This is a genomic window from Streptomyces sp. BL1 (genome assembly GCF_057628045.1).
Genome location: NZ_JBXYWZ010000002.1, coordinates 1,531,457 through 1,992,829, shown reverse-complemented (window position 1 = coordinate 1,992,829; position 461,373 = coordinate 1,531,457). Strand labels below are relative to the sequence as shown.

At 71.9% G+C, this 461,373-nt stretch carries 380 protein-coding genes, 9 tRNA genes, 6 pseudogenes and 1 riboswitch (1 of these 396 running past the window's edge); of the genes and pseudogenes, 249 read left to right on the top strand and 146 right to left on the bottom strand.

Features of this window, described 5'->3' with window-relative positions:
- The 9 genes from pssA to AC3AGO_RS08875 form a co-directional block, all read right to left on the bottom strand.
- Positions 1–626, bottom strand: the 5' portion of a protein-coding gene (gene pssA / locus AC3AGO_RS08915) for a CDP-diacylglycerol--serine O-phosphatidyltransferase (protein WP_487819604.1). The gene continues 226 nt to the left of window position 1, outside the view; only the first 626 of its 852 coding nucleotides appear in the window; its start codon is at positions 624–626; the stop codon falls past the left edge of the window.
- Positions 613–1,260, bottom strand: coding sequence for a phosphatidylserine decarboxylase (locus AC3AGO_RS08910; protein WP_487819603.1), 648 nt, complete (start codon positions 1,258–1,260; stop codon positions 613–615). Before AC3AGO_RS08910 ends, pssA begins: the two co-directional genes overlap by 14 nt.
- A gap of 168 nt (positions 1,261–1,428) precedes the next feature.
- Positions 1,429–2,634, bottom strand: coding sequence for an acyl-CoA dehydrogenase family protein (locus tag AC3AGO_RS08905; protein WP_487819602.1), 1,206 nt, complete (start codon positions 2,632–2,634; stop codon positions 1,429–1,431).
- A 1-nt stretch (position 2,635) separates the two neighbouring features.
- The gene (locus tag AC3AGO_RS08900; protein ID WP_487819601.1) at positions 2,636–3,160 is read right to left on the bottom strand and encodes a MaoC family dehydratase; all 525 of its coding nucleotides are present in this window, start codon (positions 3,158–3,160) and stop codon (positions 2,636–2,638) included.
- Positions 3,161–3,163: 3 nt separating this feature from the next.
- Positions 3,164–4,126, bottom strand: coding sequence for an HpcH/HpaI aldolase/citrate lyase family protein (locus AC3AGO_RS08895; RefSeq protein WP_487819600.1), 963 nt, complete (start codon positions 4,124–4,126; stop codon positions 3,164–3,166).
- Positions 4,123–6,177: a protein meaA gene (locus tag AC3AGO_RS08890; RefSeq protein WP_487819599.1), complete on the bottom strand. Its 2,055-nt coding sequence runs from the start codon at positions 6,175–6,177 to the stop codon at positions 4,123–4,125. The genes AC3AGO_RS08895 and AC3AGO_RS08890 overlap by 4 nt, the downstream gene beginning before the upstream one ends.
- A gap of 9 nt (positions 6,178–6,186) precedes the next feature.
- Positions 6,187–7,572, bottom strand: a complete 1,386-nt coding sequence (ccrA, locus tag AC3AGO_RS08885) for a crotonyl-CoA carboxylase/reductase (protein ID WP_487819598.1) — start codon at positions 7,570–7,572, stop codon at positions 6,187–6,189.
- Between the two features lie 512 nt (positions 7,573–8,084).
- A complete protein-coding gene (locus AC3AGO_RS08880; RefSeq protein ID WP_487819597.1) occupies positions 8,085–8,855 on the bottom strand; it encodes a TetR/AcrR family transcriptional regulator in 771 nt (256 codons plus the stop codon).
- 86 nt (positions 8,856–8,941) lie between these two features.
- Complete coding sequence (locus AC3AGO_RS08875; RefSeq protein ID WP_487819596.1) at positions 8,942–10,735, bottom strand: 3-hydroxyacyl-CoA dehydrogenase family protein; 1,794 nt, start codon at positions 10,733–10,735, stop codon at positions 8,942–8,944.
- 353 nt (positions 10,736–11,088) lie between these two features.
- Between AC3AGO_RS08875 and AC3AGO_RS08870 the strand changes: the two genes are divergently transcribed.
- Positions 11,089–11,688 (top strand): HEAT repeat domain-containing protein, encoded by a 600-nt coding sequence (locus AC3AGO_RS08870; protein ID WP_487819595.1) that lies wholly within the window; start codon positions 11,089–11,091, stop codon positions 11,686–11,688.
- Positions 11,689–11,783: 95 nt separating this feature from the next.
- On the opposite strand, the gene AC3AGO_RS08865 is transcribed toward AC3AGO_RS08870, so the two are convergent.
- Positions 11,784–12,299, bottom strand: coding sequence for a pyridoxamine 5'-phosphate oxidase family protein (locus tag AC3AGO_RS08865; protein WP_487819594.1), 516 nt, complete (start codon positions 12,297–12,299; stop codon positions 11,784–11,786).
- A gap of 242 nt (positions 12,300–12,541) precedes the next feature.
- Here AC3AGO_RS08865 and AC3AGO_RS08860 point away from each other — a divergent pair, with 242 nt between their 5' ends.
- Complete coding sequence (locus AC3AGO_RS08860; protein WP_487819593.1) at positions 12,542–13,075, top strand: ATP-binding protein; 534 nt, start codon at positions 12,542–12,544, stop codon at positions 13,073–13,075.
- Positions 13,076–13,100: 25 nt separating this feature from the next.
- On the opposite strand, the gene AC3AGO_RS08855 is transcribed toward AC3AGO_RS08860, so the two are convergent.
- The gene (locus AC3AGO_RS08855; RefSeq protein WP_487819592.1) at positions 13,101–14,177 is read right to left on the bottom strand and encodes an Rv2578c family radical SAM protein; all 1,077 of its coding nucleotides are present in this window, start codon (positions 14,175–14,177) and stop codon (positions 13,101–13,103) included.
- Positions 14,178–14,355: 178 nt separating this feature from the next.
- Between AC3AGO_RS08855 and AC3AGO_RS08850 the strand changes: the two genes are divergently transcribed.
- The 4 genes from AC3AGO_RS08850 to AC3AGO_RS08835 all read left to right on the top strand — a co-directional run bounded on the left by AC3AGO_RS08850 (position 14,356) and on the right by AC3AGO_RS08835 (position 21,151).
- Positions 14,356–14,802, top strand: coding sequence for an SRPBCC family protein (locus AC3AGO_RS08850; protein WP_487819591.1), 447 nt, complete (start codon positions 14,356–14,358; stop codon positions 14,800–14,802).
- 209 nt (positions 14,803–15,011) lie between these two features.
- Positions 15,012–17,648, top strand: coding sequence for an MFS transporter (locus AC3AGO_RS08845; RefSeq protein WP_487819590.1), 2,637 nt, complete (start codon positions 15,012–15,014; stop codon positions 17,646–17,648).
- Positions 17,649–17,818: 170 nt separating this feature from the next.
- Positions 17,819–20,281, top strand: coding sequence for an ATP-binding SpoIIE family protein phosphatase (locus AC3AGO_RS08840; protein WP_487819589.1), 2,463 nt, complete (start codon positions 17,819–17,821; stop codon positions 20,279–20,281).
- 138 nt (positions 20,282–20,419) lie between these two features.
- Positions 20,420–21,151, top strand: a complete 732-nt coding sequence (locus AC3AGO_RS08835) for a class I SAM-dependent methyltransferase (RefSeq protein WP_487819588.1) — start codon at positions 20,420–20,422, stop codon at positions 21,149–21,151.
- Between the two features lie 68 nt (positions 21,152–21,219).
- On the opposite strand, the gene AC3AGO_RS08830 is transcribed toward AC3AGO_RS08835, so the two are convergent.
- The gene (locus AC3AGO_RS08830) at positions 21,220–22,644 is read right to left on the bottom strand and encodes an MFS transporter (RefSeq protein WP_487819587.1); all 1,425 of its coding nucleotides are present in this window, start codon (positions 22,642–22,644) and stop codon (positions 21,220–21,222) included.
- A 253-nt stretch (positions 22,645–22,897) separates the two neighbouring features.
- On the opposite strand from AC3AGO_RS08830, the gene AC3AGO_RS08825 reads away from it, so the two are divergent.
- From AC3AGO_RS08825 to AC3AGO_RS08810, 4 genes are read left to right on the top strand one after another with little or no spacing between them, the layout of a single operon-like run.
- A complete protein-coding gene (locus AC3AGO_RS08825; RefSeq protein ID WP_487819586.1) occupies positions 22,898–23,731 on the top strand; it encodes a M55 family metallopeptidase in 834 nt (277 codons plus the stop codon).
- A 37-nt stretch (positions 23,732–23,768) separates the two neighbouring features.
- Entirely contained in the window at positions 23,769–25,136 is a 1,368-nt protein-coding gene (locus tag AC3AGO_RS08820) for a M20/M25/M40 family metallo-hydrolase (RefSeq protein ID WP_487819585.1), read from the top strand.
- Between the two features lie 31 nt (positions 25,137–25,167).
- The gene (locus AC3AGO_RS08815; protein ID WP_487819584.1) at positions 25,168–27,192 is read left to right on the top strand and encodes a S9 family peptidase; all 2,025 of its coding nucleotides are present in this window, start codon (positions 25,168–25,170) and stop codon (positions 27,190–27,192) included.
- Between the two features lie 48 nt (positions 27,193–27,240).
- Entirely contained in the window at positions 27,241–28,182 is a 942-nt protein-coding gene (locus tag AC3AGO_RS08810; protein ID WP_487819583.1) for a S66 peptidase family protein, read from the top strand.
- 18 nt (positions 28,183–28,200) lie between these two features.
- Here the strand turns inward: AC3AGO_RS08810 and AC3AGO_RS08805 are convergent, their stop codons facing one another.
- The 4 genes from AC3AGO_RS08805 to AC3AGO_RS08790 all read right to left on the bottom strand — a co-directional run bounded on the left by AC3AGO_RS08805 (position 28,201) and on the right by AC3AGO_RS08790 (position 32,756).
- Entirely contained in the window at positions 28,201–29,718 is a 1,518-nt protein-coding gene (locus tag AC3AGO_RS08805) for an MFS transporter (protein ID WP_487819582.1), read from the bottom strand.
- Between the two features lie 181 nt (positions 29,719–29,899).
- On the bottom strand, positions 29,900–30,664 hold the full coding sequence (locus AC3AGO_RS08800) for a GntR family transcriptional regulator (RefSeq protein WP_487819581.1): 765 nt from the start codon (positions 30,662–30,664) through the stop codon (positions 29,900–29,902).
- Between the two features lie 623 nt (positions 30,665–31,287).
- On the bottom strand, positions 31,288–32,244 hold the full coding sequence (locus AC3AGO_RS08795; protein WP_487819580.1) for an aminoglycoside phosphotransferase family protein: 957 nt from the start codon (positions 32,242–32,244) through the stop codon (positions 31,288–31,290).
- The gene (locus AC3AGO_RS08790) at positions 32,241–32,756 is read right to left on the bottom strand and encodes a GNAT family N-acetyltransferase (RefSeq protein ID WP_487819579.1); all 516 of its coding nucleotides are present in this window, start codon (positions 32,754–32,756) and stop codon (positions 32,241–32,243) included. The genes AC3AGO_RS08795 and AC3AGO_RS08790 overlap by 4 nt, the downstream gene beginning before the upstream one ends.
- Positions 32,757–32,819: 63 nt before the next feature.
- On the opposite strand from AC3AGO_RS08790, the gene AC3AGO_RS08785 reads away from it, so the two are divergent.
- Positions 32,820–33,524 carry a 4'-phosphopantetheinyl transferase family protein gene (locus AC3AGO_RS08785; protein WP_487819578.1) on the top strand — a complete coding sequence of 235 codons (705 nt, stop codon included), beginning with the start codon at positions 32,820–32,822 and terminating at the stop codon, positions 33,522–33,524.
- Positions 33,525–33,662: 138 nt separating this feature from the next.
- On the top strand, positions 33,663–33,827 hold the full coding sequence (locus AC3AGO_RS08780) for a lipopolysaccharide assembly protein LapA domain-containing protein (protein WP_487819577.1): 165 nt from the start codon (positions 33,663–33,665) through the stop codon (positions 33,825–33,827).
- Between the two features lie 181 nt (positions 33,828–34,008).
- Here AC3AGO_RS08780 and tnpA read toward each other — a convergent pair whose 3' ends face one another.
- A complete protein-coding gene (gene tnpA, locus AC3AGO_RS08775) occupies positions 34,009–34,425 on the bottom strand; it encodes an IS200/IS605 family transposase (protein ID WP_487819576.1) in 417 nt (138 codons plus the stop codon).
- Between the two features lie 31 nt (positions 34,426–34,456).
- Here tnpA and AC3AGO_RS08770 point away from each other — a divergent pair, with 31 nt between their 5' ends.
- The 3 genes from AC3AGO_RS08770 (at position 34,457) to AC3AGO_RS08760 (ending at position 38,778) form a co-directional block, all read left to right on the top strand.
- On the top strand, positions 34,457–35,605 hold the full coding sequence (locus tag AC3AGO_RS08770; RefSeq protein WP_487819575.1) for an RNA-guided endonuclease InsQ/TnpB family protein: 1,149 nt from the start codon (positions 34,457–34,459) through the stop codon (positions 35,603–35,605).
- Positions 35,606–35,744: 139 nt separating this feature from the next.
- Positions 35,745–36,659 (top strand): arginase family protein, encoded by a 915-nt coding sequence (locus AC3AGO_RS08765; RefSeq protein ID WP_487819574.1) that lies wholly within the window; start codon positions 35,745–35,747, stop codon positions 36,657–36,659.
- Positions 36,660–36,711: 52 nt separating this feature from the next.
- Positions 36,712–38,778 carry a DUF5107 domain-containing protein gene (locus tag AC3AGO_RS08760; RefSeq protein WP_487819573.1) on the top strand — a complete coding sequence of 689 codons (2,067 nt, stop codon included), beginning with the start codon at positions 36,712–36,714 and terminating at the stop codon, positions 38,776–38,778.
- Between the two features lie 61 nt (positions 38,779–38,839).
- Here the strand turns inward: AC3AGO_RS08760 and AC3AGO_RS08755 are convergent, their stop codons facing one another.
- Genes AC3AGO_RS08755 through AC3AGO_RS08745 form a run of 3 tightly spaced genes read right to left on the bottom strand, consistent with a single transcriptional unit; the run spans position 38,840 to position 43,177 of the window.
- Entirely contained in the window at positions 38,840–40,069 is a 1,230-nt protein-coding gene (locus AC3AGO_RS08755; protein ID WP_487819572.1) for a CaiB/BaiF CoA transferase family protein, read from the bottom strand.
- Positions 40,062–41,792, bottom strand: coding sequence for an acyl-CoA dehydrogenase family protein (locus AC3AGO_RS08750; RefSeq protein WP_487819571.1), 1,731 nt, complete (start codon positions 41,790–41,792; stop codon positions 40,062–40,064). Before AC3AGO_RS08750 ends, AC3AGO_RS08755 begins: the two co-directional genes overlap by 8 nt.
- Positions 41,789–43,177, bottom strand: coding sequence for an MFS transporter (locus tag AC3AGO_RS08745; RefSeq protein WP_487819570.1), 1,389 nt, complete (start codon positions 43,175–43,177; stop codon positions 41,789–41,791). Before AC3AGO_RS08745 ends, AC3AGO_RS08750 begins: the two co-directional genes overlap by 4 nt.
- A gap of 426 nt (positions 43,178–43,603) precedes the next feature.
- On the opposite strand from AC3AGO_RS08745, the gene AC3AGO_RS08740 reads away from it, so the two are divergent.
- The 6 genes from AC3AGO_RS08740 (at position 43,604) to AC3AGO_RS08715 (ending at position 49,862) form a co-directional block, all read left to right on the top strand.
- A complete protein-coding gene (locus AC3AGO_RS08740; protein WP_487819569.1) occupies positions 43,604–44,365 on the top strand; it encodes a DeoR/GlpR family DNA-binding transcription regulator in 762 nt (253 codons plus the stop codon).
- Positions 44,366–44,455: 90 nt separating this feature from the next.
- Positions 44,456–45,880: an ABC transporter substrate-binding protein gene (locus AC3AGO_RS08735; RefSeq protein ID WP_487819568.1), complete on the top strand. Its 1,425-nt coding sequence runs from the start codon at positions 44,456–44,458 to the stop codon at positions 45,878–45,880.
- Positions 45,877–46,845 (top strand): carbohydrate ABC transporter permease, encoded by a 969-nt coding sequence (locus AC3AGO_RS08730; protein WP_487819567.1) that lies wholly within the window; start codon positions 45,877–45,879, stop codon positions 46,843–46,845. The genes AC3AGO_RS08735 and AC3AGO_RS08730 overlap by 4 nt, the downstream gene beginning before the upstream one ends.
- Positions 46,842–47,744 (top strand): carbohydrate ABC transporter permease, encoded by a 903-nt coding sequence (locus AC3AGO_RS08725; RefSeq protein WP_487819566.1) that lies wholly within the window; start codon positions 46,842–46,844, stop codon positions 47,742–47,744. The genes AC3AGO_RS08730 and AC3AGO_RS08725 overlap by 4 nt, the downstream gene beginning before the upstream one ends.
- Positions 47,741–48,730: a zinc-dependent alcohol dehydrogenase family protein gene (locus tag AC3AGO_RS08720; protein ID WP_487819565.1), complete on the top strand. Its 990-nt coding sequence runs from the start codon at positions 47,741–47,743 to the stop codon at positions 48,728–48,730. Before AC3AGO_RS08725 ends, AC3AGO_RS08720 begins: the two co-directional genes overlap by 4 nt.
- Before the next feature lie 208 nt (positions 48,731–48,938).
- Positions 48,939–49,862, top strand: coding sequence for an NADP-dependent oxidoreductase (locus AC3AGO_RS08715; protein ID WP_487819564.1), 924 nt, complete (start codon positions 48,939–48,941; stop codon positions 49,860–49,862).
- A gap of 365 nt (positions 49,863–50,227) precedes the next feature.
- Here the strand turns inward: AC3AGO_RS08715 and AC3AGO_RS08710 are convergent, their stop codons facing one another.
- From AC3AGO_RS08710 to AC3AGO_RS08695, 4 genes are all read right to left on the bottom strand, one after another.
- Positions 50,228–50,572 (bottom strand): VOC family protein, encoded by a 345-nt coding sequence (locus AC3AGO_RS08710; protein ID WP_487819563.1) that lies wholly within the window; start codon positions 50,570–50,572, stop codon positions 50,228–50,230.
- Positions 50,573–50,640: 68 nt separating this feature from the next.
- Positions 50,641–51,450, bottom strand: a complete 810-nt coding sequence (locus tag AC3AGO_RS08705) for a methyltransferase domain-containing protein (protein WP_487819562.1) — start codon at positions 51,448–51,450, stop codon at positions 50,641–50,643.
- Positions 51,451–51,553: 103 nt separating this feature from the next.
- Entirely contained in the window at positions 51,554–53,065 is a 1,512-nt protein-coding gene (locus AC3AGO_RS08700; RefSeq protein WP_487824579.1) for a phosphatase PAP2 family protein, read from the bottom strand.
- A 215-nt stretch (positions 53,066–53,280) separates the two neighbouring features.
- Entirely contained in the window at positions 53,281–53,733 is a 453-nt protein-coding gene (locus AC3AGO_RS08695; protein WP_487819561.1) for a CBS domain-containing protein, read from the bottom strand.
- 230 nt (positions 53,734–53,963) lie between these two features.
- Between AC3AGO_RS08695 and AC3AGO_RS08690 the strand changes: the two genes are divergently transcribed.
- The 3 genes from AC3AGO_RS08690 (at position 53,964) to AC3AGO_RS08680 (ending at position 56,226) form a co-directional block, all read left to right on the top strand.
- Entirely contained in the window at positions 53,964–54,197 is a 234-nt protein-coding gene (locus AC3AGO_RS08690; RefSeq protein ID WP_487824578.1) for a DUF6158 family protein, read from the top strand.
- A gap of 249 nt (positions 54,198–54,446) precedes the next feature.
- A complete protein-coding gene (locus tag AC3AGO_RS08685; RefSeq protein ID WP_487819560.1) occupies positions 54,447–54,827 on the top strand; it encodes a phage holin family protein in 381 nt (126 codons plus the stop codon).
- Positions 54,828–55,008: 181 nt separating this feature from the next.
- Positions 55,009–56,226 (top strand): serpin family protein, encoded by a 1,218-nt coding sequence (locus tag AC3AGO_RS08680; protein ID WP_487819559.1) that lies wholly within the window; start codon positions 55,009–55,011, stop codon positions 56,224–56,226.
- A gap of 166 nt (positions 56,227–56,392) precedes the next feature.
- Here AC3AGO_RS08680 and AC3AGO_RS08675 read toward each other — a convergent pair whose 3' ends face one another.
- The gene (locus AC3AGO_RS08675; RefSeq protein ID WP_487819558.1) at positions 56,393–58,225 is read right to left on the bottom strand and encodes a thiamine pyrophosphate-requiring protein; all 1,833 of its coding nucleotides are present in this window, start codon (positions 58,223–58,225) and stop codon (positions 56,393–56,395) included.
- 20 nt (positions 58,226–58,245) lie between these two features.
- Entirely contained in the window at positions 58,246–59,226 is a 981-nt protein-coding gene (locus AC3AGO_RS08670; RefSeq protein ID WP_487819557.1) for a TIGR03557 family F420-dependent LLM class oxidoreductase, read from the bottom strand.
- A 251-nt stretch (positions 59,227–59,477) separates the two neighbouring features.
- On the opposite strand from AC3AGO_RS08670, the gene AC3AGO_RS08665 reads away from it, so the two are divergent.
- On the top strand, positions 59,478–60,338 hold the full coding sequence (locus AC3AGO_RS08665; RefSeq protein WP_487819556.1) for a SigB/SigF/SigG family RNA polymerase sigma factor: 861 nt from the start codon (positions 59,478–59,480) through the stop codon (positions 60,336–60,338).
- Here AC3AGO_RS08665 and AC3AGO_RS08660 read toward each other — a convergent pair.
- On the bottom strand, positions 60,321–61,532 hold the full coding sequence (locus tag AC3AGO_RS08660; RefSeq protein WP_487819555.1) for a PAS domain-containing protein: 1,212 nt from the start codon (positions 61,530–61,532) through the stop codon (positions 60,321–60,323). The two genes, AC3AGO_RS08665 and AC3AGO_RS08660, sit on opposite strands and share 18 nt — an antisense overlap.
- Before the next feature lie 134 nt (positions 61,533–61,666).
- Here AC3AGO_RS08660 and AC3AGO_RS08655 point away from each other — a divergent pair, with 134 nt between their 5' ends.
- The 3 genes from AC3AGO_RS08655 to AC3AGO_RS08645 all read left to right on the top strand — a co-directional run bounded on the left by AC3AGO_RS08655 (position 61,667) and on the right by AC3AGO_RS08645 (position 64,802).
- Positions 61,667–62,437, top strand: a complete 771-nt coding sequence (locus AC3AGO_RS08655; protein WP_487819554.1) for an ANTAR domain-containing protein — start codon at positions 61,667–61,669, stop codon at positions 62,435–62,437.
- Between the two features lie 157 nt (positions 62,438–62,594).
- Positions 62,595–63,707, top strand: coding sequence for an aminotransferase class I/II-fold pyridoxal phosphate-dependent enzyme (locus tag AC3AGO_RS08650; RefSeq protein WP_487819553.1), 1,113 nt, complete (start codon positions 62,595–62,597; stop codon positions 63,705–63,707).
- A complete protein-coding gene (locus AC3AGO_RS08645) occupies positions 63,708–64,802 on the top strand; it encodes an MBL fold metallo-hydrolase (RefSeq protein ID WP_487819552.1) in 1,095 nt (364 codons plus the stop codon).
- A gap of 34 nt (positions 64,803–64,836) precedes the next feature.
- Here AC3AGO_RS08645 and AC3AGO_RS08640 read toward each other — a convergent pair whose 3' ends face one another.
- Together AC3AGO_RS08640 and AC3AGO_RS08635 are read right to left on the bottom strand one after the other, a co-directional pair.
- Positions 64,837–65,496, bottom strand: coding sequence for a DedA family protein (locus AC3AGO_RS08640; protein ID WP_487819551.1), 660 nt, complete (start codon positions 65,494–65,496; stop codon positions 64,837–64,839).
- A complete protein-coding gene (locus AC3AGO_RS08635; protein WP_487819550.1) occupies positions 65,493–66,269 on the bottom strand; it encodes an MBL fold metallo-hydrolase in 777 nt (258 codons plus the stop codon). The genes AC3AGO_RS08640 and AC3AGO_RS08635 overlap by 4 nt, the downstream gene beginning before the upstream one ends.
- Positions 66,270–66,488: 219 nt before the next feature.
- On the opposite strand from AC3AGO_RS08635, the gene AC3AGO_RS08630 reads away from it, so the two are divergent.
- Together AC3AGO_RS08630 and AC3AGO_RS08625 are read left to right on the top strand one after the other, a co-directional pair.
- A complete protein-coding gene (locus tag AC3AGO_RS08630) occupies positions 66,489–68,630 on the top strand; it encodes a phage holin family protein (protein WP_487819549.1) in 2,142 nt (713 codons plus the stop codon).
- Positions 68,631–68,899: 269 nt separating this feature from the next.
- On the top strand, positions 68,900–70,405 hold the full coding sequence (locus tag AC3AGO_RS08625) for an amino acid permease (RefSeq protein WP_487819548.1): 1,506 nt from the start codon (positions 68,900–68,902) through the stop codon (positions 70,403–70,405).
- 7 nt (positions 70,406–70,412) lie between these two features.
- Here AC3AGO_RS08625 and AC3AGO_RS08620 read toward each other — a convergent pair whose 3' ends face one another.
- On the bottom strand, positions 70,413–71,522 hold the full coding sequence (locus AC3AGO_RS08620; RefSeq protein WP_487819547.1) for a fatty acid desaturase family protein: 1,110 nt from the start codon (positions 71,520–71,522) through the stop codon (positions 70,413–70,415).
- A gap of 193 nt (positions 71,523–71,715) precedes the next feature.
- Here AC3AGO_RS08620 and AC3AGO_RS08615 point away from each other — a divergent pair, with 193 nt between their 5' ends.
- The 6 genes from AC3AGO_RS08615 to AC3AGO_RS08590 are packed head-to-tail and all read left to right on the top strand — an operon-like array spanning position 71,716 to position 75,628.
- Complete coding sequence (locus AC3AGO_RS08615; RefSeq protein ID WP_487819546.1) at positions 71,716–71,910, top strand: hypothetical protein; 195 nt, start codon at positions 71,716–71,718, stop codon at positions 71,908–71,910.
- Positions 71,907–72,371, top strand: coding sequence for a monovalent cation/H+ antiporter complex subunit F (locus AC3AGO_RS08610; RefSeq protein ID WP_487819545.1), 465 nt, complete (start codon positions 71,907–71,909; stop codon positions 72,369–72,371). The genes AC3AGO_RS08615 and AC3AGO_RS08610 overlap by 4 nt, the downstream gene beginning before the upstream one ends.
- Complete coding sequence (locus tag AC3AGO_RS08605; protein WP_487819544.1) at positions 72,364–72,711, top strand: Na(+)/H(+) antiporter subunit B; 348 nt, start codon at positions 72,364–72,366, stop codon at positions 72,709–72,711. The genes AC3AGO_RS08610 and AC3AGO_RS08605 overlap by 8 nt, the downstream gene beginning before the upstream one ends.
- Positions 72,708–73,448 carry an MnhB domain-containing protein gene (locus AC3AGO_RS08600; protein ID WP_487819543.1) on the top strand — a complete coding sequence of 247 codons (741 nt, stop codon included), beginning with the start codon at positions 72,708–72,710 and terminating at the stop codon, positions 73,446–73,448. Before AC3AGO_RS08605 ends, AC3AGO_RS08600 begins: the two co-directional genes overlap by 4 nt.
- A gap of 4 nt (positions 73,449–73,452) precedes the next feature.
- Positions 73,453–73,797 (top strand): sodium:proton antiporter, encoded by a 345-nt coding sequence (locus tag AC3AGO_RS08595; RefSeq protein ID WP_487819542.1) that lies wholly within the window; start codon positions 73,453–73,455, stop codon positions 73,795–73,797.
- A 4-nt stretch (positions 73,798–73,801) separates the two neighbouring features.
- Complete coding sequence (locus tag AC3AGO_RS08590; RefSeq protein WP_487819541.1) at positions 73,802–75,628, top strand: complex I subunit 5 family protein; 1,827 nt, start codon at positions 73,802–73,804, stop codon at positions 75,626–75,628.
- A gap of 73 nt (positions 75,629–75,701) precedes the next feature.
- On the opposite strand, the gene AC3AGO_RS08585 is transcribed toward AC3AGO_RS08590, so the two are convergent.
- Entirely contained in the window at positions 75,702–76,913 is a 1,212-nt protein-coding gene (locus AC3AGO_RS08585) for a helix-turn-helix domain-containing protein (RefSeq protein ID WP_487819540.1), read from the bottom strand.
- A gap of 182 nt (positions 76,914–77,095) precedes the next feature.
- On the opposite strand from AC3AGO_RS08585, the gene AC3AGO_RS08580 reads away from it, so the two are divergent.
- Positions 77,096–78,466, top strand: coding sequence for an MFS transporter (locus tag AC3AGO_RS08580; protein ID WP_487819539.1), 1,371 nt, complete (start codon positions 77,096–77,098; stop codon positions 78,464–78,466).
- Positions 78,456–79,718, top strand: a complete 1,263-nt coding sequence (locus AC3AGO_RS08575) for a M20 family metallo-hydrolase (protein ID WP_487819538.1) — start codon at positions 78,456–78,458, stop codon at positions 79,716–79,718. Before AC3AGO_RS08580 ends, AC3AGO_RS08575 begins: the two co-directional genes overlap by 11 nt.
- Before the next feature lie 51 nt (positions 79,719–79,769).
- Here the strand turns inward: AC3AGO_RS08575 and AC3AGO_RS08570 are convergent, their stop codons facing one another.
- From AC3AGO_RS08570 to AC3AGO_RS08560, 3 genes and pseudogenes are all read right to left on the bottom strand, one after another.
- Positions 79,770–80,204, bottom strand: a complete 435-nt coding sequence (locus AC3AGO_RS08570; protein WP_487819537.1) for a 2OG-Fe(II) oxygenase family protein — start codon at positions 80,202–80,204, stop codon at positions 79,770–79,772.
- A gap of 119 nt (positions 80,205–80,323) precedes the next feature.
- A pseudogene (locus AC3AGO_RS08565) lies at positions 80,324–80,632 on the bottom strand (2-oxoglutarate and iron-dependent oxygenase domain-containing protein); the annotation flags it as partial.
- Positions 80,633–80,825: 193 nt separating this feature from the next.
- Positions 80,826–81,392: a helix-turn-helix domain-containing protein gene (locus AC3AGO_RS08560; protein WP_487819536.1), complete on the bottom strand. Its 567-nt coding sequence runs from the start codon at positions 81,390–81,392 to the stop codon at positions 80,826–80,828.
- A 129-nt stretch (positions 81,393–81,521) separates the two neighbouring features.
- On the opposite strand from AC3AGO_RS08560, the gene AC3AGO_RS08555 reads away from it, so the two are divergent.
- A complete protein-coding gene (locus tag AC3AGO_RS08555) occupies positions 81,522–82,961 on the top strand; it encodes a nucleobase:cation symporter-2 family protein (protein ID WP_487819535.1) in 1,440 nt (479 codons plus the stop codon).
- 28 nt (positions 82,962–82,989) lie between these two features.
- On the opposite strand, the pseudogene AC3AGO_RS08550 reads toward AC3AGO_RS08555, so the two are convergent.
- Positions 82,990–83,782, bottom strand: a pseudogene (locus AC3AGO_RS08550) (helix-turn-helix domain-containing protein).
- Positions 83,779–84,897, bottom strand: a complete 1,119-nt coding sequence (locus tag AC3AGO_RS08545) for a TetR/AcrR family transcriptional regulator C-terminal domain-containing protein (RefSeq protein WP_487824577.1) — start codon at positions 84,895–84,897, stop codon at positions 83,779–83,781. Before AC3AGO_RS08545 ends, AC3AGO_RS08550 begins: the two are co-directional and overlap by 4 nt.
- A gap of 149 nt (positions 84,898–85,046) precedes the next feature.
- Between AC3AGO_RS08545 and AC3AGO_RS08540 the strand changes: the two genes are divergently transcribed.
- Complete coding sequence (locus tag AC3AGO_RS08540; protein WP_487819534.1) at positions 85,047–86,255, top strand: FAD-dependent monooxygenase; 1,209 nt, start codon at positions 85,047–85,049, stop codon at positions 86,253–86,255.
- Between the two features lie 73 nt (positions 86,256–86,328).
- On the top strand, positions 86,329–86,634 hold the full coding sequence (locus tag AC3AGO_RS08535) for a 4a-hydroxytetrahydrobiopterin dehydratase (RefSeq protein WP_487819533.1): 306 nt from the start codon (positions 86,329–86,331) through the stop codon (positions 86,632–86,634).
- A gap of 45 nt (positions 86,635–86,679) precedes the next feature.
- Here AC3AGO_RS08535 and AC3AGO_RS08530 read toward each other — a convergent pair whose 3' ends face one another.
- Positions 86,680–87,516: an aldo/keto reductase gene (locus tag AC3AGO_RS08530; RefSeq protein ID WP_487819532.1), complete on the bottom strand. Its 837-nt coding sequence runs from the start codon at positions 87,514–87,516 to the stop codon at positions 86,680–86,682.
- Between the two features lie 113 nt (positions 87,517–87,629).
- Positions 87,630–89,456, bottom strand: coding sequence for an AMP-dependent synthetase/ligase (locus AC3AGO_RS08525; protein WP_487819531.1), 1,827 nt, complete (start codon positions 89,454–89,456; stop codon positions 87,630–87,632).
- Between the two features lie 313 nt (positions 89,457–89,769).
- Between AC3AGO_RS08525 and AC3AGO_RS08520 the strand changes: the two genes are divergently transcribed.
- Positions 89,770–90,822, top strand: coding sequence for a bile acid:sodium symporter family protein (locus AC3AGO_RS08520; protein ID WP_487819530.1), 1,053 nt, complete (start codon positions 89,770–89,772; stop codon positions 90,820–90,822).
- Between the two features lie 35 nt (positions 90,823–90,857).
- Here AC3AGO_RS08520 and AC3AGO_RS08515 read toward each other — a convergent pair whose 3' ends face one another.
- From AC3AGO_RS08515 to AC3AGO_RS08480, 8 genes are all read right to left on the bottom strand, one after another.
- Positions 90,858–92,705, bottom strand: a complete 1,848-nt coding sequence (locus tag AC3AGO_RS08515) for an exo-alpha-sialidase (RefSeq protein ID WP_487819529.1) — start codon at positions 92,703–92,705, stop codon at positions 90,858–90,860.
- Positions 92,706–92,962: 257 nt separating this feature from the next.
- Positions 92,963–93,814: a formate dehydrogenase accessory sulfurtransferase FdhD gene (fdhD, locus tag AC3AGO_RS08510; RefSeq protein ID WP_487819528.1), complete on the bottom strand. Its 852-nt coding sequence runs from the start codon at positions 93,812–93,814 to the stop codon at positions 92,963–92,965.
- A 9-nt stretch (positions 93,815–93,823) separates the two neighbouring features.
- On the bottom strand, positions 93,824–94,684 hold the full coding sequence (locus AC3AGO_RS08505; RefSeq protein WP_487819527.1) for a 2Fe-2S iron-sulfur cluster-binding protein: 861 nt from the start codon (positions 94,682–94,684) through the stop codon (positions 93,824–93,826).
- Positions 94,681–96,549: an NADH-ubiquinone oxidoreductase-F iron-sulfur binding region domain-containing protein gene (locus AC3AGO_RS08500; RefSeq protein ID WP_487819526.1), complete on the bottom strand. Its 1,869-nt coding sequence runs from the start codon at positions 96,547–96,549 to the stop codon at positions 94,681–94,683. The genes AC3AGO_RS08505 and AC3AGO_RS08500 overlap by 4 nt, the downstream gene beginning before the upstream one ends.
- Positions 96,550–96,565: 16 nt before the next feature.
- Positions 96,566–98,506: a molybdopterin oxidoreductase family protein gene (locus AC3AGO_RS08495; RefSeq protein WP_487819525.1), complete on the bottom strand. Its 1,941-nt coding sequence runs from the start codon at positions 98,504–98,506 to the stop codon at positions 96,566–96,568.
- A 25-nt stretch (positions 98,507–98,531) separates the two neighbouring features.
- On the bottom strand, positions 98,532–99,524 hold the full coding sequence (locus AC3AGO_RS08490; RefSeq protein WP_487819524.1) for a 2-dehydropantoate 2-reductase: 993 nt from the start codon (positions 99,522–99,524) through the stop codon (positions 98,532–98,534).
- 190 nt (positions 99,525–99,714) lie between these two features.
- Positions 99,715–99,870: an MFS transporter small subunit gene (locus AC3AGO_RS08485; protein ID WP_487819523.1), complete on the bottom strand. Its 156-nt coding sequence runs from the start codon at positions 99,868–99,870 to the stop codon at positions 99,715–99,717.
- On the bottom strand, positions 99,848–101,221 hold the full coding sequence (locus AC3AGO_RS08480; RefSeq protein ID WP_487819522.1) for an L-lactate MFS transporter: 1,374 nt from the start codon (positions 101,219–101,221) through the stop codon (positions 99,848–99,850). The genes AC3AGO_RS08485 and AC3AGO_RS08480 overlap by 23 nt, the downstream gene beginning before the upstream one ends.
- Positions 101,222–101,396: 175 nt before the next feature.
- Between AC3AGO_RS08480 and AC3AGO_RS08475 the strand changes: the two genes are divergently transcribed.
- A complete protein-coding gene (locus AC3AGO_RS08475; RefSeq protein ID WP_487824576.1) occupies positions 101,397–101,882 on the top strand; it encodes a phosphatase domain-containing protein in 486 nt (161 codons plus the stop codon).
- A gap of 104 nt (positions 101,883–101,986) precedes the next feature.
- Here the strand turns inward: AC3AGO_RS08475 and AC3AGO_RS08470 are convergent, their stop codons facing one another.
- Together AC3AGO_RS08470 and AC3AGO_RS08465 are read right to left on the bottom strand one after the other, a co-directional pair.
- Positions 101,987–102,688, bottom strand: coding sequence for a class I SAM-dependent methyltransferase (locus AC3AGO_RS08470; RefSeq protein ID WP_487819521.1), 702 nt, complete (start codon positions 102,686–102,688; stop codon positions 101,987–101,989).
- Between the two features lie 150 nt (positions 102,689–102,838).
- Positions 102,839–103,606 carry an IclR family transcriptional regulator gene (locus AC3AGO_RS08465; RefSeq protein ID WP_487819520.1) on the bottom strand — a complete coding sequence of 256 codons (768 nt, stop codon included), beginning with the start codon at positions 103,604–103,606 and terminating at the stop codon, positions 102,839–102,841.
- Between the two features lie 81 nt (positions 103,607–103,687).
- On the opposite strand from AC3AGO_RS08465, the gene AC3AGO_RS08460 reads away from it, so the two are divergent.
- From AC3AGO_RS08460 to AC3AGO_RS08375, 18 genes are all read left to right on the top strand, one after another.
- Positions 103,688–105,325: an asparagine synthase-related protein gene (locus AC3AGO_RS08460; protein ID WP_487819519.1), complete on the top strand. Its 1,638-nt coding sequence runs from the start codon at positions 103,688–103,690 to the stop codon at positions 105,323–105,325.
- A gap of 162 nt (positions 105,326–105,487) precedes the next feature.
- A complete protein-coding gene (locus AC3AGO_RS08455) occupies positions 105,488–106,165 on the top strand; it encodes a GntR family transcriptional regulator (protein WP_487819518.1) in 678 nt (225 codons plus the stop codon).
- Positions 106,166–106,761: 596 nt separating this feature from the next.
- Positions 106,762–107,943, top strand: coding sequence for an ROK family transcriptional regulator (locus AC3AGO_RS08450; protein ID WP_487819517.1), 1,182 nt, complete (start codon positions 106,762–106,764; stop codon positions 107,941–107,943).
- A gap of 257 nt (positions 107,944–108,200) precedes the next feature.
- Entirely contained in the window at positions 108,201–109,715 is a 1,515-nt protein-coding gene (locus tag AC3AGO_RS08445; RefSeq protein ID WP_487819516.1) for a sugar ABC transporter ATP-binding protein, read from the top strand.
- Positions 109,712–110,824: an ABC transporter permease gene (locus tag AC3AGO_RS08440; protein ID WP_487819515.1), complete on the top strand. Its 1,113-nt coding sequence runs from the start codon at positions 109,712–109,714 to the stop codon at positions 110,822–110,824. Before AC3AGO_RS08445 ends, AC3AGO_RS08440 begins: the two co-directional genes overlap by 4 nt.
- The gene (locus tag AC3AGO_RS08435; RefSeq protein ID WP_487819514.1) at positions 110,821–111,879 is read left to right on the top strand and encodes a substrate-binding domain-containing protein; all 1,059 of its coding nucleotides are present in this window, start codon (positions 110,821–110,823) and stop codon (positions 111,877–111,879) included. The genes AC3AGO_RS08440 and AC3AGO_RS08435 overlap by 4 nt, the downstream gene beginning before the upstream one ends.
- A 161-nt stretch (positions 111,880–112,040) precedes the next feature.
- Complete coding sequence (locus AC3AGO_RS08430) at positions 112,041–113,168, top strand: Gfo/Idh/MocA family protein (RefSeq protein ID WP_487824575.1); 1,128 nt, start codon at positions 112,041–112,043, stop codon at positions 113,166–113,168.
- Between the two features lie 12 nt (positions 113,169–113,180).
- On the top strand, positions 113,181–114,182 hold the full coding sequence (locus tag AC3AGO_RS08425; RefSeq protein ID WP_487819513.1) for a sugar phosphate isomerase/epimerase family protein: 1,002 nt from the start codon (positions 113,181–113,183) through the stop codon (positions 114,180–114,182).
- A gap of 443 nt (positions 114,183–114,625) precedes the next feature.
- Positions 114,626–117,034 (top strand): PQQ-dependent sugar dehydrogenase, encoded by a 2,409-nt coding sequence (locus tag AC3AGO_RS08420; protein WP_487819512.1) that lies wholly within the window; start codon positions 114,626–114,628, stop codon positions 117,032–117,034.
- Between the two features lie 17 nt (positions 117,035–117,051).
- Positions 117,052–118,473, top strand: a complete 1,422-nt coding sequence (locus AC3AGO_RS08415; protein ID WP_487819511.1) for a ThuA domain-containing protein — start codon at positions 117,052–117,054, stop codon at positions 118,471–118,473.
- Positions 118,474–119,168: 695 nt separating this feature from the next.
- Positions 119,169–120,320: an inositol-3-phosphate synthase gene (locus AC3AGO_RS08410; protein WP_487824574.1), complete on the top strand. Its 1,152-nt coding sequence runs from the start codon at positions 119,169–119,171 to the stop codon at positions 120,318–120,320.
- Positions 120,317–121,219 carry an SCO3242 family prenyltransferase gene (locus AC3AGO_RS08405; protein WP_487819510.1) on the top strand — a complete coding sequence of 301 codons (903 nt, stop codon included), beginning with the start codon at positions 120,317–120,319 and terminating at the stop codon, positions 121,217–121,219. The genes AC3AGO_RS08410 and AC3AGO_RS08405 overlap by 4 nt, the downstream gene beginning before the upstream one ends.
- Positions 121,216–122,163, top strand: a complete 948-nt coding sequence (locus tag AC3AGO_RS08400) for a sugar phosphate isomerase/epimerase family protein (RefSeq protein ID WP_487819509.1) — start codon at positions 121,216–121,218, stop codon at positions 122,161–122,163. The genes AC3AGO_RS08405 and AC3AGO_RS08400 overlap by 4 nt, the downstream gene beginning before the upstream one ends.
- Positions 122,160–122,912, top strand: coding sequence for an EboA domain-containing protein (locus tag AC3AGO_RS08395; protein WP_487819508.1), 753 nt, complete (start codon positions 122,160–122,162; stop codon positions 122,910–122,912). The genes AC3AGO_RS08400 and AC3AGO_RS08395 overlap by 4 nt, the downstream gene beginning before the upstream one ends.
- Positions 122,912–123,763: a TatD family hydrolase gene (locus AC3AGO_RS08390; protein ID WP_487819507.1), complete on the top strand. Its 852-nt coding sequence runs from the start codon at positions 122,912–122,914 to the stop codon at positions 123,761–123,763. The genes AC3AGO_RS08395 and AC3AGO_RS08390 overlap by 1 nt, the downstream gene beginning before the upstream one ends.
- Positions 123,764–123,778: 15 nt before the next feature.
- On the top strand, positions 123,779–124,960 hold the full coding sequence (gene eboE / locus AC3AGO_RS08385; protein WP_487819506.1) for a metabolite traffic protein EboE: 1,182 nt from the start codon (positions 123,779–123,781) through the stop codon (positions 124,958–124,960).
- Positions 124,957–126,360, top strand: coding sequence for an alkaline phosphatase family protein (locus AC3AGO_RS08380; protein ID WP_487819505.1), 1,404 nt, complete (start codon positions 124,957–124,959; stop codon positions 126,358–126,360). Before eboE ends, AC3AGO_RS08380 begins: the two co-directional genes overlap by 4 nt.
- Positions 126,357–127,376 carry a sugar phosphate isomerase/epimerase family protein gene (locus AC3AGO_RS08375; RefSeq protein ID WP_487819504.1) on the top strand — a complete coding sequence of 340 codons (1,020 nt, stop codon included), beginning with the start codon at positions 126,357–126,359 and terminating at the stop codon, positions 127,374–127,376. The genes AC3AGO_RS08380 and AC3AGO_RS08375 overlap by 4 nt, the downstream gene beginning before the upstream one ends.
- A 566-nt stretch (positions 127,377–127,942) precedes the next feature.
- Here AC3AGO_RS08375 and AC3AGO_RS08370 read toward each other — a convergent pair.
- The 4 genes from AC3AGO_RS08370 to AC3AGO_RS08355 all read right to left on the bottom strand — a co-directional run bounded on the left by AC3AGO_RS08370 (position 127,943) and on the right by AC3AGO_RS08355 (position 134,628).
- Positions 127,943–129,334, bottom strand: coding sequence for an OFA family MFS transporter (locus AC3AGO_RS08370; RefSeq protein ID WP_487819503.1), 1,392 nt, complete (start codon positions 129,332–129,334; stop codon positions 127,943–127,945).
- Positions 129,335–129,497: 163 nt separating this feature from the next.
- Positions 129,498–131,636, bottom strand: coding sequence for an acetate--CoA ligase family protein (locus AC3AGO_RS08365; RefSeq protein WP_487819502.1), 2,139 nt, complete (start codon positions 131,634–131,636; stop codon positions 129,498–129,500).
- A gap of 3 nt (positions 131,637–131,639) precedes the next feature.
- On the bottom strand, positions 131,640–132,899 hold the full coding sequence (frc, locus tag AC3AGO_RS08360; RefSeq protein ID WP_487819501.1) for a formyl-CoA transferase: 1,260 nt from the start codon (positions 132,897–132,899) through the stop codon (positions 131,640–131,642).
- 10 nt (positions 132,900–132,909) lie between these two features.
- Positions 132,910–134,628, bottom strand: a complete 1,719-nt coding sequence (locus AC3AGO_RS08355; protein ID WP_487819500.1) for a thiamine pyrophosphate-binding protein — start codon at positions 134,626–134,628, stop codon at positions 132,910–132,912.
- A 176-nt stretch (positions 134,629–134,804) separates the two neighbouring features.
- Here AC3AGO_RS08355 and sucC point away from each other — a divergent pair, with 176 nt between their 5' ends.
- The 4 genes from sucC to AC3AGO_RS08335 all read left to right on the top strand — a co-directional run bounded on the left by sucC (position 134,805) and on the right by AC3AGO_RS08335 (position 138,834).
- Positions 134,805–135,947: an ADP-forming succinate--CoA ligase subunit beta gene (gene sucC / locus AC3AGO_RS08350; protein ID WP_487819499.1), complete on the top strand. Its 1,143-nt coding sequence runs from the start codon at positions 134,805–134,807 to the stop codon at positions 135,945–135,947.
- Between the two features lie 9 nt (positions 135,948–135,956).
- Positions 135,957–136,835 carry a succinate--CoA ligase subunit alpha gene (gene sucD / locus AC3AGO_RS08345; protein WP_487819498.1) on the top strand — a complete coding sequence of 293 codons (879 nt, stop codon included), beginning with the start codon at positions 135,957–135,959 and terminating at the stop codon, positions 136,833–136,835.
- A 133-nt stretch (positions 136,836–136,968) separates the two neighbouring features.
- Positions 136,969–138,531 (top strand): aldehyde dehydrogenase family protein, encoded by a 1,563-nt coding sequence (locus AC3AGO_RS08340; protein ID WP_487819497.1) that lies wholly within the window; start codon positions 136,969–136,971, stop codon positions 138,529–138,531.
- Between the two features lie 215 nt (positions 138,532–138,746).
- Positions 138,747–138,834 (top strand) — tRNA-Leu (locus tag AC3AGO_RS08335).
- A gap of 111 nt (positions 138,835–138,945) precedes the next feature.
- Here the strand turns inward: AC3AGO_RS08335 and AC3AGO_RS08330 are convergent.
- From AC3AGO_RS08330 to AC3AGO_RS08320, 3 genes are all read right to left on the bottom strand, one after another.
- Positions 138,946–139,704: a DUF4386 domain-containing protein gene (locus AC3AGO_RS08330; protein WP_487819496.1), complete on the bottom strand. Its 759-nt coding sequence runs from the start codon at positions 139,702–139,704 to the stop codon at positions 138,946–138,948.
- 1 nt (position 139,705) lies between these two features.
- Complete coding sequence (locus AC3AGO_RS08325) at positions 139,706–140,008, bottom strand: hypothetical protein (RefSeq protein WP_487819495.1); 303 nt, start codon at positions 140,006–140,008, stop codon at positions 139,706–139,708.
- Positions 140,009–140,151: 143 nt separating this feature from the next.
- On the bottom strand, positions 140,152–142,908 hold the full coding sequence (locus AC3AGO_RS08320; protein ID WP_487819494.1) for a winged helix-turn-helix domain-containing protein: 2,757 nt from the start codon (positions 142,906–142,908) through the stop codon (positions 140,152–140,154).
- A 288-nt stretch (positions 142,909–143,196) separates the two neighbouring features.
- On the opposite strand from AC3AGO_RS08320, the gene AC3AGO_RS08315 reads away from it, so the two are divergent.
- Together AC3AGO_RS08315 and AC3AGO_RS08310 are read left to right on the top strand one after the other, a co-directional pair.
- On the top strand, positions 143,197–143,826 hold the full coding sequence (locus tag AC3AGO_RS08315; protein ID WP_487819493.1) for a M15 family metallopeptidase: 630 nt from the start codon (positions 143,197–143,199) through the stop codon (positions 143,824–143,826).
- Between the two features lie 95 nt (positions 143,827–143,921).
- On the top strand, positions 143,922–144,974 hold the full coding sequence (locus AC3AGO_RS08310; RefSeq protein WP_487819492.1) for a M23 family metallopeptidase: 1,053 nt from the start codon (positions 143,922–143,924) through the stop codon (positions 144,972–144,974).
- A 4-nt stretch (positions 144,975–144,978) separates the two neighbouring features.
- On the opposite strand, the gene AC3AGO_RS08305 is transcribed toward AC3AGO_RS08310, so the two are convergent.
- From AC3AGO_RS08305 to AC3AGO_RS08290, 4 genes are all read right to left on the bottom strand, one after another.
- The gene (locus AC3AGO_RS08305) at positions 144,979–146,973 is read right to left on the bottom strand and encodes an FUSC family protein (protein ID WP_487819491.1); all 1,995 of its coding nucleotides are present in this window, start codon (positions 146,971–146,973) and stop codon (positions 144,979–144,981) included.
- Positions 146,974–147,145: 172 nt separating this feature from the next.
- Complete coding sequence (locus AC3AGO_RS08300; protein WP_487819490.1) at positions 147,146–147,922, bottom strand: SDR family NAD(P)-dependent oxidoreductase; 777 nt, start codon at positions 147,920–147,922, stop codon at positions 147,146–147,148.
- Positions 147,923–148,075: 153 nt separating this feature from the next.
- Positions 148,076–149,590 (bottom strand): MFS transporter, encoded by a 1,515-nt coding sequence (locus AC3AGO_RS08295; RefSeq protein WP_487819489.1) that lies wholly within the window; start codon positions 149,588–149,590, stop codon positions 148,076–148,078.
- A 167-nt stretch (positions 149,591–149,757) separates the two neighbouring features.
- Complete coding sequence (locus AC3AGO_RS08290; RefSeq protein WP_487819488.1) at positions 149,758–150,549, bottom strand: FadR/GntR family transcriptional regulator; 792 nt, start codon at positions 150,547–150,549, stop codon at positions 149,758–149,760.
- A 128-nt stretch (positions 150,550–150,677) separates the two neighbouring features.
- Here AC3AGO_RS08290 and AC3AGO_RS08285 point away from each other — a divergent pair, with 128 nt between their 5' ends.
- From AC3AGO_RS08285 to AC3AGO_RS08260, 6 genes are all read left to right on the top strand, one after another.
- The gene (locus AC3AGO_RS08285; protein ID WP_487819487.1) at positions 150,678–151,955 is read left to right on the top strand and encodes a M20 family metallopeptidase; all 1,278 of its coding nucleotides are present in this window, start codon (positions 150,678–150,680) and stop codon (positions 151,953–151,955) included.
- Entirely contained in the window at positions 151,952–153,400 is a 1,449-nt protein-coding gene (locus AC3AGO_RS08280; RefSeq protein ID WP_487819486.1) for an aldehyde dehydrogenase family protein, read from the top strand. Before AC3AGO_RS08285 ends, AC3AGO_RS08280 begins: the two co-directional genes overlap by 4 nt.
- Positions 153,397–154,257, top strand: coding sequence for an SDR family NAD(P)-dependent oxidoreductase (locus AC3AGO_RS08275; protein ID WP_487819485.1), 861 nt, complete (start codon positions 153,397–153,399; stop codon positions 154,255–154,257). Before AC3AGO_RS08280 ends, AC3AGO_RS08275 begins: the two co-directional genes overlap by 4 nt.
- Before the next feature lie 65 nt (positions 154,258–154,322).
- Entirely contained in the window at positions 154,323–154,667 is a 345-nt protein-coding gene (locus AC3AGO_RS08270) for a DUF3311 domain-containing protein (RefSeq protein ID WP_487819484.1), read from the top strand.
- Positions 154,664–156,175: a sodium:solute symporter family protein gene (locus tag AC3AGO_RS08265; RefSeq protein WP_487819483.1), complete on the top strand. Its 1,512-nt coding sequence runs from the start codon at positions 154,664–154,666 to the stop codon at positions 156,173–156,175. Before AC3AGO_RS08270 ends, AC3AGO_RS08265 begins: the two co-directional genes overlap by 4 nt.
- A complete protein-coding gene (locus tag AC3AGO_RS08260) occupies positions 156,172–158,493 on the top strand; it encodes a penicillin acylase family protein (protein ID WP_487819482.1) in 2,322 nt (773 codons plus the stop codon). Before AC3AGO_RS08265 ends, AC3AGO_RS08260 begins: the two co-directional genes overlap by 4 nt.
- Before the next feature lie 37 nt (positions 158,494–158,530).
- Here AC3AGO_RS08260 and AC3AGO_RS08255 read toward each other — a convergent pair whose 3' ends face one another.
- On the bottom strand, positions 158,531–159,808 hold the full coding sequence (locus AC3AGO_RS08255; RefSeq protein WP_487819481.1) for an MFS transporter: 1,278 nt from the start codon (positions 159,806–159,808) through the stop codon (positions 158,531–158,533).
- A gap of 125 nt (positions 159,809–159,933) precedes the next feature.
- Here AC3AGO_RS08255 and AC3AGO_RS08250 point away from each other — a divergent pair, with 125 nt between their 5' ends.
- Positions 159,934–160,692: an MgtC/SapB family protein gene (locus AC3AGO_RS08250; protein WP_487819480.1), complete on the top strand. Its 759-nt coding sequence runs from the start codon at positions 159,934–159,936 to the stop codon at positions 160,690–160,692.
- A gap of 35 nt (positions 160,693–160,727) precedes the next feature.
- Here the strand turns inward: AC3AGO_RS08250 and AC3AGO_RS08245 are convergent, their stop codons facing one another.
- The 3 genes from AC3AGO_RS08245 to AC3AGO_RS08235 form a co-directional block, all read right to left on the bottom strand.
- Positions 160,728–162,164, bottom strand: coding sequence for an FAD-binding oxidoreductase (locus AC3AGO_RS08245; RefSeq protein ID WP_487819479.1), 1,437 nt, complete (start codon positions 162,162–162,164; stop codon positions 160,728–160,730).
- Between the two features lie 33 nt (positions 162,165–162,197).
- On the bottom strand, positions 162,198–163,370 hold the full coding sequence (locus AC3AGO_RS08240; protein WP_487819478.1) for a fumarylacetoacetate hydrolase family protein: 1,173 nt from the start codon (positions 163,368–163,370) through the stop codon (positions 162,198–162,200).
- Between the two features lie 65 nt (positions 163,371–163,435).
- The gene (locus AC3AGO_RS08235) at positions 163,436–165,172 is read right to left on the bottom strand and encodes an IlvD/Edd family dehydratase (RefSeq protein ID WP_487819477.1); all 1,737 of its coding nucleotides are present in this window, start codon (positions 165,170–165,172) and stop codon (positions 163,436–163,438) included.
- Between the two features lie 199 nt (positions 165,173–165,371).
- On the opposite strand from AC3AGO_RS08235, the gene AC3AGO_RS08230 reads away from it, so the two are divergent.
- From AC3AGO_RS08230 to AC3AGO_RS08210, 5 genes are all read left to right on the top strand, one after another.
- Positions 165,372–166,223 (top strand): (2Fe-2S)-binding protein, encoded by an 852-nt coding sequence (locus AC3AGO_RS08230; protein WP_487819476.1) that lies wholly within the window; start codon positions 165,372–165,374, stop codon positions 166,221–166,223.
- Positions 166,224–166,456: 233 nt separating this feature from the next.
- Complete coding sequence (gene paaI / locus AC3AGO_RS08225) at positions 166,457–166,873, top strand: hydroxyphenylacetyl-CoA thioesterase PaaI (RefSeq protein WP_487819475.1); 417 nt, start codon at positions 166,457–166,459, stop codon at positions 166,871–166,873.
- On the top strand, positions 166,870–168,228 hold the full coding sequence (paaK, locus tag AC3AGO_RS08220) for a phenylacetate--CoA ligase PaaK (protein ID WP_487819474.1): 1,359 nt from the start codon (positions 166,870–166,872) through the stop codon (positions 168,226–168,228). The genes paaI and paaK overlap by 4 nt, the downstream gene beginning before the upstream one ends.
- A 262-nt stretch (positions 168,229–168,490) precedes the next feature.
- Positions 168,491–169,231, top strand: a complete 741-nt coding sequence (locus AC3AGO_RS08215) for a TNT domain-containing protein (RefSeq protein ID WP_487819473.1) — start codon at positions 168,491–168,493, stop codon at positions 169,229–169,231.
- 6 nt (positions 169,232–169,237) lie between these two features.
- Positions 169,238–169,471: a hypothetical protein gene (locus AC3AGO_RS08210; protein WP_487819472.1), complete on the top strand. Its 234-nt coding sequence runs from the start codon at positions 169,238–169,240 to the stop codon at positions 169,469–169,471.
- Positions 169,472–169,675: 204 nt separating this feature from the next.
- Here AC3AGO_RS08210 and AC3AGO_RS08205 read toward each other — a convergent pair whose 3' ends face one another.
- A complete protein-coding gene (locus AC3AGO_RS08205; RefSeq protein WP_487824573.1) occupies positions 169,676–170,317 on the bottom strand; it encodes a LuxR C-terminal-related transcriptional regulator in 642 nt (213 codons plus the stop codon).
- Positions 170,314–172,068 (bottom strand): sensor histidine kinase, encoded by a 1,755-nt coding sequence (locus AC3AGO_RS08200; RefSeq protein ID WP_487819471.1) that lies wholly within the window; start codon positions 172,066–172,068, stop codon positions 170,314–170,316. Before AC3AGO_RS08200 ends, AC3AGO_RS08205 begins: the two co-directional genes overlap by 4 nt.
- Positions 172,069–172,274: 206 nt before the next feature.
- Here AC3AGO_RS08200 and AC3AGO_RS08195 point away from each other — a divergent pair, with 206 nt between their 5' ends.
- Entirely contained in the window at positions 172,275–173,429 is a 1,155-nt protein-coding gene (locus AC3AGO_RS08195) for a PP2C family protein-serine/threonine phosphatase (protein ID WP_487819470.1), read from the top strand.
- A gap of 166 nt (positions 173,430–173,595) precedes the next feature.
- Here the strand turns inward: AC3AGO_RS08195 and AC3AGO_RS08190 are convergent.
- A pseudogene (locus AC3AGO_RS08190) lies at positions 173,596–173,859 on the bottom strand (hypothetical protein); the annotation flags it as partial.
- Between the two features lie 606 nt (positions 173,860–174,465).
- Here AC3AGO_RS08190 and AC3AGO_RS08185 point away from each other — a divergent pair.
- Positions 174,466–174,735, top strand: coding sequence for a hypothetical protein (locus tag AC3AGO_RS08185; protein WP_487819469.1), 270 nt, complete (start codon positions 174,466–174,468; stop codon positions 174,733–174,735).
- A gap of 113 nt (positions 174,736–174,848) precedes the next feature.
- On the opposite strand, the gene AC3AGO_RS08180 is transcribed toward AC3AGO_RS08185, so the two are convergent.
- The 8 genes from AC3AGO_RS08180 to AC3AGO_RS08145 all read right to left on the bottom strand — a co-directional run bounded on the left by AC3AGO_RS08180 (position 174,849) and on the right by AC3AGO_RS08145 (position 186,453).
- Positions 174,849–177,746 carry an NHLP bacteriocin export ABC transporter permease/ATPase subunit gene (locus AC3AGO_RS08180; RefSeq protein ID WP_487824572.1) on the bottom strand — a complete coding sequence of 966 codons (2,898 nt, stop codon included), beginning with the start codon at positions 177,744–177,746 and terminating at the stop codon, positions 174,849–174,851.
- Positions 177,747–177,894: 148 nt separating this feature from the next.
- Positions 177,895–180,204 carry an NHLP family bacteriocin export ABC transporter peptidase/permease/ATPase subunit gene (locus tag AC3AGO_RS08175; RefSeq protein ID WP_487819468.1) on the bottom strand — a complete coding sequence of 770 codons (2,310 nt, stop codon included), beginning with the start codon at positions 180,202–180,204 and terminating at the stop codon, positions 177,895–177,897.
- Entirely contained in the window at positions 180,201–181,007 is an 807-nt protein-coding gene (locus AC3AGO_RS08170; RefSeq protein WP_487819467.1) for a hypothetical protein, read from the bottom strand. The genes AC3AGO_RS08175 and AC3AGO_RS08170 overlap by 4 nt, the downstream gene beginning before the upstream one ends.
- 254 nt (positions 181,008–181,261) lie before the next feature.
- Positions 181,262–181,465: a type A2 lantipeptide gene (locus AC3AGO_RS08165; RefSeq protein ID WP_487819466.1), complete on the bottom strand. Its 204-nt coding sequence runs from the start codon at positions 181,463–181,465 to the stop codon at positions 181,262–181,264.
- 563 nt (positions 181,466–182,028) lie between these two features.
- A complete protein-coding gene (locus AC3AGO_RS08160) occupies positions 182,029–183,042 on the bottom strand; it encodes a 1-aminocyclopropane-1-carboxylate deaminase (RefSeq protein WP_487819465.1) in 1,014 nt (337 codons plus the stop codon).
- 227 nt (positions 183,043–183,269) lie between these two features.
- Positions 183,270–184,178 carry a shikimate dehydrogenase gene (locus tag AC3AGO_RS08155; protein ID WP_487824571.1) on the bottom strand — a complete coding sequence of 303 codons (909 nt, stop codon included), beginning with the start codon at positions 184,176–184,178 and terminating at the stop codon, positions 183,270–183,272.
- 14 nt (positions 184,179–184,192) lie between these two features.
- Positions 184,193–185,575 carry an MFS transporter gene (locus tag AC3AGO_RS08150; RefSeq protein WP_487819464.1) on the bottom strand — a complete coding sequence of 461 codons (1,383 nt, stop codon included), beginning with the start codon at positions 185,573–185,575 and terminating at the stop codon, positions 184,193–184,195.
- Between the two features lie 212 nt (positions 185,576–185,787).
- On the bottom strand, positions 185,788–186,453 hold the full coding sequence (locus AC3AGO_RS08145) for a TetR/AcrR family transcriptional regulator (protein WP_487819463.1): 666 nt from the start codon (positions 186,451–186,453) through the stop codon (positions 185,788–185,790).
- 342 nt (positions 186,454–186,795) lie between these two features.
- Here AC3AGO_RS08145 and AC3AGO_RS08140 point away from each other — a divergent pair, with 342 nt between their 5' ends.
- Positions 186,796–188,406, top strand: coding sequence for an AMP-binding protein (locus tag AC3AGO_RS08140; RefSeq protein WP_487824570.1), 1,611 nt, complete (start codon positions 186,796–186,798; stop codon positions 188,404–188,406).
- 72 nt (positions 188,407–188,478) lie between these two features.
- Here AC3AGO_RS08140 and AC3AGO_RS08135 read toward each other — a convergent pair whose 3' ends face one another.
- Positions 188,479–189,330 (bottom strand): GNAT family N-acetyltransferase, encoded by an 852-nt coding sequence (locus AC3AGO_RS08135; RefSeq protein WP_487819462.1) that lies wholly within the window; start codon positions 189,328–189,330, stop codon positions 188,479–188,481.
- A gap of 268 nt (positions 189,331–189,598) precedes the next feature.
- Between AC3AGO_RS08135 and AC3AGO_RS08130 the strand changes: the two genes are divergently transcribed.
- On the top strand, positions 189,599–191,707 hold the full coding sequence (locus AC3AGO_RS08130) for an FUSC family protein (RefSeq protein WP_487819461.1): 2,109 nt from the start codon (positions 189,599–189,601) through the stop codon (positions 191,705–191,707).
- 254 nt (positions 191,708–191,961) lie between these two features.
- A complete protein-coding gene (locus tag AC3AGO_RS08125; RefSeq protein WP_487819460.1) occupies positions 191,962–192,633 on the top strand; it encodes a class I SAM-dependent methyltransferase in 672 nt (223 codons plus the stop codon).
- Between the two features lie 314 nt (positions 192,634–192,947).
- On the opposite strand, the gene AC3AGO_RS08120 is transcribed toward AC3AGO_RS08125, so the two are convergent.
- Together AC3AGO_RS08120 and AC3AGO_RS08115 are read right to left on the bottom strand one after the other, a co-directional pair.
- Positions 192,948–193,253 carry an AzlD domain-containing protein gene (locus tag AC3AGO_RS08120; protein ID WP_487819459.1) on the bottom strand — a complete coding sequence of 102 codons (306 nt, stop codon included), beginning with the start codon at positions 193,251–193,253 and terminating at the stop codon, positions 192,948–192,950.
- The gene (locus AC3AGO_RS08115) at positions 193,250–194,047 is read right to left on the bottom strand and encodes an AzlC family ABC transporter permease (RefSeq protein WP_487819458.1); all 798 of its coding nucleotides are present in this window, start codon (positions 194,045–194,047) and stop codon (positions 193,250–193,252) included. Before AC3AGO_RS08115 ends, AC3AGO_RS08120 begins: the two co-directional genes overlap by 4 nt.
- Positions 194,048–194,237: 190 nt before the next feature.
- Here AC3AGO_RS08115 and AC3AGO_RS08110 point away from each other — a divergent pair, with 190 nt between their 5' ends.
- The 9 genes from AC3AGO_RS08110 (at position 194,238) to AC3AGO_RS08070 (ending at position 206,198) form a co-directional block, all read left to right on the top strand.
- Positions 194,238–195,254 (top strand): cysteine synthase family protein, encoded by a 1,017-nt coding sequence (locus AC3AGO_RS08110; RefSeq protein WP_487819457.1) that lies wholly within the window; start codon positions 194,238–194,240, stop codon positions 195,252–195,254.
- A gap of 55 nt (positions 195,255–195,309) precedes the next feature.
- Positions 195,310–197,052 (top strand): tetratricopeptide repeat protein, encoded by a 1,743-nt coding sequence (locus AC3AGO_RS08105; protein WP_487819456.1) that lies wholly within the window; start codon positions 195,310–195,312, stop codon positions 197,050–197,052.
- Positions 197,053–197,172: 120 nt separating this feature from the next.
- Positions 197,173–197,655 (top strand): DUF2000 domain-containing protein, encoded by a 483-nt coding sequence (locus AC3AGO_RS08100; protein ID WP_487819455.1) that lies wholly within the window; start codon positions 197,173–197,175, stop codon positions 197,653–197,655.
- Positions 197,656–197,746: 91 nt separating this feature from the next.
- Positions 197,747–198,769 carry a 2,3-diaminopropionate biosynthesis protein SbnB gene (locus AC3AGO_RS08095; RefSeq protein ID WP_487819454.1) on the top strand — a complete coding sequence of 341 codons (1,023 nt, stop codon included), beginning with the start codon at positions 197,747–197,749 and terminating at the stop codon, positions 198,767–198,769.
- Positions 198,766–200,349: an FAD/NAD(P)-binding protein gene (locus tag AC3AGO_RS08090; RefSeq protein ID WP_487819453.1), complete on the top strand. Its 1,584-nt coding sequence runs from the start codon at positions 198,766–198,768 to the stop codon at positions 200,347–200,349. Before AC3AGO_RS08095 ends, AC3AGO_RS08090 begins: the two co-directional genes overlap by 4 nt.
- Positions 200,346–201,644: an ATP-grasp domain-containing protein gene (locus AC3AGO_RS08085; RefSeq protein WP_487819452.1), complete on the top strand. Its 1,299-nt coding sequence runs from the start codon at positions 200,346–200,348 to the stop codon at positions 201,642–201,644. The genes AC3AGO_RS08090 and AC3AGO_RS08085 overlap by 4 nt, the downstream gene beginning before the upstream one ends.
- Positions 201,635–202,645 carry a hypothetical protein gene (locus tag AC3AGO_RS08080; RefSeq protein ID WP_487819451.1) on the top strand — a complete coding sequence of 337 codons (1,011 nt, stop codon included), beginning with the start codon at positions 201,635–201,637 and terminating at the stop codon, positions 202,643–202,645. Before AC3AGO_RS08085 ends, AC3AGO_RS08080 begins: the two co-directional genes overlap by 10 nt.
- A gap of 296 nt (positions 202,646–202,941) precedes the next feature.
- On the top strand, positions 202,942–205,059 hold the full coding sequence (locus tag AC3AGO_RS08075) for an ATP-binding protein (protein WP_487819450.1): 2,118 nt from the start codon (positions 202,942–202,944) through the stop codon (positions 205,057–205,059).
- A gap of 380 nt (positions 205,060–205,439) precedes the next feature.
- Positions 205,440–206,198, top strand: coding sequence for a DUF2637 domain-containing protein (locus AC3AGO_RS08070; protein ID WP_487819449.1), 759 nt, complete (start codon positions 205,440–205,442; stop codon positions 206,196–206,198).
- A 582-nt stretch (positions 206,199–206,780) separates the two neighbouring features.
- Here the strand turns inward: AC3AGO_RS08070 and AC3AGO_RS08065 are convergent.
- The 4 genes from AC3AGO_RS08065 to AC3AGO_RS08050 all read right to left on the bottom strand — a co-directional run bounded on the left by AC3AGO_RS08065 (position 206,781) and on the right by AC3AGO_RS08050 (position 212,721).
- The gene (locus tag AC3AGO_RS08065; RefSeq protein ID WP_487819448.1) at positions 206,781–207,227 is read right to left on the bottom strand and encodes a macro domain-containing protein; all 447 of its coding nucleotides are present in this window, start codon (positions 207,225–207,227) and stop codon (positions 206,781–206,783) included.
- Positions 207,220–207,513 (bottom strand): hypothetical protein, encoded by a 294-nt coding sequence (locus AC3AGO_RS08060; RefSeq protein ID WP_487819447.1) that lies wholly within the window; start codon positions 207,511–207,513, stop codon positions 207,220–207,222. The genes AC3AGO_RS08065 and AC3AGO_RS08060 overlap by 8 nt, the downstream gene beginning before the upstream one ends.
- The gene (locus AC3AGO_RS08055; protein WP_487819446.1) at positions 207,494–212,107 is read right to left on the bottom strand and encodes a DUF6531 domain-containing protein; all 4,614 of its coding nucleotides are present in this window, start codon (positions 212,105–212,107) and stop codon (positions 207,494–207,496) included. Before AC3AGO_RS08055 ends, AC3AGO_RS08060 begins: the two co-directional genes overlap by 20 nt.
- A 529-nt stretch (positions 212,108–212,636) precedes the next feature.
- A tRNA-Leu gene (locus tag AC3AGO_RS08050) sits at positions 212,637–212,721 on the bottom strand.
- A gap of 143 nt (positions 212,722–212,864) precedes the next feature.
- Here AC3AGO_RS08050 and AC3AGO_RS08045 point away from each other — a divergent pair.
- The 3 genes from AC3AGO_RS08045 to AC3AGO_RS08035 all read left to right on the top strand — a co-directional run bounded on the left by AC3AGO_RS08045 (position 212,865) and on the right by AC3AGO_RS08035 (position 215,775).
- A complete protein-coding gene (locus tag AC3AGO_RS08045; RefSeq protein ID WP_487819445.1) occupies positions 212,865–214,202 on the top strand; it encodes a M20/M25/M40 family metallo-hydrolase in 1,338 nt (445 codons plus the stop codon).
- 318 nt (positions 214,203–214,520) lie between these two features.
- Positions 214,521–214,754: a chaplin gene (locus tag AC3AGO_RS08040; protein WP_487819444.1), complete on the top strand. Its 234-nt coding sequence runs from the start codon at positions 214,521–214,523 to the stop codon at positions 214,752–214,754.
- A gap of 124 nt (positions 214,755–214,878) precedes the next feature.
- Positions 214,879–215,775: a chaplin gene (locus AC3AGO_RS08035; protein ID WP_487819443.1), complete on the top strand. Its 897-nt coding sequence runs from the start codon at positions 214,879–214,881 to the stop codon at positions 215,773–215,775.
- Between the two features lie 68 nt (positions 215,776–215,843).
- Here AC3AGO_RS08035 and AC3AGO_RS08030 read toward each other — a convergent pair whose 3' ends face one another.
- On the bottom strand, positions 215,844–216,032 hold the full coding sequence (locus AC3AGO_RS08030; protein WP_487819442.1) for a DUF5703 family protein: 189 nt from the start codon (positions 216,030–216,032) through the stop codon (positions 215,844–215,846).
- Positions 216,033–216,079: 47 nt separating this feature from the next.
- On the opposite strand from AC3AGO_RS08030, the gene AC3AGO_RS08025 reads away from it, so the two are divergent.
- On the top strand, positions 216,080–216,823 hold the full coding sequence (locus AC3AGO_RS08025) for a hypothetical protein (protein ID WP_487819441.1): 744 nt from the start codon (positions 216,080–216,082) through the stop codon (positions 216,821–216,823).
- Positions 216,824–216,922: 99 nt separating this feature from the next.
- On the opposite strand, the gene AC3AGO_RS08020 is transcribed toward AC3AGO_RS08025, so the two are convergent.
- A complete protein-coding gene (locus tag AC3AGO_RS08020; RefSeq protein ID WP_487819440.1) occupies positions 216,923–219,094 on the bottom strand; it encodes a helix-hairpin-helix domain-containing protein in 2,172 nt (723 codons plus the stop codon).
- Positions 219,091–220,074, bottom strand: coding sequence for an aldo/keto reductase (locus AC3AGO_RS08015; RefSeq protein WP_487819439.1), 984 nt, complete (start codon positions 220,072–220,074; stop codon positions 219,091–219,093). The genes AC3AGO_RS08020 and AC3AGO_RS08015 overlap by 4 nt, the downstream gene beginning before the upstream one ends.
- Positions 220,075–220,150: 76 nt before the next feature.
- On the opposite strand from AC3AGO_RS08015, the gene AC3AGO_RS08010 reads away from it, so the two are divergent.
- Together AC3AGO_RS08010 and AC3AGO_RS08005 are read left to right on the top strand one after the other, a co-directional pair.
- The gene (locus AC3AGO_RS08010) at positions 220,151–221,206 is read left to right on the top strand and encodes an LLM class F420-dependent oxidoreductase (RefSeq protein WP_487819438.1); all 1,056 of its coding nucleotides are present in this window, start codon (positions 220,151–220,153) and stop codon (positions 221,204–221,206) included.
- A gap of 261 nt (positions 221,207–221,467) precedes the next feature.
- Positions 221,468–222,256, top strand: coding sequence for a ferritin-like domain-containing protein (locus AC3AGO_RS08005; protein WP_487819437.1), 789 nt, complete (start codon positions 221,468–221,470; stop codon positions 222,254–222,256).
- 64 nt (positions 222,257–222,320) lie between these two features.
- Here the strand turns inward: AC3AGO_RS08005 and corA are convergent, their stop codons facing one another.
- On the bottom strand, positions 222,321–223,310 hold the full coding sequence (corA, locus tag AC3AGO_RS08000) for a magnesium/cobalt transporter CorA (RefSeq protein ID WP_487819436.1): 990 nt from the start codon (positions 223,308–223,310) through the stop codon (positions 222,321–222,323).
- Between the two features lie 92 nt (positions 223,311–223,402).
- Between corA and AC3AGO_RS07995 the strand changes: the two genes are divergently transcribed.
- The 4 genes from AC3AGO_RS07995 (at position 223,403) to mshC (ending at position 226,903) form a co-directional block, all read left to right on the top strand.
- Positions 223,403–224,119 carry a histidine phosphatase family protein gene (locus AC3AGO_RS07995; RefSeq protein ID WP_487819435.1) on the top strand — a complete coding sequence of 239 codons (717 nt, stop codon included), beginning with the start codon at positions 223,403–223,405 and terminating at the stop codon, positions 224,117–224,119.
- 68 nt (positions 224,120–224,187) lie between these two features.
- The gene (locus AC3AGO_RS07990) at positions 224,188–224,781 is read left to right on the top strand and encodes a DUF3090 domain-containing protein (protein WP_487819434.1); all 594 of its coding nucleotides are present in this window, start codon (positions 224,188–224,190) and stop codon (positions 224,779–224,781) included.
- A complete protein-coding gene (locus tag AC3AGO_RS07985) occupies positions 224,742–225,608 on the top strand; it encodes an SCO1664 family protein (RefSeq protein ID WP_487819433.1) in 867 nt (288 codons plus the stop codon). The genes AC3AGO_RS07990 and AC3AGO_RS07985 overlap by 40 nt, the downstream gene beginning before the upstream one ends.
- 65 nt (positions 225,609–225,673) lie before the next feature.
- Positions 225,674–226,903, top strand: a complete 1,230-nt coding sequence (mshC, locus tag AC3AGO_RS07980) for a cysteine--1-D-myo-inosityl 2-amino-2-deoxy-alpha-D-glucopyranoside ligase (protein WP_487819432.1) — start codon at positions 225,674–225,676, stop codon at positions 226,901–226,903.
- A 105-nt stretch (positions 226,904–227,008) separates the two neighbouring features.
- On the opposite strand, the gene AC3AGO_RS07975 is transcribed toward mshC, so the two are convergent.
- On the bottom strand, positions 227,009–228,190 hold the full coding sequence (locus tag AC3AGO_RS07975; RefSeq protein ID WP_487819431.1) for a PAC2 family protein: 1,182 nt from the start codon (positions 228,188–228,190) through the stop codon (positions 227,009–227,011).
- Positions 228,191–228,396: 206 nt separating this feature from the next.
- Here AC3AGO_RS07975 and AC3AGO_RS07970 point away from each other — a divergent pair, with 206 nt between their 5' ends.
- The 4 genes from AC3AGO_RS07970 to AC3AGO_RS07955 are packed head-to-tail and all read left to right on the top strand — an operon-like array spanning position 228,397 to position 232,335.
- Complete coding sequence (locus tag AC3AGO_RS07970; RefSeq protein ID WP_487819430.1) at positions 228,397–229,746, top strand: L-fuconate dehydratase; 1,350 nt, start codon at positions 228,397–228,399, stop codon at positions 229,744–229,746.
- Positions 229,747–229,766: 20 nt separating this feature from the next.
- A complete protein-coding gene (locus AC3AGO_RS07965; protein ID WP_487824569.1) occupies positions 229,767–230,531 on the top strand; it encodes an SDR family NAD(P)-dependent oxidoreductase in 765 nt (254 codons plus the stop codon).
- Positions 230,528–231,505 (top strand): aldo/keto reductase, encoded by a 978-nt coding sequence (locus AC3AGO_RS07960; RefSeq protein WP_487819429.1) that lies wholly within the window; start codon positions 230,528–230,530, stop codon positions 231,503–231,505. Before AC3AGO_RS07965 ends, AC3AGO_RS07960 begins: the two co-directional genes overlap by 4 nt.
- Positions 231,505–232,335, top strand: coding sequence for an amidohydrolase family protein (locus AC3AGO_RS07955; RefSeq protein WP_487819428.1), 831 nt, complete (start codon positions 231,505–231,507; stop codon positions 232,333–232,335). The genes AC3AGO_RS07960 and AC3AGO_RS07955 overlap by 1 nt, the downstream gene beginning before the upstream one ends.
- On the opposite strand, the gene AC3AGO_RS07950 is transcribed toward AC3AGO_RS07955, so the two are convergent.
- The 5 genes from AC3AGO_RS07950 to AC3AGO_RS07930 form a co-directional block, all read right to left on the bottom strand.
- Positions 232,308–233,027: a FadR/GntR family transcriptional regulator gene (locus tag AC3AGO_RS07950; RefSeq protein WP_487819427.1), complete on the bottom strand. Its 720-nt coding sequence runs from the start codon at positions 233,025–233,027 to the stop codon at positions 232,308–232,310. The genes AC3AGO_RS07955 and AC3AGO_RS07950 overlap by 28 nt on opposite strands.
- A 178-nt stretch (positions 233,028–233,205) precedes the next feature.
- On the bottom strand, positions 233,206–234,819 hold the full coding sequence (locus tag AC3AGO_RS07945) for a glycerol-3-phosphate dehydrogenase/oxidase (protein WP_487819426.1): 1,614 nt from the start codon (positions 234,817–234,819) through the stop codon (positions 233,206–233,208).
- Between the two features lie 5 nt (positions 234,820–234,824).
- The gene (gene glpK, locus AC3AGO_RS07940) at positions 234,825–236,345 is read right to left on the bottom strand and encodes a glycerol kinase GlpK (protein ID WP_487819425.1); all 1,521 of its coding nucleotides are present in this window, start codon (positions 236,343–236,345) and stop codon (positions 234,825–234,827) included.
- A 74-nt stretch (positions 236,346–236,419) separates the two neighbouring features.
- Positions 236,420–237,172 carry an MIP/aquaporin family protein gene (locus tag AC3AGO_RS07935; protein WP_487819424.1) on the bottom strand — a complete coding sequence of 251 codons (753 nt, stop codon included), beginning with the start codon at positions 237,170–237,172 and terminating at the stop codon, positions 236,420–236,422.
- A 184-nt stretch (positions 237,173–237,356) separates the two neighbouring features.
- Positions 237,357–238,121 carry an IclR family transcriptional regulator gene (locus AC3AGO_RS07930; RefSeq protein WP_487819423.1) on the bottom strand — a complete coding sequence of 255 codons (765 nt, stop codon included), beginning with the start codon at positions 238,119–238,121 and terminating at the stop codon, positions 237,357–237,359.
- Positions 238,122–238,374: 253 nt separating this feature from the next.
- Between AC3AGO_RS07930 and metH the strand changes: the two genes are divergently transcribed.
- The 3 genes from metH to AC3AGO_RS07915 all read left to right on the top strand — a co-directional run bounded on the left by metH (position 238,375) and on the right by AC3AGO_RS07915 (position 244,698).
- Positions 238,375–241,890: a methionine synthase gene (gene metH, locus AC3AGO_RS07925; RefSeq protein ID WP_487819422.1), complete on the top strand. Its 3,516-nt coding sequence runs from the start codon at positions 238,375–238,377 to the stop codon at positions 241,888–241,890.
- A gap of 206 nt (positions 241,891–242,096) precedes the next feature.
- Positions 242,097–242,801 (top strand): HAD family hydrolase, encoded by a 705-nt coding sequence (locus AC3AGO_RS07920; RefSeq protein WP_487819421.1) that lies wholly within the window; start codon positions 242,097–242,099, stop codon positions 242,799–242,801.
- 295 nt (positions 242,802–243,096) lie between these two features.
- A complete protein-coding gene (locus AC3AGO_RS07915; RefSeq protein WP_487819420.1) occupies positions 243,097–244,698 on the top strand; it encodes an ABC transporter substrate-binding protein in 1,602 nt (533 codons plus the stop codon).
- A 145-nt stretch (positions 244,699–244,843) separates the two neighbouring features.
- Here AC3AGO_RS07915 and AC3AGO_RS07910 read toward each other — a convergent pair whose 3' ends face one another.
- Both AC3AGO_RS07910 and AC3AGO_RS07905 read right to left on the bottom strand, forming a co-directional pair.
- Entirely contained in the window at positions 244,844–245,515 is a 672-nt protein-coding gene (locus AC3AGO_RS07910) for a response regulator (protein WP_487819419.1), read from the bottom strand.
- A gap of 51 nt (positions 245,516–245,566) precedes the next feature.
- Positions 245,567–246,616: a RecB family exonuclease gene (locus tag AC3AGO_RS07905; RefSeq protein ID WP_487819418.1), complete on the bottom strand. Its 1,050-nt coding sequence runs from the start codon at positions 246,614–246,616 to the stop codon at positions 245,567–245,569.
- A gap of 74 nt (positions 246,617–246,690) precedes the next feature.
- On the opposite strand from AC3AGO_RS07905, the gene AC3AGO_RS07900 reads away from it, so the two are divergent.
- The 3 genes from AC3AGO_RS07900 (at position 246,691) to AC3AGO_RS07890 (ending at position 249,999) form a co-directional block, all read left to right on the top strand.
- Positions 246,691–248,160: a site-2 protease family protein gene (locus AC3AGO_RS07900; RefSeq protein ID WP_487819417.1), complete on the top strand. Its 1,470-nt coding sequence runs from the start codon at positions 246,691–246,693 to the stop codon at positions 248,158–248,160.
- 86 nt (positions 248,161–248,246) lie between these two features.
- The gene (locus AC3AGO_RS07895) at positions 248,247–249,155 is read left to right on the top strand and encodes a tRNA (adenine-N1)-methyltransferase (RefSeq protein ID WP_487819416.1); all 909 of its coding nucleotides are present in this window, start codon (positions 248,247–248,249) and stop codon (positions 249,153–249,155) included.
- A 226-nt stretch (positions 249,156–249,381) separates the two neighbouring features.
- Entirely contained in the window at positions 249,382–249,999 is a 618-nt protein-coding gene (locus AC3AGO_RS07890; RefSeq protein ID WP_487819415.1) for a hypothetical protein, read from the top strand.
- Positions 250,000–250,066: 67 nt separating this feature from the next.
- Here AC3AGO_RS07890 and AC3AGO_RS07885 read toward each other — a convergent pair whose 3' ends face one another.
- Complete coding sequence (locus AC3AGO_RS07885) at positions 250,067–250,363, bottom strand: ferredoxin (RefSeq protein WP_487819414.1); 297 nt, start codon at positions 250,361–250,363, stop codon at positions 250,067–250,069.
- Positions 250,364–250,606: 243 nt separating this feature from the next.
- On the opposite strand from AC3AGO_RS07885, the gene arc reads away from it, so the two are divergent.
- From arc to AC3AGO_RS07810, 15 genes are all read left to right on the top strand, one after another.
- The gene (gene arc / locus AC3AGO_RS07880; RefSeq protein WP_487819413.1) at positions 250,607–252,373 is read left to right on the top strand and encodes a proteasome ATPase; all 1,767 of its coding nucleotides are present in this window, start codon (positions 250,607–250,609) and stop codon (positions 252,371–252,373) included.
- Between the two features lie 255 nt (positions 252,374–252,628).
- The gene (dop, locus tag AC3AGO_RS07875; RefSeq protein ID WP_487819412.1) at positions 252,629–254,140 is read left to right on the top strand and encodes a depupylase/deamidase Dop; all 1,512 of its coding nucleotides are present in this window, start codon (positions 252,629–252,631) and stop codon (positions 254,138–254,140) included.
- Positions 254,141–254,278: 138 nt separating this feature from the next.
- Positions 254,279–254,497 (top strand): ubiquitin-like protein Pup, encoded by a 219-nt coding sequence (locus AC3AGO_RS07870; protein ID WP_487819411.1) that lies wholly within the window; start codon positions 254,279–254,281, stop codon positions 254,495–254,497.
- A gap of 124 nt (positions 254,498–254,621) precedes the next feature.
- Complete coding sequence (prcB, locus tag AC3AGO_RS07865) at positions 254,622–255,467, top strand: proteasome subunit beta (protein ID WP_487819410.1); 846 nt, start codon at positions 254,622–254,624, stop codon at positions 255,465–255,467.
- Between the two features lie 59 nt (positions 255,468–255,526).
- Entirely contained in the window at positions 255,527–256,306 is a 780-nt protein-coding gene (gene prcA / locus AC3AGO_RS07860) for a proteasome subunit alpha (protein ID WP_487819409.1), read from the top strand.
- A 114-nt stretch (positions 256,307–256,420) separates the two neighbouring features.
- Positions 256,421–257,701: an MFS transporter gene (locus AC3AGO_RS07855; RefSeq protein ID WP_487819408.1), complete on the top strand. Its 1,281-nt coding sequence runs from the start codon at positions 256,421–256,423 to the stop codon at positions 257,699–257,701.
- Between the two features lie 9 nt (positions 257,702–257,710).
- On the top strand, positions 257,711–259,072 hold the full coding sequence (gene pafA / locus AC3AGO_RS07850) for a Pup--protein ligase (protein ID WP_487819407.1): 1,362 nt from the start codon (positions 257,711–257,713) through the stop codon (positions 259,070–259,072).
- A gap of 160 nt (positions 259,073–259,232) precedes the next feature.
- Positions 259,233–260,231: an FKBP-type peptidyl-prolyl cis-trans isomerase gene (locus tag AC3AGO_RS07845; protein ID WP_487819406.1), complete on the top strand. Its 999-nt coding sequence runs from the start codon at positions 259,233–259,235 to the stop codon at positions 260,229–260,231.
- A 76-nt stretch (positions 260,232–260,307) separates the two neighbouring features.
- Entirely contained in the window at positions 260,308–260,685 is a 378-nt protein-coding gene (locus tag AC3AGO_RS07840; RefSeq protein WP_487819405.1) for an FKBP-type peptidyl-prolyl cis-trans isomerase, read from the top strand.
- Between the two features lie 150 nt (positions 260,686–260,835).
- Entirely contained in the window at positions 260,836–261,831 is a 996-nt protein-coding gene (locus tag AC3AGO_RS07835) for a helix-turn-helix transcriptional regulator (protein ID WP_487819404.1), read from the top strand.
- Between the two features lie 17 nt (positions 261,832–261,848).
- A complete protein-coding gene (locus AC3AGO_RS07830) occupies positions 261,849–262,814 on the top strand; it encodes a helix-turn-helix transcriptional regulator (protein WP_487819403.1) in 966 nt (321 codons plus the stop codon).
- Positions 262,815–262,893: 79 nt separating this feature from the next.
- Positions 262,894–263,109, top strand: a complete 216-nt coding sequence (locus tag AC3AGO_RS07825; RefSeq protein WP_487819402.1) for a hypothetical protein — start codon at positions 262,894–262,896, stop codon at positions 263,107–263,109.
- Positions 263,110–263,347: 238 nt separating this feature from the next.
- Positions 263,348–263,644 (top strand): Sec-independent protein translocase subunit TatA, encoded by a 297-nt coding sequence (gene tatA, locus AC3AGO_RS07820; protein WP_487819401.1) that lies wholly within the window; start codon positions 263,348–263,350, stop codon positions 263,642–263,644.
- Positions 263,645–263,730: 86 nt separating this feature from the next.
- Positions 263,731–264,735: a twin-arginine translocase subunit TatC gene (gene tatC, locus AC3AGO_RS07815; protein ID WP_487819400.1), complete on the top strand. Its 1,005-nt coding sequence runs from the start codon at positions 263,731–263,733 to the stop codon at positions 264,733–264,735.
- 92 nt (positions 264,736–264,827) lie between these two features.
- Positions 264,828–267,632 carry a DEAD/DEAH box helicase gene (locus tag AC3AGO_RS07810; protein WP_487819399.1) on the top strand — a complete coding sequence of 935 codons (2,805 nt, stop codon included), beginning with the start codon at positions 264,828–264,830 and terminating at the stop codon, positions 267,630–267,632.
- 77 nt (positions 267,633–267,709) lie between these two features.
- On the opposite strand, the gene AC3AGO_RS07805 is transcribed toward AC3AGO_RS07810, so the two are convergent.
- Positions 267,710–269,773 carry a phosphocholine-specific phospholipase C gene (locus AC3AGO_RS07805; RefSeq protein ID WP_487819398.1) on the bottom strand — a complete coding sequence of 688 codons (2,064 nt, stop codon included), beginning with the start codon at positions 269,771–269,773 and terminating at the stop codon, positions 267,710–267,712.
- A 305-nt stretch (positions 269,774–270,078) separates the two neighbouring features.
- On the opposite strand from AC3AGO_RS07805, the gene AC3AGO_RS07800 reads away from it, so the two are divergent.
- A complete protein-coding gene (locus AC3AGO_RS07800) occupies positions 270,079–270,729 on the top strand; it encodes a TetR/AcrR family transcriptional regulator (protein ID WP_487819397.1) in 651 nt (216 codons plus the stop codon).
- A gap of 147 nt (positions 270,730–270,876) precedes the next feature.
- A complete protein-coding gene (locus tag AC3AGO_RS07795) occupies positions 270,877–272,103 on the top strand; it encodes a phosphatidylinositol-specific phospholipase C1-like protein (RefSeq protein WP_487819396.1) in 1,227 nt (408 codons plus the stop codon).
- Between the two features lie 228 nt (positions 272,104–272,331).
- Here the strand turns inward: AC3AGO_RS07795 and AC3AGO_RS07790 are convergent, their stop codons facing one another.
- Both AC3AGO_RS07790 and AC3AGO_RS07785 read right to left on the bottom strand, forming a co-directional pair.
- Entirely contained in the window at positions 272,332–273,192 is an 861-nt protein-coding gene (locus AC3AGO_RS07790) for a siderophore-interacting protein (protein WP_487819395.1), read from the bottom strand.
- A gap of 73 nt (positions 273,193–273,265) precedes the next feature.
- Positions 273,266–274,171, bottom strand: a complete 906-nt coding sequence (locus tag AC3AGO_RS07785; protein WP_487824568.1) for a 5'-3' exonuclease — start codon at positions 274,169–274,171, stop codon at positions 273,266–273,268.
- Positions 274,172–274,478: 307 nt separating this feature from the next.
- Between AC3AGO_RS07785 and AC3AGO_RS07780 the strand changes: the two genes are divergently transcribed.
- Together AC3AGO_RS07780 and AC3AGO_RS07775 are read left to right on the top strand one after the other, a co-directional pair.
- The gene (locus tag AC3AGO_RS07780; RefSeq protein WP_487819394.1) at positions 274,479–275,603 is read left to right on the top strand and encodes a quaternary amine ABC transporter ATP-binding protein; all 1,125 of its coding nucleotides are present in this window, start codon (positions 274,479–274,481) and stop codon (positions 275,601–275,603) included.
- A pseudogene (locus AC3AGO_RS07775) lies at positions 275,596–277,422 on the top strand (ABC transporter permease/substrate binding protein); the annotation flags it as partial. The gene AC3AGO_RS07780 and the pseudogene AC3AGO_RS07775, both read left to right, overlap by 8 nt.
- Before the next feature lie 182 nt (positions 277,423–277,604).
- On the opposite strand, the gene metE reads toward AC3AGO_RS07775, so the two are convergent.
- Positions 277,605–279,932, bottom strand: coding sequence for a 5-methyltetrahydropteroyltriglutamate--homocysteine S-methyltransferase (gene metE / locus AC3AGO_RS07770; RefSeq protein ID WP_487819393.1), 2,328 nt, complete (start codon positions 279,930–279,932; stop codon positions 277,605–277,607).
- A 67-nt stretch (positions 279,933–279,999) separates the two neighbouring features.
- Positions 280,000–280,193: riboswitch (cobalamin riboswitch) on the bottom strand.
- A gap of 417 nt (positions 280,194–280,610) precedes the next feature.
- On the opposite strand from metE, the gene AC3AGO_RS07765 reads away from it, so the two are divergent.
- A complete protein-coding gene (locus AC3AGO_RS07765; RefSeq protein WP_487819392.1) occupies positions 280,611–281,345 on the top strand; it encodes a helical backbone metal receptor in 735 nt (244 codons plus the stop codon).
- Here AC3AGO_RS07765 and AC3AGO_RS07760 read toward each other — a convergent pair.
- The 3 genes from AC3AGO_RS07760 to AC3AGO_RS07750 all read right to left on the bottom strand — a co-directional run bounded on the left by AC3AGO_RS07760 (position 281,293) and on the right by AC3AGO_RS07750 (position 285,090).
- The gene (locus AC3AGO_RS07760; RefSeq protein ID WP_487819391.1) at positions 281,293–282,396 is read right to left on the bottom strand and encodes a TDT family transporter; all 1,104 of its coding nucleotides are present in this window, start codon (positions 282,394–282,396) and stop codon (positions 281,293–281,295) included. The genes AC3AGO_RS07765 and AC3AGO_RS07760 overlap by 53 nt on opposite strands.
- A 68-nt stretch (positions 282,397–282,464) precedes the next feature.
- Positions 282,465–283,931 (bottom strand): uracil-xanthine permease family protein, encoded by a 1,467-nt coding sequence (locus AC3AGO_RS07755; RefSeq protein ID WP_487819390.1) that lies wholly within the window; start codon positions 283,929–283,931, stop codon positions 282,465–282,467.
- Between the two features lie 7 nt (positions 283,932–283,938).
- Entirely contained in the window at positions 283,939–285,090 is a 1,152-nt protein-coding gene (locus AC3AGO_RS07750; RefSeq protein WP_487819389.1) for an arylsulfotransferase family protein, read from the bottom strand.
- A 130-nt stretch (positions 285,091–285,220) separates the two neighbouring features.
- On the opposite strand from AC3AGO_RS07750, the gene AC3AGO_RS07745 reads away from it, so the two are divergent.
- Together AC3AGO_RS07745 and AC3AGO_RS07740 are read left to right on the top strand one after the other, a co-directional pair.
- On the top strand, positions 285,221–285,808 hold the full coding sequence (locus AC3AGO_RS07745) for a helix-turn-helix domain-containing protein (RefSeq protein WP_487819388.1): 588 nt from the start codon (positions 285,221–285,223) through the stop codon (positions 285,806–285,808).
- Entirely contained in the window at positions 285,792–286,691 is a 900-nt protein-coding gene (locus AC3AGO_RS07740; RefSeq protein WP_487819387.1) for a LysR family transcriptional regulator, read from the top strand. The genes AC3AGO_RS07745 and AC3AGO_RS07740 overlap by 17 nt, the downstream gene beginning before the upstream one ends.
- A 39-nt stretch (positions 286,692–286,730) precedes the next feature.
- Here the strand turns inward: AC3AGO_RS07740 and AC3AGO_RS07735 are convergent, their stop codons facing one another.
- From AC3AGO_RS07735 to AC3AGO_RS07725, 3 genes are all read right to left on the bottom strand, one after another.
- Positions 286,731–287,438 (bottom strand): gamma-glutamyl-gamma-aminobutyrate hydrolase family protein, encoded by a 708-nt coding sequence (locus AC3AGO_RS07735; protein ID WP_487819386.1) that lies wholly within the window; start codon positions 287,436–287,438, stop codon positions 286,731–286,733.
- Between the two features lie 104 nt (positions 287,439–287,542).
- Positions 287,543–289,024, bottom strand: a complete 1,482-nt coding sequence (gene eat / locus AC3AGO_RS07730) for an ethanolamine permease (RefSeq protein WP_487819385.1) — start codon at positions 289,022–289,024, stop codon at positions 287,543–287,545.
- A gap of 201 nt (positions 289,025–289,225) precedes the next feature.
- Positions 289,226–289,939 carry a FadR/GntR family transcriptional regulator gene (locus tag AC3AGO_RS07725; protein ID WP_487819384.1) on the bottom strand — a complete coding sequence of 238 codons (714 nt, stop codon included), beginning with the start codon at positions 289,937–289,939 and terminating at the stop codon, positions 289,226–289,228.
- A gap of 114 nt (positions 289,940–290,053) precedes the next feature.
- Between AC3AGO_RS07725 and AC3AGO_RS07720 the strand changes: the two genes are divergently transcribed.
- From AC3AGO_RS07720 to AC3AGO_RS07700, 5 genes are all read left to right on the top strand, one after another.
- Positions 290,054–291,430 carry a glutamine synthetase family protein gene (locus AC3AGO_RS07720; RefSeq protein WP_487819383.1) on the top strand — a complete coding sequence of 459 codons (1,377 nt, stop codon included), beginning with the start codon at positions 290,054–290,056 and terminating at the stop codon, positions 291,428–291,430.
- Positions 291,431–291,482: 52 nt separating this feature from the next.
- Positions 291,483–292,901 carry an aldehyde dehydrogenase family protein gene (locus AC3AGO_RS07715; RefSeq protein ID WP_487819382.1) on the top strand — a complete coding sequence of 473 codons (1,419 nt, stop codon included), beginning with the start codon at positions 291,483–291,485 and terminating at the stop codon, positions 292,899–292,901.
- Positions 292,898–293,695, top strand: coding sequence for a 3-oxoacyl-ACP reductase (locus AC3AGO_RS07710; protein ID WP_487819381.1), 798 nt, complete (start codon positions 292,898–292,900; stop codon positions 293,693–293,695). The genes AC3AGO_RS07715 and AC3AGO_RS07710 overlap by 4 nt, the downstream gene beginning before the upstream one ends.
- A gap of 165 nt (positions 293,696–293,860) precedes the next feature.
- The gene (locus AC3AGO_RS07705; protein ID WP_487819380.1) at positions 293,861–295,168 is read left to right on the top strand and encodes an HAD family hydrolase; all 1,308 of its coding nucleotides are present in this window, start codon (positions 293,861–293,863) and stop codon (positions 295,166–295,168) included.
- A 29-nt stretch (positions 295,169–295,197) separates the two neighbouring features.
- On the top strand, positions 295,198–295,980 hold the full coding sequence (locus tag AC3AGO_RS07700; RefSeq protein WP_487819379.1) for a DUF2510 domain-containing protein: 783 nt from the start codon (positions 295,198–295,200) through the stop codon (positions 295,978–295,980).
- Between the two features lie 12 nt (positions 295,981–295,992).
- On the opposite strand, the gene AC3AGO_RS07695 is transcribed toward AC3AGO_RS07700, so the two are convergent.
- Complete coding sequence (locus AC3AGO_RS07695) at positions 295,993–297,207, bottom strand: amino acid deaminase/aldolase (RefSeq protein WP_487819378.1); 1,215 nt, start codon at positions 297,205–297,207, stop codon at positions 295,993–295,995.
- A 317-nt stretch (positions 297,208–297,524) separates the two neighbouring features.
- Between AC3AGO_RS07695 and AC3AGO_RS07690 the strand changes: the two genes are divergently transcribed.
- The 4 genes from AC3AGO_RS07690 to AC3AGO_RS07675 all read left to right on the top strand — a co-directional run bounded on the left by AC3AGO_RS07690 (position 297,525) and on the right by AC3AGO_RS07675 (position 302,977).
- Positions 297,525–299,624 (top strand): hypothetical protein, encoded by a 2,100-nt coding sequence (locus AC3AGO_RS07690; protein WP_487819377.1) that lies wholly within the window; start codon positions 297,525–297,527, stop codon positions 299,622–299,624.
- Positions 299,621–300,874 (top strand): type VII secretion-associated serine protease mycosin, encoded by a 1,254-nt coding sequence (mycP, locus tag AC3AGO_RS07685; RefSeq protein WP_487819376.1) that lies wholly within the window; start codon positions 299,621–299,623, stop codon positions 300,872–300,874. Before AC3AGO_RS07690 ends, mycP begins: the two co-directional genes overlap by 4 nt.
- Positions 300,875–301,355: 481 nt before the next feature.
- Positions 301,356–302,102, top strand: a complete 747-nt coding sequence (locus tag AC3AGO_RS07680; RefSeq protein ID WP_487819375.1) for an SseB family protein — start codon at positions 301,356–301,358, stop codon at positions 302,100–302,102.
- 92 nt (positions 302,103–302,194) lie between these two features.
- A complete protein-coding gene (locus tag AC3AGO_RS07675; protein WP_487819374.1) occupies positions 302,195–302,977 on the top strand; it encodes an MIP family channel protein in 783 nt (260 codons plus the stop codon).
- A 66-nt stretch (positions 302,978–303,043) separates the two neighbouring features.
- Here AC3AGO_RS07675 and AC3AGO_RS07670 read toward each other — a convergent pair whose 3' ends face one another.
- Positions 303,044–303,454, bottom strand: coding sequence for a DUF1844 domain-containing protein (locus tag AC3AGO_RS07670; protein ID WP_487819373.1), 411 nt, complete (start codon positions 303,452–303,454; stop codon positions 303,044–303,046).
- A 306-nt stretch (positions 303,455–303,760) separates the two neighbouring features.
- Here AC3AGO_RS07670 and infC point away from each other — a divergent pair, with 306 nt between their 5' ends.
- The 8 genes from infC to AC3AGO_RS07630 all read left to right on the top strand — a co-directional run bounded on the left by infC (position 303,761) and on the right by AC3AGO_RS07630 (position 312,828).
- Positions 303,761–304,435, top strand: coding sequence for a translation initiation factor IF-3 (infC, locus tag AC3AGO_RS07665; RefSeq protein WP_487819372.1), 675 nt, complete (start codon positions 303,761–303,763; stop codon positions 304,433–304,435).
- Between the two features lie 115 nt (positions 304,436–304,550).
- A complete protein-coding gene (gene rpmI / locus AC3AGO_RS07660) occupies positions 304,551–304,745 on the top strand; it encodes a 50S ribosomal protein L35 (RefSeq protein WP_487819371.1) in 195 nt (64 codons plus the stop codon).
- Positions 304,746–304,832: 87 nt separating this feature from the next.
- Positions 304,833–305,216 carry a 50S ribosomal protein L20 gene (rplT, locus tag AC3AGO_RS07655; protein WP_487819370.1) on the top strand — a complete coding sequence of 128 codons (384 nt, stop codon included), beginning with the start codon at positions 304,833–304,835 and terminating at the stop codon, positions 305,214–305,216.
- 97 nt (positions 305,217–305,313) lie between these two features.
- A complete protein-coding gene (locus tag AC3AGO_RS07650; protein WP_487819369.1) occupies positions 305,314–306,168 on the top strand; it encodes a TrmH family RNA methyltransferase in 855 nt (284 codons plus the stop codon).
- A 49-nt stretch (positions 306,169–306,217) separates the two neighbouring features.
- Complete coding sequence (locus tag AC3AGO_RS07645) at positions 306,218–307,453, top strand: sensor histidine kinase (protein ID WP_487819368.1); 1,236 nt, start codon at positions 306,218–306,220, stop codon at positions 307,451–307,453.
- A 198-nt stretch (positions 307,454–307,651) separates the two neighbouring features.
- Positions 307,652–308,782 carry a phenylalanine--tRNA ligase subunit alpha gene (pheS, locus tag AC3AGO_RS07640; RefSeq protein ID WP_487819367.1) on the top strand — a complete coding sequence of 377 codons (1,131 nt, stop codon included), beginning with the start codon at positions 307,652–307,654 and terminating at the stop codon, positions 308,780–308,782.
- The gene (gene pheT / locus AC3AGO_RS07635) at positions 308,782–311,307 is read left to right on the top strand and encodes a phenylalanine--tRNA ligase subunit beta (RefSeq protein WP_487819366.1); all 2,526 of its coding nucleotides are present in this window, start codon (positions 308,782–308,784) and stop codon (positions 311,305–311,307) included. The genes pheS and pheT overlap by 1 nt, the downstream gene beginning before the upstream one ends.
- A gap of 216 nt (positions 311,308–311,523) precedes the next feature.
- Positions 311,524–312,828 (top strand): PP2C family protein-serine/threonine phosphatase, encoded by a 1,305-nt coding sequence (locus AC3AGO_RS07630; RefSeq protein WP_487819365.1) that lies wholly within the window; start codon positions 311,524–311,526, stop codon positions 312,826–312,828.
- Positions 312,829–312,910: 82 nt separating this feature from the next.
- Here AC3AGO_RS07630 and AC3AGO_RS07625 read toward each other — a convergent pair whose 3' ends face one another.
- From AC3AGO_RS07625 to AC3AGO_RS07615, 3 genes are all read right to left on the bottom strand, one after another.
- Entirely contained in the window at positions 312,911–313,771 is an 861-nt protein-coding gene (locus tag AC3AGO_RS07625; RefSeq protein ID WP_487824567.1) for a 3-hydroxybutyryl-CoA dehydrogenase, read from the bottom strand.
- Between the two features lie 282 nt (positions 313,772–314,053).
- Complete coding sequence (locus tag AC3AGO_RS07620) at positions 314,054–314,257, bottom strand: DUF1918 domain-containing protein (protein WP_487819364.1); 204 nt, start codon at positions 314,255–314,257, stop codon at positions 314,054–314,056.
- A 110-nt stretch (positions 314,258–314,367) separates the two neighbouring features.
- Positions 314,368–315,354, bottom strand: coding sequence for a DMT family transporter (locus AC3AGO_RS07615; protein ID WP_487819363.1), 987 nt, complete (start codon positions 315,352–315,354; stop codon positions 314,368–314,370).
- Between AC3AGO_RS07615 and AC3AGO_RS07610 the strand changes: the two genes are divergently transcribed.
- The 3 genes from AC3AGO_RS07610 to AC3AGO_RS07600 all read left to right on the top strand — a co-directional run bounded on the left by AC3AGO_RS07610 (position 315,353) and on the right by AC3AGO_RS07600 (position 318,063).
- Complete coding sequence (locus AC3AGO_RS07610; protein ID WP_487819362.1) at positions 315,353–316,813, top strand: aminotransferase-like domain-containing protein; 1,461 nt, start codon at positions 315,353–315,355, stop codon at positions 316,811–316,813. The genes AC3AGO_RS07615 and AC3AGO_RS07610 overlap by 2 nt on opposite strands.
- 92 nt (positions 316,814–316,905) lie before the next feature.
- The gene (locus tag AC3AGO_RS07605; RefSeq protein WP_487819361.1) at positions 316,906–317,475 is read left to right on the top strand and encodes a histidine phosphatase family protein; all 570 of its coding nucleotides are present in this window, start codon (positions 316,906–316,908) and stop codon (positions 317,473–317,475) included.
- Positions 317,476–317,637: 162 nt separating this feature from the next.
- Positions 317,638–318,063: a nuclear transport factor 2 family protein gene (locus AC3AGO_RS07600; protein ID WP_487819360.1), complete on the top strand. Its 426-nt coding sequence runs from the start codon at positions 317,638–317,640 to the stop codon at positions 318,061–318,063.
- Between the two features lie 45 nt (positions 318,064–318,108).
- On the opposite strand, the gene AC3AGO_RS07595 is transcribed toward AC3AGO_RS07600, so the two are convergent.
- Together AC3AGO_RS07595 and AC3AGO_RS07590 are read right to left on the bottom strand one after the other, a co-directional pair.
- Positions 318,109–319,101, bottom strand: a complete 993-nt coding sequence (locus tag AC3AGO_RS07595) for an aldo/keto reductase (protein ID WP_487819359.1) — start codon at positions 319,099–319,101, stop codon at positions 318,109–318,111.
- Positions 319,102–319,209: 108 nt separating this feature from the next.
- Positions 319,210–320,418 (bottom strand): cytochrome P450, encoded by a 1,209-nt coding sequence (locus AC3AGO_RS07590; protein ID WP_487819358.1) that lies wholly within the window; start codon positions 320,416–320,418, stop codon positions 319,210–319,212.
- Between the two features lie 157 nt (positions 320,419–320,575).
- Here AC3AGO_RS07590 and argC point away from each other — a divergent pair, with 157 nt between their 5' ends.
- From argC to AC3AGO_RS07565, 5 genes are read left to right on the top strand one after another with little or no spacing between them, the layout of a single operon-like run.
- The gene (gene argC, locus AC3AGO_RS07585; RefSeq protein ID WP_487819357.1) at positions 320,576–321,604 is read left to right on the top strand and encodes an N-acetyl-gamma-glutamyl-phosphate reductase; all 1,029 of its coding nucleotides are present in this window, start codon (positions 320,576–320,578) and stop codon (positions 321,602–321,604) included.
- The gene (gene argJ / locus AC3AGO_RS07580; RefSeq protein WP_487819356.1) at positions 321,601–322,752 is read left to right on the top strand and encodes a bifunctional glutamate N-acetyltransferase/amino-acid acetyltransferase ArgJ; all 1,152 of its coding nucleotides are present in this window, start codon (positions 321,601–321,603) and stop codon (positions 322,750–322,752) included. Before argC ends, argJ begins: the two co-directional genes overlap by 4 nt.
- Complete coding sequence (argB, locus tag AC3AGO_RS07575) at positions 322,749–323,660, top strand: acetylglutamate kinase (RefSeq protein ID WP_487819355.1); 912 nt, start codon at positions 322,749–322,751, stop codon at positions 323,658–323,660. Before argJ ends, argB begins: the two co-directional genes overlap by 4 nt.
- Entirely contained in the window at positions 323,657–324,904 is a 1,248-nt protein-coding gene (locus AC3AGO_RS07570) for an acetylornithine transaminase (protein ID WP_487819354.1), read from the top strand. The genes argB and AC3AGO_RS07570 overlap by 4 nt, the downstream gene beginning before the upstream one ends.
- Entirely contained in the window at positions 324,901–325,443 is a 543-nt protein-coding gene (locus AC3AGO_RS07565) for an arginine repressor (protein ID WP_487819353.1), read from the top strand. The genes AC3AGO_RS07570 and AC3AGO_RS07565 overlap by 4 nt, the downstream gene beginning before the upstream one ends.
- Here the strand turns inward: AC3AGO_RS07565 and AC3AGO_RS07560 are convergent.
- From AC3AGO_RS07560 to AC3AGO_RS07535, 6 genes are all read right to left on the bottom strand, one after another.
- Positions 325,418–326,269, bottom strand: a complete 852-nt coding sequence (locus tag AC3AGO_RS07560; RefSeq protein ID WP_487819352.1) for an ABC transporter ATP-binding protein — start codon at positions 326,267–326,269, stop codon at positions 325,418–325,420. The genes AC3AGO_RS07565 and AC3AGO_RS07560 overlap by 26 nt on opposite strands.
- A 7-nt stretch (positions 326,270–326,276) precedes the next feature.
- Positions 326,277–327,908: a benzoylformate decarboxylase gene (gene mdlC, locus AC3AGO_RS07555; RefSeq protein WP_487819351.1), complete on the bottom strand. Its 1,632-nt coding sequence runs from the start codon at positions 327,906–327,908 to the stop codon at positions 326,277–326,279.
- Positions 327,905–328,711 carry an ABC transporter permease gene (locus tag AC3AGO_RS07550; RefSeq protein ID WP_487819350.1) on the bottom strand — a complete coding sequence of 269 codons (807 nt, stop codon included), beginning with the start codon at positions 328,709–328,711 and terminating at the stop codon, positions 327,905–327,907. Before AC3AGO_RS07550 ends, mdlC begins: the two co-directional genes overlap by 4 nt.
- On the bottom strand, positions 328,708–329,547 hold the full coding sequence (locus AC3AGO_RS07545; RefSeq protein ID WP_487819349.1) for an ABC transporter permease: 840 nt from the start codon (positions 329,545–329,547) through the stop codon (positions 328,708–328,710). The genes AC3AGO_RS07550 and AC3AGO_RS07545 overlap by 4 nt, the downstream gene beginning before the upstream one ends.
- Complete coding sequence (locus AC3AGO_RS07540; RefSeq protein ID WP_487819348.1) at positions 329,544–330,539, bottom strand: ABC transporter substrate-binding protein; 996 nt, start codon at positions 330,537–330,539, stop codon at positions 329,544–329,546. The genes AC3AGO_RS07545 and AC3AGO_RS07540 overlap by 4 nt, the downstream gene beginning before the upstream one ends.
- An 87-nt stretch (positions 330,540–330,626) precedes the next feature.
- Entirely contained in the window at positions 330,627–331,658 is a 1,032-nt protein-coding gene (locus AC3AGO_RS07535; protein WP_487819347.1) for a bile acid:sodium symporter family protein, read from the bottom strand.
- A 147-nt stretch (positions 331,659–331,805) separates the two neighbouring features.
- Here AC3AGO_RS07535 and AC3AGO_RS07530 point away from each other — a divergent pair, with 147 nt between their 5' ends.
- The 5 genes and pseudogenes from AC3AGO_RS07530 to AC3AGO_RS07510 all read left to right on the top strand — a co-directional run bounded on the left by AC3AGO_RS07530 (position 331,806) and on the right by AC3AGO_RS07510 (position 337,390).
- Positions 331,806–332,183, top strand: coding sequence for a DUF488 domain-containing protein (locus tag AC3AGO_RS07530; RefSeq protein ID WP_487819346.1), 378 nt, complete (start codon positions 331,806–331,808; stop codon positions 332,181–332,183).
- 161 nt (positions 332,184–332,344) lie between these two features.
- Positions 332,345–333,775: an argininosuccinate lyase gene (gene argH / locus AC3AGO_RS07525; protein ID WP_487819345.1), complete on the top strand. Its 1,431-nt coding sequence runs from the start codon at positions 332,345–332,347 to the stop codon at positions 333,773–333,775.
- A 160-nt stretch (positions 333,776–333,935) separates the two neighbouring features.
- The gene (locus AC3AGO_RS07520; protein WP_487819344.1) at positions 333,936–335,021 is read left to right on the top strand and encodes an alpha/beta fold hydrolase; all 1,086 of its coding nucleotides are present in this window, start codon (positions 333,936–333,938) and stop codon (positions 335,019–335,021) included.
- A 195-nt stretch (positions 335,022–335,216) separates the two neighbouring features.
- Positions 335,217–335,750: pseudogene (locus AC3AGO_RS07515) on the top strand (TetR/AcrR family transcriptional regulator); the annotation flags it as partial.
- A 98-nt stretch (positions 335,751–335,848) separates the two neighbouring features.
- Positions 335,849–337,390 carry an MFS transporter gene (locus AC3AGO_RS07510; RefSeq protein ID WP_487819343.1) on the top strand — a complete coding sequence of 514 codons (1,542 nt, stop codon included), beginning with the start codon at positions 335,849–335,851 and terminating at the stop codon, positions 337,388–337,390.
- 397 nt (positions 337,391–337,787) lie between these two features.
- On the opposite strand, the gene AC3AGO_RS07505 is transcribed toward AC3AGO_RS07510, so the two are convergent.
- Positions 337,788–338,468 (bottom strand): lysophospholipid acyltransferase family protein, encoded by a 681-nt coding sequence (locus AC3AGO_RS07505; RefSeq protein ID WP_487819342.1) that lies wholly within the window; start codon positions 338,466–338,468, stop codon positions 337,788–337,790.
- Positions 338,469–338,813: 345 nt separating this feature from the next.
- On the opposite strand from AC3AGO_RS07505, the gene AC3AGO_RS07500 reads away from it, so the two are divergent.
- The 3 genes from AC3AGO_RS07500 (at position 338,814) to AC3AGO_RS07490 (ending at position 341,198) form a co-directional block, all read left to right on the top strand.
- Positions 338,814–339,965, top strand: a complete 1,152-nt coding sequence (locus AC3AGO_RS07500; RefSeq protein WP_487819341.1) for a glycerophosphodiester phosphodiesterase — start codon at positions 338,814–338,816, stop codon at positions 339,963–339,965.
- A gap of 96 nt (positions 339,966–340,061) precedes the next feature.
- Positions 340,062–340,610: an RNA polymerase sigma factor gene (locus AC3AGO_RS07495; RefSeq protein ID WP_487819340.1), complete on the top strand. Its 549-nt coding sequence runs from the start codon at positions 340,062–340,064 to the stop codon at positions 340,608–340,610.
- A gap of 93 nt (positions 340,611–340,703) precedes the next feature.
- On the top strand, positions 340,704–341,198 hold the full coding sequence (locus tag AC3AGO_RS07490; RefSeq protein ID WP_487819339.1) for a GNAT family N-acetyltransferase: 495 nt from the start codon (positions 340,704–340,706) through the stop codon (positions 341,196–341,198).
- Positions 341,199–341,357: 159 nt separating this feature from the next.
- On the opposite strand, the gene AC3AGO_RS07485 is transcribed toward AC3AGO_RS07490, so the two are convergent.
- Complete coding sequence (locus AC3AGO_RS07485) at positions 341,358–341,819, bottom strand: hypothetical protein (RefSeq protein WP_487819338.1); 462 nt, start codon at positions 341,817–341,819, stop codon at positions 341,358–341,360.
- Positions 341,812–342,183 (bottom strand): hypothetical protein, encoded by a 372-nt coding sequence (locus AC3AGO_RS07480; RefSeq protein ID WP_487819337.1) that lies wholly within the window; start codon positions 342,181–342,183, stop codon positions 341,812–341,814. Before AC3AGO_RS07480 ends, AC3AGO_RS07485 begins: the two co-directional genes overlap by 8 nt.
- A gap of 152 nt (positions 342,184–342,335) precedes the next feature.
- On the opposite strand from AC3AGO_RS07480, the gene AC3AGO_RS07475 reads away from it, so the two are divergent.
- The 9 genes and pseudogenes from AC3AGO_RS07475 to AC3AGO_RS07435 all read left to right on the top strand — a co-directional run bounded on the left by AC3AGO_RS07475 (position 342,336) and on the right by AC3AGO_RS07435 (position 356,568).
- Positions 342,336–342,986: an HAD family hydrolase gene (locus AC3AGO_RS07475; RefSeq protein WP_487819336.1), complete on the top strand. Its 651-nt coding sequence runs from the start codon at positions 342,336–342,338 to the stop codon at positions 342,984–342,986.
- 427 nt (positions 342,987–343,413) lie between these two features.
- The gene (locus AC3AGO_RS07470; protein ID WP_487819335.1) at positions 343,414–344,499 is read left to right on the top strand and encodes a methionine ABC transporter ATP-binding protein; all 1,086 of its coding nucleotides are present in this window, start codon (positions 343,414–343,416) and stop codon (positions 344,497–344,499) included.
- A pseudogene (locus AC3AGO_RS07465) lies at positions 344,496–345,164 on the top strand (methionine ABC transporter permease); the annotation flags it as partial. The gene AC3AGO_RS07470 and the pseudogene AC3AGO_RS07465, both read left to right, overlap by 4 nt.
- 60 nt (positions 345,165–345,224) lie before the next feature.
- On the top strand, positions 345,225–346,010 hold the full coding sequence (locus tag AC3AGO_RS07460; protein ID WP_487824566.1) for a MetQ/NlpA family ABC transporter substrate-binding protein: 786 nt from the start codon (positions 345,225–345,227) through the stop codon (positions 346,008–346,010).
- Between the two features lie 236 nt (positions 346,011–346,246).
- Positions 346,247–346,885 (top strand): GNAT family N-acetyltransferase, encoded by a 639-nt coding sequence (locus AC3AGO_RS07455; RefSeq protein WP_487819334.1) that lies wholly within the window; start codon positions 346,247–346,249, stop codon positions 346,883–346,885.
- Between the two features lie 84 nt (positions 346,886–346,969).
- Positions 346,970–348,256, top strand: coding sequence for a precorrin-6y C5,15-methyltransferase (decarboxylating) subunit CbiE (gene cbiE, locus AC3AGO_RS07450; protein WP_487819333.1), 1,287 nt, complete (start codon positions 346,970–346,972; stop codon positions 348,254–348,256).
- 275 nt (positions 348,257–348,531) lie between these two features.
- The gene (gene cobT, locus AC3AGO_RS07445; RefSeq protein WP_487819332.1) at positions 348,532–354,087 is read left to right on the top strand and encodes a nicotinate-nucleotide--dimethylbenzimidazole phosphoribosyltransferase; all 5,556 of its coding nucleotides are present in this window, start codon (positions 348,532–348,534) and stop codon (positions 354,085–354,087) included.
- Positions 354,088–354,435: 348 nt separating this feature from the next.
- Positions 354,436–355,698 carry a uroporphyrinogen-III C-methyltransferase gene (gene cobA / locus AC3AGO_RS07440; RefSeq protein WP_487819331.1) on the top strand — a complete coding sequence of 421 codons (1,263 nt, stop codon included), beginning with the start codon at positions 354,436–354,438 and terminating at the stop codon, positions 355,696–355,698.
- A 66-nt stretch (positions 355,699–355,764) separates the two neighbouring features.
- Entirely contained in the window at positions 355,765–356,568 is an 804-nt protein-coding gene (locus tag AC3AGO_RS07435) for a TrmH family RNA methyltransferase (RefSeq protein ID WP_487819330.1), read from the top strand.
- A gap of 835 nt (positions 356,569–357,403) precedes the next feature.
- Here AC3AGO_RS07435 and AC3AGO_RS07430 read toward each other — a convergent pair.
- Positions 357,404–358,927 carry a serine/threonine-protein kinase gene (locus AC3AGO_RS07430; RefSeq protein ID WP_487819329.1) on the bottom strand — a complete coding sequence of 508 codons (1,524 nt, stop codon included), beginning with the start codon at positions 358,925–358,927 and terminating at the stop codon, positions 357,404–357,406.
- A 247-nt stretch (positions 358,928–359,174) separates the two neighbouring features.
- On the opposite strand from AC3AGO_RS07430, the gene AC3AGO_RS07425 reads away from it, so the two are divergent.
- On the top strand, positions 359,175–359,417 hold the full coding sequence (locus tag AC3AGO_RS07425) for a hypothetical protein (protein ID WP_487819328.1): 243 nt from the start codon (positions 359,175–359,177) through the stop codon (positions 359,415–359,417).
- Positions 359,418–359,663: 246 nt separating this feature from the next.
- A complete protein-coding gene (locus AC3AGO_RS07420) occupies positions 359,664–359,873 on the top strand; it encodes a hypothetical protein (protein WP_487819327.1) in 210 nt (69 codons plus the stop codon).
- A 188-nt stretch (positions 359,874–360,061) separates the two neighbouring features.
- Here AC3AGO_RS07420 and AC3AGO_RS07415 read toward each other — a convergent pair.
- The 5 genes from AC3AGO_RS07415 to AC3AGO_RS07395 all read right to left on the bottom strand — a co-directional run bounded on the left by AC3AGO_RS07415 (position 360,062) and on the right by AC3AGO_RS07395 (position 360,535).
- Positions 360,062–360,133: transfer RNA gene (locus AC3AGO_RS07415), tRNA-Val, on the bottom strand.
- A gap of 61 nt (positions 360,134–360,194) precedes the next feature.
- Positions 360,195–360,266: transfer RNA gene (locus AC3AGO_RS07410), tRNA-Val, on the bottom strand.
- A gap of 19 nt (positions 360,267–360,285) precedes the next feature.
- Positions 360,286–360,357, bottom strand: a tRNA-Val gene (locus AC3AGO_RS07405).
- Between the two features lie 5 nt (positions 360,358–360,362).
- Positions 360,363–360,433, bottom strand: a tRNA-Cys gene (locus AC3AGO_RS07400).
- Between the two features lie 29 nt (positions 360,434–360,462).
- Positions 360,463–360,535, bottom strand: a tRNA-Gly gene (locus tag AC3AGO_RS07395).
- A gap of 349 nt (positions 360,536–360,884) precedes the next feature.
- Between AC3AGO_RS07395 and AC3AGO_RS07390 the strand changes: the two genes are divergently transcribed.
- The 3 genes from AC3AGO_RS07390 to AC3AGO_RS07380 are packed head-to-tail and all read left to right on the top strand — an operon-like array spanning position 360,885 to position 363,715.
- Complete coding sequence (locus tag AC3AGO_RS07390) at positions 360,885–362,009, top strand: chorismate-binding protein (RefSeq protein WP_487819326.1); 1,125 nt, start codon at positions 360,885–360,887, stop codon at positions 362,007–362,009.
- Positions 362,006–362,827 carry an aminotransferase class IV gene (locus tag AC3AGO_RS07385; RefSeq protein WP_487819325.1) on the top strand — a complete coding sequence of 274 codons (822 nt, stop codon included), beginning with the start codon at positions 362,006–362,008 and terminating at the stop codon, positions 362,825–362,827. The genes AC3AGO_RS07390 and AC3AGO_RS07385 overlap by 4 nt, the downstream gene beginning before the upstream one ends.
- 48 nt (positions 362,828–362,875) lie before the next feature.
- Positions 362,876–363,715: a GNAT family N-acetyltransferase gene (locus tag AC3AGO_RS07380; protein WP_487819324.1), complete on the top strand. Its 840-nt coding sequence runs from the start codon at positions 362,876–362,878 to the stop codon at positions 363,713–363,715.
- A 159-nt stretch (positions 363,716–363,874) separates the two neighbouring features.
- On the opposite strand, the gene AC3AGO_RS07375 is transcribed toward AC3AGO_RS07380, so the two are convergent.
- Positions 363,875–364,399, bottom strand: a complete 525-nt coding sequence (locus AC3AGO_RS07375) for a DsbA family protein (protein WP_487819323.1) — start codon at positions 364,397–364,399, stop codon at positions 363,875–363,877.
- Between the two features lie 103 nt (positions 364,400–364,502).
- Between AC3AGO_RS07375 and AC3AGO_RS07370 the strand changes: the two genes are divergently transcribed.
- Positions 364,503–364,979 (top strand): hypothetical protein, encoded by a 477-nt coding sequence (locus tag AC3AGO_RS07370; protein WP_487819322.1) that lies wholly within the window; start codon positions 364,503–364,505, stop codon positions 364,977–364,979.
- Between the two features lie 119 nt (positions 364,980–365,098).
- Positions 365,099–365,293 (top strand): hypothetical protein, encoded by a 195-nt coding sequence (locus AC3AGO_RS07365; protein WP_487819321.1) that lies wholly within the window; start codon positions 365,099–365,101, stop codon positions 365,291–365,293.
- A gap of 54 nt (positions 365,294–365,347) precedes the next feature.
- Here AC3AGO_RS07365 and AC3AGO_RS07360 read toward each other — a convergent pair whose 3' ends face one another.
- Positions 365,348–365,914, bottom strand: a complete 567-nt coding sequence (locus AC3AGO_RS07360; protein WP_487819320.1) for a CGNR zinc finger domain-containing protein — start codon at positions 365,912–365,914, stop codon at positions 365,348–365,350.
- Positions 365,915–366,087: 173 nt separating this feature from the next.
- Positions 366,088–366,501, bottom strand: a complete 414-nt coding sequence (locus AC3AGO_RS07355; RefSeq protein WP_487819319.1) for an SsgA family sporulation/cell division regulator — start codon at positions 366,499–366,501, stop codon at positions 366,088–366,090.
- A gap of 190 nt (positions 366,502–366,691) precedes the next feature.
- Here AC3AGO_RS07355 and AC3AGO_RS07350 point away from each other — a divergent pair, with 190 nt between their 5' ends.
- The 7 genes from AC3AGO_RS07350 (at position 366,692) to AC3AGO_RS07320 (ending at position 371,829) form a co-directional block, all read left to right on the top strand.
- Positions 366,692–367,012 carry a TIGR02611 family protein gene (locus AC3AGO_RS07350; protein ID WP_487819318.1) on the top strand — a complete coding sequence of 107 codons (321 nt, stop codon included), beginning with the start codon at positions 366,692–366,694 and terminating at the stop codon, positions 367,010–367,012.
- A 37-nt stretch (positions 367,013–367,049) separates the two neighbouring features.
- A tRNA-Val gene (locus tag AC3AGO_RS07345) sits at positions 367,050–367,121 on the top strand.
- 240 nt (positions 367,122–367,361) lie between these two features.
- Positions 367,362–367,844 (top strand): SRPBCC family protein, encoded by a 483-nt coding sequence (locus AC3AGO_RS07340; protein ID WP_487819317.1) that lies wholly within the window; start codon positions 367,362–367,364, stop codon positions 367,842–367,844.
- Positions 367,845–367,901: 57 nt separating this feature from the next.
- A tRNA-Val gene (locus AC3AGO_RS07335) sits at positions 367,902–367,973 on the top strand.
- A gap of 141 nt (positions 367,974–368,114) precedes the next feature.
- A complete protein-coding gene (locus AC3AGO_RS07330) occupies positions 368,115–369,047 on the top strand; it encodes a hypothetical protein (protein WP_487819316.1) in 933 nt (310 codons plus the stop codon).
- Positions 369,048–369,177: 130 nt separating this feature from the next.
- Positions 369,178–371,160 carry a threonine--tRNA ligase gene (gene thrS / locus AC3AGO_RS07325; RefSeq protein WP_487819315.1) on the top strand — a complete coding sequence of 661 codons (1,983 nt, stop codon included), beginning with the start codon at positions 369,178–369,180 and terminating at the stop codon, positions 371,158–371,160.
- 120 nt (positions 371,161–371,280) lie between these two features.
- Positions 371,281–371,829, top strand: a complete 549-nt coding sequence (locus tag AC3AGO_RS07320) for an HIT family protein (protein ID WP_487819314.1) — start codon at positions 371,281–371,283, stop codon at positions 371,827–371,829.
- Between the two features lie 91 nt (positions 371,830–371,920).
- On the opposite strand, the gene AC3AGO_RS07315 is transcribed toward AC3AGO_RS07320, so the two are convergent.
- From AC3AGO_RS07315 to AC3AGO_RS07305, 3 genes are all read right to left on the bottom strand, one after another.
- A complete protein-coding gene (locus AC3AGO_RS07315) occupies positions 371,921–373,594 on the bottom strand; it encodes a hypothetical protein (RefSeq protein WP_487819313.1) in 1,674 nt (557 codons plus the stop codon).
- Between the two features lie 105 nt (positions 373,595–373,699).
- Entirely contained in the window at positions 373,700–375,898 is a 2,199-nt protein-coding gene (locus AC3AGO_RS07310; protein WP_487819312.1) for an elongation factor G-like protein EF-G2, read from the bottom strand.
- 215 nt (positions 375,899–376,113) lie between these two features.
- The gene (locus AC3AGO_RS07305) at positions 376,114–376,791 is read right to left on the bottom strand and encodes a helix-turn-helix transcriptional regulator (RefSeq protein ID WP_487819311.1); all 678 of its coding nucleotides are present in this window, start codon (positions 376,789–376,791) and stop codon (positions 376,114–376,116) included.
- Positions 376,792–377,001: 210 nt separating this feature from the next.
- Here AC3AGO_RS07305 and AC3AGO_RS07300 point away from each other — a divergent pair, with 210 nt between their 5' ends.
- From AC3AGO_RS07300 to AC3AGO_RS07225, 16 genes are all read left to right on the top strand, one after another.
- Positions 377,002–380,241 carry a bifunctional cytochrome P450/NADPH--P450 reductase gene (locus AC3AGO_RS07300; RefSeq protein ID WP_487819310.1) on the top strand — a complete coding sequence of 1,080 codons (3,240 nt, stop codon included), beginning with the start codon at positions 377,002–377,004 and terminating at the stop codon, positions 380,239–380,241.
- 148 nt (positions 380,242–380,389) lie between these two features.
- Positions 380,390–381,031 carry a phosphatidylinositol phosphate synthase gene (gene pgsA, locus AC3AGO_RS07295; protein ID WP_487819309.1) on the top strand — a complete coding sequence of 214 codons (642 nt, stop codon included), beginning with the start codon at positions 380,390–380,392 and terminating at the stop codon, positions 381,029–381,031.
- Positions 381,028–381,966 (top strand): phosphatidylinositol mannoside acyltransferase, encoded by a 939-nt coding sequence (locus AC3AGO_RS07290; RefSeq protein ID WP_487819308.1) that lies wholly within the window; start codon positions 381,028–381,030, stop codon positions 381,964–381,966. Before pgsA ends, AC3AGO_RS07290 begins: the two co-directional genes overlap by 4 nt.
- On the top strand, positions 381,963–383,135 hold the full coding sequence (locus AC3AGO_RS07285; RefSeq protein ID WP_487819307.1) for a glycosyltransferase family 4 protein: 1,173 nt from the start codon (positions 381,963–381,965) through the stop codon (positions 383,133–383,135). The genes AC3AGO_RS07290 and AC3AGO_RS07285 overlap by 4 nt, the downstream gene beginning before the upstream one ends.
- An 87-nt stretch (positions 383,136–383,222) precedes the next feature.
- Complete coding sequence (locus AC3AGO_RS07280) at positions 383,223–383,774, top strand: hypothetical protein (RefSeq protein ID WP_487819306.1); 552 nt, start codon at positions 383,223–383,225, stop codon at positions 383,772–383,774.
- Positions 383,775–383,935: 161 nt separating this feature from the next.
- Positions 383,936–384,853: a pyridoxal 5'-phosphate synthase lyase subunit PdxS gene (pdxS, locus tag AC3AGO_RS07275; RefSeq protein WP_487819305.1), complete on the top strand. Its 918-nt coding sequence runs from the start codon at positions 383,936–383,938 to the stop codon at positions 384,851–384,853.
- A 77-nt stretch (positions 384,854–384,930) separates the two neighbouring features.
- A complete protein-coding gene (gene pdxT / locus AC3AGO_RS07270) occupies positions 384,931–385,605 on the top strand; it encodes a pyridoxal 5'-phosphate synthase glutaminase subunit PdxT (protein ID WP_487819304.1) in 675 nt (224 codons plus the stop codon).
- 80 nt (positions 385,606–385,685) lie between these two features.
- Positions 385,686–386,444 carry a YebC/PmpR family DNA-binding transcriptional regulator gene (locus AC3AGO_RS07265; protein WP_487819303.1) on the top strand — a complete coding sequence of 253 codons (759 nt, stop codon included), beginning with the start codon at positions 385,686–385,688 and terminating at the stop codon, positions 386,442–386,444.
- A 141-nt stretch (positions 386,445–386,585) separates the two neighbouring features.
- A complete protein-coding gene (gene ruvC, locus AC3AGO_RS07260; RefSeq protein WP_487819302.1) occupies positions 386,586–387,158 on the top strand; it encodes a crossover junction endodeoxyribonuclease RuvC in 573 nt (190 codons plus the stop codon).
- Positions 387,155–387,787, top strand: a complete 633-nt coding sequence (gene ruvA, locus AC3AGO_RS07255; protein ID WP_487819301.1) for a Holliday junction branch migration protein RuvA — start codon at positions 387,155–387,157, stop codon at positions 387,785–387,787. The genes ruvC and ruvA overlap by 4 nt, the downstream gene beginning before the upstream one ends.
- A 231-nt stretch (positions 387,788–388,018) precedes the next feature.
- A complete protein-coding gene (gene ruvB, locus AC3AGO_RS07250) occupies positions 388,019–389,107 on the top strand; it encodes a Holliday junction branch migration DNA helicase RuvB (protein WP_487819300.1) in 1,089 nt (362 codons plus the stop codon).
- A gap of 162 nt (positions 389,108–389,269) precedes the next feature.
- Entirely contained in the window at positions 389,270–389,773 is a 504-nt protein-coding gene (gene yajC / locus AC3AGO_RS07245) for a preprotein translocase subunit YajC (protein ID WP_487819299.1), read from the top strand.
- A 128-nt stretch (positions 389,774–389,901) separates the two neighbouring features.
- The gene (gene secD / locus AC3AGO_RS07240) at positions 389,902–391,611 is read left to right on the top strand and encodes a protein translocase subunit SecD (RefSeq protein WP_487819298.1); all 1,710 of its coding nucleotides are present in this window, start codon (positions 389,902–389,904) and stop codon (positions 391,609–391,611) included.
- Between the two features lies 1 nt (position 391,612).
- Positions 391,613–392,758 (top strand): protein translocase subunit SecF, encoded by a 1,146-nt coding sequence (secF, locus tag AC3AGO_RS07235; protein WP_487819297.1) that lies wholly within the window; start codon positions 391,613–391,615, stop codon positions 392,756–392,758.
- Positions 392,759–392,772: 14 nt separating this feature from the next.
- Positions 392,773–393,354: an adenine phosphoribosyltransferase gene (locus AC3AGO_RS07230; RefSeq protein ID WP_487824565.1), complete on the top strand. Its 582-nt coding sequence runs from the start codon at positions 392,773–392,775 to the stop codon at positions 393,352–393,354.
- 164 nt (positions 393,355–393,518) lie between these two features.
- Entirely contained in the window at positions 393,519–396,116 is a 2,598-nt protein-coding gene (locus AC3AGO_RS07225; protein ID WP_487819296.1) for a RelA/SpoT family protein, read from the top strand.
- A gap of 73 nt (positions 396,117–396,189) precedes the next feature.
- Here the strand turns inward: AC3AGO_RS07225 and AC3AGO_RS07220 are convergent, their stop codons facing one another.
- The 4 genes from AC3AGO_RS07220 to AC3AGO_RS07205 all read right to left on the bottom strand — a co-directional run bounded on the left by AC3AGO_RS07220 (position 396,190) and on the right by AC3AGO_RS07205 (position 400,836).
- Entirely contained in the window at positions 396,190–397,554 is a 1,365-nt protein-coding gene (locus AC3AGO_RS07220) for an FtsX-like permease family protein (RefSeq protein ID WP_487819295.1), read from the bottom strand.
- 5 nt (positions 397,555–397,559) lie between these two features.
- On the bottom strand, positions 397,560–398,423 hold the full coding sequence (locus AC3AGO_RS07215; protein ID WP_487819294.1) for an ABC transporter ATP-binding protein: 864 nt from the start codon (positions 398,421–398,423) through the stop codon (positions 397,560–397,562).
- 162 nt (positions 398,424–398,585) lie between these two features.
- A complete protein-coding gene (locus tag AC3AGO_RS07210; protein ID WP_487819293.1) occupies positions 398,586–399,815 on the bottom strand; it encodes a DUF349 domain-containing protein in 1,230 nt (409 codons plus the stop codon).
- A 196-nt stretch (positions 399,816–400,011) separates the two neighbouring features.
- Complete coding sequence (locus tag AC3AGO_RS07205; RefSeq protein WP_487819292.1) at positions 400,012–400,836, bottom strand: peptidylprolyl isomerase; 825 nt, start codon at positions 400,834–400,836, stop codon at positions 400,012–400,014.
- A 158-nt stretch (positions 400,837–400,994) separates the two neighbouring features.
- Here AC3AGO_RS07205 and AC3AGO_RS07200 point away from each other — a divergent pair, with 158 nt between their 5' ends.
- The 4 genes from AC3AGO_RS07200 to AC3AGO_RS07185 all read left to right on the top strand — a co-directional run bounded on the left by AC3AGO_RS07200 (position 400,995) and on the right by AC3AGO_RS07185 (position 405,177).
- On the top strand, positions 400,995–401,711 hold the full coding sequence (locus AC3AGO_RS07200) for an MBL fold metallo-hydrolase (protein WP_487819291.1): 717 nt from the start codon (positions 400,995–400,997) through the stop codon (positions 401,709–401,711).
- Between the two features lie 10 nt (positions 401,712–401,721).
- Positions 401,722–402,984 carry a histidine--tRNA ligase gene (gene hisS, locus AC3AGO_RS07195; protein ID WP_487819290.1) on the top strand — a complete coding sequence of 421 codons (1,263 nt, stop codon included), beginning with the start codon at positions 401,722–401,724 and terminating at the stop codon, positions 402,982–402,984.
- Between the two features lie 105 nt (positions 402,985–403,089).
- A complete protein-coding gene (locus AC3AGO_RS07190) occupies positions 403,090–403,728 on the top strand; it encodes a vitamin K epoxide reductase family protein (protein WP_487819289.1) in 639 nt (212 codons plus the stop codon).
- Between the two features lie 84 nt (positions 403,729–403,812).
- The gene (locus AC3AGO_RS07185) at positions 403,813–405,177 is read left to right on the top strand and encodes a replication-associated recombination protein A (RefSeq protein WP_487819288.1); all 1,365 of its coding nucleotides are present in this window, start codon (positions 403,813–403,815) and stop codon (positions 405,175–405,177) included.
- A 125-nt stretch (positions 405,178–405,302) separates the two neighbouring features.
- Here AC3AGO_RS07185 and AC3AGO_RS07180 read toward each other — a convergent pair whose 3' ends face one another.
- Positions 405,303–406,145 (bottom strand): DUF2470 domain-containing protein, encoded by an 843-nt coding sequence (locus tag AC3AGO_RS07180; RefSeq protein ID WP_487819287.1) that lies wholly within the window; start codon positions 406,143–406,145, stop codon positions 405,303–405,305.
- Between the two features lie 55 nt (positions 406,146–406,200).
- On the opposite strand from AC3AGO_RS07180, the gene rpsD reads away from it, so the two are divergent.
- On the top strand, positions 406,201–406,812 hold the full coding sequence (rpsD, locus tag AC3AGO_RS07175) for a 30S ribosomal protein S4 (RefSeq protein ID WP_487819286.1): 612 nt from the start codon (positions 406,201–406,203) through the stop codon (positions 406,810–406,812).
- A 33-nt stretch (positions 406,813–406,845) separates the two neighbouring features.
- Here rpsD and AC3AGO_RS07170 read toward each other — a convergent pair whose 3' ends face one another.
- Positions 406,846–409,104, bottom strand: a complete 2,259-nt coding sequence (locus AC3AGO_RS07170; protein WP_487819285.1) for an ATP-binding protein — start codon at positions 409,102–409,104, stop codon at positions 406,846–406,848.
- Between the two features lie 304 nt (positions 409,105–409,408).
- Between AC3AGO_RS07170 and AC3AGO_RS07165 the strand changes: the two genes are divergently transcribed.
- The 13 genes from AC3AGO_RS07165 to nusB all read left to right on the top strand — a co-directional run bounded on the left by AC3AGO_RS07165 (position 409,409) and on the right by nusB (position 422,793).
- On the top strand, positions 409,409–409,846 hold the full coding sequence (locus tag AC3AGO_RS07165) for a DUF948 domain-containing protein (RefSeq protein ID WP_487819284.1): 438 nt from the start codon (positions 409,409–409,411) through the stop codon (positions 409,844–409,846).
- Between the two features lie 7 nt (positions 409,847–409,853).
- A complete protein-coding gene (locus tag AC3AGO_RS07160; protein WP_487819283.1) occupies positions 409,854–410,165 on the top strand; it encodes a DUF6167 family protein in 312 nt (103 codons plus the stop codon).
- A 9-nt stretch (positions 410,166–410,174) separates the two neighbouring features.
- Complete coding sequence (gene alaS / locus AC3AGO_RS07155; protein ID WP_487819282.1) at positions 410,175–412,841, top strand: alanine--tRNA ligase; 2,667 nt, start codon at positions 410,175–410,177, stop codon at positions 412,839–412,841.
- The gene (gene ruvX / locus AC3AGO_RS07150; RefSeq protein WP_487819281.1) at positions 412,841–413,305 is read left to right on the top strand and encodes a Holliday junction resolvase RuvX; all 465 of its coding nucleotides are present in this window, start codon (positions 412,841–412,843) and stop codon (positions 413,303–413,305) included. The genes alaS and ruvX overlap by 1 nt, the downstream gene beginning before the upstream one ends.
- 124 nt (positions 413,306–413,429) lie before the next feature.
- The gene (mltG, locus tag AC3AGO_RS07145) at positions 413,430–415,130 is read left to right on the top strand and encodes an endolytic transglycosylase MltG (RefSeq protein WP_487819280.1); all 1,701 of its coding nucleotides are present in this window, start codon (positions 413,430–413,432) and stop codon (positions 415,128–415,130) included.
- Positions 415,131–415,166: 36 nt separating this feature from the next.
- On the top strand, positions 415,167–416,048 hold the full coding sequence (locus AC3AGO_RS07140; protein WP_487819279.1) for a shikimate dehydrogenase: 882 nt from the start codon (positions 415,167–415,169) through the stop codon (positions 416,046–416,048).
- A 274-nt stretch (positions 416,049–416,322) separates the two neighbouring features.
- Positions 416,323–417,507: a chorismate synthase gene (gene aroC, locus AC3AGO_RS07135; protein WP_487819278.1), complete on the top strand. Its 1,185-nt coding sequence runs from the start codon at positions 416,323–416,325 to the stop codon at positions 417,505–417,507.
- Positions 417,507–418,019 (top strand): shikimate kinase, encoded by a 513-nt coding sequence (locus AC3AGO_RS07130; protein WP_487819277.1) that lies wholly within the window; start codon positions 417,507–417,509, stop codon positions 418,017–418,019. Before aroC ends, AC3AGO_RS07130 begins: the two co-directional genes overlap by 1 nt.
- Entirely contained in the window at positions 418,016–419,116 is a 1,101-nt protein-coding gene (gene aroB / locus AC3AGO_RS07125) for a 3-dehydroquinate synthase (protein ID WP_487819276.1), read from the top strand. Before AC3AGO_RS07130 ends, aroB begins: the two co-directional genes overlap by 4 nt.
- 331 nt (positions 419,117–419,447) lie before the next feature.
- A complete protein-coding gene (locus tag AC3AGO_RS07120) occupies positions 419,448–420,512 on the top strand; it encodes an AAA family ATPase (protein ID WP_487819275.1) in 1,065 nt (354 codons plus the stop codon).
- A 91-nt stretch (positions 420,513–420,603) separates the two neighbouring features.
- Entirely contained in the window at positions 420,604–421,731 is a 1,128-nt protein-coding gene (locus AC3AGO_RS07115; protein ID WP_487819274.1) for an aminopeptidase P family protein, read from the top strand.
- A gap of 67 nt (positions 421,732–421,798) precedes the next feature.
- Positions 421,799–422,365, top strand: coding sequence for an elongation factor P (gene efp, locus AC3AGO_RS07110; RefSeq protein WP_487819273.1), 567 nt, complete (start codon positions 421,799–421,801; stop codon positions 422,363–422,365).
- 2 nt (positions 422,366–422,367) lie between these two features.
- Complete coding sequence (nusB, locus tag AC3AGO_RS07105; protein WP_487819272.1) at positions 422,368–422,793, top strand: transcription antitermination factor NusB; 426 nt, start codon at positions 422,368–422,370, stop codon at positions 422,791–422,793.
- Positions 422,794–423,031: 238 nt separating this feature from the next.
- On the opposite strand, the gene bldD is transcribed toward nusB, so the two are convergent.
- The gene (gene bldD, locus AC3AGO_RS07100; RefSeq protein ID WP_070197848.1) at positions 423,032–423,532 is read right to left on the bottom strand and encodes a transcriptional regulator BldD; all 501 of its coding nucleotides are present in this window, start codon (positions 423,530–423,532) and stop codon (positions 423,032–423,034) included.
- A 230-nt stretch (positions 423,533–423,762) separates the two neighbouring features.
- On the opposite strand from bldD, the gene pyrR reads away from it, so the two are divergent.
- From pyrR to metK, 13 genes are all read left to right on the top strand, one after another.
- Positions 423,763–424,347: a bifunctional pyr operon transcriptional regulator/uracil phosphoribosyltransferase PyrR gene (gene pyrR / locus AC3AGO_RS07095; RefSeq protein ID WP_487819271.1), complete on the top strand. Its 585-nt coding sequence runs from the start codon at positions 423,763–423,765 to the stop codon at positions 424,345–424,347.
- Between the two features lie 115 nt (positions 424,348–424,462).
- The gene (locus AC3AGO_RS07090; protein WP_487819270.1) at positions 424,463–425,443 is read left to right on the top strand and encodes an aspartate carbamoyltransferase catalytic subunit; all 981 of its coding nucleotides are present in this window, start codon (positions 424,463–424,465) and stop codon (positions 425,441–425,443) included.
- A gap of 2 nt (positions 425,444–425,445) precedes the next feature.
- A complete protein-coding gene (locus AC3AGO_RS07085) occupies positions 425,446–426,741 on the top strand; it encodes a dihydroorotase (protein ID WP_487819269.1) in 1,296 nt (431 codons plus the stop codon).
- Positions 426,742–426,773: 32 nt separating this feature from the next.
- Complete coding sequence (locus AC3AGO_RS07080) at positions 426,774–427,406, top strand: PH-like domain-containing protein (RefSeq protein WP_487824564.1); 633 nt, start codon at positions 426,774–426,776, stop codon at positions 427,404–427,406.
- Positions 427,403–428,584, top strand: coding sequence for a glutamine-hydrolyzing carbamoyl-phosphate synthase small subunit (gene carA / locus AC3AGO_RS07075; RefSeq protein WP_487819268.1), 1,182 nt, complete (start codon positions 427,403–427,405; stop codon positions 428,582–428,584). The genes AC3AGO_RS07080 and carA overlap by 4 nt, the downstream gene beginning before the upstream one ends.
- Entirely contained in the window at positions 428,577–431,888 is a 3,312-nt protein-coding gene (gene carB, locus AC3AGO_RS07070; protein WP_487819267.1) for a carbamoyl-phosphate synthase large subunit, read from the top strand. The genes carA and carB overlap by 8 nt, the downstream gene beginning before the upstream one ends.
- 159 nt (positions 431,889–432,047) lie before the next feature.
- Positions 432,048–433,157, top strand: a complete 1,110-nt coding sequence (locus tag AC3AGO_RS07065; protein ID WP_487819266.1) for a quinone-dependent dihydroorotate dehydrogenase — start codon at positions 432,048–432,050, stop codon at positions 433,155–433,157.
- Positions 433,154–434,062 carry an orotidine-5'-phosphate decarboxylase gene (pyrF, locus tag AC3AGO_RS07060; RefSeq protein WP_487819265.1) on the top strand — a complete coding sequence of 303 codons (909 nt, stop codon included), beginning with the start codon at positions 433,154–433,156 and terminating at the stop codon, positions 434,060–434,062. The genes AC3AGO_RS07065 and pyrF overlap by 4 nt, the downstream gene beginning before the upstream one ends.
- A 248-nt stretch (positions 434,063–434,310) precedes the next feature.
- Positions 434,311–434,634, top strand: coding sequence for an integration host factor, actinobacterial type (mihF, locus tag AC3AGO_RS07055; protein WP_487819264.1), 324 nt, complete (start codon positions 434,311–434,313; stop codon positions 434,632–434,634).
- A gap of 96 nt (positions 434,635–434,730) precedes the next feature.
- Positions 434,731–435,327 (top strand): guanylate kinase, encoded by a 597-nt coding sequence (gene gmk / locus AC3AGO_RS07050; protein WP_487819263.1) that lies wholly within the window; start codon positions 434,731–434,733, stop codon positions 435,325–435,327.
- Positions 435,328–435,386: 59 nt separating this feature from the next.
- Positions 435,387–435,674, top strand: coding sequence for a DNA-directed RNA polymerase subunit omega (gene rpoZ, locus AC3AGO_RS07045; protein ID WP_487819262.1), 288 nt, complete (start codon positions 435,387–435,389; stop codon positions 435,672–435,674).
- A 211-nt stretch (positions 435,675–435,885) separates the two neighbouring features.
- On the top strand, positions 435,886–437,136 hold the full coding sequence (gene coaBC, locus AC3AGO_RS07040; protein WP_487819261.1) for a bifunctional phosphopantothenoylcysteine decarboxylase/phosphopantothenate--cysteine ligase CoaBC: 1,251 nt from the start codon (positions 435,886–435,888) through the stop codon (positions 437,134–437,136).
- Positions 437,137–437,400: 264 nt separating this feature from the next.
- The gene (metK, locus tag AC3AGO_RS07035) at positions 437,401–438,612 is read left to right on the top strand and encodes a methionine adenosyltransferase (protein WP_487819260.1); all 1,212 of its coding nucleotides are present in this window, start codon (positions 437,401–437,403) and stop codon (positions 438,610–438,612) included.
- A gap of 230 nt (positions 438,613–438,842) precedes the next feature.
- Here the strand turns inward: metK and AC3AGO_RS07030 are convergent, their stop codons facing one another.
- A complete protein-coding gene (locus AC3AGO_RS07030; RefSeq protein WP_487819259.1) occupies positions 438,843–439,619 on the bottom strand; it encodes a VOC family protein in 777 nt (258 codons plus the stop codon).
- 240 nt (positions 439,620–439,859) lie between these two features.
- On the opposite strand from AC3AGO_RS07030, the gene AC3AGO_RS07025 reads away from it, so the two are divergent.
- Positions 439,860–440,279 (top strand): HIT family protein, encoded by a 420-nt coding sequence (locus AC3AGO_RS07025; RefSeq protein WP_487819258.1) that lies wholly within the window; start codon positions 439,860–439,862, stop codon positions 440,277–440,279.
- A gap of 55 nt (positions 440,280–440,334) precedes the next feature.
- On the top strand, positions 440,335–442,518 hold the full coding sequence (locus tag AC3AGO_RS07020) for a primosomal protein N' (protein ID WP_487819257.1): 2,184 nt from the start codon (positions 440,335–440,337) through the stop codon (positions 442,516–442,518).
- Between the two features lie 281 nt (positions 442,519–442,799).
- On the opposite strand, the gene AC3AGO_RS07015 is transcribed toward AC3AGO_RS07020, so the two are convergent.
- Both AC3AGO_RS07015 and AC3AGO_RS07010 read right to left on the bottom strand, forming a co-directional pair.
- Positions 442,800–445,718, bottom strand: coding sequence for an FAD-binding and (Fe-S)-binding domain-containing protein (locus tag AC3AGO_RS07015; RefSeq protein ID WP_487819256.1), 2,919 nt, complete (start codon positions 445,716–445,718; stop codon positions 442,800–442,802).
- A 162-nt stretch (positions 445,719–445,880) separates the two neighbouring features.
- Positions 445,881–447,050, bottom strand: a complete 1,170-nt coding sequence (locus AC3AGO_RS07010) for a pyridoxal-phosphate-dependent aminotransferase family protein (protein ID WP_487819255.1) — start codon at positions 447,048–447,050, stop codon at positions 445,881–445,883.
- 95 nt (positions 447,051–447,145) lie between these two features.
- Between AC3AGO_RS07010 and AC3AGO_RS07005 the strand changes: the two genes are divergently transcribed.
- Together AC3AGO_RS07005 and AC3AGO_RS07000 are read left to right on the top strand one after the other, a co-directional pair.
- Positions 447,146–447,958, top strand: a complete 813-nt coding sequence (locus tag AC3AGO_RS07005; protein WP_487819254.1) for an IclR family transcriptional regulator — start codon at positions 447,146–447,148, stop codon at positions 447,956–447,958.
- 114 nt (positions 447,959–448,072) lie between these two features.
- Positions 448,073–449,473 (top strand): SLC13 family permease, encoded by a 1,401-nt coding sequence (locus tag AC3AGO_RS07000; RefSeq protein WP_487819253.1) that lies wholly within the window; start codon positions 448,073–448,075, stop codon positions 449,471–449,473.
- A gap of 102 nt (positions 449,474–449,575) precedes the next feature.
- Here the strand turns inward: AC3AGO_RS07000 and AC3AGO_RS06995 are convergent, their stop codons facing one another.
- Positions 449,576–450,193 carry a hypothetical protein gene (locus AC3AGO_RS06995; RefSeq protein WP_487819252.1) on the bottom strand — a complete coding sequence of 206 codons (618 nt, stop codon included), beginning with the start codon at positions 450,191–450,193 and terminating at the stop codon, positions 449,576–449,578.
- 258 nt (positions 450,194–450,451) lie between these two features.
- On the opposite strand from AC3AGO_RS06995, the gene fmt reads away from it, so the two are divergent.
- The 6 genes from fmt (at position 450,452) to AC3AGO_RS06965 (ending at position 456,719) form a co-directional block, all read left to right on the top strand.
- On the top strand, positions 450,452–451,399 hold the full coding sequence (gene fmt, locus AC3AGO_RS06990; protein ID WP_487819251.1) for a methionyl-tRNA formyltransferase: 948 nt from the start codon (positions 450,452–450,454) through the stop codon (positions 451,397–451,399).
- A 186-nt stretch (positions 451,400–451,585) separates the two neighbouring features.
- Complete coding sequence (locus AC3AGO_RS06985; RefSeq protein WP_487819250.1) at positions 451,586–452,926, top strand: RsmB/NOP family class I SAM-dependent RNA methyltransferase; 1,341 nt, start codon at positions 451,586–451,588, stop codon at positions 452,924–452,926.
- A gap of 62 nt (positions 452,927–452,988) precedes the next feature.
- A complete protein-coding gene (rpe, locus tag AC3AGO_RS06980) occupies positions 452,989–453,666 on the top strand; it encodes a ribulose-phosphate 3-epimerase (protein ID WP_487819249.1) in 678 nt (225 codons plus the stop codon).
- Between the two features lie 166 nt (positions 453,667–453,832).
- On the top strand, positions 453,833–454,840 hold the full coding sequence (locus AC3AGO_RS06975; RefSeq protein ID WP_487819248.1) for a sugar-binding transcriptional regulator: 1,008 nt from the start codon (positions 453,833–453,835) through the stop codon (positions 454,838–454,840).
- A 123-nt stretch (positions 454,841–454,963) separates the two neighbouring features.
- Positions 454,964–455,443 (top strand): cation:proton antiporter regulatory subunit, encoded by a 480-nt coding sequence (locus AC3AGO_RS06970; RefSeq protein WP_487819247.1) that lies wholly within the window; start codon positions 454,964–454,966, stop codon positions 455,441–455,443.
- A gap of 55 nt (positions 455,444–455,498) precedes the next feature.
- Positions 455,499–456,719, top strand: coding sequence for a cation:proton antiporter (locus AC3AGO_RS06965; RefSeq protein WP_487819246.1), 1,221 nt, complete (start codon positions 455,499–455,501; stop codon positions 456,717–456,719).
- 4 nt (positions 456,720–456,723) lie between these two features.
- Here AC3AGO_RS06965 and AC3AGO_RS06960 read toward each other — a convergent pair whose 3' ends face one another.
- From AC3AGO_RS06960 to AC3AGO_RS06950, 3 genes are all read right to left on the bottom strand, one after another.
- Positions 456,724–457,917 carry an SCO0930 family lipoprotein gene (locus AC3AGO_RS06960; RefSeq protein ID WP_487819245.1) on the bottom strand — a complete coding sequence of 398 codons (1,194 nt, stop codon included), beginning with the start codon at positions 457,915–457,917 and terminating at the stop codon, positions 456,724–456,726.
- A 121-nt stretch (positions 457,918–458,038) separates the two neighbouring features.
- Positions 458,039–459,040 (bottom strand): adenosine deaminase, encoded by a 1,002-nt coding sequence (locus tag AC3AGO_RS06955; RefSeq protein ID WP_487819244.1) that lies wholly within the window; start codon positions 459,038–459,040, stop codon positions 458,039–458,041.
- Positions 459,041–459,051: 11 nt separating this feature from the next.
- Complete coding sequence (locus AC3AGO_RS06950; RefSeq protein ID WP_487824563.1) at positions 459,052–460,065, bottom strand: LacI family DNA-binding transcriptional regulator; 1,014 nt, start codon at positions 460,063–460,065, stop codon at positions 459,052–459,054.
- A 293-nt stretch (positions 460,066–460,358) separates the two neighbouring features.
- Between AC3AGO_RS06950 and AC3AGO_RS06945 the strand changes: the two genes are divergently transcribed.
- A complete protein-coding gene (locus AC3AGO_RS06945; protein ID WP_487819243.1) occupies positions 460,359–461,330 on the top strand; it encodes a nucleoside hydrolase in 972 nt (323 codons plus the stop codon).
- Positions 461,331–461,373: the final 43 nt, after the last annotated feature.

Sequence of the window (461,373 nt, the reverse complement as noted above, 5' to 3'; positions counted from 1 at the left end):
TTCGGGTACTCGACGCGGCTCACCATCAGCCACGCCACGCCGATGATGGCCAGCAGCGTGGGCAGGAACGGGAGTTCCAGCAGAACGATCGAGACGACGGTCAGCGCCCCGAACGGGCTGGGCATGCCCTGGAAGATGCCGCCGGGCAGCGTCACGCACGAGAATCTCGCGAGCCGCAGCACGACCGCCAGCATCACCACGACGGCGGCGATCACCGACACCTTCTGGTGCGCGTCGCTCGCGACCATCCCCCAGGTCACGACGAAGTACGCCGGGGCGAGCCCGAAGCTGATCAGGTCGGAGAGGTTGTCCAGTTCGGCGCCCATCGCCGAGCTGCGCAGCTTGCGCGCGACCAGCCCGTCGAAGAGGTCGAAGACGGACGCCAGCAGCATGAGCAGAACGGCGGTCGCGGCGCTGTGCCGCGCCATGCCGCCGTCTTCCATGCCGGTGAGGTGGGGGATGAGGACGCCGGTGGTGGTGAAGTACACCGCCATGAAGCCACAGGTGGCGTTCCCCAGCGTCAATGTGTCCGCTATCGACAGTCGCGTCGACAGCGGCATCTCATCATCGTCCTCGTCGGTCTCCGGTACCCACGAGGCCTGGGTATCCGGGTCAATCACGGTCAAGTCGAGTCACCCCCGCGGTCGTGGCCTGGCCGACCTCGACGGCGGCCTCGACTCCCTCCGGCAGGTAGACGTCCACTCGGGAGCCGAAGCGGATCAGCCCGATGCGCTCCCCCTGTTCGACCTTCACGCTCTGCGGCACGTACGGCACGATGCGTCGCGCCACGGCGCCGGCGATCTGTACGGTCTCCACATCGCCGAGCTCGGAGTCGAAGTGCCACACCACCCGCTCGTTGAACTCGCTCTCCTTGTTGAACGCCGGGACGTAGCCGCCGGGGATGTGCTCCACGGAGGTCACCGTGCCGCTCACGGGGGCGCGGTTCACGTGCACGTTCAACGGGCTCATGAAGATGGCCACACGCGTGCGGCCGTCCTTCCACGGCATGATGCTCTGCACCACGCCGTCGGCCGGCGAGATCACCCTGCCCGGCGCGATCTCGCGCTCCGGGTCACGGAAGAACCACAGCATGCCCGCCGCGAGCGCGGTGGCTGGAACGGCGACGGCCGCCGCCTTCTTCGAGCGCCGGGCCCGGAGAAGGCTAAGGGCGGCCGTGGCCACGGTCGGAACGAGCCACGGCGACGCTCCGCGCGCAAGACGGACTCGTGCGCTGGGTGCAGAGGATGGGCTGTGGGGCATGGATGACCTTCGTAGCGGAGGGAGCCGCGGATGGTAGGGGGACGGCGGCTTTCCGGGATGCTATCGGTTACTGGTGCCAACTCGGCAAGCCAGAGCGCCAGTCAGTGTCCCGAGTCCCGGTTCGGGGTGTGATCTTGGTCGCCAAGAAAACACCCCGAAAAAGGACATTCATCCCTGGAAGCGGTACTCCTCCAGGAGCCTGCGGCCCACGATCATTTTCTGGATCTCGGCGGTTCCTTCGCCGATGAGGAGCATCGGCGCCTCGCGGTAGAGGCGTTCGATCTCGTACTCCTTGCTGAAACCGTACCCGCCGTGGATGCGGAACGAGTCCTCCACGACCTCCTTGCAGTACTCGGAGGCGAGATATTTGGCCATCCCCGCCTCCAGATCGTTCCGTTGTCCGGAGTCCTTCTTCCGCGCCGCGCCCACCATCAGCGCGTGCGCCGCCTCGACCTTGGTGGCCATTTCGGCCAGCTTGAACTGGATGGCCTGGTGCTTCGCGATCGGCTTTCCGAACGTGTGCCGCTGCTGCGCGTAATCGATGCCGAGCTCGAATGCACGCTGGGCGACACCGCAGCCACGCGCGGCGACATTGACGCGGCCGACTTCCACGCCGTCCATCATCTGGTAAAAACCGCGGCCCGATTCGCCGCCCAGTACGCGGTCGGCCGGGACGTGCAGGTCCTGCATGATGAGCTCGGTCGTGTCGACGCCCTTGTAGCCCATCTTGTCGATCTTCCCGGGGATGGTGAGGCCCGGCTTGACCTCGCCGAAACCGGGCTCCTTCTCCACCAGGAAGGTGGTCATCGACTTGTGCGGAGCAGTGCCTTCCGGATGTCCCTCGTCCGTGCGGCAGAGCACCGCGACCAGCGTTGACGAACCGCCGTTCGTCAGCCACATCTTCTGGCCGTTCAGCACGTAGCCGTCGCCGTCCCGCTCGCCCTTGGACGTGATCGCCGACACGTCGGAGCCCAGCCCCGGCTCCGACATCGAGAAGGCGCCGCGGACCTCACCTGTCGCCATCCTCGGCAGGAAGTGGTCCTTCTGCTCCTGCGTACCGTGCTGCTTCAGCATGTACGCGACGATGAAGTGCGTGTTGATGATGCCCGACACGCTCATCCAGCCGCGGGCGATCTCCTCCACGCACAGCGCGTACGTGAGAAGGGACTCGCCGAGGCCGCCGTACTCCTCCGGGATCATCAGCCCGAAGAGCCCGAGCTCCTTGAGGCCCTCGACGATCTGCGCCGGGTACTCGTCCTTGTGCTCCAGCTCGGTCGCGACCGGGAGGATCTCCTTGTCGACGAAGCTGCGGACGGTGGACAGGATTTCCCGCTGGATCTCCGTCAGCCCGTCGGTCTGCGCGAGATATCCCATCTCACTTCGCCCCCTTCGGCGCCGGCTCCTGCAGTTCCGGCCGGCCGGGCTGCTCGCCGCCGCGGTCCTTGACGTACGCCTCCGTGGGCACCATCACCTTGCGGCGGAAGACGCAGACGAGGGTGCCGTCCTGGTTGTAGCCCTTGGTCTCCACGTGCACGATTCCGCGGTCGTTCTTGGACTTCGACGGAATCTTCTCCAGTACGGCCGTCTCGCCGTAGAGCGTGTCGCCGTGGAAGGTCGGCGCGACGTGCTTCAGCGACTCGATCTCCAGATTGGCGATCGCCTTGCCGGAGACGTCCGGCACGGACATGCCGAGCAGCAGTGAGTAGACGTAGTTGCCGACGACAACGTTCTTCCCGAAATCGGTTGTCTGCTCCGCATAGTTGCTGTCCATGTGCAGCGGGTGGTGATTCATGGTGAGCAGACAGAACAAGTGGTCGTCGTACTCGGTGACGGTCTTGCCGGGCCAGTGCTTGTAGACGTCCCCGACCGTGAATTCCTCATAGGTGCGGCCGAATTGCATGGCTCAGGCCTCCGGGGGCTGGAAGGTGGTGGTGCGCTGCATGCCGGCGGCGCGGCCCTTGCCGGAGATGACGAGCGCCATCTTGCGGCTGGCCTCGTCGATCATCTCGTCGCCGAGCATCGCCGAGCCCTTCTTGCCGCCCTGCTCGGAGGTGAAGTACTCGTACGCGTCGAGGATCATCTCGGCGTGGTCGTAGTCCTCCTGGGACGGCGAGAAGATCTCGTTGGACGCCTCGACCTGACCCGGGTGCAGCACCCACTTGCCGTCGAAGCCGAGCGCCGCGGCGCGCTGCGCGACCTCGCGGTAGCCGTCCACGTTCTTGATCTGGAGGTACGGGCCGTCGATGGCCTGGAGGTCGTGCGTGCGGGCCGCCATGAGGATCCGCATCAGGATGTAGTGGTAGGCGTCCGCCGGGTAGCCGGGCGGCTGTTCGCCGACCACGAGGGACTTCATGTTGATGGAGGCCATGAAGTCCGCGGGGCCGAAGACGATGGTCTCCATGCGGGGCGAGGAGGCCGCGATCTCGTCGACGTTCACCAGGCCCTTGGCGTTCTCGATCTGCGCCTCGATGCCGATCTTGCCGACCTCGAAGCCCATGGTCGTCTCGATCTGGGTGAGCAGCATGTCCAGCGCCTGCACCTGCTGGGCGTCCTGCACCTTCGGCAGCATGATGCAGTCGAGGTTCGCGCCGGCCCCCTCCACGACGGTGATCACGTCGCGGTAAGTCCAGTGCGTCGTCCAGTCGTTGACCCGCACGACCCGCGTCTTGCCGCTCCAGTCGCCCTCGTTGAGGAACTTCACGATGGTGTGCCGCGCGTCCGGCTTCGCCAGCGGCGCGCACGCGTCCTCCAGGTCCAGGAAGACCTGGTCGGCGGGGAGGCCCTGGGCCTTCTCCAGGAAGCGCGGGTTGCTGCCGGGCACGGCGAGGCAGGAACGCCGCGGACGGAGACGGTTGACGGAACTCATGCGGGGACCTCCAGGGGGTCGAGCTTGCTGGCCGTGCGGATCTCGTCGACGATACGGCCGATGATCTCTGTGATGCCGAAGTCCTTCGGCGTGAAGACCGCGGCGACACCGGCGGTGCGCAGGGCCTCCGCGTCGGCGGTCGGGATGATCCCGCCGACGATGACCGGTACGTCGTCCGCGCCGGTCTCGCGCAGCCGGCGCAGTACGTCCGGCACCAGCTCGGCGTGCGAGCCGGAGAGGATGGACAGGCCGACGCAGTGCACGTCCTCGGCCACGGCGGCCGACACGATCTGTTCGGGCGTCAGCCTGATGCCCTGGTAGACCACTTCGAAGCCGGCGTCCCTGGCCCGTACGGCGATCTGCTCCGCGCCGTTGCTGTGCCCGTCCAGACCCGGCTTGCCGACCAGCAGCCGCAGCTTGCCGACGCCGAGGTCCTTCGCGGTCTCCTCGACCTTGCGGCGTACGCCGGCGAGCGTCGAGCCCTCCTCGACGGGGACCGCGACAGGCGCGCTGCTCACTCCGGTCGGCGCCCGGAACTCGCCGAACACCTCGCGCAGCGCGCCCGCCCACTCGCCGGTGGTCACACCGGCGCGGGCGCACTCGACGGTGGCCTCCATCAGGTTGGCGTCGGTGGCCGCCGCCTCCTTCAGCTGGTCGAGGGCCTGCTGCGCGCTCGGGTGCAGCGCCGGGTCGCCGCCCTCGCCGGACCGCCAGAACGGCTCGTCGCGGGTGGCCCGCCACTCGCCGATGGCGGCCACGACCCGCGCCTCGGTGTCCGGGTCGACGGTCATGATGGCCGTGTCCAGGTCCGCGGTGAGCGGGTTGGGCTCGGTCGTCTCGTAGCAGTTGACCCCGACGATCTTCTCCTCGCCGGACTCGATCCGGCCGCGCCGCTCCGCGTGCGAGGCGACCAGCTGCGACTTGAGATAGCCGGACTCGACGGCCGCCATGGCCCCGCCCATCTCCTCGATGCGCTCCATCTCCGCCAGGGAGTCGGTGACCAGTTCGGCCACCTTCTCCTCGACGACGTGCGAACCGGCGAACAGGTCCTCGTACTCCAGCAGATCGCTCTCGTGCGCGAGCACCTGCTGGATGCGCAGCGACCACTGCTGGTCCCAGGGGCGGGGGAGGCCCAGCGCCTCGTTCCAGGCGGGGAGCTGTACGGCGCGGGCGCGGGCGTCCTTCGACAGCGTCACCGCGAGCATCTCCAGCACGATGCGCTGCACATTGTTCTCCGGCTGCGCCTCGGTGAGACCCAGCGAGTTGACCTGGACGCCGTACCGGAAGCGGCGCTGCTTCGGGTTCTCCACCCCGTACCGTTCACGCGTGATCCTGTCCCAGATGCGGGTGAACGCCCGCATCTTGCACATCTCCTCGACGAACCGGACGCCCGCGTTGACGAAGAACGAGATCCGCGCGACCACGTCGCCCATCCGCTCCTGCGGCACCTGCCCGGAGTCGCGCACCGCGTCGAGCACGGAGATCGCCGTGCTCATCGCGTACGCGATCTCCTGCACCGGCGTGGCCCCGGCCTCCTGCAGGTGGTAGCTGCAGATGTTGATGGGGTTCCACTTGGGGATGTGGTTGACCGTGTACGTGATCATGTCGGTCGTCAGCCGCAGGGAGGGCACCGGCGGGAAGACGTGCGTCCCGCGCGAGAGGTACTCCTTGACGATGTCGTTCTGCGTCGTGCCCTGCAACTGCGCGATGTCCGCGCCCTGTTCCTCGGCGACCACCTGATACAGCGCCAGCGTCCACATGGCGGTGGCGTTGATGGTCATCGAGGTGTTCATCTTCTCGAGCGGAATGCCCTCGAACAGCCGCCGCATGTCCCCGAGATGGGAGACCGGGACCCCGACCCGGCCGACCTCGCCGCGGGCGAGGATGTGGTCGGGGTCGTAACCGGTCTGGGTGGGCAGATCGAAGGCCACCGAGAGCCCCGTCTGCCCCTTGTCGAGGTTCCGCCGGTACAGCTCATTGGACGCCTCAGCGGTGCTGTGCCCCGCGTACGTCCGCATGAGCCACGGACGGTCTTTGTTCCGTTCCGTCATGGGTGCGTCTCACACGTTCCGGCTGGACTGGCTGGTCCGTTCGCCTTCGGCTTCACGGAACAGATTGATGGCGTCGATGTGCTTCTCGCGCTTGGCGTGGTTGCGGACGCCGAGGCCCTCCTCGGGGGCGAGGGCGAGCACGCCGACCTTGCCCTGGTGCAGATTGCGGTGCACGTCGTACGCGGCCTGCCCGGTCTCCTCCAGGCTGTACGTCTTCGACAGCGTGGGGTGGATCTTCCCCTTGGAGATCAGGCGGTTCGCCTCCCACGCCTCGCGGTAGTTGGCGAAGTGCGAGCCGACGATGCTCTTCAGCGACATCCACAGGTAGCGGTTGTCGTACTGGTGCATGTAGCCCGAGGTGGAGGCGCAGGTGACGATCGTGCCGCCCTTGCGCGTCACGTACACCGAGGCGCCGAAGGTCTCCTGGCCGGGGTGCTCGAAGACGATGTCCACGTCCTCGCCGCCGGTCAGTTCGCGGATGCGCTTGCCGAAGCGCTTCCACTCCTTCGGGTCCTGGTTGTGCTCGTCCTTCCAGAACTTGTAGCCGTCGGCCTTCCGGTCGATGATCGCCTCGGCGCCCATCTGCCGGCAGATCTCTGCCTTGTCCTCGCTGGAGACGACGCAGATGGGGTTGGCCCCGCCGGCGAGCGCGAACTGCGTGGCGTACGAGCCGAGTCCGCCGCTGGCGCCCCAGATGAGGACGTTGTCGCCCTGCTTCATGCCGGCGCCGTTGCGGGAGACGAGCTGCCGGTACGCGGTCGAGTTGACCAGGCCAGGGGAGGCGGCCTCCTCCCAGGTGAGGTGGTCCGGCTTGGGCATCAGCTGGTTGGACTTGACCAGCGCGATCTCGGCGAGGCCGCCGAAGTTGGTCTCGAAGCCCCAGATGCGCTGCTCGGGGTCGAGCATCGTGTCGTTGTGCCCGTCGGCGCTCTCCAGCTCGACCGAGAGGCAGTGCGCGACGCACTCGTCGCCGGGCTGCCAGGCGTTCACGCCGGGCCCGGTACGGAGCACGACACCGGCCAGGTCCGAGCCGATCACGTGGTACGGGAGGTCGTGCCGCTTGGCCAGCGGGCTGGAGCGGCCGTACTTCTCCAGGAATCCGAAGGTGGACACCGGCTCGAAGATCGAGGTCCACACGGAGTTGTAGTTCACGGAGGAGGCCATCACGGCGACCAGGGCCTCGCCCGGGCCCAGCTCGGGCACGGCGACTTCGTCGACGTGCAGCGACTTGCGGGGGTCCTTGTCCCGCGAGTCGAGGCCTTCGAACATCCCGGCCTCGTCCTTGTGGACGGTCACGGCGCGGTAGGACTCCGGGACCGGGAGGTTCGCGAAGTCCGCGGCGGTGCTGCTGTTGTCTGCGGAGGACGCGAGAATCGCGTCGAGGATCTTGTTCACGGAATGCCTCCGGCGAAACGCTGATGAGGGAGCGCGTTTTGAGGGGTCGTCGGTTGTGAGGCAGTGCCGTCGGTATCGGCTCTTTGGTGCCAAGTGCGCGGGTGAGCGCGGGAGTTGCCGGTGACGCGGCGGTCCGGGCAGATGCGGCTGTCGTGCCGCTGGGACATCGTCCGGACGTGGATTCAACGTATGACACCCAGTGCCAGCGCACAAGACACTGCGTGCCAAAAACTCAGGTGAATCTGCTCGCGCCCAGATGAGCGATGATCGATCACCGCTGGTCAGGGGCCCTGTGCGAGCCCCTGTGTGGGCGATCGGTCCGCCCGAGGGGCGGGTCGGGCGGGCACACAGGACCGCACCCGCGCAGGGTTCGCACCCCGTACGCGACTTGTGCGCCCCTGGGGGGCGCGGGCGTTGCGTGCGGGGGGACAGACCTGGCGGGTGCCGGTCCGCTGTGCCCACCCGTTCCGCCCCTTGGCGGACCGCGTGCCCACAGCGTGGAAGCCGCGGCGTTAGTCGCGGAGGGCGTCCTGGATTGTGTGCATGATCTCGGTGAGGGGGGCGTCCGTGCGGGCCACCGTTACCAGGACCTCGCCCTGGCGGGAGACGGAGGCGGCCGGGTGCTCGTCCCCGGAGGCCGGCCGGTTCGCTCCGAAGCCGGTGCCGAAGGTCTTCCGCACGATCGCGAAGGCGTGGTCCAGCTGCGACTCCACGTCGCCCACTCCGCCGCTGCGCAGCCAGCGCCGCAGCACGTGGTTGTGCGCGGTGACGACCGCGGAGGCGGCGACCTCCGCCAGCAGCGGGTCGTCGTCGCCGTCGCGGTGCGCCGCCTCGTCGAAGTGACCGAGCAGATAGCGCGTGAAGAGCCGCTCGTAGCGGGCGACCGAGGCGATCTCCCGCTCGCGCAGCGCCGGCACCTCACGGGTCAGCTTGTAGCGGGCCACGCTGCCCTTGGGTGAGGCCGCGTACATCTTCATGACTTCCTTGATGCCGCGGCACACCGTGTCGAGCGGGTTCTCGTGCGCGGGCGCCGCCTCCAGCACCGCCTGGGCACGCACCAGCGTGTCGTCGTGGTCGGGGAAGATCGCCTCTTCCTTGGAGCGGAAGTGCCGGAAGAAGGTCCGGCGGGCGACCCCGGCCTGTGCCGCGATCTCGTCGACAGTCGTTCCCTCGTAGCCCTTCGTGGCGAACAGCTCCATCGCTGCGGCCGCCAACTCACGTCGCATCCTGAGGCGCTGTGTGGACGCGGCACTGGTACGGGAGGGCTTCACGGGCTCGGACATGTATGGAACGTTACACGGCGTCACCGCCCCGGCGGGCGGACCACTGCCCGGAGGCTCCAGCAGTCCGCCCCAGCCTGCGGCCCGGGTCACCGTCGCGCGTACTCGCGGAACCCGCGCCCCGTCTTCCTGCCGAGGCAGCCCGCCGCCACCAGGTGTTCCAGCAGCGGCGCGGGAGCCAGACCCGGATCGCGGAACTCGGCGTGCAGCACCTGCTCGATCGCGAGCGAGACGTCGAGACCGACGACGTCCAGCAGCTCGAACGGGCCCATCGGGTAGCCGCCGCCGAGCTTCATCGCCGCGTCGATGTCCTCCAGCGTCGCGTAGTGCTCCTGCACCATCTTCACGGCGTTGTTGAGGTACGGGAACAGCAGCGCGTTCACGATGAAGCCGGCACGGTCGCCGCAGTCCACCGGGTGCTTGCGGATCCGGCCGCACACCTCGCGGACGGTGGCGTGCGCCTCGTCGCCGGTGAGCACCGTACGCACGACCTCGACCAGCTTCATGGCCGGAGCCGGGTTGAAGAAGTGCATGCCGATCACGTCCTGCGGGCGCGACGTGGCGCGGGCGCAGGCGACCACGGGCAGCGACGAGGTGGTGGTGGCGAGCACCGCGCCCGGCTTGCAGACCTTGTCCAGGGTGCCGAACAGCTCCCGCTTGACGTCCAGATCCTCGGCCACCGCCTCCACCGCGAGATCCACGCCGGCGAGCGCGTCCAGCGAGCCGGCCGGGGTGATCCGGGCGAGCGCCGCGTCCCGGTCCTCCTCGGACATCCGGCCCTTCTTCACGGCCCGCGCGAAGGAGCCCGCGATCCGCTCCTTGGCGGTCTGCGCCTTCTCCTCGCTGCGCGCGGCCAGCACCGTCGCGTAGCCGGCCTTGGCGAAGACCTCGGCGATGCCGCTCGCCATCGTGCCCGAGCCCGCGACGCCGACCGACTCCACGGGACGGCTCGCGGCGGCGGTGTCCGCGCCGCCCGGCGTGAGCGCGTCGTCCACCACCTCGGCGGAACCCGCCTCCGCGTACGCGTAGAAGCCGCGGCCCGCCTTGCGGCCCGTCAGCCCCGCGTCGCTCAGCTGCCGCAGCACCGGCGCCGGCGCGTGCAGCCGGTCGTGCGACTCGGCGTACATCGCGTCCAGGACCGTGCGCGCCGTGTCGATGCCGATCAGGTCGAGCAGGGCGAGCGGGCCCATCGGCAGCCCGCAGCCGAGCTTCATCGCCGCGTCGATGTCCTCACGGCTCGCGTAGTTCGCCTCGTACATCGCCGCGGCCTGGTTGAGGTAGCCGAACAGCAGCCCGTCGGCGACGAAACCGGGCCGGTCGCCCACGGCGATCGGCTCCTTGCCCAGGTCCCGGGCGAGTGCGGTGACCGCGGTCACCGCCTCCGGCGAGGTGAGCACGCACGAGACGACCTCGACCAGCTTCATGGCCGGCGCGGGGTTGAAGAAGTGCAGCCCGAGCACGCGTTCCGGCCGGTCGGAGTCGGCGGCGAGGCGGGTCACCGACAGGGCGTTGGTGCCCGTGGCGATGACGGTGTCCGGCTTGACGACGGTGTCCAGCGCCGCGAAAACCTGGCACTTGGTGTCGTAGTCCTCCGGCACCACCTCGATGACCAGGTCCGCGTCGGCGGCTGCCTGGATGTCGGGGAAGGTGCGGAACCGGGCCAGTGCGTCCCGGCGTTCGGACTCGGTCATGCGCTCGCGGCGCACCGCGCGCGCCGTCGAGGACTCCACAGCGACAACAGCGGCACGCGCTGCTGCCTCGTTCGTGTCGATGCCGATGACTTCGCGCCCCGAACGGGCGAGGATGTCGGCGATGCCGGTGCCCATGGTGCCGAGGCCGACGACAGCGATGGTCTGGAAAGGCTTCAGGGGCGGACGGTCCATCACGGGACTCCAGTGGGTGACGACTGATGAGGGGTGCTGGTGCATCCGGGGCTGCCGGCCTGCGGGCGCGGGAGTCCCCGGGCGAGCGCACGGGTGAGGAGGTACGCGGCATGGGAGGTGAGTCGCGAACACACACGCGCGGTACGGGAGTTGTGGTGCTGCGGCGGCCGGCCCTGTCCCGGGGCCGCGCCGTACTCGATACCGAACCGACTGCACTTTCGGCGGCTGCGTCACCAGGCCGCCTGAGCGGGGGTGCCGCTCTCATGAGCACCTTAACCGGTGGGTAACCGGAGCGCCAGGGGTATGGCACATTCAAAGCTGAGTGGCACGGACCACCCGGGAGAGGGGGCCAAGTGGCCGACACATTCGCCGCGTTGATCGACCGGATCCGGGTGGAAGCGGAACCTGCCGAGTTCGAAAGGCTGGTCAAGCTCGCCCGTGCCGACACGTCCGACGCGCGGGATCTGCTGGCGTCCGTGCTCATGGAGCCCGGACGACCGCTGTGGGCCCGGGAGATCGCCGCCTTCACGCTCGGCATCGCCGGCGACCGGCGGGCCTTCGAGACGCTGATCTTCATGCTGAACTACCGGGACCCGGTGCGCTGCGCCACCGCCGCGCACGCCCTGGCCCGGCTCCGCGATCCCCGTACGGCGCGCGCCGCCTCGGCGCTCGCCTCCAACGAGCTGCGCACCGGATACGCGCTGCACGCCGTGCGGCTGCTCACCTCGCTGCGGGCGCCCGAGTCGGTGCCGACGCTGATATCCGTACTGCAGCGGCTGCTCATCGGGCCCGTGCACTACTGGCCGATCGCGGAGGCGTGCGTGCAGGGGCTGGGCGCGCTGGGGGACCGGCGGGCCATCCCCGTGCTCGATGCGGCGGCCGAACACCACCGGCTCTCGCCGGCGGCGAAGGCCGCGCGTGCGCGGATTCCTGCGACGGGGCGGCGCCGTTGATGCCAGGGTGCGGGGGCGGGGCGTGTGCGGTTCGGCGTGTGGCCGGGTCCGCGCAGTTCCCCGCGCCCCTTATTTCGCGCCGTTCCCCGTGCCCCTTACTGGGGGGCTTCGTTGTTGCCCCGGCGTACTTCCCTTAGGGGCTTGCCGGGGTGCCAGACGCGGAGGACCAGTTCCTCGCCCTCCACGCTCGTCCGTACGGCCTCCGTCAGCTCCGTGCGGAACAGGTGGAAGACCTCCGGCAGTTCACCCTCGGCCGCCGTCGCCCCGAAGCGCGCCAGCACGTCCGGGTCGGTGACCTCGTACGCCCGCCCGGCGACCCGGACGTCCCCCTCCGCCATCTCGCTGTCGTGACCCGGATTCGCGTGCAGCGCGAAGCGCGGGTCGCGGCGCAGGTCCAGCGCCTTGCGGGAGCCCGGCATCATGCCGAGCCACAGCTCCCCCTCGCTGAACGTGGCCTCGAGACCGGTCAGCCGCGGCGAACCGTCGGCGCGCACGGTGCCGAGCACATGGTGCCGGTACGCCCCGAAGCGCTTGCGCACCCCTTCCGCGAAGGCCGGCTCGGCCGCCTCGAATTCCGCCCAATTGTTCCCGTTGTTCCCGTTGCGTCGCATCGGCTCATCGTGGCAGCGATACCCGACATCTTCTGTCGGGTTTGCCGAGCGGAATCCGGGTGAGAGGTGAAGGGGGCGGCACGAAGGTGTGTTCGCCTGTTGGATGGCCCGCCCCGGTGGCTGGAACCGGGCAGGCCGGAGTTGGATCACTCGGCGACCTGGGTACGACGGCTGCTACGGGGCCCTGTTGTCAGTTGTCAGCGAGAACCGGCTCGGCGAGAACGGCAGGAGCGTGATGAACAGTGGCTTCCCTGGCCACCACCGCACAGCATCCCGGAGGCGGCCTCCGGGCCCCTTCCCGGAGTGAGCTCCCGGGGGAGGAGCAGCACGGCACTCGTGACGAGAGCGGCGGCCTGTCCGTGCAGACGCTGCCGCTGCGCGAGGCCGATTCCGCCGAAGTCGCCCACTCCGCCCGCGCGTTCACCAAGCAGTGCCTGCGGCACTGGCACATCAGCGACCCCGCCTTCGTCTCCGACGCCGCGCTCGTGGTGAGCGAACTCGTCAGCAACGCGCTGCGGCACGCCCGCGGCGCGGAGGAGCTGCGTCTCGTACTGCGCCCCGGGGGCATCACCGTCGAGGTCGACGACATCGGGCCCGGGCGTCCGGTGCAGCTGCCGCCCAGCCAGGTGCGGGGGCACGGCCGGGGGCTCGCCATCGTGGCGGCGCTCGCGTGCCGGTGGTCGGTCCAGATGCGGGAGAGCGGGCACAAGACCGTACGGGCCGTGCTCGGCCAGGTGCCGGAGGCCACGGTCCCGGCGCAGGCCGCCGTGGCCTGAGGCCGGCCCGGCCCGGCCGGGTGGCTCACAGCAGTGTGAGCTGAGTTCCCTCGTCCCGGCCCGGGCAGAGGGGAGCGGCGCTCTCCTCGTACTCCCGGTACGGCTCGTGTTCCGGGCGGTCGCGCACCCCGCGGTGTTCTCCCGGGCCGCTCGGGCCGATGCCGTACTCCGCGGCCAGCTCGTGGACCTGGCGGGTGATGCGGCGCTGATACCACTTGGGCGCGTAGGCGCCGTCCGCGTAGAGCCCCTCGTAGTGCCGTACGAGATGCGGGTGCCGTTCGGACAGCCAGCCCATGAACCACTCGCGCGCGCCCGGCCGCAGATGCAGCGCGAGGGGCGTCACCGAGGTGGCGCCCGCCGCGGCGATCGCGCGCACGGTGGCGCGCAGCCGCGCCGGTGAGTCCCCGAGGAAGGGGATGACCGGCGCCATCAGGACGCCGCACGGGATGCCGTGCGCGCTGAGGGTGCGGATCACGTCGAGGCGGCGTTCGGGCGCGGGGGTGCCCGGCTCGACCGTGCGCCACAGTTCCTCGTCGGTGAAGCCGACGGACACCGACACCCCGACGTCCGTGATCGCCGCGGCGGACCGCAGCAGATCGAGGTCGCGCAGGATCAGCGTTCCCTTGGTGAGGATCGAGAAGGGGTTCGCGTAGTCCCGGAGCGCCGTGAGGATGCCGGGCATCAACCTGTAGCGTCCTTCGGCCCGTTGGTAGCAGTCGACGTTGGTGCCCATGGCGATGTGCTCGCCGCGCCAGCGCCGTGCGCCGAGTTCGCGGCGCAGCAGGTCGGGCGCGTTCACCTTGACGACGATCTGCGAGTCGAAGTCCTGCCCCGCGTCCAGGTCGAGGTACTGGTGCGTGCCGCGGGCGAAGCAGTACACGCAGGCGTGGGTGCAGCCGCGGTACGGATTGACCGTCCATTCGAACGGCATTCGTGAGGCGCCGGGCACCCGGTTCACCAGGGACCGGGCGCGCACCTCGTGGAAGGTGACGCCGCGGAACTCCGGAGTGTCGAACTGCCGCGTCACGACGTCCGTGCCGAACAGGGCGCCGGGCGCGCCGGCGCCGCCACCGTCACCGTCGCTCAGGTTCTCCCAGCGCATGTGGCCTCCTTGCGGGGCGGTTCGATTCTCGTGTGCTTCCTCGTGTGCGAATAGAACACACGTTCCCATGAGAGCTGTCAACCCGGATTTTGAGGGGCGACGCGAGGGTGATTGGCTTGCCGACGGGGGTGGGGCGACCACCGGGCGCCCCTCGCAGGCCCGTATGACAGGAGGAGCAATGGCGCAGGTCGAGGCGGTCACTCAGCGGGAGATCGCGGCCAAGTCCGACGACGTGTTCGACGCGCTCGCCGACTACAGCGAGACCCGGGGCAAGCTGCTCCCGGGGCAGTTCAGCGAGTACGAGGTGCGTGAGGGAGGCGACGGCGAGGGCACCGTCGTGCACTGGAAGCTCCAGGCGACCAGCAAGCGCGTCCGTGACTGCCTGCTCGACGTCACCGAGCCGGCCGACGGCGAGCTCGTCGAGAAGGACCGCAACTCCACGATGGTCACCACCTGGCGGGTGACCCCGGGCGCCGCCGAGGGGACCTCCCGGGTCACCGTGACCACCACCTGGAACGGCGCCGGCGGTATCGGCGGCTTCTTCGAGAAGACGTTCGCCCCCAAGGGGCTCGGGCGGATCTACGACGAGCTGCTCGCCAACCTCGCGGCCCACACGGAGAAGTAACCCCGTACGAGTGGTTTTCGCGGCGGGCCGGAGTGCGCGGGGCGCACCCGCTCCCGCTGCGAAAGCCCCTGATGAGCGCCCGATGCGCGCCCCGGGCAACGGAGTTGCCCCCCGTCCCGCCCGACTCTCCCGCCCCACGCCTGACTTGCCGCCCCTTGTCGCGCAATGCGAGAAATGCTGCCCCAGGACGGCGCGACAAGGGGAGAGCCATGGGCGGGACGACGCTGGACGACAGAGGTGAGCGGTCCCCGGCCACGGTCGAAGTGAGCCTGGAGATTCCCGAGTTCCCCGGCTCGCCCGTGCAGGCGCCCGAGCCCGGCCCGGAGGAGGCTTCCGCCTCCCGGGAGCCGGGCGGGCCGGAGTTCCTGGAGGCCGCGCTCAACAGGACGGCCACCGCCCCGCCGGACGCCACCGCCCCGCCGGACGCCACCGCCCCGCAGGACGCGACCGCCCCGCCGGACGCGACCGCCTCTCCCGAGGCGCCGGTGCTCACCCCGCGGCGCGTACGGCTGGTCTTCTTCGGGCTGCTGCTCGCGCTGCTGATGGCCGCGCTCGAACAGACCATCGTCGCCACCGCGTTGCCGGAGATCGTCGGCGAGCTGCACGGCCTGGACCGGATGTCCTGGGTGGTGACCTCCTTTCTGCTGGCCACCACCATCGCCATGCCCGTGTACGGCAAGCTCGGCGATCTCTACAGCCGCAAGGGCGTCTTCCTCTTCGCCATCGCCGTCTTCGTCGTGGGCTCCGGACTCGCCGGCTGGTCCCCGTCGATGGACGAACTCATCGTGTTCCGCGCCGTGCAGGGCATCGGTGCCGGCGGGCTGATGATCGGCGTGCAGGCCATCCTCGCCGACATCGTCCCCGCCAGGGAACGCGGCCGCTTCATGGGCCTGATCGGCGCCGCGTTCGGCCTCGCCTCGGTGGCGGGCCCGCTGCTCGGGGGCTGGTTCACCGACGAGCTGTCCTGGCGCTGGTGCTTCTACATCAACGTGCCCTTCGGGCTGGTCACCCTGATCGTGATCGCCTTCGTGCTGAAGCTGCCGCCGCGCGCCGGCCGGCGCCCCCGGCTGGACGTGCTCGGCGCCCTGCTGCTCGCCGCGTTCTCCACGTGTCTCGTGCTGCTGTTCAGCTGGGGTGGCACCACGTACGCGTGGGACGACCGCGTCATCCTCGGCCTCGGCGCCGGGGCCCTGCTCAGCGTGCTCCTGCTGCTCGTCGTCGAACGGATCGTCACCGAACCGGTCCTGCCGCTGCGGCTGTTCCGCGACTCCGTCTTCAACGTGACGGGACTCGTCGGGGCCGTCGTCGGCGTCGCGCTGTTCGGCGCCGCCAGCTATCTGCCCAGCCTCTTGCAGATGGTGGACGGCGTCAGCGCCACCGAGTCCGGGCTGCTGATGCTGCCCATGATGGGCGGCGTGGTGCTCGCCTCCGTGCTGTCGGGCCAGCTGATCTCCCGTACCGGGCGCTACAAGATCTTCCCGATCCTCGGCTGTGCCCTCGCGGCCGAGGGCATGTATCTGCTGTCCCATCTGGAGACCGGCACCAGCAGGGAGCAGTACAGCCTCTGGATGGCCATCCTCGGTCTGGGCATCGGCTTCGTGCTGCCGGTGCTCGTGCTGGCCGTGCAGAACTCGGTGCCCGTCACCGACCTGGGCGCCGCCACCAGCGCCAACAACTACTTCCGGCAGGTCGGCGGCAGTGCGGGCGCCGCCGTGTTCGGCACGCTCTTCGCCCACCGGCTCACCGAGGCGCTCCAGGACTCGGAGATCCTCAAGGGGGCCCACGGGGCGGGGAAAGCGCTGCCCGACCCGCAGTCCGTGACCCCCGAGGCGGTGCACGCGCTGCCCGGGCCGCTGCGCGACGGCTATGTGCAGGCGTACGCCGAGGCCATGCCGCGGATCTTCCTCTATCTCGTCCCGGTGCTCCTGCTGGGACTCCTGTTCGCCTTCTTCCTCAAGGAGAAAACCCTGGTGTCCCAGAACGCCCCGGCCCCCGACGCCCCCGCGGGAGACGCCCGTTCGCACGATGTCCGGCTGCCCGACGCGCGCGGCACGGACGCCCGCGGCGACGGGAGCGCCGCGCACGCCGGAGCCGGGGTGCCGGTCTGCGGCAGCGTCCGCCACCACGACGGCAGCACCGTCCCGCGTGCCGCACTGACCCTCATCGACACCAGCGGGCGGCAGGTCGGACGCGGGGCGACGGGCGAGGACGGGCGGTACGCGCTGAGCACGCCGGGCAGCGGCGCCTACGTGATGATCGCCGCGGCCGGCGGGCACCAGCCGCAGGCCGTCAGCGTCACCGTGGGGGACCGGCCCGTCGAACTGGACGTGGTGCTGGGCGGTGCCGGCCGGCTGGCGGGCAGCGTCCTGACGGCGGACGGACTGCCCGTACGGGACGCGCTGGTGACGCTCACCGACGTACGGGGCGAGGTCGTCGCCTCCACCCGGAGCGGCCGCGACGGCTATGTGCTGGGCGAACTGGTGGCGGGGGAGTACACGTTGGCGGCGAGCGCCGCCGCGTACCGTCCTGCCGCGCTGCCGGTGTCCGTCCAGGCGTCGCGGGAGACCCGGCAGGACATCGAACTCGCCGGCGGGGCGCTGCTGCGCGGCACCGTACGGGCCACCGGAGGGCGGCCCGTCGAGGACGCCCGGGTGACCCTGCTGGACGCGGCGGGCAACGTGGTCGACACGGCGACGACGAGCGCCGACGGCACCTTCCGCTTCGTGGACCTGGCGTCCGGCGAGTACACCGTCGTCGCCGCGGGCTACCCGCCGGTGGCCACCGTGCTGCAGATCGCGGGCGGCGGCCGTACGGAGCGCGATCTGCAGCTGGGGCACGAGGACTGACGGCGCCTCAGCCCGTTCCCACCGGGGACGCCGGTGCCGGGGGAGCGCACGGAGAGCCGAGGGACGCAGACGTGCGCCGGGCGCACCACTGATTAGTGCATTGCCGCGCATGGCGCCCCCGGACCGCCGTACCGTGGAACCGGCCTTCGCGGGAAGGGAGAACGGTCTCCATGGAGCGTGCGCAAGGGACACCGGAGGGAGCGCCGGGCGCGGTGCCCGGACGCCTTCCGCTCGCGGTGGTCGTGGTCGACGGTGCGGGTGCCGTGTCGCACTGGAGCAGTGGTGCGCGCAAACTGTTCGGCTACGCCCGCGAGAAGGCCGTCGGCGCCCAGGCCGCCGATCTGATGCCGGTGTCCGGCGCGTTGGGCGGAGCCGAGGGCGGTGCATCGCCCGGCGCCGCCGAATCGCCCGCCATGGGCCCCCGGGTGGACCTCGACGCGGCCGTCTCCGGCGGTCGCGCCGGCTATCCGACCGCGGGCCGGGCCCGTACGGGCGACCCCGGCAGCGGTTCCCGCGACATCGTCTGGTGGGCCTATCCGCTGGTCGGCCCGGACCCCGGACGGCTGCTCGTGCTCGCAGCGGACGCGGACCGCGTCCAGCAGGACGGCGACGGCGAACAACAGCGCGTGGCCCCCGGGTTCGCGCTGCACACGGACTTTCCCGGCGCCGAGCAGCTGGCCGGTGAGCTGCCGCAGATCCTGCCCAGCATGAGCCCCCAGGAGAGCGCCCGCATCGTCTCCCAGGTGCTCGAACTCGGCTATCCCGTCCTGGAGATCAGCCAGCACGACCGGGTGCCCGTCACTCCCGACTGGGGCGTGCCGCGGCGGGTGGAGCGGCGCGCCCGGCTGCTGCGCGCCGCGGAGGAGACGGACCTCGACGCGGGGGTGGCGGACGCGGCCGCCCGCGAGCTGGAGGCGGACCTGGAGTACGCGGCGGTCCGCGAGCGGCTGGAGTTCCTCAACGAGGTGAGCGGGCGCATCGGTTCCTCCCTCGATCTGTCCCGGACGATCCAGGAGGTCAGCGAGGCCGTGGTGCCCCGCTTCACCGACGTCGCGGGCACGTATCTGCGCGAACAGGTCGTCGCGGGCGAGGGGTTCCCCGACGGGCCGCCGGACGCGACGACCATGTGGCACCGCGTCGCCGTCGAGCACAACGACGAGCCAGGCCGCTGGGACGACGTGATCCCGGTCGGCGAGTCGATGCCGTTCCCCGTGCACACCCCGTTCTTCCAGTGCATGACCACCGGAGACCCGGTGCTGGTGCCGCGGATCAGCGAGCAGATGGGCAACGCCATCGCCGCGCAGTTCGAGAAGCGCGACATCAGCCCGCTGATCAACAACCGGTCGATGCTCGTCGTGCCGCTCAAGGCGCGCGACGTCGTGCTCGGCTTCATGATCCTGCTGCGGCACCAGCAGCGCACCGAGTTCAACGACATGGACCGGGTCACAGGGGCCGAACTCGCCGCGCGTGCGGGCCTCGTGCTCGACAACGCCCGGATGTACGCGTACCAGGAGAACGTCGCCGACACGCTGCAGGACAGCATGCTGCCCCGCATCCAGCCGCGGATGGCGGGCTGCGACACCGCCACCCGCTATCTGCCCGGCACCCGGCTGGGCCGGATCGGCGGCGACTGGTTCGACACGGTGAAGCTGCCCGGGTCGCGTACGGCGCTCGTCGTCGGCGACGTGATGGGGCACGGTCTCAACTCGGCGGCGATGATGGGCCAGTTGCGTACCGCCGTGCAGACCATGGCGGCGCTGGACCTGGAGCCCGGGCAGCTGCTGCGCAAGCTCGACGACCTGGCGCAGCGCCTCGGCGAGAACTACCTCGCGACCTGTCTGTACGCCGTGTACGACCCGATCAGGAGCGAACTGCGGCTGGCCAACGCCGGTCACATCCCGCCCGTTCTGGTGCGCGCCTCCGACGGCGGCAGCGAGCTGCTGGAGCTGCCCACCGGTGCGCCGATCGGCGTGGGCGGTGTGCCCTTCGAGACGGTGACCGTGCCCGTCGGCCCCTCCGACCGGCTGGTGCTGTGCACGGACGGGCTGGTCGAGGTGCGCGGTACGGACATCGGCGAAGGGCTGGCGGCCCTCTGCGAGTCGGCGGCCCACCCCGCCGCGTCCATGGACGACGCCTGCGACACCATCATCCGCGAGCTCGCCCGCACGACCCTGTCCGAACGGGAGGGCCGCAAGGACGACGTGGCGCTCCTGATGGCCCGGCTGAACGGCATCCCCCTGGAGGACGTCGCCAGTTGGAAGCTGCCGTCCGACCCCCGGCAGGCACGGCAGGCCCGCCGGCTCGTACGCGACCAGCTCGACCGCTGGGGCCTGGCCCAGCGGGACGGCGGCGCGTTCGGCGAGACGGCCGAGCTGCTGGTGAGCGAGGTGTTCACGAACGCCGTCCGGCACGCGCACGGCGACCGTGTCGGGCTGCGCCTGGTCCGTACGGACGTCCTCATGTGCGAGGTGGCCGACGACGACCCGGCGCAGCCGGTGCTCGTGGAGGCCACGGCGGACGACGAGTACGGCCGCGGCCTGGCCGTCGTGAGCCGGCTGGCCCGGGAGTGGGGGACGAGCCGGTCCGCGCGGGGCAAGACCGTGTGGTTCGAGCAGCAGGTGCCGCGCCGCTGACCGGCGCGCCGTCGCACTCCGCGGTGCGCCGGGTGATCCCGCGTATTCCTGCGTACGCGGAGGTCTGAACTCCGGGTGTCCGGGGGACAGTTGGTGCACGCATATCAGTCTCGGCACACGCGCCTGGGGGCAGTGGTCATGAATGTGTCAACGCAGTACGCCGACGCCTGGGAGAGTTTCTGGCGGGATGTCCCGCAGGGCGAGGGAGCGGCCCTCTGGGACGCCGCTCCGGAACGGACCGTCGCGCTGCACCTTCCGCTGCTGCAGCGGTACACGGCGGCGGATCTGCCGCTGGTGGACGTCGGGTGCGGCAACGGCACCCAGAGTCTCCATCTGACCCGGCGGTACGCGCGGGTCGTCGGCTTCGATCTGTCCGAGGCGGCGGTCGAGCGCGCGGGGCAGGCCGCGCGCGAGGCGCGTACGGAGTCCGCGACGTTCCGGCAGCTGGACGCCACCGACACGGACGCCGTACGGGAGGTGCACGGCGAACTCGGCGACGCCGACGTCTACATGCGCGGTGTGCTGCACCAGAGCCTGCCCGACGACCGGCCGCTGGTCGCCGCGTCCGTCGCGGCCCTGGTCGGCGAGCGCGGGCGGGCGCTGGTGGTCGAGCCGGCAGCGGCGGCGAAGCAGGTGCTGCTGCGGCTGATGGGCCGCTCCGAGGGGCCGCCGCCGCAGGTGGAGGCCGTCTTCGGGCACGGCATCGCGCCGATGGAGATGCCCGACGAGGCACTGCCCCGGTACTTCCGCGACGCGGGGCTGACGGTGCTGGGCAGCGGCACGATGCCGCTGCCCCTCACCATCACCGAGGACGACGGTTCGCCGGTCGCCCTGCCGAGCACCTGGCTGGCCGTCGGCCAGAACCCCTGAGGTCCCGTCAAACAGCGTGCGGCGCCCGGCTGTTCACGGGTGCAGAACTGTCACCGGGCGCCGCACGCTCAGCGGGCGTCGTCGGGCTGCGGGGCGCCGTCCGCGCCGTGTGCCTCCGCCGGCTCCTGTTCCTGCTCCACGTAGCCGTACACCTCGGGCAGGATGAACGTCGCCGCCAGATAGCCGGTCAGCGAGATCAGCGACACGATCACCGTGGCGAGCGGCACCCCCAACGCGGTGAAGAGGATGGGGAACAGATAGATGGTCACGAACGCGGCCAGCTTGACGAAGACGTAGCCGAACCCGGAGGCGGTCGCCTTGTAGCGGCTCGGCGCGACCATCGAGGAGATGGTCATCCCGTTGGACGCGGCCCAGTAGTGGCCCCACATCATGCCCGCCGCGGCGATGGGCACCAGCACCTTCCAGTCGGCCTGGAGGAAGAGCGCGGCCAGGAGCAGCGAGACGAACGACATCCCGAACCCCCAGCGGGCGACGCCCCGGTGGCCGATCTTCGGCAGCACGGCCGGCGCGGTGAACCCGGCGACACCCGCGATGGTGTAGATGGCCGCCAGCACGAAGTTGGTGGCCCCGATGCCGGAGACGCCGGTCAGCACCAGGATGACGGGCAGATAGAACGCGAAGGCCGCGAACTCGGCGCCCTGCATGGCGTTCGAGATCCACGAGAAGATGCTCGCCCGCCTGCGCACCGGGTCGTGCCAGATGCCCGCCAGGAAGTCCCGGGTGCGCGGACGCGCCAGCCTGTGGTCCTCATCCGGCAGCATGTCCAGATCGTCGTCGAACATCTGCCGCGCGACGGCCTTCGCCTGCCGGAACTTGCCGCGCTGTACGAGCCACAGGGCGGTGTCCGGCACGTCCAGCCGGCCGATGAGCAGTGCCAGCGCGGGCACGGCGCCCAGCGCGAGGCCGACCCGCCACAGCAGGCCGTGGTCCATGCCGGCCAGGTACATCGCGGTGATCACGAGGATCGCGGCGACCTCGCCGACGGCGAACATGCCCTGCCAGCGGTTCCCCATGACCTCCCGCTTGCCCTTGGGCATGGTCTCCATGATGTACGCGTAGCCGGTGGAGATGTCGCTGCCCAGCGGGATGCCGAGCAGGAAGCGCACCAGCACCAGTTCCCACATGCTGCTCACGAAGCCCTGGGCCAGGGCCAGCACCACGAACAGCGACATGGTGAGGATGAAGACCTTGCGCCGGCCGATGCGGTCGGCGACCCAGCCGCCGCCCAGCGCGCCGATCAGCGCCCCCAACTGCACGGCGCCCGAGGCGAGGCCGAGCATCGAGGGGCTCGGATCGAGATCGTCCTTGACGAAGATCAGCAGGAACGAGATCGAGTACAGATCCCATGCCTCGATCAGGATCGTGGAGATCATCAGCCAGCCGGTGCGGCGTCCGGAGTCCGTGCCCTGTTTGGTGAGCACGTGTGCGGCGGCGCGGTCGGACAGGCGCTGCAACTCTTCTTGAGTCGTCATGGGCACTCCTGCTGTCGGCCCGTCAGTTGCCTTGCGATACATGGAGCCCGGGGTCATTCCGTCACGCGGAACAACGTTCAATTGGATGGAACAGCCGGGGAAGCTAACCCCGGGCCGGGGGAGTGTCAATGACCTGCGGAGAGCGGGATTCCGGTGGGCGGCGGCGGCCGGCGTGCCGACCGTGACGCGCCCGGCAGGCCGCAGTTGTCCGGAGGGCTGTCACGGGCTTCGTCGACCGCGTAACGTTCCGGGCATGAAGATCCTCATCAGTGCGGACATGGAGGGCGCCACGGGCGTGACCTGGCCCGCTGACGTGCTGCCCGGCACCCCGCAATGGGAGCGCTGCCGCACGATGTTCACCTCGGACGTGAACGCCGCGGTGACCGGTTTCCTCGATGCCGGAGCCGATGAGGTCCTCATCAACGAGGCCCACTGGACGATGCGCAATCTGCTGCTGGAACAGCTGGACGACCGCGCACAGATGCTGACTGGACGCCACAAGGCGCTCAGCATGGTCGAAGGTGTGCAGCAGGGCGACGTGGACGGCATCGCCTTCGTCGGCTACCACACGGGCGCCGGCGACGAGGGCGTCCTGGCGCACACCTATCTGGCCAACTCGCTGACCGGTGTGTGGGTCGACGGAGTGCGGGCCAGTGAAGGGCTGCTGAACGCGCTCGTCGTGGCGGAGTACGGCGTGCCCGTGGTGCTGGTGACGGGCGACGACAGGACCGTCGAGGACGCGAAGAAGTACGCCCCCGAGGCGCGCGGCGTGGCGGTCAAGGACTGCGTGTCGCGGTACGCGGCGGTGTGCCGTACGCCTGCGCGTACGGCGGCGGACATCCGCGCGGCGGCCCGCGAGGCGCTGCCGCTCGCCGTCCGGCGGGCCCCGGCCGCGGCCCGGGAGCGCACCGTGGAGCTGGAGTTCGACGCCGCGCACCTCGTGGGAGCGGCCACCGTGGTGCCGGGTGTGGAACGCTCGGGGGATCGCAGGGTGGCGTTCACAGCGCCGGACATGTACGAGGGCATTCGCTGCTTCAAGGCGGTCACGACCGTCGTCTCCGCAGCGGTGGAGGAGCAGTATGGCTGACGGAGCCGGGACCGGCCGGGACAGAAACGACGGGGACATGAGCGACGGGGACACAGCCGGCGAAGACCGGGGCGCGGACGGCGCGCACATCGACGCGCGGGCGCTGGAGGAGGTGGTCACGTACACCTCCGAGCTGATCCGCATGGACACCACCAACCGCGGCCACGGCGACGGCAACGAGCGGCCCGCCGCCGAGTACGTCGCCGAACGGCTCGCCGAAGCGGGCCTGGAGCCGCAGCTGCTGGAGAAGGTGCCGGGCCGTACGAACGTCGTCGCGCGTGTCGAGGGCACGGACCCGACGGCCGACGCGCTGCTGGTGCACGGGCATCTCGACGTCGTGCCGGCCGAGCCGGCCGACTGGACGGTGCACCCCTTCTCCGGCGAGATCCGGGACGGTGTGGTGTGGGGCCGCGGCGCCATCGACATGAAGAACGCCGACGCGATGGTGCTCTCCACCGTGCGCGCCTGGGCGCGCGCGGGCGTCCGCCCCCGGCGGGACATCGTGCTCGCCTTCACCGCCGACGAGGAGGACAGCGCCGCGTACGGAGCCGGCTATCTCGCCGACCAGCACGCCCAGTTGTTCGACGGCTGCACGGAGGGCATCAGCGAGTCCGGGGCCTTCACCTTCCACGCGGGGAACGGACAGCGGCTCTACCCGGTCGCCGCGGGGGAGCGGGGCACTGCCTGGCTGAAACTGACGGCACACGGGCAGGCCGGACACGGCTCGAAGGTCAACCGGGCCAACGCCGTCAGCCGCCTCGCCGCCGCCGTGCACCGCATCGGCGAGCACGAGTGGCCGCTGCGCCTCACCCCGACCGTACGGGCCGCGCTGTGCGAACTGGCCGTGCTGCGCGGGCTGGAGGAGCCCGACCTCGACGCGCCCGGCTTCGACATGAAGGGCTTCCTCTCCCGCCTCGGACGGGCCGCGCACCTCGTCGAACCGACCGTGCGCAACAGCGCCAACCCGACCGTCCTGGAAGCCGGTTACAAGGTCAACGTGATCCCGGGCAGTGCCGTCGCGCGGGTCGACGGCCGGATGCTCCCGGGCGCCGAGGACGAGTTCCAGGCCACCCTCGACGAGCTGACGGGGGACGGCGTCGACTGGGAGTTCCAGCACCGCGAAGTGCCCCTGCAGGCACCCGTGGACGGCCCCACGTTCGCCACCCTGCGCGAGTCCCTCCAGCACTTCGACCCCGACGGACACGTCGTGCCGTACTGCATGTCGGGCGGCACCGACGCCAAACAGTTCTCCCGGCTGGGCATCGCGGGCTACGGCTTCTCGCCGCTGCGGCTCCCGGAGGGCTTCGACTACCAGGCGCTCTTCCACGGTGTGGACGAGCGTGTGCCGGTGGACGCACTGCACTTCGGCGTCCGCGTGCTCGACCGCGCGCTGCTCGCACTGTGAGTTCCGAGGTCCTCCAGGAGGCTGACAGCAGATGGTGATCACTCAGGCCCCCTACGGCACGTGGCCGTCCCCCGTCGACGCCGGACTGGTCGCCGCACACGACGGCCGGCCCGAGTACCTGGGCGCCGTCGGCGAGGAGTTGTGGTGGACCGAGCCCCGCCCCGAGGAGGGCGGACGGCGCGCGCTGCTGCGGCTGCGCACCGACCGGGGCGGAGCGCCGGACGTGGTGCTGCCCGCGCCGTGGAACGTCCGCAACCGCGTCATCGAGTACGGCGGCCAGCCGTGGGCCGGCGCCGCCCGCGAACAGGGCGGGCCCCTCGTGGTGTTCACCCACTTCGCCGACCAGCGGCTGTACGCGGTGGAGCCGGACGCCGGGGACGCCGCGCCCCGCCCCCTGACGCCGCTGTCGGACATCGTTCCGGACGGGCTGCGCTGGTGCGACCCCGTGGTGCTGCCGGAACGGGGCGAAGTGTGGTGCGTCATGGAGGAGTTCACCGGGACGGGGCCGACCGACGTACGGCGCGTACTGGCGGCCGTACCCCTGGACGGCTCGGCCGCCGGTGACCGGACGCGCGTCCGGGAGCTCAACCCGCACGACACGCACCGCTTCCTGACCGGCCCGCGGCTCTCCCCGGACGGCCGGATGGCCGCCTGGATCGGCTGGGACCACCCCGACATGCCGTGGGACAGCACCGTCGTGATGACGGCGCGGATCACCGGGGACGGCGAACTCACCGGCGTACGCACCGTCGCGGGCGGCGACGGCGAGTCCGTCCCGCAGGTCGAATGGGCACCCGACGGGGCACTGCTGTACGTGTCCGACCGCAGCGGCTGGTGGAACCTCTACCGGGCGGGCCCCGAAGCGGCCCGGAACGGCGGCGGAACGCGTACCGCACTGTGCCGCCGGCAGGAGGAATTCGCCGCCGGCATCTGGAAGATCGGGCAGCGCTGGTTCGCGCCGCTGCCCAGCGGCCTCATCGCCACCGTGCACGGCCGCGGCTCCATGACGCTCGGCATACTGGACCCGGAGACCGGCGACCTGGTGGACGCGCCGGGCCCGTGGACGGAGTGGGCCGCCGCGCTCGCCGTCACCGACACCCGGGTGACCGGCATCGCGGCCAGCCCCCGCAGCGGACACGAGATCGTCGAACTCGACACCTGTACGGGCCACAGCCTGGTCGTCGCGGCGCGGCACGAGGACCCCGTCGACCCCTCGTACTATCCGGAACCCCTGATCCGCACCTTCGCCGGACCCGACGGGCGCGACATCCACGCCCACGTGTACCCGCCGCACCACCCCACCTGCGTGGCACCCGACGAGGAGCTGCCGCCGTACGTGGTGTGGGCGCACGGCGGGCCGACCAGCCGCTCCCCGCTCGTACTCGACCTGGAGATCGCCTACTTCACCTCGCGCGGCATCGGCGTGGCCGAGGTGAACTACGGCGGCTCCACGGGCTACGGACGCGAGTACCGCGAGCGGCTGCGCGAACAGTGGGGCGTGGTCGATGTGGAGGACTGCGCCGCCGTCGCCCGCACCCTCGCCGGCGAGGGCACCGCCGACCCGGACCGGCTCGCCGTCCGCGGCGGCAGCGCGGGCGGCTGGACCACCGCCGCGTCCCTCACCTCGCAGGCCACCGCGGGCCTTTACGCGTGCGGCACCATCAGCTATCCCATCCTCGACCTGGAGGGCTGGGCGACGGGGGAGACGCACGACTACGAGTCGCAGTACCTGGAGTCGCTGGTCGGCCCGCTGGCCGACTATCCGGGCCGCTACCGCGAACGCTCCCCGCTCAACCACGCGCAGCGCGTGTCCGCGCCGTTCCTGCTGCTGCAGGGCCTCGACGACGTGATCTGCCCGCCCGTGCAGTGCGAACGCTTCCTCAAGCGCGTCGGACGGCGCACCGTGCCGCACGCGTACATCGCGTTCGAGGGCGAGGGGCACGGCTTCCGCCGCGCGGAGACCATCGTGCGCGCCCTGGAGGCCGAACTGTCCCTGTACTCCCAGACGTTCGGCACGGACCGCACCGACGTACCCGTACTGGAGCTGGGCAAGTAGCGGCGTCCGTCCCGACCGCGCCGCCGGTCCCCGGAAGGAGCTGGTCACGTGACCCTCGCCCGTGACGCGTTGAAGAGGCCCGGCAGGCTGCTGCCCGGTGACCGGGTGGCCCTCGTGGCGCCCAGCGGAGCCCTCGATGCCGAGCGGCTGGAGCGCGGGGCCGCCGTCCTGCGTGGCTGGGGCCTGGAGCCCGTGACGGGCCGTCACGCACTCGACCAACACCCGGAGTTCGCGAACCTCGCCGGACTGGATGCCGACCGCGCACAGGACTTCCAGGACGCCTGGTGCGACCCGTCCGTCGCGGCCGTCATCGGCGCACGCGGCGGCTACGGCGTACAGCGCATGGTGGACCTGCTGGACTGGGACGCGCTGCGCGCCGCGGTGCCCAAGGTGTTCGTCGGCTACAGCGATCTGACCGTGCTGCACGAGGCGTTGGCGGTCCGGCTCGGACTGGCCTCCGTGCACGGGCCGATGGCCGGCACCCAGTCGTTTCTCGACGACAGCACGACCCAGGAGTCCCTGCGCCGCACGCTGTTCGAACCGGAGACCGTACGCGAGATCCGCGCCGGCGGCACGGCGCGGGCCCTCGCACCGGGCAGAGCGCGCGGCGTGACCCTCGGCGGCAACCTCTCCCTCCTCGCCACCGAACGGGGCACCCCGTACGCCCGGCCCCACGCGGCGGGCGGCATCGTGCTGCTGGAGGACATCGGCGCCGAGCCGTACGTCATCGACCGGCAGCTGACCCAACTGCTGCGCGGCGGCTGGTTCGACGGCGTGTCCGGCATCGCGCTGGGCGCCTGGACGGACTGCGGCCCGGAGCACGAAGTGCGGGCCGTCCTGCGGGACCGGCTCGGCGGACTCGGCGTACCGGTCGTCGACGGCTTCGCCTTCGGGCACGACCCCACCACGCTCACCCTCCCGCTCGGCGTCCCCGCCGTGCTGGACGCCGCCGCACGCACCCTCACGTACGACGTACCGGGCCTTGTCTGAGAACTCCGCGCCCGACGGTCAGCGTTCGGCACGCTGGGGTTCCGGTACGGCGTCGTCCCGTACGGTCTCCGGCGCCTTCCGTGCGCGCGGCCGGATCCACAGGGCGACCGGCACAGTGGCGACGGCGATCGCGGCGGCGAGCGTGAGCGTCGCGGTGTGCAGCGCGTCCGTGAAGGCCCTCACGATCGCGTCGTCCAGGCCGGCACCGTGCGGCCGGGCCCGTGCCGCCGCCACGGTCGTCGGCGCGTCGGGGCCGCGCAGCGGCTCCGGCAGCCGCGCCGTGAAGACCGCCGTCACGATGCTGCCGGTCACGGCGACACCGAGCGCGCTGCCCAACTCCCGGGCCAGGCTCTGCAATCCGGACCCGACACCGGCCCGCTCGGCGGGCAGCGCCGACATCATGGCGTCCGAGAACAGCGGCGTGGCGATGCCGCAGCCGAGCGCCGTCAGCACGGCGCCGAGCGCGTACAGGGCGTACGGAGTGTGCGCGTTCACCGTCGACACCGTGCCGAGCCCCGATGCCAGCACCAGCATCCCCGTAGCGACCGCCGTACGCCGCCCGAGCAGCCGTTCCAGCAGCAGCCCGCAGCGCGGCCCCGCCAACAGCGCGGCGGCCATGGGCAGCAGCCGCACGCCGGAGCCCAACGGGCTGTACCCCTTGGCGTACTGGAGGTACTGGCCGTTCAGGAGGAACAGCCCGAACATGCCGGTGAACAGCAGTGCCATGCCCAGCGCACCGGCCCGCAGCTCCGGCAGGGCGAACAGCCGCGGGTCCAGCAGCGGGTGCTCGGCGCGCAGTTCGTGCCGCGCCCACGCGGCGAGCAGCAGCACGGCGACGGCGAAGGCGCCGAGAACCGGCGCGCCGGTCCAGCCTTCCTGCGGGCCGGAGACGATGCCGTACAGCAGGGCGAGGAACCCGCCGGTCAGCAGCGCCGTGCCCAACGGCGCGACGGGGCGCGGGTGCCGGACCACCGCGGGCGCGGCGAGGGCGACCAGCAGCAGCGCCCCCAGCGCGAGGGGCGTGACGGAGAGGAAGAGCGTGCGCCAGGTGCCGTACTCGATGGCGGCCCCGCCGCCCACGTTGCCCAGTACGGCGGCGAGTCCGGTCATCGACGCCCAGACGGCGATCGCTCGCGGACGCCGCTGCTCGGGAACGCTCTGGACGAGGAGGGCGAGGGTGGTGGGGAGTACGGCGGCGGCCCCCGCGCCGCTGACCATCCGGCCGGCGATCAGCACACCGATGTGCGGCGCGAGGGCGCAGACCGCGTTGCCCGCGGTGAAGACGGCGAGGCCGCTCAGCAGAGTGCCCTTGCGGCCGCGGCGGTCGGCGAGTGCCCCGGCGGGGATCAACAGGCAGGCGAACACGACCACATAGCCGTCCACCACCCACAGGACTGCCTGCGCCGAAGGGTGCATCGGGTCGGCCGACAGGTCGGGGATCGACAGATTGACCGCCGACACCATGCCGACGACGAGGGTGACGCACAGGCACATCGCGAAGGTCAGTCCGCGGGTGCCGACGCGAGAGGGGCGCAAGGAAGGACCTCCAGGAGTGAGGGGGCGGCGGGCGACGGCGGGCACTGGCGCGCGCAACGCACCGCACCGCCCATCGCGCGCTGTTGGGCGGTTCGACGGTCAGCGGGTCAGCGGTTCAGCCGTTAGACGGTTGGGCGGTGCGGCGGTCCGGCGGTTGGGCGGTGGTCCGCGTGTGGTCGGTTCAGTGGCCGTCGGGGCGTGCGGTGCGGTCGAGTTCGGCGTACAGGGTGAGCCGGTCTCCGCGCAGATGGATGAACTCCAGGTCGGCGGGACGGCCGTCGCGCAGCCGTGTGAGCCGTTCGAGGGCGAGCACCGCGCCGCCGTGCGGCATGCCGAGGACGGCGCACGTCGCCGCGTCCGCGACGACGGCCTGCACGGACACCTCGGCCGTTCCGAGCGGGGCTCCCGCCGCCGTCTCGATCAGCTCGAAGACGTCGTGGTGCCGGAGCCGCTCCCGGGGCAACTCCAGCAGCGGATCACCCACTTCGGGCAGCAGATAGGTGGAGTCCAGCGACACGGGGACACCGTCCAGCTCGCGCAACCGCTCCAGATGGACGACATGCCCGCCGTCCGGCAGGGACAGCCTGCGGGCCACCTCGGCGGGCGGCTGTACGGCCCGCGCCTCGCGCACCGTGTTGACCACGTCGCCGTGTTCGTGGAGGACCTCGGCCAGTCCGGACAGACCGCTCAGCGGATGCTCGTACGGGCGGCTGACCACCACGGTGCCCACGCCCTGCCGGCGTTCGATGAGCCCCTCCTCGCGCAGCAGGGACAGTGCCTCGCGGACCGCGTTGCGCGAGGCGCGGAACTCGGCGATGAGCGTCCGTTCGTCCGGGAGCGCGCCGGCCGGGAAGTCGCCGCGCGCGATCTGCCGGCGCAGCACGTTCGCGACCCGCCGCGCCTCGTCGGCGCGCAGCGGTGCGGGCCCGCCGGACGTTCCCGGCACGGGACGGCTCACCTCGCTCACCCCTCTCGTGGACCGAAGGCGGAGCGCGGCAGTGCGGTCCGCGCCGGGCTCGACGCTAGGCCCACAGTGTTTCCCTCACGTTACGCCACCCCCTGTGACCTGGGGTTCTGCTCTGAGCAGGGGTTTCGGCGAGCGGCTCCGGCGATCCGCCGGGGGCGCCCCCGCCGAGGTGTGGGCAGCTGGTCCGCCCAAGGGGCGGAACGGGTGGGCACACCGGACCGCACCCGCGCAGGGAACGCGTCCCGCACGTAACGCACGCGCCCCGGTGAGGGATTGGCCCCGGACCCGCCCCTACCCGTTTCTTCCGGGGCTCCGCCCCGGACCCCAGCCCTGCCCTACGGGCAGGGAAGAGGGGGAACCGGGGCTCCGCCCCGGACCCCACCGGGACGGGGGAGGAGGAATCGGGGCTGCCGCCCCAGACCCCAGCCCTGCCCTGCGGGCAGGGAAGAAGGGGAACCGGGGCTCCGCCCCGGACCCCACCGGGACGGGGGGAGGAGGAATCGGGGCTCCCGCCCCGGACCCCAGCCCTGCCCTGCCCTGCGGGCAGGGAAGAAGGGAAGCCGGGGCTCCGGCGCACGCCCACACCTCGGCGGGGGCGTTGGTCACACGCCGGCGAGGTCCGCGAGGATCCGGGCCTGGCGGAGGAGGGCGATGCTGGGGGCGAGTGTGTCGTCCTCGTCGACGGACCACAGGACGTACTCGACATGCCGGGCCACCGCCCACGCACGCACCCGGTCCACGTCCTCGCCGAGTTCACCGGCGACCAGCGCCGTACGGTCGCGCAGCACGGAGCGCGGGTCGGCGGCGGCGAACGGGTCGTCGACCTGCTCGATCAGCGGCCACGGGTCGAAGGCGGGGTCGCCTGTCATCGGTTTCGCGTCGATGGCCAGCCAGGGGCGGCGGCGGGCGGCCAGCAGGTTGCCCGGGTTGAAGTCGCCGTGCAGTACGGCGTTACGGCGGGCCGTGCGGGGCAGGTCCCGCAGCAGTCCGGCCGCCGTGCTGAACAGTCCGGCATCCAGCTCCCGCGGCCAGCCCTGCCGGGACGCGCGCTCGTCCGCCAAGTCGGCCCACCCGGCGGTCACTTCGGCGACCGTGTCCATGTCCGGCGCCGACGACGGGGGCGCGGCGTCCCACAGTTCGCGCAGCACGGCGCACGCCGCCCGCAGCCGCTGATCGGCGGGCAACTGCTCCTGACGGCCCAGCTCCGTACCCGGATCGCAGCGCTCCAGCAGCAGCGCGTACCGCTCGGGGTCGTGCGCGTACACGCGGACCGCGCCCCGCCCGTCCCACAGCCGCAGTGCCGTCGGCTCGTGCACCATCTCCGGGTGCGGCCAGGACACCTTGAACACGGCGGGACTGCCGTCCGCGCGCCGCGCGGGCGCCACCCACGAGCAACTGCCGCCCCGGTGCGGCTCGCCCAGCCGTACGTCCCAGTGGTCCCGCAGCTCTTCGATCAGCCGCGGCAGCCGTGCCAGCCACTCCCGGCCACTGGCGTGCCGCCGCATGGTCGTCACGACGGGCAGATCGTCGGGGACCGACGCCGCCGGCCCGGCGGTCACAGTGTGCGGTCCGGTGCGCCGCCGTCCTCCCGCGTGCCGTCCGGCGTGCCGTCCGCGTCGATGTCGAAGCACAGTTCGGGCCGGTCCCACTGCACGGCGGGCGGCGAGGCCCGGCGGATGCCCGTACTGCGTGCGCCCGCGCGCAGGTAGAAGCCCTCGGCCGGCGGGTGGGAGATCACCGTCACCTGCCGCAGTCCGGCCTCCCGCGCCTGCTCCCGCATGTGGTCGACGAGCAGCATGCCGATGCCGCGTCCCTGCGCCTCGTCCGCGACGAACAGCAGGTCCAGTTCCGGTGGTTCGGTGCCGGTCAGCAGGGCGTAGAAGCCGAGCAGTTGACCGCTGTCCGCGTCCACCGCCACATGCACGCACTCCCGCTCCAGGTAGGCGGTGGAGACGCTGTACCCCGAGATGATCGACGCGTAGGGGCCGCCGTACGCGCGGGACGCGTGGATGAGGGCCGTCAGCCGCAGCGCGTCACGCCGCCGGGCGGGCCTGATGACCGTATCCGCCATGCGGCGAGTCTATGTCCGGGCCCGCCCCTCCTCGTCCCCGGGCCCGCCCGGTAGCCTCCCGGCATGCTGTCGCTCCCGGAGACCGGCGTCCCGCCGGTGCAGCTGCGTGTCCTGCGCGTCTCCGCGTCCGCAGCCGGCGCGGAGCGCGACAGTGCGCTGCTGTCCGCCGAAGAGCGCGCCCGCGCCGCGAAGTTCGTGCGGCGCGCGGACCGCGAGCGCTATCTGGTCGCCCATGTCGCCCTCCGCCGCGAACTGTCGGCCCGCACCGGAGTGCCGCCCGACGGGCTCGCCCTGTACCGCGAGCCCTGCCCGCTGTGCGGCGGCCCGCACGGCCGGCCCGCGCTGCGCGCCGACACGGGGGAGGCGGGGGAGCCGGGGGAGGAGCCGCCGCACTTCTCCCTCTCGCACGCGGGCGACCTCGTGCTGCTGGCCTTCGCCGCGGCGCCCGTGGGCGTCGACGTCGAGGAGTACCCCGGCCCCGACACTGTCGACTCGGCGTCCGAGGCGCTGCATCCGCGCGAGCGCGCCGAACTGGCCGCGCTGGACGGCCCGGAAGCCCGCAGTGCCGCCTTCGCCCGCTGCTGGACCCGTAAAGAGGCGTATCTGAAGGGCACCGGCGCGGGCCTGGGCGAGGACCCGTCCGTCCAGTACACGGGCACGGCCGCCGCAGGCCCCTGCTCGCCCGCGGGATGGCGGCTCGCCGACGCCGCCGTACCGCCCGGTTACGCCGCCGCCTACGCAGTGCTACTCACTCGTTCGGCCGAGTGAGCGGCCTGCTGGGGCCGGTCCGCCGGGCGCCGGGACGGGACCCCGCCCAGGGTGGAAGCCATGTGTCCCCAGAGCACAGTCAGCGCCGGCAGCAGCCGGCCGGGCTCGCGCGGACCTCGGAGACCCGGACGTATCACCATGCTCACCATCGCCATGCTCGCCTTCCTGTTCATCTTCGAGAACCCCCGGCCGACCCGGGTCCGCCTGCTGGTCCCGGAAGTCACGATGCCGCTGTGGATGGCGCTGCTCGGAATGTTCGCCATCGGCCTGCTGTTCGGCATGTTCTTCGTCCGCCGCCGCTGACCCGCCGGTTCACCCGGCCACGGGGCCCCGCCCGGACGCCGCTCCGACGGACCGCGGGGGCCGTTGACGCCACCGGGCTCCAGCGAGGGAGTGCCGGCCTCCAGGGCGGTGGGGAATCGCTTCTCAGGACTGCTGTGACCTCGGCCGTGGGAACGGATCTGCAGCGGCTGCCCCGGCCGGGTCAGAGCGGCCGGTTCTGGTTCTCGATGTACCGGCGGACGATCGCGAGGGGCGCTCCGCCTACCGATCCGGCGAAGTACGACCCGGACCACAGCTTGTTCGCCCGGTAGTAGTGCTGGACGAGATCGGGGAACTCCTGGCGGAGCCTGCGGGAGCTGACGCCCTTGAGGCTGTTGACCAGCTTGGAAATGGAGACCTTGGGCGGGAAGTTCACCAGCAGGTGCACGTGGTTGGCCTCGCCGTTGAACTCGGCCAACTCGGTCTCGAAGTCCGCACAGACGGCCCGCATGATCTCTTCGCAGCGCGTCAGGTGCCTGTCACTGAAGACGGGGTGCCGGAACTTCGTCACGAAAACCAAGTGCGCGTGCAGGAGGAACGTACAGTGCCTGCCTGTGCGGATATCTTGGTTCTCAGCCATAAACCAACTGTACTTGCGGTACGGTGCAGGCATGCGGCTCCGGTACAACTTCCGCATCTATCCGACGAGGGGTCAGCGGTCCGCGCTGGCCCGGACGTTCGGGTGCGCGCGGGTCGTCTACAACGACGCCCTGCGTGCCCGGAAGGACGCGTACGCGGCAGAGCTGCCGTTCTCGAAGTCCGGCACGCTGCAAAAGCAGCTGATCACCCTGGCGAAGCAGACCGAGGAACGCGCCTGGCTGTCCCACGCGCCCGTCGGTGTGATGCAGCAGGCGATCCGGGATCTCGACCGGGCGTACCGGAACTTCTTCGACTCTCTGTGCGGGAAGCGAAACGGTCCGAAGATGGGACCGCCGCGCTTCAAGAAGAAGACCAGCCGCCAGGCCGTCCGCTACACCACATCGGACCGCTGGAAGATCACGACAGGCGGGAAGCTGCGCCTGCCGAAAGTCGGCGACGTGAAGGTGCAGTGGTCCCGGAACCTGCCGGCCGCACCCACCTCGGTAACCGTGATCAAGGACGCGGCCGGCCGGCACTTCGCCTCGTTCGTCGTCGAGGCACAAGGCAAGCCGCTCCCGGAGCTCGACGTGGACGAGACGGAGACCGGGATCGACCTCGGCCTGTCCTCCTACGCCGTACTCCGGGGCCGGAAGATCGCTTCTCCGAAGTTCTTCCGCCGCCAGGAGAAGAAGCTCAAGCGCGCACAGCGCAAGCTGTCGCGCTGCCAGAGGGGCTCCAGCAACCGGCGCAAGGCCAAGCTGGCCGTTGCCAAGATCCATGCACGTGTCGCTGACCGGCGACGCGACTTCATCGAGCAGGAGACCACCAGGATCGTCCGCGAGAACCAAGCGGTCTACCTGGAGAACCTGAATGTGAAGGGCATGGCCTCCCGGCACGGCAAGAGCCTCCACGACCAGTCCCTGGGCATGTTCGCCCGTACCCTCGAAGCGAAGTGCGCCCGCTACGGGCGGGACTTCGCCAAGGTCTCCCGCTGGTTTCCCAGCACCCAGATGTGCTCGGCCTGCGGCACCATCGAGGGCCCCAAGGGACTGGAATGTCTCAACATCCGGTCGTGGACGTGTTCCTGCGGCACGCACCACGACCGGGACGAGAACGCCGAAGTCAACATCCGCCGCGAAGGGCGGCGCATCATCGTGGCCGAGGGACGCCCGGACACGTAAAACGCCTCGTGGAGTCCGCACAAGACCCGGCACGCCGGGCAGCGGGTGATGAAGCAGGAACCACCACGCACCCGCTGGCAACAGCGGCGGCACGGTGGGAATCTTCCCCGTTCACGGGGGAGAGCGTCAAAATGCCCGCATGACCCGACGCACCGTCCTCGTCGACGCCCCCGTCAACCTCGGCCTGCGCCCGCCCGCGCCAGGTGCCGTGCCCGGCTGCCACAAACTCGCGGGCGCGCTGCGCGACCGGGGCATCGCCCGGCGGCTCGGCGCCGTCGAGGGCGGCGTGGTGGTGCCGCCCCGCTACGACCTCGGCGCCTGGCAGCCCGGCGACGGCGTGTTCCACGCCGCGCCGCTCGCCGCGTACAGCAGGCAGCTCGCCGACAGGCTCGAACCCCACGTGCGGCAGGGCGACTTCCCCGTCGTTCTCGGCGGCGACTGCTCCCTCGTTCTCGGTACCGCGCTCGCCCTGCGCCGCGCGGGCCGCTACGGGCTCGCCTACCTCGACGGGCACGACGACTTCCGGCACCCGGGCAACACGCCCCGCACCGGCATCGGCGCGGCAGGCGGCGAGGACGTCGCCCTCGTCACGGGGCGCGGACAGGACGGCCTCACCGACCTCGACGGGCTGCGTCCGTACGTACGGGACGAGGACGTGCAGCTGCTCGGCCTGCGCGACAAGGAGAACGAACCCGACAACGCGCAGGACGAGTTGACGGAACTCGGCATCGCCCACGCCACCGTGCGCACCGTCCGCGCCACAGGGCCCGCGGCCGTCGCGCGGGCCGCGCTGAAGAGCCTGGAGGACACGGAACTCGACGGATTCTGGCTGCACATGGACGCCGACGTGCTCGACCCCACCGTCATGCCGGCCGTCGACAGCGACGAACCCGGCGGGCTCGCCCTGGACGAGACACGGGAACTGCTGCGCCCGCTGGCCGCCTCACCCCGCTGCGCGGGCTTCGAGCTGACCATCTACGACCCCGACAGGGACCCCGGACTGCACGGCGCGGAACTGCTGGCGGGACTGCTGGAGGACGTCCTGACGGCGTGAACCGAACGCCCCCTCCCGCAGGGTCTGTTCACCGTGCGGCAGACCATGTTCCATGGTCGCGTGGGCCGGCACGGCGCCGGCAGCCGCCGAAGAGAGCGAGGTCGCCGTGGGCGCCACGTCCGTACGCCGGAGCACCCTGACCCTGCCCGCCGCGCCCGTCGGCCCGGAGAACCCGCTGCCCGCCCTGCTGCCGCTGGACGAGGCGCACACCATCGACGCGGCCCAACGGGCCACGTTGCCGCGCGACATGGCGCAGCAGGTCGGCTACGAGCCGCTGCGCACCGTCCTGCCCACGCGGATACTCGACGGCTACGGGCGCGCCCGGACGCCCCGCACCGTCGACACCCTCGTGCTGGAGAACGACCGGCTGCGCGTGACCGTGCTGCCGGCGCTCGGCGGCCGCATCCACTCGCTGCACCACAAGCCGACAGGGCGGGAGCTGCTCTACACCAACCCGGTACTCCAGCCTGCCGACTTCGCGCTGAACGGTGCCTGGTTCTCCGGCGGTGTCGAATGGAACATCGGCGCCACCGGACACACCACGCTGTCCTGCGCGCCCCTGCACGCGGCACGTGTGCCGGCGCCGGGCGGCGACGGGATGATGCTGCGGCTGTGGGAGTGGGAACGGCTGCGGGACACGCCGTTCCAGGTCGACCTGTGGCTGCCGGACGGCTCCGACTTCCTGTACGCGGGCGTCCGGATCCGCAATCCGCACGACCGCACGGTGCCCGTCTACTGGTGGTCCAACATCGCCGTGCCGGAGGACGAACACACCCGCGTGCTCGTCCCGGCGGACGACACCTGGCACTTCGGGTACGAGCGCAGCCTGCGCCGCGTCCCGGTGCCCGAATGGGACGGCGCCGACCGTACGTACCCGCTGCGCAGCACGTACCCGGCCGACTATTTCTACGAAGTGCCGGACGGCGAGCGGAAATGGATCGCCTCCCTCGACGGGGAAGGCCGGGGACTCGTGCAGACGTCGACCGATGTGCTGCGCGGCCGGAAGCTGTTCGTGTGGGGGAGCGGGCCCGGCGGCCGGCGCTGGCAGCGCTGGCTGACCGAGGACGGCACCCCCGGCTACGCCGAGATCCAGGCCGGACTCGCCCGCACCCAGCTGGAACACGTACCGCTGGAGGCGGGCGAGGAGTACGCCTGGCTGGAGGCGTACGGGCCGCTCGCCGCCGACCCGGACACGGTGCACGGCGCCGACTGGGCGGCCGCCCGTACACATGCCGGGGCCCGGCTGGAGGAGGCGCTGCCGCGCGCGGACGTCGACGCCGCGTACGCCGCGTGGCGGCCGCACGCCGACGCGGAGCCGGAACGGGAGGCCGACGGGCGGTTCCTGCACGCCGGTTCGGGCTGGGGCGCGCTGGAGGCCGCCCGCGGCGGGTTCGCGCTGCCCGGCACGCCCTTCGGCGAGGACACCCTGGGACCCGAACAGGAGCCCTGGTACGCGCTGTTGCACACAGGGCTGCTGCCGGGCCCGGTGAAGGTGCTGCCGCCGGGGCCCACCCTGGTGTCGGCGGAATGGCGCGCGCTGCTGGAGTCCGCCGACGCCGGACCGCTCGACCGGCACGATCTGGACTACCACTTGGGCGTCGCCCAGTGGGCCGCCGGCGACCGCTCCCAGGCGGTCCGCAGCTGGGAGCGGTCCGTGACCCGTAACGCCAAATGGCCGGCGCTGCGCTGCCTCGCCGTGGCCGCCCTCCAGGACGGCACCACGGAACGCGCGGCACGCCGCTACCGCGAGGCGTTCGCCGACGCACTCGCCGACGCCGAGGACGGTGCGGCAGGGGGCGGCGAGTGGACGGCGGCCCTGGCGGCGCTCGGGAACGAGGCCGTCGGCGCCCTGTTGGCGGCGGACGAGCCGGACGAGGCGGCCGCCGTACTGTACGGACTGCCGCCGTCCGTACAGGAACGCGGCCGGTTCCGGCTGCTGCGCGCACAGGTGCTGCTGGCGCAGGGCGAACAGAAGGCGGCACGGGAGATCTTCGACTCGGGCTTCGAAGTGGCCGACCTGCGCGAGGGGGACGAAATCATCGGCGATACCTGGCGTGCCCTGACGGACGAACCGCTGCCCGCGTTCTACGAGTTCAGCATGCGTCCCGGGGAGAGCTGAGCCCGGAAAGGGGCAGGACAGTGACCCGGGCGCGTGCCGGAGCGCGCGCCCGGGTGCCGTGTCACTGTCCGGCGTTCCCGAGCAGCCGGTCCGCTTCCCCGTCCGAGTAGCCCAGTTCCGTGAGGACTTCCCGGCTGTGCTGCCCGAGGGTGGGCGGCGCCGTCCGTACGGCCGGCCGCTCGCCCGCGAACGACACGGGGAACGCGACCTGTTGGAGCGGACCGACGACAGGATGGTCGGTCTTCTGCACCATGCCGAGCGCCTCGGTCTGCGGGCAGGAGTACACCTCGTCGAGGCTGCGGATGGGTGTGGCCGGCACACCGGCCTCCTTCAGCACCGCGCACCAGTGCTCGACGGTGCCGCCTCCGAGGACTCCCTCCAGCAGGGCGTTGAGCTCCGTACGGTGCGCGACGCGGTCCCGGTTGGCGGCGAACCGTACGTCGTCCGCGAGCGCCGGCCTGCCCAGCGCGGTGCACAGTTTGCGGAACAGTCCGTCGTTGCCGACCGCGATCACGAAGTGCCCGTCGGACGCCGGATACGCCTGGTACGGAACGAGGCTGGGGTGACCGGAGCCGAGCCGGGTGGGGCGCTCACCGGTGGCGAAGTGCCCGGTGGCCCAGTTGATGTGCAGGGCGAGCTGCGACTCGTACAGGGACGTCGTCACGGACTGGCCGCGCCCGGTGCGCTCCCGTTCGACGAGCGCCGAGGTGACGCCGACCAGTCCGAAGAGGGCCGCGCCCAGGTCGCCCATGGCGTAACCGGCCTTCACCGGCGGCCCGTCGGGCTCCCCGGTCAGCGACATCAGACCCGCCGACGCCTGCGCGACCATGTCGTAGCCGGGCTCGTCGCGCAGCGGCCCCACCTCGCCGAACGCGGAGATGTGCAGCATCACCAGCCGCGGATACCGCGCGCCGAGCTCCTCGTGCCCGAAGACGCGGGCCAGCGAACTGCCCGGACGGAAGTTCTCCACGAGCACGTCAGCCGTGGCGAGCATCCGGTGCACGGCCTCCTGCCCCTCGGGGGACTTCAGATCGAGCGTGACGGAGCGCTTGTTGCGGTTGGCGGCCAGATAGTACGTGGCGTCGGGCCCGTTGAACGGCGGGCCCCACTGGCGCGTCGGGTCGCCGCCGTCCGGGTGTTCCACCTTGACCACCTCGGCGCCCATGTCGGCCAGCGACATGGTGAGGTAGGGCCCGGCGAGGATCTTCGACAGGTCGACGACGCGCATTCCGGCGAGCGGTGCAGGGCCGGTGGGCCGGCCGGTCGCCGGTCCCGTGGGCTGGTCAGTCAAGGCCGTCCTCCTGCAGTAGTGCCGCCGGCACCTCGCCGCCGTCGGCTATCCGGTCGAGCTCGTCCAGCGCGGTACGGGGCAGCGCGTCCGGGTCCTCCAGCAGGGCGAGATAGGTCCGGGCCACCAGCAGTTTGCGCCCGCCGCCGTGCGCGGCGACCTCATATGCTGCCTGTTCCGCCAGCAGCGTGGCCATGACCGTACGGGCCAGCTCGCCCGCGTACCGGCCGATGCGCATCTGCTGCTCGTCCTCCGGCGCGTCCAGCAGCCTGTCGCCGCTCTTGCGCAGCTCCTCCCACCGTGCGGACAGCCGCCGCACGACGGCCTGTTGACGGCCGTCCTGTGCGAGGGCGCGCAGCCGTCCGCCGTACGTACCGGCGAGCGTGTGGTGCGCCTGCTCGCGCCGCATGCAGCGCAGCACATCCAGCGCGATGACGTTCGAGGAACCCTCCCAGATGGAACCCAGATGGGCGTCGCGCAGCAGCCGCGGGTCGACCCGGTCCTCGATGTAGCCGTTGCCGCCGCGGATCTCCATCGTCTCGCCGGTGACGGCCCGCGCCCGCTTGCAGACGGTGTACTTGGCGATCGGTGTGAGCACCCGGACGAGGCGCTGTGCCTCCTCGTCCCCGGCGTCCGCCTCGTCCAGCCGTGCCGCCGACTCCAGCACCATGCCGAGCGCGGCCTCCGCGTCCAGCAGCAGCGGCAGCAACGTGGCCCGCATCAGCGGCTGTTCGAAGAGCGGCTTGCCGAACACGACGCGCTCCCGGGTGTGCGCGACGGCCTCCCGTACGGCGCGGCGCATCAGCGCGGCCGACCGCATGGCGTTGGACAGCCGCGACACGTTGACCATTTCGGCCATCTGCCGGAACCCGCGCGCGAGTTCACCGACGGGCGTCGCGTACGCGCCGTCCAGGGTGACCTCGCCGCTCGCCATGGAACGGCTGCCGAGCTTGTCCTTGAGCCGGTCGATCCGGTACGAGTTCCGGCTGCCGTCGGGCCGTACGCGGGGTACCAGGAACATGCCGAGGCCGCGAGTGCCCTCGCCCTGCCCCGGTACGCGGGCGAGGGTGAGGATCAGATCGGCCGACACGTTGGACGCGAACCACTTGCTGCCGTCGAGCGTCCAGTGGCCGTCGCCGTGCGGAGTGGCGACGGTCTCCGTACGGCCGACGTCCGTGCCGCCCTGCCGTTCGGTCATGAACATCGCGCCCGTGGCGCGCCGTTGCGGGTCGGTGGAGGTGAGCGCCTCGATCTCGGCGGCGTACCGCTCGGGGTCGAAGAGCCGCAGCACGCGCGCCGCCGAGTCCGTCATGGACAGCGGGCAGGCCAGCCCGAACTCGGACTGGACGAACAGGTACGACAGCGCGTACTTGACGGTGTGCGGCACCCGTGCGGGCCAGCCGAGGACGCCGGCACGGTGCGACATGGCGGCCAGCCCGTAGCGCTCGTGGGCGAGTTCGGCCATGCGCGCGTACGCCGGGTGGTACACGACCTCGTCGATACGGGTGCCGTCGGGCGCGTACGGGCGCAGGTACGGCGGGTTGGCGTCCGCGGTGGCCGCGAGCCGGTCCAGTTCGCCGCCGGCCACCGCGCCGAGCTCGTCGAGGAGGGGCTCGGTACGTGCGCGGTCCGCGGGCGGCAGCAGCCGGTCCAGGAGGGGGCGCAGTGCCGGGTCGGAGTCGGCGAAGTTGACGGGCTCCGAGGGGAGTTGGGTGTCAGGAGTCATGCGGGGTCTCCGGCGGGTGCGGTGACGGTGGTGCCGGGTTCGGCCTCGGCGGAGCCGTCGTCGGCGGGCGGTGCGGAGGTGCGGGCCAGCAGCGGCAGCACACCGGCCAGCGTGATGACGACGTACAGGATGCCGAGCGCCACCACGGACCAGATGGTGCCGGTGGCGGTCAGCAGGTACTGGCACAGGATGGGCGCCGTGCCGGCGAAGACCGTCGTGCACAGCTGGTAGCACAGCGACATGCCCGTGTAGCGGATCTCGACGGGGAACACCCGGGCGAGGATGCCCGCGAGCGCCGCGTAGTACATGGCGTGCGGCACGGTGGCCAGCGCCATGCCGAGGACCGAGAGCCAGAAGGAGCCCGTGCCGATGAGGACGAACATCAGCGGCAGCAGGACCAGTTCGGGCACGAGCATCCAGAACACGGCACGGCTGACCCGCCACTTCTCCGCCAGTACCGCACCGAAGGGCTGCACGAGTGTCTGGACGACCAGGGCCAGCGAGATGACGGTGAGGAACGTCGACCGGTCGAACTCCAGGTCCGATGTGGCCCACGACAGCGCGAAAGTGGTCTTCACGTAGGTGAGCGCCACTCCCGCCGTACCGGCCGCGACGCCCAGGACGACCAGCAGCGGGAAGCGCGACAGGACGTCCTTGACCGGCAGTTTGGACACCGTGCGGCGCTCCAGCGCGCGCCGCATCTCGGGGGTCTCCGCGAGGCGCAGCCGGATGAACAGGCCGACGGCCACCAGCACGGCGGAGCACAGGAACGGCACACGCCAGCCCCACGACTCGAAGGCCGCGTCCGGCAGTTGGGCGATCGCCAGGAACGACAGTGTGGCCAGCAGATTGCCCACGGGGGAGCCCTGCTGCGCGAACGCGCCGTACAGCAGCTTGCGTTTCGGCGGCGCGTACTCGGTGGCGATGAGCACCGCACCGCCCCACTCGCCGCCCATGGCCACGCCCTGCACCATGCGCAGCAGGACGAGCAGAACGGGCGCGGCGGCGCCGATCTGCGCGTGCCCGGGCAGCAGTCCGACGCAGAACGTGGCACCGCCCATCATGGTCAGCGTCGTCACCAGGGCCTTCTTGCGGCCGTACCGATCGCCGAAGTGCCCGAAGATCAGCCCGCCGAGCGGGCGCGCGAGGAAGCCCACCCAGAACGTGGCGAACGCGGCAAGGGTGCCCACGGCGGGCGAGGCACCGGAGAAGAAGATCTTCCCGAAGACCAGCGCCGAGGCCGAACCGTAGATGTAGAAGTCGAACCACTCGATGGTGGTGCCGACGAAGGCGGTGATCCCGGCGCGCCGCGCGTCCCGTGGCGACGGCGTGTCCGCCGTCCCGCCGGTCTGCGCGTCGCCCACCGCTGGGCCGGTGTGCTGCATGCGAGTCGTCCCTCTCCGTTGCGAGCGGGCCTGCGCAACAGGCGTCGCCGGAGGGGCCGTTCGCGCCGTTGCGAGACGTGGATCACTCTGGCAGCGGCGGTTGAGCACTGTCCAAGATCGGTTCGGTCCTCCAATGAGACGCCATCCGTCGCAATCGGCAGCCGCGGACGCCCGTACGGCCCGGGCGCCCGCCCGTACGGGCCGCGGGCAGCAAACGGGCACCGCACACGCCGAAACGGGCACAGCCCGTCCCGCGCGACGGCACGAAAGCCCAGGAAGCGGCGCGGATTCCGGTCCGGCGCCGAGGCCCGGGACGGGCACGATCCGGCCCGTGACGCACCTGGTGACCACCCCCGGGAACAGGTACAACTCTCTTCGCGGGCCCGAACGGGCACGCACATGCCCGAACGGAGAGGACACGTCCGCATGAGTGCCGAGGAACGCCAGCGCGAGATCGTCGGCACCGCGCGCCGTACCGGTTCCGTCGATGTCGGCGTGCTGGCCGCCGAACTCGGCGTCGCCAAGGAGACCGTCCGCCGCGACCTGCGCGTCCTCGAACAGCACGGGCTGCTGCGCCGTACGCACGGCGGCGCGTACCCCGTGGAGAGCCCCGGCTTCGAGACCACGCTGGCCTACCGCACGACCATGCACGTACCGGAGAAACGGCGGATCGCCGCGGCCGCCGCCGATCTGCTGGGCGAGGCCGAAACGGTGTTCATCGACGAGGGGTTCACGCCGCAGCTGATCGCCGAGGCGCTGCCCGGGGACCGCCCGCTGACCGTCGTCACCGCGTCCCTCGCGGCGGCACGCACCCTCGCACAGGCCGACCAGATCACCGTTCTGCTGCTCGGCGGCCGGGTGCGCGGCGGCACTCTCGCCACCGTCGACCACTGGACGACCAAGATGCTCGCCGGATTCGTCATCGACCTCGCCTATCTGGGGGCGAACGGCATCTCCCGCGACCACGGGCTGACCACGCCCGACCCCGCCGTCGGCGAGGTCAAGGCGCAGGCCGTACGGGCCGCGCGGCGCCGCGTGTTCGCCGGGATGCACACCAAGTTCGGCGCGGTGAGCTTCTGCCGCTTCGCCGACGTCGGCGAGTTCGAGGCGATCGTCACCTCCACCGGGCTGCCCGCCTCCGAAGCCAACCGCTACTCCCTGCAGGGCCCGCACGTGCTCCGCGTCTGACCCACGGTGTCCGCCGACGACATCCCCCGCACCACCACACCGTGCGGCACCCCTTATCTCCCCATAAGTCCCAGAAGCCCAGGAGTCCTCATGCGCAGTCCGATCCGCCTCAGGCAGCGCCGCCGGAGGCAGGGCCGTCGAAGGCAGGACCGCCGGACGCAGCTCCGCCGGACGGCCTTCGCGACCGTCGGAGCCGTCACGGCGGGCGCCCTGCTCGCCGGCTGCGCGGGAGCCGGCGGGTCCGGCACCGACAGCGACGCCGTGAACGTCCTCATGGTGAACAACCCGCAGATGGCCGACCTGCAGAAGCTCACGGCGAAGCACTTCACCAAGAAGACCGGCATCAAGGTGAACTTCACCGTGCTGCCCGAGAACGACGTCCGCGACAAACTCAGCCAGGACTTCGCCAACCAGGCAGGCCAGTACGACGTCGCCACCCTCAGCAACTACGAGGCGCCCCTCTACGCGAAGAACGGCTGGCTGCGGTCCCTCGACCAGTACACCGCGCAGGACAAGGCCTTCGACCAGAAAGACGTGCTGCCGTCGGTCCGCGAATCGCTCAGCGGCCCGGACGGCAAGATGTACGCCGAACCGTTCTACGGCGAATCGTCCTTCCTCATGTACCGCAAGGACGTGTTCGAGAAGAAGGGCCTCAAGATGCCGGCCCGCCCCACCTGGCACCAGGTGGCGGACCTCGCCGCGAAGGCCGACGGCGCCCAGAAGGGCATGGGCGGCATCTGCCTGCGCGGACTGCCCGGCTGGGGCGAACTGGGCGCGCCGCTCACCTCGATGGTCAACACCTTCGGCGGCACCTGGTTCGACAACAAGTGGAAGGCCAGGCTGACCGACCCGGGCTTCGCGAAGGCCACCGAGTTCTACGTCAACCTCGTCCGGAAGCACGGCCAGTCTGGCGCCGCACAGTCCGGCTTCGCCGAATGCCTCAACAACATGACGCAGGGCAAGAGCGCCATGTGGTACGACGCCACCTCCGGCGCCGGCTCCCTGGAGGCGAAGGGCTCCCCGGTCAAGGGCAAGATCGGCTACGCGCCCGCACCCGTGGAGAAGACCAAGTCGTCCGGCTGGCTCTACTCCTGGGCCTGGGGCCTGCAGAAGGCGTCCCCCAAGCCGGACAAGGCCTGGAAGTTCATCTCCTGGGCGTCCAGCAAGGAGTACGAGCGGCTGGTCGGCAAGGAGTTCGGCTGGGCCAACGTGCCCGCGGGCAAACGGGCCTCCACGTACGACGACGACCGCTATAGGAAAGAGGCGGCAGCCTTCCACGAGGTCACCAGGAAGGCCATCACCGACGCCGACCCGCGCGACCCCGGCGTGCAGCAACGCCCCGCACCCGGCATCCAGTTCGTCGGCATACCCGAATTCCCCGACCTCGGCACCAAGGTCACACAGGAGATCAGCGCCGCCATCGCCGGACGCCAGTCCACGCGGGAGGCCCTGCGGAACTCCCAGGAACTGGCAGAGGTCATCTCCAAGGACTACGAGGGGCGGAAGACCCAGTGACCACGGCAGCGACGACACCCACCACACCACCCGGCGGCATCCCGGCGCCCGGCACTCCCGCCAAGCGCCGCCCCGGCCCCCCGAACCGGCTGCGCGCCTGGGCCGCACGCGGACCCCTGCTGCCCGCGCTGGTCTTCCTCATCCTCGTCACCCAACTGCCCTTCGCGGCAACGCTGGTGATCTCGTTCTTCGAGTGGAACGCCTTCTATCCGCAGGACCGCGCCTTCGGCGGGTTCTCCAACTACCAGAAGGTGCTGAGCGAACCGGCGCTGCGCGACTCCGTACTCACCACCGCGCTGCTCACCGCCGCGGTCGTGCTCGCCAGCCTCGTCCTCGGCCTGGTCCTCGCCCTGCTGCTGGACCGCACCTTCAAGGGCCGCGGCCTCGTCCGTACGATGCTCATCGCCCCCTTCCTCGTCGTGCCCGTCGCGGCGGCGCTGCTGTGGAAGCACGTCCTCTACAACCCCGAGTACGGCCTCCTCAACGGCATGCTCACCTGGGTGTTCGGGGACAACGCCGCACAGCCCGACTGGGTCGCCGAAATGCCGCTCGGCGCGGTCGAGGCCGCACTCGTGTGGCAGTGGACACCGTTCATGATGCTGATCCTGCTCGCCGGACTGCAGAGCCGTCCCGGCGACGCGATCGAGGCCGCCCGCATCGACGGCGCCGGACCCTGGCAGGTCTTCCGCTACATCACCCTGCCGCACCTGCGCCGCTACCTGGAGCTGGGCGCCCTGCTCGGCTCGGTCTACATCGTGCAGAACTTCGACGCCGTCTTCACCATCACCTCCGGCGGACTGGGCACCGCCAACCTGCCGTACACCATCTACCAGACCTTCTACCAGGGACACGAGTACGGGCGGGCCTCGGCCGCGGGCGTGCTGGTCGTCATCGGCTCCCTCGTCATCGCCACCTTCGCGCTGCGGGTGGTCTCGTCCCTCTTCAGCGAGGAGTCCCGCTCATGAGCGCCGCACCCGCCGCACCGGAAGCCGCCGCCCCGCAGACCAGCACGGCGGTCAAGTCCCCCAAGGGCGCCCGCAGTCCACGCACGACGAACGCCGCGCTGGGCCTGCTCGCCTGGCTGTGCGGCATCGTCTTCTTCCTGCCGATCGCCTGGATGGCGCTCACCTCCCTGCACTCCGAGACGGACGCCGCCACCAACCCGCCGTCCCTCACCGCGCCGCTCACCCTCGACGGGTACCGCGAGTTCTTCGGCGCGGGCGGCGGCGCCAGCCCCTGGCCGGCGCTCCTCAACTCCGCGACGGCGTCCATAGTGTCGACCGTCTGCGTCATCCTGCTGGCGCTGCCCGCCGCGTACGCGCTGTCCATCCGGCCCGTGCAGAAATGGCGCGACGTCCTCTTCTTCTTCCTGTCGACGAAGATGCTGCCGATCGTCGCCGGACTGCTGCCGGTCTACCTGTTCGCCAAGGAGACAGGACTGCTGGACAACGTCTGGCTGCTCATCATCCTGTACACGTCGATGAACCTGCCGATCGCCGTCTGGATGATGCAGTCCTTCCTGGCGGAGGTCCCCGTCGCCCTGATCGAGGCCGCCAAGGTCGACGGTGCGCGCCTGCCGTCGATCCTCGTCCGGGTCATCGCGCCCATCGCCGCGCCCGGCATCGCCGCCACCTCGCTGATCTGCTTCATCTTCAGCTGGAACGAGCTGCTGTTCGCCCGGGTGCTGACAGGCGTGGTCGCCCAGACCGCACCCGTCTTCCTGACCGGTTTCATCACCAGCCAGGGCCTCTTCCTGGCCAAGGTGTGCGCCGCGTCCCTCGTGATCTCCCTGCCGGTGCTCGCCGCGGGGTTCGCCGCCCAGGACAAACTCGTCCAGGGCCTGTCGCTAGGAGCAGTCAAATGAAGGCCGCACTCGTCGAATCCGTCGGCAAGGTGTCCCTCACGACCGTCCCCGACCCCACCCCCGGGCCGCGCGACGTGGTCGTCAAGGTGGCCGCGTGCGGACTGTGCGGCACCGATCTGCACATCGCCCAGGGCGAGTTCGCGCCCACCCTGCCGGTCGTCCCGGGCCACGAGTTCGCCGGCGAGATCGCCGCGGTGGGCGGCGACGTCACCGAACTGCGCGAGGGCGACCGGGTCGCCGTCGACCCGTCGCTCTACTGCCACGAGTGCCGCTACTGCCGTACGGGCCACAACAACCTCTGCGACAACTGGGCCGCGATCGGCGTCACCCGCGCCGGCGGCGCCGCCGAGTACGCCGTCGCGCCCGTCGCCAACTGCGTCAAACTGCCCGAGCACGTCCGCACCCAGGACGCGGCCCTCATCGAACCGCTGTCCTGCGCCGTCCGCGGCTACGACGTACTCAAGTCGCAGCTCGGCTCGCACGTCCTCATCTACGGTTCCGGCACCATGGGCCTCATGATGCTGGAGCTCGCCAAGCGCACCGGCGCCGCGAGCGTCGACGTCCTCGACCTCAACCCCGAGCGCCTCGCCACCGCTCAGAAGCTCGGCTGCTCCGGTTCCGCCGCGACGGCCCAGGAGCTGGACCGGCCCCGCGGCTGGGACCTCGTCGTCGACGCGACGGGCAACGGCGCCGCGATCCAGGACGGCCTCGGCAGGGTCGCCAAGGCGGGCACCTTCCTGCAGTTCGGCGTGTCCGACTACGCGACGACGGCCACCATCGAGCCGTACAAGATCTACAACCAGGAGATCACCATCACCGGCTCCATGGCCGTACTGCACAGCTACGAGCGCGCGGCGGAACTCTTCGCCGGCGGCGTCCTAGACCCCGACATCTTCATCTCGGACCGCATGCCTCTCGACGCCTACCCCCAGGCCCTGAACCGCTTCGCGGAAGGCAAAGGCCGAAAGATCATCGTCACGCCATAACCGAGGTGTGGCCCCGCGCCCGCCCCGGTGTGGGCAGCTGGTCCGCCCGAGAGGGCGGAACGGGTGGGCACACCGGGCGGACCGCACCCGCGAGGTCACGCCCCACGCACGCAACGCACGCGCACGCGCACGGCGGCCGCCACACGGCCACGCCGCCATCCGTGTGACCAGCCGGAATTCACGACTACCACGCACCGTTGTCCCGCACATGAAGGCGATCACACAGCACCGCTACGGCGGCCCCGAAACGCTCCAACTCACCGACGAGCCCGACCCCAAGGTCGCCCCCGGCGAGGTCCTGATCCGCGTCAAGGCAGCCGGCGTCAACCCGGTCGACTGGAAGCTCGGCGCGGGCGGGCTCGATGGCGCCATCGAGACCCGCTTCCCGCTCGTACCCGGCTGGGACGTCTCCGGCGTCGTCGAGGCCAACGGCTTCGACGCGACCGAATTCGCCCCCGGCGACGAGGTGTTCGGGTACATCCGCAAGGACTGGGCGCAGAACGGCGCCTACGCGGAACTGGTGTCGGCGCGGGTGGGCATGCTGGCCCGCAAGCCCGCGTCGCTCACCCACGAGCAGGCGGCGGGCGTACCGCTGGCCGGGCTCACCGCGTACCAGTCGCTGCAACGGGTCGGCGCCGGCGCGGGCGACACGGTGCTCATCCACGCGGCGGCGGGCGGCGTCGGCTCCCTCGGTACGCAGATCGCCGTCGCGCTCGGCGCGCGCGTCATCGGCACGGCCAGCGAACGCAACCACGACTACCTGCGCGAACTCGGCGCGGAACCCGTCGCGTACGGGGAGGGTCTCGCCGACCGCGTACGGGAGCTGGCGCCCGACGGTGTCGACGTGGCACTCGACTTCGTCGGCGGCGAAGCGCTCACCGTGTCGCAGCAGCTCCTCAAGAGCCCCGAACGCCTCGCGTCGATCGTCGAACCCGACGCGGTGGCGGCGGGCGGCCACTGGGTCTGGGTCCGCCCCGACGCGGCGGACCTCACGGCCCTGGCCTCCCTGGCCGACGAGGGCCGCCTCACGGTCCCCCTCTCCCAGGTCCTCCCCCTGACAGAGGCGGCCGAGGCCTGGCGCCTCAGCGCGGAAGGCCGCGTACGAGGCAAGCTGGTCCTCCGCGTCCAGTAACCGAGGTGTGGGCAGCGGTCCGCCCAGAGGGCGGGACGGGTGGGCACACCGGACCGCAAGCCGCGAGGTCACGTCCCCACGCACGCAACGCTCGCGCCCCGGTGAAGGGTTGAGCCCCGGCCCCGCCCCTACCCGTTTCTTCCGGGGCTCCGCCCCAGACCCACGCCGCGCTGCGCGAGAGAGAGAAGGGGCTGCGCCCCGGACCCCGACCACGCTGCGCGCGCAGGAACGGGGCTGCGCCCCAGACCCCCGCAGGGCTCCGCCCCTGCACCCCACCGCACTGTGCGCGGAAAGACCCGGGCTCCGCCCCGAACGCCCCGCACGCGGGGCGGGTTCACGTTCGGGGCGGGCCCTCGGGGGAGGGGTTACGCGCGGTCGACGTATTCGAAGACCGCGCCGTCCGGATGGCGGGCGATCACGTTGCGGCCGATGCCCGTGGAGTTCGGGCCCGCGATGATCTCCGCGCCGACCGACTCGAGGTCGGCCACCGCTTCGTCGACGTTCTTCACCGCCAGCGTCGCCGCGATCTTCCGCAGCACTTCGAGATGTCCTTCCGGCCCGCTCATCAGGAAGAACGGGCCGACGGCCGCGACCGACACCGGCCCCTGCTCGAAGCGCACCGCCTCCGCGTTCGACAGCTTCTCGTACACCGGAACGGCGGCGTCCAGATCGTCCACGCACACCCGTAGTGAGGTCCCCACAATGTCCATGCGGGGGAGCCTAATTGGGGACGCGCACGGCGTCACACCCGGCGTTCGGAGCCGGCGCCGGACCGCCGTCACACCCGGCAGAGGATCTCGCCGTTGACGACGTTGAACCAGGCGTCCGGCTCGGCGCCCCACGCCCGCCAGGTCTCCGAGATCTCCCGCAGCGCGGCCTCCGTGGCGAGCCCGCCGCCGACGGCGACCTCGGCGTAGGAGGAGGCGAGGGTGCGTTCCGCCCACAGGCCGCTCCACCAGGCCCGCTCCTCCTCGCTCGTGTAACACCAGTTGCTGGTGGACACCTTGACGTCGGTGAAGCCCGCTTCCCGTGCCCAGGCGTGCAGTTGGCGGCCGGCGTCGGGCGCGCCGCCGTTGGCCTGGGCGACACGGCGGTAGAGGTCCAGCCAGTCGTGCATGCCCGGCACTTCGGGGTACCAGAGCATGCCGCCGTAGTCCGCGTCCCGTACGGCCACGATGCCGCCCGGCTTGCAGACGCGCCGCATCTCCCGCAGCGCGCCCACCGGGTCGCCGACGTGCTGCAGGGTCTGGTGGGCGTGCACCACGCAGAACGAGTCGTCCGGGTACGGCAGTCCGTGGATGTCGGCCGTCTCGAACGTCACGTTGCGCACCCCGCGCGCGTCCGCCGTCGCCCGCGCCTTCTCCAGCACGCCGGGCGCCGCGTCCACGCCGGTCACGTGCCCGTCGGGCAGCAGTGCCGCGAGGTCGGCGGTGATGGTGCCGGGGCCGCATCCGATGTCCAGCAGCCGCATGTGCGGCTTGAGTTCGGGCGTGAGGTAGGCGGCGGAGTTGGCGGCGGTGCGCCACTCGTGGGAGCGCAGAACGGACGCGTGATGGCCGTGGGTGTACACGGCAGTCTCTTGTGCCATGCACGTACTTTACGCTCGCGTCTCGCCATGCGAGCAAGAGTGTTTCACTATATGGACTCCGCGTGGGCCCCGTATGGACCCGGCGCATGGGCCCCGGGGCGGGTCACGCCCCCATGGGCCGGTAGACGGTGAGCGCCTCCCGCTCCTTGTCGAGCAGCAACTGCGGGGGAGCGGCCGCCACTTCACCGTCGTACGCGAGCAGGCTGTCCTCCGGGACGTTGGTGATCTGGAGGCGCCGCAGCTGCGCCGAACGGTGCCGCGGCCGCCTCCCCAGCGCGCCCGCGACGGCCGCGGACAGCAGCCGCGTACGGGCGAACCTGCCGCCCCGTACGGCCCGTACGTCGAGCAGTCCGTCCGCCAGGTCGTGCCGCAGCACGGGCGCCAGGCCCACACCCCGGTAGGTGCAGTTGCCCGCGAACAGCAGCCACAGCGAACGCCGTTCACCCGCGATGCCCGCCTCGACGGGCCGGTCGGTGCGCAGCACGTGCCACGCGGCCAGCACTCCCGCCGGCCCCGCGCCGATCCGCGGCGCCCACCGCTCGCGCAGCCGCACCAGCTCCGGGTACGAGCCGAGGCTGAAGGTGTTCACGAAGTACCCCGCCGGCGTGCCGTCCGGACCGGGCGTGAAGCGGCCCAGGTCGACGGCGACCCCGTCGCCCGCGGCGACCGCGCGGGCCACGTCGTCGATGGACTCGATGCCCAGGTCGAGGGCGAAGTGGTTGCGGGTGCCGCCGGGAAGTACGGCCAGCGGCAGCCCGTACCGCGCCGCGGCCGTCGCCGCCGCGTTGACCGTGCCGTCCCCGCCGTGGATGCCGAGCGCGCCGTTCAGCGCGAGCGCGCGCCGCGCCGCCTCGTCGAGGACGTCCGGCAGTGACACGCCGTCGTCCGGTGACGCGTACGTGACGACGTCGGCGCGCGGCAGGGCGCGGCGGACCGCCTCCGCCGGGTCGACGGCGGACAGCGGCGACGAGCGGCCCGCGCGGGTCGCGCCGGACCCGGCGTTGGTGACGACCACCAGGCCCTTGCCGTCCTCCAGGGCCGGGGCCTCGGCCACCGGCCGTGCGGGCGGCGGCAGTTGGCTCTGTGTGGGGGCGAACCCGCGGACGGCGAACGCGGCTCCCACGCCGAGCGCGGCACCCGCGAGCACGTCGCTGGGGTAGTGCACGCCCGTGTAGACGCGGGAGAAGGCCACCGAGAAGGCGACCGGCGCCACGACCGCGCCCCACCGCCGGGACTCCAGCGCGACACCCGTCGCGAACGCCGCGGCCGACGCCGCGTGCCCCGACGGGAACGACGTCGTGATGGGCTGATGCCTCAACTGCCGTATGACCGGCACGCTTTCGAGCAGTGGGCGGGCCCGGCGCACGGAGTGCTTGCCGAGGGTGTTCACGGTGGCCGAGGCGACGGCGAGCGACGCGACACCGCGCAGCGCGGTACGGCGCGCACGCGGCGCCCCCGTGGCGGCGATGCCCGCGGCGACGGCGAACCACAGCCGGCCGTGGTTGGCGCTCTGGCTCAGCCGGGGCAGCACCTGCTCGGCGGCCGGCCAGTGCCGCGTCGCGACCTGATGGAACACTCCGTGGTCCCAGAGCGCGAACTGCCCGGTCCACTCCACCCTGCCCCGGGCCCCGCCGATACGGAAGCTGCCGACGGTACGCACTCCCTCGTCCGCAGCGGACGGCCGGCGGGGCGCCGCGGTCCCTCCCGTACGCCGGCCGCGCCGCAGCAGCCGCGCGCCCCGCCCGGGCGCGCCCTGCCCGGACAGCAGCCGTCCGGGCAGGGGGAGACTCCTCGCGTACGAGCGGCGTGCGGCACGCCGCTCCTTGCGGGTCAGGCCGGCGCTCCGGGGCCGCCGGCGAACTCCGGCCCGTCCGGGCGGGCCCGGCTGATGTCGGCCAGCGCGGAGTGCGGATCCCGCTCCTCCGCGAGATCGCCGATGCTGACCATGCCCAGCGGACGCCCGTTCTCGACGACCGGGAGCCTGCGCACCGCGTGTGTCCGCATCAGGTCGACGGCGGTGTTCGCCTCCTCGTCGGGGGAGACGGTCACCGGTTCCGGAGTGCACACCGTCTGGCAGTCGACGGTCAGCGGGTCGATCCCGTCGGCCACCGCGCGCAGCGCGATGTCCCGGTCGGTGATCATCCCGAGCAGCGTCCCGTCCTGGGTGACCAGCACATCGCCGATGTCCTGGGCGCGCATCAGCTGTGCCGCCTCCACCAGCGACGCGTCCGGCCGGACGGAGGTCGCGGCGGGCGTCATGACGTCCCTCACCAACTGTGGCATTGCTCTTCGCCTTCGCTCTCGTATCCGAGTCGCGTGCTTCCGGAGCGCCGAGGTACCCGGTCAGCGGGACGCTACGCCCCGGGTTTCCGGCCCGCGGCCGCCGGCAGGCCCGTACGGCCGTCCGGGCGGGGGCCCGGACGGCTCGGCTGGGTACCCGCGCCCGCGCGGGCGACACTGGACGGAGCTGCACGAAAGGGGACACAGCAGTGGACACGACGACTTCCCAGGCGATGAACGGGGCACGGGGCGTGGACCCCCGGAAACTGTCCGACAGCGTGCTCCTCAAGGAGCTGGAGACGGTGCACCGCACCCGCCACGACACCTTCCTGTACGGCGCGCCGGACGCCCTCGCCGTGCACAACTCCCGTATGGCGCAGCTGGAGGGCGAGTACCTGCGCCGCAATCCACACCGTTCGGTGGCCTCGGGCCGTACGCGCGCGGGGGCGCGGGCCCGCGACAACTGACCGCGGGCAGGAGTCCGGGCCGAGTTGCGGGTCACGTGTTTGTGCCCTGCGGCCGGGGGCACTCGGTCGGCGGCCGAGAAATGAGCGGCTTGGCCCTGTGGGAGAGAAGGCTCCGGGTGCGGGCGCACAGCCCCCGCACCCGGAGTCGTTTGTGTGCGGGGCCGGGCCTCCGGCCGGCGGGGCGCGAATCGGTCATGTACGGGGCCGGATCCGCTGATTGGACCGGACGTCATGGGTACTCGGCCCTCCATGGGTGACAAAGCGATGTATCCGAAGTCGGGAGGGGTCGTCGGCGCGGGGGCGGCGGACATCACGGAACCCGTGTCCCGCGTCGTCCGTGAAGAGCTGCGGGTGCTCGAGGACGAACTGCGCGCCGAACTGCGCCAGCAGTCCCGCAGGCGCACGGTCAAACTGCACGGCGCCGCGGCCGCTGCCGCACTGTACGGCGGGGCCGCGCTGGCCGTGGCCGTCGGCCTGCTGCTCGCGCTGGTGATGCCGGCCTGGGCGGCCTTCCTGCTGGTGGCGGTCGCCCTGTTCGCCGCGGCGATGGCCCTGCGGAACGCGGCACGCACGCGTCCGCCGCATACGGCCGCCGAGAGTGAGCCGCAGAGCCCGCACCACAGGGCCTGACCCCTGCCGGGCCCGCGGGCCCGGACCGAAATCGACCCTCCCCACCGTCACGTCCACCGTCCGTGACGGCGGGGAGGGCTCTTCTGTGCCCGCTCGTCGTGGGCGCTGTCCGTATGCTCGGACCCCCGGACAGGGCCCGGATGTCCGGACAGGGGCCGGCACGGCGGAAGGGCGGATACGGATGACACGGGAGACGGACGCGGCCGGTGCGGTGACGGTGCGGGGGGTCAACGAACTGACCGCCCGCTGGGCGCGGTTCGCCGTCCCCGGCGACGACGGGCCCGGCACGGTGTTCACGGCGGCCGGCCTGTGGCCGCTGCTGGCCGGTCTCGCCGAGGGCGGCGACGCGGCCGTACGCGGCGAACTGGCCGCCGTACTGGGCGTGGACCCGCTGCGCGCGGCCGGTCTCGCGGAGCGGCTGCTGCGGGTACTGGAGGGGACCGACGGGGTCGACGCGGCACTCGGCCTGTGGGCCCGCCCCGAAGTGCGGCCCGAGAAGGAGTGGGTGGCCGCGCTCCCGTACGGCACCCACGGCGAACTGACCGGTGACGCGGCGCGCGACCGCGAACGGCTGGACGCCTGGGCGGCCGGGCACACCGAGGGCCGGATCCCCTCCATGCCCGTCCAGTTGGAGCCCGACACGCTGCTGGTGCTGGCCAGCGCGCTGGCCGTACGGACGCGCTGGCTCCGCCCCTTCACGCCGGGCGGACAGCTGGAGACGCCGGACGGCGGGCCGTGGGCCGGCCGGTCGGTGGGGGAGCTGGTGCGCGGCGGCGGGGACATCGCCGAGGCCGATGTGGCGGACACCGAGGCGGGCGCGGTGACCCGGCTGACGGTGGAGGGCGACACCGGCGTGGACGTCCAACTGCTGCTCGGGGCCCCCGGGATGGAGCCCGGGGCCGTGCTCGCGGCCGGGGCGACGATGCCCCGCCGGGCGCCGTGGGTGGTGCCCGGGGAGCAGCTGCCGTACGGGGAGCCGGGGCCCGGCGTGACGGTGGGGGACACCGTGTCCGCCACGGGGAAGCCCGTACTGATGGCCCGGCTGCCGGCGTTCACGGTGTCGGCGACGCACGATCTGCTCGCGCGGCCCGCCGAGTTCGGGCTCGCCACGGCGTCCCGGCGGGAGGACGCGGCGGGGCACTTCCCGGGCGTGAGCAAGGCCGTACCGCTCGCTGTCGGTTCGGCGCAGCAGAGCGCGACGGCGACCTTCACGGCGGAGGGGTTCTACGCCGCCGCTGTGACGGCGGTCGGCATGGTGCGGGCGGCGGCGGCCCCGGTGCACACGGCGAAGCTGGTGTCGGTCACGTTCGACCGGCCCTTCGGCTTCGTCGCGGTGCACCGCGAGACGGGCCTGGTGCTCACCGCGGGGTGGGTCACCGAGCCCGACCCGGCGCCGTGAGCCGAAGCCGGGGCCGGACTCGGTGCCGTAGGCCGAAGCCGGGGCCCGTGACGTAAGCCGGAGCCCGGCCCGGTGCCGTACGCCCGAGCCGGGCCCGGTGCCGTAACCCGGAACCGGACCGGTGCCTCAAGCCGGAACCGGCCCCGGTGCCTCAACTCGCCGCCGGTCAGCCTCCGTTGCCGTCGCGGCCGCGGGCCCGGGAGGGGTGCGGCCTGCCGCCGGGGAGGAACTCCTGCACCTTCGCCTTGAATCCCTGCTTGACGACGGACCCGCGCTCCGGGTCGCCCTTCAGCAGGGATTCGGCGGTCGACTCCATCTGGTCCCAGTCGGCGTGCGGCGGGATGGGCGGCACGGACGGGTCGGTGAGGAACTCCACGACGGCAGGACCGTCCGCGGCCAGCGCGTCCCGCCAGCCCTGCTCCACGTCGTCCGGCTTCTCGACACGGATGCCGGTCATCCCCAGGGAGCGGGCGAAGGCCGCGTACGACACGTCGGGCAGATGCTGCGAGGGGACGAACTGCGGGGAGCCGCTCATCGCCCGCATCTCCCAAGTGACCTGGTTGAGGTCCTGGTTGTTCCACACGCCGACGACCAGCCGCGGATCGTCCCACGCGAAGCGGTACTTGGCAGCGGTGATCAGTTCGGCCATGCCGTTCATCTGCATGGCTCCGTCACCGACGAGCGCGATGACGGGGCGGTCCGGGTGGGCGAACTTCGCCCCGATCGCGTACGGGACGCCGCAGCCCATCGTGGCCAGCGTGCCGGACAGTGAACCCCGCATGTCCGCACGGAACCTCAGATGCCGCGCGTACCAGTTGGCGACCGACCCGGAGTCGGCGGTCACCAGCGCGTTGTCGGGCAGCAGCGGGTCCAGGCAGTGCGCCACCCACTCCGGGTTGACCGGGTCGGCCGACACCTCGGCACGCCGCCGCATCACCTCCCACCAGCGGTCGGTGTCCGCCATCACCTTCTCGTGCCACTCCAGGCCCTCGGTGTTCTGCCGGAGCTTCGGCAGCAGCCTCCGCAGCGTCGCCCGCGAGTCGCCGACGAGATTCACCTCGTACGGGTAGCGCATGCCGACCATGTGCGGGTCCACGTCGATCTGGACGCCGCGCGCCTGGCCGAACGGCGGCAGGAACTGGCTGTAGGGGAGGCTCGATCCGATGGTGAGCAGCGTGTCGCAGTCCCGCATCAGCTCGTACGACGGGCGCGTGCCGAGCAGCGCGATGGAGCCCGTCACATAGGGCAGCGTGTCCGGCAGTACGTCCTTGCCGAGCAGCGCCTTGGCCACGCCCGCGTTCAGTGTGGCGGCCACCTCCTGCACCTCAGTCGCCGCACCGCGGGCGCCCTGGCCGGCCAGAATGGCCACCTTCCGGCCGGAGTTGAGCACCTCTGCCGCGCTGTCCAGCGCCTCCTCGGACGGTACGGCGGTGTAGCCGGAGGCGCCCATGCTGGACGGCACCATCTTGAACTCGTGCTCCGGCGGCTCGTAGTCGAGCTCCTGCACATCGGCGTGCACGATGACGGCCGTGGGGGCGCGCCGCGCGTACGCGGTACGGATCGCGCGGTCGAGCACGTTCGGCAGCTGCTGCGGGACGGTGACGGTCTCCAGGAACTCGGAGGCCACGTCCTTGTACAGCGAGTGCAGGTCGATCTCCTGCTGGTAGGAGCCGCCCATGGCGCTGCGCGCCGTCTGCCCGACGATCGCCACGACCGGCACATGGTCGAGCTTCGCGTCGTACAGGCCGTTGAGCAGATGTACGGCACCCGGACCCGACGTGGCGGTGCACACGCCCAGACAGCCGCGGAACTTGGCGTAGCCGACAGCCTCGAACGCGGCCATCTCCTCGTGCCGCGCCTGTACGAACCGCGGCTCGTTCTCCGCGCGTTCCCAGGCGGCCAGCAGGCCGTTGATGCCGTCCCCCGGATAGCCGAAGACGTGCTCGACGCCCCATTCGCGCAGCCGGGACAGGATGTGGTCGGAGACCTTCTCGGTCACGGCGGAACTCCTTTCGGCCCTCAATCGGTGAGCTGCGGCAGGACCTTGGTGCGGTAGAAGTCGAAGAAGCCCCGGATGTCGGGGCCGATCTGGTTGACGTGCACCGCGTCGAAGCCGGCGTCCGCGTAGGCGGCCAGCGCGCGCACGTGCTCCTCGGGGTCGTCCCCGCAGGCGATCGGCGAGTCCTCCACCATCCGGTCGGTCACCAGGTGTGCCGCCTGCTCGAAGTGCGCGGGGGTGGGCAGCACTTGGGGGAGCTCGCCGGGCAGCAGCATGTTCGGCCAGCGCTCCCGTACGGTCCGCACCGCCTCCGCCCGGTCCGTGCCGTAGCAGACCTTCGTGCCGCCCCTGGCGGGCTGGAAGCTCGCCCCTCCGGCGCGCCGGAAGCGGGCCACGGCCTCCTCGTCGGCGTCCATCGAGACGAACCCGTCACCGATCCGGCCCGCCAGCTCGATGGCGGTGTCGCCGAAGCCCGCGATGTCGATGGGGACCGGCGACGGGGGCACGTCGTACAGCCGCGCGTTCTCGACCGTGTAGTGCTTGCCGCTGTGGCTGACCTCCTCGCCGGTCATCAGCTGCCGGATGATGCCCACGGCCTCCTCCAGCATCTCCAGCCGCATCGGCGCCGAGGGCCAATTGGTGCCCAGGATGTGCTCGTTGAGCGCCTCGCCGCTTCCGACGCCGAGCCGGAAACGGTCCTCGCCCAGCAGCACCGCCGAGGTCGCGGCGGCCTGCGCGATCACCGCGGGATGGGTGCGCACGGTGGGGCAGGTGACCGCCGTCTGTACGGGCAGCGAGGTGGCGCCCGCGAGCGCGCCGATGACCGACCAGACGAAGGGCGAGTGCCCCTGTGCGGTGGTCCAGGGATGGAAATGGTCGGAGATCCACAGCGAGGTGAAGCCCGCCTGTTCGGCCATCCGCGCCTGTTCGACCAGCTCCTGCGGACCGTAGTCCTCGCAGGCCAGGAAGTAGCCGTACGTCATTGCTCCGGGGGCTGACATGCGGGCCGGGTAACCGGCGGCGGGCCGGGGGAAACCGGCGGCGGGCGCCGGACGGATACAACTCGACTGCCCGGTACGGGGTTTGGCCCCCGAAGCGTCGGGCACCCGTCTCCCCGTGCTTCGGAAAGAAGGCACGTCCGCGGGAGCGACAGAGCAGCTGATGCCGAGCTCCGCTCGCCCGCCCCGCCTGTGCCTGCTCCCGCGGTGTCTGCTCGAACACACCGCTATGGGGAGAGAGCGAGCGCACCCAAATGACGACCGTACGCCCGCGTGCACAGCACGCACGGCACCCTCATGACGACGCGCCTGACACCACCGGCGAGTTCCGGAGGATCGTCTCCCTGCCCGACGGACCCGAGAAGGAAGCGCTGCGACAGTCGGTGGTACGGGCGTGGATGCCCATGGCAGAGCGGCTGGCGCGGCACTTCCGCAACCGTGGCGAGTCCCTGGAGGATCTCCAGCAGGTCGCCGCGCTGGGTCTGGTCAAGGCTGTGACACGGTACGACCCGGACCGCGGCAGCGCCTTCGAGAGCTTCGCCGTACCCACCATCGTGGGTGAGATCAAGCGTCACTTCCGTGACCACATGTGGGGACTCCACGTACCCCGCCGCGTGCAGGAACTGCGCAACCGCGTACGCGTCAGCGTGCGCGAACTGAACACCTCGCTGGACGGCGGCAGCCCCTCCGTCGCCCGCATCGCCGAGCACAGCGGCCTCCCCGAGGAGGACGTGCTCGTCGGCATGGAGGCACTCGAGAGCTACAGCACCCTGTCGCTGGACGCCGAACTCCCTGGCGCCGACGACGGGTACGCGCTCGTGGACACGCTCGGCAGCCCCGAACCCGGCTTCGACCGGGTCGTCTACCGGGAGGCTGTGAAGCCCCGGCTGCGCAAGCTCCCGGAACGCGAACGGCACATCCTCTACCTGCGGTTCTTCTGCGACATGACGCAGAGCAGGATCGCGGACCAGCTCGGCATCTCACAGATGCACGTCTCCCGGCTGATCAGCCGCACCTGCGACCGCATCCACCAGGAAGTGGACGCCGACCTGCAGCAGCAGGACGACGAGGTACAGGAGGACATCGCCGCGCGGGGCTCACTCGTTGCGGCGTAGCGCCAGCGCGATATGACGGGCCATCCGGTCCACGGCGCCGGCCTCGGCCAGTTCGAAGGCGCGTCTGCTGCCCGTACGCAGCAGGGTCAGTGCCCCGACGACCGTGCCGGCGCCATTGTCCGAGGCGTTCGGGCCGGCGGCCTCCGGGCCGTCGCCCGTCGCCATCGGCACGCAGATCAGTGAGCTGACGCCGGCCCGGACCAGCATCGGCGTCCCCGAGTCGTCACGGCCGAAGGCCTCCGGGTCCTCCAGCCGGACCTGCAGTCCGCCGGAGCCCCGTTCCACCGCCTCCACGACGAGCGGCGCGGTGCCCGGGCACTGGGCGGATATCGCGCTGCGGATCTCGCCGGTCCCCGCGCGCACCGCCGAGCGCGTCAGCGTGTGCCGCTTGTCGCCGAGGTCGACGACGACCGCGTCCGCGAACCGTTCGTGCAGGACATCGGCGGCGACCGCGGCGACCGCCTCCGGTACCGGGGGAGCGGACAGCAGCGAGGCCGCCATGTCGTCGACCAGGTCGAGGAGTTCGGCCTGCCGCGTCATGTCGTCCGGATCGGGCCGCGGCGTGTCCTGCTGTACGGGAGGGGCGCCGGAGACCGCGGGGGCCGTCGGCCCCTCACCGGCCGTCTGGAAGACGGCGAGGATCGCGTTGCGCCGCTCCTGCGGCGGGCGCAGCGCGGTCAGGGTCACCCGCAGCGCGTCGTTGCGCCGGCCGGCGCCGTCCGCCGGCTCCGGCGGACGCAGCAGGTCGACGCGGACACTGCGGGCCCCCTCGCCGCGCGAGACGGCCGCGGCCTGGGAACGGAACTTGGCGCGCCCCTCGTGCGCGAGCGAACCCGTCAGCGCCCGCCCGGCCGCGTACCCGGCGCGCAGGCCGAACAGCTGGGTGGCCGCCATGTTCATGCGGCGCACCACGGCGTCGCCGTCCATCAGCACCACCGCGACGGGCAGCCGCTGGAACAGGGCGCGCAGCAACTGCTGTTCGTGCGCGTCACCGTGTCCGCCGGCGCGCTTCCCCGCCGCGGCCAGCTCCTCGTAGCGCGGCCACAACACCTCGGCCGCGTGCTGCAGTTCGAAAAGGGCGGCATCGAGTGCGGCCGACCGGTCGGCCGGCGCATGGGTCCGGGCCGTCCGCAATTCATCGACACGTCTGCGGAAATCCGCCAGCTCCGCTCCGTACTCCTCCACGTCGGCCATGCCGCTCAACTTAGCGGGTGCGCTGGGCACGGGCCCACTCCGCGGCGGCATTGCCCTCGTTTCGGCCGGATCCGTGACGGGTCGGCGGAGATCACCCCGTTTTCCGATCTCTTTGTCCGGGCAGCCGTGCGGCTGTGACCTCACAGCGACCGCTCAGCCCGAACGCGGCACCGGGCGAACTCATGGGATTCGACACGGAGGAACAACCCGGCGGAGCCTCGCCCGCCCGCAGTCTCGCCGGGCTCGCCGAACAAGCGGCGCGCTGCACCCCGGACTGCTGCGCGGCGGCGGCCACCGCGACCGACACGGCGGACGGCGGCATCTCCCGCGCCGACGCGCCCGTCGCCGTGACCCATCCCGATCTGTCCGCGCTCGTCTCCGTGCAGTGGGAGAGCGGCGAGGGGCCGATCCCGCAGGCGCTGGAGACCTGCGAGCCGGTCACCGTGGACGACCTGCTGCACGATCCGCGCTGGCCCGCCTACCGTGCCAAGGCCCTGGAATCCGGGCTGCGTTCGAGCGCCACCCTGCCGTACCGGCGTGCCGATCTGTCGCTCACGATCACCGTGTGCTCGTTCCGTCCGCACCGGCTGGCCGAGGCCGTGTGCAGCAGCGCGGCCCTGCTCGGCGACCTCGCGTCCACCGTGATGGTGCGCGACAGGCGCTACCGCGAGGCCATGGCGGAAGTCGACCAGCTGGACTCGGCCCTGCGCTCCCGCCCGGTCGTCGACCAGGCATGCGGCATCGTGATGGCGATGGTGGGCTGCGGCGCGGACGAGGCGTTCGCTCTGCTGCGCAGATTGTCGCAGCGCACCAACCGCAAGCTGTACGACGTCGCCGAGCGGCTCGTCGCCACTCGTGGCAGAGGTGCCGAACAGGAGCTGCGCCGCCTCAGCCGTACGCAGTAGCCGCCGGCCCGCGCCCGGGTTCCGCCGTGCCCCGGGATGGCGCAGCGGCACGTGTCGTCCCGGGCATGCGCCGGCACCTTCTGCGAAGGTGGACGCGTTGCACGGGTTTGTCTGATGTGTCGGATGTACGGACAGCGGAGCGGCGGAGGCAGAGCGGATGCAGCGCACCGGTCATCCGGCGGCGGTCGCCGCCTGCGGGTACTGGCAGCGCCGCGGCATGCACACCGCGCCCGCACAGGTCGCCGTGGCCCCCGGAGCACCCCTCCTCCTGCTCGCCCTGTTCGCCGTGACCGGCGGCAGCGTGCTGCTGCCCCGCCCGTGCGCCGAGTGGTACGCGCCCCAGGCACGGCTGTTGGGCCGCCGCGTGCACGGCGTCCCGGTGCCCGCCGAGTGCGGCGGAGTGCCCGATCCCTTCGCGATGCTGGAGACGGTGCGCCGGGCCCGCGCCGAGGCCGGCGGCGCCGAACACGCGCCGCGGGTGCTCGTACTGTCCGTCGCCGACGGACTGTCCGGCACGGCCATCCCGCCCGAACTGCTGCACGAGGTGTGCGAAGCGGCCGTGGACGAGGGGCTGCTCGTCGTCAGCGACGAGACCTGGCGGGACACCCAGCACGACCCGCACGACACCGTCGTCGTCAGCCCCGCGGAGATGCTCGCGGAGAGCGGGCACGCCGAGTCCGTCGTCGTCCTCGCCGGACTGGGACCCGCACTGCTGCCGCGCGGCCTGCACGCCGGCATCGCCCGCTTCTCCGACACCGTGCGCGGACACGAACTGCGCGCGGACGTGGGCGGCGTACTGGACGCGCTGCACACCGAGCTGTCCGACCCGGTCGCGGCGGCCGCCGCCGAGGCGCTGTCCGAACCGGACGCGCGGCGCGAGGAACGCGCCGCCGCCGTCCGCGCGCAGGGCCTGCTCTCCGGGGCGCTGCACCGCGCGGTCACCGCCACCGGCGCACTGTGCCGCCCGCCGCACCTGGGCCGGTACGTGTACGCCGACCTGGAACCGCTGCGTCCGCGGCTCGCGGCGCGCGGGGTGCGGGACGCGGCGCGCCTGGAGGCGGAGTTGGTGCGCGGGCTCGGTCCGTACGTCACCGGCGGCCAGCGGTTCGGGGACGATCCGCAGGCGCTGCGGGTGCGGTTCTCCACGGAGCTGCTCGGCGGAGTGGACTCCCTCACACTTCCCGACCCGCTGGAATCACCGGCCGTGGCAAGGGCGTTGGGGTCACTGCAATCGGCGCTCACCGAACTCACAGACGGGAGCCGTGACTAGATGTCCGCTGCGTACTCACGGGGCAGCGCCCCCGGCACCGGTGCCGGCAGGCCGGAACCGCACGGCGACGACCGGCACGAGGCCGTGCTCACCCGGCCCGCCGCCGGACCGCCGGACGGTACGGAGACGGTCCCGGTCGGAGCACGCAGGCTGTGGCCGCGGAACTTCGGGGACCGGCTCACCTCCCCGCTGCCCGGAGTGCGCGCCATGGCGCGGATGGCCCGCGAGGGCTCCATGCGCCCCGCCCACGAGGTTCTCAACAGGATTCCCCAACTGCCGTACGAACCGGCCCCCGTACCGGACGTGGACGCCGGGACCGTCGCGGTCAGCTGGGCCGGGCACGCCAGCTGGATCGTGCGCATCGGCGGTCTCACGGTGCTCACCGACCCGGTGTGGTCGCGCCGCATCCTCGGCACTCCCGCGCGCGTGACGCCGGTCGGCGTGCCCTGGGAGGACGTACCGGCCGTCGACGCGGTCGTCATCTCGCACAACCACTACGACCACCTGGACGCGCCCACCCTCAAGCGACTGCCGCGCCACACCCCGCTGTTCGTCCCCGCGGGGCTCGCCAAGTGGTGCAGAAGACGCGGCTTCGTACGGGTCACCGAGCTCGACTGGTGGGAGGGCGCCGAACTGCCCGCGCCGGGCGGCACCACCGTCCGGTTCGACTTCGTGCCGGCCCACCACTGGTCCAAGCGGACACTGACCGACACCTGCCGGTCGCTGTGGGGCGGCTGGGTGCTGACGGACCCGCACGGCCAGCGGGTGTACTTCGCGGGCGACACCGGATACGGGCACTGGTTCGCGGAGATCGGCAGCCGCTTCCCGGGCATCGACCTGGCCCTGCTGCCGATCGGCGCGTACGACCCGCGGTGGATGCTCAAGCCGGTGCACACCGACCCGGAAGAGGCCGTGCAGGCCTGCGCCGACGTCGGCGCGGCGGCGATGGCCCCGATGCACTGGGCGACGTTCCTGCTGTCCGGCGAGCCGCCGCTGGAGCCGCTTGCCCGGGTGCGGTCAGCCTGGGCGGCGACGGGCCGCCCGCGCAGCGATCTGTGGGACCTGCCTGTGGGCGGGTCCCGCGTCATGGAGTGACCATGGGCGCGTGAGCGTGTGGTGTGGCGGTCCGTCAGCGGCGGGCCGCCACACGGCTGCTGATCCGCCGCCACAGCGACGGGACCGCGCTGATCAGCAGGGTCAGCGCGACGGCCGCCACCACGCCCTCCCAGGGCTGCGGGAAGAGCGACCCGCCGACGACGCCGATGATCTGGTACGTCACCGCCCACGCCAGGCACGCCGGAATGTCGCCCCGCATGAACTCCCGCATCCGCATGTGCGACAGCAGGCACGCCAGCATCACGGGAATCCGCCCCGCCGGGATCAGCCGGGACAGCACCAGCACCGCCACCCCGTGCTCCCGCAGCTTCCGCTGCGCCTGCTCCAGCCGTTCGGGCGCCGCCCGGTCCTGCAGAGCCTGCAGCCAGCGCGAACCGTTCTTCGACCCGACGCCGCGGCGGCCCAGCCAGTACAGCCCGATGTCGCCCAGGAACGCGGCCAGCGCCGCCACCCCGAAGACGCACACCATCGACACGGCCGGCACGCTCTGGTGCAGGGCCACCACAGCGGCGCTGCTCACCAGCGCACCCGTCGGCACCACCGGCACCAGCGACCCGAGGACCACCAGCAGGAACAGCGACGGGTAGCCGATCGCCTGCTGGGTGGACTCCGGCGGCACGACAGTCTGCGCCGCGCTCCCCAGCAGCGCCCCGAGATCCGCGGGCGCGGTCATCCGGCGGCCTCCAGCCGTACGCTCTCGCCGTGCTCCAGCCGGTACACGGCCGTCTGCGGCGCCGTGCGCGCCGCCAGCCGTGCGAACTCGTCGCCCGGCGCGTGGAATTCGTGCGGCCGGACCGCGTCCATGCCGATCGGCCAGTACGTGCCGTAGTGCACCGGCACCGCGCCGCGCGGCGCGAGCCGGGCCAGCGCCTCGGCGGCCCGCGCCGCGTCCAGATGACCCTCGCCCAGGTACGGGCCCCAGCCGCCGACCGGCAGCAGCGCCATGTCCAGCGGGCCGACCGCCTCGGCCATCGCGTCGAACAGGCCGGTGTCGCCCGCGAAGTACGTACGCTCCTCGCCCTCCACGACGTAGCCGAGCGCCGGCGCGCGCTGAGGCCCGTACGGCAGCCGCCGCCCGTCGTGCCGCGCGGGGACGGCGCGGACCGTCACGGGGCCGAGCCGTACGGCGTCGCCCTCCGAGACCTGCGTGAGCCGCAGCAGATGCGCGAGGCGGCGCAGGCCCGGCACGGCGTCGGGGGCGCCGCGGGGCACGAGCACCCGCGTACCGGGCGGCAGTTGCGACAGGGAGGCGACGTGCAGATGGTCGGAGTGCAGATGGGAGACGAGCACGGCGTCGGGCCGCAGCGCGGAAGCCGGCGGGAGCGCGCCGCGCCGCCGCCGCAGATGTGCCATGCGGCGCACCAGCAGCGGGTCGGTGAGCAGCGTGACGCCGGAGTCCCGCACCGTCGTCGTCGCGTGCCCCCACCATGTGACCTCCACGGGCACGGGCACGCCCTCCTCTCGCGGGTCTCGTTCAGCGCTGCGGCCCCGTCGGGCACGGCGCCCACCCGAGCGTACGACGGTGCCCGGCGACGGGACGCGGGACGCCGCCCACGGCGGGCAGGCCGGTGTGAAAAAGTGGAGCATGCCGCGTGTATGTGACGGGGAACGCGTATGCGACGGGGCACGAACGAATCGGTGCGAAGAGGGAAAAGGAGACGGCGCGTGCGGCTGAGGTTGCCACCCTGGCGGAATCTCGGGGCCGCGGTGCTCCGGGTGCTCGCCGTGTGGGCGGTCACCACGCTGACCATGCTGGTGCTCGCGGGACTGCTGCCGGCGTTCCGCCTGCAGTCGGTCGACGGGGACAGCGCGACCGTCACCGGTGTCACGGCGGCGGCGGGCGCGGGCGCCTTCGGCCTGCTGAGCGCGCTGGTCTGGCCGGTGCTCGTGCGGGCGCTGCTGCTGGTGCCCGCCGCGGTGCTGGGCGCCCTGGTGTTCTTCCTCAACGGCTCGCTGCTGTGGCTCGCGCTGTACCTCATCCCGTACGACCGCGGCGAGGCCGACCTGGACATGGCCGTCGTCGTCGCCGCCGTCATGTCCGCCGCCTCCTCGGCGACCAGCACCTTCCTCGCCGTACGGGACGACACCGCGTACAGGCGGCGGCTGTCCCGGCTCGCCGACCGTGACCGGCGCCGCGCCGGGAACGGCGCACAGCCCGGCACCCCGGGCACCGTCTTCCTGCAGCTGGACGGACTGGGACACGACAGGCTGCGCAGTGCGCTGACCGAGGGCGACGACGGGTCGCCGCCGCTGATGCCGACGGTCGCGGCGCTGTGCGACGGCGGCCACCGGCTCTCCCGCTGGCGCACCGACTGGTCGAGCCAGACGGGCGGCAGCCAGCTGGGCATCCTGCACGGCAGCAACGACGACGTGCCCGCGTTCCGCTGGTACGAGAAGGAGACCGGCGAGGTGATGGTGAGCAACCGTCCCTCCAGCGCCGCCGAACTGCAGCGCCGCGCCGTCGCCCGCACCGCCGACCGGGGCCTGCTCGCACTGGACGGCGCCAGCCGCGGCAACCTCTTCTCCGGGGGCGCCGGGCAGGTCGCCCTCGTGCTGTCGGTCGCCGCCCGGCGCGGAAAGGACAACCGGTCCCGCGCCGGATACTTCGCGTACTTCTCCGACCCGGCCAACGCCACCCGTACCGCGGTCTCGTTCGTCGCCGAGGTGTTCCGCGAGATCGGCCAGTCCGTACGCTCGCGGCTGCGCAAAGAGCGGCCGCGGGTGTCCCGCGGCGGTCTCTACCCCTTCATCCGGGCCTTCGCGACGGTCGTCGAGCGGGACGTGGTGGTGGCCGCCGTGCTGGGCGACATCCTCAGCGGCCGCACCTCCGTCTACGCCGACCTCGTCGCGTACGACGAAGTGGCCCACCACTCCGGCCCGTACGGACGGGACACCCGGCAGGTGCTGCGCCGCCTCGACCGCGCGGTGGGCCTGATCGCCAAGGTCGCCGAGCGCGCGCCCCGTCCGTACCGGCTGGTGCTGCTCTCCGACCACGGCCAGAGCGAGGGCGAGACGTTCGCCGGTGCGTACGGGCTGTCGCTGGAGGACCTGGTGCGGGCCGGCTGCGGTCTGCCGGTGTCGCGGCGGGCCGGACGGACGCCGAGCGGAGCCGAGGCGCGGACGTCGGCGCGGGCCGCGCTGCACCGTCCGGAGAACGGCCGCGGACCGCACCGGCACACCACGGCCGAGGAGCCGCCGCACAAACCGCCGCGCACGGCGGGCCCGGTGGTGCTGGCCTCCGGCAACCTCGGCCTGGTCTCCTTCCCCGACGTGCCGGGCCGCATCACGCGCGAGCAGATCGAGGAACGGCACCCCGCACTGCTGCGGGCGCTCGCCGACCACCAGGGCATCGGCTTCCTGCTCGTCCGCAGCGAGGAGCACGGCAACGTGGTGCTGGGCGCTTCCGGATCCGAACACCGCCTGGACACAGGGGAGATCGTGGGCGGCCGCGATCCGCTGGAGCCGTTCGGCGCGGGCGCCGCGGACGCGGTGCGCCGCACGGCGGGCTTCCCGCACGTCGCCGACATCATGGTGAACTCCTGCGTCGACCCGGAGACCGGCAACGTGCACGCCTTCGAGGAGCAGATCGGTTCGCACGGCGGCCTCGGCGGCGAACAGAACGAGCCGTTCCTGCTGTCGCCCGCCGACCTGTCGGCGCCGACGCCGACGGGGGAGCACCTGGTCGGCGCCGAGCAGGTGCACGCCGTGCTGCGCCGCTGGCTCGCGGAGTCCGCGGGCGCCTTCGACGGCGCTCCGGCGGCCGGGGTCTCCGAAGCCGTCCGTGCAGCGGACGCGGCACTCCGCTGAGCGGACGGCCGAAGGGCGGCGTACACGTACCGACCCGTAGGACGGGGCCTCGGAGGAAAGCGGCGCGATTCGGGCAGCGGCCGCACGATTTACTGCCGTTGACGAGAGTTCACGGAATTTGAACGGCGATTTTGAGACGCCTGTCCGGCGCCCGAGTATGGAATTCGCTCTTCCGGAACGGCGCGCGGCAGGCATACGCTCACCCAGTCCCTGACAGGGCTCCGCGATCGCCGACCGTTTCCCGCTGCGCGCGAAAGGCTCTCCCACGCATGTCCACCTCTTCTGCTGCCGTTCCCCGGGAGGACGAGCGGGCCCCTGAAGGCGAGGGTTCACCGCACTCCCGCCGCTTCGGGCTGCCCACGGCCACCGCTCTGGTCATGGGCAACATCATCGGCGGCGGCATCTTCATGCTGCCCGCTTCCGTCGCGCCGTTCGGCACCATCAGCCTCGTCGCGTTCGTCGTGCTCACCGTCGGCGCCGTCGCGCTGGCGCTGGTCTTCGGGCGGCTGGCACAGCGCAACCCGCGGACCGGCGGCCCGTACGTCTACGCCCGCGAGGCCTTCGGCGACTTCGCCGGCTTCCTCGGCGCCTGGACGTACTGGATCACCACCTGGGCGAGCAACGCGGCGCTGGCCGTCGCCGGCGTCGGCTACCTCGGCGTGCTGATGCCCCTGGAGCACTCCAAGGCGCTCACCGTCGCCGCCGCGCTCGCCGCCATCTGGCTGCCGGCGCTCCCCAACCTGGCCGGCACGCGCTACGTCGGTGCCGTCCAAGTCGTCGCCACCGTCCTGAAGTTCATCCCGCTGCTGCTGGTCGCGGTCGGCGGACTGTTCTTCCTCGACACGGACAACTTCGGCCCGTTCGAGGCGAGCGGCCACGGCGCCGTCGGCAGTGTCACGGCCGCCGCCGCGATCCTGCTGTTCAGCTACCTCGGCGTCGAGTCCGCCTCGATGAGCGCCGGCGAGGTCCGCGACCCGCGGCGCAACGTCGGCCGGGCGAGCGTGCTGGGCACCCTCGGCGCCGCCGGTGTCTATCTGCTGGGCACCGTCTCGGTGTTCGGGCTCGTCGCCCACGACAAGCTGGTCGACTCCAGCGCGCCCTTCTCGGACGCGGTCAACGCCATGTTCGGCGGCTCCTGGGGCGGCACCGCCATCGCCTGCGCCGCGCTGGTGTCCATCCTCGGCGCGCTGAACGGCTGGACGCTGCTGAGCGCCCAGGCCCCGTACGCCGCCGCGCAGGACGGCCTGTTCCCCAAGGTGTTCGCGCGGAAGCGGCGCGGTGTGCCGACGACCGGCGTGGTCATCGGCGCCGTGCTCGCGTCGATCCTCACGATCGTCAACTACACCGGCGGCGCGGCCGGCGCCTTCAACAGCCTGGTGCTGATCACGACCTTCACCGCCACCGTGCCGTACCTGCTGTCCACCGCCGCGCAGCTGTACTTCCTCGCCTCCGGGCAGGGCGAGAAGGTCGGCCGCGGCCGGCTGGCGCGGGACGGCGTGCTCGCGCTGATCGGGTTCGGCTTCTCGCTGTGGCTGGTCGCGGGCGCCGGATACGCGGCCGTCTACCAGGGCGTGATGTTCCTGTTCGCCGGTGTGCTGGTGTACGTGTGGCTGGCCGCCCGCCGCGACAAGGCGGCGGCAGCCGGGGCCGGGAGCACCGGCAGCGCGGACGACGCGGACGGCTCCGGCAGCGCGGAAGCCGCCGGCGGCGCGGACGTCCGGTCCGCTGCCGACGACGGCGAGCAGGCGCCCGCGCTCGTCTCCGAAGAGCACTGACAGTCCCTCAGTTCTGCCCGCCCCGCAGCGGCGCACCGACGTCCCGCAGGTGCCGCAGCGCCTCCCGCCACGACGCCACGAGCCCCGTCTCGTGGTACGGCAGCCCCAGTTCCTCGCAGTACGCGCGGACCAGGGGCCGGGCGCGGCGCAGCTGCGGGGTGGGCATGCTGGGGAACAGATGGTGCTCTATCTGGTAGTTGAGGCCGCCCAGCGCGACGTCGGTGACCGGGCCGCCGCGTACGTTGCGGGCGGTCAGCACCTGGCGGCGCAGGAAGTCCGGACGGTCGTCGCCCGTGAGGGTCGGCATGCCCTTGTGGTTCGGGGCGAAGATCGAGCCCAGGTACACCCCGAACACGGCGTGGTGCAGCAGCAGGAACGCGACCGCCATACCGGGTGACAGCACCAGGAACAGCGCGGCCAGATAGCAGCCCACGTGGGCGAAGAGCAGCGTGGCCTCCAGGCCCCTCTGCTTCATGTGCGGCTTGCGCAGCGCCCGCACGCTCGACACCCGGAGGTTGAAGCCCTCCAGCGTGAGCAGCGGGAAGAACAGTGCCGCCTGGTGCCGGCCCACGAACGCGGGCAGCCCCTTCGCCGCGCGCGCCTGGTCGGTGGACCAGACGAGGATGTCGGGGGCGACGTCCGGGTCGAGGTCCTCGTGGTTCGGGTTGGCGTGGTGGCGGGTGTGCTTGTTCATCCACCAGCCGTACGACATGCCGATGCCGAGGTTGCCCACCAGCCGGCCGCCCACCTCGCTGGCCTTCCGCCCGCGGAACACCTGACGGTGCGCCAGGTCGTGTGCCACCAGCGCCAGTTGGCCGAACATCAGGCCGAAGTAGCCGGCCACGGCGAGCTGCCACCAGCTCTGGCCGAGCAGCAGGAACGCCGCCACGCCCGCCGCGAGGGCCAGGCCCACCAGGGTCAGCCGCAGCACGTAGTAGCCGGGCCTGCGTTCCAGCAGTCCGGCCTCCGCGACCTGCTTGGACAGCCGCGCGTAGTCACTGCCGCGGGTGTCCGTACCGCCGGCCGGCCTGCCGCGTTCCGTACTGTCGGTTCCGGTGCCGGCCGGTGCCGGCCGGGCCGGTCCGGACGTGCCGAGTGCGTCGGTCGCTGTCGTCATGTATCGAGCCTCGCCGAGCGCGGTGCGCGCGGACAGCCGCTCAGCACGCCTCCCGTCACGGGGGCCACCCGGGGCCTGAGGGGTGGTGCTGAGTACACCATCGGGCGCGTGTGGGGCCCGTCCCCGCGTGGTACCGGTAGTGCGTTCCTGCCGCAGGCATGCCCGTCCCGGGGCGGGCGAGGAGGTGGCACGCGTGGCCGAGGCCCGGTTCCGTAAGAGAGCCGCCGAAGTGCTCGCGTGGTGGGCCGCGTTGACTCTGCTGTGGCTCGTCCTCATCTCGACGGTCGACATGCTGGAGGCCACCGTAGGCGCTTTCGCCGCCCTGCTGTGCGCCGTGGCCGCGCGGGCCGCACGCGAGGCGGCGGCCGGACGGGGCGGTTCCGGGTGACGGTCTCCGCCGGCTGGCTGGCGGTGGCCCTCGTACCGTTCGCCGCCCTGCTCCCCGTGCTGTGGCGGGTCGCGTACGGGCCCGTCGGTGACCGTATCGCGGGGCAGAACATGGCGTCGCTCCTGGGCGCGTTGACGCTGCTGCTCGTCGCGCGGGGCTTCGACCGCCCCGCCTATCTCGACCTGGCGCTGGTCCTGGCGGTGCTCGGCCCCACCGGCACGCTGATCTTCGCGCGCTTCGCGGGAGGGCTGCCGCCCGCACGGCCGGTGCGGTGGGCCGCCCTGTGCGCGGTGCCGCTCACTGTGGTGCCGCTGTGCGTGTCGGCGGGTGTGACACGGGAGTCGGTCAAAGTGTTCGTCATCGGCGTGCTGCTGCTGGCGGGCAGCCTGCTGACGAGCGCCGGGTCGCACCACGGGACGGAACCCGTGGGGGAGCGGGAAGGCAGCGCCGCCGATGACTGAAGTGCTCATCGCCGGCGCGCTGTTGCTGGTGGCGGCGTCGGCCACCGCCGCGGTGCTCAACCGGGAACCGGTACGCCAGGCCCTCGTGCTCTCGTTCCTCGGCCTGTCCCTCGCCCTGCTGTTCACCTTCGTGCAGGCGCCGGACGTGGCACTGTCCCAACTGGCCGTCGGCTCGGCCGTGACACCGCTGATGATGCTGCTGACGGTGCACAAGGTGCGGAGGCGGCCCGCGGACCGGACGGACAGCCGTTCTGTGAACGACGCGGACGACGACACCGCGGACAACGGCGCTGCGGACGGCGGTGCTGCGGGCAACGGCGGGCGTGGTGAGGGCCGGTGAGCCGGCGGGTGCGCGTGGCGCTGTTCCTCGCCGGCGGCGCCGTGTTCGCCGCACTGTTCGTCCTCGCCTGTACGGGCCTCCCCGGCTTCGGCAGCGACCACCATCCGTACGGCGTGCGCGCGGTGCAGGCCGCACTGTCCCGGCACACCGCCAACACCGTGTCCTCCGTCAACTTCGACCAGCGTGCCTTCGACACACTCGGCGAACAGGCCATCTTCTTCTCCGCCGTGCTCGGCACCGTCGTGCTGCTGCGGCAGACCGCCGACGAGGAGGCCCGGCCTCCGCGTCCCGCCCGTGTGCCGGTCCGCATCCGCCGGTACGGGCTCGTGCTGCTGCCCGTCGCGCTCCTGGCCGGCCTGTACGTCGTCGCCCACGGACAGCTCAGCCCCGGCGGCGGCTTCCAGGGCGGCGTCGTGGCCGCCACCGCGCTGCACCTGCTGTACGTCGCCGTCGACTACCGGGCGCTCGAACGCATCCGCCCCATCGGCCTGTTCGAGGTCGGCGACGCGGCGGCGGAGGCCGCCTACGTCGTCACCGGACTTGCCGCGGCCCTCGCCGGATCGGCCTTCCTGGCGAACGTGCTGCCCCTGGGAACGTTCAACACGCTGTCGTCCGGCGGCATCGTGCCACTGCTCAACGCGGCGATCGGCATGGAGGTCGCCTGCGGCGTCGTCGTGCTGCTCGCCCGCTTCCTCGACCAGGCCGTCGAGATCGCCCCCGAACGGCAAGGAGCGTGAACCGGTGGGCATCCTGCCGTATCTGACCGCCGGCTGGATCTTCCTGATCGGCGTGTACGGGCTGGTCACCAGCCGTAATCTCATTCACGCCGTCGGCTGTCTCACCGTCACCCAGTCCTCCACCTACGTGCTGCTGCTCGCCGTCGGCTACCGGCACGAGGGCACCGCGCCCGTCTTCTCCGACGTGCCGACGGACGCCCGCGTCGTCGACCCCGTCGTACAGGCCCTCACCCTCACCGACGTGGTGGTAGGCGCGACCGTCACAGCGCTGCTGCTCGCCCTCGCCGTGCAGCTCAGCAAGCGGCACGGCACCGTCGACCCCGACGACCTGTCAGAACTCAAGGGGTGACCGGTTGGACGCCGCCCGGCTGCTGCCGCTCCTCGTCGCCGTTCCCGTGCTGGGCGCCGCCGTGCTGGTCGCGGCAGGCCGGAAGCTGCCGCGTGTCGCCACGGAGACCACCGGCTGCGCCGTCGCCGCGGCGACGGCGGGCCTCGCCCTGTGCGCGCTCGTCTCCGTCACCCACGGCGACCCGTACGCGGTCGGCTGGCTCGGCGGCTGGCGCCCCGGCGCGGACGGTGAGGGCGTCGGCATCGCACTGACCGGGGACGCCATCGGGCTCGGCCTCGCCGCGCTCGCCTCCCTGCTGACCGTCGCCGTGCTCGTGTACGCCTGGCGCTACTTCGACGAACCCCCGCGCCGCAGCGGCGCGTTCCCCGCCCTCGTCCTGCTCTTCCAGGCCGGCATGTGCGGCTTCTGCCTGACCGGCGACCTGTTCAACCTGTTCGTCTGCTACGAGCTGATGGGCGTCGTCGCCTACGCGCTCACCGGCTACCACGTGGAGGAACGCAGGCCGCTGCAGGGCGCGCTGGCCTTCGGCGTCGTCGGCTCGCTCGGCGGCTACGCCATGCTGCTCGGCATCACCCTGCTGTACGCCCGGACCGGCGAGCTCGGACTGGCGCAGCTCGGCAGGGCGTTGGGGACGTACGACAGTGACCCGCTCGTCCTGGCCGCGTTCGTACTGCTGCTGGCCGGCATGCTGACGAAGGCCGCGGCCGTACCGTTCCACTTCTGGCTGCCCGACGCGCACGCCGTCGCCCCGACACCCGTGTGCCTGCTGCTGTCCGGGGTGATGGTGGAGCTCGGCGTGTACGGCGTGGCACGCGTCTACTGGACCGTCTTCGCCACTGCGGGCGGAGTGCCCCACGAGGTGGCGAGCCGTACGCTGCTCACCGTCGGCGTGCTGACCGCGCTGCTAGGGGCAGCGATGTGCTGGCAGCAGCGGCACCTCAAACGGCTGCTGGCCTTCTCCACCGTCGCGCACACAGGACTGTTCCTGACCGGGGTGGCCGTGCTGACGCCGGAGGGCACGGCGGGGACCGCGCTCTATGTGCTCGGACACGCCGGGGTGAAGGCCGCCCTGTTCGCCTGTACCGGCATCCTTCTGGACTGCTGCGGCTCCGTCGACGAGCACGAACTGCACGGCAGAGGGCGGCAACTCCGTCTCACCGGCGTACTGTTCTGCGCCGGCGGGCTCGCCCTGTGCGGACTGCCGCCGTTCGGCGCCGGTCTGGGCAAGGCCGTCGCGGAGGAGGCCGCGGGGAAGGACGCGCACTGGCTGACCGCCGTGTTCGTGCTGGTGTCCGCGGCCACCGGGGGAGCGGTGCTGCGCGCCGGTGCGCGGATCTTCGCGGGGGCCGGGCGGCCGTACGAGAGCGAAGCCGGCGCACAGGAGGAGACAACAGGCGACGAGGAGCCGGAAACCGACGGACAGTTGGGCCGTGCGCCCGCCACCATGCTGGCGGTACCCGCGGTGCTTCTGGTGCTCGGTCTTGCCGCGGGCCTCGTGCCGCAGCTCGGCGAACAGGCGGGCCGCGCCGGCGCGTTGTTCGCCTCGCACCACACGTACGCGGCGGCGGTGCTCGACGGGATGACGGCGCCCCGCGAACACTTCACCCCCGCGCACTGGACCGGTACCGGAGTGCTGCTCGGACTGCTGTCCACCCTGCTCGGCTGCGCCTGCGCGGCGCTCGCCCTGCGGCACCCGCACCCCGGGGCCGCCGCCGCGCTGCTCAAGCCGCTGCGCCGGCTCCAGTCCGGTCACATCGGCGACTACGCGGCCTGGTCGGTGGCGGGCATGGCACTGCTGGCGCTGCTCGCGGCGCGCGGCACGGCATGGTGACGCGCGGCGGGCATGTGCGCCGGTCGGCCGGCACGTGACAGGCCGACCGGTCAGCCTGTCGTCCGTCAGCCCGTCAGCCCGTCAGCCCGTCGTCCGTCAGGGCGAGCAGGACGCCGGCGAGTGACGCCTCGCGCGGCACCGTGAGGTCCAGTCCGGTCACGTCCCGGAAGCGGCTCATGCGGGCCATCACCGTATTGCGGTGGCAGTAGAGCACGGTCGCCGTGGCCGCGACCGAACCGCGGGCCAGAAACGTGTGCGCCGTCTCCACGAGCCGCTCCCGTTCGGGCGGTGCGCAGCCGTCCAGCGCGGACCGTGCGCCGGTGAGGAAGTCCGGTGCCGCGGCGCGGAGTTCCTCGGCCGCGATGCGCTCCCACACCTCCGTCATCGTGGCCGGTTCCCGCCGTCCGGACGGCAGCGCGCGCAGCACCCGCACCGCGGTACGGGCCCGCGCCGGCACCCCGCCGAGCCGCGCGCCGTCCGCGGAGCGGCCGCCGCCCGTACCGTCCGCACGGTCCGCGGTGTGCGGGCCCGCCGGGTCGCGGCCGCAGCGTATGCCCTCCAGGGGCGGGCCCTCCCCGGTCCAGAAGGCGATGACGGCGTCCTCCGCCTCGTGCCGGAACACCCGCACGCCGCGGGCCCCGGCCTCCGCCACGTACCCCTCCAGCCGTCCGCGGTCCTCCGGGTCCACGGCGGCCACCTCGTACGGGCCCTCCTCGGGAACGCCCAGGGTGCCCGCGACCTGGCGTACGAGGCCCGGCGTCAGCTCCTGCGAGCTGAACAGCGCCGAGATCATGGAGCGTTGGCGGCCCAGATCGAGCTCCGTACGGCTCGCGCTCTCCCGCAGATGGGACAGCTGGACCTCCGTCGCGAAGTCGTCCACGGCACGCCACAGATGGTCGACGTGTGCGACGAGGACCTGCATGTCGGAGGCCCGTGAGATCCACAGCAGCGTCGACCACAGGACGGCGAAGTCCCCGCGGACCGTGGACACCAGGCTCTCCAGCGGGACGCGCTGCTGTGCGCGGGCGCGCCCGATGTGGCGGGGCAGATCGGCCAGTCCGGGCGGCGGCGTGCCGTGCGCCAGGACGCCCAGCAGATAGCGGAAGGCGTCCGCCGACACCGTACGGAAGTCGCCGCGGCCGACCAGCCCGCCGTAATACCGCTCACCGCCCGCCACATTGCGCATCAGTTCATCGAGCAGCAGCTGTTCCCTGCCCGCCAGTTCGGCCAGCAGCGCCTTCCAGCGCGGCAGTGTCTCCTGCCGCAGCCGTGCCATGTTCCGCATGCCGTACATCCCCATCACACGCCGGTAACCGACTCCTCCGCGGCGGGCGCGCTCCGGCGGGAACAGGCGGCACCGGTTCCGCACACGGGCTCTCCCACAGTGCAGTTGCACAGTACGGGCCCCACAGACAGGGGCAGCGCGTGGGGTGACGGTGTGCGACTGCCGTTCCTACGATCACCCGCATGACGACAGGTGCCGCCGCCGAGGACGTACTCCCGGCCGACGACAGGCCGGGCGGACCGCCTCCCTCCGCCCCCGCGCTCGACGACCGCACGGCGACGAAGGTCGCCGTCGGCGCGCTCGTCGGCAACTCCCTCGAGTGGTACGACTTCTTCCTCTTCACCACCGCCGCCGCGCTGGTCTTCAACCACCAGTACTTCGCCTCCGACGACCCGGTGACCTCCGCGCTCGCCTCGTTCGCCACGCTCGCCGTCGGCTTCATCGCCCGGCCCGCCGGCGGGCTGCTGTTCGGACGGATGGGCGACCGGATCGGGCGCCGCCGCACCCTGCTCATCACCGTCACACTGATCGGCGCCTCCACGGGCTGCATCGGGCTGCTGCCCAACTCCCTGTCCATCGGCGTCGCGGCGCCCGTTCTGCTGACACTTCTGCGCGTCGTACAGGGCCTCGCACTGGGCGGTGAGTGGTCCGGCGCCATCATCATCGCCGTCGAGCACGCGCCGCCCGCGAAGCGCGGCCGGTACGCCGCGCTGCCGCTCATCGGCTCACCGGTCGGCACCCTCATGTCGTCCGGTGCCTTCGTCCTCGTGTCACTGCTGTCGAAGGACAACTTCGACTCCTGGGGCTGGCGTCTGCCGTTCCTGGCCGCCATCCCGCTGCTGCTCGTCGCCCTGTTCATCCGCTCCCGCCTGGAGGAGTCGCCCGCCTTCGCGGCGCTGCTGGAGGAGGGCGACATCGCGCACGCGCCGATCAGAACGGTGCTGCGGGACTCGTGGCGGCAGGTCCTGGCCGGCATGTGTGTCGCCCTGCTGGGCATGGCCGGCTTCTTCCTGGTGACCACCTTCGTCATCAGCTACGGCACACGCGTGCTGCGCATGGACCAGAACATCCTGCTCACCGGCACGCTGGTCGCCGCGACCGGCGAGATCCTCGTCATCCTCGCCGCGGGGCGGCTGGCCGAACGGTACGGCGCCGCACGAGTGGTGGTCGTCGGCGGCGTCGCGACGGCCGTCGCCGCCTTCCCCGTCTTCTGGCTGATCTCCACGGGACAGCCGCTGCTGCTGGTCGCCGGGATGACGCTCGGCGTCGCCGGACTGTCGTTCCCGTACGGCGCGTGCGCTTCCGTCCTCACCGGACTGTTCGCCGCCCGGCTGCGCTACAGCGGCGTGGCGATCGCCTCCAACGCGGCGGCGGTGATCAGCGGTTGTGTGCCGCTGATCGCGACGGCCGTGTTCTCCGCGAGCGGCGGCCGGATATGGACGGCGGCCGCGCTCCTCATCGTCATCTCTCTCACCACGGCGGCAGGCGGGGTGTTCGCTCCCCGGCTGGCCGTCGAAGAGCCGCAACAGAAGGGACCCGCCCATGTCCGATGACCGTTCACCGCAGTCGGCCGAGGACCGCGCCGTAGTGAAGGACTTCGCCGAACTGTCCGCGTTCGGCGCGACGGAGGCCGGGGGAGTCGAGCGGCAGGCCGGCACGGAGGCGCACAAGGAGACCCGCGAGTGGCTGTCCAGCTGGCTGCGGGCCCGCGGTTTCACCGTCGCACCCGACCGCGCCGGCAACCTCTTCGGACGTGTCGAATGGACACCCGGCGCACCGTACGTACTGCTCGGCTCGCACCTCGACTCGCAGCCGCGCGGCGGGCGTTACGACGGTGCGTACGGAGTGCTGGCCGCGGCCCACGCGGCTGCCAGGGTGCGGGAGCGTGTCGCCGCGTCGGAGGACCCGCCGCCGTACAACCTGGCCGTGGTCGACTGGTTCAACGAGGAGGGCTCCCGCTTCAAGCCCAGCATGATGGGCAGCGCCGTCTACTGCGGCAAGCTGCCCCTCGAGCAGGCGCTGGCCACCGCCGACCGGCACGGCACCACCGTGGAGGAGGCGCTGCGGGAGACCGGGCAGCTGGGCGGGGAGGACGGCCCGGAGGCGGCGTTCGCCGCGGAGATCCACATCGAACAGGGCCGCATCCTGCAGGAGGAGGGCACCACCATCGGGCTCGTCGAGTCCAACTGGGCGGCCCACAAGTACGAGATCTCCGTACAGGGCGACCAGTCGCACACCGGGTCCACCGTGATGGAGGACCGGCAGGACGCGCTGCTGGGCGCCGCGCGCGTGATCGTGGCGGTGCGCGAACTGGCCGACAAGTGGCCCGGAGTGCTGCACACGTCGGCAGGACAGCTCTTCGTGTACCCCAACTCTCCCGTGGTGGTGGCACGGGAGGCCGATCTGCACCTCGATCTGCGGTCAGCCGACGGCGACGTACTGCAGGAGGCCGACACGGAACTGGAGCGCATCTTCGCCGAGATCGAGAAAGATGTGCGGGTGCGCATCGTCAAGAAGAGCGCACACCGCTGGCCCGTGCAGTCCTACCAGCGGGAGGGCGTGACACTGGCCCGGGACGCGGCGTCGCGGCTGGGGCTGCTGTGCCGGCCGATGCTCACCCTCGCCGGGCACGACTCGACGAATCTCAAGGACATCGTGCCGACGGTGATGCTCTTCGTGCCCAGCGTCGAGGGCATCTCGCACAACGAGCGCGAGGAGACCGCCGACGCGGACATCTGCGCCGGTGTCGACGTGCTGACGGACGTGGCCGAGCGGCTGTGCCGGGGCGAACTCGACCGGGCGTGACCGCAGTCGGACGGCCGGCGGCCCTGTGCACGGGCTGTCCGGCGGCCGGGGTCAGCCGCCCGCTTCCAGGCGGGCGGCTTCCCGGCCGGCGTCCGCGTTCAGCTCCAGGCCGCGCGAGCCTGCCAGCTTCTGCCACAGATGCTCCCGAACGGTGATCGGCCCGTACTGCGGCGCCGCGCCCTCCTCCACACAGCCGGGCAGAGTCTCGACGAGCGTGTCCGGGTCGCCGTCGTGGAAGTACGCGGCACTGCGGCGGCGCACCAGCCGGCCCTCCGCGTCGGTCGGCGGCAGCACCCGGTGCAGCGTGGACAGCCAGCGGTCATCGGTCCAACGGGCCAGCATGTCGCCCAGGTTGACGAGCAGTGCGTCGGGGCGCGGGAGGACGTCGTGCCACACGCCGTCACTGTCGAGGATCTGGAGCCCCGGTACGGCGTCCGCCCACAGGACGGTGACGATGCCGTAGTCGGTGTGCGCCCCCATGCCCATCTGACCACTGTCGACGACAGTTTCGCCGGGTCGGCGCCTTGGCCGACGCCCATAGGGGGACGGTCGCCCGTCTCCGAGCCGGTGTTGAACGCCTCGAAGAGGTCCTCGGGCGAGGCGACGCCGAGGCTGTGGCTGAGTTTCTCCGCACGCGGCGGGCTGTAGCCGCGGTTGACGGACGGATCGGGCGTGCGCCAGGGCAGTTTGGCGGCCATGTCCTGCCCGAAGAACGCGTCGACGGCCGCCGCCAGTCCGTCAGCGGCGGCCACCGGGACACGGTGTCCGGTGATCTGCATGAAACCCACCTCGCGGCAGGCGCGGTCCACCCGTCCGGCGACGGCGGCCCGCTGCGCTGGAGTGCCGTCGTACCAGTCGGTGAGGTCGATGACGGGGACGTCCAGGACACCGTCCGTGGCGTGCGCTGCGACCATGAGCAGTTCCTCCACGAGGTCGGTCGGGAGTGGGGCGCGGGCTGTCAGGTCGGCCGTGCGATGGGAGGGATGACACCACCGCGTCATTGCTCACGTCAATGAGTCAGTGGGGCCGGCGATATGCGGAACGGTGGCCGTGGACGCGTGGCGCGGCGGGCCGCCGGGGGAGTGGGGCTGCCGGTCCGACGGAGCGTCAGAAGGTCGCGGGGCAGCCGACGATGAGCATCCGCGCCATCCGGTCGCCGTCGTTGCGCCAGCGGTGCGCGACACCCGCCGGATAGTGCAGCGAGTCGCCGGCCCGCACCACGTACTCCTCCGTGCCGACCTCCATGACCACCTCGCCCTCGATGACGTACACCAGCTCCTCGCCCTCGTGTTCCGTGCGCGCGTCGGACTGCACACGGGGCTCGGCGATGACCTCGCAGGCGCCCATGTCCCTGCGGCCGTCGGTGAGCATCCTGATCTGCGAGCCCGGGGCCAGCTGGTGCCGGCGGCCCTCCTCCCGCCGCACGAGCGACACCCGGGGCACGGCACCCTGCGCGAGCAGCGCGTGCGCCGAGGTGCCCAGCACGCCCGCCACCCGGTGCAGCGTCATCACGCTCGGCATGGACCGGCCGTTCTCTATCTGGCTCAGAAACGGCTGCGACATCGCGGCCTTCTCCGCCACCGCCTGCACGGTCAGCCCCGCCTCGCGGCGTGCCGCGCGCACCGCGGCGCCGATGGCGGCGGCCAGCCGGCCGGCCTCGGGGTCCTCGGCCACGGCGGCCCCTTCCGTCGTAACGCGCCCTTAACGGCATTGGTTCAGGCAATGAACATGGAGATGACTCAATGCTCGGCGTCAGCGTACGCCCCGGCGTACGACAGCAGCCGAGACTCTGGGAGCGCATCTGTGGATCCCACCAAGCCCGTCCATCCCGTGGACATGCGCCTGCCGTTGGGCAGGCTGACCGCGCTCGGCCTGCAGCACGTACTGATCATGTACACCGGCTGCATCACCGTACCGCTCGTCTTCGGCGCGGCGGCCGGGCTCGACAAGTCGACGATCGGGCTGCTCATCAACGCGGATCTGCTCGTCGCCGGGATCATCACGGTGATCCAGAGCCTGGGCGTGCGCCGGATCCTCGGCGTACGGCTGCCCATCGTCACAGGGGCCACGTTCTCCTCGCTGACGCCGATGATCCTGATCGCCGGCGAGTACGGGATGCCCGCGGTGTACGGATCGATGCTGGCGGCAGGGGTGTTCGGGCTGCTGATCGCCGTACCGTTCGCGAAGCTCGTACGGTTCTTCCCGCCCGTCGTCAGCGGTGTCGTGATCACCGTGATCGGCATCTCGCTGATCGGTGTCGCGGCCGGCCTCATCACCGGCGACGACCCCAAGGCACCCGACCACGCGGCACCTTCCAAAATCGGCCTGGCGGCTGCGGTACTGGTCCTCGTCGTGCTGCTCCAGCGTTTCGGAGGGGCCCTCCTCGGCCAGGTCGCCGTGCTCATCGCGCTCGTCGCCGGCACGCTCGCCGCGATACCCATGGGACTGACCGACTTCTCCGCGGTCGGCAAGGCCGACTGGGTGGGCGTCGCGGCCCCGTTCCACTTCGGCGCACCGGAGTTCCCGCCGACCGCGGTCATCTCCATGTGCGTCGTCATGCTCGTCATCTTCACCGAGTCGACGGCCAGCATCATGGCGGTCGGTGAGGCGGCCGGAAAGGAGATCGGTCCCCGCGACCTCGCTCGCGGACTCGCCGCGGACGGCGCGTCCGGTGTGCTGGGCGGCGTCATGAACGCCTTCCTGGACACGGTCTTCACACAGAACGTCGGCCTCGTCGGGCTCACCCGCGTCGCCAGCCGCTACGTCACCGCCATGGCCGGCGGGATGCTCCTCGTGCTCGGACTGCTCCCGAAACTGGGCGAGTTCGTGGCCGCGCTGCCCGGGCCCGTGGTGGGAGCGGCGGCCCTCGCGCTGTTCGGCACCGTCACCGCCGTCGGCATCAACACGCTCCGCCGCTGCGATCTGGCGCAGGGACCGAACCTGACGATCGCGTCCGTCGCCATCGGCGTCGGGCTGCTCCCGGAGTCCGCCGAGGGTATCTACGAGCACTTCCCCTCCTGGTTCCAGATCATCGCCGGCAGCGGCATCACGGCGGCGGCGATCGTCGCCTTCCTGCTCAACCTGCTGTTCCACCACACTCCTTGGGGCCGCACGGCTGAGCCGTCCGGGCGCGTCCCCGACGAGGGCACGGGCAGCCTGGACACGGAAGCCGCGGACACGGACAGCCCTGACACCGCCGGTGCCGGGGCGCGGGATGCCGCCCCGGTGGCGGGCCGGTCCTGAACCGTCCGGCCGGGCACCCCGCACCCCGTCAGCCGTGCGGTATCCGCTCCTCCTCGCGCGGCGGCACCAGACGGGTGAGGGCCCGGCCCGTGCCGGAGTCCGCGGGGAGGAGGGTCTCGACCGCGAGCTCCGAAACCGTCACGTCCAGCGGGGTGTTGAACGTCGCGATCGTCGACACGAATGACAGCACCTCGTCCCCGCACTCGAGCACCATCGGCAGCGCGTACGGACTGTCGCTGCCCGCCTCCTCGTCGCCGCCCTCCGGCAGCGCGTACCCGACGACCTCCTCGTACAGGGTGCGCAGCGGCGCCGAGCGGTCCGCGCCACTCGCGGAAGTTGCGGATGCGCGGGGCGAGCCCGTCCGGATGGAGCGTCAGGCGCATGGCGTTCAGCGGCGGTTCGAGCAGCCACGGGGCGACACCCTCCAGCAGCGCTCCGATGCCGCGGTTCGCCGCCAGCACACCGTAGGCACCGTCGACGACCAGCGCCGGGTACGGCTCGTACGCCGTGACCATCCGCTCCAGGCCCGCGCGCAGCCCGGACAGCCGTTTGCCGTCCGGCGGTGTCTCCGGGAAGCGGGGTGCGTAACCGGCCGCCAGCAGCAGGGTGTTGCGCTCCCGCACGGGCACGTCCAGATGTCCGGCGAGGCGCAGCACCATCTCCTCGCTGGGGCGCGCCCGCCCCGTCTCGACGAAGCTGATGTGCCGCGCGGAGGAGTCGGCCCGCAGCGCCAGGTCCAGCTGGCTGACCCCCGCCCTGCGCCGCCACTCGCGCAGCAGCCCGCCCACCCGCGCGGCCTTGCCGGTGCCCGTGTGCGTCATGCCGTGTCCCCCTCAGTGATGAGCGCGGCCGTGCCGTCGAGGAGACGCTGCAGGCCGAACTCGAACAGGCCGTCCAGGTCGAAGTCGTACCCGTGTGTCACCAGTTGCTCGAACTGCGGGAACCGTCCGGTGTCCAGGATCGCCCGGAGCGCGGGCTGCTGTGTGTCCAGCCACTCCTCGCTGTCCATGCCGGTGTGCGCCTGGGCCTCGGCCTCCAGCTCCAGGTGCACGGCGGTGCCGCGTACATAGTTGAACAGCGTCAGATGGGTGGTGAACATGGTCTGGACGCCGAGGCCCCGGCCCGTCAGCGCGTCGAGCACCCACTCCGTGTACGGCACGGCGCCGGCCACGAGCTGCGGCCGGGTCACCGAGAGGGCGGGGGCCAGCCACGGATGCCGGCGGAACGTCGCCCACAGGGCCCGGGCCGCCAGCTCCAGCCGGTCCCGCCAGCCTCCGGTCGGCTCCTCGGGGAACGGCCATGCGGTGAGGGCCGCGTCCATCATCCGCAGGAGCAGATCGTCCTTGTCCGCCACGTGCCGGTACAACGACATGGTGGCCACGCCGAGTTCGGCCGCGACTCTGCGCATGGACAGGACGGCCAGCCCCTCCGCGTCGGCGACGTCGACGGCGGCGGCCACGATCCGCTCCAGGCCGAGCGACCCGTCCCGGCCGTCTCCCCGGCCGTCTCTCCGGCCGCCGGACCCGCGCGCCGCCTCGCCCGCCGCTCCAGCCGCCCGCTCCGCAGCCGACACTTCCGCGGCCGTCGAGGACTCCAACGCGGTCTCGGCGGGCGTGCCGTCCTGTGCGCCGCCGGTACCGCTGACGACGGTGCCGATCCCCGGCACCGCGTGGACCAGGCCCTCGTGGCGGAGCTCGGTCAGCACCTTCGTGGCGGTCGCCATCGCGACGCCCCACCGCCGGGTGATCTCCCGGGTGGAGGGCACTCTGTCGCCCGGCGCGAGCGCACCCGAGACGATCTGCTGCCGCAGCTCGGCGACGATCCGGCTGTAGCGCGCCGTGCCCTGCTGTCCGGCCGTCGCCCCCGTGGTTGTCGTCTGCGCGGCCGTCGTCTCCGCGGCCTTCGTCTCCAGCGCTGTCGCCTTCCCCGCCGTCATGTCCTCCACCGGCCCCTCCGCACTAGTGCACCCCATGTGCGTACCACCGTAGCCGAACCCACCGCACTAGTGCGAGTAATCGTCAAAACACCACACCAGAAAGAGTGATGGCACTTGCCCGGTTGATGCGTACGCTGTACATTCGCGGCATGGGGAACACTGATGTACTCATCTCCGGCGCGAGTATCGCCGGTCCCGCGCTGGCGTACTGGCTGCGCGCGGCAGGCTTCGGCGTCACCGTCGTCGAACGCGCGCCGGCGCTCCGTCCCGGCGGTCAGACCGTCGATCTGCGCGGCGCGGGGCGTGAAGTGATCAGCCGCATGGGGCTGATGGACCGGGTGCTGGAGAGGACCGTCGAGCAGCGCGGCTTCGCCGTCGTCGACGCGTCCGGCCGGATCACCGCGCGGATGCCCGCCGACAGCTTCGGCGGCGAGGGAATCGTCTCCGAGATCGAGATCCTGCGCGGCGATCTCGCGGAGCTGCTGTACGAGGCGAGCCTGCCCGGCACGGAGTATCTCTTCGACGACACCGTCACCGCGCTCGACGAGGACGCCGACGGCGTCACCGTCCGCTTCGAGAAGGCGGCGCCCCGCCGGTTCGGCCTGGTCGTGGGCGCGGACGGGCCGCACTCCGCGGTGCGGGCGCTCGCCTTCGGCCCGGAGGAGGAAGCCGTCCGGCCGCTGGATGTGCACACCGCGTGGTTCACCGCCACCGGCGATTTCGGACTCGACGGCTGGTACAGGATGTTCAACGCGCCCGGCGGGCTCGTCGCCTCCGCCCGGCCCGGCCGGCTGCCCGGCGAGGTCAAGGCGGGGCTCAGCTTCCGGGGGCCACCGCCCGACTGCGACCGGCGGGACACCGAGGCCCAACAGGCCCTGGTGGAGCGGCGGTTCGCGGGCGGCGGCTGGGAGGTGCCGCGTCTGCTGCGCGCCATGCGCGAAGCAGACGACTTCTTCTTCGACACCCTGGGCCAGGTGCGCCTGGACGGCTGGTCCCGGGGCAGGACGGTGCTGGTCGGGGACGCCGGATACTGCCCCACGCCGCTCACCGGGCTCGGCACGAGCCTGGCGCTGACCGGCGCCTATGTGCTCGCAGGTGAACTCGCCGCCGGGGACGGCCACAGTGCCGCCTTCCGGAACTACGACCGGATCATGCGGCCCTACGTCGGCCGGGCGCAGCAGCTGCCGCCCGGCGGAGCCGGCGGGTACGCCCCGTCCACCGCGCTCGGCATCCGGCTGCGGTCCGCCTCGATGCGCGCGATGCACAGGTGGCCCATGCGCAGTCTTCTCGCCGCGCAGTTCGCCAAGGCGGGCGACATCGCGCTGCCGGACTACTACGCCCGCCCGGCCGTGGCCTGACGGTCCGACAGGCGGGATTTTGACGACGCGACCTAGGGTGGAGGTGGAGTCCACCGGAAGCGAGGAGCACGTCATGGCACCCGAGCCGCTGTCGCAGAAGGAGATCGAGGACGCGCTGGGCGATCTGCCCGGCTGGAGCGCCGAAGGGGATGTGATCGGCCGGACGTACGCGTTCGACAAGCATCTGCCCGCCGCCGCGATGGTCATCCATGTGGCCGCCATCCAGGAGGAGTTGGGCCACCACGCGGACATGCACCTGAGCTACAACAAGCTCTCCCTGTCCGTGAACACGCACAGCGTGGGCGGGAAGATCACGGAGCTGGACATCGCACTGGCCCGCCGCGTCGAACAGATCGCGGCGGGCCACGGTGCGAGCTGACCGGAGCCACCGGAGCGGTGGGGACCCGGCCGGGGCGGCCGGGTCTCAGCCGAGCCAGTTCATCTCGTCCGGGTTCGGGCCGAGCCGGGTGTCGGTGTTCAGACCGGCCAGCTCGTCCATGTCAGCGGCGTCCAGCTCGAAGCCGAACACGTCGATGTTCTCCTTGATCCGCGACGGGGTCACGGACTTCGGGATGACGACGTTGCCCAGCTGAAGGTGCCAGCGCAGCACGATCTGCGCGGGCGTCCTGCCGTGCTTCTCGGCGAGCGCGACCAGCTTCTGCTCCTGCAGCAGGTCCTTGCCCTGGCCCAGCGGCGACCAGGCCTCGGTGGCGATGCCGTGGTCGGCGTGGAAGGCGCGCGGGACGGGCTGCTGCAGGTGCGGGTGCAGCTCGATCTGGTTGACGGCCGGGACGGTGCCGGTCTCCTCCAGCAGCCGCTGCAGGTGCGCGGGCTGGAAGTTGGAGACGCCGACCGCCTTCGCGCGGCCGTCCTTCTGCAGCTTCTCGAAAGCCTTGAAGGTGTCGACGTACTTGTCCTGCTCCGGCACCGGCCAGTGGATCAGGTACAGGTCGACGTAGTCGAGGCCGAGCCGCTCCAGGGAGCGGTCGAAGGCGCGCAGGGTGCTGTCGTAGCCCTGCTCGCTGTTCCACAGCTTCGTGGTGACGAAGAGCTCCTCGCGGGGCAGACCGGAGGCGGCGAGGGCCTGGCCCGTGCCCTTCTCGTTCTCGTAGATCGCAGCCGTGTCGATGCTGCGGTAGCCCGCGTCCAGCGCGGAGCCAACGGCGCTCGCCGCCTCGTCGTCCGGCACCTGCCAGACGCCGAAGCCGAGCTGCGGCATGGTGGTGCCGTTGTTGAGGGTGATGGTGGGAACGTTGCTCACGAGGGATCGGTCCTCACGTTGGAATCGACGAATCCGTTTGCCGCCAGGATCAACGATCCACATCCGCCACGCATTCCCGCCGGCCGGTCCCGAACCGGCGCCGAACGTGCACGTCAGTTGTGGTAAAGAGCCTCGATCTCGACGGCGTACGCGGTCTCGATGGACTTGCGCTTGAGCTTCATCGACGGGGTCAGCATGCCCTGTTCCTCGGTGAACTGGGCGGCCAGGATGCGGAACGTGCGGATGGACTCCGCCTGCGAGACCTGGGTGTTGGCGGCGACCACGGCGCGCCGGATCTCCGTCTCCAGATCCGGGTCGCGGACCAGGTCGGCGGCTTCCAGCTCGGGCTTCTCGCGCATCGCCAGCCAGTGCTGCACGGCTTCCGGGTCGAGGGTGACCAGCGCCGAGACGTACGGGCGGTCGTTGGCGACCACGATGCACTGGGCGACCAGCGGGTGGGCCCGGACGCGCTCCTCCAGCGGGATCGGCGAGAGGCTCTTGCCGCCCGAGGTGACGAGGATTTCCTTCTTCCGGCCGGTGATCGTGAGGTAGCCGTCCGCGTCCAGGGAGCCCAGGTCGCCGGTGGCGAGCCAGCCGTCGTGCAGCGTCTCCTCGGTGGCCTTGGGGTTGTTGAGGTAGCCCAGGAAGATCTGCCCGCCGTGCAGCCAGATCTCGCCGTCGTCGGCGATGTGGATGGTGGTGCCCGGGATGGGGCGGCCGACCGTACCGAAGCGGGTCTGCTCCGGCGGGTTCGCGACGGACGCAGCGGTGGACTCGGTGAGGCCGTACCCCTCGAAGATCCGCATGCCGGCGCCGTCGAAGAACAGGCCCAGCCTGCGCTCCATCGCGGAACCGCCGGACATGGCGTGCCGGCAGCGGCCGCCCATCGCGTCGCGCAGCTTGGCGTAGACGACCTTGTCGAAGAACTGGTGCTGGATGCGGAGCGAGGCGCTGGGCCCCGGACCCGTGCCGAAGCTCTTGTGCTCCACGGCCTCCGCGTACCGGACGGCGACGTCGACGGCCTTCTCGAACGCGCCGAGCTTGCCGGACAGTTCGGCCTTCCTGCGGGACGCCTGGAAGATCTTCTCGAAGAGGTGCGGCACGGCCTGGACGAAGGTCGGCTTGAATGCCGCCAGGTCCGGCAGCAGCGCGGACGCCGCCATGACCGGCTGGTGGCCCAGCTTGACCTTGCCGCGGATCGCCGCGACCTCCACCATCCGTCCGAAGACGTGCGCGAGCGGCAGGAACAGCAGCAGGGACGCGGGCTCGCCCGGCTTGGAGCGGAACACCGGGTCGTACTTGCCGACGATGTTGTCGGACTCGGCCATGAAGTTGGCGTGGCTGAGCACGCAGCCCTTGGGCCGGCCCATCGTGCCGGAGGTGTAGATGACCGTCGCGATGGAGTCCGGGGTCAGCGCGCGCCGGTGCCGGTGCACCACCTCGTCGTCGACGCCCGCGCCGGCCCGGGTCAGCTCGCCCTCGGCGTCCGCGTTCAGCTGCCAGAGGCGCTTGAGCAGCGGCAGCCGGTCGATGACCGAGGCGATGGTCATGGCGTGGTCGTCGTGTTCCACGATGGCCGCGGACACCTCGGCGTCGTGCAGCATCCAGCAGACCTGCTCGGCGGACGAGGTGGGGTAGACCGGGACAACCTGGGCGCCGATGGCCCACAGGGCGAAGTCGAACAGCGTCCACTCGTAGCGGGTGCGGGACATGATGGCGACTCGGTCGCCGAACCTGATGCCCTCCGCGAGGAGGCCCTTGGCCAGCCCCATCACCTGGTCGCGGAAGGTGCCCGCGGTGACGTCGCGCCATGTGCCGCCCGCGTCCTTACGGGCGAGGGCGATGTGGTGAGGGTCCTCGTCGGCGTGCTCGAAGACGACGTCGGCCAGCCCTCCTACCTGGGGCGCCGTCGCCACAGCCGGGACGGTGAACTCACGCAATGGGGGTGCTCCTCGACATTCCTGACGTGCTGTATGACACAGCGCGAGTGACCGTATCTGATCGGTCCCACGAACGGGAGGGGCGTCTTTGCTGGTCAGTACGTGTCATTTACGGACACAACGGAGCGTGTGAGCCAAGACGTTGCGGGGTGCTCAGACTATCTGCACGGAACCTCCGCGAAACGAGCGGCGGATGGTGCCCCTGTGGCCACCGGGGCGAGGGGCTGAGCGCCGGTCCGGAAGCGGTCTTCCGTACCGTGGTAGTCGTCCGGCCGGAGAATGCCGGGGTCACCGCACCGTACAGAGGGAGCCCATGCGCCGCCTAGCACGACTGGTCGACCCGTACATCGCTCTGCTCGTCGCGACCGTCCTGATCGCCGTCTTCCTGCCCGCGAGCGGTCCCGTGGCACACGGCTTCGGCTGGGCCACGAAGATCGCCGTCGGGCTGCTCTTCTTCCTCTACGGCGCCCGCCTCTCCACCCGCGAGGCCGTCGACGGACTGCGCCACTGGAAGCTCCATCTGGCCGTCGTGCTCTGTACGTTCGCCGTCTTCCCGCTGCTCGGCCTCGCGTCGGGCGGCCTCGTGCCGTACGTCCTGACGCCCGAGCTGCAGTCCGGACTGCTGTTCCTGTGCCTCGTTCCGTCGACCATCCAGTCGTCGATCGCGTTCACCTCCATCGCCCGCGGCAACGTGCCGGCGGCGATCTGTGCCGGCACGTACTCGAGCCTGCTCGGCATGATCGCCACGCCGCTGCTGGTGGCCTGGCTCATCGGCGGGCATGCCGCACTGAGCGCCGACGGGCTGATCGGCATCGCCTGCCAACTGCTCGCCCCGTTCATCGCGGGCCAGTTGCTGCGCCGCTGGATCGGCGGTCTCCTCACCCGCTTCAAGAAGGTGCTCGGTTACGTCGACCGGGGCTCCGTACTGCTCGTCGTCTACACGGCGTTCAGCCAGGGCATGACGGAGGGCATCTGGGGTCAGGTCACCCCGCTGCGGCTGGCGGCGCTGGTGGGTGTCGAAGCGGTGCTGCTGGCGCTCATGCTGACCCTCACCTGGTACGGCGCCGCCCGGGTCGGCTTCCCGCGCGAGGACCGGATCACCATCACGTTCGCCGGTTCGAAGAAGTCCCTGGCCGCCGGACTGCCCATGGCCAGCGTGCTGTTCGGGGCGCAGGCCAGTCTGGCCGTGCTGCCGCTGATGCTGTTCCACCAGATGCAGCTCATGGTGTGCGCCTATCTGGCACGGCGCTGGTCCCAGCACGACGCGGCCGGCGCACCCGGCGCGGACGGGCAGGCCACCGCGGAGCACGCGGGAGACACCGGGAAGACCGGCAGCGGCTCCCGCATGGCCGACGCCACACGCTGACAGCGCGCGCCGCAGGTCACACGGGAGCCGCTCCGTCACCTCGGCCGCAGCCGGTCCAGCGGGAGGTCCAGTACGGAACGGCCGTCCTGTGTGCGGACCCGTACGTCGTCCAGCGCGCCCGTGAACCAGGCGCGGCTGTCCGGCTTCTGGCCCAGCCGGACAGCGAACGGTGAGCCGCCGCTGACCGTTCCGGGCACCCCGCGCGCGGTGCTGCTCTTCCCGTCGACGGTGAGCCGCAGCGCACCGCCCGCACCGCGCGTCAGCTCCACGTGGTGCCACCGGCCGTCGTGGAAGGGACCGTCGACGGCGAGCTGCGCGGTCGCGTACGGGCCCGCGCCGTCGCGTGCCGTGACGGCGGCGGTGACCCGCCCGCGCGCGGGATCGCCGACGATGCGGACCTGCGGCTGTGCGACACCGACACCGCCCATCCACAGCAGGGGCTGCTCGCCGCCCGCCGCCGTCGAGCGGAACCGGAGCGAGGCCGTGAACTCCCGGGTGCCGAGCGGCAGTCCGTCGCGGAACGGCAGCCGTACCGCGTCGTCCCTGCCGTCGAAGGCCAGCGCACCACCGGTGCGCCCGTCCGTCTGCCGCGCGCCGCCCAGTACGTCGGCGTCCCGGGCGCCCGGTGCGCGGTCCGGTGTCACGGGGTCGGGCCCGCGCCGCTCGCCCAGCCAGTCCTCCGTGAAGCGGGCGAACCGGAGTTCGTCGCGGGCGTCCACAGCGCCGCCCTCGTACAGCAGTCCGGCGTGTGCGCCGTCGGCCCGCATCAGGTCCGAATAGCCCGACCAGTCGGTCGTCACGGCCCGGCCCCGGTCGGTGTCCTCCCAGGTGCGGCCGCCGTCCCAGGAGGAGCGGATCATCATGGTCCGGCGGCGGTCCGGATCGGCGGGCGCGGACACCAGCATGCGGTCCCCGAAGGGCAGGACGGCTCCCTGCACCTGCGGTGTGGCGAACGAGGGCAGCGGACGGAAGGGCGCGGAGAACGAGGTGCCGCCGTCCCGGCTGACGGCAGCCGTACGGTGCCCCAGTGCCGTGCCCTCCGTCTCGCGTGCGGACACGTACAGGGTGCCGTTCTCCCGTTCGGCGAGGGTGAGTTCCTGCGGCTTCTGCCGGACGGTGCCGTCCGCCGCGTACGGGATGCTGTCCGTGGCGCCGCGCCGCCAGGTGCGGCCGCCGTCGTCGCTGTGGATCAGTGCCGCGTGCGCCCGGGTGAGGCGGCCGCCGCTCCAGCTCTCGGCGTTGACGCCGACGACGAGGCGGCCCGCGTGCCGTCCGTGCCGCAGTTGCAGCGCGTGCCCGGGGCCCGTCGCGTACCAGGCGTTCCAGTCCTTCGGCCGGAACTGCGCGGTCACGTCGCGCGGCTGTGACCAGGTGCGGCCGTCGTCGTCGCTGTACTGCAGGTGCTGGGTGCGGTCGCAGGGGATGGCGCAGTTGAGGCCGTCCGTGCGGCCCTTGTTGTACGTCTCGGCGAGCAGGATGCGGCCCGTGCGGCGGTCCACGACGGGCGCCGGATTGCCGTGGGTGTCGCCGCGGCCCTCGTTGACGACGTGCAGCGGGCCCCAGGTGCGTCCGCCGTCGGTGGAGCGCTTCACGACGAGGTCGATGTCACCGGCGTCCGAACAGTCGTCGACCCGCCCCTCGGCGAAGGCCAGCAGCGTGCCCTGCGCCGTCCGTACGAGGGCCGGTATGCGGAAGCACGCGTAGCCCTTCTCCGCGTCGGCCCTGAACAGCACGCGCTGGTCGAAGTCCCGCTCCCGGGGCGCGGCTCCGGCCCGCTCGGGGACGGTCAGCACCCCGGCCAGCAGGGTGAGGAGCGCGAGGAGGGAAAGGGGGCCGGGAAGGCCCCGGGGTCTCGGCGGTGCGGGCGGCACGGCACGCGTCATGCTTCCGTCCCTTCGACGACACAGGACATGGGATGTCCCATGTCCTGCGCGGAAGGTACGACAGGGGCATGAACCCGACAACCCGACACGCGGCCCCTGTTGCCGGATGAAACGGAGAGCGGGCCCGGTAAGGGACGGCAGGGAGCGGGACAGTGGGGCGAAGCGTCAGCTCGGGGGCGGCGGGGACGGGAAGGGTCCGGCCGGCGCAGGGGGCGCTCCCCGCCGGCCGGACCGGATCCCGTGCAGCGGACGGCCCGTCAGGCCCGGCCTGCCGTGACCGGCAGGGCGATCCGGTGCTCGCCCGCGTACACGTTCATGGAGGTGCCCCGCAGGAAGCCGACGAGCGTCAGACCGGTCTCCGCCGCCAGATCGACCGCCAGCGAGGAGGGCGCCGAGACGGCGGCGAGCGCGGGGATGCCCGCCATCACGGCCTTCTGCACCAGCTCGAACGACGCCCGTCCCGACACCATCAGCACCGTGTCCCGCAGCGGCAGCCGGTCCTGCTGGAGCGCCCGGCCGACGAGCTTGTCGACGGCGTTGTGCCGGCCCACGTCCTCCCGTATGTCGAGGAGTTCACCCTCACCGGAGAACAGCGCGGCGGCATGCAGGCCGCCCGTACGGTCGAAGACCCGCTGCGCCTCGCGCAGTCTGTCCGGCAGGACGGACAGCAGTCCGGGGGTCAGCCGGAGCGGGGCGGGCCCGTCCTCGACGGCCCAACGGGCCGTCGTGCGCACCGCGTCCAGACTGGCCTTGCCGCACAGTCCGCAGGAGGACGACGTGTAGACGTTGCGCTCCAGCGCGATGTCCGGCAGCGGCACACCGGGAGCGAGCCGCACGTCGACCACGTTGTACGTGTTGGAGCCCTCGTCCGTGGCGCCCGCGCAGTACACGATGTTCGCCAGTTCACCGGCGTTCCCCAGCACGCCCTCGCTCACCAGGAAGCCCGCCGCCAGGGCGAAATCGTCGCCCGGTGTGCGCATGGTGATGGCGAGCGGTTTGCCGTTCAGCCGGATCTCCAGCGGCTCCTCGGCGACGAGTGTGTCGGGACGTGTGGTGACCACGCCGTCGCGGATCCGCGTGACACGCCTGCGCTCGGTGACCCGTCCCATGCGCGCTCACTACTCCCGTGTCTGTACGTGCTGATAGCCGAAGCGGCCCTTGACGCAGAGGTTGCCGTGGGTCACCGGATTGTCGTGCGGGGAGGTGACCTTGACGATTTCATTCTCCTGCACATGCAGGGTGAGGTTGCATCCCACTCCGCAGTACGCGCACACCGTGGTCGTCTCCGTCTGCTGGGCCTCGTCCCAGGTACCCGCCTCCCGCATGTCGAATTCGCTCTTGAAGCTCAGCGCGCCCGTCGGGCACACCTCGATGCAGTTGCCGCAGTACACACACGCCGAGTCGGTGAGCGGCGCGTCGTGTTCGGTGGAGATCCGGGCGTCGAAGCCGCGTCCGGCGACGGCGATGGCGAAGGTGTTCTGCCACTGCTCGCCGCACGCGTCGACGCACTTGTAGCACAGGATGCACTTGTCGTAGTCGCGCACATAGAGGTCGTTGTCGACCTTCGGCTCCTCCGCCATGCGCGCCGCGTCCGGGCCGAACCGTCCGGGCTCCGCGCCGTACTCCTCGATCCACCCGGCGGCGCCCGGCGTGGTCGACAAGTCCGTGGAGGACGCGAGCAGTTCGAGCACCATTTTGCGGCTGTGCCGGGTGCGCTCGGTGTCCGTACGGACGGTCATCCCGTCCTCCGCGCGGCGGGAGCAGGCGGGTGCGAGGGTGCGCGCGCCCTCGACCTCCACCATGCACACCCGGCACGCGTTCTTCGGGGTGAGCGTGTCGCCCTGGCACAGGACCGGCACGTCCGTGCCCTCCGCCCGGCAGGCGTCCAGAAGGGTCGACCCCTCGGGCACGCGGACGGACTCGCCGTCGAGGGTGAACTCCACCAGACGGCGCGGCGGCTGAAGCGGTACGGCAGTCATGACGAGTAGGCCCCCAGACGGTCGATCGCGGACTCCACGGCGTTCCACGCGGTCTGTCCCAGACCGCAGATCGAGGCGTCGCGCATGGCCGCGCCCACCTCGCGCAGCAGAGCGATGTCGGCTTGCGCGTCGGCGCCCCTGCTCTCCAGCAGCCGGGTCAGCGCCTCCTCCTGCCGTACGGTGCCGACGCGGCACGGCACGCACTGTCCGCACGACTCGTCGCGGAAGAACTCCGCGATCCGCAGCAGCAGCCGGGGCAGCGGAACGGTGCGGTCGAAGGCCAGCACCACCCCGGAGCCCAGTGTGGTGCCGGCCTCGCGGGTGCCCTCGAAGGTCAGCGGGACGCCGAGTTCGTCCGGACCGACGAAACTGCCCGCCGCACCGCCGAGCAGCACGGCGCGCAGGGTGTCCGTACGGGTGCCCGCGAGCGTGAGCAGGTCGCCGAGGGTGGCGCCGAACGGGACTTCGTACACGCCGGCGCGTGCCACACTGCCGGACACGCAGAACAGCTTCGGGCCCGTGGACGCCGGCGTGCCGATGGCCGCGTACGCCTGGGCGCCCAGGGTGAGCACCGGCAGCACGTTGACGAGGGTCTCCACGTTGTTCGCCGCGGTCGGCTTGCCGAACAGGCCCTTCTCGACGGGGAACGGCGGTTTGGCGCGCGGTTCTCCGCGCTGCCCCTCCAGCGAGTTGAAGAGGGCGGTCTCCTCGCCGCAGATGTACGCGCCGGCGCCGCGGCGGATCTCGATGTCGAACGCGAAGCCGCTGCCCAGGACGTCGGGCCCGAGGAGGCCGCGGGTGCGGGCCTGCGCGACGGCGCTCGTCAAGTGCCGCAGGGCGCGCGGGTATTCGCCGCGCAGATACAGATAGCCGACGTGCGCGCCGGTGGCGTACCCGGCGATGGTCATCGCCTCGACGAGGGCGTACGGGTCGCCCTCCATCAGGACCCGGTCCTTGAACGTGCCGGGCTCGCTCTCGTCCGCGTTGCACACGACGTAGTGCGGCTGGTCCGGCTGGGCCGCCGTGGCCTGCCACTTGCGGCCCGTGGGGAACGCGGCGCCGCCGCGGCCCATGAGCCCGGAGTCCGTCACCTCGCGCAGCACGCCCGCGGGGCCGAGGGCGAACGCGCGGCGCAGCGCCGTGTAGCCGCCGTTGGCGCGGTAGTCGTCGAGGGACAGGGGGTCGACGACGCCGATCCGCGACAGCAGGGTGAGCCCCGGGTCACCGGCCTGCGGGACGGCCGCCAGGGGGGCCGGTTCCGCCGGGGCGTGCTCCGGGGCGCGGGCCGCGGCGGCGACCGACTCCGCCGTGGCGGGCGCGAGGACGGCGGTCGCGTACGGCACGGGCTGCTGCGCGCCGGTCCCGCTGCCGGGTGTCTCGCCCGCTCTGACGGCCAGCGCCGCCGGGGCCCGTTCGCAGAGGCCCAGGCACGGGCTGGGGTGCCAGGCCGCGCCGTCACGGGGCTCGCCCGCGGGGGCGAAGTGCCGCTCCAGCGCGTCCTTCAGCGACGTACCGCAGGCGAGGTCCGTGCAGACGTGCACCGTCGTCGCGGGGCGCGGCTTCAGGGAGAACATGGCGTAGAACGTGGCCACCCCGTACGCCTCCGCCGGAGGCACCGTCAGACGGCGGCACAGATACGCCAGTCCGCCCTCGCTGATCCAGCCCACCCGGTCGTTGAGCGCGTGCAGCCCCGGCAGCAGCAGGTCGCGCCGCTCCCGCGCCGCGCGGCCGCCGCGCGCCCAGCGCAGATCCGCGTCACTGCGGTCGTCGGCGCCCTGCCAGGCGGACTCGGGCGGGCCCAGCAGCGCGTCGATCGCCGCGCGTTCCTCGTCGGTCGGTTTGCTGTCGCCGAAGTGCAGATCCATGGCGGGTCTCAGCTCCTCACGCTGACGGAACGACGGTGGGCAGCTTCTCGATCCGGATCGCCGACGCCTTGAACTCGGCCGTGCCGGCGATCGGACAGTTCGCCTCGATCGTCAGCGAGTTGGTGTCCACCTCGTCGGGGAAATGCATGGTCATGAACGCCAGACCGGGCCGCAGTCCGGGATCGACCCACACGGGCGCCACCACGGCGCCGCGCCGCGACGTGACCCGTACGTGCTCCTCCGTCTCCACCCGGTACGCGGCGGCGTCCTCGGGGCTCAGCTCGACGTACTCGCCGCGCCGCATGGGCGAGGCGAAACTGCCGCTCTGCACACCGGTGTTGTACGAGTCGAGACGGCGGCCCGTCGTCAGGCGCAGCGGATACTGCTCGTCGGTCAGGTCGACCGGCGGGTCGTGCCGCACGATGCCGAACGCGGCGGCCCTGCCGCGCCGTTCGGGGTCCTTCTCCCACAGCCGGCCGTGCAGGAAGGTCGGTTCGATCTCCTCCGTGCTGGGGCACGGCCACTGGATGCCCTGGTGCTCCTCCAGCCGGTCGTACGTCATGCCGTAGTGGTCGGGGGAGAGGGAGCGCAGCTCGTCCCAGACGGCCTGCGAGTCGGCGAACTTCCAGTCGTGGCCCAGCCGTCCCGCGAGGTCGCACATGATCTCGATGTCCTCGCGGGCCTCGCCCGGCGGGTCGAGCGCCTTGCGGACGCGCTGTACGCGGCGCTCGCTGTTGGTCGTCGTGCCGTCCGTCTCGCACCAGGCCGCCGTCGCCGGCAGCACCACGTCGGCCAGTTCGGCGGTCTTCGTGAGGAAGATGTCCTGGACGACCAGATGGTCGAGGGCGCGCAACCGTTCCATGGCCTGCTCGCTGTCGGCCTCCGACTGCGCCGGGTTCTCGCCGATGCAGTACACCGCGCGCAGTCCGCCGCTCTCCATGGCCTCGAACATGTCGGTCAGATTGAGGCCGTAGCGCGGCTGGATGACGGTTCCCCAGGCGGCCTCGAACTTCTGCCGTGTCTCCGGTTCGAGGATGTCCTGGAAACCGGGCAGCCGGTTCGGGATCGCGCCCATGTCGCCGCCGCCCTGCACGTTGTTCTGCCCGCGCAGCGGCTGCAGGCCCGCACCGTGCCGGCCCACGTGACCGGTCAGCAGGGACAGGTTGATGAGGGCGCGCACGTTGTCCGTGCCGTTGTGGTGCTCGGTGATGCCCAGCGTCCAGCACAACTGGGCACGTTCGGCCGTCGCGTAGGCGTGCGCCAGATCGCGGATGGCTTCCGCCGGTACGCCCGTCACCTTCTCGGCGGCGCTCAGCGTCCACGGCTCGACCGCCGCCGCGTACTCCGCGAAGCCGCTCGTGGCCCGCTCGATGAACGACCGGTTGGCCAGGCCCGCATGGATGATCTCGCGCCCGACGGCGTGGGCGAGCGGGATGTCCGTACCGACGTTGAGGCCCAGCCAGCTCTCGGCCCATTCGGCGGTCGAGGTGCGGCGCGGGTCGACGGCGTACATGCGGGCACCGTTGTGAATGCCCTTCAGCACGTGCTGGAAGAAGATCGGGTGCGCGAAACGGGCGTTGGAACCCCACATCACGATCAGGTCGGTGGTCTCGGCCTCCGCGTACGAGGAGGTGCCGCCGCCCGACCCGAAAGCGGCGGACAGTCCGGCGACGCTCGGGGCGTGACAGGTGCGGTTGCACGAGTCGACGTTGTTGGTGCCCATGATGACGCGGGCGAACTTCTGCGCCACGTAGTTCATCTCGTTCGTGGCACGGGCGCAGGAGAACATGCCGAAGGCGTCCGGGCCGTGCTCCTCACGGGCGCGGAGGAAGCCGGCCGCCGCGCGGTCCAGCGCCTCCTCCCAGCTCGCGTACCGGAACTCGCCGTCCTTCGTGTCCCGCACCAGCGGGCGGGTCAGCCGCGGGTACTGCTTGGGAGTGCGGTCGCGCTTCTTCATGTCGCGTTGCTCCTCGGAGTGCTCCTCATGCTGCGGGTGCCGCGTTCTGCAGGGTCGTGGCGAGCAGGTCGGTGACGGCGTGGATCGCGCACAGTTTGGGCACGGGAGTGCGTGTCAGCGCGGCCAGTTCGACCACCGCGGCGAGCAGGACGTCGAGTTCGAGAGGACGGCCGCGCTCCAGGTCCTGGAGGGTGGACGTCTTGTGGTCGCCCACGCGCTCGGCGCCGGCGAGCCGCTTCTCCACGGAGACCCGCGGACGGCAGCCGACCGCCTCTGCCACCGCGAGGGTCTCGCGCATCATCGTCGTCACCAGGGCACGCGTGTCCTGGTGACGGCAGATCTGCGCCATGGTGGCGCGGGACAGCGCGCTCAGCGGGTTGAAGGCGATGTTGCCGAGCAGCTTGACCCACACGTCGTCACGGATGTCGTCCTCGACGGGGCACTTGAGGCCGCCTGCCCGCATGGCCTCGCTGAAGGTCAGACAGCGCTCCGATCCGGCGGCGGCCAGGGCCGGTTCACCGATGGAGAACCGGGTGCCCTCCACGTGCCGGACGACGCCGGGCGCCTCCAGCTCGGTGGCCGCGTACACGACGCAGCCGACGGCGCGCTCCGGCGGCAGCACCGCGCTGACGGAGCCGCCCGGGTCGACGCTCTCGACCCGGTGCCCGTCGTACGGACCGCCGAGGCCGTGGAAGTACCACCAGGGGATGCCGTTCTGCGCGGCGACGACGGCCGTGCCCCCGTGCAGCAGAGGCCGTACCAGCGGCCCGCACGCCGCATAGGAGTTGGCCTTCAGCCCGAGGAACACGTAGTCGGCGGGCCCGATGTCCTCCGGGTCCGAGGTGGCGTGCACGCGTGCGGTGAAGTCACCGCGGGGGCTGAGCACTTGGACACCGTCGCGCCGCATGGCCGCCAAGTGCGGGCCGCGGGCGATGAGATGGACGTCGGCGCCCGCGCGGTGCAGCGCTGCTCCGACGTACGCGCCGATCGCTCCGGCGCCGACGACTGCGACTTTCATGACTGGCTCTCCGATCGGTTCGGCTGAGGGAGACCGAGTACGGGTCGAGCTCATGAGACGATGGAATACTGTATACAGATGACGGCCGCAGGGCGGCAAGACGTGTGCGTCGCCGTTCTGTTGGGGCCTCGGACGGCCGGGCCTCAGGGGTTCCGGAAAGAGTCCTTCCGACCAGTCTGCGAAGAGCCGGTCAGCCTGTGAAGAGCTTGGCGGCCTTCTGGAGGAGTTCGTACAGACCGTAGACGAGCGGTGCGCCGACCCACAGCCATGTGAACGCGATGAGTGCGGTCCTGCGGCTGTCCGTCCCGCCGCCGTCTGTGCTGTCAGCTGTGCTGTGACTGCTCATCTTCCGCCTCCTTGCTGCCGGCCGACTGCGTCAGATGGTGCTTCGGGTGCACGGGCCGGACGAGTTCGTTGGCGAGGAAGCCGACGACGAGCAGGCCGATCATGATGACGAGCGAGAGGGTGTACAGGCCGGGGCCCGAACGGCCCGCCTCCTCCTGCGAGTCGGCGACCCGGTTGACGATGAGCGGGCCGAGCACACCGGCCGTCGACCAGGCGGTGAGCAGCCTGCCGTGGATCGCGCCCACCTCGTACGTGCCGAACAGGTCCTTCAGATAGGCGGGGACCGTGGAGAAGCCGCCGCCGTAGAAGGAGAGGATCACCAGCGCGCAGCAGACGAACAGCGGTGTCGACGTGTCACCGAGCTGCGCGATCGCGAAGTACATGAGGGCGCCCACGCCCAGGTACACGCGGTACATGTTCTTCCGGCCGATCACGTCGGACGTCGACGACCACAGGATCCGGCCTCCCATGTTGGCCAGCGACAGCAGGGCGACGAAGCCCGCTGCTGCGGATGCGGAGACAGGCGTGTCCGTCCGCGCGAAGAAGTCCGTGATCATCGGCGCGGCCTTCTCCAGAATGCCGATGCCCGCCGTGACGTTCGCGCACAGGACGACCCACAGACACCAGAACTGCGGGGTACGGATGGCGCTGCGCGCCGACACGTGCGCGGTGGTCACCAGGGCGCGCTGCGCGACCTGTCCGGGCTCCCACCCTGCGGGCTTCCAGCCCTCGGGCGGCACCCGTACCAGCAGCACACCGAGCGACATGAACACCGCGTACACCAGGCCGTGCACGAGGAACGCGGTGGCGATCCCGCTGCTGTCCGAGCCGAACCCCGCCAGCATCTGCGCCGACCACGGCGACGCGATGAGCGCGCCGCCGCCGAAGCCCATGATGGCGATGCCCGTCGCCATGCCGGGCCGGTCGGGGAACCATTTGATCAGCGTGGAGACGGGGGAGATGTAGCCGATGCCGAGCCCTATCCCGCCGACGAAGCCGTAGCCGAACACCACCAGCCAGAACTGCTGGGTGGCCGCGCCGAGCGCGGCGATCAGGAAGCCGGAGGAGAAGCAGACCAGCGACACGCACATCGCCCAGCGCGGGCCGTTCCGTTCGACGAGGGTCCCGCCGAAAGCGGCCGACAGGCCGAGCATCACGATTCCCAGCTGGAACGGCAGCGCGCTCGCCGTACCGGACAGTCCGAGCGCCGATTCCAGCGCAGGCTTGAACACGCTCCAGGCGTACGCCTGTCCGATGGAGAGATGCACCGACAGCGCGGCGGGCGGCACCAGCCAGCGGCTCCATCCGGGCGGTGCGACGCTGCGCGAACGGTCGAGTATGCCGGGCTTCATGGGCCGGAACGATATTGCAGTCGCAAGGAAGTTGACCACCGGTTCGACAGGATTCCTTGAACGGTGAACGTCCCTGCGTCGCAAGGTGAACGTCCTCGCATGGCAAGCTGACGCGGTGAGCGGACGCGGAGGCGCGCGGACGGCCGGCGTACGGAGCGAGGGAGACACGGTGGCGGTGCAACAGGAGCGCGGGGTCGCCGTGTTCGACCTGGACGGGACCCTGGCGGACGTCCGGCACCGGCTGGACCGTATCGAGGGCGGGCGGCGCGACTGGGACGCCTTCTTCCGGGCCGCCGTCGACGATCCGCCGCTGGCGGAGGGCGTCGAGCTGGCCCGCGAGTGGGCCGCGACGTGCGACCTCGCCTATGTCACCGGGCGGCCCGAACGGTGCCGCCGGGACACGGAGCGCTGGCTGGCCGGACAGGGGCTGCCGCAGGGCGCGTTGTGGATGCGGCCCGCGGACGACCGCCGTCCGGCCCGGGAGACCAAACCGCGGCTCCTGCGAGAACTGGCCCGCGAGCGCGAGGTCGCCGTGGTCGTGGACGACGACCGGCAGGTGTGCGACGCGTACCGCGCCGCCGGGTTCCCCGTGGTCGAGGCTGACTGGATGGCCCGCGCGCCCCTGCTGGAAGAGGCCCAGGAGGAGTCGGGCCGCACCTGACGGCCGCACCTGACGGCTGCGTCGACGGCCGTACCCGGCCCGGCCGCGGCGGCCGCTCCACGTGGCACCCGCGCGCGGGTGAACCGCGGTCCGGACCGCGGGTGTCAGGCCTTGACGCAGACGTACGTGCCGTACGTCGGGCCCGTGAAGTCCTTCTTCGCGATGTCGAACCCGGCTTCCCGGAGCATCGGTTCGAGCAGCCAGCTGAACGTCGTGTGCTCGGTGCGCAGATGCTCGACGAGATCGGCACTGGTGCAGCCGGTGCCGGACCCCGCGGCGGCCGTCAGCCAGCTGCTGAAGACGGTGTCCGCCTCCTCGGGGCTGAAGTCGTAGACCAGATCGCGCAGCAGCAGAACGCCGCCCGGGCGCAGCAGGTCCGCGACGCGCCGCAGGGCGACCGCCTTCCAGAAGTCCGGCAGCCGGTGCAGCGCGTGCCGGGTGAAGACCGCGTCGGCGGGGGCGCCTTCGTGCTCGTACGTGAGGAAGCCCTCCTCCACGCACTCGGGCGCGGCCGGCACGTCCGGCCCGTCGGCCCGGCCGCGCAGCGCCCGGGCCATCGCGGGGGAGACCTCGACCGCCACCACGCGGCCGAAGTGCCGCGCGGCCGGGACGGCGAACTGCCCTGTGCCCGCGCCCATGTCGACCACCGTCGACTCCTCGCCCAGTCCGTACGAGTGCAGCAGGGCGAGATCCGGCTCCGGATCCGGGTGGCCCTGTTCGCGGTCGAAACCGGGAATGGAGTCCGGGTCGAGATGATCCGGCCCTGCGTGGTCCCGTTCGTTCAGCATCCAACCGGGGTGTCGCATACTCCCGATGCTGACATGTGCGACCGCGAATCCGCCCGGATTATCCGCGCGAGCGGTATATGTCACGCACCGTCCGGCGGCGGGCGACGGCTCTCCGGGGCCGTGCGGGGAGAGTCCGGCACCGCGTGGGGAGCGTCCGACGCCCCCCGTTCACTCCGGCGCGGCGCCGTTCAGCTGGGCCGACAGCTGGTGGGCCGCCGCGCCGACCGCCTCCACGACCGGCGGCAGCGCGTCCGGCGGCATCCGGAAGACCGGGGCCGACACGTTGACCGCCGCGGCCACGGCGCCGCGGTGGTCGTGCACGGGGGCGGCCACGGCGACCAGGCCCGGCTCGTACTCCTCGGCGGCCACCGCGTATCCGCGGGCCCGGTCCGCGCGCAGCCGCTCCAGCAGCGACTCCGTGTCGCGCGGCGCCTGCTCCGTGCCGGGCAGCGGGCCGGGGCCGAGCAGTGCGGCGACCTCCCGTTCGGGCAGGCCGAGCAGCAAAGCGCGCCCGGCGGACGTGCAGTTGAGCGGGGAGGAGCGGCCGACCCACTCGTGGGCCTGGAGGCTGCGCGACGTACGTTCCGTCAGCACAGTCACCACGCTGTGCCCCGACAGCACGGTCAGATAGGCGGGTTCGCCGACCCGGTGGACGAGCTCGCGGAGCACCGCGGGGGCCTCCCGCTGGAGCCGGTCCCCGCCGGCGGAGGCGGCGAGGGCGAGCAGCTGCCAGCCGACGCGGTACTCCTGCGTACGCGGGTCGCGTTCGACGAAGCCCTGTTCCGCCAGCGCCTTCAGGGTGCGGGACACCTGCGTCTTCTCCTTGCCCAGCAGCCCGGCCACCGCCTGTACCCGCATCGGGCCCTGTCCGAGGGCGCGCAGCACGTCGAGTGCGCGGTGCACGCTGCTCAGTCTGCCCGTGGTCTCGTTCGCCATGTCGCCAGCATGCCATGGTCGCGTGCGTATAGAGCAACAGCCATTGCTCATTCCGCACGCGCCCTGTCTACGGTCGTGGCCATGTGCGGAATCGCAGCCCAGTACACGACAGGCACCCCTGACAGCACAGACCTCCTCGCCGGAGCGGATCTCCCAGGCGGCACGGACGGCGACAACAGCGCGGACGGCGGCAACAACGCGCACGGCGACAGCAGTGCGCACGGCGAAAGCGGCGCGGAGCGGATGCTCGGCCGGCTCGCGCACCGCGGGCCCGACGACAGCGGCTCGCGTACGGTCGGCCGGCACGCATGGCTCGGTCACCGGCGGCTGTCCATCGTCGACCTCGACGGCGGCCGGCAGCCCCTGACCGGCGCCGGCGACCCCGACGGCTGGTCCCTCGTCTGCAACGGCGAGATCTACAACCACGCCGCCCTGCGTACCGAACTCGGCGCCGGCCTCTTCGCCTCCTCCTCCGACTCCGAGGCGGCCCTCGTGCTGCTGCGCGAACACGGCCCCGACGCGCTGGAGCGGCTGCGCGGCATGTGGGCGCTGTGCGCCGCCGCGCCGGACGGCCGCTTCGTCGCGGCCCGCGACCCGCTCGGCATCAAGCCGCTGTACTGGGCCCGTACTGACGACGGCGCCGCGCACTTCGCCTCCGAACTCCGCGCCTTCGCGCCGGAGTTGCAGCCGTACGCCGAGACGTTCCCGCCCGGCTGCCACTGGACCCCGGACGGCGGACTGCGGCGCTTCGCCGACGCCGTACCGCCCGTCGGTGACGGTCCCGAGTGGCGCGGCGTGCCCGCCACGACGGTCGAGAAGACCACCTTCGAGGTGGTCTCCGACTCGGTGCGGCGTCATCTGATGGCGGACGTCGAGGTCGGCGTGTTCCTCTCCGGCGGGCTCGACTCCAGCCTGGTCGCCGCCGTCGCCGCGGAGGAGTACGCGGCGCGGGGCAGGCGGCTGAAGACCTTCGCCGTCGGTACGGAGGGCTCGCCCGACCTGCTGGCGGCGCGCGACGCGGCGGCGTTCCTCGGCACCGAGCACCACGAAGCCGTCCTCGACGCCGCGCGGGCCGAGGCCGCCATGGACGACGTGGTGGCCTGCGTCGAGTCCTTCGACGCCAGCCTGATCCGCAGCGCCGTGCCCAACTGGTTCCTCTCGCAGCTCGCTTCGCGGCACGTCAAGGCCGTCCTCACCGGCGAGGGCGCCGACGAACTCTTCGCCGGCTACGGCTACTACCACCAGCAGCACGCCGGCCCCGCAGCGCTGGACGGCGAACTGCGGCGCACCCTCGGCTCGTTGCACGGGCTGAACCTCCAGCGCTGCGACCGCGTCACCATGGCGCACGGCCTGGAGGCCCGGGTGCCCTTCCTCGACGCCGACGTCATCGCGCACGCCATGTCGCTGCCCGCGGAGATGAAGGCCCTGGAGGAGGACGGCACGGAGAAGGGGCACCTGCGCCGGGCCTTCACCGGCCGGCTCCCGGAACGGCTGCTGTGGCGCCGCAAGGAGCAGTTCGGCACGGGAAGCGGCGCGGAGAGCGTACTGACCCCGCTGTGGACGACCCGCATCACGGACGCCGAACTCGCCGCGGCGCGGCGGGAGCCGGGGGCGCCGGAGCTGCGCAGCAAGGAGGAACTGGGCTACTACCGCACCTTCCGCCGCGCCCTCCCCGGCGTCCGCGCGGAAGCGGTCCTCACCCGCTTCGCGACGGCCTGACGCCCCGTCAAGGCCCGTGCGGCGCCTGCCGTACGGGCCCTGAGGTGCGTACGACGTCTGCCGGTGCTGTGAAGCGCATCACCGGGAGGGTGTGTGGACGGTAGAGTGCACTTCGGCGACTGTAGACAATAGCCAATGTCTCCGAGGGCGAGGGGGTCGCACATGCTGTCCGCGGGACTGCCGCAGGGATCCGTACCCAAGCTGGAACGTCCGGGACCGCTGCGCGAGCGGGTCTACGAGGCGCTGCTGGAGCTGATCACGACCCGGGCGCTGAAGCCGGGCCAGCACCTGGTCGAGAGTGAACTCGCCCAGCATCTCGGGGTGTCCAGGCAGCCCGTGCGGGAGGCGTTGCAGCGGCTCAACACCGACGGATGGGTCGACCTGCGGCCCGCGCAGGGCGCCTTCGTGCACGAGCCCACGGAGGAGGAGGCCGACCAACTGCTCACCGTACGCACGCTGCTGGAGGCGGAGGCGGCGCGGCTGGCTGCGGCGAACACCGACGAGGCGGGGATCGCCGCGCTCGAAGAGCTGTGCGTACGGGGCGAGTCGGCGGTCGAGCGGGACGAGGTCGACGCGGTGGTGGAGGCGAACGCGGACTTCCACGCGAAGGTGATGCAGCTGGCCAGCAACTCCGTGCTGGCCGAGCTCGCCGCGCAGGTCGACCGGCGCGTCCGGTGGTACTACACGCCGATCGCCCGGCAGCGTGGCGCCCAGTCCTGGATCGAGCACCGCGAACTGATCGCGGCCATCGCGGACGGGGACGGGCCGCGGGCCACGACCGTAATGCGGGCACACACGGAACACACCCGCCGCAAATACCACGCCCGCGACGACAGCTGAGCGCCCCGCCCCGGTGTGGGCAGCTGGTCCGCCCTGGGGGCGGAACGGGTGGGCACACCGGACCGCACCCGCGCAGGGTTCGCTCCCCGCACGCAACGCACGCGCCGCCGTGAGGGGTTGGCCCCAGACCCGCCCCTACCCGTTTCTTCCGGGGCTCCCGCCCCGGGCCCCAGCGCGCCGGCGCGCGAAAGGCCCCGCAGGCGGGGGAGGAGGAACTGGGGCTGCGCCCCAGACCCCCGCGGGGCTTCGCCCCTGCACCCCACGCGCTGCGTGGGAAGTCGGGGCTCTGCCCCGGGCCCCGGCGGGGCTCCGCCCCTGCACCCCACGCGCTGCGTGCGAAGGATGGGGCTGCGCACCCACGCGCTGAGCGCGATAGACGGGGGCTGCGCCCCCGTCGCGCTGCGCGCGGAGTCGCGCTCCCGCCTCGGCTCTCGCTCTTTGTCCTCACTCAGGAAAAAGTCGGGCCAATTCGTGCGCTACTTCTTCCCAGCTTCGGCAGCCGTTGCTACGTTCCCCTCAATTCCCGGCCGCAGGCCCCATTTCGGGTCGGGAGCCGCTGCGTACGAACAGGGCTGGAGGGGACGACGGTGAGGCGCATGACGGCACGACCCGCCAACGCACACCAGGCGCGACTGCTCCGGCTGTTGCGTGACGGTGGTCCCAACTCCCGCGCGGTGCTCGGCGATCAGGTCGAGCTGTCCCGTTCCAAGCTGGCCGTCGAGGTCGACCGGCTGCTGGAGACGGGGCTCGTCGTCGCCGACGGCCTCGCCGCCTCCCGCGGCGGACGCCGCTCGCACAACGTACGGCTGGCGCCCGGACTCCGGCTGCTCGGCGTGGACATCGGCGCCACGTCCATCGACGTCGCCGTCACCAACCCCGAACTGGAGGTCCTGGGCCACTACACCGAGCCCATGGACGTCCGCGAGGGACCCGTCGCCGTCTTCGACCAGGTGCTCGCCATGGTCGGCAAACTCCGCGACTCCGGTGTCGCGGAAGGCTTCGACGGGGCGGGCATCGGCGTACCGGGCCCCGTCCGGTTCCCCGAGGGGGTGCCCGTCGCGCCGCCGATCATGCCGGGCTGGGACGGCTTCCCCGTACGGGAGGCACTCAGCCAGGAGCTGGGCTGCCCCGTCATGGTCGACAACGACGTGAACCTCATGGCCATGGGGGAGATGCAGGCCGGAGTGGCCCGCTCCGTCAGCGACTTCTTCTGCGTCAAGATCGGTACGGGCATCGGCTGCGGTGTCGTCGTCGGCGGCGAGGTGCATCGCGGTACGACGGGCAGCGCGGGCGACATCGGGCACATCCAGGTGGAGCCCGACGGCCGCCAGTGCGCCTGCGGCAACCGCGGCTGCCTGGAGGCGTACTTCGGCGGCTCCGCGCTGTCCCGGGACGCCGAGGCGGCGGCCCACGAGGGCCGTTCGGCGGAACTCGCCCAGCGGCTGGAGTCCGCGGGACGGCTCAGCGCCCCCGACGTCGCGGCGGCCGCCGCGGCCGGCGACGGCGCCTCACTCGACCTCATCCGGGACGGGGGAGCCCGTGTCGGCCAGGTGATCGCCGGACTCGTCAGCTTCTTCAACCCCGGCCTCGTGGTGATCGGCGGCGGGGTGACCGGGCTCGGCCACACGCTCCTGGCCAGCATCCGCACCCAGGTCTACCGCCAGTCCCTCCCCCTGGCCACCGGGAACCTGCCCATTGTGCTGGGCGAACTCGGCCAGGCAGCGGGAGTAACAGGAGCAGCCCGCCTCATAAGCGACCACCTTTTTTCGCCAGCGTAGAACCCAGTGTGGGCGGCTGGTCCGCCCCACCCCGGTGTGGGCACGCGGTCCGCCAAGGGGCGGAACGGGTGGGCACACCGGACCGCACCCGCAGGGCCAGGTCCCGCACAGCGCAACGACCGCGCACAGAGCGCGGATTGAACGGCTAGCAAGGCGTACCGCACCGCACGGCCGGACCCGTAACACGCACAGCGCAAAGCGACCCCGCACAGCGCAAGCGCCCCGCGCAGCGACCCCGTACACCCGGAGGCCATGCCATGGCAGCTCTGCTCACGATGCACGGCATCACGAAGACGTTCCCCGGCGTACGGGCGCTGGACAGTGTCGACCTCGATGTCGAGGCCGGCGAAGTGCACTGTCTGCTCGGTCAGAACGGCGCGGGCAAGTCGACGCTCATCAAGGTGCTGTCCGGCGCGCATCAGCCCGACGAGGGCGAGATCCACTGGCAGGGCGCGCCGGTCACGCTGTCCGCGCCGGTGAGCGCGATGCGGCTGGGCATCGCGACGATCTACCAGGAGCTGGACCTGGTGGAGCATCTGTCGGTGACGGAGAACGTGTTCCTCGGGCACGAAGTCGCCTCGCGCGGCGGCCTGTTGCGGCCCCGCGCGGCCCGTACGAGGGCCGCCGCGCTGCTGGACCGGCTCGGCCATCCCGAGATCGACCCGGGCACGGTCGTCGGTGAACTGTCCGCCGCCGGGCAGCAGATCGTGTCCATGGCGCGGGCGCTCTCGCACGAGGTGCGGCTCATCGTGATGGACGAGCCGTCCGCCGCGCTCGACCCGGACGAGGTCGACAATCTCTTCCGTATCGTCGAAGGGCTCACCGCCGACGGGGTCGCCGTCGTCTACATCTCGCACCGGCTGGAGGAGATCCGCCGCATCGGCGACCGCGTGTCCGTTCTGAAGGACGGCCGGACGGCCGCCCGTGACCTGCCGGCGCGCTCCACGCCCACCAGTGAGTTCGTGACGCTGATGACGGGCCGCGAGGTGCAGTACGCGATGCCGGAACGCGCCGCGTCCGACGAGAGCGCGGCGCTGGCGGAGCCCGTCCTGCGGGCCGAAGGGCTCGCGCGGGAGGGCGAGTTCGAGGCGCTCGACCTGGAGCTGCGGCCCGGCGAGATCGTCGGTCTGGCCGGGCTCGTCGGGTCGGGCCGCTCCGAGATCCTGGAGACGCTGTACGGGGCGCGCCGCCCCACCGCGGGCCGTGTTCTCGTCGACGGGCGTCCGCTGCGGCCCGGTTCGGTGGTGTCCGCGGTGCGGGCCGGTGTCGGACTGGCCCCGGAGGAACGCAAGTCGCAGGCGCTGCTGATGCTGGAGTCCGTCACCCGCAATGTGTCGGTGTCGTCGCTGCCGCGGTTCTCCACGGGCGGCTGGCTGGCCCGTACGGAGGAGCGTGCGGCCGCTCTGCGCCGTACCCGTGAACTGGCCCTGAGCCCCGACGATCCCGACCGGCCCGTCCGCACCCTGTCCGGCGGCAACCAGCAGAAGGTCGTCCTCGCGCGCTGGCTGCTGCGCGAGTGCCGGGTGCTGCTGCTGGACGAGCCGACGCGCGGTGTGGACGTGGGGGCGCGGGCCGAGCTGTACGCGATCGTCCGCGCGCTGGCGGACTCCGGGGTGGCGGTCGTGCTCGTCTCCAGCGAACTGCCCGAAGTCCTCGGCCTGGCCGACCGGGTGCTGGTGCTGCGCGAGGGCCGTGTCGTCCACACGGCTCCCGCGGCGGAACTGGACGAACCCCGGGTGCTCGACCTCGTGATGGAAGGAACCCCGCGATGACCAACTCCTCTCCGGGCCACCCGCCCGGCGCCGGCGGCCTCCCGGACGGTCAACCGGGCGCCGCCACCGTGCAGAAGGGCACCGCCCCGGCCGGCACCGCACAGCCCCCCGCGGAGAAGGAGGGCGGCGGCCGTACGGGAGGCGAGCACCGGGGGACGCGCGGCCGGATCCCCGTACCCCGGCGCGGGCTGCGGCATCTCTCCCTCGTCGGGGTGCTCGCCGTGCTCGTCGTGGTGGGCGCGCTGACGCGGCCCGAGCAGTTCATGAGCACCGGCAATCTCCAACTCATCCTCACCCAGGCCTCGGTGATCGGGGTCGTCACCGTCGGCGTCACCTTCGTGATCATCGGCGGGGGCATCGACCTGTCCGTCGGGGCGATCGTCGCGCTGGCGTCCGTGTGGGCGACGACCCTGGCCACGCAGGACTTCGGCCTCTGGGGGATGCTGCTGTGCTCCGTCGCCGTCGGCCTCGGATGCGGGCTGATCAACGGGTCGTTGATCGCGTTCGGACCGATGGTGCCGTTCATCGCGACCCTCGCGATGCTCGCCTCGGCACGCGGCCTCGCGCTCCAGATCAGCGACGGCAAGACGCAGGTCGTCACCGTCGAATCGGTGCTCAGCCTCGGCGAGCCCGGCTCGTACGTGCTCGGAGTGCCGCCCCTGGTGCTGGTGTTCGCCGCGGTCGCGCTGCTCGGCTGGCTGGTGCTGAACCGCACCACGTTCGGCCGCCGCACCGTCGCCGTCGGCGGCAACCCCGAGGCGTCCCGGCTGGCGGGCATCGCCGTCAAACGGCAGCGGCTGCTGCTCTATCTGCTGTCCGGGCTGTGCTGCGGGATCGGCGCGTTCCTGCTGATCGTCCTCACCGGCTCCGGCCAGAACACCAACGGCAATCTCTACGAACTCGACGCCATCGCCGCCGCGATCATCGGCGGCACCCTGCTGAGCGGCGGCCGCGGCACCATCACCGGCTCCGTGCTCGGCGTGCTGGTCTTCACGACCATCACCAACCTCTTCGCCCTCAACAACCTGCAGAGCGAGGTCCAGCAGATCGCCAAGGGGGCGATCATCGTCGCCGCGGTCCTGGTCCAGAAGGGTCGGAAAACATCATGAGCGAGAACCCACGTATGCCCGCGTCCCGCAGAAGCGTCCTGTTCGGCACGGCCGCGGCAGGAGCCGCGCTGCTCGCCACAGGCTGTACCAGCAACGAGAGCAACGACTCGAAGGGCGGAGAGTCCGCCGAACAGGCGGGCGTGGCGGGCGACAAGCCCGGCAAGAAGGTCACCATCGGCTTCGCCGGGCCGCAGGCCGACCACGGCTGGCTGAACGCCATCAACGAACAGGCGCAGAGCCGCGCGAAGAAGTACGAGGACGTCACCCTGGAGACCACCGAGGGCTCCAACGACAACGCGCAGCAGATCGGCCAGGTCGAGACGCTCATCAACAAGAAGGTCGACGTCCTCGTCGTCCTCCCCGCCGACGGCAAGGCCCTCACCCAGGTCGGTCTGAAGGCCATGCGGGCCGGCATCCCCGTCGTCAACCTGGACCGGATCTTCGCCTCGCAGAAGGCCTACCGCTGCTGGATCGGCGGCGACAACTTCGGCATGGGCCTCAACGCGGGCAACTACATCGGCGAGAAGCTGCGCGGCAAGAAGAACGCCCGCGTCGTCGAACTGGCCGGGCTCGACAACCTCGAACTCACCCAGCAGCGCACCGCGGGCTTCAACGCCGCGCTCAAGAGCTACCCGAACATCAAGAAGGTCGCCCGGCAGGCGGCCGAGTTCACCGTCGAGTCCGGCCAGGCCAAGATGTCCCAACTGCTGCGTGCCGAGCCGAAGTTCGACGCGCTGTGGAATCACGACGACGACCAGGGCGTCGGCGCCGACCGGGCCATCAAGCAGGCGGGCCGCGACGAGTTCCTGATGGTGGGCGGCGCGGGCGCCAAGCGCGCCATGCAGGCCATCAAGGCGGACAACACCGTGCTCAAGGCGACCGTGCTCTACCCGCCGACGATGGCCGCTTCCGCCATCGACCTCGCCCGCGCGCTGGGCCAGGGCAAGGGAATCGCCGGTCTGTCGGAGTTCGAGATCCCCGCCTCCATGACGCTCTACTCGGCCGTCGTCACGAAGGCCAACGTCGACGAGTACCTGCCGATCGGCTTCGACTGACCGCCGTACGGCCCCCGTCCGTGCCGCCGGCCCCGGCCGCGCACACCCCACAGGGAGGAGCCTCCATGCCGCACGACACCCCCGAACCGGCCCCCGAACCCGGCCCCGAGCCCGGAACGGGGACGCCGCCCGGCGACCGGCCGCCCGCGCTCGGCGTCGGCATGGTCGGCTACTCCTTCATGGGCGCGGCGCACTCGCAGGGCTGGCGCACCGTGGGGCGGGTGTTCGGCCTGCCGCTGACGCCCGTGATGAACGCCGTGTGCGGGCGGGACGCCGAGGCCGTACGGGAGGCCGCCGGCAAGCTCGGATGGGCCGCCGCGGAGACGGACTGGCGGGCCCTGATCGCGCGCAGCGACGTGCAGTTGGTGGACATCTGCACGCCCGGCGACAGCCACGCCGAGATCGCCGTCGCGGCGCTGGAGGCGGGCAAGCACGTGCTGTGCGAGAAGCCGCTCGCCAACACGGTCGCCGAGGCGGAGGCCATGGCCGCCTCGGCCCGCGCGGCGCGGCAGCGTGGCCAGGTCGCGATGGTGGGCTTCAACTACCGCCGTACGCCCGCGCTCGCGCTCGCGCACCGGCTGGTGGGGGAGGGGCGGGTCGGGGAGATCCGGCACGTACGGGTCGCGTATCTGCAGGACTGGCTGGTCGACCCGGACTTCCCGCTCACCTGGCGGCTGCGCCGCGAGGCGGCGGGCTCCGGGGCGCTCGGCGATCTGGGCGCGCACGCCGTCGACCTGGCGCAGTACCTGGCCGGTTCGCCGCTCACCGGGGTGTCGGCGCAGACGGAGACGTTCGTACGGGAGCGGCCTGTGCCCGGCGCGCTTCCCGGGGCGCCGCGGGGTGCGGTGACCGTCGACGACGCGGCGCTGTTCACCGGCCGGTTCGCGTCCGGGGCGCTGGCGGCCTTCGAGGTGAGCCGGGTCGCGGCGGGCCGCAAGAACGCGCTGCGGGTGGAGGTCAACGGCACCCGCGGCTCGCTCTCCTTCGATCTGGAGCGGCTGAACGAGCTGCACTTCCACGACCACACCGAGGCGGCCGGGGTGTCCGGCTTCCGCCGGATCCTCGTCACCGAGGACAGCCACCCGTATCTGGAGGCGTGGTGGCCGCCGGGCCACGGCCTCGGCTACGAGCACACGTTCGTGCACCAGGCCCGCGATCTGGTGCACGCGATCGCCGACGGCAGCGTCCCCGAACCGTCCTTCGAGGACGGGCTGCAGGTGCAGCGGGTGCTGGCGGCCGTCGAGGAGAGCGCGGAGAAGAACAGCGTCTACTCGCCCGTGGCGAGCTGAGGAGGACACGCCGTGCCGAGACAGTTCACGCTCTTCACCGGACAGTGGGCCGATCTGCCCCTGGAGGAGGTGTGCAGGCTTGCCGCCGAATGGGGCTACGACGGGCTCGAACTCGCCTGCTGGGGCGACCACTTCGAAGTGGACCGCGCCGTACGCGAGCCGGGCTACGCGGCAGGCCGGCGCGCCCTGCTGGGGAAGTACGGGCTCGCCGTGCACGCCGTCTCCAACCATCTGGCAGGCCAGGCCGTGTGCGACCACCCCATCGACGAACGGCACCAGGCCATCGTGCCGCCGCGCGTCTGGGGCGACGGCGAACCGGAGGGCGTACGGCAGCGCGCCGCCGAGGAAATGAAGGACACCGCGCGCGCTGCCGCCGCACTCGGCGTACGTACTGTCGTCGGTTTCACCGGTTCGTCCATCTGGCATCTGGTCGCCATGTTCCCGCCGGTGCCGGAACGGATGGTCGAGCGGGGCTACGAGGACTTCGCCGAACGGTGGAACCCCGTACTCGACGTGTTCGACGCGGAAGGGGTGCGCTTCGCGCACGAAGTGCACCCGAGCGAGATCGCGTACGACTACTGGACGACGGTCCGCGCGCTCGAAGCGGTCGGCCACAGGCCCGCGTTCGGGCTGAACTTCGACCCCAGCCACTTCGTGTGGCAGGACCTGGACGCCGCCGGGTTCCTCTACGACTTCCGGGACCGGATCTACCACGTCGACTGCAAGGAGGCGCGGAAGCGCCTCGACGGCAGGAACGGCCGGCTCGGCTCCCATCTGCCGTGGGGCGACCCGCGGCGCGGCTGGGACTTCGTCTCGGCCGGGCACGGGGACGTGCCCTGGGAGGACGTGTTCCGGGTGCTCGGATCCATCGGCTACGACGGCCCCGTGTCCGTCGAGTGGGAGGACGCGGGCATGGACCGGCTGACCGGCGCCCCGGAAGCGCTGAGGCGGCTGCGCGCGTACGACTACGACCCGCCGACGGCCTCCTTCGACGCGGCCTTCAGCAGCTCCTGACACGGGCTGCCGTCGGGCCACCCGCGGCACGAACCGCATGACGTACCGACCCACCATCCGGCGGCGCGAGCCGAGCGCCGTCGTGACCCGGCATGACGGTGTGTCACCAGGCGTCCTGTGAAGGGACGTTGTGCTTTATCCGGACATCGGATGATGTCGGCTTCTTTGCCGTCATACGTCTTTCGCCGGACGCCGAAGATGACTACCGTCCTTGATGTGTACCGGTCATGAGTCGCCCCCTCGCACTTCCCGCACGGCGAACCGGTACGTCCCTTCCGGCGCGACGGCGCGCGCCTGTGCAGTACGCAACCCACGTCATCCCGCACTGGAGGACACGCGTGCACAGGACATCCCGCTCATCCAGGAACCGCAGATCCGGCCGGCTCCGCACGGCGGACAGCCCCCGCGGTCACAGAACGGGCCGGCTCCGCACCCGGCTCGCCGTGGCAGCGAGCGCACTGCTCGTCGGCGGCGGCCTCGCCTTCGGCGCCCCGCCCACGCAGGCGGCGCCCGAACCGGCGGAACCCGCGGCGGATCCGCCCTTCCAGCAAGTCACCCTCGCCAAGGGGGAGAAGGAGACCGGCGAGCCCATGACGCTCGCCGTGCTGCCCGACCGCTCCGTCCTGCACACCTCGCGGGACGGCACCGTGCGGCTCACCGACAAGGACGGCGCGACGAAGACCGCGGGCAAGCTCCCGGTCTACGGCCACGACGAGGAAGGCCTGCAAGGCGTCGGCGTCGACCCCGCCTTCAAGGTCAACCGCGCCGTCTACCTCTACTACGCGCCTAAGCTCGACACCCCCGCCGGGGACGCCCCGGAGACCGGCAAGGCCGAGGACTTCAAGCCCTTCGACGGCGTCAACAGGCTCTCCCGCTTCGTACTGAAGCAGGACGGCACGCTCGACATGAAGAGCGAGAAGAAGGTCCTCGACGTACCCGCCAACCGCGGACTGTGCTGCCACGTCGGCGGGGACATCGCCTTCGACAAGCAGGGCAACCTGCTGCTGTCGACCGGTGACGACTCCAACCCGTTCCAGTCCGACGGCTACACGCCCATCGACGAACGGGCCGACCGCAACCCGGCGTTCGACGCCCGGCGGTCCTCCGGCAACACCAACGACCTGCGCGGCAAGATCCTCCGCGTCAAGGTCAAGCCCGACGGCAAGTACACCGTCCCCAAGGGCAACCTCTTCGCCCCCGGCACCGCGAAGACCCGCCCCGAGATCTACGCGATGGGCTTCCGCAACCCGTTCCGGATGAGCGTCGACAAGCCCACCGGCACCGTCTACGTCGGCGACTACGGGCCCGACGCGGGCAAGGCCGACCCGGACCGCGGTCCCGCGGGACAGGTCGAGTTCAACCGCGTCACCAAGGCCGGCAACTACGGCTGGCCGCTGTGCACCGGCAAGAACGACGCCTACACCGACTGGGACTTCGCGGCGAAGAAGCCCGGCGGGAAGTTCGACTGCGCGAAGCCCAAGAACGATTCACCCCACAACACCGGACTCACCGAACTGCCCCCGGCCCAGCCCGCCTGGATCCCCTACGACGGCGGTTCCGTACCGGAGTTCGGCGACGGATCCGAATCGCCCATGGGCGGCCCCGTCTACCGCTACAGCGCCAAGCCGTCCGCGGCGAAGTTCCCCAAGGCCTACGACGGTGACTACTTCGCCGGCGAGTTCGGCCGCAAGTGGATCAAGCGGATCGAGCAGGACGACAGCGGCAAGGTCGGCGCCATCAAGGACTTCCCCTGGAAGGGCACCCAGGTGATGGACCAGGAGTTCGGCCCCGACGGCGCGCTCTACGTCCTCGACTACGGCACCGGCTACTTCAACGGCGACGAGAACTCGGCGCTCTACCGCATCGACAACGCCACCGCGGGACAGACACCGGAGGCCCAGGCCAAGAGCGACACCGCCAGCGGACAGGCACCCCTGAAGGTGGCCTTCTCCTCCGCCGGCACCAAGGACCCCGACGGCGACAAGGTCGGCCTGCGCTGGGACTTCGGTGACGGCGCCACGTCGAAGGAGGCCAACCCGACGCACACGTACGAGAAGAACGGCACGTACAGCGCCACCGTCTACGCCACCGACCCGAGCGGCCGCACCGGCAGCGCCAGCGTGCACATCACCGTCGGCAACACCGCACCCAAGGTGAAGGTGGACATCCCCGCGAACGGCACCCCGTTCGCCTTCGGCGACTCCGTGCCCTTCAAGGTCACGCCCACCGACCCGGAGGACAAGGAGATCGACTGCTCCCGCGTGGAGGTCTCCTACATCCTCGGGCACGACAGCCACGGCCACCCCATGACCAGCGCCAAGGGCTGCACCGGCACCATCAAGACCAACGCCGACGGTGAACACGACCCGGACGCCAACATCTTCGGCGTTCTCGACGCCACGTACACCGACGGCGGCGGCAACGGACAGCCCCCGCTGACCGGCCGCGGCGAGAGCATCCTCCAGCCCAAGCACCGGCAGGCCGAGCACTTCACCAAGGCCGCGGACGGCGTCGCGGCGGCGGCGGCCGACGGAGCCGAGGGCGGCAAGGCCCTCAACGCGCTCAAGAACGGCCAGTGGACCGCGCTGGAGCCGTACGCGCTCGGCGACGTCACCCAGCTCGCGGCGCGCGTCAACGCCGCCGGAGCGGAAGGCGGTTCGGTCGAGATCCGCGCCGGAGCACCCGACGGCAAGCTGCTCGGCACCGCGAAGGTCCCGGCCGGCGGCGGCTGGCAGAACGTGACCGCGCCCGTCGAAGGCGCAGCGGCCGGATCCGGAGCGCTGTACCTGAGGTTCACCGGCGGCTCCGGCGAGCTGTACGACCTGGACGCCTTCACCGTCACGACCAAGTGAGAGGAGGAGAACCGCAGATGAGACGCCACACACGCCGTACACCGGCGGGCGGCGGAGCCTTACGGGCCGCCACCGCGGGCGCCGCGGCCGGCGCGCTGCTGCTGGGCGCGCTCGCGCTGAGCGGCAACGCGGCCGAACCGCCCCGAACGGGCGCGTCCGCCGAGGGAGTCGGTGATACGGCTGCCGGGAAGCGGATCCTGGTCTTCTCCAAGACCGCGGGATTCCGGCACGACTCCATCCCCACCGGCATCGCGGCGCTTCGCGACCTCGGTGCGAAGAACGGGTTCACCGTCGACGCCACCGAGGACCCCGAGGCGTTCGCCCCGGCGAAGCTCGCCGCGTTCGACGCCGTGGTGTTCCTCTCCACGACCGGCGACGTGCTTGGCAAGGCCCAGCAGAAGGCCTTCGAGGGCTATATCGCCAAGGGCGGCGGCTACGTCGGCGTGCACGCGGCGGCCGACACCGAATACGAGTGGCCCTGGTACGGGCGCCTCGCCGGCGCGTACTTCAAGTCCCATCCGCACATCCAGCCGGCGACCGTGCACACCGAGGACCGCGCCCACCCGGCCACCTCCCACCTCGGCCCCACCTGGGAACGGACCGACGAGTGGTACGACTTCCGGGCCAGCCCGCGAGAGCGCACCCGCGTGCTCGCGTCACTGGACGAGAAGTCGTACACCGGCGGCACGATGGGCGCCGACCATCCGATCGCCTGGTGCCAGAAGTACGACGGCGGCCGGGCCTTCTACACCGGTGGCGGCCACACCAAGGAGTCCTACGGCGAAGAGTCCTTCAGGCAGCACCTGCTGGGCGGCATCCGCTACGCCACGGGCTCCGCACAGGCCGACTGCCGGCCCGAGAAGGGCTACACGCCCCTCTACGACGAGACGACCGGACTCGACGGCTGGAAGATGGCCGGGCCCGGACGCTTCGACGAAGCGGCGGACGGCACGCTCACCACGGTCGGCGGCATGGGGATGCTCTGGTACGGCAAGAAGGAGCTGTCCTCCTACTCGCTGAAACTCGACTGGAAGATGACCGGAGACGACAACTCCGGCGTCTTCATCGGGTTCCCCGCCTCCGACGACCCCTGGTCCGCGGTGAACAAGGGCTACGAGATCCAGATCGACGCGAGCGACGCGCCGGAGAAGACGACCGGCGCCGTGTACGGCTTCAAGTCGGCCGACCTCGCAGCCCGCGACAAGGCCCTCAACCCGCCCGGCTCCTGGAACACGTACGAGATCCGGGTGACGGGCGAACGCGTCCAGGTGCTGCTCAACGGCACACGGGTCAACGACTTCACCAACAAGGACCCCGAACGCAGCCTCAAGGAGGGACACATCGGGCTGCAGAACCACGGCGACGGGGACGAGGTGGCCTTCCGCGACATCCGGCTCCGCGAACTCCGGGAGCCGGCCGGGTCCACGCCGGGCAAGTGACGGCGACGTGACGGCCCGCGCGCGGCAGTCCGAGGGGGACCGCGGCGCGCGGGCAAACGGCGGGGAGGAGAACGCCGACTCCTCCCCGCCGTGCGGAACCGCTCGCGCTGTGCGGCCTCCCCCTGGAGGGGGCACCCTGTGTGGGGGCCCAGCCCCCGGTGTGGGCACGCGCTCCGCGCGAGGGGCGGCTGCACTGGATGTGCGGCTCCGCCACGCGGGGCGGGCACACCTCCGAGGTGTGGGCACGCGGTCCGCCAAGGGGCGGAACGGGTGGGCACACCGGACCGCACCCGCGCAGGGTTCCGTACCCCGCACCCAACGTCCGCGCCGCGGTGAGGGGTTGGCCCCAGACCCGCCCCTACCCGTTTCTTCCGGGGCTCCCGCCCCAGACCCCAGCCGCGCTCCGCGCGGAAAGCAAGGAAGGGGGCTCCCGCCCCGGGCCGCGCTCCGCGCGGAAAGGCAAGACAGGGGCTGCCGCCCCGGGCTCGACCCGCGGGGCGGGGAGGGATTCGGGGCGGGGCCCCGGACCCCACTGGCGGGGAGGGGAGCGGGGCGCCCCGGGCCCCGCCCGTGGGGCGGAGGAGGCCGGGGCGCGTCCCGGCCCCCGCGGCATGCGCGGCGCACGCGCCCCGCGCGAAGTGGCGTTTAGTGACGGCGAGTTCAGTCGGGAGGCAGGCGTGACACACAGCGACCAGGTGGAACGACAGGGAACGGAACAGGACCCTCACCCCGAAGGGGACAGAGCGCAACGGACCGGCGTATGGCTCATCGGCGCACGCGGCTCCGTCGCCACGACCACCGTCGCCGGCTGCGCCGCCGTCGCCGCGGGCCTGCACCCGCCCGACGGCATGGTGACCGAGACCGCGCCCTTCGCGGCCAGCGGCCTCCCACCGCTCGACTCCCTCGTCTTCGGCGGCCACGACACCGCCTCCTGCCCGCTGCCGAAGCGGGCCGAGACTCTCGCCGAGGGCGGCGTGCTGCCGCACGGGCTGCCCGCCGCCGTACGCGGCGAACTCGCCGCCGCCGACGCGGCGGTACGCGGAGGCGGCCCCGTACCGGGCGACCCGCGCGGCGCGGACGAGCTGATCGCGGACTTCGCCGCGGACCTCACCGCGTTCCGCGACGAGCACGGGCTGGCCACCGCCGTGGTCGTCAACGTCGCCTCCACCGAAGCCGCTTCGGGAGACGGGGCTCTGCCGGCGAGTTCCCTGTACGCCGCGGCCGCGCTCCGCGCCGGCTGCCCGTACGTCAACTTCACGCCCTCCACAGGGCTGCACCATCCGCGGCTCGCGGAGGAGGCCCGTACGGCCGGCGTGCCGTACGCCGGGCGGGACGGCAAGACGGGGCAGACGCTGCTGCGTTCCGTGCTCGCGCCGATGTTCGCGCAGCGGGCGCTGGCCGTACGGGCGTGGTCCGGTACGAACCTGCTCGGCGGCGGCGACGGGGCCGCGCTCGCCGACCCCGCCGCGGCGGCGGCCAAGAACGCGGGCAAGGAACGGGTGCTGCACGACACGCTCGGCCATGTCCCGGACGGCGAGGTCCACATCGACGACGTGCCGGCGCTGGGGGACTGGAAGACGGCCTGGGACCACGTGGCCTTCGACGGATTCCTCGGCTCCCGGATGGTGCTCCAGACGATCTGGCAGGGCTGCGACTCGGCGCTCGCCGCGCCGCTCGTCCTGGACCTGGCGCGTCTCGTGGCCCGCGCCCAGGAGGTCGGTCTCACCGGGCCCGTCGACGGGCTCGGCTTCTACTTCAAGGACCCCGACACCGGGCCCGCGGATCTGGCGGGGCAGTGGACGGCGCTGCTCGCGCTGGCGGCGCGGCTGGGGGAGGGGCGCGGATGACCCCCGCCCTGCGCGACTGGTGCGAACTGCTGCGCGTGTCCGCGCTGTTCACCGTGCCGGGCGACGCGCTGACCGGCGCGGCCGCGGTGGGCCGCGCCCCGAACCGGGGTACGGCGCTGGCCGCGGGCGCGTCGCTGTGCCTGTACAGCGCCGGTATGGCCCTCAACGACTGGTCGGACCGCGAGGTCGACGCCGTCGAACGCCCCGAACGCCCGCTTCCGTCGGGGCGCATCAGCCCCGCCGCGGCCCTCACCGCGTCGGCGGCGCTGACGGGCACGGCCCTCGCCCTCGCCTCCCGCGCGGGCCGCGCCCCCTTGGCGACGGCGACGGCCCTGGCAGGCGCGGTATGGGCCTACGACCTCCACCTCAAACACACCCCCTGGTCAGCCGCCACCATGGCCACCACCCGAACCCTGGACCTCCTCCTGGGAGCGGTGGCGACGACGGCGCGTCGCGATGAGCCCCAACGCCGCGACACGGGGCGGGACATGGGGGCAGGAGTCAGCTCGGAGGGGGCCCGGAACGCGCTCCGGGATGCCGTCACGCTCGGGGCGCATACGTTTGCTGTGACTTCCGTGTCGCGGCGGGAGGCCCGAGGTGGGGGCGCCCACATCGCGCTCGCCGCGTTGGGTGCTGTCGGAGGGGTTGCCGCCACGCTGCGCGGGAACGCCGCGCCCCTCGCCGCCGCGTACGCCGTGACCGCCGCGCGCCCCCTCGTACACGCCGTCCTCAACCCGTCCGCGCCGCTCCTGCAGCGCGCCGTCGGCGGGGGGATCCGCGCCACGATCCCCCTCCAGGCCGCGCTCGCCGCCCGCGCCGCGGCCCCGTACACGGCCGTCCCGCTCCTCGCGCTGCTGCCCCTGGCCCGCCGCCTCTCCCGGAAGGTGAGCCCGACGTGACCGCCCTCCGGTACGCCTACGGCACCAACGGTCTGGCCGACCTCCGGCTGCACGACGCGATCCCGCTGCTCGCCGAACTCGGCTACGACGGCGTCGGCCTGACGCTCGATCACATGCACCTCGACCCGCTCGCGCCGGGCCTTGCCCACCGTACGGCCGCCGTCGCGCGCACCCTCGCGCGGCACCGGATGACCGTCACGGTGGAGACCGGCGGACGGTACGTGCTCGATCCGCGCCGCAAACACCACCCCACGCTCCTCGACCCCGATCCGGACGCCCGCGCCGCCCGGATCGGACTGCTGCGTACGGCGATCGGTGTCGCCGCCGACCTGGGGGCGCACGCCGTGCACTGCTTCAGCGGCGTGCTCCCGCCGGGCTGTACGGAACGCGACGCGTGGCCCCGCCTCACCGACGGCATCGGCGCACTGCTGCACACCGCCGAGGCCGCCGGCACACCGCTCGCCGTGGAACCCGAACCCGGCCATCTGCTCGGCGACTTGGCCGCCTTCCACCGGCTGCGCCGGGCTCTGGGCGAGCACCCGCTGCTGGGGCTGACCCTCGACGTCGGGCACTGCCAGTGCCTCGAACCCGCGCCGCCCGACCGATGCGTGGCGGACGCCGCGCCGTGGCTGCGGCACGTACAGATCGAGGACATGCGGCGCGGTGTGCACGAGCATCTGCCGTTCGGCGAGGGCGAGATCGACTTCCCGCCGGTGCTGGAGGCACTGGCGGCGGCCGGCTACGAGGGGCTGGTCACCGTGGAACTGCCCCGCGACTCGCACGCGGGCCCCGAGCGGGCGCGCGACGCGATCCGCTTCCTCAAACGGGCCGAGTACGCCGAACCGGCCCCCACCCCCGCGACCGACCCCACCCCCGTCACCGACCCCACCCCCGAACCCGTGACCGCCCCCGTCCCCGACACCGCCCGGAGGGCCGCCCCGTGATGACTCAGCTTGCCTCGCTGCGCACCTCCCTCGAACTCCGGCTGACCCCGGAGGCCCGCACCTGGCTGCACGACGCGCTGGAGGACGCCGCGGACGGCGTCCCGCCGGACGCGGGCGGCACGGCGGCACGCCACCGTACGCACTGGGAACGGCACTTCGCCGAAGCCGGCCGCCGCTGCCGGGCCGCCCCCCAGCCCTCCGCAGGCCCCGCCCCCGCCGAACCCGCCGACACCCCCGTAACCCCCGACCCGGACCCCGACACCCACAGTCCCGCCGAGCAGGCGCGCGTCCTGCTGCTGCACGCCGCCGCGCCGGACGCCGCCGTCGTCGCCCGGCTGTACCGGCAGGGCACGACGCCCGAACGCCGCGCCGTACTCCTCGCCCTGCCGTCCCTCCCGCTGCGCGACGGCCCCGACGCCGTACCCCTGCTGCACGACGCGCTGCGCACCAACGACACCCGCCTGGTCGCCGCCGCGCTCGGCCCGTACGCGGCGCACCTCGACGATCACGCGTGGCGGCACGCCGTACTCAAGTGCCTGTTCACCGGCGTGCCGCTCGCTGTCGTGCACGGGCTGGACAGGCGCGCGGAAGGGGACGCCGAACTGGCCCGGATGCTCACCGACTTCGCCCGCGAGCGCACCGCCGCCGGACGCCCCGTACCGGAGGACCTCACCCGGACCCTGGCCCTCACCGGGGCCCCGTCAGAACCGCAACGGCAGCCCGCAGGACCGTCCCGACAGGAGGCCTGATGCGCATCTTCGACCCGCACATCCACATGACGTCGCGCACCACCGACGACTACGCCGCCATGTACGGGGCGGGCGTCCGCGCCGTCGTCGAACCGTCCTTCTGGCTGGGCCAGCCCCGCACCTCCCCGGCGTCCTTCACGGACTACTTCGACTCCCTCCTCGGCTGGGAGCCCTACCGCGCGGCACAGCACGGCATCGCGCACCACTGCACGCTCGCCCTCAACCCCAAGGAGGCCAACGACCCCCGCTGCGTACCCGTACTGGACGAACTGCCGCGCTATCTGGTCAAGGACGGCGTCGTCGCCGTCGGCGAGATCGGGTACGACTCCATGACCCCGGCGGAGGACACGGCGCTCGCCGCGCAGCTCGAACTCGCCGCGGAGTACGGCCTGCCCGCGCTCGTGCACACCCCGCACCGCGACAAGGCCGCGGGCCTGGCCCGCACCCTCGACGTACTGGGCGAGTCGCGGCTGCCGCCGGAACGCGTGCTCCTCGACCACCTCACCGAGACCACCGTGGGCCCCGCCGCCGACAGCGGCTGCTGGCTCGGCTTCTCCATCTACCCCGACACCAAGATGGACGAGCACCGCATGGTCCGGCTGCTGCGGCTGCACGGCACGGACCGCGTACTGGTCAACTCGGCCGCCGACTGGGGCCGCAGCGACCCGCTCAAGACCCGCGCCGTCGGCGAGGCCATGCTCGGCGCCGGCTTCACCGACGACGACGTGGACCGGGTGCTGTGGCGCAACCCGGTCGCCTTCTACGAGCTGAGCGGCCGTCTCGACCTGGCCGCGCCCGAGCCCGCCGACGGCCTGCACGAGGGCAACTCCGTGCTCCGCGGCGGGGAATGAGAAGCGGGAGGGGTCATGCGTTTCCGGCATCCGGACGGTTCCACCGTCCATCTCGCGTACTGCACCAACGTGCACGCCGCCGAGGACTTCGACGGAGTGCTGCGCCAGCTGGGCGAGTTCGCCGAGCCCGTACGCCGCAGGCTGCACCGCGACCGGCTCGGCATCGGCCTGTGGCTCGCCCGGGACGCCGTCCGCGTCCTCACCTCCGACCCGGCGGCCCTGCGCACCCTGCGCGCCGAACTGGAGCGGCGCGGCCTGGAGGTCGTCACCCTGAACGGGTTCCCCTACCGCGGGTTCGGCGACGAACGGGTCAAGTACCGCGTGTACCGGCCCGACTGGACCGAGGCAGCGCGGCTCGACCACACCGTCGACCTGGCCCGGCTGCTCACCGGACTGCTGCCCGACGACGCCACCGAGGGCAGCGTCTCCACCCTGCCGCTCGCCTGGCGCACGGACTTCACCCCGGAACGCCGCAGGACGGCGCTCGACGCGCTGACCACCCTTGCGCACCGGCTCGACGCGCTGGAGGAACTGACGGGCCGCAGCGTACGGATCGGCCTGGAGCCGGAACCGGGCTGCACGGTGGAGACCACCGCCGACGCCGTCGCCGCGCTGACCGGCGACGGGGCGCCGCCCGCACACCGGATCGGCGTCTGCGTGGACACCTGCCATCTGGCAGCACAGTTCGAGGACCCCGGTACGTCGCTGGCCGCGCTGTCCGCCGCCGGCATCCCCGTGGTCAAGTCCCAGCTGTCCGCGGCGCTGCACGCCGACGAGCCCGCACGGCCCGAAGTGCGCGCCGCGCTCGCCGACTTCGACGAACCCCGCTTTTTGCACCAGACCCGCGCCCGCACCGAGGACGGCTCCGTACGGTCCGTCGACGACCTGGACGTGGCACTCCAGTCCGGCGCCCTGCCGCACACCGGACCGTGGCGCTCCCACTTCCACGTACCGCTGCACGCGCCACTGGCCGCACCGCTGTCCGCCACCACCGGCGTACTGCGCGACACGCTGACCCTCCTGGTGGGCGGCGCCGAACCCGTGACCCGGCACCTGGAGGTCGAGACGTACACCTGGCACGCCCTCCCCGCCGGCCTGCGCCCCCGCAACCGCGCACAGCTCGCCGACGGCATCGCCGCCGAACTGGCCGTGGCCCGCGACATGCTGACCGACCTCGGCCTCAAGGAGCTGCCGTGACCGCCGTCCCCGCGACGCCGCACCCCCTCCTCGTCCTCGACGTCGTCGGCCTCACCCCGCGGCTCCTCGACCACATGCCGCACCTGCGGAACCTCGCACAGTCCGGCGGCTCGACGCCCCTCCAGACCGTGCTGCCCGCCGTCACCTGTGCCGCACAGTCGACGTTCCTCACCGGCGAACTGCCCTCCGGGCACGGCATCGTGGGCAACGGCTGGTACTTCCGCGAACTGGGCGACGTCCTGCTGTGGCGGCAGCACAACGCACTCGTCGGCGGGGACAAACTGTGGGACGCCGCCCGGCGCCGGCACCCCGGCTACACCGTGGCCAACATCTGCTGGTGGTACGCCATGGGCGCCGACACCGACTGGACCGTCACCCCGCGGCCCGTCTACTACGCCGACGGCCGCAAGGAACCCGACTGCTACACCCGGCCCCCCGCCCTGCACGACGAACTCACGGACGAACTGGGCACGTTCCCCCTGTTCCACTTCTGGGGCCCCGGCGCGGACCTCGTCTCCTCCCGCTGGATCGTCGACGCCACCCGGCACCTCCTGCGCACCCGCCGCCCCGACCTGGCCCTCGCCTACGTCCCGCACCTCGACTACGACCTGCAGCGGTACGGACCCGACGACCCGCGCGCGGGACAGGCGGCAGCCGAACTGGACGCCGTTCTCGCCCCGTTGCTCGCGGACGCGCAGGCGGAGGGCCGTACGGTCGTCGTCCTGTCCGAGTACGGCATCACCCGCGTCAACCGGCCCGTGCACCTGAACCGGGTGCTGCGCCGCGCGGGCCTCCTGGAAGTGCACACACAGGACGGCATGGAGTACCTCGACACGATGGCCTCCCGCGCCTTCGCCGTCGCGGACCACCAGCTCGCCCACGTGTACGTGCGCAGGGCCGAGGACATGGACGCCGTACGCGAGGCCCTCACCGGCGTACCCGGCGTCGGTGAACTCCTCGACGAGCGCGGCAAGAAGGAGGCCGGCCTCGACCACCCGCGCTCCGGCGAACTCGTCGCCGTCGCCGAACCGGACGCCTGGTTCACGTACTACTACTGGCTCGACGACACGTACGCGCCCGACTTCGCGCAGCTGGTCGAGATCCACCGCAAACCGGGCTACGACCCGGCGGAACTGTTCATGGACCCCCTCGACCCGTACGTACGGCTGCGCGCGGCGGCTGCACTGGCCCGCAAGAAGACCGGTATGCGGTACCGCATGGCCGTGGTGCCCCTCGACGCCTCCCCGGTACGCGGCAGCCACGGGCGGCTCCCGCAGACGGAGGACGAGGGGCCCGTACTGCTGTGCTCGCGGCCCCAAGTCCTCGACGGGGCCGGTCCTTTCCCCGCCACCGATGTCAAGGAACTGCTCCTCCACCTCGCACTGGGAGACCACTCATGACACAGAACCCCGAGCTCCAACGGCTGCTGCGGCGCCGCGGCTTCCTCGGCGTCGCCGCCGGCGCGGCGGCCGCGGGCCTGTTCGCCTCCGGCACGCCCGCGCAGGCGGCGCAGACCGCCCCGGCCGGCGGCCGCCCCGCGGTGCCGCGCGGCCGCCTCGGCATCCAGCTCTACACCGTGCGCGACCAGGTCCAGTCCCTCGGCTTCGCCCGGCTCTTCGAGGAACTGTCCCGGTACGGGTACGACGCGGTCGAGTTCGCCGGGTACACGCAGGGCACCGGCAGCATCAGCCTCAAGGCGCTGAAGAGACTCCTGCGCGAGTCCGGACTGCACGGCGTCGGCAGCCACGTGGGCTACCACTCGCAGGACCCCGCCGCGTACACGTTCGCCACCCAGCTGGAGAAGGTGATGGACGACGCGGCGGCGCTCGGCCTCCCGCACATCGGCACTGCGTCCGGGCCCGGCCGGTACGGCAACACGGTGGACGCCTGGAAGCGGGCCGCCGCGGAGTTCAACACGTACGGTGCGGCGGCGCGGCGGCGGGGCATGAAGTTCTACCAGCACAACCACCAGATGGAGTTCGCCTTCGCCGAGGACGACCCGACGGTCAGGCTGTACGACGTGCTCCTCCAGGAGACCGACCCCGAGCTGGTGTTCCTGGAGATGGACATCTACTGGGCGTACGCGGGACAGCACCGCTTCAGCGTCCGCCCCGACGGCGTCCCCGCCCCCTTCGAACCCCTCGACTACGTGCTGGCCGCGCCGCACCGCTATCCGCTCTTCCACGTGAAGGACGGCGAACACGACGAGGCCTCCGCGGACGGGTACCACATGGTCGATGTCGGCGACGGCGACATCGACTACGGCCGCTTCGTCCGCGCCGTCGCCCAACGTCCGCACGGGCGCGCCCACTTCTGGAACGTGGAACGCGACGACGCCCCCTCCCCGACCACCAACCCCGCCGGCTCCCTCTCCACAGCCCACCGCTCAGCCAGCCACCTCCGAGGCCTGCGCTAACCACGCGGCGCGCCGCGTGGGGCCCCTTCTTCCCGCCGCGGCGGGGCCGCATGAGGCCCTTCCTTCCCGCCGCAACGGGAGCCTGCACAGCACAACCGGTCGGCGGTGTGAGCGAGAGATCTGCGCTCACACCGCCGACCGGTGTCGTGCCACTCACTCGCCGCTCCGGCGGAGAAGAGGGCCGTGTCCGGCCCGGCCCCTCCGCTGCGGGCGAGGGCCGCATGGGCCCCTTCTTCCCGCCGCCGCGGGAGTCCGCACAGTGCGACCGGTCGGCGGTGTGAGCGCAGGTCTCGCTCACACCGCCGACCGGTGTCGCTCAACTCCTCGCCGCTGCGGCGGAGAAGGGCCGTGACCGGTCCGCCCCCTCCGCTGCGGGCGGGGCCGCGTGGGCCCCTTCTTCCCGCCGTGGCGGAAGTCCGCGACGCGCGACCGGTCGGCGGTGTGAGCGCGGCTTTCGCTCACACCGCCGACCGGTGTCGCTCTGCTCACCCGCCGCCGCGGCGGAGAAGGAGGCCCCTCGGGCAAGGGAGCGCCCGTCACCTTGCGGCGACGGGCGCCGAAAGGCGCTACATCACCTCGCGGCTGATCGGGTTCGGGTTGGGTTCGACCAGACGGTTGCCGCGTCGGTCGCGGCCCGGCGCCGCGAGGAAGAGCGCCATGAAGCCCGCGAACAGGGAGATCGAGCCGGCCAGGATGAACGCCCCGGAGTGGCCCCACGCGACGACGACCATGGAGCCCAGGCCCGCGCCGAGGCCGGAGACGAGCTTGGCCGAGTAGACCATGCCGTAGTTCGTCGCGTTGTAGTTCTCGCCGAAGTAGTCGGCCGTCAGCGCCGCGAACATCGGGAAGATCGCCCCGCCGCCGAAGCCGGAGATCGACGAGAAGACGAGGAACAGCGGCAGGTTCTTGATGTCCGCCGACCACAGGATGCCGAACTGGGACAGCCCCAGCACGACGCAGACGAAGACGAGGCACCGCTTGCGGCCGTAGCGGTCGGAGAGCCAGCCGATGACGCCACGCCCGGTGCCGTTGACGATCGCCTTCAGCGACATGGCCGTCGCGACGATGCCGCCCGCGAAGCCCGCCTCGTTGCCGATGTCGACCTGGAAGGCGATACCGAAGATGTTCACGCCCGAAGTGCAGGCCAGACACGCCCACAGCAGTGCCACCTTGCCGGTGCCCCACGCCTCCTTCGGGGTGAACTGCTTGATTGCCGGCGGGTTCTTCTGCAGGGACCGCCGTGCGCGCTGATCGTCCGGCGGGTTCAGCGGATCGACCTCCGCGGGCCACCAGTTCTTCGGCGGGTCCTTGAAGAAGAATCCGGCGCACGCCACGACCGCGGCGAGGAAGAGGCCGACGGACACCAGCACCCACCGGAAGTTGGTGACGTCCATGAACCCGGTGAAGAGGAACACGAACGGCACCGAACCGTAGGCGAAACCGCCGTTGACGAAGCCGGTCTTGCCGCCCCTCCGCTCCGGATACCACTTGCCGACCATGTTGACGCAGGTCGCGTAGACCATGCCGGCGCCCATGCCGGAGAACATGCTGAAGCCGATGTACGCGACGATCACGTGCGGCGCGTAGGCCAGCGACAGATAGCCCAGCAGCGTGCCGACCGCGCCGCACATCATCGCCCAGCGGGCGGGGAGTTTGCCGCTCTCGCGGAGCTTCCCCGCCGGCATGGCGACGGCGGCCTGGAAGAACACCCAGACGGTCATCATCCAGAAGATGTGGCCGCTGGCCCAGCTGTGCGCGGTGTGCAGCGTGTCCTCCGCCGACGCGAACGCGTACTCGGCGGAACTGATGCCCATCATGCCGATCCACGGCAGGATGACCATCCAGCGCCGCTTGCGTCCCATCAGGTCGATGTCGGTCTCCCCGATGCGGAAGACACGGCCGTTGCGGTCGGTCACCTCCCGGAAGGGGACGGCCGACGGCACTTCTGTGGTTGTCATGTGTCGCACTCCTTGCAAGAAGAGAGTCTGGTCAGCGCCCCCTGTCCGGATCTCTTTCGGCCTTGCGGTGGTGCACGACCCCGTCAGTCGTACGGGGCCGTCATGCGGCGACTCTCCGAGGCCAACCCCCGTACCCCCGCCCGGGGTTGGCCGGCCCGGCCTCTCACGGCAGCAGCCCTGCCGCCCGGGCCCACTGGTACTTCGCTCCGAGGACCGCGACCGGCTTCTCCGTCGTGTACGGGTACGCCGGGACGCCCCGTTCGAAGAGGTACGCGCACGCCTCCTCGACCTCCACGTCGCCGGCCAGCGACGCGACGACGGGCTTGTGGATGCCCCGCTCCCGCGCCTCCGCGACGACGCGCGCGGTGAGTTCGGCGAAGACCATCGGCGGGGTGACGATCGTGTGCCAGTAGCCGAGGACCAGCGCGTGGATGCGGGGGTCCTCCAGGCCCAGCCGGATCGTCGCCTCGTACGTGGACGGCGGCTCGCCGCCCGTGATGTCGACCGGGTTGCCCGCCGCGCCGAACGGCGGGATGAACTCGCGGAACGCCGCGTCCAGATCCGGCGGGATGTCCATCAGGTGCAGCCCGTTGTCGACGATCGCGTCGGACAGCAGCACCCCCGAACCGCCCGCGCCGGTGATGATGACCGTGTTGTCGCCCTGCGGCGCCGGCATGACGGGCAGCGCCCGCGCGTACTCCAGCATGTCGTTGAGGCCCGGCGCCCGGATCACGCCCGCCTGCCGCAGCACGTCGTCGTACACGGCGTCGTCCCCGGCCAGCGCGCCCGTGTGGGAGCCGGCGGCCTTCGCGCCCGCGCTGGTCCGGCCGGCCTTCAGCACGACGACCGGCTTCTTGCGCACCGTCTCGCGGGCCGCGTCCACGAAGGCCCGGCCGTCCTTGAGGTCTTCGAGGTGCATGGCGACGACCTCGGTGTGCGGGTCGTCGGCGAAGTACGTGAGCAGGTCGTCCTCGTCGATGTCGGACTTGTTGCCGAGCCCGACGATCGCCGAGACACCCGTCTTCGTGCTCCGCGCGAACCCGAGGATGGCCATGCCGATGCCGCCCGACTGGGACGTCAGCGCCACACCGCCACGCACGTCGTACGGCGTGCAGAACGTGGCGCACAGGTCCTGCCAAGTCGAGTAGTAGCCGTAGATGTTGGGGCCAAGCAGCCGCACCCCGTACCGTTCGGCTATCGCCACGATCTCGTCCTGGAGCTGCTGCTCGCCGGTCTCGGCGAAGCCGGAGGGAATCAGCACGGCGTTGGGTATCCCCCTCCTTCCGACCTCCTCCAGGGCGCCCGCGACGAATTTCGCGGGAATGGCGAAGACCGCCACATCGACGTCCCCCGGTACGTCCTTCACCGTCTTGTACGCCTTGCGGCCGAGAATGTCATCGGCTTTGGGATTCACCGGATGGATTTCTCCCGGGAAGCCGCCGTCGATGAGGTTCCGCATCACCGAATTGCCTATCTTGCCCTGCTCGTTGGAGGCGCCGATGACGGTGACGGACTGCGGCTGCATCAGCCGCCGCATCGACGTCTGGATCTCCGCCTTCGAGTAGCGCCGCCGCTCGCGCGGCGTGCCCTCGGTGAGCAGGATGCGGATGTCCGCGGCGAGGACGCCGTCGGCCGTGGCGAACACCGGGTTGAGGTCGATCTCCGCCACCTCGGGGAAGTCCGCGGCCAGTTCGGACACCAGCCGGATCAGTCCGGCCAGCGCCTTCCGGTCGACGGCCGGCCCGCCCCGCACGCCCTTGAGGATCTCCGCGGCCCGGATGCCGTCCAGCATGGACAGCGCGTCCTCTTCGCTCGCCGGGGCGAGCCGGAAGGTGACGTCCTTGAGCACCTCGACGAGCACCCCGCCGAGCCCGAACGCGACGATCTTGCCGAATGTCGGATCGGTGACAGTGCCGACCAGCACCTCCGTTCCCGCGGGCGCCATCTGCTGCACCTGTACGCCGTGCACGTGCGCATCGGCGTCGTACTCGCGCGCGTTGGCGACGATCTCGGTGAAAGCGGCCCGTACGCCGGCCGCCGAGTCGACGCCCACCCGGACCCCGCCGGCGTCGGTCTTGTGCAGGATCTGCGGGGAGACGATCTTCATGGCGACGGGGAAGCCGATCCGGTCGGCCAGCGCCACCGCCTCGTCGGCAGTCTCGGCCAGCCCCTCGTCCGGCACCGGGATGCCGTACGCGTCGGCGATCTGCTTGCCCTCCGGCGCGGTGAGCGCCGTACGTCCCGCGGCGCGGGCGGCATCCAGCACCGCCCGTACCGCTTCTCGGCTGTGCGTACCGTTCATCGCTCAGATCACTCCGTTCGTCTTGAGGAGACGTATCTCCTCGTCGCCGAGCCCGAGTTCGCCGACGTACACCTCTTCGTTGTGCTCGCCGAGCAGCGGCGAGGAGGTGATCTCGACGGGGGAGTCGGAGAGCTTCATGGGGGAGCCGACCGTGGTGAAGCTGCCGCGCGTCGGGTGCTCCACCTCGACGATCATCCCGTTCTCCGCGAGGGACGCGTCCTCGACGATCTCCTTCGTCGAAAGGATCGGCCCACAGGGGATGTTGTGGGAGTTCAGCGCCTCCAGCACCTGCCACTTGGGCAGCGTCGCCGACCACTCCTCGATCAGCTGGAACATCTTGCCGAGCTTCGGCAGCCGCGCCTCGGGCGTGTTCCAGTCGGGGTCGTCGGCCAGTTCGGGCCGGCCGATCAGCTCGGTCAGCGGCTGCCAGCCGACGGGCTGCACGATGACGTACACGTAGTCGTTCGGCCCGCCCGGCGCGCAGCGCACCGCCCAGCCGGGCTGTCCGCCGCCGCTGGCGTTCCCGGAGCGGGGCACCTCGTCGCCGAAGTCCTCGTTCGGGTACTCGGCCAACGCGCCGTGCGACAGCCGCTGTTGGTCGCGCAGTTTGACCCGGCACAGGTTGAGCACGGCGTGCTGCATGGCGACGTTCACCCGCTGGCCGCGCCCGGTCCGCTCGCGCTGCAGCAGCGCCGCGAGGATGCCGGCGACGGCGTGCACGCCGGTGCCGGAGTCGCCGATCTGCGCGCCGGTCGCCATCGGCGGCCCGTCCTCGAAGCCGGTGGTCGACATGGAGCCGCCCATGGCCTGCGCGACGACCTCGTACGCCTTGAAGTTGGTGTACGGGCCCTCGCCGAAGCCCTTGATGGAGGCGTAGACGAGCCGCGGGTTGATCTCCTGGATGCGGTCCCAGGTGAAGCCCATCCGGTCGACGGCACCCGGCCCGAAGTTCTCCACCAGGACGTCGCTGCGGGCGATGAGTTCGGTGAGGATCTCCTTGCCGCGCTCCGATTTGGTGTTGAGGGTGATGCTCCGCTTGTTGCAGTTGAGCATCGTGAAGTAGAGCGAGTCGACGTCCGGCACGTCCCGCAGCTGCTTGCGGGTGATGTCGCCGGTCGTCGCCTCCAGCTTGAGCACGTCCGCGCCGAGCCAGGCGAGCAGCTGCGTGGCGGAGGGCCCGGACTGTACGTGCGTCATGTCGAGCACGCGGACGCCGCTGAGCGCCCTGGAGTCCTGGCCGGTCATGGCTGTTGTGTCGGTCATCACCGTCACCTCACTTGTACATCGTCTGATTCATGGTTCCGGGGGCGTACGCGTCCGGGTCGACCCAGACGTTGACCAGCGAGGGCTTGCCGGAGGCGCGGGCACGCTCCAGCGCGGGACGGATCTGCGCCGGGTCGCGGACCTCTTCGCCGTGGCCGCCGAGCATCCGCGCGAACTGGTCGTACGGAACGTCGCCGAGGGTGTTGCCGACCCGTTCGCGCGCCTCGCCGTACTTGGCCTTCTGGCCGTAACGGATCTGGTTCATCGAGGAGTTGTTGCCGACGATCCCGACGAACGGCAGGTCGTAGCGCACGAGCGTCTCGAAGTCCCAGCCGGTGAGGGAGAAGGCGCCGTCCCCGAAGAGGGCCACGACCTCCTTGTCCGGCCGGGCCTGCTTGGCGGCCAGTACGAACGGCACGCCGACGCCGAGCGTGCCCAGCGGCCCCGGGTCCATCCAGTTGCCCGGCGCCTTGGGCTGGACGACCTGCCCGGAGAAGGTGACGATGTCGCCGCCGTCGCCGATGTAGAGCGAGTCCTCGGTCAGGAAGTCGTTGATCTCGCTGACGAGCCGGTACGGGTGGATGGGGGAGGCGTCCGAGCGCAGCTGCGGCAACCTCTTGTCCAGCGCGGTCTGTTCGGCCGTCCGCAGCTCGTCCAGCCACGCCTCGCGCTTGGCCGCACCGCCGTTCAGCCGTCCCGAGGCGGCCTGGGTGACGGAGGACAGCACGAGGTCGGCGGAGCCGACGATGCCGAGGTCGATGTCGCGGTTCTTGCCGACGGTGCGGTAGTCCAGGTCGATCTGGACGACGGTCGCGTCGGGGGAGAGGCGCTTTCCGTAGCCCATCCGGAAGTCGAAGGGCGTGCCGACGATGACGATGACGTCGGCGTTGGAGAACGCGTACCGGCGGGAGAGCTGGAAGTGGTGCGGGTCGCCGGGCGGGAGGGTGCCGCGGCCCGCGCCGTTCATGTAGGCGGGCACGTTGAGGGTGCGGACCAACTCCCGTGCGGCGTCCGTCGCCCGGCACGTCCAGGTCTGGCTGCCGAGCAGGATGGCGGGCCGTTCCGCGCGGACGAGCAGGTCGGCGAGCTTCTCGATGGCCTCCGGATCGCCGGCCTGCTTCGTCGAGGCGCGGTAGTGGCCGGCCGCGGGCACCCGCGCCTTCTCCACCGGCACCTTGGCGTCCAGCACGTCGCGCGGGATCTCCAGGAAGGAGGGTCCGGGCGCGCCGTGGTAACACTCGCGGAACGCCATGGAGACCATGTCGGCCGCGCGGGCCGTGTCGGGCACGGTGGCGGCGAACTTGGTGATCGGCGTCATCATGTCGACGTGCGGCAGGTCCTGGAGCGAGCCCATCTTGTGCTGGGTGTGCGCTCCCTGACCGCCTATCAGCAGCATGGGCGACTCGGCGCGGAAGGCGTTGGCGACACCGGTGACGGCGTCGGTGGTGCCGGGGCCCGCCGTGACGACGGCGCAGCCGGGCTTTCCGGTGAGCCGGGCGTACCCGTCGGCGGCATGCGCGGCGACCTGTTCGTGGCGTACGTCGACGACCTCGATGCCCTCGTCCACACAGCCGTCGTAGATGTCGATGATGTGGCCGCCGCAGAGCGTGTAGATCACCTCCACGCCCTCGGCCTTGAGCGCCTTGGCCACCAAGTGCCCGCCGGATATGAGTTCTTGTCCGCCGTCCTGTTCGGCGTTCCGGCCGCGGGCCTGGCTTTCCTCGGGCATGGCAGATCGCGTCCCTTCGTACGGGTGTCGATGCGCGTACGCAGCAACTACTCGGCTGCACAGGCAGATTGCATACAGTCGACGTTATCCTGTATGAAGCTTGTTATCCCGCAGAGTCCGGGTGATGTCCAGGGGGCGCGCACCGTTCGTTTCCTTCCGACCCGCGAGGAGTGGGCATGGACCTTCACGAACACCAGGCAAGGGAACTCTTCGAGCGGTACGGCGTGCCCGTGCCGCGAGCCGGCACCGCGTCAACGGCCCGCGAGGCGCGGGCCGTTGCGGAACAGCTGGACGCCGACACGCACGGCGTCGTCGTCAAGGCGCAGGTCAAGACGGGAGGCCGGGGCAAGGCGGGCGGCGTGAAACGCGCGGCGGACGCCGCGGCGGCCGAGCTCACCGCGCGCCAGATGCTCGGCACGGTCCTCAAGGGCCACCCCGTGCACACCGTGATGCTCGCCCAACCCGTGGACGTACAGCGCGAGTTCTACGTGTCGTACGTGCTCGACCGGGCGGCCGGGCAGTTCACCGCCATCGCCTCCGCCGAGGGCGGCATGGAGATCGAGGAGGTCGCCGCCGCCCGCCCCGAGGCCGTGATCCGGGTGCCCGTCGACCCGGCCGAGGGCGTCACGGAAGCCGTCGCCGCGCACATCGCCGCGGCGGCCGGACTGCCGGCCGCAGCCGCTCCCGTCCTGCGCGGGCTGTGGCAGGTGATGGTGTCCGAGGACGCCCTCCTGGTCGAGGTCAACCCCCTCGTGACCACCGGCGACGGCACCCTCACGGCGCTCGACGGCAAGATCACGCTCGACGACAACGCCCGCTTCCGGCAGGCCCGTTGGGGCGAGGAGGAGGACCGCGGCACGCTCGACCCGCTGGAGGCCGAGGCGGCGGCCAAGGGCCTCGGGTACGTACGGCTCGACGGCGATGTCGGCGTCATCGGCAACGGCGCGGGACTCGTCATGTCCACCCTCGACGTCGTCGCCGGCTGCGGGGCGCGGCCCGCGAACTTCCTCGACATCGGCGGCGGCGCCTCCGCACAGGTCATGACCGACGCCCTGTCGTTGGTGCTGTCCGACCCCGGCGTGAAATCCGTCCTCGTCAACGTCTTCGGCGGCATCACCGCCTGCGACGCGGTCGCCGACGGCATCACCACGGCCCTCGGCCGGGTCCGGCTGAGCAAACCGCTCGTCGTCCGCCTCGACGGCAACAGCGCGGCCCGCGGCCGCGAACTGCTCGACGCGCACCCGCATCCGCTGCTGGAGCAGCACCCCACCATGGACGGCGCCGCGCGGCGCGCCGCCGAACTCGCCACGGCAGCCTAGGAGTTCCGCATGTCCGTCTTCATCGGCAAGGAGAGCAAGGTCCTCGTCCAGGGCATGACCGGCGCCGAGGGCATGAAGCACACCCGCCGCATGCTCGCGGCGGGCACCGACGTGGCCGGCGGCGTCAACCCGCGCAAGGCCGGCCGGAATGTGGACATCGACGGCCGGTCCGTCCCCGTCTTCGGCTCCGTCCGCGAAGGGCGCGACGCCACCGGCGCCGACGTGACGGTGCTGTTCGTGCCGCCGCCGTTCGCCCGCGCGGCCGTCGAGGAGGCGGCCGACGCGGGGATGCCGCTGGCCGTCGTCATCACGGAGGGCATCCCCGTACACGACGCGGTGGCCTTCCACGCGTACGCCCGCGACCGCGGCACCCGCGTCATCGGCCCCAACTGTCCGGGCCTCATCAGCCCCGGCCAGAGCAACGCCGGCATCATCCCCGCCGACATCGCACCCGAGCCCGGCCGGATCGGCCTGGTCTCCAAATCCGGCACCCTCACCTACCAACTCATGTACGAGCTCCGCGACATCGGCTTCTCCACCTGCGTCGGCATCGGCGGCGACCCCGTCATCGGCACCAGCCACATCGACTGCCTCGCCGCCTTCGAGGCCGACCCGGACACCGATCTGATCGTGCTCATCGGTGAGATCGGCGGCGACGCCGAGGAGCGCGCGGCCGAGTACATCGCGCGCGAGGTCACCAAACCCGTCGTCGGCTACGTCGCCGGCTTCACCGCACCCGAGGGCAGGACCATGGGCCACGCCGGCGCCATCGTCTCCGGCTCGGCCGGCACTGCGGCCGCCAAACAGGAAGCACTGGAGGCGGCGGGCGTACGGGTGGGCCGCACGCCGAGCGAGGCCGCCCGGCTCGTCCTCGACCGCCTCGCCTGACCGGGCCTCGCTGCCCGGCCCGTCTCACTGCGTGGACCCGGTGGCCCCGTGCATGCCGACTGGCTACGGTCACCGGAGAGTTCGACCCCACGCGCACCCGCCCCGTACGTGCAACGAGAGCGGAGAATCACCGATGGGATCCACCCTCACCACCCTCACCTCCAAGCCCGGCACCTCATGGGCCGACGCATGGCAGCGCTGCCGTGCCGTCGCCCCCGAGGCGTTCGACGCCGACGACCGGGTCCGCAACCTGTGGAACGGCACCTGGCACCCCGACGGCACCCCGCTGACCTCGACCAGCCCCGTCGACGGCACGCCCATCGCCGGACCGCCGATGCTGGACGCGGACACCGCCCGGCAGGCCGTACGCGCCTCCCTCGACCAGCACCGCGCCTGGCGCCACGTCGCACTGCCCGAACGCCGCGCCCGCGTCGCCGCCGCACTGGACGCGCTCGCCGAACACCGCGAACTGCTCGCCCTGTTGCTGGTCTGGGAGATCGGCAAGCCCTGGAAGCAGGCCCAGGCCGACGTCGACCGCGCCGTCGACGGCGTGCGCTGGTACGTCGACCACATCGACGACATGCTCGAAGGCCGTACGTCCCTGCCGGGCCCCGTCTCCAACATCGCCAGCTGGAACTACCCGATGAGCGTGCTGGCGCACGCCATGTTCATCCAGGCGCTCGCGGGCAACGCCGTCATCGCCAAGACGCCCACCGACGGCGGCCTCGCCTGTCTCACCCTCGCCTGCGCCCTGGGCGTACGGGAGGGGCTGCCGCTCACCCTCGTCAGCGGCAGCGGCAGCGAACTGTCCGAAGTCCTGGTCCGCTCCGAGGAGATCGGCTGCGTGTCCTTCGTCGGCGGCCGCGACACCGGGGCCCGCGTCGCCACCGCCGTCACCGACCTCGGCAAACGGCACATCCTCGAACAGGAGGGACTCAACTGCTGGGGCGTGTGGAACTACACGGACTGGCCGGCGCTGACCCCCCTGCTCCGCAAGACCTTCGACTACGGCAAACAGCGCTGCACCGCGTACCCGCGGTTCGTCGTACAGCGCTCCGCCTTCGCGGACTTCCTCGCCGCCTATCTGCCGGCCGTCCGCGCGCTCCGCTTCGGCCACCCGCTGGCCGTCGCCCACCCCGACGACGCGCTGCCCGCACTGGACTTCGGGCCGCTCGTCAACGCGGCCAAGGCGAAGGAACTCGCCGACCAGACCGCCGAGGCCATCGGCCGCGGCGCCGTGCCCCTGCACCGCGGCACCCTCGCGGACGGCCTGTTCCTCCCCGGCCAGGACACCTCCGCGTACCTCCCGCCGACCACCCTGCTCTCCCCGCCGACCACGTCGCCGCTGCACCACGCGGAGCCGTTCGGCCCCGTCGACAGCATCGTCCTCGTCGACACGGAGGCGGAACTGCTGGCCGCCATGAACGCCAGCAACGGCGCCCTCGTCGCCACCCTCTCCACCGACGACGAGGCCACCTTCGCCCGGCTCGCCCCGCAGATCCGCGCCTTCAAGACCGGGCACAACACGCCCCGTTCACGTGGCGACAGGGACGAACTGTTCGGCGGCTTCGGCGCCTCCTGGCGCGGCGCCTTCGTCGGCGGCGACCTGCTGATCCGCGCGGTCACCGAGGGCCCGCGCGGCGAACGCCTCCCCGGCAACTTCCCCGACTACCGCCTCCAGCCGGAAGCGGCCTGACCCCGGGGTGCGGGGCCGGCGGACGCCTTCCGGTGTCCGCCGGCCCCGCACCGCTCGGCACGCGCGCGGGCGATTCGTCCACCATGACAAATCGGAACCATCCACCCAGAAGCGGACCTTACGTCGAATAAGGCAGGTGAAACGCACTCCCAAGTCTTGGTATTGTCTCTGTGTCGCCGCGCAGGGCCCCGGCCCACAGCGGTACGTACACCTTTGTCGGGGTGGCGGAATGGCAGACGCGCTAGCTTGAGGTGCTAGTGCCCTTTACAGGGCGTGGGGGTTCAAGTCCCCCTCCCGACACCAGCTTTTCGCCAGTGCGACGGCGAGCGTGATGCGGGTCAGGAGCAATCCTGACCCGCATTTTTGCGTGGGGTGCGGCCGTACTCGATGGACAGGCCGCGCGGGGTGGAGGTGCTACACGCTGACGCTTGCGGGGACTTCGGGCGTACGGGGGGTGACGGCTGTGGTCCTGAAACCCTTCACGAGCATGTAGGTGCCGACGGAGAGCTCCCAGGCGGCGATGGGCAGGGTGGCGAGGAGCGTCCACGCGGAGAGCTGGTCGTTGTGGCCGAAGAAAGTCGCGGTGTTGGCCGTCAGGAGCAGCGGGGCTCCGATGAGGCCGATGGCGGGGATGGTGCGGGGCACCAGCCGCGACCGGTACAGCAGCGTGCCGAACAGCAGCGCGTTGATGCAGGCCATGGCGCCGGGGCCGAGCAGGAACGTCCAGTCGCGGATGGTCACGAGCGCCTGTCCGGTGGTGACCAGCGATGCCGCGTCCCCGCCGGCGGTGCCCGCGAAGTCCTGACGCAGGCTGACCACGGACAGCAGGCTCACCACGCCGATCAGGATGACCGCGGCCTCGACCAGCCGCGAGGTGACGAAGCCCAGCGCCAGTGCCTCGTTCTTCCGCCTGACGACCGGGAAGACCGCGACGGCGGTGCCGACGCAGGCCAGGGCGTTCACCAGGTCGAGGAAACTCCCCCACAGCACGCGGGTGTCGGCGCCGGCGCCGACGATGTAGCCGGTGTTGTCCAGGACGGGGGCGATGAGGAGCAGCGCGGGGATGGATGACAGGAAGGTGATCAGGTAGAGCAGCCCTCCCGCGAAGGCGTGCTTCCTCGTCCAGTCGGCCGGTGCCGGGGCCGTCGCGGCGGTTCGCATGGCGGTGGTCATGTCAGTCTCCGGGGTGTGAGTGGCCGGAAGTGCCGGGTGGGAACGTCGTCGGGTCGTTCTGCCGCGGCCCGGTCCCCACCCGGGCGACCGAGAGCAGGGGGAGGCCGAGATCGCGCAGCTTGTGCAGCAGCCCGTGAAGTGCCGCCTGATCCACGACGGGACCTTGCAGAAGGGTGGTCCCGTCGCTGCCGGCGGTGAGGGTCATGCCGTCGAACCAGGCGGCCCACCTCGGCTCGAGGCGGCCCTGAAGACGGATCTCGTACCAGCCGGGACCGGGCTGAGGGGCGGTCGGTGGGGTCCTCATGACGGCGCTTCTCGTACCTCGCGTATCCGGAACATGACGGCAAGGTCGCAAGCGGTGTGATGAGCAGGCATCACCACATGTGGTGACCGGGGTGGTGATTCCGCGGCCGGACTGTCAACGGGCCCCGGAGAGGCCGTTTCTCATCAGCCGGGGTCGCGGGAGAGGAGGCCGAGACTTCCGGCCCGACGCACTGCGGCGCGCCGGTTGGTGACTCCCAGCTTGGTGTAGATGTGCTGGGTGTGGGTGCGCAGGGTGTTCAGCGACACGCTGAGCCGACGGGCGATGTCCGGCCCGTTGAGATCGGTGGCCAGCAGCCGCAGTACCTCCGACTCGCGCGCGCTCAACGGTTCGACGAGTTGCTGTTGTCGGGCAGGCGCTGATGGCGCGGCAGGCTGCGCTCCGGACTGCGCTCCGGTGGAGCCGCCGGTCTGGGCTGCCGCGTCCTGGAGCCGGCGCGGGTATGCCCAGTCGGGCCGTTGCCTCGCGAGGGTGGTGAGCAGCGCGGCGATCGGCGGCCCTGCCTCGGTGAACACGCGGACGTAGCCTTCCGGTTCGGCCAGGGTCAGCGCGCGCTCCAGGGCCGCGTGGGCGGCGGGGCCGTCGCCGGCGGCGTGCTGGGCGAGCGACTGCAGCACGAGGATCTCGATGGCACTGCCGGTCCGTCCTCCGGCCCGGGCGGCCGCGAGGAGCCGGTGGAGGAGCCGGACGGCGGCACTGAGCGCGGGCTCGGAGCCGTCCGCGGCGTATTGGGCGAGGAAGATCCGGGCCAGGGTGATGTGTTCGTACTCGCGCACGTAGGACAGGTCGTCGTCGGCAGTCAGCCCTTGCCGGCGGGCCCAGTCGAGGGCCTCGTCCAGATTGCCGTGGGCGACCAGGAGCCGTACGCGGGTGGCCGGGACGGGCCGTACGTCCGGGGAGAAGTCGTTGGTGTGGACGCGCTCCGCCTCCCCGAGCAGCTCCAGGGCGCCGTCCTGGTCACCCTCGGCGTCCAGGATCCCGGCCGTCGCGACCCTCCAACGGTAGGGGTGCTGCGGCAATCCGGCCGGTTCGCCGAACTCCCGCGCTCGCCGCAGGTGTTCGGCCGCGGCCGCGGGGTCTCCTCGTTCCCAGGCGATCCCGCTCAGCCCGACGTGCATGTCCGGTGTTCCCCGCAGAGTGTCCGGTTCCTCGGAGGCGAGCCGCAGCGCCCGCTCGTAGGTGCGCTGCGCGTCGGTCGGACGGCCCTGGGCGAGGTGAATGTCGGCCAGCGCGATCGAGCACCCCAGGATGTCCGCTATGTGCCCCGCCCGGTACATGCCGTCGATGGCGGCGGCGTAGGCCGCGCGGGCGGCGTCCAGGTCGCCGCCGCCCCAGCGGGCGAGCCCGGACAGGGCCGATGCCGCGGCACGGGTGAGGTGGTCGTCCTGTGCCGCACGGTCGATGGCCCGGGCCGCGTGGGTCACGGTTGCGGACGGGTCGCCCCGTACCAGCGCGAGGGCGGAGCGGTACATCTCGATCGCACCGGGCAGCCGGTCGAACTCGCCCCGGCCGGCGGCCGGTTCGGAGGCCGGGCCGCCTTCCGCGCGGCTGTCCAGGAGCCGCTCGGCCTCCCGCAGGCGTGCCTCGACCCCCTCGAACTCGCCGCAGGACATGAGCGCGCCGATCAGGCCCACGGCGAGTACGGGCCGGGCGCGCACGATGTCGTCCGGAAGGTCCTCCAGCCAGCCGCGGACGGTGACTTCGTCCCTGCTTCGCCGCAGGGCCGGGATGGCACGCTCGACGAGGTCGGCTGCCCGGCCGGCGTCTCCCGCCTCGAGTGCGTGACTGACCGCCGACACCGGATCGCCCGCGCCGTCGTACCACTCGCCGGCCCGGCGGTGCAGACCCGCGACCTCGCCGGGGCGCTCGTCGGCCAGGTGCGCGCGCAGGACGTCCGCGAAGAGCTGGTGATAGCGGTACCAGCGGCGGCTGTCGTCGAGCCGCACGACGAACAGATTGGCCCGGTCGAGGGCGGCCAGCATGGCCTTGCCGCCCCGGCGTCCGGTGACGGCGTCGCACAACGGGCCGCTGAGGCGGTTGAGGACGGACGTCCTGAGCAGGAAGTCGCGGACGTCGTCGCTGTGGCGTTCGAGGACCTCCTCGACCAGATAGTCGACGACGTACCGGTCGTCTCCGGCGAAGCCGGCGATGAACCCCGCGGCGTCGTCGCGTCCTTGGAGCGAGAGCGCCGCCAGCTGGAGCGCGGCGATCCAGCCTTCGGTGCGCTGCTCCAGCGCTTCGATGTCCGCCGCGGTCAGGTTCAGTCCGGCGGCCCCGTTGAGGTACGTCGCCGCCTCGTCGGGGGTGAAGCGGAGGTCGGCGGCGCGCAGTTCGGTCAGCTCGCCGCGGGCGCGGAGCCGGGCGAGCGGCAGAGCCGGATCGGCGCGGGTGCTGATCACCAGATGTACCTGCGGCGGGAGATGTTCGAGCAGGAACGTCATGCCTGTCCGGATGTCCGGACTGTCGGCGAGGTGGTAGTCGTCGAGGACCAGATCGAGCGGGCTCGTCAGGGCACCGAGCTCATTGAGCACGGTGGCCAGCACGGTCTCGACCGCTGTCCCGGCCGACCGCAGCAGCGGCAGGGCACTGCTGCCCACGCCGGGTGCGGCCCGCTGCAGGGCGGTCACCAAGTAGGTCCAGAATGACGGGGGTTGACTGTCGCGGGCGTCGAGGGAGAGCCACGCCACGCTCCGCTGTCCGGCGACGGCACCCTGAAGCCACTCGGCCAGCAGCGTCGTCTTGCCGAAGCCTGCCGGGGCCGAGACGAGGGTCATCCGCGACCTCGCCCCGCGGCTCAGGAGCTCGCCCAGGCGCGGGCGCGCCACCGCACCGTGTCGCATCCGGGGGCGGTGCAGCTTGGTCTCGATCAGGGGAGTTGCCACGACATGCCCCCTCCCGTGCGCTCGAGCCGGTGCACACGAAGGTACGACACTCCGTCATGTTGCAGGCCTGCCCGGACCGCATCCCCTCATCCCCTCATGCCCGGTCCGGACGGCACCTTGATCCGCGCACAACTGCGTCCGGCAGCCGCCGGCTCCGCGCTCCGGGGCGCCCCTGGGCCGCGCTCAGGGGATCCCCGATTCCGGATTCCCGGGTCGCGGGCGGAGAACCGCCGTGTCCCCGGCGGCGTTGAACAGGCCATGGACAGGCACAGCGAGAGCATCGTGTTGATGAGCGATCCGCGGGTCGCCGCCGTACCGGCCGAGGAGTGCGGCGAGCCGCTGGTGGACTGCCGCGACCTGATGCGCGTCGACACCCGCCGCTCCGACCCCCACGGCGACTGGGCACACCTGCGGGCCGGCGTCGTGAAGCGGCTGCAGCGCGCCCAGCAGCTGCTGCCGGTCCGATGGCACTGGCTCCTGGTCGAGGGGTACCGGCCGCCGGCGCTCCAGCAGCACATCTTCGACGGGTACGCGGACCGGCTGCGCGTCCTGCACCCGGAGGCCGCCGCCGCGGACATCCACTCCGCGGCGACCCGCTGGTGCGCACCGCAGGAGACCGCGGGGCACGTCGCCGGCGCGGCGGCCGACCTGACGGTGTGCACGGACGACGGCCGGGAGATCGACATGGGCTGCCCCGAGGCGGCCACCCCGGAGGAGAGCGACGGCGCCTGCTACACCCAGGCCCCCGGCCTGTCCGACACGGCCCGGCGGAACAGAGCGGCGATGATCGGGGCACTGTCCACCGTCGGCATGGTCAACTACCCGACGGAGTGGTGGCATTGGTCGTACGGCGACCGCTACTGGGCCTGGACCGCCGGCGCGCGGTCCGCCGTCTACGCGCCCTGCGACCGGACATGACCGGTCCGGCGCCCCTCCGCCGGACGGTGGAGCGGCGCCGCGTGGCGCCGGACCAATGCCGGGGACAGCGTGATCTGCCCGGTCACCATCGGTTCATGGGATATATCGCCCGGGCCGGAGTCGTCGCTCTCGTCTGCGTGCTACCGCTGACCGGCGGTACGGCAGCCGATGCCGGACCGCCGCCGCACCCGCAGCCCGTCGCCCATGTGACAGCCCGTCTCGACGCGCTGTACCGGAAGGCGGGTCAGGCCACCGAGCGCTATGAGAAGGCGCGCCGCGAGGCGTCCGCGCAGCGGCGCACCGCCGCCCGCGCACGGACTGCCGTGCACCACGGCGAGCGTCGGCTGGAGACTCTGTACGCGCAGGCCGGTGTCGTGGCGCGGAGTCAGTACCGGCAGGGCGTCTGGTCTCCCGGCGCCCAGCTCCTCAACTCCCGCTCCCCGGAGACCTTTCTGCTCCGCCTCGACGCGCAGCGGCAGGGCGACCACGCGTTCAGCGGTCTCCTGAGGAGCACCCGCGTCGCACAGCGCGACCTCGAACAGCGCCGCGCCGAGGCCCAGTCCACCCTGCGCAGGCTGGAGGTGAGCGCCGACCGCCGCACCGCGGCCAAGCGTGCCGTCGACCGGCAGCTCGCCCGCGCCCGCGCGGAACTGCGCCGCGCCCAGCAGGCGGCCGCCCCTGTCATCAGCCGCACGCCGACCGGCTGCGCGCAGGCCGACCCGCCGCCGTCCCGCCGGGCCGGCGCCCGCTGGGTGGCACCCGTCGACACGTACGAACTGTCCGCCGGTTTCGCCTCGTCCGGCGCCCGCTGGTCGAGCTGGCACACGGGCCAGGACTTCGCCGTGCCGGAGGGCACACCCGTCCACGCGGTGGGCGCCGGCACCGTGTACTCGGCGGGCTGCGGCGACGGCTTCGGCAACCAGATCGTCGTCCGGCACGACAACGGCTACTTCTCGCAGTACGCGCACCTGTCGCTGCTCCAGGCGAAACCGGGCAGCAGAGTGTCCGCAGGACAGCAGATCGGCCTGTCCGGCGACACGGGCAACTCCACAGGGCCGCACCTGCACTTGGAGATCCGGGCCACGCCGCAGCTCGGCTCCGGCATCGACCCGGTGCCGTGGCTGCGGGAGCGCGGCGTCACCCTGTGACGGGTCAGGCCGCGGACGCCAGCGCGCCGACGCGGTGCAGCCGTTCCACCACCGCGGCGAGATCCCGGTCCTCGTCGGCAAGCGAGGCGGAACTCCCGCGCTTCCCGCGGCCGTCCAGACTGTCCGCGACCCCGTCCAGCACCTCGGCGACGGCGTCCGCCTCGCCCCGCGGCGGGCGCGGGGCCCCGTGTTCCAGGCGCACGGCGCAGGCGGTGGCGGCGTCCACGACACGTTCGGCCGTGGCCAGTACGCCGAGCCAGCCGCGGGACTGGCCGCGCCGGGAGGGGAATTCGGCCTCCGCCTTCTCCGCTATGGTGCGGGCCTCGCCGAGCGCGCGGTAGGCGTCGCGGCGCAGCGCCCGGCGCTCGCCGTCCGCGTCCGCGCCCTGCGCCGTGGTGAGGATCTGCCGCGTGTAGTCCTCCGTGCGCCGTAGCGCCGTCGCGAACCGGTGGCCGACCTGCGCCCCGGGCGCCACCAGATGCGGAAGGTGCCCGACGAGCAGCACGATGACGCAGGCGATCGCCGTGTGCGTCAGCCGCGGCAGCATGGCCTGCGTGTCGCCCGCCACCCACACGAACGACAGCACCATGACGGTGATGACCGAGGTCTGGAAGGCGAAGTGCCGCGTCGCCACGGGCACCAGCGCACCCGCCGCCCCGGCGACGACGGCCGGCCACCAGACGCCCAGCGGCACAGCTGTCAGCACCGTCGACAGTGCGGCGAAGACGAGCACACCGAGCGCCGTCCCGGCGAACCGGTTGACCGTACGGGAGAACAGCGGGCCCATGTCGGGCTTGACGAGGAACGCCGCCGTCGCGGGCAGCCAGAACCAGTGCTCGGTGCCCAGCAGCAGCGCGACCACCGTGCTGGCGGACACGCAGAAGGCGACGCGCAGTCCGTACGTACGGCCCGCGGGACCGAACAGCGCGCGCCGGTAGTGGCGGTAACGGCCGCTCGCCGTACGGCCGGTGTGCGGGGCGTGCGGCGTACCGGCCGGAACGTCCTCTTCTGCCGCCGCGGGCGAGGTACGGCCGAAGGCGACGGCCGCGGCCAGCAGCGCGCGGTCGAAGGAGCTGCGGGCAGGACTGTCGGAGGCCGGCGCGGGCAGCGGGCCCGGAGGGTTGCCGCTGCGTACCGCCTCGGCGAGCCGGCGCGGCCCCTCGGCCACCCGGTCCGGCAGGACCCGGCCCTCCCACAGGAGTGCCACACCGGCCTCGCACAGTGCGGTCGCCGACGCGAACCGTTCGGCCAGCAGCGCCTCGTGTGCGCTGCGGCGTGTGCGCAGGCTGAGCAGCCGGTGCAGCCGCAGCGCGTCGTCGGCGCGGTCCAGCGCGGTGGTCAGCTTCCGGCGGGCCGGTTCGGCTCCGGGGCCGCCGGACGCGTCGAGCGCGTCTGCGAGTGCGTCGAACACGCCCGCCACCGCGGCCCGTTCACCGTCCAGCGCGCCGCCCTGCGGACGGGGCGGGCGGAGCACCAGCCGGAGCAGCAGCAGCCATCCGGCGCCGGCGAGGAAGCAGAGCACCTTCTCGTACGGGGCGCCGGGCAGCGGCATGCCGTCCCCGACGGCCGTGGTGACGATGAGCTGCATGCCGGCGGCCGACCACACGGGGCCCGTGATGCTGACCGTGCCGCCCACCATGGCGACGGCGAACAGCAGTGGCACGGCCCACCATTCGGACGGCGAGAAGCTCTCCATCAGGGAACCGATGGACAGTCCTGCCGCACCCGCGAGCGCCGGCAGACCGATGTGGGCGAGGCCCGTACGGCGGGTTCCGGGGCGGTCGTTGACCCCGGCGAGCATCGAGCCGAGTGCGGCCAGCACGCCCGCCGTGACGTTGCCGAGGGCGAGCCCCGCGGCGAGCAGCGGGCCTGCCGCCAGTGCCCCGCGCGCGACAGCGGCACGGGGCACGGGGCCGCGCTGCCAGCGGAACGGGTGCACGAGCCAGAGCGGAACGGCGGGGATGCGTCGGACGGCGGTACGGACTGCTGTGCGGAGCACGGGCCTCCTCGTCGGGTACGGAGGGGTCCGGCGGGCGGCAGTGGCCGGCGGAGGTCTTCCACGGTACCGGCACGGAGTGCCATGCGAGCAGCGCGAAAGTTTCCACTCCGTGAAGTCGCCCGTTCCGCGCCAGGTCAGGGCCCGTACAAGCCTGTGCGACGTGTCGGGGGACTCACATGTGGGTGCCGCCGTCGATGCGGATCTCCGTACCGGTGATGAACGCGCCGTCCGCGCTGCCCAGCATCGCGACCACGCCGGCCACCGTCTCCGGCCCGGCGAAGCCCTCTCCGACGGCCGGCATCAGCTTGCCGAACAGGCTCATGTCCGCGTCCTCGGGCAGCCCGGGCCCGCGTCCCGTGGTCATGCCGCTCTCGATGGAGCCGGGTGCGACGCACACCGCGCGCAGCCCCTGCTTGCTGTACTCACTGGCCAGCGCGTGCGTCATCGACTGGATGCCGCCCTTGCTCGCCGCGTACGCCGCCATGTACGGGTGCGCGAAGGAGGCCGAGGTGGAGGAGAAGTTCACGACGACGGGCTGCCGCCCGCTCTCCAGCAGCGCCGGCAGCGCCTCGCGGATCACCAGGAAGGTGCCGGTGAGGTTCACCGAGATGATCCGGTTCCAGAAGTCCAGCGTGGTCTTGTGGGTGTGCTCGGAGCGCAGGATCCCGGCCGCGTTGACCAGTACGTCGAGCCTGCCGCCGAGCGCTTCGACGGCCGCGGGCACGGCGGCCCGTACGGCCTCCTCGTCCGCTATGTCGAGCAGGCCGGTGGTCAGCCGGTCCGCCGTGCCCTCGGCGACGGCGCGCTCCGCGGTCGTCCGCAGTCCCGCCTCGTCGATGTCCAGTGCCACGACCCGGCCGCCCTCGGCGAGCAGCCGTCGCACGGTGGCCTGTCCGATGCCCGATCCGGCGCCGGTGACGACGGCGCGGCGGCCCGCGTAACGCTCCATGGTGATGCTCCTCCCGCGCGCCCTCGCGCAGCGTTCCGGCCCGCCGACGGCGAGCGCTCTCTGTGGCACATTGTGCCACGTGGGCACGCAGTGCCATAAAGATGTGGCGGCGGCTGCGGGAAGACCGGAAGGCGGGAAGCCGGAGGGCCGAGGTCAGGGCTTGTCGCGGAGCAGCAGCCACGCCTGGACCGTTGCCAGGACGAGAAGCACGGCGCCCACCACGCCGGTGATCTGGACGCCCCCGGTGAACGCATCGCGTGCCGCGCGGGCCAGTGCCGTGCCCGCCGCGCCGCCCGTCTCCGCGGCGGCGTGCAGCGCGTTGCCGAGCGTCTCGCCGGCCGACTCCATCGCGGGTCCCGGGATGCCCGGCACGGTGTCCAGCTGTCCGCGGTACGCGGAGGACAGTACCGAGCCCAGGACGGCGATGCCCAGCGCGCCGCCCAGCTCGATCGCCGTCTCCGACACGGCGGACGCGGCGCCCGCGCGATCCGGCGGCACGGTCGACAGCACGATGCTGTTGGTCAGGGTCATCGCCGTGCCGACGCCCAGGCTGAGGAAGGCGAACGACACGGTGACCAATGCGGCGCCGTGGCCCAGCGGGAGCAGCGCCAGGACCGCGTAGCCGAGCGCCGCCGTGGCGAGGCCGCCGCTGATCAGGCGCTGTACGCCGACCCGTTGGGCCGCGGAGGCGGCGAAGAACCCGGAGGCGACGGACAGTACGGCACCCGGCAGCAGCAGAAGACTGCCGCGCAGTGGTGTGAGGCCCTCGGAGAGCTGCAGATACTGCGGGATGAAGAACAGTGCTCCGGCCATCACGAAGATGACGAGGATGTTCGTCCCGATGGCGGCCGAGAAGCGGCGGATGCGGAACAGCGACAGGTCGATCAGCGGATCGTCCAGGGTGCGCTGCCGCCGTACGAACAGGGCGCCGAAAGCGAGCCCCGCGAGGACGAACGGGACCGCCGTCCAGCCGTCGCCGTGCGCGGCGGACTTGATGCCGTAGACGAGGGGGATGACCGCCAGCAGCGACAGGGCGGCACTCGCCAGGTCGAAGCGGCCGGGGGAGGGGTCGCGGGTCTCCCGTACGAGCAGCGGCAGCAGGGCCAGCGCCGCCGCCACCAGCGGCAGGTTGATCAGGAAGACCGAGCCCCACCAGAAGTGCGACAGCAGGACACCGCCGACGACGGGCCCGAGCGCGGACCCCGCGCTGAACGCCGAGCCCCACGCGGCGATCGCGACCAGCCGCTGCTTCTCCTCGCGGAACATGTTGCGCAGCAGCGACAGGGTGGACGGCATGAGAGTGGCACCGGCGATGCCGAGCAGCGCCCGCGCGGCGATCAGCGCTTCGGCGTTCGGCGCGTACGCGGCGAGCAGCGAGGCGATGCCGAATCCCGCGCACCCGGTCATCAGCAGCTTGCGGCGGCCGATCCGGTCGCCAAGCGTCCCCATGGTCACCAGCAGTCCGGCGAGCACGAACCCGTAGATGTCGACCAGCCACAGCAGTTGCGTGCTGGACGGTGCGAGGTCCTCGCTCAACTGCGGTACGGCGAAGCCCAGCACAGTCAGATCCACGGCGATCAGCAGCACAGGCAGGGTGAGGACGACAAGTCCCGCCCACTCCCGCAGTCCTGCCCGCGGTGCGGCCGCCTCCACCGTGTATTCCGGCATGACGGACCTCCGTTCCCAATTCGGCGTTGTGTACGATAGTACACAACGCTGCGTACGGGTGTCCGCATGCGGGGTTGCGAAGGGGTGCCGGCGCGCGGTCCGGCCCGGTGGAGCACGGGACGGTCAAGTCCCGTGCTGCGGCGCGTGGTTGCCCGGCTTCAGGGGCGTCAGCCGTCCGACGCCGCGCGGTCCTCCAGTGCGGCGTTGAGGAGGGGGCGGGCCTCCGGCTCGACGTGGTCGGCGTAGTAGTCGTGGAGGGCCTGGCGGCCCAGCCGTGCGGCGGTGGCCGCGTCGCCCGCGCGGATCGCGTCGAGGACCTGGCGGTGGTGCGCGATGGAGCGGCGCATCCACGCCGGCGCACCGGCGGTGCCGGCGGCGTGCGAGATCTTGCCCTCGATGACGTCGACGACCGCGTCGTGCACGGCGCGGGTGCACAGCCCCAGCAGCGCGTTCCCGCTGGCCTCGGCGACCGCCCGGTGGAAGAGCGCGTCGGCCTCGCTGAACGCGTGCAATCCTGTGGCCGATCCCGCCAGTTCCTCCATCCGCTCGATCTGCGCGGCCATCCGCAGCAGGTCGTCGTCGGAACGCAGCTGCGCGGCAAGCCTGTTGCTCTCCGCCTCCAGCACCATGCGGAACTGCACCAGTTCGCCCAGCGACGACAGGTGCGAACGTGTCAGCCTGCCGAGGGCCTGGCTGAGGTTGTCCGCGGACACACCCAGCACCTCGGCGCCCAGCGGGTCACCCGGCCGGGACCGTACGAGCCCCGACGACTGCAGTACGCGGAGTGCCTCGCGGATCGTCGACCGTCCGACCGCGAACTGGTGGACCAGTTCCCGCTCGGCGGGAAGCCGCGCGCCCGGCGGCAGTTCGCCGCTGAGGATGCGGTCCTCGATCTGCTCGGCCACGCGCTGGTACGCGCGGACCGGCTGGACCGGCTGGAACGGCGCGTCGTCGGACATCGCGGTCCACCTCCTCGTCCCGGGGCGTGTGACCCCTTGACCAACTCACCGGCGTGCGAGCAGAGTACGGGCAATCAACTGGTCTGACCAGTCATCTGGCATGGTCACCAGGCGACTTGGAGGATCCCATGCATTCCGGTCCCGGCGCTTCGCCGTCCCCCTCTCCGCCCCCGTTCCAGGCCCCGTCCCCGTTCGCCGCCGATCTGTCCGCCGCGGCCGACACCGGGGCCGCCGTCGAGCTCACCCGCTCCCTCGTGCGGCTGCGCACCGTCAACGCGGCCGGCGCCACCGACGTCGAACGCCCCGCGGCCGAGCTCGTGTCCGCCCTCTTCGCACAGTTCGGCTGGGAACACGAGGTGGTGGAGGTGGCGCCCGGCCGGCCGAACGTCATCGCCGTCGTCGAGGGCGGCGGAGGCCCGGGCCCGACGCTGATGTTCGAAGGACACACCGACGTCGTCACCGAGGGCGAGGCGGACGACTGGACGGTCGATCCGTACGGCGCCGAGATCCGCGACGGCAAGCTGTGGGGACGCGGCGCCGCCGACATGAAGTCCGGTGTGGCGGCGATGATTCACGGCGTGCGCGCCCTCCAGCAGGCCGGCCCGTTCCCCGGCCGGATCGTCCTGGGCGTCATGGCCGACGAGGAGGGCATGATGCTCGGCGCGAAGGCGTTCGCCGCGTCGACGCTCGCCCGCGAAGTGGACGCCGTCATCGTGTGCGAGCCGGAGGGGTACGAGGTCTGCACCTCGGCGCGCGGCGGCATCCGGCTGCGCCTCGACCTCCAGGGCACCATGGCGCACGGTGCGATGCCGCAGGAGGGCAGGAGCCCCGTCGTCGCCGGCGCGCGCATCGTCGAAGCCCTCGGCCGGGCCGAACAGTGGGCGGTGGAACAGTACGGCGACCATCCGCACGCCGGACGTGTCACGGTCACGCCGACCGTGCTGCACGCCGGCGACGCCGACCAGCTCAACGTCATTCCGGCACACGGTCTCGTCGGTGTCGACCTGCGGACGATCCCGGGCACCGACCACGCCGAACTCGTCGACCGCGTACGGCGGGAGGCCGAGGAAGCGGCGGCGACCGTGGGCGTCACGGTCGACCTCACGGTCGTCGACGACCGGCCCGCCATCGAACTGCCCGAGGACCACCCGGTCGTCACCGCACTGCTGGACGGCCACACACAGGTGCACGGCAGCCCGCCGCCCTTCGGCGCCGTGCCCGGCACCACCGACGGCACGATCCTCACGCGGGACGCCGGACTGCCCACCGTCGTGTACGGCCCGGGCGGCAAATGGATCGCACACCAGAAGGACGAGTACGTCGAGGTGCGGGAGATCGGCGAGTACACCCTCGTGTACGCGGCCGCCGCCCGGCACTTCCTGACGCACGGGAAGGCGGCACGATGACCCCCGAGTTCCCCGCGGGACTGCCCGTCGGCGACACCTGGGTGCCCGCGCCCCGTACGGAACCGGTGCACTTCCCGTACGACGGCAGCACGGTCGCCCACGCACCCGTCGGCGACACCTCCCTCGCCCGGCAGGCCGTCGCACACGCCGCCGCGCTGCGCCGCGACACCGCCCGCCTCCCGTCACGCGTCCGCAGGAGCGTCCTCCTCGGCGTGGCCGCGGAACTGGAGCGCGTGGCCGACGACATGGAGGACCTGCTGGTCCTGGAGACCGGCAAACCGCGTGCCGACTGCCGTACGGAGGTACTGCGCGCCGTCGCCACCTGGCAGGCCACCGCCGACGAGGTGAGCCGCATCCACGGCGAGACCGTCCCGCTCGACATGCTGCCCTCCGGCGACGGCATGACGGGCTACTGGACCCGCAGGCCCGTCGGCGTCGTCACCGGCATCGCCGGCTTCAACTACCCGATGATGCTGGCCTCCCACAAGATCGCGCCCGCCCTGGCGGCGGGCTGCCCGGTCATCGTGAAGCCCGCACCGCAGACCCCGCTGGCCACACTGTGGCTGGTGCACCTCGTACGGGAACGGCTCACCGCGGCCGGCGCGCCCGCAGGCACCGTCCAACTGGTCACCGGGGACGCCGCGGTGGGCCAGGTGCTCACCACACACGACGACGTGGCCGCCGTGTCCTTCACCGGCTCCGCCGCCGTCGGCCACCGCATCGCCCGCGACGCCGCACCCCGCAAGACGGTGCTCGAACTCGGCTCCAACGCGGCGCTCGTCGTCGCCGAGGACGCCGACCTGGACGCCGCGGCCGACGCCGTACTGCGCGGCGGCTACTACGCGTCGGGACAGGCGTGCATCGCCGTACAGCGCGTCATCGCCGTCGAACAGGTCGCCGGGGAACTGGAGAAGCGGATCGCGGAACGGCTCCCCGCACTCACTGTCGGCGATCCGCGCGAGGAGAGCACCCGCGTCGCGCCGCTCATCGACGAGGCCGCCACGGAACGCGTACTGGAGTGGACCGCACAGGCCCGCGCGGCCGGCGCGCGTCTCGTCGCGGGCGGCGAACGCGCGGGCGAGGGCGGCCGGAGCATCGCGCCCACCCTGCTCGCCGGCGTGCCCGACGGACAGCCCGCATGGGACGAGGAGATCTTCGGCCCGGTCGTGTGCCTGCGCAGCGTCCCGGACCTGGACACCGCGTACGAGACCGTCAACAACAGCCGGTACGGACTGCACGCCGCCGTGTTCACCCGCGGCCTCAAAGCCGCCTTCGAGGCCGTCGACACGCTCGAGGCGGGCGGCGTCGTGGTCAACGAAGTGCCCGGATACCGTTGCGACATCGCACCGTACGGCGGTGTGAAGGACTCAGGGACAGGCCGCGAGGGACCGCGGTTCGCGATCGAGGAGCTGACCGTGACGCGGATGGCGGTGATCCGGCCGTGACACCCGGGACCCCTGGACCGCACGACGCACCCGAGAACCGGCCGGACAGTGAAGCACCGGGCTACGCGGGCCTGTTCCGGCTGGACGGCCGGAAGGTCGCCGTCGTCGGCGGAGCCGGCGGCATCGGCCGCGAGGCCGCCCGCGCGCTCGCCGCACAGGGCGCCGACGTCGTCGTCGCCGACCGCGACGAGGACGGCGCCGCGGAGACGGCCCGCCTCGCCGCCGCCGAGGAGGCGGCGCCCGGCGCACCCGCCGGCAGCGCGACGCCGTACGCCCTCGACGTGCTGGACTCCGAGGCGCTGCGCACCGCGGCGGCCGATTGGGGGCCGCTGGACGGGCTCGTCATCACCGTCGGCGCCAACGTCCGCAAGCGGATCGCCGATTACACGCTGGACGAGTTCGACCGCGTCATCGCGCTCAATCTGCGCGCCCATTTCGCCCTGTTGCAGGTGGTGGCGCCCGGCATGGCGGAGCGCGGACGCGGCAGCGTCGTCAGTTTCGCCTCGATGCGCGCCTTCCAAGTGGAGCCCGGTCAGGGCGCGTACGCCGCCTCGAAGGCCGGACTCATCCAGCTGCTGCGCACCGCGGCGGCCGAATGGGGGCCGCAGGGCGTGCGGTTCAACGCCGTCGCGCCGGGAGTCGTCCGTACGCCGCTGACCGACCAGATAGCCGCCGACCCCGAGTGGTACGACGCCTACGCGCAGGCGTCCGCACTGCAGCGGTGGGCCCGCGCGGACGAAGTGGCGGGCGCCGTCGCCTACCTGGTCTCCGACGCCTCCACGTATGTCACCGGCAGCGTGCTGACCGTCGACGGCGGCTGGACAGCGGTCGACGGACGGTACGAACCCACAGTCTGACCGCACAGTCCGACCGTAGCGCCGGCCCCTTCACCCCACCCTTGAGCACTGACGAGGAGACGTCCATGTCCGAGCCCGACACTCCCGAGGACAGAGGGGAGGGCGGGGACGACGGCGGCTTCCCCCGCGTCCACTCCCGCCGGCCGGCCCTGTGGCTGCTCCTCGTACCCGCCGTGCTGTACTGCGCGGCGCCGCTGGTGGCCAACAGCATCGAACCGCGCATCCTCGGCGTGCCGTTCCTGCTCGCCTGGATCCTCGCCGCCACCGTCGTCAGCCCGCTCGTCATCTGGGCCGCCGCACGGCTCGACCCGGCGTACCGCACCGACGCCCTCGAACCCGTGCCCGCCGACGACATGGAGCACGACACGGAGCACGGCGCGCACGTGCCGCACGAGGGAGGCGCCCGATGAGCGGAGCAGCCGCGACCGCGACGGTCATCTTCGGTCTGGCGATGGTCCTCACCCTCGCCATCGGCGTGCTCAGCGCACGCGGCCGCGACAAGGGGCTCGCCGAATGGTCCGTGTCCAGCCGGGGCCTGGGCGTGCTGTTCATCTGGCTGCTGATGGCGGGGGAGAGCTACACCAGCTTCTCCTTCCTCGGCACCGCGGGATGGACGTACTCGTACGGCGTGCCGATCCTCTATCTGGTCGCCTATCTGACCGTCGGCTTCGCCGTCGCCTATGTGATCGGCCCGGCGCTGTGGACGTACGCCCGGCGGCACGGCCTCATCTCCATCGCGGACATGGCCGAACACCGGTTCCGCTCCCGGCGGGTGGGCATCCTGGTCGCGCTGGTCGCCACCGTGTTCATCATTCCGTACATCCAGGTGCAGATTCAGGGCATGGGCGTCGTCGTCAACGCCATGACGTACGGGAGCGTCGACCTGCGTGTCGCCGGTGTCATCTCGTTCGTCGTCGCCGAGGTGTTCATCCTGGTGTCCGGACTGCGCGGCTCCGCGTGGGTCAGCGTGCTGAAAGACGTCCTCGTCATCGCCGTCGTCGTCTTCCTCGCCGTGTTCATCCCGATGCACTATCTGGGCGGCTTCGGGGACTTCATGCAGCGCATGGTGACCGAGAAACCGGAGTGGCTGACCTTCCCCGGGCACAACTCCGGCGGGCTGAACGGCACATGGTTCGCCAGCACGCTGCTGCTCAACGCGGTCACCATCACCATCTTCCCCACCACCGTCGCCGGCTATCTGGGCGCCAAGAGCCCCAACGCCCTGCGCCGCAACGCCCTCCTGCTGCCCTGGTACCAGCTGCTGCTGTTCATCCCCATGATGATCGGCGCGACCGCGCTGTTCGCGCTGCCGGCCCTCGGCAACCCGGACCTCGCACTGTTCAGCCTCGTCACCGAGTCACTGCCCGCACCCGTCGTCGGGGTCATCGGTGTGGCCGGCGCACTGTCGGCCATCGTGCCGATGAGTGTCTTCATGCTGGCCATCGGCACACTGTGGGGCCGCACTGTGCTCGGCGGCGGCAACGGCGCCGACCCCCGCAGCCGCCCCGCCGACCGGAGCGTCAGCAACGACCTGCGCAGCAAGCGGCTGTCCCAACTGGTGTGCCTGCTGGCCGGACTCGTCGCGCTGGCCGGCAGTCTCTTCTTCCCCAACACCCTGGTGCAGCTGTCCGTCCTGTCCTACCAGGGCCTCGCACAGCTCGTCCCCGTCGTCCTGCTCGCCCTCTACTGGCGCCGGATGACCGCCACGGCAGCCGTCGCGGGGCTGCTCGTCGGCCTCGCCGTCACCTCGCTCCTGTGGGCCACGGGCAACGACCCGTTCCACGGCGTGAACGGAGGCATCATCGCCCTGGCCGCCAACCTGCTCGTCACCGCCGCGCTCACCTTCACCGGCGGCGGCAGGGCCCGCACCCGCGCACCCGAGCGCGCCGTCGCCGGCACCGCGAAGGAGCACGCATGACGGACACCACCGTGCACGAAGTCCCGGGCCTGGACGGCACCGTGGAGATACTCGTCGACCAGTGGGGCGTGCCGCACCTGTACGCCGGTTCACAGGACGACCTGTTCCTCGCCCAGGGCTTCAACGCGGCCCGCGACCGGCTGTTCCAGATCGACCTGTGGCGGCGGCGCGGCCTGGGCCTGCTGTCCGAGGTGTTCGGCCCGGAGTACACCGGACACGACCGTGCGGCGCGGCTGTTCCTGTACCGCGGCGACATGGCCGCCGAATGGGAGGCGTACGGGCCCGGCACCGAACGGGTCGCCCGCGCCTTCACCGCCGGCGTCAACGCGTACGTGGAACTCTGCCGGGAGCGGCCCGGACTGCTGCCGCCCGAGTTCGCCCTGCTCGGGTACGAGCCCGCCCGCTGGGAACCCTCCGACATCGCCCGGATCCGCAGCCACGGGCTCCAGTACAACCTGCAGGAAGAGGTCGCCAGGGCGCTCACCCTGCGGGACTTCGGCCCGGAGACCGAGGACCTGCGCAGAGTCCGCGAACCCGCCCCGCACAGCCTCACCGTGCCGGAGGGGCTCGACCTGTCCGTCATCCCCGACGACGTGCTGCACGTCTACCGGCTCGCCACCACCCCGCCGTGGGCGCCCACTTCGGCTCCCCGGCAGGGCCTGGACGGGAGCAACAACTGGGTGCTCGCCCCCTCGCGTACGGCCACCGGACGGCCGCTGCTCGCCAACGACCCGCACCGCGCGGTCACTCTGCCGTCCCTGCGCTACATGGCGCACCTGTCGGCACCCGGGCTCGACGTCATCGGCGCGGGGGAGCCCGCGCTGCCCGGCATCTCCATCGGGCACAACGGCCAACTGGCCTTCGGGCTGACCATCTTCCCCATCGACCAGGAAGACCTGTACGTCTACGAGACCCGCCCCGAGGATCCCCGGCAGTACCGGTACGGGGACGGCTGGGAACGGATGACATGCCTACGGGAGACGATCCCCGTCCGCGGCGGCGAACCCGTGGAGGCCGAACTGTGGTTCACCCGGCACGGCCCCGTCGTCCGTGAACGCCCGGAGCGCGACGCGGCGTTCGCCGTCCGCGCCGCCTGGCTGGAGCCCGGCATGGCGCCCTACCTCGGCAGCATGGACTACATGGGCGCAGGCGACCCCGACTCCTTCACCGCCGCCATGAAGCGCTGGGGCGCACCCGGCGAGAACCAGGTGTACGCGGCCCCCGACGGCACCGTCGGCTGGCGGCCCGCCGGCCTCGTGCCCGCCCGCCGCGGCTGGGACGGCACGCTGCCCGTACCGGGCGACGGACGGTACGAGTGGGACGGCTTCCATCCTGTCGGCACGCTGCCCTCCGTACGCGATCCGCAGGAGGGATGGCTGGCGACGGCCAACGAGATGAACCTCCCGCCGGACTACCCGAACGCCGAACGCACCGTCACCTACGACTGGTACGCGCCCACCCGGCATGACCGCATCGCCGAAGTGCTCGCGGCCCGGGACGACTGGACGGTGCAGGACTGCGTACGTCTGCAGACCGACAGCACGAGCCTTCCGGCCCGCCGCATCTTGCGTGAACTGCGGGGCCTGCGTGATCTGCGGGGCACCGGCGGCGACGGGCCGCGCACCGCGGAAGCACTCGCACTGTTCCGCGACTGGGACGCCGACCTGTCGACCGGCTCCGCCGCGGCAGCCCTGTTCGAGGTCTGGTACCGGCGTCATCTGCGGCCCGCGCTGCTCCGCCGAGCACTGGACGGGCTGCTGCCCGCGGAACGGGCCGCCACCGCACTCCCGCGCGTGCTGCCGGCCGAGGACGCGGCCGCCGACCCCCGTACCGACCTGCGGCTGCTGCCGGGCACACCGCCGGAGGTCCTGCTGGGCACCCTCGCGGACGCGATGGCCGAACTGGAAGAGCTGCTGGGCCCGGACCGGGCCGCATGGTCCTGGGGTGCGTTGCATCACGCGCAACTCACCCACCCTCTGAAGGTGTTGCTGCCGGCAGGTGCCGACGTGCCCGACTGGACGACGGTCGGCCCCGCACCGCGCGGCGGCAGCGGCGACACGGTGGGCGCCGCCGCGTACGCCGGAGGGTTCCGCCAGATCGCCGGTGCCAGCTTCCGGCTCGTCGTCGACGTGGGCGCCTGGGACGAGTCCGTCGCGATGAACTCGCCCGGCCAGTCCGGCGATCCGGCCGGCCCGCACTACCGGGACCTGTTCCGCTCCTGGGCCGCCGACGAGTCCTTCCCGCTGCTCTACAGCCGGCAGCGTGTCGAGCAGGCCACCGTGCACCGCATCACGCTCCGTCCGCCCGGCGGCGAGTGACACCGGGGACGGACCGACCGGTGCGCGTCCCCGCGTGTCAGCCGGCGCGTCGGCGGAGCAGCAGACGCACGGCCACGGCCGCGACCACGAGGATGACGCACCCGGAGAACACCATGCCGGCGTCCCGCAGCCCGAACGCCACGCTGAGCGCGCCGACTCCGACCACGGGAAGGGAGATGCCCGTATAGGCGACGACGAAGAACGCGGAGATGGTGCCGCCCCGGTGGTCGGCGGGGGCGAGCCTGCCGACGGCGGTCAGCCCGGAGCGGAAGGCGAGCCCCTGGCCGAGCCCGCCGACCACGGCGCCCGCGACGAGGACGGGCAGCGAACGGAGTGCCAGCGAGGAGCCGACCAGCAGCATGCCGGCCACCAGTACCAGGCATCCGTACGGCAGCCCGCGCTCCTCGCCCACCCGGCCGAGCAGCGACTGTCCGACGGTGGAGGCGCAGAACAGGGAGAAGACGACGGCGCCGGAGACGGCCAGATTGCTCACGTGCAGCGTCTCGCCGAGGAAGCTGGGTGCCACGGCGGTGAACAGCCCGAGCATGGAGAACCCGGCGAACGACGCCAGGGCCGCGGGGACGAACACGGGCCGCACTTCCGGCGGCACCCGCAGCCCCTGCGGCTTCGGGACGCGGTCGAACAGTGAACGGCGGGACTGTGAACGGTCTTCGGGGTGGCGGGAGTTGTCGCGGGAGACGGTTTCGGGCAGCAGCAGCGTGACGGCCACCGCGACCGCCAGCAGCACCAGATGGGTGGCGAACGGCAGCAGCAGCGGCCACGGCGCGTACTGCGCGAGCACACCCGCGAGCAGCGGGCCGCAGCCCAGCCCGCCCATGTTCGCCGCCGTGGCGGCGAGTCCGGCGCGCGCCTGCCGGCCCTCCGGCGCCAGCTCCAGTACGGCGGCCGTCGCGGCGCCGCTGAACAGTCCCGCGGAGAACCCGGACAGCGTGCGCCCGGCGAACAGCAGCGGCAGTCCGCCCTGCAGCAGGAAGCACACCGCGCTGCCCGCCGACAGGACGAGTGCCGTCAGCAGGACGGGGCGCCGTCCGAGCCGGTCGGACACGTTGCCGGCCAGCAGGAGCGCGACGATGACCCCCACCGCGTACACGGCGAACACCACGGTCACCATCAGTTCGGAGAAGCCGATCTGCTGGCGGTACATGCCGTACAGCGGAGTGGGCAGTGTGGTGCCCGCCATGCCGACGGCGAACACGTACGCCGCGGCCGCGTACCAGTACCGGCCTGTGCCCGGGCGGTCGGCGCCCTGTCGGAGGCCCCCTTGCTTTGCTGTGCCGCGCTGGTGAGCGATCATCAAGGCACCGTAGAACAGGGCGTGATCGGCCGGGCGGGCGCACCCGCCGTGTCGCGGGCCCGGCCCGCGTGCGCGGGGCGTGTGTGCTGGTAGGTTCCGCCGGGGGCACAGGAGGGAGAAGGCGCGTGCGGGAGCTGGCCGCTCCACTGTGGGACATCTCGTCGGGCCAGGGATGGCGCCAGATGGCCGAGTTGGTGCTGGCGCTGGTGCTGTCGACGCTCGTCGGCTGGGAGCGCGGCACCCGGCAGAAGAGCGCCGGACTGCGCACGCACGCACTGGTCGGCGTCGCCACCACACTGATGATGCAGGTCTCCCAGCACGGCTTCGGCAACGTGCTGGAGCTGGAGAACGTGTCCTTCGACCCGTCCCGCGTGGCGGCGCAGATCGTGTCCGGCATCGGCTTCATCGGCGGCGGCCTCATCTTCGTCCGCAAGGACGCCGTACGCGGCCTGACGACCGCCGCCAGCATCTGGCTCACCTGCGCCGTCGGCATGGCCTGCGGCGGCGGTCTGGCGCTGCTGGCCATAGGGACGACAGGGCTGCACTTCCTCGTCGTCCGCGGCTATCCGTATCTCGTCGGACGGTTCTCCAAGGGGCCGTCCAGCGCGCAGCCGACCATCCGGCTGTCCTACCGGACCGGCACGTCACTGCTGCCCCGGCTGCTCGAACAGAGCACCCTCCAGGGCTTCCGCATCGTGCAGGTCCGCGTCGAGAAGGGGCCGCACGACGGCGAGGACACCGCGAGCGCCGACACCACGACAGCCCACGTACTGCTGCGGCTCGACGGACGTGAGGACCGCGTACAGCGGCTCACCTCCGAACTGTTCCACACCGAGGGCGTGCTGAGCGTCGACGTGTCGGCCGACACCGACTTCGGGGACTGAGGCGGGACTTCGGGGCCGGGGCAGGCGCCGGACGGTCAGGCGACGACCTTGCCCGGGTTGAGGATGTGGTGCGGGTCGAGCGCGTGCTTGATGTCCCGGTGCACGCGCAGTCCGGCCCGGCCGAGCTCTTTGGTGAGCCAGTCCCGCTTGAGAATGCCGACACCGTGCTCGCCCGTGATGGTGCCGCCCAGTTCGAGGCCGAGGTCCATCACGGCGCCGAAGGCCGCGTGCGCCCGGGCCGTCTCCTCCGGGTCGGCCGGGTCGAAGAGCACATGGGGGTGCAGGTTGCCGTCGCCGACGTGCGCGACACACGTGATGCGCACCCGGTGGTGTTCCGCAAGCTCCGCGACCCCCTCGACGAGCCGCGCCAACTCCCGCCGCGGCACGCACACATCGTCGGCCAGATAGCTGCCCAGGCTCTCCGTGGCGACGCCGACCAGCCGGCGGCCCTCCAGCAGCATGTCGGCCTCCGTACGGTCCTCGGCGACGACCGTGTCCCCCTCGTGCGCCCGTGCCACCTCCGCGAACCGCCGCAGGTCCGCGGGGGCCGCCTCGCCGCGGTCGGACTGGGCGATGAGGACGGCCCCCGCGTCCGGCGGGAAACCGAGATCCCGGTAGGCGGACACCACGTCCATGGTCGGACGGTCCATCAGTTCCAGCAGGCTCGGCCGGGCACCGTCCGCCATGTAGGCGCTGACGGCAGCGCAGGCAGCAGCGGCAGAGGGGAAGAACGCCACGGCGGTCAGCGGCGCTTCGGCGGCGGGCCGCAGCGCCAGCGTGACCTCCGTGATGACGCCCAGCGTTCCCTCCGAACCGGTGAACAGGTGCGTCAGGTCGTAGCCCGCCACACCCTTGGCCGTACGGCGGCCCGTACGCAGCACCGTGCCGTCCGCCAGGACGACCGTCAGCCCGCGCACGAAGTCGCCCGTCACGCCGTACTTCACGCAGCACAGTCCGCCCGCGTTCGTCGCCGTGTTGCCGCCCAGCGTGGACGACTCCCACGACGAGGGGTCCGGCGGGTAGTACAGGCCCTCCTCGGCGACGGCACGCGAGAACACCGCGTTCACCACGCCCGCCTGCACGGTGGCCACTTGCTCGACGGTGTCGATCTCCAGGATGCGGTCCATCCGCTCGACCGACAGCAGGACGCACCCGTCCACCGCGTTCGCGCCCCCGGCCAGCCCCGTCCTGCCGGCCTGCGGCACGACGGGCACCCGGTGCTCGTCGGCGGTACGCAGCACGAGCGACACTTCCTCCGTGCTGGTGGCCCGTACGAGCGCCACGGGGGTGCCGGTGGGGCAGAAGTGCGCACGGTCCGAGCTGTGTGCCGCGAGCACGTCCGGGTCGGTGACCAACGCGCCCTCCGGCAGCCGCTGCCCGAGCACCTTCAGCGCCGCCTCCGTACCGGACGGGTGCGGGGTGTGCTGGACGGACGGCGGCGGCGCTGAGCGGTCGTCTGCGGGCGCGGACATGGCGATGGCCTCCTGTGCGGAACGGACGGACGGTCAGAGCACCTTGCGCGCGGCGAGGTTGCGCATCAGCCGCCGCACTCCGTACTCCCAGGGCGGAGCGTCCTCGCTCGTGGTGACGGTGTTCACCAGAGCGCCCAGCGGCGGGCTGGAGATCCGTACGAGGTCGCCGCGGTGATGGGTGAAGCCCTCGCCCGGCGCGTCCCGGTCCTCGGTCGGCGCGAAGAGCGTACCGGTGAACAGGACGAAGCCGTCCGGGTGCTGATGGTGCCGGCCGTGCACCGAGGCGACGAGGTCCAGCACGTCCCGGCTGATGTGCCGCATGGAGCTGTGCCCCTCCAGCACGTGTCCGTCGGTGCCCTCGACGCGCAGTCCGACGTCCAACTGCCGTACGTCGTCCAGTCCGAACCCGTCGTCCAGCAGCCGCACGAACGGGCCGATCGCGCAGGACGCGTTGTTGTCCTTCGCGCGGGGCAGCAGCAGCGCGCTGCGTCCCTCGACATCGCGCAGGTTGACGTCGTTGCCGAGAGCCGCGCCGCGGACCCGTCCCGCGGAGTCCGCGACGAGCACCGCCTCGGGTTCCGGGTTGTTCCACACCGACTCGGCGAGCACGCCGATATCGGCCCCCGTGCCCACGGCGGACAGCACCGGCGCCTTGGTGAACACCTCGGGGTCCGGACCGATGCCGACCTCCAGATACTGCGACCACAGGCCCTCGGCGACCAGCAGCTCCTTCGCCCTGGCGGCCTCCGGCGAACCGGGCACGATCCGGGCCACCGTGCCGCCCACGGCCTGTACGACACGGTCCCGCACCTGCGCGGCGAGTGCCGGGTCGCCCTGGGTGCGTTCCTCGATGACACGTTCCAACAGGCTGTCCGCGAAGGTGACTCCGGCCGCTTTCAGGACCTGCAGGTCGACGGGCGCGAGGAGATGCGGCACGTCCGTACGTCCGGCCGCCGTGGCCTCCAGCAGTTCTGCGAGCGGCCAGGCGCGCCCGCCGGCCGCCTCGCGTACGAGTGCCGCCGCGTCGTCGCGCTCCAGCAGATCGGACACGGTGGGCACGAGGCCGGTCAGATCGACGACTTCGGAGCCGCGTACGGCGGCCACACACGGACCGCCGAACTCCGGCACGTGAACACGTGCGACGAGGGCGGCCTGTTCAGCGTCCCGGGGCAGGACGGTCTCGGGGCGCAGTGCGGACGGGTCCAACGTTCCTCCAGTGCAGCGGCCGGGCAGCGGTCAGTGCGGGTCGCGGGACAGGAACCGGGCGGCGGTCAGTGCGAGTCGCGGGGCACGGCACTGCCCCGGCGGCCGCGCAGGAAGCCGAAGTCGGCGCCCCGGTCGGCCTGTTCGACGTGCTCGGTGTAGAGCCAGGTGTAGCCGCCCGTGGCCTGCCGCGGGGGCGGCGTCCAGGCGGCGCGGCGGCGCTCCAGTTCGTCGTCCGGGACGTCCAGCCGCAGGGTGCGCCCCGGCACGTCCAGTACGACGGGGTCACCGTCCTGCACGAGCGCCAGCGGCCCGCCCACCGCGGCTTCCGGGCTGACGTGCAGGACGACCGTTCCGTAGCCGGTGCCGCTCATCCGTCCGTCGCAGACGCGCACCATGTCGGTGACCCCGTCCCGCAACAGCTTCGCCGGCAGCGGCACGTTGGACACCTCGGGCATGCCGGGGTAGCCCTTGGGGCCGGCGTTGCGGATGACCAGCACGGTCTCCGCCGACACGTCCAGCTCGGGGTCGTCGGCGACCGCGTGGTACTCCTCGGGGGAGTCGAAGACCCGTGCCGGCCCCCGGTGCTGGAGCAGTCCGGGACTCGCCGCCGACTGTTTGAGCACCGCGCCGTCCGGACACAGGTTGCCGCGCAGTACGGCGGTGCCCGTGCCGGCGGGCTGGAAGGGCGTGCCGAGCGGGGTGATGACCTCGTCGCCGATCCGTTCCGCGCCCGCGTTGTTCTCCGCGAGGGTGCGCCCGGTGACCGTCGCCGCCTTGCCGTGCAGCAGGCCGCCGTTCAGCAGTTCCGTCAGGACGGCGGGCAGTCCGCCCGCGTAGCAGAAGTCCTCCATCAGGAAGCGTCCGCTGGGCATCAGGTCGACCAGGGTGGGTATGTCGCGCGCCAGCCTGTCGAAGTCGTCCAGGGCGAGCGGCACTCCGGCCCGCCCCGCGAGGGCGGTCAGATGGATGAGCGCGTTGGTGGAGCCGCCGATGGCGGCGTTCGTACGGGCCGCGTTCTCGAACGCCTCCCGGGTGAGGATGCGGGAGGGCCGCAGGTCCTCGTCCGCCATCTCCACGATGCGGCGGCCCGCCGCCTGCGCGGTCTCCGTGCGGCGGGCGTCCACGGCGGGCCAGGAGGCGGAGCCGGGCAGCTGCATGCCGAGCACCTCCGCCATGCACGCCATCGTGGAGGCGGTGCCCATCGTCATGCAGTGCCCCTTGGAGCGCGCCATGCAGCCCTCGGCGAAGAAGCACTCCTCCTGGCTGATCTCGCCGGTCTTCAGCGCCTCCTCGAACTGCCACACCGAGGTGCCCGAACCGATGTCCCGTCCGCGGTACTTGCCGTTCAGCATCGGGCCACCGGTCACCATGACGGCCGGCAGGTCGACGCTCGCGGCACCCATCAGCAGCGCCGGGGTCGTCTTGTCGCAGCCGGAGAGCAGCACCACCGCGTCGAGCGGGTTGGCGCGGATCAGCTCCTCCGCCTCCATGGCGACCAGATTGCGGTACAGCATGGCCGTGGGACGCATCAGCGACTCACCGGTCGCCATCACGGGGAACGACAGCGGGAACCCTCCCGCCTGCCACACGCCCCGTTTGACCGCCTCGGCGAGCTCCGGCAAGTGCGCGTTGCAGGGCGCCAGTTCCGACGCGCTGGTGGCGATCCCGATGACAGGGCGGCCGTCGAAGACCTCGGGCCCGTGCCCCTGGTTGCGCATCCACGACCGGTACACCATTCCGCTGCGCCCGCTCGCTCCGAACCACTCCTGGCTGCGCCGGTCGCTTCTGCTCTGGTCCGACATGCGTCCCCTCCTCGGGAGCCGTCCGTCTGTGCCGTGCCGCAGTTGTGCCGTGGTGCCGTGCGTGGTGCCGCAGTTCTGTGCGGCACTGTGCAGAGTCGCGCTGTGCTTCCGTACGGGCAGTCCGGTGATCTCCGTACGTACGGTCCGTGGCCGCACGGTGCCAGGTCAAGATCTCGTACCGGACGTATACGGTGACCGCATGGCAGGCACGACACGTGAACCCGGTACGGCGGAGCTCTCCCCGGCGGAGGCCGTGCTGCGGGAGGCCGTGCGCAGGGCGCCGACGACAGCGGTGATGACCGGTCTGCGCGCCCCGCAGAACGCCGTCCGTCCCGCACCCGAGGACACCGCGGCCGGTGAACTGCTGCGCGACCGCGACTGGATGACGGAACAGGTGCGCCGTTCGGCGCTCCGCTGGCGGACCGACAGCACACGGACCGCGGCCACACTGTGGTGGTACACCGCCAGTACGGTGCTGCTCGCGCCGCCCCTGGTGACCGGTTTCCTCACGGGCCGCAGCGTGCACCCCGGACCGGACGGGCTCGTCCTGCACTTCGCGGAGCCCGGCCGGCTCACCGCGGCCCGCCCCGCACCGCACACCGCGCCGCCGGTGGACGGGGACGCGGCGGCGGAGGTGCGCGCCCTGCTCGACGTGTGCGTGGACGGCCTCGCCGCCGTGGCGGGCCTGCGGCCGCGGCCCCTGTGGGCGCTGGCCGCCGACTCGCTGACCCAACTGCTGCTGCGCGCCGGCCGGGAGACCGGCCGGCTCGACGACAGCACCGCCTGGGCGCTGAGCCTGGCGGAGCGGATCGGTCACCCGATGCCCCGCCCCCGCTGGGCGGACGTGGCCGTACCGGACGGCAGCGACGGCCTGTTCCCCGTGCCGCCGCCCGGCGCGCGCACTGAGGAGCGCTTCGTACGCCGCGGCTCGTGCTGCCTGATCTACGAGACGCCGGACGAGGGAAAGTGCGCGGGCTGCCCCCGCCGCACGCCGTCGGAGCGGGCCCTCCAACTGGAGCTCGCCGCCTCCCGCATGGCCTTCTACGGCTGACACACCGGCCTGTACGGCTGACACACCGGCTTCCACCGCCGACACGCCGGCTTCCACCGCTGACACGCCGACCACGGCGCGTACGGCTGGCCATGTGCCCGGTTTCCCGTACGGCACCGTCATCCCCCCTACTGCTGCACGCCTGTTGACACGGCCTGTGCGGTGCTGGATTACTGGACCGCGCCACGGGCTAACCGAATGGTCGGTCGGGTGGAAAGGGCGGTGGCACACTCATGGCACGCACGGCGGGAACGGGTCCCGCACAGGCGATGTTCGCCGGGGACCGGGCGTCACAGGGGCTCGGCATCAGACTGCTGGAGGCCGGGGACGGCACGGCACGGATGCGGATGACGGTGACCGCGGACATGGTGAACGGGCACGGCATCGCACACGGCGGCTTTCTGTTCCTGCTCGCCGACACGGCGTTCGCCTGCGCGTGCAACAGCCACGGCCCGGTCACCGTCGCCGCCGGCGCGGACATCTCGTTCGTCCTGCCGGCCCGCGAGGGCGACGAACTCACCGCGACCGCCGAGGAGCGCACCCGCTACGGCCGCAGCGGCATCTACGACGTGCGGGTGCTGCGCGAGGGCGAGGTCATCGCCGAGTTCCGCGGCAGGAGCCGCACTGTCGGACGGGTGGAGGAGACATGACGACCAGCGAGGCCCCGGTCCCCGCGGACAGCACGGCGGCACACGGACGGCGGGGCGAGGCCCTGCCCGACGCGCTCCGCGACGCGGGGGAGCGGCTCACCCGTGACGAGCTGCGCACCCGTCAGCTGACGCTGCTCCAGGAGACGTTGCACACGGCGTACGAGCATGTCGAGCTGTACCGCGCCAAGTTCGACGCCGCCGGGGTGCACCCCGACGACTGCCGCACGCTGGAGGACCTCGCCCGTTTCCCCTTCACCACCAAGGCCGACCTGCGGGACACCTACCCCTTCGGCATGTTCGCCGTCCCCATGGAACAGGTGCGCCGTGTGCACGCCTCCAGCGGCACCACGGGCCGTCCCACGGTGGTCGGTTACACGGAGGACGATCTGGACATGTGGGCCGACATGGTGGCCCGTTCGATCCGCGCCGCGGGCGGCAGGCCGGGCCACAAGGTGCACATCTCGTACGGGTACGGCCTGTTCACCGGCGGACTCGGCGCGCACTACGGCGCCGAGCGGGCCGGCTGTACGGTCATCCCCGTCTCGGGCGGCATGACGGCACGCCAGGTGCAGATCATCCAGGACTTCCAGCCCGAGATCATCATGGTCACCCCCTCGTACATGCTGACCCTGCTCGACGAGTTCGAACGGCAGGGCATCGACCCGCGGAGCACGTCCCTGCGGATCGGCATCTTCGGTGCGGAGCCCTGGACGGAGGAGATGCGGCGCGAGATGGAGGAACGCCTCGACATCCACGCCGTCGACATCTACGGGCTGTCCGAGGTGATCGGCCCCGGCGTGGCACAGGAGTGCGTGGAGACCAAGGACGGACTGCACGTCTGGGAGGACCACTTCTTCCCGGAGATCGTCGACCCGTTGACCGGTGAGGTCCAGCCGCAGGGTGACGACGGCGAGTTGGTCTTCACCTCGCTCAGCAAGCAGGCCATGCCCGTGATCCGGTACCGCACCCGCGATCTGACCCGGCTGCTGCCGGGCACGGCGCGTCCGGCGTTCCGCCGCATCGAGAAGATCACAGGCCGCTGCGACGACATGATCATTCTCCGGGGCGTGAACATCTTCCCCAGTCAGGTGGAGGAGATCCTGCTGCGCACCCCGGGCATCGCCCCGCACTTCCAGCTGCACTTGAGCACGCAGGGCCGGATGGACCGGATGACGGTCCGCGTGGAGGCCCGTACGGACGCCTCGCCGGACGTCCGTGCGGCCGCCGCCGTGTCGGTCGCCAAGGCGGTCAAGGACGGCATCGGCCTGTCTGTCGAGGTCGACGTCGTCGACCCGGAGACCCTGGAGCGCTCGGTCGGGAAGATCCGCCGCATCGTCGACACCCGCGGCAACTGACGCCCGCACCGCGCGCAGGCTCGCGCCAGGCACGTACGACAGGCGTCACGTACGTACGCCCCGCATCACACAGCTACGCGCGCGAGGAGCATGGTCTGTTTCGCGCCGCCATACGTCTGCTTTGCGTCGTGATGTGTCCCGGACAGGTGAAACGGGATGTCAGAGGGATGCGACATACCCCGAAATGGCTACTGTGCGTACGAGATGGATCACTCTGACGGCCCGTCACCCGGCGGGCCGGTGCTCTGTGAGGAGACTCCGCGTGGACCAAAGCCGTGCGCGCCGCATCCGTACCGCCCTCGCCGCGCTGGGAGGTGCCGCGGCCCTGCTGGCGGCGCCCGCAGCACAGTCCGCGGGCGCGGCGGACAGCAAGAGCGCGGGTGCCGGAACATCGGCCACCTCAGCGTCGAGCGGCAAGAAGGCCCCCTGCACAGGGGAGTTCAAAGGTGACGCACGGCTCGGCCCGAAGACACTCCCGCACCGGTGGCAGAAGCCGGTGGGCCCGCTGCTGAAGGGCTGGAACCGGACGGGCGGACTGGCACCCTCGTCCTTCCTGAAGAAGTACTGGGAGGGCCCGGCGGACTCGGGCGGCTGGAAGTACCCGCCGAACGACGGCTTCGCCGAGGTCAACGGGCAGCTGGACAAGCACCCGGCGGTACTGGCGCCGGGGCAGGAACTGGACCGGTTCGGCTCCGAGTTCGGCTCCTACCTGGCGCCCGCCGGCGACCCGTACGCCAAGCGGGCGCTGCCCCCGCAGAACCTCAACACCCGCGAACCGGCGGCCCCCTGCGACTACCACGTGTACGAGGTCACCAAGCCGTTCACCGTCTGGCAGGGCAGCATCGCGCCCTGGTTCGCCCAGCCCGGCGGCGGACAGCAGATCAAGCTGGACCCGGCGTTCGTGAACCCCGGCGAGGGGCAGCGGCTGAACGTGAAGTGGCTTCTGGAGCACGGCTATCTGGCACCCGGCGACACCGCCGCGGCCCCGGCGGGGAACGGCTAGACAGCCGTGGACCGCCACCGGCTGCGTGCCGCGCTGCGTGCGTCCGGAGTGCCCGACGGGTACTACGTCATCGAAGGCGTCCACGAACCGGCCCCCACACCGACCGACTTCCTGTATCTGCGGCAGACTCCGGACGGCGTGTGGGAGACCGGCGCCTACGAGCGCGGCACGCACCATCCCGTCGCACGTCACACGGCGGAAGCCGCCGCCTGCGCGCACCTGCTGCGCATGCTGACCTGATCCGTTCCGGATCTCAGGGCTGACCATGATGTGCGGGGTGCCTGAGCACCCTAGAGTCATGTGCACCGGCACCGCTTCGCGGAGGACACGGGGGACCGGGGGAAGGTCCTTTGCGAAGCGGTCCGGTAACGGGGGCCTGACTGCCGGGGGGCGTCAGGCCCGCGAGCAGTTCGGGCCGCGAGCAACCCGGGCCCCGCGGGCAGTTCAGGCCCGCAAGTAGGTCAGGACGGCCATCACCCTGCGGTGGTCCATCAGGTCGTCCGCCTCCAGCTGCAGCTTGGTGAAGATGTTCCGGACGTGGGTCTCCACCGTCTTGCCGCCGATGACCAGTTGCCGCGCGATGGCCTCGTTGGACCGGCCCTCGGCCATCAGCGCCAGCACGTCCCGCTCGCGCGCCGTGAGTGCGCTCAGCGGCCCGTCGGCCCGCTGCCTGCCCATCAGCCTGTCGACGACCTTCGGATCGACGACAGTCGCCCCGGCGGCCACCCGCTTGAGAGCGGCGCCCAGTTCACCGATGTCGGCCACCCGGTCCTTGAGCAGATAGCCGAACCCGTGCGGGTCGGCGGCCAGCGCCCGTACGGTCCCGCTGGTCTCCACGTACTGCGACAGCAGCAGCACACCGGTGCCCGGATGGCGGGAGCGGATCTCCGTCGCGGCCCGCAGCCCCTCGTCCGTGTGCGTGGGCGGCATCCGGATGTCCAGCAGCACGGCGTCCGGCCGGTGTTCGGACACCAGCCCGTGCAACGGGCCGGTGTCCCCGCAGTGCGCGGGCACCTCGATTCCGTCCTCGGTGAGGATCCGTACGATCCCCTCCCGCAGTACGACCGAATCCTCGGCCACGATCACTCGCAAGGTATCTCCGCCCTGATCCTGGTCCCGCCGCCCGCGGGACTGTCCAACTGCAACACGCCGTCCACGGCCGCCAGCCTGTCGGCCAGCCCGCGCAGCCCGCTGCCGGCCGCCGTGTCCGCGCCGCCCACCCCGTCGTCGACCGTTTCGACGACAAGTGTGCCGCCGGACCGCCGCGCGGAGACACTGACGGCCTTCGCCTGCGCGTGCTTGGCGGCGTTCGACAGTGCCTCGCAGACGGTGAAGTACGCGGTGGCCTCCACCACCGGGTCGTACCGCTCCGGATCGACCGTCACCACGACGGGCAGCGCCGCCTGCTCGGCCAGTTCCGTCAGCGCCGCGCCCAGCCCGTCGCGGGTGAGGACGGCCGGATGGATGCCGTGCGCGATGCCCCGAAGCTCCTCCAGCGCCATCCGCAGACTGCGCTCCACCTCGGCGACCGCACGGGGCACCTCGTCGTCCGGATGGTCCGCGACGCCCTTCTCCACGCGGCGCAGCGCCATCAGCGCGAAGATCAGCCGGGTCTGCGCGCCGTCGTGCAAGTCGCGCTCCAGGCGCTTCCGTTCGCTGTCCGCCGCGCGCACGATGCGCGAGGTGACCTCCTTGGCCTCGCTGCGCAGCCACACGTTCTCCAGCCCCAGCCGCAGCGCGGCGGACACCGACTCCAGCAGCCCCGGGTCGTCGGCGAGTGCGGGCTCGTGCCGCAGCAGCGCCAGCGGAGTGCCCCGCGAGGAGTCGACGCGGGTGACGCCGTCCCCGTCGGTGCGCACGGGACGGTCCTCGTGGTCCGCGTACGCGCCGCGGTCCTCCCGCCACAGGCCCAGCCGCAGCCCCGGATCGCCGAGCACCCGGGCGAGCACCTCGCGCAGCCGCGCCGGCGTCGGATCGGAGCCCACCTCCAGGACCAGGCCGCTCACCTCGGCGCGCTGCAGCTGCATGCGCAGCAGTCCGGCGAGGAAGGCGATCGGCACCGACACCTGCGACAGGTCGGCGAGCAGCAGTCCTGCCTGTTCGACGGGCGGGCTCATCCCCGGCAGCAGATACACCAGCAGGTCCCACACCAGGAACGCGGTCGCAATCACCACGGAGATCCAGGCGGGCAGCAGCGCACGGCGGCGCGCCACGGACGCGTGCCGCCACCGCTGCACGATCGCCCCGACCGCCACCATGGACAGCACCCAGCCGACGCCCCGGTACGTGCCGTCCACGTACGGGAAGAGGTCCGTGGCGCCGGGCACCAGCAGCGGATTCGGCCCGCAGGAACGGCAGTCCAGATACGTGGCGTCGGTGGACACCGCCGGATCGAAGGTCATCGCCCGCAGCAGCCCGCCGAAGACGACGAGCCCGTACAGCACGGCCGTCAGCCGCCGGGCCAGCCTGGTGCTCAGCCGGCCGTCGGGGAAGGCGAGCACCAGATGGCCGAGGATCGCCATGTTGAGCGCCTCCCACCAGGCGCCCATCGCGAACAGCCAGGGCACTCCCGTGCCCTGCAGATTGCCCAGGAACCAGCTGATGCCCTCGGCCACCATGAGCGGCCCGGTGCGGTTCCCCGGCCTGCGCCACCAGGCGGCCAGGCCCGCACCCGCGTACGCCCAGCCCACGGACAGGTCGCGGGCCACATCACCCGCGGACCCGCCCACCCGTACGTACGCCCAGCTGCCGGCCACGCCGGCGGCGGCCGCGGCGACCCCCGCGGTGACGGCCGTGCCGGTGCGGAGTCCGGGGGCCCGGCTCCCCTCCGTGTTCACGCGCCACACCGTAAGCCATCACCGCGGGTGAAGGGAGCGGAGGTGCGGGTTCCGGCACGCGCGCGAAGACTGGACAGGGCCAGCCGTCCACAGTGCAGACCCGGAAGTTCCCTGCTCCGGAAGGCGCCCCGGCAGCGGGGCGGGAGGCGGAATCCGGCAGCGGTTCCGACGGAGACACCGGGTCCGGCGCAGAAGGAAGGGTCCGATTGACCGCGACGCCCGGCGAGCAGCGCCGCCCGCAGCGCGGCGGGAAGCGGCGAGACCGCGAACTGCGGCAGCCGCCCCAGTGGGTGGTGCTGGCGGTACTGCTGGTCTACAGCGTCGCCGTCATGGTCATCTCGGCCACGGCCGGCAAGTACGTGTGGTTCGGTGTCGCGCTCATCGTGGTGCCCGTCGTCGCCGCAGGACTGCTGTCGGCTTTCTGGACGCTGATCGCCGGCGTGCTGTGCAGCGTCGCGCTCCTCGTCGACTACGGACTCGCCGACCCCTCCGACGAGCGGCTCGGCGACTGGATGACCATCTCCTCGGTGGCCGCCGTGTCCGTCATCTGTGTCGCGATGGCCCGCATGCGCGCCCTGCGCATCCGCACTCTCGCCCGCGCGCGCATCTCCATCGAAGTGCTGCAACGCGCCCTGCTGCCACCGCTGCCGGTGTCCGGTTCCGGCGTGACAGTCGACGGTTTCTACGCGGCGGCCGACGCCGAGGGGCTGGTGGGCGGCGACCTGTACGAGGCCGTCGACTCGCCGTTCGGCACACGGCTGCTCATCGGCGACGTACAGGGCAAGGGCCTGGAGGCGGTGGGGACGGCCGCTTCCGTACTGGCCGCCTTCCGCGAGGCGGGCTACTACCAGCCCGGCCTGGAGGATGTGGCGGGACGGCTGGAGGAGGCCGTCGTACGGCACCACCGGCGGAACTCCGCGGGGGACGGGGAACCGCGGTTCGTCACAGCCCTGTTGCTGGAGCTCGACGGCGCGGACGGACTGCGCGTGGTCGACTGCGGCCACGTACCGCCGCTGCTGTTCGGCGGCCCGGACGGACTGTCCGCCACCGAGGTGCCGCTGTACGAGACGGGGCTCCCGCTGGGCCTCGCCGCGCTCACTTCGCGGCCGCGGCGCGCCGAAGTGCTCAAACGGGCCGGACAGCAGGTGCTGTTGTGCACGGACGGTGTGACGGAGGCGCGGGACGCGCGGGGCGACTTCTACCCGCTGGCCGAACGGCTGGACCGGTGGGCCGGGGAGGGGCCCGTCGCACTGCTGCGCGCGCTCCGCGCCGATCTGGAGCGGCACGTGGGCGGCGACCTCGGCGACGACGCGACGGCGCTGGTCGTCACCGTCACGGGCGAGGTCACGCGCGGGGAGTGAGTGCCGGGCGGTCCGCGGGGCCGCGGTCACTGCGGACGTGCTCCGCGGACCTCACCCGGCACGCACGAAGCGCTCGTGGACAATCCCGGCCTCCGGGGTCCACAAGCGCTCTCTGTTCCGTCACCGGATCTCCATGAAAGGAGAATTCCGGGTGAATTCTGTCAGCTCAGAGCCGGCGAACGCGCGCCGCCAGTCCGTGGCCTATTCCCAGGTAAATCACAGCGGGCAGGCCGTAGTTGAGGAAGACGCGCAGGCCTTCCGAATCCATGGTGAAGATGTCCTGCGCCCAGCCGGCGAGCCAGTCGGCGACGCTCTCCACGAAGGTGACGAAGATGTTCGACTGGTTGGCCTCCAGCAGATACAGCAGGATCCACAGTCCGAGGAAACCCGCCGCGATGTCCGCGACCGTGTGGATGACCAGGGCCCAGCGCTCCTGGCTCTCGCCCTCCCTGCGCTGGCGCCGGGGGCGGCCGGCGGGCTCGGCGTACGGGTCGGGCTGGCCGACCGGCTGACCGCCGGGGTAGCCGCCGGGACTGCCGCCACCGGGGTAACCGCCACCGGGGTATCCGCCCTGGTAGCCGCCGCCGTTGTTGCCGCCGTACGGATCGGGCATGGGCGGGGGCTGATGGATATTGCTCACGGGATCACCGATCTCGGGGTGTCTTGTCCGGACAGAAGCGAAAATGAACACGGCCCGGATTCGCCGTTCCGTACGGAATGCCGGACTCCGGGCGTGCGCGGGCAATTCCGAGCCCGCATCCATCTCAGCGCCGGATGCGGACACGGTGTTACGCGCTCAATGCGGGCCCCGCTGATATCCGCCGCAATGACGGAATTCCGGCGTTCGACCGGCGAGGAAAGCCGTTCCGGGCAATGAATTCCGCTGCGGGCGCGGCCGGTTCGGCGTGCAGCCGGCGGGACCGGGACTTCCGTCCCGGCAGGAGAGGCCGCAGGACCCTGTGCCCGGCGGACGTGGCGGCCGAGGATGGCCCTGTCCGGGGCGGCTGTTCCCCGGCGAGGGAAAGGGGAGCCCGTCATGCGTGACCGGCCGGAAACCGCCGGCGCTCCGCGAAGGGACCGGCGCCGGGGCCCGCGCCCCGGCGCCGTGGCGGGGCCCGTCGCGGGAGCGGCGCTCGCCGGTGTCTGCGCCCTCGCCGTGTGGACCGTTCCGGCCTCGGCGGCGGGCCCGCCCGCCACCGTGCCGACGGGCAGCCCTGGTGCCGCCACCGTGCGGATCAGCGACGACAGTCCGGCAGGCACCGGGGGAACGGTCACTGTGATACCGGCCGTCCCGCGGACCCGCTGAACGGACCGCGAACCCGCTGAACGCGACCGAGCCACCCGCGCACCCGCGAGCCGCCCGCGCACCCCGACCCGCCCGCGCCCCCGACCCGCCGCACCCCGCGCGCGGGCCGCACGTCAGCGCATCTGGCGGCGTACCAGTCCGTGCAGTTGCCCGCCCGTGTCCGCCAGCAGTTCGGCAGGCGTGCCCTGCTGGACGACCCGTCCCTCCGACATGACGACGACGCGGTCCGCGTCCATGACGGTCGACAGCCTGTGCGCGATGACCACACGGGAAGCCTGCAGCTTGCGGGTGCTGTCGATCACGATGCGCTGGGTCTCGTTGTCCAGCGCGCTGGTGGCCTCGTCGAAGAAGAGGATCCGCGGCTTCCTGATGAGCGCCTGAGCGATCATCAGCCGCTGCCGCTGACCGCCGGATATGGTGCCGCCGCCGTCGGACAGCATGGTGTGCATGCCCATCGGCATCCGCTTGATGTCCTCGGCCAGACCCGCCATCGCGGCCGCCTCCCAGGCCTCCTCCTGCGAGAACATCTCCGCACCGCAGATGCTGTCCAGGATCGACCCGGTGAACGGCTGCGAGTTCTGCAGGACGACACCGCACTGCCGCCGCACCGACGACTGGTCGAGCGCCGACAGGTCCTGCCCGTCGTACAGCACGGTCCCCGAGGTCGGCCTGTCGAAGCCGATGAGCAGCCGCAGCAGCGTGGACTTGCCGCAGCCGCTGGCCCCGACGACCGCGACGAACTCGCCGGGGCGCACCTCGAACGACACGTCGTCGAGCACCAGCGGACCGTCGTCGGAGTACCGGAAGGACAGCTGACGGGCCTCGATCCCGCCGGACAGGGTGCCCGGCTGGGTGCTGCCCTCGCGCACCTCCGGCGCCTCGTGCAGCACCGGCTTGATCTGCTCGAACATCGGCAGCGCCGAGTACGCCGAGATGAGCGCGTTGGTGAGCTGTGTCGCCTGCGTCAGCATCATGGTCACGGCCGTGTTGAACGTGAGGAAGGCACTGGAGGACAGCGCGCCCCGCGCCGGACCCGCGATCAGCATGAACATCACGAGCGAACACAGCGGCAGATAGACCGCGTTCAGCACGGCGGTCAGGTTCTTGATCCGCCCCACCCGCTGCTGCAGTTCACGGCTGCGCGCGAACTCCCGCGCCCAGGCCGCGTACGCGAAGCTCTCGGCCGCCGCGACGCGCAGTTTCGGCAGTCCGCGCAGGCTCTGGAACGCCTGGTTGTTCAGCTTGTTGGTGAGCTCGATCAACTCCCGCTGCCAGCGCAGCTGCCACAGCCCCATGCCGAGGAACACGGCCGCGATGACGACCAGGAGCAGCAGCCCCACCAGCGCCAGCGGGACGCTGTAGAGCAGCAGGAGCACCAGGTTCATCGTGCCGACCGTGCACGCCTGTACGACGATCGGGCCCACGCCGGACAGCAGTCTGCGCATCGTGCTGATGCCCATCGCCGCACTGGCCAGCTCACCCGTGGACCTGTGCGCGAAGAACTTCGTCGGCAGGCTCAACAGCCGGTCCCACACCGCGGGCTGGAGCGACGCCTCGACGCGTCCCTCCATGCGCAGAATGGAGATGTTCTGCAGCAGCATGAACACCGACGCGACGAGAGCGCTGACCACGAGCGCCAGGGACACCTGGACGATCAGGCCGGTCTCCGCGTTCGGCACGAACACGCCGAGCACCTGACCCGTCGCGACCGGCACCAGCGACCCCAGGGCCACCGCCACCAGTCCGCCCAGCAGCAGGTTCCGCAGATCCATCCGGGTGCCGCCCAGACAGAAGCGCACCAGGCCCCACATGCTCAACGGCTCGTCGGGCAGCGGCCGGTAGAACATGACGGCACGCGACGCGTACCGTTCCGCGTTCCCCTTGCCGATCCGTGTGCGCTCGCCGTCCGGGCCGACCGCCTCGTACCCGCCGCGCCGCCACAGCAGCGCGACCGGCGCGCCCGACGCCTCCCGCTGGCCCACCAGCGGACCGCTGTTCTCCCGCCACCAGCGGCCGCTCAGTCTGACCACACGGGTGCGCACACGGGAGCTCAGCGCGATGCGCTCGACAGGGTTCATCCTGTCGTTCCAGGAGCCGCTCTCGGCAGGCGCGGTGAGCGTGATGCCACCGGCCTCGGCGACGCGGCGGCACACCGCCAGCGTCGCGTCGTCGCCCGACATGGCGGCGGTCCCGGGGGACTTGCCCGTCGAGTTGATGGATGCCAGCAGCGCCTGGTCGGCCTGTGCGCGGACATTCTCGCCCGCCTCGATGCCGGCGGCCGTACGGTCCTCGTGTGCGCGTTCCAGCCGTTCGATCCAGCGGTCCAGCGCGGTCAGCAGCCTGTACTGCTGGTTGACCATGCGCTGCCACATGGCGCCGTCGATGAGCAGGTCACCGACGGCGTCCGCGCCGTACGCGGCACCGTAGTGCAGGCTGCCGGGGGAGACGGGCATCCACAGGATGTCCTCGTCCGAGCCGTACGGGTCCACTTCGGCGTGCTGGCCGTTCAGCGGTGCCTGGAACAGGACTTGGGTACTGCGGCCGACACCGACCGCGAACGCGTCCTCCAGCGGGCTGAGGGCGCCGTCGGGACTGCTGCTGTTGCCCCACGTGTCCCACGACCCGGTGTCCCACGCACCGCTGTCCCACGAGTTGCCCTGACCGCCGACCGGATTGCCGTAGCCGTCGGTGCCGTACCCGTCCGCCCAGTAGCCGTCCGTGCCGGGCTCCGGCCGGTACAGCTCGCGCAGTTGGATGCGGCGCAGCACGCACTCCTGCAACGGCCTGCCGACGAGCGTGTGCTGGGGGCCGGCCACCGGGCCGATCAGCAGGGTGCCGGGCCCCAGGCGGCCGAGGTAGTGCCAGTGGCCCTGCCCGGTGGCGTCCACCGCGAACAGGTCCATCGCGCCGCCCGCGACGAGCCACAGCACCTGCGGCCCCTCCAGCGGGACACTGCGCAGCCCGGTGCAGTCGATCTGTGCGCCGAGTCCGCCCAGGGCCTCGGTCACCATGTCGCCGCCGTACGTGCTGTACGCGCCGTACGCGTCGGCCTCGTACCCGCCGGTCCCGTAGCCGTCCGTGCCGCCGGCGCCGGTGTGCCCGGTGTTGCTGTCGTCGTACCCCGCGCCGCCGGCAGCGGGGTGGTGAACGGATGCCACCTCAGTGCTCCTTGACCAGCTCGGCGTACGGACCGCCCGCGGCGACGAGGTCCTCGTGCCGCCCGCGCTCCACGATCGTGCCGTGGTCCAGCACGACGATCTCGTCGCTGTCGCGCACCGTGCTCAGCCGGTGCGCGATGACCACGCAGGCGCAGCCGCGCCGCCGCAGGTTGTCGATGATGACCTGTTCCGTCTCCGCGTCCAGGGCGCTGGTCACCTCGTCGAGGACCAGGATGCTGGGACGGCGTACGAGCGCCCGCGCGATCTCCAGCCGCTGCCGCTGCCCGCCGGAGAAGTTCCGGCCGTCCTGCTCGACGCGGCTGTGGATGCCCGCGGGCCTGCGCGCCAGCACGTCGTGGATGGCGGCGTCCTGGAGCGCGGCCACGACCGCCTCGTCCGGGATGGACGGGTCCCACAGCGCCACGTTGTCCCGGACGGTGCCCTCGAAGAGGAAGACGTCCTGGTCGACGAAGGACACCGAGGCGGCCAGCGCGCTGCGCGAGATCGCGTCGAGCCGGTGCCCGTCGATCCGGATGGCGCCCTCCCACGGACTGTAGAGGCCCGAAATCAGCCGGGACACCGTCGACTTGCCACTGCCGGAACCGCCGACGAGCGCCACCTGCTGCCCCGGCCCGACGGACAGCGAGAAGTCCTTGAGCAGCGGCGCGTCCAGCGGGCTGTAGCCGAACGTCACGGAGTCCAGCTCCACATGGCCCTTGAGCCTGCGGGTGCTCGCCGTCGGCTCGTCCCGGGTGTACAGCGAGTCGACGGGGAAGTTCTCGACGTCCTTCAGCCGGGCCACGTCGGCGGCGAAGTCCTGGATCCGGCCCGCCACTCCGTTCAGCCGGGTGATGGGCGCGGTGAAGCTGGTCACCAGCGCCTGGAACGCGACGAGCAGACCGATGGAGATATGGCCCTCGACGGCACGCATGCCGCCGATCAGCAGGATCATGGCACTGTTCAGCGCCGCGAGCGTCGGCGCCACGACGGCCAGTGCGGCGCTCGGCACACCGAGCCGCTGCTGTTCGTCCAGCGTCGTCGCGTGCTGTCCCGCCCAGCGCCGGAAGAAGCCGTTCTCGCCGCCGGTGGCCTTCATCGTCTCGATCAACTGCAGACCGCTGTACGACGTGTTGGTCAGCCGTGCCGTGTCGGCCCGCAGCTTCTGCGTACGGGTGGCACGCAGACGGATCACGATCCGCATGGCCACCACGTTGAGCAGCGCGATGAGGATGCCGACAACGGTCAGCTGCGGGTCGTACGTCCACAGCAGGAACGCGTAGAGGACGACGACCACACAGTCCACGCCGGCGGCGGCGAGGTCCCGCGCGAGGGTCTCGGCCACCGTGTCGTTGGACTGCAGCCGCTGTACGAGGTCGGCGGGGCTGCGCTGCGCGAAGAACGTGACGGGCAGTCTGAGCAGGTGCCGCAGGAAGCGCGCACTGCTGAGCGTGGAGGAGATGATGCGGCCGCGCAGCAGGTTCGCCTGCTGCAGAGCTGTCAGCGACGCGGTCAGCACCACCATGGCCGCCATACAGCTGAACAGCACGCCCAGCAGCGACGTCTGATTGCCGATCAGGAACATGTCGATGTACGTACGGCTCAGCGCCGGCGTCGCGGCGCCCACCCCGACCAGCAGCAGGCTCGCCAGCAGCGCCGCCAGCATCGTGCCGGTGGTGCCGCGCAGCCGTGCGGGCATGGCGCCCATGATGCCGGGCTTCCTGCCGCCCTTGCGGAAGCCGTCCTCCGGCTCGAAGGTCAGCACGACACCGGTGAAACTGGTGTCGAAGTCCTCCATGGGGACGAACCTGCGCCCCTTGTCGGGGTCGTTGATGTGCACGCCGCGCTTGCCGAAGCGGCGGCCCATGCCGTCGTAGACGACGTAGTGGTTGAACTCCCAGAACAGGATGGCCGGTGCCCGCACCTCCGCGAGGGCGGCCGGCTCCATCTGCATGCCCTTGGCCTTCAGCCCGTAACTGCGCGCCGCCTTGAGCAGGTTGCTGGCCCGCGAGCCGTCACGGGACACACCGCAGGCGATGCGGAGCTCCTCCAGCGGCACGTGCTTGCCGTAGTGCGCCAGCACCATGGCCAGCGAGGCGGCGCCGCACTCCACGGCCTCCATCTGCAGGACGGTGGGGCTGCGGACGGTCTTGTGCTTCCCGCCGCCCGGCGCGGGAGCGGGCCGTGTCCGGTTCGTACGCTGCCGTGTCGTCCGGGTGGGCGGACGGTGCCGTCCCCGCCCGGGCGGCGGCAACTGCTGTGCGGGGCTCTGCTGTGCGGGGCTCTGCGGGGCGGAGTCGTGCTGCGCTGTCACGGGAGCAGCCAATCGATCGGGCGCTGCGCGTCCAGGTGGACCGCGCCGGTGGCCGGCGACATGGAGTCGGGGGCCTGCGGCGGGCCCTGCTTGGACGACCAGCTGTAACCGGACTTCGTCCCGGAGTCCTTCTTCAGCTCGACCAGGACGGCGACGGGCTGGCCCTGCTTCGAGAACTGGGCGCCCAGTTGTGAGTCCCCCAGGAAGCTGCTGATCTGCTGCTGCGACTGGGGTGTGCGGCCGACCGCCTTGACGCGGCCGTGCAGCACGCCGAACTGCTGGGAGGGCACGGACTGTACGGACAGGTCGACCTGTGCGCCGACGGGCACATTGGCGGCGCTGCCCGCCTTCACGTACACCATCGCCACCAGCGGTTCGTCGCGGTGCTTGACGCGTTCGACGGTCGCCACGTCCTTGCCGGTGGTGACCACGGAGCCGATCTTCGCCACGAGCGTCGTCACCCTGCCGCTCTCCACCGCGCGGACGGCCCGGTCGCCGCGCTCCGTACGGATCTTCAGCAGGGGAGCGCCGGCGCGCAGCATCTGGCCCTCTTTGGCGAGGACTTGGGTGACCTGGCCCGCGACGGGGCTCTGCAGGACATAGCTGCCCTGTGCGTGGGTCAGTACGCCGGGGGCGTTGAGCTTGGAGTTGACCGAACCGGTCACGGCCCAGAAGGCGGCGGCGGCCATGACGACGACGGTCACGGCCAGCACGAGCCAGCCCTGCGGGCGCGCGTACCGCACCGGCAGGTCGAGTTCTTCGGGCGATTGCAGCTTGGAAAGCGCCTTTTGCCGGAACTGCACGGAACTATTCCCTCAACTGCATTCGGCGGCATTCGTCTCTGGTCACAACGCCGCATGACGCTAACACAGCCTCTGAGCTGCGCAGTTCGCTGTCGCTCCATTTCCGGGGAAACCGGCCGACAACGCCCGTAAGCCCCGGAACACATATGTTCCGGGGCTCACGTCCCGTTCTATCGGCATTCAAAGACGCCGGCAGTCAGGGTGTCGTTCCCGGCAGTGCCGCCCGAGGGCGGCATGCCCTGTGGAACGAGGTCTCAGAGGCCGGAGACCAGGCCGGAGACCTGCGAGGTGTCAACGCCGGCGGTCTGCGACACGGTGTTGGTCAGCTCGGAGACCGGGGCAACCGAGTCGACGGTGCCGACGGCGCTGTTCACGGCGCCGCCGACGAGGCCGCCGGCAATGTTGTCGAGGTCGGCGTCGGCGATCTCGGCGGTCTCGACCTGGGGGGTGAAGTCCATGATGGCGCTTCCCTTCTGGTGGGTGTTCTTCATGACGGCGGCCGGATCTGCCCGGGGAAGGCGCACCGGCCGGGTGAGCGGTCGTCAGATACCCGAAAGCCGGGAACCGTTCTTACAACTTCCGCAACGCGCCAGATCAAAGCATGCGCGCGGGCCGCCCGGCCAACCGGTCAGCTACGGATACGGGCGACATTCCGGCGCCGGAGTCCGCGAACGTGCCGCAGTGTCCACGGCTTGGTGCCGACGTCTTCACAGGATCGTCGGTCCGCATTTCCCCCCGGGGGTCCGGTGGTTGTTCCCAAAGGGGACACAGCCGCGCCAATGCACCTGGTTCCGAACGTCGTTCGGTCACCCCTCCCCGCACCGTGGCCCCGCTGCGTGAACGATGTGCAGATTCTTTGAAGGAGGCATTCGGAGCGTCACTCATTGCACGAATGAAACCGCACGGTCACCTGAGGTAACAGGGGGTGTTGGAATAGCACTCCTATGGTCGCGAGTGCCGTACTCATTCGGCGTCACCCGCAATGTCCGAATGGCCAGGCGGCCGAACTCGACGGGGAATATCAGGAGTTGTGGAAAGCGCCGCTGTAGGCGTTCAGCGCGGGCTGGCCGCCGAGGTGTGCGTAGAGCACCTGGGAGTCCCGGGGCACGGTGCCGTCCCGGACGAGGTCGATCAGCCCCGCCATTGACTTCCCCTCGTAGACCGGGTCCAGGATGACGCCCTCCAGGCGCGCGGTGAGCCGGATCGCCTCCACGGTGGAGTCCACGGGGACGCCGTACCTGTCGCCGGCCCAGCCCTCCAGCAGTGTGATCTCCTCGTCCCGCAAGTCCCGGCCCAGCTCTGTCAGTTCGGCCGTCGCGCGGGCGATCTTCGCCACCTGGGCGCGGGTCTCCGCGGGCCTGGCCGAGGCGTCGATGCCCAGCACCCGCCGCGGCCGGTCCTGGGCGGCGAAGCCGGCGATCATGCCCGCCAGGGTGCTGCCGGTGACCCCGCACACCACCACCGTGTCGAAGAAGACCCCCAGCTCCTCCTCCTGCGCCCGCACTTCGTGCGCCCAGCGGGCGAAGCCGAGACCGCCGAGCGGATGGTCGGACGCGCCGGCCGGGATGGCGTACGGCGTGCCGCCCGCGGCCCGTACGTCCTCCAGCGCCCGGCTCCAGCTGTCCTTGAAGCCGATCCCGAACCCGGCGTCGACCAGCCGCACATCGGCGCCCATGAGCCGGGACAGCTGGATGTTGCCGACCTTGTCGTTGACCGGGTCCGGCCAGTCGACCCAGCTCTCCTGCACCAGCACGGCGCGCAGCCCCAGTTTCGCCGCGACGGCGGCCACCTGCCGCGTGTGGTTGGACTGCACCCCGCCGATGCTGACGAGGGTGTCGGCGCCCTGCCGGAGCGCGTCCGGCACCAGATACTCCAGCTTCCGCGTCTTGTTGCCCCCGTACGCGAGCCCGCTGTTGCAGTCCTCCCGCTTGGCCCACACCCTGGCCCCGCCCAGATGCGCGCTCAGCCGGTCCATCGGGTGCACGGGACTCGGCCCGAACAGCAGGGGATGACGGTCGAAGTCGTCCAGGGACACGGGACCTCCTCGTCGTCGGCGCGTCCGCGACAGTGCTGCGCGCGGACAGCCGCGGATCGTCTGCGTCAGCTCCGCACGGGGCGAAGCGCCGGGAGACTACCCACGTGACCCCCGCCGCCACCGTACGAAAGCCCTCAACTGCCGAGACGGTGACACGCGAACGCCGGGCCGCGTACGGGTGGTTGGTTCCCGTACGCGGCCCGGCGTGAGGGCGCTCGGCCGGAGGCTCAGGCCCCGTCGACCAGTTCGGCGAGGTGCGCCAGCATCCGTTCGGCGTCCGGCTCGCGGCCGGTGAACAGCCGGAACGCGTCCGCAGCCTGGAACACCGCCATGCCGCCGCCGGTCAGCGTGCGGCAGCCCGTCTTCCGTGCCGTACGCACCAGTTCGGTCTCCAGCGGCCGGTACACGACCTCGGCCACCCACAGTTCCGGCCGGAGCAGGGGCGCCGGAAAGGGCAGACCGGGGTGGGCCGCCATGCCGGTGGGCGTGGCGTGGACGAGGCCGTCCGCGCCGGCGAGCTGCCGGGGGAGCTCCCCGAGAGGCGCCGCCACGGCCCGGCCCGTACCGAAACGGCCGGTCAGCGAGTCCGCGAGCGACGCGGCACGCGAGTCGTCCGCGTCGGTCACGGTGAGCCGGCCGGTCCCCAGCGTGAGCAGCGCGTGGGCGACGGCGGCACCCGCGCCACCCGCGCCGAGCTGCACGACATGCTCCGTGTCCGCGCCGGGCAGCCCGCGCGCGAACGACTGGGCGAACCCGGTGACGTCGGTGTTGTGCCCGACGCTCCGCCCCTCCCGGAAGACGACGGTGTTCACGGCGCCCAACTGTTCGGCCTCCGGCGACAGTTCGTCGAGGTGGCCGAGGACGGTCTGCTTGCACGGGTGCGTGATGTTCAGCCCGTCGAAGCCCAGGAGGCGGGCCGCGCCGAGCAGTTCACCGACGGCCTCGGCCCCCACGCCCAGCCGGTCGAGGTCGAGGCTGCGGTAGAGGAGGCGCAGGCCGTGCCGGTCCGCCTCCCGCTCGTGCAGCGCCGGGCTCAGCGAGGGCCCGATGCCCGAACCGATCAGCCCGGTGAGGTAAGAGGAACCGGCGCCCCCCGGTGCCCCGTTGGGAGACGGGGCACCGGGAGATGCGGGCACGGCGGACGACGCGGTCACTTCGCCGCCGTCATCTTGGCCGCCGCGCCGGCCGGTTCCGCGTCCACCGCGTCCTTCTTGAGGCCGAGCCGCGCGGTGGGCACCTTGTACGTCTCGCGCCCGGTGGCCACGGCCACGGCGCAGACCACGCAGATGGCGGCGGTGAACACCGCGACACCCACCCAGTTCTCGCTGTCGGGCCCGGCGATCTGCTCGGCGAACGTGACGGCGAACCCGGAGATCGCGAACCCGATCTGCGTACCGATGGCCATGCCGGACAGCCGGACCCGCGTCGGGAACATCTCGCCGTAGAAGGCCGGCCAGATGCCGTTCGCGGCGCTGTAGACGACGCCGAAGAAGACGATGCCGGAGAGGAAGATCAGCGGGTAGCTGCCGGTGGACAGCGCCCACAGATACACGAAGACCATGACGCCGGAGCCCAGCGCGCCCGTGAGGAACACCGGCTTGCGGCCGATCCGGTCCGCGAGCCGGGCCCACAGCGGAATGGCGCCCAGCGCGACCAGGTTGGCCAGCGCCCCGACCCACAGCATCGGCGTCTCGTCGAGGCCCGCCGCGTCACTGGTGGCGAACGACAGCGCCCACACGGTGAAGATGGTCTGCACGGTGGCGATGAGCGCCGCCGCGACCACGCGCAGCACGTCGGCCCAGTGGTTGCGCAGCAGGTAGGCGAGCGGCAGCTTCGCCACGTCGTTCTCCGCGGCCGCCTCCTCGAAGGCGGGCGTCTCCTCCAGCTTCCGCCGGATGACATAGCCGGCGACCGACACCAGCACGCTCAGCAGGAACGGGATGCGCCAGCCCCACGAGTACAGCTGCTCGTCCGGCAGCGCCGCGACGGGGATGAAGATGAGCGTCGCCAGGATCTGCCCGGCCTGGGTGCCGTTGAGCGTGAAGCTCGTGTAATAGCCGCGCCGGTCCTCCGGCGCGTGTTCCAGCGTCATCGAGTTCGCGCTGGCCTGCTCGCCCGCGGCGGACAGGCCCTGCAGGATGCGCATCAGCACCAGCAGTACGGGAGCGGCCGTACCGATCTGCGCGTACGCGGGCAGACAGCCGATCGCGAAGGTCGACAGACCCATCAGCATCAGCGTGAAGACCATGATCTTGCGCCTGCCGAGCCTGTCCCCGATGTGTCCGAGGATCAGCGCTCCGACGGGCCGTGCCGCGTACGCCACGCCGAACGTGGCCAGTGAGATCAGCGTGCCGGTGGCCGGGTCGTCGGGGTCGAAGAAGACCTTGGGGAAGACGAGGGCCGCGGCACTGCCGTAGATGAAGAAGTCGTAGTACTCCAGGGCACTGCCGATCCAGGCGGCGATGGCCGCCTTGCGGCCCTGGGGTGCGGGGGACGGTGGTGGCGCCGGGGCACCGGTCGATCGAGCGGTCACGGGGGCTCCTCTGCGACTCTGCAGCGAATTAACGTACTAGTTAGTGAGTTACGTTGCCGGGGATCGTCACCCCGTCACAGGAACCTGTCAATAGGTCGCACGGAAACGAACCCGGCCGTCACGCACCGATACCGGCGTCCCCCGCGCCAAGGACCCGCGCCAAGGACCCGAGCCATGGGCCGCGCGCCAGGGGCGCCGCGGCCCCGTCCCGCTCAGTCCGCGGTGGCCGCGTCCGCCGCGTCCCCGGTGAGATAGCGGAGCACCAGGTCGCCGAGCATGGTGCGGTAGTGCTCGCGGCGGTCGGCCGCGGTCAGGTCCCGGCCGAAGAGCGCCCCGAAGGTGTGCCGGTTCGCGACGCGGAAGAAGCAGAACGAGCTGATCATCGCGTGCAGGTCCACGGCGTCCACCTCCGCGGTGAACACCCCCTGCTCCCGGCCCTCGGCCAGGATCCGGCCGATGATGTCGATGGCGGGGGAGTTGAGCGCGCCGATCGTCTCCGAGGCCGTGATGTGCTCCGCCTCGTGGATGTTCTCGATGCTCACCAGCCGGATGAAGTCCGGGTGCGCCTCGTGGTGGTCGAAGGTGAGCTCGGCCAGCCTGCGGATCGCCGCCGCCGGATCAAGATGCCCGACGTCCAGCGTCTGCTCCTGCTGCCGGATCACCGCGTAGGCGCGCTCCAGCACCGCGGTGAACAGCTGTTCCTTGCCGCCGAAGTAGTAGTAGATCATCCGCTTCGTGGTGCGGATGCGGGCCGCGATCTCGTCGATGCGGGCGCCGGTGTATCCCAGGCGCGCGAACTCCTCCGTCGCTATCTCCAGGATCTCGGCCCGCGTGCGCGCCGCGTCACGCTGGCGTACCGGCGGGGGCGCTGCGCACATACGGATCCTCGCGTTCTCGCAGGCGGACGGTGGCGCGGCCAGTGTACGGCGGCACCCGCGACACCCCGGGAAGCGGACCGCGCGGGCACCCGTCACCCTCGGGAGAGTTGCCGGATCTTCACACGTACAAGCAGGCCGGATACGGGCCCGCAGCCGGTATGCTCCGTGCTTCCGGGGGGCGACCCCCGTACCCCCAGCCGGACATGCAGGCCAGCAGGGTAGTGGGCCCGGACATCGCGCAGTGCCTGAGTAAGAGCCGGTGCAGCTGAACGTCCCCTGCCAGGGAGGTACATCGTGTCGACCGCACCGGCCGAGCCGAGCTACACCTCAGGTCCCTCCGCCATGCCGCTCCTCGGCGATACGATCGGCGACAATTTCGACCGTACGGCGCACCGTTTTGCCGGCCGCGACGCACTCGTCGACCGTACGGAAGGCACCGTCCGCCGCTGGACCTACGCGCAGCTCCGCGCCGACGTGGACGCGCTCGCCCTGGGCCTGCTGGAGCTGGGCATCGCGAAGGGCGACAGGGTCGGCGTCTGGGCGCCCAACTGTGCCGAATGGACGCTGACCCAGTACGCCACGGCGAAGATCGGCGCCGTACTGGTGAACATCAACCCGGCCTACCGGTCGCACGAGTTGGAGTACGTGCTGGGCCAGGCCGGCGTGCGGCTGCTGGTGGCGGCCGAGAAGTTCAAGTCCTCCGACTACGCGGGGATGATCTCCGAAGTGCGCCCCCGCTGCGCGGACTTGGAGCACGTCGTACTGCTCGGCAGTGCGGAATGGACGGCGCTGCTGGACAGCGGGCGGCGCGCCGACGCGGCCCTCCTCGCCGGACGGCAGGCCGAGCTGAACACCGACGACCCGGTGAACATCCAGTACACCTCGGGCACCACCGGCTTCCCCAAGGGCGCCACCCTCTCGCACCACAACATCCTCAACAACGGCTTCTGCGTGGGCGAGTTGTGCGGCTACACCGAGCACGACCGGGTGTGCATCCCCGTGCCCTTCTACCACTGCTTCGGCATGGTGATGGGCAACCTCGCCTGCACCACCCACGGTTCGGCCATGGTGATCCCCGCGCCGTCCTTCGAGCCGTCGGCCACCCTGGCGGCGGTCTCCGCCGAGTCCTGCACCTCGCTGTACGGCGTGCCGACCATGTTCATCGCCGTCCTCAACGACCCGCAGCTCGGCACGTACGACCTGTCCTCCCTGCGCACCGGCATCATGGCGGGCTCGCCCTGCCCGGAGGAGGTCATGCGGCAGGTCATCGACCGGCTCGGGATGGCGGAAGTGGCCATCTGTTACGGCATGACGGAGACCTCGCCGGTGTCGACCCAGACCCGCGCCGACGACTCGCTGGAGCGGCGTGTCAGTACGGTCGGCAGGGTGGGCCCGCACCTGGAGGTGAAGATCGCCGACCCGGTCAGCGGGCTGACGGTGCCGCGCGGCGAACCGGGCGAACTGTGCACCCGTGGCTACTCGGTGATGCTCGGGTACTGGAACGAGCCGGAGAAGACCGCCGAGGCCGTCGACTCCGCGCGCTGGATGCACACCGGCGACCTGGCCGTCATGGACGCCGACGGATACGTCAGCATCACGGGCCGGATCAAGGACATGGTCATCCGCGGCGGTGAGAACCTCTACCCGCGCGAGATCGAGGAGTTCCTCTACACGCACCCCGACATCCTCGACGCCCAGGTGATCGGCGTACCGGACGAGCGGTACGGCGAGGAGCTGATGGCCTGGATCCGGATGAAGCCCGGCGCCGAGCCGCTGGACGCCGCCTCCCTGCGTGACTTCTGCCAGGGCCGCCTCGCCCACTTCAAGATCCCGCGCTATGTGCATCTGGTCGACGAGTTCCCGATGACCGTCACCGGCAAGGTCCGCAAGGTCGAGATGCGCGAACAGTCCGCCCGCCTCCTCGCGGAGCGCCCCGCCGACCAGCCCGGCTGACCGGCTGCCCCGGCTGTTCCTCGGCGATCCGGACGGCCGGGCCGGGGGAGGGGCGGCGGACTCCTGTCCCCCTCAGCCGAGTTCGAGGCTCGTGACGCCGTACGTACGCTCCGGCCCCACCGCCGGCGCCGGCCCCGCGTACATGCGCACCGTGTGCGAACCGAGTGTCAGCCCCCGCTCCTCCGCCAGTCCCGTCGCGGCGGTGCAGGGCTCGGGGATGTCGAGGGTGACCCGCTCGTCCGGCGCCAGGCCGGCGGTGAGCGCGTCGAACAGCGCCGCGGCGTCCTCAGGGGAGTCCGCGAACAGCGGGCCGACGCGCCGCCCGTCCCGGGCCGGCCGGATCACCCCGTAACCGGTGACCGTCCCGCCGCTCCGGCGGACGTACGCGGCGTGGCCCGGCGCCGTCAGCCAGCGCGACAGAAAGCCGCGCCGCTCGGCGGGAAAGCAGCCCCGGTCGTACGCGGCGATCTCGTCGACATCGCCGGCGGTGACCGGCTCGGCCCCCTCACCGCCGCCGTTCCGTACGGGCCGGCCCGTGTACCGGAGCGTCCGGTACGCCGCGGTGAACCCGGCGCGCTCGTAGACCGCCTGCTGCGCCGGCACCCCGTCCAGGCCCACCGTGCGGTCCCCGGCGTGCGGCACGGCGGCGCGCCAGGTGGCGAGGCCCAGCCCGTTCCCCCGGTGCTCGGGGTGGACGAGGTAGTAGCCCAGGAACGCGTACTCCGGCGAGTAGTTGACGACGGAGACCGCGGACAGCGTCCGCCCTCCCGCCCGGCCGACGAAGAAGCCCGCGGGGTCGACGGAGTGGAAGCAGGCCGCGTCGCCCCGCCCGGGGTTCCAGCTCTCCTCGGCGGCCCACTCCACGACCTGGTGCCATTCGTCCAACGTCGCGCCGGTGACGGTGAGTTCGTCGGCGGTTTCCATGCGCTCCGTGCCTCCTCGGCGGCCTTGCTGACGGGGTGGGGCCGCGTCCATGACGGGCCCTCACACAGTAGCGACGCACGGCGCGATGATCCGGGCTCCTGCCGGTACCGGGTGCCGGAACACCGGACTCGTACGATGACGCACATGGACAAATCGCCCGAACTGCGCACCGGGAGGCAGGGCGGGGATGCGGACAAATTAGATGTGTGTTACAACTAATTAAGCGGGGGAACGTGGGAGACACCGCGAAGCAGAGGAAGTGTGACTGATGGCCTGGGCGGCATCGCTCGGACACACCATTCGGAAGGCGTTCCACACCGAACGGGCCCTCGCGGACCCCTGGGCGATCGCCCGCGCCGTACTGGCCGTCGCCGTCGCCACGGTGATCGGCTGGGCCATGGACGACATCCTGGCCACCACGATGATGAGCGTCGGCGCCTTCATCACCGGCATCGGCACCCTGCTCTCCAGCATGCGGCACCGCGTCGTCAGCGCCCTCGCGATGGCCGTCGCCTTCAGTGCCGCGGCCGCCGTCGGCGTCTACGGGCAGCGGATCGGCTGGTACTTCCTGATCATCCTCGCCGTCGCCGCCTTCGTGGCCGGACTGTGGCGCACCCTGGGCGCGGCCCCCGGCATCCGCGCCTGCCTCGTCGTCATCGGCATGCTGATCACCGCGGACGTGTCGCCCGGCATCGCCGCGGGCCTCGACATGGTCAAGTGGATCGCGGCCGGCACCGGCATCCTCGTCGTCATGCAGCTGCTGCCGCCGTACGGCCGGCGGCACGCGCCGCAGCGCCGCACCCTCGCCGCGGTCTACGGCTCGCTCGCCCGCTACACCCGCGCGCTGGAGGGCGCCCCGGACTCCGCACGCGCCCCCTCCGAACCCTTCTCCCAGGCCCGCGACGCCCTCGGTCTGCTCCCGCAGTTCGCCCGCACCGCCGCGGCCCCGCTCTACGGACTGCTCGGCGAGGCCGAACGCATCCGGCGCGCCCTGTACGCGGTGCCCGGCGCACGGCACGTCCCGTACGCCGCGCTCGCCGATGTCCTCGACGCGCTCGCCGCCGCCGTCACCCGCGGGCGCGCCCGCCCCGCACCCGAGGCGGCCTGGCAGCAGCTGAACGCCTGGCAGGACCCGACAGCGCAGAATCTGCTGCCGAGACTGCGCGAGGCCGAACGGCTCGCCGCGCTCTCCGCGGGACCCCGGAACGGCGGCGACGTACCGCCGCACCACGAGATCCCCGCCCTCTACGCGGCGGAGAACGCCGCGGCCGGTGTCCTGCGCCGGCTGAAGGCCCAACTGCGGCCCGGCGCCCCGCTGTTCCGGCACGCCGTACGCCTCGCCGTCGGCACCACCGTCGCCGAGGCGGCCGGCCGCGCCCTCGGTGACTTCTGGGGACACGGGCTGCCCGCGCACGGCTTCTGGGCGGCGCTCACCACCATGCTCGTGCTCTTCCCCGACTACGAGCACACCTTCGCCCGCGGCTGGGCCCGCCCCGTCGGCTCCATCGTCGGCGGCTTCCTGGCCTGGCTGCTCTTCCAGTTCCACTGGGGCGACGGCGCCTCCGCGATCGCCGCCGTGGTGCTCGCGGCCCTCGTGTTCACGACCCTGCGCACCGGCCAGCACACCCTGAACCTCTTCCTCACGGCCTGGCTCGTCTTCCTGCTGCACCGGATGGGCTCGGAACAGGGCCTCGTCGCCTGGGGGCGCCCCGCCGACACCGTCCTCGGCGCCGTGATCGCCCTCGTCATCTTCCTGCTGCTGCCCACCTGGCACCACCACCGGATCCCCGATCTGCTCGGCCGCTGGCTGCGGTTGCAGGACCGGCTGCTGCCGGCCGTACTGACCGGCTACTCCGACGTCGGCGCCCTGGACCCCGCCGAACTGGAAACCCTGCGGAACCGCTCCCGGCACGTACGCGAGGAACTGGAGGCGGCCATCGCCAAGGTCCCCCACGAACCGGGCAGTCACCGCGCCCGCTGGGATCAGCAGCAGCTCGCCCGCCTCCAGAACGGCGTCTTCGACCTCACCCGCAGTACGTCGATGCTCGTGGAGCACCTGCCGCACCGTGAGGACGAAGTGGTCCCGGAACTCGCCGAGTTCGCCGGCCTGCTGCACCGCCACCTCGCGGCCCTGGCCTTCGCCGCGGCGGGTGCCGAACCCGTGCAACCGGGTGCGCTCCGCGCCGAGTTCGACGCCCTCGCCGCGCACAACGGCCTCGCCTGGGTCACCGACCCGCAGTCCGGCGACGTCTCCGAGACCCGGGCCCGCGCCCTGACCACCTGCCTCGGCACCGTCACGGCCATCGAGTCCCTCGCCACCGACCTCGCGGCGCCCGCTCCGCATGCCCACCGCCACACCCCGGCCGCCCCGGCCTGACACGGACCGGGTCGCGGTCGGCAGGACGGCCGCCGATGACACGGCCGCACCCGTGCCCGGGGGCCCGCACTCCACAGCACACGAGCCCGACGAGTGCGGCAGAACAGCGAAGTTGCCCTGAACGGACGCGAGTTCAGGGATTCTTGACGTGTACAGGGCCTCCTGTCTGCGCGGGATCACATACTGAGACAGGTATTGATCTGTCATCTCGGCTATATAAGATGACAACGTCACGTCATCGAAGGGGAGGCACAATGACTGTTACGGCCGAGTATGCAGAGCTGCAGTACGGCTGGGAGAAGGCGTACCAGGACCAGAGCGGGGATGCTCCGCTCTGGCAGGACGACCCGATCCCTGTCATCCCGCAGGCCGTCGAGTTCCTCCAGCAGCGCCAGGTGCGCACCGTGGTCGACCTCGGCTGCGGCGACGGGCGGAACCTGGCCGCGCTGGCGGAGGCCGGATTCACCGCGCTCGGCGTCGACATCGCACCGACCGGGCTGGCCAACGCGCGCCGCGTCATTCAGCAGCGTTCCTTCCTGCTGCGCTCGGACGCCACGTCGCTGCCGCTCATCGACGACTCCGTCGACGCGGTGACCTGCTTCGACGTCTTCGGGCAGATTCAGGACCCCTCGGACCTCATCGCCGAGGCGCGCCGCGTCATCACGCCCGGCGGGCTGTTCGTCACCAACGCGTTCACCCTGAAGGACGAGACGTACGGCGAGGGCGAGGAGATCGCGAAGAACACCTTCGCCTACAAGGACACCCTCTTCCGCTACTACGAGGAGGAGGAGATCCGGGAGCTGTTCACCGACTGGACCGTGCACGAGATCCGCAGCATCTCCTGGGACGACCCGCCGCACGGTGACTTCCGCCCCTACGCGCACAAGCACGACAACTGGGTCGTCTACGCGACCCCCAAGGACTGACCCTCCCGCCCCGGGCCCGCCGGCCCGGGGCACGGTCGCGCACGGACTCAGCGCCATGCCGGCACGGCAACCGCCGTGCCGGCATGGCGCGTTGGCGTGCGTCAGGCCCGGGGCGCAGTGCGGCCTGCGCGGGGCCGGCCTGTGCGGGTCAGGCGTGGGGGAGCCCGGCGTGACCGAGCAGCCGTGCCATGGATGACGGGCAACGTGCCCCGTACGGCCGCGAGTTGCCGCGCAGCACAGTGCTCCGGCCGGTACGGAGGTCCGTACCGGCCGGAGCACAACGCGCGCGATGCGCACGGGGGCAGGAGCCCGGGTCAGCCTCCGTACCAGCGGAGCAGGGCCGTCGTCGCCGCGGCCGCCACCACGACGAGCAGGAACGGCGCCCGCCGCCAGATGAGGAGACCCGCCACCAGCAGGCCGGCGGCGCGGTGATCCAGCACGATCTGCTGTTCCACGGTGAAGGTCTGTACGGCGATCAGTCCGGCGAGCAGGGCGACCGGGGCCGCTTCGGCCGTGCGCGCCACGGCCGGGTGGGACAGGGCCCGTTCGGGGACGAGCAGGCCGAGCAGTTTCAGCGCGAAGCACGCGGCTATCGCGACGGCGAGCCATGTCCAGCTCATATGGATCCCTCCCGCACTCCGTCGCACGGGGCGGTGTCCTGCCCGGACTCCCGTGCGGATTCCCGTCGTTCGCCGCGCGAGCTGCGCGGCAGGAGCAGCACGCTCAGCGCTGTCAGACCCGCCAGTACGACCGGCAGTCCGGCGCCGGCCACCGGCGCGGCGAACAGTGCGACCACGCAGGCCAGGACGAAGACCATCCGGTGCGCGCGCTCTTTCAGCCGCGGCGCGACCAGTGCGAGGAACGCGGCGGAGGAGGCGGCGTCGAGCCCGAGCACCTTGGGGTCCGTCATCAGGGAGCCGGCCAGCGCACCGGCCAGCGTGGCGAGGTTCCAGCAGAGGAACACCGTGAGCCCGGTGGCCCAGTAGGCGAAGCGGCTCGCCGCGCGGCTGGGCTTGCCGAACGCCATGGCGGCGCTCTCGTCGCTCAACAGATGCGCTGCGGGCAGCAGTTCCTTGCCGCGCACCGCGAGCACCGAGCGGAGGCTGACCCCGTAGAAGAGGTTGCGCACCCCCAGCAGGACACCGGTCGCGGTCGCCGAGGCCGCTCCGCCGCCCGCGGCCAGCACGCCGACCAGGGCCAACTGCGTGGACCCGCCGTACAGCAGCAGTGAGAGCACCTGGCTCTGCGCCACCGTCAGTCCGGCGGAGACGGCGAGCGCGCCGTACGACAGCCCGTAGGCGCCGACCGCCACTCCGATTCCCAGTGCGTCCCGCAGCAGCGCGGAGCGCTGTTCCCCGGTGACCGTGCCGGGCTCCTCGCCCGTCGCCGTACCGCCCACATCTTCTTCCGCCACTTCGGGCCCCTTTCCCTGTGCCGCTCTGCGGCCCGGCGTTCGCGCCGGTGTGCGCCGCCGGCCATCCATCTGTCATGGACTCTACTCCTGATGACTGTAAAAAGTCATCGACGTACCCTAAGATGACATCAAGGCGGCCGCGCTCGGCGGTTCGTTCTCGACCCGGCACGTGTGAGGGAGCAGCAAGCTCATGCAGCACTACCTGGACCGCTTCGAGGCCCTCCTCGGTCTCACCCCCGTCAAGACCGTCGAGCTCGACGTGGACGGCGCCCCGCGCCGGATCCATCTCAAGCTCGAAGGGCACAACTTCACCGGCTCCATCAAGGCCCGCACGGCCTTCGGGCTGGTGCGCGGACTCGCGCAGGACGGCAAGCTGCGTCCCGGCGTCCAGCTGCTCGAATCCACCTCGGGAAACCTGGGCGTGGCGCTGGCGAGCATGGCCCGCTTTCTCGGGGTCGGCTTCACGGCGGTGCTCGACCCGCTGAGCACCGTGGAGTGCCGCAACCGCCTGCGCGACCTGGGCGCCGAGATCGTCATGGTCGACGAGGTCGACGAGACGGGCGGCCACCTGCTCACCCGACTGGCCAAGGTCCGGGAGATGCTGGCGGAGGACGAGAGATACGTCTGGGTCAACCAGTACGAGAGTCCGCGCAACCCGGAGATACACCGCACCATGACCGGCCCGGAGATCCTGAGCCAGTTCGTCGAGCCGCCGGACGCGCTGTTCGCCGCCGTCTCCACCGGGGGCACCTTCACGGGGGTCAGCCAGGCGTTCCGCGAACGGGGCCTGGACACCAGGATGGTGGCCGTGGATGTGGAAGGATCCGTGGCCTACGGCGGTCCGCCCTCGCGGCGGCACCTGTCGGGGATCGGGGCCAGCCGGCCCTCCTCCTTCCTGCGGGCCTCGCTGATCGACGACTATGCGTATGTGAGCGCGACCGAGGCGGCGCACTACTGCCGCAAGGTCCTCCGTGAGGCGGGAATCCACCTCGGGGCGTCCTCGGGTGCGGTGGTGGCCGCCTGCGTACGCCACCTCGCGGAGAACCCCGAGGTCACCGAACCGCTGTGCCTGTGCGCCGACGGCGGGGAGAAGTACGAGAGCACCGTCTACAACGACGGCTGGCTCTCCCGGATCGAAGCCGCACCGCACTCGGCCGACGGGGAACCGGCCGAGCGCGAAATGGCCGGTGTGAGCGGCATCCGGTAGAGAGAAGCCCGCCCTTCGCCCGGAGGGTGAAGCGCACGATGAATGGACGTGAGAAGTGACAAGCGTTGCCGAGGCCTACAAGGCTCTCGAAGAACACGCCAGGGGCGGCAGGCCGTACGACGTGACGGACCTCACGGATCTGTCGGCCGCCGATCTCCGCCAGTCCGACGAGCACGACATCGCCACGCTGCTGCTGCTCGGCGCGCTCTGCGCGCGCCTGGACGGCGGGCAGTCGGCCGCCGGCTCGCTGTTCACCGTCATGGAGCGCTACACCAACAGCTCCCTGCTCTACACGGGCCGCATCCTGCCGCGTGCCAAGGAGATCGTGATCCTGCTGGACCGCAGCGTGGACGAACGGTCGCTGGCCGGGCTGGAGGAGGCCGCCGACCATCTGAGTCAGGGGTGGCCGGCGTACGCCGAATCCGCCTTCCCCGCCGCGTTCGCGCGGCTCGCCCGGGGGCTGGGGCTCGACGCCGGGCCCGAGGTGTTCGCCAGGGTCTCCTTCGTCCTGTGGTGGCAGGCGCTGGAGACGGCGGCGGACGGTGAAGCGGAGAAGGCCCGGCCGCTCTTCGAGGAGTCGCTGGAGCGCTACCGCACCTACCTCTATTACGCGGACACCGCCTGGATCTACACCGACCTGGTGGTCGCGGCACTCGGCGCGGGGGACCCCGGGCGGGCCGCCACCGTGCTGGAGGAGCAGCGCCGCTATGTGGACGGCGTACGGGCGCAGTTCCCGCCCACCCGCTCAGCGGCCAAGCCGTACTTCCACGTCGGGGACGTGCAGAGCGGCGGCTACAGCACCTTCGTGGAGTCGTCCGCGCTGCGTCCGCGTGAACTGACCTGCCGCGACCACGAGTTGCTGCAGCGCTACGTGCGGGCCAGCGAACTGTTCATCTCCGCCTGCCGCTACGGCGGACGGCGGGACTTCGAGGCGGCGCTGGACGTCTTCTCGCTGGGCTGGGTCACCTTCCCCGAATCGCCGTACCCGCGCATCCTCCAGCACCTCGCCGACCGGTACGCGTCCGCTTCCGAGTCGTGGGACGTGCACCTCACGGCGCACGAGCGGTGGCACCGGATGCTGCGCACCTACCGGGTGCGGGTGAAGCCGGGCCCGCTCATCGACGCGGCGGTCACGCTGCACGAACAGCTCGGGTACGCCGGCCTCCAGGAGCACGCCGGGCTGGTGCTGCTGGACGCGGCGGTGCTGCACGCGCGGCTGCACGGCAAGGACACCGCCGTGGAGTGGATCACCCGCTATCTCCCGGAGCTGCGCGGCAGCGTCCCGGACGCGCTCAGCGCCGTCGTCGACCACGTACAGGCGCCGCGCCAGCAGGGCGAATGGCAGTTGCTGAGCAAGTACATCGGGCTGCGGGCCGATCTCCTCGCGCCGGAATTCCTGTCCGTCGGGCTCGCCGACCCGCAGATGTCGGAGCCGCACCAGCTGGAGGTCACTCTCTACGGGACGCGGCTCTCCGTCGAGGGAATCACCGTGCACGAGAATTCCCCGGCACCGCTGGTGGACGTGCTGAAGGCGCTGGGCGAGGACCTGATGCGCGGTCAGACCGAGGGTACGGAGATCCCGTTCCTCTCGGCCGCCGAACTCGCGGAACGCTCCGGACGTACGACGGCGGCGCTGGCCCAGACGGTGCGCCGGTTCCGCGCCACCTGCAAGCAGGCGTTCGCCGAGCTCACCGACTGGGACATCGTGCAGGACGCGGTGGTCCAGGGCCGTCCCGGATACCGCATGAACCCGCAGCGGGTTGGGGTGTTCAAGGTGTTTCCCACCCCCACCCGATAGGCCCCACCGCATTCGGCCGATTCCACGGTCCGGGTGATTCCGTCATCACCCCGGACTGAATTCACGGGCCTTTCCCGCTCATGGGCCCGCTTCCGTCTCACCTTTCTCCAGGAGGTCCTCGTGGGTACCCCCATGCCCGAAACTGGCAACATCATCATCTCTCCAGAAAGTGTCGACGCGGAATACAAGTTCGTCGTCGCACTGAAGGCGAAGCTCGACCACGGCGTCGCCACGAACGCCGCGTCCCACCTGTGTCTGGGGCTGGTGGCGAAGGCGGCGGCCGAACGCCCGGAGCTGCTGCCGAAGATGTCCTTCCTCTCCTTCCCCGACGCGGACGGACAGGCGCACGCACCGGTCTCCGGCCTGTCGCTGGTCGTGCTGGAGGGCCGTCCCGCCTGGCTGCGCCGGCTGCGTGAGGAGGCCGGTGCGGCCGGCGTACTGCACACCGACTTCACCTCGGCGATGACCGGTGACACCTACGCCGAGCAACTGGAGCGGATGCGGCAGACCGCCGGCGCCGACCTGGACCACTACGGGGTGGCGCTCTTCGGGAAGCGCGCCGAAATCGACCCGCTGACCAAGAAGTTCTCCCTGCTGAAGTAACCCCCATCACCATCCGCGGTACCGCTCCATGCGCACCACTCATACCGACTTACCGAGCTAGCTGTACGAACTGATTGCCCGGAGGCACGAGTTGAGCAGCACGCAGTACGCCCAGGACCTTGTCGTCGTCCCCGCCGCCGTCGTGAAGGAGGTGCTGGACGGTCTCGGCAAGGAGAGCGAGCGGATAGTCGAGGAGGTCTACCTCCAGGCCGCACGCGGTGAACTGGTCAACCCCGACAGCCTGTTCCTGCGCCCGGACGCCGACCGCCGTGAACGCGTCATCGCGCTGCCCGCCTACGTCGCGGGCCCCTCGCCCGCGATGGGCGTGAAGTGGATATCGAGTTTCCCCCGGAACCTGAGCCTCGGCCTGCCCCGCGCCTCGGCCCTCATCGCGCTCAACGACCCCCGTACCGGATTCCCCAGGGCCGTACTCGAAGGCGCGAGGATCAGCGGCCACCGCACGGCGCTCTCCGCCGCCGTCGGCGCCCGGGCGCTGCGCGAGGACCGGCGTACGGCCGGGAAGATGGCCGTGGTCGGCACCGGCTACATCTCCGCCACCACCCTGCGCGTGCTGGCCGGGCAGGGCTGGAACTGCGACGAACTGACCGTGTACGACCTGGACCCGGAGCGCGCCCGCGCCTTCGCCGAAGCGCAGGAGAACGGCCTCGCCGCCTCGGTGTCCGTCGCCTCCGGGCTGCAAGAGGCTCTGGACGGAGCCGAGTTGGTGCTGTTCGCCACCACCGCGACCGAGCCGTACGTGGACGACCCGGCCTGGTTCGCGCCGGGCGCCGTGGTGCTGCACATGTCGCTGCGCGACCTCAGGCCCTCGGCGCTCGCGGGCGGCGCCCACTACGTCGACGACGTCTCGCACGCGCTGCGCGAGAAGACGTCGCTGGCGCTCGCCGCCGACGAGGGCGTGGTGGACCGTGCGGCGGTGACCGCCATCGGCGACGTCCTCTCCGGACAGGTACGCCCGGACCGTGAACGCACCGCCTTCTACGCGCCGTTCGGCCTCGGCTCGCTGGACATCGCCATCGGCGGTCTGGTGCTGGAGCGCGCGCTCGGCAGGGACGGCGTGGTGACCGTCCCCGGCTTCACCGGGGTCGAGGCGTGAGCGGCGGACGGCAGGTGGTCATCGTCGGCGGGGGACCGGCGGCGGTGAGCGCGTTCGTGCACCTCACCGAGGTGCGCGGAGTGGAGTCCATCCGCTTCCTCGCGCCGAACCCCATCGGCTGCGCCCCCGCCTTCGGCTCCGGTGAACCCCGGCTGCTGTGCAACACCTCCGTGGACGTCACCTCGCTCCGCCCGGACGGCACGTCGGACCTGCTGCGCTACCTCGCGGCACGCGGCTGGCCCGTGCACCGAGCGGACTTCGTACCGCGCGCCCTGGTCACCCAGTACGCCCGCGAGCGCTATCTGCGGCACCGCGCGGCAGCCGAACGCCGCGGTACGAAGGTCGCCCACACCCGCGGCCGCGCCGGAACGGTGACCGGCAGCCCCGGCGACTACCGGATCACGCTGACCGACGGCCGCGAAGTGACCGCCACGGACGTGCTGTTCTGCGTCGGCGGGGACACCCCGCAGACGCCGGAGCTGCTGCACGGACACGCGGGGGCGCCGCGGCTGCTCGCCGGCCCGTACCCCGTACAGCGGCTGCGGCGGATTCCCGCGGAAGCCCGCGTACTGGTGCTGGGCACCAAGCTCTCCGCGATCGACGCGGCACTCACCCTGTGCCGGGACGGCCGCCGTACGGTCCTGGCCTCGCCGTCGGGTGAACTGCCCGCCGTACGCACCCGGTTGTGCCGCACCCCGGAAACCGGGCTGGCCGGCCAGTGGGCGCGGCAGCTCCAACGGGGCGGGGACGCGCGGACGTTGCTGGGCCCCCTCCTCCGCGCGGTGCGCGCGCTGGGCGAAGGGCAGCCGGTACGCCGCGGGCTCAGCCGACGGCGCGGGGCGCACGCACGGCTGCGGGAGGAGACCGCGCTGGCCGAGGCGGGGCAGGTGCCCTGGCAGGACGCGATCGCGGAGGTCATCGACGCGGCGAACCAGGTGCTGCCCGGCCTCCCCGAAGCGCTGCGGCGCCGGGTACTGGACGCCCACCGGAGCCTGATGTCGCGGTACATCTCCGCGATCCCCGTCACCAACGCGCGGCGCCTGCTGGCCCACATGGACGCCGGCACCCTCTCGGTCGCCGACGACTACCCGCGCGGTGTGACCCCGGAGTCCGACGGCTGGCGCGTCGAGTGGCCGGACGGCACGACGGAGCACGTCGACTGGATCGTCTCCGCCACCGGCGTCGAGGCCCCCTGCCTCTCCGTCACCCCCGACGGCCAACTGCACGTGGGCGCCGCCCAATCGGCGGGCCCGGACGCGGCACGGCACGGCATGCGGCCCGTCGCCGTCGCACAGGACCTGCGCCTGATCCGTACGCCCGGCGCCGGAGCCGAACGGCTGTGGGCACTGGGCGCGGCGGCGGGCACACGGGTGCCGATCGTCAACTACCTGCGCGCCGCCGCGCAGCACGCCCAGGCGGTCGCGCACAGCATCAACACCACGGAGGCGGAGACCGTTTCCGCACAGCCCGTTCCCGCACAGTCCGCTTCCGCGCAGCCGGTTGTCACAGAGCCCGTCCCCGTGCAGCCGCCCGTTTCCACCCCCTCCCTCACCCGCCTCCGGAAAGGGGCAGCAGCGTGATCGCTCTCGTCAATCCCGTGTCGACCGGTCCCGAACTCTCCGCCGCCTTCCGCGAGGAGGGCGCCCCCTGCGTGCACGTCTACACCGAGGACCAGCGCGCCGCCCACGCGGCGGACGACACCGCGCCGCGCCTGATGCACCACGGCGACCCGGAGCGCACCGCGCGGCAGCTGTCCCGGATGGGCGTCCGTACGGTCCTCCCCGCCAGCGAGTACGGCGTGACCCTCGCCGACGAACTGGCCGAACTCCTCGGCAGCCCGCACCAGTTGCCGGAACTCCGCGCCGCGCGCCGCGACAAGTTCCTGATGGCCGAGGCGCTGCGGGAGGCGGGACTGCCGCACGCGCGCACCGTGACCGTCACCGACGAGGCGGAGCTGGAGCGGGTGCTGGACGGCTGGGACCACTACCCGCTCGTCGTGAAGCCCCTGGACAGCGCGGGCAGCGACGGCTGCACCGTGTGCCCCGACCGGGCCGCGGCGCTCACCGCCTTCCGCGAGGTGACCGGCGCCCGGAACCTGATGGGCGGCACCAACGACCGCGTCCTGGTGCAGGAGTGCCTGGAAGGCACCCAGTACATCGTCAACACCGTGAGCCTGGGCGGCCGTCACCTCCTCACCGAGCTGTACGGGGAACGCATCGACCGCGTCGACGGCGCCCCCGTGCTGCGTCACGCCGTGTCCCGTACCGAGGCGGCCGGCGAGGAACGCGCCCTCGTGGACTACGTGCTGGCCTGCCTGGACGCCCTCGGCGTGCGCGAGGGCGCGGCGCACACCGAGGTGATGCTCACCGCCCGGGGCCCGCGCCTGGTGGAGGTCAACTCCCGCATCATGGGCCCGTGCCTGGCGCCCGACCCGTACCACGCGGCATTCGGCTACAGCCACCAGCACCTGACCGTGGAACGCTACCTGCGGCCCGCCGAGTTCGAGCGGCGCTTCGAGCTGCCGTACGGCCCGGCCCGTACCGTCGCCAAGCTCTTCCTCCGTCCGCACCGCGACGGGGTGCTGGAATCCGTCGACGGGCTGCGGGTACTGCGCCGCATGCCGGGCTTCCACAGCGTGGCCCGGCTGCCCCGGGTGGGCGAGCCGCTGCGCGACCGTACGCTCACCACCGGCGCGTGCGGCATCGCCTTCCTCGTACACGAGGACCACGAACTCCTCGCCAGCGTCCTGGAGATGGTGCACGGCATGGAGGACGCGGGCGACTTCTTCCGCGTACGGGACGAGGAGGCTCCCGCCGGAACCGGTCCCGCCGCGGCCGGCCCCGCCGCCGAAGGGCAGACGCTGGCATGCCCGTAGCGATGATCGCGCTGTCGGTCCTGCTCCAGGCCGGCTGCTTCGGCTATCTGTCCGGACGGCTGACCGCGAGCGGCAGCCTGCTCCTCTCCTTCTCCGGATTCGCGTGCTCGGCGCTGCTGTTCACGGCGCTGGCCGCGGTCCGGCGGAGGAGGCGACGCGACCCTCATGAGCCGGGCCACGGGGAACGGCGCGCCGTGCGACGGCTGCTGTGGCTGATGAACGCCGTCACCGCGGTGACCTTCCTGAGCTTCTACGTGGCGCTCGCCTGGGTACCCGCGACGCTGGCCAGCGGCGTGGAGACGGCGCTGGGCCCCCTGGCGCTGGCGGTGCTCTCCCTGCTGCCGAGGTCCGGACACCGCTCCACGGCGCGGGACTGGTCCCTCGCGGCGGTGCTGGCCGCCGCGGGCGGCGCGCTGGCATGGCGCCTCAACTCAGGGACGGGGGACGGCGGTTCGCCCGGCGCGGACGGATACGACTGGACCGGTACGGCAGGCATCGCCCTGGTCGTGATCGCCGGCGCGGGCGCCTCGGCGCTCGCACTGATCTCCAAATCGCTGGGCGCCCGGGGCGCCGACCCCGTCACGGTCACCGCCCACCGCTTCCACGCGACCTACCTCGGCGCGGCGGCCCTCTTCGTACTGCGCGGCGGCTCCCCGTACGACAGCGGCATCCCACTGCCCGTACTTCCCCTGGTGGGCATCGCGGCGGTCACCCTCCCGCTGTTCGTCCTCCAAGTGGGCCTCCAGCGCGCGAACCCGATGGCGGCGATGGTCGTACTCACCACCCTGCCGGGCATGACCGCACTCTCCGAAGCCCTCTGGACCGCCCACCTGGACCCCGTAGCCCTCGCCCTCACCACCACCATGGTCCTCCTGGCCACAGCGAACGCCACACGGCGCGGAAGCGGCAACACCCCTGGAAAAGCCGGGCGTTCCGGCACCCCGGACGCCCCACCCCCCGCAGCACAAGCCGACAACCACCACGTCACGACCGGCCCCTGACCGGACAGCCCACCCGCCCCACGCACCCGCCCCCGCAACACCGGCAGTCGGCCACTCTCAGCGATGCCCCGGCCATGCCCCGACACCCGCTGCCGACTTGAGGTGATGTCTGCCGGCGCTCTGACCGGCCCGTCAGCGCTTTGGCCGGCCCGGCGGAGCGTTGCCATGCCCTGCCACCCCGGTGCGATGCCCTCGGGGTGAAGCGGCGCCGAAGTGCCGTGTCCGGTGCCGGTGTTCTGCTAGGTCAGGGGTACGCGGACGAAAGACGCGTCCTGATCGGAAAGGGGGCGACCGGGGTGGACAGCGGCCAGCGGTCGGTGGGGAATCTGCCGGTGGAGCAGGGCCGTCTGGTGGGGCGGCACGCGGAGTTGGCGGAGGGCGCGCGGCTGCTGCGGCGGTCGCGGCTGGTGACGGTGAGCGGCGTCGGGGGCGTGGGCAAGACCCGGCTGGCGCGGCGGATGGCAGCCGAGGTGCAGCCGGACTTCGCCGACGGGACGTGGTGGGTGGAACTGTCCCCGTTGAGCGAGGGCCGGTCGCTTCCGTACGCCATCGCCCAGGCACTGCCGCTGGTCGACCAGACCACCCGCCCCATGATCGAGGTGGTGGCCGAGTACCTGGCCGGCCGGGAGATGCTGCTGGTGTGGGACACCTGCGAGCACCTCGTTGACGACTGCCGGGAGGCGGCGGCCGACCTGCTGACGGTGGGCCCGAACGTGCGGATCCTGGCCACCAGCCGCCGCCGTCTCGGTCTGCCCGCCGAGGAAGTGTTCACCCTCGACCCGCTGTCCGTCCCCGCCGACGACGCGGCCGAGGAGTGCGAGGACAGTGACGCGGTGGTGCTGCTGGCCGAGCGCGCCGCCCAGCGCGTGCCCGGTTTCACCGTCACCTCCGGCAACCGCGCCGAGGTGGCCGCCCTGTGCCGGCGGCTGGAAGGGTTGCCCCTGGCCCTGGAGTTGGCCGCCGCCCGCCTGGGCGAGATGTCGGTGGCCGAGCTCAACCGGCGCCTGAGCGACCGCTACGCGATCCTCGGCGACACCGAGGGCGAGGACCATGAAACCGACCCGCCCTGGCATCGGGCACTGCGCACCGCCATCGGCTGGAGCCACGAACTGTGCTCGCCGCCGGAGCGGTTGCTGTGGGCGCGCGCTTCGGTCTTCGCCGGCAGCTTCGATGCCGAGACGGCCCGGCAGGTGTGCGCGGATGAACACCTGCCCGGCCACAAGATCCCCCGCATGCTGGAGGCGCTGGCAGGGAAGTCGCTTCTGGTCTGGGCGCCGACCGGGGCCGGCGAGCGGTACCGGATGCTGGACACTGTCCGCGAATTCGGCGCGCACTGGCTGCGCGGCCTTGGCGAGCAAGAGGCGCTGCGACACCGGCACCGGCAGCACTACCTGGCACTGGCCCGGGCCGGCGACGCCGCCTGGATCGGGCCCGATCAGTTCGCCTGGTACGACCGGATGACCACCGAGCACGGCAACATCCGCGCCGCTCTGGAGTACAGCCTGGCCGAACCCGAGGACCACACCGCGCTGGAGCTGGCCGGATCCCTGTGGTTCTTCTGGTACGGCTGCGGGGTCCTCAAGGAGGGACGGCTCTACCTGGACCGGGCCCTGGCCGCCGACACCGCCCCCTCCCCGGCACGGGCTAAGGCCCTGTACGCCAGCGGCCCCGTGCTGGTCTACCTGGGTGACCTGCCCGCCCTTGAGGAACGGGCTGCAGAATTGACCGCTCTGGCCCCACAGTTTGGTGACACGGAGCGGAGTTACGCGGCCGCCACCGAACTGCGGGTGTCGGTGCTGCGCGGGGACCTGGAGCAGGTGATGTCCCGGGTCGAGGCTCTGCTCGCCACGGACTGGCGCGAAAAGCCGCTCACCTTGATTCCTCTGGCAGCCCTCGTCTTCGGCAGCCACTACCTCGTTGCCGCGGGCCGCTTCGAGGAAGCCGTCGCCCGGCTGGACGAGCTGGGCGCCGCCTGCGTCCGTAACGGCGAGCGCAGCATGCGCGCCTGGGGCGATTTTGTCCGCGCCCAGGCCGAGTTGGCCCTGGGCCGGTTCGAGGACGCCCACGAGCACGCCCGGGCCGCGCTGCTGGTCAAACACCGGCTGCGTGACGGTGTGGGCATCGGTATGGCCCTGGAAGCGCTGGCCCGTGCTGCCGCCGCCACGGACCGGGGCACGGAGGCCGCCTGGCTGCTCGGCCTGGCCGCGCAGCTGTGGGAGACGCTCGGACGGCCACGGGCGGGCATCCCCGCGGTGGTGGCCGCCCGCCGAGTCTGCGAACGCCAGACCCGCGCCGCCCTGGGCGAGGAGGCTTACGAGACGGCGTACCGCACCGGCCACGACACCGACCTGAACACCGCCATCGCCCAAGCCCTCACCCCACCCGCCCCCGCACAGCGCGACCTCACAGACTGACCCCACTGTTGGCCCCTTCAAGGGCCTGGCAGCCCGATGCGGTCGAAGGATGCAGGGCAACTGGCCGCGCGTCCCCGGGGGCTGGCCGGAGAGTTGAACGACGGGCTCACCGGCGCTTTCGGACCGCACCGTGTCGAGTCATCCTCGCGGCCCTGACGGACGGACAGTCGGAGGTGGACGTGGAGGCGAAGCCGGCGCGCCGCACCCTTGCGAAGTGCAACCGGAAGCTGGCATGGCACCGTCCGCTCTCGAAGCCGGAGCGGACGATGCCGACTGAAGCTCAGCCGACACCGCCCGCGGGCGCACTGTCCGTGTCGGGAGGGGGACACAACCACTACGCCCACGCCCTGGCCCGCAGCACGCGGCTGGAGGTGGGTTAGATGACGCAGCCTGTAGGCCCCAAGGTGGCTGCCGGTGCTGGGAGTTCGTTCAGCCGCGAGGTCACGCTGCGGTGGGTGACGTGGATGGTCGCCGGCGTGATCGGGCTGGCGTTCCTGTTCGGCTTCGGCAACGTGTGGAGCCTGGCCCTGCGCCTGGGCGTCCCGCCGTACGTGGCACCGTTGGTCGCGCCAGCTGTCGACCTCTCGGTGTTGAGCTTGCTACTAGGAACCCGCTATCTGGCGCTGAACGGTGTACCTCAGGAGCATCTGCGGCCGGCACGCCATCTGTTGGTCTTCTCCGGCGTGATGACCTTGGCGCTGAACGTGGCCGAGACCCTGCTGGAGGGCCAGTTCGGCAGGGCAGCGTTCGACGCGGTGGGCCCGCTGCTACTGATCGGCTGGGCCGGAGTCGGCCCGGGGCTCCTGCAGACCATCGACAGCGCGGGGGAGGGGAGTGCCCAGCGTGTTGAACCGCCGAGTGGTGAAGGGGCTGATGGCCATACACCTCAAGGCCCAACAGGGCCAGCGCTGCTGCCGGTTACCGTCCTCCGGCAACCCGACACCGAAGGCGGAGACACCCTCCTGGACAAGGCGCGCGAAGAGGACGCCCACCACTGGCGAGACCAGGGCCGCCCCATCTCCGCGGAGACCCTCCGCAAACGCCTCGGCATAGGCGCAGCCCGCTCAAGAACCCTGGTCTCCGCCATCCGCGCAGAACACAACGTCCTCTTCCCGGGGCAGTCCTCACCGAGACAATAAGTGGTAGAGGCCCGGGACGCCCTCGCCTCCGCTCTCTCGGGGGGTGGGCATCCAGCTCCGCGCCATGGACGCACGCACTCCCTGGCGCGAGGTACTGGATGAAAACAGGAACGAGTATGGCTGCGGTACTGGTTCAGCGGCCCGCTACGGGCTCATCCATCTTGGCGTCTACTCGGCGTCTGTGGCGTGCGCGCAGGCTGCCGTGCTTGTCAAGAGCCGACCGGTGACAGGCGGCGCAACCTCCGGGCCACAACCCACTTTCTCCACACAGCGATCCCGCAACTGGTTGTCGGCTCTGTCGTGCGCGACCCCGCTTGTGACGGGTTCGGCCTGGTCATGCCCCGGGAAGGGTCCCGCCTTGCTCCGCCCGCTCGGCGGAGGAAGCGAATGGGGCACCGGCTCGCACACTGCCCAACTCGCCAGCCAATCTGGAACTGTTGAGTGCCCGTGTAGTGGAAACGAACGCGCGCAGCCGAATGGAACACCTCTGACGGTCTGTCAAGTCAGCAGGCCGAAACACAGGCCAGGAGTGGACAGGAGGGTAGTACGGTTTGGGGAGCTCTCGTTTCGGAGACTCACCTTTCAAGGGAGTGTGTACACGAAAAGTGAGACATTGCGCCCTTGTGTCGCCGCCTCCAGTGCGGTCTCCACTTGTTCCCAATTCAGGCCACCCAGTCCTGATCCAATGCGCGGCATGGCAATCCGGGAAACACTGTGCTCGTCGGCGTGTTTCAGCATGGAATTAACGGAATCCGCGATTGCTTCTTGTGTTGCCTTCGTGCGCCAATGGCGTTGTGTTCCGAGGTTGTAGACCCACTTCCATTCTCCCTCTGCCTGCCACGGCAGAACCTCGCCGGGGGTGAAGTTTCCGTTCTGGCACTGCTTCTTGTATTCGCGGTACATGTCCGGCCATCGTTCCCGGAACTGAACCGCGATACCGCGTCCCATTGCTCCGGCGCAGTTGCAACCGTGCGCCAATGCATCGACATCCGATGCCGAGAAAAGATCACCAATCCGATGCTCAATCATCTTTGGCGTCCTCCCACGCAAGGGCATTCGTCCATGCCCTTTCGAACTCGTCAGCGGAGATCCGATCCTCCTCATCGAACTCTCCTGGCTCCAACGGTTGATCTGTGAGGAGGGGGCCCACAGCGGGATCATAATCATTGCGTGAAGAGAGCCAGCGCTCCCCGACGCTAGTCACCTGTCGCGTCGGGATGGAATCGATGAACTCGATGAACACCTCACCATCCGGGCCAGAGAGGACCTCCGTGGGGATCTTTACATATTCAGCTTTATGATGGTGTTTGTCCATGGCGTACTATCCTGCCGGTAAGGTCGAGCGGGCCATTATTATGGTGAACTTGCACATTGGGTCTGCCGTCAACTATCTGCAGGTCCGTTACATCGATCTCCAAGAAGTGTGTCGACCGATTATACCCGGCACGAGTCGGTCGCCCCCAGAGCTTCTGTACTAGCTGATAGCGGGATATCTCCCCATTGTTGAGCTGGGTTTGGGTTAGATCAGATTTCTTTAGTCCGACAATACGTTCGGGCTCAATGTCGGTGAAATACTGGCCATCGCCAAACCGTGCGTGGACTTGCCCCTCCGACATTCGCAGACTCTTACTGTCAAGAATTCCGTTGAGGCCATCCTCATCGGTGTAGTGGAAGAGGGTCTTACGGCACGGCGCCAGCCCGAGGGGGTCCGCCCACGTGTGGGGGTTGTGGACGTAGGTGGCCGGGTTGGGGTCGGGGGTGAGGCCGAGGGGGTCCGGTGACGTGTAGCGGGCTGTTTCGGGGTCGTAGTGGCGGTGGTGGTTGTAGTGGAGGGTTGTTTCGGGGTCGTGGTATTGGCCGGGGAAGCGGAGCGGGGTGTGAGCGGTGGCGTTGGCGGACCAGGTGGTGGTGCCCCAGAGGGTGGTGCGGGTGCGCCAGGCGATGTCGCCTTGTTCGTCGAGGAGTTCGGTGGGGGTGCCGATGAGGTCGGTGATGATGGCGAAGAAGCGGGAGTCGATCTCCCGCTGGGATGCCTCGTCCACCCGGCGTTCGGTTTGGGCGATTGGCTGCAGTCCGTTGTGGTCCCAGGTGAGGACGACCGGGTCCGGCAATCCGGCCCCGGTGGTGGTCTGTTCGATGAGGGTGGGGCCGTCCCAGGTGAAGTCCACCTGTTCTGCGGCCGTTTCGCCGTCGGCGGCGAGGCGTTGTTTGGATAGGCGGCGGCCGAAGGGGTCGTACAGGTACCGCCACACCGTGCCGTCGGGTGTCGTGCAGGCGACCAGTCGGTCCTCGGCGTCCCAGGTGTAGTGCCAGGTGTCCGGCTTCTTCGAGAGGCGGGATTTTTGGCGCAGGACCATGCGGCCCGCGGCGTCGTGTTCGTAACGGACCGCACCTGCGCGGCGGATCCGCGTGCCCTCATAGGAACGCTCGCCCCGTGCCTCCGGAGAGGCGTGCCGGTCCGGCCAGGTGGCCTGGGCCTGGTTGCCCGCCGCGTCATAGGCGTAGGTCTCGGTCCAGTTGTGGGCGTGGACTGCCGTGACCCGGCCGACCGCATCCACATCGAAGCGGCGCTCACCGTTCAACTGATCGTCGATACCGACCAGATTGCCGTCCGGACGGTACGTGTACGCGCGACGCTGGACCCTCCCCGCATCCGGACCGGCGACGGTTTGGCCGGTCAGGCGGCCCACCGGGTCCCATGCCTGGGACAGCTCCACTCCGGTGCCGATGCGGCGCAGGGTTTCGCGGCCCAGGTCGTCGTGGGTGAAGGCCAGGGTGCGGCCGTTCGCCGTGAGCTCTGTACGGTTGCCTGCCGCGTCGTACGTGTACGTGGTGACTGCGCCGGTGGGGGTCTCTCGGAGTACCGGACGGCCCAGCGCGTCGTAACTGTGCGAGAGAGTACTGACGTTGACGCTTTCGGTGGTGATGCGCCCCGTTGCGTCGCGCTCGTAGCGCACGTCGGCGTCCGGGTTGCGGGCGCTCAGCAGGCGTCCTGCCGGGTCGTAGGTGCATGTGGTGACCTTGCCGGCTGCGTCCTTGCGGAGGACCTGGCCCAGGGCGTCGTACTCGAAGGCGATGGTCTCGCCGAGCGGTGTGGTGCGGGTGCAGAGTTGGCCTGCCGCATCGTGCTTGTAGCGCACCGTGCGGTCGTCGAAATCGGTCTCCGCGATCAGGCGTCCGGCCGGATCGTAGGCGTAATTCCAGGTCAGGCCCTGGGGGTTGGTGACCTGGGTGAGGCGTAGCTGGGCATCGTGGGTGAACTCGTACCGCACCCCGTCCGGATTGACCTGGGCGGTAAGCAGGTCGAAATGGCCGTACTCGTACGACGTGACGCTGCCGCCTGGGTCGGTGTGGTGGGTGCAGTTGCCTTCGCCGTCCCACGTCCAGGTTTCCCGCGCTCCGTCGGGGGCGGTGCGGGTGGTGGGTTTGCCTTCGACCGTCCAGGTCAGGCGGGTGACCTCGCCCAGCGGATCGGTGATCTTGATCGGGTTGCCGAAGGTGTCGCGCTGGTAGCGGGTGGCGGATCCGAGCGGGTCGGTCACCTGGAAGGGGAGTCCGGCTGCCTCGCAGACGACGGTGGTGGTGTGGCCCAACGCGTCGGTGACGGACGTGAGATGGCCCAGGTCGTTGTACGTGTACTCGGTGGTGGCGCCGGCCGGGTCCGTCGCGGAGGTGCGGTTGCCCGCGCTGTCGAAGCCCTGGTGCCAGGTTGCCCCGTCCGGTGCGGTGATCTGTACGGGCCGGCCGGCCGCGTTGTAGGTGATGCGGGTGCGGGTGCCGTCGGGGCGGGTGACGGCGAGCAGTCGTCCGTCGGTGTCGTAGGTGTTGGTGGTGGTGTGGCCCAGGGGGTTGGTGCGGGCCAGCACGCGATCGTACTCGTCCCAGGCGGTGTGGGTGGTGTTGCCCAGGGGGTCGGTTTCGGTGACGACTTGGAGGAGTTCGTTGATTTCGTAGCGGGTGGTGTGCCCGTTCGGCTCGGTGACGGTGGTGAGGCGGTTGCCGTTGGGGGCGGTCTGGTCGTAGCCGAAGGTGAGGGTGATGTGGCCGGCTTCGCCGCCCTGGGAGGTGCAGCGGTCGTGCTCGTCGTAGCGGTAGGCGTAGGAGCGGTTGTTGGTGTCCGTCCACCCGGTCATCCGGCCGAAGTGGTCGTAGGTGAAGCGGGTGGGGATGCCGGTGGAGTTCGCGACCGTAGCGAGGTGCCCGCCCTCATAGCCGTAAGCCATCAGCCGCTGGTCGCTGCCGTCCGGGGCCGCGTTGGCGAGGTCGAGGGCGGTGACCCGTCCTGACCCGGTCTGCACGCGGACCTGGTAGCCGCCGGAGTGGACCAGGCCTGCGGGGCGGCCGGCGTCGTCGTAGGTGAAGGTGATGCGGTTGTCGTGCCGGTCGGCGATCTCCTCGATCCGGCACCGGCCCGCCGCATCCGGTGCGGCGAAGCGGCGGGTGTGGCCCGATCCCGGGTCGGTGACGGTGAACCCGCCTCCGGAGGCCGGGAGTAGGGGCCAGCGCGGGCCACCCTCGGACGGATAGACGGGCTCTACGGCTGTCGTTGCCGCGCCCTCTCCGTCCGTCACAGGGACAGCGCCGTCCTCGTCCGGGCCCGTGCCGGTAGTCAGCAGTGGGTATTCCAGCAGCAGGCCGTTCTCGGTGGCGAAGACGATGCCGTCCTCATCCACTTCCAGGTGCTGGTCGAGGGTGGAGGTCCAGGTGGGGCCGAACCAGCGCCCCGCCCGGTAGTTGGAGGCGTGCCGCCGTACGAAGGTCAGCGGCAGCGTGCCGGGCAGGGAGACGTCGGTCTGGGGGAGGAACATGATGCCGGTGGCCATGTCCACCGGGTCCGAACAGCCCCGGGCGACCGCATTGTCGCCGCGGGTGAACATCCGCTTGCCGGCCCCGGACAGCATGCGCCGCACACCGCCCGCCCCGCGCAGGCTCTTCGCCGCAGTCGCCAGCCCCTTCGCTCCGGCAGCGAGCTTTGCCGCACTGGTAAGGCCCTTCGCGCCGGGGATGCAGTCCAGCGCGGCCAGGCCGACATCCAGCAGCCCGGCCTGGCCCTTGCGGTATTTGTTCAACGTGTCCGCGAGGACCACCAGGGCCGCCACGACGACGATCGCCGCCAGGATCGGGCCGCCGATGATCATGACGACGATGCCGAGGACGGCGACCACGACCTTGCACACCGCAACGATGTCGTCCCAGTGGTCACCGACCCACTTGGCGGCGTCCTCGAACATGTTGCGGTTCTGGATACCGGCGTCCGAGGCCTCGTCCAGTTTCCGCTTGCAGTCCTCCGCCGCCTCCTCGCGCAGCTTCCGCGCGTCCTCGGCCATCTTCTTGGCCGCATCGAGCGCCGACTGGGCGTCGTTGACCGCCGATTGGGCCGACGCCTGTGAGGACTTCGCGTCCTTCGCGTTACGCACCGCGGCCCGCACCTTGCCCTCATCCGGCGACGGCGCCTTCTTGTCCCCGCTATCGCCGTTCTGGTGCTTATCGGCCTCCCGGCCGGCCCGGTCCACCCACGCATTGGCCGTCGAGAGCTGGGAGTTGGCGTGCGAGAGGTCCTTCTGCGCCTCCTGCGCCTTGCGCAAAGCCCGCAGCGACTGGGACTGGGCCTTCTCCAACTCCGGCCAGTACCAGGTCAACGCGTCCCCGGCCAGACCGTAGGAATCCCGCAGCTTCGTCAGATTCCCCGGGACCCCCTCGAAGCCCTCCCGGAACGAGTCCGCGGACTTGCCGACCCAGGTGGCCAGCGAATCCTCGCGGGACATGGAGTTGACCGAGCGCAGCGCCTCGCCCACATCCTCGGAGAACTCGTGGAATTTGCGGGCCAGTTGCTTCACCCGCTCCGGATCGCCCGGAACCGGATCCGCCTCCAGATCCAGTGGACTCCAATCCGACGGCCGACCAGCCATAGCCCCGCATCCCCCTCATAGCCCGGCGGGCCCACGGCCCGCACATCCCCTTCAGCGCCGACGGTCGCGACTTCGCCCCCGTCGGACGTTCCAGCTGCTTCGGCGGGATCGTGGACGTGCCCAACCACCCGTACGCGAAAGCCAGTTCGCCTGAGTGTGGCAAAGGGATGGAAGTGACTCAAGTGGCATCAGTGCTGGTGGAGGGCGCATCGGAGCGCCCTGTAGAGGTGCCGTGGCGGAAGATTCACAAGAAGGGCCCGGCCCGGATCCACTTGCCGGCTGCTCTCGCCGCCAAGGACGCCGGTTCATCCCTGTCCCGGCGGCACCCCGCTCCAGCCATCCGCAGGATGCCGCCGCCAGAGCCAGAGCCGGAGCTGGAGCCGGAGCCAGAGCCGGGTGGCGGCGGCCAAGACGCCGAGAGCGGCGGGTCGCACCGGCCAAGGGCGCCGGCCCGCAGCCCGCATCCACCGAGAAACCCCCGAACGCACGGAATCCCGTCCGGCTGAGCCGGACGGGATTCCGTGGAGAGTGTCGGGAGGGGGACTTGAACCCCCACGCCCTGTAAAGGGCACTAGCACCTCAAGCTAGCGCGTCTGCCATTCCGCCACCCCGACGTGGTGGCCCCGTGGCTCTCGGCCGCGGCGACGGAGTCAACCTTAGCACCCGCCGAGGGGTGCCGATCACCACCGACCGGCGCTTGGGGCCGGGAAGCGGAAGCGGGAGGATGGGCCGGGAGAACTCGACAAGAGGAGGCAGTGTGAGCCAGTCGAATCCGGCGTCGAACAGTGCGGAAACGAGCGCCGAGAGTGAGGTTGTCGATCTCTGCCGCGATCTGATCCGGATCGACACCAGCAATTACGGGCCCGCGCAGGACGGCCCGGGGGAGCGGAAGGCCGCCGAGTACGTGGCCGAGAAGCTCGCCGAGGTCGGGCTGGAGCCGCAGATCTTCGAGTCCCGTCCGGGGCGGGCCTCCGTGGTCGCCCGGATCGAGGGCGAGGACCGGTCGCGGCCCGCGCTGCTCATCCACGGGCACACCGACGTGGTGCCGGCCAACGCGGAGGACTGGACGCACCACCCCTTCTCCGGCGAGATCGCCGACGGCTGCGTCTGGGGGCGCGGCGCCGTCGACATGAAGGACATGGACGCCATGACCCTCGCGGTCGTACGGGACCGGCTGCGCAGCGGCCGGAAGCCCCCGCGCGACGTGGTGCTGGCGTTCCTCGCGGACGAGGAGGCGGGCGGCGTCTACGGGGCCCGGCACCTCGTGGACAACCACCGGGATCTGTTCGAGGGGGTGACGGAGGGCATCGGCGAGGTCGGCGGCTTCTCCTTCACCGTCAACGAGGACCTGCGGCTGTACCTGATCGAGACGGCCCAGAAGGGCATGCACTGGATGAAGCTGACCGTGGACGGCACCGCCGGACACGGTTCGATGATCCACCGGGACAACGCCATCACCGAGCTGTCCGAGGCCGTCGGCCGGCTGGGCCGGCACGAGTTCCCGGTGCGGGTGACCAAGACGCTGCGGTCGTTCCTCGACGAGCTGGGCGACGCGCTGGGCACCGAGCTCGACCCGGAGAACATGGACGAGACGCTCGCGAAGCTCGGCGGCATCGCCAAGCTCATCGGCGCCTCGCTCAAGAACACCGCCAACCCGACCCAGCTGGGCGCCGGTTACAAGGTCAACGTCATTCCGGGCCAGGCGACCGCGCACGTCGACGCGCGCTTCCTGCCGGGGTACGAGGAGGAGTTCCTCGCCGACCTGGACCGCATCCTCGGGCCGCGCGTCAAGCGCGAGGACGTGCACGGGGACAAGGCGCTGGAGACCACCTTCGACGGTGCGCTGGTCGACGCGATGCAGTCCTCGCTGCAGGCCGAGGACCCGATCGCGAAGGCCGTGCCGTACATGCTGTCGGCCGGTACCGACGCGAAGTCCTTCGACGACCTCGGGATCCGCTGCTTCGGCTTCGCGCCGCTGAAGCTCCCGCCGGAGCTGGACTTCGCGGGCATGTTCCACGGCGTGGACGAGCGTGTGCCGGTGGACGGGCTGAAGTTCGGCGCCCGCGTCCTGGACCGCTTCCTGGACCAGTGCTGACCGGACCAGTGCCGGCCGGACCCGTGCCGGCCGGATCAGTGCTCACCGGGCCGGTGTTGAGCGGCCGGCGCTGACCGGACCGGCGCAGGCCGGGTCGGCTCGTACGACAACGTCAGGCCGTTGTCGTACGAGCCGACTGTCGTTTCGCATACTGTCGCCCGACCGTCAACACAGGTAACGGATCTTCAGTAATCGATCATCCGTGCCCTGTTGACCGGACGGGTGAATTCCCCGATCCACACGTAGCCCCGTTACTTCTTCCTCGTTACAGGTGGTGCGGTCCGCGGCTGGGACCGCATTTGCCAATGAGGAGGAACAATGATCAAGAAGGTTGTCGCTGCCGCGGCTGCCACCGGCGGTCTCGTGCTCGCGGGCGCGGGCATCGCCGCTGCCGACTCGGGCGCCCAGGGTGCGGCCGTCGGGTCCCCCGGCGCCGTCTCGGGCAACCAGGTCCAGGTCCCGGTCCACGTGCCGGTGAACGCCTGTGGCAACAGCGTCAACGTCATCGGGCTGCTGAACCCCGCCTTCGGCAACTCCTGCGTGAACGACTGACGTTGCGTCACCGCGTGAAGACATAGCCCGGTCGGCCCCGGAGCGCACGACGCGCTCCGGGGCCGTCGGGTCTTCCAAGTGTTCGTCGTCCGTAAGGGCAGAAGGCAAGGCAGGGGATCGAACTATGCGACAGGTCACCAGAAAGGGCCTGCTCACCGTCGCTGCGGCAAGCGGCGTGCTGGCCATGTCGGGCGGCGCGGCGTACGCCGACTCGGGGGCTCAGGGCGGAGCCGAGGGCTCTCCCGGCGTGGCGTCCGGCAATTCCGTCCAGGCCCCGGTCGACGTGCCGGTGAACGCCTGCGGGAACAGCGGGAACGTGGTGGGACTGCTCAACCCGACCTCCGGCAACGGCTGTGAGAACGGGTCGGACGGTTCCGGCAGCTCCGACGGCCAGGACCGGGCGGGAAGTTCGAGCGAGCGGCAGGGCGGGCAGCAGGCCGGGGGAGCCCAGGCGGACGGCGGTACGAGCAACTCGCCCGGCGTCGGTTCCGGCAACGATGCGCAGGCTCCGGTCGACGTGCCGGTGAACGCCTGCGGCAACAGCATCACCGTCATCGGGATCGGCAACAGCGTGACCGGCAACGGCTGCGAGACCGACGCACCGCCGCAGGAGTCGGCCCCGCCGCGTTCGTCCGAGCCGTCCGCGCCGTCCGACCCGGGCGGTGGCGGCCAGGACCGCACAGGGGCCGGCGGCGGTTCTCCCGACGGTTCCGGCGGCGGTTCCGGCGGCCAGGACCGTACCGGCGTCGGCGGCGGAGGCGCGCCGCAGCACGACATGGCGCCGAAGACCGGCGGTTCGGAGCCGGTGCACGACACCTCGACGGTCCGCGCGGGCTCGCAGCCCGTCCAGGCCGACCCCGCCACGGCACCCGCCGGCGGAGGTCAGCAGCTGGCGGAGACCGGCGGCGGCTCCGAGCTCGGCATCGCCGCGCCCCTGGGCGCGGGCCTGATGATCGGCGGCTACGTGCTCTACCGGCGCGCCCGCGTCGTGCAGAACGCCGCCCGGGCCGCGCAGCGCTGAGCGCGCGGCCGCACCGGGAGCGGCAGAGCAGTGGAGGGGGCCTCGCCCGGCGGGGGCCCCTCCACTCGTCACCAGGTGGCGCGCAACTGGCGGATGATGCGGCGCCGCAGCCGCACCCTCCGGCTGCCGTCGGGATAGATACGAGTACGGGCCAACTCCCACTGCCCGTACTCCGCATGCTCCGTCAGGAGCCGCGTGGCGGCCTTGCGGGTCGTGCCACGCGGGACGTACACATCACGAAATTCGTATTCCGGCATCGCATCTATTGTGCGGGCAGCGGCCGTCTGCGGATAGCGTCTGCACTATGTCTGATGCTGCGCAGCCCACCGCTGCCGACGTACGCGCCGCCGCCGAGGCGGTCAAAGCCGCGCTCGACCGCCACCTCGAGGCCGTCGAGCGGCGGGCTGAAGGGGCGGAGGAAGCGGCATCCGGCGCGGAGGCCGCGTCTCCGGATGCCGAGGAGGCAGCCGCCCGCTCCGCCGCGGAGGCCGACGCCGCCGTGTATGCCGCGTTCGACGCCCTCGCCGCGGCCGGCGAGGCGTACGACGAGCTGCTCTACGAGGTGTACGACGAGGTCACCCCGTTCGAGATCCCCGGCCCGGGCGGCGACACCATGCCGCCCTACGGGGGCCCCGACGAACCGCACGCGCTGACCGTCCTGATCCGCAGGGACTATACGGTGGCGCACCCGCAGCGGCTGCTGACGCAGGCTCAGCGGGTGACGGACCTGGACCCGGAGTCGGCCGACGACGACGGCATCGCCGGATCGTCCGCGGGCAGCAGTGTGTACGCGGCGCTCGGGGTGCTCTTCGGGGAGTACGAACCGGACGAGATCGCCACCCGGCACAAGGAGTTCGGCCTCGAGGAGGGCGACTCCACGCTGTGGGTGGCGGCCGCGGACGAGCCCAGCGAGCCGGGGGAGTGGCTGACCGCCCCCTTCGACCAGGCGGACCCCGAGCAGGTGGTGTGCCGCTTCGACGTCAGCTCCGCGTTCGACGACGACGAGATGCTGGACCTCGACGAACGGCTCGACGACTCCACGCCGTAGGACACGCCGGGAGTGAGCGGAACAAGGGCGGCGGGGCACCGGGAGCGCTGCTCCGGTGCCCCGCGTACGTCCGCGTGCCCGTGCTGAACGCGCGTCCGGCTAGGCCGGTCCGGCCGCCGGGGTGACGGCTGCGCGCACCGCCTGCTCCAGAAGGAGACGCAGCCGCGTCGTGCGCTCCGGGACGTGCGCGGAGCTCACCGCGCGGGGCAGAGCGTCCTCCACGCCGTGCACCACGGACAGATGGCGCTCGCCGCGGCCGAACGCCGTGTACACCCACTCCCGCGTCAGGCCCGCCGCGGCGTCGCCGGGCAGCACGACGACGACCGCCGGCCAGCGGGATCCCGCCGCCTGATGGGCCGTCACGGCCCAGCCGTGCCGCAGGGTTTCGCCGATCCGGTCCTTCGGGACGGTCACCTGCCGGCCCGCGCAGTTCACCTGGAGCCCGGACTCGTCGGCGGAGACGACGGAGCCCATCGCCGTACGGCCTGGGGCCGGGGAGTGCGCCACCCGGTCACCGGGGTCGAAACCGCCGAACCGGCCGGGGCCCGGATTGATCCGCTCCTTGAGGGCGGCGTTGAGCGCGCGGGTGCCGACAGCGCCGCCGTGTCCGGGCGTGATGACCTGCGTACGGTCGGCGGGCACGCCGATCGCGCGGGGCACCGAGTCGGCGACGAGCTGCACGGTGCGGTGCACGGCCTCGCCCGGATCCCGCACGGGGACGATCACGACCTCCTTGCCGGGCGCCTCGACCTGCTGGAGCTCGCCGATGCCGATGCCGGACACCAGCTCCCCGACGGGGCCCGGATCCGGCGTACGGGAGGCGAGCACGGGGCACGTACGGGCCGCGGCCACATCCGCGAACACCCGGCCGGGGCCCGCGGAACCGAGCACCTGCGGGTCGCCGCTGAGCACCAGGCGGGCGCCGTCGGGCAGCGATTCGGCGAGCGCGGCGGCGGCCTCGGCGTCGAGCTGCGGGGCGTCGCACACGGCGAGCACGTCGAGCTGCCACGTGCCGTCCTCGCCGCGGGGCGGGCCCTCGCGCCCGGCGAGCAGCCCGGCGACGGTCACCGCGGCCTCGTCCCCGTGCTCCTCCAACTGGCGGGCCAGCCGCAGCCGTCCGTTCTCGCTGTGCGCGGCGGCGTACGCGCGCAGGCCCAGGCCGCGCGCGACGCCCACGAGGGTCGCGGGCTCCGCCCTGGCGGCCTCCCCGCCGGTGTGGACGACGACGCCGTGCGCCGCGACGGCGCGGACGAGCTCGGCCGCTGAGCCCCGGCCGAGCGCGGCCGCGGCCTCCTCCCACGCGGCGGCCGGCACGGACGGCGCGACCGACGGGCCGTCGGCGCCCGCCTGTTCATCGTCGGCGCCGTCGGCGTCCCCCGCTTCGGAGGCGGCCGGTACGCCGTCGGCACCGTCCTGTCCGGCGTCCTCGGCGGCCGTGCCGTCCCCGGCGACGGGAGTCGCACCGTCGGCCCCGGAATCGCCGCCGGCGGTCAACTCATCGGCGCCGTCGGCCCGTTCACCGGCGCCGGCGTCCGCCGTGCCCTCGCCGGGCGCGCTGAACGTGGTCGTCAGGCGGGCGAGCGCGTCGGCGAGGGTCTCCTCCGCGAGGGCGTACCGGTCGAGGCCCATCGTGAGCCGGACGGGGCGGGGCTGCTCTGCATCCTCGCCGTCGCCCTGGCCGTCTCCCGCGGCGGCCGGCTCGGCCGGGACCGCCGCGTCGAGCGCGTCCTCGAAGACCAGGGCCGCGCCCTCGTCGACCGCGGCGCGGACCGCCTCCTCCGGCTCCGGCACGGAGTGCTGGGCGAGCCCCTTCGTGAGGGCCTCGGGCTCCAGCACGGTGTGCCCCGCGCGGGCCGCGTCCTCCAGCAGCCGGACGACCAGGGCCTGGGCCCGGCGCTCGTCGTCGGGTCCGCACTCGGCGCCGAGCAGCGCCCGCGCGAAGCCGTCCGCCTGCTCGGGCCGCACCTCGCGCACCGTGAGCAGCTGCCACGGGTCGGCGCGCAGCACCTGCCCGGCCTGCTCGCCGAGGGCCGCGGTGAGCGGCGCGGCGAGCTCGGCCGGGGCGCCGCCCTCGGCGAGCACGGCCCGCACCTCGTCGGGAACGGCCGCCGGGCCGTCCGGCGCGGGCACGGGCGCGGCCGGAGCGGCGGGCTGCTCCGTACGGCGCGGGGCCGGCGGCTGCGATGCGGTGAAGAAGGACGCGGCGGAGGCCTCGCCCTTCTCCACCGCCCGCACGGCGGCGAGGAGTTCGGCTGCCTTGTCGTCCGTCACAGCTCGCTCCAGTCCTGGTCGGGATAGCGGTGCACCGGGGCCGACACATCGTCCAGCGCCCGGCAGATTTCGTCTGGAAGACTAAGCCCCTCCACTGACATCGCCTCGCTGAGCTGCTGTGCCGTCCGCGCGCCGACGATCGGTGCGGCCACTCCCGGACGGTCCCGCACCCACGCCAGCGCCACCTGGAGCGGGGTCACGGCGAGCCCGTCGGCGGCGGTGGTGACCGCGTCGGTGATCCGTTCCGCCTCCTCGTCCAGGTACGGCGCGACGAACGCGGACAGCAGGTCGGACGCGCCGCGCGAGCCGGTGGGCGTGCCGTGCCGGTACTTGCCGGTGAGCACGCCGCGCCCGAGCGGGGAGGACGGCAGCAGGCCGAGGCCGAGGTCCAGCGCGGCCGGCAGCACCTCCCGCTCGACGCCCCGCTGGAGCAGCGAGTACTCCATCTGCGTGCTTGCCAGCCGGGTCCGTACCCCGGGCGCGCCGAGCTGCCAGGTGGCGGCCTTCGCGAGCTGCCAGCCGCTGAAGTTGGACACTCCGGCGTACCGGGCGCGCCCCGAGCTCACCGCGATGTCCAGCGCGTGCAGCGTCTCGTCGAGCGGCGTGTACGGGTCGAAGGCGTGCACCTGCCACAGGTCGACGTAGTCGGTGCCGAGCCGGTGCAGGGAGGCGTCGAGCGCGTCGAGGAGGTGGCCACGCGAGCAGTCGAAGCGGCGCCGCGGGTCCGGCACGCTGCCCGCCTTGGTGGCGATGACCAGTTCACGGCGCGGTACCAGTTCCCGCAGGAGGCGGCCCAGCAGATGTTCGGAGCCGCCGTCCGCGTACACGTCGGCGGTGTCCACGAGCGTGCCGCCCGCTTCCCAGAACACCTTCAGCTGCCCCGCGGCGTCCTGCTCGCCGGTGTCGCGGGACCAGGTGAGGGTGCCGAGGCCGAGCCGGGATACGCGCAGCCCTGTATGGCCGAGGTGCCGTTGCTCCATGGCCGTTGAGGTTACTTGCGGCCCCGCGCTAGAGTCCCGGGGACAAGGACGTTACTGATCAGTAAGGGGACGCCGGATGAGGCTCGGTATCAACCTCGGCTACTGGGGCGCCGGGATGGACTCGGACAATCTCGCCGTCGCCCAGGAGGCCGACCGGCTCGGCTACTCCGTGTGCTGGGCGGCCGAGGCCTACGGGTCCGACGCCGCCACCGTACTCACCTGGGTCGCGGCCCAGACAGAGCGGATCGACGTGGGCTCCGCCATCTTCCAGATCCCCGCCCGCGCGCCGGCGATGACTGCCATGACCGCGGCCACGCTGGACTCGCTCTCCGGCGGCCGCTTCCGGCTCGGCCTCGGCGTGTCCGGGCCGCAGGTGTCGGAGGGCTGGTACGGCGTCCGGTTCGACAAGCCCCTGGCGCGCACCCGCGAGTACGTGGAGATCATCCGCAAGGCCATGTCCCGCGAGCGCCTGTCCCACGAGGGCGAGCACTGGACGCTGCCGCTGCCGGACGGGCCCGGCAAGCCGATCAAGATGACCGTGCACCCCGTGCGCGACGAGATCCCGCTCTACATCGCGGCGATCGGCCCGAAGAACCTGGAGCAGACCGGCGAGATCGCCGACGGCGCGCTGGCCATCTTCTTCTCGCCGGAGCACGCGGAGGAGACCACCGTGCGGCACCTGCGCGCGGGCCGCGAGAAGGCCGGCAAGGACATGACGGACTTCGACCTCGTGCCGACCGTGCCGATGGCGCTGGGCGACGACCCGGTCGCGCTGGCCGACCAGTTCCGCCCGTACACCGCGCTGTACGTCGGCGGCATGGGCAGCCGCAAGCAGAACTTCTACAACAAGCTCGCGCAGCGCATGGGCTACGAGCAGGCGGCCGCCGAGATCCAGGACAAGTACCTGGCGAAGGACAAGGAGGGCGCCGCAGCCGCGGTGCCCCACGAGCTCATCGACTCCACGACCCTGCTCGGCCCCGTCGAGCGCATCGCCGACCGGATGCAGGCCTACGCGGAGGCCGGGGTGACCACGCTGTCCCTGGCTCCCGCGGGATGGACGCTGGAGGAGCGGCTGGCGTCGCTGCGGGCCGGTGTCGAGGCGGTGGAGCGGGCCGGGCTCGCCGAGTCGTAGACCCGCGCAGGCGTAGACCCGCGGAGTCGCAGACCCCGGAAGGCACGGGACGCGGACAGACTCTACGGCCGTGGTGGGGGCTCGGGGGTCTTCCCCGCCACGGCCGTCACACTGCACAACGCCCCGCCTGCGTCCGGGGTTACGCACCTCGCGGCACTGACGCGCTCCTTCGTTCGGCGGAGATGCGGCACGCAGCTGTTGCCCCATGTCATCCGCGGCATTTGACTCATTTCTGCGCGGATGCCTGTACGGAGGTGCGTCATGCTCTCGGCCCGAAGCCTGTTCCAGGAAATCATCGACGACGACGAATCCTTCCGGCTGTTCTGCTCCATCGCCGCCAGCGGCGAGGCACAGGGCGGCTGGGAGAACGGGCGCATCTCCGCGCTGCTACCCGACACACAGCGGACGCTGGGGCCGAAGGTCGCCCGGCACGGCTGGGACGAGGACAAGCACGGCCGGATCTTCAACGCCCTGCTGCGCAAGCGCGGCCTCGATCCGGTCGAGGTCCCCGAGGACGCCGACTACACGATGCTCCTGGAGGGGCTCGGCATGGGCCTCGCGCACGAGAAGCTGCGCCGCGACGAGCCGCTGACCGAGCACGACATCCTGGCGTACCTCGCGCACAGCCGGATCACCGAGCAGCGCGCCGCCGACCAGATGGAGATGCTGCGCACGCACTTCAGCGACCACCCGGAGATCGGCCGCGCCGTACGGATGATCTGTCAGGACGAGGAGAATCACCTCGCCTACTGCCACGAGGAGCTGCTGCGGCTGGCGGACTCCGGACACCGCGACGCGATCCGGCAGCTGCTGCGCGAGGGCGTACGCGTCGAGATGCGCACCTACCGGGACGTCAGCCTCGCCGTGATGGAGCGGATGGCGCGCATCCTGGGCTGGTCGAGGGCGAAGCACGGCGTGCTGAGACTCGGCATCCACGCGATGTATCTGTACGAGCGGGCCGGCGGCTGGCGGAAGCTCGTCGTGCTGCGTATGCCCGAGCACCGCAACGCGCTGGGGGGACCGGCGAGTTCGGCCCCCGAGTTCGCCTGACGGCCCGTACCGCGGCCCGTACGACGACGGCACTCCGGCGCCCGGCCGGGGTGCCGTCGTCGTGTCAGAGCCAGCCGCGCTTCTTGAACATGCGGTGCAGCACCAGGCACAGCGTCGCGATCAGCACGAGCACCGCCGGATAGCTCCACACCCAGTGCAGCTCCGGCATGTGGTCGAAGTTCATGCCGTACACGCCGGCGATCGCGGTCGGCACGGCGACCATCGCGGCCCACGCGGAGATCTTCCGCATGTCGTCGTTCTGCCGGACGCTCATCTGCGCCAGATCGGCGGACAGGATGTCGGACAGCAGCCGGTCCAGCGCCTCCACCTGCTCGTTGACGCGGGTCAGATGGTCCGTCACATCCCGGAAGAACGGCCGGGAGCGCTCGTCGACGAACGGCACGCCCGCGCCCGACAGCCGCGCCATCGGCTCCGTCAGCGGGCCCGTGGCCCTGCGGAACCCGAGGACCTGCCGCTTGAACTCGTAGATCCGGTTGGCGTTCCCGCGGCTCGCCTCGCCGGGCGCGAACACCGCCTGCTCCAGCTCCTCCAGGTCGTCGTGCAGCTCGACCGCGACCTCCAGATAGTGGTCGACGACGGCGTCGCAGACCCCGTACATCACCGCGGTCGGGCCCTGCCGCATGACCTCCGGGTCCTCCTCCAGGCGTTTGCGGACGCTGCCCAGCGGATTGGTCAGGCCGTGCCGGACGGTCACCACGAACGAGTCACCGACGAAAATCATCAGCTCGTCCGCCGACACCGAGGAGGTGGACTCGTCGTACGAGGTCGGCTTCAGGACGAGGAACAGCGAGTCGTCGTAGACCTCCAGCTTCGGCCGCTGGTGCGCGTGCAGCGCGTCCTCGACGGCGAGCGGATGCAGCCCGAACTCGCTGGTGACGCGGTCGAATTCGGACTCCGTCGGCTCGTACAGACCGATCCACAGGAACGCGTCGCCCTCCCGGCGCGCCTCGGCCAGCGCATCGGAGAAGTCCGACGGGCTCTCTGTGCGGACCCCGTCCTGATAGATGCCGCAATCGACGATCACGTGTCGCATTGTTCCCTGTCGGGCGCAGTGCACAACCGCTGCGTCGCACACGTCGTACCTCGGCCGCGGAGACCTGCCGCACACCGCCTAGGCTGGCGGCCATGCCGACGCTGATCCTCGTACGCCACGGCCGGTCGACCGCCAACACCGCGGGTCTGCTCGCGGGCTGGACCCCGGGTGTGGCTCTGGACGAACACGGCCGCTCACAGGCCGAGGGGCTGCCGGAGCGGCTCGCGGGAGTGCCGCTGGCCGCGCTGGTCAGCAGCCCGCTGCAGCGCTGCCGGGAGACGCTCGCCCCGCTGGCGGCCGCCCGCCCGGAGCTCGGCCCGCCGCGGACCGACGACCGGATCGGCGAGTGCGACTACGGCGACTGGAGCGGCCGCAAGCTGTCCGAGCTCTCCGACGAGCCACTGATGACGACCGTGCAGCAGCACCCCTCGGCCGCGGCCTTCCCCGGCGGCGAGTCGATGCGGAACATGCAGCAGCGGGCCGTGGAGGCCGTACGCGACTGGAACGCGCGGATCGCCGGCGAGCACGGCGAGGACGCGGCCTATCTGATGTGCTCGCACGGCGACATCATCAAGGCGATCGTGGCCGACGCGCTGGGCATGCACCTCGACCTGTTCCAGCGGATCACCGCGGGCCCCTGCTCGGTCACCGCCATCCGCTACACGCCGCTGCGGCCCTTCCTGCTGCGGCTCGGCGAGACCGGCGAACTCGGCTCCCTGGCCCCGCCGAAGGAGACCGGCGACAGCGGGGACGACGCGGCCGCCACGGGCGGCGCGGAGGGCGATGCCGCCGTGGGGGGCGGCGTGTAAGCGCGATGATCGGCCCGCGCAGTAGGGTGCCCAGTGACCGAGTAGTCGACGACTCAACGGAGCAGGACGTGTCCCGTCAGGTGTTCCACTACGACCAGCCGGACCGATTCATCGCCGGCACGGTCGGTCTGCCCGGACGGCGCACTTTCTACCTGCAGGCGTCGGGAGCCGGCCGGACCACCAGCGTCGCCCTGGAGAAGGCGCAGGTGGAGGCGCTCGCCGAGCGCATCGACGAGCTGCTGGACGAGGTGGTGCGGCGCTCCGGCGGCAACGCCCCCGTCCCGGCCGTGGCCCCGTCGGAGATCGACGACAAGGACCCGCTGGAGTCGCCGGTCGAGGAGGAGTTCCGCGTCGGCACCATGGCCCTGGCCTGGGACGGCGACGGCGAATGCATGGTCGTCGAGGCGCAGGCCATCGTCGAGCTGGAGCCCGACTCGGACGAGGACCTCGCCGAGGCCGAGGAGCGGCTGCTGCAGGACGACGAGAACGGCCCGCCCATGCTGCGGGTCCGGCTCTCCGGCACCATGGCCCGCGCCTTCGCCAAGCGGGCACTGGAGGTCGTCAACGCGGGCCGCCCGCCGTGCCCGCTGTGCAGCCTCCCGCTGGACCCGGAGGGTCACGTGTGCCCCCGGCAGAACGGATACCGGCGCGGCGAAGAATGAGCGCCGTACCGGAACCCGCCGACGACGGTGTGCTCCAGGTGCTCGCGCGGGGGGAGTTGACCGTACGGGGCAGGATCGGCGGCGCCTCCAACGCGGTGCTGTACTGCACCGCCACGTACGAGGGCCGCGCCCTCGACTGTGTGTACAAGCCCGTCGAGGGGGAGCGCCCCCTGTGGGACTTCCCCGACGGGACGCTCGCGCAGCGTGAGGCCGCCGCGTACGAGATCTCCCGCGCCACCGGCTGGGACCTGGTGCCCCCGACGGTGCTGCGCGACGGCCCGTACGGCGAGGGCATGGTCCAGCTGTGGATCGACGAGCCGGAGGAGGAAGAGGGCGCGGAGCGGCCGCAGTTGCTCGCGCTCGTGGAGGCCGAGGAGCCGGGGGAGGGCTGGAAGGCCGTCGCCTTCGCCGACGTCGGCGAGGGGCGTACGGCGCTGCTCGTGCACGCCGACGACGCGCGGCTGCGCCGGCTCGCCGTCCTCGACGCGGTCATCAACAACGGCGACCGCAAGGGCGGCCACCTGCTGACCGACGCGGACGGACGGCTGTGGGCCATCGACCACGGGGTCACCTTCAACGCCGACGACAAGCTGCGCACCCTGCTGTGGGGCTGGGCCGGCGAGGAGCTCACGGCGGAGGCCGTCGCGGTGCTGCGGTCCCTCGCGGCCGAGCTGGCGGACGGCCGTACGCTCGCCGCCAGACTGGCCGAACTGGTCACGGGAGCCGAGCTGGACGCGGTGCGGAAGCGGACGGAAGCGCTGCTCAGCTCCGGCCGGCACCCGCTTCCCAGCGGCGACTGGCCGGCTATTCCCTGGCCGCCTGTGTGATGTCCCGCTTCAGGCCGTGCCCGTCCGTCCGATTACGGAACACCAGTCCGGGTTAGGCTCGATGCATGCATGCCTGGCCCGCTTCCGAGGTCCCCGCCCTGCCTGGTCAGGGCCGCGACCTGAGGATCCACGACACCGCGACCGGCGGACGCGTCTCACTCGCACCCGGTCCCGTCGCCCGTATGTACGTCTGCGGCATCACGCCGTACGACGCGACCCATCTGGGTCACGCGGCGACCTACAACGCGTTCGACCTCGTGCAGCGCGTGTGGCTCGACACCAAGCGGCAGGTTCAGTACATACAGAACGTCACCGACGTCGACGACCCGCTGCTGGAGCGGGCGCAGGCGACCGGTGAGGACTGGGTGGAGCTCGCCGAGCGCGAAACCGCCCTGTTCCGCGAGGACATGACGGCGCTGCGGATGCTGCCGCCCGAACACTTCGTCGGAGCCGTCGAGGCCATTCCGCGCATCGTGCCGATCGTGGAGAGACTGCGCGACATGGGCGCGGCCTACGACCTCGAGGGCGATGTGTACTTCTCCGTCGACGCCGACCCGCACTTCGGCGAGGTCTCCCGGCTGGACGCCGAGACCATGCGGCTGCTGTCCGCCGAGCGCGGCGGCGACCCGGACCGCCCCGGCAAGAAGAACCCCCTCGACCCGCAGCTGTGGTCCGCCAAGCGCGACGGGGAACCCTCGTGGGACGGCGCGTCCCTCGGCGAGGGCCGGCCCGGCTGGCACATCGAGTGTGTGGCCATCGCGCTGGAACACCTGGGGATGACCTTCGACGTACAGGGCGGCGGCTCCGATCTCGCCTTCCCGCACCACGAGATGGGCGCCTCGCACGCCCAGGCGCTCACGGGCGAGTTCCCCTTCGCGCGGACGTACGTGCACGCCGGGATGGTCGCCCTGGACGGCGAGAAGATGTCGAAGTCGAAGGGGAACCTCGTCTTCGTGTCCGCGCTGCGGCGCGAGGGCGTCGACCCCGCGGCGATCCGGCTGGCGCTGCTGGCGAACCACTACCGCGACGACTGGGAGTACACCGACGCGGTACTGGACGAGGCCAAGTCCCGGCTGGCGCGCTGGCGTTCGGCGGTCTCGCGGCCCGACGGGCCGGCCGCGGAGGGGATGCTGGAGGACGTACGGGCCGCGCTCGCCGACGACTTGAACAGCCCCGCCGCGCTCGTGGCCGTCGACCGGTGGGCCGCCGCTCAGGAAGCCTCCGGCGGCAGCGACGAGGGCGCACCCGGCCTGGTCTCCCGCACGGTGGACGCGCTCCTGGGCGTCGCCCTGTAGACGCCTGTCCGGTCTCCTGAGACCGCCGCGCACGACTGCGCCCCCGGACCGTTCAAGGTTCCGGGGGCGCGAGTGTGTGCGGCGCCGGTGTGCGGCGGGCGTGTGTCAGTCGTCGTTCTCGGAGCGTTCGGAGTTCTCGGAGCGTTCGGAGTCCTCGGAGCCCTCGGGGCTTCCGGAGCTCTCCGCGCCGTCCCGGCTGCCGGCGTCCGAGGAGCCCTTCTCGCCGTCGGCGCGACCGGAATCGTCGGAGCTCTGTGCGTCTCCGGCGCCCTCCTCCGCGCTCTCCCCGGCACCTTCCCGGGAGTCCGCCGGGCCCTCCGGTTTCGCCGCGCTCCCGGAACCCTCCGGGGGCTCCTGCGCCGTGGACGGGGACTTGGGGGACCGGTCGCGGCCCGGCGTCCCGGTCTCACGGAAGTACGGGGACTCGCCGGGGCCGTCCCCGCGGCGCTGCAGATAGCGCTCGAACTCCTTGGCGATCGCCTCGCCGGAGGCCTCCGGCAGCTCCGCCGTGTCCCGCGCCTCCTCCAACGACTGTACGTACTCGGCGACTTCGCTGTCCTCCGCGGCCAGCTGGTCCACACCGAGCTGCCACGCCCGGGAGTCCTCCGGCAGTTCGCCCTGCGGCACGCGCACGCCGAGCAGGTCCTCCAGCCGGTTCAGCAGGGCCAGCGTCGCCTTCGGGTTCGGCGGCTGCGACACGTAGTGCGGCACCGCGGCCCACAGGCTGACCGCCGGGACCCCGGCGTGCGCGCAGGCCTCCTGGAGGATGCCGACGATGCCGGTGGGGCCCTCGTACTTGGACTCCTCCAGATTCATGGTGCGGGCCAGGTCCGGGTCGGAGGTCACGCCTGTCACCGGGACCGGCCGGGTGTGCGGCGTGTCGCCCAGCAGCGCGCCCAGCACCACGACCATCTCCACGCCCAACTCGTGCGCGAAGCCCAGGATTTCGTTGCAGAACGAGCGCCATCGCATGCTCGGCTCGATCCCCTTGACGAGCACCAGGTCGCGCGGCTTGCCCTTGCCGTCGGCGTCCTCCACCCGGACCACCGACAGCCGGGTGGTCGGCCACGTGATCTTCCGCGCGCCGTTGTCCACCCACACCTGCGGCCTGTTCACCTGGAAGTCGTAGTAGTCCTCGGCGTCCAGCGCCGCGAACACCTCGCCCTTCCACTCCCGTTCCAGGTGCCCGACCGCCGTGGAGGCGGCGTCGCCGGCGTCGTTCCAGCCTTCGAACGCGGCCACCATGACCGGGTCGACCAGCTCGGGAACCCCCTCGAGCTCGATCACCCAGCGCCTCCTTCCGGCCGGGGCGGAGCGGCGGGCTCCGTCCGGCTGCCGTTCTTCTCGCGCGCCCGCCGTACGAGGGCGCGCCGTGCAGCCCCCTAGCCTACGGCGTGCGCGGAACCGTACCGCAGTCCTCGGCCCGGGCCCGTACGGAAGGGCACTGCACACCTCTGGACCGGGGCGTTCCGTCGCCGCTATACATCGGATGTATGGCCTCAGGTCCGATGTACCGCATCGCCGAGATCGACGTTCACGACGTCCGCTTCCCCACCTCGGAGCAGCTGGACGGCTCGGACGCGATGAACCCCGACCCCGACTACTCCGCCGCCTACGTGGTCCTGCGCACCGACGCCCCCGACGGTCCGGAGGGGCACGGATTCTGCTTCACCATCGGGCGCGGCAACGACGTGGCCGCCGCCGCCATCACCGCCCTCCGCCCCTACCTGGTGGGCCGCCCGCTGGAGGAGGTCACGGGAGACCTCGGCGGCCTCTACCGCGAACTCACCCGCGACTCGCAGCTCCGCTGGCTCGGCCCCGAGAAGGGGGTGATGCACATGGCGGCGGGCGCGGTGGTGAACGCCGCCTGGGACCTGGCCGCCAAGCGCGCCGGGCAGCCCCTGTGGGAGTACCTCGCCTCGTTCAGCCCCGAACAGCTCGTCTCCCTCGTCGACTTCCGGCACATCTCCGACGCGCTCACCCCCGACGAGGCGCTCGCGCTGCTGCGGGCCGCCGAACCGGGACGCGCCGAGCGGACCGCACGGCTGCGCCGCGAGGGGTACGCCGCCTACACCACGCACCCCGGGTGGCTCGGCTACAGCGACGAGAAGATGGTCCGGCTCGCCAAGGAGGCGGTCGCGGACGGCTTCACGCAGATCAAACTGAAGGTCGGCGGCAGGCTGGAGGACGACATCCGCCGGATGCGGCTCGCCCGCGAGGCGGTGGGCCCCGGCATCCGTATCGCCGTCGACGCCAACCAGCACTGGGACGTTCCCGAGGCCGTCCGCTGGATGGAGGCGCTCGCCCCGTACCGGCCGCACTGGATCGAGGAGCCCACGCATCCCGACGACGTGCTGGGTCACGCCGCCGTACGGGCGGGCCAGCCGGTCAAGGTGGCCACCGGTGAACACGCCGCGAACCGGGTGGTGTTCAAGCAGCTGCTGCAGGCCGAGGCGATCGACTACGTACAGATCGACGCCGCACGGGTGGCCGGAGTCAACGAGAACCTCGCCATTCTGCTGCTCGCCGCCAAGTTCGGGGTGCCCGTGTGCCCGCACGCCGGGGGTGTCGGACTGTGCGAACTCGTCCAGCACCTCTCGATGTTCGACTACGTGGCCGTTTCCGGATCGCAGGACGACCGCGTCATCGAGTACGTCGACCATCTGCACGAGCACTTCACCGACCCGGCTGTCGTGCGCGACGGCCGCTACCAAGTGCCCACAGCGCCCGGATTCTCCGCACAGATGCACGCCGAGTCCCTCGCGGAGTACCGCTATCCCGACGGGCCTGTGTGGAGTGCCCGCCTTCAGCAGAGTCAGCAGGCAGGAGGGAACGGCCAGTGACGGACGCAGAGTTCGCAGGGATGGCCGCACTGGTGACAGGCGGAGCCTCCGGGATCGGCGCCGCCGTCGCCGCGACGCTCGCCGCCCGCGGGGCACGGGTCGCCGTGCTCGACCAGGCTGTGCCCGACCAGGATGTATCGGGAGCACTGGACGGCACGCTCGTGCTGAAGGCCGACGTCACCGACGACGCGGCCGTACGCGCCGCAGTGGACCGCGCCGCACGTGAACTCGGCGGACTGCACACGGTCGTCGGCAACGCCGGCATCGGCGCGGCCGGCACGGTCGAGGACAACGACGACGCCGAATGGCAGCGGCTGCTCGACATCAACGTGCTCGGCATGGTGCGTACGGACCGTGCGGCACTGCCGCATCTGCGGCGGGCCGCGGCGGAGGGCCCGCCCGGGCGGGTGTCCGTCACGCACACCTGCTCCATCGCCGCCACGGCCGGACTGCCGCAGCGCGCCGCGTACAGCGCGAGCAAGGGCGCCGTACTGTCGCTCACCCTCGCCATGGCGGCCGACCACGTGCGCGAAGGTATCCGCGTCAACTGCGTCAACCCCGGCACCGCCGACACCCCGTGGGTGGGGCGGCTGCTGGACAGGGCGCCCGACCCGGAGGCAGAGCGGGCCGCGCTGGAGGCCCGGCAGCCGTCCGGGCGGCTGGTGTCCGCGCAGGAAGTCGCCGACGCCGTCGCCTACTTGGCGAGCCCCCGCTCCGCCGCCGTCACCGGCACCTCGCTGGCCGTCGACGGCGGCATGCAGGGGCTGCGGCTGCGTCCCTCGTGAGCGGCGTACTGCCGCCGCTGGGGCTCGGCTGCGCGCAGCTCGGCAACCTCGGCGCGCCCATGGACGACGAGCGGGCGCAGGCCATCGTGCACACGGCGCTGGAGCACGGCTGCACCTACCTGGACACCGCACCGCACTACGGCGTCGGCCTGTCCGAGGAACGCCTCGGGCGGGCCCTCGCCGGGGTGCCGCGGGACAGCTACCTGCTGTCCACCAAAGTGGGCCGCCGCCTCCGCCCCCTCGCACCCGGCGAACAGCCGGACGCGCAGGGCTTCTTCGACACTCCCGCACGTGCCCGCATGTGGGACTTCAGCAGGGACGGCATCCGGCGCACCCTGGAGGCGTCACTGAGCCGGCTGGGCACCGACCATGCCGACATCGTCTATCTGCACGACGTCGAGCACCATGTGCGCGACGTGTACGAGACCGGCTTCCCCGCGCTCGCCGAACTGCGCGACGAGGGAGTCGTACAGCACATCGGTTTCGGCATGAACCACAGTGACGTACTGGCGCGCCTGGTGGCCGACTTGGACGTCGACGTCGTGCTGTGCGCGGGACGGTGGACGCTGCTCGACCGCGTCGCGTACGACGGGCTGCTGCCGCTGTGCGAGCGGCGCGGCACGCGTGTCGTCGTCGGCGGCGTGTACAACTCCGGGCTGCTGGCGGAGCCGCGGCCCGGCGCGCACTACGACTACAGCCCCGCGCCCGGACGGCTCGTCGCGCGGGCCCGCCGGATGGCGGAAGTGTGCGCCCGTCATGGGGTGCCGCTGCGCGCTGCGGCACTGCGCTTCCCCTTCGGCCATCCGGCCGTCGTGTCCGCTGTCGTCGGCGCCCTCTCGCCCGCCGAAGTGCGGGACAACGTACGGCTGTCCGGCCGCGCCGTACCGTCGGCCGTGTGGTGGGACCTCGCCGAGGAGGGGCTGCTCGACCGGGACCTGCCGTGGCCCGACGGGGTGGGGAAGGGGGCCCGCTGATGCGCGTGGACGCCCACCACCATCTGTGGGACCTGGACCGGCGGCCGCAGCCGTGGATGGACGGCCCGTGGGCGGAGCCGATCCGCCGCACCTGGACCGAGGACGATCTCGCGCCGCACCTCGACGCGTACGGCATCGACGCCACCGTCGTCGTCCAGGCCTGCTCGTCCGCCGCAGAGACCGCCGAACTGCTCGCCTTCGCGGCGCAGTCGGAGCGGGTGGCGGCCGTCGTCGGCTGGACCGACCTGACCGCGCTCACCATGCCGGGCGGGCTGCCGCCCGGCCTGGCCGGAGTGCGGCACCAGGCACAGGACGAGCCCGACCCCGAGTGGCTGTGCCGTCCCGCCGTACGCCGCGGGCTCGCCGTCCTCGCGGAGGCCGGGCTGCTGTACGAACTGCTCGTCACCCCGCGCGAGTTGCCGGCGGCACTGGCGACCGTACGGGCGCTCCCCGCACTGCACTTCGTCCTCGACCACGCGGCCAAACCGCCGGTCGCCGCGGGGGAGTGGCAGCCCTGGGCGCGGCTCACGAGCGAACTGGCCGCCCTGCCGAACGTCACCTGCAAGCTGTCGGGACTCGTCACCGAGGCGGACTGGCACGGCTGGACGGAGGGCGCCGTCCTCCCGTACGCACGGCACACCCTGAACGCCTTCGGCCCCGACCGGGTCATGTACGGCTCGGACTGGCCGGTGTGCCAACTGGCCGCCGGCTACGGGCAGGTGCACACGCTGGCCGAACGCGCCACGGACCATCTGACCCCCGGCGAACGCGCCGCGGTCTTCGGCGGCACAGCGGCCCGCGTCTACGGGATCGCGTCCGGCCCCTCCTGAGGCGGCGGTGCGGCCTCAGGCGGCAGTGCGGCGCGGAGCCACTGTTCGACGCTGGCGATGTGGACCGTCGCCCAGGAGCGGGCCGCCTCCGTGTCGCGGGCGCGCAGGGCTGCGAGGATCTGCCGGTGCTCGTGCAGGGTGCGCGGTACGGCGTCCTCCTGGGTGAGGCCGCGCCACACACGCGCGCGGGTGGTCGGTCCGGACAGTCCGTCGAGGAGCGAGCAGAGCACGGAGTTGCCGGAGGCGGCCACGATGCGGCGGTGGAACTCCAGGTCGGCGGCGACGAGTTCGGCCACCTCCGGCTCCGGGCCGAGGGCATCGAGCTGCTCCTCCAGCGCGTCCAGTTCGGCCTCCGGGATACGGCTGCCGGCCAGCGCCGTCGCCGCCGGCTCCAGGATGCGGCGCACCGCGAGGAACTCCAGCACCGTGTCGTCGCGGTGGAAGTCCACGACGAAGCTCATGGCCTCCAGCAGCAGTTGCGGGGCGAGGCTGGTGACGTACGTGCCGTCGCCCTGCCGTACGTCGAGGATGCGGATCAGCGACAGGGCGCGTACGGCCTCGCGCAGCGAATTGCGGGACAGGCCCAGTTCGGTGGCGAGTTCGCTCTCCTTGGGGAGCCGGTCGCCGGGACGCAGCGCACCGGAGACGATCATCCCCTTGATGCGCTCGATCGCCTCGTCGGTCACCGCCACGGCAGCCTCCCCGGCCACGGGAGCCGCGGGAACGCCCCGGGGTCCCAGTCCTCCGATGTCTGTGCCGGGACATTACGGCCCCGCGGGCCGCACGCGCGAGGGGCGCGTACCAGGAGTCCGGTACGCGCCCCTCGGCAGGCGTGCAGGCGGGCGGCGGTGCCGCCCCGGCCGGGCGGGGTCAGCCGCGGCGCTCCGCCAGCATCTTCTCGACGTCGTCGCGGACCTCGTCGGTGTCCAGGCCGCGCACCGTCAGGGTGGTGCGGCGGCGCAGCACGTCCTCGGCGGTCTCCGCCCACTCGTGGTCGCGCGCGTAGGCGACCTGCGCCCAGATCTCCGGTCCTTCGGGGTGGATGCGCTCGCCCAGCGCCGGGTTCTCGTTGACGAGCCGCGCGATGTCGAAGGACAGCGAGCCGTAGTGGGTGGCCAGCTGACGCGCCGTCAGCGGGTCCATCCGTACGCCCGGTTCGCGGTCCACCAGCAGCCGGTGCGCCACCGCGTTCGGGTTGGCGATGCCCGGCAGCGGGGTGTGCCGCACCAGCGACTTGACCGGCTGCATGTCCTCGGCGACGGCGCCGCCGTGCTCCTGCGCCAGCTTGGCCAGGACGGTCCGGCCGATGTGCCGGTACGTCGTCCACTTGCCGCCGGCGACCGACAGCATGCCGCCGCGGCCCTCGCTGACGACCGTCTCGCGCTTCGCCGACTCGACGCCGCCGGGACCGCCCGGCAGCACGCGCAGCCCGGCGAACGCGTAGTTGATGAGGCTGCGGTCCAGGTGCTCGTCGCGCACCGAGAAGGCCGCCTCGTCCAGGATCTGCTGGATGTCGGCCTCGGTGGCGCGCACGTCGCCCGGGTCGCCCTCGTACTGCTCGTCCGTGGTGCCCAGCAGCAGCTGGTCCTCCCACGGCAGCGCGAAGGTGATGCGGTACTTGTCGATGGGCGTGGCCATCGCGGCACGCCACGGCGACTTCCGCTTCATCACCAGGTGGGCGCCCTTGGACAGCCGGATGGACGGGTCGGAGCCGCTGTCCTCCATCTTCCGCAGGTGGTCCACCCACGGGCCTGTCGCGTTGAGCACCAGCCGCGCGTCGACGCCGAACTCGGCGCCGTCCACCCGGTCGCGCAGCTCCGCGCCGGTGACGCGGCCGCTGGTGAAGCGCAGTCCGGTCACCTCGGCGTGGTTGAGCACTGTGGCGCCCGACTCGGCGGCGGCGCGCACCGTCATGACGGCCATCCGCGAGTCGTTCATCTGGTGGTCGCCGTAGACCGCGACGGCCTTCAGGTTGTCGGTGCGCAGGCCCGGGTTGTCGGCCGCGGCCTTGGCCGGCGAGATGACCTTGCCGACGCCGTCGCCGAACGCGGACAGCGCGCTGTACGCGAAGACGCCCGCGCCCAGCTTGGCCGCGCCGTGCGGGCCGCCCTTGTAGACGGGCAGGTAGAAGGTGAGCGGGTTGACCAGGTGCGGGGCGACGTCCTTCGCCAGCACCCGCCGCTCGTGGTGGTTCTCCGCGACCAGCTTGACCGCACCGGTCTGCAGGTAACGCAGGCCGCCGTGCACCAGCTTGGACGACGCGGAGGAGGTGGCACCGGCGAAGTCGCCGGCGTCCACCATCGCGACCCGCAGCCCCGACTGCGCCGCATGCCAGGCGACCGAAGTGCCCAGGATGCCGCCGCCGATGACCAGCAGGTCGTATGTCGCGTTCGCGAGCTGCTCTCTGGCCTCGGCGCGGCTCGGGGTGGTGCCGGCAGCCGGGTGCGTCCCGAGGGTGGTGGGGACGCTCTGCAGGGTTGTCATGGGTATCAGTTCTCCTCTTCGATCCAGCCCATGGTCCGCTGAACGGCCTTGAGCCAGTTCTTGTACTCGCGGTCGCGAACGTCCGCTTCCATCCGGGGTGTCCACTCCGACGCGCGCTTCCAGTTCGCCTTCAGCTCGTCCGTGCCCGACCAGAAGCCGACCGCCAGCCCGGCCGCGTACGCGGCACCCAGGCAGGTGGTCTCGGCGACCATCGGACGGACGACCGGCGCGTCCAGGAAGTCGGAAATGGTCTGCATCAGCAGGTTGTTGGAGGTCATGCCGCCGTCGACCTTCAGCGAGGTCAGCTCGACGCCGGAGTCCTTCTGCATCGCGTCGACGATCTCGCGGGTCTGCCAGGCGGTCGCTTCGAGCACGGCGCGCGCGAGGTGCGCCTTCGTCACGTACCGGGTCAGGCCGGCGATCACGCCGCGCGCGTCCGAGCGCCAGTACGGCGCGAACAGGCCCGAGAAGGCGGGTACGAAGTACGCGCCGCCGTTGTCGTCGACCGAGCTGGCCAGCGTCTCGATCTCGGCCGCGGAGTTGATCAGGCCCATCTGGTCCCGCATCCACTGCACCAGCGAGCCGGTGACGGCGATGGAGCCCTCGAGGGCGAAGACCGGCTTGTTGTCGCCGATCTGGTAACCGACGGTCGTGAGCAGCCCGTTGTACGAGTTGACCGACTCCTCGCCGGTGTTCAGCAGCAGGAACGTGCCGGTGCCGTACGTGGACTTGGCCTCGCCGGGCTCGAAGCAGGTCTGACCGAACAGGGCGGCCTGCTGGTCGCCGAGCGCGGAGGCGACGGGCACGCCCGCGAGGTCGCCGGTGGCCTCCCCGTACACCTCGGCGGAGGAGCGGATCTCCGGCAGCACCGAGGTCGGCACGCCGATGGAGGTGCAGATGCGCTCGTCCCAGTCCATGGTGCCGAGGTTCATCAGCATCGTGCGGGAGGCGTTGGTGACGTCGGTGACGTGCTTGCCGCCGTTCACGCCGCCGGTGAGGTTCCAGATGACCCAGGAGTCCATCGTGCCGAAGAGCAGCTCGCCCCGGTCCGCGCGCTCCCGCAGCCCGTCGACGTTGTCGAGCAGCCAGCGGATCTTCGGCCCGGCGAAGTACGAGGCGAGCGGCAGGCCGGTCTCGCGGCGGAAGCGGTCCTGGCCCACGTTGCGGCCCAGCTCGCGGCAGAGCGCGTCCGTTCTGGTGTCCTGCCAGACGATCGCGTTGTGCACCGGCTCACCGGTGGCCTTGTCCCAGAGCATCGTCGTCTCGCGCTGGTTGGTGATGCCCAGCGCCTTGACGTCGTCCTTCGTGATGCCGGCCTTGTCGAGGGCGCCGGCCACCACCTGCTGGACGTTGGTCCAGATCTCGGCGGGGTCGTGCTCGACCCAGCCGGGCTTCGGGAAGTACTGCTCGTGCTCCTTCTGGTCGACCGAGACGATGCGGCCGTCCTTGTCGAAGACGATGCAGCGGCTGGAGGTGGTGCCCTGGTCGATGGCCGCGATGAACGGGCCGGAGTGGGTGTCGCTCATGTTCCTGCTCCAAGAAGTTCGGTGTGCGGTGGCCGTTTCCACTGCGCGGCGCGGTCAAGCCCCGCGTACGCCGGTCAGGCGAAGGCCACTTGGTAGACGCCGCCCGCGATGGCGCCGCCCACCAGCGGGCCGATGACCGGGACCCAGGCGTAGGCCCAGTCGGATCCGCCCTTGTTCGGCAGCGGCAGCAGCGCGTGCACCATGCGCGGGCCGAGGTCGCGGACCGGGTTGATGGCGTACCCGGTCGGACCACCGAGGGAGAGACCCAGGCCGACCACCACGAGTGCCGTGAGCAGCGCGCCGATGCCGGACATGGCGACACCCTTCGTGTTGCTCTGCGTGAGGATCGCGAGCACGAGCACGAAGGTGGCGATGATCTCGGTGGCGACGTTCTGCACGGAGTTCCGGATCTCCGGGGAGGTGAAGAACACGCCGTGCACAGGGCCCGGGTTCTCGTACTTCACCGGAGCCGTCTCGGGCTCCGTGAGCTGCGCCGTGAACTGACCGGCGTACGCGGCCCAGACCAGTACGGCGCCGATGAGGGCGCCGAGCAGCTGGCAGGCCCAGTAGAGCGGCACCTGACTCCAGGGCGTGTCGCCCTTGATGGCCAGGCCCAGAGTGACCGCCGGGTTGAGGTGCGCGCCCGAGGTCTGCGCGATGTACGCGCCGGTGAGCACCGCGAAGCCCCAGCCGAAGGCGATCGCGACCCATCCGGCCTGGAACGCCTTGGAGCGCCTGAGGCCGACCGCCGCGCAGACGCCGCCGCCGAGCAGCACGAGGACGGCGGTCCCGATGGTTTCGCCGAAGAAAATGTCGGAGCTGGACACCCGCGACTCCTTTGTCCTTGTCCAGAAATGTGGGGCGGACCGGGTCCCGTCCGGTGTTCGACAATGTCGACCGCCGAACGGCAGTTTTCTCTTGCGAAGAGATCTCGTCAAGAGGATGTGACGCAGGACTCTGTACGGGTCCCACGGTGCGGCAGGCCACGGGGAGCGGCGAGCCGGAGAAGGGTCAGAACCGCCGGGCGCCGAGGTCCCTGGACACGGCACGGGCGCAGTCCCGCACGGCCGCGACCAGCTTGGGCCGCAGCTCGCCGTCGTCGCAGACGCGCTCCACCGCACCGGTGATGCCGACCGCGCCGACCGGCATGCCGCGCCTGTCCTGCACCGGGGCCGCGACCGAGGCGAGACCCTCCCAGGTCTCCTCCACGTCCGCGCCCCAGCCGCGGGTCCTGGTGAGTTCCAGGAGCTCCTCGAACTGCTCCAGCCCGGTGACCGTGTGCTCGGTGAAGGACGGCCGCTCGCCGTCCGCCGCCTCGCTGTGCGCCACCGGGTCGAAGGCGGAGATGACCTTGCCCAGCGCCGTACTGTGCAGCGGCTGCATGGCGCCGACCTCCAGCACCTGCCGGCTGTCGTCGGGGCGGAAGACGTGGTGCACGATCAGCACGCCCTGCTGGTGCAGCACGCCCAGATAGACGCTCTCCCCCGAGGAGCGCGCCAGGTCGTCCGCCCAGACCAGGGCGCGGGCGCGCAGCTCGTGCACGTCCAGATAGCTGGTGCCCATGCGCAGCAGCTCGGCACCCAGCTGGTACTTCCCGCTCGGCGGGTCCTGCTCGACGAAGCCCTCCTGCTGGAGGGTGCGGATCAGTCCGTGCGCCGTGCCCTTCGGCAGCTCCAGCGACGCGGCGATGTCGGAGAGCCCGAGCCTCCGCTCGCCTCCCGCCAGCAGCCGCAGCACGGCCGCCGCCCGCTCCAGCGACTGGATGGTCCGGGCCATCGGATACCTCCCTGACCTGCTACTCGACGAAAGTTCGACAATGCCGAACGCTATCGCCTGATCACGGCCCGAGGAAACCAGGGGGCGGGGATCAAGGGACGAAAGCGGCGACATCCGGCCAACACGGTGTCCGCCGAGCGGACGCCTGCCTGAGGTCTTGTGCCAGACCGATACGCTGACGTGGTGCGCTCCGCCACAGGACACGTGTGAGCCGCATAGCCGACAGCCGTCGCACCCTTAGGGAGCAACCTTCATGGCCTCGCCGAGCAGTACGTCCTCCGCCAAGTACCCCCGGGCCGACGCGCTCCGCGCAGCATTCGCGGAGCGGGTGGTCGTCGCCGACGGTGCGATGGGCACCATGATCCAGGCGCAGGACCCGAGCCTCGACGACTTCGAGCAGCTTGAGGGCTGCAACGAAATCCTGAACGTCACCCGACCCGACATCATCCGGAACGTCCACGCCGAATTCTTCGACGCCGGCGTCGACTGCGTGGAGACGAACACCTTCGGTGCCAACTTCGCGGCGCTGAACGAATACGACATCACCGACCGGAACTTCGAGCTCTCGGAGAAGGGCGTCGCCATCGCGCGCGGCGTCGCCGACGAGTACGAGGCGAAGGACGGCAGGCAGCGCTGGGTGCTGGGCTCCATGGGCCCCGGCACCAAGCTGCCCACCCTGGGCCACGCGCCCTACACCCAGCTGCGCGACGCCTACCAGATCAACGCCGAGGGCATGATCACCGGTGGCGCCGACGCGCTGCTGGTCGAGACCACGCAGGACCTGCTGCAGACCAAGGCGGCGCTGATCGGCGCCCGCCGCGCGCAGGAAGCGATCGGCTCGAACCTGCCGCTGATCTGCTCGGTCACCGTGGAGACCACCGGCACCATGCTGCTCGGCTCGGAGATCGGCGCGGCGCTCACCGCGCTGGAACCGCTGGGCATCGACATGATCGGCCTGAACTGCGCCACCGGCCCGGCCGAGATGAGCGAGCACCTGCGCTACCTCGCGCAGAACTCGCGGATCCCGATCTCCTGCATGCCGAACGCCGGTCTGCCCGTCCTCGGCAAGGACGGCGCGCACTACCCGCTGACCGCCGAGGAACTGGCCGACGCGCACGAGACCTTCGTACGCGACTACGGCCTGTCGCTCGTCGGCGGCTGCTGCGGCACCACGCCCGAGCACCTGCGGCAGCTCGTGGAGCGCGTGCGCGGCGCGACGCCCGCCGAGCGCAACCCGCAGCCCGAGCCGAGCGCCGCCTCGCTGTACCAGTCCGTGGCGTTCCGCCAGGACAGCTCGCACATGGCGATCGGCGAGCGGACCAACGCGAACGGTTCGAAGAAGTTCCGCGAGGCCATGCTCGACGCCCGCTGGGACGACTGCGTGGAGATCGCCCGTAACCAGATCCGCGAGGGCGCGCACATGCTCGACCTGTGCGTGGACTACGTGGGCCGGGACGGCGTCGCGGACATGAAGGAGCTGGCCAGCCGGTTCGCCACCTCCGCGACCCTGCCGATCGTCCTGGACTCCACCGAGGTCGACGTCATCGAGGCGGGCCTGGAGTGCCTGGGCGGCCGCGCCGTCATCAACTCCGTGAACTACGAGGACGGGGACGGCCCCGAGTCCCGGTTCGCCCGTGTCTCCACCCTGGCCCGCGAGTACGGCGCCGCGCTGATGGCCCTGACCATCGACGAGGAGGGCCAGGCCCGTACGCCGGAGCACAAGGTCCGGATCGCCGAGCGCATCATCGAGGACCTCACCACCAATTACGGGATCCGCGAGTCGGACATCCTCATCGACACCCTGACCTTCACCATCTGCACCGGTCAGGAGGAGTCCCGCAAGGACGGCATCAACACCATCGAGGCCATCCGGCAGTTGAAGGAGCGGCACCCGGACGTCCAGACGACGCTGGGCCTCTCCAACATCTCCTTCGGTCTCAACCCGGCGGCGCGTGTCGTCCTCAACTCCGTCTTCCTCGACGAGTGCGTCAAGGCCGGCCTGGACTCGGCGATCGTGCACGCGAGCAAGATCCTGCCGATCGCGCGGCTGGAGGAGGAGCAGGTCAAGACTGCGCTCGACCTGATCTACGACCGGCGCGAAGAGGGCTACGACCCGCTGCAGTCGCTGATGGCCCTGTTCGAGGGCGTCGACATGAAGTCGATGCAGGCCAGCAAGGCCGAGGAGCTGGCGGCGCTGCCGCTGGACGAGCGGCTGCAGCAGCGCGTCATCGACGGTGAGAAGAACGGTCTCGAAGCGGACCTGGACGAGGCGCTGGCCGAGCGCTCGGCGCTCGACATCGTCAACGACACGCTGCTGGCCGGCATGAAGGTGGTCGGTGAGCGCTTCGGCGCCGGCCAGATGCAGCTGCCCTTCGTGCTCCAGTCCGCCGAGATCATGAAGACCGCCGTGGCCTACCTCGAGCCGCACATGGAGAAGAAGGAGGACGAGGAGGGCAAGGGCACCATCGTGCTCGCCACCGTGCGCGGCGACGTGCACGACATCGGCAAGAACCTCGTCGACATCATTCTCACCAACAACGGCTACACCGTGGTCAATCTGGGCATCAAGCAGCCCGTCTCCGCGATCCTCGAGGCCGCGGAGGAGAACAAGGCCGACGTCATCGGCATGTCCGGCCTGCTGGTGAAGTCCACGGTGATCATGAAGGAGAACCTGGAGGAGCTGAACTCCCGCAAGATGGCGGGGGACTTCCCGGTCATCCTCGGCGGCGCCGCGCTCACCCGGGCCTACGTGGAGCAGGACCTGCACGAGGTCTACGAGGGCGAAGTCCGGTACGCCAAGGACGCGTTCGAGGGGCTGAGCCTCATGGATGCGCTCATGGGCGTGAAGCGGGGCGTGCCCGGCGTCGAGCTGCCGCCGCTGAAGCAGCGCCGGGTGCCCAAGCGGGACATCGAGATCCCCGAGGCCGAGGTCAACGACGGCTCCATCCGCTCGGACGTGGCCGTCGACAACCCCGTGCCCGAGCCGCCCTTCTGGGGCAGCCGGGTCGTCAAGGGCATCGGCCTGAAGGACTACGCGTCCTGGATCGACGAGGGCGCGCTGTTCAAGGGCCAGTGGGGGCTCAAGGAGTCCCGCAAGGGCGACGGCCCCTCGTACGAGGAGCTGGTGGAGACCGAGGGCCGGCCGCGGCTGCGCGGCTGGCTGGACCACCTCCAGTCGCAGAACCTGCTGGAGTCGGCGGTCATCTACGGCTACTACCCCTGTGTCTCCAAGGGCGACGACCTGATCCTGCTCAACGAGGACGGCAGCGAGCGCACGCGCTTCACCTTCCCGCGGCAGCGCCGCGGCCGGCGCCTGTGCCTGGCGGACTTCTTCCGTCCCGAGGACAGCGGCGAGACCGACGTGGTCGGCCTGCAGGTCGTCACCATCGGCTCGAAGGTGGACACGGCCGCGGCGGAGCTGTTCGCGAACAACAACTACCGCGACTACATGGAGCTGCACGGTGTCTCCGTGCAGCTTGCCGAGGCCATGGCCGAGTACTGGCACGCGCGCGTCCGCTCCGAACTGGGCGTCGCGGGCGAGGACCCGGACAACATGTCCGGCATGTTCGATCTGCAGTACCGCGGTGCGCGGTTCTCGCTGGGTTACGGCGCCTGCCCGAACCTGGAGGACCGGGCGAAGATCGCGGACCTGCTGCAGCCCGAGCGGATCGGCGTGGAGCTGTCCGAGGAGTTCCAGCTGCACCCCGAGCAGTCCACGGACGCCATCGTGATCCACCACCCGGAGGCGAAGTACTTCAACGCGCGGTAACGCGCCGACCGCTTCACGGGAGTACAGCGCGGGCCGCCTCGTCCGTCCCTGGCCGGGACGGGCGGGTGCGGCCCGCGCTTGTGTTCGCGCAGTTCCCCGCGCCCCTTCCGGGGACGACGTACACTGTTCGGTCCGGTACAGGCCGGTCGTCCGTTTCCGTCGGAAACGGGTGGCCGGCCTTCTCGTCCCTTGGGAGGCGTTCGCGGATGACCAGTTCCGTCTCGGCGCTCAGCACACTGACGGCCGAAGGCTCGTCCTTGCAGGCCGTACTCCTCGACATGGACGGCACCCTCGTCGACACGGAGGGCTCGTGGTGGGATGCCGAGGTCGAGGTCTTCGCGGACCTGGGCCACACACTGCGGGACGAGTGGCGGCACGTCGTGATCGGCGGGCCCATGAGCCGCAGCGCGGGCTTCCTCATCGAGGCCACGGGCGCGAGGATCACCCTGGAGGAAGTCAGCGCACTGCTCAACAAGGCCTTCATCCGGCGCCTGGACCGCGGTGTGACCCTGATGCCCGGCGCGCGGCGGCTGCTGACCGAGCTGGCGGCGCACAGGGTGCCCACCGCGCTCGTCTCGGCCTCGTACCGGGCAGTCGTCGACAGAACGCTGGAGACGCTGGGCGCGGAGAACTTCGCGCTGTCCGTCGCGGGTGACGAGGTGGCCCGCACCAAGCCGCACCCCGACCCGTATCTGACCGCCGCCGCGCGGCTGGGCGCGGACCCGTCGCGCTGCGCCGTGCTGGAGGACACCGTCACTGGAGTCGCCTCGGCGGAGGCCGCCGGCTGCCGGGTGGTCGCGGTGCCTTCGCTCGCCCCCGTCGAACCGGGCGTGGGCCGTACGGTCGTCGGCTCGCTCGAAGAGGTCGACCTGACATTCCTGCGGTCCGTGGTGGGTGCGTTGACCAGGTGACGTTGGTCACAGCGGTGAGGTCCGGGGGAACTGCCGCTGCGTGGTGGATAGGTGACGCGGCGGAACATCCACCGGCACTTGTGTCCCTATTGGTTCACTGACGCGCCATACGTACTGCCGTCCGCATTCCGGATCCGGAAGATCGACTACCGGCCGTAACACTCGTCCGTCCCGTCCCTCACCGCCGCGGGGGCGGGACTTCGGACGCTTGCTCCCGGTAGAACGCAGTAACGTCTGCTCTCCGGCCTTTCGACCATTGCAGCAACCCCTGGCCGGACGAGGGAGACCGCCGACAATGAACCGCAAGATCCTTGTGCTGCCCGCGCTCGCGGGGCTGCTCGCGTCCGTGCTCGCCGCCTGTGGCGGGGCAGCGGACGAAGGGGAGGGCGAGGGGAAGCCCATCGTCGTGGGCACGACGGACAACTTCTCCGCCACCAAGGACAATCCGGCGCCGTTCGACCCGGCGGCCTCGTACGACGTCAGCGCCTGGAACGTCATGCGCAACACCTTCCAGACGCTGCTGCGGCTGCCCCGCTCGGGCACCACGCCCACGATGGACGCGGCCCAGCGGTGCGGCTTCACCGACCAGCAGAACGAGCAGTACCGCTGCACGCTGAAGGGCGGCCAGCGCTTCTCGAACGGCCACAAGGTCGACGCGAAGGACGTCGAGTTCTCCATCAAGCGCGTACTCGGCATCAACTACGCCAACGGTCCGGCCTCGTTGCTCACCAACGTCGACAAGGTGGAGGCGACCAGCGACAAGGAGGTCGTCTTCCACCTGAAGAAGCCGGACGCGACCTTCCCGTACAAGCTGGCCACGCCCGCCGCCTCGATCGTCGACAGCCAGTCGTACCCGGCGAAGAGCTTCGTGCACGGCTTCGAGATGCACGGCTCGGGTCCGTACAAGGTCGACGGGTTCGACCCGAAGACCAACAAGGCGGAGTTCACCCGCAACACGCACTACGCGGGCGGCCTCAAGGTGAAGAACAGCCGGATCCAGATGCGGTTCTTCAAGAGCTCCGACGACATGCAGCAGGCCCTGTCCGCCGGCGACATCGACGTGATGAACCGCAGCATCTCGCCGGAGCAGGTCAAGGAGCTCGAGTCGCCGAAGGACGACAATGTCGAACTGGTCGAGCAGCCCGGCCAGGAGATCCGCTACCTCGTCTTCGACACCGAAGGACCGGTCGCGGGCAAGAAGGCCGTCCGGCGCGCCATGGCGCAGACCATCGACCGCAACAAGCTGGTGCGGGACGTCTACAAGAACGCCTCGGAGCCGCTGTACTCCATCGTGCCGAGCGGCGTGACGGGGCACACCAACTCGTTCTTCAACAAGTACGGCGAACCGGACCCCGACGCCGCGCGGCGCACCCTGCGCGGTGCCGGCATCGACACGCCGGTGAAGCTCACCCTGCACTACACGCAGGACCACTACGGGGCCACCACGGCCAAGGAGTTCGAGGAGCTGAAGAAGCAGCTCAACTCCACCGGTCTGTTCGACGTGCAGACCAAGGGCGTGCCGTGGAAGACGTACCGGCCCGCGGCGAACAAGGGCGCCTACCAGGTCTACGGCTTCGGCTGGTTCCCCGACTTCCCGGACGCGGACAACTTCGTCGCGCCCTTCTTCGAGCGGAACAACTTCCTCAACACCCCCTACGCCAACAACGAGATCCGCCACCAGCTGATCCCCGCGACCCGGCAGAAGGCCGACCGCGCCGGGACCGCCTCGGACTTCGAGCGGGCGCAGAACATCGTCGCCGACGACGTGCCGCTGCTGCCGCTGTGGCAGGGCAAGCAGTACATCGCGGCGCGGGACGACATCACCGGCGTGGAGTGGGCGCTGAACTCCAACTCCGTGCTCCAGCTGTGGGAACTCGGCCGCGGCGTGGGCAGCTGACGCCCCGTCGGCAATCCGCACGGCACACGAAGGGCCCGGCCCGCCACTCGGCGGGCCGGGCCCTTCGCGTACGACTGTGACGCGTACGTCTCCGAACGGCGCGCAGGTCTCCGTGCGGTGCGTGCGTCTCCGTACGGCGCGTGCGTTACGGCGTGCCGGGGCGGACCAGGCCGCTCTCGTACGCATAGACCGCCGCCTGTACGCGGTCGCGCAGACTCAGCTTCGTCAGCACATGCCCCACATGCGTCTTGACCGTCGTCTCGCTGACGAACAGATCGGCGGCGATCTCGGCGTTCGACAGGCCGCGCGCGACCAGCTTCAGCACCTCCACCTCACGCTCCGTCAGCTGGTGCAGCGTGTCCGGAACGGGCTCCTCGCCCGACGGCAGCTTGCCCGCGTACTTGTCGAGCAGCCGGCGCGTGATGCTCGGCGCCAGCATGGCCTCGCCGGCCGCCACCACCCTGATGGCCTGCACCAGTTCACCGGCGGGGGCGTCCTTCAGCAGGAAGCCGCTGGCCCCGGCGCGCAGCGCCTCCACCACGTACTCGTCGAGGTCGAAGGTGGTCAGCACGAGCACCTTCGCGGGGCCGTCCTTGCCGGGGCCCGTGATCCGGCGGGTCGCCTCCACACCGTCCATGCGCGGCATCCGGATGTCCATCAGCACGACATCGGGCTGCAGGGCCCGGACCTGGTCCAGAGCCTGCAGACCGTCACCGGCCTCACCGACGACGGCGATGTCCTGCTCCGCCTCCAGAATCATCCGGAATCCGGTGCGCAGCAGCGGCTGGTCATCGACCAGCAGAACGCGGACAGCCACGGAATCTCCTCAAAGCAGTGCGACAGGGACGCGGAACGCCCCCATTCTTGCTCAGCTCCCGGCGGCGGGCTCCGCTGGCCCGCCCTCGGCCCCGCCCTCCCGCGGCTCCGGCAGCCTCGGCTGGATGGTCAGCGGATAGGGCGGGGGAGTGCCGCCGAACTCCGGACAGCGGGCCTGATGGTCGCACCAGCCGCACAGCTTCCCGGGTTTGGGCCGCCAGTCGCCGGTCTCCGTCGCCCGCATGATGGCGTCCCACAGCGCCAGCAGCTTCCGCTCGACGCCGAGCAGATCCTCCTCCACCGGGTCGTACGTGAGGACGTCACCGCCGCCGCCGAGGAACACCAGCTGCAGCCGGCGCGGCACCACACCGCGCAGCCGCCACAGCACGAGCGCGTAGAACTTCATCTGGAACAGCGGGCCGTCCCGGAACTCCGGCGGCGGGGCCTTGCCCGTCTTGTAGTCGACGATGCGCACCTCGCCGGTCGGGGCGACGTCGACACGGTCGATGATGCCGCGCAGCCGCAGCCCGGAATCGAGCTTCGCCTCGACGAACATCTCGCGCTCCGCCGGCTCCAGACGCGTCGGATCCTCCAGCGTGAACCAGCGCTCGACCAGCTTCTCCGCCTCCGCGAGCCACTCCGCGAGCCGCGCGGGATCCGGCGTCCCGGGCTGCTCCCCGGCCTCCGCCGCGCCGTCCGCGGCCGCGCTGTCCGCTGTGGTCCCGGAAGCTGAGCCGTCGTCAGCTGTGCCGTCCGCGGCTGTGTCGTCGGCGAAGAGTGCCGCCAACTCGGGCCGTTTCGCCAGCAGCCGCTCCCATTCGCCCGCCACCAGCGACCGCGCGCGCTGCGCGCTGCGCTGCCCCGCGGGCGCGTCGAACAGCCGCTCCAGCACGGCGTGCACAACGGTGCCCTTGGTGGCCGCGGCCGACGGTTTCTCCGGCAGTTTGTCGATCACTCGGAAGCGGTAGAGCAGCGGGCACTGCATGAAGTCCCCCGCCCGGGAAGGAGAGAGCGACTTCGGCGGCGCGGCGCGGTGTCCATTGGCTCCAGAGGAGCTTGTTCCGTTTGCTCCAGAGGAGCGAGAGGCGGCTGGCGTTCCCATGGTGTACGACCCTACGACCCGCCACTGACACCAGGCGCATACCATCGACGCACACCCCCGCGCACGGCATGATCATGGGAACCGCGCAGGGCGGGTGCGAAGGCAGCAGCAGAGGGGAACCCGTGGCGGACACGGACAACGGCGGCGAGCGGCGAACAGGCGGCGACGAGCCGGCGCGCGGCGACCAGGGCGAGGACACCCGCCCGGCGTCGTCCGCGGCCGGAACGCGGCCGTCCGCCGGCGAACAGCCCGCCGACGGCGGCGAACCCGCCGGTGACGACGGCCCCGGCGACACGCCGCCCGCCGGCGGGAAACCCTCCCCCGGGGGCGGCCCGGTCCTCGGCAAACCCGGCCCGGGCGGGTCCGCGCGCGAGCGGGAACGGCCCCGTACCCGGCCCACCGGCGGCGGCATCCTGATGGGCCGTCCGTTCGGCGTGCCGGTGTACGTCGCGCCGAGCTGGTTCCTGGTCGCCGCGCTCATCACCTGGGTGTTCGGCGGGCAGCTCGACCGGGTGCTGCCGCACCTCGGCGCCACCCGCTACCTCATCGCGCTGTTCTTCGCGGTCGCCTTCTACGCCTCCGTCCTGGTGCACGAACTCGCCCACACCGTCGCGGCGTTGCGCTTCAAACTGCCCGTACGCCGCATCCAGCTGCAGTTCTTCGGCGGCGTCTCGGAGATCGAGAAGGAGTCGGAGACCCCGGGCCGGGAGTTCGTGCTGGCCTTCGTCGGGCCGCTGCTCTCCCTCGTGCTCGCCGGGGTGTTCTACGCCGGCATGCGGGCCGTCACCCCGGGCACCGTCCCCGGAGTGCTGCTCGCCGGGCTGATGATCTCCAACCTCATCGTGGCCGTCTTCAACCTCCTGCCCGGACTGCCGCTGGACGGCGGCCGGATGCTCCGCGCCCTGGTGTGGAAGCTCACCGGGCGGCCCATGACCGGCACCGTGTTCGCCGCCTGGACGGGCCGCGCGCTCGCCCTCGCCGTGCTCGTCGGACTGCCGCTGGGAACCCACGCCGGAGGGCTCAGCCAGGACGGCATCAGCGGCGTCGACTCGCTCACCGACGCGCTGCTCGCCGCGATCCTCGCCGCGATCATCTGGACCGGCGCGGGCAACAGCCTGCGCATGGCCCGGCTGCGCGAGAGCCTGCCGCGGCTCAACGCCCGTACGCTCACCCGCCGCGCCGTACCCGTCAGCAGCGACACCCCGCTCTCCGAGGGGCTGCGCCGCGCCAACGAGGCGGGGGCCCGCGCCCTCGTCGTCGTCGACGGCAAGGGCGACCCGCTGTCCCTGGTCCGGGAGGCCGCCATCGTCGGCGTACCGGAACACCGGCGCCCGTGGGTGGCCGTTTCCACGCTGGCGCAGGACCTCAAGGAGGGCATGCGCGTCCCCGCGGAGCTCGCCGGCGAGGAGCTGCTGGACCATCTGCGGGCCACCCCCGCGACCGAGTACCTCGTGGTCGAGGACACCGGGGAGATCTACGGAGTGCTGTCCACCGGCGACGTGGAACGGGCCTTCGTCGCCGCCATGGCCAAGCCCTCGGCGTGATCCCCGGACCCCGGCGGCGCTGTGCCCTGGGGCTCCGCATAAGCCCAGTGCACAGGGCTGCCCCGGGGAACCGTTAGGCTGTCCGCATGTCCGAACCGACCGGTGCCGCCCGCCGACGCGGCCTCTTCAAGGTCGGGGACCAGGTCCAGCTCACCGACCCCAAGGGACGCCTTTACACGATCACGCTCGAAGAGGGCAAGAGCTTCCACACCCACAAGGGAGCCTTCCCCCACGACGAGCTGATCGGAGCTCCCGAGGGCAGTGTCGTCCGTACCACGGGAAACGTCGCCTACCTCGCGCTGCGCCCCCTGCTCCCCGACTACGTCCTGTCCATGCCGCGCGGAGCGGCCGTCGTCTACCCCAAGGACGCGGGGCAGATCCTGGCGCACGCCGACATCTTCCCGGGCGCGCGCATCGTCGAGGCCGGCGTCGGCTCCGGCTCGCTGAGCTCCTTCCTGCTGCGCGCCATCGGCGACCAGGGGATGCTGCACAGCTACGAGCGGCGCGCCGACTTCGCCGAGATCGCCCAGAAGAACGTGGAGCGCTACTTCGGCGAACCGCACCCCGCCTGGACCCTCACCGTCGGTGATCTCCAGGACAACATGTCCGACACCGAGGTCGACCGCGTCATCCTCGACATGCTCGCCCCCTGGGAGTGCCTGGACTCGGTCTCCAAGGCGCTGGTCCCCGGCGGCATCGTCTGCTGCTACGTCGCCACCACGACGCAGCTGGCCCGGATGATGGAGTCGATCCGCGAGCACGGCACCTTCAACGAGCCGCAGGCCTGGGAGACCATGGTCCGCAACTGGCACGTGGAGGGCCTCGCCGTCCGCCCCGACCACCGCATGATCGGCCACACCGGCTTCCTCCTGACGGCCCGTCGGCTCGCCGACGGCGTGGAGCCGCCGCTGCGCCGCCGCCGCCCGTCGAAGGGCGCGTACGGGGAGGACTACACCGGCCCCGGCAGTCAGTCCGGGGGCCGCACCCAGGCCTGAGCCGTACACGCGTCCGGGTTCCGTACGCGGGCCCAACACGCCCCGGCCGCCGCCGAGTTCCGCACAGCGGAGCCCGGCGGCGGCTTTTTTGCGCGGACTTGGGGGTGTCGAACGCCCCCGTCGTTCTCCGTCGGTGTGACGTATGGCACGATGCTGGGCACCTCCTTTTCGGCACCCCCGTGTGCCCCCTGCACTTGCCTCACTCGTCCCACAGGAGCCCTCCGGCGTGACGACGGAACTGCCGCAGACCGCCCGCACTCGTAACCGCACCCGCACAGTGCACTGGGCCGCCACCGCGGCCGCGCTCGCCGTCGTCATGGGCGGCGCGGCTCTCGTCCAGCCCCCCGATGCCACCGCCCGTACGGGAGTTGCCGCGGCGCACGCGCCCGCCCGCGGCGGACCGGCCCCCGATGCGGCGCGCGCCGTCTATCCCGTGGACTGCGGGGCGGGCCGCGGCGCCGGCACCGAGTCCGGCGCGAAAGTGCGCGTGACAGGCCACGGTGCGGCGGACTTCGACGGCGACGGACGCACCGAGACCGTCGCCGCCGTGCGCTGCGACTCGGAGACGGGCACCCCGCCCGACGGGGTGTTCGTGCTCGCCGCGTCCCCGGAGGCGGGCGGCCGCCCGCAGGTCACGGAGACGCTCGTGCCGACCACCGAGAAGATGAACGTCAAGGACTTCACCGTGCGCGGCCGTACGGTTTCGGCCACTCTGCTCGGCTACTCCTCGGCGGACGTGCCGCGTTGCTGTCCGGACCGGCAGCGCAAGGTGAAGTGGGTGTGGCAGCAAGGGAAGTTCAGGCTCGTGCCCGCCGCCGTCGCGGGAGCGCCCGCCGCGGTCTGACCGTTCCCCAGGGCGGATTGACCCCTCCTGACGGGCCCGGATGCCGGGCGGCGCCCGCGCGGTGGCGCTACGCGGCGTCCGGGCCGTGCACCTCGACCTTGTCCGAAACACGCCGTACGTGAATGCAGTCGCCGGGGCACTCCTTGGCGGAGTCCACCACGTCGGTGAGGAGGGGCAGCGGGACCGGCGCGGAGGCGCCCTCGGTCTGCAGCAGCTCGTCGTCCGAGTCCTTTACGTACGCGAGCCCGTCGATGTCCAGCTCGAAGACCTCGGGGGCGTACTGCGCACAGATGCCGTCACCGGTGCACAGGTCCTGGTCGATCCAGACTTCGAGAGCCTCGTTGTCCGTGCCGCCGGTGCTCATCCGCTGCCTGCCGTTCCTGTGCTCGCGTGGGAAATAGTGCCCCCCATGAGGGGTGTTGACGGTGTTGACGATACAACCGGCGGCTTTCCGATGTTGTCGGGTGGGTATCCCCCAGCTGTGAGGGAGTGCGTGAGGGTGAAGATCAGACACACCCCGACCGTCTTTGTGATCTAGGGGTTTCAACCTGCACCGGCCCAGGTAGGGTCTGGAAGCGTCCAGCTCCCCTTGGAGGAGGTGAGGACCGTGGCAGCCCACGACGACGACACTAACCGCGGCATCCGTCCCGGTCGGGGGTCCGACGACCCGTCCGGGCAGGTTGCGTATCTCGAGCAGGAAATCGCCGTCCTGCGCCGCAAGCTCGCCGACTCTCCGCGCCATACTCGGATTCTCGAGGAGCGGATCGTCGAGCTGCAGACGAACCTGGCCGGCGTGTCCGCGCAGAACGAACGGCTCTCCAACACCCTTCGCGAGGCCCGCGACCAGATCGTGGCCCTCAAGGAGGAGGTCGACCGGCTCGCGCAGCCGCCGGCCGGTTTCGGAGCCTTTCTGCAGGCGAACGAGGACGGCACGGCGGACATCTTCACCGGCGGGCGCAAGCTCCGGGTGAATGTCAGCCCGAATGTGGAGCTCGAAGAGCTCAGGCGTGGCCAGGAGGTCATGCTCAACGAGGCGCTCAACGTGGTCGAGGCCATGGAGTACGAGAGCGCCGGGGACATCGTCACCCTCAAGGAAGTCCTTGAGGACGGCGAACGGGCCCTGGTGGTGGGGCACACCGACGAGGAGCGTGTGGTGCGGCTCGCAGAGCCGCTGATGGACGCCACACTCCGGGCCGGCGACGCACTGCTGCTCGAGCCCCGTTCCGGATACGTCTACGAGGTCGTGCCGAAGAGCGAGGTCGAGGAACTCGTCCTCGAAGAGGTCCCGGACATCGACTACACCAAGATCGGTGGTCTGAGCGGGCAGATCGAGCTCATCCGCGACGCGGTCGAGCTGCCGTATCTGTACCCGGACCTCTTCAAGGAGCACGAACTGCGGCCGCCCAAGGGCGTTCTGCTCTACGGACCGCCCGGCTGCGGCAAGACACTGATCGCCAAGGCGGTCGCCAACTCGCTGGCCAAGAAGGTCGCCGAGGTGACCGGCAAGCCCCAGGGGAAGAGCTACTTCCTCAACATCAAGGGTCCGGAGCTGCTGAACAAGTACGTGGGCGAGACCGAGCGGCACATCCGCCTGGTCTTCCAGCGGGCCCGGGAGAAGGCGAGCGAGGGCACCCCCGTCATCGTCTTCTTCGACGAGATGGACTCGCTGTTCCGCACCCGTGGTTCGGGTGTCAGCTCGGACGTGGAGAACACCATCGTCCCGCAGCTGCTCTCCGAGATCGACGGTGTGGAGGGCCTGGAGAACGTCGTGGTCGTCGGCGCCTCGAACCGTGAGGACATGATCGACCCGGCGATCCTCCGTCCCGGCCGTCTCGACGTGAAGATCAAGATCGAGCGTCCGGACGCCGAGGCCGCGAAGGACATCTTCTCGAAGTACCTCACTTCGAAGCTGCCGCTCAACGCGGACGACCTCGCGGAGCACGGTGGAAGCAAGGACGCCGCCGTCGACGCGATGATCCAGTCCGTCGTGGAGCAGATGTACGCCGAGTCCGAGGAGAACCGCTTCCTCGAGGTCACGTACGCCAACGGCGACAAGGAAGTCCTGTACTTCAAGGACTTCAACTCCGGTGCCATGATCGAGAACATCGTGGGCCGGGCCAAGAAGATGGCCATCAAGGCCTTCCTCGACCAGAACCAGCGGGGCCTCCGCGTCTCCCACCTGCTCGCCGCCTGTGTCGACGAGTTCAAGGAGAACGAGGACCTGCCCAACACCACCAACCCCGACGACTGGGCCCGGATCTCCGGCAAGAAGGGTGAGCGGATCGTCTACATCCGAACGCTCGTCACCGGCAAGCAGGGTGCGGACACCGGTCGTTCCATCGACACGGTGGCCAACACCGGTCAGTACCTGTAGAGAAGACACGGTCCGGCTGCGGATGCCCCGCTGTTCCCTGCCGAGGCAGGGAGCGCGGGTGTCCGCAGCCGGATTGTTTCCTGACATCCCCGAGGAAGTCCGCCAGGTGATCTCCCCACTTCAGCCCGGGCGTTCTAGGCTCTTCCGTACCGCCGCCACGCGCAGTGCGGAAGAGGGGACCGCACACGGGCCGGATGCGCAGCGGGACTTGAGCGGTGGCCCAACGGCGGGCCGCCGCCGGGCAAGGAGGGCCGCATGACCGTACGGCGCGTAATGGGCATCGAGACCGAGTACGGCATCTCCGTGCCGGGACACCCCAACGCCAATGCCATGCTCACCTCGTCCCAGGTGGTCAACGCCTATGCGGCGGCGATGCACCGGGCGCGGCGCGCCCGCTGGGACTTCGAGGAGGAGAACCCGCTGCGGGACGCCCGCGGCTTCGACCTGGCGCGCGATGCAGCGGACGCCAGCCAGCTGACCGACGAGGACATCGGTCTCGCCAACGTCATTCTCACCAACGGCGCGCGTCTGTACGTCGACCACGCCCATCCCGAGTACAGCTCGCCCGAGGTCACCAACCCGTGGGACGCGGTCCTGTGGGACAAGGCCGGCGAGCGCATCATGGCCGAGGCTGCCGAGCGGGCCGCCGAGGTGCCCGGCGCGCAGCCCATCCACCTCTACAAGAACAACACCGACAACAAGGGGGCCTCCTACGGCACCCACGAGAACTACCTGATGAAGCGGGAGACGCCGTTCTCCGAGATCGTGCGGCACCTGACGCCGTTCTTCATCTCCCGCCAGGTGTTCTGCGGCGCCGGCCGGGTCGGGCTCGGCCAGGACGGCAGCGAGCACGGGTTCCAGATCAGCCAGCGCGCCGACTACTTCGAGGTCGAAGTCGGCCTGGAGACCACGCTGAAGCGGCCCATCATCAACACCCGGGACGAGCCGCACTCGGACGCGGAGAAGTACCGGCGCCTGCACGTCATCATCGGCGACGCCAATCTCTCGGAGGTGTCGACCTATCTGAAGCTGGGCACCACGGCGCTGGTGCTGTCGATGATCGAGGACGGTTTCATCACCGTGGACCTCGCCGTCGACCAGCCCGTACGGACCCTGCACCAGGTGTCGCACGATCCCTCCCTGCAACGGCTGATCACGCTGCGCAGCGGACGTACGCTGACGGCCGTACAGCTGCAGATGGAGTACTGCGAGCTGGCGCGCAAGTACGTGGAGGAGCGCTGGGGTTCGGACGTGGACGAGCAGACCGGGGATGTGCTGGCGCGCTGGGAGGACGTGCTGAACCGGCTGGAGAACGACCCGATGAGCCTCTCCGGCGAGCTCGACTGGATCGCCAAGCGGGAGCTCATGGAGGGCTACCGCCGCCGTGACAACGTCGAGTGGGACGCGCCCCGGCTGCACCTGGTGGACCTCCAGTACGCCGACGTACGGCCCGAGAAGGGCCTCTACAACCGGCTCGCCTCGCGCGGCAAGATCCAGCGGCTGCTGAACGAGCAGGACGTGCGCGACGCGGTGAGCAAGCCGCCCGAGGACACCCGCGCGTACTTCCGCGGGCGCTGTCTGGAGCAGTACGCGGACGATGTGGCCGCGGCCTCGTGGGACTCCGTCATCTTCGACCTGCCCGGCAGGGACTCGCTCCAGCGGGTGCCCACGCTGGAGCCGCTGCGCGGCACCCGGAACCACGTGAAGGAGCTGCTGGACCGCTGCCGCACGGCGGAGGAGCTGGTGAAGGTGCTCAGCGGCGGGTGAGCGTTGATAACTCCCCGGAACCGGGAATCATCACGGTGGCTTCCGGACGTTGGAAGAAGTGAAGGGCCCGTGTCAGTCCCTGCTTGTAGGGTCTGATCTTGTACGCACGCGTACACCGAACCGAGCGGGGTGAGGGAAATGGCGACCAAGGACACCGGCGGCGGCCAGCAGAAGGCGCAGCGTCAGACCGAGGAGACCGAGGAGCAGCAGGAAGAAGCTCAGGTCTCGGAGGATCTGAAGGAGCGCCAGGAGGCGCTGTCGGACGATGTGGACTCCGTCCTGGACGAGATCGACGACGTCCTCGAGGAGAACGCCGAGGACTTCGTCCGGTCCTTCGTGCAGAAGGGCGGAGAGTAAGGCGCGTGATCTCCGTCCCGTGCCCCTTTTCGCAGGGGCACGGGACGGGTGATTTTCACGGACCCGGGTAAGGTCCGTGCAGCATTTCAGGATCTTGACTTCACGATCTCGTGGAAGGAAACGTGTGGAAGCCAACACTCGTGACACAGGGCGTCTGCCGGCTGCCTTCCTGACGCCGGGCTCCTCGTCGTTCATGGATTTCCTCTCGGACCACGCGCCGGACCAGATGCCGGGGAACCGGCCGTTGCCGCCTGTCGAGGGTGCGATCCAGGCGCCGCACGGTACGACCATCGTCGCGGCGTCCTTCGCGGGCGGTGTGGTGCTGGCCGGCGACCGGCGGGCGACGATGGGCAACGTCATCGCGCAGCGGGACATCGAGAAGGTGTTCCCGGCCGACGAGCACTCCGCGGTGGGCATCGCCGGTACGGCGGGCCTGGCCGTGGAGATGGTGAAGCTCTTCCAGCTGGAGCTGGAGCACTTCGAGAAGGTGGAGGGCTCCACGCTCTCCCTGGAGGGCAAGGCGAACCGGCTCTCCACCATGATCCGCAGCAATCTCGGCATGGCGCTCCAAGGGCTCGCCGTCGTCCCGCTGTTCGCGGGGTACGACCTGGAGCGAGGCAAGGGCAGGATCTTCAGTTACGACGTCACCGGCGGCCGTTCCGAGGAGTACGGCTTCACCGCCGTCGGTTCGGGCTCCGTCTTCGCCCGCGGTTCGCTGAAGAAGCTGCACCGCGACGAACTGACGGAGCAGCAGGCGGCGTCCGTGGTGCTGCAGGCGCTGTACGACGCGGCGGACGACGACTCGGCCACCGGCGGGCCCGACATGACCCGGAAGATCTATCCGATCGTCACGGTCATCAGTGAGGACGGCTTCCGGAAGATGTCCGAGACGGAGGTCTCGGAGCTGGCCCGGGTGGTGCACGAGGGGCGGCTGCAGTCGCCCAACGGGCCGCAGGCTCCGCTCTCTTGACGGTTCTTCCGAGAGTCCTCCCGAGGGACGCACTACAGACAGGAAGGGACGGATAGCCGGTGTCGACGCCGTTCTATGTGTCACCCCAGCAGGCCATGGCGGACCGTGCCGAATATGCCCGCAAGGGCATCGCCCGGGGCCGCAGCGTGGTCGTGTTGCAGTACGCCGACGGCATCGTGTTCGTCGCCGAGAATCCCTCGCGCGCACTGCACAAGGTCAGCGAGATCTACGACCGGATCGCCTTCGCCGCAGTCGGCAAGTACAACGAGTTCGAGAATCTGCGCATCGGCGGCGTCCGGTACGCGGATCTGCGCGGATACACCTACGACCGCGAAGACGTGACGGCCCGTGGGCTCGCCAACGTCTACGCACAGACGCTGGGCACCATCTTCTCCTCCAGCGCCGAGAAGCCGTACGAGGTGGAGCTGATCGTCGCCGAGGTGGGCCCGGCCCCCGAGGACGACCAGATCTACCGCCTGCCGCACGACGGTTCGATCGTGGACGAGCACGGCTCGGTCGCGGTCGGCGGCAACGCCGAACAGATCAGCACCTATCTCGACCAGCGGCACCGGGACGACATGTCGCTGTCCGAGGCACTGAAGCTCGCCGTGGAGTCCCTCAACCGGGACAACAACGGCGGGGAGCGCGAACTGACCTCCGATCAGCTGGAGGTCGCGGTCCTCGACCGCGGCCGCCAGCAGCAGCGGAAGTTCAAGCGGGTGCTGGGCCGTCAGCTGTCGCAGCTGCTGGAGGAGAGCGGCGGAGCCGCCGAGTCCTCCGGCACCCCGGCCTCCGACGACTCCGCGGACTCCTCCGAGGGCGGGAGCACGGAGGAATAATCCCGCGACTCCGCCCTCCCGGGGTGGTACGCATGACGCCGTACGCCGCGCGCGTACGGCGTCTGCGCTTCTCCGCCCCGGACGGCGCACCGCCTCAGGAGGGGAGTCGCGCCGATGGGGACGGGCTACACCGGACTGCTGCGTGCCCGGCATGCCATGCGTCTGCTGGTGGGCACGCTGGTGGGCCGGCTGCCGAACGCCACGGGCCCGCTGGCCATCGTGCTGTTCGTCCGTGCGGAGGGCGGCAGTTACAGCCTCGCGGGCGCGCTGTCCGCCGTGTTCGGGCTCGCCACCGCCGCGGGACAGCCGCTGCTGGGACGCCTCGTCGACCTGTACGGGCAGCCGCGCGTGATGCTGCCCGCGGCACTCGGATCGGCCCTGGGCACGGCGCTGTTCGCCGCCGCGGGCACCGGGCCGCTCGCCGTGGCCGTCGCCGCGGTCTTCGTCGCGGGGCTGTGCACGCCGCCGCTGGAAGGGGCGTTGCGGGCCCTGTGGCCGGGCGTCCTGCGGCATACGCACGGCGAGGGCGCCGTGCAGGCCGCGTACGCGCTGGACGCCGTCGCGCAGGAAGTCATGTTCGCCGTCGGCCCGTTGCTCGTGACGCTGCTCGTCGCCCTGTGGAGCGAGACGGCCGCGCTGCTCGTCCTGGCGCTGCTCGGCGTCCTGGGCGCGCTCTCCGTCATCGTGTCGCCGCCGTCCCGCGCGTGGCGCTCCGAGCCCCGTGCGGCGCACTGGCTGGGCGCGCTGCGCTCGCCCGGACTGCTGGCGCTGCTGGGCGCGTTCTTCTTCGTCGGGATCGCCCTGGGCACCATCGGCGTGGCGGCCGTCGGCTACGCGGACGACCACGGCGACCGGCTCGTCTCCAGCCTGCTGCTGTCCGGCCTCGGCGTCGGCGCGCTCATCGGCGGCGTGCTGTACGGCGCGCGGCAGTGGGCCGGTCCCGCCGAGCGCCGGCTGCGGTGGCTGATGGCCGCGCTGGCGGTCTGCTATCTGCCGCTGGCGCTGGTTCCCGGCGTGCCGGCCATGACGGCGCTGACCGTCGTCGCGGGCCTGTTCCTCGCGCCGTCGCTGGCCTGCTCGTTCGTGGTGGTGGACCGGCACGCCCCGGCGGGCACGGTGACGGAGGCGTTCTCCTGGCTCGTCACGACCTTCGGCGTGGGCACCGCGGCGGGGACGGCCGTGACGGGCCCGGTCCTCGAAGCGGGCGGTGCCGCGGCCGGGTTCGGTGTGGCGGGAGCGGGCGGTGTGGCCGCGCTGTGCGTCCTACTGCTGACGGTGCGCGCCCTGCCGGCTCCTCCCGCAGGTCCTGGCGGTGCGTCAGTCCCGTTGGCACGGTCGGAAAATGATCGGAACGGTGCCCCCGAACCCGGTTTCAGATCACGTCATCAGGCGTAATGTTCAGTCATGGACCGCCGAATCTTCGGGCTGGAGAACGAGTACGGCGTCACATGCACGTTCCGGGGTCAGCGCAGGCTGTCCCCTGACGAAGTGGCGCGGTACCTCTTCCGCCGTGTCGTGTCATGGGGCCGCAGCAGCAATGTGTTCCTGCGGAACGGCGCACGCCTCTATCTGGATGTGGGATCGCACCCGGAGTACGCGACTCCCGAGTGCGACAACGTGACCGAGCTGGTGACCCACGACAAGGCGGGCGAGCGCATTCTCGAGGGACTGCTCGTCGACGCCGAACGCCGCCTGCACGAGGAAGGAATCGCGGGCGACGTCTATCTGTTCAAGAACAACACCGACTCGGCGGGCAACTCCTACGGCTGCCACGAGAACTATCTCGTGGCCCGGCACGGGGAGTTCTCACGGCTGGCGGACGTGCTCATCCCGTTCCTGGTGACCCGTCAGCTGGTGTGCGGGGCAGGGAAGGTGCTGCAGACGCCGCGGGGTGCCGTGTACTGCGTCAGTCAGCGCGCCGAGCACATCTGGGAGGGCGTCTCCTCGGCGACGACCCGTTCCCGGCCGATCATCAACACCCGCGACGAGCCGCACGCCGACGCCGAGCGGTACCGCCGCCTGCACGTCATCGTCGGCGACTCCAACATGTCCGAGACCACCATGCTCCTGAAGGTCGGCGCCACCGACCTCGTGCTGCGCATGATCGAGGCCGGCACGGTGATGCGGGACCTCACCCTGGAGAACCCGATCCGGGCCATCCGCGAGGTCAGCCACGACATCACGGGGCAGCGGAAGGTGCGCCTGGCCAGCGGCCGGGAGGCCTCCGCGCTGGAGGTGCAGCAGGAGTACTACGAGAAGGCGCTGGACTTCTGCGACCGGCGCGGCATCCGCACCGGCCGCGTGGAGCAGGTGCTGGAGCTGTGGGGCCGCACCCTGGAGGCCGTGCGCACCCAGGAGCTGGACAAGGTCAACACCGAGATCGACTGGGTGATGAAGTACCAGCTGATCGACCGCTACCGCGCCAAGAACAACATCACCATGTCGCATCCGCGGGTCGCGCAGATAGACCTCGCGTACCACGACATCCACCGCCGCCGCGGGCTCTACTACCTGCTGGAGCGCAGCGGGCAGGCGGCGCGGATCTGCAACGACCTCAAGATTTTCGAGGGCAAGTCGGTGCCGCCGCAGACCACCCGTGCCCGGCTGCGCGGTGACTTCATCCGGCGGGCGCAGGAGCAGCGCCGGGACTTCACCGTGGACTGGGTGCATCTGAAGCTGAACGACCAGGCGCAGCGCACAGTGCTGTGCAAGGACCCGTTCCGCTCGGTCGACGAGCGGGTGGAGAAGCTGATCGCAGGCATGTGACCGGCATCTGAGACGTACGTGTGCGCACAGTCCGAGCGGATGTGCGCAGCGTCCGTGTCAAGACAGCCGGAGAAGTCAGCGTGTCGGGAGTGGCGTCGGGGGCCGGGCGTAGTCGTAGGGTTGGCGCGACCGCCCGGACCCCCGATCCCGAGTTGGACTGATGATTGCGAAGAAGTACGCCCGCCGCACTGCTGCGGCGCTGGTCGTCCCCGCCCTGCTGATGACTGCCGCATGCGGCGGGTCCGACGACTCCGCACAGAACGAGGTGTCCGGCAAGCCCGGCGACAAGCCGAAGGTCTCCCTGGCGAAGAGCGCCAAGCCGCCGAAGAAGGTCTCCGTGAAGACCCTCGACGAGGGCAAGGGCAAGCCCGCGGCCAAGGGCGACTTCGTCCGCTTCGATGTGCTCGGCAAGATGACCGGGGACAAGCAGGGCAAGGGCCAGGACCTGATCAGCACCTGGAACTCGCAGACCGGCGCCGCCAAGAACGGTGCCCACACCCAGATGGTGACCAAGCTCGGTGCCCAGCAGCAGATGCTGCCGGCCCCGGTGACCAACGCGCTGGTCGGCAAGAAGCCGGGCAGCCGGGTGCAGATCGAGGGCACCGCCAAGTCGCTGCTCGGCGCCCAGCAGGCGGCCCAGACCGGCATGAAGCCGAACTCCGGCATGATCTGGGTGCTGGACCTCGCCTCCTCCTCCAAGGTGGACGCGAAGGCTCAGGCCAAGGGTGAGCAGGCGGAGATCAAGAGTGGTCTGCCGCAGGCGAAGGCCGAGGACAAGAAGGCCGCCGACATCACGGTGCCCAAGGGCCAGAAGCCGCCCAAGTCCCTGGAGCAGCAGACGCTGATCAACGGCAAGGGCCCCGAGGTGAAGACCGGTGACGGTCTGGTCGCCCAGTACACCGGTGTGAAGTGGGAGGACGGCAAGAAGTTCGACTCCTCCTGGGACCACGGCGGCGCGACCGGCTTCCAGATCGGCACCAAGTCCGTGATCCCCGGCTGGGACAAGGCGCTGACCGGCAAGAAGGTCGGCGACCGGGTGCTGCTCGTCGCCCCGCCGAAGGAGGCGTACGGCGCGCAGCAGGCACAGCCCGGTGCGCAGAAGAACCCGCTGGCGAAGAACACCCTGGTGTTCGTGGTCGACATCGTCGGCAAGGTCTGAGCCCGTCCGCTGCCACCGGCCGCCGTCTGGGAGACTGACGCGGTTGCCGAACAAGATTATTTCGTAGGAGCTGCACGTGAGAGGCATCGACAAGCCCGAGATCGACTTCCCCGGGGACGAGCCGCCGGCCGACCTGGAGGTTGTCGACCTGTGGGAGGGCGACGGCGAGGAGGCCAAGCCCGGGGACAACGTCTCCGTGCACTATGTGGGCGTCTCCTTCTCCTCCGGTGAGGAGTTCGACGCCAGCTGGAACCGCGGTCGTCCGCTGCAGTTCGAGCTCGGGTCCGGCCAGGTCATCCCCGGCTGGGACAAGGGCGTGCAGGGCATGAAGGTCGGCGGCCGCCGCCGGCTGACCATCCCGCCGCACCTCGCCTACGGCGAGCGCGGCGCGGGCGGTGGCCGGATCAAGCCGAACGAGACGCTGATCTTCGTTTGCGACCTGGTCTCCGTCTGAGGCTCCACTGAGCCTCGTCCGCGACCGGACGAGCATCCGCTCACCCTCCGAGGGCCCCGCCGTGAGGCGGGGCCCTCGGCTTTTGCCGGAGCTCCGCCGAGCGGTACGGTCAACCCTCCGTACAGGACAACAGAGGGCAAGAGGGGTCCCATGGCGATTGCCAAGGCCGAGCGGCTGATGAATCTGGCGCTGTGCCTGCTGGGAGCCCGGCGCCCGCTGACCAAGCGTGAACTGCACGACTCGATCGAGGCCTATATGGAGGCCGGCAGCGAGGAGTCGTACAGCCGGATGTTCGAGCGCGACAAGGACGATCTGCGCGAACTCGGCCTCGTCATCGACACGGTGGAGAACCTCGACGGGGAGACCGGCTATCTCGCCCGCCGCGACAGCAACCGGCTGCCGCCGATCGCGCTGGACGCGGAGGAGGCCACCGCACTGAACCTCGCGGCGCGCGTGTGGCAGCAGGCGCGGCTGGCGGGCGCCGCCAGCGGGGCGCTGCAGAAGCTGCGCGCGGCCGGCGGCATGCCGCAGCAGGACGGCGGCGCCGGCGCCGCGGAGGACGCGCCGGGCGCGTATCCGCACAGCACCCTGGAGCCCCATATCCCGGCCAGGGAAGCCGCGTTCGAGCCGCTGATGCTCGCCTGCCGGGACCGCCGCCCGGTGCAGTTCGACTACCGCAAGTCCAACGCGGCGCGCGCCGAACGCCGTCAGGTCGAGCCGTGGGCGCTGGAGTGCTGGCGCGGCCACTGGTATCTGGCCGGGTACGACCGCGAGCGGCAGGACGAGCGGGTCTTCCGGCTGTCCCGCATCACCGGCGCGGTGCGCTCCCGCGCGGGCGCCTTCACCGCGCCCGTGCCCGACGTGGTCACCGTCCGCGAGACGGTCGAACGCTGGGCGGGGGAGGGCGCCGCCTCGAGCAGCGCCCGGATCCGGCTGCGCGCCGGCTCCGGCTACCCGCTGCGCGCCCGCGCGACCGAGGTGCGGGAGCTGCGGGAGGAGTGGGCCGGCTGGCAGGAGCTGGAGATCCCGTACGGGCACGGACTGGACGCCTGGCTCGTGGAGTTCGGGCCCGACGTGGTCGTACTGGAGCCCGCCGAGCTGCGGGCCGACGTGGTGGACCGGCTGCGCGCCGTGGCCAAGGGCTGAGGGGGAGACGTACGCGTATGGCAGCGAACGCCATCGACCAGACCCGCAGGATGCTGTCCCTGGTGACGTATCTGCGGGACCGGCCCGGCGCCCGGATCGACGAGGTCGCCCGGGCCTTCGGGATCACCTCCGACGAGCTGATCTCGGATCTGAACGTGCTGCCGATGTGCGGCACCAGCTTCCGCGGCGGCGATCTGCTGGAGATCGACACGGACGGCGAGCGGATCTGGTGGCGGAACGCCGACACGCTCGGCAGCGACACCGCGCAGCCGCTCAGGATCGCCGCGGACGAGGCGACGGCGCTGCTGGTCGCCGCGCGCGCCGTGGCGACGCTGCCGGGGCTGCGCGAGAGCGACAGGGACGCGCTGCGGCGGGCCACCGCGAAGCTGGAGGAGGCCGCGGGGGAGAACGCGGGCGCCAGCTCGCGGCTGTCGGTCACCTTCGAGTCCGAGGGCGGCGTGTTCGCCGACGTGGACCGGGCGATCGCGGAGCGGCGCCGGCTGTGGATCCGCTACTACTCCCCGGCGCGCGACGAGTTGACCGAGCGCGAGGTGGACCCGATCCGGCTGTTCGCCGTCGGGCACACGTACGTGGAGGCCTGGTGCCGGCTGTCCGAGGCGCGCCGCACCTTCCGGCTGGACCGGGTCGCGGAGATCCGGCTGCTGGACGAGCCCGCCGACCCGCCGCCCATGGAGCAGCGCGATCTGAGCGCGGGGCTCGTACAGCCGGCGGAGACCGATCCCGAAGTGGTCGTCGAGGTGGGGCCCGGTGGGCGCTGGGTCGCCGAGTACTACCCGCACGACAGCGCGGAGGAACTGCCCGACGGGGGGCTGCGGATCACGCTGCGGACGCCGGACCCGGCGTCGCTGCGGCGGCTGGCGCTGCGGCTGGGGCACGACGGGCGGATCACCGCGCCGCGTGAACTCGCCGACAGCGCACGGGAAGCGGCACGCAAGGCGCTCGCCCTCTACGGAGAGAGCTGAGCCGTACGGGAGTGCCGGGACCTCGCGTGCCGGGCCGGTGAGTTCCGGGTCACACAGGGGCAGGGACTAGGCTCTTCCCATGCTCTGGCCCATGGTCTCTCTCACGCTCGCCTTCTGCGGAGTCGCCGTGCTCGGTGTGCTCGCCGTCCGCGTCGGCATCGAGGTGCGCCGCTTCTCCCGTGCCGTCGGGGACAGTTCGGAGCGGATCACGACGGCCGCGGAGAATCTCGAACGCGCTGCGATGCCGCTCGCGGGGCGCGCGGGGCGCTCGCACGGCCCGGACGACCGCGGCTAGCGGGAACCGGTCCGGTGGCGCTCTCCTGCCGCGCGGGCGTCGGCGGTACGCTGCTGTGGTGTGCGGCGCCGGCCGGGTCCCGGCGGGGTGGCGGGAGGCAACCGCGAGTATGCACGGGGATTGCTCCACGTTCACTCCACAGGGTTACGATCGCTGTCAGCACAAAAGCTTCACCGGACCGTCCGCAACCACACGGCCGGCACAGAGACACGCCGCCCCGGCGAGAAGGTAGTGGCACATGATCGCAGGTCTGAAGCCCATGGAGATCGTACTGATCGTCGTGGTGATCCTTCTGCTGTTCGGCGCCAAGAAGCTGCCGGACATGGCCCGTTCGCTGGGCAAGTCGGCCCGCATCCTCAAGAGCGAGGCCAAGCAGATGAAGAAGGACGGCGGCGACGAGAGCGAGTCCGGCAGCGCGTCCAACGCCTCCGGCAGCGACGCGCAGCAGTCGGCGCCGCGGACCATCCAGGCCTCTCCCGGCGACGTCGCCTCGTCCCGTCCCGTGAACGAGACGAGCGAGCCGAAGCAGAACTGACCGACCGGACCCGCCCAGCAAAACCGCATACCGGGCGGACTCCCTCTTTTTCACACTTCCGACACTTCTGACATCGAGGACGTGGGTTGCTCAAGTCCGCCCGTACGCAGGGTAAGCAGCAGAAGGACCCCGAGGGGCGGATGCCGCTCGCGGAGCATCTGCGGGAGCTGCGCAACCGGTTGATGAAGTCGGTCCTGGTGATCCTCGTCGTCACCATCGTCGCGATGGTGTACTACAAGCAGATCGCCGAGTTCCTGATGGGGCCGGTGCGCGACTCCGTCGGCTGCACCAAGGGATTCGGCCAGGCGAGCCAGGACGGCGAGACCTGCGCCGAGATCACCATCAACGGCCTGGTCGCCCCCTTCACCATCATGCTGAAGGTGTCGCTGACCGCCGGTGTGGTCGTCGCCTCGCCGGTCTGGCTCTACCAGCTGTGGGGCTTCCTCGCGCCCGGCCTGCACAAGCAGGAGAAGAAGTACGCGCGCAGCTTCGTCGGCGCGGGCGTGCCGCTGTTCCTCGGCGGCGCCTACCTCTCGTACCTGATCCTGCCGAACGCCGCCAAGACGCTGCTGGACTTCAGCCCCGGCGGTACGGGCAACCTCATCCCGCTCGACGACTTCCTGGACATCGTCACCCGGCTCGTCATCGTCTTCGGGCTCGCCTTCGAACTGCCGCTGCTGCTGGTCCTGCTGAACCTGGGCGGCATCCTCTCCGGGCGCCAACTGCTCGGCTGGTGGCGGGCGATGGTGCTGTGCATCACCATCTTCTCCGCCATCGCCACGCCCACCGGCGACCCGCTGACCATGCTCGCGCTGGCCGTCCCGATCGTGGCGCTCTACTTCGGCGCCGTCGGCGTCTGCCTGTTCAACGACAAGCGGCGGGCACGTACGAACCCGTACGCGGGCCTGGACGACGACGAGGCCTCCGACCTCGACTACACGCCCGAGCCGCTGAACGATCCCGAGCAGGCCGACACGGTCCCCGCGCAGCGGGCGCTGCCGGAGCCGGGACCGGGCAACTCCTCCAACGGCGACGGCCCGGGCGGGCACGGCAGGTCCGGCGGACAGAGCGGCTTCGACGACGCGACCTGACCGGGGACCGGTCCGGGCCGGCCCGGTGAACGGAAGGTCCCTGCATAAGATCGTGAGGTGTGTCAGGGGCGGCCGGTAGGCTCGGAGACACGATGACCGAGGACCTGTCCCCAGCTGAGCGGTACGCCGCGGCCCGCCTCCGCGCGGCCGACCAGGCCACCGCTCTCGCGCCCTTCCGTGACCTGTACGACTTCGAGCTGGACGAGTTCCAGGTCGAGGCGTGCCAAGCCCTCGAATCCGGGAAGGGCGTGCTGGTTGCCGCGCCGACCGGTTCCGGGAAGACGATCGTGGGCGAGTTCGCCGTCCACCTGGCCCTCACCCAGGGCCGCAAATGCTTCTACACCACGCCCATCAAGGCGCTGTCCAACCAGAAGTTCAACGACCTGGTGAAGCGGCACGGCGCCGACAAGGTGGGCCTCCTCACCGGTGACAACACCGTCAACGGCGAGGCCCCGATCGTCGTGATGACGACCGAGGTCCTGCGGAACATGCTCTACGCGGGCTCGCAGACCCTCCTCGGCCTCGGCCACGTGGTCATGGACGAGGTGCACTACCTCTCCGACCGGTTCCGCGGCGCCGTGTGGGAGGAGGTCATCATCCACCTCCCCGAGTCGGTGACCCTGGTCTCGCTGTCCGCGACGGTCTCCAACGCCGAGGAGTTCGGCGACTGGCTGGACACCGTGCGCGGCGACACCGAGGTGATCGTCTCCGAGCACCGGCCCGTGCCGCTGTGGCAGCACGTGCTGGCCGGCCGGCGGATGTACGACCTGTTCGAGGAGAAGGGCAACAAGCGCGAGGTCAATCCGGACCTGGTGCGCATGGCCCGGATGGAGAACAGCCGGGTCGGCGGGAATCCGCGCGACCGCCGCCGCCCCAAGCGGGAGGCCGACCGGGAGCGGGAGCGCAGACAGCGTTCCCGTATCTGGACCCCGGGCCGGGCCGAGGTCATCGACCGGCTGGACTCCGAGGGCCTGCTCCCCGCGATCACGTTCATCTTCAGCCGGGCAGGCTGCGCGGCCGCCGTGCAGCAGTGCATGGCCTCGGGACTGCGGCTGAACGACCAGGCGGGCCGGCTCCGGGTGCGGGAGATCGTCGAGGAGCGCACCAAGGACATCCCCGACGAGGACCTGCACGTGCTCGGGTACTTCGAGTGGCTGGAGGGCCTGGAGCGGGGCATCGCCGCGCACCACGCGGGGATGCTGCCGACCTTCAAGGAGGTCGTCGAGGAGCTGTTCGTCCGCGGCCTGGTGAAGGCCGTGTTCGCCACGGAAACCCTGGCTCTCGGCATCAACATGCCCGCCCGCTCGGTGGTGTTGGAGAAGCTCGTCAAGTGGAACGGCGAGCAGCACGCCGACATCACCCCGGGCGAGTTCACCCAGCTGACGGGGCGCGCCGGGCGGCGCGGCATCGACATCGAGGGACACGCCGTCGTGCTGTGGCAGCGCGGCATGGACCCGGGCGCGCTCGCGGGCCTGGCCGGCACCCGTACGTATCCGCTGCGTTCCTCCTTCAAGCCGTCGTACAACATGGCGGTCAACCTCGTCGGCCAGTTCGGCCGGCACCGCTCGCGGGAGCTGCTGGAGACGTCCTTCGCGCAGTTCCAGGCGGACCGTTCGGTGGTCGGCATCTCCCGCCAGGTGCAGAAGAACGAGGAGGGCCTGGAGGGCTACCGCGCCTCCATGACCTGCCACTTGGGCGACTTCGAGGAGTACGCGCGCATGCGCCGCGAGCTCAAGGACCGGGAGAACGAGCTCGCCAAGCAGGGCGCCGTGCAGCGCAGGGCGCAGGCCGAGGCGTCGCTGGAGAAGCTGAAGCCGGGCGATGTGATCCATGTGCCGACGGGCAAGTTCGCCGGGCTCGCACTCGTCATCGACCCGGGCACCGCGCCCGGGCGCAGCCCCGGCAGCCGGCGCGGCTGGGACCATCACGAGGGGCCGCGGCCGCTGGTGCTCACCGCGCAGCGGCAGGTGAAGCGGCTGAACTCGGCGGACTTCCCGGTGCCGGTCGAGCCGCTGGAGAAGATGAAGATCCCCAAGTCGTTCAACGCGCGCAGCCCGCAGTCGCGCCGCGACCTGGCGTCCGCGCTGCGGTCCAAGGCCGGGCACCACGCCCCGCCGCGGCACCGGAAGCAGCGCGCTGACGCGGCCGACGACTCCGAGATCGCGCGGCTGCGCACCGCGCTGCGGGCGCACCCGTGCCACGGCTGCGACGAGCGCGAGGACCACGCCCGGTGGGCCGAGCGCTATATGCGGCTGAAGCGGGACACCCGGCAGCTGGAGCGCAAGATCGAGGGGCGGACGAACACCATCGCGCGCACCTTCGACCGGGTCTGCGGTGTCCTCACCGACCTCGAATATCTCCAGGGCGACCAGGTCACCGAGGACGGCAGGCGCCTCGCCCGGCTCTACGGCGAGCTGGACCTGCTGGCGTCGGAGTGCCTGCGCGACGGTGTGTGGGAGGGCCTGCCCCCGTCCGAACTGGCCGCCTGCGCCTCCGCGTTGGTGTACGAGTCGCGGCGGGACGACGACGCGCTGCCGCCGAAGCTGCCGGGCGGCAGGGCGACGACCGCGCTGGACGAGATGGTGCGCATCTGGGGCCGGCTCGACGAGCTGGAGGAGCAGCACCGCATCCACCAGAGCGAGGGCGTCGGCCAGCGCGAGCCCGACCTCGGCTTCGCCTGGGCCGCCTACCGCTGGGCGGAGGGCCACGGCCTCGACGAGGTGCTGCGGGACGCGGACATGCCGGCCGGTGACTTCGTGCGCTGGTGCAAGCAGTGCGTCGACGTGCTCGGGCAGCTCGCGGCCGCGGCCCCGCCGGACGGCACGGTCGCGAAGAACGCCCGCCGTGCGACGGACGCCATGCGGCGCGGCGTGGTGGCCTACTCCAGCGTGGGCTGACGGCCCGTCCGGCGAAGTGACCCGGCTTGTGTGCCCCGGCCCGTACGGCGTACGGGCCGGGGCACTTCGCCGTGTGCTCAGCCGGTGGCGAGTGCCGGGTCGCTGACTCCCGGCGCTCCGGTCTCGACGTGGCCTGCGAAGCGGCGGAGGAAGCTCTCGTCGCGGTCGGAGACCACCGACACGTCGTACCAGCGCTTGCTGCCGCGCAGATCCAGCGTGTGCCGCACGGTGGCGCCCCGCCGTACGGTGAGCGTCTCGGAGCCGCCGCCGTACGCCTTGGCGCGGGTGAGGGTGAGACGGCAGTCCACAGCGCCGCGGTTGGTGAGGGTCAGGTCGAGGCTGCCGGTGGACGCGTTGTGGCGGGCCGTCACCTCGGGGCCCGCCGTGCTGCCCGGCCCCTTGAAGGCGCGCAGGAAGCCGTTCGGGCCGTGGACGGTGAGGTCGTAACTCCCCTTGGAGTACGCCGTGTTCCAGGTATCGGAGACCTTGTCGCCCGAGGCGGCGGTGTACGTCCACGGACCGTCGGTGCGGTTGCCCGACGACACGCGGAACTGCGCGCCGGCGGACGGTCCCGCGCTGAGGGTGAGGGTGAACTTGCCCGTCGCGGCGTCGCCCGCGCCGTCCGTGAAGGGCGCGTACGGCAGCGGGCGGGTGGGGCGGGAGCCGGGCTCCTGGCGGGGGAGTGTGCCCTTGGCGGGCGGCTTCGGCACGTAGTCGGGGTGCCGTTCGCGGTCCGGCGGCGCGTACCCGTCGGTGGGCGGCAGTTCCGTGGGGGCGCCCTCCGTACGGCCGAAGTCGAAGGCGGAGGTGAGGTCGCCGCAAATGGCCCGCCGCCAGGGGGAGATGTGCGGTTCGCGCACTCCGAAGCGGCTCTCCATGAACCGGATGACGGAGGTGTGGTCGAAGGTCTCGGAGCACACGTGGCCGCCGGTGCTCCAGGGGGAGAGGACCAGCATGGGCACGCGCTGGCCGAGCCCGTACGGGCCGGGCCCGTACGCCGCGTTCCCGGCGAAGAGGTCGGCGGAGACGTCCACCGTGGACTTGCCCTGCGCGGCGGACGACGGCGGGTACGGCGGCACGATGTGGTCGAAGAAGCCGTCGTTCTCGTCGTACGTGACGAACAGCGCCGTCCGGCTCCACACCTCGGGGTCGGACGTCAGCGCGTCCAGCACCTGCGCGATGTACCAGGCGCCGTAGTTCGCGGGCCAGTTGGGGTGCTCCGTGTACGCCTCGGGGGAGGCGATCCAGGAGACCGAGGGAAGCCTGCCGCCCTGCACATCGGCCTTGAGGACGTCGAACAGGCCGTCGCCCTTCTTCACACTGGTCCCTGTGCGCGCCTTGTCGTACAGCGGGTTGCCGGGCTGCGCGCCACGGTAACTGTTGAAGTACAGCAGCGAGTTGTCGCCGTAGTTGCCGCGGTAGGCGTCGTCGATCCAGCCCCACTTGCCGGCGGCGTCCAGACCGTCGCCGGTGTCCTGGTAGATCTTCCAGGAGACCCCGGCCCGCTCCAGCCGCTCCGGGTACGTCGTCCAGCCGTACCCCTTCTCCTCGTTGCCGAGGACGGGGCCGCCGCCGGTGCCGTCGTTCCCGGTGTAACCGGACCACATGTAGTAGCGGTTCGGGTCGGTGGAGCCGATGAACGAGCAGTGGTACGCGTCGCAGACGGTGAACGCGTCGGCGAGCGCGTAGTGGAACGGGATGTCCTCGCGGGTGAGGTACGCCATCGTCGTCGGCGTCTTGGCGGGCACCCACTGGTCGTACCTGCCCTGGTTGAACGCCCGGTGCCCGCCCGCCCAGTCGTGGTTGAGGTCCTGGAGGAACTGCAGCCCCAGGTCGTCCACTTCGGGGCGGAACGGCAGCACCTCCTTCGCGCCGTCCCGCTGGTGCCAGACCGGTTTGCCGTCCGGCAGCGTCACGGGCCGCGGGTCGCCGAAGCCGCGGACACCCTTCAGCGAGCCGAAGTAGTGGTCGAACGAACGGTTCTCCTGCATCAGGACGACGATGTGCTCGACGTCCTTCAGGCTGCCGGTGGCGCGGCGTGCCGGGATGGCGGCGGCGCGCGCGATGCTGTCCGACAGCAGGGTGAACGCGGCGGTGCCACCGGCGAGTTGCATGAACCGCCGGCGGTTGAGTTCTGCCATGGGAGAGGTGACCTCCGAGGGTGACGAGCACAACGGGACACGAGCGAGTGGGGCGTCGCAAGAGTGTTCCAAGGACGGTGATGCCTGCGGAAGACATCGTGTCGGCACTGTGACGTTCCGCGGCACGGATGGTGAATCCCGCCCCTTGGACACCGCGCGGCGCCAGGGTGCGCACCGGATCGAGGCGGTACGCGGATCGGGCGGCGTGACCGTGCAAAGGGGGCGCACAGCGGGGTTTTCGCGCGCCGGGGAGGGTGCGGGGCTGTGCGAGGATCGCCCTCGATGAGCACCACGGGACGGCAGGCATGAGCACCACGGGATGGCGGGTCGGGCGCCCGCGCGGCGAGCAGCGGACGGAGTCCGGGCTGTCGGCTCATGAGCAACTGCTGGCCGCCGCCGCGGAGTTGTTCACCACGCGCGGCTACGCGGCCACCACGGTGCGCGCCGTCGCCGAACGGGCCGGTCTGCGGCAGGCAGCGGTGTACCAGTGCGCCGACGGCAAGGAGGAACTCCTCGCCGATCTGCTGGAGTCCGCGGTCCGGCCGTCGCTGAAGGTGGCGCGGGCCATGCTGGCCGACGAGTTCGGCATGCCGGCGGAGCTGCGGCTGTGGATCCTCTGCCGTTCCGAGGTGGAGCTCGCGTGCCGGGGCCCGCACCATCTCGGCGGGCTCTTCCTGCTGCCCGAGGTCCGCACCGAGCGGTTCGCGGGCTTCCGCCGAATGCGGGCCCGACTGAGGGACGCCTACGGGGAGTTGCTGTCGGCCACCGCCGTGGGGCGCGGGCTGGACGCGGCCGAGCGTGCGGCACGTACGGACCTCGTCCGCGGGCTGATCGAGGGCGTCACGCTGACGCAGCGCTCCGATCCGGGGCGCCCCGCCGCCGAGTTCGCCACGTCGGCGGCCGACGCGGCGCTGCGGGTCGCGGGCGTCGACGGATCATCCGTACCCCGGCAGTGAGCCGGGCCGCCGTCCCGCGCCCGTAGGGGACGCACCGGGTCACGCCGGAACGGAATGTTCAACTTCCGGTATTTCGCGCACTGTTGACCTTTGCCCCGGGGTATCGACAGGTTGTGCCCCGTACGTATCCCCGACTGGGAGGCACACGTGCGTCTTCATCCCCCCACCCGTCCCCAGGGTCCCGTCCGTAACAGACCGCGCCTGCGCCGCTGGGCCGCGGCGGTCACCGCTCTCGTCGCGGTCGCCGCACTCCCCCCGGCGCAGGCCGCCGTGGGCCGGCCGCATCCGGACCATCTGCGCCGCGCCGCCGACCCGGCCCGTACGCTGCGGCTCGATCAGATCCAGGCGATGGCCACCCACAACAGCTACCACCGCGAGGCGCCGTTCGCGGAGCAGAAGCTGATGGGGGAGTACGACCCGGGCTTCGGGAACCTGCTCTACAGCCACTCCTCGCTGCCGCACCAGTTCGCGCGGCAGCAGGTCCGCGGCATCGAACTCGACGTCTTCCCCGACCCGCAGGGCGGCCTGTACGCCGATCCGCTGATCCGCAAGAAGGCCGGGCTGCCGCCGCTCACGGACCCGGAGTTGAAGAAGCCCGGCTTCAAGGTGCTGCACTGGGCCGACTTCGACTACCACAGCACCTGCACGAGCCTGCGGAGCTGTCTGACGCAGGTGAAGCAGTGGTCCGCGAGCCGCCCCGGGCACGCCCCCGTTCCCGTACTGCTGGAGCTGAAGCGGACCGACCCGCGGCTGGAACAGGCCGGCGGCGCCAAGTCCCCGCCGTGGGACACGAAGATGCTCGACGCGCTCGACGCGGAGATCCGCTCGGTGTTCCCCGACGAGCAGACCGTGACGCCGGACGACATCCGGCGGCCGGGGAAGACGCTGGAGCAGTCCGTGCTGAGGCACGGCTGGCCGCGGGTGTCCGCCGCGCGCGGCAAGACGATGTTCCTGATGGACAACGACGACCAGGGGCTCCAGGACGCCTACCGTGCGGGCGGCCGGGAGAGCCTCCAGGGCAGAGTGCTGTTCACCGACTCCGAACCGGGCCGCCCCGACGCGGCGTTCATGAAGGTCAACGACCCGCGCGGGCCGAACAGAGCGACCATCCAGGACCTGGTGCGGCGCGGCTACTTCGTCCGTACGCGCGCCGACGAACCGCTGCGGGAGGCGACGTCCGGCGACACGACGATGCTGCGCGACGCGCTCGCGTCCGGCGCGCAGATGGTCAGCACGGACTTCCCGTCGCCCGGGATGGCGGCCCGCTACGGCTCCGATTACGTCGCCGAACTCCCGCCCGGGAGTGGCCCGGTGCGGTGCAACCCGGTCACGGTGCGGCCGGGGCGCTGCCCCGTGGGCCCGCTGGAACGCTGAACCCCGCGCTTCTCCGCCGCGGAGACGCGCTCCGTGCGTAACTGGCCGGCGGTGGCTGCGCGTTCGGTGGTCCGGGCGCGCTCACACCGCCGACCGGTGCCGCCGTGGTCACCCGCCGCCGCGGCGGGTGAGGGCGGGGCCCTCCGGAGGAGGGAGCCCTGCTGCCGGCGCGGGGGTCTTGCTGCCGGCGGGTGAGCCGCCACCGCGGCGGGAAAGTGAGGGCGGGGCTTACCGGTCGGCTGCCGCCGGAGCTTCCTGCTCCGCCTCCACCTGTTCGTTCCACTCCTTCTTCGACGCCTGCCAGCCGTCCTCGTTGTGGCCCAGGCGCCAGTAGCCGGAGATGGACAGCTGCTCGCGGGAGAGACCGCGCTCCAGGCGCAGGTGGCGGCGGAGCTCCTTCACGAAGCCGGCCTCGCCGTGCACGAACGCCTGCACGGTGCCCTCCGGGAACTCCAACTCCCGTACGGCGTCCACCAGAGGGCGCCCCACCGGCTTCGTACCGCGGTGCAGCCAGCGCACCTCGGCGCTCGCCGGCACGCTCAGCTTCTGCTCCTCCTCGGGCCCGGCCACCTCGATGAAGGCGTGCACCGGGGCGCCGCCCTCGGGCATCGCCTCCAGGGCCGCGGCGATCGCGGGCAGCGCGCTCTCGTCACCGGCGAGCAGGTGCCAGCCGGCCTCCGGGTCCGGGGCGTACGCGCCGCCGGGGCCGAGGAAGAGCACCTCCGTGCCCGGCTCGACGGACCGCGCCCACGGGCCCGCGATGCCCTCGTCGCCGTGCACCACGAAGTCCAGGGACAGCTCGCGCTGTTCGGCGTCCCAGTGCCGCACGGTGTACGTGCGCTGCGCCGGCCACTGGTCGCGCGGGAGGTCGGCCCGTACCTGCGCGATGTCGAACGGCTCCGGGTAGGTGACGCCGGGCAGCGGGAAGAGCAGCTTGACGTAGTGGTCGGTGTATTCGCCCGCCGGGAAGTCCGCGAGGCCCTCGCCGCCGAGGACGACCCGCACCATGTGCGGCGTGAGCCGCTCGGTGCGCACCACCTGCGCGCGGTGGGCCTGGGGCTTGCTGCGGGCCTGACGGCGGTCTGCCACGAGGGGCCTCCCTGGAATGCTGTGTGTGCCGCCGCTGCCCACGACGGCTGGTTAGGTTTGCCTAACCTAGCACTTACCGGGCCAGTGCGGACAGCAGGCGCTCCAGCGACCCGCCGAGTCCCCAGCGCCCGGCGAGGTCGTCGAGCGCCTTCGGGTCCCGCGGTTCGCGAGGGAGCGCCGCGTCGAACGACGGCAGCGCCACATCGCCGGCGACCCGCACCACCGTCGGCGCGACCTCCACGTACGGGCGGGCCTCGTCCAGCTTCCTGCGCTGCGCGGGCGTCAGCTTCGAGGCGGGGTCGGACACCGCGGCCATGATCCCCGCGAGGTCGCCGTACGTGTCGAGCAGCTTCGCCGCGGTCTTCTCGCCCACGCCGGGAACGCCCGGCAGCCCGTCGCTGGGGTCGCCGCGCAGCAGCGCCAGATCCGCGTAACCGTCGCCGTCCACCCCGTACTTGGCGTGCAGCGCCGCGCCGTCGAACACGTCGAGATTGCCGACGCCCTTCACCGGATACAGCACGCGGACGCCCCGCGAGTCGTCGATCAGCTGGAACAGGTCGCGGTCGCCGGTGACGATGTCGACCGGGCCCGTGGCGCGCGCCGTGAGCGTGCCGATGATGTCGTCCGCCTCGTACCCGGCCGCGCCGACGCGTGCGATGCCGACGGCGTCCAGCACCTCCTCGATCACCGGCACCTGCGGCGCGAGGGTGTCCGGGACCTCCTCGGCGTCCGCGCCGTCCGGCACCTCCTCCGCAACCCGGTGTGCCTTGTACGACGGGATCAGGTCGACCCGCCACTGCGGGCGCCAGTCGAAGTCCATGCAGGCGACGAGGTGGTCCGGCTGGTGGTCGCGGACCAGCCGGGCGATGAAGTCCAGCAGCCCGCGCACGGCGTTGACCGGGGTCCCGTCGGGGGCCTTCATCGATTCGGGCACGCCGAAGTACGCGCGGAAGTAGAGGGACGCGGTGTCGAGGAGCATCAGGCGCTGCGGAGTCGTAGAGGTCACGCCCCGATGATGCCGTACGGGGCGGACACCGCCGTGGAGCCCGTCGGAACGGCCCCGGAGTCTGCACTGTGCGGGCACCGGGCAAACACCGCGGAACTGTGACACGGAACACTGGCTTGTTTGTAACGGTCCGTCCGGGGCAGGGGCGTGCCCGGCGCCGGGTTCGCATGCCGGGTGCAACGGTTTCGCGGCACGAGTGCTCTCCCGGTGCGTTTCCTGCCGGGAGCGGGCTCGTCGGGGAGGGGTGCGGCCGTTCCGTCGTTCGACCCGAGAGGTGTATGTGCCCAGGCTCAGAGCCGAGAACCTGTACAAGGTCTTCGGAAAACGACCGGACGAGGCGGTGTCCCGGCTGAAGGCCGGAACCGACCGCGAGGAACTGCGCGCGGAAGGCACGACAGCTGCCGTGGCCGACGCCTCGTTCGACGTCGAGGAAGGCCAGATATTCGTGGTCATGGGCCTGTCCGGGTCCGGCAAGTCCACGCTGCTGCGGATGCTGAACGGCCTGCTCGACCCCACGTCGGGCACCGTCACCGTCGACGGGCAGGACCTCACCTCGTTGAGCCCCCGAGAGCTCCGGGCGGTCCGCTCGCAGAAGATCAGCATGGTCTTCCAGCACTTCGCGCTCTTCCCCCACCGCAGCGTGCTGCACAACGCCGCGTACGGCCTCGAAGTCCAGGGCGTCCCGCGCGCCGAGCGCGAGAAGCGCGCCACCGAGGCCCTCGAACTCGCCGGCCTCAAGGGCTGGGAGACCTCCTACCCCGACCAGCTGTCCGGCGGTATGCAGCAGCGCGTCGGCCTCGCCCGCGCACTCGCCACCGACGCCGAACTGCTGCTGATGGACGAGTCGTTCAGCGCCCTCGACCCGCTGATCCGCCGCGACATGCAGGACCAGCTGCTCGAACTCCAGTCGAAGCTGAAGAAGACCATCGTCTTCATCACCCACGACCTGAACGAGGCCATGCGCCTCGGCGACCGCATCGCCGTCATGCGCGACGGCCGCATCGTGCAGAACGGCACCGCCGAGGACATCCTCGTCCGGCCCGCCAACGACTACGTCGCCTCCTTCATCCAGGACGTCGACCGCTCCCGCGTGCTGACCGCCGGCGCCGTCATGGAGAAGCCCGGCCCGGCGCAGGACGCCGCCGAGCTGCTCACCACGGCCCCCGCGCGGGTCGCCGCGGACACGCCGCTGTACGAGCTGTTCACGCCGTGCGCCGCCAGTTCCGTACCGGTCGCCGTGCTTGACACCGCCGGCCATCTGGCCGGAGTGGTCACCGCCGAACGGCTGCTGTCCGTCCTCGGCGACCCCTCCGAGGACCCGGCGCCGCAGAACGGCATCACCGGCGTGCCCGCACAGAAGTCCCAGCCCGAGACATCGGGTGAAGAGGTGAACACCCGTGCCTAGACTCGAAATCGGCTCCTGGATCAACGACGGCGTCAACTGGCTACTCAACCACTTCGAGTGGCTCTTCGACTTCGTCAAGAAGGTCGTACAGGGCATGTACGACGGCCTGGAGGGCTTCCTCGGCGCGCCCGAACCCCTGCTGCTGGCCGGTGTGTTCGCACTCATCGCCTGGTGGCTGCGCGGGCTGCTGCCCGCGGTCCTCTCCTTCGCGGGCTTCGCCCTGATCATCTCGATCGAGCAGTGGCAGCCGGCGATGGAGTCCCTCTCGCTGGTCATCCTGTCGGCCGCGGCCAGCCTCGTCGTGGCCATTCCGGTCGGCATCTGGGCCACCCGCAACCGGGCCGTCAGCGCACTGCTGCGCCCCGTGCTCGACTTCATGCAGACGATGCCCGCGATGGTCTACCTCGTGCCCGGCATCTTCTTCTTCGGCGTCGGCCAGGTGCCCGGCATGGTCGCCACCGTCATCTTCTCGATGCCCCCGGCCGTCCGCATGACCGAGCTGGGCATCCGGCAGGTCGACAAGGAACTGGTCGAGGCGGCCGAGGCGTTCGGCACCCCGCCGCGCCGCACCCTCTTCGGCGTGCAGCTGCCGCTGGCCCTGCCCACCATCATGGCGGGCGTCAACCAGACCATCATGCTGGCGCTTTCGATGGTCGTCATCGCGGGCATGGTCGGCGGTGGCGGTCTCGGCTCCTCCATCTACGACTCGATCAGCTCCAACGACCTTCCGCTGGGCTTCGAGGGCGGCATCGCCGTCGTCATCATCGCCATGTACCTGGACCGGATGATCTCCGCGCTGAACCAGCGGGTCTCCGCTCTCGGCCGCCGCGCGATGGCGAAGGAACGCGCCATGGCCGGTGCGGGCACCCGCTTCCTGCACTGGAAGCCGGTCACCTCGCTGGCCGCTGTCGGCGTGGTCGTGCTCGGCGGCTTCGCCTGGATCCCGCCGATGACCCAGGGCGGCGGCACCGGCGGCGACAAGATCAACCTGGGGTACGTCAACTGGGACGAGGGCACCGCCTCCACGTATCTGTGGAAGGAAGTCCTCGAACAGCGCGGCTACAAGCCCGAGGCGCAGTCGTACGAGGCGGGCGCGCTCTACGCGGGCCAGGCCCGCGGCGACATCGACGTGCAGACCAACTCCTGGCTGCCGGTGACGCACGAGCAGTACTGGAAGAAGTACAAGAAGGACCTGGACGACCTCGGCGCCTGGTACGACAAGACCTCGCTGGAGATCGCCGTCCCGAAGTACGTGAAGGGCGTCAAGTCGCTGGAGGACCTGAAGTCCCGGGCCGGCACCTTCAAGAACCGCGTCGTCGGCATCGAGCCCGGCGCCGGCGAAACGAAGATCTACCAGGACGAGGTGGCGAAGCAGTACGGCCTGTCCGGCAAGTACAAGCTCGTCACCAGCACTTCCTCGTCCATGCTGGCCGAACTCAACCGCGCCTACCGGAAGAAGGAGCCGGTCGCGGTCACCCTGTGGTCCCCGCACTGGGCGTACGACAAGTTCGACCTGACCAAGCTGAAGGACCCCAAGGGCGCCTTCGGCAGCGGCGACGGCATCCACATGCTGGCCCGGAAGGGCTTCGCCGAGGAACAGCCGCAGGTCGCCGGGTGGATGAAGAACTTCCACATGGGCGAGAAGCAGCTCACCAGCCTGGAGAACGCCATCCAGAAGGCCGGCAAGGGGCACGAGCAGGAAGGCGTCCGCGCCTGGCTCAAGAAGAACCCCGGCATGGTCGACAAGATGGCGCCGACCGGGAAGAAGAAGGGCGGCGACAAGGCCGCGGGGAAGATCAGCGTCCCCGCGCGTGACGAGGACGGGCGGCACACCGCACCGGCCGCGGTCGCCGGCCGGGAGGCCGTACCGACGGCCTGACCTCCGCGATGTTCGCCGGGTGCGTCGCGCACCCGGGGCGCCCCTTGGCGCGGGCTCCAACTGCCGCCCGCACCAAGGGGCGTTCGCATCGCCCGGGAGAGTCCGTGCGCGTGGGCGTTGCGTCAGTCGAGGCCGGCCCGGACCTCCCGGGCCGCCTCCGTCATGTGGGACAGTGCCTGTTCGACCTGCTCCGGCGAGCGGGTCTTCAAACCACAGTCCGGGTTCACCCAGAGCCGCTCCGGCGGCACCGCACGGAGCGCGCGCCGCAGCAGCCCAGCCATCTCGCGGGCGTCGGGCACCCGCGGCGAGTGGATGTCGTACACACCGGGGCCCGCCTCGCGCGGATAGCGGGCCTTCGCCAGCTCGTCGGCGATGCCCATGTGCGAGCGTGCCGCCTCCAGGCTGATGACGTCCGCGTCCAACGCCTCGATGCCCGCGAGGATTTCGCCGAACTCCGCGTAGCACATGTGCGTGTGGATCTGCGTGTCCGCGCGCACCCCGCCGGTCGCCAGCCGGAACGCCTCGGTCGCCCAGTCCAGATACGCCGGCCGCGCGTCGGCCCGCAGCGGCAGCAGCTCCCGCAGCGCCGGCTCGTCGACCTGGATCACCGAAGTGCCCGCGGCCTCAAGGTCGTCGACCTCGTCGCGGAGTGCCAGCGCCACCTGCCGGGCCGTCTCCGCGAGCGGCTGGTCGTCCCGTACGAACGACCAGGACAGCATCGTCACCGGCCCCGTCAGCATGCCCTTCACGGGCCTGTCCGTCAGCGACTGCGCGTACCGCGTCCACTCCAGCGTCATCGGTCCCGGCCGCGACACGTCACCCGCGAGGATCGGCGGGCGCACGTACCGCGTGCCGTACGACTGCACCCAGCCGTGCTGCGTGGCCAGAAAGCCCGACATCTGCTCGGCGAAGTACTGCACCATGTCGTTGCGTTCGGGCTCGCCGTGCACCAGGACGTCGAGTCCGGCCTTCTCCTGGAAGGCGACGGTCTCGCGGATCTCCTCCGCGATCCGCTCGCGGTACTGCTCCTCGCTCAGCTCGCCCCTGCGCAGTCCGGCGCGCGCTGTGCGGAGCTCCCCGGTCTGCGGGAACGAGCCGATGCTGGTGGTCGGCAGCGGTGGCAGCCCGAGCCGGGCGCGCTGCGCGGACGCGCGCTCCGGGTACGCCTGCGCGCGGCGGGCGTCCTCCTCGGTCACGGCGGCGCTGCGCGCGCGGACGGCGTCGTCCCGTACGAGAGACGAGCCGGCGCGCGAGGCCAGCGCCACACGGCGGGCCGTGAGCTGAGCGCCCACCGCGTCCCTTCCCTCGGTCAACGCCCGTGCCAGTACGGCCACTTCGTCCGTCTTCTGGCGGGCGAACGCCAGCCAGCGCGCCACCTGAGGGTCCAGGTCCCGCTCCAGCGTCACATCGAGCGGCACGTGCAGCAGCGAGCAGGACGGCGCGACGTCCAGCTGCCCGGCCAGACCGAGCAGCGTGGCCAGCCTGCCGGTCAGCTGCTCCAGATCGGACGCCCACACGTTGCGCCCGTCGACCACACCGGCGACCAGGCGCCGCCCCGGCAGCCCGCCGGCCGAGGCCAGCGCCTCCAGGTTGGCCGCGGCCGGGCCCGTGAAGTCCAGCGCCAGGCCCTCGACGGGGGAGCCGGCGAGCACGGGGAGGGCCGGGCCGAGCCGGTCGAAGTACGAGGCGACCAGCAGTTTCGGCCGGTCGGCCGAGGCGCACAGCTCACGGTAGGCGCGGGCCGTGGCGCTCAGTACGGACTCCGGCTGGTCCTGCACCAGCGCCGGCTCGTCCAGCTGCACCCAGTCGGCGCCCGCGGCGCGCAGATCCGCCAGTACGGACGCGTACACCGGCAGCAGCCGGTCCAGCAGCGCGAGCGGATCGAAGTGCGGGTCGGTGCCGGGGGCGGGCTTCGAGAGCAGCAGGAACGTGACGGGTCCGACGAGTACGGGCCGGGCCCGCCGGCCCTCGCGCCGGGCCTCGGTGAACTCGGCCGTCTGCTTGCGGGAGTCCGGCGAGAACGTGCTGTCCGCGCTCAACTCCGGCACCAGATAGTGGTAGTTGGTGTCGAACCACTTCGTCATCTCCAGCGGCTCCGCGTCGGCGGTGCCGCGGGCCATGGCGAAGTACGTGTCCAGTTCGCCCAGCGTGCCGGACTCGGCGGCCCTGCGGTGCCGGGCGGGGACCGCGCCGGCCATCCAGGCGGTGTCGAGCACGTGGTCGTAGAACGAGAAGTGCCCGGTGGGGATCTCCTCGATGCCCGCCTCCGCCTGCTCGCGGCGCGCGTCGGCGCGCAGCGTCGCGGCGGTCTCCAGCAGTTGGGGCTCTGATACGCGGCCCGCCCAGTAGCCCTCGATGGCCTTCTTCAACTCGCGGTCCGGGCCCTGCCGCGGATATCCGTGCGAGGTGGCGTGCACGCGCGATACGTGTGACGTATGTACGTCGGTCACGGAACTCTCCTTCGCGAGTCCTCGTCGATGAACCACACGGCCGCGGTGGTGCGGGGCGTGCGGGCAGTGGCAGGTATTCGGACTCGCGGGCGCGTCGTCGGCGACTTGTCGCCGGGACTCCTACTGGCCGTCGCTTCCCGGGTGTTGCGCACACCCAGTGCGTGATGACGGCGGTCGTTCCCACTCACCGCTGCGGGGCAGTTCCGGTTTCGCACCGGATTCCCTCTTGCGTCGCTCCCGCCTGGCAGACGGGCCGAACCAGCTACGCCCGCCACCCTAGCCCCTGACGGGGCCCGCACCGCAACACCACCCACGCCATGACCTTCTCCTTCCCGCCGCGGAAGGCGCGCGGCACGCGCCTCGCACGGGAGCCGGGTCCCGCTCTCCTTTTCCGCCGCGGCGGGAGGCGCGCGCAGCGATGCGTTTCGGCGGTGTGTGCGCAGCTCGCGCTGAGACCGCCGGCCGGGCCCGCTGGGTGACGTGCCGCTGCGGCGGGAGGGGGTGGGGCGTGAGCGCCCTGATAGGGGCGCGGGGAACTGCGCATGCCGCGGCGGCGGCCGCAGCCGCACAACGCACCAGGAGGGGCAGGCGCGGCCGCACGCAACAACGCGTCCCGCCGCCGCGGGGAGGATGGCCTTCACGGGGAGGCGCGCCCCGCCAGGGGCGTAGCGTGCCCGTATGGGACATGTTGCGCGGGTCGTGTCGATCGTGCCGTCGTTGACGGAAGCCGTCGCCGTGACGGAGCCCGGAATGCTCGTCGGCGCCACCGACTGGTGCTCGCACCCCGCGGACCTCGACGTCACCCGCGTACGGGGCACGAAGAACCCCGACGTGGAGCGGATCACCGCCCTCGCCCCCGACCTCGTGCTGGCCAACGAGGAGGAGAACCGGGAACAGGATCTGGCCGCCCTGCGCGCGGCCGGAATCGACGTCCTGGTGACCGAAGTCCGCACCGTCCCGCAGTCGTTCACGGAACTGCACCGCATGCTGACGGCCGGCTGCGGCCTGCCCCGCCCCGCGTGGCTGGACGACGCGGAGGACGCCTGGCGGGACGCGCGCGCGGAGTTCGACGTGGACGCCGTCGTCCCCATCTGGCGCCGCCCGTGGATGGTGCTGGGACGCGACACGTTCGCCGGAGCCGTCCTCGAACACCTCGGCGTGCGCAACGTGTACGCGGACCACCCCGAGCGCTATCCCCGCGTCCCCCTGGGCGAGTTGACCGCGCCGGACCGCCGCGCCGGCCTCGTCGCGCTGCCGGACGAGCCGTACCCGTTCGGCGCCGACGACGGCCCCGAGGCCTTCCCGGGGCTGCCGGCGGCGCTGCTGAGCGGCCGTCACCTCACCTGGTACGGGCCCTCGCTCACGACCGCGCCGGAGACACTGTGCGCGGCGCTGCGAGCAGCGCTCCGCTGAACAGCCCCCGCACCGTGCAGCTCAGCGCAACCGCCCAGGCGGCAGCCAGCAGCACGTACAGCAGGACGGCCAGCCAGCCCAGCGCGTCGAGCCCCGTGTGCCGGGCGAGGGACGCGGCCCCCGTGACGCACGTGCCGACGGGGAAGGTGAACGCCCACCACGTCATCGTGAACCGCATCCCGCCGCGCACCGCGTGCACGACCAGCGCACCCGCCAACAGCAGCCAGAGCAGGGCGAATCCGAGCACGGGCACCCCGTACAGCACGGCCGCCGTACGGAAGGTGTCCGGCGCCGCGTCGGCGAGGTTGCCCGTGGCGGTGACCGACTGGCCGAGCGGGCCGAGCACGAGGAAGAGCGTCGGCGTGAGGGCGAGCGCGGGCGGCCCGTGGTGGAGCAGGCCCGAGAAGACCGCGGGCAGTACGAGAAGCGTGGCCAGCAGGCTCATCCCGAACAGCGCGAAGCACCCCAGCAGCATCGTCAACTGCGCCTGCCCGGCAGGCAGATGCGGCACCAGTGGCGCGCCGACGGCCGCGGACACCATGGGCGCGACCACGGGCAGCAGCCACACGGCGGACGCCTTGCCGGGCTCGATCCGGTGCCGTACGACCATCAGGTACGGCACGGCGGACGCCGCCGCCACCCCGGTCACGGTGCCCGCCGTCCAGAGCACCCCGTCGATCACCACGGCACCGGGCACCCGCGCGGCCAGGGCCGCACCGCCGACCGCGAGGACGCCCATGGCCAGGCAGCCGTAGAAGGGCGCGACGGCCGGGTCGAGGAGGTGGGCCCGCGCCCGGTCGGAGTGCCGCGCCCAGTGCACCGCACGAGCGGTCAGCAGTACGGCCAGCATCAGTGCGGACAGGGCCCAGACGACGGTGAGTACGGGGCCCGGTACGGGCGCGGGGAGGGCGCCGCCCGCGGTGGCGAGGATGGCGGTGCCCATCACGGCCGCGTACCAGTTGGGCCCGAGTTCCCGTACGGACAGCCGGGCCGGGCGGTGCCGTACGGGCCGGGGGAGCGGCACGGAACGGGAGGACGCGAGAGTGGTCATGTCCCCAACCTCGCGCCCGCCAGGGCCGCCCACCAGGGACTGCCGCGCTATGTGCTCATCAGCGCGGCTTATGACCTCGCGCCGCCACCCGGCCTCGCGCCGCTACCGGGAGCCGCGCCGCCACCCGGTCCCGCGCCGCCACCCGGACCCGCGCTGTCGCCCCGCACCGGCCCGTCGGCCCCGTCGTCCGCAGCCGCCGTGTCCGGGTCCGCGTCCGCCGGGACCTCCGTCTCCGGGTGGTCGAGCCGGTCGGGTCCTGGCCCGAACCGGCCGAAGACCGCGGCGAATACGACCGCGGCCAGCGCCCCCGCCGCGACACCGCTGCCGAACAGGGTGCGGGCCCACGACGGCAGATCCCCGTACATCTGCGGCGCCATGATGGGCAGCAGCCCCGCGCAGAGGGCGAGCGCCACGACGGTGCCGTTGGAGCCCGCGGACAGGTCGACGCGGCTGAGCATGCCGAAGCCCATCACGGCGATCACCGCGTAGATGATGAGGCCCGCCGCACCGACCACCGGCTCGGGGATCGCGGCCAGCAGCCGGGTCAGCGGCGTCAGCAGCCCGCACACCACGAGCAGCACGCCGGCGCCCGCGGTCACGAACCGGGAGCGTACGCGGGTCAGTTGGACGATGCCGATGTTCTCCGCGCTGGTGACCATCAGGGAGGTGCCGAACACGCCGGCGCCCAGCGACAGCACCGCGTCCGCGCGGGCCGTGCGCGGCACGTCACGGGCGGGGTCCGGAGTACGGCCCACCGCCTCGCTGTTGAGCACCGTCTGCCCCGTCGCCTCGGCGAGCGAGGCGAGCGCGAACACCAGCAGCGGCACGGCGGCCAGCAGGTCGAAGTGCGGCGCCCCGTACGGGAAGAGGCCGGGCAGCGCCATCACGGGCCCGCCGGCCGGATGGAACGGCGTACCGGCCAGCGCCGCGATCAGCGTCCCGCCGGCCATGCCGAACAGCACCGACATCTGCCGCCACACACCGCGCAGGACGAGGAAGAACACCGCGGTCACGCCCAGCGTGCCGAAGGCCAGGCCGGGCCCGGACGCCAGCAGCGGCACGGTCACCTTGACCATGTTGATCCCGATGAGCACCACGACCGTGCCCATCACCAGCGGCGGGAAGAACCGCACGAGCCGCCCGTAGAACGGCAGCACCAGCAGCAGGAACACCGCCGCGATCAGCACGGATCCGGACGCGGTGGCCGGACCGTGCTCCTTCGCGATCTGCAGGAAGATCGCGACCGCGGCGCCGCCCGGCAGCATGAGGAACGGCAGCCGCGCCCCGACGCGCAGGGCCCGCACCCCCAACGACTGCAGTACGGCGCCCAGTCCGCACAGCACGAGGGTGGCGCTGAGCAGCGAGGCCGTCTGCCCGCTGTCGAGGCGCAGCGTGGTCGCGATGAGGATGACGGACGAGACGGGCGCCGCGACACCGGCCAGCAGGTGCTGGAAGGCCAGTGGGGCGAGCCGGGGGAGCGGCAGCCGCTCGTCGACGGGGGCCACCGGCGCTGCCGGGGCCGGGGAGGTCGGCATGCCGGGGTCAGCCCTTCGGTACGGTCACGACGCGGGGGGCGTCCCGCACGTCGAGCCAGGGGAGTTCCGCGGCGGAGTAACGGTGGGCGCGGAAGACGGCGTTGGGCTCGGCGGGGAAGAGCTTGCGCACCTCCTCCTCGCGGTAGCCGCCGAAGTGCGGGATCACGTACTCCCAGCACAGATAGCCGTCCGCCGTGACCTCGAAGAGCCGCCCGGCGGGGGAGTCGGTGACCAGTGTGTTGCCGTTCGGCAGCCGCTGCGCGCTGCCCATGAACGGCGCGAAGAACGCCTCGCGCGCCGGGTCGTGGTACTCCCACGCGATCTTCCCGCTGGAGCGCTCCACCTCGATGACGCGCGAGAAGGGCACGTCCCAGTGCGGGCGGAAGACGCCGTTGTCGAAGACCAGGAAGTTGCCGTTGTCCAGCTCGGTCGGGTGGTGCTGCTGGGAGACCACGCCGGGCTCGGTGCGCCAGATCACCTCGCCGGTCTCCCGGCTGATGACGATGACGGCGGACGCGCTGCGCAGGCTGGCGAGGATGTTGCCGTCCCGCAGCTCGGCCACGGAGTTGATCAGCGGGTAGTGCTCGCGCGAGTAGTCCGGGTGCAGCGGGAAGTCCGCGCGGTCAAGGTGCTCGGAGACCTTCCACTCCCAGGTGGTGTTCCCCTCCGCGTCCACCTCCTTGATGGTGTCCGCCCACACGGTGCCGTCCGGCTCGGAGTCCGGTACGCCGCCCCGTACGGCAGCGGCGTCCGCGCCCGTCAGCGGCTCCAGCGCGGCGTACAGGATCCGGCCGTCGCCGAGGTGGTTGGCGTCGTGGTGCTGGAAGCGGTCGCGGTGCTCGCGGACCACGGTGCCGTCCGGCGTGACCTCCTGCATGATCCCGCCGCGGTACTTGTGCCACATCGGGAACAGCGCCGGCTCGTCGGGCAGCACGCCGTTGTACGCGAGGTTGCCGTTCGGCAGGATGCGCGCGTGCCGGCCGGGCCGGTACGGCAGGTTCCACTGGTGCACGGTGTTGCCGCGCAGGTCGGTCAGATACACCTCGCCGGTGCCGGTCAGCGGCGCGAAGAGGGTGTAGCCGCCGTACGAGGCGTCCTCGTCCAGCGCGATCAGCCCGGTGCCGCGGCGGCGGCGGAGATTCTGGTCGACGGCGCCCATGCGCGGTCCTCCTGCTCAAACGTCCTGTCAAACTTTCTTTGATGACGTCAAACAGCTTAACCACCGCGATAGGGTCCAGGGAGACGGTCACCTGTTAAGAAGTGATGAACGAGTGCGAGGGACGGGCCAGATGAGTCAGCCGGACGCCGGGGCGGGGCCCGCGGTCGGGCCCGGGATCCGGCGCAGGCGCCGCGCCCTGGAGCTGACCCTCGCCGAGGTCGCCCGCCGCGCCGGGCTCTCCGTCCCGTTCCTCAGTCAGGTCGAGAACCAGCGCGCCCGCCCCAGCATGAGCTCCCTCCAGCGCGTCGCGGACGCGCTGGACACCACCGCGGTCCAGCTGCTCGCGACCTCCGAGGGGCCGCGCGCCGTGGACGTGGTCCGCGCGGACTCCGTCTCCGTACGCGATCATGCGGAGAGCGGAGAGGAGGGCCGGATGCGGCCACTGGTACGAGGCCATCACCAGCTGCACGCGCTGGAGTTCACCGGGCCGCACGACTGGGAGCGCAGCTTCCGGCACCGCAACGACGAGGTGCTGTACGTCGCGGACGGCTCGGCCGAGGTGCAGGCCGGCGAGGAGTTCCACCGTCTGGAGCGCGGCGACACGCTGTACTGCGCGGGCGGGGTCGAGCACCGCTGGCGCGCCCTGGAGCCCGGTACCCGGGTACTGATCGTCGGCATCGCCGACCACGTGGTGACGGCCGATGAACAGAACCGCTGACCGCGTCCCCGACCTCGGGTCGCTGGAACTGCTGCTCGCCGTCGCCCGGTTGGGCAGCCTCGGCCGCGCCGCACGCGAACTCGGCATCACCCAGCCGGCCGCCAGCGGCCGCGTGCGCTCCATGGAACGCCAGCTGGGCGTCGCCCTCGTCGACCGCTCCCCGCGCGGCTCCCGGCTCACCGAGGCGGGCGCCCTCGTCGCCGACTGGGCACGCCGGATCGTCGAGGCGGCCGAGGCGTTCGACGCGGGAGCGACGGCGCTGCGCGACCGCAGGGACTCCCGGCTGCGGGTCGCCGCCAGCATGACCATCGCCGAATATCTGCTGCCCGGCTGGCTGATCGCCCTGCGTGCGGCCCGCCCCGGCACGGCGGTCTCGCTGCTCGCGGGCAACTCGGCCGCGGTCGCCGAGCGGCTGCACACCGACGAGGCGGACCTCGGCTTCGTGGAGGGCCTCGACATCCCCGCCGGGCTCGACGGCGCCGTGGTCGCGCACGACCGGCTCGTACTGGTCGTCGCCCCCGGACACCGCTGGGCCGGGCGCCGTACGCCGGTGGAGGCGGCGGAAGTGGCGGCGACACCGCTGATCCTCCGCGAGGAGGGGTCCGGCACCCGCCAGGTACTGGAGTCCGCGCTGGGCGCCCTCGCGCCGCCGCTGCTGGAGCTCTCCTCGACCACGGCCGTGAAGGCCTCCGCCGTCAGCGGCGCGGGCCCCGCCGTCCTGAGCGAACTCGCCGTCGGCGAGGAGCTGTCGGCGCGCCGGCTCATCCATGTCCCCGTCGACGGCGTCGAGTTGCGCCGCGCCCTGAGAGCGGTCTGGCCCCGAGGCCACCGCCCCACGGGTCCGGCCCGAGACCTGCTCTCGCTGACGCGGGGGCGCGGCTAACGGGGGCGCGGTGCGGGGGGCGCCTGCCCACACCTCGTGTCAGCGTCCGCTCGCCGCCACCACAAGCGCGCGCATCACGCGCAAGTCGTCGCCCGCTTCCGGATGCCACTGCACCCCGAGCACGAAGTCCCCGTCCCCGCCCCCGAAACCGTCGGCCAGTTCGAGCGCCTCCACCGTGCCGTCCTCGGCGTGCGCACACACGGTCAGGCCGTGCCCGACCGTGTCCACCGCCTGGTGGTGGTACGTCGGCACCGGCACCGCCTCGGGAAGCACCCGCGACAGCAGCGTCCCCGGTACGGGCTTCACGGTGTGCGCGTCGAACACGCCGGGCGCGCCCCGGTGCCCCTCCAGGTGCTGTACGAGGGTGCCGCCCCGGGCGACGTTCAGCACCTGCATGCCGCGGCAGATGCCCAGCAGCGGCAGCCCCCGCTCCAACGCGGCGCCGGTCAGGGCCAGTTCCCACGCGTCCCGCTCGGGTGAGGGAGGGCCCGTCTCGGGTGCGGGGGCGGTCCCGTACCGGTCCGGTGCCACGTCGGGCCCGCCCGAGACGACCAGCCCGTCGAGCCGCGCCACCGCGTCGGCGGCGGCCCCGGGGTCGTCGTCCGGGGGCAGCATGACCGCCAGCCCGCCCGCCCGCTGCACGAGCCGGGGGTAGCCGGCGGGCAGCAGCGCGGCGGGCATGTCCCACACGCCCCACCGCACGCCGTCCTCCAGATACGTGCTGATCCCGATGAGCGGCTTCGCCATCCTGCTCTCCGTTCCTGTCCCTCGCTCCTCGTCCCGGTGCTCCTGGTCCCGGTGCTCCTGGTCCCGCGCCGTACGCGTCCCGACGGTCCGGCCCGCAACTGCCGTCAGTCGCGGTCGAGTTCCGCCTCGGCCGCCGCGAGCGCCGCGAACTCCTCCTCCGGCGCCGCGGCGACCAGATGGCGCCTGCTGTAGAGCGCGAAGTAGGCCACCGCCACCGCGTACAGCGCCAGCGCGATGCCCGCCGCCTTGATGTCGACCAGGAAGGTCGCCACCACGGCCGCGCAGGCCAGTACGAAGGCGACCGACGAGGTGACGATGCCGCCCGGTGTGCGGTACGGCCGCGGCAGTTCAGGTTCCCGCCTGCGCAGCACGATGTGCGACAGCGACATCAGCACGTAACTGATGGAGGCCCCGAACACCGCGATGTTCAGCATCCGCGCCCCGTCGCCGGAGACCGCCGCCAGGCCGAAGCCGAGCGCGCCCGGCACCAGCAGCCCGAGGTAGGGGGCTTTGCGGCGGCTCGTGAGGGACAGGAAGCGGGGCAGATAGCCGGCGCGGGAGAGCGCGAACAGCTGCCGGGAGCCGGCGTAGATGAGGGAGAAGAAGGAGGCCACGAGCCCGGCGAGGCCCGCGTAGTTGACGACCCTGCTGAGCGTCGTCGGGTCGCCGCCGGAGGCGGCCTCCAGCGCGGCGACGAGCGGATTGTCCGCGTCCTTGATCGCGTCGGAGCCGCCCGCGCCGGCCGCGGGGAGCAGCGTCAGCAGGGCCAGCAGTACGAGGATGCCGATGGCCCACGCCATCGCCCGCGGCAGCGTACGGGCCGGGTCGCGGGTCTCCTCCGCCGCCAGGGGGACGCCCTCCACGCCGAGGAAGAACCACATGCCGAACGGGAACGCCGCCCAGATGCCCAGCAGCCCCAGCGGCAGCCACGAACTCGACCCGACCGCGCTCTTGTCGACCGCCACATCGGTCAGCGACCCGGCGTCGAAGGAGCTCAGCGCGCCGACGGCGAACACCAGCAGCGCGGCGACGGCGATCCCGGTGACGACGAAGCTGAACCGCAGCGCCTCGCCGACGCCCCACAGGTGGATGCCGATGAACAGCACGAAGCACGCCAGATAGACCGGCCAGCCGGACTCCAGCCCGAACAGGCCCAGCGATTCGACGTACCCGCCGATGAAGACGGAGATCGCGGCGGGCGCCAGCACGTACTCGATGAGGATCGCGGTGCCGGTCAGAAATCCGCCCCAGGTGCCGAGCGCGCGGCGGGCGAAGCCGTAGCCGCCGCCCGCCGTGGGCAGGACGGAGGACAGCTCCGCGAGCGAGAAGACCAGACAGGCGTACATCGTGCCCATCAGTACGGTGGCGATCGCGAGACCGCCGAACCCCCCTTCGGCGAGGCCGAAGTTCCAGCCGGCGTAGTCGCCCGACACGACGTAGGCGACGCCGAGTCCGGTGAGCAGGAGCCAGCCCGCACTGCCGCGGCGCAGGGTGCGGCGCTGCAGATACTCGTCGTCCGCGGAGCCGGCCGGCGGTCCTGCGGACTGCCCGGCGCCTTCCGCGCGGGGATGCGTCTCGTCTGTCATGGCCACTCCAGCCTGAGGCAATGGTGTGCGGCCATACCTTTGTGTGAGGGAGGCGCGATGCGCAACCCCCGGGACGTAAAAGGCGTGTGACGCGGCCCGACAGGGGCGCGGGGAACTGCGCGGACCCGGCCACGACGCGAACCGCAGCCGCCCGGCACCCGCATGGCCCGCACGCCGCGGCGCACAGTCACAAGCGGCGCCTCAGGTGAGAAAGCCCCGCAGCAGCGCCGCCGTTCCCGCGCAGTGCTCCCGCATCAGCTCCCGCGCCCCCTCCGCGTCCCGCTCCAGCACCGCCTCGACCAGCGCCGAGTGCTGCGTCTGCGCGTGCTCCAAGTTCCGTACGAGCAGCGGGATCCGGCCCAGCAGACCGTTCACCCGGGACCGTACGGCGGCGTACTGCTCGGTCAGCGAGGGCGATCCGGCGAGCTCCACCAGGGCGAGGTGGAACAGCGTGTCGTGCCGCCGGTAGTCGGCCGGCTCCGCGTCCCGGGTGGCGTCCAGGGAGGCGCGCAGCCGCGCCTCGCCGTCCTCCGACAGGCCGTGGACGGCGCACAGTTCGGCCGCGCCGACCTCCAGCACCTCGCGGAAGCGCAGGGTGTCCTCGATGTCCACCGGGTCCCCGTGCGCGGCGTCCGACGCCTGCCGTACGAAGGTACCGCCGTACCGTCCGCGCCGGCTCTCCACCAGGCCTTGCTCGGTCAGCACCTTCAGCACCTCGCGCAGCGTCACCCTGCTGATGCCGAGGCGCTCCGCGAGCTCGCGCTCGGACGGCAGCCGTTCGCCCGCGGGCACCAGGCCCAGCCGGACGATCTGGAGTATCTGCTCCAGCGCCTGCTCGAAGCCGTTGCCCGCGTGCACGGGCCGCAGCACCGTGGCCAGCCGGTCCTCCGCTGCCGCCGCACGGGAGTCGTTCATGGACACCTCTTCCGGTTCCGGTTCCGGCGACCGGCCCTTTTGGTGAAGGGCCTTCCCCGCCAAAGGTTCTCAGGGCTACCTTATGGCTTCCGGCGGACCGACAGGAGGCCCCTCGTGGCAGACCGCACACCACCGCTCCCCGTCGACGAGCTGCGGAAGCTCGTCGACACGGGGGAGATCGACACCGTCATCCTCGCCTTCACCGACATGCAGGGACGCCTGCAGGGCAAGCGGTTCGCGGCCCGCTTCTTCCTCGACGACGTCCTCGAAGGCGGCGCGGAAGGCTGCAACTACCTGCTCGCCGTCGACGTCGAGCTGAACACCGTCGGCGGCTACGAGATGGCGTCGTGGGAGCGCGGCTACGGCGACTTCGCCATGCACGGCGACAAGGGCACCCTGCGCCGCGTGCCGTGGAACCCGGGCACCGCGATGCTCACCGCCGACCTCGCCTGGCACGACGGTTCGCCCGTGGCCGCCTCGCCCCGGCAGATACTGCGGCGCCAGCTCGGCCGGCTCGCCGAGCGCGGCTGGACCGCGCACGTGGGTACCGAGCTGGAGTTCATGGTCTTCCAGGACACCTACGAACACGCCTGGGACAGCGGCTACCGCGGGCTCACCCCGGTCAACCAGTACAACACCGACTACTCCGTCCTCGGCACCGGACGCGTCGAGCCGCTGCTGCGCCGCATCCGCAACGAGATGGGCGCGGCCGGCATGACGGTGGAATCGGCGAAGGGCGAGTGCAACCTCGGGCAGCAGGAGATCGCGTTCCGCTACGACGACGCGCTCACCACCTGCGACCAGCACGTCGTCTACAAGAACGGCGCCAAGGAGATCGCCGCGCAGGAGGGCAGGGCGCTGACCTTCATGGCCAAGTACGACGAGCGGGAGGGCAATTCCTGCCACATCCACCTCTCGCTGCGCGACGAGGCCGGCCGCCCCGTCCTCGCCGCGGTCCCCGGCGACGACGACCCGTACGGCATGTCCGCCACCATGCGGCACTTCCTCGCGGGCCAGCTCGCCGCGCTGCGCGAACTCACCCTGCTGTACGCGCCGAACATCAACTCCTACAAGCGCTTCCAGCCGGGGTCCTTCGCGCCCACCGCCGTCGCCTGGGGCCCCGACAACCGCACCTGCTCGTACCGCGTCGTCGGCCACGGGCCCGCGCACCGGCTGGAGAACCGCGTCCCCGGCGGCGACGTCAACCCGTACCTCGCCGTCGCCGGAATGATCGCCGCCGGGCTGCACGGCATCGACCACGAGCTGGAACTCCCCGCCGCCTGCACCGGCAACGCGTACACGGGCGACGCCGAGCACGTGCCCGGCACCCTGCGGGACGCCGCCGAGCTGTGGGAGCAGAGCAGCCTCGCCCGGGACGCCTTCGGCCCCGAAGTGGTCGCGCACTACAGCAACATGGCGCGCATCGAACAGCAGGCGTACGACACCGCAGTGACCGACTGGGAGCGCGTCCGCTCCTTCGAACGCATGTGACCCGCACACCCCCGGACCGTCCGACAGCCGGCTGACCGACCAAGGAACCCTCTTGCCGCACCAGCAGGACACCCCGTACGAACTCCCCGTCGTCAACCCGGCGACCGAGGAGCAGATCGCCTCCGTACCGGCAGCGAGCCCCGCCGGCGTGGACGCCGCCGTTGCCCGCGCCGCCCGCGCCCAGCGCACCTGGGCGGCGCTCGCCCCCGCCGACCGCGCCCGGCTGCTGCGCCGCTTCGCGGCCGCCGTCGACGAACACCGCGAGGAACTCGCCCAGTTGGAGGTCCGCGAGGCCGGACACCCCGTCGGCAACGCGCGCGGTGAGGCCGCCAACGTCCGCGACCTGCTCGACTACGCGGCGGGCGGCGTCGAACGGCTCACCGGTACGCAGATCCCCGTCGCCGGCGGAGTGAACCTCACCTTCGCCGAACCGCTGGGCGTCGTCGCCGTCATCGCGCCGTGGAACTTCCCCATGCCGATCTCCGCCTGGGGGACGGCGCCCGCCCTCGCCGCGGGCAACGCCGTCCTCCTCAAGCCCGCCGAGACCACCCCGCTGACCGCACTGCGCCTCGCCGAGCTGGGACGTGAAGCGGGCCTGCCCGAGGGCCTGTTCCAGGTGCTGCCGGGGGAGGGGCCGGTCGCCGGCGCCGCGCTGGTGGAGCACCCGGGCGTCGCCAAGGTCGTCTTCACCGGGTCGACGGCCGTCGGCAAGCAGATCATGGCGAAGTGCGCCGGCAGCGTGAAGCGCGTGACGCTCGAACTCGGCGGCAAGAGCCCCAACATCGTCTTCGCCGACGCCGACATCGAACGGGCCGCCGCGGCGGCCCCCGCTTCCTTCCTCGACAACACCGGACAGGACTGCTGCGCCCGCAGCCGCATCCTGGTCCAGCGCGGCGTCCACGACCGCTTCCTGGAGCTGCTGGAACCGGCCGTGCACGCCTTCACGGTGGGCGATCCGGCGGACGAGGCCACGCAGATGGGCCCGCTGATCTCGGCCCGGCAGCGGGACCGGGTACGGGACTTCGTACCCGAGGACGCGCCGGCCCGGATCCGCGGCACGGCGCCCGAGGGGCCCGGCTTCTGGTATCCGGCGACCGTCCTGGAGGGCAAGCCGGACGACCGTACGGCCATCGAGGAGATCTTCGGCCCGGTCACCGTCGTCATCCCCTTCGACGACGAGGCGGACGCGGTCCGGCTGGCCAACGCCACCGACTACGGACTGTCCGGCTCCATCTGGACCCGTGACACCGGCCGCGCGCTGCGCGTCTCGCAGGCCGTGGCCGCGGGCAATCTGTCGGTCAACTCGCACAGCAGCGTGCGCTATTCGACCCCCTTCGGCGGCTACAAGCAGTCCGGTTTCGGCCGCGAGCTGGGCCCGGACGCGCTGTCCGCCTTCACCGAGACCAAGAACGTGTTCATCAGCACCGAGCCGGCCGAGAACGGCACCGAGCGCACCGAGGAGCAGCAGTGACCGACGTGACCCCCGAGACGACCCCCGTCTGCCGCCGCCTTCCGGGCCGTACCGCCGTGGTCACCGGGGCCGGCAGCGGCATCGGCCTCGCCACCGCCCGCCGCCTCGCCTCCGAGGGCGCCAACGTCGTCTGCGCGGACGTCGACACGGTCCGCGGCAAGGCGGCGGCCGAGGAGACCGGCGGCCTGTACGTGGAGACCGACGTGACCGACCCGGAGCAGGTCGAGGCGCTGTTCCGCACCGCGTACGAGACGTACGGCTCGGTCGACGTGGCCTTCAACAACGCGGGCATCTCGCCGCCCGACGACGACTCGATCCTGGACACCGGGCTGGAAGCCTGGCAGCGGGTCCAGGAGGTCAACCTCACCTCGGTGTACCTGTGCTGCAAGCACGCCCTCCCGTACATGCGCGAGCAGGGCCGCGGCTCCATCATCAACACCGCCTCGTTCGTGGCCGTGATGGGCGCCGCGACCTCCCAGATCAGCTACACCGCCTCGAAGGGCGGCGTGCTGGCCATGTCGCGGGAGCTGGGCGTGCAGTTCGCCCGCGAGGGCATCCGGGTGAACGCGCTGTGCCCGGGCCCGGTCAACACGCCCCTGCTGAAGGAGCTGTTCGCGAAGGACCCGGAGCGCGCCGAACGCCGCCTGGTCCACGTACCGGTGGGCCGGTTCGCCGAGCCGGAGGAGATGGCCGCCGCCGTCGCCTTCCTCGCGAGCGACGACTCGTCCTTCGTCAACGCGGCGGAGTTCCTGGTGGACGGCGGCATCTCCAGCGCGTACGTGACACCCCTTTAGAAGGCACCCAACAGGAGGGGCGCGGGGAACGGCGCGGACAAGGGGCGCGGGAAACTGCGCAAACCCCACGCAAACCGCACCGCTCACGAGTTACATGTGGCGTACAAGTGTAGGGGGCCGTCTCACCCGTCGGCCCTCTACACGACACCGCGTCAGAGAGGCCCCATGAGCGCCAGATCCACCCTCCTCCCCGTACTGGCCGCAGCCACCGCCCTCACGGCCGCAGCCGTCACCGCACAGCCCGCGAACGCCACCCCCCAGCGCACCGATTCGCGCGCAAGCGCCCACTGCCCCCAGCTGTCCCGGCACCTGCACTGGTACGGCGACAACCGCGCACGGCTCCAGCGGATGATCGACGAGCGCGGCAGCTGCTCCCACCCGACGAACCCGGCGCACGCCGGAAACCGACCCGTCGCCGCCTTCGACTGGGACAACACCCTCACCAAGAACGACATCACCGACGCCACGCTCGGCTGGGCCGTCCGGCACGACAAGATCCTCCGCCCGGCCCGCTGGCGCGACACCAGCAAATGGCTCACCCCGGCCGCCGAGCGCGCCCTGACCGCCGCCTGCGGCACCAACGTGCCCGTCGGCGCACCCCTGCGCACCTCGGCCGGCACCCGCTGCGCCGACGAGATCTGGGAGATGCGCGCCGAGGCGAAGACCATGGCCGGGAAGGAGGGCTTCGCCGGCGAGTGGAACCACCGCCGCACCAAGCCCCAGTACGCCTGGGTCCCGCAGCTGTTCGCCGGCCACACCGACCGCGAGGTCCGCTCGTACACGGCGAAGGCCCGTACGGAGGCGCTCCGCGCGCCCGTCGGCAGCGAACGGAAGATCGGCACGCACACCGTCCCCGCCTCCGTGCGCTACTACCCGCAACAGCGGGACCTGATCCGTACGCTGAAGGCCGCCGGCTTCGACGTGAACGTCGTCTCCGCGGGATCCGAGCCCGTCACCGAGGTGTGGTCGCGCGGCATCGGCGTGGACAGGGAGCACACCTTCGCCATCCGCAGCCTGAAGGACCGGCACGGCAGGATCACCGCCGGCACCCGCGGCTGCGGCGACGTACCGGACGGCAAGGGCGAGGCCATCCCGTACCGGGACGGCAAGCGCTGCGTCATCAACCAGGAGATCTTCGGCATCCACGGTGCCGCGGCCTGGCAGCGGCAGGACGCCGCGCACCGCATCGCGCTCGGCGGCGGCGACGCCGACACCGACGTGACCTTCGTCGGCGACGCGACCGGCGCCCATCTCGTCCTCAACCGCAACGAGAACGAGATCATGTGCCGCGCCTACGACAACGAGGACGGCCGCTGGGTGATCAACCCCATGTTCATCGGACCCGAGCCGCGGATGAAGGGCAGTTATCCCTGCTCGACCGAGGGGTACACCCGCCCCGACGGCTCCCTCGGACCGGTCCGCCGCGCGGACGGCTCCGTCGTCCCCGACCAGGCCGACACCGTGCACGGGTGACCCGTTCCGCCGCGCATTAGGGTGCCCGCGTGAGCACACCGACGCCCAACGGCCCCGCCCCGCCCGGCTGGTATCCGGACCGGGCCCCCAACGGCAGCCCGCAGCGCGAGCGCTGGTGGGACGGCGCCGCCTGGACGGCGCAGATCCGCCCCCGCGGCGCACCCCGCGGACCGCTGGTCGCCGGCGTGACCGGTGCCCTCATCCTGATCGCCGCGCTGGTCACCGGCGGCGTCCTGCTCTTCGGCGTCGGGCCGGCGGCCCAGCGCGACAAGGACGCCGGTACGGGAGGGGGCTCCGGAGGTTCCTCCGGCCCTCCCTCGGCCGGGCCGGAAACCCCGGCGAACGGCGTCCAGTTGCCGGTGCTGCCCGGCTGGGTGCGGGAGGACGGCGGTGCGGCCGTCTCCACGGGCGAATACCCCTGCCCGGGAGACGACGGCACCACCTGCCTGCGCGGCGGCTCCACGGTCGCCTCCGCCGGTACGAAAGCCCGTACCCCGGAGGCCGCCGCGAAGGAGGACATCACGCCGAACTCCCGGCAGGTGTACCAGTCCGGGACGTACGGGGGCATCACCGAGCACAAGGTGCTGGCCAGTGAGCGCGTCACCGTCGCCGGGCAGCAGGGCTACCGCGTCCGCTGGCGGATCACCAACAGGGTGAAGCCCGACGCGTACGTCGAATCGCTCGCCTTCCCGCACCCGGACGGATCGGGCCGGCTGCTCATGCTGCGCAGCGGATTCGACATCCACAAGGGCGCGCCGCCGCTGTCCGACATGGACCGGATAGCGGAAGGGGTCAAGCGGACGGAACCGTAAGGGCTCGCCGGTTCACAAAAAGGTGTGGCCCTCGCCGCGGTACGTCGGCACGGTCGCCGACACCTTCTCGCCCTCCACCAGGTGCAGTTCGGCGAACCGTTCACACAGTTCGCCCGCTTTCGCGTGCCGGAACCACACCTTGTCGCCGATGAGCAGATCATCCGCCGGTGCGCCGAGCAGCGGCGTCTGCACCTCGCCCGCGCCCTCCTGCGGATCGAACCGCAGCCCGCGCGGCAGATAAGGGCGCGGCAGCCGGTCCCGCCCGGGCGCGCCCGACGCCGGATAGCCGCCGCCCAGCACCGTCACCACACCCACGCCCGGCCGGCGCACCACGGGCAGCGCGAACAGCGCCGCCGGACGCGAGGTGAACGACCGGTAGTTGTCGAAGAGATGCGGCACGAAGAGCCCGGACCCCGCGGCCACCTCGGTCACCGCGTCCTCCGCGGCGGTGTGCTGCACGCTGCCCGTACCGCCGCCGTTCACGAACTCCAGGTCCGGCGCCACCGACCGGACGGCCCGTACCACCGCGGCCCGCCGCGCGGCGAGTTCGCGCCGCGCCGCCGCCTGCATGAGCCGCACCCCGCCCGAACGCAGCGGACTGCCCGGTACGGCGTCGCCCACACCGGCGATGTGCCCCTCGTACGCCATCAGTCCCACCAGCCGGAAGCCCGGCCTGCGCGCCACGGAACGGGCCAACTCGGCCACCTGCGCGGGGGAGTGCAGCGGCGAACGCCGGGCGCCGATCCGCACTCGGCCGCCCAGCAGCCGCAGCGAGGTGTCCAGCTCCAGACAGACCCGGATCTCCTCCGTGCCGCCGTTCCGCGCCGCGTCGATCAGCGACAGCTGGGCCGGATCGTCGACCATCACCGTCACGGCGCGGGCGAGCTTCGGGTCCGCGGCGAGCTCCGCGTACGCCGAGCGGTCGGTGGACGGATAGGCCAGCAGCACGTCCTGCACACCGCAGCGGGCCAGCCACAGCGACTCGGCGAGCGTGTAGCTCATCACCCCGTGGAAGCCGGGCCGGGCCAGCACCCGCTCCAACAGGGCTCTGCAGCGTACGGACTTGGAGGCGACCCGTACGGGCTTGCCCCCCGCGCGGCGCAGCACGGCGTCGGCGTTGGCGTCGAAGGCCGTCAGATCGACGAGCGCCAGCGGTCCGTCGGCCCCCGCGGTCGCCCGGTCGTAACGCGCCCGGTCAGCGGCGAGATCGACTGTCGTATCGAACACGTCGGCAGCTTGCCAGAGCCGCGCCGCCGGGCACAGCCCCTCGTCACAGCCGGTTCGGGGCGGGTTGCCGCGGGGGGCCGTTCGCACCGTAGAGTGACGCAGCACGCTGCGAGCACCCGGACGACGGCGTGTTGTCCGATACGAACCGGCCTGCCCCGAAAGGCATTCGTGTGGGGTGGCACTGCGCGCGGGGAGGGGCGCGGATGAGCACTGACGCCGACCGCATCCCTGTGCCTCCGCCTCCGGCGGTCCCGCCTCGCCCTGCCGTACCGCCGGTCGTTGGCGCACCCACCCAGGAAGACGACCCCGCTCCGCACATGCCGCACGACACGCCCCACCCCGTCCCCGCCCTCCACCCCCACCCCCCACGCCCCCAAGGTGACACCGACGCCGACGTCGGGCAGGGCGGCCCGCAGGGCGACGCGAACGTCCCCGCGCCGACGGGCACCCCCGAGCGGGCGTCGGCTCCGCGCGGCGACCGCGGTTCGTCCGCGCCCGGTACGGGTGAGCTGCGCGGCGATGATCCCGGCGCTGTGCCGGGAGTCCCGCAGGGTGACACCAACGTCCCCGCCCCGCCTGCACCGTCACGCGTTCCCGAGCAGCCCTCGGCCGCCCCGCGCGGCGGGACCCCGGAGCCGCTCGCCGACGACCCCGGCGCCGCGCAGGAGTCCGCGAGGCCCGCCGCAACGCCGAGCCTGTCGCCGCTCCCACCGCGACCCGCGACGTCCGCCGCAGAGGGCGGCCACGCCAACGGCTCCACACCGCCCGCCTCTTCGCGCGTGCCGCAGCAGAGCTCCGCAGGGACCGGCAGCGGCCGGGAGCCGCGCCACGAGGACACCCCGCCCCGCGGCACAGCCCAAGAGGGTGGCCCGCGGGGGACGGCGAACTCCCAGTCCACGCCCGCTCTTTCGCCGACCCCGCCGCGTCCCGCGATCGCGCCGAAGGCGTCCGCGGAGAACGGCGGCACCACGCCCGGCGACCGCGGGCCGGCCAAGTCCCGCACAGGCGAGCCGCGCAGCGACGACCGCGGCACCGCGCCCGGCGGCCCGCAACGCGACGACGCCACGGTCGGCCCCTCCGCCGAGCGGAACGGCACCACACCCCCGAACGCGTCCACCGACGAGGGCGGCACGCCCGCACCGTCGCGTCTCCCGGAGCAGTCCGGCCGCGACAGCGACCGGGACGCACCGCGTCACGAGGACGCCCCGCGCCGCGAGGACGCCCCGCCCCGCGACTCCAACACCCCCGCCCCGCGCGCCCCTTCACGTCCCCCGCAGCCACCGGCCACGCAGCCGGACGGCGGCGGCGCGTCGCGGCGCGACGGTGCCGGGGGCGGGCCCTCCGCCGGGCGGAACGGCGCCGCGCCGCCGCCCCCGCGCATCCCGCCGCCACCGGCCGCCCGGCCGGCAGGCGCACCCGGCCACGGCCCCAACACGCCCCCGGGGCCCGCCCCTTCGGCGCCCGGTGCGCCGCAGCCGCCCATGCCCGGGTACGGGCCCAGCCAGGGCGACCCCGTCACCGTCGCGGGGCCGCTGCGTCCGCTCGGGGCGACCGATCCCGGGGTGTACGCCCAGCCGTTGCCCCCTCCCGTACCGCAACAGGCCGCACCGCACGGCTACGACACGGCGGCCGGCGCCACGGGCGGGCCCGTGAGCCGCCGCCCCGCCCCGCGCACCCTCGCGGTCGCCGTGTGCCTCGTACTCGGCGTGGGGCTGCTCGGCGGCGCCGCCGCCGGCGCGTGGATCTCGACGGACACCGGCCCGGCCACCGTGACCGGGACCGACTTCGACGAGACCCGCGGCATGTGGCAGACCGTCCCCGTCGACGACCTGTTCCCCCGCACGCTGACCGGCAAGGGCGCGGGCCCCGGCGGCGCGGACCGCCGCTGGACGCGCGTCGCCGTCGCCCCCGACAGCGACTGTACGAACGCCTTCGACCCGTACCTGGCCAAGGCCCTGTCCCCGGTGGGCTGTCAGCGCCTCGTCCGCGCCACGTACGCCGACGAGACCAGCACCAGCGTGACCACCGTCGGCCTGCTCTTCACCCGCGGCGACGAGGCGCGGATGCAGGCCCTGCGGAAACGGTTCGCGCTCGAAAACCTCACCGCACGCCCGGACTTGATGCCCCGCCCGTACGCCGCGCGCGGCACCGTGTCCGCCGACTTCGGCGACGCCCAGCGCGCGAGCTGGACGCTGCGCGTCATGGCGGACGCGCCCGTCGTCGTGTACTCCGTGACCGGCTTCGCCGACGGACGCGTCGTCAGCGACCCGCAGGCCGGCGCGGACGCGACGGACAAGGGGGAGAACTCGGCCCCCGCCCAGGCCGGACTGGGCCACGACGCCCAGGGAATCGCCGACCGCATAGAACGGGGCCTGCGCGCAAAGGCCGGCCCGGCGCCGAAGGAAGACGACCGATGACCCGCGCCCGTACGGCAGTTCACACCCCCCGCGCCACCGCCGCGCCCACACCGGACCCCCGCACACCCGGAACCGCCCGCACCCCCGCACCCCGCACGCGCCGCGCAGCGCACCGCACCGCCGCGCTCCTCCTCGCCCCGCTGCTCACCGTCGCCCCGCTCGCCGGCACGGCCCACGCGGAGGGCGAGGGCATCCAGAAACAGGAGTGGGCGCTCGGCGCGATCCAGGCCAAGGACGCGTGGAAGACCACCAAGGGCAAGGGCATCACCGTCGCCGTCCTGGACACCGGCGTCGACGAGTCGCACCCGGACCTGAAGCGGAACACCGCGCCCGGCAAGGACTTCGTCCGGATGGGCGCCGAGAAGGGCGACCGCGCCTGGGCCCGGCACGGCACCGCGATGGCCGGCATCGTCGCGGGCCACGGCCACGGCAAGGACGACAAGCTGGGCGTCATGGGCATCGCCCCCGAGGCGCGCATCCTCCCCGTACGGGTCCTGCTCGAAGAGAGCGACCCGCAGCGCAAGAAGGCCCGCGACGCCCGCGGCGGCGCCCTCGCCGACGGCATCCGCTACGCCGCCGACCACGGTGCCGACGTCATCAACCTCTCGCTCGGCGACGACAGCAGCTCGGCCCACCCGGAGCCCCGCGAGGACGCCGCCGTCCGGTACGCGCTGAGCAAGGGCTCCCTCGTCGTCGCCTCCTCCGGCAACGGCGGCGAGGACGGCGACCACATCTCGTACCCGGCCGCCTATCCGGGCGTGCTCGCCGTCGCCGCCGTCGACAAGTACGGCGCCCGCGCCGCGTTCTCCACCCGCCGCTGGTACGCCACGCTCGCCGCCCCCGGCAAGGACGTCGTGATCGCCGACCCGGACCGCAAGTACTACGAGGGCTGGGGCACCAGCGCCGCCGCCGCCGTGGTGTCCGGCGCCGCCGCACTCGTCCGCGCGGCCCACCCCGACCTGAGCCCGGCCCAGGTCAAGAAGCTGCTCGCGGAGACAGCGCGGAACACTCCGGAGGGCGGCCGCAGCGACGCCCTCGGCACCGGCGTGGTGGACCCGGCGGCCGCGATCGAGGTCGGCTCGACGGTGAAGCCGCGCTCCCAGGCCCCGGCCCGGATCGCGTACCCGCACGAGTACTTCGGCTCCGGACCGGTCAACGGCCAGGCCGCGTGGGCGGCCGTAGTGGCCGCCGTGGTCGGCACCCTCCTGATCGCCGCAGCAGTAGCCCTACACCGCACCCGCCGCAACTGACAGCAAGGCGTGGGCCGACGCCCCGCCCCGGTGTGGGCAGCTGGTCCGCCCTTGGGGCGGCTGCGTTGGATGTGCGGCTCCGCCGCGCGGGGCGGGCACACCTCGGTGTGGGCACGCGGTCCGCCAAGGGGCGGAACGGGTGGGCACACCGGACCGCACCCGCGCAGGGCACGCACCCCGCACCCAACGCACGCGCCCCGGTGAGGGGGTGGCCCAGGACCCGCCCCTACCCGTTTCTTCCAGGGCTGCCGCCCCAGACCCCAGCCCTGCCCTGCGGGCAGGGAAGAGGGGAACCGGGGCTACGCCCCGGACCCCACCGCGCGGCGCGCGAAAGAACGGGGCTCCCGCCCCGGACCCCACCGAGCGGGACCCGGGGCCCGCGCGCGGGCCGCACCTCCCGCCGGGGTCCGCGCAGTTCCCCGCACCCCTAGGGGCCGGAGGCCCCAGCGTGAGCCAACGGCCCTGCCGATAGGCTCACCCCGTGGCGCTCAAGAACATTCCCGATCCCGGATTCGCCGACGACGACGGCGCGGCCGACCCCGTCCTGGCGGAGGCCCTCGCCCAGTGGCACGCGTCCCCGCAGGACGACGCCACGGAGAAACGTGTCCTCGCCGCGCTCCGCACCGCACGCCTCCTCGTCCCGGTCGTCGCCGTCCTCGGCGAGTCGGAGACGGACGAGAACGGCCTGCGGCACGAGAAGACCAGCGACATGGCCGTCCCGACGCTCGAAGCTCCCGACGGCCGCAAGGCCCTCCCGGCCTTCACCTCCACGGAGGCCCTCGCCCGCTGGCGCTCGGACGCCCGCCCCGTCGCCGTCCCGCTGCGCCAGGCGCTCCAGGCCCTCGCGCACGAGGAGGCCGACACCCTGGTCCTGGACCTCGCGGGCCCCGTCCCGTACCAGCTGAGCGGCCCCGCGCTGCAGGCCCTCGCCGAGGGCCGTACGCGCAGCGGCCCGCTCTCCGACCCCGTCGTCGCCGAGGCCCTGCGCACCCTGCTCGCCGCCGAACCGGACATCGCCGGCGCCCACTTGGCGCCCGGCGGCGCGGACGCCGACGCCACGCTCGCGCTCGCGCTGGCCCCCGAGGCGGAGGCGCGCGGCACGGCGCAGCGGCTGGCCGGGGCTCTCGCCGAGGACGAGACGCTCCGCGGCAGTCTGGTGAAGGGCCTGTCCCTGGCCCTGCTGCCGCCGGGCACGGCCCTCCCCGCGAGCGCCTTCTACCTCCGCTGACCAGCCGCCCCCGGCATGCGCCGGGGCGCTGGGGGACGGACACTCGCGGGACCCGGAACCACGGAAGTCACGGAACGCAACGGGAGCGCGCCATGCCGTCCAACGCCACGCAGACCAAGCTGTCCCACATAGAGTCCCGGCCGCAGCCCTACGCGGCGGAATTCCTCGGCACCGCACTGCTGGTCTTCTTCGCCGTCGGCGCCGCCGTGCTGGCCACCTCGTACATCGGCACCCTCGGGGTGGCCCTGGCCTTCGGCTTCACGCTGCTCGCCCTGGCGTACGCGATAGGCCCGGTGTCGGGCTGCCACGTGAACCCGGCGGTGACACTCGGCATGCTCGCGGCCCGCCGGATGGACCTGAACACCGCCGTGAAGTACTGGATCGCGCAGGTCTGCGGGGCCATCGTCGGCTCCGCGCTGCTCTTCCTGGTCGCCAAGCAGGTGCCGCTGCTCAAGACGGACGAGGCCTTCGGCAGCAACGGCTTCGGCGACCGCTCCCTGGTGCGCATCAACGGCTTCGGCGCGTTCGTCGCCGAGCTCCTGCTGACGGCGCTGCTGGTCTACGTCGTGCTGTCGGTGACGCACAAGATCGCGGTGGTCGGCTTCGACGGGCTGCCCATCGGTCTGGCCCTCGCCGTGGTCCACCTCATCGGCATCCCGCTCACCGGCACGTCCGTGAACCCGGCCCGCAGCATCGGCCCCGCGCTCTTCGCGGGCGGAGCGGCGCTGACCCAGCTGTGGCTGTTCATCGTCGCGCCGCTGCTCGGCGGGGTGCTGGCGGCGGTGCTGCACCGCTGCACCCACCCGCAGCTGGGCACGGACGACGAGTCGGACGAGCTGGCGAACGCCCAGCCCGCCGAGGCCAAGGACCGCTGACCCCGCCGTACGGGCCCCGCCGGTCCCGCCGTCCCGCCCGAGCGCCGGCCGGCCGGGCCCGGCCGGTCAGCCGTGTACCGGCCCCGTGAACTTCTCGCCGGGGCCCTGTCCGGGCTCGTCCGGCACGACCGACGCCTCGCGGAACGCGAGCTGCAGCGACTTGAGCCCGTCCCGCAGCGGCGCCGCGTGGTACGAACCGATCTCGGTGGCGCCGGCGGTGATCAGCCCGGCCAGTGAGGTGATCAGCTTCCGTGCCTCGTCGAGGTCCTTGTGCTTCTCGCCCTCCTCGGCCAGCCCGAGGTTGACCGCGGCGGAGCTCATCAGGTGCACCGCGACGGTGGTGATCACCTCGACCGCGGGCACGTCCGCGATGTCGCGGGTCATACCGTCGAAGTCGGGTGCGTCCGGGGCGCCGGTGGCGGCCTGGGAGCTGGGGTCTGACGGGCCGGAGTGGCCGGAGGGTGCGGCGTCGCTCATGCGCTCAAGCCTATGCCCCGGCCGGTGCGGTCAGGACTGTGGGGAGCACTCCCGACCCCTGGTATGCTGGGATATCGACCGGCCGGAGACAGCTCTCGCAGAAGTCCCCGGCCCACAAGTGGAGGCTCCGACTTCCCACCTGGCGACTCTCAGGGTCGCGGGTCAAAGGTCAGGCTGCGCCCCGCGGATCACCGCGTCGGTGCTCCCGGTCCAATGAGGAGCCCCGCCTGTGTCCCGTCCGGGGCGTTTTTTGCGTCTCGGCGCGGTGGTCACCATGACACAGACTCATGCGCGGCCGTTCGCCAGATGGCCGCGCGGTGCACCCGAGGAGGCCCCATCAGCGCCGAGCCCCGCATCAACGACCGGATTCGCGTCCCCGAAGTACGACTCGTCGGTCCCAGCGGCGAGCAGGTCGGCATTGTGCCGCTTGCCAAGGCCCTGGAGCTCGCACAGGAGTACGACCTCGACCTGGTCGAGGTGGCGGCGAATTCTCGCCCGCCCGTGTGCAAGCTCATGGACTACGGCAAGTTCAAGTACGAGTCGGCAATGAAGGCCCGTGAATCGCGCAAGAACCAGGCGCACACGGTCATCAAGGAGATGAAGCTCCGGCCGAAGATCGATCCGCACGACTATGACACCAAGAAGGGTCACGTCGTCCGGTTCCTCAAGCAGGGCGACAAGGTCAAGATCACGATCATGTTCCGCGGTCGTGAGCAGTCCCGCCCCGAGCTGGGCTTCCGGCTGCTGCAGCGGCTCGCGGACGATGTTGCCGACCTCGGCTTCGTGGAGTCCAACCCGAAGCAGGACGGCCGGAACATGATCATGGTTCTCGGTCCGCACAAGAAGAAGACCGAGGCGATGGCCGAGGCCCGTGAGGCGCAGGCTGCTCGCAAGGAGGCCCGTCAGCAGAGCGAGAACGCTGGCGAGGCACCGGCCGAGAAGCCCGCCGAGCAGCAGGCCGAGGAGCCCGCCGAGGCGTGAGCCCCTCCGGGGGCACCCCGCCCCGGAAATGACAACGAACCACCTGGAGTTCCGGCATGCCCGCCCACGGGCGGAGGCGTGCCGGGAGCCCCACTGACGAGGAGAGTACGGCGACATGCCGAAGAACAAGACGCACAGTGGTGCCCGCAAGCGCTTCAAGATCACCGGCTCCGGCAAGGTGATGCGCCAGCGTGCCGGTCGCCGCCACCTTCTCGAGCACAAGCCGTCCACGCTGACGCGCCGCCTCGAGGGCAAGACCGAAATGGCCCCGGCCGACGCCAAGAAGATGAAGAAGCTTCTCGGCAAGTAACACCCCCGCACGACCGGGATCCCTATTCGTTCCGGGCCGCCCGTGTCCCCACCACGGACCGGCAGCCCCGCCCCCAAGGAGTAACAAGTGGCACGCGTCAAGCGGGCAGTCAACGCCCAGAAGAAGCGCCGGGCGATCCTCGAGCAGGCCAGCGGCTACCGCGGCCAGCGCTCGCGCCTCTACCGGAAGGCGAAGGAGCAGGTCACCCACTCCTACGTCTACAACTACAACGACCGCAAGAAGCGCAAGGGCGACTTCCGTCAGCTGTGGATCCAGCGGATCAACGCCGCTGCCCGCGCCAACGGCATCACCTACAACCGCTTCATCCAGGGTCTGAAGGCCGCCAACGTCGAGGTCGACCGCAAGATGCTGGCCGAGCTCGCCGTGAACGACGGTCCCGCGTTCACCGCTCTGGTCGAGGTCGCCCAGAAGGCCCTCCCGAGCGACGTCAACGCCCCGAAGGCCGCCTGAACACCGGCCCGGAGCGCATGACTTCACGGACCCGCAGGCTGCGAGCCTGCGGGTCCGTCGCATGACCGACCGCACCGCAGAAACGAGCCGCCGACCCATGGGCACCCCCGATCCGATCTCCCCGCGCTCCGCGCGCGTCACCGCGGCGCGGCGGCTGCTGCGCCGCAGCTTCCGCGGCAAGGAGCGCCGCTTCCTGGCCGAGGGGCCGCAGGCCGTACGGGAGGCAGCCGCGTACCGGGACGCCGAAGGGCCCGCGCTGCTGGAGCTGTTCGCGACGCCCGAGGCCGCGGAGCGGTATCCGGAGATCACCGACGCGGCGCGGGACGCGGGTGCCCGGGTGCACCTCGCAGACGAGGCGACCGTGGCGTCCCTCGCGCAGACCGTCACACCCCAAGGGCTCGTCGCCGTCTGCCGGTTCACCGACCGGCCGCTGGACGAGGTGCTCGCCGCGCGGCCGAAGCTGGTGGCGGTCCTCGCGAACGTCCGCGACCCCGGCAACGCCGGCACCGTACTGCGCTGCGCGGACGCCGCCGGCGCCGAGGCCGTACTGCTGACGGACGCCTCCGTGGACCTCTACAACCCCAAGGCGGTGCGCGCGTCCGCCGGTTCGGTGTTCCATCTGCCGGTCGCCGTCGGCGTGCCCGTCGAGGAGGCCGTCGCCGGGCTGGCCGCGGCGGGCGTACGGGTGCTCGCGGCGGACGGCGCGGGAGAGCGCGACCTCGACGAGGAACTGGACGACGGCGCCATGGGAGGCCCCACCGCGTGGGTCTTCGGCAACGAGGCGTGGGGGCTGCCGGAGGAGACCCGCGCACTCACGGACGAGGTGGTGCGCGTTCCGATCCACGGGAGCGCGGAGAGCCTCAACCTCGCGACGGCGGCCGCCGTTTGCCTGTATGCCTCGGCTCGTGCGCAGCGTGCCGACGGAGGGTGCCGCGCCGTCACCCGGAGCTAGTAGGGTGGCTCGCCCCGGGGGTAAGGGCACATGAGGGGGTGCGGCGGGCATGGACGTCGGGACGAGCGGTGCGCGTACGCGCGGCATCGCGCCTGCCGCCCGGCCGGCTCCCGGCGACGCCCCGCACGCGGCGGAGAACGGTCCCGCGGCTGCTGACGACAACCCCGCGGCTGTCGACGACAGTCCCGCGGAGGGCGCGGCCCCGGCCGGATTCCCGCCGGAGCTCGGCGACTTGGGGCTGGGCCCCGACGATCTGCCGGACGGCCTCGTGGTGGCCGACCACACGGGCCGGGTCATCTGCTTCAACGCCGCCGCCGCCCGCATCACCGGCTGCCGGGCCTCCGAAGCGCTGGGCAGCCCCCTCGACGGGGCGCTGCCGCTGGAGGACATGGACGGCCGCCGCTGGTGGCGGCTGACCGATCCGTACGGCGGGCTCGCCACCCGTACGGGACAGCCCGAGCGGAACCTGCTGCTGCCCGGCGGGCGCGAAGTGCTGGTCACCGCGCGGTATGTACGGGAGCGGCCGTGCGGCCCCGTACGCCGGATCGTGGTGGGGCTGCGCGGCACCGAGGCACGGCGGCGCACCGAGCGGAGCCACGCGGTGCTCATCGCCACCGTGGCGCACGAACTGCGCTCGCCGCTCACGTCCGTGAAGGGCTTCACGGCGACGCTGCTGGCGAAGTGGGAGCGGTTCACCGACGACCAGAAGCGGCTGATGCTGGAGACCGTCGACTCCGACGCGAACCGGGTCACCCGGCTGATCGCCGAGCTGCTGGACATCTCCCGGATCGACTCGGGGCGGCTCGAACTGCGCCGCCAGCCCGTCGACTTGCCCGCGGCGGTGGCCCGGCACGTCGAGGCGCACGTGGCGGCAGGGCAGCCGGCCGAGCGGTTCGTCACGGACATCGCCGAGAAGCTGCCGGCGCTCTGGGCCGATCCGGACAAGATCGACCAGGTGCTGGGCAATCTGCTGGAAAACGCGGTGCGGCACGGCGAGGGGACTGTCACCATCGAGGTGTCATCGGCCCCCGGCCGCAGCGGAGAAGAAGGAACGGCGGTCACCGTGAGCGACGAAGGCCCCGGCATCCCCGAGGAGTCGATGGGCCGCGTCTTCACCCGCTTCTGGCAGGGCAGCAAACGCGGCGGCACCGGCCTCGGGCTCTACATCGTCAAGGGCATCGTCGAGGCGCACGGCGGCAGCATCGCCGTGGACCGCGCCCCCGGAGCGGGCGGCGCCAGGTTCCGATTTACGTTGCCCGTGGGCGCCCCGGCCTTCATGGCCTGACCGCCGCCCGCGGGCTTTCCGGCGACCCGCGGAGGTCCGGGGGAGAGCTCCCCGCTCCGTCCGCCTGCAAGGGAACACGCGCGTCCCTTTAGACTCGACCTTTGGCACCTTTCGCACCCACGCAGCAACGTCCGGCATGGGGCGCCGGGCGCCGGGGCCCAGGGCGCGCAGCCAAGCCAATCGGAAACACGGGAAGAGATGTCGGCACCCAATAAGTCGTACGACCCTGTTGAGGTCGAGGCACTGAAACCGGAAGAGATCGACCGCGCGAAGGACGAGGCGATCGCCGCCATCGCCGCCGCGGCGGATCTCGACGCGCTGCGCGAGGTGAAGTCCGCCCACGCGGGCGACCGCTCCCCGCTCGCGCTGGCCAACCGCGAGATCGGCGCGCTGCCTCCGCAGGCCAAGGCCGAGGCCGGCAAGCGTGTCGGGCAGGCGCGCGGCGCGGTCAACAAGGCGCTGAAGCTGCGCCAGGAGGAGCTGGAGCGGGAGCGCGACGAGCGGGTGCTGGTCGAGGAGGCGGTGGACGTCACGCTGCCCTACGACCGCACCCCCGCCGGTGCCCGGCACCCGCTGACGACGCTGTCGGAGCGGATCGAGGACATCTTCACGTCCATGGGCTACGAGGTCGCCGAGGGCCCCGAGGTGGAGGCGGAGTGGTTCAACTTCGACGCCCTCAACCTCGGCCCCGACCACCCCGCGCGCTCCATGCAGGACACCTTCTTCGTCGAGGGCGCGGGCGAGAGCGCGCAGGGCGACGACAGCGGCATCGTGCTGCGGACCCACACCTCCCCGGTGCAGATCCGTTCGCTCCTGGAGCGGGAGCTGCCGGTCTACGTCATCTGCCCGGGCCGGGTGTACCGGACCGACGAGCTGGACGCGACGCACACCCCCGTCTTCACGCAGGTCGAGCTGCTCGCCATCGACGAGGGCCTGACCATGACGGACCTCAAGGGCACCCTCGACCACCTGGTCAGGGAGCTCTTCGGGGAGGGGCTGACGACGCGGCTGCGGCCCTCGTACTTCCCCTTCACCGAGCCGTCCGCCGAGATGGACATGGTGTGCTTCGCCTGCCGCGGCGCGTCCGTCGGCGACCCGGAGCGCCCCTGCCGCACCTGCTCCAGCGAGGGCTGGATCGAGCTGGGCGGCTGCGGCATGGTCAACCCGCGGGTCCTGACGGCCTGCGGCGTCGACCCCGCGAAGTACAGCGGATTCGCCTTCGGCTTCGGCATCGAACGGATGCTGATGTTCCGCCACAACGTCGAGGACATGCGAGACATGGTCGAAGGTGACGTGCGCTTCACCCGGCCGTTCGGGATGGAGATCTGATGCGGGCGCCCCTTTCGTGGCTCCGGGGGTACGTCGCCCTTCCGGCCGGTGAGACCGGCCGTGACGTCCAGGCGAAGCTGATCGCGGCCGGTCTCGAGGTCGAGTCGGTCGAGCAGCTCGGCGCCGGGCTGAAGGGCCCGCTCGTCGTCGGCAAGGTCCTGGCGATCGAGGAACTGACCGAGTTCAAGAAGCCCATCCGGTACTGCCAGGTGGACGTCGCCGACGCCAACGGCACCGGCGAGCCGCAGAACATCGTGTGCGGCGCGCGGAACTTCGCCGTCGGCGACAAGGTCGTCGTCGTGCTGCCGGGCGCCGTGCTGCCGGGCGACTTCAAGATCTCGGCGCGGAAGACCTACGGCAAGACGTCCGAGGGCATGATCTGCTCCGCCGCCGAGCTGGGCATGGGCGACGACCACGACGGCATCATCGTGCTGCCGCCGGAGCACGAGGCCGGCACCGACGCGATCGAGCTGCTCGAACTCGTCGACGAGGTCCTCGACATCGCCGTCACCCCCGACCGCGGCTACTGCCTGTCCATGCGCGGCATCGCGCGGGAGACGGCCACCGCGTACGGGCTGACGCTGCGCGACCCCGCGCTGCTCGACGTGCCCTCGCCGAACTCGTTCGGCTACCCGGTCAAGGTCACCGACCCGCGCGGCTGCGACCGGTTCACGGCGCGCACCGTCACCGGGCTGCGGCCCGACGCGGCGTCGCCGATCTGGCTCCAGCGGCGGCTGCAGAAGGCCGGCATGCGCCCGGTCTCGCTGCCCGTCGACATCACCAACTACGTGATGCTGGAGCTCGGTTCGCCGCTGCACGCGTACGACCAGAACCGCATCGACGGCCCCATCACCGTCCGCCGCGCCGAGCAGGGCGAGAAGCTCACCACGCTGGAGGGCACCCAGCGCACGCTGGACGCCGAGGACCTGGTCATCGCCGACAACGCCGGCGCGATCGGGCTGGCCGGTGTGATGGGCGGCGCGAACAGCGAGATCGCCGACCCGGTGCGGGACCCCGAGACCGGCGAGTGGAGCGGCACCACCGAGATCGTCGTGGAGGCCGCGCACTTCGACGCCGTGTCCGTGGCCCGTACGGCCCGCCGGCACAAGGTGTCCTCGGAGGCCGCCAAGCGCTTCGAGCGCGGCGTCGACCCGCAGGCAGCGGCCGCTGCCGCGCAGCGCACCGTCGACCTGCTGGTGCTGCTCGCGGGCGGTACGGCCGAGGCCGGCGTCACCGAGGTGACCGCTCCGTCCGGACCGCACACCATCAAGATGGCGGCGGACCACCCGGACCGCGTCGCCGGTGTCGGCTACGGCCGCGAGACCGTCGTCCGGCGGCTGCAGGCAGTCGGCTGCGACGTGTACGGGCAGGACGAGCTGACCGTCACCGTGCCGTCCTGGCGGCCCGACCTCCGCGAGATCAACGACCTCGCGGAGGAGGTCATCCGGCTCGAGGGCTACGAGAACCTGCCCTCCACCCTGCCCAAGCCGCCCGCCGGGCGCGGGCTGACCGAACGGCAGCGGCTGCACCGCCGCGTCGGCCGGGCGCTGGCCGGCGCCGGCTACGTCGAGGCGCTCAACTACCCCTTCCTCGGGGACGCTTCGTGGGACGCCTTCGGGCTGGACGCGGACGACGCGCGGCGCCGTACGGTCAAGCTGGTCAACCCGCTGTCCGACGAGGAGCCGGCGCTGCGCACCACGCTGCTGCCCGGCCTGCTCGCCGCGCTGCGCAGGAACGACGGGCGCGGCAGCCACGACCTGGCGCTGTTCGAGACCGGGCTGGTGTTCCTGCCGACCGGCGAGGAGACGGAGCCGGTCCGGCTGAGCACCTCGGGGCGGCCGACCGACGAGGAGATCGCCTCGGTGGACGCGGCACTGCCGCGGCAGCCGCGGCACGCCGCCGTCGTGCTGGCCGGCGGCCGTGAGCAGGCCGGCTGGTGGGGCAAGGGCCGGAAGGGCGACTGGGCGGACGCCGTCGAGGCGGCCCGTACGGTCGCGGGCGAGGCCCGTACCGAACTGACCCTGGAGAACACCCAGTTCGCGCCCTGGCACCCGGGCCGCTGCGCGGCGCTGTACGTCGAGCTGGAGGGCGAGCGGACGCTCGCCGGCCACGCCGGCGAGCTGCACCCGCGCGTGCTGAAGGCGCTCGGGCTGCCGGAGCGCACCTGCGCGATGGAGCTCGACCTCGACCTGGTCGAGCGGGCCGGCGGCGGAGTGGTCGAGGGACCGCACGTGTCCACCTTCCCGGTCGCCACGCAGGACGTCGCGCTCGTCGTGGACGCGTCCGTGCCGGCGGCCGACGTCGAGTCCGCGCTGCGCGCGGGCGCGGGCGAACTCCTGGAGTCGCTGCGGCTGTTCGACGTCTTCACCGGCGAGCAGCTCGGCGAGGGCAAGAAGTCCCTCGCGTACGCGCTGCGGTTCCGCGCGTCGGACCGGACGCTGAAGGCGGACGAGGCGAGCGTCGCGCGGGACGCGGCGGTGGCCGCGGCCGTCGAGCGCACCGGAGCGGTGCTGCGCGGGGCGTGACCCGCACCGGAGTGGTGCGCCGAGCGCACTGAACGTACGAGGGGCGCGTGGCTGGAGGGCCACGCGCCCCTCGGCTGTGTGAATGCGCCCCAACACCCGTGCCGCCCTCACTCGTTCGGGTGAGCAGAGGGGGGACTGCCGGGCCCCGTGACCATGGGTCGGACACCATCGTCCGGTCGGAGAAACGGAGTCGACGAGGGACGGGGACGCCGCGGGATGGTCGCAAGCAGGCAAGGGCACGGTGCCGCACGCCGGGTGCTGCCCTTCGCGGTGCCCGTGGTGTGGGTCCTCGCCGTGTTCGCCTGGGAGTACCAGGTGCCGCTGGAGACGAACCTCGTTCCGCTGCTGGCCGCGGCCCCGACCATCGCCTGTGCCGGGACGGGGCACCGCCGGGGCGTGGTCGTCGGCGGCGCGTGCGCCCTGTTCGCGCTCTATCCGCTGGATCCGCTCTCCGGATACGACACGACGGCGGGCGACGGCCTCGGCAGCCGCATCGGCACCTGTGCGGCGATCCTCTGCGTCGTCGTGGCCAGTTATCTGACGGCCCGTCGGCGCAGCCGGCTCACCAGCGAGCGGGACCGCGCGCAGGAAGTGGCCAGCGTGGTGCAGGAAGTGCTGCTGCGGCCGCTGCCCTCCCGGCTCGACGGCTACGCGGTGGCGGCGGGCCAGCTGTCGGCGACCCGCGGCGCCGAGGTGGGCGGCGATCTGTACGAGGCGGTGGCCACGCCGTACGGCGTGCGCGTCGTCATGGGCGATGTGCGCGGGCACGGGCTGGCCGCGCTCGGTACGGTCTCCGCGGTGCTCGGCAGCTTCCGCGAGGCGGCGCACGACGAGCCCGAACTGGGCGGTGTGCTGCGGCGCCTGGAGCGCGGGCTGACCCGCCATCTGTACGACCGCAGGGCCGCCGCGGCGGAAGGGGCGGCCGACCCGGCGGAAATAGCGGACGCCTCCGAGGAGTTCGTGACCGTCCTGCTCCTGGAGGCCCGGACCGACGGCACGGTGACGGCGCACAACTGCGGCCACCCCTGGCCGTACCGGCTGTCCGTGCGCGACGGCCGTTCGGAGGAGGCCTCCGTCGCCGAGGCCGAACCGCTGCCCCCGCTCGGCCTCTTCCCGTTGCCGTACTCCCTGCCGGAGCCGCTGCGGCTCGAACTGCCGCCCGGCGACGCGCTGTTCCTGCACACCGACGGCGCGGAGGACGCCCGCGACGTGCGCGGGGCCTACTTCCCGCTGCGTGAGACGCTCCGCGCGACGCTCGGCGAGCGCCCCGGCGCGCACCCCTGCCCGGACACGCTGATCGACGCCGTCCGTACGGCCCTGTGCCGGCATACCGGGGGCAACTTCACCGACGACGCGGCACTCCTGGCCCTGCGCAACGACAATGTGCGCGTGCCCGAACAGGGCGGCGAGGCAGGTCAGTTCGGCGAGGCCGGGCAGTCCGACGAGTCCGGGCGTTCCGGGGAAGCCGGGGAGACCGGCGAGGGGGACCCGGCCGGGCTGCGGGGCCGGCTGCCGGGGTAGGCCCGGCGCCGGCCGTCCCGCAGACCGCGGTGCTCAGCCGGTAGGGGGTCTCAGCTGTACGGGTTCCCAGCCGGACGACTTCTCAGCCGTACGGGTAGAAGCCCGCGCCGGACTTGCGGCCCAGGCGGCCCGCTTCGACCATCCGCTGGAGCAGCGGGGGAGCGGCGTACAGCGGCTCCTTGAACTCCGCGTACATCGAGTCGGCCACCGAGACGACGGTGTCCAGGCCGATCAGGTCGGCGAGCTTGAGCGGGCCCATCGGGTGGGCGCAGCCCATCTCCATGCCGTTGTCGATGTCCTCGCGGCTGGCGATGCCCGACTCGAACATCCGGACGGCGGAGAGCAGGTACGGGATCAGCAGCGCGTTCACCACGAAGCCCGAGCGGTCCTGGGCGCGGATGGTGTGCTTGCCGAGCACGTCGCCGATCACGGCCTCGGCGCGCTTGACGGTCTCGTCGCCGGTGGTCAACGCCGGGATGAGCTCGACCAGTTGCTGCACGGGCGCCGGGTTGAAGAAGTGGATGCCGATGACCTGGTCCGGGCGGGAGGTCGCCACGGCCAGCTTCACCAGCGGGATGGAGGAGGTGTTGGAGGCCAGGATGGCGTCCTGCCGGGTCACCACCTGGTCCAGGACCTGGAAGATCTCGGTCTTGACCTGCTCGTTCTCGATGACCGCCTCGATGACGAGATCGCGGTCGGAGAAGTCGCCGAGGTCGGTGGTGAACGTCAGCCGGCTGAGGGCCGCTTCGCTCTCCTCCTGGGTGAGCTTGCCGCGCTCGGCCGCCTTGCCCAGGGAGTTCACCAGCCGGGTGCGACCCAGCTCCAGCGCCTCGCCGCTGGTCTCCGCGACCATGACGTCCAGTCCGGACCGGGCACACACCTCGGCGATGCCCGCGCCCATCTGACCGGCGCCCACCACTCCGACGCGCTCTACGTCGGCAATCGAGTCCGTCACCACGTGCCTTTCGCTGATCTTCAGGTCCGGCGGCTCCGGCGCGGGCCCCGGATCACGGGAGCCGGCCCGGCCGCCTCAGCGCCCGACGTTACCTGTGCGGACTCGCGGCGTGCGGAGCGGGTGTGCGATGTGCCACGGCGAAGCGCCCCGACAGGGGCGCGGGAAACTGCGCAATCAGGGGCGCGGGGAACTGCCCGAACCCACAGCGGGCCGCAGCCGCCCCACCCCCGCCCGGGGTGAAGCGGCTTTACGGCACCGCACGTCGATCGCTCAGCGCTCAGCGCCGGGGACAGGCCCCTCCTGGACGACGGTGTCGGGTCCGGGGGACATGACCGTCTCGTGGCCGTCCTCGAACCGGACCCGGTACGGCGGTGAGCCGTCCGGCCCCAGGATCTCGACGATCTCCGCGACGCGGTCGTGCTGTCCGACGACCCGGCCGTGCGTCAGCAGATGGTCGCCCGTGTTCGCTCGCATCAGGTCTGCCTCCTGTTCGCGGGGTGCAGGTCGGATGTGCTGTTTGTGGCTGCCTACGACGGTTTGCGCCGCGGTCCAAGTCTACGGGCCGGACCGGATATTGAGCCCGCTCACGTACGGGTGCGTTGCACCGCGACGATGCAGATCAGCACGCCGACGGCGGCCACGGGAGCGGCGGGCGACAGGTGCTCGCCGAGCAGCAGCACCGACCAGACGAGGGTCAGCAGGGGCTGCGCCAGCTGTATCTGGCCGGCCTTCGCCACGCCGGCCGCGCCCAGCCCGCGGTACCAGAGCAGCAGCCCCAGCAGCGTGGAGCCGAGGGCCACCCACGCAAGGCCCGTCACCGCGTGCGGGGTGATCCGTACCGGCTCTGCCAGCAGTGCCACCGCCGCGCCCGGCACCGCCGGCGGCAGGGAGCCGACGAGGGCCCAGCCGATCACTTCGAGGCCGGTCAGCTCGCGGGCCAGCCGCCCGCCCTCCGCGTACCCGGCGGCGCACAGCAGCAGCGCCCCGGCGCAGTACAGGTCGCCCGTGGTGGGGACGCCGCCGCTCTCGTACAGGGCGAAGGCCACCACCACGGCGGCGCCCGACGAGGCCGCGGTCCAGAACGCGGCGGAGGGCCGGGCGCCGGTGCGCAGCGAGGAGTAGACGGCGGTGGTGAGCGGCAGCAGGCCGATGACGACGGCGGCGTGCGAGGTGCTGGAGGTCCGCAGCGCGAGGGTGGTCAGCAGCGGGAAGCCGATCACCACACCGGAGGCGGTGATCGCGAGGCCCGGCCAGTGGCGGCGGGCGGGCAGCGGTACGCGGAGCGCGAGCAGGGCGACGGCGGCGGCGAGCGCGGCGACCAGCGTACGGAGCGCGGTGACGGTCCACGGGCCGAAGCCCTCCAGGGCCCAGGCCGTACCGGGGAAGGTGAGGGAGAAGCAGACGACACCGAGGGCCGCGGGGATCAGGCCCGCCCGCCGGGCGGGTGCCGGCGGCGTCGCGGCCGGGGTCGCGTCCGGGGTCGCCGACGGGGACAGGGCGGCGGGTGCGGCCGGGTCCCGAGGGGGAACTGCTATCCGATCCGAGGCAGTAGCGCTATCCTGTGCTGTCATGCAACACAGTAGCAGCGTCGCCGCGTTGGCCAGCTCACTGCGTGAGGATCTGAACCGCTACTCACCCGGCGAGAAGCTGCCGTCCAGTCGGGCGCTCGTCGACCAGTACCGGGTCGGCCCGGTCACGGTCTCCCGGGCGCTGGCGCAGCTCGTCGCCGAGGGGCTCGTGGTGACCCGGCCTGGCGCCGGCGCGTTCCGCGCCGAGCCGCACGCCGCGTACGCCGCCGCCGGCGACACGTCCTGGCAGGAGGTGGCGCTCAGCGCCGACCCGTCCGCCGACCATGTGCCGCGCAGCGTCGACGCCGAAGGGATCGTGGCCACCCTCGCCGTGCCGCCGCCCGGCGTCATCGAGCTGAACGGCGGATATCTGCCGGAGAGTTGGCGCCCCGAGCGGGCGATGTCCGCCGCGCTGGCCCGCGCCGCACGGCGGCCCGGAGCGTGGGGGCGGCCGCCCGTCGAGGGCGTGCACGAGCTGCGCGGCTGGTTCGCGCGCGAGATCGGCGGCCCCGGCGGGTCCGTACCGGCCGGCGAGGTGCTGATCACCGCGGGCGGCCAGAGCGCCATCACGACCGCGCTGCGCGCGCTGGCCGCGCCCGGCGCCGCCGTCCTCGTCGAATCGCCCACCTATCCGGGCATGCTGGCCGCCGCACGCGCCTCGGGGCTGCGGCCGGTCCCCGTACCGGTCGACACCGAAGGCGTACGGCCCGACCTGCTCGCCGCCGCGTTCCGGCGCAGCGGGGCGCGCGTCTTCGTGTGCCAGCCGCTCTTCCAGAACCCGACCGGCGCGGTGCTCTCCGCCGGGCGGCGGCCCGAAGTGCTGCGCGTGGCACGGGAAGCGGGCGCCTTCGTCGTGGAGGACGACTTCGCCCGGCACCTCGGCCACGAGGACGCCGGGCCGCTGCCCCCGGCCCTGCGCGCCGAGGACCCGGACGGGGCCGTCGTGCACCTGCGCTCCCTCACCAAGGCGACCTCGCCCAGCCTCCGGGTGGGCGCGCTGTCGGCGCGCGGCGCCGTGCTGGAGCGGCTGCGGGCCGTCCAGGTCGTGGACAGTTTCTTCGTGCCCCGGCCGCTGCAGGAGGCCGCGCTGGAACTCGTCGGCGCGCCCGCCTGGCCCCGCCATCTGCGCACGGTGGCCGGGCAGTTGAGGCAGCGGCGCGAGGTGATGCTCACCGCGCTGGCGCGCGAGCTGCCCGGTCTGCACCTGGCGCACGCCCCGCGCGGCGGCTATCACCTCTGGCTCCGGCTGCCCGACGGCACCGACGAACGTGCCGTCACCGCCGCCGCGTTGCGCGCCGGCGTGGCCGTCGCGCCCGGCTCCCCGTACTTCCCGGCCGAGCCGCAGGGCCCGTACCTGCGGCTGACCTTCGCGCCCGCGGCGGCGGAGTCCGAAGTCGTCGAGGGCGTACGGCGGTTGCGCACCGCTCTGGAGGAGACGGGGGCCACGGGCACGGCGGGCTGACGGAGCACCGCGGACGCGCGGGGGAGGGGCGGAAAGGTGCCGCGTCGGCAAAGTGCCTACCGCCGGGTACACGCCCGCTCTACCATCCCTCAATGCGCGTTCGCGTCACGCTTGTCGCCGCCGCACGGAACTCCTCCGTGCTCGATGCCCGGTTCGGGGACGACCGCCGTCTCGACTCCGTGAGCTGGGACGGGGTACGCCGGGTCGTCCCCTCGTACGCCCATCTCGCCGCCGCCGAGCTGCGCTACTGCTCGCCCTCGCCCCGCTGCCGCGACACCGGCGAGGTTCTCGGGCTCACCCCGCTCGCCCAACCAGCGCTGCGCGACTGCGACATGGGCCGCTGGCGCGGCCGCACCCTGAGCGAGATCACCGCCGCCGAACCCCGCGCCGTCGACACCTGGCTGTCCGACCCGCGGGCCGCGCCGCACGGAGGCGAGACCCTCCTGGCGTTCATACAGCGCGTCGGCGGCTGGCTCGACACCCGTCCCGTGGGGGAGGGCGGCTGGGCCGTCGCGGTGGTCGAACCCGCCGTCGTACGGGCCGCCCTCTGCTACGCCCTGAAGGCCCCGCCCCACACGTCCTGGCACATAGACGCGCACCCCCTCTCCGCCGTCACCCTCCACGGCCGCCCCAACAACTGGACGCTCACCCTGGATAGTTGACGGGCCGGAGCCAGGACCGGAGCCAGGACCGGGACCGACGCGTACCGGAGAACCGTGTGGGAGCTCTTCCGTCGGGGTGGGGGCGGGCCCATCATCGGGCGGAGCGGGTGAACGTATGGGTGAACGTAAGGGTGAACGTATCGATGACTGTGAGAGGGCGCCGTGCCGACCGTCGACCGATTCCGTGCCGCTGTCGAGAAGGGCGATGTCGCCGCGCTGGAGGAGCTGTTCTCCCCTGACGTGCGGTTCTACAGCCCGGTGAAGTTCACGCCCTTCGAGGGGCGGGAGACGGTGCTGGGGCTGTTCGGGGTGCTGCTGCGCACCTTCGAGGATTTCCGGTACGTGGGCGACCTCGCCGGCACCTCCGAGCGGAGCTACGACGGGGGTCCCGCGGACTCCGCGGTGCTGGTGTTCCGGACGACCGTGGGCGGCAAGGAGATCCACGGCGTCGACCTGCTGCACTTCGATCACGCGGGCCGTATCGAGGAGTTCACCGTCATGGTGCGGCCGAAGTCCGCGGTGGAGACCCTCGGGGAGGCCGTGTACGCGGGCCTCATCGCCGACGGGCTGGTGCCCGGCGAGGGCTGAGCGCCGGCTGCGGGGACCGGCCGTCGCCGGCCCCCGCAGGTGGGGTCAGCCGTTCACCCAGCCGAGGCTGGCCTCGTCGTAGCGGGTTCCGGCGACGTCGCCCGCGGGGGCCGCGGCGTCGATCGCGGCGAGCTCGTCAGCGGACAGCTCGATGCCGAGCGCGCCGAGGTTCTCCTCCAGGTACTTCTCCCGCCGGGTACCCGGGATCGGGACCACGTCGTCGCCCCGGTGCTGTACCCACGCCAGCGCCAACTGCCCTGCCGTCACGCCCTTCTCGGCGGCCAGTTCGTTCAGCTTCGCGACGATGGCGAGGTTCTGTTCGAGGTTGCCGTCCGCGAACCGCGGCTGGGTGCGGCGCAGATCGGTCTCCGGCAGACCTGCGAGCGTGGTGTAGCGGCCGGTCAGGAAGCCGCGGCCGAGCGGCGAGAACGGCACGAGCCCGATGCCGAGTTCACGGCAGACGGGAGCGGCGCCGGTCTCCAGGTCACGGGTCCACAGTGACCATTCGCTCTGCAGCGCGGCGATCGGGTGCACCGCGTGGGCCCGCCGTACGGTCTCCGCGCTCGCCTCCGACAGGCCGAGGTGGCGGACCTTCCCGGCCCGCACCAGCTCGGCCATCGCGCCGACCGTCTCCTCGATCGGTACGTCGGGGTCGACGCGGTGCTGGTAGTAGAGGTCGATGTGGTCGGTGCCCAGGCGGCGCAGCGAGGCCTCGCACGCTTCCCGTACGTACGCGGCGTCGCCCCGGACCCGCGTCTCCTCGCCGCGCTTGTTGGCGAAGCCGAACTTCGTGGCCAGGACGGCCTGTTCGCGCCGGTGCGGGGCGGCGAGGGCGCGGCCGAGCAGCTCCTCGTTGTGGCCCGAGCCGTAGAAGTCGGAGGTGTCCAGCAGGGTCACGCCCAGGTCGAGGGCGCGGTGCAGGGTCGCGATCGACTGGTCGTCGTCGGAGTCGCCGTAGCCGTGGCTCATGCCCATGCAGCCGAGGCCCTGTGCGGAGACCGCCAGGTCGCCGAGGTGGCGGGTGGGGATGCTGCTCATGCGTTCCTCCTGGTGAATGCCCCCGCCGACGGTGGGGCGGGCGATGTCATGACAGTAGGAGTTGGAGCGCACTCCAGGGCAAACCCGGCCCGTGGGACGGGCGCGCCGTCAGAGTTCGACCAGGAGCCGGTCGAGGCCGCGGATGACGTACTGCGGCCGCCACCGCGGGTCCGCTACGGGGCGGAGGGTGGGGGCGCGGCGCAGCAGCGTGCCGAAGGACGTGGTGAGTTCGAGCCGGGCGAGGGCGGCGCCGAGGCAGTAGTGGATGCCGGCGCTGAAGGAGATGTGCGGGTTGTCGCGGCGGGTGAGGTCGAGGCGTTCGGGGTCGTCGAAGGCGGCCGGGTCGCGGTTGGCCGAGCCGAAGAGGAGGGCGACCTCGGAGCCGCGCGGGATGCGGACGCCGCCCACCTCGATGTCCTCCAGCACCCAGCGTTCGAAGAGCTGCAACGGCGTGTCGTAGCGCAGCAGTTCCTCGACGGCGGTGGGCAGCAGGGACGGGTCGGCGCGCAGCGCGGCGAGCTGCCCGGGGTGCCGGAAGAGGGTCCACCAGCCGGTCGCGGTGGAGTGCACCGTGGCCTCGTGGCCCGCGTTGAGCAGCAGTACACAGGTCGAGATCATCTCCTGTCCCGTGAGCCGCTCCTGCGCGTCGTGCGCGGCGATCAGCTCGCTGATCAGGTCCTCGCCGGGTTTCTCGCGGCGTACGGCGATCAACTCGCGCAGGTACGCGGAGAATTCGCGCGAGGCCCGCACCGCCTCGCGCGCGGTGTCCTCGCCGGGGTTCAGCTCGTACATCCCGCAGATGGCCGCCGACCAGGGCCGCAGCAGGTGGCGGTCGGCCTCGGGGATGCCGAGCATCTCGGCGATCACGGCGACGGGGAGCGGTTCGGCGAGCTCCGTCATGAGGTCGCCGCCGCCGTCGGCGAGCAGGCCGTCGACAAGTTCGCCGGTCAGCCGCTCGACGAAGGGGTGCAGCCGGGCGACCGTCCGCGGCGTGAACGCCTTCGAGACGAGCCGGCGCACCCGCGTGTGGTCGGGCGCTTCGAGGTCGAGCATGCCGTGGTCGTTGAGTACGTGGAACGGCTCGTGCGCGGCGGGCGGCGGCGTGCGCCCGAACTCCTCGTGCGTGAACCGGTGCCGGTAGGTGCGGCCCAGCCGCCGGTCCCGCAGCAGGGCGCCGACGTCGGCGTGCCGGGGGATCAGCCACTGCCGGGTCGGCTCGTGATGGTGCGCCCGGCCGCGGGCGCGGAGCTCGGCGTACACCGGATAGGGGTCGGCGACGAAGGCGGGCGACCGCGGGGCGAAGACGAGGTCGGACATGCGGGGACAGTAGGCCCGGCGCGGTGCCGTGAGAAGAGCACGGGGCCGCTGCGGCGGCGATCGCGGGGAACACGGGTTGTGATCGCAGAGCACATGACACAAGATTGCATAAAGCTACTGCGCCACGTATATTCATGCCATCGACGAGGAGGGTTCGATGGCAGTGCGAGCAGCAGTGGCAGGGGCGAGCGGGTACGCGGGCGGCGAAGTGCTGCGCCTGCTGGCCGGGCACCCGGAGGTCGAGGTCGGGGCACTCACCGGGGCCTCCAACGCCGGTCAGCGACTCGGCGCCCTCCAGCCGCACCTGATTCCGTACGCCGACCGTGTGCTGGAGCAGACCACCACCGAGGTGCTGCGCGGTCATGATGTCGTCTTTCTCGCCCTGCCGCACGGCCAGTCCGCCGCGGTCGCCGAGGAGCTGGGTGACGGAGTGCTCGTCGTGGACTGCGGCGCGGACTTCCGGCTCACGGACGCCGCGGACTGGGAGAAGTTCTACGGCAGCCCGCACGCCGGGAGTTGGCCGTACGGGCTTCCCGAGCTGCCGGGGGCCCGCGACGCGCTGCGGGGGTCCCGGCGCGTCGCGGTCCCCGGCTGCTACCCGACCGCCGTGTCGCTCGCGCTCGTCCCCGCGTACGGCGCGGAGCTCGTCGAGCCGGAGGCGGTGGTCGTCGCGGCCACCGGCACCTCAGGGGCCGGCAAGTCGCTCAAGCCGCATCTGCTGGGCAGCGAGGTCATGGGCTCGATGAGCCCGTACGGCGTCGGCGGCGTGCACCGGCACACCCCCGAGATGAGCCAGAACCTCTCGGCCGCGGCGGGGGAGCGGGTGAGCGTCTCCTTCACCCCGACCCTCGCGCCGATGTCCCGCGGCATCCTCGCCACCTGCTCCGCGAAGACCCGCCCCGGCGTGGGCGCGGCGGAGCTGCGCGCCGCGTACGAGAAGGCGTACCAGGACGAGCCCTTCGTGACGCTGCTGCCCGAGGGGCAGTGGCCGGCCACGGCCTCGGTGTACGGATCGAACTCCGTTCATCTGCAGGTGGCCCACGATGCGGACGCCGGACGCGCCGTCGTCGTCAGCGCCGTCGACAACCTCACCAAGGGCACCGCCGGCGGCGCGGTGCAGAGCATGAACCTCGCCCTCGGGCTTCCGGAGGGCACCGGACTTTCCACGATCGGAGTCGCACCGTGAGCGTGACAGCGGCGAAGGGATTCACGGCGGCGGGCATCGCCGCGGGGATCAAGGCCAACGGCAATCCGGACCTAGCCCTCGTGGTCAACCAGGGACCGCGCCACGCCGCCGCGGGCGTCTTCACCGCGAACCGCGTGAAGGCGGCGCCGGTGCTCTGGTCCGAACAGGTCCTCAAGGGCGGCACGGTGAGCGCCGTCGTCCTCAACTCCGGTGGCGCCAACGCCTGTACGGGCCCGCAGGGCTTCCAGGACACGCACGCCACCGCCGAGCAGGTGGCCGAGGTGCTGGGGCACAGCGCCGGCGAGATCGCCGTCGCCTCCACGGGGCTGATCGGTGAACTGCTGCCGATGGACAAGCTGCTGCCCGGCGTCGGCCAGGCGGCCGGTGCGCTCTCGCAGCACGGCGGCGAGAAGGCCGCCATCGCCATCAAGACCACCGACACCGTGCACAAGACGTCGGTCGCCGAGGGCAGCGGCTGGACCGTCGGCGGCATGGCCAAGGGCGCCGGCATGCTGGCGCCCGGACTCGCCACCATGCTCGTCGTCCTCACCACCGACGCCGACGTGGACAGCGCCGCGCTGGACAGCGTGCTGCGCGACGCCACCCGCACCACCTTCGACCGCGTCGACTCCGACGGCTGCATGTCCACCAACGACACGGTGCTGCTGCTGGCCTCCGGCGCGAGTGAAGTCGCCCCCGACGAGGCCGAGTTCGCGGAGGCCGTACGGGCCGTCTGCGACGACCTCGGGCAGCAGCTGATCCGGGACGCCGAGGGCGCCAGCAAGGACATCCGCATCGAGGTCGTGAACGCCGCGAGCGAGGACGACGCCGTCGAGGTGGGCCGCTCCATCGCCCGCAACAACCTGCTCAAGTGCGCCGTACACGGCGAGGACCCGAACTGGGGCCGGGTGCTGTCCGCGATCGGCACCACGGGCGCCGTCTTCGAGCCCGACCAGCTGAACGTCGCCATCAACGGCGTCTGGGTGTGCAGGAAGGGGTCGGTCGGCGAGGACCGGGCCGGCGTCGACATGCGCTACCGGCAGGTCGACATCACCGCCGATCTGGCAGCGGGCAGCGAGTCCGCCGTCATCTGGGCGAACGACCTCACCGCCGACTACGTCCACGAGAACAGCGCGTATTCCTCATGAGCACCCGCAAACACACCGCACTGCCGAAGGCGCAGACGTTGATCGAGGCGCTGCCGTGGCTGACCCGGCACCACGGCAAGACAGTCGTCATCAAGTTCGGCGGAAACGCCATGGTCGACGAGGAGTTGAAGGCCGCCTTCGCGCAGGACGTGGTCTTCCTGCGGCACGCGGGCCTGCGGCCCGTCGTCGTGCACGGCGGCGGACCGCAGATCAGCAGGCAGCTGGACAAGCTGGGCCTGGTCTCGGAGTTCGCCGCCGGACTGCGGGTCACCACCGACGAGACGATGGACGTCGTACGGATGGTGCTGGCCGGCCAGGTGCAGCGCGAGATGGTCAATCTCCTCAACCAGCACGGCCCGCTCGCCGTCGGCATGACCGGCGAGGACGCGCACATCATGACCGCGACCAAGCACTACGCGACGGTCGACGGCGAGCGCGTGGACATCGGCCGGGTCGGCGAGATCGAGAGCATCGACACCGGCGCCATCCAGGCCCTGCTGGACGACGGCCGGATCCCCGTCATCTCCTCCATCGCCCGCAGCGCTGATGACGACCACATTTACAACGTCAACGCGGACACCGCAGCGGCCGCGCTCGCCGCCGGTCTGGACGCCGAGACGCTGATGGTCCTCACCGACGTCGAGGGGCTCTACGAGGACTGGCCGAACAGCGACGACGTGATCAGCAGGCTCACCGCCACCGAGCTGGAGAAGCTGCTGCCGGACCTGGCCAGCGGCATGGTGCCGAAGATGCAGGGCTGCCTGTACGCGGTCCGCAACGGCGTCGGCAACGCCAGGGTGCTGGACGGGCGGGTCCAGCACTCGATCCTGCTGGAGATCTTCACCGACGAGGGCATCGGCACGATGGTCGTGCCCGACGCGACAGACGAAGGGGAGCTCAGCGCATGAGCACCGGGAACGGCACCGGAAACAGCACGGACGACGCCGGGAACACCGTGTTCGCCCGGCGCTGGCAGTCCTCGATGATGGACAACTACGGCACCCCGCGCATCCCCCTCACCCACGGCGAGGGCGCCAGGCTGTGGGACGCCGAGGGCAACGAGTACACCGACTTCGTCGGCGGCATCGCCGTGAACGCGCTCGGTACGGGGCACCCCGCCGTCGTCCGCGCCGTGTCCGAGCAGATCGCCACCCTCGGCCACGTCTCCAACCTGTTCATCGCCGAGCCGCCGGTCGCCCTCGCCGAACGGCTGCTGGAACTCGCGGGCCGGCCCGATGGACGCGTCATCTTCTCCAACTCCGGTGCGGAGGCGGTCGAGGCCGCCTTCAAGATCGGCCGGCGTACGGGCCGCACGCACATGGTCGCCACCGAGGGCGGCTTCCACGGCCGCACCATGGGAGCCCTCGCGCTGACCGGACAGCCCGCGAAGCAGGGGCCGTTCGAGCCGCTGCCCGGCGACGTGACGTTCGTCCCGTACGGCGACGTGGAGGCGCTGCGCGCCGCCGTCACCGAGGAGACCGCGTTCCTCATCGTGGAGCCGCTGCAGGGCGAGAACGGCGTCGTGTCGCCGCCCGAGGGCTACCTCGCCGCGGCGCGCGAGATCACCCGGGCCGTGGGGGCGCTGCTCGTCGTCGACGAGATCCAGACGGGCATCGGGCGCACCGGGCACTGGTTCGCGTGCCAGGCCGAGGGCGTGGAGCCCGATGTGATCACCCTGGCCAAGGGGCTCGGCGGCGGGCTGCCGATCGGCGCGACGCTCGCCTTCGGCGACGCGGCGCGGCTGTTCACGCCCGGCCAGCACGGCACCACCTTCGGCGGCAACCCCGTCTCCTGTGCGGCCGGTCTCGCGGTGCTGGAGACCATCGCGGACGACGGTCTGCTCGCGCACGTGAAGAGCGTCGGGGCGCGGCTGCGGGACGGAATCCGCGAGCTGGGGCATCCGGTCGTCTCGGACGTGCGCGGTGCCGGGCTGCTGCTGGGTATCGTTCTCACCGAGCCCGCCGCTCCGCGGGCTCAGCAGGCGGCCCAGGACGCGGGATTCCTGGTGAACGCGGTCGCCCCGGACGTCATCCGGCTCGCCCCGCCGCTGATCATCAGCGAGGACGAGGCGGACGCTCTCGTACGGGCCCTCCCCGGGATCCTCGACGCCGCCTGCGCAGACGCACGAGCCGAAGGAGAACGGGGCCGATGAGCGAGCAGGGTCAGGCCAACGGGACACAGCCGGGCCAGGCCGTACCGCAGACGCGGACGGCCCGGCACCGCCGCATCGTGGACATCCTCAACCGGCAACCGGTGCGGTCCCAGAGCCAGTTGGCCCGGCTCCTCGCCGACGACGGACTGACCGTCACGCAGGCCACGCTCTCCCGCGACCTCGACGAGCTCGGCGCCGTGAAGATCCGCAACACCAACGGTGAGCTGATCTACGCGGTGCCGAGCGAGGGCGGCTTCCGCACTCCGCAGGCGCCGCTGGGGGAGTCGGCGAAGGAGGCGCGGATGCGCCGCCTCGCCGGTGAACTCCTCATCTCCGCCGAGGCGTCGGCGAATCTCGTGGTGCTGCGGACGCCGCCGGGTGCGGCCCAGTTCCTCGCCTCCGCGATCGACCAGGCCGAACTGCACGCCATCCTGGGCACGATCGCGGGCGACGACACCCTGATGCTCATCAGCCGCGACCCGGACGGCGGCCAGTCACTGTCCGAGCACCTGCTCAACCTCGCCCAGAACGAGCGCTGAAGCCCTCCGGTCCGGAACGGGCGTTGAAGCCCTCGGGTCCCGAACGAGCGCTGAAGCCTTTCGTCCCCGGCGTGGCCCGTACGGCGCGGCCCACTTCGGCGCGCAGGGTGACGAACGACGGCAGCTGGCGGGTCGCGATCTGGTCGCGTTCCGCGGGCAGCGTGACGTCCAGGTCGGCCTGTACGCGGCCCGGGCCTGCGCTCAGGACGACCACGCGGTCGCCGACGTAGACGCTCTCGTCGATGTCGTGCGTGACGAGGAGGATCGTCGCGCCCCCGTCCCGGTGCACCCGCAGCAGCAGATCCTCCAGATCCTCCCGGGCCTGTGCGTCGAGCGAGCCGAACGGCTCGTCCATCAGCAGCAGTTCGGGCCGGCAGACCAGCGCCCTGGCGAGGGCGACACGCTGCTGCATGCCGCCGGACAGCTGCCACGGATACTGCCGCGCCACGTCCGGCAGCCCGACGAGCTCCAGCATCCGCGCGGCCTCGGCCCGCCGCCCGGCCCGGTCGAGTTCCTTCCTGCGACGCAGCGGAACGGCGACGTTGTCGCGTACGGACAGCCAGGGGAACAGGGAGCGGCCGTAGTCCTGGAAGACCACGCCGAGCCGGTCGGGCACGCCCTCGACGGGCGCCCCGCCGAGCCGGACGGTGCCCGCGTACGGCCGGGTCAGTCCCGCCACGCAGCGCAGCAGCGTCGACTTCCCGCACCCGGAGGGGCCGACGATGCTCAGCAACTGCCCCTGAGGCACCTCCAGTCGGATGTCCCGCAGCACGTCGGGCGCGTCCGGGACGCCGTAGCGGTGGCTGACGCCGTCGAGTTCGAGCATCCGGAGGTCACCCCTCGCCGTCGTAGAGCGTGGAGGTGTCGGCCGCGACCCGTACGTGCAGCAGCCGCGGACCCGCGGGCCCGTCCGGCGCCAGCACCCGCTCCAGCCCTGCCGCCAACTCGCCCGCTTTCTCGACCTGTTCGGCGGGGCAGCCCAGGGAGCGGGCGAGCCCCGCGAAGTCGATGCCGCCCAGCGCCGTGCCCGGTACGTCGTCGATGCCGATGCGTCGGCCCAGCGCCTGTACGGCGCCGTACCCCTCGTTGTCGAGCACCACGTAGCTGACCGGCGCCGTGTGCTGCGCGGCGGTCCACAGTGCCTGCACCGAGTAGAGCGCGGAGCCGTCGCCGATGACGCACACCACCCGCTCGCCCTCCCCGGCCGCCAACGCCCGCCCCACCGCCAGCGGCAGACCCCAGCCGAGGGCGCCGCTGCCGGTGGTGAGGAAGTCGCCGTCCCCGGTGACGGGCAGCCGCTCGTGCAGGGCATCGCGGTGGCTGGGCGTCTCCTCGACGAGCACGGTGCCGGCCGGCAGCCGCTTCCGCAGCTCGTCCATGAAGTGCCCGGCGGACACCGGGCCCGTCGCGTCCTGCCGTACGGGCGGGGGCAGTTCACGGGGCGCGGGCACCGGCCGGTCCGCTTCCTCGACCAGCCCGTTCAGGGTCCGCAGCGCCGGCCGCAGGGTGGTCACGAGGCTGGTGCCGGCCGGCAGCCAGGCGGCCTGGGAGGCGTCGCAGTCCAGGTGGAACAGCTCGGTCCCCTCCGCGAGCGGCGCCCCCTCGGCGTGCACGTGGTACGTGAACAGCGGCGCGCCGAGCGCCACCACCACGTCGTACGGGGCGAGTTGGCGGGCCTGGAGACCGGGGACGGGAGCCAGGAAGCCCTGGAAGTACGGGTGGTCCTCGGGGAACCCGGACCGTCCCGAGAGCGGGCTGATCCACACGGCCGCGCGCGTCCGCTCGGCCAGCTCCCGCACCTCGGCGTGCGCGTACTCGTCGGCCACTCCCGGGCCGACGACCAGCGCGGGGCGCGTACACGCGTCGAGCCTGCGGCCCAACTCGGCGAGCGCGTCGGGCTCCGCGGTGAAGCCGCCGTGCACCGTACGGGGCGTCACGGGGCCGGCCGCCGGACGGTCCCAGTCGTCTTCCGGTACGGAGAGGAACACGGGGCCGCGCGGATGCGTCATGGCGACCCGGTGCGCCTCGGCGAGCGCGGCCGGTACGTCCTCGGCGCGGGCGGGCTGACGGCTCCACTTCACGTACGGGCGGGGGAAGGTCTCCGGTTCGTCGGCGCCCAGGAAGGGGCGCAGGGGCAGCAGCGCGCGGGACTGCTGCCCGGCGGTGATCACCAGGGGGACGCGGTCCCGGTACGCGTTGAAGACCGCGCCCAGGGAGTGCCCGACGCCGCCCGCCGAGTGCAGGCTGACCAGCGGGGCGCGGCCGGTACCCAGCGCGTACCCGGCGGCCGCGGCGACGGCGGTGGACTCCTGAAGGCCCAGTACGTACCGGAAATCGGCGGGCCAGCCGCGGAACATGCGCAGCTCGGTGGAGCCCGGATTGCCGAACACCGTCGTCATGCCGGTCTGCCGGCACAGGTCGAGCACGGCCTCGCGGACAGTCAACCCGTCATTCTCTGCGCTCACTTGGCGACTCCTTCCAGGGAGGTGCGGACGGCCGGGACGCGGCGTTCCACGGCGAGCAGAGCCGCGTTGAGGAGCCAGCCGAGCACACCCAGCAGCACCATCGCGGCCCATACGGTCAGCAGGTCGGAACGGGACTGCGCGTCGGTCAGCTGGAAGCCGATGCCGTTCGCCGTACCGGGCAGCAACTCCGAGAACACCATGAGGATCAGGGACAGGGACAGGCTCAGACGCAGTCCGGCGAACACCCGTGGCAGCGCGGCCGGGAGGACGACCAGCCACAGCCGTTCGGCCGCCGTCATGCGCAGTGCGGCGGCCACCTCCAGTCGCTGCGGGTCCACGGCGCGGGCGCCCTCCGCGGTGTTGATGAGGACCGGCCACACGGCGCTGAAGACGATGGAGGCCAGCTGCATCGGCGTGCCGAAGTCGAAGAGGACGACGAACACCGGCACCAGCGCGGGTGGCGGCACGGCGCGGGCGAACTGCAGCACCGGATCGCAGGCGGCGTACACGCGCGGGGAGCGGCCCAGCGCCAGCCCGAGCGCGATGCCGGCGAGCGCGGCGAGGAGGAAGCCGGCCGTCATCCTGCCGAGGCTGGGCAGGATGTTGTCCACTGCCGGGCCGGTGAGGAAGAGGTGCGCGGCGGGCCCGGAGAACCACAGCTCGTACGCGTGCGCCAGGGTGCGGGACGGGGGCGGGAAGAAGACGCTGCCGTGCCGTCGCGCGGCCAGTTGCCACAGTGCGACGGCGACGGCGAGCACGCCCCAGCGCAGCGCGGCGCCCCGGAGCACGGCGCCGCCGCTCATGCGGAACTCCCGGCCGCCGCCGGGGCGTTCGCCCGACGCAGGCGCTCGCGGTTCTCGGGCGCCCACGGGAAGGCGCGCCGTTCCGCCGCGGTGAGACCGGAGTTGACGAGCAGCCCGAGTACGCCGGCCCACACGACGCCGGCCAGCACGTCGCGGGTGCCGTCCGTCGCGTTGCCGGCCTGCGCGATGAAGATGCCGAGGCCCTCGCCGAACCCGGCGAGGATCTCGCTCGCCACGGCCAGGATCAGCGCGACGGCGGCGGAGATCCGTACCCCCGCCGCGATGAACGGCGCGGCCTGCGGCAGCCCCGCCCGCAGCAGCACCTGGAGCCGCCCGAAGCCGAAGACGCGCAGCGTCTCGCGGGCGACCGGATCGGTCTCGCCCAGCCCGTACACGGTGTTGAACAGGACGGGCCACACGGAGGCGTACGTGATGAGCGCGACCTTCATCTCCGTACCGGTGCCGAGCAGCAGCGACACCAGCGGGATGAGCGCCACCGACGGTACGGGGCGCAGGAGTTCGACGACCGCGCGCACGGCGGCGTTCACCGCGGGCACGCTGCCCAGCAGCAGCCCGGCCGGTACGGCGAGCGCGCAGGCCAGGGCGAGCCCGCCGGCCCACGCCGTGAGCGTCGCCAGCAGGCCCTCCAGGAACAGCCGGTCACCGGCCAGTTCGGCCGCGCGCGCCAACACCTCGGAGGCGGGCGGCAGATACTCGCGCCGCACCACCCCGGAGCGGCCCAGCGCCTCGCAGGCCGCGCACACCACGAGCACGCCGACTGCGCCGGGCAGCAGCCGTTCCCGCAGCGCCGTGCCCGGAAGGGTTCGGCCGGTCACTTCGGCGGCTGGAACAGCAGCGCGCGGGCGTCCGGCTTCTTCCTCAACAGGCCGTCCCGCTCCATCAGTCCGGCGAGCCGGTCCAGCCGCGCGGGGTCCGTCGCGGCCGGGTAGCCGGGGAGCTTGATGGTGCGGGCCTGCGCCGGCTTGATCTTCGCGTACGAGGGCAGCACCTTCTCCACCGCACCGCGGTCCTTGCCCGCCATGGCCTGCGCCTGCGAGATCGCGCGCTGGAACGCGGCGGCGGTGCGCGGGTTCTCCTCGGTGAACTTCGCCGTGCTGACGTATCCGCTGACCGGAAGCCCCTTGGCCGGCCTGGCACCGCCGTCGACGACGGTACGGGCCTTCAGCTTCTGCCTGAGGTCCGTGGCGAATGGCTCCGACGCGTGTACGGCGTCCACTTGCCCCTTCTCCAGGGCGACGCCCATCTGCGGGAAGGGGATCTGCCGGTACTCGGGGGAGCCGGCCTTCCGGTCGGCGAGGATGCTGTCGAGGGTCAGCGACTGGATGTTGTTGAGGATGTTGACGGAGACCTTCTTGCCCTTGAGGTCTCCGGCGTCCTCGATCTTCGAGCCGGGCAGGGTGAGGACGTCCATCATGTGCGGGGTCAGCGTCGCCCCGTCGGCGAGGATCCGCGGTGCGAGGGTGCCTTTCTCGCGGGCCTGGAGGATCGTCACGTAGTTCGCCGAGGAGACGATGTCCACCTGTCCCTTGGCGAGTGCGGGCAGCGCCTGGATGCTCTGCTGCACCGGCTGGATGCGGACGGTGAGGCCCTCTTTCTCGAACAGCCCGCGCTGCTGGGCGATGTGCAGCGCCGCGCCGTCGGTGAGCGGCAGCCCGGCGACGGTGAGCGTGTCCTTCTCCAGCTTCCCGCCCTTGCTGCCGGCGCCGGAGGAGTCGCCGCCGCAGCCGGCGAGTATCGCGGAGGTCAGGGCGAGGACGGTGACGGAGGTGGCCAACCTGACGGCTGTGTGGGGGAGTTGGCGCGTCATGGCGCTGAGGGTAGAGCAGCGGGGGCCGGCGCCGCCATGGTCCACAAGAGCCATGGCGGGGCGGGCCCGCGCGGGGTGTCCGAGGTGTTAGGCGCCGCTCGCGGGCGCCTCCGCGCTCTCCGACTGCTGCCCGGCGTTCCGCGCGGCCTCCTTGCGGCTGCCGCGCGCCATCCAGGCGGCGGCAACCGCTCCGGAGATGTTGTGCCACACCGAGAAGACGGCGGCCGGCAGCGCGGCCAGCGGGCTGAAGTGGGCCGTGGCCAGGGACGCGGCGAGCCCGGAGTTCTGCATGCCGACCTCGAAGGCCATCGCCCGGCTCGCGGGCTTCCCGAGCCGCCCGATCTTGCCCGCGCCGTAACCGAGCGCCAGACCCAGCCCGTTGTGCAGCACCACGGCGAGGAACACCAGCCCGGCCGCGTCCATGATGGCGTCCGCGCTGCCCGCCACGACCACCGCGACGATCACGGAGATCGTCAGTGCCGACAGCCACGGCAGCGCGGGCAGCGCCCGCGTCACCCAGCGGCCCGCGACGAGCCGTACGACGAGGCCCGCCAGCACCGGCAGCAGCACCGTCTTGAGGATGTCGCCGACCATGGAGCCCGCGTCGACCGGCAGGTACGCGCCGGCCAGCAGCAGCGTCAGGGGCGGCGTGACCAGCGGGGCGACCACCGTGGAGACGGTGGCGACGGAGACCGACAGGGCCACGTCGCCGCGCGCGAGATAGGTGACGACGTTCGACGCGGTGCCGCTCGGCGCGCAGCCGACGAGGATCACACCGGCCGCGAGCTGCGGCGGCAGATGCAGCGCGTGGGCGATCAGCCAGCCGAGCCCCGGCATGATCACGTAGTGCGCGACCAGGCCGAGCGCCACGGCCCAGGGCCGCTTGGCGACGCCCTTGAAGTCCTGCGGCGTCATGGTGATGCCCATGCAGAACATCACCACTCCGAGGAGATACGGCACCGCGTCGCCGCCGCTCTCGAAGGTGCCCGGCGTGATCAGCCCGGCGGCCCCCGCGAGAAGGACGAGTACCGGGAAGACGGTCACCGCGCGGCGCGCGGCACGTTCTCCGGTGGTGTCGGCGGCCGCGGCGTCTCTGCCGGCCTCGGAATCGCTGCTCATGTGTTCGGATCGCACTGCGCGATACAACGCCTGACGGTCCCCCGTACGCAAGGCCGTCTCGGTATTCGGCCATGCTGTCCGGTTATGCGGGCTGTCGTCCATGCGCGGCCGGGTGCGTTACGGCGCGGCCCCGCGCACTCTGGGGGCATGACTGAGCTGAAGCCGCAACTGCGAGTGAAGCGGGTGTACGAGGAGCCGGACCCGGAGGCGGACGGCGTGCGCGTGCTCGTCGACCGGCTGTGGCCGCGCGGCCTGTCGAAGGCCGACGCGCAGCTGGACGAGTGGGACAAGGACGTCGCCCCCTCCGCCGAGCTGCGCAAGTGGTACGGGCACGAGCCCGCCCGCTTCGAGGAGTTCGCCGAGCGTTACCGTGCCGAACTGGCCACCGAGGACGGTGATTTCGCGCTGCGTACGCTGCGTGCCCGCGCGGGGGAGCACGGCACGCTGACGCTGCTGACGGCGACCAAGGACCTGGAGCACGGGCATGTCGGGGTGCTGGTCGAGGCGCTGCGCGAGCTGCCCTGAGGCGGAGCCCCGCAGGTCCGTGGGGGCGCGTTGACGAAGCATGCAGAGGAGTGCATACTTATACCCATCAGCGTATGGACTCCCAGGGGAACCTCCGGAATGTCCTCCACGACCGCGGCCACGAGGGAACAGGCACAGTGAGCGACCAGACAGGTGCTGCAGTGAGCGACAAGAGCGGCCAGGACGTACGGCTGTGGGGCGGGCGGTTCGCCGACGGCCCCTCGGAGGCCCTGGAGAAGCTGTCCGCTTCCGTCCACTTCGACTGGCGGCTCGCCCCGTACGACATCGCCGGCTCCCGCGCGCACGCCCGCGTGCTGCACAAGGCCGGGCTGCTCACCGAGGACGAGCTGCAGCGCATGATCGAGGGGCTGGACCGGCTCGAAGCGGACGTGGCCTCCGGCGAGTTCACCGGCACCGTCGCGGACGAGGACGTGCACACCGCGCTGGAGCGCGGGCTGCTGGAGCGGCTCGGCCAGGACCTCGGCGGCAAGCTGCGGGCGGGACGGTCCCGCAACGACCAGGTGGCCACGCTCTTCCGGATGTACCTGCGGGACCACGCGCGCATCCTCGGCGGTCTGCTGGCCGAGCTCCAGGACGCGCTGGCCGGCCTGGCCGAGGCGCACCCGGACGTCGCCATGCCGGGGCGTACGCACCTCCAGCACGCCCAGCCCGTGCTGTTCGCGCACCACGTCCTCGCGCACGCCCAGGCCCTGGGCCGGGACGCCGAGCGGCTGCGGCAGTGGGACGAGCGCACGGCGGTCTCCCCGTACGGCTCGGGCGCGCTGGCCGGCTCCTCGCTCGGTCTGGACCCGGAGGCGGTCGCGGCGGAGCTGGGCTTCGAGCACGGCAGCGCGGCCAACTCCATCGACGGCACGGCCTCCCGGGACTTCGTCGCCGAATTCGCCTTCATCACCGCGATGATCGGCGTCGACCTCTCGAAGATCGCCGAGGAGGTCATCATCTGGAACACGAAGGAGTTCTCCTTCGTGACCCTGCACGACGCCTTCTCCACCGGCAGCTCGATCATGCCGCAGAAGAAGAACCCGGACATCGCCGAGCTGGCGCGCGGCAAGTCCGGCCGCCTGATCGGCAATCTGACCGGACTCATGGCCACGCTCAAGGCCCTGCCGCTGGCGTACAACCGGGACCTCCAGGAGGACAAGGAGCCGGTCTTCGACTCCTGCGACCAACTGGAGACCCTGCTCCCGGCGTTCACCGGCATGATGGCCACGCTGACCGTCAACCGGGAGCGGATGGAGGAGCTGGCGCCCGCCGGTTTCTCCCTCGCCACGGACATCGCCGAGTGGCTCGTGCGGCAGGGCGTGCCGTTCCGCGTCGCGCACGAGGTCGCGGGGGAGTGCGTCCAGGTGTGCGAGCGCGAGGGCATCGAGCTGGACCAGCTCACGGACGAGCAGTTCGCCCAGATCTCGCCGCATCTCACCCCCGACGTGCGGACGGTGCTGAACGTCCCCGGCGCGCTCGCCTCCCGCAACGGCCGCGGCGGCACGGCCCCGTCCGCGGTCGCGGCCCAACTGGCCGAGGTCCGCGCGGGATTGAAGACCCAACACGAGTGGGCCACCGCGAAGCGGTAACCGCGTACGCCTGAACCGCCCGGCCCGCGATCCCAGGATCGCGGGCCGGGCGGTTCGTGTGCGGCTGCCTCCCGGTCCGCCGCCGCGATCGTTGCGCATGCCATCCGTTTTTCCGGGCAGGGTGCACCGTTGCATCGCTGAACACCGGGAGATCAACACAATGAAAAAGGCATCGGCCGCCGCCGCGGCTCTCGCTCTGCTCGCCACCGGCGCCGTCGCGGGCGCCACCGTCACGGGCCTCGCCGGCAGCCCCGCGTCCGCCGAGAAGAAGCCGAAGCCCGTCGTGCAGAACGACTTCGACCCGCTCGGCCCGCCGGTGCACTCCCTCAAGAGGGACGGCCGCACCGTGCACTACAGCGACACCGGCGAGAAGAACGCCAAGCCGGTCCTGTTCATGGGCGGCACCGGCACGACGGCCCGGGCCTCCGGCATGACCGAGTATCTGCGGACGACCCGTCAGAACCTCGGCGTGCGGCTGATCTCCGTCGAGCGGAACGGCTTCGGCGACACCGAGTACGACGGCAAGCTGGGCTTTCACGACTACAGCCGCGACGTCGAGGCCGTCATGGACAGGCTCGGCGTCGACCGGGCCCCCGTGATCGCCATCTCGGGCGGCGGCCCGTACGCCTCGCACTTCGCCGCCGACCGCCCCGGGAAGGTCTCCGCGCTGCACCTCGCCGCCGCGCTCCCGCCGTACGGGCCCACCGACCCGTCGTTCTGCGGCAAGCCGGAGGACGAGCAGCGCAAGGAGGTCGGCGAGCAGATCCGCGACCCGCGCAAGTGGTGGGCCTTCGACAAGAGCAGCCCCGTCAACGGCATACCCGGATTCCGCGACAACGCCGAGGAGGACGGCGCCCGTTCGTACTACCAGCGCGGTCAGAAGGGCGACCCCTCGGCGCAGGTGCACGAGCAGCGGCTGTACTGCGAACGGCCGGGCCCGGACCTGAAGTCCTTCGACAAGCCCGTGTACGTCTACACCGGCACGAAGGACACCACCGTTCCGCCGGCCACCCAGGCACTGTGGAACAAGGCCTTCGCGCACAAGCCCGAGGTGCGGAAGTACACCGACACCGGACACGACGTGCAGTACCGGCACTGGGACCAGATCCTGCTGGACCTCTCCGGTTACGCCGACCGGTCCGCGGTGTGCGCCGGCGGCAGCACCCGGGTGCTGCCCGAGAAGAAGGCCGCGGAACTCGTCGACCGCGGCGCCACCCAGGGCAGTTGCGCCTTCGCGGGGAAGTGAGAAGGGCCCGCCTCCCGTCCGCGCACGGGCGCGGACGGGAGGCGGCAGCCTCAGGGGCGCGGGGAACTGCGGAAACCACAAGCAAACCGCACCCGCCATCGCCGACCCGGGGCACACGGCACGGCGCACATGGCGCACCCGCTCCGCGCGGACCTCACTGAGACGTCCCTGTCTCACCTGAGCTAGCCTCGTGCCATGGACCGGGACGTCATACTCGCGCGCGCAGCCGATCTGCTGACCAAGAAGCCCACCGCTTCGATGGACGAGATCGCCAAGGCGTCCGGCATCAGCCGTGCCACGCTGCACCGCCAGTTCGCGGGCCGCGAGGCCCTCGTCCGGGCCCTGGAGGAGCTGGGACTGCGGCTGCTCACCGGTGTACTCGACGCCGCGCGTGTGGAGGAGGGCCCGGCCGACGACGCCGTACGGCGGCTGATCGCCGAGGCCCGGCCCGTCGCCGACTTCCTCGCCTTCCTGCTGACGGAGAACCAGCTCTTCGAGCCCGGCGTCGTCAACGAGGGCTGGCAGCGCATCGACGACCGGATCAGCGCGCTCTTCCAACGCGGCCAGGAACAGGGCGTGTTCCGCATCGACCTGACCGCCGCCTGGCTGACCGAGGCGCTGTACGGGCTGATCGGCGCCGCCGCGTGGGCCGTGCAGGACGGCCGGGTCGCCGGCCGGGACGCCACCAGAATGGCCACGGAACTGCTGCTCGGCGGCGCGCTCCGGCAGGACGGCGCCGCCGCCGGCTCTGACCGCGACGGCGACCGTGACGCCGGCCGTGAGCGCGAGCGGGACGCCGGCCTCGACGGGGACCGGGGCGGCGCGCGATGAGCACTCGCACCACCCCGCCCGCCCCCGCACACCCCGCGGGGGCCCGGGCCCGCTGGCTCGCCCTCGCCGTCCTCGTCCTCGCCGTCCTGCTCGTGGGCGTGGACGCCACCGTCCTCGGCCTCGCCACACCGTTCCTGAGCGAGGACCTGAAGCCGTCCAGCACCGAACTGCTGTGGATCGGCGACATCTACTCGTTCGTCATCGCCGGACTGCTCGTCTCCATGGGCAGCCTCGGCGACCGCATCGGCCGCAAGAAGCTGCTGCTCACGGGGTCCGTGGCGTTCGGGCTGGTGTCCGCGCTGACGGCGTACGCGGGAAGCCCCGGCACGATGATCCTGTGGCGGGCGCTCCTCGGCGTCGCGGGCGCCACCCTGATGCCCTCCACCCTCGCGCTGATCCGCAACATCTTCCCCGACCCGCGCGAACGCAGCCTCGCCGTCGGCATATGGGGCGCCATGGCCTCGGCCGGCGCCGCCGTCGGACCCGTCGTGGGCGGCTTCCTGCTGGAGCACTTCTGGTGGGGCAGCGTCTTCCTGATCAACCTGCCGGTGATGGCCGTCCTCGTCCTCGTCGGCGCCAAGCTGCTGCCCGAGTCCCGCAATCCGGACCCCGGCCCGTGGGACCTGCCGAGCGTCGGCCTCTCCATGGTCGGCATCGTCGCCGTCGTCTACGCGGTGAAGGAACTCGCGGCGTACGGGCCGCGCTGGGACATCGCCGCCGCCGCGGTCGTGGGCCTCGCCGCGCTGTTCGCCTTCGTACGGCGGCAACTGCGGCTCGCGTACCCGCTGCTGGACATGCGGCTGTTCCGGCACGCCGGGTTCACCGGCGCGGTCATCGCCGACCTGCTGACCATCCTGGGGCTGTCCGGGCTGGTCTTCTTCCTGTCGCAGTTCCTGCAGATGGTGCAGGGCAGGACGCCGCTCCAGGCCGGCCTCGCCGAACTGCCCGCCGCGCTGGGCGCGGTGACGGCCGGTCTGCTGGCGGGCCGGGCGGCCCGGCGGTTCTCCGTACGCAGCGCGGTGTCCGGCGGGCTCGGCGCGGTCGGCATCGCGCTGGCCGCCTGCGTCGGGCTCCAGGCGTCGACGGGGTACTGGCTGCTGGGCCCCGTACTGCTCGTCGTCGGCATCGGCGCGGGGCTGTCGTTCACGGTGACGGCGGACGTCATCCTCTCCAGCGTCCCCAAGGAGCAGGCGGGCGCGGCCTCCGCGGTTTCGGAGACGGCGTACGAACTGGGCGCGGCCCTCGGCATCGCGCTGCTCGGCTCCGTGGTGACGGGCTTCTACCGGGAGTTCACCGTTCCGCCGGGAGTGCCCGACAGCGCGGCCGCCGCGGCGCACGACTCGATCGGCGGCGCGGTGGAGACCGCGGCGCACCTCCCGCACGAGGTGGGACAGCGGCTGCTGACGGTCGCTCAGAACGCCTTCACCGACGGCCTGCAGGTCGCCGCGGGCGTCGGCGCGACGATCCTCCTGGCAGCGGCAGCCGCCGCGTGGCACCTCCTCCGAGGCCAGGAACTCGGCGAGACCCCGGAGGAGTAGGGGACGGAGCCCCTGACCGCCGCACCCCCGGGGAGGGCCCCGCCCCGCTATCCACAGGAGGGGCTCCGCCCCCCTCCCCGCCGCGACGGCGATCAGCCACCGCGCAACGGGCCGGCGGTGACAGCGTCACAGCACCCCGCCCTCTTTCCCGCCGCGACGGCGAGCAACCACTGTGGGACGGCTCGGCGGTGACAGCGCATCGGCACCGGGTGGATCGCCCGCAGGTGCCGCGCTCTCACCGCCGGTCCGCCCCGCGCTGGTCGCGCGCCGCTGCGGCGGGAAGGAAGCCGGCACCCGGCCGGGTGGTGTGGTGCGCAAGCGCCCCGCGCATCAAGAAAGCCCGCACCTTGCGGTGCGGGCTTTCTCTCGCGGCGGGGCGGCCGCCAGGCTGCGGCGACTACGCCGCCTTCGCCTTCGTGGCGTAGATGTCGACGTACTCCTGGCCCGAGAGCCGCATCACGTCGCTCATGACCTCGTCCGTCACCGCGCGCAGGACGTAGCGGTCGCGGTCCATGCCCTCGTAGCGCGAGAAGTCCAGCGGCTCGCCGAAGCGGACCCCGATGCGATGGCCGGGACGGAAGCGGGGCAGGCCCTTGCCGCCCGGCTGCACCTCGTCCGTGCCGATCATGGCGAACGGCACCACGGGCGCGCCGGTCATCAGCGCGAGCCGGGCGATGCCCGTACGGCCCCGGTAGAGGCGCCCGTCGGGGGAGCGCGTGCCCTCCGGGTAGATGCCGAAGATGTTGCCCTCGTCGAGGATCCGGCGACCGGTCGTGATCGCCGCGACGCCGCCGCGTCCGCCGTCCCGGTCCACCGGGATCATGCCGACGCCGGTGAAGAACCAGGCCATGAGCCGGCCCTTCAGTCCCTTGCCGGTGACGTACTCGTCCTTGCCGATGAAGTACACCTGACGGTCGGTCACCAGCGGCAGGACCATCGAGTCGATGAACGTCAGATGGTTACCGGCCAGGATGACGGGCCCCGAGCCGGGGATGCGCTCGGCTCCTTCGACCTTCGGGCGCAACAGCACACGCAGGAGCGGGCCGAGCAGTGCCTTGATCAGCAGGAAACGGGACAACGGGTCCTCCGGTCGGTGAACGGTCGAGCGCGCAGAGCACGCAGATGAGGACGATACTCGCCGCTACCGGCGGGTCGCACACCGGGTTCATCGTCCCGATACGCAGGTTTGACGTGCGTTACATCCGCCTTGCGTCGGATGCCGGTTCACCGCACGGCCGTTCGAGTGTCGACAACGGCGTGGACATGCACGCGGGTACGTTGCCCCGGGTTCCCCCTGAGTTCGGTGCGATGTCTCCCGGCGGCCCGTCGAACGCGCCTACGATGCGAGTCCTCCGGGCGGAGTTGACCATGGTCCGTTCCTGCCCGGGGCATCCATGCGAATCGACGGGACCGAGGAGTGCTCATGGGAGAAAAGCGGCATCCGGGCCGGAGAACCCTGCTCGGAGCGGCGGCACTGGGCGCGGGCGTGGCACTGGGCGGCACCGCCGCCGGTTCCGCGCAGGCGGCGGACTCGCGAGGACGGGGGAGCGGCGCCGGCGGCGGACTGCCCGTGCCGGCCGTCATCGCACACCGCGGCGCCAGCGGCTACCGCCCCGAGCACACCTTCGGCTCGTACCAACTCGCTCTGGACATGGGCGCGGACATCATCGAACAGGATCTGGTGCCGACGAAGGACGGCCATCTCGTCTGCCGGCACGAGAACGACATCACCGCGACGAGCGACGTCGCCGACCACCCCGAGTTCGCGTCCCGCAAGACCACCAAGAAGGTGGACGGCAAGGACCTCACGGGCTGGTTCACCGAGGACTTCACCCTCGCCGAGCTGAAGACGCTGCGCGCCAAGGAGCGGATCCCCAAGCAGCGGCAGCGCAACACCATCTACGACGGCCGCTGGGACATCCCCACCTTCGAAGAGGTGCTGCGCTGGGCGGAGCGGGAGGGCCGCAAGCGCGGCCGGAAGGTCTGGCTGTACGTCGAGACCAAGCACCCCACGTACTTCCGCAAGGCCGGGCTCGAACTGGAGCCGAAGCTCGCCGCGCTGCTGCGCCGGCACGGCCTGCACCGCCGCAACTCCCCTGTGTTCCTCCAGTCGTTCGAGCCCAGCAGCATCCAGCGGCTCGGCAAGTTGGTGGACACCCCCGGCGTCGTCCTGCTGGACGCGCTGACCAGCCGCCCGTGGGACTTCACCGAGTCCGGCGACCCCCGTACGGTCAAGGATCTGGTCACGCCCGAGGGGCTGCGCTGGATCGCCGGGTTCGCCGCGGGCATCGGGCCGGTGCTCGACGTGATCATCCCGCGGAAGTCCGACGGCACCCTCGGGGAGCCGAGCAACGTGGTCCGCGACGCGCACGCCGCGAAGCTCCTCGTGCACCCGTACACGCTGCGCAACGAGAACAGCTTCCTGCCCGCCGACCACCGCACCGGAAGCGACCCCAACGCCTTCGGCGACGTGTTCGGCGCGCTGAAGAAGTACCTGGCCACGGGCATCGACGGACTGTTCTCCGACATGCCCGACTCGGCGCTGCTCGCGGCCGAGGCCTTCCGCGACAGCTGAGCCGCGCCTCCTCGCGTACGACGGCGGAGTCACCCGTGAGCGTGGCCCCGCCGCCGTACGGCAACCGGACCGCAGTACCCCGGCGTCGCGCCGGACATGACGGACACTCACCGCCTCGCGGCCCTGCCGTACGGGGACCGGCCGCCGCTCCCCGTACGGCTGCGGGCGCTGCTCGCCGCCGAGTGCGCGGCCGAAGCGGCGGCGGCCGGCACCGACGAACTCGACCTCCAGCAAGGCGTGTGGCTGCGCTGGTTCGAACGGCTGCGTACGCACGGGGTCCCCGCGGACCCCGCCGCCTGGCTGCGGTCCGCCGTACGGGCGGAGGCGTGGCCGGCGGAGCCGGACCCGCTGCCCGCCGTCACGGCGGGACCCGACCCGGACCCGGCTTCTGTGGTGGAGGCCCGGCTGGTCGCCGCCGAACGGCGCCGCCTTCTGACCGCCGCCATCGGACGGCTGCCGGGCCGCTGTCCGGGCCTGCTGGGCAGCCTGCTCTCGCTGCGCGACCCCACCTACCCGGAAGTGGCCCGCGAGTTGGGAATATCACAGGGCAGCGTGGGGCCCGTACGTTCCCGATGCCTGGGATGCCTGCGCAGAATGCTGACGGCGGAGGTTGCTTCAGCTGAACTCGGGGGAATGGTGCGATAAGCAATCGGCGTCATCAGGGCAGACAGTCCGCGGCGGGACACCCTCTCGACCACCCCCGCCGCCGGGCGCACACGAAGTGGGAGGCATGCGCGCATGGGCATGAGCGTGACCATCTCAGCGGCGGACGAGCAGGACGCCGAGCAGATTCTCAAACTGCAGTACCTGTGTTTCCAGAACGAAGCGCGGGAGTACGGCGACTACGCCATCGAACCGCTGACCCAGACCCTCGACGCGCTGCGGGCCGAACTGTCCGCCGGCTGCGTGCTCGTGGCCCGGCTGGGCGATGAGGTGGTCGGCTCGGTGCGGGCCTCGGTCGACGCCGAGGGCACGGCACGGATCGGGCGGCTCTGCGTACACCCGCGGCTCCAGGGACACGGGCTCGGCGGCCGGCTGCTCGGCGCCATAGAGCAGTGCGCCGCGCAGGAGAAGTCCGCGAAGCGGTTCCGGCTGTCCATCGGGAACCACAGCGAGAGCAACCTGCGGCTCTACCGCAAGTACGGATACGCACCCGTCGGCACGGAGAAGGACCGCCAGGTCACGCTGGTGGCCATGGGCAAAGACTCAGCAGAATACGCAACAAGCGCCTGACAAGGTGTGGGCAGCTGGTCCGCCCAGGGGGCGGAACGGGTGGGCACACCGGACCGCACCAGCAAGGTCTGTCCCCCAAGCACCCAACTCCGGCCCACGGCCGGAAAGGTGTCGGGGGGTCAGACCCCCGGGGCCCCCGGCCGGGGAGGGTGTCGGGGCTCAGGCCGTGTCGCGGCGCGGCCGCCGCAGCCACAGCAGCCCGGTAACGGGCAGAATCACCGGAATGAACAGATAGCCCATCCCGTAGTCGGACCACACCGTCGAGTCCGGAAAGGCCGAGGGCTCGACCAACGTCCACGTGCCCACGGCCAGTACGCCGATCAGCTCCACCCCGCAGCACACCAGCGCCGCCTTGCGGGCCCGTTCGCCGCCCTTGACCAGGGAGACCGTGATGAACACGTACACCACGGCGGCCACGGCGGACAGCATGTAGGACAGCGGCGCCCGGTCGTACTCCGTCGTCAGCTGAACGAGGGACCGCGACGCGGCGCCCACCGCGACGATGCCGTAGAGCGTCACCAGCAGCTTCCCGGGTCCGGAGCTGATCCGGCCCGGTCCGGCCTGCTGCCGGGCGGCCCTCTTCGCGGCGTACCGCTCCGCCCTGCCCGAGGTCTCAGCCACCTGCTCCGCCTCCCCAGATGTCGTACAGCCGCACCTGCAGCACCGCCAGCACCACCGCTCCCGCGACGACCGTCAGCGAGCCCCACTTGGTCCGCTCCGTCAGCGAGACGAGCCCGACGACAGGGACGCACGCCAGCGAGCCCAGCAGATACGCCACGAAGATCACGGTGCCCTCGTCGGCCTGCTCGCCCCGGACCAACTGGACGATCCCGACCACGAGCTGCACCAGCGCCAGCACCGACACCACGGCCATGCCGATGAAGTGCCAGTCCTTGGTGGGCTGATCGCGATACGCCGCCCAGCCGCACCATGCGGCCAGCGCGAGAGCCGCCACGGCGACGGCGACCGTCAGGGGGGTGAGCATGGAACGAGTCTAGAAGGGCCCCTCACAGGCCGGACGTCCACCCCGGCCGCGCATCCCGGAGCGCCCACACTCTCGACGGCATGCGGCTGACCTCGGGGGCAACCCCGAACCCCCGGCCGGCCTGACGGCCCCACCCCGTACCCTCGACAGGTATGAAAATCTCGGCCGACGCGCTGCTGTTCGACAACGACGGGACCCTCATCTCCTCCCTGGGTTCCGTGGACCGCTGCTGGGCCCGCTGGGCGGAGGAGTACGGCATTCCCGCCGAGGAGTTCGCGAAGGTCGAGCTGCACGGGCGGACGGCTGTCGACATCATCCGTGACGTGCTGCCCGCCGAGCAGGTGCCCGCCGCGCTCGCCCGCATCGAGCAGCTGGAGGTCGAGGACGTGCCGAACGGCGGCGTCGTCCCGCTGCCCGGCACCACCGAACTGCTCCGCTCGCTGCCCGAGGGCAGCTGGGCCGTGGTCACCTCCGCCACCCGCGTCCTCGCCGAGGCGCGGCTGCGCCACATCGGCATCGAGGCGCCGCTCGTCATCGCCGCCGACGACATCACGCGCGGCAAGCCCGACCCCGAGCCGTTCCTGCTCGCCGCGCGGAAGCTCGGCGCCGACCCGGCGCGCTGCGTCGTGTTCGAGGACGCTCCGGCCGGGCTCGAAGCCGGCCGCGCGGCCGGAATGTGGACAGTGGCGTTGGCCACGACGCACACTGCGGACGAGCTGCGCGCGGACACCGTCGTGGACGACCTCTCCGGAGTGTCTTCGCAGGTCACGCCGGATGGACTGGAGATTTCCGCGGGGGAGTGACCCCCGCGCGCAGTACCGCGCCGAAGGCCCCGGTGTCCGCATGCTGGACGATGTGGGCGCCGGGCTTTCGGGGATCGCGGCGGCTGTCTGTTTTACTGATCGGCATGCACCGAAAGAGCGACCGCACCCCGGCGACCCAGGCGATGACCTCGCCCGCAGGTTGCCGCTGTCTGTGCGCCTCGTGCATGCCCGCATGCCGTACGCGGCGAATGTGTGCCCGCTGAGGGCCCCTGCCCGAGCAGCCGTGGCCGGCTCGCGCCCCGAAGCGAGCCCGGAGCCCGCGCTCACCCCTGACGCAGACGACTGACGTACGTGCGCCCCGGCGCCCGTGAGCAGACCTGTGTCTCCAGCTTTCCGCCCCCGCGCGGTGCCGTACGTGTGCGCCGTGCGCCAAATGTCCCCACAGTGACGGAAACCCAGTGATCCTGTGATTACGACAACGGACCTCACCAAGGTCTACCGCACCCGAGACCGGGAGATCACCGCCCTCGACGGCGTGAATCTGCACGTCCGCGAGGGCGAGGTGTTCGGCGTCGTCGGCCAGAGCGGCGCCGGCAAATCCTCCCTCATCCGCTGCGTGAACCTGCTGGAGCGGCCCACCTCCGGCACGGTCACCGTGGACGGCCAGGACCTCACCGCGCTCGCCGGCGACAGCAAGCGCGCCGGAGCCGAACTGCGCGCCGCGCGCAGCCGTATCGGCATGGTCTTCCAGCACTTCAACCTGCTGTCCTCGCGCACCGTGCAGGCCAACGTGGAGCTGCCGCTGGAGATCCTCGGACACTCCGGCAAGGAGCGCTCCCGCAAGGCGCTGGAGCTGCTGGACCTGGTCGGCCTCGCCGACAAGGCCCGCTCCCACCCGGCGCAGCTGTCCGGCGGCCAGAAGCAGCGCGTCGGCATCGCCCGCGCACTCGCAGGCGACCCGAAGGTGCTGCTCTCCGACGAGGCCACCTCGGCGCTCGACCCGGAGACCACCCGCTCCGTGCTCGACCTGCTCAAGGACCTCAACCGTGAACTCGGCCTGACCGTACTGCTGATCACGCACGAGATGGACGTGGTCAAGGCCGTCTGCGACTCGGCCGCGCTGATGAAGTCCGGCCGGGTCGTCGAGTCGGGCACGGTGTCCGAACTGCTCGCCACCCCCGGCTCCGAGCTCGCCCGCGAGCTGTTCCCGCTGACCGGCGCCGACGCGGGAAGCGACCGTACGGTCGTCGACGTCACGTTCCACGGCGAGAACACCAGCGAACCGGTGATCTCGCAGCTGGCCCGTACGTACAACGTCGATGTGTCGATCCTCGGCGCCGCCATGGACACCGTCGGCGGCAAGCAGGTCGGCCGGATGCGCATCCAACTGCCGGGCGGATACGACGACAACGTCGTGCCCATCGGCTATCTGCGCGAGCAGGGCCTGACCGTCGACGTCGCGGGCACCGCGCCGGAGAAGAGCGCGCCGGAGAACGAGGACGAGTCCGGCGAGGCCGCGGCGTCCGAGCTGGTGAAGGAGACCGCCAAGTGAACTGGTCCGGGATACAGCCCCTGCTGACCAACGGGACCCTGGAAACCCTCTACATGGTCGGCCTCTCCAGCATCGTCGCCGTGCTCGGCGGTCTGCCGCTGGGCCTGGTGCTGGTGCTCACCGACCGCGGCGGGCTGCTCCAGAACGCCGCCGTGAACAAAGCCGTCGGCGCCGTCGTGAACATCGGCCGCTCACTGCCGTTCGTCGTGCTGATGATCGCGCTGATTCCGTTCACCAAGCTGCTCGTCGGCAGCTTCATCGGCTCCACGGCCGCCGTGGTGCCGCTCTCGATCGGCGCGATCCCGTTCTTCGCGCGGCTCGTGGAGACCGCCGTGCGCGAGGTCGACCCCGGCCTGGTCGAGGCCGTACAGGCGATGGGCGGCAACGTACGGACCGTGGTCCGCAAGGTGCTGCTGCCGCAGTCGCTGCCCTCGCTGGTCGCCGGCCTGACCACCACCGTCATCGTGCTGATCGGCTACTCCGCGATGGCCGGCATCGTGAACGGCGGCGGACTCGGCCAGGTCGCGCTGAACCACGGCTACCAGCGGTTCGAGACCAACGTCATGATCGCGACCGTGGTGCTGCTGATCGTGCTCGTCACGCTCGTACAGCTGCTGGGCGACGCCGTCGTACGTGCCCTCACCCGCCGGGACCGCTCCTCCGCGGCAGCCGGGCGCCTCGCCCGGCTCGGCCCCAAGCGCACCGTCGCACTCGGCGCCGTCGTCCTGGTGCCGATCGGGCTGCTCGGCTACGGGCTCGGCTCCCAGGAGGACGACAAGAAGCTGACCGTCGCCGCCTCGCCGGTGCCGCACGCCGAGATCCTCGAATACGTCCGCGACCACCTGGCCAAGAAGGCCGGACTGGAACTGGACGTCCAGGAGTACTCCGACTTCGTGGTGCCCAACAACGCCACCGAGTCCGGCGAGGTCGACGCGAACTTCTTCCAGCACAAGCCCTACCTCGACGACTTCAACAAGAAGAACGGCACGCACATCAGGCCGGTCGCCAACGTCGAACTGGAGCCGCTGGCGCTCTACTCGAAGAAGATCAAGAGCGTCAAGGAGCTCAAGGCGGGCCAGACCGTCGCCGTGCCCAACGACTCGGTCAACGAGGGGCGCGCCCTCCAACTGCTCGACCGCAGCGGCCTGATCGAGCTGAAGAAGGGCGCGGGCCAGGGCGCCTCGCTCGGTGACATCGCCGACAAGAAGGGCCTCAAGTTCGAGGAGATCGAGGCGCCTTCGGTGCCGCGTTCGCTCTCCGACGTCGACGCGGCCGTCATCAACGGCAACTTCGCGCTGGAGGCCGACCTCAGCCCGAACAAGGACGCCCTCGCCGTGGAGAAGGAGAAGGACAACGCCTTCACCAACTTCCTCGCCGTCAAGGACGGGAACCAGGACGACCCGCGGGTGAAGAAGCTCGCGAAGCTCCTGCAGTCCGACGAGGTGAAGAAGTTCATCGAGAAGAAGTACGACGGCGGAATCGTCCCCTCCTTCGGCCCCGTCAAGGGCTGAACCGGAACCGCCCCCGCCCGGCCCGGAACCCCGCACCGGGGCCGGTCCGGGCGCCCCGGGCGGAACGGAGGACGCGGGTCAGGCAACCGTGTCGACAAGTCGCTTCAGAGCGCCGGGAACCCCTCACGAAGGGGGCCCGGCGCTTCGCGTACCGGACGGAATGCTGCATGCTGTGCACTGCTGCAGCAGTGCTGAAGTACCCCCCTCAGGCCCCCGAACCCCGTACGGAGCGGCGCATGACTTCCTCCTTCCCGGACATCACGATCAGCACCGACCGGCTCGTGCTGCGCCCGTTCGAGGAGGCGGACATCCCCTCGCTCACCGAGATGATGGCCGACGACATGGTCACCGCGTGGACGTCCGTGCCCCACCCCTACACCCAGGACGAGGCACAGGAGTTCGTCCTCCGCCGCGCGCCCGCCGCACGCACCACGGGCGACGGAATCGTCCTCGCCGTCCACGAGTTCCTCACCCAGCGGCTCGTCGGCGTCGTCCAACTCGCCCGCACCGACTGGCGGATCCTCGGTACCGAGATCTCGTACGTCACCGCGCCCTGGGCGCGCGGCGAGGGCTACGCCACCGAGTTCGTGCTGGCCATGGCCCAATGGCTGTTCCAGGACCAGAAGTTCGAACGCATCGAGATGCGCACGGCCGCCGACAACACCGCGGCCCAGCAGGTCACCCAGCGGCTCGGCTGCATCAGCGAGGGCGTCCTGCGCAACGCCTGGATAGCGCGTACGCGCACCGAGGACGGCGGTTGGGTCGACATCCGCACCGACCTGATCGTGTGGAGCCTGCTCCCCGAGGACCTGGACGGCGTCTCGGAACAACTGGCGGAGGCAGGCGGCTACGCCCCGTACCCGGACTGGAACTGAGCGCACCTCGTCGCGGGGGACCCGGGGAACGGGGGTACTCTCGGTGAGCCCCCGACCAGCGATGTGCCCTGGAGAGATCCCCCGATGGCCGACCGTGTCACCGTGATCGGATGGGACGGCTCGCCGCTGACCGACGCCGCCCGTTCCGCCCTCGACGCGGCCACCCTCGTCGCCGGTGCCGGTCACCACCTCGCCCTTCCCGGCGTGCCCGAGCACGCCGAGCGCGTCCGCCTCGGCAGCGTCGCGCTCGCCGCGCGCCGCATCGCCCGGCACCGCGGCACCGCCGTGGTACTGGCCGACGGGGACCCCGGCTTCTTCGGCGTCGTCCGCACCCTGCGCGCCCCGGAGTACGGACTGGAGGTCGAGGTCGTCCCCGCCGTCTCGTCCGTCGCCGCCGCCTTCGCCCGCGCCGGCATGCCCTGGGACGACGCGCAGATCGTCACCGCCAACTCCCGTACGCTGCGCCGCGCCGTCAACGTCTGCCGGGCGCACACCAAGGTCGCCGTCCTCACCTCGCCCGGCGCGGGCCCCGCCGAACTCGCGCTGCTGCTCGGCCCCGTACACCGCACCTTCGTCATCTGCGAGGCGCTGGGCACGGACCGCGAGGAGACCACCGTCATCACCTCCGACAAGGTCGTCGACCACACCTGGCGCGACCCCAACGTGGTGATCGTCGCGGGCGGCGGAGGCCCCGGCGTACGGACGGCCGAGCGGAACCCCGCCGGCCGGGAGACCGGCTGGATCGCAGGACAGGAGTCCGCCTACCCGCGCGAACCGCGCGGCTGGGCACTGCCCGCCGCGGCGTACGCACTGCCGGGCGAGACCCCTGAGGAGACCGCACCGGGCGGTACATCCGGGACGAAGGCCAGCGAATCGACCACCCTGCGCGCCGCCCAACTCGCCCGCCTCGGACCGCGCGTGGGCGACCTGGTCTGGGACATCGGCGCGGGCAGCGGGGCGCTCTCGGTGGAGGCGGCCCGCTTCGGCGCCGCCGTCATCGCCGTCGACCGCGACCTCGACGCCTGCGCCCGCGCGGGCGCGGCGGCCCGGCGCTTCGGCGTCCAGCTGCAGACGGTGCACGGTGAGGCCCCGCAGGTCCTGGAGGACCTGCCGGAACCGGACGTGGTGCGGATCGGCGGCGGGGGAACGGTCACCGTCGAGGCGGTCGCCGACCGCAGGCCCGGCCGGATCGTCACCCACGCGGCCACCCGCGACGAGGCGGAGACCCTCGGACGGCGGCTCGCCGACGGCGGTTACGCCGTCGAGTGCGCGCTGCTCCAGACCGTCGAGTTGGACACCGGGGACAACTCGGGGGACTGGGTGGAAAGTGAACGCTCCGTTGTTTTCCTGCTCTCCGGTGTCCGGATCTGAATCTCTGCCATCCGCGTGTGATCCGCTGCGTGACGAACCCCGACGAACTGCGGTTTGTCGCCCACCCGTGGCCTGTACGGCACTCGATGACGGGTAGGCTGATGGATCGTTGTGCCGCTGTTCGGGGTTGACGGATCGTCCGTCATTGACCGTCATTGTCCGGACGGTGAAGGCGGAAATACGTGCCGCACCGGGCGCCTGCTCGTTCTTCAACTACGGGGGCGCGGTGGGCAGCCGCCGGGTTGGCAGGAGCACGAGCGATGGGCGAGGTACGCATGACTGACACCGGCCAGATCCCGGGTGAGGGACAGCCGGAGTACGCAGGCGCGCAGCCGGAGGGCCACGGTCAGCCGGGCGTTCCGGACCCCGGCACCGACACCTTCGCCGAGCCCGTCGAGGGCGACGACGACGAACTCCTGATGCCCGGCGCGCACGGCGCGTGGGGCGATCTGCCGCAGACCGCGCCCCCGTCTCCCGCCCAGACCCCGGCCGCCCAGAACCGGGCCGCCCAGTCTCCGGCCGACCGGCCCGCCGCGTACGGGGGGCCGATGCCGCAGCAGGGACAGCAGCCGCAGACCCCCGGCACCCACGAGACGAACGGCCGCGACTCCGGCTCCTTCGACTACGGCGCGGTCCGTGACGGCCGGCCCGCCGGCCCCTCCGAGAACGGATCCGGGCACACGCCGCGCCGCCCCCTGCACTTGGGCCCGCCCGTCCCCGAAACCTCCGGCGCCGTACGCCCCCTCTCCGACCGCGGCGCGGTGTCCGGACCCGCCCAGGCCCCGGCCCCCGCGGCGCCCGCGCCCCCGCCGAGCGGCGGCCCCGAATACCTCGACGCCGACCCCGGACAGCCGGACGACGAGGCCCTTCCCGGCCCGCGGCTCGGCGAACTCCCGCCCCAGCGCGAGGAGTGGAACGGGCAGACGCAGCAGTTCACCCCCGCAGAAACGGTCGCCCAGCCGGGCCCGCTCCCCACCGAACAGCCCGCGTCCGCCCCGCTGCCGGGCGAGCAGCCCGCGCACGCGGGCGTGAACGTGTCGGTGACGGCCCAGGGTTCGCCGCAGGCCCCGGCCACGGCCGACGGCGCGGCCGGCGTGTCCGTTCCGGCCCAGGCTCCCGAAGCCTCCGCCGCACCTTCCGCCCCCTCCGCTCCGGCGGAGACCGCGAGTTCACCGGGCGGGCCCGTGCCCGCGGACGGTACGGCCGCTCCGGGGACGGCAGATGACGGCACACCTGCCGCTGACCCGCACCCCGAGAAACCCGCGCCCCAACCGGCCACCGATGTGAACGGCGCGGTGAACGAGGACGGTTCGCCCCAGGATGCCTCCGGCGTCGAGGACGCGGCCCAGCCTGCGGCCGGCGCCGAGAGCGCCGACGCGACGGCCGGACAGCCCGTGGCGGACGCCAACGGAGCTGCCGCTGACGCCGGTTCGGAGCAGAACGCCGGTGCGGCGGAGGCCGTGACGGTTGACGGCCTGCCTGCCGAAGGCGAGGCGCAGCCCGAGACGGATGCCGAGGGAACGGCCGACGACGCGGGTACGGGCCAGGCCACGGCGGCCGCGGCCGGTGACGGCGCTGCGGAGCAGCCCACGCAGGAAACCGGCGAGCCCGGCGTACAGCCCGGAGCGGATGCTGCCGGTGGCCAGCCGGACGGGCCCGCCGCCGCGGACGGCCAGGCCGCAGCGCAGACAGAGGACACCTCGGACGCCGAGGCCGTGAGCGGGCCCGGGGCCCGTACGCAGGACGGCGACGCGGCCACGGACGCCAACGCCGCCGCGGGCGAGCAGGCCGGCGAGGCCGACGGCAGCACCACCGGTACGGAGCAGTCGGCCGCCGCGGCCGACGACACCTCGGGCGGCGACTCCACAGAACAGACTGCCCAGGCCACGGACGCGGCGGCGAACGACACCGGAACGGCAACGGACACGGTCCCGGCCGACAACACCGGCACCCAGGCAGAGGCCGCCACGGCGGAGCCCAACGCCCCGGCGGACGCGCCCGGTTCAGCGCCCGAGGGGGCCACGGAAGCCGACTCCGCCACGGAGTCCGGTACCGACGCCGAAGCCGGCGCCGACGAGAAGGGCGCCTCGGACGCTGAGGCCGCACCCGACGCGGAAGCCGGTGCCGAGACAGAGTTCGCTTCTGGTGGCGGAGCCACACCCGACACGGAGCCCGGCGTCAACGCCGAGGCCGGCGCCGGCAACGAGGACGCCTCGGGCGCCGAGTCCGCATCCGGCGCGGATGCCGGTACCGAAGCAGGGACCGCCGCCGCAGACAGCGGAGCCGCCTCCACCACGGAAACCGCTGCCGAGGCAGGGGCCACCGCAGGGGAGGCCGAGACTGCCGCACAGGCGGAGGCGGACGCGTCCGGTTCACCGTCCGACGTGACCACGAAGTCCGGCACCGACGCCGAAGCCGGCCCCGAGGGCGAGGCCGCCCCGGACGCCGGGGCCGCAAACGGCGCGGTAGCAGCCTCCGATGCAGCGGCCGTCACGAGCGAGACCGAGACCGCCGCAGAGGCGGAGTCCAACGCCCCGGCGGGCGCGGCCGGTTCACGGTCCGACGAGGCCACGGAGCCCGGCCCGGAGACCGAGGCCGCCTCCACCGCGGAGTCCGGCACCGGCGGCGGGGCCGCTACAGACGAGGGCGAGTCCGCCGCCGCAGCGGCGGAGACCAACGCCCCGGCAGGCGCGCCCGGTTCACCGCCCGAGGGGACCACGGAGCACGGCCCGGACGCCGAGGCCGTCTCCGCACAGGCGGAGGTCAACGGCCCGGCGGAGGCGTCCGGTTCACAGCCGAAGGAGACTGCCGAGTCCGGTACCGACGCCGAAGGCCGCGCCGACGACGAGGGCGCCTCGGGCGCTGAGGCCGTACCCGACGTGGAAGGTGGCCCCGAGGCAGAGGCAGGGGCCACCGCAACGGAGGCCGAGACCGCCCCCGCAGAGGCGATGGACCCGAACGCGCCCGCAGACGGGACCGGTTCACCAGCCGAGAAGGCCACCGACGCCACCCCCGCCACGGAGTCCGGCACCCACGCCGAGGCCGAGACCGCCCAGTCGGCGGCCGACGCCCCGGCGGATGCGCCCGGTTCACGGTCCGACGGGGCCACGGAGTCCGGCACCGACGCCGAGGGCGAACCCGGCACGGAAGCCGGCACCGAGGCAGGGGCCGCAGCAGACGAGGCTGAACCCGCAGCCGCCCAGGCCGCGGAGTCCAACACCCCGGCGGACGCGTCCGGTTCACCGTCCGCCGAGGCCACCGAGTCCGGCGCCAACGCGGAGGCCGGCACAGGCAACAAGATCGCCCCGGGCACCGAGGCCGGCTCCGAAGGTGAGGCCACCCCGGACGCTGGGCCCGGCACCGGCAGCGGGGCCGCTACAGGCGAGGCCGAGACCGCCACAGCAGAGGCGGAGGCCAACGCCCCCGCGGCCGCCACCGGTTCACCGTCCCAGAAGGCCACCGAAACGGCCTCCGAAGCCGAAGCCGCAACCGGCACCGAGGCAGGCGCCACCACAACGGAGGCCGAAACCGCCGCCGCACAGGCGGAGCCCAACACCCCGACGGACGCCACCGCTTCACGGCCCGACGGGGCCAAGGAGCCCGCCCCGCACACCGAAGCCACCCCCGCGGCCGAAGCCGCACAACGCAGCGAAGCCGCACAGCGCAGCGAACCCGCACAGAGCGGCGAACCCGCACAGCGCAGCGAACCCGCACAGCGCAGCGAACCGCACACCGATGCCGTGCCCCACACCGAAGCCGGCCCCCACGAGGGGGCCCGTGCCGGGGCCGTCATCGCGCAAGAGGAGAACGCCGCCACCGACGGTGCCTCCGAGACCGACGCGTCCGCTCCCACCACGGAGCCGGATCAGGAGGCAGGAGCCGTGTCGCACATCGACGACGCCCCCGTACACGCGCCCGAGGGCGCCGAACCCCCCTCGCCGGAGGGCGTTCCCGGCGTACCGATAGTCGAGGACGGCCCGGCCGGTGAAGCCGTGCCGTCCCCCGACGGCGAGGCCGCCGCGCCCGCCGCCGCCACCCCCGGCGAAGCCGGAAACGCGGAAGCCGTGAACGCCGACCCCGCCCCGGCGCACTCCGACCCCGCCCCGGCGTACGACGAGGCCGAGCGCGAGGCCGTGCACCGGCTCATGCGCGAGCGCCGCGACATCCGCAACGGGTTCCGGAACGACCCCATCCCGCACGAGGTGCTGCTCCGCGTCCTGGAGGCCGCGCACACCGCGCCCAGCGTGGGTCACTCGCAGCCCTGGGACTTCGTGGTCATCCGTTCCGAGGAGACCCGCCGCAGCATGCACGAGCTGGCGACGCGCCAGCGCGAGGCGTACGCGCAGTCCCTCCCGAAGGCGCGCGCCAAGCAGTTCAAGGAACTGAAGATCGAGGCGATCCTCGACACCCCGGTCAACATCGTGGTGACCGCCGACCCGACCCGCGGCGGCCGGCACACCCTCGGCCGGCACACGCAGCCGCAGATGGCGCCGTACTCCTCCGCGCTCGCCGTGGAGAACCTGTGGCTCGCCGCCCGCGCCGAGGGCCTCGGCGTCGGCTGGGTCAGCTTCTTCGACGAGCGCGAAATGGTCCGCTCGCTCGACCTGCCCGAGCACCTCGAAGTCGTGGCGTACCTGTGTGTCGGCTACGTCGACGAGTTCCCGCCCGAGCCCGAACTCGCCCAGGCGGGCTGGTCGAAGCGCCGCCCGCTGTCGTGGGTGGTGCACGAGGAGTCGTACGGCCGCCGTGTGCTGCCCGGCGACGAGGAGCCGAACGACCTGCTCGCGGCCACTGTGGACGCCATCCGTCCGCTGGACGCCAAGGCGCTCGGCGAGGCGTGGGAGCGGCAGAAGCGGATGACCAAGCCGTCCGGCGCCCTCGGCATGCTGGAGATCATCTCCGCGCAGCTGTGCGGTCTGTCCCGGCAGTGCCCGCCGCCCGTCCCGGAGCCCGCGGCCGTCGCCGTGTTCGCCGGGGACCACGGCGTGCACGCCCAGGGCGTCACCCCGTGGCCGCAGGAGGTCACGGGCCAGATGGTCGCCAACTTCCTGGGCGGCGGCGCCGTCTGCAACGCCTTCGCCAATCAGGTCGGCGCCGAGGTCTGCGTCGTCGACGTCGGCGTCGCGTCCGAACTCCCCGCCACCCCCGGCCTGCTGCCCCGCAAGGTGCGGGCCGGCACCGCCGACATGACGCAGGGCCCCGCGCTCACCCGCGAGGAGGTGCAGCGCGCCATCGAGGTCGGCATCGAGACCGCCCGCGACCTCGTCACGGCGGGCAACAAGGCGCTGCTCACCGGTGAGATGGGGATCGCCAACACCACCGCGTCCGCCGCGCTGATCTCCGCCTGCACCGGCACCGACCCGGCCGAGGTCACCGGCCGCGGCACGGGCATCAACGACGAGACGCACTCCCGCAAGGTCGAGGTCGTGCGCCGCGCGCTCGACCTCCACAAGCCGGACCCGGCCGACGCGATCGGTCTGCTCTCGGCCGTCGGCGGCCTCGAACACGCCGCGCTGGTCGGCCTGATCCTCGGCGGCGCCTCCCTGCGTACGCCGGTGATCCTGGACGGCGTCAGCGCCGGCGCCGCAGCGCTGGTCGCCCGCGCGCTGGCGCCCGAGGCGCTCGCCGCGTGCATCGCGGGCCACCGCAGCGCCGAGCCCGGGCACGTCGCCGCGCTCACCAAGCTGGGCCTGCGCCCGCTCGTCGACCTCGACCTGCGGCTCGGTGAGGGCACCGGCGCGCTGCTGGCGCTGCCGATGGTGCAGAGCGCGGCGCGCGCGATGCACGAGGTCGCCACGTTCGACGCGGCAGGCGTCACCGAAAAGGGCTGACCGCCTCCCGGAGAGCCGCATTCCCGAGAGAACCGGCCGCCGCGCCCCGGCCGGCACCGCACACGGAGACCGGTACGCAAGAGCGCAGACCGGTACACGAGAGTGCACACCGGTACGCAAGAGCGCAGACCGGCACGGAACAGCGCAGACGGGCACGGAACGGGAGCCACAGCCCCCGTTCCGTGCCGTCGTCCGTACCTGCCGTGAACCGCCCGTGAACTGCCTGCCGTGATCTCCGAAACAGCACCGAGGACACCCGCGCTCTAGAGTGTCTGCCGGTACCCCGCCGAATCGTTCACGCCGCTCCACCGCCGCAGCGGCCCCCGTACGCAAGGAGCCGCACGCCCGATGTCCGACACGCCCACGCCCCGGACCGACATCCCCGCCTACCCCGTCGGGCTCCGGCTCCTCGGCCGCCGCGTCGTCGTGATCGGCGGTGGCACGGTCGCCCAGCGCCGGCTGCCGGCGCTGATCGCTTCGGGCGCGGACGTCACGCTCATCGCCCCCGAGGTCACCCCCGCGGTCGAGGCCATGGCCGACGGCGGCGAACTGACCTGGGAGCGCCGGGTGTACGCCGACGGCGACCTCGACGCCGCCTGGTACGCCCTGGTCGCCACCGACGACCACGCCACCAACGAGGCCGTCTCCGCCGAGGCCGAGACCCGCCGCGTGTGGTGCGTACGCAGCGACGACGCCGACGAGGCGACCGCCTGGACGCCGGCCACGGGACGCAGCGAGGGCGTCACCGTCGCCGTCCTCACCGAGGGCGAGCACGGCCGCGACCCGCGCCGCGCCGCCGCGCTCCGCGACGCCGTGGTCGAGCAGCTGCGCGACGGCACGCTCAACGCGCCCCACCAGCGCACCCGTACGGGAGGCGTGGCCCTCGTCGGCGGCGGCCCCGGCGACCCCGACCTGATCACCGTGCGCGGCCGCAGGATGCTCGCCGAGGCCGATGTGGTCATCGCCGACCGGCTCGGCCCGCGCGAACTCCTGAACGAGCTCCCGCCGCACGTCGAGATCATCGACGCCGCGAAGATCCCGTACGGCCGCGCGATGGCCCAGGAGAAGATCAACGACGCGCTGATCGAGCACGCCAAGGCGGGCCGGAACGTCGTACGTCTCAAGGGCGGCGACCCGTACGTCTTCGGCCGCGGCATGGAAGAGGCCCAGCAGCTCGCCGAGCAGGGCATCCCCGTCACCGTCGTACCCGGCATCACCAGCGCGATCAGCGTCCCGGCCACCGTCGGCATCCCCGTCACGCACCGGGGCGTCGCGCACGAGTTCACCGTGCTGTCCGGGCACGTCGCCCCCGACGACGAGCGCTCCCTCGTCGACTGGCCGGCGCTGGCCCGGCTCACCGGAACTCTCGTACTCCTCATGGCAGTCGAGAACATCGGGGCCATCGCCGACACCCTCGTACAGCACGGCCGGCCGGCGGACACGCCCGTCGCGATCGTGCAGGAGGGCACGATGGCCACCGAACGCCGCGTCGACGCGACGCTCGGCACGGTACGGGAGCGGGCCGCGGCCGAGGGCGTCCGGCCGCCCGCCGTCATCGTCATCGGCGACGTGGTGTCGGTCGGCGTCCCGACTCCCGGGACGCACCAGTAGCGACTCCCGGTACGCATCAGTAGCAAGGCCATTGGCACTCCACCCGCGAGAGGGCAGTATCCCCCTGTGGCTGATCTCATCACCGTCACCGACCCCGACGACCCGCGGCTGAGCGACTTCACCGGCCTCACGGACGTCGAGCTCAGACGCAAACGGGAGCCCGCCGAGGGCCTGTTCATCGCCGAGGGCGAGAAAGTCATCCGCCGCGCCCGGATCGCCGGGTACGAGATGCGGTCGATGCTGCTGTCCTCGAAGTGGGTCGACGTCATGCGGGACGTCATCGACGAGGTTCCGGCTCCCGTGTACGCGGTGAGCCCGGAACTCGCCGAACGCGTCACGGGATACCACGTGCACCGCGGGGCCCTCGCCTCCATGCAGCGCAAACCGCTGCCCACCCCCGGCGAGGTGCTCGCGGGCGCGCGGCGCGTCGCCGTCATGGAGACCGTCAACGACCACACCAACATCGGCGCGATCTTCCGCAGCGCCGCGGCGCTCGGCATGGACGGGGTGCTGCTGTCCCCGGACTGCGCCGACCCGCTCTACCGACGGTCCGTCAAAGTCTCGATGGGCGCGGTCTTCTCGGTCCCGTACGCCCGCCTCGACGCCTGGCCGCACGCCCTGGAACCGGTACGCGACGCGGGCTTCACCCTCCTCGCGCTCACCCCCGACCCCAAGGCCGTCCCCATCGAGGAGGCACTCGCCCGCGGCTCGTCCCGTACGGCGCTCATGCTCGGCGCCGAAGGCACCGGTCTCTCGGCCCGCGCCCTCCGCGCCGCCGACGACTGGGTCCGCATCCCCATGGCCCACGGAGTCGACTCCCTCAACGTGGCCGCAGCAGCAGCAGTCTCCTTCTACGCCCTCACCCCCTGAGAAGAGCCGACCCCGGCCCCGCCACGGTGCGCGCGCAAGCCGCCAACTCCCCACCCCGCGCCGGGTCCAGGGGCGCAGCCCGGAGACCCGGCCACGGGGACGTGCGCGCCCGCGTCACCAACCCCGAAGCCCGCGCCGGGTTCAGGGGCGCACCCCCGAGGCCCGGGTATGGGGCGCGCACGCCCGCACCCAACCCCAAGCCCGCGTCGGGGCTCAGGGGCGCAGCCCCGGTATTCGGGAAGGGGCGGGCTGGGGAAGAACCCAGCCGCCAGCGCTCGGCGCCGCCGCGCGCCGCGGCTACGGGAGCGTCCGCGCGCGCATCGCCAGCCCCAAGCCTGCGTAGGGTCCGGGGCGAAGCCCCGAGCGGGGGCGGGGGCGGAGCCCCAGGGGGCCCGGGGCGTAGCCCCGATATTTGGGAAGGGGCGGGGGGAAGAACCCAGCCGCCAGCGCTCGGCGCCGCCGCATGCTCCGGCCACGGGAGCGTCCGCACACGCGTCGCCAGCCCCAAGCCTGCGTAGGGTCCGGGGCGAAGCCCTGAGTGGGGGCTGGGGCGGAGCCCCAGAGGGGTCCGGGGCGTAGCCCCGGTTTTCGGGAAGGGGCGGGGTGGGGAAGAGCCCAGCGGTCAGCTGCCCCGGCCACAGGAGCGTCCGCGCGCACGGTCGTCAACTCCCCAGCCCGCGCCGGGTTCAGGGGCGAAGCCCCGAGGCCCGGGTATGGGGCGCGCACGCCCTCCCCCAACCCCAAGCCCGCGTCGGGGTTCAGGGGCGCAGCCCCGAGGGGCCCGGGGCGGAGCCCCGGTATTCGGGTAGGGGCGGGGTGGGGAGAAGGCTCGCGGTCAGCGCTCCGGCGCCGCCACGCGCCCCGCATCCTGCACCGCGACACTCCACTCCGCGGACCCCCGCTCCGCGGCACCCGCACTCCGCGCCGGCCCCTGACACCCCTGCGCCGCCGCGATACCGAGCGCCACCAGCAGGGTGACCACCACGAACACCACGAGCCGCTGCCGCAGCAGCCGCCGGTCGGGACCGACGCGACGCGCCGCGCCCGGCCGCGTACCGGGCCGGGAGCCCGGCCGGGACGATCCGGTGCGGGCCGGCGGCCGCTTCCCCGAGGGCCGGCTGCCGGACGTACGGGACGACCCCGTACGGGAAGAGCCCGTACGGGACGGCGACGACGAGCCCCCCGTCCGCTCACGCTCCCGCTCCCGGTCACGTTCCCGCCCGGAGCCCCGCTCGCCCGCTCGCCGCCCGGCGCCATCCGCACCCGCGCCCGAGCCCGACGCCCCGTTCCCGGAGCCCGCAGCGCCGCCGCCCGCGGACCCGGCCCCGGACGACCGCCCCTCGGAGGAAGCGGCGGCCCCCTGGCCGGCTCCCGCACCGGAGCCCGCCGCTCCACCCGCGTAGCCGCCGGAGCCGGCCCCGTGGCCACCGGCACCGGAGCCATAGCCACTGGACCCGTTCGAGCCATAGCCGTTGGACCCGGAGGAGGGCCCGGGCCCCGCCCCGGCCACGCCGCCCGCCGCCGGCTCGGGCAGCCCCCGCGCCTCCCGCGCCGCGATCTCCTTGAGCCGCAGCGACAGTTGCAGCGTGCTGGGCCGCTCCTCGGGCTCCTTCACGAGGCACGCGTGGATGAGCGGCGCGAGCGCCGCGTGCACGGCCTGCAGATGCGGCTCCTCGTGCACGACCCGGTACAGCATCACTTCGGAACTGCCCTGCCCGAAGGGGGAGTCGGCGGTCGCCGCGTACGCCAGCGTCGCGCCCAGCGCGAACACGTCCGTCGCGGGCGTCACATGCGCCCCCCGCACCTGCTCGGGCGCGAGGAAACCGGGCGAACCCACGGCCGTACCGACGTGCGTGAGCGTGCTCGCACCCGTCGCCCACGCGATGCCGAAGTCGATGATGCGCGGGCCCTTGGGCGACAGCAGGATGTTGGACGGCTTGAGGTCCCGGTGCACGACGCCGGCCTCGTGCACGGCCACCAGCCCCTCCGCCAACGCCGCACCGATGGAGGCGACCTGGGAGGGCGGCAGCGGACCGCCCTCGGACACCTTGTCGTGCAGCGAGGGGCCCGGTACGTACTGCGTCGCGAACCAGGGCCGCTCCGCCTCCAGATCGGCCGCCACGAGCCGCGCCGTGCAGCCGCCGCGGATCCGCCGCGCGGCGGAGACCTCGCGGGCGAACCGCGAGCGGAATTCCTGATCCTCCGCCAGATCGGGCCGGATCACCTTCAGCGCGACCCGCTGTCCGCGCCGGTCGGAGCCGAGATAGACGACGCCCATCCCGCCCGCACCCAGCCGCCGGTGCAGCCTGAACGCGCCGACGACACGCGGGTCCTCGCGTCGGAGCCGCATCATCGCCATGTCGTTCCCCTACCTCCGGTGGGAGGCCGCACCTCCGGCGAGGAGGCCCCTTCCGTTGCCGGTCCGTCTGACGGGGCACAGCTTACGGACTGCCGCCGCGTCGCGACGACAGGCCGCGCAGGCGCTGCCGGACGGATTGTCAGTCCCTGGTGGGATGCTGGTGAGACAGGGTCAGGGAAGCTGACGGGCACCGGCTGTTCGCCCTCCCGGGGCGCCAAGGTGCCGTCGCAGAAGGGGGATTGACGGAGTGAAAGGTGGCTGGGTGGAGATAGTAGTGGACGCGGGGGACACCACGCGGACGTACGAGGTGACCGCCTCGCGCGCGGGCCGCAGGGTGGAGACACAGGTGCGCAGGGGAGTGGTCGAAGTGAGCGAAGTCACCAGGAGCGGATCCGTGGTGCGCACCGCGCGCTTCATGTCGACGCGGGTGCTGGCTCTCGTGGAGCATCCGGTGCCGCGGCAGGACGAGGCGGCGGAGCCCCCGCGCTGACCAGCGCTTCCGGGGCGGTGCGCGGGGCCCTCTCGGGGATGCCCCGGAGAGGGCGGAGCGGCCCTCCACCCTGGGGAGTAGATGCGCGGCGATCTGCTCCTCCTGGGGGAGGCCCACAGGTCGGTACGACGGCATGACGCCGGGCCCCGGGCGGCGCCCTAATGTTGAGTGCAGCGGCGGACGAAGTACTCATCCCCCGAGGTCATGCGTCCGCCGCGGTCACACATGGACACAGGGGAGCGGACCATGGCGCACACAGCAGGGCGCACGGCGACGCGGGAGCAGGGACGGCTGGCGGCTCTTGTCGCGCTCGGTACCCGGCCCGGTGGCCGGCGTCATCCGCTGGTCGCCGCGGCCATGGTCATCCCGCTGGCCGTGATCCTCTTCGTCGCCTTCGGCGCGATGGAGGTTCTGGTCAGCCAGGCGTCGTCCGTGGCCGGATTGCTGGGGCGCTGAGCGGCGCCCCGGGGCCCGGGAGAGCGGCCCGGGCCGGGGACATCCGGCCATCAGCCCCGTGGGGACGGGGGTGCGGCGGACGGCATCGGGGCCGGGCGGCTGGGGAGCCGCCCGGCCCCTGCTTTTTTGTGAACGAGAGCAACGCGAAGGGCCCCGGCCGCTGTTGGCGGCCGGGGCCCTTCGTGCTGTGGACGATACTGGGATTGAACCAGTGACCTCTTCCGTGTCAGGGAAGCGCTCTCCCGCTGAGCTAATCGTCCTCGGGATACTGCGGATACCTCGGGTACTTCGTGCGTGAGGCCCCCGGAGGGGCCTCGTGCGTGCGCGGTACTGGGATTGAACCAGTGACCTCTTCCGTGTCAGGGAAGCGCTCTCCCGCTGAGCTAACCGCGCGGGGGTCCTTGCGGACCAGTGGACGATACTGGGATTGAACCAGTGACCTCTTCCGTGTCAGGGAAGCGCTCTCCCGCTGAGCTAATCGTCCAGGAGAGGTGGAGACGGGATTTGAACCCGTGTAGACGGCTTTGCAGGCCGTTGCCTCGCCTCTCGGCCACTCCACCTTGGCGGGGACCCGAAGACCCCCACTCCGAGCGGACGACGAGGTTCGAACTCGCGACCTCAACCTTGGCAAGGTTGCGCTCTACCAGCTGAGCTACGTCCGCAGGTGCCGTTGCTCCGGTCCGCTGCTGCGTCCCGGCGACGTGTTGAACTCTAGCGGATTCCGGGCCCAGCTCAAATTCCGTTTCCGCAGCGTGGCCGCGAAGTGGCCGCTGTGCGACGGTTCTGCCACCCGCGAGGCACCCACGGCCCACCCCGTGGCCGACCCGCAAGCCACCCCGCGACGCACCCAAGACCCACCCCGCGACCCACCCGCGAAACGTCCGCGGAACGTCCCCCGGCCGACCGCGCGAAGGCCGCGCAACGGCCGCGCGCCGCCCAACCGGCCACCCCCGCAGCCGTGTCGGAGTGCCCGTCGGCAGGCCGGGCGGCGACCCCCATAGACTCGTCCGCGTGTACGACGCAGCCCCGCTTGCCCGATTCGGTGGTCTCCTCGCCACCGACCTGCGCGATGTCACCAGCGACCCCGCTGCCCTGGACTCCACGGGCTGGTGGGCGGTCGTCGCCGATTTCGAGGGCGGCCTCATGTGCGCCCGCTTCGGCGACGTACGCCCGGCCGCCTCCTCGTCCCTGCCCGCGGCCAACGGCGCTCCCGGAGCCCGCTGGCGGGGACCGGGCCCCGGTGACTGGACCAGCTCACTGGACCGCGCCGCCTACACGGAAGGCGTGCGCCGCATACGCGAGCACATCGCGAACGGCGAGGTGTACCAGGCGAACCTGTGCCGCGTCCTCACCGCGCCGCTGCCTGACCCGGACCCGGCGCACTCCGACATCGACCACCTCACAGCGCTGTTGGCCTGCGGCAATCCAGCGCCGTACGCGGGCACCGTCCGGCTCCCCGCGCACGGCGTCGAAGTCGCCACCGCCTCCCCGGAGCTCTACCTGCGCCGCGACGGGAGCACCGTCACCTCCGGCCCGATCAAGGGCACGGCCCGCACGGCGGACGAGCTGCTGGAGAAGGACCACGCCGAGAACGTGATGATCGTGGACCTGGTCCGCAACGACCTCGGCCGCGTCTGCGCGACCGGCAGCGTCACCGTCCCCGCGCTGTGCGCCGTCGAACAGCACCCGGGCCTCGTCCACCTCGTCTCCACCGTGCGCGGCGAGCTCCCCGCCGAGCAGGGCTGGGCCGGACTGCTCAGCCGTACGTTCCCGCCCGGCTCGGTCACCGGAGCCCCCAAGTCCAGCGCGCTGCGCATCATCGGCGAGCTGGAGACCGCGCCCCGCGGCCCGTACTGCGGCGGCATCGGCTGGGTCGACGCCGACCGCGGCACCGGCGAGCTCGCCGTCGGCATCCGCACCTTCTGGATCGAACGCGCCGCGCCCGGCGGCCCCGTCCTGCGCTTCGGCACCGGCGCCGGCATCACCTGGGGCTCCGACCCGGAAGGCGAATGGGCCGAGACCGAACTCAAGGCGTCCCGGCTGCTCGCGGTAGCGTCGGGAACGTACGAAGACGGCGCGGACACCCAGCAGGCCGCGGCACCCACGGCGGAAACCGGCGGAAGGACACCCCAGTGAGGATCTGGCTCGACGGCGGGCTCCAGGACGCGGCGAGCGCCCGCGTCTCCGTGCTCGACCACGGACTGACCGTCGGCGACGGCGTGTTCGAGACAGTGAAGACGACTGAGGGACAGCCCTTCGCCCTCACCCGCCACCTCGACCGGCTCGCCCGCTCCGCCGCCGGACTCGGCCTGCCCGCACCGGACCTCGACGAAGTACGCCGCGCCTGCGACGCCGTCACCGAGGCCAACCCGATGCCGCTGGGCCGGCTGCGCATCACGTACACCGGCGGTCTTTCCCCGCTCGGCTCGGACCGCGGCGAGACCGGAGCCACCCTCGTCGTCGCGCTCGGCGAGGCGTCCCGGCGCGCCGACACCACCTCCGTGATCACCGTGCCCTGGACCCGCAACGAGCGCGGCGCGCTGAGCGGCCTCAAGTCCACCTCGTACGCGGAGAACGTCGTCGCCCTCGCCCGCGCCCGCCAGCAGGCCGCCACCGAGGCCCTGTTCGGCAACTCCCGCGACCAGCTGTGCGAGGGCACAGGCTCCAACGTCTTCGTCGTCCTCGACGGCGAACTGCACACCCCGCCGCTCGAATCCGGCTGCCTCGCCGGCATCACCCGCGCGCTGACCGCCGAGTGGACCGGAGCCCGTGAGACCGAGCTGCCGCTGGACGTACTGGACCGCGCCGACGAGATCTTCCTGACCTCCACGCTGCGCGACGTACAGGCCGTGCACCGCGTCGACGGCCGCCAACTGACCGGCGCGCCCGGCCCGGTGACTGCCAAGGCCATGCGGATCTTCGACGAGCGCTCCGCCGCCGACATGGACCCCTGAGCCGGGCGGCACGTGACGCGGGGCCCGGCAGCGGGTAGAACTCGTCCGGTGACCACGACCCTGCGCCCGACCGGGCCCGAGGAGTACGGCCCGGACGGCGCCCGCTCCCGCGCGTACGACATCTGCGTCAACAGCCGCCCCGTCGGCATCGTCCGGCTCGCCACCGACGAGCGGTTCGGCCCCTCGGCGGGCCGGATCACCCAGCTCGCCGTGGACGAACGGGAGCGCCGCCGCGGCCGCGCCACGGTCGCGGCACTCGCCGCCGAGGAAGTGCTGCGCGGCTGGGGCTGCGACCGGATCGAGGCCGGCATCCCCGAACGCGCCCCCGCGGCGCTGCGGCTCGCCGAGACCCTCGGCTACCGCCTGCGCAGCCGCAACATGCTCAAGACCCTGCCGGAGACCCCGCCCGAGCTGCCGCAGGGCAGTGCCGTACGCACCATGACGGACGACGAGTTCGGCCAATGGCGCACCCGCGACCGGGAGATGGTGGCCGACACCCTCGCCGCCCGCGGCGTACCGCGTGCGCAGGCCGAGGCCAAGGCCGACACGGCGCACCGCACCCAGCTCCCCGACGGCCCGTCAACTCCCGGCGCCGCACTGCGCGTACTGGAACACGAGGGCGCGCCCGTCGGCATGTTCTGGGCCACCGTCGACGCCGCTCCCCGCCCCGACGCGGACGCCTGGGTCTACGCCGTAGAGGTCGACGAGGAGCACCGCGGCCGCGGCCACGGCCGCACCCTGATGCACGCAGCCGAGTCAGCGGCACACGCCGCGGGCTCCCGCATCCTCGGACTCAACGTCTACGCAGACAACGTCCCGGCCCTCCGCCTCTACACGTCCCTCGGCTACCAGAACGCAGAACACCACTACTACAAACCACTGCTGTAAGCGGCACGCGCCCCGATAAGGGGGACGCGGATAAGGGGCGCGGGGAACTGCGCGAAAAAGGGGCGCGGGGAACTGCGCAAACCCCAGCAGGAGCCGCGGCCGCCCGAACAGGGGCGCGGGGCACACAGAGCGGCACACGCGGCGCCCTCCGCGGAGCGGCTACCGCCCCAGGAGCCGGTCCGCGATCCCCTCGATCCGCTCCAGCAACCCCTCCTGATCGCGGCTCCCATCCAACAGCTCGCCGCCGATGAGGAACGTGGGCGTCCCCTTGACCCCGATCGCCGTGCCCTCGGCCTGATCCGCGTCCACCATCAGCAGGTGCCGGCCGTCGATCAGCGCCGTCTCGAACTCGGCCTTCTTCAGGCCCAGTTCCTCCGCCGCCTCCAGCAGCACCGCGTCGCCCCGCTCGGCCAGCTCGTGCGTACGGTCCAGCACGGCGTCCACGTACGTGTCGCCCTTCCCCTGCATGTACGCCTCCTCCGCGGCCTGCGCGGCGGCGTACGCGTGCTTGTGCTTGTCCAGCGGGAAGTGCCGCAGCCGGATCTCCAGCGCGTCCCCGTACCGCTCGCGCAGCGCGCGCAGAATGCCCTGCGCCTTGTGACAGTCGGGGCACTGGAGCTCGCACCAGTAGTCGAGGACAGCGTGCGACGCGGGGGTGGTGGGGATGCCGGGGGAGTCGTTCATGGTGCCAGTGTCTCAGCCCCACGGAGGAGCTCCCCCCTGACATCTCCCGGATGCGGCCGTGCGGCCGTAGCCTCCGTCACCCCGGGCGGTGCACGATGGAAGCATGCTCACCACGACCGTCTGTGCCGCGCTCTCCGCGGCGGGTCTGGCCGTCGCCTTCCTGACGGCCTTCCGGCGCCGCTATGCCGCCGCCACCCGCATTGCCGCGTTCTCCCTGCTGCCCGTCGGCCTGGCGATGGCCGGGCTGATCGGGCTCGCCGGCAAGATCGGCAAGGCGGTCGGCACCTGGGCCTCCGACCTGGTGCTCAAGCCCACCGTCTGGGCGGGCTTCGCAGTGCTGGCGGTGGCCGTCGTGCTGTACGTGATCGCCCGCTTCGCCGCCGGCAGGGGAGACGCCCGCCCCAGCCGGAAGGAACGCCGCGCCGCCGCCCGGCAGCAGCAGGCCGCGGCCCCCGGCGCCTCGGCCCCCGCCCTCGGCAAGCCCGGCGCGTCCCCCGCCCCCGCCAAGCAGACCCAGAGCGGCGGAGACGCGGACGACTTCTCCGACATCGAGGCCATCCTGAAAAAGCACGGCATCTGATCCACTTCGGTCACGCGGTCCACCTTCTTCACGCAGAACCACGAAATGTGAGGAACTCCGCGTCAAAAAGGGTGTGTTCGGCCCCCGGGGCAGCCCGGCTGGGACATCATCGCGGCGAGATGGACACGACGCCGAACGCTCCCCTCGAGCTCCACGAGCCCGCCCCCGCGCAGCCCTCCGCGCCGCTGCCCCTCCCCGACCCGGAGGCACGGGGCTGCCTCTACGCCCTCTCGCAGCCCCCGCTGATGCTCTTCCTCGCGGTCATCGCCGTCCTGCTCGCCGTCACCGGCGCACACGACCTGCTGGTGCTGTGACCCGCGCGCCGTGACCCGGACCGCGGTGCCCCGCTGTGGCCCCGCGAGCCCCGCTCAGTCCCGCGCGGCGGACTCCCGCTGCCGCGCCCGGTACGCCGCCACGTGCAGCCGGTTCCCGCACGTACGGCTGTCGCAGTAGCGCCGCGAGCGGTTCCGGGACAGGTCCACGAAGGCCCGCCCGCAGTCCGGCGCGTCGCACCGCCGCAGCCGGTCCCGCTCCCCGGCGACGACGATGAACGCCAGCGCCATCCCGCCGTCCGCCGCCAGGTGCTGCGCGAGCGTCGCGCCCGGCGCGAAGTAGTGGACGTGCCAGTCGTAGCCGTCGTGGTCGGTCAGCTGCGGCGTCGTCCCCGCCTCGGCGACCAGCCCGTTGATCAGCTCCGCCGCCGTACGGTCGTCGTCCGCCGCGAAGAGCCGCGCGAAACGCTCCCGCACGGACCGCACCGCGGCGAGATCGTCCTCGGTGAGCGTGCTGACGCCGCTCACGTCATTGCGCGCGACGTAGTCCCGCAGGTCTTGCAGGGAGGCCAGGGCGTCGGGATGCTCGTCCCCGTCGGCCTCCGTGTTGAGCAGGTCGACCACGTCGTCGAGCGCGCACCGGGTGTCGTGATTGATCTGCACCGCTCGCTCCTGGGCAGCCGTGGGGTCCGATGCGCCCAGAGCCTAGTACCTCCACGACACGGCAGCGCCGTTCCCGCACCAGAAGTGCGGGAACGGCGCTGCCGTGTGCCGTGACCGGCCACCGCACCGCTGCCGTCGCCCCGAGTCGGACGGCAGTGGCGGGCCGGAGCCTCTCAGTTCTCCGCGAGGATGTGTGAGAGCTCCGCGTCGAGGTCGAAGTGACGGTGTTCCGTACCGGGCGGCACAGCCGCGTCGGTTCGCTTCAGGAAGGACTCGAGTGCCCGGGCGGGGGCCTCCAGCAGGGCCTCGCCCTCCGGGGAACTGAGGGCGATACAGACGACTCCTTGACCGTGACTTCGGGATGGCCAGACCCGCACGTCTCCGGTGCCGGTGGGCCGGTGCAGCCCCTCGGCCAGGAGATCGCGGGCGAAAACCCACTCCACGGTCTCCTCGGCACCGGTGTGGAAGGTGGCATGCACGGCGTAGGGGTCGGCCGTGTCGTACCGCAGGCCCGCGGGTACAGGCAGGGAGGACTCGCTCGAAACAACGAGGCGCAGGTGCAGCTCGCAGCTGACCGTGGTGTTCATAAGCGCCAGGGCCTTTCGCTCAGTGTGCGCTCGGGGATTCGCACGTCGGCGAAATCGACATGCCACCTACGCGTCGGTTGTAAACCCCTCTGCCCGATTTGGGAGAGATGTAGTCCTTCATTCGGCGGATGAGGCATTTGTACCGTACGGCCATTCCGGTGACGGTCGCGGGTTCGGGTACCTTGGCGCTATGAGTGCGGAGAGTAGCGAGAAGCCGTTCGGCTCCCGGGCACCCCGGTTCATCAAGGCATCCCGTCCGCTGCACCTCAGCTGGCAGGTCGTGATCTTTCTGATCGGCCTGGCCATCGTGGTGGGCGGCGTGATCATGCTGCCGTTGCCCGGGCCGGGCTGGCTCGTCATCTTCGCCGGTATCGGTGTGTGGGGCACGGAGTTCCCGTGGGCGCAGCGCGTGCTCCGGTGGACGAAGCGGAAGCTCCACGAGTGGGCGGAGTGGGTCAAGAAGCGCCGGCTCGAGCGACGGGCGCGCAAGGCCGGCCGCACGTTGTCATAAGCACCCGCTGACATGCGGTAATGTTGTCCGCGCAGAGGGGCGATTAGCTCAGCGGGAGAGCGCTTCGTTCACACCGAAGAGGTCACTGGTTCGAACCCAGTATCGCCCACAGCAGGACCGGCCCCCGGAGGCGCAAAGCCTCCGGGGGCCGGTCCTGCTGTGGGCGGGTGCGGTTGGCCACCCTTCGCTGTCCTGCGGTGTGCGTCCGCACGGACGGGGGCGGGCAAGTCGCCGCCGGGCACGGCCGGTTGGGTCCAGTCGGGTGTCCAGCGACGCCACCGCGCGGTACGGGCCGGCTGCCGCCCGGATCTCGTACTGGTGGGCGAGTGGATGCCGTAGCGTCGGGCGTATGACGGACCGTGTCGCAGGGCGCGCCGGACGGAACCACTACCGGTTCCGCAGTCTCTGGCTGCTGTCGGCGTCGCCCGGCCGGGTGTACGCCGTACTGGAACGCGCCGAGGAGTACCCCGAGTGGTGGCCGCAGGTGCGCGCGGTCGACGGAGACGGAGCGGAGTCCGGCCGCGCGCGCGTCCGCTCCCTCCTGCCGTACTACCTGACCTTCACCGCGCGTGCCGTCCGGCACGACCCGCGGAACCGGGTGCTGGAGATCGCCATGACCGGCGACATGGAGGGCTGGGCCCGCTGGACCGTGCTCGCCAACAGCCGCGGCAGCACAGCGCTTTACGAGCAGCAGGTCGAGATCCACAAACCGCTGCTGCGGCTGTTCGCCCTGCCGGGGCGCCCCCTTTTCGCCCTGAATCACGCCCTGATGATGCGCTCAGGGCAGCGCGGACTGAGGGACCGGCTGCGAAGGGGTTTGGATGATGGGTGAGCGGCACTGTATTGTTCTGCACGTGCCGCGGCGCCGAGAGGCCCGCACACACATCCCGGGCGATTAGCTCAGCGGGAGAGCGCTTCGTTCACACCGAAGAGGTCACTGGTTCGAACCCAGTATCGCCCACCCTCCACTTGAGGCCGGTCCGGCGGACCGGCCTCTTGTCGTGCGTTCCCACAGCACTCCGCGTGCCCCCAACCCCATCCGTTTGCGCCCGAGTTCACCGGGTGAGGAAACAAGTGGGGAGCGGGGAGGGACGAGGCGCCCATGCGTACCGACGCCCGAGACAGCGAACACCACGACGAAATCCACTGGTGGCGCCAAGTGCCCGCCGGCAACCGCAACGCCGTCTGGAACGCCCGCCAGCGACTGCACAACGCCGCCGGCGCCATGCTGCGCGCAGGCGCGCTCGCGGCGCGGGCCACCGCCGGCTTCTACGGTGCCCGCTACGCCGGATACGCCGAGGAGTACCTCGGCCAGGCCGTCTTCGACGAGGTCTCCGGCCGGCCCGCCACCGCCGCCGGACGCTCCCTCACCGCCCGCGTCCCCGCCGCCCGCCGTCCCGCCGGCACAGTGGCCCTGCACCACGGACTGCACGCCCTGCGCGACGCCGTCACCCTGCACCGCTCCAGCGGAACCCAGACACCCCTGGACGTCGCCGTGCAGTCCGGCGCCAGCCGCGAACTGGCCGAGGCGGTACGGGAGATGGTGCGCGGCACCGAAGGAATCCGGATCTCCATGACCTGGTCCCGCGGCGCCGGACTGCCCGACGGATGCCAGAACCGCCCGCCGCCCGTCGTGTTCACCCCCGGCGACGTGCCCGCGCTCCAGCAGGCCTCCCAGCGGTACGCCCGCGACGAACCCTCCGTACCCGTCCGGCTCACCGGCGCCGTGGTGCGGCTGCGGCGGGCCGAGCCCGGCGGGCCCGGCGCCGTACGGCTGCGGGTGCTGGCCGGCGCCGACGTGGCGCAGGTGCGCGCCGGACTCGACGAGGAGGCGTACCGGATCGCGGCCTACGCCCATCTGTCCGGACTGCCGATCCGCGTCGACGGGAGGCTGGAGAGCCGCGGCGGCTTCCGCCGGCTCACCGGCGCCCGCCACTTGGCCCCGGTGCCGGTCGACGAGCACGCGCGGGACCGTGTGCTCACGGCGCTGGGGGAGGGGCTGGACGGCTTCGGGAAGGTGCTCGGCGACGGCTGAACGCGTCCCGTACGTACGGCCGGGACGGCGGCCGCACAACCGTTTCGCGCCGCGGGGTGCGGGCTCGGTACGATTCCTGCTGCGCTGAAGTTCGTCGGCGCGTTCCAGAAGCGTCAGTCAGGAGAGACCGGTGTCAGACGTCCGTGTGACCATCCAACGCGATTCCGAGCGGGAAGAGCGCGTGGTGACCACGGGCACTACGGCCGCCGCGCTCTTCGACGGCGAGCGTTCCGTCGTCGCCGCGCGCGTCGCGGGAGAGCTCAAGGACCTCGCGTACGAGCCCGCCGAGGGTGAGGTCGTCGAGCCCGTCGACATCACCAGCGACGACGGCCTGAACATCCTGCGGCACTCCGCCGCGCACGTGATGGCGCAGGCCGTGCAGGAGCTGTTCCCCGAGGCCAAGCTCGGCATCGGCCCGCCGGTCAAGGACGGCTTCTACTACGACTTCGACGTCGAGGAGCCCTTCACCCCGGACGATCTGAAGAGCATCGAGAAGAAGATGCAGCAGATCCAGAAGCAGGGGCAGCGCTTCGCCCGCCGCGTCACCACCGACGACGACGCGCGTGAGGAGCTGGCGGACGAGCCGTACAAGCTGGAGCTCATCGGCCTCAAGGGCAACGCGGCGGACGCCGCCGAAGGCGCGGACGCCGAGGTCGGCGCCGGTGAACTCACCATCTACGACAACCTCGACCCGAAGTCCGGCGAGCTGTGCTGGAAAGACCTCTGCCGGGGTCCGCACCTGCCGACCACCCGGAACATCCCCGCGTTCAAGCTGATGCGCTCGGCCGCCGCGTACTGGCGGGGCAGCGAGAAGAACAAGCAGCTCCAGCGGATCTACGGCACCGCGTGGCCGACCAAGGACGAGCTGAAGGCGTACCTGGAGTTCCTCGCCGAGGCCGAGAAGCGCGACCACCGCAAGCTCGGCAACGAGCTGGACCTGTTCTCCTTCCCCGAGGAGGTCGGTCCCGGCCTCGCGGTCTTCCACCCCAAGGGCGGCGTCGTCCGCAAGGTGATGGAGGACTACTCGCGCAAGCGGCACGAGGACGGGGGCTACGAGTTCGTCAACACCCCGCACATCTCGAAGGAGAAGCTCTTCGAGACCTCGGGGCACCTGCCGAACTACGGGGACAACATGTTCCCGCCGCTGGAGTTCGACGAGCAGAACTACCGCCTCAAGGCGATGAACTGCCCGATGCACAACCTGATCTTCAAGGCGCGCGGCCGCTCGTACCGTGAACTGCCGCTGCGGCTCTTCGAGTTCGGGACCGTGTACCGGTACGAGAAGTCCGGCGTGGTGCACGGGCTGACCCGTTCGCGCGGCTTCACCCAGGACGACTCGCACATCTACTGCACCAAGGAGCAGATGGCGGGCGAGCTGGACAACCTGCTCACCTTCGTCCTGGACCTGCTGCGCGACTACGGCCTGACCGAGTTCGAGCTGGAACTGTCCACCCGGGACCCGGAGTCGGACAAGTTCATCGGCGGGGACGAGGTGTGGGAGGAGGCCACCGAGGCGCTGCGCCAGGCGGCCGAGAAGCAGGGGCTGCCGCTGGTTCCCGACCCGGGCGGCGCGGCCTTCTACGGGCCGAAGATCTCCGTGCAGGCGAAGGACGCGATCGGCCGGTCGTGGCAGATGTCGACCATCCAGGTCGACTTCAACCAGCCGGAGCGGTTCGGCCTGGAGTACACCGCGGCCGACGGCTCCCGGCAGCAGCCGGTCATGCTGCACCGCGCGCTCTTCGGCTCGATCGAGCGGTTCTTCGCCGTACTGCTGGAGCACTACGCGGGCGCGTTCCCGGCGTGGCTGGCCCCGGTGCAGGCCGTCGGCATCCCGATCGGCGACGACCACGTGCCGTACCTGGAGGAGTTCGCCCTGCAGGCGAAGGCCAAGGGGCTGCGGGTCGAGGTCGACTCCTCCTCGGACCGGATGCAGAAGAAGATCAGGAACGCTCAGAAGGCCAAGGTGCCGTTCATGGTCATTGCCGGTGACGACGACGTCGCCGCCGGCGCGGTGAGCTTCCGGTACCGGGACGGGACGCAGGAGAACGGCATCCCGCGAGACGAGGCCATCAAGAAGATCGCCGACGTGGTGGAGAGCCGCGAGCAGGTCTGACGGTTCCCGTACGGGCTGAACCGTACGGAACCTGTACGTGAAGACACACGCAGAGGGGCGGTCCGATCAAGGGCCGCCCCTCTTCGTGTCGGCGCGGCGGCGGCGCTTAAGCTGGCCGTCATGACGAGCGAGCCGGAGCAGCAGATCGGGGTAGGGACACCGGACGCCTTCCAGCGGCTGTGGACCCCGCACCGGATGGCCTACATCCAGGGTGAGAACAAACCGAGCGGTCCCGAGCAGGACGACGGCTGCCCCTTCTGCGCCATTCCCTCGAAGAGCGATGAGGACGGTCTCGTCATCCAGCGCGGCGAGCACGTGTACGCGGTGCTGAATCTGTACCCGTACAACGGCGGCCACCTCATGTCCGTCCCGTACCGGCACGTCGCCGACTACACGGAGCTGACGCCCGAAGAGACGCTGGAGCTCGCGGAGTTCACCAAGCGGGCCATGACGGCGCTGCGGACGGCGTCGGGCGCGCACGGGTTCAACATCGGCCTCAACCAGGGTTCGGTCGCGGGCGCCGGGATCGCCGCCCATCTGCATCAGCACGTGGTGCCGCGCTGGGGCGGGGACACCAACTTCATGCCGGTCGTGGGGCACACCAAGATCCTGCCGCAGCTGCTCGCCGACACCCGTGCGATGCTCGCGGCGGCCTGGCCGCAGGACTGACCCGCAGGCGTACGGGCCCGCAGACGTACGTACGCGCCCGGACCGGCTGTGAGCCGGTGCCGGGCGCGTCGTGCGTTCACGCGTCGGGCGCTCAGGCGTCGTACGCGTCGGCCTTCCGCGGCTCGGCGCCCTGCACCATGCCGCTGAGGTTGAGGGAGCGGCTGCCGAACTTCTCGGTGTCGCAGCCGTGCTGGTCGAGGACGCGGATGGCGGCGTCGTGGACGACGCGGAGCACCGGGGTGGCGGCGCGGAGCGCGTCGTCGGCCATGAAGCGGTGCCGCCAGGGCTTGTCGGCCCAGGCGTGCCTCAGGCCGAAGGGCTCGGGCAGGTTGAGCTTGCCGCCGAGGAAGTCCAGGACGGGCGGGAACCAGGTGAAGGGTGCGCGCACGGTGAGGCGTACGACTTCGCTCGGTTCGACGAGGGGGAGGTGGACCTCCTTGGTCTCCCAGAACCTGACGCTCTTGGAGACCTCCTTGGTCTTGGGCTTGGGCTTGGTGGTGAACAGGGGGTGGACCGGGCCGAGGGCGTGCCCGGTGACCTCGATGCGCAGGGTGTGGTGCAGGACGGTGACGGTGATCAGGAGCGTTATCACCAGCTGGCCGTCCCAGAGGACGAACTGGACGCCGAGGTAGTGGCGGTTGCCGCTGCCGAACTGCTGCTCGTTGCAGATGCGCTGGATCTCGAAGTCCTTGATGCGGTACCCCTCGACCTCCTGGCCCTCGGGGCGCTTGACCTCCTTGGCGCCCTCGCCGACGGGGGAGACGACCCAGTGGCGGATGGAGGGCGGGGGGAAGCCGCCGGTGTGCAGCGGGCCGCGTTCCAGCAGGCGGAGCCGGTCGTGGATGGCGCGGATGACGTCCCAGCTGCGGAAGCCGTCGATGTCGCCGTCGGGTTCGGCGGGGACGAGTTCCTCGGCGAGCTGCCAGCTGCCCCAGCGGGTGCCCATGCCGAGTATGCCCTTGGGGCCCGCGTAGTAGACGAGGTTGCTGGCCTGCTCGGCGGTGAGCTTGGCGAGGCCGAGGCGGATGCGTTCGGCGCCGGCGTCGGAGGGGTCCTGCGGTACGGCTTCGGGGATCTTGGCGCCGACTCCGCTGCCGCCGAGGAGCATCTCCCAGCGGGCGCGGAGGTCCTTGGCGTACTTCTCGCAGATCCGTTTCGCCCACAGCCAGCCGAGGACGGGGGCGACGAGCATGGCCTTCAGGTAGAGACCGAGGAGGCCGGTGACGGGGAGCTTGAGGACGAGGAGCACGGCGAGTCCGCCGAGGGCGACCATGGCGGCCATGCCGAGGGCGCCGGCGCGCTTGTCCTGGGCCCCGGCGATGACGCGGCGGAGCTGGAAGGCGAGCAGCCAGATGAGGACGCCGGGGAGGAAGACGAGGCCGAAGCCGACCATGACGGCGGTGAGGCGCAGGTCGCGGTCCTTGCGGACGCGGGTGGCGGCGAGGCAGTGCTCGACGACGGTCTGCGGTTCGATGCCGAAGGACTGGATGAGGGCCTTGCGGGCGCCGCCGAGGAGGCGGACCTGGACGGCACGGGAGAAGGCCTCGCCCATGTTGGGTTCGAAGAGGGCGATGCGGGGTTTCTTCACGCCCGCTTCGGAGTTGGCCCCGACGAGGGGGCTGATGGAGCCGTCGCGGTAGGCGGCGGAGGCGAGTGCCTGGGTGGCGGCCGTCTGGCCGCCGGACCCGGACAGCGGAACCTGCGCGCCGGGGCGGAAGTCGGATGCCGCCTCGGCCGCACCGCTGAGATCGTCGAAACCGGCCACTGAGTCCCACTTCCCGTGTGCGCTGGTACGTGCGCGTGTGTGCCGACCACCTGCGCTTTCCCAACTGCCGTGGCCGGCACACCCCTTGCACCAGGGTAGTGCTGATCAGGCTTCGTTTTCCGCCTCTTGGAGGATCTTGGTGGCGAGGTGCTGCGGCATCGGTTCGTGGCCCGCGTAGGTGCGGGCGAAGCGGCCGGTGCCGTGGGAGAGGGAGCGCAGGTCGATCGCGTACCGGCTGATCTCGATCTCCGGGATGTGGGCGCGGACCAGGGTGTTCCCTCCGGGGATCTGTTCGGTTCCGGAGACGCGGCCGCGCCGTCCGGACAGGTCGCTCATGACGGCGCCGACGTACTCGTCGGCGACGATGGCGCGCAACTCGGCGACGGGTTCGAGGAGATGGAGTTTCACGGATGTGGCGCATTCGCGCAGGGCGAGGGCGCCGGCGGTCTGGAAGGCGGCGTCGGAGGAGTCGACGGAGTGCGCCTTGCCGTCGAGCAGGGTGACGCGGACGTCGACGAGGGGGTAGCCGGCGGCGATGCCCTTGGCGGCCTGGGCGCGTACGCCTTTCTCGACGGAGGGGATGAACTGGCGGGGTACGGCGCCGCCGACGACTTTGTCGACGAATTCGATGCCGGAGCCCTCGGGGAGGGGTTCGACGGTGATCTCGCAGATGGCGAACTGGCCGTGTCCGCCGGACTGTTTGACGTGCCGGCCGCGTCCCGATGCCTTCTCGGCGAAGGTCTCGCGGAGGGACACCTTGTGGGGGACCGCGTCGACGTGTACGCCGTAGCGGCCGCGGAGCCGTTCGAGGGCGACGTCCACGTGGGCCTCGCCGAGGCACCAGAGGACGAGCTGGTGGGTGTGCTGGTTCTGTTCGAGGCGCATGGTGGGGTCCTCGGCGACCAGCCGGGCGAGGCCCTGGGAGAGCTTGTCCTCGTCGGGTTTGCTGTGTGCCTTGATGGCGACGGGCAGCAGCGGGTCGGGCATGGACCAGGGCTCCATGAGGAGCGGGTCGTCCTTGGCGGAGAGGGTGTCGCCGGTCTCGGCGCGGTTGAGTTTCGCCACGCAGGCGAGGTCTCCGGCGATGGCCTTGGCGAGGGGGCGCTGCTGTTTGCCGAAGGGGGCGGAGAGGGCGCCGACGCGTTCGTCGACGTCGTGGTCCTCGTGTCCGCGGTCCTCCAGGCCGTGTCCGGAGACGTGGACGGTCTCGTCGGGGCGCAGGGTGCCGGAGAAGACCCGGACGAGGGAGACGCGTCCCACGTAGGGGTCGGAGGAGGTCTTCACCACCTCTGCGGCCAGGGGGCCTTCGGGGTCGCAGGTGAGGGGTTGGCGGGTGGCGCCCTGCGGGGTGGTGACCTCGGGGATGCCGCGTTCCTGGGGGGTGGGGAATCCGCCGGTGACGAGTTCGAGGAGTTCGACGGTGCCGAGTCCCTGCTGTCCTCCGTCGCGGGCGGGGGCCGCGGCCAGTACGGGGTGGAAGACGCCGCGTGCGACGGCCTTCTCCAGGTCCTGGATGAGCGTTTTGACGTCGCACTCCTCGCCGCCGAGGTAGCGCTCCATCAGGGTCTCGTCCTCGCTCTCGGAGATGATGCCCTCGATGAGCCGGTTGCGGGCCTCCTCGATGAGGGGCAACTGGCCGTTCTCCGGGACGCGTTCGGCGCGGCTGCCGGAGGTGTAGTCGAAGAGGCGCTGGGAGAGCAGCCCGATGAGGCCGTCGACGGGGGCGTGACCGTCGGCGCCGGGCTCGCCGTACAGCGGCAGGTAGAGGGGGATGACGGCGTCGGGGTCGTCGCCGCCGAAGATCCGCTGGCAGACGGCGGCCATCTCCCCGAAGTCGGAGCGCGCGGCGTCGAGGTGGGTGACGACGATGGCGCGCGGCATGTCGACGGCGGCGCACTCGTCCCAGACGAGTTTGGTGGCGCCGTCGACGCCGTCGGAGGCGGAGACGACGAAAAGGGCCGCGTCCGCTGCCCGCAGACCGGCCCTCAGCTCACCGACGAAGTCGGCGTATCCAGGGGTATCGAGCAGGTTGACCTTGACGCCGTTCCATTCGACCGGCACGAGGGAGAGCTGTACGGAGCGCTGCTGCCGGTGCTCGATCTCGTCGTAGTCGGAGAGGGAGCCGCCGTCCTCGACGCGTCCTGCCCGCTGGACGGCTCCGGAGGTCTGTGCGAGGGCCTCCACGAGGGTGGTCTTGCCGGATCCGCTGTGGCCGACCAGCACGACGTTCCGTACGGAGGAGGGGTGGTCGGCCGCGGCTGCCCTGCCGGCGGCTCCGGGATGTGTGCTCGCCTTGTCGCCCATGTTCCCGCCTTCCGGTCGATGCCTGCTGGAATGGGTTCTCCGGGATGGGGGTGTCGCGATGAGGGTGGTTTCTCCGAGCTTTCCACCGCTGCCATGAGGCGTCCATACATGCGGCACGGTGCGTCAACCCGGTGTGGACGGCGGGGCCTTGCGGCGGGTGGTGGGCGGTCGCGGGGCGTGCGGGCGGGCGGTTGCCGGGAGGGCCGGGCGGGGCGTCAGGCGGGGGCGGTCCGGGGCGGCCAGGTGCCGGGTTCCAGGATGCCGAGGACGTAGGCGCGGGCGACGAGCGCCGTGCGGTTGGGGGCGTGCCAGCGGCGGGCCATGCGGGTCAGGTGGTAGTTGACGCCGTCGGTGGTGAGGCCGACGGCGGCGGCGATGGCGGCGGTGGTCTCGCCGGCGGCGGCCAGGGCGAGGATGCGGCCCTCGGCGGGGGTGACGGCGGGTGCGGGTGCGGTCGCCGTACGGTCGTCGCCTGCCGGTTCCGGCGCTGTGCCGACGCGCAACTGGAGGAGGAGCGCGGGGCGTTCGTACGCGGCCTCGCTGACGGGGTCGACGGTCAGCTCGCCGTGCCGGGCCGTGCCGTGGGTGCGCCAGCTGACGTTGAGGGGGTAGCGGGAGCGGCGGCCGAGGCGCAGGGCCTCGGTGAGGCGTTCCAGCTGTCCGGTCTCGCGGGGCCGGAAGAGCTCCAGGGCGTTGCGGCCGGGGAGCTGTCCGGGGGAGCGGGCCCATTCGGCGGCCATCGCGGGGTTGGCGAGCAGGATGGTGCCGTCGGCGCGGCAGACGGCGAGGGGGCTCTGTACCCGGTCGAGGAGGAGCAGGCAGCGGTTCCGCCAGGCGACGGCGCTGTGGTCCTGTTCGGGGTCGTCGGTGTCGTACGGCCAGGTCGGCGTCACGGGCGCGCTGTCCTTCCGGGGCGGGTGCTGCCATCGGGGGCGGCCGGGCGCAAGGGCGGCACGCCCGACGATCACTACACAATCATGTAGTGCGGTGCCTCCGCGGGCCGGGCGGCCGGGGTGAGGGTGAGGGGAGCGGCGCCCATGCCGATGTCCACAGCGCGATGCCCTCACAGCCCGATGTCCCCCACAGCGGAAGGCAGTTCAGCCATGACCCAGGCCACCACCCGTACCGAGAGCGGGCCGTACGGCGGTGTGCCCGTCGCCGACATCTCGGCCACCGGGCCCACCGCCACCCCTGTGCAGCAGGCCATGGAGCTGGCCCGGGAGCACGGTCCGGTGTTTCTGCGGCGGCTGCACGGCCGGGACACGCTGTTCGTCAGCGACCCGGACATGGTGGCGGAGCTCTCGGACGAGGAACGGTTCAGCAAGGCCATCGGGCTGCCGCTGCAGAACGTACGGGAGTTCGCCGCGGACGGGCTGTTCACCGCGTACAACGAGGAGCCCAACTGGGCCCGGGCGCACGACATTCTGATGCCCGCGTTCGCGCTGGGCTCGATGCGCACGTACCACCCGGTGATGCTGCGGGTGGCGCACCGGGTCCTCGACGCGTGGGACACGCGGGCCGCCGCGGGGCGGCCCGTCGAGGTGTCCGAGGACATGACGCGGATGACGCTGGACACCATCGGACTGGCCGGATTCGGCTACGACTTCGACTCGTTCGCGCGGGACGAGCCGCATCCGTTCGTGTCCGCGATGGTGCGCTGTCTGGAGTGGAGCATGAACCGGCTGGGCCGCAAGCCCGGCGCGGACCACTCGGAGGAGGACGCGGCGTTCCGCGAGGACGCGGACTATCTGGCGTCGGTCGTGGACGAGGTAGTGGCCGCGCGGACCGCGGCGGGGGACACCTCGCAGGAGGATCTGCTCGGGCTGATGCTGAACGCGCCGCACCCCTCCGACGGCGTCCCGCTGGACCACGAGAACATCCGCAACCAGGTCATCACCTTCCTCATCGCCGGGCACGAAACGACGTCCAGCGCCCTGTCGTTCGCGCTCTACTACCTGGTGAAGAACCCGGCCGTGCTGCGGCTCGCGCAGCGCGAGGCCGACGAGCTGTGGGGCGACACCGACCGCCCCGAGCCGTCCTTCGGGGACGTGGCGCAGCTGCGCTGGACGCGGCAGGTGCTGCACGAGGCGCTGCGGATGTGGCCGACGGCGCCCGGCTTCGGCCGGCAGGCGAAGGAGGACACGCTGCTGGGCGGGCGGATCCCCGTACGTGCGGGGGAGACCGTCACCGTGCAGACGCCGATGCTGCACCGGTCGGCGGTGTGGGGCGACAACCCGGAGGCGTTCGACCCGGCCCGGTTCGCGCCGGAGGCCGAGGAGGCGCGCTCGCCGCACGCGTACAAGCCGTTCGGTACGGGGGAACGGGCCTGCATCGGGCGGCAGTTCGCGCTGCACGAGGCGACGATGCTGCTCGGCATGCTCGTGCACCGCTACCGGCTGGGCGACACCGGCGACGGGGGCGCGGGCGGCGGCTACCGGCTGCGCATCAAGGAGACGCTGACCCTGAAACCGGAGGGCTTCACCCTGGAGCTCACCCCGCGCACCCCCGCCGACCGCGCCGCCGACCGTGCCGCGCTGGACACGCTGCCCGTGGGCCGGGCGGCCGCGGACGGGGACGGTACGGAGGACGAGGCGGGGCTGCCGTCGCGGGTGCTCGCGGGCACGGGGCTGCTGGTGCTGCACGGCAGCAACTACGGGACGTGCCGCGACATCGCGGAGCGGCTCGCCGGCATGGCGCAGGACGCGGGCTGCGACACGGAGACGGCCGCGCTGGACGCGTACGCCGGCGAACTGCCCGGTGACCGGCCCGTGGTGCTCGTCGCCGCCTCCTACAACGGCAGGCCCACCGACGACGCGGCCCGCTTCGTGGAGTGGGCCGAAGGGGCGGACTCCGGCGCCGCCGACGGGCTGACGTACGCCGTCCTCGGTGTCGGCGACCGCACCTGGGCGGCCACGTACCAGCGTGTGCCCACCCTCCTCGACGACCGGCTCGCGGCCGCCGGCGGCACCCGGCTGCTGCCCCGCGGCGAGGCCGACGCGTCGGGCGATCTGGACGGCGCCGTACGGGAGTTCACGGCCGCCCTCCGCACCGCCCTGCTCCGCGAGCACGGCGACCCCGCCACCGTGGGCGCGCCCGCACCCGCGCAGGACGAGGGCCCGGCGTACTCCGTCACCGAGGTCACCGGCGGGCCCCACGACGCGCTCGCAGCCCGGCACGGGCTGACCGCCCTCACGGTGACCGAGTCCCGCGATCTGACCGCTCCGGGGCACCCCCGCCGCAAGCGGCTGCTCCGTCTCGCGCTGCCCGCCGGCACGGAGTACCGGACGGCCGACCATCTGACCGTCCTTCCCGAGAACGGCCCCGCGCTGGTGGAGCGCGCCCTACGGGTGCTGGGCGTACAGCCGGACACGGTGCTGAACATCCAGGCGCGCGGCGCCGCCCGGAACGCCCTCCCGGTGGACCGGCCGCTGTCCGTGCACGAGCTGCTGACCCGTCATCTGGAGCTGCAGGACCCGGCGGCCCCGGCGCAGATCGCGGAGCTCGCCGAGGCCAACCCGTGCCCGCCCGAGAAGGCGGCACTGAGCGCGCTGGCCGATGCCCCGGACGCCGGCCCGCGTACCGTCCTCGATCTGATCGAGGACCACCCCGCGCTGCGCGAGGTCCTCGGCTGGCCGCAACTCCTCGGCCTGTTCCCGCAGATGCGCACCCGGCACTACTCGGTGTCCTCCACCCCGCGCACCTCGCCGGGCCACGCCGACCTCATGGTCTCCGTACTGGAAGCCCCCGCCCGGTCCGGCCGCGGCACCTACCGGGGCACCGGCTCGGGACACCTGGCGCGGCTGGCGCCGGGCGACACCGTGTGGGCCCGCGTCCAGCCGTGCCGCGAGGCGTTCCGGGTGCCCGAAGTGCCGGACACGCCGCTGATCCTGATCGCCGCGGGGACCGGCCTCGCCCCGTTCCGGGGTGCCGTCGCCGACCGGCGGGCGCTGCTGTCGGAGGGGGCCCGGCTCGCCCCGGCGCTGCTCTACTTCGGCTGCGACGACCCGGACGCCGACTTCCTGCACGCCGCCGAACTCCGGGAGGCCGAGGAGGCCGGCGCCGTGTCGCTGCGCCCCGCGCACAGCGAACGCCCGCGTGACGGAGTGCGGTTCGTACAGCACCGCATCGCCGCGGAGGGCGACGAGGTGTGGCGGCTCCTCCAGGAGGGCGCACGGGTGTACGTCTGCGGGGACGGCGCGCGCATGGCGCCCGGCGTACGCGACGCACTCCGCGAGCTGTACGCGCGCCGCCATCCGGAGGAGTCCGCACAGCGGGCGGAGGAGTGGCTGCAGGCCCTGACGGCCGCCGGGCGCTACACCGAGGACGTCTACGCGGCGGGCTGAGCCCGCACCGGGGCCTCCCCGCCGCCGATCGGCGGCCGTGCGGCCCGCGCCCCGCGATCCGTTCGCGGTCGGCGCGGGCCTCCTGGCTACGATGGGCCAGCCGGTGACCGAATCGCCACCGGCTCGTTAACGACCCTCCGGGACGGCCATGCTGAACAAGTACGCGCGTGCTTTCTTCACGCGTGTCCTCACGCCCTTCGCCGCGCTGCTGCTGCGCCTGGGAGTGAGTCCCGACGCGGTCACGCTGATCGGTACCGGCGGTGTCGTGGCGGGTGCGCTGGTCTTCTTCCCGGTCGGCCAGTTCTTCTGGGGCACCGTCGTCATCACGCTGTTCGTCTTCTCGGACCTCGTGGACGGCACGATGGCCCGTCAGATGGGGCGCTCCAGCAAATGGGGCGCCTTCCTCGACTCCACGCTCGACCGGGTCGCCGACGCGGCGGTCTTCGGCGGCATCGCGCTCTGGTACGCGGGCCGCGGCGACAGCGTCCTGATGTGCGCGGTGACCATCTTCTGCCTCGCCAGCGGCCAGGTCGTCTCGTACACCAAGGCGCGCGGCGAGAGCATCGGCCTGCCCGTGAACGTCAACGGGCTCGTCGAACGCGCCGAACGGCTCGTCATCACCCTGGTCCTGACCGGCCTCGCCGGCTTCCACGTCACCTTCGGCGTGCCGCACATCGACATCCTGCTGCCCATCGCCCTGTGGATCGTGGCGGCCGGCAGCGCCATCACCCTCGGCCAGCGCGTCGTGACCGTACGACGTGAGGCCGCCGAAGCGGAAGAGGCAGCATGAGCACCGCGCAGGACCGGCTCACCGACTCGCTGTACGGCCTGGGCTGGGCCGGAGTGCGCAAACTGCCCGAGCCGGCCGCGGCGCGGCTCGGCAGGACCATCGCCGACACGGCGTGGCGCCGCCGCGGCACGGGCGTACGGCGGCTGGAGGCCAACCTCACGCGCGTCGTCCCGCACGCCACCGACGCACAGCTCTCGCAGCTGTCGAAGGCCGGCATGCGCTCCTATCTGCGCTACTGGATGGAGTCGTTCCGGCTGCCCGCCTGGAGCGAGCAGCGCATCCGCGCCGGCGTGCACGTGCACAACGTGCACCTCATCACCGACGCGATCGACGCCGGCCGCGGCGTGGTCCTCGCGCTGCCGCACATGGGCAACTACGACCTGGCCGGCGCCTGGGTGACCACCGAACTGAAGCTGCCCTTCACCACCGTCGCCGAGCGGCTCAAGCCCGAGACGCTGTACGACAGGTTCGTCGCCTACCGCGAGGGCCTGGGCATGGAGGTCCTGCCGCACGCCGGCGGCTCCGCGTTCGGCACGCTCGCCCGGCGGCTGCGCGCGGGCGGCCTGGTCTGCCTGGTCGCCGACCGCGACCTGTCCTCGTCCGGCGTCGAGGTGTCCTTCTTCGGCGACACGGCGAAGATGCCGGCGGGGCCCGCGATGCTCGCGCAGCAGACCGGCGCGCTGCTGCTCCCCGCGACCCTCTGGTACGACGATTCGCCCGTCATGAAGGCGCGGGTGCACGAGCCCATCTGCGTACCGGAGAGCGGCACCCGGGCGGAGAAGGCCGCGGCCATGACACAGTCGGTGGCCGATGCCTTCGGGGAGGGCATCGCCGAGCACCCCGAGGACTGGCACATGCTGCAGCGCCTCTGGTCGGCCGACCTGGAACCGCGCCGGCCGGCGACGGGGCGCGGCGACAAGGGGGGAACCGCATGAGAATCGGCATCGTCTGCCCGTACTCCTGGGACGTCCCGGGGGGCGTGCAGTTCCACGTCCGCGATCTCGCTGAGCATCTGATCCGGCTGGGACACGAGGTCTCCGTCCTCGCCCCGTCGGACGACGAGACACCGCTCCCGCCGTACGTCGTCTCCGCGGGCCGCGCCGTGCCCGTCCCCTACAACGGCTCGGTGGCCCGGCTCAACTTCGGCTTCCTGTCCGCGGCCCGGGTACGCCGCTGGGTGCACGACGGCGGCTTCGACGTACTGCACATCCACGAGCCCGGTACGCCGTCCCTCGCGCTGCTCACCTGCTGGGCCGCGCAGGGCCCCATCGTGGCGACGTTCCACACCTCCAACCCCCGCTCCCGGGCGATGATCGCGGCCTATCCGATCCTGCAGCCGGCCCTGGAGAAGATCAGCGCCAGAATCGCCGTCAGCGAGTACGCGCGCCGTACCCTCGTCGAACATCTGGGCGGCGACGCCGTGGTGATCCCCAACGGCGTCGATGTCGGCTTCTTCGCGCGCGCCGAACCCAAGGCGGAGTGGCAGGGCACCGAGGGGGCCCGCACGATCGGCTTCATCGGCCGGATCGACGAGCCCCGCAAGGGACTTCCCGTCCTGCTCAAGGCGTTCCCGGAGATCGTGCGGCGGCTGCCGGGCACCCGGCTGCTGGTCGCCGGGCGCGGCGACGAGGACGAGGCCCGCGAGAGCCTGCCCGAAGAGGTGCGCGACAACGTCGAGTTCCTCGGCATGGTCAGCGACGAGGACAAGGCGCGGCTGCTGCGCAGCGTCGATCTGTACGTCGCGCCGAACACCGGCGGCGAGTCCTTCGGCATCATCCTCGTCGAGGCCATGTCGGCGAGCGCCCCCGTACTGGCCAGCGATCTGGACGCGTTCGTGCAGGTCCTGGACCAGGGCGAGGCCGGCGAACTGTTCACCAACGAGGACCATGACGCCCTCTCCGAGGCGGCCGTGAAACTGCTGGGCAGCCCCGAGCGGCTGACCGAACTGCGCGAGCGGGGCAGCCGCCACGTGCAGCGGTTCGACTGGTCCACGGTGGGCGCCGACATCCTCGCCGTGTACGAGACCATCACCGACGGCGCCGGGTCCGTGGCCCCCGACGAGCGCACGGGGCTGCGTGCGCGGCTCCGCCTGGCCCGCGACTGACGGGCCGTCACCCCGTACGGCCCGCACCTCCGTACGGGCGCCCCGTACGGCCGACCCACCCTCTGACCGAACCGGAGCACCCTCGCGATGCCCACGACGACCACCCTGATTCTGCTCGCCGTCGCTGTGCTGCTGATCGGCGTCTACCTCAGCTGGACGGCGGGCCGCCTGGACCGGCTGCACGCCCGTATCGACGCGGCCCGCTCCACCCTCGACGCGCAGCTGCTCCGCCGCGCCTCGATCGCGCAGGAGCTGGCCACGTCCGGGGTGCTCGACCCGGCCGCGTCGATCGTGCTCTACCAAGCGGCCCACGACGCGCGGCAGGCCGAGGAGGAGCAGCGCGAGGTGGCGGAGAGCGAGCTGAGCCAGGCGCTGCGCGCGGTGTTCGCCGAACGCACCCAGCTGGACGCCGTACGGGAGGCGCCGGGCGGCGAGGAGACGGCGGCCGAACTGGCCGCCGCGGTACGGCGGGTGCCGATGGCGCGGCGCTTCCACAACGACGGGGTGCGCGCGGCGCGGGCACTGCACCGGCACCGCAAGGTGCGCTGGTTCCGGCTGGCGGGCCGGGCGCCGTTCCCGCTGGCCTTCGAGATGGACGACGAGCCGCCGGAGGAGCTGGCGAAGACCGGCGAGCGCTGACGGCCCGTACCGCAGGGCCCGGCGGGCCGGGGCCCGGAGGGGCCACCCAGGCCACCGCCTGTGAATTGGACCTTTCCCCGGCCCGGGTGGACCGGAGAGTGTGAGCATCACGGACCTGAACCGGTCCTGTCGCACTTTTTACCGTCGAGTGAGGTCGAACCGTGTCGTCCAACCCGTCTTCCGCAGCCGCCCAGACCCCCGAGACCGGCACAGCGCGCGTCAAGCGCGGCATGGCCGAGCAGCTCAAGGGCGGCGTGATCATGGACGTCGTCACCCCGGAAGAGGCGAAGATCGCCGAGGACGCCGGTGCCGTCGCGGTCATGGCCCTGGAGCGCGTCCCCGCCGACATCCGCAAGGACGGCGGCGTGGCCCGGATGTCCGACCCGGACATGATCGAGGGCATCATCGAGGCCGTCTCGATCCCCGTGATGGCCAAGTCCCGCATCGGTCACCTCGTCGAGGCCCAGGTCCTGCAGGCGCTCGGCGTCGACTACATCGACGAGTCCGAGGTCCTGACCCCGGCCGACGAGGTCAACCACAGCGACAAGTTCGCGTTCACCACCCCCTTCGTGTGCGGTGCGACCAACCTGGGCGAGGCCCTGCGCCGGATCTCTGAGGGCGCGGCCATGGTCCGCTCCAAGGGCGAGGCGGGCACCGGCAACGTCGTCGAGGCCGTCCGCCACATGCGCCAGATCAAGAACGAGATCGGCAAGCTCACCGTCCTCGACAACACCGAGCTGTACGCCGCGGCCAAGGAGCTGCGCGCCCCGTACGAGCTGGTCAAGGAGGTCGCGACGCTGGGCAAGCTGCCGGTCGTGCTGTTCTCCGCGGGCGGCGTGGCCACCCCGGCGGACGCCGCGCTGATGCGCCAGCTCGGCGCCGAGGGCGTGTTCGTCGGCTCCGGCATCTTCAAGTCCGGCGACCCCGCCAAGCGCGCCGCCGCCATCGTGAAGGCCACCACCTTCTACGACGACCCGAAGGTGATCGCCGATGTGTCGCGCGGCCTGGGCGAGGCCATGGTCGGCATCAACTGCGACACCCTCCCGGAGAGCGAGCGGTACGCCGGCCGCGGCTGGTGATCCGAGCGAAGTGAGGGGGCGGTCCGCGCAATCCGCGCGGGCCGCCCCGTACGCGGTACGTAGAAGAGGTAGTCCAGTTGACGACTCAGCCGACCCCGACAGATCAGCCCACCGAGCCCGCGCCCGTCGTGGGCGTCCTCGCCCTGCAGGGCGATGTCCGTGAACATCTCACCGCGCTCGCAGGCGCCGGTGCGGACGCCCGTCTCGTACGCCGTCCCGAGGAGCTCGCCGAGGTCGACGGGCTGGTCGTGCCCGGCGGCGAGTCGACCACGATCTCCAAGCTCTGCGCCGCGTTCGGGCTGCTGGAGCCGCTGCGCGAGCGGATCCGCTCCGGCATGCCCGCGTACGGGTCGTGCGCGGGCATGATCATGCTGGCGGACAAGATCCTCGACCCGCGCTCGGGCCAGGAGACCCTCGGCGGCATCGACATGATCGTGCGCCGTAACGCTTTCGGGCGGCAGAACGAGTCCTTCGAGGCGGACGTCGACGTGGCCGGGGTGGACGGCGGCCCCGTGCAGGGCGTCTTCATCCGGGCGCCCTGGGTCGAGTCGACCGGTGCCCGCACCGAGGTACTGGCCTCCTACGATGGGCACCCGGTCGCCGTGCGCCAGGGGCACCTCCTCGCCACGTCGTTCCATCCGGAACTGACGGGGGATCACCGGGTGCACGTCCTCTTCTTGGAGATGGTCCGGGAGAGGGGCCTGGAGATGATCCGGGAGCGGAGCCCGGAGCGGGTGCGCGGGGGCTCCTGAACGCGGGGCGACGGCCGTGTGACGGGCGGGAGGTAGGATCTCCGCGTTGATTCTGTTGGTGACTTTGAAGGAGCGCAGCTGTGTCCGGCCACTCAAAGTGGGCAACCACCAAGCACAAGAAGGCCGTGATCGATGCCAAGCGCGGCAAGCTCTTCGCGAAGCTGATCAAGAACATCGAGGTCGCGGCACGGATGGGCGGCGCCGACCCCGCCGCCAACCCGACCCTCTACGACGCCATCCAGAAGGCGAAGAAGAGCTCGGTTCCCAACAAGAACATCGACAGCGCGGTCAAGCGCGGTGCCGGCCTGGAGGCAGGCGGCAAGGAGTACGAGACGATCATGTATGAGGGCTACGGCCCCAATGGCGTCGCGGTCCTCATCGAGTGCCTCACCGACAACCGCAACCGCGCGGCCTCCGACGTCCGCGTCGCCATGACCCGCAACGGCGGTTCGATGGGCGACCCGGGCTCCGTCGCGTACCTCTTCAACCGCAAGGGCGTCGTGATCGTCCCCAAGGGCGAGAGCGGTCTGAGCGAGGACGACGTGCTGGGCGCCGTGCTGGAGGCGGGTGCCGAGGAGGTCAACGACCTCGGCGAGAGCTTCGAGGTGACCAGCGAGGCCACCGACCTGGTCGACGTGCGCACCGCGCTCGTCGACGCCGGCATCGAGTACGACTCCGCGGAGAACAGCTTCCTCCCCAGCGTGCAGGTGCCGCTGGACGAGGAGGGCGCGCGCAAGATCTTCAAGCTGATCGACGTCCTCGAGGACAGCGACGACGTGCAGAACGTCTACGCGAACTTCGACGTGTCCGACGAGATCATGGCGCAGGTCGACGCCTGACCGGGCAGCCGGACGACGGACACCGACAACAGGCCGACGGGGCGTGTCCCCGTCGGCCTGTTGTCGGTAGTGCCCGCTAACCTGCAGGAACAGTTGACCGAAGCGAGCGGTGCCCGCGGTGCGGGCAGGGGAGGGGACGCGGTGCGTGTGCTGGGGGTCGACCCGGGCCTGACCCGCTGCGGGATCGGCGTGGTCGAGGGCGTCGCGGGACGGCCGCTGAGCATGGCGGGGGTCGGTGTCATCCGTACGCCGTCGGACTCCGACATCGCGGACCGTCTCGTCCTGATCGAGCGCGGCATGGACGAGTGGCTGGACGCGCACAAGCCCGAAGCCGTCGCCGTGGAGCGGGTGTTCAGCCAGCACAACGTGCGCACGGTGATGGGCACCGCGCAGGCCAGCGCCGTCGCGATGCTGTGCGCGGCGCGCCGCGGACTGCCCGTCGCGCTGCACACCCCGAGCGAGGTGAAGGCCGCCGTCACCGGAACGGGCCGCGCCGACAAGGCACAGGTGGGCACCATGGTGACCCGGCTGCTGCGGCTGGACGCCGCGCCCAAACCGGCCGACGCGGCGGACGCCCTCGCGCTCGCCATCTGCCACATCTGGCGCGCCCCCGCCCAGCAGCGGCTCACCAGACTCCAGCAGGCACACGCGCAGCACGCGGCGGCCGCCAGGGCCGCGGCCGCCGGCGCCTCCAGAAAGGGCAGTACCCGATGATCGCCTTCGTGACCGGCCCCGTCGCAGCCCTCGCCCCGGACTGCGCGGTGATCGAAGTGGGCGGCGTCGGCATGTCGGTGCAGTGCGCCCCGGGCACCCTCGCCGACCTGAGAGTCGGTCAGGAGGCCCGGCTGGCCACGTCGTTGGTGGTCCGCGAGGACTCGCTCACGCTGTACGGGTTCGCCGACGACGACGAGCGGCAGGTTTTCGAGCTCCTCCAGACAGCCAGCGGCGTCGGCCCGCGGCTGGCACAGGCGATGCTCGCCGTGCACAGCCCCGACGCGCTCCGGCTGGCCGTGTCCAGCGGTGACGAGAAGGCGCTCACCGCCGTCCCCGGTATCGGCAAGAAGGGCGCGCAGAAGCTGCTGCTGGAGCTCAAGGACAGGCTGGGCGAGCCGCTCGGCACGGGTACGCACGCCGCGGCGCAGGGTGTCGGCACCGCGGTGAGCGGCGGCTGGCGGGACCAGCTGCACTCCGCGCTGATCGGCCTCGGCTACGCGACGCGCGAGGCGGACGAGGCGGTCACCGCCGTCGCCCCGCAGGCCGAGGCGGCCGCCGCGGAGGGCACGGAGCCGCCCGTCCCGCAGCTGCTGCGCGCGGCGCTGCAGACTCTCAACAGGACGCGCTGACATGGCACTCGGCGTGCGGCCGCCGCGGCGGGGGCGGGTCCGCAAGGGCTCCGGCGGGAACGCACCGCGCGCAGGCGGCCCGATCCGCACCGCGCCGGCCCGGACCGCCCCGCCCCTTCCGCCGGCGCTCTGCCGGGTGGCACCGGCGTACCGGCCGGGCGGCGCCACCGCACCCGGCCGCACAGGCAGACCGGACAGGACAGCCGGTCCGGATCCGCGAGGTGAAGCTCAGTGAACAGCGACGACAGCACGGACATCGCCGCGGACGCCGCGGAGCGGCTCGTCGGAGGCGAGGCGGACACCGAGGACAGCGCGATGGAGGCCGCGCTGCGCCCCAAGGAGCTGGGCGACTTCGTCGGCCAGCCGAAGGTGCGCGAGCAGCTCGGGCTGGTGCTGCAGGCCGCCCGCCAGCGCAACGGCACCGCCGACCACGTGCTGCTCTCCGGCGCCCCCGGGCTCGGCAAGACCACCCTCTCCATGATCATCGCGGCGGAGATGGGCGCCCCGATCCGGATCACCTCGGGGCCCGCCATCCAGCACGCGGGCGACCTCGCCTCCATCCTCTCCTCGCTGCAGGAGGGCGAGGTGCTCTTCCTCGACGAGATCCACCGGATGTCGCGCCCCGCCGAGGAGATGCTCTACATGGCGATGGAGGACTTCCGGGTCGACGTGATCGTCGGCAAGGGGCCCGGGGCCACCGCCATTCCGCTCGAACTCCCGCCGTTCACCCTCGTCGGCGCCACCACCCGGGCCGGTCTGCTGCCGCCGCCGCTGCGCGACAGGTTCGGCTTCACGGGACACATGGAGTTCTACGAGCCGGCCGAGCTGGAGCAGGTGATCCACCGTTCCGCGCGGCTGCTCGACGTCACCGTCGACGCGGAGGGCGCCACCGAGATCGCGGGGCGGTCCCGCGGCACCCCCCGTATCGCGAACCGGCTGCTGCGCAGGGTCCGGGACTATGCGCAGGTCAAGGCGGACGGCGAGGTCACCCTCGAGGTGGCGGCGCGGGCCCTGGACGTGTACGAGGTGGACGGCCGCGGCCTGGACCGGCTGGACCGGTCCGTCCTGGGCTCGCTGCTGAAGCTGTTCGGCGGCGGCCCGGTCGGCCTCTCCACCCTCGCCGTCGCGGTGGGGGAGGAGCGGGAGACCGTCGAGGAGGTGGCCGAGCCGTTCCTCGTACGGGAGGGACTGCTGGCCCGTACACCCCGCGGCCGCGTCGCCACGCCCGCCGCGTGGGACCACATGGGACTCGTACCACCGCAGCACAATTCGCCCGGCACACGCGGTCAATCAGGGCAAACCGGACTCTTCGGGGTTTGACGGCGCGGAAGCTCGCCGGGGCAGGAACCCCAGTGCCATGCTTGACGTTGTTCCATTGGTGAGAGCTCGCTTAGACTCCGCCGACGCCATCCAAGAGGACGGCTTGCCCATACCCCCATGACAGGCCGCGGACCGCGGTCGTGCGAAGGAAATTCTTCCGCCGTGAATATCGTGACGCTCCTCCCCTTCATCGTGCTCATCGGGGCCATGTTCCTGATGACCCGCTCCGCCAAGAAGAAGCAGCGACAGGCCGCGGACATGCGCCAGTCGATGCAGCCCGGCACCGGAGTGCGGACGATCGGTGGCATGTACGGCACCGTCAAGGAGGTCCGCGACGACACGGTCCTTCTCGAGGTCGCCCCCGGGGTGCACGCCCTGTATGCCAAGAACGCCGTGGGCGCCGTCCTCGGGGACGAGGAGTACGAGCGCATCGTCAACGAGGGCCCCGCGGACCTGAAGATCGACGGTCCGGTCGTGCCCGACGACGCCTCCTCCCTGACCGAGGCCGACGACGCCCCGGCCACCGGCAAGCCCGACTTCACCAAGTCCGACGACGCTGCCGCCGACGAGTCCGACACGCCCGCGAAGGACGAGACTTCGCAGGATGACGCGGACGCCGCCGAGTCCAAGGACGCCAAGCGGGACGGTGACTCCGACGCCAAGTAAGGTCGGCGCCGCCGGGTCGTGACCGGACCCGGCGGCGATTCACGTCCGCAGACCACTTTGCGCGCCGCGTGGTGACCCGGCCGAATTCCTTGGCCGGCACCGCCGGTTGGACAGGGAGAGACGAAAAGGTGGCACCACCGAAGAAGGGCCGGAGGGTCCCGCGCGTAGAGGGCAGGCCATGGCGCTCCCTGACGCTGATCATTCTGGTCATGGCCGGTCTGACCGCGGGGATGTTCGTTTCCGGGCACACGGCCCCGAGACTGGGGATCGACCTCGCCGGCGGCACGAGCATCACGCTCAAGGCGAAGACCCAGCCGGGCAAGCCGAACGCGGTCAATCCGACCAATATGAACACCGCCGTCAGCATCATCGAGCGGCGAGTGAACGGTCTGGGTGTCAGCGAGGCCGAGGTGCAGACCCAGGGCGACGACCACATCGTGGTCAACATCCCCAAGGGTACGAACGAGAAGCAGGCCCGCGAACAGGTCGGTACGACCGCCCAGTTGGCCTTCCGGCCGGTGCTCACTCTCGCGCCGACGACCAAGCAGCCCCAGCAGTCCGGACAGCAGAGCCCCGGCTCCGCCGGCAAGGGCTCGCAGGCCCCGCAGGGCCGCGCCGTCAGCGACGGCCTGAAGTCGAAGGCCGCGGACCCCACTCCGAGTCCGAAGTCCGGTGACGCGAAGCCCTCGCCGACGCCGTCGGCCCCGCAGCAGCCCAAGCTCCCCGGGGTGTCGGCCTCGCTCAACAAGCAGCTGCAGCAGCTGGATTGCTCCACGAAGCACGCCAGGGCGCAGGCCAGCGAGAAGGCCGCACAGGCCAAGCCGGGCGAGACGGTCGTCTCGTGCGACCAGAAGGAAAAGATCAAGTACGCGCTCGGTCCCGTCGGTGTCGAGGGCAAGCACGTCCAGGACGCCAAGGCGACCATGGACCAGCAGCGCGGCCAGTGGATCGTCAACATGTCGTTCGACGACCAGGGCGCGAGCCAGTTCGGCAAGACCACCGGCGAGCTGATGAAGAAGCAGCAGCCGCAGAACCAGTTCGCCATCACGATGGACGGCGAGGTCGTCTCCGCGCCGACCGTCAATCAGAAGCTGACGTCGAACGCCGAGATCTCCGGCAGCTTCACCCAGGAGTCCGCCAACGAGCTGGCGAACATCCTGTCCTACGGCGCGCTGCCGCTGACCTTCGAGGAATCGGACGTCACCACCGTCACCCCGGCGCTCGGCAGCGACCAGCTCGAAGCCGGTCTGATCGCGGGCGCCATCGGCCTCGCCGTGGTGATCGTCTACCTGCTGGCGTACTACCGCGGCCTGTCGCTGGTGGCCATCGCGAGCCTCATCGTCTCCGCGATCCTCACGTACACGATCATGACGCTGCTGGGTCCGGCCATGGGCTTCGCGCTCAACTTGCCGGCGGTGTGCGGCGCCATCGTCGCGCTCGGCATCACGGCGGACTCGTTCATCGTCTACTTCGAACGGATCCGGGACGAGATCAGAGAGGGCAGAACGCTGCGGCCCGCGGTGGCCCGCGCCTGGCCGCGCGCCCGGCGCACCATCCTGGTCGCGGACTTCGTGTCGTTCCTGTCCGCCGCGGTGCTCTTCCTGACCACCGTCGGCAAGGTGCAGGGCTTCGCGTTCACCCTCGGCCTGACCACCCTCCTGGACGTCGTGGTCGTCTTCTTCTTCACCAAGCCGCTGGTGGTGATCCTGACCGGCAGGAAGTTCTTCTCCGGCGGGCACCCCTGGTCGGGCCTCGACCCGAAGCGGCTCGGCGCCAAACCCCCGCTGCGCCGCAGCCGTCGTTCCTCCGCCGTCAGCTCCGACCCGAAGGAGGCCTGAGATGTCGAAGCTCGGCAGGCTCGGCGCTGCGCTCTACCGCGGCGATATGGGGTACGACTTCATCGGCCACCGGAAGCTCTGGTACAGCGTCTCCATCCTGATCACCATCACGGCGATCGTCGGCCTCGCGGTGCGCGGTCTGCACATGGGCATCGAGTTCGAGGGCGGCGCGGTGCTCACCACGCCGAAGACCACCGCCTCGGTCCAGCAGACGACGCACTCGGCGGAGCAGGTGTCCGGCCACGACGCCATCGTCCAGAAGCTGGGCGACGGCGGGATGCGCATCCAGATCGGCGGCCTCGACACCAAGCAGTCGTCCGAGGTGAAGGAGGCCGTCGCCAAGGACCTCGAGGTCAACCCGAACAACATCGACACGCAGCTGGTCGGCCCCAGTTGGGGCCAGGAGATCGCGAACAAGGCCTGGCTGGGCCTGGCGATCTTCATGGTGCTGGTGGTGATCTATCTGGCCATCGCCTTCGAGTGGCGGATGGCCCTGGCGGCGCTGATCGCGCTGATCCACGACATCACCATCACGGTCGGCATCTACTCCCTGGTGGGATTCGAGGTCACACCGGGCACCGTGATCGGTCTGCTGACGATTCTGGGTTATTCGCTGTACGACACGGTGGTGGTGTTCGACGGCCTGAAGGACTCCTCGAGAGGCGCCACCAAACAGACCCGCTTCACGTACAGCGAGATCGCCAACCGCAGTATCAACGGGACCCTGGTGCGTTCCATCAACACCACGGTCGTGGCGCTGCTGCCGGTGGCGGGCCTGCTGTTCATCGGCGGCGGGATGCTCGGCGGCGGCATGCTGAACGACATCGCGCTGTCCCTCTTCGTCGGCCTCGCGGCCGGTGCGTACTCCTCGATCTTCATCGCCACCCCGCTGGTGGCGGACCTCAAGGAGCGCGAGCCGCAGATGCAGGCCCTCAAGCGCCGTGTGCTCGCGAAGCGGGCCAAGGACGAGGGCACCGAGGGCGGTGCCGACGGCACCGACAGCGGCTCCGCCGGCGGCTCGGATCCGCAGGACGCCGCTCCCGAGGAGCCGGCCCCCGCGGCCGCGGGCGCCTCGGCGAGCACGCGCGGCCCGCGGCGTCAGCCCGCGTCCCGCAACCGCGGCCGCTCCTCCGGAAAGCGCAGGTGAGCGCGGTGAGTTCGATCGACGCGACGCAGTCACCGGCGGAGTCCGCCGGCGTGATCCCGGACGCGGTGCGGGAGTTGCTGGTCAGCCGGATCCGGGACGTGCCCGACTATCCGCAGCCGGGTGTGACCTTCAAGGACATCACCCCGCTGCTGGCCGACCCGGAGGCCTTCGGGGCACTGACCGACGCGCTCGCCGGGCTGTGCGCCCGGCACGGCGCGACCAAGGTCGCCGGCCTCGAAGCGCGCGGCTTCATCCTCGCCGCCCCCGCGGCGGTGCGCGCCGGCATCGGCTTCCTTCCCGTACGCAAGGCGGGCAAGCTCCCCGGAGCCACCCTCGCCCAGTCGTACGACCTGGAGTACGGCAGCGCCGAGATAGAGCTGCACGCCGAGGACCTGTCCGCGGGCGACCGCGTGCTGGTCATCGACGATGTGCTGGCCACCGGCGGCACCGCCGAGGCCTCGCTGCAGCTGATCCGGCGGGCCGGGGCCGAACCGGCGGGCCTGGCGGTGCTGATGGAGCTCGGCTTCCTCCCGGGCCGTGCCCGGGTCGCCGGGGCGCTGGACGGCGCCCCGCTGGACGCGCTGATCACCGTCTGACAGTCACCCGTACGGTCCGTGTACGGAATCCGGCGTACGGCATAAGGCGGCCACCCTGTACGTTGCGCAGGGTGGCCGCTCTCTGTCCGCCGGCACACCCGGTCGCGGCCATGGCCATGGCAGATGTGGCTACCATGGCATTCCGATCCGGGGTCCACCGAGGAGTGCTCTTGCCAGACGAGGCCCAGCCGCTCAGCGCCGCGGAGCGCCAGGAGAAGGGACAGCCCGGCTCCGGCGCCACGGCGCACGACGACGCGTCCCGGACGCCCCGTGCGAGCGGTGACTCCCGCCCCTCCGGCCCCGCTGCCGCTGCAGGCAACGGCGCCGCCGTGAGCGCGAGCGGTGCCGCGGCCGGGCAGGAGCAGGCGCGCGAGGGGCAGCAGAGCGCCGCCGAGCGGGAGAGCGAGCGGGAGCGGGTCGCCCCGGCCCGCGCGGTCTCCGGCGTCTCCGGGCGCTCCGGCTCCTCGAACCGCGTACGGGCCCGGCTGGCCCGCCTCGGCGTCCAGCGCTCCAGCCCGTTCAACCCGGTGCTGGAGCCGCTGCTGCGGATAGTCCGGAGCAACGACCCGAAGATCGAATCGTCCACACTGCGGCAGATCGAGCGGGCCTATCAGGTCGCCGAGCGCTGGCACCGCGGACAGAAGCGCAAGAGCGGCGATCCGTACATCACGCATCCGCTCGCCGTCACCACGATCCTCGCCGAGCTGGGCATGGACCCGGCGACGCTGATGGCGGGCCTGCTGCACGACACCGTCGAGGACACCGAGTACGGACTCGACACGCTGCGGCGGGACTTCGGCGACCAGGTCGCCCTCCTCGTGGACGGCGTCACCAAGCTGGACAAGGTCAAGTTCGGTGAGGCGGCGCAGGCCGAGACGGTGCGCAAGATGGTCGTCGCGATGGCCAAGGACCCGCGGGTGCTGGTCATCAAGCTCGCCGACCGGCTGCACAACATGCGCACCATGCGCTATCTGCGCCGCGAGAAGCAGGAGCAGAAGGCCCGCGAAACCCTGGAAATCTTCGCCCCGTTGGCGCACCGGCTGGGCATGAACACCATCAAGTGGGAGCTGGAGGACCTCGCGTTCGCGATCCTCTACCCCAAGATGTACGACGAGATCGTGCGGCTGGTCGCGGAGCGTGCGCCCAAGCGGGACGAGTATCTGGCCGTCGTCACCGACGAGGTGCAGTCCGATCTGCGCGCCGCGCGGATCAAGGCCACCGTCACCGGGCGCCCCAAGCACTACTACAGCGTCTACCAGAAGATGATCGTCCGCGGCCGGGACTTCGCGGAGATCTACGACCTGGTCGGCATCCGCGTCCTGGTGGACACCGTCCGCGACTGCTACGCGGCGCTCGGCACCGTGCACGCCCGCTGGAACCCGGTTCCGGGGCGGTTCAAGGACTACATCGCGATGCCGAAGTTCAACATGTACCAGTCGCTGCACACGACGGTGATAGGGCCCGGAGGCAAGCCCGTCGAGCTCCAGATCCGTACGTTCGACATGCACCGGCGCGCGGAGTACGGCATCGCCGCGCACTGGAAGTACAAGCAGCAGGCCGTCGCCGGCACCTCCAAGGTCCGCACCGACGTGCCCAAGGGCGGCGGCAAGGACAAGGACCATGTCAACGACATGTCCTGGCTGCGGCAGTTGCTCGACTGGCAGAAGGAGACCGAGGACCCGGGCGAGTTCCTGGAGTCGCTGCGCTTCGACCTCTCGCGCAACGAGGTCTTCGTCTTCACGCCGAAGGGCGACGTCATAGCGCTGCCCGCGGGCGCCACCCCGGTGGACTTCGCGTACGCGGTGCACACGGAGGTCGGCCACCGGACCATAGGCGCCCGCGTCAACGGGCGGCTCGTGCCGCTGGAGTCGACCCTCGACAACGGCGACACCGTCGAGGTGTTCACCTCCAAGGCGCCCGGCGCGGGACCGTCCCGGGACTGGCTCGGCTTCGTGAAGTCGCCGCGCGCACGCAACAAGATCCGCGCCTGGTTCACCCGCGAGCGCCGTGACGAGGCCATCGAGCAGGGCAAGGACGCCATCGCCCGCGCGATGCGCAAGCAGAACCTGCCGATCCAGCGCATCCTCACCGGCGACTCGCTGGTGACCCTCGCGCACGAGATGCGCTACCCGGACATCTCGGCGCTGTACGCCGCGATAGGCGAGGGCCATGTCGCCGCGCAGAACGTCGTACAGAAGCTGGTGCAGGGTCTCGGCGGCGAGGAGGCGGCCAACGAGGACCTCGCCGAGACGCAGCCGCCCACCCCGGCCCGCAGCCGTACCAAGCGCCGCGCGCACACCGACCCCGGTGTGATCGTGAAGGGCGTCGAGGACGTCTGGGTCAAGCTGGCCCGCTGCTGTACGCCGGTGCCCGGGGACCCGATCATCGGCTTCGTCACCCGCGGCCAGGGCGTCTCGGTGCACCGCAACGACTGCGTCAACATCGACTCCCTCTCCAAGGAACCCGAGCGGATCCTGGAGGTCGAGTGGGCGCCCACACAGTCGTCAGTTTTCCTGGTGGCGATCCAGGTCGAGGCGCTGGACCGGTCGCGGCTGCTCTCGGATGTCACCCGCGTCCTGTCCGACCAGCACGTCAACATCCTGTCCGCCGCCGTGCAGACGTCCCGGGACCGGGTGGCCACTTCGCGCTTCACCTTCGAGATGGGCGACCCCAAGCACCTGGGACACGTCCTCAAGGCGGTGCGCGGAGTGGAGGGCGTGTACGACGTGTACCGCGTGACCTCGGCCCGCCGGCCTTCGTAACGTCCGCACCGCAGCCCGCGGTTCACCCCTCGGAGGGATGAACCGCGGGCTGCGTGCTGTCGGTTGACGGGACTCAGGCCGCCGCGGTGACGGCTTCGACGGCGGGAGTGCGCAGGGTCCGCCGGGCGGTGCCGAGGGTGGAGGCCAGGGTCACCACGACGGCGACCGCGACGATCCCCGCGTACAGTCCGGCCCCGGTCTCCGGCAGCACTCCGTCCGTACGGGCGACGGTGAACGGGATGACGGTGAACAGTCCCGCGAGGGAGCCGAAGACGATGCCGGTGACCGACAGGACGGCACCCTCGAAGGCCACCGTGCGCAGCACCTGGCCCGGGGTGGCTCCGGTCAGCCGCTGCTGCCCGAACTCCCGCGCGCGGAACGTCGTTGCCGCGACCAGGGTGTTGACGAGCATGATGCAGGCGAACAGCGCGATCATACCGATCACCACGAAGTTGAGCGTCTCGATGCTCTTGTCCTCCGTGCTCCTGGCCAGGCCGGCGGCGGAGGCGGCGCGGTTCTCGACGGCCTGCATGTACAGGGTGCCCGAGGAGATCCCGGCGAACAGGATGACCGGCATCAGCGCGGCCGACATCTGCTGGGTGCGCCGTCGGACGTTCTGCACCGTCAGATAGCCGCTTGCCCCGGCGAGCCGGCCCAGCGGCGCGGCCAGCGCGGACATCACCGTACGGACCAGCACCGGTGCGAGGAGCGCCAGTCCGATGGCCGACGTCACCGACGCGGTACCGGCGGTCTGCATGGCGTCGGCACCCTTGCCGTCCATGACCGTCACGGTCATCGCCGCCTGGCAGACGGCGACGGCGAGGAAGACCCCGGCCGCGATCTTGCGGGCGCGGCCCATCCGGTACTCCTCGGCCTGCGCGTCCGACAGGGCGTCCCGTGCGTGCATCCGCGTGGCGCGACGGGCGCTGAGCACGGCGCCGGCGAGGGAAGCGGAGAGGGTGATGCCGAGCCCCAGGGAGAGGCCCGCCGGGCCGAAGGCGTAGCCGACGCCGCCGGACACCTGGTCCGTCTCCTTGAGCACGGCCAGCAGACCGCGCCCGCCGAGCACCGCCGCCGGGACGGCCAGCGCCGAGGCCACGACGGCCACCACCGCGGCCTCGCCGACGATCATGCGGCCGACCTGTGCCGGGGTCGCGCCGACGCTCTTGAGCAGCGCCATCTCGCGGGCCCGCTGGCGTACGGAGAGGCTGAGCGTGGAGGAGACGGCGAACACCACGAGCAGCAGCCCCCAGCCGCCGACGACCGTCGCCATCGTCGTCAGCGTCTCCTCGTCCGTGGCGTCGGTGCCGGGGCCCGCCGCGGTGTCCAGCATGGAGGCGAACGACATGAGGATCGTCGCGCCGAGGAACACCGAGAGGAAGCCCGCGGCGAACGCGCCGGCGCGGAAGCGCAGCGAGCGCAGGGCGAGACCGAACATGCCGCTCACACCCCCGCCGTCACGCCGCCGGGGCCCTGCGGACCAGAGCCGTGCGGTCCGGCGCCCCGCGGCCCGAAGCCGGCGCCGGGTACGGAGCCCGCCGCTGCCAAGTCGCCCAGGTGCGCCATGCGTTCGGCGACACTGTCCGCGGTGGGCCGCTCCAGGCGGCCGACGAGACGGCCGTCCGCGAGGAACAGCACGGAGCCCGCGTACGAGGCGGCGACCGGATCGTGCGTCACCATCACGACGGTCTGCCCGAAGTCCCGTACGGCCTCCTGCAGCAGACCGAGCACCGTACGGGCGCTGCGGGTGTCCAGGGCACCGGTCGGCTCGTCGGCGAAGAGCACGGCCGGCTCGGTGACCAGGGCGCGGGCGATGGCCACGCGCTGCTGCTGGCCGCCGGACAGTTCGGCGGGACGGTGGTGCAACCGGTCGGCCAGACCGACCCGTTCGAGGATGTGTGCCGCCCTGTCGCCGTCCACCCTGCGGCCCGCCAGCCGCAGCGGGAGCGTCACGTTCTGCAGAACTGTCAGCGTGGGCAGCAGGTTGAACTGCTGGAAGACGAAGCCGATCCGCTCCCTGCGGAACTTCGTCAGCGCCGCCTCGCTGCCGTACTCCATCTCCGCGCCCGCCACGGCGACGATGCCGCTGCCGGGCCGGTCCAGTCCGGCGGCGCACTGCAGCAGCGTGCTCTTCCCGGAGCCGGACGGGCCCATCACCGCGGTGAACGTTCCCGTGGGCAGACTCAGGGACACCCCGTCCAGCGCGGTGACGGAGTTCCCCTCCGTGCCGTACACCTTGCGTACGGAGACCATCCGCAGCGCCTCGGAGCTGCCCGTGGTCCCGCTGTCGCGTCGTCGTCGGTACATGGCGTATCTCCCGTTCCCGGCGCCCCGTGCGCCTGGAACGGACGCTACGGACGGCGGGGGAGCGAGACGATGGCCGTACGCACCCGACGGGGGTGGGCCTGTCACCACCCCGCCCCGGGTGCCTGGGCACCCGGGGCGGGAGGGACGGAGACCGGTGCGGCGTCAGCCGCCGAACTCCTCCAGGCCCTTCATCGCCTGGTCCAGCAGCTCCTGACGGCCCGCCAGCTCCTTCTCCAGCTTCTCCGCCTTCGCGGTGTTGCCGGCGGCGCGGGCCTGCTCGGCCTGCTTGCGGAGCTTGTCGACCGCGTCCTGCAGCTGGCCGGTCAGACCGGCGGCGCGGGCCCGGGCCTCCGGGTTGGTGCGGCGCCACTCGGCCTCCTCGGCCTCCTGGATCGCCCGCTCCACCGCGTGCATCCGGCCCTCGATCTTCGCCTTGGACTCGCGCGGCACATGGCCGATCGCGTCCCAGCGCTCATTGATCGAACGGAAGCCGCTGCGGGCCGACTTGAGGTCGGTCACCGGGAGCAGCTTCTCCGCCTCGACGGCCAGCTCCTCCTTGCGCGTCAGGTTCTCCCGCTGCTCGGCGTCGCGCTCGGCGAACACCTCGCCGCGGGCCTGGAAGAACACGTCCTGCGCGCCGCGGAACCGCCGCCACAGATCGTCCTCGAACTCGCGCTGGGCGCGGCCCGCGGCCTTCCAGTCCTGCATCAGATCGCGGTACTTGGCGGCTGTCGGGCCCCAGTCCCGCGAGTCCGAGAGCGCCTCGGCCTCGGCGACCAGCTTCTCCTTGCGCTTGCGTGCCTCCTCGCGCTGCGCGTCCAGCTGCGCGAAGTGCGCCTTGCGCCGCTTGGAGAACGCCGAGCGGGCGTGCGAGAAGCGGTGCCACAGCTCGTCGTCGGTCTTCCGGTCCAGCCGCGGCAGGCCCTTCCACGTGTCGACCAGCGCGCGCAGCCGCTCGCCCGCGGCCCGCCACTGCTCGCTCGCGGCCAGCTCCTCCGCCTCGACGACCAGCTTCTGCTTGGCCTCGCGCGCCTCCTCGGACTGCTTGGCCTTCTCGGCCTTGCGCTCCTCGCGGCGCTGGTCGACGGTCTCCACCAGCTTGTCCAGCCGCTGCCGCAGTGCGTCCAGGTCGCCGACGGCGTGGTGCGCGTCGACCTGCTCGCGCAGGTGGCCGATGGCGGTATGGGCGTCCTTCGCGGACAGGTCGGTGGTCTTCACCCGGCGTTCGAGGAGGCCGATCTCCACGACCAGGCCCTCGTACTTGCGCTCGAAGTAGGCGAGCGCCTCTTCGGGGGAGCCCGCCTGCCACGAACCGACGACCTTTTCGCCGTCCGCCGTACGCACGTACACGGTCCCCGTCTCGTCGACGCGGCCCCACGGGTCGCTGCTCACAGCGCCTCCTCCACATGATGCTCGCGAGGGTCGCCACCGTATGCCGCAGCGCCTCGCTGCGGCGGACTGGGCCCCCGGCATCGTCCACAGTTCTCGTTTAGCCAAACATAGGCGACCGGCGGGCACGCTGTCCGCACCCGGCGGGGCCGTAATTTTCTTGCCGTAGTGCCCGACAGCGCCCGGACAACCGGGCCGGTCAGGACTTGCGGGCCGTCGCCTTGTCGATCACCACCGTGGCCTTGGGCGCGGTGTTCTGCGTCTGCGGGTCCGGAGTGGACCCCGCCTTCGCGATCTTCTTCAGTACGTCCATGCCCCCGGTGATCTTCCCGAACGGCGTGTAGTCGGGCGGCAGTTTGCTGTCCTCGAAGACCAGGAAGAACTGGCTGCCGCCGGAGTTCCGGCCCTTGCCGGTCCGCGCGTCGTACTGGTTGGCCATGGCGACGGTCCCCGCCGGATAGACGCCGCCCTTGAGCCGGGAGTCCTTCAGGTTCTCGTCGGGAATCGTGTAGCCGGGCCCGCCCGTCCCGGTGCCCTTCGGATCCCCGCACTGCAGGACGTGAATGCCCTCGTCCACCAGGCGGTGGCACTTCGTGTGGTCGAAGTAGCCCTGGCCTGCGAGGAAATCGAAGGAGTTGACGGTGTGCGGCGCCTTCGCGGCGTCCAGCGAGAGGCCGATCTGCCCGCAGGTGGTCCGCAGATCCATCGTGTACGCCGCGGACTTGTCGATGCCGAGCGCCGGTTCCTTCTTCCACTGCTTGCCGTTCGGCTCGCCCGCCGCCGGCTTCCCGCACGGGTCGGCGCCGCCGCCCCCGCCGGATTTGCCGCCCGCGGAGTCCCCCGTGTCCCCGCCGAACCCGCCCGTCGCCGCGTACGCACCGCCCGCCGCGAGGACCAGCACGAGGCCGCCGGCGATGGCCGCGTTGCGCCGCCGCGCCGTGCGCCGCCGCTCCGCGCGGCGTTGCTGCTGGCGCTCGAACTTCTCCCGGGCGAGCTGCTTTCTCCGCTGTTCATTGTTGGGCACGCTGGTCTCCTTCGGGCAGGACGGGAGGGCGCGGGGGGCGGGCCGGGCCGCGGGCCCGCGGCGTACGCGATACGGGTTCGCCCGGCCCGTACCGCCGCCGGTAGGCTGTGACCTCGCAGAACCGCCGTACCCCACTGTCGGACGACTGAAGGACGATCGTGCTCGTTGCCGGGTTCCCCGCCGGGGCCTGGGGGACCAATTGCTATCTGGTCGCCCCGGGCGCGGGTGAGGAGTGCGTGATCATCGATCCGGGCCACCAGGCCGCCGAGGGTGTCGAGGAGGCCGTCGCCAAGCACCGGCTCAAGCCGGTCGCCGTGGTGCTCACGCACGGCCATATCGACCATGTCGCCTCGGTCGTGCCCGTGTGCGGGGCGCACGACGTGCCCGCCTGGATCCACCCCGACGACCGCTTCATGATGAGCGACCCCGAGAAGGGGATCGGCCGCTCCATCGGGCAGCAGCTGATGGGCGAGCTGACCGTCGGCGAGCCCGACGACGTGAAGACCCTGACCGACGGGGCGAAGCTGGAGCTGGCCGGACTGGAGCTGACCGTCGCGCACGCCCCGGGCCATACCAAGGGGTCGGTGACCTTCGGCATGCCCGAACAGGCGGACATTCCGCCGGTGTTGTTCTCGGGCGACCTGCTGTTCGCCGGCTCCATCGGACGCACCGACATGCCCGGGGGCGACCACGGCGAGATCCTGCAGTCGCTGGCACGCGTGTGCCTGCCGCTCCAGGACGAGACCGTGGTCCTCTCCGGCCACGGCCCCCAGACCACCATCGGCCGCGAACGCGCCTCGAACCCCTTCCTGCGCGAGGTCGCGGCCGGCACCGGAGGCGCGGGTACCGACGCCCCTCCGCGACGAGGAATGTGACGAAGTTTCCGTGAGCACCTTCAAGGCCCCCAAGGGCACGTACGACCTCATCCCGCCGCGCTCCGCCGGCTTCCTCGCGGTGCGCGAGGGCCTCTCCGCGCCGCTGCGGCGCTCGGGCTACGGCTACATCGAGACGCCCGGCTTCGAGAACGTCGAGCTCTTCGCGCGCGGTGTCGGCGAGTCCACCGACATCGTCACCAAGGAGATGTACACCCTCACCACCAAGGGCGGCGACGAGCTCGCGCTGCGCCCCGAGGGCACCGCCTCCGTGCTGCGCGCCGCGCTGGAGTCCAGCCTCCACAAGAGCGGCAACCTGCCGGTCAAGCTCTGGTATTCGGGCTCGTACTACCGCTACGAGCGTGCGCAGAAGGGCCGTTACCGGCACTTCTCGCAGGTCGGCGCGGAGGCCATCGGCGCCGAGGACCCGCAGCTGGACGCCGAGCTCGTGATCCTGGCGCACGACGCGTACCGCTCGCTCGGCCTGCGGAACTTCCGCATCCTGCTCAACTCGCTGGGCGACAAGGAGTGCCGGCCGGTCTACCGCACGGCGCTCCAGGAGTTCCTGCGCGCCCTCGACCTGGACGAGGACACCCGCCGCCGGATCGAGATCAACCCGCTGCGGGTGCTGGACGACAAGCGCGAGAGCGTGCAGGCCCAGCTGACCGACGCGCCGCTGATGCGCGACCACCTGTGCGAGGCGTGCAAGACGTACCACGAGCAGGTGCGCGAGCTGCTCGTCGAGGCGGGCGTGGAGTTCGAGGACGACCCGCGCCTGGTGCGCGGCCTGGACTACTACACGCGCACCACCTTCGAGTTCGTGCACGACGGCCTCGGCTCGCAGTCCGCCGTGGGCGGCGGCGGCCGGTACGACGGCCTGTCCGAGATGCTCGGCGGCCCCGCGCTGCCGTCGGTCGGCTGGGCACTCGGCGTGGACCGTACGGTGCTGGCGCTGGAGGCCGAGGGCGTCGACCTCGAACTGGCCTCCGCCACCGACGTATTCGCCGTGCCGATCGGCGACGAGGCGCGGCGCGCGCTGTTCTCCGCGGTCACGGCGCTGCGCCGGGAGGGCGTCGCGGCCGACCTCGCGTACGGCGGCAAGGGCATGAAGAACGCCATGAAGTCGGCCAACCGCTCCGGCGCCCGGTTCGCTCTGCTCGTGGGGGAGCGGGACCTCGCCGAGGGCGTGGCCCAGCTCAAGGACCTGCAGAGCGGCGAGCAGTCCGCCGTGGCACTCGATCGAGTGGTGGCCGAAGTGCGGTCCCGGCTGGGCTGATCCCCGGCTGAGACAGTGGTCCCTGGTGCACAATTGGCGGCACCGGGGACCCAGTTGTCTCAGACGGACACGGCCGAACGACAACACGACAGGACGATCAGGGCTATGGCGACGACGGCACCACGGGAAGACGCGCACACGGACGCGGACGTGCCCTCCAGAGGAGTCCGCTCGGGCGCGAGCCGCGCCTTCGCCTGGATGCTGATCATCACCGGCGCGGCCGGGACGCTGGCGGCGTGGGTCATCACGCTCGACAAGTTCAAGCTCCTCGAGGACAAGAACTTCAAGCCGGGCTGCAGCTTCAACCCCGTGGTGTCCTGCGGCAGCGTCATGCAGAGCGAGCAGGCGGCGGCGTTCGGCGCGCCCAACCCGATGATCGGGCTCGTGGCGTACGGCATCGTGGTCTGCGTCGGCGTCACGCTGCTGACCGGCGCGCGCTTCCCCCGGTGGTACTGGCTGACGTTCAACGCCGGCACGCTGTTCGGCGTCGGCTTCTGCACCTGGCTGATGTACCAGTCGCTGTACAACATCAACGCCCTGTGCCTGTGGTGCTGCCTCGCCTGGGCCGCCACGATCATCATGTTCTGGTACGTGACGGCGCAGAGCCTCCGCCAGGGCTTCCTGCCCGCTCCCGCCCCGGTGCGGAATTTCTTCGACGAGTTCCCGTGGGTCCTGCCGGTGCTGCACATCGGCATCATCGGCGTGCTGATCCTGACCCGCTGGTGGACGTTCTGGACGAGCTGACGGCCTGGGCGAGTTGAGCGGAGCGCCCGTCCCGCACACCCCGGCACGGTTCCGTTGTCAGTGCTCTGACTTAGGGTTTCCGGCGTGGAACCGGACCTCTTCACCGCAGCCGCGGACGAACGCCAGAGCAAGGACCCGTCCGCCAGCCCGCTGGCCGTGCGGATGCGTCCGCGCACGCTCGACGAGGTGGTGGGGCAGCAGCATCTGCTGCGCCCCGGCTCGCCGTTGCGCCGGCTCGTGGGCGAGGGCGGCGGCGGTCCCGCGGGCTCCTCGTCGGTGCTGTTGTGGGGCCCGCCCGGCATCGGCAAGACCACCCTGGCGTACGTCGTCAGCCAGGCCACCGACGCGCGCTTCGTGGAGCTGTCGGCCATCACCGCCGGGGTGAAGGAGGTGCGTGCCGTCATCGACGGCGCCCGCCGCTCCTCCGGTGCGTACGGCAAGGACACCGTGCTGTTCCTGGACGAGATCCACCGGTTCAGCAAGGCCCAGCAGGACTCCCTGCTGCCCGCCGTGGAGAACCGCTGGGTCACCCTGATCGCGGCCACCACGGAGAACCCGTACTTCTCGATCATCTCCCCGCTGCTGTCCCGTTCGCTGCTGCTGACGCTGGAGCCGCTCACCGACGACGACATCCGCGGTCTGCTGCGCCGCGCCCTGACCGAGGAGCGGGGTCTGAACGGCGCTGTGTCGCTTCCTGACGAGGGCGAGGATCATCTGCTGCGCATCGCGGGGGGCGACGCGCGGCGGGCCCTCACAGCGCTGGAGGCGGGCGCGGGGTCGGCGATCGCCAAGGGGGAGGGCGAGATCTCGCTGGCCACCCTGGAGGAGGCCGTCGACCGCGCGGCGGTGAAGTACGACCGCGACGGCGACCAGCACTACGACGTGGCGAGCGCCCTGATCAAGTCCATCCGCGGCTCCGACGTGGACGCGGCGCTGCACTATCTGGCCCGGATGATCGAGGCGGGGGAGGATCCGCGGTTCATCGCGCGGCGGTTGATGATCTCGGCCAGCGAGGACATCGGGATGGCGGACCCGTCGGCGCTCCAGACCGCCGTCGCCACCGCCCAGGCCGTCGCCATGATCGGCTTCCCCGAGGCACGGATCACGCTCGGCCAGTGCACCGTCGCGCTCGCGCTCGCGCCCAAGTCCAACGCGGCGTACATGGCGGTGGACGCCGCTCTCGCCGATGTCCGCGCGGGCAAGGCGGGTCCGGTTCCGGCGCATCTGCGCGACAGCCACTACAAGGGCTCGCAGAATCTCGGGCACGGCCAGGGCTACCAGTACCCGCACGATCTGCCGGGCGGCATCGCCGCACAGCAGTACGCGCCGGACGAGATCCACGGCAAGCGGTACTACGAGCCCACCCGGTACGGCGCCGAGGCGCGGTACGCGGAGGTCGCCGAGCGCGTCCGGGCCCGGCTGCGGGGCGAATCCCCGGCAGAGTCCTGAGTCTTCCCGGGAGCGACCCCGGCCCCCCGGCGGAGTTCTGAGTCTTCCGGGGAGCGCCCCCGGCCCCCGCGGAGTGAGTCGGTGCGGTGACGACTCCGCCGGGGGCCGGGGAACTCATGGGCAGGTCAGCCCTCTTCGGCGGCCGCCTCGAACAGGGCGTGCATGGCGCGCCTCAACTGCACGACGCCGGACACCGGTTCGGGGAATTCGAAGCGCGCGTCGAAGCAGTGCGCCTCCCCGCAGAACCGCACGCGCATCCCGTGCCGGTCGAGGGCCAGCGGCACGACCTGCTCGCGTACCGAGCACGTCGTGTCGTCCTCGCCCAGCAGCGCGCACAGGCTGCGGACCTGGTCGTCGTGGGCGGCGGCGAGGTGCTGGAGCAGCTCGGACTCGTGCCGTGCCAGCGGGTCGGGCTCGGCGGCGGCGAAGTCGTCCGGTTCGACGTGCTCCTCGCCCCACAGGTCGTCGACGTACGCCTCGCCGACTTCGAGGCGCAGCAGCATCCACGCCACGTCCGTGGCGGGTTCCGCCGGGCACTGTTCGGCGAGAAGGCGTTCGCACTCGGCCCGTTCCCCGTTGCGTACGGGGGTGAGCCAGCCGGCGATCCAGGCGCGCCCGCGGACCCGGTGCGGGACCGCTACGGGGGCCACATCCGTGAGTTCCATCACGGCGGTCACGTCGTCGTCCTGAGCGTACGCAGCGGCCCTCGCCGCAGGTGAGGCCGCCGGAACAAGGATCACCACGTCACCCTCGGGGGTGACGGCGCGGGCTTCGGGACTGCCGAACCCGAGGGGGTCGGGTCCGGACTGTTTGGCCTCGGTTCCAGGAATTGCCAGCGCCGCAGATACGCTGGACTGCACGAGGGTTCGTACGCGCTCGGCAGCGGTCGGTTGCCGCGCGTCTTCCACGGGACGCGGCTGATCCCCCTCGGCAGCAGTGCCGGGCAGGGGAATCCCAGGTCGAAACATGCGATCTCCTCGGCTAAGGTAAGGCAAACCTAACTTACACGGAGGTCCGTTCAACGTGAACCAGTCGCGTCCCAAGGTCAAGAAGTCGCGTGCCCTCGGCATCGCGCTGACCCCGAAGGCCGTCAAGTACTTCGAGCAGCGCCCGTACCCGCCCGGGGAGCACGGCCGTGGCCGCAAGCAGAACAGTGACTACAAGGTCCGGCTGCTCGAGAAGCAGCGTCTGCGCGCCCAGTACGACATCAGCGAGAGCCAGATGCGCCGGGCGTACGACCGCGCCCGCAAGACGAGCGTGAAGACCGGTGAGGCACTGGTCTGCGAGCTCGAGCGGCGTCTGGACGCCCTCGTGCTCCGCTCCGGTCTGGCCCGCACGATCTACCAGGCCCGCCAGATGGTTGTTCACGGCCACATCTCGGTGAACGAGCGGAAGGTCGACAAGCCGTCCTTCCTCGTGAAGCCGGGCGACGTCGTGATGGTCCGCGAGCGCAGCCGCAACAAGCACCCCTTCCAGGTGGCGCGTGAGGGCGGCTACGACACCGAGGGCGAGACCCCGCGCTACCTGGAGGTCAACCTCCAGGCGCTGGCGTTCCGCCTGGACCGGGAGCCCAACCGCAAGGAGATCCCGGTGCAGTGCGACGAGCAGCTCGTCATCGAGTACTACGCTCGCTGAGTCCGCCCCCGCACGGGGTTCGGACCGCCCGGCTCAGCCCGCCTGTCCTCCGTCGGCGTTCCCCGCCGACGGCGGCACGGCGGGCTGCCGTGTGTTCGGGGCCGGCAGCCGGCCCGCCGCGCCGCGGGTGCCCCGGCCGGCGCCCGGCGCGGACTCCGCGTCCAGCCAGGCCGCCGCGTCCGCGAAGCGCTCGCTGATCTCGCGCGTCACGAGCACGGCCAGGCCGGTGTCCACGCCCCGCCGGTACGCCCGGGCGAAGCCCTCCTCGCCCAGGGCGGCGCGCGCCCGGTCCCGGCACCCCGTACTGGCATCGGCGAAGTAGCGCGAGCCCAGCCGCCGGGTGCCGACCGTGCGCCAGCCCGCCAGCGCGGCGCCGAGCATCTCCGCGGCGCGTACGGGCTCGTCGTCCGCGGTGAGCGCCGCCAGGATCTCCAGGCTCATCGTCATGCCGACGACGTCGTGGAACTCCCGCTTGACCGCCAGGCATTCGACGCTGAGGGTGCGCGCCGCGTCCCTGTCGCCGCGCGCCATGTGCACGTAGCTCAGGACGTAGAGCGCGTACGAGAGCGCCCAGCGCTCCCCGCTCTCCGCGGCGATGTCGCGGGCCTCCTCGCCCAGTGCCAGCGCGGAGTCCAGCTGCCCCTCGAAGGCGTGCGCCATGGCGAGTTCGACCTGCGCGAGGATCACCAGCGTGGTGAGTTCGCCGAGCGCCCTGAAGCGTTCCAACGCTTCGCCGAGCAGCGCCCTCCCGCGCGGCATGTCGTCGCCGATCATCGCGAGGCAGCCGAGCATCTGCGTGGCGTACGCGACGGCCGTCTCGTCGCCGTGCTCCCCGGCGAGCTCCAGGCACTCGTGCAGCGCGCCCAGCGCGGACACCGCGTCGCCCCGGACGACCGAGGTCAGCCCGGACACCCACAGCGCCTTGGCGCGCGCCTCGGGCTGGTCGCCGTGCTGCGCCAGCGCGCGGTCCAGCCACAGCTGGCCCTCCGCAGGACGCCCGCAGGCGATCCAGTAGAACCACAGCGTGCCCGCCAGATACTGGCCGAGATGCGCCTCGTCGGGGCTGCTCAGGCTGCACTCCAACGCCTGCCGCAGATTGGGCAGTTCCTGCTCCAGGCGGGCCACGACCTCGGTCTGCTGCGGGCTGAACCAGTCGAGTTCGCACCACGTCGCCAGCCCCAGATACCAGTCGCGGTGCCGGCGCCGCAGCCGCTCCTGCTCGCCCAGCTCCTCCAGCCACAGGGCGCCGTACTCCCGCACCGTCTCCAGCAGGTGGTACCGCGCCTGCCCGGACGGACCCTCGCGGCCGTCCCGTACGACGACGGACTGCGCCACCAGCTGGGCCAGTACGGGCAGCACGTCCTCGGCCGGCAACTCGGGGCCGCCGGAGCACAGATACTCGGCGGCCTCCAGGTCGAAGTCGCCCGAGAAGACCGACAGCCGCGCCCACAGCAGCCGTTCGGGCGCCGTGCACAGCTCGTGGCTCCAGCCGACCGTCGTCCGCAGCGTCTGGTGCCGGGGGAGCGTGCCGCGGCGGTTGCCGGCCAGCAGCTGGAAGCGGTCGTTGAGCCGGTGCGTGATCTGCTCGACGGACAGCACGCGCAGCTGCGCCGCGGCCAGTTCGAGGGCCAGCGGGATGCCGTCAAGTCTGCGGCACAGCTCGGTGGCCGCGCCCAGCTGCGCGGCACCGTCGATCTCGAAGCCGGGCAGTACGGCCGCCGCGCGCTCGGTGAACAGCGCGACCGCCTCCTCCTCCGGCATCGGCGCGAGCGTGTGGATCCGCTCGCCCGTCAGCTCCAGCGGACGCCGGCTCGCGACGAGGATCCGCAGCCCCGGCGCGCCGCGCAGCAGCGTGTCCGCCAACTCGGCGCACTCCTCGGCCAGATGCTCGCAGCCGTCCAGCACCAGCAGGGCCCGCTTGTCGCGCAGGTGCCGCAGGGCGACGGAGCGCGGCGGGCGCCCGGCGACGTCGGCGAGCTCCAGCGACTCGGCCACCGTGTGATCCAGCAGCCCCGGATCGCGCACGGTCGAGAGGTCGATGAGCCATACGCCGTCGCAGAAGCGATCCTGCATACGCTCGGCGGCGTGCAGGACGAGCCGGGACTTCCCCACACCCCCGACGCCGGTGACGGTCACCAGCCGGTCGGCGGCCAACTGCTCACACAGGCCGGCGACTTCACCGCGGCGGCCGACGAACCGGTTGAGCGCGGCGGGAAGATTTCCCGGCGTACGCGGGTGTGCGGAAGATGCCGAAGAGGCCCCCGTGGACCCGGAGCGCTGGAAAGGTCCCATGGAACACGGAGCGTACTTGCAGGTGCGCGCACCGTACAATCGCACGCCGGGGTGGCCTCCTTGAGCGCGGGGGCCCGCGCGCACGGGGCGGCTCGGGACGGCATCCGGGCGCCCCGCTTCCGGTACGGTGCGACCCCGTGCGTAATGCGGTACGGGCGCGGCCCCGTGGCGCGATAAGGTCGGTACCTGCCGCCGGGCCCGCGGCGACGGGAGCCGGGTCGTGCGGCAGTTCGGCAGCCGGTCCCTGACGGACCGGCAGCGGAATCCAACCGCAAGAAGACCAACCCGAAAGAAGCGGTGCAGCGTGTCCGGTGGAGAAGTGGCCGGTCTCCTGGTGGCTGTCTTCTGGGCGATCCTCGTGTCGTTCCTCGCCGTGGTGCTGGTGAGGCTCGCACAGACGCTCAAGGCGGCGACCAAGCTGGTGACGGGCGTGACGGAGCAGGCAGTCCCCCTCCTGGGAGAGGCGTCCGCGACCGTGCGGTCAGCGCAGTCCCAGCTGGACCGGGTGGACGCCATCGCCAACGACGTCCAGGAGGTCACCTCCAACGCGTCGGCGCTCTCCTCCACCGTCTCCAGCACTTTCGGCGGCCCGCTCGTCAAGGTCGCCGCCTTCGGCTACGGCGTACGGCGGGCGCTCGGGCGCAAGCAGACCGGCGAGCCCGGCCCGCCCGAGCGGGTCGTCGTCAGCCGTACCGTGCCCGCCGCCCGGCGGGGCCGCGGCCGCAAGCGGGGAAAGGGCTGATCCGCACATGTTCCGCCGCGCCTTCTGGTTCACCTCCGGAGCCGCCGCCGGCGTCTGGGCGACCACCAAGGTCCAGCGCAAGATCCGTTCCCTGGCGCCCGACGCGCTGGCGCTCCGCGCCGCCGACAAGGCCGTGGAGAGCGGCCACCGGCTGAAGCACTTCGCGCTCGACGTACGCGCCGGAATGGACCGGCGCGAGACCGAGTTGAAGGACGCGCTCGGGCTGAACGCCCCGCTGCCGCCGGAGCGCCCGCAGCAGCTTCCCGCCCAGCCCGCCAGGGTGGAGCTGGGCACGACACACCCGCACGAGAAGGAATGAGGACCACTGATGGAGTCGGCTGAAATCCGCCGCCGCTGGCTGCGCTTCTTCGAGGAGCGGGGGCACACCGTCGTGCCGTCGGCGTCGCTGATCGCGGACGACCCGACGCTGCTCCTGGTCCCCGCGGGCATGGTCCCCTTCAAGCCCTACTTCCTGGGCGAGGTCAAGCCGCCGTACGACCGCGCCACCAGCGTGCAGAAGTGCGTGCGCACGCCGGACATCGAAGAGGTCGGCAAGACCACCCGGCACGGCACCTTCTTCCAGATGTGCGGCAACTTCTCCTTCGGCGACTACTTCAAGGAGGGCGCCGCCAAGTTCGCCTGGGAGCTGCTGACCGGCTCCGTGGAGGACGGCTGTTACGGCCTCGACCCCGAGAAGCTGTGGATCACCGTCTACGAGCAGGACGACGAGGCCGAGCGCATCTGGCGCGACGTCGTGGGCGTCCCCGCCGAGCGGATCCAGCGCCTCGGCATGGAGGAGAACTACTGGTCCATGGGCGTGCCCGGCCCCTGCGGACCCTGCTCCGAGATCAACTACGACCGCGGTCCCGAGTTCGGTGTCGAGGGCGGCCCCGCCGTCAACGACGAGCGCTACGTGGAGATCTGGAACCTGGTCTTCATGCAGTACGAGCGCGGCGCGGGCGAGTCCAAGACCGACTTCCCGATCCTCGGCGAGCTGCCCAGCAAGAACATCGACACCGGCCTCGGCCTCGAGCGCCTCGCGATGATCCTGCAGGGCGTGCACAACATGTACGAGATCGACACCTCGCGCATGATCATCGACAAGGCCGGCGAGCTGGCCGGGGTGCGCTACGGCGACACCGAGGAGCAGGACGTCTCGCTCCGCGTCGTCGGCGACCACATCCGTACGTCGATCATGCTCATCGGCGACGGCGTCACCCCCGGCAACGAGGGCCGCGGCTACGTGCTGCGCCGCATCATGCGCCGCGCCATCCGCAACATGCGCATCCTGGGCGCCTCCGGGGCGACCGTCGCCGAGCTGACGGACACCGTCATCAAGGCCATGGCCCCGCAGTACCCGGAGCTGGAGCAGGACCGCAAGCGCATCGAGACGGTGGCGCTGGCCGAGGAGGCCGCCTTCCTCAAGACGCTGAAGGCCGGCACCAACATCCTCGACGGTGCCGTCGAGGAGACCCGCGCCGCCGGTTCCGGCGTGCTGCCCGGCGACAAGGCGTTCCTGCTGCACGACACCTGGGGCTTCCCCATCGACCTCACCCTGGAGATGGCCGCCGAGCAGGGGCTCTCCGTGGACGAGGCCGGTTTCCGGCGGCTCATGAAGGAGCAGCGGGAGCGCGCCAAGGCCGACGCCAAGGCCAAGAAGCAGGGGCACGTCGACCTCTCCGCGTACCGCGAGATCGCCGACACCAGCGGCGCCACCGACTTCACCGGCTACGCGCACACCGAGAACGAGGCCGCCATCGTCGGCCTGCTGGTCGACGGGGTCTCCTCGCCCGCCGCGCACGAGGGCGACGAGGTCGAGGTCGTCCTCGACCGCACCCCCTTCTACGCCGAGGGCGGCGGCCAGCTCGCCGACATGGGCAAAATCCGGCTGGACAGCGGCGCCGTGATCGAGGTCCGCGACGTCCAGCAGCCGGTGCCCGGCGTCAGCGTGCACAAGGGCGTCGTCCAGGTCGGCGAGGTGACGGTCGGCGCTCCGGCGTACGCCCAGATCGACTCCGCCCGGCGCCGCTCCATCGCCCGCGCCCACAGCGCCACGCACCTCACGCACCAGGCGCTGCGCGACGCGCTCGGCCCGACGGCCGCGCAGGCCGGCTCGGAGAACTCGCCGGGCCGCTTCCGCTTCGACTTCGGCGCCCCGTCGGCCGTGCCCGGCACGGTGCTCACCGACGTCGAGCAGCAGATCAACGAGGTGCTCGCCCGCGAACTCGACGTACAGGCCGAGTACATGGGCATCGACGAGGCGCGGAAGCAGGGCGCCCTCGCCGAGTTCGGCGAGAAGTACGGCGAGCGCGTGCGCGTCGTGACCATCGGCGACTTCTCCAAGGAGCTGTGCGGCGGCACGCACGTGCACAACACCGCGCAGCTCGGTCTGGTGAAGCTGCTCGGCGAGTCGTCCATCGGTTCCGGTGTGCGCCGGGTCGAGGCCCTGGTGGGCGTCGACGCGTACAAGTTCCTGGCCCGTGAGCACACGGTGGTCTCGCAGCTCACCGAGCTGGTCAAGGGCCGCCCCGAGGAGCTGCCCGAGAAGGTCTCCGGGATGCTCACCAAGCTCAAGGACGCCGAGAAGGAGATCGAGCGGTTCCGCGCCGAGAAGGTGCTGCAGGCCGCCGGCGGTCTCGCCGAGGGCGCCAAGGACGTCCGGGGCATCGCCCTGGCCGCCGCGCAGGTGCCGGACGGTACGACGGCCGACGACCTGCGCACCCTGGTGCTCGATGTGCGGGAGCGGCTCAGCCGACGCCCCGCCGTCGTCGCCCTGTTCACGGTCACCAACGGCCGTCCGCTCACCGTCATCGCGACCAACGACGCGGCCCGCGACCGCGGTCTGAAGGCCGGCGACCTGGTCCGTACGGCCGCGAAGACGCTCGGCGGCGGTGGCGGCGGCAAGCCGGACGTCGCCCAGGGCGGCGGCCAGAACGCCGACGCCGTGCCGGAGGCCGTCGAGGCCGTCGAGCGTCTGGTCGCCGAGGCCTCCTGATGCGGCGCGGCAGACGGCTGGCGGTCGACGTCGGCGACGCCCGGATCGGGGTCGCGAGCAGCGACCCCGACGGGCTGCTGGCCACCCCGGTCGAGACGGTTCCGGGCCGCGACCTGCCGGCGGCGCACCGCCGGCTGGCCGCGCTGGTCGAGGAGTACGAACCGCTGGAGGTCGTCGTCGGACTCCCGCGCTCCCTCCAGGGGGGCGAGGGTCCGGCGGCCGCCAAGGTACGGGGTTTCGCCGAGCAGTTGGCGAAAAACATCACACCGGTGCCCGTGCGGATGGTGGACGAGCGCATGAGTACGGTCACAGCGGCGCAGGGCATGCGGGCCTCGGGGGTGAGCTCCAAGAAGGGGCGTTCCCGCATTGACCAGGCCGCCGCCGTGGTCATCCTGCAGAGCGCGCTGGAGACCGAACGGGTGTCCGGCGCGGCGCCGGGCCAGTGCGTCGAGGTGGTTGTCTGATCGCGGTGCGGTAACGTTCCGCGCGACACGGCAGCCGACCGAACGCGTCTCGTACACCGAGGGTGCGGAGGACGCCGCACCACGCGCATACCAGCGGCTGCCGCCTCGCGGCGCAAGGGGATCGATGACTGAGTACGGCCGGGGACCCGGCTCCCAACCGTGGTACCCCGAGGACCCCTTGTACGGGGACCAGGGGTGGCAGGGCGGCCAGGCCGCCCCGCAGCACGGCGGCTGGGACGGCTACGACCCTCAGCAGGCGTACCCCCACCAGGCCCACCAGGCGCAGCAGTACGGACAGCAGCAGTACGGCGAGCAGTACGGTCCGGGCCAGGCCCCTTACGGGGGCGGCTGGGACGGCGGCCCGCAGCAGGCGGCCGCGGGCTACGACCCGTCGTACGACCAGGGTTACGGCTCGGGGCCCGGCGCCACGGACCCGTACGGCATGCCGCCCGTCGACCCCTACGGCACCGGTGAACAGCCGGTCTACCAGGGCCCGCCCGGCCTCGGTTACCCCGACGCGTACGCGACCGAGCACGCCTATCCGCCGCCGCAGCCCCCGCATCTGAGAGCCGATCAGGGACAGCACAGCCAGGCGCAGTACGGCAATCCGGAGCAGCCGGGGCCGGGCGGTCCGCCCGGGCCCGACCCGGACACCGGCTGGGACCCGGGCCCGGACCAGGGCGAAGAGGCCTTCTTCGGCGTCCACGGGGACGACGACGGACGCGACGACCGGGACCGGCCCGGACGCGAGGGCCGCAAGGACGGCCGTACCCGGCGCGGCAGCACGAAGCGGAAGAAGAACGGCTGTGCCTGCCTGTTCGTCTCGCTCGTGCTGCTGGGCGGCGTCGGCGTGGTCGGATACTTCGGATACGACTACTACAGCGCGCACTTCGCGCCGGCCCCCGACTTCGAGGGCTCCGGCAGCGGCGAGATCCAGATCGACATCCCGGACGGCGCGGCGCTGGCCGACATGGGAACGGTGCTGGAGCAGAAGGGCGTGGTGAAGAGCGCCGGCGCGTTCGTCGAGGCGGCGAACGCCAACAAGAAGGCGCCGAGCATCAATCCGGGCACGTACACGATGCGCAAGGAGATGTCCGGCTCCAGCGCCGTCGACCGGATGCTCGACCCGGCGAGCCAGAACGGGCTGATCGTCGCAGAGGGGCTGCGCGCCAAGGCGGTCTACTCGCTCGTCGACAAGAAGCTCGAAGTGTCCGACGGCACGACGGAGAAGGCGGCCAAGACCGCCGACCTGGGGCTGCCCAAGTGGGCGAAGGGGAACCCGGAGGGCTTCCTCTTCCCGTCCAAGTACAGCGCGGGCAAGAACGCCAAACCGGCGGACGTGCTGCGGCAGATGGTGAAACGTGCGAACGCCGAGTACACCAGGGTCGGGCTCGCCTCGGCGGCGGAGAAGACCGGCAAGTCGCCCCGTCAGGTGATCACGGTCGCCTCGCTGATCCAGGCGGAGGCGCAGCAGGACCACGAGTTCGGCAAGGTCTCCCGGGTCATCTACAACCGGCTCGACGACGACATGGCGCTCGGCTTCGACTCGACCATCAACTACGCGCTGGGCCGCTCGACGCTCAACACCAGCGTCGGGGACACTCAGCACCAGTCGCCGTACAACACGTATCTCCACAAGGGCCTGCCGCCCGGGCCGATCGACAACCCCGGCCACCAGGCGATCGAGGCGGCGCTCAACCCCACCCCGGGCAACTGGCTCTACTTCGTGACGGTCAAGCCGGGCGACACCCGCTTCACCGCGAGCCAGAGCCAGCACGACAAGAACGTCCAGGAATTCAACGAAGAGCAGCGCAAACAGCAGTAGCGGCGCGGCAGTAGAGAAGAAGGAGAACGGCGGCCGATGCCCCATCAGCCCACCGACCCGGTCCAGCAGTCCAAGGCCCCGGGCGCGCGCGGGCGCGCCGCGGTCCTCGGCTCGCCCATCGCCCACTCGCTCTCGCCGGAGCTGCACCTGGCGGCGTACGCGAAGCTGGGCCTGGGCGAGTGGACGTACGGCCGTCACGAGGTGGACGAGGCGGGCATCGCCGCCTTCTTCGACGGGCTCGGCGCGGACGAGGGCTGGGCCGGGCTGTCGCTGACGATGCCGCTGAAGCGGGCCGTCATCCCGCTGCTGGACGAGATCACCCCGACCGCCGCCTCCGTGGAGGCCGTCAACACCGTGGTCTTCACCGACGACGGCCGGCGCGTGGGCGACAACACCGATATCCCGGGCATGGTCGCCGCGTTGGAGGAACGCGGCGTCGGCCAGGTCGAGCGCGCCGCGGTCCTCGGCGCGGGCGCCACCGCCTCCTCCGCGCTGGCCGCCCTCGCGCGTGTCTGCGAGGGCGAGGTCACCGCGTACGTACGGAGCGAGGCGCGGGCCGAGGAGATGCGCGGCTGGGCCGACCGGCTCGGCGTACGGCTGCGCACCGCGCACTGGGACGACGCCGCCGAGGCGCTGAACGCGCCGCTGGTGATCGCCACCACCCCCGCGGGCACCACGGACGCCCTGGCGGCCTCGGTGCCCGAGCGGCCCGGCCTCCTGTTCGACGTGCTCTACGAGCCGTGGCCGACCGAGCTCGCCGCGGCCTGGCAGCGGCGGCAGGGCACGGTCGTGAACGGTCTCGATCTGCTGGTGCATCAGGCGGTGCTCCAGGTCGAGCAGATGACGGGGCTGGCCCCCGCGCCCCTCGCCGCGATGCGCGAGGCAGGCGAATCCGCCCTCCGCGCCCGCAGCCACTGACCCGCGGCCGGGCGACCCAGCGGGGTGACGGAACCGAGCGCGCCCAGCGGGGCGGGCCGCTCGACCCCTTTCCCGCCGCAGTGGCGGGCGACCACAGCGGGCGCAGGCCGGCGGTCATCAGCGGGACCGTACGTGCGCCGGTGGCGCGTCCGTCAGGTGGACCGCCGACCGGTCTCCGGGCCGGACGTGGGAGGATCGGTGGCCGGGTCCCGGGCTCGGATGCCGGGCCCGGCACACGCACATTGGCGCTGACGCGCGGAATCTAGGAGCACCGTTGAGCAGGTTGCGCTGGCTGACGGCGGGGGAGTCGCACGGCCCCGCACTCGTGGCGACGCTGGAGGGGCTGCCCTCCGGTGTGCCGGTCACCACGGAGATGGTGGCGGACGAGCTGGCGCGGCGGCGGCTGGGTTATGGGCGCGGTGCCCGGATGAAGTTCGAGCGCGACGAGGTCACCTTCCTCGGCGGTGTACGGCACGGCCGCACCATGGGCTCCCCAGTGGCGATCATGGTGGGGAACACCGAGTGGCCCAAGTGGGAGACGGTGATGTCCGCCGACCCGGTGCCGCAGGAGGAGCTGGACGGCCTCGCCCGCAACGCGCCGCTGACCCGCCCGCGCCCCGGCCACGCCGACCTGGCGGGCATGCAGAAGTACGGCTTCGACGAGGCCCGCCCGATCCTGGAGCGCGCCTCGGCCCGGGAGACCGCGGCCCGCGTGGCGCTGGGCACGGTGGCCCGCTCGTACCTGAAGGAGACCGCCGGCATCGAGCTGGTCTCGCACGTCGTGGAGCTGGGCGCGGCCAAGGCGCCGTACGGCAGCGTGCCCGTGCCCGGCGACGTGGAGCGGCTGGACGGCGACCCGGTGCGCTGCCTGGACGCCGACGCGAGCGAGGCGATGGTCGCCGAGATCGACCAGGCCCACAAGGACGGCGACACCCTCGGGGGCGTCGTCGAGGTCGTGGCGCACGGCGTGCCCGTCGGCCTCGGCTCGCACGTGCACTGGGACCGCAAGCTGGACGCCCGGCTGGCCGGCGCGCTGATGGGCATCCAGGCCATCAAGGGCGTCGAGCTCGGCGACGGCTTCGATCTGGCGCGGGTGCCCGGCTCGCAGGCCCACGACGAGATCCACACCACCGAGGACGGCATCCGGCGCGCTTCGGGCCGTTCCGGCGGCACCGAGGGCGGGCTGACCACCGGTGAACTCCTGCGCGTACGGGCCGCGATGAAGCCCATCGCGACCGTGCCGCGCGCGCTGGCCACCGTCGACGTCGCCACCGGTGAGGCCACCAAGGCGCACCACCAGCGCTCGGACGTGTGCGCCGTGCCCGCGGCCGGCATCGTCGCCGAGGCGATGGTCGCGCTGGTCCTCGCGGACGCGGTGGCGGAGAAGTTCGGCGGCGACAGCGTGCCCGAGACCCGGCGCAACGTGCGCGGCTTCCTGGACAACCTGGAGATCCGCTGATGGGCCCGGCCGCCGTACTGATCGGCCCGATGGGGGTCGGCAAGACCACCGTCGGCGAGCGTCTCGCGGCGCGCCTCGGCCTGTCCTGCCGGGACACCGACCAGGACATCGTCGCCTCGGCGGGCAAGCCCATCTCGGAGATCTTCATCGACGAGGGCGAGCCGCACTTCCGCGCGCTGGAACAGCAGGCCGTAGGGGCGGCGCTCGCCGAGCACGACGGCGTCCTGGCGCTCGGCGGCGGCGCGATCCTCGACGCCGGCACCCGCGAGATGCTTTCCGGACACCCCGTCATCTTCCTGGAGATGGGGGTCGCCGAGGCCGTGAAGCGGGTCGGTCTGGACGCGCCGCGCCCGCTGCTCGCGGTCAACCCGCGGCAGCAGTGGCGGAAGCTGATGGAGGAGCGCCGCCCGCTGTACGCGGGGGTCGCCCGCGCCGTCGTCACCACCGAACACCGCACGCCCGACGAGGTCGTCGACGAGATCCTCGAAGTCCTGGAGCTGAAGCAGTCATGACCACCGAGCCCGCCGCTCCCACCCGGATCACCGTCGGCGGTACGGACGGCACCGAACCGTACGACGTGCTGGTGGGGCATCAACTCCTGGGCGACCTCGCGACGTTGATCGGCTCGCAGGCCAAGCGCGTCGCGGTGCTGCACCCCGAGGCGCTGGCCTCCACTGGCGAGGTCCTGCGCGACGACCTCGCCGCGCAGGGGTACGAGGCCATCGCGGTCCAGCTGCCCAACGCCGAGGAGTCCAAGACCGCCGAGGTCGCCCAGTACTGCTGGAAGGCGCTCGGCCAGACCGGCTTCACCCGCACCGACGTCATCGTCGGCGTCGGGGGAGGGGCCACCACCGACGTGGCGGGCTTCGTCGCCGCCACCTGGCTGCGCGGGGTGCGCTGGATCGCCGTCCCGACCACCGTGCTCGGCATGGTGGACGCCGCGGTCGGCGGCAAGACCGGCATCAACACCGCCGAGGGCAAGAACCTGGTGGGCGCCTTCCACCCGCCCGCCGGGGTGCTGTGCGACCTGGCGGCGCTGGAGTCGCTCGGCGTCCACGACTACGTGGGCGGCCTCGCCGAGGTCATCAAGGCGGGCTTCATCGCCGACCCGGGCATCCTGGACCTGATCGAGTCCGACCCGGAGGCGGCCCGCAGCCCCGGCGGCCCGCACACCGCCGAGCTGCTGGAGCGCGCCATCCGCGTGAAGGCCGAGGTCGTCTCCGGCGACCTCAAGGAGGCCGGCCGCCGCGAGATCCTCAACTACGGGCACACGCTGGCGCACGCCATCGAGAAGAACGAGCGCTACAACTGGCGGCACGGCGCAGCCGTCTCCGTCGGCATGGTCTTCGCCGCCGAACTCGGCCGTATCGCGGGCCGGTTGGACGACGCCACCGCCGACCGGCACCGCGCCGTCCTGGAGTCCGTCGGGCTGCCCGTGACCTACCGCGGCGACCAGTGGCCCAAGCTGCTGGAGACCATGAAGGTCGACAAGAAGACACGGGGCGACCTGCTGCGTTTCATCGTCCTGGACGGTCTGGCCAAGCCCTCCGTCCTGGAGGGCCCGGACCCGGCCATGCTGCTCGCGGCGCACGCCGAGATCGCCGCCTGAGCCCGGAGCGGTACGGGACGGAATCCGCATACAGCGTGGCGGGTCGCACAGCGCGACCCGCCACGCTGTGTTTCGCACGCGTGCCCGCCCTCGGCCGCCGTACGCTGGGGGAGACGCCCGTAATGGGTAGCCGTAAGGGGCTATGACCAGCCAACGGGCGTTCCCCGCCGGGCAGTCGGGCACTTCGCGGAAGTGCCGTGCGTTGCCGCGACAGGAGCCGGGGAACGGTACTGTCCGTTACTCTCGGACCATCAGCGGAGCTCTCCCCGTCGGGAGAGCGGCGGAGCACGGCGGGCCAGCGCCCGTACGGCGGGACGGAGTTGGGAGCCGGATGCAGCAGTTCGGGGCGCAGCAGCCCGTCCCTCCGGGGCACGAGCCGCACGGGCGGCCGGCCCCCTCGCTTCCGGTCCCGCCGCAGCCGTCCGCGTGGAGCGGCCCCGCGCCGCACCCCCGGCCCGCGCACCAGCCGCCTCCGGGCCACCAGCCTCCCGCGGGCCACCAGCCCCCTGCCGGCCAACACCCGCAGCCCGGGCCGCAGTCGGGCCCCTCCGCCGGCCCGGCGCCGCACCCGCCGCCCTACCCGCCCGCGGGCCCGCCGCCCACCGCGCCGCCGCTGCCCGCGGCGCCCGGAGGGCCGCCCCCGCCGCCTCCCGCCTCGCCCGGGCCGCCCGCGCAGCCGCCGGCCCCGTCGCCCGAGGGCGACTCCGGCCCGCCCACAGGGCCTCCGCCCCCGCCGGGCCACGCGCCGGTGGAGACCTCGGGCCACATCCGGCTGCCCAGCGGCACGCCGGTCGAGATACCCGTGCCCGCCGAGGACCCGGACCAGCTCGACGCCACCCGCGCCGCGGTGGCCGTGCTGCTGATCGGCCCGGCCGGTGCGGGCAAGACGACGGTGGCCCGGCACTGGGCGGCGCACCGTGCGGTGCCCACCGCGCACATCAGCCTCGACGACGTACGCGAATGGGTCCGTTCCGGCTTCGCCGACCCGCAGGCCGGGTGGAACGACCACTCCGAGGCGCAGTACCGGCTCGCCCGCCGCACCTGCGGCTTCGCCGCGCGGAACTTCCTCGCCAACGGCATCTCCTGCGTGCTCGACGACGCCGTCTTCCCCGACCGCCCCGTCGTCGGCCTCGGCGGCTGGAAGCGGCACGTGGGCCCGGGCATGATCCCCGTCGTGCTGCTGCCCGGACTGGACGTCGTGCTGGAGCGGAACGCCGCCCGCAGCGGCAACCGCCGGCTGACCGACGAGGAGGTCGCCGGCATCCACGGCCGGATGGCCGGCTGGTACGGCTCGGGCCTCCCGATCATCGACAACTCCCGCCAGGACGTGGCCACCACGGCCCGGATGCTCGACGACGTGGTGGCGCGCAGCCTCGCCAGCCCGCCCCGCTGGTGACCTCCGGTTCCGGAATCCGCGCGACACACCCCTTCGCCCGCTCGGCCCTCCCACCCGGCTGCGGAACCCTCCGCTCCGTACCCTCGGCCCTATGTCAGAGGTGCATGTGGTCCGCCGGTCCCTGCTGCGCGACCGCTGTGCTGCCGGCACAGCGCACGGTGGACCGGCCGACGCCGTCCTGGTCACCCGCCCCGCCAACATCCACTATCTGACCGGCCGTACGCCCCGGTACGGCGCGCTCCTGCTCGGCCCCGGCGGCCAGGACATCCTCGTCGCCCCGGCCCCGGCCGACGACCCGTCAGGAACCCCCGCGCACCCGGCGGACGAACTCCGCGTCACACAGCTGACCACGCAGGGCGGGGACACCGCGGTGGCCGCCGCGGACCTCGCGGCGCGCGGCGGCGCGCACACCCTCGCCGTGGAGGAGCACCACCTCACCGTGGTCCGGCACCGCGCCCTCACCTCCGTGGCCCCGCGGCTGCGGCTCACCGACCTCGGGTCCGGCGTCGAACAGCAGCGCGTCGTCAAGGACGAGGAGGAGATCTCCGCGCTGCGCATCGCCGCGGAGATCACCGACCAGGCGCTGGGCGAGCTGCTGGAGTCGATCCTCGTCGGCCGCACCGAACGGCATCTGGCCCTCGAACTGGAGCGCCGGCTCATCGACCACGGCGCGGAGGGCCCGTCCTTCCCCACCTCGGTCGCCACGGGCGGCAATTCGGGACTGCCGGCCCACCAACCCACGGACCGACGCGTGGAGGAGGGCGACTTCCTCTCCGTGCGCCTGGGCGCCAATTACCGTGGATACCGCTGCCAGATCGGCCGTACGTTCGTCATCGGCACCGCTCCCGACGACTGGCAGATCGAGCTGTACGATCTCGTGTTCGCCGCTCAGCGCGCGGCCCGTGAGGCGCTCACGCCGGGCACCGCCTGCCGCGACGTGGACCACGCCGCGCGCCAGGTCCTCGACGCCGCGGGACACGCGGAATCCCTGGGTACGGCGACGGGACACGGCGTGGGACTCGAAATCGGTGAGGACCCTCGGCTGTCACCTGCGGCCATGGGTAAACTGGACGCTTGTGTGCCGGTCACCGTCGAACCGGGGGTCCACCTCCCGGGACGGGGCGGCGTCCGGATCGACGACACACTCGTCGTCCGCCCCCCGGCGGACGGCGGGCCCGAGCTACTCACCATCACGACCAAGGAGCTGCTCGCTCTCTGAGCCCTGTGCGGGCCCGGAAGCGCGGTACGCCCTTGGTTCCGCAGCAGTCTCAGGAGATTCCGCGACCGTGGCATCCACGAACGACCTCAAGAACGGCATGGTGCTCAAGCTCGACGGCGACCAGCTGTGGTCCGTCATCGAGTTCCAGCACGTCAAGCCCGGCAAGGGCCCCGCGTTCGTCCGTACGAAGCTGAAGAACGTCCTCTCCGGCAAGATCGTCGACAAGACGTTCAACGCGGGTACCAAGGTCGAGACGGCCACCGTGGACCGACGCAGCATGCAGTTCTCCTACAAGGAGGGCGAGCTCTTCGTCTTCATGGACATGGAGACCTTCGACCAGATCCACGTCACCCCCGAGGTGGCCGCCGAGGCCGCGAACTACCTCATGGAGGGCTTCGAGGCGACCGTCGCGATGTACCAGGGCAACCCGCTCTCCGTGGAGCTGCCCGCCGCCGTCGAGCTGGTCATCGCGCACACCGACCCGGGCGTCCAGGGCGACCGTTCCACCGGCGGCACCAAGCCGGCCGAGCTGGAGACCGGTTACACGATCAACGTCCCGCTGTTCATCAGCACGGGCGAGAAGATCAAGGTCGACACCCGTTCCGGTGAGTACCTCGGCCGGGTGAACAACTAACCGTGTCAGCCCGCAGCAAGGCACGGAAGCGTGCCTTCCAGATCATCTTCGAGGCGGACCAGCGCGACGCCCCGGTCATGAGCGTCCTCGACGACTGGCTCAGGCACGCACGGAACGACCCGCGCCAGCCGCCGGTCAACGAGTACGCGGTACAGCTCCTCGAGGGGTATTCGGAGAACGCCCGTCGCATCGACGAGCTGATCTCGACGTACTCGGTGGGCTGGACCATCGACCGGATGCCGGTCGTGGACCGCTGCATCCTGCGGCTGGGCGCCTACGAGCTGATCTGGTCGGACGACACCCCCGAGGCGGTGGTGATCGACGAGGCGGTCCAGCTGGCACGGGAGTTCTCCACGGACGAGTCCCCGCCGTTCATCAACGGACTGCTGGCCAAGCTCAAGCAGCTCAAGCCGTCCCTCCGCGACTGACCCCGCGCGGGGCGCACTCCGAGGAGAGCCCCGCGCCGGGTCCCGCCGGACCTCGCTCAGGCCCCCGCCACGGCGGGGGCCTGCGTCGTACCGCCACTTCGTACGGCCGGGCCGGCGGCGCGTACGGCCTCGGGCACGGCGGCGGTTCCGGACGCAGAAACGCCGCCCGCTGCGGCCCCGGGTGGGGCGGCAGCGGGCGGCGGGACGTTTCTTCGGAGCGGACCGGCAGGTCAGCCGGTCAGGCGTCCTCGTGGGCGACGGCGCGGCGGGCGTCCGCGTCCAGCACGCCCCAGCTGATGAGCTGCTCGGTGAGGACCGAGGGGGACTGGTCGTAGATGACCGCGAGGGTGCGCAGGTCGTCCTGACGGATCGACAGCACCTTGCCGTTGTAGTCGCCGCGCTGGGACTGGATCGTCGCGGCGTACCGCTGCAGCGGGCCCGCCTTCTCCGGCGGCACGTGGGCCAGCCGCTCAAGGTCGAGCACCAGCTTCGGCGGCGGCTCGGCGGCCCCGCCGGGAGTGGTGCCCGGCAGCAGCTCCTGCACCGGCACGCCGTAGAAATCCGCCAGCTCGGCGAGGCGCTGCACGGTCACCGCGCGGTCGCCGCGCTCGTACGATCCGACCACGACCGCCTTCCAGCGGCCCTGCGACTTCTCCTCGACACCGTGGAGAGAGAGGCCCTGCTGGGTGCGGATGGCGCGGAGCTTGGCCCCGAGCTGTTTTGCGTATTCGCTGGACATGTGGCTCCCCGGACGCTGTATCGCTGTGCGGCTGCGCCGCGTGCTTGGTAACTCACTGTGATGTTACGCAGCGTAATGTGCCGCGTCAAGCCGAACGTGGTCCGGCCTCATCCGTCCCACGCGTATGCCCCCGGGAAACCCCCGGTGACCGTCCTGGTACTGTTGTCGGCTGACAGCTCAGACGTCCTTTAAGGCCCGTCCGGTGAGGCGGGGAAGGGGGTCCCTTTTCCATGGCCCGAACAGGCAGCGGTGTCGGCCGCTCGCATCCGGAGGCACGCCCCGTTCTGGAGGCGCCGGACATCGCGCGCGTGCTCACCCGCATCGCCCACGAAATCGTCGAACGCGCCAAGGGCGCCGACGACGTGGTGCTTCTCGGCATCCCCACCCGCGGCGTCTTCCTCGCCCGGCGGCTGGCGGACAAGCTCCAGGAGATCACCGGGCACCAGGTCCCGGTCGGTTCCCTCGACATCACCATGTACCGCGACGACCTGCGGCTCGGTCCGGCCCGCACGCTCGCGCGTACCGAGATCCCCGGCGACGGCGTCGACGGGCGGCTGGTCGTCCTCGTGGACGACGTGCTCTTCTCCGGCCGCACCATCCGTGCGGCCCTCGACGCCCTCGGCGACATCGGCAGACCGCGTGCCGTGCAGCTCGCGGTGCTCGTTGACCGCGGTCACCGTGAGCTCCCCATCCGCGCCGACTACGTCGGCAAGAACCTCCCCACGTCGCTGCGCGAGACGGTCAAGGTGCAGCTCACGGAGGAGGACGGCCACGACGGCGTACTCCTCGGCGAGCGCGACGAGCCCGGCCGATAGCCGACGCACGGGTACGGCGGCGCCTCCGCGGCGCCCGGCCCTGCCCACGCATGCCCGCCTCCGGCGGGACACCTCCAGCACGCCACGGAAGCACGGAAGGCACAGGCAACAGCAGATGAAGCGTCATCTCATCTCGGCCGCCGACCTCACCCGCGACGACGCCGTCCTGATCCTCGACACCGCCGAGGAAATGGCCCGTATCGCCGACCGGCCGATCAAGAAACTGCCCACGCTGCGCGGACGCACCGTCGTCAACCTCTTCTTCGAGGACTCCACGCGCACCCGGATCTCCTTCGAGGCGGCGGCCAAGCGGCTGTCCGCCGACGTCATCAACTTCTCCGCCAAGGGCTCCTCGGTGTCCAAGGGCGAATCGCTCAAGGACACCGCGCTGACGCTGGAGGCGATGGGCGCGGACGCCGTCGTCATCCGGCACGGCGACTCCGGAGCCCCGCACCGTCTCGCCACCTCCGGCTGGATCGGCGGCTCGGTCATCAACGCCGGCGACGGCACCCACGAACACCCCACCCAGGCGCTGCTGGACGCGTTCACCATGCGCCGGAGGCTCGTGACGGGCGGCGAGGGACAGGATCTGTCGGGCCGTCATGTCACCGTCGTCGGCGACATCCTGCACAGCCGCGTCGCCCGCTCCAACGTGCACCTGCTGAGCACCCTCGGCGCCGAGGTCACCCTCGTCGCGCCGCCCACCCTGGTGCCCATCGGCGTCGAGACCTGGCCGTGCGAGGTCAGCTACGACCTGGACGCGGTGCTCGGCAAGTCCGACGCCGTGATGATGCTGCGCGTCCAGCGCGAGCGGATGAACGCCGCCTTCTTCCCCACCGAGCGCGAGTACGCGCGCCGCTACGGCCTGGACGGCGAGCGGATGGCGCGGATGCCCGAGCACGCCATCGTGATGCACCCCGGCCCGATGAACCGCGGCATGGAGATCACCGCGCCGGTCGCCGACTCGCCGCGCTGCACCGCGGTCGAGCAGGTCACCAACGGCGTCAGCATCCGGATGGCCGTCATGTATCTGCTGCTCGGCGGCAACGAACCCGCCCTTACCGCCCCCGCAGCCCGCACCGAGGAGAGCAAGTAACGATGAGCGAGACCCCGAAGAAACTGATTCGCGGAGCGAAACTCCTCGGCGGCGAGGTGCTTGACGTACTGATCGACGGCGAGCGCATCGCCGAGGTGGGCACGGACCTGAGCGCCGAGGGCGCCGAAGTCGTCGACGGCGAGGGGCAGATCCTGCTGCCCGGTCTGGTCGACCTGCACACCCATCTGCGCGAGCCGGGCCGTGAGGACTCCGAGACCGTCCTCACCGGTACCCGCGCCGCGGCGAAGGGCGGCTACACCTCCGTACACGCCATGGCCAACACCTTCCCCGTCGCCGACACCGCCGGCGTCGTCGAGCAGGTGTGGCGGCTGGGCAGGGAGAGCGGCTACTGCGACGTCCAGCCGATCGGCGCCGTGACCGTCGGCCTGGAGGGCAAGAAGCTCGCCGAACTCGGCGCCATGCACGACTCGGCCGCGAACGTCCGGGTCTTCTCCGACGACGGCAAGTGCGTCGACGACGCCGTGATCATGCGGCGCGCGCTGGAGTACGTGAAGGCCTTCGACGGCGTCGTCGCGCAGCACGCCCAGGAGCCCCGGCTGACCGAGGGCGCCCAGATGAACGAGGGCATCGTCTCCGCCGAACTCGGCCTCGGCGGCTGGCCCGCCGTCGCCGAGGAGTCGATCATCGCGCGGGACGTGCTGCTCGCCGCCCACGTCGACTCGCGGGTGCACATCTGCCACCTGTCCACGGCCGGGTCCGTCGAGATCGTCCGCTGGGCCAAGTCCAAGGGCTGGAACGTCACCGCCGAGGTCACCCCGCACCACCTGCTGCTGACCGACGAGCTCGTCCGCTCCTACGACCCGGTCTACAAGGTCAACCCGCCGCTGCGTACGGAGGCCGACGTGATGGCGCTCCGCGAGGCGCTGGCCGACGGCACCATCGACTGCGTCGCCACCGACCACGCCCCGCACCCGCACGAGGACAAGGACTGCGAGTGGGGCGCCGCGGCCATGGGCATGGTCGGCCTGGAGACCGCGCTGTCCGTCGTGCAGCACACCATGGTCGACACCGGCCTGCTCGACTGGTCGCAGGTCGCCGACCGGATGTCGCACCGCCCCGCCGTCATCGGCCGGCTGGAGGGACAGGGCCGCCCCGTCGCCCCGGGCGAGCCCGCCAACCTGGTGCTCGCCGATCCGGCTTACCGTGGTCAGGTGAACCCCGCGGGCTTCGCCTCCCGCAGCGGCAACACCCCGTACCAGGGGCGTGAGCTGCCGGGACGCGTCACCCACACGTTCCTGCGGGGCCGGGCGACGGTCGTGAACGGACAACTGGCGTGAACCCTCTGAAACCTGAAGACCTCCCGCATCTGCTGCCGCTGGCCGCGGAGCAGAAGTCCCAGGACGTCACCGACTGGGCCGCGCGCCTGGGCTGGGTCGTCGGTCTGGTGCTCTTCATCGCGCTGCTGTACTGGCTGATGCGGCAGGGCTGGAAATGGCGCGGCACCCTCCAGGGCGATCTGCCCGAGCTGCCCGCCGCGCCGGACGCTCCGGGGGAGCCCCTGCTCACCATGACGGGCCGCTACCACGGCTCCACCAGCGCGGGGCAGTGGCTCGACCGGATCGTCGCGCACGGCCTCGGCGTCCGCAGCGGCGCGGAGCTCACCCTCACCGAGGAGGGCGTGCACGTCGTCCGTACCGGCGCGCCGGACTTCTTCGTACCGGCCGGGCAGCTGCGCGGCGCCCGGCTGGACACCGGGATCGCCGGCAAGGTCCTCACCGAGGGCGGCCTGCTGGTGATCACCTGGCAGCACGGTGACCGCACGCTGGACTCCGGCTTCCGCTCGCACAGTGCGGCCGAACACGCGGCCTGGGTCGAGCGCGTCAACTCCCTGACGCCCGACGCCCGTTCGGATGCCCCCGCCGATACCGCAGCCGGCTCCGCGCAGGAGTCCGGGCACGACCCCTCGCACCACCTCACGCACGATCAGGAAGGCGCACGATGACGACCTCCGCCAGGGGAGCCGCGAAGGCTCCAGCAGTTCTCGTCCTGGAGGACGGCCGCATCTTCCGCGGCCGTGCCTACGGCGCGGTGGGGGAGACCTTCGGCGAGGCCGTGTTCTCCACCGGCATGACCGGATACCAGGAGACGCTGACCGACCCCTCGTACCACCGGCAGGTGGTCGTGATGACCGCCCCGCACATCGGCAACACCGGCGTGAACGACGAGGACCCCGAGTCGCAGCAGATCTGGGTGTCCGGCTACGTCGTCCGCGACCCCGCACGCATCCCCTCCAACTGGCGCTCCGTGCGCACCCTCGACGAGGAGCTGAGCAACCAGGGCGTCGTCGGCATCAGCGGTGTCGACACCCGCGCCCTGACCCGGCACCTGCGTGAGCGCGGCGCCATGCGGGTCGGCATCTTCTCCGGCCCCGCGCTGGACAACGCCTCCGGCGCGGGCGTGGCGGATGACGCCGCGCTGCTCGCCAAGGTGCGGGCCGCGCCCGAGATGAAGGGCGCCGACCTGTGCGGCGAGGTGGCGACCGACGAGGCGTACGTGGTCCCCGCCGTCGGCGAGAAGAAGTTCACCGTCGCGGCCGTGGACCTCGGCATCAAGGGCATGACCCCGCACCGGATGGCCGAGCGCGGCATCGAGGTGCACGTGCTGCCCGCCAACTCCTCGCTGGAGGACATCTACGCCGTCAACCCGGACGGGGTGTTCTTCTCCAACGGCCCCGGCGACCCCGCCACCGCCGAGCACCCGGTCGCGCTCATGAAGGGCGTGCTGGAGCGGAAGACGCCGCTGTTCGGCATCTGCTTCGGCAACCAGATCCTCGGACGCGCCCTGGGCTTCGGCACGTTCAAGCTCAAGTACGGCCATCGCGGCATCAACCAGCCCGTGCAGGACCGTACGACGGGCAAGGTCGAGGTCACCGCGCACAACCACGGCTTCGCCGTGGACGCGCCCCTCGACGGCGCGAGCGAGACCCCGTACGGCCGGGCCGAGGTCTCCCACGTCTGCCTCAACGACAACGTGGTCGAGGGCCTGCGCCTGCTCGACCAGCCCGCGTTCAGCGTCCAGTACCACCCCGAAGCGGCCGCCGGCCCGCACGACGCCGCGTACCTGTTCGACCGCTTCGTTTCTCTGATGAGCACAGCCCAGATGGAGGCCCAGCGTGCCTAAGCGCACCGATATCCAGTCCGTCCTGGTCATCGGGTCCGGGCCGATCGTCATCGGCCAGGCAGCCGAGTTCGACTACTCCGGTACCCAGGCCTGCCGGGTCCTCAAGTCCGAGGGCCTGCGCGTGATCCTGGTGAACTCCAACCCGGCGACGATCATGACCGACCCGGAGATCGCCGACGCCACGTACGTCGAGCCGATCACGCCGGAGTTCGTCGAGAAGATCATCGCGAAGGAGCGCCCCGACGCGCTGCTCCCCACCCTCGGCGGCCAGACCGCGCTGAACACCGCGATCTCGCTGCACGACGCTGGGACGCTCGCCGAGTACGGCGTCGAACTGATCGGCGCCAATGTCGAGGCGATCAACAAGGGCGAGGACCGCGACCAGTTCAAGGACGTCGTCGAGGAGGTCCGGAAGAAGATCGGGCACGGCGAGTCCGCGCGCTCGTACATCTGCCACTCCATGGACGACGTCATGCAGGGCGTCGAGGAGCTCGGCGGCTACCCGGTCGTCGTCCGCCCGTCCTTCACCATGGGCGGCGCCGGCTCCGGCTTCGCGCACGACGAGGAGGAGCTGCGCCGCATGGCCAGCACCGGCCTCACCCTCTCGCCGACCACCGAGGTGCTCCTGGAGGAGTCCATCCTCGGCTGGAAGGAGTACGAGCTGGAGCTGATGCGCGACAAGAACGACAACGTCGTGGTCGTCTGCTCCATCGAGAACTTCGACCCGATGGGCGTGCACACCGGCGACTCGATCACCGTCGCGCCCGCGATGACGCTGACCGACCGCGAGTACCAGGTGCTCCGCGACGTCGGCATCGCCGTGATCCGCGAGGTCGGCGTCGACACCGGCGGCTGCAACATCCAGTTCGCGGTCAATCCCGAGGACGGCCGGGTCGTCGTCATCGAGATGAACCCGCGCGTCTCGCGGTCCTCGGCACTCGCCTCCAAGGCCACCGGCTTCCCCATCGCGAAGATCGCGGCGAAGCTCGCTGTCGGCTACACGCTGGACGAGATCCCCAACGACATCACCGAGCAGACCCCGGCGTCCTTCGAGCCCACGCTCGACTACGTCGTGGTCAAGGCCCCGCGCTTCGCCTTCGAGAAGTTCCCGGCAGCCGACAGCCGGCTGACCACGACCATGAAGTCGGTCGGCGAGGCCATGGCGATCGGCCGGAACTTCCCCGAGGCGCTCAACAAGGCGCTGCGCTCGCTGGAGAAGAAGGGCAGCTCCTTCGACTTCACCGGTGAAGTGGGCGAGAAGCAGGCGCTGCTGGAGGAGATCGAGCGGCCCACCGACGGCCGGATCAACTCCGTGATGGCGGCCATCCGGGCCGGCGCCACCCCCGAGGAGATCTTCGACGCGACGAAGATCGACCCCTGGTTCACCGACCAGCTGTTCCTCATCAAGGAGACCGCCGACGAGATCGCGGCCGCCGCCGAGCTCAGCCCGGACCTGCTGGCCGAGGCCAAGCGGTACGGCTTCTCCGACGCCCAGATCGGCGCGCTGCGCTCGCTGCGCGAGGACGTCGTACGCGAGGTCCGGCACGCCCTCGGTGTCCGCCCGGTCTACAAGACGGTCGACACCTGCGCCGCCGAATTCGCCGCGAAGACCCCGTACTTCTACTCGTCCTACGACGAGGAGACCGAGGTCGCGCCCCGCGAGAAGCCCGCGGTGATCATCCTCGGCTCGGGCCCCAACCGGATCGGCCAGGGCATCGAGTTCGACTACTCCTGCGTGCACGCCTCCTTCGCGCTCAGCGACGCGGGCTACGAGACCGTCATGGTCAACTGCAACCCGGAGACGGTCTCCACCGACTACGACACCTCCGACCGGCTCTATTTCGAGCCGCTCACCCTGGAGGACGTCCTGGAGATCGTGCACGCCGAGATGGCGGCGGGCCCCGTCGCCGGCGTCATCGTGCAGCTCGGCGGCCAGACCCCGCTGGGCCTGGCGCAGGACCTCAAGGACAACGGCGTGCCGATCGTGGGCACCTCGCCCGAGGCGATCAACCTCGCCGAGGAGCGCGGCGCCTTCGGCCGCGTCCTGGAGGAGGCCGGGCTGCCCGCGCCGAAGTACGGCACCGCCTACTCCTTCGAGCAGGCCAAGGGCATCGCCGCGGAGATCAACTACCCGGTGATGGTGCGTCCTTCGTACGTCCTCGGCGGCCGCGGCATGGAGATCGTCTACGACGAGCAGTCGCTGGAGTCCTACCTGGTGCAGAACGCCGGGCTGATCGACAAGCACCCGGTGCTGATCGACCGCTTCCTCGACGACGCCATCGAGATCGATGTCGACGCGCTCTTCGACGGCGAGGAGCTCTACCTCGGCGGCGTCATGGAGCACATCGAGGAGGCCGGCATCCACTCCGGCGACTCCGCCTGCGCGCTGCCCCCGATCACCCTCGGCGGCCACGACATCAAGCGGCTGCGTGCCTCCACCGAGGGCATCGCCCGCGGGGTGGGCGTACGCGGACTGATCAACATCCAGTTCGCCATGGCCGGGGACATCCTCTACGTGCTGGAGGCCAACCCCCGCGCCTCCCGTACGGTGCCCTTCACCTCCAAGGCCACGGCCGTTCCGCTCGCAAAGGCGGCGGCCCGCATCTCGCTCGGTGCGACCGTCTCCGAGCTGCGCGCCGAGGGCATGCTCCCTGCGAGCGGCGACGGCGGCGACCTGCCGATGGACGCCCCGATCTCGGTCAAGGAAGCCGTCCTGCCGTGGACCCGCTTCCGTGACGTGCAGGGCCGTGGCGTGGACACCGTGCTCGGCCCGGAGATGCGCTCCACGGGCGAAGTCATGGGCATCGACTCGGTGTTCGGCACCTCGTACGCCAAGTCCCAGGCCGCCGCGTACGGCGCGCTGCCCACCAAGGGCCGGGCCTTCGTCTCGGTCGCCAACCGGGACAAGCGCGCGCTGATCTTCCCGGCCCGCGAGCTGCTCTCCATGGGCTTCGAGCTGATGGCGACCTCCGGCACCGCGGAAGTTCTCAAGCGCAACGGGATCAACGCGACCGTGGTGCGGAAGCAGAGCCAGGGCGAGGGGCCGAACGGCGAGCCCACCGTCGTCCAGCTCATCCACGACGGCCAGATCGACCTGATCGTCAACACGCCCTTCGGCACGGGCGGGCGCCTCGACGGCTACGACATCCGTACGGCCGCGGTGTCCCGTGCGGTGCCGTGCCTGACGACCGTTCAGGCGCTGGCCGCTGCGGTGCAGGGTATTGAGGCCCTCACCCGCGGCGAGGTGGGCGTGCGGTCGCTGCAGGCGCACGCGGAGCACCTGACGGCGGCCCGTAACGCGTAACGCGGCGGCCTTTCCCCGGCCCCGCCCCTTCCCGAAACCGGGGGCTCCGCCCCGGACCCCGGTCCTCAATCGCCGGACGGGCTGAAAATTCAGCCCGTCCGGCGATTGAGGACACGCCCGAAGGGCGTGCCAGCGTTCCGCCCAGCTGAAGGCACAGACATGTACTCCCTCTTCTTCCGTACCGTTTTCCGGCGGCTCGACCCCGAGCAGGCGCATCACCTCGCCTTCTCCTGGATCCGGCGTGCCGCCCGGATCCCCGTGCTGCGCACGTTCCTCGCCGCCGTACTCGCGCCCCGTCACAAGGAGTTGAGGGTCGAGGCGCTGGGGCGCCGTATGCACGGGCCCTTCGGCCTCGCCGCCGGGTTCGACAAGAACGCCACCGGTATCGACGGGATGGCGATGCTCGGCTTCGACCACGTCGAGATCGGCACCGTCACCGCGCACGCCCAGCCGGGCAACCCAAAACAGCGGCTCTTCCGCCTCGTGCCGGACCGCGCGCTGATCAACCGGATGGGCTTCAACAACGAGGGCTCCGCCGCCGTCGCCGTACGGCTCGCGGGCCGCCGGCCGGTCTTCCGTACCACCGTCGGCGTCAACATCGGCAAGACCAAGGTGGTCCCGGAGGACGAGGCCGTGGGCGACTACGTCACCTCCGCCGAGCGCCTCGCCGCGTACGCCGACTACCTCGTCGTCAACGTCTCCTCGCCCAACACCCCGGGCCTGCGCAACCTGCAGGCCGCCGACTCGCTGCGGCCGCTGCTCACCGGCGTGCGCGAGGCCGCCGACCGCACCGTGGCGGGACGCCGCGTACCGCTGCTGGTGAAGATCGCGCCGGACCTCGCCGACGAGGACATCGACGCCGTCGCCGACCTGGCCGTCGAGCTCGGCCTGGACGGCATCATCGCCACCAACACCACCATCGCCCGCGACGGGCTGGGCCTCACCGGCGACCCGGACACCGTCGCGGAGACCGGCGGACTCTCCGGCGCGCCCCTCAAGGAGCGCTCGCTGGAGGTGCTGCGCCGGCTGTACGCGCGGGTCGGCGACCGGCTCACGCTGGTCGGCGTCGGCGGCGTGGAGACCGCCGAGGACGCCTGGCAGCGCATCCTCGCCGGCGCCACCCTCGTCCAGGGCTACAGCGCCTTCATCTACGAGGGCCCGTTCTGGGCGCGCTCCGTGCACAAGGGCCTCGCCGCCCGGCTGAACTCCAGCCCGTACGCCACCCTCGCCGAGGCCGTCGGCGCAGAGCACCGGAAGGTGACCACATGACAGCCCCGGATACCCCGGAGCCCTTCGGCGCCCGGCTGCGCCGCGCCATGGACGAGCGCGGGCCGCTGTGCGTCGGCATCGACCCGCACGCCTCGCTGCTCGCCGACTGGGGCCTGTCCGACGACGTACGGGGCCTGGAGCGGTTCGCGCGGACGACGGTCGAGGCGCTGGCCGGGCAGGTCGCCGTGCTCAAGCCGCAGTCCGCGTTCTTCGAACGGTTCGGCTCCCGCGGTGTCGCGGTGCTGGAGGACTGCGTCGCGGAGGCGCGGGACGCCGGTGCGCTGGTCGTGATGGACGCCAAGCGCGGCGACATCGGCTCCACCATGGCCGCGTACGCGGAGGCCTTCCTCGACCCCTCCTCCCCGCTGTTCTCCGACGCCCTCACCGTCAGCCCGTACCTCGGCTTCGGCTCGCTGGCCCCGGCCGTCGAGCTGGCCCGGCGCAGCGGCAGCGGACTGTTCGTCCTCGCCCTCACCTCCAACCCGGAGGGCGCCGAGGTGCAGCACGCCGTACGTACCGATGACGGCGGCGAGAGCGGCAACTCCCGTGCGGGGAACGGCGCGAGGGGCGGACGCAGCGTCGCCGCGACCGTGCTGGAGCATCTCGCGGAGGCCAACGAGGGCGCTGTGCCGATGGGTTCGTTCGGCGCCGTCGTCGGCGCGACGCTGGGGGACACCCTCTCCCGGCTCGACGCGCGGCTGGACATCAACGGCCCGCTGCTGGCCCCCGGCATCGGCGCGCAGGGTGCCACCCCCGCGGATCTTCCGGGGGTGTTCGGCGCCGCGGTGCGTCAGGTGGTGCCGAGCGTCAGCCGCGGAATTCTCCGGTACGGCCCGGACCTTGGCGGAATGCGGGATTCCGCGGCCCGGTTCGCGGACGAGGTACGGACGGCGGTGGACGGCTGAGGGGTCCGGATGTGCCCCGCGGCGGAGTCCGTACGAGAAAAACCGCAGTTGTTTGTCCGGAAATGTCGCTGTCGGCGGAGTCTGACCAGGACTTTTCGCCTGTTCTCGCTGACTCTGAGCCTCATGCCCGCTAGTCTCCGTCGAGAGCACCGCGCACAGCTGCGTTGCTCGTTGCTCCGCAGCCTGCGGGGCTACTAGGTTCCTCTCCGATCCATATCCGACAGTTCGACATCCGAGGTGACGTAGGCGTGGCTCTTCCGCCCCTAACCCCTGAACAGCGCGCAGCCGCGCTCGACAAGGCCGCCGCGGCTCGCCGGGAGCGTGCTGCGGTCAAGAGCCGGCTGAAGCACTCCGGCGCTACCCTCCACGAGGTCATCAAGCAGGGCCAGGAGAACGATGTCATCGGCAAGATGAAGGTCTCCGCCCTGCTCGAGTCGCTCCCCGGCGTGGGCAAGGTCCGCGCCAAGCAGATCATGGAGCGTCTCGGGATCTCCGAGAGCCGCCGTGTGCGCGGCCTCGGCTCCAACCAAATCGCCGCCCTGGAGCGCGAGTTCGGAAGCACGAACGCGTAGACCGCCGCGAGTCCGCCAGTTGCGGGCCCCGGCGGGCCGTAAGGGTCCGCCGGCCCGTGGTGGCAACGCACTCCTGAGAACCGGGATAATCGCTGCATGAGTACCGCAGTCTCCCGGGGGGCGACCCCCGAACCCCCGGTTGGCACACCGCGCCTGACCGTGCTCTCCGGCCCCTCCGGGGTCGGCAAGAGCACGGTCGTCGCGCACATGCGCAAGGCCCACCCGGAAGTATGGCTCTCCGTCTCCGCCACCACCCGCAAGCCGCGGCCCGGCGAGACCCACGGGGTGCAGTACTTCTTCGTGGACGACGAGGAGTTCGACAAGCTCATCGCCAACGGCGAGCTGCTGGAGTGGGCCGAATTCGCCGGCAACCGCTACGGCACGCCCCGCCAGGCGGTGCTCGAGCACCTGGAGCAGGGCGAGCCGGTGCTCCTGGAGATCGATCTCCAGGGCGCCCGGCTCGTACGGGAGGCCATGCCGGAAGCCCGGCTGGTCTTCCTGGCCCCGCCGGGCTGGGACGAACTGGTCCGCCGCCTCACCGGCCGCGGGACAGAGGCCCCCGAGGTGATCGAGCGCCGGCTGGAGGCGGCCCGTACCGAATTGGCCGCCGAGGCGGAGTTCGACACCACCCTGGTCAACACCTCCGTCGAGGGGGTCAGCGCCGAACTGCTAGCCTTGATGCGAATTGACTGACTGATCAACCTGATCCGGTCAGCCGAACAGATCTCGATCCACCCTCCGGAAGGCAGAGCGTGTCCTCTTCCATCACGACGCCCGAGGGCATCATCAACCCGCCGATTGATGAGCTGCTCGAGGCCACCGACTCGAAGTACAGCCTCGTGATCTACGCCGCCAAGCGCGCGCGCCAGATCAACGCGTACTACTCGCAGCTCGGTGAGGGCCTGCTCGAGTACGTCGGCCCCCTGGTGGACACCCACGTCCACGAGAAGCCGCTCTCGATCGCGCTCCGCGAGATCAACGCGGGCCTGTTGACCTCCGAGGCCGTCGAGGCCCCGCCCGTCGGCTCCGCCCTCCAGTAAGGCGGACCCGCAGGGGTACACGAAGCACCGCACACCACGGGCCCGGCAGCGCGGCTGCCGGGCCCGTGGTGTGTCATGTGAGAAACCGGGACGTGGCGGGGTCCCCGGGCCCGCGCTCCTCCCGGCATCCGAAGCACCGGCATGCGAATTCACCGGCATCCGAACCACCGGAATCCACGGGCCTGCAGCCGTGGGGAGAGGCGAGCGAGCGATGGAGCAGCAGCGCGGTTCCCGGCCGGAGGGCCGGTCCGACAAGCCGCGGGTCGTCCTCGGAGTGAGCGGCGGCATCGCCGCGTACAAGGCGTGCGAGCTGCTGCGGCGGCTGACCGAGAGCGGCCACGACGTCCGTGTCGTGCCCACCGCCTCGGCGCTGCGCTTCGTCGGCGAGCCGACCTGGTCGGCGCTGTCCGGCAAGCCCGTCGCGACGGAGGTGTGGGACGCGGTGCACGAGGTCCCGCACGTCCGCATCGGACAGGAGGCCGACCTCGTCGTCGTCGCGCCCGCGACCGCCGACATGCTGGCCAAGGCCGCCCACGGGCTCGCCGATGACCTGCTCACCAACACGCTGCTGACTGCCCGATGTCCGGTGGTCTTCGCCCCCGCCATGCACACCGAGATGTGGGAGCACCCGGCCACCCGGGAGAACGTCGCCACGCTGCGCCGCCGCGGCGCCGTGGTCATCGAGCCGGACTCCGGCCGGCTGACCGGCGTGGACACGGGCAAGGGGCGGTTGCCGGAACCCGGCGCGATCTTCGAGACGTGCCGGCGCGTGCTGGACCGCGGCACCGCGGCCGCCGATCTGGCGGGGCGGCACGTGGTGGTGACCGCGGGCGGTACGCGTGAACCGCTGGACCCGGTGCGGTTCCTGGGCAACCGCTCGACGGGAAGACAGGGTTACGCGCTGGCGCGTACGGCCGTCGCGCGCGGTGCGCGAGTGACACTTGTCACCGCCAACAGCGAACTGCCCCCGCCCGCAGGTGTGGACGCGGTGCGGGTCGGGACCGCCGTACAGCTCCAGGAGGCCCTGGTGAAGGCCGCCGCGGACGCCGACGCGGTGGTGATGGCCGCGGCCGTGGCCGACTTCCGGCCCGCCGTGTACGCCACCGGGAAGATCAAGAAGCAGGACGGCGCGGAGCCGGAGCCGGTGTCCCTGGTGCGCAACCCCGACATCCTCGCCGGTATCTGCGCCGACCGTCCGCGGCCTGAGCAGGTGATCGTCGGCTTCGCGGCCGAGACGAACGACGTACTCGTCAACGGCCGGGCCAAACTCGCACGAAAGGGGTGCGACTTGCTCGTCGTCAACGAAGTGGGCGAGAGCAAGACTTTCGGGTCGGACGAGAACGAAGCGGTCGTCCTCGGCGCTGACGGCAGCGAGACGCCGGTGCCGCACGGGCCGAAGGAGGCACTCGCCGACACGGTCTGGGACCTGGTCACGCACCGTTTTCCCGCGTCTGTCCAGTGAGTGACAGTGAAAAATTGCCATCCGACAGATCCTGACAAATCGCCATCGGCGACCGGGGTTTGTTGTTGATTTCATGTCGGCTTCGTGCGGGGCTGGCGCAGGATGCGCAGGTCGTACCCGTGCCCTCGGCGCGGTGGACGTGATTGGATGCGGGTGGAGATGGATAGACTGGCGACGGACCGTGCTCGGGCCGTGTCTTGATCGCAGCCCCTTCGCCGGTCCACCTTTGTTCAGCCAGCAGCCGCTGCAACCACAGGGAGCGATGTGTCCCGCCGCTTGTTCACCTCGGAATCTGTGACCGAGGGTCACCCTGACAAGATCGCTGACCAGGTCAGTGACGCGATTCTCGACGCGCTTCTGAAGGAGGACCCGAAGTCCCGGGTCGCCGTCGAGACCATGATCACCACCGGCCTGGTGCACGTGGCCGGCGAGGTGACGACCCAGGCCTACGCGCCTATTTCCAAGATCGTGCGCAACAAGATCCTGGAGATCGGTTACGACTCCTCGAAGAAGGGCTTCGACGGCGCCTCCTGCGGCGTTTCCGAGTCCATCGGCGCGCAGTCGCCCGACATCGCGCAGGGCGTCGACACCGCCTACGAGAAGCGTGTCGAGGGCGACGACGACGAGCTCGACAAGCAGGGCGCCGGCGACCAGGGCCTGATGTTCGGCTACGCCTGCGACGACACCTCGGTCTACATGCCGCTGCCGATCACCCTCGCGCAGCGCCTCTCGGAGCGCCTGTCCGAGGTCCGCAAGAACGGGACGATTCCCTACCTGCGCCCGGACGGCAAGACCCAGGTCACCATCGAGTACGACGGCGACAAGGCCGTCCGCCTGGACACCGTCGTCGTGTCGTCGCAGCATGCCGCCGACATCGACCTCGACTCGCTGCTCGCGCCCGACATCCGCGAGTACGTCGTGGAGCCGGAGCTCAAGCGCCTCCTCGACGAGGACGGCCTGAAGCTCGAGACCGAGGGCTACCGCCTGCTGATCAACCCGACCGGCCGCTTCGAGATCGGTGGCCCGATGGGTGACGCCGGTCTGACCGGCCGCAAGATCATCATTGACACCTACGGCGGCATGGCCCGCCACGGTGGCGGTGCCTTCTCCGGCAAGGACCCGTCCAAGGTCGACCGCTCCGCCGCGTACGCGATGCGCTGGGTCGCCAAGAACGTCGTCGCGGCCGGCCTCGCCAGCCGCTGCGAGGTGCAGGTCGCCTACGCGATCGGCAAGGCCGAGCCGGTCGGTCTCTTCGTCGAGACCTTCGGCACCGCCAAGGTCGACGTGGACAAGATCGAGCAGGCCATCTCGGACGTCTTCGACCTCCGTCCGGCCGCGATCGTCCGCGACCTGGACCTGCTGCGTCCGATCTACTCCAAGACCGCCGCGTACGGCCACTTCGGCCGTGAGCTGCCGGACTTCACCTGGGAGCGGACGGACCGCGTCGACGCGCTGAAGAAGGCCGTCGGCCTCTAAAGAGCAGTCCCGCTTCCCGGTTTCCCGGGAACCCAGGAAGCATCAGCAGTTTCAGCAGCCCTCCGCGGCAGGCGGTACCAGCCCACCGCCGACGTGGGGAGCAGCAGTGCCGAGGCCCGGCCGCCCCGTTTCGACGGGGCGGCCGGGCCTCGGCCTTTTCTGCCTGTCTGTCTTGTGTGCGGCGCTTCCATGCGGGGCGCTCCTGAACGGGGCGCTTCCGTGGCGCGCGGTCAGCCGGCTTCGCGGGCGTACACGGCAAAGGTGCCGCCCTGCGGGTCGGCGAGGCCGGCGACGCGGCCCGTACCGGGAATGTCCATCGGCGGATTCGTCGACGTACCGCCGAGCCGTACCGCCTTCTCCACTGCCGCGTCCACGTCGTCGACGCCGAAGTACAGCGTCCAGTGCGGCGGCGCCCCCTCCATCGGCGTCCCCTGTACGGGGAAGATCCCGCCGAACGGCTCCTCGCCGAGCCCGACCTGGATGTACGGCGGCGTCCCCGGCACGTCGCCCGCGGTGGAGCGCCAGCCGAACACCTCCGTGTAGAACGTCTGCGCCGCGCCGGCGTCCCGCGTCGCCAGCTCCACCCAGCACAGCGAGCCCGGCTCGGCCATCCGCGCCGCGCCCCGGAACGTCCGGGGCTGCCACAGCGTGAACACCGCGCCCTCCGGGTCGGCGAGCACGGCGAACCTGCCGTAGTCGAAGACGTCCATCGGCCCCTGGAGCACCGAGCCGCCCGCCGCCGACGCCGAACGCGCCGTCGCGTCCGCGTCCGTCACCGCGACCGAGAACGTCCACGCGACGGGCCGCCCCTCCTGGTACAGCGGCGACATGGCGGCGACCGGGTCGCCCTCCAGCATCAGCATCGTGTACCCGCCGGCCTCCGGGTTCGGATCGGCGTCGACCCGCCAGCCGAACAGCTCCCCGTAGAACGCCCCGGCCCCGCTCGTGTCCGTCGTCCCCAGCTCGGCCCAGCACGGGGCGCCGACGACAGGTTCGGTGATCTTCATCTTGCGGTCGTCCTTCCGGTGACTCGTTCCGCGGTCCGCTGCCTCGGTGACCGGTTCTCCGATGTCCGGTTCTCCGGTTCTCCGGTTCCCGGTTCTCCGGGGAACGTACGCCGGTGAGGTGGGGCCCGCACGGTGTACGGGGCGCGGGCGGGTACGGGACCGGGCGCCTGGGTGTCGCGGCTCGCGCGGGCCGGCGCCGCGGGATGTGCCGTACGGCGCGGGGGAGTTCTACTGGGGGGCGTGCACTGCGTCTTCTGCGACATCATCGCCGGCCGGGAAACCGCCCACTGCGTCTTCCAGGACGACCACGTGGTGGCCTTCCTGGACGCCCGCCCGCTGTTCCCCGGCCACGTCCTCGCCGTACCGAGAGCGCACGTCGAGACCCTCACCGACCTCCCCGAGGCGGAAGTCGGCCCCTACTTCACCCGCGTACGGCGGCTGACCGGCGCGGTCGAGCGGGCCATGGACGCGGCGGGCTCCTTCGTCGCCGAGAACAACCGCGTCAGCCAGTCCGTCCCCCACCTCCACTTCCACATCGTCCCCCGCAACCGCAAGGACGGACTCCGCGGCTTCTTCTGGCCCCGCACCCGCTACCCGGACGAGGCCGAAGCAGAGACGGTGGCCGCCCGCGTACGGGAAGCGCTGGGGGAGACGGACTGAGCGCGGACGTGGAGCGGCGGCGTGGGTGTCGTAGGGGTCTGTTATTACTGGGGCTGTGAGCAGCGAGAACGGGCAGGGTGGGGCCTCGGGGTCGGAGGGGGAGGGGCCGGAGCAGCTGGCGTTGATCCGGGAGACCGTGCGGAAGCGCAAGCCGCCGAAGGCGAAGCCGCGGACGTGGCGGGGTGTGGCGCCGGCCGCCGAGCGGCCGGTGGCGCGGGTCCTGGTGGACAAGGGCGTGCTGCATCTGGACCGGTACTTCGACTACGCGGTGCCCGCCGCCATGGACGAGGACGCGCAGCCCGGAGTGCGGGTGCGGGTCCGGTTCGGGGCGGGGGAGAAGGAGGGGCGCCGCGAGGGCGGGCGGCTCATCAACGGGTTCATCGTGGAGCGGTGCGAGGACAGCGACTTCACGGGTGCGCTGGCGCCGATCGCGCAAGTGCTGTCCCCCGAGCCGGTGTTGACGCCCCGGCTGCTGCGGCTGTGCCGGGCGGTGGCCGACCGGTACGCCGGATCGCTCGCCGACGTCGTGCAGTTGGCGGTGCCGCCCAGGATGGCGCGCGCGGAGAAGAAGGCGTCGCCGCCCGCGCAGCCGGTGCCGGCCGCGCCGGAGCCCGGCGGATGGGAGCGGTACGGGCAGGGGGCCGCGTATCTGGAGGCGCTGGGCAGGGGCGAGAGTCCGCGCGCCGTGTGGACGGCGCTGCCCGGTCCCGGCTGGCCCGACGAGCTCGCGCGGGCGATGGCGGCGGCGCTCGCGGGGGGCCGCGGGGCGCTCGCCGTACTGCCCGACGGGCGGGCGGCGCAGCGCGTCGACCGTGCGCTGACCGAGCTGCTGGGCACGGGGCACCATGTGCTGCTGACGGCCGATTCGGGCCCCGAGCAGCGGTACGCGCGCTGGCTCGCGGTGAACCGCGGATCCGTACGGGCCGTGGTCGGGACGCGCGCCGCGATGTTCGCCCCCGTACGGGACTTGGGGCTGGCCGCCATCTGGGAGGACGGCGACTCCGCGCACAGCGACGACCACGCGCCTCAGCCGCACGCCCGTGAAGTGCTGCTCCAGCGGGCCGTCACCGAGCAGGCCGGTTTCCTGCTGGGCGGGCACGGCTGCACGGTCGAGGCGGCGCAGCTGGTGGAGACCGGCTGGGCGGGGCCGCTTGCCGCGGGCCGGGAGACGCTGCGTACGGCGGCGCCGGCGATACACACGATCGACGACCGCGACGAGGCGCGGGACGGTGCCGCGCGCACCGCGCGGCTGCCGAGCGTCGCCTGGCGTACGGCGCGGGACGCGCTGGAGCACGGGCCCGTGCTCGTGCAGGTTCCGCGTCGCGGCTACGTGCCGCGGCTGGCGTGCGAACGGTGCCGGGAGCCGGCGCGCTGCCGGCACTGCGCGGGTCCGCTGGAGGCCACGGGCAGCTCGGGGGAGCTGCATTGTGGCTGGTGCGCGCGGCCCGAGCCGGACTGGCACTGCGCCGAGTGCGGCGGAGTACGGCTGCGGGGGCAGGTGTTCGGGGCGCGGCGTACGGCCGAGGAGCTGGGCCGCGCCTTCCCGTCGGTGCCGGTACGGACCTCGGGGCGCGACCACGTGCTGGAGTCCGTACCCGACGCGCCCTCGATCGTCGTGTCCACGCCGGGCGCCGAACCCGTCGCCGAGGGGCCGGGCTACGCGGCGGCGCTGCTGCTGGACGGGTGGGCGTTGCTGGGGCGGCCCGACCTGCGTGCGGGTGAGGAGGCGCTGCGGCGGTGGCTGAGCGCGGCGGCGTTGGTGCGGGGGCAGGGGGCGGAGCCCGGCCGTGCGGGGGGTGGCGATGTGCCGGGCGGTGGTGCCGTGGTGATCGTGGCGGAGCCGTCCATGCGGCCTGTGCAGGCGCTCGTGCGGTGGGACCCTGCCGGGTTCGCCGTACGGGAGCTGGCGGAGCGGGCCGAGCTGGGGTTCCCTCCGGTGTCGCGGATGGCGGCGGTGAGCGGGCCGCCGGAGGCGGTGGCGGAGCTGTTGTCGCGGGCCGAACTGCCGTCCGATGCGGAGGTGTTGGGGCCTGTGCCGCTGCCGGTCGCGGCGGCCGGGCGTCCGCGGCGGCCGGGGGATCCGCCGCCGGGGGAGCAGTGGGAGCGGGCGCTTGTGCGGGTGCCGCCGGGGTCGGGGGCGGCGTTGGCCGCGGCGCTGAAGACGGCGCAGGTGGCGCGGCTTGCCCGGCGGGAGGGGGCGGCGGTGCATTTGCGGATTGATCCGCCGGATATCGGGTGAGGGGGTGCGCTCGCGCTGTGCGGTGCGTTGCGTGTGGGGGTGCGGCTTGCGCTGTGCGTTCTGCGCAGTTCCCCGCGCCCCTTACCGGGAGCGGGCGGCTGCGGTCCGCGTGTGGATTGCGCAGTTCCCCGCGCCCCTTGCTGCGCTGTGCCCACCCTGCGCCCCTGGCGCAGACTGCCCACAGCGCAGAACGGGTGGGAAGCTCCTGGCGCGGACTGCCCACAGCGCAGAACGGGGGTGGGGAAGCCCCTGGCGCAGAGCTGCCCACAGCGCAGAAGCGGTTACGTGGTGGCGGGGCTCAGCGTTTGGGTTAGCAGTTGGAGTGGGTGGTGGGTTTTTCTGGTTGTGGCGTGGGTTATTTGTTGGCGGCAGGAGACTCCCGTGGCGACGACGAGGGTGTCCGGGGGTTCGGCCTCCACCGCGGGGAAGAGGCGGTCGCGGCCGACGGTCATCGACAGGTCGTAGTGCTCGGCCTCGAAGCCGAAGGAGCCGGCCATCCCGCAGCAGCCCGCGTCGAGTTCGACGACTTCCGCGCCGGGGATGCGGCGCAGGAGTTCCATGGTGGCGGCCGTGCCGACCTCGGCCTTCTGGTGGCAGTGGCCGTGGAAGAGGAGGCGGCGGCCGGCCAGGGGGCTGTCCGCGCGCAGCACGAGGCGGCCGTCGTCGATGGCCTCGGTGAGGAGTTCCTCGACCTGCCGTACGCGGCCCGCCACGTCCGCGACCGCCGGGTCGTCGGGGAGCAGCGCGCGGTGTTCGTCGCGCAGCGTCATGAGGCAGGAGGGTTCGCAGCCGGTGATGGGGGAGTCGGGGGGTGCTTCTCCGGTGAGGCGGCGTGCCAGATCGGCGGCTTGGTTCTTGGCGTCGTCGAGAAGGCCCTTGGAGATGCCGGCGCGTCCGCAGCAGCCGCCGCTCTCCAACCGTACGGTCCAGCCCGCGCGTTCGAGGAGGCCGATGGCGGCCTTGCCGATGTCCGGCTCGGTGAACGTCGTGAAGGAGTCGGCGAGGAAGGTGACCGTGCCCGGGCCGTCGGCGGCGGCCGTGGGGGCCGTACGGCGGCGGTGCCAGCGCAGCAGGTTCGTACGGGCGAAGACGGGCAGCGGGCGGGCCGCGGTGATGCCGAGGCGGCGCTCCAGGAGGCGGCGGAGCACGGGCAGCCGGGCGGGGAGGTTGGAGAGCGGGGCGGTCGCTGAGCCGAGCCGGTTGAGGAGGCGGATGGCGCCGAAGAGGCGGGAGCGGAGCGGGGTGCCGTGCGCGTCGTGGTGCTGGGCGAGGGTCTCGGACTTGAGGGCCGCCATGTCGACGCCGAGCGGGCATTCGCTCTTGCACGCTTTGCACATGAGGCACAAGTCGAGGATGTCGTGCAGCCGTTCGTCGCCGAGGGCGCGCTGCGGATCGGGTTCGGACAGTGCCTTGACGAGTGCGTTGGCCCGGCCGCGGGTGGAGTGTTCCTCGTCCTTGGTCGCCATGTACGAGGGGCACATGGCGCCGGTGTCGCTCTTGCGGCACAGCCCGATGTTCATGCAGCGGTCCGCCGCGCCCCGCATGCCGCCCACGACCTCGAAGTCGAGCCGGGTACGCAGCGGAGGGGCGGGTGGCAGGGCGGCGTCGCGGAGATTGTCGGTCATCGCGGGGGCGTCCACGATCTTTCCGGGGTTGAGCCGCCCCTCGGGGTCGAAGACGCCCTTGACCTGGCGCATCGCCTCGTACAACTGGTCGCCGAAGATGTCCCGGTTGAACTCGCTGCGGGCCAGACCGTCGCCGTGCTCACTGGAGTTGACGCCGCCGTGCCGGCGCACCAGGTCCTTGATCTCCTCGGCGACCTTCCGCATCGTCGCGATCTGTTCCGGGGCGGCGAGGTCGACGAACGGGCGGATGTGCAGACAGCCCACGGAGCAGTGGCCGTAGAAGCCGGCCGTGAGCCCGTGCGTGTCGAGGATGTCCTTGAACTCCCGGGTGTAGTCGGCCAGTCGGGCCGGGTCGACGGCGGTGTCCTCGACGAAGGCCAGCGGCCGTTTCGTGCCCTCGCTGGCCGACATCAGCAGCCCGAGACCTGCCTTGCGGACCTTCAGCAGGGCCGACTGCTGGGCCGGGGTGACGGCTTCCAGGGTGTGATAGCCGTGGTGGTGCCGCTTCCACAGGGAGGTCAACTGCTGGAGGCGGCCCAGGAGTTCGGCCTCGTCGTCGCCGCTGAAGCTGACGAAGAGCAGCGCCTCGGGAGAGCCTTCGAGGTGGGTGCCGAGCGAGGCGTACTCGATCTTCTGCCGGGACAGGTCGAGGATCGTCCGGTCCATCAGCTCGACGGCCGCCGGATCGCAGGAGAGGGCGTCCTCGGTGGCGGCGATCGCGCCGGGTACGGAGGTGAAGTGGCCTACGGCGATGACCGTACGGGCGGGCTTCGGCACGAGGCCGACGAGGGCGCGGGTGGTCAGCGCGAGGGTGCCCTCGGAGCCGGTCAGGAAGCGGGCGAGGTCGAACGGGGCGTCGGCGGAGCCGGGTTGGGGGAGCCGGTCGAGCCGGTAGCCGCAGGCGCGGCGCCAGAAGTCGGGGAAGCCGGTGGCGATGGCGTCGGCGTTGTCGCGCACGAGGCCGGGGAGGGCGCGGTGGATGCGGCCTTCGAGGGTGTCCTCGGCGGCGCGGCGGGCGCGTTCGGCCTCGGTGCGCGGCGCCAGGTGTGCGGTGGTCGAGTCGGCGAGCACCACGTCGAGTTCGCGGACGTGGTCGATGGTCATGCCGTGCCGCAGTGAGCCGCTGCCGGCCGAGTTGTTGCCGATCATGCCGCCGAGGGTGGCGCGGTTGCTGGTGGAGGTGTCTGGGCCGAACATCAGCCCGTGCGCGGCGGCGGCGCGGTTCAACTGGTCCTGTACGACGCCCGGTTCGACCAGCGCGGTACGGGCTTCCGGGTCGAGTTCGAGGATGCGGTGCATGTGCCGGGACATGTCCAGGATCAGGCCCGCGCCCGTGGTCTGGCCCGCGAGGCTGGTGCCGGCGCCGCGGGCGGTGACGGTGACCCCGTGCTCGGCCGCGGCCTGTACGGCGGCCTGGACGTCTTCCGCGTGGCGGGGGAAGGCCACGGTGGTGGGGGTGATCGCGTACATGCTCGCGTCGCGGGAGAAGAGGTGGCGGGTGTAGTCGTCGTCGCGGACCTCGCCGTCCATCGTGTCGCGCAGTGTTGTGGCCAGGGGCGGGGTGGCTGTGGCCATGTGGGGCGGCTCCTCTTCCCTGTGCGGTTTGCGACGTGGTCGGGCCGGGTTGCGCAGTTCCCCGCGCCCCTTTTCGGGTGGGTGCGGTTGCGCTGTGGTCGGGTGGGGGTGCGCAGTTCCCCGCGCCCCTGTTTCGCGCCGTTCCCCGCGCCCCTTGCTCCCTTACGTCGTGGAGAGGACTCTCAGCGCTGCTTCCACGCCTCCGGACTTGACCGGGACGCCTGTCAGTTGGAGGCCCATCTGGACTCCGGACAGGGTTCCGGCGAGGGTCAGGTCGTTGAAGTGGCCCAGGTGGCCGATGCGGAAGACGCGGCCCGACAGCCTGCCCAGGCCGGTGCCGAGGGACATGTCGAAGCGTTCCAGCACGGTCTTCCGTACGGCGTCTGCGTCCTGGCCCTCGGGCATCAGGACGGCGGTGAGCGAGCCGGAGTGTTCCCGTTCGTCGGCGCACAGCACGTCGAGTCCCCAGCCGTGGACGGCGGCGCGGGTCGCCGCCGCGTGCCGGGCGTGCCGTGCGAACACGGCGGGCAGCCCCTCGTCGTGCAGCATGCCGAGCGCTTCTTCGAGCCCGAACAGCAGGTTCGTGGCGGGGGTGTACGGGAACCAGCCGCGCTCGTTGGCGTCGATGATCTGCGCCCAGTCCCAGTACGACCGGGGGAGCGTGGCGTCGCGGGAGGCGGCGAGCGCCTTGTCGCTGATCGCGTTGAAGCTCAGCCCGGGCGGCAGCATCAGCCCCTTCTGCGAGCCGGCGACGGTGACGTCGACGCCCCACTCGTCGTGCCGGTAGTCGATCGAGCCGAGTGAGGAGATCGTGTCGACGAGCAGCAGCGCCGGATGGCCCGACTCGTCGAGGGCGCGCCGCAGTTCGGGGATGCGGCTGGTGACGCCGGTGGAGGTCTCGTTGTGCACGACGCAGACGGCCTTGACGGTGTGCTCGGTGTCGGCCGCCAGCCGGCGGGCCAGTTCGTCCGGGTCGGCGCCGTGCCGCCAGTCGCCGGGGACGAGGTCGGCCTGCAGGCCGAGGGAGAGGGCGAGGTCCCTCCACAGGGTGGCGAAGTGGCCGGTCTCGAAGCCCAGTACGCGGTCGCCGGGGCTGAGGGTGTTGACGAGCGCTGCCTCCCAGGCGCCGGTCCCGGAGGCGGGGTAGATCACCACGGGTGCGTCGCGGGTGCCGAACACGGGGCGCAGAGCCGGGAGCAGACGCCGCGTCAGGTCGGCGAACTCGGGTCCGCGGTGGTCGATGGTGGGTGCGGCCATGGCGCGCAGCACCCGGTCGGGGACGTTCGTGGGGCCGGGGATCTGCAGGAAGTGACGTCCGGTGCGGAGGGTCAACGGGCCGTGCTCCCCTCGAAGTTGTGCCGTGTCACGGCACGCATTTCGTAAGATGGCACGCGGAGAGTAGAACCGTACCGGGGAGGGGTCAAGGCATGCAGAACGTGCTGAACGCGCTGCGAATGCTCGAAGAGGTCGCTGAACGGCAGCCGGCGGGAGTCGCCGAACTGGCCCGTGCGCTGGACGTTCCCAAGAGTTCGGCGCAGCGCGCGCTGCGCACGCTGGAGGCCGCCGGCTGGATACGCGAGGCGGGCGGCAGCGGCACCACGCGCTGGGCGGTGACGACGAAGGCGCTGCACGTCGGGCGGCGCGCCAGCGGCGAGTTGAGCCTGCGCGACGTGGCCGTTCCGGTGATGGAGGACCTGCGGCGGCGCAGCGGCGAGACGGTGCATCTGACCGTGCCGGACACCGGCCGGGTCGTGCTCATCGAACGGTTGGAGACGGACCAGCCGGTGCGGATCAGCCTGCCGCTGGGCAAGCAACTGCCGCTGCACGCCTCGGCGAACGGCAAGGCGGTGCTCGCCGTGTCGCCGCCGGAAGTGCTGGAGCGGCTGCTGGCGGCGGGCCTGCCGCAGCTCACCGATACCACCGTCGTCGACGAGGAGAGCCTGCGGGCCGAACTCGCCGCGATCCGGGAGCGCGGCTACGCGGTCAACGGCGGCGAGTGGAACGACGACGTCTCCGCCGTGGCGGCGGCCGTGCTGGACGGCTCGGGCCGGCCCGCGGCGAGCATCAGCATCAACGTCCCGACCAGCAGAACGACGGAGGACAGCCGCTCTGCGCACGGAGCGCTCGTACGGGAGGGCGCTGCCGCTGTGAGCGCCGCGCTGGGCGGCCCGCGGAGCCGCGCCGGAGGCGGCGTACGGGGGCCGGAGGGGCTCAACAGGCCCTGGGACAGCACCCCTTGACGGTGCGTCGGGGCGCCCGCACACTTCCATCCCATTGCGCGCGGACGGCAATCCGCAAGCGGTCAGTCCAGTGTTTCAAGGAAAACGACTGTCGACCGAAGGTAAAGGTGCCTCGTGTCAGATCAAGTCATTTCCATCATCGGCCTGGTACTCGTATTCACCGTCGCCACGATCTTCCGTGTGCACATGGGTGCACTGGCCATCGTGGCCGCCTTCATCGTGGGTACGGCGTTTGTCGGAGAATCCGCCGACGACCTCTTCAAGGGATTTCCCGGAGATCTCTTCGTGGTGCTCGTCGGCGTCACGTTCCTGTTCGCCATCGCCCGGAACAACGGCACCGTCGACTGGCTCGTACAGGTCTCCATCCGCATGGTCGGCGGCAGAGTGGCCCTGGTGCCGTGGGTGATGTTCCTGGTCACTGCCGTGCTCACGGCCGTCGGAGCGGTGGTCCCCGCGGCCGTCGCGATCATCGCGCCGATCGGCATGGGATTCGCCAGGCGGTGCGGAATCCACCCCGTCCTCATGGGGCTACTCATCGTCAACGGAGCGGCGGGCGGCGGATTCTCGCCGATCAGCATCTACGGTTCCATCACCAACGGAGTGGTCGCCTCCAACGACCTTCCGGGAAGTCCCGGACTGCTGTTCCTGTGTACCTTCCTCTTCAATCTGCTGCTCAGTGCGGTGGCTTTCCTCCTTTTCGGCGGCCGCTCCCTCATCGGAAAGCGCGAAGTCCTCGGAACGGAATCGGCCGGGGGAACGGAAACCGCGGGTGGTACGGACGGCGTGCCCGCGCAGCCGGGCCCGGCCGGTACGGGTGCCGGCGGCACCGCGCCCGTCACCACGCGGACCGCACCGGACGGTGGCACCGCCGTGCTCACCGCTGTCGCCGAAGTGCCGCGCGGCGAGGAGCGGTTGACGCTCGACATGCCGCGCGTCCTGACCCTTCTCGGGCTGCTCGGTGTCGTCGCCGGTTCGCTCTTCTTTGACCTGGACGTGGGTCTGACGGCGCTGTCCGTCGCCGTTGTCCTCTCGCTGGTGTCGCCCAAGTCGGCCGAGGGCGCCGTCGACAAGTGCGCCTGGTCGACGGTGCTGCTGGTGTGCGGCATCGTCACCTTCGTCAGCCTCATGGAGCGCATCGGCACCATCGACTTCCTCGGCGAACGCGTCGCGGCCATCGACGCGCCGCTGCTGGGCGCGCTGCTGATCTGCTTCATCGGCGCGGTCGTCTCGGCCTTCGCGTCGACCACCGGCATCCTCGGCGCCGTCATCCCGCTCGCCGTGCCGTTCCTGCTCGGCGGGCACGTCGGCGCGGTCGGCATGGTCATCGCGCTGGCGCTGTCCTCGTCGGTGGTGGACTCCTCGCCGTTCTCCACCAGCGGTGCGCTCGTCACCGCGAACTCGCCGGACGACGAACGCGACCGGATCTTCCGTACGTTGATGCGGTGGAGCATGAGCATGGCGGTGCTCGCGCCGCTCGTGACCTGGTCGCTGTTCGTGACCCCCGGCTGGCGGTGAGACGCATCGTCCGGCCGCCCGCGCACCCGCCGCCCGGCGCACACCACCGCCCGGCCGCCGCGAGAGCGGGCCGGGCGGTGGAGCGCAACGGCCGTGGAGGGGTCAGCCGTTGCGGGGGCCGGGGAGCACCCCGGGCCAGGGGTCCTGCGCGGCCGCCGGCCGCTCGGCCGGCACACCGGGCGCGGCGGGAGGCGCAGGAGCGGCGGGCGCCGTCGGGAGGCCCGGCATCGAGCGGGCCGCCGGGACCGAGGGCTGCTGCGGCAGTCCGGACGGGGAGCGCGGAGCGCCGGACGGGCCCGTGGCGGCGGGCGCGGCCGGGGCGTCGAGCCGGTTCACGGTCCCGTCGCCGTCGTGTACGGACTCCCGGACCGTACCGCGCCGCGAGCCGTAACGGCGGTGCACCGCCTGCTTGGTGACGCCCAGCGCCGAACCGACCGCGTCCCAGGAGAAGCCGAGCGAACGGTCGAAGTCGACCGCGGCCGTCACCAGGGTCTCGACGCTGTCCCGCAGCTCCTGCGCGAGCCGGACGGTGGGCGCGGGCGCGCGCCCGTACACGACGAAGCCCGCGGACGGGCCGGTGCGCCGCGGGCGGTAGACGTTGCCGAGCTGGGCGGTGAGCGTACGCAACGCGTCCACCTGCCGCCGGACCCGTTCGATGTCCCGCACCAGGAGGTGCAGGCTGGCCCTCGCCTGGGCGTCGTGGGTTGCGTGGTCGGCCATGAACACAAGCCTCTCGAACCGGCGTATAGAGGTCGGGGCCACTGTGCGGCCCTTTTTCGGTCAATCTCCCTTGACCAACGCCATAACGGTCCCTCTGGTCACGCAATGGGGGCGCGAGCAGGGCGCCATGGGGCGCGCGACAACCCGTACGCCCCCTCGGGCACAGGGGCCTGACCGACCGTAAACTGGCGGCTTCCGACTCCGCCCCGTCCGTCCGCGCCGCGGTACCGCAAGTTCCTGAGAGGTAGTTCGCCACCGATGAGGCTCGTCTTCGCCGGCACCCCCGAGGTCGCCGTACCCGCCCTCGACGCCCTGCTCGCCTCCGGGCGGCACGAGGTCGCGGCCGTCGTCACGCGGCCCGACGCGCGCGCAGGACGCGGCCGTCACCTCGTACCCAGCCCCGTCGCGCAGCGCGCGGCCGAGGAGGGCATCGAGGTGCTCAAGCCCGCGAAGCCCAAGGACCCCGAATTCCTCGACCGGCTGCGGGAGATCGCCCCCGACTGCTGCCCCGTCGTCGCGTACGGGGCGCTGCTGCCGCGCGTCGCGCTGGACGTGCCGCGGCACGGCTGGGTCAACCTGCACTTCTCGCTGCTGCCCGCGTGGCGCGGCGCGGCCCCCGTGCAGCACGCGCTGCTCGCCGGCGACGAGATGACCGGCGCGACGACCTTCCAGATCGAGGAGGGCCTGGACTCCGGACCGGTGTACGGGGTGCTCACCGAGGAGGTGCGGTCCACCGACACCAGCGGCGACCTGCTGACCCGGCTCGCCTTCGCCGGCTCCGGGCTGCTCACCGCGACCATGGACGGCATCGAGGACGGCAGCCTGCAGGCCGTGCCGCAGTCCGAGGAGGGCGTGTCCGTCGCGCCGAAGCTCACCGTCGAGGACGCCCGCATCGACTGGACGGCGCCCGCGCTGCGCGTCGACCGGGTCGTGCGCGGCTGCACGCCCGCACCCGGCGCCTGGACGGAGTTCCGCGGCGAGCGGCTCAAGGTGCGCACGCTGTCCCCGGCGCCCGACCACGGCGACGGACTGGCCCCCGGCGAGCTCGCGGCGACCAAGAACTCCGTGCACGTGGGCACCGGTTCGCACGCGGTCGCCCTGGAGTGGGTGCAGCCGCAGGGCAAGAAGCCGATGCCGGCGGCGGACTGGGCACGCGGCGTCCGCGTCGCCGACGGCGAGCGGCTGGACGGCGCGGCGCAGGGCTGAGCGGCGCAGGGCTGAGCGGTGCAGGCCTGAGCGGGCAGGACTGAGCGGGCAGGACTGGGCCCGGCCGCGGCCGGGCGCCGGCGTGCGGGGCGTACGCTGGGGGGACGTCATCTTCGTACCGGAGCACCTTTTCTCGTGAGCACTCGGCCGCACCGCCCCGCACGCCCCCGGAAAGACCCCGTCCGCATGCTCGCCTACGAGGCGCTGCGGGCCGTGGACGAACGGGACGCGTACGCGAACCTCGTCCTGCCCCCGCTGCTGCGGAAGGCCCGCGACAAGGGGAACTTCGACGCGCGGGACGCGGCGCTCGCCACCGAGCTGGTGTACGGGACGCTGCGCCGGCAGGGCACGTACGACGCGGTCATCGCCGACTGCACCGACCGGCCGCTGCGCGACATCGACCCGCCCGTGCTGGACGTACTCTCCCTGGGCGCCCACCAGTTGCTCGGCACCCGCATCCCCACGCACGCCGCGGTGTCCGCCACCGTCGACCTCGCGCGCGCTGTCGTCGGCGACGGGCGCGCCAAGTTCGTGAACGCCGTCCTGCGCAAGATCTCGCGGGACGACCTCGACGGCTGGCTGGACCGGGTGGCGCCGCCGTACGACGAGGACGCCGAGGAGCACCTCGCCGTCCGGTACGCGCACCCGCGCTGGATCGTCTCCGCGCTGTGGGACGCGCTCGGCGGCGGCCGCACCGGCATCGAGGAGCTGCTCGCCGCCGACAACGAACGCCCCGCCGTCACCCTCGTCGCCCGCCCCGGCCGCAGCACCGCGGAGGAGCTGCTGACCGGGGAGGCCGAGCCCGGACTGTGGTCGCCGTACGCGGTGCGGCTCTCCGAGGGCGGCGAGCCCGGCGCGGTGGACGCCGTCCGCGAGGGCCGGGCCGGAGTGCAGGACGAGGGCAGCCAGCTCGTGGCGCTCGCCCTCGCGAACGCGCCCCTGGAGGGGCCGGACGGCAAGTGGCTGGACGCCTGCGCGGGCCCCGGCGGCAAGGCCGCGCTGCTCGCCGCGCTCGCCGCGCAGCGCGGTGCGGCGCTGCTGGCCGCGGAGAAGCAGCAGCACCGCGCCGAACTCGTGGCCCGCTCGCTGGCCGGCAACCCCGGCCCGTACCAGGTCGTCACCGCCGACGGCACCCGCCCCGCATGGCGCGCGGGCAGCTTCGACCGCGTGCTGGTCGACGTGCCCTGCACGGGACTCGGCGCCCTGCGCCGCCGCCCCGAGGCGCGCTGGCGGCGCCGCCCCGGGGACCTGGACGGCTTCGCGCCGCTGCAGCGCGGCCTGTTGCGCGAGGCACTGAACTCGGTGCGGCCCGGCGGCGTGGTCGGCTACGCCACCTGCTCGCCGCACCTGGCCGAGACCCGCGACGTCGTCGACGCGCTGCGCGAGGAGACCGGCGCCGAACTCCTCGACGCACGGCCCCTGATGCCCGGGGTACCCGACCTCGGTGACGGGCCCGACGTACAGCTGTGGCCGCACCGGCACGGCACCGACGCCATGTACCTCGCGCTGCTGCGCAGGCCCGTCTGACCGCGCCCGGCAGCGCCCCGACCGCCCGATCCGTTCCGAAGACGAAGCGAGATACTGGAGCCATGGCTCAGATCAATCCCAGCATTCTGTCCGCCGACTTCGCGCGCCTGGCCGACGAGGCGAAGGCGGTGGAGGGCGCGGACTGGCTGCACGTCGATGTGATGGACAATCACTTCGTGCCGAACCTGACGCTCGGCGTCCCGGTCGTGGACGCGCTGCACAAGGCCACGGACACCCCGCTGGACTGCCATCTGATGATCGAGGACCCGGACCGCTGGGCCCCGCAGTACGTGGAGGCCGGCGCCTCCTCGGTCACCTTCCACGCCGAGGCCGCCGCGGCGCCGGTGCGCACCGCGCGGGAGATCAAGGCGAAGGGGGCGCGCGCCTCGATGGCGCTCAAGCCCGGCACGCCCGTCGAGCCGTACGAGGATCTGCTGCCCGAGCTGGACATGCTGCTGATCATGACGGTGGAGCCGGGCTTCGGCGGTCAGGCGTTCCTGGACATCATGCTGCCCAAGATCCGCCGGACCCGGCAGCTGATCGCGAAGCACGGTCTGCAGATGTGGCTCCAGGTCGACGGCGGGGTCTCGCAGTCCACGATCGAGCGGTGCGCGGAGGCCGGCGCGGACGTCTTCGTGGCCGGTTCCGCCGTGTACGGGGCGGACGACCCCGCGGCCGCCGTACGCTCACTGCGCAAGCAGGCCGAGGAGGCGGGCCGGCGCGCGGGCTGCGCCCACTGACCGTCCCCGGCGCGCCTTTCCCGCTCCACCGCACGTACGCCATGGGTGCACCGTGCACGAGTGGGATCAAGGTCACGCCGGATCTGCGAGGATGAACGCCCAGCGCTGCGGCGCACATACGTAGGACAGTGAGGTGAGTGCGGTGTCGTCGGGTCGGACCACGCGAATGGGACCCGCCGAGCTCATGCAGGCGGCGGCGATGGCACGCCGTTTCTACCTCGAGGGAAAGTCGAAGATCCAGATCGCCGACGAGTTCGGGGTGAGCCGCTTCAAGGTGGCGCGGGTGCTGGAGACCGCTCTCGAGCGTGACCTGGTCCGGATCGACATCCGGGTCCCTGCTGAGCTGGACGCCGAGCGCTCCGACGCGCTCCGCGCCCGATACGGGCTGCGGCATGTCGTCGTCGTCGAGTCCCCGTCGTCCACCCCCGCGGAGGACGAGACCGCGGACGACGGCGCCGACCCGGAGAACCTCGGCGAGGTCGCCGCCGACCTGCTCGGCGAACTCGTCACCGACGGGGACGTGCTCGGCCTCGCCTGGGGCCGCTCGACCATCCATATGGCCACCGCGCTGCGGCAGTTGCCGCCCTGCACCGTGGTCCAGCTGACCGGGGTGTACGACGCCGGCACCGCCGACCGCGGCTCCGTCGAGGCCGTACGGCGCGCCGCCGAGGTCGCCGGCGGCGAGGCGCACCCGATCTACGCGCCGATGCTGCTGCCCGACCCGTCCACCGCCGCCGCGCTGCGCAGCCAGACCGGCATCTCCCGCGCCTTCGAGTACTTCGACAAGGTGACGGTGGCCGCCGTGTCCATCGGCTCCTGGGAGCCGGGCATCTCCACGGTGCACGACATGCTCAGCGACACCGAGCGCGAGCACTACTCCTCGCTCGGCGTCGCCGCCGAGATGTCCGCGCACCTCTTCGACGCCGAGGGCCGCCGCATCGGCCGGGACCTGGGCGAGCGCTGCATCACCGTCGAGGCCGAACGGCTGCGCCGCATCCCCGAGGTGGTCGCCATCGCGGGCGGCCAGCGCAAGGCCGGCGCCATCGGAGCGGTGCTCCGCTCCGGCCTCGTCACCAGCCTGGTGACCGACACCGCCGCCGCCGACTTCCTGCTGCAGGAGATGGGCCCCGGGCCCAAACCCGCGCTGGAGAGGGCGGATCCGGACGGCGTCTGACCCGTCCGCCACGCTTTGTCGCGGCCGTTGCCCGGTTCCGCCGAGAGGCGGACGGGGACGGCCGCGCCGTGCCGCAGTCCGGTACACGTATCGCGCACACCGCCTCAGGAGGGACAGGCAGCCATGACCACGGAGCGCACCCCGCTGCCCGGAGTCGGCACCCAGTACGACATCGTCACGCGGGCGGGGAAGCACATCTCCGTCGTCGCCCACCAGGACGGACGCCGTTTCGTGGGCTTCTACCGGCCGGAGGACCCGGACGCCTGCCAGGGCACCGTGCCGCTCGACCCGGACGAGGCGGCCTCGCTCGCGGACCTCCTCGTACCGCAGCGCACCGACGACAGCCTCGGTACAGGTGACTTGGACATCGACCTCGTCACCGAACGCATCGCGATCACCCGGCAGTCCCCGTACCGGGGCCGTCCGCTGGGCGACACCCGGGCCCGTACGCTCACCGGCGCGTCCATCGTGGCCGTGCTGCGGCGTACCGGCCCCGTGCCCTCGCCGACGCCCGACTTCCGCCTGGAGGCGGGGGATTCGCTGGTCGTGGTGGGGACCCGGGAGGGCGTCGACGAGCTGACCCGTATGATCAGCGGCGTCTAGGGCCGCGGATCGGGGAGGTCCGGGCCGGAAGACAGAGAAGGGGCAGGGCAGCACCGTGCACGACTCCACCGTCCTCCTGATCGAGCTGGGTGCCGTGATTCTCGGCCTCGGCCTCGTGGGCCGCTTCGCGGGCCGGATCGGCATGTCGCCCATCCCGCTCTATCTGCTGGGCGGCCTCGCGTTCGGACAGGGCGGCATCTTCCCGCTGAACGCCAGCGAGGAGTTCATCGAGGTCGGCTCCGAGATCGGGGTCATCCTGCTCCTGCTGCTGCTCGGCCTGGAGTACAGCGCGTCCGAGCTGGTCACCAGCCTGCGCACCCAATACCCGTCCGGCATCGTCGACTTCCTGCTCAACGCCACCCCCGGTGCGCTGGCCGGCATGCTGCTCGGCTGGGGACCCGCCGCCTGTGTCGCGCTCGCGGGCGTCACCTGGATCTCCTCCTCCGGCGTGATCGCCAAGGTGCTCACCGAACTGCGCCGGCTGGGCAACCGCGAGACACCCGTCATCCTGGGCGTCCTCGTCATGGAGGACCTCTCCATGGCCGTCTATCTCCCGCTGCTGACAGCGCTGTTGGCCGGTGCGGGACTCGCGGGCGGCAGCGTCACCCTGCTCATCGCACTGGGCACCGTCGGCCTCGTGCTGTACGCGGCGTTGCGGCACGGCCGGATCATCAGCCGTGCCGTCAGCTCCGAGGTGCCGGAGATGGTGCTGCTCGTCGTGCTGGGCCTGACGCTGCTGGTGGCGGGCATCGCGCAGAAGCTCCAAGTGTCCGCCGCCGTCGGCGCGTTCCTGGTGGGCATCGCCCTGTCCGGGGAGACGGCGAAGAGCGCGCGGGCCCTGCTGACGCCGCTGCGCGACCTGTTCGCGGCGATCTTCTTCGTCTTCTTCGGGCTGCACACCAACCCGGCGGAGATACCCCCGGTGCTGCTGCCCGCCCTGCTGCTGGCCGTCGTCACCATCGTCACGAAGACCGTCACCGGCTGGTACGCGGCACGGCGGGCCGGCATCAGTTCACGGGGCCGGCTGCGGGCCGGCGGCGCGCTCGTCGCGCGCGGCGAGTTCTCCATCGTCATCGCCGGGCTCGCCGTGAGCACCGAACCGAGAATAGGCCCGCTCGCCACCGCGTACGTGCTGCTGATGGTCATCGCCGGGCCGCTCACCGCCCGTTGGACCGCGCCCGCCGTGGAGGCCGGCCGCCGTCTGCTGGGCCGCGACAAGACGCAGGACTCCGCGGCACCGGCCACCGGGACCGCGGAGGCGCCCGCACAGCGCTGAGCGGTCAGTAGCCGTAGCCGCTGCCGGCATCGCTGTCACTGCTGCCGCTGTCGTTGCCGCTGCCCGAGCCACTGCCCGAGCCACTGCCCGCGTCGCTGCTGCTGCCGCTGTCCGAGCCGGAGTTGCTGCTGTCAGCGCCGGAGCCGGCGCCGTCGTCCTGGGGGCTCGGGGAGCCCTTCGCCTTCTTGCCGTCCGGTGTGACGGCGTGCCACAGGCCCATGACGTTCTGCCCGTTGATGTCCCCGGCCTCGGTGTCGCCGGTGAACCAGTAGACGGGCCAGCAGTCGATGGCCAGCTGCCGCGTTCCGTCGGCCCGCTTGTACGTGCCGACCGCCTTCTTCGTCACGCCGCTGAGTTTCTCCTCCGACACCGGCTTGGCGGGTTTCCACGTGTCCAGGCACGCGCCCGTGCAGTTGGACTTCATCGGCCACGCCGTGTCCTTGTCGAAGCGGTACAGCGTGCGGCCCTTCGCGTCCTGGAGGATCCGCCCGATGTCCGCGTTGTCGACGGCCTTCAGCTGTGCCGCCGGCTTGTTGTCCGCGTTGTCCGCCGCCTTCTGCCCGGCCTTCGCGCCGGTCGGCGCCAGCGCGTTCCATGTGCCGCCGACGCCGTGGCCCTTGGTGTCGCCGGGCGCCGTGTCCTTCGCGTACCGGTAGACGGGCCAGCCGCCCAGCGTCAGCTGCCACTTGCCGTCCGCGCGCTTGACCTTGCCGAGCGTGCCGTCCGTGATGCCCGCCGCGGCCCTGGCGTCCTCGGCCGGTACGGGCGGCCACGCGGAGGCGCACTTGCCGGCGCAGTTGGAGCGGGGCGGCTTCGCCGTGTCCTCGTCGAAGCGGTAGAGGGTCCAGCCGGCGCTGTCGGTGACGACCTCGCCGAGCTCCGGAACGTCCCGTACGGCAAGGGACTTGGCGGGACCCGTACGCGCTTCCGCCTTGCTGTCCGAGGCTGCTCCGGAGCCGTAGCCGTCGCCGGAGTCCGCGCCGTAGCCGCCCTGTTCGGCGCTGCCGCCGGCGTTCTGGACCGTGCCGGTGCCGCCGTCGCTGCCGCACGCGGTGGCCATCAGGGCGAGCGCCGCGGCGGCGGCCACCGCGTACCGCTTCGCCGGGGGCCGGCCCTCCGGGGCCGGGCCCCCCGACCGGCGCGGACCGGTGCGGCGCGGCCGGGGGCTGTGCTGACGGCGGGTGCGCAGAGTCTTCATGTCTCCTCCTGGATCGGGTGGTTCGGCAGTCTGCGCGAGTGCCGTGATGCCAGGAGGAAACTTGTCGGAACGTGCTAACCGGTGAGAAGCGGCAGCCTGTCCTACGTACCGGCTGCCTGTCCTACGTGTCGGTGGCGTCGGGGAAGGCGTACGCGTCGACTTCCGCGAGGTACTTGTCGCGCTGTTCCTCCGTGAGGAAGGAGGAGTGGAAGGAGTTGCGCGCGAGGGTGCGCAGCTTCTCCTCGCCGAGGTCCAGCGCGTCGCGCACGCCGCGGAAGTTGTCCTCCGCGTAGCCGCCGAAGTAGGCCGGGTCGTCGGAGTTCACGCTCACCAGCAGGCCCGCGTCCAGCATCCTGTCCAGCGGGTGGTCCGCGAGGTCCTCGACCACGCGCAGCCGCACGTTGGAGAAGGGGCACACGGTCAGCGGCATCCGCTCGTCGCGCAGCCGCGCCACGAGGCTCTCGTCCTCCAGGCAGCGGATGCCGTGGTCCACGCGCTCCACGTGCAGCACGTCGAGCGCCGAGCGGATGTACGCGGGCGGGCCCTCCTCGCCGGCGTGCGCCACACAGCGCAGCCCGTGCTCGCGCGCCACCGCGAACACCTCCTCGAACAGCTCGGGCGGGAAGCCCACTTCGCTGGAGTCCAGCCCCACGGCCGTGAACTTGTGCAGATGCCGTTCGGCGCCCTGCAGCAGCGTCATCGCCGCGTCGGCCGGCAGATGCCGCAGGAAGCACATGATCAGCTGGGTGCTGACGCCGTGCCGCTGCTCGCTCTCGTCGAGGGCGCGGCACAGTCCGTTCACGACGGTGTCCAGGTCGACGCCGCGTTCGAGGTGCGCCTGCGGGTCGAAGAAGATCTCCGCGTGCCGTACGCCCTGTTCGGCGGCGCGTGCCAGATAGGCCTCGGCGAGGTCGGCGAAGTCCTGCTCGGTGCGGAGCACCGACATCATCCGGTAGTACAGGTCCAGGAAGGACTGCAGACCGCTGAAGCTGTAGGCGCCGCGCAGTTCGTCGACGCTCGCGTACGGCAGCGTGACGCCGTTGCGTTCGGCGAGGGCGAAGGCGAGCTCGGGTTCGAGCGTGCCCTCGATGTGCACGTGCAGTTCCGCCTTGGGGATGGGCATGCGGGTCGTCCTCAGAGTGCTGGGTTGCGGGGTGCGGGGAAGGGTGCGCTGGATTCGCGCACCACGAGTTCGGGCGCGAGGCGTACGGAACGCCGCGCGCGGGGGCCGTCGTCCGGCTGCTCGTCGAGCAACCGCACCGCCTCGGCGGCGAGTTGGGTGACGGGCTGCCGGACGGTCGTCAGGGCCGGCTCGGCCAGCCCGGCGATGCCGGTGTCGTCGAAGCCGGTGACGGCGATGCCGCCGGGCACGCGGGTGCCGAGCTGCCGCAGCCGTTGCAGCGCGCCGGCCGCGATCAGGTCGTTGGCGCAGACGAGCGCCTCGGGCCGGTGCGGCAGCACCCGGTCGACGGCTTCCCGCCCGAACTCGACGGAGAATCCGCCGAGTTCGACCCGGGACGGCGCGTCCGGGTCCAGCGCGGCGGCGCCGGCCTCGTACGCGGCGTGCCGCTCGGCAGCCGCCGAGTTGCCGCCGTCGGCGCCGAGGAAGCAGACGCGGCGCCGTCCGGCGCGGGCGAGATGCTCCAGGACCAGGGCCATGCCCGCCGCGTTGTCGACGGCGACCGAGTGCGCGACGCCGGGGCCGCAGGCGCGGTCCAGCAGGACGAGCGGCACCTGCGCCGCCGCCGACGCCACCGCCTCCCTGCTGCGTTTCTCGTCCACGGGGATCACCAGCAGCGCGTCGACCTGGCGGTCCAGCAGCGCGGAGATCCGGTCGGCCTCGGTCGCCGGGTCGTCGTCGCAGTCGGCGAGCAGCAGCGCGCGCCCTCCGGCGTGCAGGGCGTGCTCCACCTCCCGCACGAGGGAGGGGAAGAACGGGTTGGTGATCTGCGGCAGGACCAGCCCGATGGTGCCGGTCGAGCGGCTGCGCAGGGCGCGGGCCACCTGATTGGGCCGGTAGCCGAGGCGTTCGGCGGCGGCCCGCACCGTACGGGCGGTGTCCTGGCCGACGGGCCGGGTGCCGGCGAGCACACGGGACACGGTCGCGACGGAACAGCCCGAAGCGCGCGCCACATCGCGCAGGGTCACTGCTGTCAACGGGCCCGCCTCCCTCGGTCCTCGGCATCCCGCTCCGGCCGCCTGCGGGACACGCCGGGCAAACGTTATCAGCGCGGCGGGAGAGTGCCCCGTTCCTCCCCATCAAGGAGTGGCCCGTGCGCTGGTCTTGACAGTGAGCGGGGGAGTGGATGGGCTGACGGATATCGATTTCCCGACCGGCGCGTCACGCCCGGCCGCCCGGTCCCTTCCGGCCGGCCTGCCGCGCCCCGGCCGGTCCGTCGTGCCCGTACGCCCGCGCCCGCCCCTGCCGAAGGAGTCCCTCCGTGCCGTCCGCACCGCTCGTCCTCGACAGCGACCCCGGTCTCGACGACGCCGTCGCCCTGCAGTATCTGCTCGGCACCGGCCTGTGGGACCTGAAGGCCTACACCGCGGTGGGCGGCAACGTCGGAATCGACGACACCTTCCGCAACGCCCGCGACCTCGCCCGTGCCTTCGGCATCGACCGGGACGTCCCGGTGTACCGCGGCGCACGGCGCGCCTTCAGCCGCGTCGCCCCGTACACCGCCGACTTCCACGGCGGCAACGGCCTCGGCGGGGTGACCCTGCCGGGGTCCGAAGTCCCCGAGCAGACGGAGGACGCCGTCTCCGCGCTGCTGCGGCTGTCGCGGGAGTACGAGGGGGAGCTCACCGTCGTGGCCACGGGACCGCTCACCAACGTCGCCGCCGCCCTGGTCCAGGACCCCGCTTTCGCGCACCGGCTGGCCCGGTTCGTGTTCATGGGCGGCGCGGCGCAGGTGCCGGGAAACTGCACGCCCGTCGCCGAGTTCAACATCTGGGCCGACCCGGACGCCGCCGATCTGGTGGTGTCCAGCGGCATCCCGTACACGATGGTCGGTCTGGACGCGACGCACGGCTGGTGCTTCGGGCAGGACGATCTGGCCCGACTGGAGGCCGCCGGCCCCGGGCAGGAGCTGACGGCCCGGCTGATGCGCTCCTACCTGCACACCTACCGGACCCGCGTCGGCAGGGACACCTGCCCGCTGCACGACCCGCTGGCCGTCGGGGTCGCCGCCGACGAGTCGTTCGTCACCGCGGCGCCGGGCACCGTCATCGTGGAGTGCGGCAGTGAACTGACGCGCGGCCAGACGGTGTTCCTCTCGGCGGGCCGTGCGTACGACTATCCGGCGCACCTCGCCGCGCGCACCGAACACGCCGGGCGGGTGGCTCTGGGTACCGGCCCGCGCGACTTCAGCGCCCACTTCACGGAGATGCTGCTGCGGCACCCCAGCGTCTGACGCACGGTCAGGAGTCGGTCTTCACAGCCCGGTTGACGGATCG

Bases quoted from the DNA above. Each gene is read 5' to 3' on its own strand.
- AC3AGO_RS08910 (WP_487819603.1), bottom strand. From the start codon at position 1,260: ATGCCCCACAGCCCATCCTCTGCACCCAGCGCACGAGTCCGTCTTGCG.
- AC3AGO_RS08905 (WP_487819602.1), bottom strand. From the start codon at position 2,634: ATGGGATATCTCGCGCAGACCGACGGGCTGACGGAGATCCAGCGGGAA.
- AC3AGO_RS08900 (WP_487819601.1), bottom strand. From the start codon at position 3,160: ATGCAATTCGGCCGCACCTATGAGGAATTCACGGTCGGGGACGTCTAC.
- AC3AGO_RS08895 (WP_487819600.1), bottom strand. From the start codon at position 4,126: ATGAGTTCCGTCAACCGTCTCCGTCCGCGGCGTTCCTGCCTCGCCGTG.
- AC3AGO_RS08890 (WP_487819599.1), bottom strand. From the start codon at position 6,177: ATGACGGAACGGAACAAAGACCGTCCGTGGCTCATGCGGACGTACGCG.
- AC3AGO_RS08880 (WP_487819597.1), bottom strand. From the start codon at position 8,855: ATGTCCGAGCCCGTGAAGCCCTCCCGTACCAGTGCCGCGTCCACACAG.
- AC3AGO_RS08875 (WP_487819596.1), bottom strand. From the start codon at position 10,735: ATGGACCGTCCGCCCCTGAAGCCTTTCCAGACCATCGCTGTCGTCGGC.
- AC3AGO_RS08865 (WP_487819594.1), bottom strand. From the start codon at position 12,299: ATGCGACGCAACGGGAACAACGGGAACAATTGGGCGGAATTCGAGGCG.
- AC3AGO_RS08855 (WP_487819592.1), bottom strand. From the start codon at position 14,177: ATGCGCTGGGAGAACCTGAGCGACGGTGACGGTGGCGGCGCCGGCGCG.
- AC3AGO_RS08850 (WP_487819591.1), top strand. From the start codon at position 14,356: ATGGCGCAGGTCGAGGCGGTCACTCAGCGGGAGATCGCGGCCAAGTCC.
- AC3AGO_RS08845 (WP_487819590.1), top strand. From the start codon at position 15,012: ATGGGCGGGACGACGCTGGACGACAGAGGTGAGCGGTCCCCGGCCACG.
- AC3AGO_RS08840 (WP_487819589.1), top strand. From the start codon at position 17,819: ATGGAGCGTGCGCAAGGGACACCGGAGGGAGCGCCGGGCGCGGTGCCC.
- AC3AGO_RS08835 (WP_487819588.1), top strand. From the start codon at position 20,420: ATGAATGTGTCAACGCAGTACGCCGACGCCTGGGAGAGTTTCTGGCGG.
- AC3AGO_RS08830 (WP_487819587.1), bottom strand. From the start codon at position 22,644: ATGACGACTCAAGAAGAGTTGCAGCGCCTGTCCGACCGCGCCGCCGCA.
- AC3AGO_RS08825 (WP_487819586.1), top strand. From the start codon at position 22,898: ATGAAGATCCTCATCAGTGCGGACATGGAGGGCGCCACGGGCGTGACC.
- AC3AGO_RS08820 (WP_487819585.1), top strand. From the start codon at position 23,769: ATGAGCGACGGGGACACAGCCGGCGAAGACCGGGGCGCGGACGGCGCG.
- AC3AGO_RS08815 (WP_487819584.1), top strand. From the start codon at position 25,168: ATGGTGATCACTCAGGCCCCCTACGGCACGTGGCCGTCCCCCGTCGAC.
- AC3AGO_RS08790 (WP_487819579.1), bottom strand. From the start codon at position 32,756: ATGGCGGATACGGTCATCAGGCCCGCCCGGCGGCGTGACGCGCTGCGG.
- AC3AGO_RS08785 (WP_487819578.1), top strand. From the start codon at position 32,820: ATGCTGTCGCTCCCGGAGACCGGCGTCCCGCCGGTGCAGCTGCGTGTC.
- AC3AGO_RS08780 (WP_487819577.1), top strand. From the start codon at position 33,663: ATGCTCACCATCGCCATGCTCGCCTTCCTGTTCATCTTCGAGAACCCC.
- tnpA (WP_487819576.1), bottom strand. From the start codon at position 34,425: ATGGCTGAGAACCAAGATATCCGCACAGGCAGGCACTGTACGTTCCTC.
- AC3AGO_RS08770 (WP_487819575.1), top strand. From the start codon at position 34,457: ATGCGGCTCCGGTACAACTTCCGCATCTATCCGACGAGGGGTCAGCGG.
- AC3AGO_RS08765 (WP_487819574.1), top strand. From the start codon at position 35,745: ATGACCCGACGCACCGTCCTCGTCGACGCCCCCGTCAACCTCGGCCTG.
- AC3AGO_RS08760 (WP_487819573.1), top strand. From the start codon at position 36,712: ATGGTCGCGTGGGCCGGCACGGCGCCGGCAGCCGCCGAAGAGAGCGAG.
- AC3AGO_RS08750 (WP_487819571.1), bottom strand. From the start codon at position 41,792: ATGACTCCTGACACCCAACTCCCCTCGGAGCCCGTCAACTTCGCCGAC.
- AC3AGO_RS08745 (WP_487819570.1), bottom strand. From the start codon at position 43,177: ATGCAGCACACCGGCCCAGCGGTGGGCGACGCGCAGACCGGCGGGACG.
- AC3AGO_RS08740 (WP_487819569.1), top strand. From the start codon at position 43,604: ATGAGTGCCGAGGAACGCCAGCGCGAGATCGTCGGCACCGCGCGCCGT.
- AC3AGO_RS08735 (WP_487819568.1), top strand. From the start codon at position 44,456: ATGCGCAGTCCGATCCGCCTCAGGCAGCGCCGCCGGAGGCAGGGCCGT.
- AC3AGO_RS08725 (WP_487819566.1), top strand. From the start codon at position 46,842: ATGAGCGCCGCACCCGCCGCACCGGAAGCCGCCGCCCCGCAGACCAGC.
- AC3AGO_RS08720 (WP_487819565.1), top strand. From the start codon at position 47,741: ATGAAGGCCGCACTCGTCGAATCCGTCGGCAAGGTGTCCCTCACGACC.
- AC3AGO_RS08715 (WP_487819564.1), top strand. From the start codon at position 48,939: ATGAAGGCGATCACACAGCACCGCTACGGCGGCCCCGAAACGCTCCAA.
- AC3AGO_RS08710 (WP_487819563.1), bottom strand. From the start codon at position 50,572: ATGGACATTGTGGGGACCTCACTACGGGTGTGCGTGGACGATCTGGAC.
- AC3AGO_RS08705 (WP_487819562.1), bottom strand. From the start codon at position 51,450: ATGGCACAAGAGACTGCCGTGTACACCCACGGCCATCACGCGTCCGTT.
- AC3AGO_RS08695 (WP_487819561.1), bottom strand. From the start codon at position 53,733: ATGCCACAGTTGGTGAGGGACGTCATGACGCCCGCCGCGACCTCCGTC.
- AC3AGO_RS08690 (WP_487824578.1), top strand. From the start codon at position 53,964: ATGAACGGGGCACGGGGCGTGGACCCCCGGAAACTGTCCGACAGCGTG.
- AC3AGO_RS08685 (WP_487819560.1), top strand. From the start codon at position 54,447: ATGGGTGACAAAGCGATGTATCCGAAGTCGGGAGGGGTCGTCGGCGCG.
- AC3AGO_RS08680 (WP_487819559.1), top strand. From the start codon at position 55,009: ATGACACGGGAGACGGACGCGGCCGGTGCGGTGACGGTGCGGGGGGTC.
- AC3AGO_RS08670 (WP_487819557.1), bottom strand. From the start codon at position 59,226: ATGTCAGCCCCCGGAGCAATGACGTACGGCTACTTCCTGGCCTGCGAG.
- AC3AGO_RS08665 (WP_487819556.1), top strand. From the start codon at position 59,478: ATGACGACCGTACGCCCGCGTGCACAGCACGCACGGCACCCTCATGAC.
- AC3AGO_RS08660 (WP_487819555.1), bottom strand. From the start codon at position 61,532: ATGGCCGACGTGGAGGAGTACGGAGCGGAGCTGGCGGATTTCCGCAGA.
- AC3AGO_RS08650 (WP_487819553.1), top strand. From the start codon at position 62,595: ATGCAGCGCACCGGTCATCCGGCGGCGGTCGCCGCCTGCGGGTACTGG.
- AC3AGO_RS08645 (WP_487819552.1), top strand. From the start codon at position 63,708: ATGTCCGCTGCGTACTCACGGGGCAGCGCCCCCGGCACCGGTGCCGGC.
- AC3AGO_RS08640 (WP_487819551.1), bottom strand. From the start codon at position 65,496: ATGACCGCGCCCGCGGATCTCGGGGCGCTGCTGGGGAGCGCGGCGCAG.
- AC3AGO_RS08625 (WP_487819548.1), top strand. From the start codon at position 68,900: ATGTCCACCTCTTCTGCTGCCGTTCCCCGGGAGGACGAGCGGGCCCCT.
- AC3AGO_RS08620 (WP_487819547.1), bottom strand. From the start codon at position 71,522: ATGACGACAGCGACCGACGCACTCGGCACGTCCGGACCGGCCCGGCCG.
- AC3AGO_RS08605 (WP_487819544.1), top strand. From the start codon at position 72,364: ATGACTGAAGTGCTCATCGCCGGCGCGCTGTTGCTGGTGGCGGCGTCG.
- AC3AGO_RS08585 (WP_487819540.1), bottom strand. From the start codon at position 76,913: ATGCGGAACATGGCACGGCTGCGGCAGGAGACACTGCCGCGCTGGAAG.
- AC3AGO_RS08580 (WP_487819539.1), top strand. From the start codon at position 77,096: ATGACGACAGGTGCCGCCGCCGAGGACGTACTCCCGGCCGACGACAGG.
- AC3AGO_RS08575 (WP_487819538.1), top strand. From the start codon at position 78,456: ATGTCCGATGACCGTTCACCGCAGTCGGCCGAGGACCGCGCCGTAGTG.
- AC3AGO_RS08570 (WP_487819537.1), bottom strand. From the start codon at position 80,204: ATGGGCATGGGGGCGCACACCGACTACGGCATCGTCACCGTCCTGTGG.
- AC3AGO_RS08545 (WP_487824577.1), bottom strand. From the start codon at position 84,897: ATGACGGCGGGGAAGGCGACAGCGCTGGAGACGAAGGCCGCGGAGACG.
- AC3AGO_RS08540 (WP_487819534.1), top strand. From the start codon at position 85,047: ATGGGGAACACTGATGTACTCATCTCCGGCGCGAGTATCGCCGGTCCC.
- AC3AGO_RS08535 (WP_487819533.1), top strand. From the start codon at position 86,329: ATGGCACCCGAGCCGCTGTCGCAGAAGGAGATCGAGGACGCGCTGGGC.
- AC3AGO_RS08520 (WP_487819530.1), top strand. From the start codon at position 89,770: ATGCGCCGCCTAGCACGACTGGTCGACCCGTACATCGCTCTGCTCGTC.
- AC3AGO_RS08515 (WP_487819529.1), bottom strand. From the start codon at position 92,705: ATGACGCGTGCCGTGCCGCCCGCACCGCCGAGACCCCGGGGCCTTCCC.
- fdhD (WP_487819528.1), bottom strand. From the start codon at position 93,814: ATGGGACGGGTCACCGAGCGCAGGCGTGTCACGCGGATCCGCGACGGC.
- AC3AGO_RS08505 (WP_487819527.1), bottom strand. From the start codon at position 94,684: ATGACTGCCGTACCGCTTCAGCCGCCGCGCCGTCTGGTGGAGTTCACC.
- AC3AGO_RS08500 (WP_487819526.1), bottom strand. From the start codon at position 96,549: ATGGATCTGCACTTCGGCGACAGCAAACCGACCGACGAGGAACGCGCG.
- AC3AGO_RS08495 (WP_487819525.1), bottom strand. From the start codon at position 98,506: ATGAAGAAGCGCGACCGCACTCCCAAGCAGTACCCGCGGCTGACCCGC.
- AC3AGO_RS08490 (WP_487819524.1), bottom strand. From the start codon at position 99,524: ATGAAAGTCGCAGTCGTCGGCGCCGGAGCGATCGGCGCGTACGTCGGA.
- AC3AGO_RS08485 (WP_487819523.1), bottom strand. From the start codon at position 99,870: ATGAGCAGTCACAGCACAGCTGACAGCACAGACGGCGGCGGGACGGAC.
- AC3AGO_RS08480 (WP_487819522.1), bottom strand. From the start codon at position 101,221: ATGAAGCCCGGCATACTCGACCGTTCGCGCAGCGTCGCACCGCCCGGA.
- AC3AGO_RS08470 (WP_487819521.1), bottom strand. From the start codon at position 102,688: ATGCGACACCCCGGTTGGATGCTGAACGAACGGGACCACGCAGGGCCG.
- AC3AGO_RS08465 (WP_487819520.1), bottom strand. From the start codon at position 103,606: ATGGCGAACGAGACCACGGGCAGACTGAGCAGCGTGCACCGCGCACTC.
- AC3AGO_RS08460 (WP_487819519.1), top strand. From the start codon at position 103,688: ATGTGCGGAATCGCAGCCCAGTACACGACAGGCACCCCTGACAGCACA.
- AC3AGO_RS08455 (WP_487819518.1), top strand. From the start codon at position 105,488: ATGCTGTCCGCGGGACTGCCGCAGGGATCCGTACCCAAGCTGGAACGT.
- AC3AGO_RS08450 (WP_487819517.1), top strand. From the start codon at position 106,762: ATGACGGCACGACCCGCCAACGCACACCAGGCGCGACTGCTCCGGCTG.
- AC3AGO_RS08445 (WP_487819516.1), top strand. From the start codon at position 108,201: ATGGCAGCTCTGCTCACGATGCACGGCATCACGAAGACGTTCCCCGGC.
- AC3AGO_RS08440 (WP_487819515.1), top strand. From the start codon at position 109,712: ATGACCAACTCCTCTCCGGGCCACCCGCCCGGCGCCGGCGGCCTCCCG.
- AC3AGO_RS08435 (WP_487819514.1), top strand. From the start codon at position 110,821: ATGAGCGAGAACCCACGTATGCCCGCGTCCCGCAGAAGCGTCCTGTTC.
- AC3AGO_RS08430 (WP_487824575.1), top strand. From the start codon at position 112,041: ATGGTCGGCTACTCCTTCATGGGCGCGGCGCACTCGCAGGGCTGGCGC.
- AC3AGO_RS08415 (WP_487819511.1), top strand. From the start codon at position 117,052: ATGAGACGCCACACACGCCGTACACCGGCGGGCGGCGGAGCCTTACGG.
- AC3AGO_RS08405 (WP_487819510.1), top strand. From the start codon at position 120,317: ATGACCCCCGCCCTGCGCGACTGGTGCGAACTGCTGCGCGTGTCCGCG.
- AC3AGO_RS08390 (WP_487819507.1), top strand. From the start codon at position 122,912: ATGCGCATCTTCGACCCGCACATCCACATGACGTCGCGCACCACCGAC.
- eboE (WP_487819506.1), top strand. From the start codon at position 123,779: ATGCGTTTCCGGCATCCGGACGGTTCCACCGTCCATCTCGCGTACTGC.
- AC3AGO_RS08375 (WP_487819504.1), top strand. From the start codon at position 126,357: ATGACACAGAACCCCGAGCTCCAACGGCTGCTGCGGCGCCGCGGCTTC.
- AC3AGO_RS08370 (WP_487819503.1), bottom strand. From the start codon at position 129,334: ATGACAACCACAGAAGTGCCGTCGGCCGTCCCCTTCCGGGAGGTGACC.
- AC3AGO_RS08365 (WP_487819502.1), bottom strand. From the start codon at position 131,636: ATGAACGGTACGCACAGCCGAGAAGCGGTACGGGCGGTGCTGGATGCC.
- frc (WP_487819501.1), bottom strand. From the start codon at position 132,899: ATGACCGACACAACAGCCATGACCGGCCAGGACTCCAGGGCGCTCAGC.
- AC3AGO_RS08355 (WP_487819500.1), bottom strand. From the start codon at position 134,628: ATGCCCGAGGAAAGCCAGGCCCGCGGCCGGAACGCCGAACAGGACGGC.
- sucC (WP_487819499.1), top strand. From the start codon at position 134,805: ATGGACCTTCACGAACACCAGGCAAGGGAACTCTTCGAGCGGTACGGC.
- sucD (WP_487819498.1), top strand. From the start codon at position 135,957: ATGTCCGTCTTCATCGGCAAGGAGAGCAAGGTCCTCGTCCAGGGCATG.
- AC3AGO_RS08340 (WP_487819497.1), top strand. From the start codon at position 136,969: ATGGGATCCACCCTCACCACCCTCACCTCCAAGCCCGGCACCTCATGG.
- AC3AGO_RS08330 (WP_487819496.1), bottom strand. From the start codon at position 139,704: ATGACCACCGCCATGCGAACCGCCGCGACGGCCCCGGCACCGGCCGAC.
- AC3AGO_RS08325 (WP_487819495.1), bottom strand. From the start codon at position 140,008: ATGAGGACCCCACCGACCGCCCCTCAGCCCGGTCCCGGCTGGTACGAG.
- AC3AGO_RS08315 (WP_487819493.1), top strand. From the start codon at position 143,197: ATGAGCGATCCGCGGGTCGCCGCCGTACCGGCCGAGGAGTGCGGCGAG.
- AC3AGO_RS08310 (WP_487819492.1), top strand. From the start codon at position 143,922: ATGGGATATATCGCCCGGGCCGGAGTCGTCGCTCTCGTCTGCGTGCTA.
- AC3AGO_RS08300 (WP_487819490.1), bottom strand. From the start codon at position 147,922: ATGGAGCGTTACGCGGGCCGCCGCGCCGTCGTCACCGGCGCCGGATCG.
- AC3AGO_RS08295 (WP_487819489.1), bottom strand. From the start codon at position 149,590: ATGCCGGAATACACGGTGGAGGCGGCCGCACCGCGGGCAGGACTGCGG.
- AC3AGO_RS08290 (WP_487819488.1), bottom strand. From the start codon at position 150,549: ATGTCCGACGACGCGCCGTTCCAGCCGGTCCAGCCGGTCCGCGCGTAC.
- AC3AGO_RS08285 (WP_487819487.1), top strand. From the start codon at position 150,678: ATGCATTCCGGTCCCGGCGCTTCGCCGTCCCCCTCTCCGCCCCCGTTC.
- AC3AGO_RS08280 (WP_487819486.1), top strand. From the start codon at position 151,952: ATGACCCCCGAGTTCCCCGCGGGACTGCCCGTCGGCGACACCTGGGTG.
- AC3AGO_RS08270 (WP_487819484.1), top strand. From the start codon at position 154,323: ATGTCCGAGCCCGACACTCCCGAGGACAGAGGGGAGGGCGGGGACGAC.
- AC3AGO_RS08265 (WP_487819483.1), top strand. From the start codon at position 154,664: ATGAGCGGAGCAGCCGCGACCGCGACGGTCATCTTCGGTCTGGCGATG.
- AC3AGO_RS08260 (WP_487819482.1), top strand. From the start codon at position 156,172: ATGACGGACACCACCGTGCACGAAGTCCCGGGCCTGGACGGCACCGTG.
- AC3AGO_RS08255 (WP_487819481.1), bottom strand. From the start codon at position 159,808: ATGATCGCTCACCAGCGCGGCACAGCAAAGCAAGGGGGCCTCCGACAG.
- AC3AGO_RS08245 (WP_487819479.1), bottom strand. From the start codon at position 162,164: ATGTCCGCGCCCGCAGACGACCGCTCAGCGCCGCCGCCGTCCGTCCAG.
- AC3AGO_RS08235 (WP_487819477.1), bottom strand. From the start codon at position 165,172: ATGTCGGACCAGAGCAGAAGCGACCGGCGCAGCCAGGAGTGGTTCGGA.
- AC3AGO_RS08230 (WP_487819476.1), top strand. From the start codon at position 165,372: ATGGCAGGCACGACACGTGAACCCGGTACGGCGGAGCTCTCCCCGGCG.
- paaI (WP_487819475.1), top strand. From the start codon at position 166,457: ATGGCACGCACGGCGGGAACGGGTCCCGCACAGGCGATGTTCGCCGGG.
- paaK (WP_487819474.1), top strand. From the start codon at position 166,870: ATGACGACCAGCGAGGCCCCGGTCCCCGCGGACAGCACGGCGGCACAC.
- AC3AGO_RS08185 (WP_487819469.1), top strand. From the start codon at position 174,466: ATGCGTGACCGGCCGGAAACCGCCGGCGCTCCGCGAAGGGACCGGCGC.
- AC3AGO_RS08180 (WP_487824572.1), bottom strand. From the start codon at position 177,746: ATGGTGACCGAGGCCCTGGGCGGACTCGGCGCACAGATCGACTGCACC.
- AC3AGO_RS08165 (WP_487819466.1), bottom strand. From the start codon at position 181,465: ATGGACTTCACCCCCCAGGTCGAGACCGCCGAGATCGCCGACGCCGAC.
- AC3AGO_RS08145 (WP_487819463.1), bottom strand. From the start codon at position 186,453: ATGTGCGCAGCGCCCCCGCCGGTACGCCAGCGTGACGCGGCGCGCACG.
- AC3AGO_RS08140 (WP_487824570.1), top strand. From the start codon at position 186,796: ATGCCGCTCCTCGGCGATACGATCGGCGACAATTTCGACCGTACGGCG.
- AC3AGO_RS08135 (WP_487819462.1), bottom strand. From the start codon at position 189,330: ATGGAAACCGCCGACGAACTCACCGTCACCGGCGCGACGTTGGACGAA.
- AC3AGO_RS08130 (WP_487819461.1), top strand. From the start codon at position 189,599: ATGGCCTGGGCGGCATCGCTCGGACACACCATTCGGAAGGCGTTCCAC.
- AC3AGO_RS08125 (WP_487819460.1), top strand. From the start codon at position 191,962: ATGACTGTTACGGCCGAGTATGCAGAGCTGCAGTACGGCTGGGAGAAG.
- AC3AGO_RS08120 (WP_487819459.1), bottom strand. From the start codon at position 193,253: ATGAGCTGGACATGGCTCGCCGTCGCGATAGCCGCGTGCTTCGCGCTG.
- AC3AGO_RS08110 (WP_487819457.1), top strand. From the start codon at position 194,238: ATGCAGCACTACCTGGACCGCTTCGAGGCCCTCCTCGGTCTCACCCCC.
- AC3AGO_RS08080 (WP_487819451.1), top strand. From the start codon at position 201,635: ATGCCCGTAGCGATGATCGCGCTGTCGGTCCTGCTCCAGGCCGGCTGC.
- AC3AGO_RS08070 (WP_487819449.1), top strand. From the start codon at position 205,440: ATGACGCAGCCTGTAGGCCCCAAGGTGGCTGCCGGTGCTGGGAGTTCG.
- AC3AGO_RS08065 (WP_487819448.1), bottom strand. From the start codon at position 207,227: ATGATTGAGCATCGGATTGGTGATCTTTTCTCGGCATCGGATGTCGAT.
- AC3AGO_RS08060 (WP_487819447.1), bottom strand. From the start codon at position 207,513: ATGGACAAACACCATCATAAAGCTGAATATGTAAAGATCCCCACGGAG.
- AC3AGO_RS08055 (WP_487819446.1), bottom strand. From the start codon at position 212,107: ATGGCTGGTCGGCCGTCGGATTGGAGTCCACTGGATCTGGAGGCGGAT.
- AC3AGO_RS08040 (WP_487819444.1), top strand. From the start codon at position 214,521: ATGATCAAGAAGGTTGTCGCTGCCGCGGCTGCCACCGGCGGTCTCGTG.
- AC3AGO_RS08035 (WP_487819443.1), top strand. From the start codon at position 214,879: ATGCGACAGGTCACCAGAAAGGGCCTGCTCACCGTCGCTGCGGCAAGC.
- AC3AGO_RS08030 (WP_487819442.1), bottom strand. From the start codon at position 216,032: ATGCCGGAATACGAATTTCGTGATGTGTACGTCCCGCGTGGCACGACC.
- AC3AGO_RS08025 (WP_487819441.1), top strand. From the start codon at position 216,080: ATGTCTGATGCTGCGCAGCCCACCGCTGCCGACGTACGCGCCGCCGCC.
- AC3AGO_RS08015 (WP_487819439.1), bottom strand. From the start codon at position 220,074: ATGGAGCAACGGCACCTCGGCCATACAGGGCTGCGCGTATCCCGGCTC.
- AC3AGO_RS08010 (WP_487819438.1), top strand. From the start codon at position 220,151: ATGAGGCTCGGTATCAACCTCGGCTACTGGGGCGCCGGGATGGACTCG.
- AC3AGO_RS08005 (WP_487819437.1), top strand. From the start codon at position 221,468: ATGCTCTCGGCCCGAAGCCTGTTCCAGGAAATCATCGACGACGACGAA.
- corA (WP_487819436.1), bottom strand. From the start codon at position 223,310: ATGCGACACGTGATCGTCGATTGCGGCATCTATCAGGACGGGGTCCGC.
- AC3AGO_RS07995 (WP_487819435.1), top strand. From the start codon at position 223,403: ATGCCGACGCTGATCCTCGTACGCCACGGCCGGTCGACCGCCAACACC.
- mshC (WP_487819432.1), top strand. From the start codon at position 225,674: ATGCATGCCTGGCCCGCTTCCGAGGTCCCCGCCCTGCCTGGTCAGGGC.
- AC3AGO_RS07970 (WP_487819430.1), top strand. From the start codon at position 228,397: ATGGCCTCAGGTCCGATGTACCGCATCGCCGAGATCGACGTTCACGAC.
- AC3AGO_RS07965 (WP_487824569.1), top strand. From the start codon at position 229,767: ATGGCCGCACTGGTGACAGGCGGAGCCTCCGGGATCGGCGCCGCCGTC.
- AC3AGO_RS07955 (WP_487819428.1), top strand. From the start codon at position 231,505: ATGCGCGTGGACGCCCACCACCATCTGTGGGACCTGGACCGGCGGCCG.
- AC3AGO_RS07945 (WP_487819426.1), bottom strand. From the start codon at position 234,819: ATGACAACCCTGCAGAGCGTCCCCACCACCCTCGGGACGCACCCGGCT.
- glpK (WP_487819425.1), bottom strand. From the start codon at position 236,345: ATGAGCGACACCCACTCCGGCCCGTTCATCGCGGCCATCGACCAGGGC.
- AC3AGO_RS07930 (WP_487819423.1), bottom strand. From the start codon at position 238,121: ATGGCCCGGACCATCCAGTCGCTGGAGCGGGCGGCGGCCGTGCTGCGG.
- metH (WP_487819422.1), top strand. From the start codon at position 238,375: ATGGCCTCGCCGAGCAGTACGTCCTCCGCCAAGTACCCCCGGGCCGAC.
- AC3AGO_RS07920 (WP_487819421.1), top strand. From the start codon at position 242,097: ATGACCAGTTCCGTCTCGGCGCTCAGCACACTGACGGCCGAAGGCTCG.
- AC3AGO_RS07915 (WP_487819420.1), top strand. From the start codon at position 243,097: ATGAACCGCAAGATCCTTGTGCTGCCCGCGCTCGCGGGGCTGCTCGCG.
- AC3AGO_RS07905 (WP_487819418.1), bottom strand. From the start codon at position 246,616: ATGGGAACGCCAGCCGCCTCTCGCTCCTCTGGAGCAAACGGAACAAGC.
- AC3AGO_RS07900 (WP_487819417.1), top strand. From the start codon at position 246,691: ATGGGAACCGCGCAGGGCGGGTGCGAAGGCAGCAGCAGAGGGGAACCC.
- AC3AGO_RS07895 (WP_487819416.1), top strand. From the start codon at position 248,247: ATGTCCGAACCGACCGGTGCCGCCCGCCGACGCGGCCTCTTCAAGGTC.
- AC3AGO_RS07885 (WP_487819414.1), bottom strand. From the start codon at position 250,363: ATGAGCACCGGCGGCACGGACAACGAGGCTCTCGAAGTCTGGATCGAC.
- dop (WP_487819412.1), top strand. From the start codon at position 252,629: ATGACCGTACGGCGCGTAATGGGCATCGAGACCGAGTACGGCATCTCC.
- AC3AGO_RS07870 (WP_487819411.1), top strand. From the start codon at position 254,279: ATGGCGACCAAGGACACCGGCGGCGGCCAGCAGAAGGCGCAGCGTCAG.
- AC3AGO_RS07855 (WP_487819408.1), top strand. From the start codon at position 256,421: ATGGGGACGGGCTACACCGGACTGCTGCGTGCCCGGCATGCCATGCGT.
- pafA (WP_487819407.1), top strand. From the start codon at position 257,711: ATGGACCGCCGAATCTTCGGGCTGGAGAACGAGTACGGCGTCACATGC.
- AC3AGO_RS07845 (WP_487819406.1), top strand. From the start codon at position 259,233: ATGATTGCGAAGAAGTACGCCCGCCGCACTGCTGCGGCGCTGGTCGTC.
- AC3AGO_RS07835 (WP_487819404.1), top strand. From the start codon at position 260,836: ATGGCGATTGCCAAGGCCGAGCGGCTGATGAATCTGGCGCTGTGCCTG.
- AC3AGO_RS07830 (WP_487819403.1), top strand. From the start codon at position 261,849: ATGGCAGCGAACGCCATCGACCAGACCCGCAGGATGCTGTCCCTGGTG.
- AC3AGO_RS07825 (WP_487819402.1), top strand. From the start codon at position 262,894: ATGCTCTGGCCCATGGTCTCTCTCACGCTCGCCTTCTGCGGAGTCGCC.
- tatA (WP_487819401.1), top strand. From the start codon at position 263,348: ATGATCGCAGGTCTGAAGCCCATGGAGATCGTACTGATCGTCGTGGTG.
- AC3AGO_RS07810 (WP_487819399.1), top strand. From the start codon at position 264,828: ATGACCGAGGACCTGTCCCCAGCTGAGCGGTACGCCGCGGCCCGCCTC.
- AC3AGO_RS07805 (WP_487819398.1), bottom strand. From the start codon at position 269,773: ATGGCAGAACTCAACCGCCGGCGGTTCATGCAACTCGCCGGTGGCACC.
- AC3AGO_RS07800 (WP_487819397.1), top strand. From the start codon at position 270,079: ATGAGCACCACGGGATGGCGGGTCGGGCGCCCGCGCGGCGAGCAGCGG.
- AC3AGO_RS07785 (WP_487824568.1), bottom strand. From the start codon at position 274,171: ATGCTCCTCGACACCGCGTCCCTCTACTTCCGCGCGTACTTCGGCGTG.
- AC3AGO_RS07765 (WP_487819392.1), top strand. From the start codon at position 280,611: ATGGGACATGTTGCGCGGGTCGTGTCGATCGTGCCGTCGTTGACGGAA.
- AC3AGO_RS07760 (WP_487819391.1), bottom strand. From the start codon at position 282,396: ATGACCACTCTCGCGTCCTCCCGTTCCGTGCCGCTCCCCCGGCCCGTA.
- AC3AGO_RS07755 (WP_487819390.1), bottom strand. From the start codon at position 283,931: ATGCCGACCTCCCCGGCCCCGGCAGCGCCGGTGGCCCCCGTCGACGAG.
- AC3AGO_RS07750 (WP_487819389.1), bottom strand. From the start codon at position 285,090: ATGGGCGCCGTCGACCAGAATCTCCGCCGCCGCCGCGGCACCGGGCTG.
- AC3AGO_RS07745 (WP_487819388.1), top strand. From the start codon at position 285,221: ATGAGTCAGCCGGACGCCGGGGCGGGGCCCGCGGTCGGGCCCGGGATC.
- AC3AGO_RS07740 (WP_487819387.1), top strand. From the start codon at position 285,792: ATGAACAGAACCGCTGACCGCGTCCCCGACCTCGGGTCGCTGGAACTG.
- AC3AGO_RS07735 (WP_487819386.1), bottom strand. From the start codon at position 287,438: ATGGCGAAGCCGCTCATCGGGATCAGCACGTATCTGGAGGACGGCGTG.
- eat (WP_487819385.1), bottom strand. From the start codon at position 289,024: ATGACAGACGAGACGCATCCCCGCGCGGAAGGCGCCGGGCAGTCCGCA.
- AC3AGO_RS07725 (WP_487819384.1), bottom strand. From the start codon at position 289,939: ATGAACGACTCCCGTGCGGCGGCAGCGGAGGACCGGCTGGCCACGGTG.
- AC3AGO_RS07705 (WP_487819380.1), top strand. From the start codon at position 293,861: ATGAGCGCCAGATCCACCCTCCTCCCCGTACTGGCCGCAGCCACCGCC.
- AC3AGO_RS07690 (WP_487819377.1), top strand. From the start codon at position 297,525: ATGCCGCACGACACGCCCCACCCCGTCCCCGCCCTCCACCCCCACCCC.
- mycP (WP_487819376.1), top strand. From the start codon at position 299,621: ATGACCCGCGCCCGTACGGCAGTTCACACCCCCCGCGCCACCGCCGCG.
- AC3AGO_RS07675 (WP_487819374.1), top strand. From the start codon at position 302,195: ATGCCGTCCAACGCCACGCAGACCAAGCTGTCCCACATAGAGTCCCGG.
- AC3AGO_RS07670 (WP_487819373.1), bottom strand. From the start codon at position 303,454: ATGAGCGACGCCGCACCCTCCGGCCACTCCGGCCCGTCAGACCCCAGC.
- infC (WP_487819372.1), top strand. From the start codon at position 303,761: ATGGCCGCGCGGTGCACCCGAGGAGGCCCCATCAGCGCCGAGCCCCGC.
- rpmI (WP_487819371.1), top strand. From the start codon at position 304,551: ATGCCGAAGAACAAGACGCACAGTGGTGCCCGCAAGCGCTTCAAGATC.
- AC3AGO_RS07650 (WP_487819369.1), top strand. From the start codon at position 305,314: ATGGGCACCCCCGATCCGATCTCCCCGCGCTCCGCGCGCGTCACCGCG.
- AC3AGO_RS07645 (WP_487819368.1), top strand. From the start codon at position 306,218: ATGGACGTCGGGACGAGCGGTGCGCGTACGCGCGGCATCGCGCCTGCC.
- pheS (WP_487819367.1), top strand. From the start codon at position 307,652: ATGTCGGCACCCAATAAGTCGTACGACCCTGTTGAGGTCGAGGCACTG.
- pheT (WP_487819366.1), top strand. From the start codon at position 308,782: ATGCGGGCGCCCCTTTCGTGGCTCCGGGGGTACGTCGCCCTTCCGGCC.
- AC3AGO_RS07630 (WP_487819365.1), top strand. From the start codon at position 311,524: ATGGTCGCAAGCAGGCAAGGGCACGGTGCCGCACGCCGGGTGCTGCCC.
- AC3AGO_RS07620 (WP_487819364.1), bottom strand. From the start codon at position 314,257: ATGCGAGCGAACACGGGCGACCATCTGCTGACGCACGGCCGGGTCGTC.
- AC3AGO_RS07610 (WP_487819362.1), top strand. From the start codon at position 315,353: ATGCAACACAGTAGCAGCGTCGCCGCGTTGGCCAGCTCACTGCGTGAG.
- AC3AGO_RS07615 (WP_487819363.1), bottom strand. From the start codon at position 315,354: ATGACAGCACAGGATAGCGCTACTGCCTCGGATCGGATAGCAGTTCCC.
- AC3AGO_RS07605 (WP_487819361.1), top strand. From the start codon at position 316,906: ATGCGCGTTCGCGTCACGCTTGTCGCCGCCGCACGGAACTCCTCCGTG.
- AC3AGO_RS07595 (WP_487819359.1), bottom strand. From the start codon at position 319,101: ATGAGCAGCATCCCCACCCGCCACCTCGGCGACCTGGCGGTCTCCGCA.
- AC3AGO_RS07590 (WP_487819358.1), bottom strand. From the start codon at position 320,418: ATGTCCGACCTCGTCTTCGCCCCGCGGTCGCCCGCCTTCGTCGCCGAC.
- argC (WP_487819357.1), top strand. From the start codon at position 320,576: ATGGCAGTGCGAGCAGCAGTGGCAGGGGCGAGCGGGTACGCGGGCGGC.
- argB (WP_487819355.1), top strand. From the start codon at position 322,749: ATGAGCACCCGCAAACACACCGCACTGCCGAAGGCGCAGACGTTGATC.
- AC3AGO_RS07570 (WP_487819354.1), top strand. From the start codon at position 323,657: ATGAGCACCGGGAACGGCACCGGAAACAGCACGGACGACGCCGGGAAC.
- AC3AGO_RS07565 (WP_487819353.1), top strand. From the start codon at position 324,901: ATGAGCGAGCAGGGTCAGGCCAACGGGACACAGCCGGGCCAGGCCGTA.
- AC3AGO_RS07560 (WP_487819352.1), bottom strand. From the start codon at position 326,269: ATGCTCGAACTCGACGGCGTCAGCCACCGCTACGGCGTCCCGGACGCG.
- AC3AGO_RS07550 (WP_487819350.1), bottom strand. From the start codon at position 328,711: ATGAGCGGCGGCGCCGTGCTCCGGGGCGCCGCGCTGCGCTGGGGCGTG.
- AC3AGO_RS07540 (WP_487819348.1), bottom strand. From the start codon at position 330,539: ATGACGCGCCAACTCCCCCACACAGCCGTCAGGTTGGCCACCTCCGTC.
- AC3AGO_RS07535 (WP_487819347.1), bottom strand. From the start codon at position 331,658: ATGAGCAGCGATTCCGAGGCCGGCAGAGACGCCGCGGCCGCCGACACC.
- AC3AGO_RS07530 (WP_487819346.1), top strand. From the start codon at position 331,806: ATGACTGAGCTGAAGCCGCAACTGCGAGTGAAGCGGGTGTACGAGGAG.
- AC3AGO_RS07520 (WP_487819344.1), top strand. From the start codon at position 333,936: ATGAAAAAGGCATCGGCCGCCGCCGCGGCTCTCGCTCTGCTCGCCACC.
- AC3AGO_RS07510 (WP_487819343.1), top strand. From the start codon at position 335,849: ATGAGCACTCGCACCACCCCGCCCGCCCCCGCACACCCCGCGGGGGCC.
- AC3AGO_RS07500 (WP_487819341.1), top strand. From the start codon at position 338,814: ATGGGAGAAAAGCGGCATCCGGGCCGGAGAACCCTGCTCGGAGCGGCG.
- AC3AGO_RS07495 (WP_487819340.1), top strand. From the start codon at position 340,062: ATGACGGACACTCACCGCCTCGCGGCCCTGCCGTACGGGGACCGGCCG.
- AC3AGO_RS07490 (WP_487819339.1), top strand. From the start codon at position 340,704: ATGGGCATGAGCGTGACCATCTCAGCGGCGGACGAGCAGGACGCCGAG.
- AC3AGO_RS07480 (WP_487819337.1), bottom strand. From the start codon at position 342,183: ATGCTCACCCCCCTGACGGTCGCCGTCGCCGTGGCGGCTCTCGCGCTG.
- AC3AGO_RS07475 (WP_487819336.1), top strand. From the start codon at position 342,336: ATGAAAATCTCGGCCGACGCGCTGCTGTTCGACAACGACGGGACCCTC.
- AC3AGO_RS07455 (WP_487819334.1), top strand. From the start codon at position 346,247: ATGACTTCCTCCTTCCCGGACATCACGATCAGCACCGACCGGCTCGTG.
- cbiE (WP_487819333.1), top strand. From the start codon at position 346,970: ATGGCCGACCGTGTCACCGTGATCGGATGGGACGGCTCGCCGCTGACC.
- cobT (WP_487819332.1), top strand. From the start codon at position 348,532: ATGACTGACACCGGCCAGATCCCGGGTGAGGGACAGCCGGAGTACGCA.
- cobA (WP_487819331.1), top strand. From the start codon at position 354,436: ATGTCCGACACGCCCACGCCCCGGACCGACATCCCCGCCTACCCCGTC.
- AC3AGO_RS07430 (WP_487819329.1), bottom strand. From the start codon at position 358,927: ATGGCGATGATGCGGCTCCGACGCGAGGACCCGCGTGTCGTCGGCGCG.
- AC3AGO_RS07420 (WP_487819327.1), top strand. From the start codon at position 359,664: ATGGCGCACACAGCAGGGCGCACGGCGACGCGGGAGCAGGGACGGCTG.
- AC3AGO_RS07375 (WP_487819323.1), bottom strand. From the start codon at position 364,399: ATGAACGACTCCCCCGGCATCCCCACCACCCCCGCGTCGCACGCTGTC.
- AC3AGO_RS07370 (WP_487819322.1), top strand. From the start codon at position 364,503: ATGCTCACCACGACCGTCTGTGCCGCGCTCTCCGCGGCGGGTCTGGCC.
- AC3AGO_RS07365 (WP_487819321.1), top strand. From the start codon at position 365,099: ATGGACACGACGCCGAACGCTCCCCTCGAGCTCCACGAGCCCGCCCCC.
- AC3AGO_RS07355 (WP_487819319.1), bottom strand. From the start codon at position 366,501: ATGAACACCACGGTCAGCTGCGAGCTGCACCTGCGCCTCGTTGTTTCG.
- AC3AGO_RS07350 (WP_487819318.1), top strand. From the start codon at position 366,692: ATGAGTGCGGAGAGTAGCGAGAAGCCGTTCGGCTCCCGGGCACCCCGG.
- AC3AGO_RS07340 (WP_487819317.1), top strand. From the start codon at position 367,362: ATGACGGACCGTGTCGCAGGGCGCGCCGGACGGAACCACTACCGGTTC.
- AC3AGO_RS07330 (WP_487819316.1), top strand. From the start codon at position 368,115: ATGCGTACCGACGCCCGAGACAGCGAACACCACGACGAAATCCACTGG.
- AC3AGO_RS07320 (WP_487819314.1), top strand. From the start codon at position 371,281: ATGACGAGCGAGCCGGAGCAGCAGATCGGGGTAGGGACACCGGACGCC.
- AC3AGO_RS07310 (WP_487819312.1), bottom strand. From the start codon at position 375,898: ATGGGCGACAAGGCGAGCACACATCCCGGAGCCGCCGGCAGGGCAGCC.
- AC3AGO_RS07300 (WP_487819310.1), top strand. From the start codon at position 377,002: ATGACCCAGGCCACCACCCGTACCGAGAGCGGGCCGTACGGCGGTGTG.
- pgsA (WP_487819309.1), top strand. From the start codon at position 380,390: ATGCTGAACAAGTACGCGCGTGCTTTCTTCACGCGTGTCCTCACGCCC.
- AC3AGO_RS07290 (WP_487819308.1), top strand. From the start codon at position 381,028: ATGAGCACCGCGCAGGACCGGCTCACCGACTCGCTGTACGGCCTGGGC.
- AC3AGO_RS07285 (WP_487819307.1), top strand. From the start codon at position 381,963: ATGAGAATCGGCATCGTCTGCCCGTACTCCTGGGACGTCCCGGGGGGC.
- AC3AGO_RS07280 (WP_487819306.1), top strand. From the start codon at position 383,223: ATGCCCACGACGACCACCCTGATTCTGCTCGCCGTCGCTGTGCTGCTG.
- ruvA (WP_487819301.1), top strand. From the start codon at position 387,155: ATGATCGCCTTCGTGACCGGCCCCGTCGCAGCCCTCGCCCCGGACTGC.
- secF (WP_487819297.1), top strand. From the start codon at position 391,613: ATGTCGAAGCTCGGCAGGCTCGGCGCTGCGCTCTACCGCGGCGATATG.
- AC3AGO_RS07220 (WP_487819295.1), bottom strand. From the start codon at position 397,554: ATGTTCGGTCTCGCCCTGCGCTCGCTGCGCTTCCGCGCCGGCGCGTTC.
- AC3AGO_RS07215 (WP_487819294.1), bottom strand. From the start codon at position 398,423: ATGTACCGACGACGACGCGACAGCGGGACCACGGGCAGCTCCGAGGCG.
- AC3AGO_RS07190 (WP_487819289.1), top strand. From the start codon at position 403,090: ATGGCGACGACGGCACCACGGGAAGACGCGCACACGGACGCGGACGTG.
- AC3AGO_RS07180 (WP_487819287.1), bottom strand. From the start codon at position 406,145: ATGTTTCGACCTGGGATTCCCCTGCCCGGCACTGCTGCCGAGGGGGAT.
- AC3AGO_RS07170 (WP_487819285.1), bottom strand. From the start codon at position 409,104: ATGGGACCTTTCCAGCGCTCCGGGTCCACGGGGGCCTCTTCGGCATCT.
- AC3AGO_RS07160 (WP_487819283.1), top strand. From the start codon at position 409,854: ATGTTCCGCCGCGCCTTCTGGTTCACCTCCGGAGCCGCCGCCGGCGTC.
- alaS (WP_487819282.1), top strand. From the start codon at position 410,175: ATGGAGTCGGCTGAAATCCGCCGCCGCTGGCTGCGCTTCTTCGAGGAG.
- ruvX (WP_487819281.1), top strand. From the start codon at position 412,841: ATGCGGCGCGGCAGACGGCTGGCGGTCGACGTCGGCGACGCCCGGATC.
- mltG (WP_487819280.1), top strand. From the start codon at position 413,430: ATGACTGAGTACGGCCGGGGACCCGGCTCCCAACCGTGGTACCCCGAG.
- AC3AGO_RS07140 (WP_487819279.1), top strand. From the start codon at position 415,167: ATGCCCCATCAGCCCACCGACCCGGTCCAGCAGTCCAAGGCCCCGGGC.
- AC3AGO_RS07130 (WP_487819277.1), top strand. From the start codon at position 417,507: ATGGGCCCGGCCGCCGTACTGATCGGCCCGATGGGGGTCGGCAAGACC.
- aroB (WP_487819276.1), top strand. From the start codon at position 418,016: ATGACCACCGAGCCCGCCGCTCCCACCCGGATCACCGTCGGCGGTACG.
- AC3AGO_RS07120 (WP_487819275.1), top strand. From the start codon at position 419,448: ATGCAGCAGTTCGGGGCGCAGCAGCCCGTCCCTCCGGGGCACGAGCCG.
- AC3AGO_RS07115 (WP_487819274.1), top strand. From the start codon at position 420,604: ATGTCAGAGGTGCATGTGGTCCGCCGGTCCCTGCTGCGCGACCGCTGT.
- bldD (WP_070197848.1), bottom strand. From the start codon at position 423,532: ATGTCCAGCGAATACGCAAAACAGCTCGGGGCCAAGCTCCGCGCCATC.
- pyrR (WP_487819271.1), top strand. From the start codon at position 423,763: ATGGCCCGAACAGGCAGCGGTGTCGGCCGCTCGCATCCGGAGGCACGC.
- AC3AGO_RS07090 (WP_487819270.1), top strand. From the start codon at position 424,463: ATGAAGCGTCATCTCATCTCGGCCGCCGACCTCACCCGCGACGACGCC.
- AC3AGO_RS07085 (WP_487819269.1), top strand. From the start codon at position 425,446: ATGAGCGAGACCCCGAAGAAACTGATTCGCGGAGCGAAACTCCTCGGC.
- carA (WP_487819268.1), top strand. From the start codon at position 427,403: ATGACGACCTCCGCCAGGGGAGCCGCGAAGGCTCCAGCAGTTCTCGTC.
- AC3AGO_RS07065 (WP_487819266.1), top strand. From the start codon at position 432,048: ATGTACTCCCTCTTCTTCCGTACCGTTTTCCGGCGGCTCGACCCCGAG.
- pyrF (WP_487819265.1), top strand. From the start codon at position 433,154: ATGACAGCCCCGGATACCCCGGAGCCCTTCGGCGCCCGGCTGCGCCGC.
- gmk (WP_487819263.1), top strand. From the start codon at position 434,731: ATGAGTACCGCAGTCTCCCGGGGGGCGACCCCCGAACCCCCGGTTGGC.
- coaBC (WP_487819261.1), top strand. From the start codon at position 435,886: ATGGAGCAGCAGCGCGGTTCCCGGCCGGAGGGCCGGTCCGACAAGCCG.
- AC3AGO_RS07030 (WP_487819259.1), bottom strand. From the start codon at position 439,619: ATGAAGATCACCGAACCTGTCGTCGGCGCCCCGTGCTGGGCCGAGCTG.
- AC3AGO_RS07015 (WP_487819256.1), bottom strand. From the start codon at position 445,718: ATGGCCACAGCCACCCCGCCCCTGGCCACAACACTGCGCGACACGATG.
- AC3AGO_RS07005 (WP_487819254.1), top strand. From the start codon at position 447,146: ATGCAGAACGTGCTGAACGCGCTGCGAATGCTCGAAGAGGTCGCTGAA.
- AC3AGO_RS06995 (WP_487819252.1), bottom strand. From the start codon at position 450,193: ATGGCCGACCACGCAACCCACGACGCCCAGGCGAGGGCCAGCCTGCAC.
- fmt (WP_487819251.1), top strand. From the start codon at position 450,452: ATGAGGCTCGTCTTCGCCGGCACCCCCGAGGTCGCCGTACCCGCCCTC.
- AC3AGO_RS06985 (WP_487819250.1), top strand. From the start codon at position 451,586: ATGCTCGCCTACGAGGCGCTGCGGGCCGTGGACGAACGGGACGCGTAC.
- rpe (WP_487819249.1), top strand. From the start codon at position 452,989: ATGGCTCAGATCAATCCCAGCATTCTGTCCGCCGACTTCGCGCGCCTG.
- AC3AGO_RS06975 (WP_487819248.1), top strand. From the start codon at position 453,833: ATGGGACCCGCCGAGCTCATGCAGGCGGCGGCGATGGCACGCCGTTTC.
- AC3AGO_RS06970 (WP_487819247.1), top strand. From the start codon at position 454,964: ATGACCACGGAGCGCACCCCGCTGCCCGGAGTCGGCACCCAGTACGAC.
- AC3AGO_RS06960 (WP_487819245.1), bottom strand. From the start codon at position 457,917: ATGAAGACTCTGCGCACCCGCCGTCAGCACAGCCCCCGGCCGCGCCGC.
- AC3AGO_RS06955 (WP_487819244.1), bottom strand. From the start codon at position 459,040: ATGCCCATCCCCAAGGCGGAACTGCACGTGCACATCGAGGGCACGCTC.